Consider the following 447674-nt stretch of genomic DNA (forward strand, 5'->3'; position numbering starts at 1 on the left):
TCCCCTATTCGGCGGGCGGCGTGGCGGACACAGTGGCGCGCATCCTGCAGCAGCGCGTCTCCGAGAATCTCGGCCTGCCCTTCATCGTGGAGAATCGCACCGGCGCCTCGGGCGCCATCGGCGCGGGCTTCGTCGCCCAGGCGCAGCCTGATGGGCACACACTGCTGCTGGAGGGCGCGACCTCCATCACCGGTCCGCTCGCCAACCGGAGCCTGCCCTTCGACTATGCCGCCATGCCGCGCGTGGCGCAGGTGACCGCCGCTCCCTATGTGCTCGGCATCCGCGCGGGCTTCCCCGGCGAGGATCTGCCCGGCTTCCTGGCCGAGGCGCGCCGCCGCCCGGGCGAGGTCACCTTCGGCACGCCCGGCATCGCCCATGTTGGCCACCTGATGGGCGAGTTGCTGCAGTCGCTCGCCGATGTGCGGCTGGAGCACGTGCCCTTTCGCGGCGGCGCCGATGCGGCACGCGAGGTGGCGGGCGGGCGGATCGATGCCTGCATCATCAGCGAGAGCAGCTTTTCGCCCGTGCTGCGAGGCGAGCGCGGGCGCGTGATCGGCGTGACCGGCGCCGCCCGCCGGCCCAACCTGCCCGGTGTGCCCGCGATCGGCGAGGTGGTGCCGGGCTATGAGCTTTCGACGTGGATGATGATCTTCGCGCCCCCCGGCACGCCCATGGCGCTGCGCCAGCGCCTCTCCCAGGCCTTCGCCGCGGCGGTGGGGGACCCGCAGCTGCGCGATCGGATCGAAGCCAGCGGCAATGACCCGGTAAGCGCAGGGCCCGAGGCCGCGGAGGCGCTGTGGCAGGCCGAGCGCATGAAGCTGAGCGCGCTGATGCGCCGCGCCGGACTGGTGCAAGGATAACGCTCAGGGGGTGGCTTGTGGCGCGCGCCGGGTTTCGCTAGAGACTGCGCCCACCGACGCATTGACCGGTACGCCTCGGCAGGCGGGCGCTTAGCTCAGCGGTAGAGCACTACCTTGACACGGTAGGGGTCACAGGTTCAATCCCTGTAGCGCCCACCATAAATTCAAGCACTTAGACGCCAGACTTGAGACAAAGTCAGGAGCCTTTGCCGAAGGCGCCCCGACGTTTCCGTTCCTGCGCGGCCCCAGCCAGGTGAAGCGCCGAGCACCCCTCATCACCTCCGCACCGGCCATGCGCAGGATTCGCGACACCGTCTTGCCGGGACCCACGCGAAGCGCCTTGCCCTTGCCGCTACGTTCACTCGCCCGTCAGACCCAGCTCCCGCATGCGCTTCCACAGCGTGGTGCGCGAGACGCCGAGCAGCCGCGCGGCTTCGGCCCGGTTGCCGCCCGCCCGCGCGAGGGCATCTGACACCGCAAGGCGCGTCGCGCCCTGGATCGCGGCGCCGAGCATGGGCGCGGCAGCAGCGGCCGCCCGCTCCAGCTGGCTCTCGGGAAAGAGGTCATCGGGTCCGATTTCCTCCCCCTCCGCCAGGGCCACCGCGCGTTCGATCCGGTTGCGGAGTTCACGCACATTGCCCGGCCAGTCGTGGTCGGCCAGGGCCGCCGCCGCCGGCGGCGAGAGCCGCCGGGCACCCAGGCCGAAGCGCGCCACGGCCTCAGACAGCAGGCGCTCCGCCAGCCATGGCAGATCCTCCACACGGCGCCGCAGCGGCGGGATCTCCACCGGGATCACGTGCAGCCGGTAGTAGAGGTCCTCGCGGAAGCTGCCGGCACGGACACGCGCGGCCAGATCGGCATGGGTCGCGCAGACGAGGCGCGCGGCAAAGCGCCGCTCGGCCGGCGCGCCGAGCGGCAGGAAGGCGCGCTCCTGCACCAGGCGCAGCAGCTTGGCCTGCAACTCGGGCGCCAGCTCCGCGATTTCATCGAGCAGCAGCGTCCCCGCCCCGGCGCGCTCCGCCAGCCCTGACTGGCGCGTCGCGGCGCCGGTGAAGGCGCCGCGCTCATGGCCGAACAGCGTGCTCTCGGCCAGGTCGCGCGGCACGGCGGCGCAGTTCAGCGCCACGAAGGGCTCCCCCGCGCGGGCCGAGGCGGCGTGCAGGAATCGCGCGGCCACTTCCTTACCCACTCCCGTCTCGCCGGTCAGCACCACCGGCACATCCACCCGTGCCGCCTTGCGCAGCATGGCCTCCACGCCGCGCATCGCAGCGGAGACGCCAAGCCCGGCGGGCTCGCGACCCTCTGACGGCGCGGCCGGTGCGCTCGCCAGGGCGGCGCCGAGCGCCTCCACCAGCCGGTCCACATCCAGCGGCTTCGTCAGGTAGTCGCGGGCGCCGGCCCGAACGAGGCGCACTGCCTGCGCCACGTCGCCGAAGGCCGTCATGAAGAAGGCGGGCAGTGCGCCGAGATCCGCCAGCAGGCGGAGATAGACCTCCTCGCCCGACATGTCCGGCAGGCGGATGTCGCTCACCACCGCATCGGGGCGGAGCGCGCGTGCCTCGCGCAGCGCCGCGGCGCCCGTCTCCGCCAGCCGCGGCCGATAGCCCTCGAGCCGCAGCCGATGCGCCAGCGCGGGGCCGATCACCGGGTCGTCCTCGACGACCAGCACCACCTTGGGCGTGGTCATGCGGCCCGGCTCCTGTCGAGGGGGATAACGAGGCGGATGGCCGTGCCGCCGCCCGGGCGCGCCGCGACCGAGGCGCGGGCGTCGAGATCGCCCAGCAGCCCGACGACGACACCAAGGCCCAGGCGGCGCGAGCCTGTCTCGGGCGGCGCCCCGCCACCCGAAAGCCGTTCCGCCGCGGCAGGGTCGAGGCCCGGGCCTTCATCGGTGATCTCGCACAGCAGATCGCCCTCCACGATCCGCGCCTGCAGCCCGACCACGCCCCCGCGCGGCGTCGCCGCGCAGGCATTGAGCAGCAGGTTCAGCAACACCTGGCGCACGCCACCGGCGCCCGTGCCGAGATGCCCCTCCGGCAGGTCCAGCCCGAAGGCGAGCGTCACGCCCTGCCGCTCCGCCGCCGGGCGGGCCAGATGCCGCAGATCATCGAGATCCGCCCGGGTCAGCGGGTGGTCCTGCTCGGGGCGGTAGAGGCTCAGCGTGCGGCTGACGATGCGCTCCAGCGCGTTGATCCCGCGCTCGAGAAAGGCGAGCGCCTCCTCGCGCTCCCCCGGGCGGTCACCGAAGCGGCGCAGGGTGGAGACGGCGGTGGCGAGGCCGGCAAGCGGGTTGCGGACCTCATGGGCGACATTGGCGGCCAATTGGCCCAGCGCCGCCGCCTGCTCCCGATCGGCCAGTTCCGCCGCCAGCCGCTCGCGCTCGCGCACACCATCGGCCATGCGGTTATAGGCGCCGAGCACGTGGGCCGTGCGCGGATCAACGGCGTTGATCAGCGCATCGGGCAGGCGCGCGGGGGGGCGGCTTGCGCCCTCGGACAGTTCGCGGACCAGCAGCCGCAGCGGCCGGCCCAGGCGGTGCAGCACGAACCAGGCCAGCAACGCGAAGAGCGCCGCGAGCAGCAGGTCCATCACGATGATCGTCCAGGAAAGGCGCTCGCGCGCCGCCAGGATCGGCCCGATATCGAGCGCGGCGACGATGCGGCCCGCGGAACCCGAGGCCCCCTCCACGCTGCGTGCGGCCCAGGCGACGCCGCCCACAGGGTCCATCCGCCAGCCCTCCCGCTCCAGCAGCGCCCGGTCGGGCTCGGGCAGGAGCGGGTCGCCATGCCGCGCCAGCAGGCGGCCGGCCGGGTCAAACGCGAAGAGCGCGCGTTCAGCCACGCCATGCTGCTCGCCGAAGGCGCGGCCGAAGCGTCCCGCGACATAGTCCGGATCGCCGGCCTCGAGCCCTGTCCGGACGCTGGCCGCGAGCCCGTCCAGATAGACCCGGCCGAGTTGCTGGAGCTGCCGGTCCGCCTCCCGGTTGGTGGCCTGCAGCGCGATCTGCGTCGTGCCCACCGCCACCGCGAAGACCAGGAGGCCGGCGGCCGCGGGCAGCCGCAGGCCAGGCGGCAGAACGGGGCGCGGCCGGCTCGCCGGGGGTGGATCGTCGGTCGCGGGCGTCATCGCGCGGATGGCTCCTGGGGGCGCCGGCGCCCGCCCGGCAGCCAGCCTCCTGCATCAGGGAAGGAGACTGAGCGGGACGGTCCGCGCCGTCGTTTCGAAGGCGCAGTGCCGGAGGCTGTCGAGGACACCGCCGTAGCACGTGGAAAGGCAGGGAACCACCGCCGCATCGAAGAAGACGAGGCGCGCGCGCAACTCCTCCGGCGCGGCGGTCGCGTCGATCGGCGCCATGACTGCGACCCGCCGGCCATGCTCGCGCAGCAGTTCGGCCTGGGCCTCCACCATCTCGCGCAGGCTGCTCCGCTCCTCGCCGATGGGCAGGATCGAGATGGGGGCGGCGGACCAGAGCCCGCTGCGCAGCAGTCCCGCCGCCAGCGCGCCGGACCCCGGGGCGTCGCCCACGATCAGCACCACACCCCGGACGGTCTCCGGCAGTTCCCGCACCCGCAGCACCGGCGCGACCCTGCCTGTGGCCAGCGCCGCGGCCAGTTCATGGCCGGGCTCGCTTTCCGGGCCATGGGGGCCAATGCCGGCCGGCACGATGATGAGATCCTGGCCGGCCAGCAGCGACGCGATCTCGCGGGCCGAATTCTCCTCATGGCGTGCCGCGGCGCGGATGGAGGGGTGCGCGGCGGCAGCGGTCTCGAATTCCCCGAGCGCGGCCGCTGCCGCTTCCCGCAGGCGGGCACGGCTGCGGGAGGCGAGCCAATCCGCCCAGAAGGCGCCGCCCACCGGCATGGGGCCGCGCCAGATCCGCGGCTCCAGCCCCACGCCGGACAGGCCGGTGACGGCGGCGCCGGTAGGCCCCGCGAGGCGCATTGCCGCCGTGGCCGCGGCCGCCTGCGACGGCCCGCCGACAAGGCACACCAGGATGCGCCGCAAGGCCGCCGCTTCGACCCCCGGCTGGTCACGCAGGACCGGATCGACCGGCCGCCGGAACTCCGGAATGGCGCTCATCGGGGTTTCCTCGGGGTTGGGGGCGCGCGCCGTCCGGGTCCGGAGGGTGCGGCTCGGGTCAATGTCGAAGACCTTGCGGTGGAGGACGCCCGAAAGGGCATCGGCCACCGATGCCGCGCCCAGCGGCGCGCCCGCGACATAGGCGGCGCGACCCAGCGCATGGGAGGCGAGCGGCGCCGTCAGCAGCAGGAAGGCGATGGCGGCGAGCGCGGTCAGGAGCGCGGCCGGCGTGCCGAAGGCAAGCCCGGCGCCGAGCAGCATCAGCCCCGCCCCGGCCACGCCCGCCTTGGCCGCCGCGTGCATGCGCATGAAGGGATCGGTCAGCCGGGCGACACCGAGCGCGGCCAGCCCCACCACCCCGGCGCCACCGACCAGCAGCAGCGCGGCCAGGACCTCGATCGCCACCCTCATGCGGCGGGCTCCCGCGCCGGCGGGGCGCTCGCGCGCTCCATCAGCCGTGCGAAGGCGACGGCGCCGAGGAAGCCCACGAGCGCGATGCCGAAGGCGATGTCGAGGAAGGCGGCATGTCCGGCGATGACGGCGACCAGCGCGGCGAAGCAGACGCCGAGCAGGCCCAGCATGTCGGTCGCAATGACACGGTCCGCCGAGGAGGGCCCGACCAGCAGCCGCAGCACAACAGGGATGCACCCCAGCGCGACAATCAGGGCGGCGAGGCCCGCGGCCCAGGGAATCAAGCCGGTGGTCATGGCAGCACCTCCCGCGCGCGGGCCTCCAGGGTGGATTTCATGCCGGCGATCGCCGCCGCCCGGTCCGGCGCGTCCAGCACATGGACGTAGAGCGTCCGGCCATCGGCCGAGACCTCAAGGCTCGTGGTGCCGGGCGTCAGCGTCACCATGTCGGCGAAGAGCACCGTCCCGCCGGGCGAGCGGATGTCGAGCGGCACGGCGAGGATGGCGGGCCGCAGGCGCTCCGGCGGGCCGAGCACGGCGCGGATGGTGGCGAGCGTGGATTTCGCAAGCTCCACCACGAAGGTGGCGCCGACACGAATCCAGGCGAGGGCGATCCTCATCGCGCGGTCTCCGCAAGCTGCAGGGGGTTCGGGCCGAGCACGGCCGCGATGTAGGCGTCGCGATCGAGCAGCGCCTCGGCCGCGGCAAGGGAGAAGGCGGCGAATGGCTCGGTCCAGAACCCGATGGCCAGCGTGACGCCGCAGAGCAGCACGATCGGCGCGAAGGTCGCGAGGCGCTCGCCGCGCGTCCACCCGGGCGCCGGCGCGGCTTCGGGCGCGGCTTCGGGCGCGGCCTTCCAGAAGGCCTCGTTCCAGATCTTGATCATGGAGTAGAGCGTGAGCAGCCCGACGGCGAGCGCCACGCCCGCCAGCACGAAGGCCTCCGCCTCCAGCCCCGCGCGGATGACGACAAGCTTGCCCCAGAAGCCCGAGAGCGGCGGGATGCCGGCCAGCGAGAGCGCTGGGATCAGGAACAGGAGACCGAGGAGCGGCGCCGTGGCCCAGAGCCCGCCCAGCCGCGCCAGCGCGAAGGAGCCGCCCATCTGCCGCATCGCGCCCGCGACGAGGAAGAGGTTCGCCTTCACCACGATATGGTGGATGACGTAGAGCACGCTGCCCGCGATCGCGAGCGGCGTCATCAATGCCACGCCCACCAGCATGTACCCGATCTGGCTGATGATGTGGAACGAGAGGATCCGCCGCACATCGTAATGCGCGGCCGCACCCAGGACGCCCACCACCATCGTCGCGATCGCGACCGCCCCGATGATCGGCCCGAACAGCGCGTGGTCATGCGCGAAGACGAGCGTGAAGATGCGGATGATGGCGTAGACGCCGACCTTTGTCAGAAGCGCGGCGAAAATCGCCGCCACCGGCATGGAGGCCGTGTGGTAGGAGGCCGGCAGCCAGTTGAAGAGCGGAAACACCGCGGACTTGGCCCCGAAGGAGACCAGCAGCAGCACCGCCGCCGCGGCCAGTGCGCCTTGGTTCTCCACGGTGGGCGCCACGCGCGCCATGTCGGCCAGGTTCAGCGTGCCCGTCAGCCCATAGAGCAGCCCGACCGACAGCAGGAAGACGGTGGTGCCGACCAGGTTCAGCATCACGTAGCGGATGCCGCCATCCAGCTGCTCGCGCGTGCGGTCGAGCACCAGCAGGCCGAAGGAGGCGATCAGCATCACCTCGAACCAGACGTAGAGGTTGAAGAGGTCTCCGGTGGAGAAGGCGCCGGCCACGCCCATCAGCAGCGCGTGGAACAGCGGCTGGAAGCCGGCGCGGTCCCGCTCCTGCGCGCCCGGGCCCATCGCGTAGATGGCGACGGCCAGGCCCATCAGGCCGGTGATGACGAGCATCGCGGCGGAGAGATGGTCCACCACCAGGGTGATGCCGAAGGGCGCGGGCCAGTTGCCCATCTGCCCCACGACCATGCCGCCCGAGAGCACTTCGGCCAGCAGGGCCAGCGTCGCGGCCAGCATGAGCAGCGCGGCGGCGAGGCCCACCAGGCGCTGGCCTGCCGGGCGGGACCAGAGCAGCGCCGTGAGTGCGGTGGCCAGCAGAGGAACCAGGATGGGTGCCACGAGCAGGAACTGGCGCATCACGCCGCCTCCTTCCGTGCAGCGGACTGGCCCGCGCCTGCGGCCGCCGGGACGGCCGGGGGACCTGCATGGTCCGGGCGCTCGGCCTCGTCCATCTCCTCGGCGGAGACGCTGCCGAAGGCGGCGTGGGCCCGCATCACCAGCACCAGGGCGAAGGCGGCGAGGCCGAAGCCGATGACGATGGCGGTCAGGATCAGCGCCTGGGGCAGCGGGTTCCCAGCACCAGCGACCAGCACCGAGGCGCCCGGGTCCACCAGCGGCGGCACCATGCCGCCAACCCGCCCGGCCGCGAAGATGGCAAGGTTCACACCCGTGCCGAGCAGGACGAAGCCGAGCAGCGCGCGCGGCAGGTCGCGCGCCAGCAGCAGGTAGGCGGCCGCGGCGACGAGCAGACCGATGGTGAGGGCAAGGGCGGCTTCCATCCTGCTCACTCCTCCGCCACGAGGGCGAAGACCATCGCCGTGACGGTGCCGATCACCACGAGATAGACGCCCACATCGAAGACGAAGGCGGTGTTCAGCGGCAGCGTCAGCGGGATCTGCGGGAACCACCAACGATGCGTCAGGTAGCCGGCCGAGGGATCGAGCCAGGCGAGCAGGCCGCTGCCCGCCGCGACCAGCAGGCCCACGCCGCACCAGGCGGCAGGCGGCGCGCGCATCACCGCGAGTGCGGCCGCCTGCCCACGCGAGATGGCGAAGAAGACCAGTCCCGCCGAGGCGACGAGCCCGCCCACGAAGCCGCCGCCCGGCGCGTTGTGGCCGCGCACGAGGAGGTAGAGCGAGACGACCATCGGCACCCAGAGCAGCAGCGGCGCCGAAACGCGGAGAATGAGGGAGGATGGCATCGTCTCAATTCCTGGGCGCAAGGGGGCGTGCCGCGCCGCGCAGCAGCGCGAGGACCGCGAAGGCGGCGATGGCGAGCACGGCGATCTCGCCCAGCGTGTCCAGCGCGCGGAAATCCACGAGGATGACGTTCACCACGTTCCGCCCATGCCCGGCCGGCACGCTGTTCTCGCCGAACCAGGAGCCGAGCCTCGGGTCGAAGGGAGAGGCCAGCACGGCCAGCAGCAGCGAAGCGACGGAGCCGCCGAGCGCCAGCGCCACCGCGGCGTCACCGGTGCGTTGGCGGGGCGTGCGCGCATCGCGGCCGCGGAGCGGCAGGCGCAGCAGCACGGTGGCGAGGATGACCACCAGCAGCACCTCGACCGTGAACTGCGTGAGCGCGACATCGGGCGCGCCGAAGCTCAGGAAGACCAGGGCCGTGCCGAAGCCGACCAGCCCGGTGGAGAGGACGGCGGCCAAGGTGCTGCGCGCCAGCGCCGTGGCGAGCGCACCGACGGCGATGAGCAGGAAGGCGAAGGCGCGCGGATCGAGCGTGCCGCCCATGGGCCGGTCGAAGCCGCCACGGATCGCCAGCACCGCGAGCGGCGCCAGCGCCGTCACCAGCAGCAGGGTGCGCATGTAGCCGCGCAGGCTGCCGTGCTGCACGGCGCGCGTCGTCCCCTCGGCCCAGCCGATCACGCCCGCCAGCGCCCGCTCATAGCCGCGCGAGGGACCGAGGCGGTCCAGCAGGACCAGGCCACGCAGCCGCGGCATCAGCCGCTCCCAGCCGAGCAGGATCAGCAGACCGAGCCCGACCGTGGCCGCGCTCAGGGCGAGGACGGGGGTGAAGCCGTGCCAGAGCTTCAGCGGCACATCGGCCGGGTGACCCAGGATGGCGGCGGCGGCGCCGTTCACCAGCCATTCGCCCGGCAGGGAGGGCGCGATGCCGGCCAGCAGCCCGAGGCACGCCAGCAGCACGGGGCCGGCCAGCATGGAAATCGGCGGATCATGCGGCTCGCGCGGGGTGGGCCGCACCGACCCGAAGAAGATGCGCCAGGAAAGCAGCCCGGCCACCGCCACCATCGCCGCGTTCACCGCGAAGCCGATGACCGCGACGACGGGCGCCATGCCGCCGGCGGCGAGCTTCGCCTCATAGACGATCTCCTTCGCCACGAAGCCGACGAAGGGCGGCAGCCCCGCCATGGACAAGGCCGCCAGCACCGCCGCTCCGGCGGTCCATGGCATGGCGCCGCGCAGACCGCCCAGGGCGGAGGCGTCGCGCGTGCCCGTCTCGTGGTCGAGGACGCCCGCGATGAGGAACAGCGCCGCCTTGTAGAGCGCATGCACCAGCAGGAAGGTCACCGCCGCCGTCGCCGAGAGGTCCGGCGCGATGCCGATGAGCATGACGAGCGTGCCCAGGGCGGTGACGGTGGTATAGGCGAGCACGCGCTTGAGGTCCGTCTCGCGCAGTGCCAGCAGGGCGCCGGTCGCCGCCGTCAGCAGCCCCGCCCAGGTCAGCAGGTCATGCCACAGCGCCTCCGTCGCGTAGAGCGGGTTCAACCGCGCCAGCAGGTAGACGCCGAGCTTCACCATCGTCGCGGAGTGCAGATAGGCGCTGACGGGGGTCGGCGCCGCCATCGCATTCGGCAGCCAGAAGTGGAAGGGGAACTGCGCCGACTTCGTGAAGCAGCCCAGCACGATCAGCAGCATGGCCGGCACCGAAGCCGGGTGCGCCAGCACCACCTCCCGCGCGGCGATGATGCCCGAGAGGCTGGTGGTGCCCGCCGCCATCGCCACCAGGATCAGGCCAGCCAGCAGCGCGAGGCCGCCGCCACCCGTCACCAGCAGCGCCTGCAGCGCGGCCTTGCGCGCGGCCGGCTTCTCATGATCGTGGCCGACCAAAAAGAAGGAAGCGAGGCTGGTCAGCTCCCAGAAGATGAAAAGCGTGACGACATCATCCGCGGTGACCGCACCGAGCATCGCCACCATGAACAGCAGCAGCAGGACGATGAGGCGACGCAGCCTCGGATCGCCCTCCAGGTAGCGCCCGGCATAGAGCAGCACGAGCGCGCCGATGCCGGTGATGAGCAGGGTGAAAAGCAGCGAGAGCCCATCGAGCCGCAACCCTCCCGCCACGCCGAGCGAGGGGACGGACCAGAAGCCGACCGAGAGCGGCGCCGCCGCGGCAAGCAGCAGGTAGCCGCTGAAGGCGCAGGTGGCCGCGGCGGCGCCGACCATGGCCGCCCGCCTGGCGGGAAGTGCTGCCGCCAGCGCAGCGGCGGCCAGGCCGACGAGCAAGGGGAGCTGCAGGGCGGAATCCGGTGCGGGCATCATCGCCCCCGGCGAGGCAAGGCCCGTGCCAGCACCAATATTTCTCTGAATCAGAGTGTTAGGTGCATCGAACTCTAAGCGCGGTCACGCCACGTCAACGCCCGTGAACGTGAATGTTCACATCCCTGAACAGCCGGCCAGGCCCGCCGGGAGGTCGGGCCTGGCCGTCGCTCCCACCCGTCCCGTGACGCCTAGCGCCGCGCGCGTTCCGCGTGTTTGCCCATCGTGTTGTAGGGCGCATAGGGCGGGAATTCGCCGATCGCGGTCATGTCCACCTCGATCAGGGTGGGCCCATCCACCGCCAGCGCGCGGGCGACCACGGGCCCGAATTCCTCCGCCGCGCCGACGCGGAAGTAGGGCAGACCCGCCAGCGCGGCCAAGGGCTCCAGCGCCGGGCCCTGCAGCTCATCGCCGAAGCGGCGGCCATCCACCACCGCGTCCTGGATGTGCCGGATCACGCCATAGCCGCGGTCGTTCATCACGATGGTGCAGAGCCGCGCGCGCTCCTGCACGGCGGTCCAGAGCTCGGTCAGGTTCATGGCGAAGCCGCCATCGCCCACCATCGCGACGGTCTTGCGCCCGCCCGCCCCCATCGCCGCCCCGATGCCCAGCGGCAGGCCCGGCCCGATGGCAGCCCCCACCGGATGGACGGCATCACGCGGGCCATAGACCTCGAAGGTGCGGTTGCCCCAGGTGGAATTGCTGATGGTGATGTCCCGCACCCAGAGCGCGTCGCGCGGCATCGCGGCACGCAACTGGCGCGCGAAGGAGGCATAGGGACCAAGCGTCGCCTCGTATTCCTCGATGGCCAGCGCCTTGGTGCGCGCCACATCCGCGGCATAGCCCGGCTCGACCGCGATGCGGCCCTTGAGGCGCCGCGCGAGCCCCTGCGCCACCAGCTCCGCATCGCCCTGGAGGAAATAGCGGTTGGGATAGGTGCGCCCATTGGCCGCCGAATCCACATCCACATGGATGAGGTTGTCCGGCAGCTTCATGGAGAATTCCATCATCTCATGCCCGCGCAGCCGCGAGCCGAGCACGAGCATGGCATCCACGCCCTCGTAGAAGCCCAGGATGCGCGGCGCGCCATTGCCGTGCAGCGCGCCGAAGGTCATCGGGTGATCCTCCGGGATGATGCCGCGGCCGTTCCAGGAGGAAACGGCGGCGAAGCCGAGATCGAGCAGCGCCCGCGCCCCCTGCCCCGCCTCGCGCGCGCCATTGCCGAGCCAGATCATGGGCCGCTTCGCGCGTGCCAGGATCTCGGCCACCTCGTCCAGCGCGGCCTCGCTCGGCGGCAGCGGCGGCGGCGGCGCGAGAGCGAGCGAATCCAGCTCGGCCGGGCGCGGGATGACGGCGCGCTGGAGGTCGATCGGGATCTCGACCGAGACCGGGCCGCGCGGCGGCGTCATCGCCTCGGCCGCCGCGCGCATCAGCACGCCCAGCGCCTCGCCGGCGGCCCGCACGCGATAGGCGGCCTTGCCGGAGGCGGCGAGGATCGCGGTCTGGCCCGGCACGTCATGCACCGTGCCCATGTCGCGATCCACGAATCTGGTGGCCGTCTGCCCGGTGATGTGCAGCACGGGCGAGCCCGCGAAGCGCGCCTCGACCAGGCCGCCGATGCTGTTGGCCATGCCGGGGCCGGTGCTGGTGAACAGTACGCCGAGGCCACCTGTCACGCGCGCATAGGCATCGGCCATGTGCGCGCCCCCCATTTCGCCGCGGCACATGACGTAGCGGATGGCGTTGCGCCGGCCGATGGCATCCAGCATCGGAATATTGTGGACGGAGACGATGCCAAAGACCGTGCTCACGCCGATGCGTGAGAGGAATTCGGCGACCAGGTCGCCCACGGTGTAGGGGGTTTGGGTCATGGCGCTTCCTCAGGGTTCTTGGCGCGCATCGTGTCACGATGCGCGCCGCGCGCCAGCCCCTCAGCCGCCCGGCGCTCCCTGGGTGCTCGTGTAGATCGCGTAGAGCGACTTGCTGGCCGCCATGAAGAGGCGGTTTCGGTGGCGCCCGCCAAAGGCGAGGTTGGCGCAGCGCTCCGGCAGATCAATGAAGCCGATGGGCTGGCCGGCAGGGTTGAACACCTTCACGCCATCCAGCCCCGGCGCGCCCATGCCCCAGCCGCACCAGAGGTTGCCCGCCACATCGACGCGGAAGCCATCCGGCGTCTCGCCCGGCTCGCAGCGCACCAGGACGCGGCGGTTGCGCAGCCTGGCGCCGTCCACGTCATAGGCCAGGATATTGCGCGGCTCGCTCCGGCTTTCGATGACGTAGAGGATGCGCTCATCCGGGCTGAAGGCCAGCCCGTTCGGATGGTCCACGTCATCGGCCACGCAGGTGATGGCGCCGGTCTGCCCATCCACCCGGTAAAGGTTGGTGTGCGGCAATTCCGGCGCGCGCTTCTCGCCCTCGTAGAAGCCGAGCAGGCCGAAGGGGGGGTCGGTGAACCAGATGCTGCCATCGGACTTCACCACCACGTCGTTCGGGCTGTTCAGCCGCTTGCCCTGATAATGCTCGGCGATGACGGTGATGCGCCCGTCATGCTCGGTGCGGACGACGCGGCCGGTCAGGTGCTCACAGGTGACGAGGCGGCCTTCGCGGTCCCGCGTATTGCCATTCGCGTTGTTCGACGGCTTGCGGAACTCATCCACCAGGCCCGTGCTTTCGGACCAGCGCAGCATCCGGTTGTTCGGGATGTCGGACCAGATGAGGCAGCGATGATCGCCGAACCAGACGGGCCCCTCCCCCCAGCGGCCGCCGGTCCAGAGGCGCTCCAGCCCCGCCAGCGGCAGGCGCAGTGCGTTGAAGGCCGGGTCCAGCACGCGCACCGCCGGGTCGGGGTAGCGCTCGATCATGCCGCTCATCTCCCGTAAAACACGCCCTGGCGCTTCTCGATCATCGCGTTCACGGCTTCCTTGTGATCCTCCGTCTCATGCGCGATGGCCTGGAAGGCCGCGGAGAGCTCGAGCAGCGAGGGCAATGACATGTGCTGCCCCTCGCGCAGCAGGCGCTTGGTCATGCGCAGCACCTGCGGCGGGTTCTTCGCCACGCGCGCGGCGAGTTCGCGCGCCGCGCCCAGCAATTCCCCATGCGGCACGACGCGGCTGACGAGGCGCGCGGCCAGCGCCTGCTCGGCATTCAGCGGGTCCCCCGTGAAGGACATCTCGGCCGCCATCGCGAGGCCGACGGCGCGCGGCAGCAGCCAGGCGCCACCATCGCCCGGCACGATGCCGACGCGCACGAAGCTCTCGGCGAAGATCGCCTTGTCGGAGGCGATCCGCATGTCGCACATGCAGGCGAGATCGAGCCCCGCGCCGATGGCCGCGCCATTCACGGCGGCGATGGTCGGCACGTCCAGCTCCCAGAGCGCCAACGGGATGCGCTGGATGCCGCGCCGGTAGTTCTCGCGCATCACGGCCGGGCTGTCGGCCGCCATGATGCCCTTGCGGTCGCGCATGCCCTTGAGGTCGCCGCCCGCGCAGAAGGCCGGGTCCGCACCGGTCACGACGACGCAGCGGATGGCGTCGTCGCGCGCGATACGCTTGCAGGCGGCCTCCACCTCGTCGCAATCCTCGAAGCCGGAGATGGCGTTGCGTCGCTCGGGCGCGTTCAGCGTGAGGGTGACGACCGGGCCGTCCTGCTCGATCTTGAGGAAGTCACTCATTCATCGGTTCCTTGTTGTGGGGCGGCCGGTTCAAGCCTGCGCGCCCGCGGCGTCGCGCGCCGTGATGTCGGGCCAGAGATTGGCGCCGCCGCGCGCCAGCACGGCGCGGCCGATCTCGCTGGACCAGGTGACCGCGCTGCCCGCCTCGTCCCGCCAGGCCCAGAGGCGGCGCGTGAGGTGGTGCAACTCATGATCCTCGGTGATGCCGATCGCGGCGAAGACCTGGTGCACCTTGGCGGCGACGCTTTCGGCCGTCTCGCCGGCGATGATCTTGGCACAGCCGATCTCGAAGGCGGCGCCGTCCAGGCCATGCGCGTCCACCGCACGCGCGGCCGAGGCCACCGCCACATCAAGCGCGGCCACATCGCCCGCCACCATCGCGAGGGATTGCTGCACCGCCTGGAACTTGCCGATGGCACGACCGAACTGGACGCGGGTATTGGCCCAATCCACCGCCAGCGTCAGGGCTTGCCGCGCCGCCCCGGAGATCTGCGCGGCCCGCACGAGCGCGAGGCCGAGTCGCGTGGCCCGCGTGCCCCAGCCATTGGGCAGGAGGCCCTCCAGCAGGGCTGCCCCCGGCTCCACCATGTCGCGCGGTTCGCGCGCCAGGTTGCCAGAGGGGAAATAGCTGTCGCGCGGCCGCAGCGCGATGCGCCCGGGCCCCTCCTCCGTCACCACATGCAGCGCAAAGCGGCCAAAGGGCGTGGCGCGCGTGCCGAGGCTGATGAAGCCGATCTGCGGCTCAAGCCCGGCCGCGGCCAGCAGGGCATTGGCCAGCATCGCCTCGGCCAGGGGCGCGGGCGCGCCGAAGCGGCCCAGCACCTGCCAGACCGCCGCGGCATCCCCCCAGCCCAGGCCGACGCCTGAGGCGGCCTCAGGCACCAGGGCCAGGGGAAGGCCCAGCTCGACCATCTCGGCCCAGAGCCCGGCCGGCCATTCGCCCGCCTCGACGCGCCGCAGCAGGGCCACGCCCGCCTGGTCGGCCAGCAGGCGCTCGACCTGCTCCAGGATGATGTCGCGCATCTCGCTCATCGCAGTCCCAGCTCCCGCGCGATGATGCCGCGCAAAATCTCCCGCGTGCCGCCACGCAGGCTGAAGGTGGGCGCCAGCTGCACCAGGTCGTCCAGCAGCAGGCGCAAATCGGGCGGCATGTCCTCGGGGTCCATCAGGCTGCGGATCTGCTCGGGCAGCGCCTGTTCGAAGACATTGCCGACATCCTTCACCAGTGCCGCCTCCACCGCCGGAGATTCGCCGCGTTCCAGCATGCCGCCCACCGAGAGCGACATGCCGCGCAGCGTGTTCAGCCGCGCCACCATGCGGCCGATCGTGGCTTCGGCCCCCGGCACGGGCGCCGCGTTGAGCGCATCAATGCCCGCCGCCAGCGCCGGGTAGGAGGAGAGGTAGCGGTCCGGCCCACTGCGCTCGAAGGCGAGTTCGGAGGTGGCCTGGGCCCAGCCCGCACCCTCCTCGCCCAGCAGGTCATCCTCGCGCAGCATCACGTCGTCGAAGGTGACCTCGTTGAAGCTCTCCTCGCCCACGAGATCCCGGATCGGGCGGATGGAAATGCCCGAGAGGCGCAGGTCCACCAGGAATTGCGAAAGCCCCGCATGGCGCGAGCGGCCCTCCGGCGCGGGGGAGGTCCGCACGAGGGCGATCATGTAGTCGCTCTTGTGGGCGAAGGTGGTCCAGATCTTTCGGCCGTTCAGCTTCCAGCCATTCGGCACGCGCTCCGCCTTGGTGCGGAGGTTGGCGAGATCGCTGCCCGCCTCCGGCTCTGAGAGGCCGATGCAGAAAGCGAGTTCGCCCCGGGCGATACCGGGGAGGATGCGCCGCCGCTGCTCCTCCGTGCCGAGCCTGAGGATGAGCGGGCCCGACTGCCGGTCGCCGATCCAGTGGGCGCCGACCGGCGCGCCGGCGGCCAGCATCTCCTCCAGCACCACGATTCGCTCGAGTCCCGACTTCTCGTGCCCGCCATAGGCGGCGGGCCAGGTCATGCCGATCCAGCCGCGGGCGCCCACCGCCCGGGAAAATCCACGGTCGAAGCCCATCCAGGAGCGCGCGCGGATGTCGGGGGTCCAGTCGCGCCCGGCCTCGGCCAGGAAGTCGCGCAACTCGCGGCGCAACTCGGCCGCGCGCGGCGGGGCATCGGGCAGGTCGAAACGCATGATTTTTCCTCCGTGCGGGAGGCTAGCAGGGGGTGGGGGAAGCCGGAACTCCACCCTCTGGCCTCAACTGCACTTGCGAGTCATTCTCATTTACGGTATCGCATCAGCCCATGGTGAACACCGATGACCCCACGCCCTTCCGCCCGCCCAGACCGACGGACCGCGACTCCCGCCGCCGCTGCCTCGACGCCGAGGTGCTGTTCCGCGACGGCCCCGAAGTCGAGATCCATCACAAGGAGGACATCTATCGCCTGCGCCTGACGCGCGGCGGAAAGCTCATCCTGACCAAGTAGTTGCTGTCTCTTTCTCTCCCGCCTCTCCCTCTCCCCTTCCCTCCGTCTCACCGCGTCAGCCAGCCCCGGATCCGCCCCGCAGAGCGGGCGTCCCGCAAGCCAGCGCGCCATCCCCCTGCCGGGCGATGGCACCCACCCGCAAGGCCTTGCCGTGTTCCGTTTCCCATCCGCCCTGATGCTGACCACCGCCCTGGTCCTGCCGGCCTTCGCGCAGGAGGCCGGAGCGCCCGCGCCCGCCACGGCAAGCCCCGCCGCCACGAACCCAGCAACGGCCCCGGCCGCCACGCCGCTCGACACGGTCACCTCCACCGCGACGCGCACGCCGCAGGTGGCGGGCGATTCGGCCGTCTCCATCTCTGTCATCACCCGGGAGGAAATCCTCCAGCGCCAGCCGCGCTCCCCGGTGGATCTGCTGGGCGACGTGCCGGGCGTGGAAATCTCGGGCGCGCCGCGCACCAGCGCGCTGCAGCCCACCATCCGCGGCCTGGGCGATGAGCGCATCGTCCTGCGGATCGACGGCGTGCGGAACAACTTCAACGCGGGCCATCGCGGCCGCACCTTCATCGACCCCGAATTGCTGCGCCAGGTGGACGTGCTGCGCGGCCCCTCCTCCTCGCTCTACGGCTCGGGCGCGCTGGGCGGCGTCATCTCCTTCCGCACGATCGAACCTGAGGACGTGATCCTCGGCTCCCAGCCGGTGGGCGGCTTCTTCTCGGCCGGCTACCAGTCGCAGGGCGCCTCGGCGCGCGGCCTCGGCGTCATGGCCGCCCGCGCGGGGGACTTCTCGACCCTCGTCGCCTCCTCCGGCTTCCGCAACGGCCAGTACCGGGACGGCGCCGATCGCATCATCCAGTTCAGCGGCGACAATGTGCTGAACATGCTGGGCAAGCTGAACTGGAACCCGGGCTTCCACCGCTTCCAGCTCAATGCGAGCCGCTACGAGAACGCGAACCAGATCCCCATCGCGGCCAACACGGCCACCACCACCGGCATCGCCGAGCGCACGACGCTGCAGGAGAGCGTCTCGCTCCGCTACGGCTACGCCAATCCGGCGATGCCGCTGCTGGAGCCGAGCGTCACGATCTACAACAACTATGTCGAGCTGAACGAGGCGCGCATCGCCGCCCCCTTCGCGCAGGATCGCACCCGGCTGAACACCAAGGGCATCGAGGCGCAGAACACCTCGCGCTTCACCCTGTTTGGGCCCGAACGCCACACGCTGGTGGCCGGCATAGAAGCCTATCAGGACGAACAGCGCGGCTACCAGAACGGCCTGCCCCGCCTGCAATTCCCGAGCGCAAACCAGGATGTCATGGGCCTCTTCCTGCAGGACGAGATCCGCCTCGGCACCTGGACGCTGCTGCCCGGCGTGCGCTTCGACCGCTTCCAGCAGGAGCGCGGCAGCGGCGCACAGTCGCAGGACAACAGCCGCGTCTCGCCCCGCGTCAGCCTGGCTTGGCAGGCCACGCCCTGGGCGCAGCCCTATGTCTCCTATTCGGAGGCCTTCCGCGCGCCCTCGCTGACCGAGCTCTATGTCGGCGGGCAGCACTTCCCGGGCAATTTCTTCGTCCCCAACCCCAACCTCCAGCCCGAGACGGCGAAGAACATCGAAGCGGGCGTGGACCTGCGCTTCCGCGACGTGCTGAACGCGAATGACCGCATCCGCGGCCGCCTCGCCATCTTCCGCAACAACATCCAGAACTTCATCGAGCAGACGGTCGGCCGCACCACCACGACCAGCGCGAATATCGGCGAGGCGCGGATCGAGGGCATCGAGGCGGAACTGCAATACGACACGCCCTTCTGGTTCGCCCGCCTCGCCGCCTCCGCGCTGCGCGGCACGAACCTGGAGACGAACGCGCCGCTCGCCTCCATCCCTGCCCATCGCCTCACGCTCAATGGCGGATACCGCTTCCTGGAGCAGGGGCTGACGCTCGGCACGCGCCTCGCGCTGAACGACGCGCAGGACCGCCTGCCCAATACGGTGAGCTACCGGGTCACCGCCGCGTCGGCCGTATGGGACCTCTATGCCACCTGGCAGCCGGAATTCGCGCCGGCGCTGCGGCTCGATGTCGGTGTGAACAATGTGCTGGACGCAACCTACCGGCGGTCCAACTGGAACGGCGTGCCCACGCCCGCCTATGCCGAGGTGGGGCGCAACTTCCGCGTGGCGCTGCGGGCCAGCTTCTGAATGCGCGCGGCGCGGCCCGAGCGGCTGCCCGGCGGGGCGGCCGGCGCCTCGCTGGCGCTGCATCTGGGCGCGGGCCTCTGGCTCGCGCTCGGCGCCACGCCCGGCGGCCCGCCTGGCCGGGAGGCGGTGCGCGAGGTCCCGGTCGCCTTCGCGATGCTCTCCGCGGGCGAGGCGGAGCCGCCGCCGGGCCTGCCGGAATTGGAGGAACCCGCCCTCGCCGAGGCCGCGCCGGACGCGGAGCAGCCACCCGCCGAACCCATCGCCGAGCCCCCTCCCTTGGCCGAAGCGCCGCCCGAGCCCGCGCCGCCGCCCATCGCCGCGCCCGCCGAACCCATTCCCGAAGCACCGGCCCTTGCGGAAGCACCACCGCAACCGCCCCCGCCGGCCGCCGAGCCGATCCCGGAGGAACCGCCCCTGGCCGAGCCACCGCCGCCCGTCCGCAGCGAGGCTCCGCGCCCGCCCACGCCCCCCGCAGCCGCGCCGCGCCGGCCCCCGCCACGCCCGGCGCAGGCCATGGGCCGTGGCGTCCCGCGCGAGGCCACGACGCTGGCCGGACCCGCGGCCGCCGCCATTCCCGTCGCCGCCGCCGCGCCCAACCCGGGGCCGCCCCCCCTCATCACCCAGGCGCGCTACCGGCACCCGCCGACGCCGCCTGCGTATCCGCCGCGAGCCATCGCCTTGCGCATGGCCGGCACCGCGCTGATCCGCGCGCTGGTCGGGCCCGATGGCCAGACGCGCGAGGTTCGGCTGCACCGGTCCTCCGGCTTTGGCGAATTGGACAACGCCGCGCTGGCCGCGGTGCGCGGCTGGGCCTTCGCCGCCGCCACCGAAGGCGGACGCCCCATCGAGGCCTGGGTGGAGGTGCCCGTGCGCTTCCGCCTCGACGACTGAACAACCCCACAGGAGCAAGACCATGAATCTCAGCGCCCGCCATGCCGAATTGATGTACCAGGAGCCGCGCCTGCGCATCCGCGACGCCGCGCAACGCCTCGGCACCACGGAGGCCGCGCTGGTCGCGCTCCAGGGCGGCACGACGCTCCGGCCCGACTGGCCCGCCCTCTTCGCCGCCCTGCCCGCGCTCGGCGGCATCATGGCGCTCACCCGCAACGAGCATGCGGTGCATGAGCGGCATGGCCGCTTCGAGGAGGTCTCGGCCGGACCCGGCCATATCCTGGTGACGGGGCCCGACATCGACCTGCGGCTCTTCACCCGGCGCTGGGCGCATGCTTTCGCCGTGGCGGGTGAGCGCCCCTCGCTGCAGATCTTCGACGTGGATGGCGAGGCGGCGCACAAGATCTTCGCGACCGAGCACACCGACCGCGCCGCCTGGGCCGCGCTGGTGGAGCGCTTCACCTGCCTGGCCGCGGCAGCACCTCCGCAAGCCGCGCCCGCCCCGGCCACGGCCAAGGCGGAGGCAGAGGTGGATGGCCGCGCGTTGCGCTCGGATTGGCTGGCGCTGCGTGACACGCATGACTTCTTCGGGCTGCTGAACCGCCACAAGGCGAGCCGTCGCCAGGCCTTCCGCCTGGCCGGCGAGGACCTGGCCCTGCCGCTGGCGCCCGAGGCCGCGCGCACCACGCTGCAACTGGCTGCGGCGCGCGAAGTGCCGATCATGGTCTTCGTTGGCAACCGCAACGCCATCCAGATCCACACCGGCCCGGTGCGCCGGCTGGCTGCGACCCCCGGCTGGTTCAACGTGCTGGACCCCGCCTTCAACCTGCATCTGCGCGAGGCCGGCGTGGCGGAGGCCTGGCGTGTCGTGAAGCCCACCGAAGATGGCGCGGTCACCAGCATCGAGTTGCTGGACGCGGCGGGCGAGACGGTCGCGATGTTGTTCGGCGCGCGCAAGCCCGGCCAGGCCGAGCGCGAGGACTGGCGCCGCCTGGCGAGCGACGTGGCGCAGACGCATGCGCGGGAGGAAGCGGCTTGATCACCCGGCGGCTTCTTGCAAGCGGCCTGCTGGCCGCGCCCGTGCTCGCGCATGCCACGACCCCGCGCATCGCCGTCGCCGGCGGCGGGGTCGCGGAGATGCTCTGCGCGCTGGGGCTGGAGGGGCGGATCTGCGGCGTGGATTCCACCGCGCTGCACCCCACCCGGCTGCGGGCCCTGCCGCAGCTCGGCTACCAGCGAGCGCTCTCGGCCGAGGGCGTCCTCTCGCTCCGGCCCGACATGCTGGTGCACGCGCATGAGGCGGGGCCGCCCTCGGTGCTGGCACAGCTGCGCGCGGCGGGGTTGCCGCTGATCGGCGTGCCGCGCGTCACCGATGCGGAGGGGCTGATCGCCGCCATCACCGCCCTGGGCGAGACGCTGGGGGCCGACCCCGACCCGGTCGTGGCGGCGATGGCCGCGGATTTCGCGGCGCTGGACACGATGCTGCCGAGTGGCCCGCCGCCGCGCGCGCTTTTCCTGCTCTCGGCCGGGAATGGCGCGCCGCAGGCCTCGGGGCGCGGCACGGCGGCGGCGGCAATGTTCCGCCTCGCGCGCATCCGCAACGTCATCGAGGGCTATGAGGGGTATCGCCCGCTCTCGCCCGAGGCGGCGCTGACGCTCGGCGCCGATTGGCTGGTGGCGCCGCAGCACAGTGTGGAGGCGCGCGGCGGTCCCTCGGCCTTCCTGGCGCAGCCGCAGCTCGCCCTGCTGCCCGCCGCCCGCGCCGGGCGGCTCTATACGCAGGACAGCCTCTATCTGCTGGGCTTTGGCCCGCGCAGCGCCCATGCGGCGCGCGACATGGCCTCTGCCCTGCGCGGCGTTCCCCTTCCCCCCTTGCCGGAGCGCCCCTGGCTGTGACCCTCTGGCGCCTGCCGCTGCTGGCAGCCCTCACCCTGATGATCCTTGCACTGCTGCTCGGCGTGGGCGCCGTGCCCATCCCGCCCTGGCGCGTTGTGGGCGCCGTCTTTGGCGCGGGCCTTGGGGCGGATGGCGCCATCATCTGGGGTTTGCGGCTGCCGCGCACCTTGCTGGCGGCGCTGGCCGGGGCGGCGCTCGGGCTGTCGGGCGCGGTGATGCAGGGGCTGTTCCGCAACCCGCTGGCCGATCCCGGGCTGCTCGGCGTCTCGGCGGGCGGGGCCTTCGGGGCGGTCACGATGATCGTCCTGCTGCTGCCGCATGTGCCTGCCCCGCTGCGGCCGCACGCCGTGGCGATGGCCGCCTTTGCGGGCGCGCTGCTGGTCACCGCCCTCGTCCTGCTGCTGGCGCTGCGCGAGCGGCAGGTGGGCGTCGCTGGCCTGCTGCTGGCGGGCATCGTGCTCAATGCCTTCGCGGGTGCCGGCACCTCGGCGATGATCTACGCGGCCGACGACATGCAGCTGCGCGACGTCACCTTCTGGACCATGGGCTCGGCCGCCGGCGCCACCTGGCCGGTGCTGGGCGCGACCCTGCTGGCCGGGCTGCCGCTGCTGCTGGCCGCGCCCCTGCTGGCGCGCGGCCTCGATGCCTTGATCCTGGGCGAGCGCGAGGCGGCGAGCCTCGGCATCCGCGTCGAGTGGCTGAAATGGGGGGCGGTTGGCCTCGTCGCCCTCGCCGTGGGTGGGGCGGTGGCGGCGACGGGGCTGATCGGCTTCGTGGGCATGGTGGCGCCGCATCTGGTGCGGCTGGCCGGGGGGGCCGGCCATCGCTGGGTGCTGCCGGCCTCGGCCCTGATGGGCGCGCTGCTGCTGGCTGCCGCCGATGGGCTGGCGCGCACCGCGGTGGCGCCGGCCGAATTGCCGATCGGCCTCGTGACCGCATTGCTGGGCGCGCCGGTCTTCCTCTTTCTGCTGCTGCGCAGCGAGAGGGCGACGCGATGATCCTCTCCGCCGAAGGGCTACGCGTGACCCGCGCCGGGCGCGTTCTGCTGCAGGTACCGCATCTCGTCGTGGCGCCGGGCGAGGTGCTGGCCGTGCTGGGGGCGAATGGCGCGGGCAAGTCCACCCTGCTGCGCTGCCTCTCGGGCGAGTTGCGGCCCGATGGCGGCGAGGTCCGGCTGCTCGGCCGCCCGCTGCCGCAATGGCCGGCGCGCGGCATGGCCCGCCACCGCGCCGTCATGCCCCAGGCCAGCGCGCTGGCCTTTCCGCTCCGTGCGCGGGAGGTGGCGGCACTCGGCCGCATCCCCTGGGGCGGCGGCGACGCAGGGGTGGAGGCCGCGCTGGCGGCGGCGGGGGCCGAGCATCTGGCGGAGCGCTGGTACGGAACGCTCTCGGGCGGCGAGGCGCAGCGCGTGCAGCTGGCGCGCGTGCTGGCCCAGCTGCACGGCACGCCGCCCGGGCGGAGCCTGCTCATGCTCGACGAGCCGACGGCCAGCCTCGACCTCCGGCACCAGCATCGGATCCTGGAGGTGGCCCGCGCGCGCGCGGCAGAGGGTGCCGCCGTGGTGATGGTGCTGCATGACCTGCACCTCGCCGCGCGGCACGCGACGCATGTGCTCCTGCTGCGGGAGGGCGTGCCGCTGGCCGCGGGCCCGGCGCGCGAGATGCTGGACGCGGCGCTGCTCAGCGCCACCTATGGGGTACGGCTCAGGCGCGTGCCGGATGCGGTGGGGGGCGCCACCATCTTCGTGCCGGGGTGAATCGCCGGCCGGGTGGTTCCACCCGGCCGCTTCCGCCAGTAGTTTGAGCGGAACCCCAGGAGAGAGACGGATGGACAAGTTCGGAATTGGCCAATCGGTGCGGCGCAAGGAAGATGTGCGGCTGCTGACGGGCACCGGCCTCTACACGGACGACATCAACCGCGACAACCAGGCCTGGATGGTGGTGCTGCGCAGCCCGCACGCGCACGCGAAGATCCTCTCCATCAACACCGAGGCCGCGAAGGCCGCCCCGGGCGTCATCGAGGTGCTGACCGGCCATGACGCCAAGGCCGATGGCCTCGGCCTGTTTCCCGTCATGGTCGAGGTGCCGGGCAAGGACGGCAAGCCGCTCTGGTGCCCGGACCGCCACATCCTGCAGACGGAGGCGGTGCGCTTCGTGGGCGACCCCGTCGCCATCGTCATGGCCGAGACGCGCGCAGAGGCGCAGGACGCGGCCGAGCTGATCGAGGTGGATTACGACATCCTGCCCAGCATCACCGACACGGCGACGGCGCTGGATGCGGGCGCGCCCGTGATCTGGCCCGAGCGCGGCTCCAACCTCTGCGTGCATTGGTCGAACGGACGCGAGGCCCAGGCCGAGGCCGCGTTCGCCAAGGCGGCCAAGACCGTCAGCGTGGACCTGGTGAACAACCGCCTGGTCGGCAACCCGATGGAGCCGCGTGTCGCGCTGGGCGAGTACGACCCGGCGGAGAACCACTTTACCCTGCACAGCCCGACCCAGGGCGTGGTGCGCGTGCGCGAGAGCCTGGCCAAGTTCATCTTCAAGCTGCCGAAGGAGCAGGTGCGCGTCATCAGCCCGGACGTGGGCGGCGGCTTCGGCCTGCGCGGCAAGCTCTTCCCCGAGAGCGCGATGGTGCTCTGGGCGGCCAAGCGCATCGGCCGCCCGGTGAAATGGCGCGCCGACCGCACCGAGACCTTCCTCTGCGATCCGCACGGCCGCGACCATGTGACCCATGCCGAGATGGCCTTCGATGCCGGGGGGAAGATCCTCGGCATGAAGGTCGAGACGGTCGCCGCCATGGGCGCCTATCTGTTCGACTTCGGCCCGCGCATCCCGACCGTCGCCGGCGGGCGCATCCAGGGCACGGTCTATGACATGCAGGATGTCAGCATCAACGTCCGCTGCGCCTTCACCAACACGGCGCCGACCGACGCCTACCGCGGCGCCGGCCGGCCCGAGACCGCCTATGTGATCGAACGGCTGCTGGACCAGGGGGCCAAGGCCTTCGGCATCACGCCCGCCGAGATCCGCAACCGCAACTATGTGAAGCCGGAGCAGATCCCCTACATCAACTGCGCGGGCAACGAGATCGACAGCGGCCGCTTCGAGGAGACGCAGGCCCAGGCGCTGGCGCTGATGGACTGGCAGGGCTTCGACACCCGCCGCGCCCAGAGCCAGGCGCAGGGCAAGCTGCGCGGGCGGGGCATCGGCTACTTCATCGAGGCCTCAGGCGGGCAGCCGGCCGAATGGGCCCGAGTCCGCATCACCGAGGCGGGCGAGGCGCTGGTGCATGTGGGCACCTTCAGCCATGGACAGGGGCATGAGACGGCCTTCGCCCAGGTGCTGCATGCGCGCCTCGGCATTCCCTTCGAGAAGGTGAAGCTGGTCCAGGGCGACAGCGACGTGGTGCCCGCCGGTGGCGGCACGGGCGGCAGCCGCTCCTCGCAGATGGGCGGCGTCGCCGTCTCCCGCGCCTCTGAGATGGTGCTGGCCAAGGCGCGGCGCCTCGCCGCCCACCTGCTGGAAGCGGCCGAGGCGGATATCGAGCATGAGGGCGAGGTGTTCCGCATCGCCGGCACCGACCGCACCATCAGCTGGGCGCAGCTCGCTTCCGCCGAGGGCATCCCGAACGAGACGCCAGGCCTCGATGAGGAGCTGCTCTACAAGCGCAATACCGAGTGCAACTTCCCCAATGGCTGCCACGTGGCCGAGGTCGAGGTGGACCCCGACACCGGGATGGTGAGCGTGGTGCGCTACGCCGCGGTGGATGATGTGGGCGTGCCGCTGAACCCCATGCTGGTGCATGGCCAGTGCCATGGCGGCATCGTCTCCGGCATCGGCCAGGCGCTCTACGAGCATGCCCGCTATGATGACGAGAGCGGCCAGTTCCTGACCGCCACCTTCCAGGACTACTGCATGCCGCGCGCCGCTGACCTGCCGCACCTGGAGGTCGGGCTCAACGTCGTCCCCTGCCCGTCCAATGACCTCGGCGTGAAGGGTGCTGGCGAAGGCGGCTCCTGCGGGGCGCCGCCAGCGGTGGTGAGCGCCGTCTGCGATGCGCTCGGCATCGCGCATATCGACATGCCGGTGACGCCCGAGAAGGTGTGGCGCGCGCTCGCGATGCGGCAGGCGGCGGAGTGATCCGCTAGCCGGCCGTAATCCCCAGCGCGCGGATCATCCCGCCAATCTCGTTCACATCGCGCTGGGCGAAGGCCGTGAACTCCACGGGGCCGAGCGGCGTGGGCGAGATGGCGTGCTCCAGCAGGCGGCGCTGCACGATCTCGGTGCGCAGCCCGGCCTGGGTCTCGGCATTGAGCTTCTCCACGACCGCAGGCGGCAGGCCCGCCGGGCCGGACATGCCGACCCAGTTCAGCGCGATCAGCGCCGGATAGCCGCCCTCGCCTGTCGTGGGCACATTGGGCGCCATGGGGTTGCGCTGGGGGGCGCTGATGGCGATGCCGCGCAGACGGTTCGCCGCGAAGTGCTCGACATATTGCGGCATGGTGTCGAAGGCGAGCGGCACCTGGCCGTTCAGCAGGTCGGGCAGGAGCGGCGCGCTGCCGCGATAGGGCACATGGGTGAGCTGCACGCCGGCCGCCCGCTGGAACATCTCGCCCAGGATATGGCCGACCGAGCCGGTGCCCGAGCTGCCGAAGCTCGCCGGGCTCGGCTGCGCCTTCATCCAGGCCACCAGCGAGGGCAGGTCCGTCGCCGGGATGAAGCGCGGGTTGGTGACGATCGCGACCGGGGCCGCCCCGATGTAGGTGACATGGGTGAAGCTGCGGATCGGGTCATAGCCCGCCTGCGGGTAGAGCGGCGGCGACGTGGTGATGGGCGCCGAGTTCGAGAGGAAGAGCGTGTAGCCATCCGCCGGCTGCTGCGCGACATGCAGCGCGGAGAGCGTGCCGCCCGCGCCGGGCCGGTTGTCCACCACGAAGCGCTGGTTCATCGCGGCGGAATAATGCTCGGCCATCACGCGCGCCGTGATGTCGGAGGACCCTCCCGGCGGGAAGGAGACGACGATACGCACCGGCCGCGTGGGCCAGGCGGCCTGCGCGCGGGCCTGCACAGCGGGCAGGCAGAGCGGTGCCGCAAGCAGGGGCAATTGACGACGACGCATGGGCCAATCCTCCAACAACGAGGATGGTCCTGCATCAATCATGCCGCATTACGCGTCGATCATCTTCAGGGCGGCGCGCAGGCCCAGCAGCGTGGCATCCCAGACCGGCTTGCCCGCGCATTCCTCGCCGATCAGCGGCACCGGGTAGTTGGTGCACCAGCCGAGCAGCACATCGCAATGCGGCGCCACGCGCGCGGCCTGCGCCGCGATCACCTCGCGCGGGGTCGCCGCATAGGAGAGGTTGTCGGAGAGGCCCAGATGGTCCTCGGCCGTCACGTTCCAGCCGCGCGCGGCAAAGGCGGCGATGAGCTTCGCCTGGTAGGCGTCATTGTAGGGCGTGACGAGGCCGATCCGCACAGGCCCGTGTGCCGCCAATGCGGCCTCAAGCGCCAGGCACGAAGTGGTGGCCGGAATCCCCGTGGCCGCCGTGATGCGCCGGGCGAGGTCCCGGTCATGTTCCAGGCCGATGGCGCCGCCCTTGCTGCCATTCCAGAGGATCACGCCGGGCTTGGCGTGGCTCAGCAGTTCGGCGGCGCGCAGCATGCCCTCCAGGTCATAGCTGTCCGGGAAGGGGTCGCTCGTCCCATGCACCGGGATGCGCGCGAAGATGGGCAGCACCCCCGGCACATCGCGCAGCGAGGCCTGGGTCACCGCCTCCACCACCGTGTTGCCCGAGGGCGTGATGGTGCCCAGCACCTTCGGGCCATTCAGGAGCATGGGCACAGCATCATCGGCCGAGCGAAAGCAGCGCCGAGCGCGGCGGCATCCCGGGCTCGAATTCCGGCCAGCGGGTGGAGGGACGGTTGAAGGTGGCGCCCGGCTCGGCGCCTGGGCGGCGTGCCACGGTGAAGATGGTGCCGCCGTCGGGCGATGCGACCGCATTGCCGATGCCCGCCGCCCGCGCCGCGCCATAGAGTGCGGTGGCATTGCCGCCCGGGTCCACGGCCCAGAGCGTCTGCGCCCGCGTGCCCACCGGCCCGCCGGTGTCGGTGCCGATCAGCAGGCGCCCGCGCGCGTCGGCCGTGGCCGTCTGCACAGCGCCCAGGCCCTGGGTGTTGATCATGTTGCCCGCCATGCCGGCGGCGGCTGGGTCGCCGCCATCGGGGGTGAAGCTCAGCACGCCGAAGCCGCCGCAGAAGAGGAGCCGATTGCCGCGCGGGTCCCAATAGAGGCTGGAGGGCGCATCGAAGGCCATGCCGCCAGCCGCGCGCGCCGCATCCACCGGATTGGCCGCGGCCCCCTGGGGCAGCGGCACCCAGGTGATGCGGGCATTCTGCAACTGGGCGACGCTGAGCGTGCCGCTGTCCAGCGCATCCGGCCCGCTGGCCGGCCCGGCCGAGACGAAGCGGAAGAGGTAGCCCCCTGCCCCGCGCTCGGCCACGTAGACCACCGCCTGGCCGCCGCGCGCCTGCGCCGCCGCCGCATCCGCCTTGCCGAAGCGGCCGATGGCGGTGCGCTTCTCCGGGATGGATTGCGGATCGAGCGGATCGAGCTCGACGAGCCAGCCAAAGCCTTCGCCGCGCTGGAAGCGCCGATCCAGGCCGCCCAGGCGGCTGGACCAGAGAGCTGGGTCGCCTTCGGCCAGCAGCAGCGAGCCCCAGGGGGTCGCCGCCCCGCCATTCACGCCCAGCACGCCGAGCACGGACGAACCGACCTGATCGGCCAAGGGGCCCGAGACGCGGCAGAGGGTGGAGGCCGTCAGCCGGCGCGACTGGAAGCCGCCATCCACCACGATCCAGCGCCCGGCCTGCAATTCGAGGTTGAGCAGCGAGGCGCCCTGCATCTGCGCCGCCACCGCCGGCCGGTCCACGCCGCCCGGGAAGGCCATGGCGGCCTCCACCGTTGGGTGCGCGATGGCGAGGATGCAGCGCGTCACGCCATCGGCCGCCATGGGCGGGACGACCTGCGCCGCGATGCGCGCATCCCAGCCGAACTGCGCGGAAGCGCCCTCGGCATCCACATTGTTCGGGTCGAAGGGCGGCGCGTCGAAGGTCACGCGGTCCCCCCAACGGATCAGCACGCCGCGGCGCAGGCCGGCACCGACCGTGTCATCCTGTTTCACCAGGGGCGCGGTCTGCGCCGCCGCCCCGAAGGACGCGATCGCCGGGAGGAGTGCAGGGGCGGCCAGGAGTGTTCGGCGGTGGATCATGCGGGCATCTCCTCGATCACCGGAGGATGGAAGGAACGCACGGGCGGCAGCGGCCCGCTCCAGGCCTCCACGCGCACCAGGCAGGATTGGGCCGAGGGGCCCTGGGTGAGGCTGGAGGTGCCGATATCCGCGGTCAGCACATTCGGGTTGCCATGCACGCAGAGGCTGCCAGGCACGCCCGGCTCCAGCGGGTCGAACCAGGCGCCGGTGGCGAGGAGGACGACGCCGCGCGTCAGATTGGGATCAAGCCGCACGCCCGCGAGGCAGGCGCCGCGCGCGTTGAAGACGCGCACCACCTGGCCGGCGGCCAGGCCGCGCACGGCGGCATCCTCGGGGTGCATGCGGATCGGCTCGCGGCCCTCGATCTTGTCCGCCGCCGCGATGGGCCCGGGGTCGAGCTGCGAGTGCAGGCGCGTCGGCGGCTGCTGGCTCAACAGGTGCAGTTCATCCGCCGCCGCCGCGCCCAGCCACTCGCGAGGCGTGAGCCAGGTCGGGTGGCCCGGGCAATCGGGGCGGTTGAAGCCCGCGATGGTCTCGGAGAAGAGCTCCACCTTGCCCGAGGGCGTGTCGAGCGGGTTCGCCTCGGGGTCGGCCGCGAAATCGCTGAACTGGGTGAAGGCCTCGTGCGGCTCGATCGGCGGCATCTCGACATGGCCCTCGGCCCAGAAGCTGTCAAAATCGGGTGCCTGGAAGCCCTGGCGGGCGCAGGCGGTGCGCCACTTGTCGTAGAGGAAGCGCAGCCAGGCGCCCTCATCCCGCTGCTCGGTGAAGCGGGCACGGAAGCCCTGCGCATCGGCGAGATCGGCCAGGATGTCGTGATCGTGGCGCGCGAGGCCTTGCGGCGGGATCGCCTGGTGCATGGCGCGCACGAAGCGGTCGCGCGAGGAATGGGCGATGTCGTTGCGCTCGAGCGTGGTGGTGGCGGGCAGCACGATGTCGGCATGGCGGGCGAGCGCGGTCCACCAGGGCTCCTGCACCACGATGGTCTCTGGCTTCGCCCAGGCGCGCAGCAGGCGGTTGAGGTCCTGGTGGTGATGGAAGGGGTTGCCGCCGGCCCACCAGACCATGCGGATATCGGGCAGGGTGAGGTCTCGCCCATTGTAGTGCAGCGTGCCGCCGGGCCGTTCCAGCAGTTCCGTGACGCGGCCGACGGGGATGAAGTGCGAGACCGGGTTGCGCGTGGCGGGCAGCGAGATGCCGGGCATCTCCCGCCGCGGATTGCCGATGCCGCCGGAGGAGCCGTAGCCGAAGGCCACGCCCTGTCCTGGCTTGCCGACATTGCCGAGTGCCGCGGCCAGCGCGATCAGCGCCCAATAGGGCTGCTCGCCGTAGTCGGCGCGCTGCAGCGACCAGGCGGCGGTGAGCATGGTGGGCTGTGCCAGGCATTGTTCGGCGAGCGCCTGGATGGTGGCGGCCGGCACGCCGGTGATGCCCTCGGCCCATTCGGGCGTCCTGTCGGTCAGCGTCGGTGCCAGCTTGTCCCAACCGACGCAATGCGTGGCGAGGAAGGCGCGATCCTCACGGCCGAGGGCCACGATGTGCTGGACCATGGCCAGGATCATCGCCGCATCGGTCCCGGGGCGGATCGGCACCCATTCCGCCGCCAGGGCATCCTCGGTGTCGCCGCGATAGGGCGAGATGTTGACGAAGCGCAGCCCCGCCGCGCGGGCCGCGCGCATGTTGGGCCCATAGGTCATGGCGGCGCCGCCCGAGGTGACATAGCCGTTCTTGGCGGCGAGCCCGCCGAAGCAGAGCATGAGCTTCGCATGCTGCGCGATGGCCGCCCAATCCGTCATACGGCCCAGCACCACCTCATTGGTGCCGACCACATGCGGGATGAGCGCCTGCGCCGTCGCGTAGGAATAGGCGTTGATCGAGGTGGTGTAGCCGCCGCCCAGGCCGAGATAGCGCTGCAGCTGGCTCTTCGCGTGATGGAACCGGCCGGCCGAGGACCAGCCATAGGAGCCGCCATAGATCGCGGCATCGCCATGCTCGGCCCGCACGCGCGCGGTCTCCTCGGCCAGCAGGCGCGTCACGCGGTCCCAACTCATCGGAACGAAGGCATCGCCGCCGCGGGCATGGCCGGCGCGGCGGCCCTCCAGCCAGCCCTTGCGGACATAGGGCTGGTCCACCCGGGCCGCGCTGTGGACCGTGGCCGGCATGGAGTCGATGAGAGAGGCCGGCACCGGATCCCGCGCGAAGGGCCGCACAGCAACGAGGCGCCCGCCCTCCGTCACGGCGTCGAAGAAGCCCCAATGGGCGGCATGCGGCTTGATCTCGGTCATGAGACGGATATTGCCCCCTTTCTCCCCTTCCGCGAAGCGCCGGGAGGGATAGACTGCGGCGAAGCACAAAGGATGCCTCCATGACCCCGCCGCGCAATTCCAACGCCGCCCGCGACATCGCCAACGTCCTGCATCCCTACACGGATGCCCGCGCCCACCAGAAGAACGGGCCGCTGGTCATCACCCGCGGCGAGGGCGTGCGCGTCTTCGACGAGCAGGGCAATGCCTATATCGAGACGGTGGCCGGCCTCTGGTGCGCCTCGCTCGGCTTCGACAATGAGCGCCTGGTGCAGGCCGCGCTGAAGCAGATGCGCCAGCTACCCTTCTACCACGCCTTCACCGGCCGCAGCCACGAGCCGGCGATCGACCTCGCCGAGATGCTGATCGAGCGCGCGCCGGTGCCGATGAGCAAGGTGTTCTTCTGCAACTCGGGCTCCGAGGCGAACGACACCGCCGTGAAGATGATCTGGTACTTCAACAACGCCATCGGGCGGCCGGAGAAGAAGAAGATCATCGCCCGCATCAAGGGCTATCATGGCGTGACGGTGGCCTCCGCCTCGCTCACCGGCCTGCCCTACAACCACAAGCTCTTCGACCTGCCGATCCAGGGCATTCTTCATGCCGGCACGCCGCACTACTACCACTGCGCGCTGCCGGGTGAGAGCGAGGACCAGTTCACCACGCGCCTCGCGAACGAGCTGGAGGAGATGATCGTGCGGGAAGGCCCCGAGACGGTGGCCGCCTTCTTCGCCGAGCCGATCATGGGGGCCGGCGGCGTCATCGTTCCGCCGGCTGGCTACTTCGAGAAGATCCAGGCGGTGCTGCGCCGGCATGACGTGCTGTTTGTCGCCGACGAGGTGATCTGCGGCTTCGGGCGCACCGGCAGCTACTGGGGCAGCCAGACCTTCAACATGCAGCCCGACATCCTGACCTGCGCCAAGGCGCTGAGCAGCAGCTTCCTGCCGATCTCGGCCGTGATGGTGAATGACCGCGTCTTCCAGGGCCTGGCCGATGGCTCGGCGGGCCTGGGCACTTTCGGCCATGGCTACACCTACTCAGGCCACCCGGTGCCGGCCGCCGTCGCGGTCGAGACGCTGAAGATCTATGACGAGATGGACTTGGTGGGCCATGTGCGGAAGGTCGGGCCCGTGATGCAGGAGGGGCTGCGCCGCCGCTTCAGCGACCACCCGCTGGTGGGCGAGATCCGCGGCGTCGGCATGATCGGCGCCGTCGAATTCGTCTCCAACAAGGAAACGCGCGCCAATTTCGACCCCGCCGTGAAGATCGGGCCGCGCCTCGTGAAGATCGCCGAGGGCCATGGCCTGATCATGCGCGCCCTGCCGGGCGACGGCATCGCCTTCTCGCCGCCGCTCATCATCACGGCGGAAGAGGTGAACGACATGCTGGACCGCTTCGGCCGCGCGCTGGATGACCTCACGGTGCAGCTGCGCCGCGAGAGCATCACGGCGGTTTGAGCAGCCGGCTCTGGCCGCTGGCGGTGGCGCTGGCGGCCGCACCCTTCATCATCGTGCTGCAGAACCGCACGCTGGCCCCGATCACGCTGCTGGCCTTTGGCGGCGTGATCCTGGCAGGCTGGCGCGCGGGCTGGCGCCCCTCGGTGCCGCCCATGCTGGTCTGGCCCGCCATGGCGTTGCTGGGCTGGGCGGCGGTCTCCATCCTCTGGGCGCCCGAGCCTGGGCGTGTGGCGGACGGCGTGCTGCGCCTTGGTGCCACGCTGGCGCTGGCCGTGCTGGCCGCGGACGCGCTGCGCGGCGTGCCCTTGACGCCCCTCATCCCGCGCGCGGCAGCGATCGGGCTCGCGATCGGTATCGCGGCGGCGCTGTTCGACGACCTCTCGGGCCATATGCTGCGCGCGGCCGTGCGCGGCATCCGCGAGGCGCCGCTGACCCTCTCCTTCGGGCTGAAGAACGCGGCGTCGGTGATCGCCCTGCTGCTGCCGCTTGCCGTCTTCGCCCCCAGCCTGCCGCTCAGGCTGCGCGTGGCGCTCGGTGTCTCCGGCGCCGTGGTGGCGCTGCTGCTGCCGGGCGAGAGCGCCAAGCTCGCCGTCATCGCGGGCCTTGCGGTGGGACTCGCCGCCAGCATCGCGCCGCGCGCCACGCGGCTTGGCCTCGCAGGCCTGGTCGCGGTGCTGGTGCTGGCGCTGCCCTGGATGCTGGGCGCCGCCCTGCCCCGCGATGTCAGCGGCGTTCCCTTCTCCGCCGCGCACCGCCTGCTGATCTGGGACTTCACGGCCGAACGTATCGCAGAGCGCCCTGTTCTGGGCTGGGGCATGGACAGCAGCCGCGCCATCCCGGGCGGCACCGAGCGCACCAGCCAGGAGACGCGCAGCGCCTTCGGGCTGACCGCGCATGACGCGCATCACTGGTTCATCCATCAGCAGATGCTGCCGCTGCATCCGCACAACCTGCCCCTGCAGATCTGGCTGGAGCTGGGCGCGGTGGGGGCCGCGCTGATGGCGCTGCTGCTGGCGCTGGTCGCGCTCGCCTGCCGCAACCCGGCCGCCTGCGGCGCCTTCGCCGCCGGGCTGGTCATCGCCATGCTCAGCTATGGCGTCTGGCAGTATTGGTGGGTTGCGGGGCTGCTGCTGGCGGCGGTGACGGCACCGCTGGTGGGCGGGCGCAAGCCGGCCTAGCTTCACGCCATGCAACGCTTCTGGTTCAGCGCGGCGGGGCTCCTTGGCGCCCTCGCCGTGGGTCTCGCCGCCATCGCCGCCCATGTCGCCCTCGATTCGCGCAGCATGGTGCAGAACGTCGCCATGCTGCTGGGCTGGCATGCGCCGGCCTTCATCGGCCTCGCCCTCTGGCCGCGCGGCGGGCCGGTGGCGGCCACCCTGCTTCTGGGCCTCACGCTGTTCAGCGGCGCGGTGCTGCTGCGCGCCTTCACGGGCGTCTCGCTCGGGCCGGTCGCGCCCATCGGCGGCATGACGATGATCGGGGGGTGGCTGCTGCTCGCCGTGCTGGCGTGGCGGCGATGATCCGCGCGGCCTATCTCGCCGACGAGGGGTTGGAACGCCCGCTGGCCGAGGAGCTGGAGCTCTCCGGCCGGCGCGTCACCGCCTGGCATGGCCGCCTCGCCCTCTCGCCCGACCCGCCGGCGCCGGCCGCCTGGGCGCTCGATATCTGGGACGACCCGCGTGAGATCCCGGCCCCTTCGGTGAAGCTCGCGGCTGATGGGCTGCGCGCCATCCAGCGCAACTGGTCCCTCGTGCCCGCGTTGCACCATCGCCGCGCGGCCCTGATCGAGGAGCGGCTGCCTCCCGTGAAGGCGCGGCCCCTCGTCTTCCCCGAACCCGCGCCCACCGGGCATCTCGGCGGCTGGACGCTGCTGACGCAGGAGACGATCCTCGCCTCGCCCACCAAATCCTCGCCCTTCCCCGGCGGCGCGCCGCGCTTCGTCGAGGACCGCGAGGGCCCGCCGTCGCGCGCCTATCTCAAGCTCTGGGAGGGGCTGACGCGCATCGGCCGCCACCCCGGCCCGGGCGAGACCTGCCTCGACCTCGGCGCCTCGCCGGGTGGCTGGAGCTGGGCGCTGGCGCAGCTCGGCGCCACCGTCATGGCGGTGGACAAGGCCCCGCTGGAGGATCGCGTCATGGCCATGCCCAACGTGACCTGGCGGCAGGAGAGCGCCTTCGCCCTCGCGCCCGAGCCGGTGGATTGGCTGTTCAGCGACGTGATCTGCTACCCGGCGCGGCTCTACGCGCTGGTGACGCGCTGGCAGGAGGTGGCGCGCAACATGGTCTGCTCGGTGAAGTTCCAGGGCGAGACGGACCATGCGGCGGCGGCGCAATTCGCGGCCATTCCCGGCGCGCGGCTGTTCCATTCGGCCCACAACAAGCATGAGCTGACCTTCGTGCGGCTCGCGGAGGAGACCCCATGACCGCGCTCACCATCCGCTCCATCACCATCCGCGCCGTGGATGCGCCCATTGATCCGCCGCTGCGCAACAGCCTGAACGTCATTCCGCGCGCACCGCTGGTCATCGCCGAAGTGCAGACGGAACAGGGGCCGCTCGGCACCGCCTATGCCTTCGCCTATGCGCCGGCCGCCCTCGGCCCGCTGGCCGCGCTGGCGCGCAACCTCGGCGCCGGGCTGGTGGGGCGCGAGGTGGCGCCGCAGAAGCTCTGGGACGAGATGCTGAACGCCAACCGCCTGCTCGGCGCGGAAGGCCTCGTGATGATGGCGATCTCCGTGCTCGACATGGCGCTGTGGGATGCGCTGGCGAAGAGCGTGGGGCTGCCCCTCGCGCGGCTCTGGGGCGGCGATCTCTCGCCCATCCCGGCCTATGGCAGCCTGCGCGGCTGGGGCCCGGCCATGCTGGCCGAGGAAGGCGGTCGCGCCGTGGCCGAACACGGCTTCCGCGCGGTGAAGTGCAAGCTGGGTGCGCCAACAGTCGCTGGCGACATCGAGACGGTGCGCGCCCTGCGCGACGCTGTGGGCCCCGCCGTCGAGATCCTGGTGGACTACAACCAGGGCCTCGACCGGCCGGAGGCGCTGAAGCGCGGCCTCGCCCTCCAGGCCGAGGGCGTGCGCTGGATGGAGGAACCGCTGCATGTGACGGATGACGAGGGCCTGGCCTGGCTTGCCGGCCAGCTCGAGATGCCGGTCCAGGGCGGCGAGAACTGGTGGGGTGTGACGGGCATGGCGCGCAGCCTGGCGGCGCGTGCGACCGACCTCTGCATGCCGGATGTGATGAAGATGGGCGGCGCCACGGGCTTCCTGCGCGGCATGGCGCTGGCCGCCGCACATCGCGTGCCGCTCTCGTCGCACATCTTCATCGAGGCGAGCGCGCATCTGCTCAGCGTGTGCCCGCTCAGGCATTACCTGGAGCATCTCGACATCGCCGGCGCCCTGCTGCGCGAGCCGCTGAGGGTCGAGAATGGCAACGCATTGCCGCCCGACCGGCCTGGCCTGGGCCTGGAATGGGATGAAGCCGCGCTCAAGCATCACGCCGCAGACGCCTGAACCAACAAGAGGAAGCGAAAGCCATGGCCGAAGACCCGCGCATGGACCCCGAGATGGCGGCCTTCACCGCCTATATGGCGCAGCAGATGGCGGGCTACCCGCCCATCGTGCTGCCCAACCCGCCGCGCAGCGCGCCCTTCGACGAGCCGCGCCGCATCAATGACGGGCCGCAGGTGCCTCTCTCCGAGGGTGGACCGGTCATGGCCGAAAGCCGCGACCTGCTGCTGCCCATCCGCGGCCGCCGCATGCAGGTGCGTTTCCACCGCCCGAGCAACGACCCCAACCTGCCGGTGCTGATCTACATGCATGGCGGCGGCTGGGTCTGGGGCAGCATTGATACCCATGACCGGCTGATGCGGAGCTACGCCGCGGCCAGCGGCTGCGCCGTGCTCGGCCCCGACTACGCGCTGAGCCCGGAAGCCATCTTCCCCCAGGCCATCGAGGAATGCCACGCCGTGCTGCGCCATGTGGCGACGCGCGGCGCCGAACTGGGCCTCGATCCCAGCCGCATCATCCTGGGCGGCGACAGCGCGGGTGCGAACCTCGCTTCTGGCCTCGCCTTGCTCAACGCTGAGCAGGCCGAGCCCATCCCGCTTGCCGGCCTGCTGCTGAACTACGGCGTCTTCGACCACCGGCTGGACACGGCGAGCTACGAGGAATTCGCCGATGGCTACGGGCTGACACTCGCCAAGATGCGCTTCTACTGGGACGCCTATTGCCCGGACCTCGTTGCCCGCGCCTCGGCCTTCGCCTCGCCCATGCGCGGCAATCTCGCCCTGCTGCCGCCGACGCTGCTGCACATCGCGGAGCTGGACGTGCTCTGCGCCGAAAACCTGGCCTTCGCGGAGAAGCTGCGCGCGGCGGGCGTGCCACTGGAGACGGAGATCTTCCGCGGCACGGTGCATGGGTTCCTGCGCGCGCTGGGCCGGGTCGGCGCGGCCGATCGCGCGGTGGAGCTGGCGGGCGCCTGGCTCAAGGCCCGGTTCCGGTCGTGACCAGCCCGCACCGGGTCATGACCTGACCGCCGCTGGCATCCCCTACCCGGTGATGTTCATCCGCCGGAGCAGGGCACCCCAGCGCTCGCCTTCCACGCGCATGAAGGCCGCGCATTCCTCGGGGCTGCTGCCGATGGCGAAGCTGCCCTCGGCCAGCAGACGCGTGCGGAAATCATCGGTGCGGATCGCCTGCACCGCGGCGGCGTTCAAGCGCTGGATCATGGCGGCTGGCGTGCGGGCCGGGACCAGCAGGGCGAAATAGGTCTGCGCCACCGTGCCTGGGCGGAAATCCGCCACCAGCGGCACCTCCTCATTGCCGGGCATGCGCCGGTCCCCGGTCCAGGCCAGGATGCGCCCCGACCCCGCGCGATGCTGCGCGAGGCCGGTGCTGCCGCCCACCATCAGGAGATCGAGCCGCCCGCCCAGGAAATCGGCCACCTGTGCGGCATCGCCGCGATAGGTCACATCCTGCATGCGGACGCCAAAGGCCTCGTTCACCAGCAGCATCGCGATGTTGTTGAAGCTCGACGGGCCGTTGGTGCCATAGGTGATGCTGCCCGGATTGGCGCGGGCGCGCTCCATCAGCGCCTCCAGGCTCGCGGGCCCGTCGGGGCGCGCCACGATCGCGAAGGGCAGCGTGGAGATCAGCGTGACCGGCGCGAAATCCGTGTCCCGGTAGGGGATGTTGCGGACAATGTGCGGGTTGATCGTCAGCGTGGAGCCGGAGGCGATCAGCACCGTGTGCCCATCAGCCGCCGAGCGCGCCACGAATTCGGCGCCGATCACCGTGGCGGCGCCGGGCCGGTTCTCCACCTGCACCGGCAGGCCGAGCGGGCCCGCCATTCGCTCGGCCAGGATCCGGGCGGTGACGTCGGTCGAGCCGCCCGGCGGGAAGGGCACGGTGATCGTCACCGGGCGCGTGGCTTGCGTCCCCTGGGCCAGGGCTGCGCCCGGCAGCAGCGCGGGCGCGGCGAGCAGGGCGCGGCGCTTCACGACGCGACCAGAATCGTGCGGCCGGTCACCTTGCCGTCGCGCAGCCGCATCAGCGCGGCATTGGCGTTCTCCCGCTTCTCGAGCGTGATCGGAATGCCCGGCACCTTGCCCTTCTGCGCCAGGGCCACCAGCGCCTTCAGCTCCTTCAGGCTGCCCACATAGCTGCCCTGGATGGTCAGCGCCTTGATCGGCATGAGCGGCAGCGGCACGCGCATCTCGCCGCCGAAAAGGCCCACCTGGATCAGCTTGCCGCCCTTGGCCAGCGCGTCGAAGGCGGCCATGGCGGTCTTGTTGCCGTTCACCAGGTCAATGATGCCCAGCACCGGCCCGCCGCAGGCCTGCACGATATGCTGCGCCGTGTCGCCACCGGCCAGCACCGTCTCGGTGGCGCCCTGCTCACGCGCGGCGGCGAGCTTCGCCTCGTCCACATCCACCGCGCAGATGCGCTTGTGGCCCATGGCCTTGAGGATCGCGATGGCGTTCAGCCCGAGCCCGCCAGCCCCGATGATCACGATCGGGTCCGTCTTGCCGATGGGAGCAAGCTTGCGGATCGCCGAATAGACGGTGACGCCCGAGCAGGCATAGGTCGCGGCCAGTGCGGGGTCGAGCCCGTCAATCGGCACCAGGTGCTTCCAATGCGTGGCCAGCACATGGGTGGCGTAACCGCCATTCTGGTACACGCCGAGCGCGCGCGGCTTCACCGCGCAGAGGTTCTCCTCATCCGCCTTGCAACGCGCGCATTGCCCGCAGCCGACCCAGGGGAAAACGAGGCGGATCTGCCCCTTCTTCAAACCCTGCCCCTTGGCGCCCGGCCCCCATTTCACCACCCGGCCGACGATCTCATGCCCCGGCGCCAGCGGCAGCTTCAGGCCGCGATCGGCCATGCGCAGCTTGCCCCGCGTGCCGAGGTCATACTCGCCCTCCCAGATGTGCAGGTCGGAGTGGCAGACGCCAGCATGCGTCACTTCCAGCAGCACCTCGTCGCCCTGCGGCTCGGGGGTGGGCAGTTCGATCTCCTGCAAGGGCTGGCCCATCTCGGTGATCGCCCAGGCGCGCATCTTCGTCTCTCCCTCGGTGTTTTCCGTTGCCCGCATGGGAAACCCTCGCCGGCCCGCGGTCAATCATCCCGTGGGGCGGGCCCGGGATGGCGGGGCTGACATGAAGCGGCCATATTGCCGCCGCCTGCCCCGGGCAGGTGCGGATGGTTTTCTGGAGTTCGCCCGCCGATGACACGGCTGATGGTCGCCTTCTTCTGTTCGGGCTTCGCCGCCCTGCTCTGCCAGATCATCTGGCAGCGCATGCTGGGCGTCTTCGCGGGGTCCGACACCGTTTCGGCCGCGCTGGTGGTGGGTGCCTTCCTGGCGGGGCTCGGCCTTGGCTCCATCATCGGCGCGAAGCTGGCGGACCGGCTCTCGCCGCACCGGGCGCTGCTGGGCTTCGCGCTGTGCGAGGCCGGCGTGGCCGTCTGCGCGCTGCTCTCCAAGTTCTTCCTGTACGACCTGATCGCGATCGGCCTCTCGGACGCGGTGGAGCAGCCGGCGGCGATCTTCGCGCTCTGCTTCGCTGGCCTCGTCATTCCGACCACGCTGATGGGTGCCTCCCTTCCCTTCCTGGCCCGGGCGGTCGCGACGGATCTCGCCAGCGTGGCCACGCGGATCGGCACGCTCTACAGCCTGAACACCCTGGGCGCGGGGCTCGGCGCCCTGATCGGCGGCTGGTTCATCGTGGGCAGCCTCGGTTTCGTGGCCGCCCTGATCTTTGCCGCAGGGCTCGACCTGGTCGCCGCGGCACTCGCGCTCACCCTGCTGCCCGGCCTCTCGCGCGAGGCGCCGCCGCCGCCCACCCGGGAGGCCACGGCCCCGGCCGAACCCTTCGGCGGCCTCGCGCTGTGGTGCCTGCTGGTCTTCCTCTCGGGCTACGTGATCGTGGCGCTGGAGATCATCTGGGTCCGCATGCTGGGCCAGGTGGGGCAGTATCATGCCTATCTGTTCCCGACCGTGCTGGGCGTCTTCCTGCTGGCCGATGGCCTCGGCATGTCGCTCGCGGCCCGCATGGTCCGCAACATGCCGGACCCCCGCCCCGCCTTCTTCCTGACCCAGGGCGCGGGCTTCGTCCTCGGCGTGGCGCTGCTCGGCCTGCTCTGGTGGCTGATGGGCCTGTCGCCGCTGAAGGACGTGATGGCGGTGGATTTCGACCGCTTCAACCCGCGCGAGATCGCCATCTCGACCGCCATCATCGTGGCGGTGGTCGCCCCGCCCTCCTTCATCATCGGCATGACCTTCCCCTTCGTGCAGCGCGCCGTGCAGCAGGATCTCGCCAGCGTCGGCGCCCGCGTGGGCTGGGTGCAGCTCGCCAACATCCTGGGCAATGCGGCGGGCTCCATCGCGACCGGGCTGCTGACCTTCCACCTCTTCGGCACCATGGGCACGCTGCTGCTGCTGGCCATCCTATCGCTGGCCCTGCTGGGCTTCTGGGTGATGAAGGCGCAGGCATCCCGCCCAGCCACGCTGGCGCTGGCCGGCCTCACCGCGCTGATCGCCGTCGCCGTGCCGAGCAACCAGGCATTCTGGTCGCGCATGCATGGCCTGCCGCCGCAGGTGGAATCCGCCTGGGGCGAGGACCGCTCGGGCATCGCCTTCTGGCGAGAACGTGGCGAGGGCGAGGGCCGCGCGCCCGGTCGCTTCTTCATCATGGGCCATGGCCAGGGCTTCGTGCCCTTCCTCGACACGCACATTCTGCTCGGCATGCTCGGCCCGCTGATCCACCCCGACCCGCAGCGCGTGCTCGCCATCGGCGTGGGCTCGGGCGGCACGCCCTATGGCGCCACGGTGAACCCCGCCACGCGGGAGATCCGCGCGATCGAGCTGATCAAGCCCGTGCTGGACGCGCTGGAGGAGATCGCGCGCGAGCGGCCGCAATCCGGCGTGGCCGCGCTGATGGCCGACCCGCGCGTGCGGCTGGAATATGGCGATGGCCGCCGCGCGCTGACCCGCGGCACGGGCCTCTATGACGTGATCGAGGCGGATGCCATCCGGCCGCAATCCTCGCATTCCGGCCTGCTCTACAGCGCGGAATTCCTGGAGCAGGTGCGCGGCCGCCTCGCGCCGGGCGGGCTCTATGTGCAATGGGCGCCGACCTGGCGCGTGGTGGATACCTTCGCCGCCGCCTTCCCCCATGCCGTGCTGCTGCGCCCGGTGAATGTGATGATCGGCAGCGACCAGCCCATCCCGCTCGACCAGGCGGCGCTGCTCGAGGCGCTCCGCCAGCCGGAGGTCGTGGCCTTCGCCCGGCGCGGCAATCCAGACGCGGCGGACCTCACGAAGCTGGTGGATGGCGAGGTGACGGTCTGGACGCCCGAGACGCCCCGCGTGGCACCCCCGCTGACCGACATGTTCCCGCGCGACGAGTTCTTCCTGAACCACGCGCAGCTGCACAGCTGGTGGCCGCGCCCCTGATGGGCGAGGCTGCGTGATGACCTGGCGCCTCCTGCTCCTCGGCCTGCTGCTGGCGGGGCCGGCCTCGGCCGCCCCGGATGCCGGGGCCAGCTTCACCCATGCTGTGCCGGCGCAGCGCATCTTCGCGCTGCTCTTCCTGATGATCGGGCCGCTGAAGATCCTGGGCCCCTTCGTGGCGATGACGCGCGGCACGGAGCCAGCCTTCCGCCGCCAGCTCGCGACGCGCGCCATCCTCTTCTCGGCCGCGGCGCTGGTGCTGGCGGGCAGCATCGGCCACCAGATGCTGCGCAACTTCAATATCCCGATCCCCATCCTCGCGCTGACCGGCGGGCTCGTGCTCTTCCTCGTGGCGCTACAGACGCTGCTCGAGCAGTTCAAGCGGCCCGATGGCGCGCGTGCCGAGGCGCCCCGGCCCGACCTCGCGCTGGCCATCAACCCGCTGGCCTTCCCGACCATCGTCACGCCCTATGGCATCGCGGCCGTCATCATCTTCGTGAGCCTGGCGGAGGGCGACCATGCGGCGCAGCTCGTCATCGCGGGCCTGGTCGGGCTGATCCTGCTGCTGAACTGGCTCGCCATGCTGGCCGCGCACACCATCCTGAAGCATGCGGGGACGGCGCTGCAGATCTTCGCGATCGTGCTGGGCGTGACGCAGGTAGCGCTGGGCCTGCTCATCATGCTGCAGGCGCTTTCGGCCACGGGGCTCTTCACCCTCAACCTCTGAGCGCCTTGCCTCGCCTCGGGCGCCCTCCTAGCCTTCCCCCAACAACACCCAGGGGAAACGGCCGCATGAAGGTCACCGATGTCATTTGCCACGTGGTGCAATCCAAGGTGGAGAAGCCCTTCACCTCGGCGCGCGGCTGGCTCTACACCACCCGCGCCTCCTGTCTCGTCGAGATCCGCACCGATGAGGGCGTGACCGGCTGGGGCGAGTGCTACGGCCCGGCCATGGTCAACAAGACCATCATCGAGACGCAGTATCGCAGCCGCGTCATCGGCCGCGATCCCTTCGACGTGGAGGTGATCTGGGAGGACCTCTACAACCGGATCAAGGATTACGGCCTGACCGGCATGACCATCTGCGCGCTCTCGGGCATCGACATCGCGCTGTGGGACGTGATGGGCCGCGCGGTGAACAAGCCAATCCACAAGCTCATCGGCGGCGCGCATCGCAAGGAACTCGTGGCCTACGCCACGGGCCTCTACTTCATCGACATGAACCGCCTGGTGGAAGAGGCGGTGGAGGAGGCGCTGGCCTACAAGGAACAGGGCTTCCGCGCGGTGAAGATGAAGATCGGCCTGGGCGATCCCAAGCTCGACATCCGCCGGATCGCCGCCGTGCGCGAGGCGCTGGGCGATGGCGTGCAGCTCGCCGTGGATGCCAACCACTGCTTCACCGTGCCCCAGGCCATCAAGCTCGGCCGCGAGATGGAGAAGCTCGACCTCCTCTGGTTCGAGGAGCCGATCAGCCCCGAGGATCACGAGGGCTATGTCGAGGTCTCGCGCGCGCTCGACCTCGCTGTCGCGGGCGGCGAGAACGACTTCACCCGCTGGGGGTTCCGCGACGTGATCGCGAAGAAGGCGATGGACATCGTGCAGCCCGATGCCTGTGCGGCCGGCGGCATCAGCGAGTGCCGGAAGATCGCCGCCCTTGCCAGCGCGCATGGCGTGGAATGCGTGCCGCATGCCTGGGGCTCGGCCATCGGTCTCGCCGCCACGGTGCAGTTCCTGGCCGCCCTGCCCGATACGCCCCCCGCCTTCCGCCCCATGCCGCCCATGCTGGAATTTGAGCAGACGCCGAACCCGCTGCGCGACCACCTGGCGAAGGAACCCATCGTGCAGGTGAACGGCATCGTCCGCGTGCCGGACGGGCCGGGCCTTGGCATCGAGGTGGATCTCGCCGTGCTGGAAAAATATCGCGTGGCCTGACAAGCTGTCCGGACAGCCATCCCGGAGCAACCGGGGGGTATCTTCAGGGAGGAATGATGATGCGGCGAATCCTGCTGCTTCTGCTCGCGCTGGCCGCACCCGCGGCCGCGCAGGACTATCCGACGCGGGATATCCGCTTCCTCAACGCCTTCGCGCCCGGCGGCACGTCCGACCTGCTGGGCCGCGTGCTGGCGGAACAGCTCTCGCAACAGATGGGCCGGCGCGTGGTGGTGGACAACCGCACGGGGGCGAGCGGCGCGATCGCCGCGGCGGAACTCGCGCGCAGCGCGCCCGATGGCTACACGCTGCTGCTCGTCTCGATGAGCATGATGGCGGTGCTGCCGCAGATGCAGCGGCTGCCCTATGACACGGACCGCGACATCACGCCCATCGTGAATGTCGCCAATGTCTACAACATCCTCGTCGCCTCGCCCGCCTCGGGCATCCAGACCTGGCAGGATGTGCGGCGCATGGCCCAGGAGCGGCCGGGCGCGCTGCGCTGTGCCACGGTCGGCCCCGGCTCCAGCCAGCAGCTCTCCTGCGCGCTCTTCATGTCGCTCACCAACACGCGGCTGGAGCAGGTGGGCTATCGCGGCGGCGCACCCGCCATCCTCGACATCGTGGCGGGCCGCGTCGAGGTGATGTGGGGCAACATGCCGGAGTATCTGGCGCAGATCCGCGCGGGCGGCTTGCGGCCCATCGCCTATGGCGCGGCCAGCGCCTCGCCGCTGCTGCCCCAGCTTCCGGTGATGTCGCAGACCGGCCTGCCGGACTTCGTGATCCCCAACTGGTTCGGCGTGGCGGGCCCGGGCGGCATGCCGCCGGCGCTGGTCCAGCGCATCAATGCCGAGGTGAACCGCGCGATGATGGCGCCCGAGGTGCAGCGCCGCTTCGAGGAGAACGCGATGCTGCGCGTCGGCGGCTCACCGGCCGACATGATCCGCCAGATCTCGCAGGACCGCGAGCGCTGGGGGCGGGTGATCCGCGACCACGACATCAAGCCGGAATAGGTGCCTGATCGCCCTTGGCGGAATGCCGCCAAGGGCGTCCATCAGCCCTCCGCCGGGATGGCCGGCGCCGCTTCCTCGCGCACCGCCAGCACCTTGTCTACGCGGCGGCCATCCATGTCCACGATCTCGAAGCGCCAGCCGGCATGGGCGATGCGGTCGCCCTCGCGCGGGATGCGCTGCAGCAGGGCGAGCATCAGCCCGCCCACGGTGTGATAGGCGCCCGATTGCGGCGGCAGCTCGAAGGCATCCAGCCGGTCGCGCAGCTCGTCCAGCGCCATCATGCCATCCAGCAGGAAGGAGCCGTCATGCCGCTGCACGGCGGAGGGCTTCTCCGAGGCCGGCGCCGGGCCCAGCTCGCCCACGATCGCCTCCAGCAGATCGGAGGCCGTGACCACGCCCTCGAAGCTGCCATATTCGTCGAGCACCAGCGCCATGCCGAGGCTGTCGGTGCGCAGCCGTTCCAGTGCGTCGAGCGCGGAGAGGCTGTCGGGCATCACGATGGGCTGGCGCAGCGCCGCGGCGATGTCGAGCGGCCCGCCCTCCAGCACCTGGTCCAGCAGGTCCTTCGCGGCGACGACGCCCACCACATTGTCCACGCGGCCATCGGCCACGACGAAGCGCGTCAGCGGCTCGGCCTTCAACGCGGTCGCGATCTCGTTGGGCGCTGCGTTGCGGTCGAGCCAGGCGACCTCGGGGCGCGGCGTCATCAGCGCGCGCACCGGGCGGTCGGCGAGGCGAAGGACGCGCTCAATCATCTGCCGCTCGTGATGCACCAGGGCGCCGGCCTCCACGCCCTCGGCGACGACGGCCTTCACCTCCTCTTCCGTCACGCTCTGGTCCGACGGCGTGTAGGCCCCGAAGATCCGCAGGATCAGCGCGGAGGAGCGCGAGAGGAACCAGATGAAGGGCGCGGTGAAGCGCGCCAGCGCCGTCAGCGGCAGGGCCAGCGCCGAGGCGACCTGCTCGGGGTTGCGCAGCGCCAGCTGCTTCGGAACCAGTTCGCCCAGGATCAGATTCAGGTAGGTGATGGTCATGACGACCAGGAAGAAGGCCAGCTCATGGCCCAGGTTCACCATGAAGGGCCAGGTCTCCAGCCAGTCGCCGAAGGGCCCCGCGATGGCGGCGCCGCCGAACACGCCGGCCAGGATGCCGACCAGCGTGATGCCGACCTGCACGGTGGGCAGGAAGCGCTGCGGGTCCTCCTGCAGGGCGATGGCCGCGGCGGCACCCCGGCTGCCCTGGCGCTCCATGGCGAGCAGCCGCCCCTTTCGGGAGGAGACGACCGCCAGCTCGCTCATGGCAAAGACGCCGTTGAGCAGCGTGAGGAAGAGGACGAAGATGATTTCGAGACTGACACCCATGGGGCTGCATGTAGGGCAGAAAGCCTCCCACTGTCAGTGGCGGCCCGGAAATTGGCGGCGCGGAGGATTCACTTGCGCCGCCGGCCGGGCGCGGTAGTTCTGGGCCCATGGACACGACGACTCGCCGCACCGCCTGGCTGCTCGGCCTGGCTGGCCTCCTGCCCTTCGCCGGCTGCGCGCTGGCCTTCTTCGCCGCCCCCGATTCCTGGTCGGGCTTCGCCGAGGGGGCGCTGATCGCCTATGGCGCCGTCATCCTGAGCTTCCTGGGCGCCGTGCATTGGGGCCTCGCCCTGCGCGCGCCGGTTGAGGAAGCGGCCCATGGTCCGGCGCGCCTGCTGCTGGGCGTCATCCCCGCCCTGCTCGGCTGGGTTGCATTGCTGCTGCCCGACGTCTTCGCGCTGCCCCTGCTGGCGCTGGCGATTCTGGGCACGGCGGGCATGGAACAATGGGCGCGCGGCCTCGGCCTGGTGCCGGGGGATTATCTGGTTCTGCGCTGGGTGCTCTCGATCAGCGCGGCGCTTTGCCTGATGGCGCCGATTACCGGCTGAGTTCCACGCAACCAGGGATTGATGGGCGGGTTTCCGCCATCACCCAGGGCTGTCCTGGCGGTGAAAGTAAAGCTTGTCTTAAAATCGCGACGGTGTTATAAAATTGTTAACACCTGGACCGTGGAGACCCCCGATGGCCGAGATCCTCGCCTTCCCCCAGAAGCCGGAAGACCGCCTGCGCGCCGCCCTGCGCCGGCTGGATGACGCACTGGCCGAACAGAAGCTCGCCTTCACGGAGTTCCGGACAAATCTGGCGGCGCTGGGCGGCGCCGTCTCGGGGCTGGAGGGGAGCCTGAACCAGTATCGCGCCAATCTCGCCGCCACGCAGCAGGATGTGGCCCGCAGCCAGGAAGCCGCGAAGCGCCTGGAGAAGACGGCCGACATCTGGCTGCAGACCGCGCGCTGAACCGCCGCCATGTGCGGCCGCTACGTCCTCCAGCGCGACCCGGCCGGCCTCGTCCGCTATTTCGGCGCGGCGCCGCCCGTGCCGAACCATCCGGCCAGCTGGAACATGGCGCCGACGCAGCCCGGCCTCGTCCTTCGCCACAATCCGCTGACCGGGACGCGGCACCTCGATGTGTTGCGCTGGGGCCTCGTGCCGCACTGGTCGCGCGATGCGACGGGGGGCGCACGGATGATCAATGCGCGCGGTGAGACCCTGCTGGAAAAGCCCAGCTTCCGTGACGCCTTCCGCAGGCGCCGCTGTCTCGTGCCCATGGATGCCTTCTATGAATGGGCGCAGGATTCCACGCCCAAGCAGCCCTTCGCCGTTGCGCTGCGGAACGGCGCGCCCATGGCGGCGGCGGGGCTCTGGGAAGGCTGGAAGCAGCCCGATGGAAGCTGGCTCAAGACCTACAGCATCATCACCTGCGCCTCAGCCGGGCGGCAGGCGCGGCTGCACCCGCGCATCCCCGCCATCCTCGACCCGGAGGACTGGCCGGCCTGGCTGGGTGAGGGAACGGCCGATGACACCGCGCTGATGGCGCTGCTCCGGCCGCTGGAAGATGAGAAACTGGCCTTCTGGCCGGTCGCGGCGCGGGTGGGACGCGTCGCGGAAAATGACGCGGGGCTATTGGCCCCGATTCCGGCCGAGGCTTGGCCGGAGATGCAGGACGCACCACCCGATTGGGGGCGCGACCTCGCGCTGGCCCGGCCGGCGTCCTGAGACGCCGGGCGGCTCAGTCGTCCCGGTGCACCTTCTCCATCCGCTCGTGGCGCTCCTGCGCCTCGATGGACAGGGTGGCGATGGGGCGGGCTTCCAGGCGGCGCAGGCCGATCGGCTCGAAGGTTTCCTCGCAATAGCCGTAGGTGCCATTGGCGATGCGCTCGAGCGCCTGATCGATCTTGCTGATGAGCTTGCGGGCGCGGTCCCGAGTGCGCAGTTCCAGCGCCCGGTCGGTTTCGACACTGGCGCGGTCGGTCAGGTCGGCTTCGGTGATACCCCCGGCGGAGAGGGAGTTCAGTGTGGCACCCGCCTCGCGGAGCAATTCGTGGCGCCAGCGCAGCAACTTCTGGCGAAAATACTCCTGCTGCAAAGCATTCATGAACTCTTCGTCTTCTGATGGACGATAATCGGACGGCAGGGTGACGACCATGAGCCTGTACCTCACCTCGTGGCGCGCCCGGCCCGACGCCGGATGCATTCCCGAGGCGTCCGGACCATAGGGAAAGCCGATCGCCGCGCCAAGGGGTTAATCGGGCCAAGTGCATGTCCGGCCACCGATTTCACCGGATTGTCCCAGGTTTCATGCGCCCTGGCGGGCGAGTTCCACCTGGGCGCGGAGCGAGATCTCGCCCAGGATTTCGCGCAGCACGGGGTCGGCACCCGCCTCGCCCTCCGCCAGCAGCGCGAGTCGGGAAAGGCGCGCCGGATCCGCTGCGCCCCCCAGCAGGGTGAGTTGCAGACCCTCCAATTCCTTGAGGATCGCCTGACCCCGGCGCTGGGCCGCGGCATCGGCGTCGGCCGGGCTCCAGCCCGCCTGCAGCGCCAGGATTCCCGGGGCCTGGAGGCTAGCCGCCGGCTGCGCCTCGGCCGCGGCGGCGGGGAGCTGGAAGCGGCCCGGCGCGGCACGGCGCGGCGCAGCCGGCTGGCTCTGTGGGAGATGTCCTCGGATCGGCGGCAACATTCTTCACCCTTTCCTCATCACGGCGCTTTCTGCCGGGACCGGCCGGCGGCCCCCGCCTTCGCCCGGCAGATCCTGCCACCGCCGGGCCGCCCCGGGCTGGCATGCCGGTTGCCCTGTGGCGTGAGGGCGAACTCGTTACGGCAACAGCGCGGAGTGCCAGGGAAAGTGGTGGCAATTTCTTTCGGCCTGATGAAGATCCCGGGGCTTCTGCTCGGCCTTGGGCTGCTGCTCTGGCCGGCCCTCGCGGCCGCTCAGCCGGTGCGCATCAAGGACATCGCGGATGTCGAGGGCGTGCGCGACAACCAGCTGGTCGGCTATGGCCTGGTCGTCGGCCTGCCCGGCACGGGCGATCGCCTCCGCACCGCGATCTTCACGCGGCAATCCCTCGTCGGCATGCTCGAGCGCCTCGGCGTCAACACGCGCGACAACGAGGCGCGGCTGGACACGCGCAACATCGCGGCGGTGATGGTGACAGCGAACCTGCCCGCCTTCGCGCAGCCGGGCAGCCGCATCGACGTTGCCGTCTCCTCGCTCGGCGATGCCTCTAACCTGACGGGCGGCACGCTGCTGGTCACGCCCCTGCTGGGGGCTGATGGCGCCGTCTATGCCGTGGCACAGGGCGCGGTGGCGACGGGCGCGATCGCGGCGCGGGGCGCCGGCGCCTCCATCGCGCGCGGCGTGCCGACCTCCGCGCGCATCTCCTCGGGCGCCATCGTCGAGCGCGCGGTGCCGTATACCCTCGCCGGGCGGGACCATATTCGCCTCGCTCTCCGCAACCCCGACTTCACCACGGCCCAGCGCATCGCCGCCGCCATCAATGGCCGCGGTGGCAACGTGGCCCGCGCGGTGGACCCGCGCACCGTCCTGCTCACGCTGGGCGGGCGCGACCCGATGAACTTCATCACGCAGATCGAACAGCTGCGGGTCACGCCCGACCAGGTGGCGCGCGTCATCATCGAGGAGGCCTCCGGCACCATCGTGATGGGCGAGCAGGTGCGCGTCTCCACCGTCGCCATCGCGCAGGGCAACCTCACCATCCGCATCACCGAGACGCCGCAGGTCAGCCAGCCCAATGCCCTCGGCCAGGGCGAGACGGTGGTGGTGCCGCGCACGCAGATCGAGGTGGATGACCAGGCGGAGCGCCGCATGGGCGTGCTGCGCGGCGGCGTGACACTGGCCGAGCTGGTGCGCGGGCTGAACAGCCTGGGCGTCGGCCCGCGCGACCTGATCACCATCCTGCAGAGCATCAAGGCCGCGGGTGCGCTCCAGGCCGAGCTGGAGGTGCGTTGAGATGCGGCTGCACTGCCTGAAGCGCCCTGGCCGTCCGCGGCGCCGCCGCGCGGGTCAGGCCGAATTGGAGGTCCGATAGATGATCCCCCTCACCTCCCTGCCGCCCTCCGGCGGCACGCAGACGCCCGCGCGCATGCGGCAGGCGGCCCAGGCCTTCGAGGCGCAGGTGCTGGCACAGCTCATGCAGCCCGCCTTCGACACGGTGGATTCGTCGAAATCCGCCTTCGGCGGCGGCGCGGCCGAGGCGCAATGGCGCCCCATGCTGGTCGAGGCCTTCGCCACCCATGCCGCGCGCTCGGGCCAGGGCATCGGCCTGCAGGACATGGTGCTGCGCCACATGCTCCGCCTCCAGGAGGCGGCCCGCCATCCCACCCCCAGCACTGAACAGGAGACCCGCCCATGATGGACGCCGTCATCGCCGCCGGAGAGCGCCTGGCCGAGGCGCTGCGCGCCGAGAACGAGGCGCTGGCCGCCCTCGACCTGACGCGCGCGGCCGCACTCGCCACCCGCAAGATGCAGGCGACCGATGCCTTCGCCGCCGCGACGGCGGCGGCGAGCCGCACCCAGGCCCGGGCCGAGGGCCCGCTGCGCGCGGCGGCGGAAACCCTGGCCGCCGACCTCTCCACCCTCGGGCAGGAGAACCGGAAACTGCTGGAGGCGGCGATCGCGCTGCAATCGCGCGTGATCGAGACCATCGCGGGCGCGGCCCGGCCGCTGGCGGCCGCCCCCGGCTATGGGCGCGCCGGGCGCAGCCGCCCGCCGGTGCAGGCCGCCGCCATGGCGCTCGCCACCCGGGTCTGAGGCCGCCTGACAGCGGGCGCGCGCTGCGCTATGCGCTGCGACGATGGAGCCCGCTCAGGACGACCCCGAATGGACCGCGCTGCGCGAAGGGCGGGCCAGCACGCTTGCCGCGCTCTTCGGCCCGCTGCTGGCGCCGCCCGCGCGGGGCCTCGTGATCGGCCGTCTCGCGCAGACGCTGGACGGGCGGATCGCGACGCGCTCGGGCAACAGCAAATGGATCGGCGGCGCGGGGGACCTGCGCCACACCCACCGGCTGCGTGCGCTGTGCGACGCGGTGATCGTGGGTGCAGGCACGGTGCGGGCGGATGACCCGCTGCTGACCACGCGGCTCTGCGCCGGCCCCTCGCCCGTGCGGGTGGTGATTGATGCGGGACGGCGGCTCGGGGCGGATTACGGCCTGTTCCGCGAGGGACCGCCGACGCTGCTGGCGACGGTCGAGCCCGGCCCCGCGCGCCATGGCACGGCCGAGGCCTTGCTGCTGCCGCGTGCGCCGGATGGTGGCCTGGATCTCGCCGCCCTGCTGGACGCCCTGACCGCGCGGGGCCTCAGGACGATCTTCGTGGAGGGCGGCGGGCAGACCGTCTCGGGTTTCCTGCGCGCCGGGCTGCTGGACCGGCTGCATGTGACCGTGGCGCCCATGATCCTGGGCTCCGGCCGGCCTGCCTTTGATTTGCCCGAAGTGGGGCGCATCGAGCAGGGCATGCGCTTCACCTGGACCGTCCACGACATCGCCCCCGATGTGCTCTTCGACATCGCCCTCGACCGCCGCACGCCGAGCGAGGCCGCGCCATGAGTGACCGGCGCGAGAGCATGGCCCAGGCGCTCTGGCACACTGCGCCCGGAGCTGCGGAGCTGCGCGCGGCGCGCCTGCCGGGCCCCGCCGCGGGTGAGCTTCTGGTGCAGGCGCTGGCCTCGGGCATTTCGCGCGGCACCGAGCGTCTGGTGCATCACGGCCGCGTGCCGGCCTCCCAGCACGCGGCGATGCGCTGCCCGATGCAGGAGGGCGAATTCAACTTCCCGGTGAAATACGGCTACGCGGCGGTGGGCCGCGTCGAGCAAGGGCCGACGGAATGGCTGGGCCGCCGCGTCTTCGCGCTGCATCCGCACCAGTCGCGCTTCACCATCCCCGTGCATTTCTGCGCGCTGGTCCCCGATGGCGTGAGCGATGCGCGCGCCTGTCTCGGCGCCAACATGGAAACCGCGCTGAATGTCATGTGGGATGCGGCCCCCCGCCTGGGCGAACGCGCGATGGTGATCGGCGCGGGCGTGGTCGGCCTGCTCTGCGCCTTCCTGTTGGCCCGCCTGCCCGGTGTCGCGGTGACGGTGGTGGATCGCGACCCGGCCAAGGCCGCCCTGGCCCGCGGCTTCGGCGCCGATTTCGCCCCGCCCGAGGCCGCGCCGCGCGACCAGGAACTCATCATCCACGCCAGCGCCAGCGCCGCCGGCCTGCGCCTCGCCCTCGACTGCGCCGCCTTCGAAGGCCGCATCCTGGAGGCAAGCTGGTTCGGCGATTCCGAGCCCGCGCTGCCGCTCGGCGCCGCCTTCCACCAGAAGCGGCTGCAGCTGATCTCCACGCAGGTGGGCAGCGTCTCCCCCGCCATGCGCGGCCGCCGCAGCCATGGCGAGCGGATGGCGCTGGCCTTGGCGCTGCTGGAGGATGCGCGGCTCGATGCGCTGCTCGGCCCCTTCGTGCCCTTTGAAGATCTGCCCGCCGCCCTACCTGCCCTGCTCGACCCGCCGCCCGGCGCGCCGCAGCCGCTCTGCCCCGTCATTCGCTACACCTGAAGGATCGCCGCCCCATGTTCAGCCTCACCGTCGTGGACCACATCATGGTCGCGCATTCCTTCCGCGGCGCGGAGTTCGGCCCGGCGCAGCGCCTGCACGGCGCGACCTTCGTGGTGGAGGCGGAGTTCCGGGCGCCGAAGCTGGATGACCTGCACCTGTTGATCGACATCGGCCTCGCCAAGGATGAGCTGCGCAAGATCCTGAGCGCGCTGGACTACCGCAACCTGGACGAGGAGCCGGTCTTCGCCGGCAAGAACACCACCACCGAATATCTCTGTCTGCACATCCATGGGTTGCTGGCCGCCGCCTGCAAGGATGGGCGCATGGGGCCGGGTGGCGCCGGCGTCTCGGGCATCAAGGTGCTGCTGCGCGAAAGCCATGTGGCCTGGGCCGCCTTCGAGGGGCCGGTCGGCTGATCATGCGGATCGCGCTGCTGGTTCCCGGGCCCTTCGACACCGTCTCGGGCGGTTATCTCTACGACCGGCGGATGGTGGAGGGGCTGCGCGGGCTGGGTCATGCCGTGCGCGTGGTGGAACTCGCCGGGCGCTTCCCCATGCCGGATGAGGCGGCCATGACCGCGGCACGCGAAGCCTGGGCGGGCCTTGGCGCGGATGAAACCGCCGTGATCGACGGGCTCGCCCTGCCCGCCTTCGCGCCGCTGGCGTCCGGGCTTGCCGCGCGGCGCGCGGTCGGGCTGATCCACCACCCCACCTCCATCGAGCCCGGCCCGAACCAGGCGGAACTCGCGGCACTGGAGCGCGAGCTCTTCGCGGCCTGTGGCCGCCTCGTCGCCACCTCGCCCTACACCGCCAAGGGCCTGCCGCCGCTGGGCGCCGACCCGGCCCGCATCGGCGTGGTGGAGCCCGGGACCGACCGCGCACCACGCGCCCAAGGCTCGGGCGGGCCGGGGGCGCGCATCCTGGCCGTGGGTTCGCTCATTCCGCGCAAGGGGCACGACGTGCTGCTGCGCGCCCTGTCGCGCCTCACCGACCTTGACTGGGCCCTGCGCATCGCGGGCCCGGCGGCGGACCCCGTGCATGCCGATGGGCTGCGGGCGCTCGCCGAGGAGTTGGGCCTCGCGGGCCGCGTCACCTTCCTCGGCGCCGTCACGGATGCGGCGCTGGAGGCGGAATACGCGGCGGCCGACCTCTTCGCGCTCGCCACCTGGTTCGAGGGCTATGGCATGGCCGCCGCCGAGGCCCAGGCGCGCGGCTTGCCGCTGATCCTCTGCACCGGCGGTGCCATCGCCGACCTCGTCGGGCCAGGCGCCGCGATCCTGGCGGCGCCGGGCGATGCCAACAGCCTCTCCCGCGGGATGCGCCGGCCGATCTACGACCCGGCGTTGCGCGCGCAGATGGCCGAGGCGAGCTGGCTGGCCGGCCAGGCCCTGCCTAGCTGGGAGGACCGCGCCCAGCGCTTCGCGGCCGAGCTGGAGGCCGCTTCGCGTGGATGAGGCAATGGAAACCGAGCAGTTCGACGGCGACTGGCTCTCGCTGCGCGAACCCTTCGACGCGCGGGCCCGCAACGCGGATCTGGCCCGCGCCCTGATGGAGCACCTGGACGAGAAGGGCCGCCCGCGCTTCCTCGACCTCGGCGCGGGCACGGGCAGCCTCACCCGCTGGCTAGGCCATTATGTCGGCCGTGCGCATGCCTGGGTCATGGCCGATGCCGATGCGGCGCTGATGGCGCGCGCCTTTGACACGATGATGGATGCGGCCGATGCCATCGGCTGGCGGGCTACCTGGCCGCAGCGCAAGGTGCTGCTGCTGCACGCGCCCGAGGGCGCCTGGCGCATCGAGGGCGTGCTGACCAACCTCGCCGAGGCACCCGAGGGCCTGCCGCTGCAGAACGTGGATGCGGTGACCTGCAGCGCGCTTTGCGACCTCGTCTCCGAGGCCTGGGTGGTGCGTCTCGCGGCTGGGCTCGCCCGGCGCAAGCTGCCCTTCTACGCCGCGCTGAACGTGACGGGGCGCGAGCGCTTCATGCCCCCCTGCCCCGGCGATGCCCTGGTGGCGCGCGGCTTCGCCCGGGACCAGCGCCGCGCGAAGGGCTTCGGCGGGATGGCGCTGGGGGCGGCGGCGACGGACACCATCGCGCGGATCTTCGCGAGCCATGGCTATCGCGTGCTGCGCGGCGCGAGCCCCTGGGTGATCCCGCGCCAGGCGCGCGAGATGGCGCTGGAACTCGCCCTCGGCCATGCCGAGGCGGCGCTGCGGCATGAGCGGCGCGGGGCCGGGCAGATCAACGCCTGGGCCGAGACGCGGGCCGACCAGGCCGAGGCCGGGCTGCTCTCGGCGCGGGTGGAGCACCAGGACATTCTCTGCCTCCCGGGCTAGGAGAGCGTCGTCCTTGGTGGGCAAACCGCAGCGGCGGGTCAGCCTCCCAGCCATTGACGGGGCTGTCGTCACCCCCTCTTGAACGCGGCCTTGGCACGGCCGCGCAAGGAAGCACGCCGCTGATCGTGCATTGGGCAGTTCCGCGCCTCATGCACGGACATTCGGCATTTCGCTGCCTGATCGGGTCATTTCTCTCCTGGGAGTCATGTCCAGGACATGGAATTGGGGGATCGGCCCTCCCTAGGTTCCAGGGCGTTTCCACGTCCCCTGGAGGATGCCTTGTCCAAGAACCTGCCCCCGATCTCCCGCCGCGCGCTGCTGGCCGCCCCCATGGTCGGGGCCTTGGCCGCGCCCGCGATCGGCCAGACCGCGCCCATCCGCGTGGGTGTGCTGCACTCCCTCTCCGGCACCATGGCCATCTCCGAGACCGCGCTGCGCGACACCGCGCTGATGATGATCGAGTGGCAGAATGCGCGTGGCGGCCTGCTTGGCCGGCGGCTCGAGCCGGTGGTGGTGGACCCCGCCTCCAACTGGCCGCTCTTCGCCGAGAAGGCGCGCGAACTGCTCGCCGTCTCCCGCGTGGACGTCACCTTCGGCTGTTGGACCTCGGTCTCCCGCAAGTCGGTGCTGCCGGTCTTCGAGGAGCTGAACGGCCTGCTTTTCTATCCCGTCCAGTATGAGGGCGAGGAAGAGAGCCGCAACATCTTCTACACCGGCGCCGCGCCGAACCAGCAGGCGATCCCGGCGGTCGAATACCTGCTCGGCCCGGATGGCGGCGAGGCGAAGCGCATCGCGCTGCTCGGCACGGATTATGTCTATCCGCGCACGACCAACCGCATCCTGCGCGGCTTCCTGAACTCCAAGGGCATTCCCGATGCCGACATCATGGAGGAATACACGCCCTTCGGTCACAGCGACTGGCAGGGCATCGTGGCGCGCGTGAAGCGCTTCGCGTCCGAGGGCAAGAAGACCGCCATCGTCTCCACCATCAATGGCGACGCCAACGTCCCCTTCTACCGCGAGCTGGGCAACCAGGGCATCAAGGCGGAGGACATCCCCTCGGTCGCCTTCTCGGTGGGCGAGGAAGAGCTGGCCGGCATCGACACCCGCCCGCTGGTCGGTCACCTGGCCGCCTGGAACTACTTCATGTCGGTGCAGTCGCCCGCGAACACCGAGTTCGTGACGATGTGGCGCAACTACATCCGCAACCCGCGCCGGGTGACGAACGACCCGATGGAAGCGACGCTGATCGGCTTCAAGATGTGGGCCCAGGCCGTGGCCGCTGCCCGCACCACCAATGTGGACGCGGTGCGGACCGCGCTCTACGGCCAGAAGGTGAATGCGCCCTCCGGCTATGAGGTGGAGATGTTCCGCAATCATCACCTCTCCAAGCCCGTGATGATCGGCGAGATCCAGGCCGACGGCCAGTTCAACATCGTGAGCAAGACGCCGACCGCGATCCAGGCCGAGAACTGGAGCCGGTTCATCCCGGAAAACGCCAACCGCCGGCGGTGATGTCTTGACGCCCTCAAGCACCGGGCGGCGGTTCCGCCGCCTGGGCTACGCCGCGCCGCTGGAACACCCGGCGGCGCGGTGGGTTTGGCGGCGCCGACTGCGTTGCGGCCGGATTCTCGAAGGGCACCCCTGATCTTGCTTCCGTCACTTCTTCTTCGCTGCCTGGGGCTATTCTTCGGGCTCGTCCTGCTCCTCTCACCCGCCCGCGCGCAGGATTTCGACGCGCTGCTACCGGGGCTGGCCGGCGGCTTCGCGCAGCAGGCGGAGACGGTGGAGCGGTTGGGCGCCCTGGGCGATCCGCGCGCCATCCCCCTGCTCCAGGCGCTGGCCGATGCGCGCCTGCTGCGCATGGCCGATGGCCGCATCGTGGCGCAGGAGGGCGCCGCGCCGCCCGAAGGGGCCTCGCTGATCCGCATCAACAACCGCGTCCGTGTCGCACTCCGCGGCGCGCTGGGCCGACTGCAACTTGTCTCGCCCGAGCCGGCCGAGCGTCTGCGCGCAGCCGATGCCATCCTGCGCAACCGCAGCGCCGACGACATTCCCCTGCTCGAAGCCGCCTTGGCCCGGGAACCGCGCGCCGATATCCGCGCGCGCATGGAACTCGCCCTGGGCGGCGCGCGCCTCGCCTCGGCCGAACAGGCGGCCAAGCGCGCCGGCATCGCGACCCTCGGCGCCTCCTCCTCGCCCGAGGCGCGCAACCTGCTGCTCGCCGCCCGCGCCGCCAATCCTGACCTCACCGCCGAGATCGAGACGGCCGTCGCCGCCATTGACCGCCGCCTGCAGATGCGGCGCGCGGCGGAGACCTTCTTTCAGGGGCTCTCGCTCGGTTCCGTGCTGCTGCTGGCCGCGCTCGGCCTCGCCATCACCTTCGGCGTGATGGGCGTGATCAACATGGCGCATGGCGAATTCGTGATGATCGGCGCCTATGTGACGGTCGTCGTGCAGGAGATCTGCCGGGACATCCCGGCCCTGCAGCCCTATGCGCTGCCGCTCGCCATCCCCGCCGCCTTCCTCGTGACGGCGGCCATCGGCGCCGCGATGGAACGCGGCCTGATCCGCCACCTCTATGGCCGCCCGCTGGAGACGCTGCTGCTCACCTTCGGCGTCGGCATGGTGCTGCAGCAGGTCGTCCGCCTCACCTTCGGCGCGCAGAACCGCGAGGTGATCAGCCCCGACTGGATGATGGGCACGCTGATCCTGCCCGGCGGTGTCGCCATCACGCAGAACCGCGCCTGGATCATCCTCTTCTCCATCGCCGTGCTGCTGGCCACACTCGCCGCCATCCGCCTCACGCGCTTCGGCCTCGAGATGCGCGCCGTGGTGCAGAACCGGCGGATTGCCGCCACCATGGGCATCCGCACCGGGCGCGTGGATGCGATGACCTTCGCCTTCGGATCCGGCATCGCGGGGCTGGCCGGCGTGGCGCTCAGCCAGATCGACAATGTCTCGCCCAACCTCGGCACGGGCTACATCATCGACAGCTTCATGGTGGTGGTCTTCGGCGGCGTGGGCTCGCTGATGGGCACGCTCATCGGGGCCTTCACCCTAGGCCTCGTGAACAAGGTGCTGGAGCCCTATGCGGGCGTGGTGCTGGCCAAGGTGTTGCTGCTGGTGGGTATCATGCTCTTCATCCAGCGGCGGCCGAAGGGTCTCTTCGCGCTGAAGGGACGCGCGGCCGACCAATGAACACGCGCCGTCTCATCCTGCTCGGCTTCATCGCGGTGCTGGCCGCGCTGCCGCTGCTGAACCTGCTGCCCGAGGAACATCCGCTGCATGTCTCGGACTTCCTGGTTAGCATCATCGGCAAGTGGATCTGCTACGCGATCCTGGCCTTGGCGCTCGATCTCGCCTGGGGTTATGCGGGCATCCTCTCGCTCGGCCATGGCGCCTTCTTCGCGCTGGGCGGCTATGCCATCGGCATGCACCTGATGCGGCTGATCGGGCCGCGCGGCGTCTATGGCCATCCGGTGCTGCCGGACTTCATGGTCTTCCTCGGCTACACCGAACTGCCCTGGTATTGGCTGGGCTTCGACTGGTTCATCTTCGCCTTCGCGATGGCGCTGATCGTGCCCGGCCTGCTGGCCGGCATCGTGGGCTACCTGGCCTTCCGCAGCCGCATCACCGGCGTCTATCTCTCCATCATCACCCAGGCGCTCACCTATGCGCTCATGCTCGCCTTCTTCCGCAACGACATGGGCTTCGGCGGCAATAATGGCTTCACCGACTTCAAGGAGCTGCTCGGCATGCCGCTCAACAGCGGGCATACGCGGGCCATCCTGTTCTATGCCTCGCTGGTCGCGCTGATCCTGGTCTTCCTCATGTGCGGCGCGCTGACCCGCACCAAATACGGCCGCGTGCTGACCGCGATCCGCGACGCCGAGAGCCGCGTGCGCTTCCTGGGCTACGACACCACGCGCCACAAGCTCTTCGTCTTCGTGCTCTCGGCGATGATCGCGGGGCTCGCCGGCGCGCTCTACGTGCCACAGGTGGGCATCATCAACCCGAGCGAATTCAGCCCGGGCAACTCCATCGAGGCGGTGGTCTGGGTCGCCTTCGGCGGCCGCGGCACGCTGGTGGGCGCGGTGCTGGGCGCCTTCTCGGTCAATGCGTTGAAGACCTGGCTCACCTCGGTCGCGCCCGATCTCTGGCTGATCGTGCTGGGCTGCCTCTTCATCGCCGTGCCGCTGCTGCTGCCCAAGGGCCTGATCGGCCTGATCCGCCGCCGCGGGGGGGCCAAGCCATGAACGCCGTCGCCCTGCCCGAGGGGGATTCCACCACGGGCCTCTATCTGGACGGCGTCTCCGTCGTCTTCGACGGGTTCCGCGCGCTGAACAACCTTTCCCTCATCGTCGAGCCCGGCGAGCTGCGGGCCGTGATCGGCCCGAATGGCGCGGGCAAGACAACGATGATGGACGTGATCACCGGCAAGACGCGCCCTGGCTCCGGCATCGTCCGCTTCGGCGGGCGCGACCTGACGCGGATGGATGAGGCCGCCATTGCCAATCTCGGCATCGGCCGGAAATTCCAGAAGCCCACCGTGTTCGACGCGCTGACCGTCTTCGAGAACCTGGAGCTGGCGCTGAAGGCCCCGCGCGGGCCTATCGCCTGCCTGCGCTGGGTGCTGCGTGGCGAAGCGCGGACGCGGATCGAGCGTACCATGGCGGAGATCGGCCTGACCGAGCGTGCCGCCGATCTCGCGGGTCTGCTGAGCCACGGCCAGCGGCAATGGCTGGAGATCGGCATGCTGCTGATGCAGGACCCGCGCCTCCTCCTGGTGGATGAGCCCGTCGCCGGCATGACCGACCACGAGACGGAGCAGACGGCCGCGCTGCTGGTCGGCATCGCGGGCACGCGCAGCGTCGTCGTCGTCGAGCATGACCTGGAATTCGTGAAGGCGCTCGGCAGCCGCGTCACCGTGCTGCATGAGGGCAGCGTGCTCTCGGAGGGCTCCATCACCCATGTGCAGAATGATCCGCGCGTGATCGAAGTGTATCTGGGGCGGTAGCGGCAGATGCTCCAAGTCACCGATATTGATCTCTCCTACGGGGCCAGCCGCTGCCTGCGGGGTGTCTCGCTCTCGGTCGGGCCTGGCCAGGTTGCGGCCGTGCTGGGCCGCAACGGCGTGGGCAAATCCTCGCTGCTGCGCTCCATCATCGGGCTGGAAAAGATCCAGGGCGGCTCCATCCTCTGGGAGGGGAATGAGATGCGCGGCCTGGGCCCGGCCGAGCGCGCCCGCGCCGGCATCGGCTATGTGCCGCAGGGGCGCGAGATCTTCCCCTTCCTCACCGTGCAGGAAAATCTCGAGACCGCGCTGGCCGCGGCGCCACGCGGCAGCGCCGTGCCCGACGAGGTCTTCGACCTCTTCCCCATCCTGCGGCAGTTCCTGCGCCGCCGCGGTGGCGACCTCTCGGGCGGGCAGCAGCAGCAGCTCGCCATCGGCCGCGCACTGACGGCACGCCCACGCCTGCTCATCCTCGACGAGCCGACCGAGGGCATCCAGCCCAATGTCATCAAGGACATCGCGAAGGTGATCCATCACCTGGCGCATGATCGCAACTTCGCCATCGTGCTGGTCGAGCAGTATTTCGAATTCGCTCGGGACCTGGCGGACACCATCACCGTGATGGTGCGCGGCGAGGTGGCGCTCTCCGGCAGGACAAGCGAGCTGGACGAGGCCGAGGTCCGCAAGCTGCTGACGGTCTGAGGGGGGCTGCCCCTCAAGCCCCCCGGAAAGAACCTCTGGTTCTTGCATCTCCGATAAGCCAACTTGCAGGAAGTTGGCCTCCCGCCGGAGGTCCTAGGGGGGCAAAGCCCTCTCGTCCTGCCCCCGCAACGGCGCTAGCCTCCCCCGCTCCAAGGGGAAGGACATGCACATGGGTCATCGCATCGCCATCATCGGCGCAGGCGCCGTCGGCTGCTATGCCGGCGCCTATATGGCGCAGGCGGGTGAGGACGTGACCTTCGTGGACATGTGGCCCGAGCATGTCGAGACGATGCGCCGCGAAGGCCTTCGCATCAGCCATCTCCGCGACGTGCCCGAGTTCACCACGCCGGTGACGGCGGTCCACCTCACCGAGTTGCAGGCGGTGGCACGCAGGCCCTTCGACATCGCGTTCATCTGCGTGAAATCCTACGATACCGCCTGGGCCACGATGATGATCCAGCAATATCTCTCGCCCGGCGGCTTCGTGGTCTCGCTGCAGAACTGCATGAACGAGGAGACGATCGCGGGCATCGTGGGCTGGGGCCGCACGCTCGGCGCCATCGCGAGCTCCATCACGGTCGAGCTCTGCGAGCCCGGCCATGTCCGCCGAGCCTCGGGCAAGGGCGGTGCCGCGCACACCGTCTATCGCGTGGGCGAGGTGCATGGCCGGATCACCGACCGCGCGACGGAAGTGGGCCGCCTGACGGCGCTTTCCGACAGCACGACCGTGACGAACAACCTCTGGGGCGAGCGCTGGTCCAAGCTCGTCGCGAACGGCATGGGCAATGGCATGTCGGCCTGCACGGGCCTCATCAGCAAGGACATCCTGCTGGATGACACGCTGCGCCACTTCACCGCGCGGCTGGGTGCCGAGGCGATCCGCGTGGGCCAGGCGCTCGGCTATGCGCTGGAGGAGATCCTGCATTTCGACCCTGAGATCATCGCCCGCGCCGGCGAGGGCGATGCGGAGGCGCAGAAGCTCTACGACGCGCAGCGCATCGCCGAGGCACAGAAGGGCGGCGGCGCGCATCGCCCCTCCATGGGCCAGGACATGGTGAAGGGCCGCCGCACGGAGATCGAGTTCATCAACGGCTTCATCGTGGAGAAGGCCGCGCCGCTCGGCATTGCCACGCCCGCCAATGCCGCGCTGACCGAAATCGTGAAGCGCGTGGAGCGGGGCGAGCTGCAACCCGACCCGCGGCACATTTTGGAACTGCGCCTGAACTGAGCCAGGAGCGGCCCCGCCCCGCTTCTAGCCCTGCAACTCGATGTCGCCCGGCTTCCAGCTCTGGTCGAACCAGGGCTGCAACGGGCCATAGAGCCGGAGGATGACGAACCAGGACTTGCCCGGGATGGTCTGCACCCAGTTGCTCTCGCGCCCGGGCGGCGGCGTCGGGCCGAACCAGACATCCACCGAACGGTCCGGGTTCACCTGCAGATCGGGCTTCTGGCTGCTCACCGAGGGGAAACGGTTGTCGGTCTGCAGCATCGAGCGCGTCTGCGTGTCATAGACGATGGTGGACCAGAAGGTCCGTACCGGCACCGGCCCGGGCAGGCGCAGGCGATAGGTCTTGCCGCCGTCGAAGGCGTTGCCGTTGGCGTCCTCGGCCGTCCAGGGATAGGTCGAGCCCTCGCCCACCACCTTCGTGTCCATCGCGGGCGTCACGCCGGTCGCGGCGAAGAAGTAGAAGGAGCGCGCGTTCAGATTCGGCACGCCGGGCTGGCGCTCGAACTTGTAGCCACCGACGAAGGCGTATTTCCAGCGGCGGTCGTTGAAGATGATCCCCTCGGGATCGCGCATCCGGTAGAAGAGCGCGCGCGCCGTGGCATCGCCCGTGGCGGCGGCCTCGGCCAGGATGCGGCGCATGCGCTCATCGGGCTGGAAGGGCTGGCCCTTGCGGATGCCGATGGCGGCGAAATAGCCGAGGCTCGTGGAATCCGTCGCCTCCAGCGGCTCCTCCTGCACGACGGTGTTGAGCAGGTCCCAGAAGCGGGAATCGGCCGGGCCCACCATGTTGAAGGGGCGCGTCGAGCCATCCACGAAAGTCAGGCGCGGCGGATTGGCGGCGCGCGAGAGCGGGTAGACCTTGGTGCGCTGCTTCACCACCGCGACGCCCGGACGCGGGTCGCCATTTTCGAGGAAGCTGCGCCAGATGACGAGGTTGCCGAAGGTCCTGGGCCGAACCACGGTGTAGCCCTGCGGCACCTGCCCGCGCCAGCCGGGCGGCAGGATCAGATACTTCCCGCCCCGCCCGCGATCGGCGCCCGTCAGGCCGACATCGGCCACCCAGAAATAATACATGTCGTTGATGATGCCGAGGACGCGCGGCGGCACCTCGATGACCAGCGGCCCGCCGCGCAGGTCGATCCAGAACCAGGTATAGGGCGTGTTGTCGTTCGCGGTGAGCTCGACGGTTCGGCTGTCCACCAGCTGCTCCCAGATCGGGATGGTGGTGTTGTCGGGACCGAAGCTGCGGATCGCCTCACGGTTGAAGGCCTGGTTCACCGCCGGGATGCCGAGCAGATAGGCCTGCACCGCCTGCTGAAAGATCAGATTGTCGTAGAGCGCATCCGTGCTCGGGCCGTCCGGCACGCCATCGAAGAAGTTCAGCCGGCCGAAGCGCGTCTCGACCGTGGCAGGCGAGGCGACGCCCGGGGGCATCGGGGTGGTGTAGCGAAACGCCGGCGGGGTGGGCGTGCCGGTGAGCGGCTGCGCCTGAGCGCTGCCCAGGCCGAAACTGCCGCGCAACGCGGCGGCGGCGGCGGCCAGCGCCGCAAGATCACGTCGTTTTGTCATTCCTGGCCGAACCTCAACCGAACCCCGGACGATCCCGGATTCATTTTTTGAGACTAGGCCAGCGTCCGATCGCGCAACACTGCGGGCGGATTAATCAATCGAAACGCGCGCCGCCCGCGCGATGGCCTGCCAGCGCGCCGCGCTGGCCTGGATGAAGGCCTCGTTCTGGGCGAAGGGCAGCGCCATCGGCTCGACGAAGGCGGTGCGCAGGCGCTCATGCGTGGCGGGCGCGCTGCGGGCGCGGTCCAGCGCCTCGGCCAGGCGGGCCACGACCGGGGCGGGCGTGCGACGCGGCACGCCGAGGTTGAACCAGATGCCGAGGTCGTAGCCGGCCAGGCCCGCCTCCTGCATGGTCGGCACATCGGGCAGCGCGGTCGCGCGCGTCGTCGTCGTCACGGCCAGCGGGCGCAGCGCGCCGGCGCGGACATGCGCGGTCGAGGTCGCGGTGGTGTCGAAGCCGAAGTCCACCTCGCGCGCCAGCATGGCCGCGACCAGCGGCGAGGAGCCGCGATAGGGCACATGCGTCGCCTCGATGCCCGTCATGCTGAGGAACAGCGCGGCCGAGAGATGCGAGGAGGAGCCATTGCCGACCGAGCCGAAGATCAGGGGCCGGCGCTTCGCCTCGGCGATGAAGCCCGCCATGTCGGTCGCCTGCACACGGCCGGGGATGACGGAGAGGATGTTCGCCACCTCCCCGATCATGCCGAGGCTCGTGAAGTCGCGCACCGCATCCACGCCGGACGACGCCGCATAGAGCAGCGGGTTCACGCCGAAGAGCGCGGTGGTGCCGAAGAGGATGGTGTGGCCATCGGGCTCGGCCTGGGCGGCCGCGACGGTGCCGATATTGCCCCCCGCCCCTGCGCGGTTCTCGATCAGCACGGGCTGGCCCAATTCGCGCGAAAGCGGCTCGGCGATGATGCGGCCCACGATGTCGTTCACGCCGCCGGGCGGGTAGGTGACGATGATGCGGATGGGCCGGCTGGGCTGCCAGGGCTGCGCGCGCAGCGCGGGGGACGCCAGCAGCGTGCCGAGCCCGGCCAGCGCCAGGCGCCGTGTGGTGTGTGCCATCTTCAACTCCTCCCTGTGCGGCCGGCCCGTTGTCTCCCGGGCCTGGCCTGATGCGCGCCCCTAGCGGGCGCGCTCGATGCAGAACCGAACGACATCGGCCAGCGCCGCGCGGGCCTCGCCATTCGGGAAGATCTCCAGGGCCTTGAGCGCGGCGTTGCCGTAGAGCTCGGCCCGCTCGATGGTGCGCTCGATCCCGCGATGCCGGGCGATCAGGCGCTGCGCCTCGGCGAAGTCATCGTCATTCTGCTCGCCCGCTTCCAGCGTGCGGCGCCAGAACTCCTGCTCCGCCGCGTCGCCGGCGTGGAAGGCGGTCAGCACCGGCAGCGTGATCTTGCCCTCGCGGAAATCGTCGCCCACCGTCTTGCCGAGGCGCGCCTGCTCGGCCGAGTAGTCGAGCGCGTCATCCACCAGCTGGAAGGCGATGCCGAGATTGTTACCGTAGGCGTCGAGCGCCTCGGCCTCGGCCTGCGGGCGGTCCCCCACCACGGCGCCGAGGCGGGCGGCGGCGGCGAAGAGGGCCGCGGTCTTGCCCTGGATGACCTCCAGATACTGCGCCTCGGTGCTGGAGAGGTCATTCTGGGTGATGAGCTGCAGCACCTCGCCCTCGGCGATGGTGGCGGATGCGCCGGCCAGGATGCGCAGCACCTCGAGGTTCTTGTCCTCGATCATCAGCTGGAAGGCGCGGGCGAAGAGGAAATCGCCCACCAGGACGGACGCCTTGTTGCCAAAGAGTGCATTGGCGCTGGCCTGGCCGCGGCGCAGCGCGCTCTCATCCACCACGTCGTCATGCAGGAGTGTGGCCGTGTGGATGAACTCGACGCAGGCAGCGAGAGCCACATGGCGCGCGCCCTCATAGCCGCAGAGGCGCGAGGTCGCGAGGGTGAGCAGCGGGCGCAGGCGCTTGCCGCCGGCCGCGATGATATGGGCCGCGAGCTGCGGGATCAGCGCCACCGGGCTCTGCATGCGCTGGATGATGAGGGTGTTGCAGGCCTGGAGGTCCTGCGCGACCAGCCGGTTCAGCCGCGCCAGCGCGTCCTCGCCGCGGTCGGCGCCCATCGCGCCCTCTTCCCTCACCTGCACCACACCCGCCACGCGCACATTCCCTGTCTCTTTGGCCCAGCCCCCGAGGTCGAAACTTGACCCCGGCCCGGGCTGTGCAGGATACCGAGAGGGCGACATGGCGGCAAGGCAAGGGAAATCAAGGATTTCAGCGGATGGAAGTGGTGGCGGCCGATCCCGATCCGATCCGGATGCAGTTCCTGGCCTCGCTCCTGCGGGATGCGGGGATCGAGGCGGTGCTGCTGGACCGCAACCTGGCGGGGCTCGGCCTCGCCATCTTTCCGCAGCGGCTGGCCGTCCGCGCCGAGGATGCGGCCCGCGCGCAGCGGCTGCTGAAGGAAGCCGGTGTATAGCAACCTGAGCGAGGACGCCCTGCTGGGCGGAAGGGTCAAGCTGCTGCAGCCGCGCGACGGCTTCCGCGCGGCGCTGGACCCGGTGCTGCTGGCGGCCTTCGTCCCGGCCCGGCCGGGCGACTCCGTGCTGGAACTGGGCTGCGGCACGGGTGCGGCCTTCCTCTGCCTCGCGGCCCGCGTCGGTGGGCTCGCCATCACCGCGGTGGATCGCGACCCGGCTCTGGTGGACATCGCGCAGCGCAATGCCGGGCTGAACCTGCGGCCGGCCGAGATCCGCAGCGCCGATGCGCGGGAACTGCGCCACCTGCCGCCCATGCACCACGCCTTTGCCAACCCGCCCTACTGGGCGGGCGGCACCCCCTCCCCCATCCCCGGGCGCCGCCAGGCGGCGCATGAGGACGCGCCGCTGGGCGAGTGGATCCAGGCCATGGCGCGGCCGCTGCGGCACAAGGGCACGCTCAGCCTGGTGCTGCCCGCCGCGCGCTTTGCCGAGGCGGCGGCCGAGCTGCGGGAAGCCGGGTGCGGGGCCGTGCGTCTCTTCCCGCTCTGGCCGCGGCTCGGGACGGCCGCCAAGCGCATCCTGATCCAGGCTCGGCGCGGGGGCGCGGGGCCGGACGAAGTGCTGCCCGGGCTCATCCTGCACGAAGCGGATGGCCGCTACACGGCGGCGGCGGAAGCCGTGCTGCGCGACGCATCCGCGTTGACATAGCGACCCCCCGGGGGTGCATCATCGCGCCCAACACAGGGAGGCGCGGATGGCTGGGAACACGGAGCCGGAGCGGATCGAGGCGCTGGTGATCGGCGCGGGCTTCGCGGGGCTCTACCTGCTGCACAAGCTGCGCGGCCTTGGCATCCCGGCCATGGCGCTGGAGGCCGGCGATGGCGTCGGCGGCACCTGGTACTGGAACCGCTATCCCGGCGCGCGCTGCGATGTGGAGAGCATGCAGTATTCCTTTGGCTTCTCGGAGGAATTGCAGCAGGCGTGGAACTGGTCCGAGCGCTTCGCCGCACAGCCCGAGATCCTCCGCTATGCCAACCATGTGGCGGACCGGCTGGACCTCCGGCGGGACATCTCCTTCAAGACCCGCGCCGTCGCGGCGGCCTGGGATGCGGCGGCGGCGCGCTGGCTGGTCGAGACCGATACAGGCCGGCGGATCAGCGCGCGGCATCTGATCCTCGCCACCGGCTGCCTCTCGGCGGCGCGGCTGCCGGACATCCCGGGCATCGCGGATTTTGCGGGGCGCATCTACCACACCGGCCAATGGCCGCATGAGGGTGTGGATTTCACCGGCCAGCGCGTCGCGATCATCGGCACCGGCTCCTCGGCGATCCAGGCCATTCCGGTCATCGCGCAGCAGGCGGCGCAGCTGACGGTGTTCCAGCGCACGCCCAATTTCAGCATCCCCTCGCGCAACGGGCCGATGACGGAGGATTACGCCGAGAGCTGGAAGCGCGATTACCCGGCGAAGCGCGCGGCGGCACGGCGTATGCGGACCGGCATCCTCTACAACCTCAGCCAGACGCCGGCGATGAGTGTCTCCGAGGCGGAGCGCCGCGCGGAATATGAGCGGCGCTGGGCGGCGGGCGGCACCGCCTTCATGGCCGCCTTCAGCGACCTGCTGACGAACAGGGAAGCCAACGACACGGCGGCGGATTTCGTGCGCGAGAAGATCCGCGGTCTGGTGCATGACCCGGAGGTGGCGGAGATCCTGCTCCCCCGGAACCATCCGATCGGCACCAAGCGCATCTGCGTGGACACCGCCTATTACGAGACCTTCAACCTGCCGCATGTGAAGCTGGTGGATGTGCGGAACCACCCCATCACCCGCATCACGCCCGAGGGCGTGGAGGCGGGCGGCGCGGCGCACGCGGTGGACTGCATCGTCTTCGCCACCGGCTTCGATGCGATGACTGGCACCATCCTCGCCATCGACATCCGCGGGCGCGATGGCGTTGCGATGCGCGAGGCCTGGGCGGATGGGCCGCGCACCCATCTGGGGCTGATGGTGGCGGGTTTCCCGAACCTCTTCCTGATCACTGGCCCGGGCAGCCCCTCGGTGCTGTCCAACATGATCGTCTCGATCGAGCAGCATGTGGACTGGGTGTGCGACGCGCTGGCGCATCTGGGCCGCCAGGGCCAGGGCGTCATGGAGACCACCCTGAAGGCGCAGGAGGATTGGGTCGCGCATGTGAACGAGGTGGCGCACCGCACGCTCTATCCGCAGGCGAACAGCTGGTACATGGGCGCCAATATCCCAGGCAAGCCGCAGCTCTTCATGCCCTATGTGGGCGGCGTGGGCACCTACCGGCAGATCTGCGACGACATTGCCGCCCAGGGCTATCCGGGCTTCGCCTTCACACCCGCCGCGCAGGTGCGGGCGGCCGAGTAAGCGCCCGACATCACGGGCGCGCCCAAGCTTATCCGGCCGCAAGGCGGCGGACGCGCCCAAACCACCCTCGCGGCAGGCGCGCCCGCGCCGGCGCGAAGCCAAGCGCGCCCGGCGCTTGAGGGCGTAGAAATCAGCGCAGCGCGCCCGCAGGGCAGGCCGTGCGGCCGCCATCCACCTGGAACTGCCCGCCGGTGACGCCCGAGGCCTCGTCGGAGCAGAGGAAGAGCACCATCGCCGTCACCTCGGCCGGCGTGCAGTAGCGGCCGAGCGGGATGGAGGCCATGTACTTCTCCGGCACGTCATTCGCGCCACGCGCCGTCGCCTGCTCCTCCAGCGAGTGGATCATGCGCGTGTCGGTGGGCCCGGGGCAGAGCGCGTTCACACGCACGCCGCCACGCGCCACCTCGCCCGCCGCGGTCTTGGTCATGCCGAGCACGGCATGCTTGGACGCCACATAGGGGCCAAGCCCGGCCGAGCCGACCAGCGCCGCGGTGGAAGCGGTGTTCACCACGGCGCCCTTGCCCTGCGCCAGCATCACCGGCAGCACGTGCTTCATGCCGAGGAAGACGCCCTTCACATTGACGGCGATGACGGCGTCGAAGACCGCCTCCTCCTGCTCGACAATGGGGCGGACATGGCCCTCGATGCCGGCATTGTTGAAGAAGCAGTCGATCCGGCCCCAGGCCTCCATGGCGGCGGCGACATAGCCGCGCACCTCCGCATCCTGCGTCACATCGGCCTGGCGGAAGCGCACGTCATGGCCCTGGGCGGCAAGTGCGGCGGCCCCCTCCGCGCCGCGCGGGTCGCGGTCCACCATCAGCACCTTGGCGCCTTCGCGCGCGAAGCCGCCCGCCGCGTCGAGCCCCAGCCCGTTCGCGGCACCCGTGATGATGACGACCTTGTTCTCGAAGCGCATGCTCAACTCCCTTGTCCCGTTGTTCAATTGGCCGTGTGGCCGCCATCCACGGCGATGGCCTCGCCCGTCACGAAGCCAGCGCGGTCCGAGCAGAGCCAGACCACCATCTCGGCAATCTCCTCCACCGTCCCGATGCGCCCGAGCGGCACGCGGGCGAGGATCGCCTCGCGCCGGCGCTCGATGCCGCGGCTGGCAAGCGGCGTCTCGACATAGCCGGGGCAGATGGCGTTCACCCGGATGCCGTCCTTCGCGTGATCCAGCGCCGCGACCTTGGTGAGGCCGATCACGCCATGCTTGGCCGCGACATAGGCGCCCGCCTTGGGCAGCGCGATGCGGCCCGCGATGGAGGCGGTGTTGACGATGGCGCCGCCCGTCGTCATGGCGGCGATCTCGTGCTTCATGCAGAGGAAGACGCCGGTCAGGTTCACGCCCAGTACGCGCGCCCATTCCTCGGGTGCGATCTCGGCCAGCGGCTGCGCCTCGGCCGGGGCGACGCCCGCATTGTTGAAGGCGCAATCGAGCCGGCCGAAGCTCTCCACGGCGGCCCGCACCATGGCGGCGACCGCGGCTTCGTCGGTCACGTCGGCCGCGATGCCCCGCGCGGCGCCACCGGCCTGGACGATGGCCCCGGCGGTGCGTTCCGCCCCCGCGCCATCGCGGTCGGCGATCAGCACGCGCGCCCCCTCGCCTGCCATGCGCAGCGCGGTGGCGCGGCCGATGCCGGAGGCGCCGCCCGTCACCAGCGCCACCTTGGCGGCCAGCATCACGCGCGCAGACCCTCCTTCAGCGCGCGCGCCGCGGTCTCGATCAGCTCCAGCGCAGGCTTGACGATGGCGCACATGGTGAGCGCGCCGTGCAGGATATCGGCGGCATGCAGATGCGTGACGCGCACGCCCTCGCGCTCCAGCCGGGCCGCATAGTCGCGCCCCTCATCGCAGAGCGGGTCATGGCCCACGGTCAGCACGAAGGCGGGCGGCGTGCCGGCGAGCGAGGCGGCGCGCAGCGGCGAGGCGCGCCAGTCGGTCCATTGCGCCGCATCGGGGATGTAGAGGTTGCGGAACCAGTACATCCCGGCCGCCACCAGCGGCAGGCCGTCGGTGAAGCGCTCGTAGCTCTCATGCGTGGCCGTCATGTCGGTGGCCGGATACATCAGCAGCTGGAAGCGGAGCGGCGGCAGCGCGCCGTCGCGCGACATCAGCGCCATCACGGCCGCGAGGTTGCCGCCCGCGCTGTCCCCGCCCACCGCCAGGCGCGCCGGATCCATGCCGAGGGCGGCAGCATTCGCGGCGGCGTAGCGCACCGCCTCGGCCACATCCTCCACGGCCGCCGGGAAAGGGTGCTCGGGCGCCATGCGGTAATCCACGGCCAGCACGGCGCAGCCCGAGCCATTGGCCAGGCTGCGCGCCAGGTGGTCATGCGTGTCGAGGTCGCCGAAGACCCAGCCGCCGCCATGGGCGAAGACCAGACCGGGCAGGACCTCGCCGGGCTTGCTGCCCAGCGGACGATAGAGGCGCGCGGCCACGCCGCTCGGCAGGCGCAGGTCACGCGCCTCCGCCACATCCGGCGAGGGCGGCTGCACGACGTTGCGGCCGGCCGCATACTGGGCGCGGGCAGCGAGCGGCTCCATCGTGTCGAAGCGCGGGCGGCCGCTTGCCTTCACCAGTTCGAGCAGGGCGATGCAATCGGGGTGCAGGGGCGCGGTCATGGGTGCGCCTTGCCGTTCTGGAACATGCCTCGTCTCCCTCCGAAGGTCTTGGGCGCAGCATGGACCCGGGCGGCGCGGCGGGGCAACCGGGTGGCTGCGGTCCGCCTTGCAGCGCCCGGGTGGCTGGCCTAATTACGCGCGCATTGGCTGCTGACGGGCGAAACACTCGATGAATGAGGAAGAACGCCGGCAGGCCAGGGCTTTCGCGGATCTCAGCTACGAGGGCTTCCGCGAACTCGCCGGGCGCGCCGATCTCAGCCGTTACCAGCGCATCGGCTTCCCAGACAGCCTGCGGGCCGGGCGCGAGGGCGCGATCTTCGACGACATCCGCGCCAAGCTGCCTGCGCTGGAGGCCAGGCGCGGGCTGACCGTGCTCGACATCGGCCCTGGCTGCAGCGATCTGCCGGCCCACATCATCGAGGCCTGCCGCGCGCAGGGCCACGAGATCATCCTGGTGGACTCGCCCGAGATGCTGGCGGCGCTGCCTGATGCCCCGTTCATCCGCAAGATCGAGGGCCCCTTCCCGGATTGCGCCCCGGCCCTCGCCGGGCTTAGCGGGCAGGTGGACGTGGTCGTCTGTTATTCCGTGCTGCACTACGTCTTCGCGGCCGGCCCGCTCTTCGGCTTCCTGGATGCGGCTATGGGGCTGCTGCGGCCGGGCGGCGGAGCCATGCTGATCGGGGACGTGCCCAATGCCTCGATGCGGCGGCGCTTCCTCGCCAGCGCCGCGGGCGCCGCCTTCCACCGGCACTACACGGGCCGCGACGAGGACCCGGTGCCAGGATTCAACCAGCCGAGCGAGGGCGAGATGGATGACGCCGTCCTGCTCTCCCTCGTCGCGCGCGCCCGGGCTGCCGGGGTGGATGCCTGGGTCCTGCCGCAGCCGCCCGAACTGCCCATGGCAAACCGGCGCGAAGACCTCCTGCTGCGGAGGCCCTGATGAGCGCGCCCGAGAAGCGGCATGACCTGGTCCTGGTGGGCGACAGCGCCTTCGCCGAGGTCGCGCACGAATACTTCACCGCCTTCAGTCCCTATCGCGTCGTCGCCTTCGCGGTGGAGCGCGCCTTCCTGAGGCGGGATAGCCTCTGCGGCCTGCCCGTAGTGCCGCTGGAGGAACTGCCGGCGCGCTACCCGCCCGCCTCGCACCATGCCCATGTGGCCGTGGTCTACACCCAGCTCAACCGGCTGCGCGCGCGGCTGGTGCGCCAGGTGGCAGCGGCGGGCTATCCCCTCGCCTCCTTCATCAGCCCCGCCGCTTTCGTGGCACCCAGCGCGCGCATCGGGCGGCATTGCTTCATCTTCGAGAACAATGTCGTGCAGTCCTTCACCGAGATCGGCGAGAATGTCGTGCTCTGGTCGGGCAACCATATCGGCCATCACAGCCGCGTCGGCGACAATGTCTTCGTCTCCTCGCACGTGGTCGTCTCGGGCTTCTGCGAGATCGGCGCCCACACCTTCCTCGGCGTGAATGTCGCGATCGGCAACAACCTGCGCGTGGCCGCCGATAACTGGATCGGCCAGGGCGTCGTCATCTCCCGCGACACCGAGGAGGGGCAGATGTTCCGCCCACCCGAGCAGGAGGCGGCCAAGGTGGGGGCGCGGCGCTTCTTCCGCGTGCGGGACGAGCCACCCGCATGAAGTGGCGCAAGCTCGGCCTGCTCTGGGCGCCGGATGGGCGGCAGCCCTGGGCCCAGTCCCACGCGATGCTGGCGACGCCGGTCTACCTGGAAGGCCGCATCCGCCTCCTGCTCGGTGTCTGCGACGCGAACATCGTCTCGCGCGTCGGCTGGATCGACGTGGATGCGCGCGACCCGAGCCGCGTGCTGGCCGTGGCCGAGACGCCGGTACTCGACATCGGCGAGCCCGGCCATTTCGACGACAATGGCGTGAACCCCTGCAGCGCTGTCACCCTGCCCGATGGCTCGGTCAGGCTCTACTACAATGGCTACCAGCTGCAGACGAAGGTGCCCTACACGCTCTTCGCCGGGCTCGCGACCGCACCCCGCGGCGATGCGGATTTCACGCGCTGGGCGGTGACGCCGGTCTTCGACCGTGGCCCGAAGGAGCCGATCTTCCGTACCGCGCCCTATGTCCGCAAACGCGACGACGCAGCGGGCTGGGAGGCCTGGTATATCGGCGGCGCGGGCTTCAACTTCGTCGAGGGCCGCAAGCAGCCGCGCTACAGCCTGCACTACGCGACCTCCGAGGATGGCATCCACTGGCCCAGCGAAGGGCGTGAATTGATGGTGCCCGAGGGCGAGGAGATCGGCTTCGGCCGGCCCTGGGTGGTGCGCGCCGGCGCGACCGATTGGCGGATGTGGTATGCCGTGCGCTCACCGCGCGGCTATGCCATGGGCTATGCCACCTCGTCCGATGGGCAGGCCTGGACGCGGCGCGACGCGGAAGTCGGGCTCGATGTCTCGCCGGGCGAATGGGATGGCGAGATGCTGTGCTACGGCGCCGTCGAGCGGATCGGCGGCGCGCTCTACATGTTCTACAACGGCGATGGCTATGGCCGGACCGGCCTCGGCCTCGCCGTGCTCGAAAGCGACTGACACCGACATGTCCGCCACCGTGCGTCCCCTTACCGTCGAACGCTACACCGCGGCCGCGAGGCCCGAATGGGACGAGTTCGTCCGCACCAGCAAGAACGGCACCTTCCTGCTGCTGCGCGGCTACATGGACTACCATGCGGACCGCTTCGCCGACTGCTCGCTCATCATCCGCAGCGGCGAGGAGATCGTCTCGCTGCTGCCCGCCCATCGCGACGGGGACGTGGTGGCGAGCCATAACGGCCTCACCTTCGGCGGCTTCATCGTCTCGTCACGGATGACCACGCCGATGATGCTGCGCGTCTTCGACGTGGTGCGCGCGCATCTGGCGGCACAAGGGGCGAAGACGCTCATCTACAAGAGCATCCCGCACATCTATCACCGCCTGCCGGCGGAGGAGGACCGCTACGCCCTCTTCCGCCACGACGCCGAGCTCTACCGCCGCGACCTGCTGAGCACGATCGACATGGCGCGCCGCCCGCCGCCGCAGGAGCGCCGCCGGCGTGGCGCCGCCAAGGCGATGAAGGCGGGCGTCACCGTCGCCGAGGACACTGATTTCCCGCTCTTCTGGGACCTGCTCGATCGTCACCTGCAGGCGCGCTACGACGTGAAGCCGGTGCACAATGTGCAGGAGATCCAGTATCTCCATGCGGGCTTCCCGCAGAACATCAGGCTCTTTACCGCGCGCGACCCGTCAGGCGGGCTGCTCGGCGGCGTCGTCATCTACGAGGCGGATGAGGTCGCGCACCTGCAATACGCCGCCAGCACGCCGGACGGCTTTGCCATGGGCTGCCTGGACCGCATCTTCCTGCATCTGCTGGATGAGGTGTTCGCACAGAAGCGCTGGTTCGACTTCGGCAACTCCACCGAGCAGCAGGGCCGCTACCTGAATGACGGGCTGATCGAGCAGAAGGAAGGCTTCGGCGGCCGCGCCGTCGCGCACGACTATTTTCGGTTGAAGCTGTAGCGGCTCACCCCCGGCCGGAGGCCTGCAGGCGCGCCGCGATGCGGCGGCCCAGCGCGATGGCCGGCTGTTCGATCACCCGGTGCGCCATGGCTGAGATCACCAGCAGGAGCAGCAGCGTGATCCCCGCCGCCGTCCCGCCCACGAGGCCGAGGCCGCGCGCCGCCGCCTCAAGGTAGGACCACAGCCAGTTGTGGAAGAGATAGACTGCGTAGGTGAGGTTGGAGAGAAAGACGATCCAGGCCGCGCCCCGCAGCCGCGCCCGCATCAGCCAGACCGCCAGCGAGAGCAGGCAGGCCAGGGTCAGGAAATGCGAATTGGCCCCGCGCGGGTTGATGCCCGGCAGCGCCAGCAGGTAGCCCGCATAGATGCCACCCACGGCCGCCAGTGCCGCGCCACCGCCAATCAGCCGCCGCTCATTCAGGAAGGCCACAGAACCCACGAAGAGGAAGGGCAGGTAGAGCGTGATGAAACCATCGCTCCAGCCATGCGCCGTGGGCATCGGCCCCGCCCAGAGCCCCAGCGCCGAGAGGGCGAGGTAGATCCAGGGCAGCGTCTTCGGTTGCTCGATCAGGCCGAGCGCCTTGAGCGCCGCCATGATGGCGTAGAACAGGACCTCGAGCCGCAAGGTCCACTCGACTCCGGCCAGCGCATAAGGCGTACCGAAGAGGTCGCCGATCAGGAGCAGGCGTGGGATCATCACCGAGAGAGGTGGCACGGCCTGGCCCAGCAGGAGTGCGGCGAGCAGCGTCTCGATCAGCACGGCGGCGATGTAGAGGGGATAGATGCGGAAGATGCGCCGCAGCAGGAATTCGCCCGCGCGCTCGCGCTGCAGCACCTGGGTGATGATGTAGCCCGAGACCAGGAAGAAGACGATCACGCCCGCCCCGCCCGCCCACACGAAGGGGGCGAGGATCTGCGCCATCAGGCGCAGCGTGACATGCAGTGAGGGGTCCTGCGCCGCAGCCTCGATCGCCGGGTAGAATTTGTGCCCGGCCAGCACGCTGGCGAAGGCGAAGATCCGGAGGACATCGAGAAAGACGACGCGGTCCGTCGCCGCGCGCGGCGCGTGCGGAGAATCCGCTGCCCCTCGGATTTGCATCACTTTGTAATAATTGCCATGTTTATTATTGCGCAGGACATCATCATGACTTGCCGGTTCGCTTGTGGAAATCGGCCTATTGCCCGCCCCCGGCAAATGCGCCAACCCTCCGCGTCATATTTTCTGGAGCCTGCCCGCATGGCCACGACGCCGATCGTCTCCGTCTGCATCCCGTCGTACAACCATGCGAAGTATGTCCGCGCCGCGCTGGAGAGCGTGCTCAGCCAGGATTTCGGCGACTTCGAGATCATCATCACTGATGACGGCTCGACCGACGGCACGGTGGAGGAGGTCCTCGCCGTGCGTGACGAGCGCATCCACTTTGCCCGAAACGAGCGCAATGTCGGGCCGAGCGTCACGGCGGCGCGGAACATGGCGCGGGCGCGCGGGCGCTATTTCGCCTTCCTGCCCTCCGATGACCTTTACCTGCCGGGCAAGCTGCGCCGCCAGGTCGAGGCTTTCGAGCGGCAGCCCGATCTCGGCGCCGTCTTCTCCTGGATGACCCCTGTGGATGACGACGGCGCGCCCATCGCGGGCGACTTCCCCTATTACCGGCCGGCCGGTGTCACCCGGGAATCCGCGCTGCGGCACTTCTTCTTCGAGGGGAACCTGCTCTCCGCCCCCACCGTCATGGTCCGGCGCGAGGGCTTCGAGCGCGTCGGCGTCTTCGATCCCTGCCTGTGGCAGACCCAGGACTACGACATGTGGGTGAAGCTCTGCCTCGCCTTCCCGATCCATGTGATCGAGGAGGCGCTGGTGGCCTACCGGCTGCGTGCGGGCGGCGCCAACATGCATGCCAGCAACCCCGCCACCGATGCGCGCGTTGCCTGGGAGTTCGTGCAGGTGCTGCGCAACTACTTCGGGCTGGAGCAGGACCCCGCGCTGTTCCTGCGCGTCTTCCCCGAAGCGGCGGCCCATCTGGAGCAGGGCTTCGGCGTCACCGGCGCGCTGGCGCTGATCGGCCTCGGCGCCGCCGCACCCGCGCCGCGCCATTTCGGAATCGAGGCGCTGTATCGCGCGCTCAACACGCCGGATGCGGCCGCCGCGCTCGAGCGCGCCGGCCATGGCTGCGCCTATTTCTACCGGGCACTGGCCGAGGTGGACCCGCTGCGGACCGGCGCGCTGCGCGAGATCGCGAAGTTGCGCGGCGCGGCCGCCCAATCGGAGCAATATGCCCAGTTGCTCGAGACCTATAACGGGCTCGTCGCCTATCACCAGCAGGTGACGGAGGCAAAGGAGTGGTGGCAGAAGCAGGCCGAGGCCTGGGAGGCGCAGGCCAAGGCGCTGATGCCGCAGAAGCGGTGAGGCGCGGCGGCTGAGGCCTCCTCAGCCCCGCAGCACCCGTGCCGGCACGCCCACCACAGTCACCGCCGGCGGTACGTCGCGGATCACCACCGCCCCGGCACCGACCACCGCGCCCCGCCCCACCCGCCGGCGCGGAATGACACGCGCGCCGGTGCCGAGATCCGCCCCCACCTCGACATGCACGCCGCCGGCCAGCGCCACAGCCGGCGCCAGCGTCGCGAAATCCTCCAGCACCACGTCATGCGCCAGGGTGCAGCCGGGATTGACCAGCACATGCCGGCCGATCGCGACATCCGTGGTGGCCGAGGCATGGCCGAAGAGGATGCTGCCCTCGCCCAGCGTCACCGTCTCGCCGATCCAGGCCGCCGGATGGCGCAGCGTGGCGAAGCGGGCGCCGGTCAGGCGTGCGACGGTCGCCGCGCGCAGCGCCGGGTCGCCCAGCGCGACCACCACCGAGAGGCCAGGATCGGCCCGCAGCAGCGCCGCAGCATCGTCACGCACCGGCAGCCCGTGCAGCGTGGCGGCGCTGCGATGGCCCGGATCCACCGCGAAGGCGAAGGGCTCGGCGTCGAAGCCGGCCGCCGCGATGTCGCGCAGGATCTGCAGCACCTCCCGCCCCAGGCCGCCCGCGCCGAAGATCAGCACACGACCGGGGCCGGACGGACGGGTCATGCGAGGCAGGGAAGCGGCCGGGCGGACGCGGCCAGCGTGTCCAGATAGGCGGCCTCGTAGGCGTCCATCATCCGGCGCCGGTCGAAGCGCGCCTCGGCCACCTGGCGGGCCGTCTCGCGAAGCGCGGCGAAGCGGGCCGGGTCCTCCTGCAGCGCGCCGACCAGCGCGGCGCAGCGCGCCGCGTCCCGCGGCGGGCAGAGGAAGCCGTTGCGCCCTTCCTCGATCAGTTCGGGAATGCCGCCGACCGGGGCGGCGATGACCGGCACGCCGCAGGCATTGGCCTCCATGATGGCGGCCGGGCGGCCATCCAGGACGGAGGGCACCACCAGCACGTCGATCTGCGCCAGCGCCGTTGTCGGGTGGTCGGCGAAGCCCGCGAAAGTGATGGCCGCGCGCGCCGGGCTCGCCGCGATGCGCGCCTTCACCTCGGCCGCCATCGCGCCCTCGCCGAACATGATGAAGCTGAGGCCGGGCCGGGTGGCGTGCAGCGCCTCGGCCAGGGTGATGAAGCCGAGCGGGTTCTTCTCGGCCGACATGCGGCCGACATAGCCCAGCACCAGTTCCGGGGCCGGCGGCTGCGCCGCGCGGCCGGCCGGCACGAAGCGGGAGATGTCCACGCCGCTCTCCACCTGGCGGACCCAGGCGCCATGCGGGCCGCCCTCCAGCAGGCGCACCATCTCCCGGCTTTCCACCAGCACGCCGTCATAGCAGGAGCCGTAATGGGCAAAGGCGTGGAAATGCGGCCCGTTGTTGTAGAGCGTGTCGAGCAGGCGCAACTCCGGCCGGCGCTCCTTCAGCCGCGCCAGGTGCGAATAGGCCCAGGGGCTGCCGATCTGCAGGATCAGACCTATGTCGCGCTCGGCCACGAGGGCTTCCAGACGGTCCGGTCCATAGGGACCGATCGCCTCAGAGAGGTCGATCAGGCGGCCCTCGGCAGCGAAGTCGTCCAGCGGATCCATGGTGTAGCCCTGCGCGACCGGCAGGTAGCGGGCCACGGTCACGTCATGCCCGCGTGCGCGCATCTCCCGCATCACCGAGACCGGCAGGGAGCCGACCACGAGGAAGGGAAAAAGGGCCAGGATGCCGCGCGCGGCGGGGGCGGGCTCAGCCATGTCGGGTGTCTCGGCAGATGCCGGGCCGCGAGGGCGCGGCGGGGCGGGTCATCGGGATGGGGGCGGCGGCCCGGGCGGGCATCACGAGCTGTTGCGCCGGCCGCGCAGCACATCCAGCCGTGCCCGGAGTGAAGCCTTGAGCCGGTGCCTGAGCCCGGCGCGGTAGGAGGCCTCCCAGCCCTCGGCGCGGACCTTCCAGCGGTCGCGATCCGCCAGATAGGCATCGCGCTCGGAGCGCGCATGCGCGAGTTCCGCCTCCAGCACGCCCATGCGGGCCAGCGAGCTGCCGCCGCCCTGGCCGTCCGCCACTTCGTCCAGGCCGGCCAGGATCTTGGCCTCGCGCTCCCAGAGTTCGGATTGCCCGCGCCAGTAGTCACGTGCCTGCGTGAAGGCGTCGAGGTCGCTGTAGAGCTTCTCCAGCAGCCCGACCGGCACATTCGCCTTGCCGTGCAGCAGCCCGAAGCGGCCGAGGCGGTCGAGCGCGCCGGCGGGCATCGCCATGGGCTCATCCGCCGCCAAGCTCTCGCGGAAGGCGGTGTAGGTGGTCTGCGCCGGCAGGGTGAGCAGGCAGGCGGCAAGGCGCGAGGCCTCGCGCGGCGTGACCGAGATGATGTTGGGGTTCTTCGCGAGCCAGACCAGCATGTCGGATTGCGCCTCGAAGAGGCAGCGCCGCTCGGCCAGGGGGGCGAGGTTTCGGATGGTCGCGAAGCACATCTCGAAGAGCGTCCCGACCGGGTCCGCATGCGTCACGCCGCGCGCCTGCAGGCGGTAGAAGGTGTCCGGTTCGTGCAGCAGGGCGAAGCGGCAGCCCAGGGCCAGCGCGCGCGTCCAGAGCTCATAATCTGGGGCGCGCACCATGGCCGCGTCATCCAGGCCGATGCGCAGATGCGCCGCGCGCCGCACCATGCTGGAGGAGCGGCAGAGCGGGTTCCGGCCGATCCAGGTCTCGACGCGATTGAGCTGCCAGTCCTGGTTGATCAGCGCCTCCACCTCCTCGGCGCGGGCATGCCGGCCGCCCGTCTCGTCCACCACGGAGACCCAGCCGCCGATGATGTCGATCGAGGGGTCGCGGGCGATGACGGCCAGCTGGCGCTCGCATTTGCCGGGCGCGATCCAGTCATCGGCGTCCAGGTTGACGAGCCATTCGCCACGCGCGGCCTGCACCGCGACGTTGTAGCTGCCCGCGCCGCCGAGGTTGCGCTCGTTCTCGATCAGGCGGATGCGCGGATCGCCGAAGGAGCGGATCACCTCGCGCGAAGCGTCGGTGGAGCAGTCATCCACCACCACCACCTCGAAATCCTGCACCGTCTGGTCGAGGATGCTGCGCAGCGTGGTGCGGATGTAGTCCTGGTAGTTGTAGGACAGGACGATGAAGGAGAGCTTGGGCGCGCTCACCGAAGCGCCTCCACCACGCGGCCGATCTCGGCCTCGGTCAGGCCCTCGTAGAAGGGCAGGCCGATGACGCGCGGCGCCAGGTCCTCGGTCACCGGCAGGGCGGTGCGGCGAAGGTCGGCAAAGGCGGGGTGGTGGTGGGTGCCGAGGCCCCACCAGCGGCGCCACTGGATCCCCGCCGCGTCGAGCTGCCGCAGCGTCCGGTCCAGGCGCTCATGCGGGATGACGACGTTGAGCGTCATGGTCGCCCATTCCGTCCCCGCGCCATGCTGCAGCCGGCAGGGCGAGTTCCGCAGCGCCTCGGCGTAGAGGCCGCCCAGGCGCAGCAGGCGCTGCTCCTTCGCGTCGATCCCGGCCAGGGTGGCAAGGCCCACGGCCGCCGCGTATTCCGAAATGCGGTAGTTCCCCGCGCGCTCGGTGGAGACGCGCTCGCCGCTGGCGAAGCCGAAGCCGGTATTGGCCACGAGGCGATCCGCCAGCGCGCCATCGGTGGTGATGACCGCCCCCCCCTCCCCGATCCCGAAGACCTTGGTGGCGTGCAGGCTGACGGCGAGCGGCTGGTGCCCGATCTGGCGGAGCGAGGTGACGGCGGCCGCGGCATCGAAGACGACGGGAATGCCGTGCGCCGCCTCGAAGGCCTCCCAGGCGGCCACGTCGGGCGGGGCGCCGAAGGCGCTGACCACCAGCACGGCGGCGGGCGGCTCCGGCAGTTGCGCGAGCGCGGCCTCGGCCAGCGCCGGCGTCAGGGTGAAGCGGTCGGCCTCCACATCGGTCAGGACGGGCTCGAGCCCGGCATTGCAGACCGCATGCGCGCTGGCGATGAAGGTGAACGAGGGCATCAGGCAGAAGCGCCGCCCGGGCAGGGCCCGTGCGCGCAGTGCGATCTCGATCGCGGTCGTCCCGCTGCTCGCCGTGACAACGCGTACGCCCTCGGTGCCCGCCTTGGCGCCGAGCCAGCGCGCCATGCCCTGCTGCAGCTCCTGGCAGAGCGGTCCGTAGTTGCTGTAGATCCGGCTGGCATCGATCCGGCTCAGGAACGGCAGGACGTCGGTCGCCGGGGGCAGCAGGGGGCGCAGGACGGCGATGGGCGCGGGCGCCGATTCGAGCTCCGCGGTGCCTTGCGAGGTGGGTGGATTGGTCACAGCCGCGCGGCTCCCTGCCCCAAGCATGACCGGACGGAACGAACGGGCTTGGCCCTGGATGGACATCCCCGGACAGGCCGCGTCCGGTGGCAGGCTAGGATGTTCACGTAAGGCTGTTCCTCGTCTTGGCTGGAGCTTCCGCGATCCAGAAGATGGTTCGGTCTGCTGGCAACCGGCCACGTGACCCGGCGTTCGCCGTGTCGGGCAATTCCGTGCCAAAATCAACAGGGCGCTTGTGCTTGTGGTCCCGCGGCCCCTCCGTCATAAGTCGCGCCGATGGAACCGTCAGACAGGCCAAGAGAGGTGTCCGGGCCGCCGGCTGCCTCGCGGAACGTGTCTGGCGCGGGCATGCCGGGCGCATCCGCCGACCCTTCGGCGGAGGTCACGCGCCTTCTCCTCCGCAACGATGAGCTGGAAACCGAGCTCAACCGCCTGCGCGCGGCGGCGCCGCCGCCCGGCGCGCTGGGCGCGCTGCGCTGGCTGGGGGATGGCTTGGTGCGGCGGGCGCGGCGCCTGGCCGCGCGAATCGCGCGGCGCCTCGGAGGGGCGGCGCTCAAGCGACTGCCGGTCCCGCTGCGCGCCCTGACGAAGCTTGCCGAGCCGGCGGGAAGCGCGGCAGAGGACGCGCAGGCCTTCTTCCACACGATCTCGACGACGCGCTTGCTGAAGCCGGAGACCGGCCATCGCCCGCGCCCGCCCTTCGATGCGGCGACCGCGCCACGCGTCAGCGTGGTCATCGTCTCCTTCAACTACGGCCGCTTTGTCGGCCATGCCGTGGAATCGGTGCTTTCGCAAAGCTTCCAGGACCTCGAAGTCATCGTGGTGGAGGGCGGCTCCACCGACACCGCCTCACGCGAGGCGGTGCGCGGGCTGGCGCAGGATCGCGTGCGGGTCCTTTTCCAGGACACCCCCCAGCCGGCCGGCGCCAACCGCAACTTCGGCATCAGCCAGGCGCGCGGCCACTATGTCTGCTGCCTGGACGCGGATGACACGCTGGCGCCCACCTATATCGAGCACGCGCTCTACCTGATCGAGCGCCAGGGCTATGATGTCGTCTCCTGCGGGCTGCGCCGGGTGGGTGGGGACGCGGGCGAGTATTTCCCGCTGGAGCAGCCCGAGCTGCGCGACCTGCTGGAAGGCAACCAGGTGCTGACCTGCGCGCTGTTCCGCCGCGCGCTCTGGGAGGCGAGCGGCGGGTTCCGCGACATCGAGCGCGACGCCATCGGCCATGTGCACGAGGACTGGCTGTTCTGGGTGCGCCTCGCGGCCCTCGGCGCGCGCATCCGCAACCTGCCGCGCGCGCCTTATCTTCACTATCGCGTGCATCCCGGCAGCCTGAGCAACGCGAAGGACGTGCTGCCCGTCTGGCAGCAGCGCGTGCTGGTGCAGCGCGCCAACATGGACGTGCTCTGGCCGCTGGCCGAGACCAGCCACATGGCGCATTCCGCGCATGCCGGCCAGGGGACGCCGCAGCGGCGGCGGCGGCGGCGCGCCGCGCAGTCTGCCGCCGCGCTTGCCGGCCGGCCGCCCACGCTGCTTCTCGCCCTGCCCTGGCTCGTCCTCGGCGGCGCGGAGCGGCTGCTGAGCGGCGTGGTCGGCCATCTGACGGCATCGGGCTGGCGGGTGGTGGTGGTCACGACCCTCGCCGCCGACCCGGTGCTGGGCGACAGCACGCCCTGGTTCTCCGCCCATACGCGCGAGATCTTCGACCTGCCGCGCGCCGTCCCGCCCGAGTTCCGCGATGATTTCCTGCTGCACCTCATCGAGGCCAAGGCGCCGGACATCGTCTGGATCGTCGGCAGCGCGGCCATGTATGGGCTGCTCCCGCAGGTCCAGCAGACGCAGCCCTCGGTCCGCGTGGCGGACCTGCTGTTCAACACCGTGGGCCATGTCGCCAACAATGCGCGCCACCGCCACCGGATCGACCTGAACCTCGTGGAAAGCCAGGCGGTGCGGCAATTCCTGCTCGATTCCGGCGAGGCGGCGGCCCGGATCCGGCTGATCGAAAGCGGCGTGGACCTCGACGCGCTCCGCCCGCAGCCCAAGAGCGAGGGGCTCCTTGCGCGCATCGGCGCGCGCCCGGGGCAGTTCCTCGTCGGCTTCATGGGGCGGTGGTCGGAGGAGAAGAACCCGCTGGGCTTCATCGAGATCGCCCGCATGGTGGACCAGGCCCTGCCCGTGACCTTCCTGATGACCGGCACCGGGCCGATGCGATCCGAGATCGAGGCCGCCATCGCCCGGGCGGGCTTTCCCCCGGGGCGCTTCCTGCTCCTGGGCGAGGTGCCCGAGGTGGCCCCGGTGCTCGGCTCGCTTGGCCTTCTCGTGCTTCCCTCGCGGCTCGACGGGCGGCCCACCGTGGTGATGGAGGCGGCGGCCATGGGGGTTCCCGTGCTGGCCTCACGCGTCGGCGGCCTGCCCGACCTCGTCATGGAGGGCGAGACCGGCTGGCTCTGCGACGCCGCGGACCTGCCGGGCTTCGCCGCGCGCATCGCCGCGGCCGCGGCCGACCCCGCGGCGCTCGACCGCATGCGCGGCCAGGCCCGACGCCATGCCGAGCAGCGTTTCGACCAGCGCGCCATGCTGACCAGCTACGCGGCGGCGCTGGCCGAACTCCTGCCGCGCGACCATCGGGCGCATCGCCATGGATAGACGCAGGATCGCGCAATTGCTGGTGGATCCGGACTGGTACCGCGCGCGGCATGGCGCGGCGGCACAGGCCAACCCCGTGCTGCACTTCGCCGAGACCGGGATGGAGCAGGGCCTCGACCCCAATGCGATGTTCGACGCGGCCTGGTACCGCGCGACGCATGGTGCGGCGATGGCCCCGGGCGTCTCCGTCTATGAGGATTTCTGCCGCAACGCCCTCACCGCCCTGCGCGATCCGGGCCCGCTCTTCGACACGGGCTGGTATTGCCGCACCTATCCCGACATCGCGGCCGCCGGCATCAACCCGCTGCACCACTACCTGTTCTTTGGCCGGCCCGAGCGGCGGGATCCCTCCCCGTATTTCCACAACCGCTGGTACTTCACGGCCTATCCCTTCGCGGACTCGCCGGGGATGGATGCGCCCACCCATTTCCTGAACCACGGCGCGGCGCTCGGCCTCTCGCCCTCGCCCTTCTTCGACGTGGCCTGGTACCGGGCGCAATATCCCGAGGTGGCACGGGCGGGAGTTAACCCCCTGCTCCACTACATCCTGGAGGGCGAGGCCAAGGGGTTCCGGCCCGCCCCAGGCTTTGATCCCGCCGCCCATGCGGCGCGCCATGGCACGGCCCTGCCCGATGCGCGCGGCGCGCTCCGGCATTTCGCGGGCGAGCCGGCCCGCAGGGACGACGCCTGGCGCCAGGCGAAGGAGGCGCCCGCGCGCTTCGTGCGCTCCGCCGTCGCTGACGAGGCGCGCGCGATGATCGCACTGGTGGCCGGGATCGAGGCCGACCTGGCGGACCTGCCCATGGCCCTCGAGCGGCTGCCCGTCGTCTCCCTCGCCCTTGGCCAGGCCGAGCTGACCTGGCGCTCGCTCTACCTCTCGCTTGACACCGTGCCGCGCCGCATCCTGCTGGTCGGCCACCTGGATGCCGCGCCGGAGCTGGCCGCGCTGCCGGACGACCCGACGCTGCTCGTGCTCGAGACGGATGGGCATCTGGCCTCGATCGGCACCCATCTGCCGCCACGCGTCGCCTGGCGCTCGCTCGCCGCGCTGGCACCCGGGCTGGACGAGGCCGAGCGCGCGCGCGTCGTCGCCGCGCTGCTCAACGCCTTCCGGCCCGCCGCCATCATGGCATGGGGCAGCCACGCGGGCGGCGAGACGATTTGCCGCCACGGCGCCAATCTCCGCGTGGACGCGCGGCTGTTCCTCGCCTGGACCGACGCGCCGACGCGCGACGCCGCCGAAATGATGCGGCGCCATTTCCGCCGCAGCCTGCCCTTCGTGACCCTGAGCTACGCCGCCGACATGCAGGCCCTGACCGCCATGGCGGACGCCCTCGGCCTGCCCGCCGGCGCGCGCGGGCACCTCCGGCCGCTCGACGCATGGCGGGCGGCGGAGGGCTTCCTCGGCCCGGACACCGCTGCGCCATGACCGACGTCTCCGCGATCCTGAACGTCCATCGCGAGGGCGTGCTGGCCCACGCCTCGCTGCTCAGCATGGCCCATGCGGCGGGGCAGGCGCGCGCGGCCGGGCTCCAGGTCGAGCTCATCGCCGTGGCCGACTGCACGGACCAGGTGACGCTCGACGTGCTCGCCGGCCATCCCGGCGTGCGGGTGGTGCAGACCGAGGTGAACGACCTCGGCATCGCGCGCAACGAGGGAGTGCGCGAGGCCCAGGGTCGCTACATCACCTTCCTGGACGGGGACGACCTCTGGGGCCCGGGCTGGATCCTCCGGGCCCACCAGGCCGCCATCCGCGCGGCCGAACCCTCCGTCTGGCATCCCGAGGCCAGCCTGTTCTTCGGCCAGGATGCGGCGCCGCAATGGCTGCCGCACCCGGATGGCGAGACGATCGAGGGCGACTGGGTCGTACTCGGGATGCGCAACCACTGGACCTCGCCCAGCTTCGCGGAGCGCACGGTCTATGAGCGCGTCCCCTATCGCCGCACCGATCTCGGCAAGCAGTCGGGCTACGAGGACTGGTGCTGGAACTGCGAGACGACGGCGGCGGGCCTGGTCCATCGCGTCGTGCCGGACACGGCGCACCTGATCCGCGTCCGTCCGGATTCCATGGTGCGGCGGACGATCAACACGCATTCGCTGATGACGCCCTCGCTCCTTTTCCGGTCCAGGATCGGGTGGCTGCGGCCGGTCGAGGACGAATAGCCCGGCTCAGCCGAGCAGCATCGCCGCAACCCGGTCCGCGTCGGGCGGTGCCAGGCGGTAGCCCCAGGATTCCAGCAGCGCGGCCGAGCCCCAGTGGCGGATCATGTCGGAATTGCCGACGCGGCCCGCAGCCTCCTGCACCTCCACCGGGCGGCCCGCGGCGCGCACCAGCGCGGCGGTGAGGTCGGCCAGGCTGGTCGGCCGGCCAGAGCAGATGTTCACCACACGCCCCTCGGCCCTGGAATCGCGCAAGAGGTCGAGCAGGAGGGTGGCGGTCGGCACCGCCTCCACGAAATCGCGCTCACGCGCCAGCGGCCCGGTGCGGAGCACACCGCCCGTGGCCGGCATGGCGCGGATCTGCGCGGCGAAGGCGCCGAGCGCGAGGTGCCCCGGCATGCCGCCACCGATCACATTGAACAGCCGCGCGACCACCACCGGCAGGTCCGGCGCGGCGGCGAGGCCATGCAGTGTCTGCGCGAGCTTGGTGATGCCATAGACGGAGACCGGCTGGCAGGCGGCGGTCTCGCTCACCGGCAGCTGCGCCTCGTCCATCGGGCCATATTCGGCGGCGCTGCCGGCGAGCAGGATGCGCGGCGGCGCCGGCAGCCGGCGGGCGGCCGCCAGGAGCCGCGCGGCAAAGAGGACATTGACGCGATAGGTCTCCTCCAGCGGCTCGGCGGCGGCGGTCCCGGCCAGGTGGAAGACGAGGTCGGGGGCGGCCTCGCGCAGCACGGCGGCGACGGCAGCCTCATCCCCCAGATCGGCGATGCGGTAGGCGCGGCCCGGCACGGCATCCGCCGGATCGCCCCGGCCAAGCGTGACGACCGAGATCCCCGCCTCGGCGAGGCGGGCCACCACATGGCGGCCGAGGAAGCCGCCCGCCCCGGTGACCAGCGCCCTCACGCGCCGTCGGGGAGGAAGCGGCCGCGATCCGTATCGAACAGGGCCTGGGCCTGGGCGTAGTCGTCGGGGCGGCCGATATCCAGCCAGAAGCATTCGGGCGCGTGGCAGAGGACGCGGCGGCCGCCGGCGACCAGCGCGCGCATCAGGTCCGGCATGTCCAGCCGCTCGCCCGGCGTCACCAGCGGAACGACGGCGTCGCGCTGCAGCACGTAGAGGCCCATGCTGACGAGGTGCGTCTGCACCGGCTTCTCGAGATAGCCGGTCATATGCATCTCGGCATCGGTCTCGAGCACGCCGAATTCCGACTTCATCTCGCGCCGGAAGCTCGCGATGGTCGCATCCGCGCCGGCGGTGCGGTGCGCGGCCAGCATGGTCGCGAAGTCGAGCGTGGTCAGCAGGTCCCCGTTGCTGACGAAGAAGGTCTCCTGCAGCTGGTCACGCACGAGGCCGATCGGCCCAGCGGTGCCAAGCGGGCTGTCCTCCAGGCTGTAGGAGATCTTCATGCCAAGCCGCTCGCCCTCGCCGAAGAAGGCGCGCAGCAGGTGGTGCAGGTGGTTCACCGCGAGGATCACCTCCGTCACGCCCGCCGCCTTGAACTGCCGCAGCAGCAGTTCGAGGATCGGCATGTCGCCGATCGGGACGAGCGGCTTCGGGAAGGTGGCCGTATAGGGGCCGAGGCGCGTGCCACGGCCGCCCGCCATCACCAGGACCTGCATGTCTCGCTCCCCGCCCGCGGCTCAGACCGTGTAGCTGTTCGTGCGGTAAAGATGGCGGTGCGCGCCGACGAACTCGATGGTCTGGCGGAGCCCCTCATCGAGGGAGACCTGCGGCGCCCAGCCCATCAACCGGCGCGCCTTGCCGTTGTCGGAGACGAGCTTGCCCACCTCGCTCTGGGCCGGCCGCATGCGGGCCGCCTCCTGCACGATGGGCTTGTCCATGCCCATCAGCTTCAGGATGCGCGCGGCGAAGTCGCCGATGGAATAGGTGGAGCCGGTGCCGAGGTTGATCGTCTCGCCCGAGATCCCGGGCGTGGTCGCCGCCGCCAGGTAGCCGGCCACCGTGTCCGAGACGAAGGTCATGTCGCGCAGCGGGTCGAGCGAGCCCAGGCGGATCTCGTCGCGCGTGAAGGCCTGGGAGATGATGGTGGGGATGAAGGCACGGGCCGACTGGCGGGGACCGTAGGTGTTGAAGGGGCGCAGCGTCACGACCTCGGTCTCGAAGCTGCGCCAGTAGCTCTCGGCGATCTTGTCGGCGCCGATCTTGCTCGCCGAATAGGGCGACTGGCCCTGCAGCGGGTGGTCCTCGTCGATCGGCTCGCGCAGCGCGGTGCCATAGACCTCGGAGGTGCTGGTGTGGATGACGCGGCCCACGCCGAGCTGACGCGCGGCCTCCAGCACGTTCAGCGTGCCCTCGACATTGGCGCGCACATAGCTGCGCGGCGCCACGTAGGAATAGGGAATGGCGATCAGCGCGGCCAGGTGGAACACCACATCCATGCCCTTGCAGGCGCGTGCGACGTAGTCGCTGTCCTCGATGTTGCCGAGCGTCACGCGCAGCTCGGGCTTCACCTCGGCTGCCACGAGGTCGAGATTCCCCCAGCTGGAGAGGGCGTTGTAGTGCACCATGGCATGCACCTCGGCCCCCTCCCGCACCAGGCGCTCGGCCAGATGGCTGCCGATGAAGCCGCCGGCGCCGGTCACCAGCACACGCTTGCCGCGCAGACTCGTGGCGGCGGCGGCCTGGGGCGGGGCTGTGTGACTCACGTGTATCTCCTGAGGCGAAATGTGACGGCGCTTTAGCGCGAAGCCGCGGGGAGGCCAACCGGCGGTGGTGGCCGGCGCCGGGTCCGCACCGACAATCCGTGACGCAGCGCCCGGCGGGCTGCTAGCCTCCCGCGATGCAGCACCCCTCCCCGCCCCTCGTGATCTGCCTCGGCAATGTCGTGGCGGACCACGTCTTTCGCGTGGATGACGTGCCACAGCCGCCGGCCAAGGCCCAGGCGCGGGGCTACAAGCTTTCCATTGGCGGAATGGCGGCCAATGCGGCCATCGCGGTGGCGCGGTTGGGCGGTCGCGCCGCCTTCTGGGGCCGCGTGGGCGACGACCCCAATGCGGAGCTCCTGACCGGGGGCCTGCGCGAGGAGGGCATCGACCTGACCGGCCTGCATGTCTTCCCGGGCGCGCGCAGCCCCGTCTCGGCCGTGCTGGTCGACCGTTTCGGCGAGCGCGCCATCCTGGGCTTCCGGGGCGAGGGGCTGGGCACCGACCCCGCCTGGCTGCCGCTCGACATGATGCGGGATGCCAGCGCCTTCCTCTGCGACCCGCGCTGGCCCGAGGGGGCGGCCGCCGCCCTGACCGCCGCGGAGGCGCTCGACATCCCGACCGTGCTGGATGGCGAGCGCAGCGAGACGCGCCTGCTGCTCGATCTCGTCCCCCGCGTGCGCTATGCCATCTTCTCGGCCACCGGCCTCAACAACTACGCGCCGGGCCAGCGCATCCCCGAGGCGCTGCGTCGCGCCGTCTCGGAGGGCGTCACCCGCATGGCCGCCGTCACGCGCGGGGAGGACAGCACGCTCTGGCTCATGCGCGGCGAGACCACGCCGCGCGAAACCAAGGCCTTCCGCATCGAGGCGCGCGACACAACGGGCGCGGGCGACGTCTTCCACGGCGCCTTCGCCCTGGCCATGGCGGAGGGCATGGCGATGGAGGACGCGCTGCGCCTCGCCAGCGCCTCGGGCGCGCTGCGCGCCCGGGACGGCACCACCGCCCACCGTGCCGAAGTGGAGCGCTTCATCGCCGAATACGGCACGGGCTGACCGCCGCGCTTCCTGCCGGCGCCGCATCCATGCAAGAATTGATCCCCGCCCACGGAACCAGGACCGCGACCCACGTGAACGACGCCAACGCCGCTCCGCCCCCCGCCTCCCCGGTCGCGTCCGAGGACATCACCACGCCCCGCCCCGATGGGCAGGCGATGCGCGACGCCATCCTGCGGAAACTCACCTACGACCTCGGCAAGAGCCGGACCGGCGCATTGGACCGCGACTGGTTCATGGCGACCGCGCTCGCCGTCCGGGACCGCGTGGTGGAGCCCTGGCTGAACGACATGCGGGCGACCTACAACACGGGGCAGAAGCAGGTCTATTACCTCTCGCTCGAGTTCCTCATCGGGCGGCTGCTGCGCGACAACATCACCAATTTCGGCCTGATGGCGGAAGTGCGGGCCGCACTCGCCTCGCTCGACGTGGATGCCTTCAAGGTCGCCGCCTGCGAGCCGGATGCCGCCCTCGGCAATGGCGGCCTCGGGCGCCTCGCCGCCTGCTTCATGGACAGCCTGGCCAGCCTCTCCATTCCCGCCTTCGGCTATGGCATCCGCTATGACCACGGACTGTTCCGCCAGGTGATCCGCCAGGGCTGGCAGGAGGAGTATCCGGAGGATTGGCTGCAATTCCAGAATCCCTGGGAATTTGCCCGCCCGGAGATCGCGCACAGCATCGGCTTCGGCGGCACGGTCGAGGAGGTGGTGAATGACGATGGTGATACGCATCACGTCTGGAAGCCGGCCGAGACGGTTCTCGCGGTCGCCTATGACACGCCCATCGTGGGCTGGCGCGGCAAGCATGTGAATACGCTGCGCCTCTGGTCCGCCCGCGCGGCGGACCCCCTGAAGATCGACGTCTTCAACCGCGGCGACCACATCGGCGCCCTCTCCGAGCGTGTCCGCGCCGAGGCGATCTCGCGCTTCCTCTACCCCTCGGATGACAGCCCCGAGGGGCTGGAACTGCGGCTGAGGCAGGAATTCTTTTTCAGCTCGGCCGCGCTGCAGGACCTCATCCGGCGGCATCTGCGCGTCTATGGTGGCATCGAATCCCTGCCCGAGCGCGTCGCCATCCAGCTGAACGACACCCATCCGGCCATCGCGGTGGCCGAGCTGATGCGCATCCTCCTCGATGATCACAAGCTGCCCTGGCCGGAAGCCTGGCGCGTGACGCACGGCACCATCTCCTACACCAACCACACCCTGCTGCCCGAGGCGCTGGAGACCTGGCCCGTCTCGCTGATGGAGCGCCTTCTGCCGCGCCACATGCAGATCATCTACATGATCAACGCCGTCCATCTCGATGCCATCGCCGCCGCGCATCCCGGTGACCTGGGCCTGCTCGCCTCGGTCTCGCTCATCGAGGAAAATCACGGCCGCAAGGTGCGGATGGGCAACCTCGCCTTCATCGGCTCGCACAAGGTGAACGGTGTCTCGGCGCTGCACTCGGAGCTGTTGAAGAAGACCGTCTTCCACGACCTCAACATGCTCTATCCGGGGCGCATCACGAACAAGACGAACGGCATCACCTTCCGGCGCTGGCTGCAGCAGTGCAACCCGTGCCTGACCGAGCTGCTGACCGAGACCATCGGCGCCGAATTCCTCGACCGGCCCGAGGCGCTGACGGCGCTGAAGCCGCATGCCGCCGATGCCGGCTTCCAGGGCCGCTTCGCCGAGGTGAAGCGCACCAACAAGGAGGCGCTGACGAAGCTGATCCGCCAGCAGATGGGCATCCGCGTGGACCCTGCTGCGTTGTTCGACGTGCAGATCAAGCGCATCCACGAATACAAGCGCCAGCTGCTGAACCTGCTGGAGACGGTGGCGCTCTACAACGAGATCCGCGCGCAGCCGCACAACAACTGGGCGCCGCGCGTGAAGATCTTCGCCGGCAAGGCGGCGGCGAGCTATCACCGCGCCAAGCTCATCATCAAGCTCGCGCATGACATCGCCCGCACCATCAACCGCGACCCCACCATCCGGGACCGGCTGAAGGTGGTGTTCCTGCCCAACTACAACGTCTCGCTGGCCGAGGTGCTGGTGCCTGCCTGTGACCTCTCCGAGCAGATCTCGACGGCGGGGATGGAGGCGTCGGGCACCGGCAACATGAAGCTCGCGCTGAACGGCGCGCTCACCATCGGCACGCTGGACGGTGCCAATGTCGAGATTCTGGAGCATGTGGGGGCCGAAAACATCTTCATCTTCGGCCTGACGACGGAGCAGGTGGCCGCCCGCCGGCGCGAGGGCTGGCGCGGGCAGGATTCGATCAACCTCTCGCCGCGGCTGCAGCAGGCGCTGGAATCCATCGCCTCCGGCGTCTTCTCCTCGGATGATCCGCACCGCTATGGCGAGTTGGTGCACATGCTGCGCGAGCATGACCACTTCCTCGTCACCGCCGATTTCGACGCCTATTTCGACATGCAGCGCCAGGTCGAGAAGCGCTGGGCCGATCAGGCCGCCTGGCAGAAATCGGCGATCCTCAACACGGCCAATATGGGCTGGTTCTCGTCCGATCGGACCATCGCGGAATACGCGCAGGAGATCTGGCGGGTGCCCGTGCCGGGGTAGACCTCATGCAGGCCAGCGAAGGCGATGTGACGGCACTGATGGAAGGCCGGCACGCCGATCCCTTCGCGGTGCTGGGGCCCCATGCGGCGCCGGGCGGCCTCATGCTTCGGGTGCTGCGGCCGGGTGCGGCCAGCGTGGAGGCGAGCTTCACCGGCGTCACGCAGCGCCTGGAACCCCGCGACCCCGCGGGTTTCTTCGAGGGCTTCATCCCCGGCGTCCGGCTGGGCGAAGCCTATCGCCTGCGCGTGACCGAGGGCGCGACGACGAGCGAAGTGCTGGACCCCTATGCCTTCGGCCCCGGTCTTGGCCCGCTCGATGACCACCTGCTGATCGAGGGGACGCATCACCGCCTCTATGAACGGCTGGGGGCGCATCTCGTCACGCAGGAGGGGGTCGCCGGCGTGCGCTTCGCCGTCTGGGCGCCGCATGCGCGCCGCGTCTCGGTGGTGGGCGAGTTCAATCGCTGGGACGGACGCTGGCACCCGATGCGCCGGCGCGTGGATTCCGGTCTCTGGGAGATCTTCCTGCCCGGCATCACCGAGGGCACGGCCTACAAGTATGAGCTGCTCGGTCCCGATGGCGCGCTGCTGCCGCTGAAGGCCGACCCCTTCGGCTTCGCCGCCGAGCTCCGCCCCGCCAATGCCAGCGTCGTCGCGCGCATCGACGACTTCACCTGGACGGATGACGCATGGATGGAAGCGCGCGCGAAGCGCGACCCCGCCACCCGGCCCATGGCGATCTATGAGGTCCACGCCCCCTCCTGGAAGCGCCACCCGGATGGCCGCTTCTGGAACTGGGACGAGCTGGCGGCCGACCTCATCCCCTATGTCGCGGATCTCGGCTTCACCCATATCGAGCTGATGCCGGTGATGGAGCATCCCTTCGACGGCTCCTGGGGCTACCAGCCCATCGGCATGCATGCCGTCACCGCGCGGCTTGGCCACCCATCCGGCCTGGCGCGCTTCATCAACGCGGCGCACCGGGCAGGCATCGGCGTCATCCTCGACTGGGTGCCGGCGCATTTCCCGGATGACGCGCATGGCCTGGCCCGCTTCGACGGCACCTGCCTCTACGAGCACCCGGACCCCCGGCGCGGCTGGCACCCCGACTGGCAGACGGCGATCTACGATTATGGCCGCAAGGAGGTGCAGGCCTTCCTCGCCTCCAACGCGCTCTTCTGGCTGGAGCGCTACCACGCCGACGGGCTGCGCGTGGATGCCGTCTCCTCCATGATCCATCTCGACTATTCGCGCGGGCCCGGCGAATGGGCACCGAACGAGGATGGCGGGAATGACAATCGCGACGCGGTGGGCTTCCTCCAGCGCACCAACGCCATGCTGGCCGAGCAGGCGCCCGGCGCCCTGATCATCGCCGAGGAGGCGACGAACTGGACCGGCGTCTCCGCCCCCGTGGCGAAGGGCGGGCTGGGCTTCGCCTTCAAGTGGAACATGGGCTGGATGAACGACACGCTGCGCTATGTGGCGAAGGATCCGCTCTTCCGCCGGCACCACCACCAGCTCATGAATTTCGGCCTGATCTACGCCTTCAAGGAACGCTTCATCCTGCCCCTCAGCCATGACGAGGTGGTGCATGGCAAGGGCACGATCGGTGGGCGCATGCCGGGCGACACCTGGCAGAAGCTCGCTGGCCTGCGCGCCTATTTCGGTTTCATGTGGGGGCATCCGGGCAAGAAGCTGCTCTTCATGGGCCAGGAATTCGCCCCCTGGGCCGAATGGTCCGAGGCGCGGGAGCTCGACTGGTGGCTGCTGCAATATGCCCCGCACCAGGGCGTTCAGGCCTTCATCCGCGAACTCAACCGCCTGCACCGCACCCTGCCCGCGCTGCACGCGGCCGATGCGGAGCCTGGGGGCTTCTGCTGGATCGATGCGAATGACGCGGACCACTCGCTCTTCACCTGGCTGCGCTTCGACGGCAAGGGCGGCCCGCCCGTCGCGGTGCTGTGCAACTTCACACCCATCCCGCGCGAGGGCGTGCTGATCGGCCTGCCCCAGGCCGGCATCTGGCGTGAGGTGCTGAACAGCGACGCGGCCGAATTCGGCGGCTCGGGCCAGGGCAATCTCGGCCAGGTGGAGGCCCTGCCCTCGCCCGCCTTCGGACAGCCCGCCTCGGCGCGCGTCTTCCTGCCGCCGCTCTGCACAATCCATCTGGCGCCCGAGGCCTGGGAAATGCCAAAACCTGTCAGAGTCGCAACGACGTCCGGGAAGCCTCATGTCTGATCGCGTGCAGAACGCCGCCCCCAGCAGCGCCCCCTTGGCCCGCACCGCCATGGCCTTCGTGCTCGCCGGCGGCCGCGGCTCGCGGCTGATGGAGCTGACCGACCGGCGCGCCAAGCCCGCCGTCTTCTTCGGCGGCAAGTCGCGCATCGTGGATTTCGCGCTCTCCAACGCCATCAACTCGGGCATCCGCCGCGTCGCCGTCGCCACGCAATACAAGGCGCACAGCCTGATCCGCCATCTGCAGCGCGGCTGGAACTTCCTCCGCCACGAACGCAACGAGAGCTTCGACATCCTGCCCGCCTCGCAGCGCGTGTCGGAGAACAACTGGTATCTCGGCACCGCGGACGCAGTGTACCAGAACATCGACATCATCGAGGACCTGGCGCCGCGCCACATCGTGCTGCTGGCGGGCGACCACATCTACAAGATGGATTACGAGCGCATGCTGCAGCAGCATGTGGAACAGGGCGCCGATGTCACCGTCTCCTGCATGGCGGTCCCGCGCGAGGAGGCCAAGGGCTTCGGCGTGATGGCGGTGGACAGCAACGCCTGGATCACCGATTTCGTCGAAAAGCCCGCCGACCCGCCCGGCATCCCCGACCGGCCCGAGCTCTCGCTCGCCTCCATGGGCATCTACGTCTTCGACACGCGCTTCCTGATCGAGCAGCTGAAGCGCGACGCGGCGGACCCGAATTCCAGCCACGACTTCGGCAAGGACATCATCCCCTACATCGTGAAGCATGGCCGCGCCGCGGCGCATCGCTTCGAGCGTTCCTGCGTGCGCTCCTCCCAGGAATTCACGCCCTATTGGCGCGATGTCGGCACGGTTGATGCCTATTGGGAGGCCAATATCGACCTGACGGACATCGTCCCGCCGCTCGATCTCTTCGACCAGGAATGGCCCATCTGGACCTATGGCGAGGTCGTGCCGCCAGCCAAGTTCGTGCATGACATCGAAGGCCGCCGGGGCGAGGCGATCTCCTCCCTCGTCTCGGGCGGCTGCATCATCTCGGGCGCCTCGGCACGGCGCTCGCTGCTCTTCACCGGCGTGCACCTGCACTCCTATGCGCGGCTCGAGGGTGCGGTGCTGCTGCCGCGCGTGGATGTCGGCCAGGGGGCGCGGCTGTCCAATGTCGTGGTGGACCGCAATGTCCGCATCCCGCCCGGCCTCGTCGTGGGCGAGGATCCGATCGAGGATGCGCGCCGCTTCCGCCGCACGGAGAAGGGCGTCTGCCTGATCACCCAGGCGATGCTCGACAGGCTCGCATGAAGCTTCTCGCCGTCGCCTCCGAGGGGTTTCCCTTCATCAAGACCGGTGGCCTCGCCGATGTGGTGGGCGCGCTGCCGGCGGCGCTGGCGCCCGAGGGCGTCCATGTCACGACGCTGCTCCCCGGCTATCCGGCCGTGATGGCGGCCCTCGGCCCGGTGCAGCAGGTGGAGCATCTGGCCGACCTCTTCGGCGCGCCGGCGCGGCTGGTGCGGGCCGAGGCGGCGGGGCGGGACATCCTGGCACTCGACGCGCCGCATTTCTTCGCCCGTGCCGGCTCGCCCTATCTGGCGCCGGGCGGGATGGACTGGCCGGACAATGCCATCCGCTTCGCCGCCCTCGGCCGGGCGGCGGCGCATGCGGCCGATGCGATGGGCTTCGACGCGCTGCACGCGCATGACTGGCAGGCGGGTCTCGCCCCCGCCTATCTGCGCTTCGCGGGAAGCCGCGTGCCCACGCTCTTCACCATCCACAACCTGGCCTTCCAGGGGCAGTTCCGCGCCGACCTCTTCGGCCTGCTGGGCCTGCCCTCGGCCGCCTTCGCCACCGCCGGCCTCGAGTATTTCGGGCAGGTCGGCTACCTGAAGTCGGGTGTCTGGTTCAGCGACCGCATCACCACCGTATCGCCCGGCTATGCGGCCGAGATCCGCACGCCCGCCTGGGGCATGGGCCTGGATGGCCTGCTGCGCGGGCGCGGGCGCGATGTCAGCGGGATCCTGAACGGCCTCGACACGGCCGAGTGGAATCCGGCAACGGACCCGCACCTGCCCGCGCATTACGACGCGACCGCCATCGCGAAGCGCGCCATCAACAAGGCGGAGCTGCAGGCGCGCATGGGCCTCGCCATCGAGCCCGCGACGCCGCTCTTCTGCTTCGTCGGCCGCCTCGCCTGGCAGAAGGGCATGGACCTGATCCTGGAGGCGCTGCCCGCCATCCTCGACAATGGCGCGCAGCTTGCCATCCTCGGCAGCGGCGAGGCGGCGCTGGAGGAGCGCGTGCATGGCGCGACGGCCGCGCAGCCCGGCCGCGTGGGCAGCTTCATCGGCTTCGACGAGGGGCTGGCGCGGCTCTGCTATGGCGGCGCGGATGCCATCCTCATGCCGTCCCGCTTCGAGCCCTGCGGCCTTGGCCAGCTCTGCGCGCTGCGCTACGGCGCGCCGCCCATCGTGGCGCGTGTGGGCGGTCTGGCCGACACCGTGATCGACGCGAATGAGATGGCGGTGGCGGCCGGCACCGGCACCGGGCTGAATTTCTCGCCCGTGAACCAGGAGATGCTGGCGGCCGCCATCGAACGTGCCATCGGCCTCTATCGCGAGGGCGAGGCCTGGGCCCGCATCCAGGCCAATGCGATGGCGAGCGATGTCTCCTGGGCGCGCTCGGCCGCGCGCTACGCCGCCCTGTTCCGGGGCATGATCGCTGACCGCGCCCGCTGAACTGGGCGTCACCCTCCACCCGGATGGGGTGGAGGTGGCGATCCCCGCCCCCGGCGCCGAGCGTCTGTTCTTCTGCATCTTCGAGGGCCCGCGCGAGACGGCCCGGCACCCGCTGCCGCATCGCCGGGGCGATGTCTTCCATGGCGTGGTCCCGGGCATCGCGGCCGGCACCGCCTATGGGCTGCGCGCGGAAGGCCCGGGGTTCGATGCGGGCAAGCTGCTGCTCGACCCCTGGGCGCGCGCGCTGGAGGGGCCGCTCCGCCTGCATCCCACCGCCTTCGGGGCCGGCGACTCCGGCCCGCATGTCACGCGCGCCTTGGTCGCCGCGCCGCTGCCCGCCACGCCCTGGTCACCCCTGCCCGCCGGGCCCGCGGTCATCTACGAGCTGCATGTGAAGGGCTTCACCGCCCTGCATCCGGCGATTCCGGAGGCGGAGCGGGGCACCTTCGCGGGCCTGGCGCACCCGGCGGCCATCGCGCATCTGCGGCGCCTCGGCGTGACGCAAGTCGAACTGCTGCCCGTCGCCGCATGGGTGGACGAACGGCACCTGCCGCCGCTCGGCCTCACCAACTACTGGGGCTACAACCCCGTCGCCTTCCTCACGCCGGATCCGCGCCTCGCCCCTGGCGGGATGGCGGAGGTGCGGACCGCCGTGGCGGCTTTGCGATCCGCCGGCATCGGCGTGATCCTTGACGTGGTGTTCAACCACACGGGCGAGGGCGATGCGCTCGGGCCCACGCTCAGCCTGCGCGGCCTGGGCGAGCCGCATTGGTATCGCCTCGGCCACAATGAGAGCGGCTGCGGCAATGTGCTGGCGCTGGACCGGCCCTGGCCCTTGCGCCTCGTGATGGACGCGTTGCGCCATTGGGCGGAGCAGGCGGGCGTGGATGGCTTCCGGCTCGACCTCGCCACCACGCTGGGCCGCACGCGGCATGGCTTCGACCCGGATGCGCCGCTGCTCGCCGCCATCCGGCAGGACCCCGTGCTGCGCCATCGCCGCATCATCGCCGAGCCCTGGGACATCGGCGCCGATGGCTACCAGCTCGGCCGCTTTCCCGCCGGCTGGGGCGAGTGGAATGACCGCTTCCGCGACGACGTGCGCCGCTTCTGGCGCGGCGATGCCGGCATGCTGGGCGCGCTCGCCACGCGCATCGCCGGCTCCGCCGATGCCTTTCCGGAGCGCATCGCCGACAGCGTGAACTTCATCACGGCGCATGACGGCTTCACGCTCCGTGACCTCGTCACCTATGCGGAGCGCCACAACCTCGCCAATGGCGAGGAAGGGCGGGATGGCTCGGGCGAGAACCACTCCTGGAACCATGGCACCGAGGGGCCCGACCCGGCGCTGGCGGAACGCCGCCTCGGCGATGTGCGCGCATTGCTGGCGACGCTGCTGACCGCGCGCGGCACGCCCATGCTCGCCATGGGCGATGAGGCTGGGCGCAGCCAGGGGGGCAACAACAATGCCTATGCGCAGGACAATGCGACCTCCTGGCTCGACTGGGGGAAGCTCGACCAGGAATTGGTGGATTACACCGCGCGCCTCATCGCGGCGCGGCAGACGCACCCCGCGCTGCACGCGACCGCGCCGCTGACCGGCACCCCCTGCCCCACGACCGGCCTGCCCGATGTGGAATGGCGCCACCCGGAGGGCCACGCGCTGCGGCCCGCGGATTGGGGCCTCTCCCGCGCGCTGGTGGCCGTGCTGGCCACGGGCGAGGACCGCGTGGCGATCGCCCTCAATGGCGGTGATGAGGCCCGCGCCCTGCACCCGCCGCGCCCGCGCTGGGGCTTCCGGTGGGAGGTGCTGGCGGCGAGCACGCCCGGCGGCTCGGACGCGCTGCCGCCGCGCAGCGTGCTGCTGATGGCCGAGCGCCCCGCCCGGACGCGGGACGGCTTGGCCCGCCGCGCCGGGGCCGCGGACCCGGCCCTGCTCGGCCGCCTGGCAGAGGCCGCCGGCATCGCGACCCATTGGCATGATCTCACGGGGCGCGAGCATGAGGTGCCGGAAGCGACGCTGCGCGCCGTGCTCGCCGCGCTCCGCCTGCCGGCCGAGACCGCCGCCCAGGCGCGGGACAGCCTGGCCCGCCGCCGGCACCGCCCGCCCTTGCCCCCGCATCACCCGGCCCGCGCCGGCGAGGCCGCGCACCTGCCGGCCGGCCCTGACCTGCCGGAACGGCCCGAGCTGCACCTCACGCTGGAGGATGGTGGCACGCGCGAATTCCAAGGGCTGGTCGCGGGCGGCCGGCTCGCCCTGCCGCCCCTGCCCGAGGGCCGGCACCTGCTGCGCTGGCGCGATGCGCTCTGCCGCATCACCGCCGCCCCCGCGCAATGCTTCCTGCCGCTCGATGCGCCGCGCTTCGGCATCACCGCGCAGAGCTACGCGCTGCGCCATGCGCAGGACCAGGGTATCGGCGACTTCACCGCCATCGCGGATCTCGCGCGCGGCGCGGCGCGGGCGGGCGCGCTGTGGCTCGGCATCAGCCCGCCCCATGCGCTGATGCCGGTGGAGCGCGAGCGCGCCAGCCCCTACCAGCCCTCCGACCGCCGCTTCCTGGAACCCTTGCTGATCGACGTGTCGCCGCTGCCCGAGGCGGCGGGGGAGGCCGCGCTCTTCGCCGCCCTGCGCGCGGGGCGCGATGTGGACTACCCCGCCGCCTGGGCCGCCAAGCGCCGCGTGCTGGCGGCCGCCTGGCGGCGCTTCGATCGGATGGATCCCGACTTCCTGCGGTTCCGCGCGGCGGGGGGCGCCGCGCTCGCCCGCTTCGCCACCTTCAACGCCCTCGCCGAGCGGCACGGCACCAGCGATTCACGGCGCTGGCCGGCCGGGCTGCGGCATGGGCGGGATGCCGGAATCACCGCCTGGCAGGCGGCGGAGGCGGATGCGGTGGGCTTCCACGCCTGGCTGCAATTCCTGGCGGACCGGCAGATGACGGAGGCCGCCTCAGCCGGCGCCGGCCTCTACCGCGACCTCGCCGTCGGCATGGCGGGGGATGGGGCGGAGGCTTGGTCGGGCGACATGGCCTTCCTGCCCGGCCTTTCCATCGGCGCGCCGCCCGATCCACTCGGCCCGCTGGGCCAGGTCTGGGGCATCCCGCCGCCTGATCCGCTCGCGGCCGAGGCCAGCGGCCATGCCGGCTTCGCCGCGCTGATCCGGTCCAACATGCGCCACGCGGCGGCGCTGCGGATCGACCATGTGCTGGGGCTGAAGCGCCTCTTCCTCGTGCCCGACGGCGCCACGGCGGGCGAGGGCTGCTACCTCGCGCAGCCCTTCGAAGCGGCGCTGGGCGAGATCGCGCTCGAAAGCCAGCGCGCCCGCTGCGCCGTGGTGGGCGAGGATCTGGGCACCGTGCCCGAGGGCCTGCGCGAGGCGCTGCATGCGGCTCGCATCCTGTCCTACCGGGTGCTCTGGTTCGAGCGGGAGGGGCCGGAATTCCGCCCACCCGCCGATTATCCCCGCCTCGCCGCCGCCTGCGTCGCCACGCATGACATCCCGACGCTGGCCGGCTGGTGGGAGGGAGCGGACATCGCGGAGCGCGAGGCGCTCGGCCTGCTGGACGCGGCCGGCGCCGCCGCCGCGCGGGCCGTGCGCGCGGCCGAGCGCGTCACGTTGCTGGCGACGCTCAGCCTGCCCACCCAGGATGCGGCCAACCTGCCCGAGGCGGTGGCGGCCGCCATCCATGCCCATGTGGCTGCCACGCCCTCGCTGATGCTGCTGCTGCAGGCGGAGGACCTGGCCGGGGAGCGGGTGGGCGTGAACCTGCCCGGGACGGATCGCGAGCGGCCCAATTGGCGCCACCGCATGGCGCCCGAGGCCACGACGATCTGCGAAACGCCGCTGGCCAGCGCCATCCTGGCGGGCATCGCCGCCCGCGCCGCCCCCTGAAACGCAAAAGGCCGCCTGCCCCGCGGGGAGCAAGCGGCCCAAAGCCTGGACGCGGCCCCCGAAGGGGCCGCGCCGGGATTCACTTACCGGCCGATGGTGGTGCCGGGGATGTTCTGGTTCACGACCGGCGCAACGCCGGGCTGCAGCGTGCCGGGGGCCACGGCCGGGCCACGGCGGTTGCCGCGCGGGCCGGCGACGGTGCCGGTCGGGGCCTGCTGGCCGGGCTGCACGAAGGTCACGATCGGGCGACCCTGACCATCCGTGCCGGTGATGACCGGCGTGCCCTCGGGGGCGAAGCTGCCGCTCGCCGGGCCGACGTGCTCGACGATCGGACGGCCCGTGCCATCCGTGCCGACGATCACGGCCTGACCGGCGGAGACGCCGGCCGAGACGCGCGGACCGAGGGTCACGAGCTGGTCCATGCCGTTGATGTTCGCGCGCACGGCGGTGCCGGGCGGGGTGTTGCGAACGACCGAGGCGCGAACCATGGCGACGGTGGTGCCGGTCGAATCCACCAGCGGGAACATGTCCTCGGGCGGGCCGCTCGGCGCGCAGGCGGCGAGGCCGGCAACCGCGATCAGCGCAAGGAACTTGTTGGCTTTCTTCATTTCTCTCATCATCCCAACCCCTGGCAATGGATACGCGGGAAAAAGGCCAGCTGCAGGGTTTTCCAGCCCACCATCCCAAACGTGATACAAGCCTAGCACCAAGTCCCGCGGCAGCAATAGCGTCGAATCAAGGTGGAAGCCCGCCTGCGGCGGTCAGCGTTGTATTTCGGCCGCAACCGCGACTTTCCGGCCACAGTGGCCGCGGGGCCTCACATCACCGAGCGCGAGACGCTGCGCGGCGGCGGGCCGCGCCGGCGGCCGGTGGGCGTCTCGCCGGCCGCGACCTGCTGCGCGCGTCGAGTCGTGGTGCTGCCGGTCGTGGTGCTGCCAGCCTGCGGTGCCGCGTCGGGCGGGCTGAGCGGCGTGCTCGTGACGCCGCTCAGGAGGGGGACCTCCGCGACGGGCGGAAGCGGCTCGGCCGGGGCTGTTGCCGCCGCCATCTCCATCGGGCTCGCGGCGGCCTGCCGGGGCGCCATGGCCGGCCCCATGCCCACCCGCTCGCCCACCATCACCGTCTGCTCCACTCCGCCGACATTGGCGCGCAGCGTGGTGCCGGGCGCGGCGCCGCCCAGCTGAGAGGCGCCCGCCATGGCGACCGAGCGCCCCATCGAATCGCGCAGCACGTAAAGCGGCTCCTCGCCGTAATGGCTCGTGCAGGCTGCGGTCCCGAGAAGGGCGGCCAACGCCAGGAAGCGGGTCCATCGGGGCTGGGCATGGCGCATGGGCGATCTCGGTCTCTGCAAGGGGCGGCCACAGGCTAACGCAAACGCGCCACGGCCGGAACGCCGCCTATTCCCGCCGCAGCACCGAATCGGTGAACCAGGCGGCGAGAGGCTGCGGCTTGAAGCCGGCACGCAGGGCGGCCTCGTCATATTCGGTGGTGAGCCAGGTCTCGAAATCGAGGCCGCGCGCCTCGGCCGCGGCGAACTCGGCGAAGAAGGCGTCCAGGATGCCGGTGCGCGCCGCGGCGATGTGCCCGTAGCGCAGCGAGAGTTCCGACATGGCCGCCGCCGCGCCGCGCCCCTGCAGCAGGTGCCAGACGCCGGCGGCGAGCCCGGTGCGGTCCGCCCCCGACTTGCAATGGATCAGGATGGGCTGCGGCAGGCTGCGGTAGAGCGCGATCAGGTTGAGCAGCCGCTCCTTGTGCGGCGCGCCCCGGCTCTCGAAGGGCTGGTCGGCGTGGACCAGCCCCACCTCCGCCGCCGCTGCCCGCCCCAGCGCGTCCGAGCCGCAGGTGGTGCGGTGGCCGCGCAGGTTGATCATGCTGCGGATGCCGTGCCGGCGCGCCGCCTCGCGGATCTGCCAGGGCAGCGGGTGGTTCGAGCGGTAGAGCCGCCCGCTCTCCACCACGCCCCAGTTGCGCCAGGAGATGCGCAGGAAGGCGTGATCCACGAAGAGCGAGTTCAGCCAGGCCATCGGGCGGCTCAATACACCACGACGCTGCGGATGCTCTCGCCCTTGTGCATCAGGTCGAAGCCCTCGTTGATCTTCTCGAGCGGCATGACATGGGTGATGAGCGGGTCGATCTCGATCTTCCCCTCCATGTACCAGTCCACGATCTTCGGCACGTCGGTGCGGCCGCGCGCGCCGCCGAAGGCCGTGCCGCGCCAGTTGCGCCCGGTGACGAGCTGGAAGGGCCGCGTCGAGATCTCCTGCCCCGCCGCCGCCACGCCGATGATGATGGAGGTGCCCCAGCCGCGATGCGTGCATTCCAGCGCCTGGCGCATCAGCGTCGTGTTGCCCACGCATTCGAAGCTGAAATCGGCGCCGCCATCGGTGAGGTCCTGGATGGCCTGGATCACCTTGTCGCGCCCCACCTCGTCCGGGTTCACGAAATGCGTCATGCCGAAGCGGCGCGCCATCTCCTGCCGGGCGGGGTTGATGTCCACGCCGATGATCTTGTCCGCGCCGACGAGGCGCGCGCCCTGGATCACGTTGAGGCCGATGCCGCCGAGGCCGAAGACGGCAACCGTGGCGCCGGGCCAGACCTTGGCCGTGTTGATGACGGCGCCGATGCCCGTGGTCACGCCACAGCCGATGTAACAGATCTTCTCGAAGGGCGCGTCGGGGCGGACCTTGGCCAGCGCGATCTCCGGCAGGACGGTGAAGTTCGCGAAGGTGCTGCAGCCCATATAGTGCATGACCTGCGTGCCCTCGCAGCGGAATCGGCTCGTGCCGTCCGGCATCACGCCCTTGCCCTGGGTGCCGCGGATGGCGGTGCAAAGGTTGCTGCGCTGGGAGAGGCAGGTTTTGCACTGCCGGCATTCGGGCGTGTAGAGCGGAATCACGTGGTCGCCGACCTTCAGCGAGGTCACGCCCGCACCGATCTCGCGGACGATGCCCGCGCCCTCATGGCCGAGGATGGCCGGGAACAGCCCCTCCGGATCAGCGCCAGAGAGGGTGTAGGCGTCGGTGTGGCAGATGCCCGTCGCCATCACCTCGACCAGGACCTCGCCGGGCTTGGGCCCGCCGATCTCCACCGTCTCGATGGTCAGGGGCTTGCCCGCCGCCCAGGCGACCGCCGCGCGTGATTTCATGATTCATGCCCTCAGACGCCGGGCGCGCGCACCGCGCGCTTGGCTTTCGCGCCGCAGGGAGGGCGCACTGGCGAAGCGCTCGGTCGCCGCGCGCCGCGGCTGTTCGCCGCGGATTCGGCGAGAGCGGCAGTTTGCCTGGAGATGCGGCGCGGCGCCAGACGCCGGGCGCGGGCTCAGCTCCCCTCGCCGCCGCCGCCTTCGTTGCCACCCCCCGCGTTGCCACCCCCGCCATTGCCGGCGCTGCCTGCGCCGCCACCGTCATAGCGGTCCGGCAGGGGGCGGGGTGGCGCGTTCGGGTCCACCTGCGGCGGCGGCGGCGAATAGCCGAAGCCCGCCGCCAGCGCGCCGCCGCCGAAAACCATGACCACCACCATCAACGTGATGCCCAACGCGCCGAACGCGAAATACCAGATGGCGGCGACCGGCCCCGCCAGCAGGACCACGCCGATCAACAGAAGAAGAGCTCGTTCCATGGCACATCCTCCCCGGCGCAATTCTGTGCCGGGGAGGCCGCGATCGCCAAGCCGCGGACGGAATTATTCCAGGCGCGCGCCGGAGATGCGCACCATCTCCTGCCAAAGCGGACGCTCGCGCCGTGCGCGCTCCCAGACACCATCGGGCGAGGAGCCGATGGCATGGGCGCCAGTGCGCAGGAAACGCTCCTTCGTGGCCGGCTCATTGGCCACCTGCTGCATCAGTTCGCTCGCCCGGGCGACGATAGGCGCGGGCACGCCGGCCGGCATGCCGAAGGCGCACCAGGACTGCACGGTGAAGTTGGGAATGCCCGCCTCGGCCATGGTGGGCACATCGGGCAGCGCCGGGTGGCGGGTGGCGCTGGTCACGGCCAGCGCCCGCATCCGCCCCTCCTGGATCACCGGCACATAGCTCGCGAGGTTGTCGATCGCGAAGGTCACATCGCCCGAAAGCATGGCCGGGATGGTCTGCGCCGCGCCGCGGAACGGCACATGCACGCCATCAATGCCGTTGCGCGCGACGAAGAGCGAGCCACACAGATGGGCCGTCGTGCCGACGCCGGGCGAGCCGTAGGAGACGCCCCCCTGGCGCGCCTTGGCGAAGGTGACGAACTCCTGCGCCGTGCGGGCCGGCGTATGCGCCGAGGAGACGACGAAGACATTGGGCAGTTCCCAATGCAGCGAGACGGGCTGGAAATCGCGATCCGTGTCGAAGGGCAGGCGCGCATAGAGGAATTGCGCGATGGACCAGACGGTCAGCGTCAGCGGGCCCATGGTGTAGCCATCGGGCGCGGCCTTGGCGACGGCGTCCGCGCCGATATTGCCGCCCGCCCCAGGCCGGTTCTCGATGATGAAGGACTGGCCCGTGATGGCCTGCAGGCGTTCGCACATCAGCCGGCAGAGCACATCCGTGCTGCCGCCCGGCGGCCAGGGCACGATCACGCGCACCGGCCGCTCGGGCCAGGCGGATTGCGCGAGGCTGCCGGTGGGCAGCAGGGCGGGCGCGGCGAGGCCGGCGGCGATCAAGGTGCGGCGCGTGGTCATCTCGGGTCGGGTTCCTCGGATTGTTGATCTTCTGTCACCCAAGATGGGCCAGGAGCGACCCGAGCGCGAGGGGGTGGCAAGCCATTCTTTACCCGGCGCTGCCACAAAGCTGCCCAGGATCGGGCCAAGAGCCGCCGCAAGACGCCGCCAAAACGGGGATGCCGAAAGGGAATCCGCCGCCATGTTCGCCGCCTTGATGCAGAAATTCCGCCGCTGGATCGGCTACCGGCCCGAGCGCCGCTACATGCGCGGCGGGGCGCGCTGACCGCGCCAGCCCTGCCCTCGGGCCTGATCATCCCTGATGGAAACACCGAAGACGTGCATCCGCCCGGCAGCGACGCGCTGGGCCAGGATCAAGGCCCGCTGATCTCCGGCTAGCCCGCGACGTGCGGGTCGGTCAGGCGGCGATGTTCCTCCAGCGCGAAACGGTCGGTCATGCCGGCGATGTAGTCGCAGACCACCTCGGCCGCCGCCGGCGTGCCGGATTCGCCGGCCCGGCGCCGCCATTCATCGGGCAGCATCTGCGTCCCGCCATGCAGCAGCTGGAACAGCATCTGAAGCGCCCGCTTCGATTTCTGCGTGGCGCGGTTCACCCGGAAATGGCGGTACATCCGCTCGAAGAGGAAGGCGCGCACCTCCGCATTGGCCTCCGCCATGCGCGCGCTGAAGACGACGACGGGCGCGGGTGCCGCGCGGATGTCGGCGGCGGATTTCGGTGCCAGCGCCGTGATCCGCCGCGCCGCCTCCTCCGCCACGTCATTGATCATGGCGGCGATCACCCGGCGCACCATCTCGGGCGCCGCGCGATCCTCGGGCAGGCCGGCATGCGCCGCGCGGGCCGCGGCGAGTGCCGCGCCGGGCATGGGCAGTTCCGCCACCTCCTCCACGGTGAAGAGCCCGGCGCGGATGCCGTCCTCCAGGTCATGATTGTTGTAGGCGATGTCATCCGCGATGGCGGCGACCTGCGCCTCGGCGCTTGCATGGGAGGCGAGTTCCAGGTCGTGCCGCGCATTGTATTCCGCGAGGTAGCGGGCCGGGCGGCGGACCGGGCCATTGTGCTTGGCCAGCCCCTCCAGCGTCTCCCAGGTCAGGTTCAGGCCGTCGAAGCCGGCATAGCGGCGCTCCAGCAGCGTCACGTGCTTCAGGCTCTGGGCATTGTGATCGAAGCCGCCATGCGGGCGCATCGCGGCATCCAGCGCCTCCTCCCCGGCATGGCCGAAGGGCGGGTGGCCAAGGTCATGGGCGAGCGCCAGCGCCTCGGCCAGGTCCTCGTCGAGGTCGAGGCGACGCGCCAGGCTGCGGGCGATCTGCGCCACCTCGATGCTGTGCGTGAGGCGCGTGCGGAAATGGTCGCCCTCGTGGAAGACGAAGACCTGCGTCTTGTATTGCAGCCGCCGGAAGGCGCGGGAATGGATGATGCGGTCCCGGTCGCGCTGCCAGGGGCTGCGGTGGGAATCCTCCGCCTCCGGATGGAGGCGACCGCGCGAGGAGGTCACCGCCCAGGGGGCCAGCGAGCGGGCAAGCACAGGTTGCATGAGGAAGGGGTATCAGGCCCCGACGGTGGTGGAAATCCTGAACCCGCGGCTCTACATAGGATCCCAGGAGAATTCCCATGCCCGATGGCCAGCCCGCCCGCGCCTTCCACGTCACCCCCCGCGCCGCCGAGGAAATCGCGGCCATCGCCGCGCGCGAGAACCGGCCCGAGGCCGGCCTGCGCGTGACCGTCTCGGCCGGTGGCTGCTCCGGCCTGCAATACGGCTTCGCGCTCGAGGATGCGGCGGGCGAGGACGACCTGGTGGTGACGCTGGGCGGCACGCGTGTCTTCGTGGACGCCGTCTCGCTCGATTTCCTCGACGGCTCGCAACTCGACTGGCACGAGGCGCTGATCGGCTCGCATTTCGTGGTCCGGAACCCGCAGGCGGTGAGCGGCTGCGGCTGCGGCGTCAGCTTCGCCGTCGCGTGAGCGCGCCGCCGACCGAGACCGCCAGCACCACGGCGGTCACGGATGGCGCCTGGTAGACCATTCCCAGCACCACGCCCGCCGCCACGCCGAAGGCGCAGAAGACGCAGGTCAATGTCGCGGTGAGGAGCAGGCCCATCTGCCGCGGGTTCGGCGAATCGGGGCCGGCCGCGTGGATGGCGGAGTACGCGGGCCGGCCTTCTGCCGAGAATATGACGCGATCGCTCCTCTTGAGAGACGATGATCCAAATAGAGACGCACTTCAAGCGCTCCCTTCGGCGGCGCTTGCCCGCCGCGCGCCTGCCCGCCACAAGGGGGCATGCGCCTCGCCAGCTTCAACGTGAACTCGATCCGCCGCCGCGTGCCGCACCTCACGCGCTTCCTGGCACGGCATGAGCCCGACCTCGTCTTCCTGCAGGAACTGAAGTGCAAGACGGAAGAGTTCCCGGCGCTGGAACTCGCCGGCACCGGCTATCGCATCCATGCCCTCGGACAGACGGGCGGGCGCAACGGCGTGGCCGTGCTCGGCCGCGTGGATTTCGAGGTGATCGCCGAAGCCCTGCCCGGCGAGCCCGAGGACACGCAGGCGCGCTTCCTCGCGGTGCGCGCGGCGGGGATCACCGCGGCTGGCATCTATCTGCCCAATGGCAATAGCGGCGGCGCCGAGGGCATCGCCTACAAGTGGCGCTGGATGGACCGGCTGCGCGAATGGGCGGCCGCGCAGCTCGACGCCTTCACGCCGCTCGCCATCCTCGGCGACTTCAATGTCTGCCCGACCGAGCGGGACCTCGCCCCCGGCGCCCTGCCACCCACCGATGCGCTGGTCCATCCCGAGAGCCGGGCCCGCTGGCGCGCGCTGGAGCATCTGGGCCTGACCGACGCGCTCCGCGCGCTGCACCCGACGGATGCGCCCTACACCTACTGGGACTACGGCGCGGCCTTCGAGACCAACCGGGGCCTGCGGATCGACCACGCCCTGCTCTCGGCCGAGCTGGCCGAACGGCTCGCGGCCTCGGCCGTGGATGTCGCGGCCCGGGCGGAGGACCAGCCCTCGGACCACGCGCCCGTCTGGGTGGAATGGACCGGCTGACGCCTCAGGGCGCGGCCCGGCTCAGCGAAAGGTCATGCCAGGCGAGGCGCGCCTGGAGCACCAGCGCGGCCGAATAATAATCCTGCGCCGACTCGACCCGCGGCATGCGGGCGAGGTTCCCCTGCCCCGCCTGCGCGGCCTCGGAGAGGCGCGCGATGGCCGCGATGCCGGGCGGCGCCGGGTAGGGCGGCGTCACATTGGTCATCAGGTCCACCCAGGCCGGCATGCCGCGCTGGGTGGGCGTCGCCCAGAAGCGGACCGCCGAACTCACCGCCGATTCCTGCGCGAGCCCGGCCCAGACAAGGTTCAGCGGGATGCGGATGGCGTCGAAGGAGAAGCGCTTGGGCCAGCCATTGGCCATGACGGAGCGCCCGCCATCGGCCGGAAGCTCCAGCCAGTCGGGCGGCAGCTGGTACATGCCGAAGCGGCTGTCGCGGATCAGCGCCAGGGCGTCGCGCTCCAGCCGCTCCCAGGCGGGGTCGGGCAGGTGCTGGGCGATCACGCGCATCGGCGCGAAGGCGTAGTAGGAGAGGTTGAGCACGACACGCTGGCGGCTCTGGAAGCCATAGGCGCCGGGCAGCAGCACCCAGCGCGGCCCGACCTGCACGACGCAGCGGCGCAGCAGGTCGCGCTCGATCGCCTGGCCCATGCGGCGATAGACGGGGTTGGCCCAGACGCGGCTCGCCTCCAGCAGCGTCCAGGCGATGTAGATGTCGCCATCGCTCGCATTGTTGAGGTCGGTGACGGCGGGCTGGGTGTCGGGCTGCCAGCGCCAGGCGAAGAGGTTGTCCGTCGGCCGCTTCAGGTTGTTCATGGTCCAGGTGAGGATGCGGTCGAAGGTCGGCTGATCGCCGGCGCGCAGGGCACCCAGCAGGCCGTAGCCCTGGCCCTCGGAATGCGAGACGTTGCGGTTGCCATTGTCCACCACGCGGCCCTCGGGCAGCACGAAGCGCCGCTCGAAAGCGTGCCAATCCGATTGCGGGCTGGCCGGCACCGCCCTTCCGAGCGTGACGGCAGCCAGCACGGCTGGAATCATCGTGCGGCGCGAGAGGGGCGGCACGGCGTGGTCACGCTCTCAAAATCATGCACGTTGTTCATGTTTGTGATAAGTCAATGAAACGCCCGGTGCGTTATGCTAAGGATATCGGAACGGTGGACATGCGCCATCGTCCGACCTGCCCCGGAGGCCTCCATGCGCCTTGCTTCCCTTGTGATTCTCGGCCTGGCCGCGGCCGTGCCCCAGATCGCCGCACCCGCTGCGGCACAGCCGGCCCCGCATGACCTGCTGGGCGTGGCGCGCCAGATCGAGCTGGATGATTCCGAGGAGGAGGTGCTTCGCGAACTCGGCAAGGCCGATTGGCTGACCATCGAGACCCCGCGCGCCCTGCCCAATGGCGTGAGCCGCCTGATCCTTGCCGTGCCGACCGATGATGGTTGCATGCCAAGCGGCGCGCCACTGGTCTGCCCCGCGATCCGCGTCGTCCTGATGATGGACCCGAGCCGCGGCGCGCGCGTCAGCCGGATCGAGGCCTTCACGCCGCTGCCAGGCACGCAGAACGTCATCGAGGTGTTCCGCAACGCCTCGGACGGCCTGGGCCCGCCCCTGCAGACCGAAAGCTGGGCCGAGCAGATCCGCGGGATGCCCCGGCATGTCTGGCGCCAGCGCTGGCGGCCCGATGCGAGCGAGGGCACCTTCATGGAGGTCGTCGTCACGGCCGACCTCGCGGCCGAGCAGAGCTTCGGCCTGGCGAATCCCGCCGTGCCGGCCCTCGGCCTGGGCTTCGTGCTGAGCGACCCCGCGATCGAGGACTCGACCATGGCCGCGCGGCGGCGCGTCGTCTGCCGCCCCGGCTCCGCGGATTGCGGCTGAGGCAGGGCGGCGTTCACAGCCGCGCGACGACCGGACGCGGACCGCCGAAGAACGTCTCGTACAGGGTGGCCAGGGTCCCGTCCTCGTCGCGCAGGAAAACCCAGGTGTTGAGGAAGCGCAGCAGGTCGGGCTCACCCAAGGGCGCCGCCACGGCGTAGCGGAACTCCCCCAGCGGGGCGAGGATCCGCATCTGCTCCTCCGGATGGGCGAGCGCGAGCCGCCGGAAGGTGGTCAGGCCCACGACGACGGCCGCCGCCTCCTCCGCATGGAGCATGGCGATGGCGCGATCATAGCTCGGGATGATGTGGATTTCCGCATCGGGCGGCAGGCCCGGATCATCGCCCAGCATGTCGTTCGACAGGGCGAGGATGCGCCGCCCCGAAAGCTCGGCAAGGCTCGTCACATCCAGGTGACGCGTGGTGGCGAGAACGGTGCTGAACTCCCCATGCGGCGCGGCGAAGGCCACCTGCCGCAGCCGCGGCGGCGTGATCAGCATGAGGGCGCAGCCGATGTCCACGCTGCCCCCCGCCACCATCGGGAAGCGCTGGCTGAAGGCCATGGGGACGAGTTCCGCCTCGACGCCGAGGCTGCGGGCGATGTCGCGCGCCGTCTCGACCTCCATGCCCGAGAGCGCGCCATCGGGCCTGCGGAAGCCGTAGGGGCCGCCCTCCAGCCAGACGCCAATCCGGATGCGCCCGCGCGCGAGGATGCGGCCGAGTGCGCCGCCCGGCGGATTCGCGCGGGCCGACGCCGCGACTCCGGCGGCGCCGAGCAGGGCAGGAAGGGCACGACGAGCAAAAAGCATCATCTCAAACTTACGCAGGGTTGTAATGCGCGCCAAACGAAAACCGGGTCGCTCTCAAAAACTCGGCAAATCGGGTTGCGGGGTCGCAAGGATGATCTCGGAGAGCGCCGCGAGCCGGCCACCGGTGCGAGCCAGGAAGATGAGGCTGTTCAGGCTGCGGAGCAGGTCATGCTCGCCGAAGCGCACACCGACCGACATCCAGCGCCGCGTGAGCGTGAAACGATGCGTAAGGCCGAGGCGCGGGTAATCGGTGAGGAAGCGCGTCATCACCGGGCGGCGCAGCACCACCGCCTCGACCAGGCCCTGCTCGGTGGCGGCGGCGAGGTCCGCGCGGGTGTCATAGACCAGCAGGCGCGTGCCGGCGGGGAGCGTCTCGGCCACCGAGCCCTCGAGCCCGGCGCCACCCAGCACCCCCACCGCGTGACCATCCAGCTCGGCCGGCCGGCGCATGACGTGGCGCACGGAGGATGCGAGCACGACGTCGGCCCGCGTCACCGGCGAGGAGAGCAGGACGAGGCGCGCCGCCTCCGTGCTGACGGCGACGTTGGCACTGATGTCCCCCTCGCCCGCGCGCAGCCGGCCGACGCGCTCGCTGGGCGGGACGTCACGGAAGACTGGCTGGACGCCGAGGCCCTCGGCCAGGATGCGGCCGATGGCGACATCGAAGCCCGCCGGCTGCCCCATCGAATCCAGGAAACCGAAGGGCGGCACGCCGAGGCTGACGAAGACGTGCAGCTCGCGCCGGGCGAGGATGCGGCGCAGGCCCTGATCCGTGCCCTCCGCCGAGGCGGCGCCAAGGGGAAATGCCGCGAGCCATGGGGTGGCGAGAAGCACCCGTCGCGTGGCCCCGCCCTGTGCCACCGCGATGCCGGGATTGCACGCGTCGGGACAGGGAACAGGATTCTTCCGCCTGTTGATCATTTTGAGATGGTGCGGCGTACCGCCCGACAGATCAAGTGTCAGACGAGATTTACATCCAAAACTTAAGCTCCCCGAATCATGCCCGCGGGCCGATCCAGGGGAGGTAGCGCGGCAATTGCGCCGGCGCCGGATAGACCACGGGATCAGGGGCCACCAGGATCTCGGGCTCGCCGCGCAGATAGGCGCAGCCCGGCAGCAGCAGCGTCAGGAGAACAAGCCAGCTTCGCATGCGGGGCAGTCCAGCATGGCGCGCGGCCCCGGTCCATCAGCCGATGATCAGGTGGCTCAGCAGCCAGGCGAGGCCGAAGGCCGAGACGGCCGAGGCGGCCAGTTGCAGGGGCATGGCGCTGACCGGCTGGGCGCGGGCCATGCGCGGCTTGGGCGGGATGCGGAGGCTGTCCGCGTCGGGATAGGTCGTGCTCATGCGCGCAAGCAAACACGAACAAATCGTAAACGCAAGCCCTGTTTTCAGGTTTTGTTCCGTTTCGCCGGAACGCCCTCAGCCCTCCGGCTTGCGCGCCTCCGCGCCCCCCGGCTCGCCCGGAAGCGCGAAGCCCGCGATGGCCTGCCAGACGCGCAGCACGAAGGCATCATCGCGCCCGCCCTGGCCGATGGCGCGCTGCGCGACGAAGAGCTGGAGCGCCTGAGCGGCGAGCGGCACGGGCAGCTGCGATTCGCGCGCCATGGCTTCGACCAGGCCCAGATCCTTCACGAAGATGTCGCCGGCGGAGAGCGGCGTGTCGTCGCCGGCCAGCACATGCGCCATGCGGTTCTTGAACATCCAGGACGCCCCGGCCGCGCCGTTCACCACGCCATACACGGTGTGCGGGTCGAGCCCCGCGCGCAGCGCCAGCGCCATGGCCTCGGCGGCGGCGGCGATGTGAACGCCGGCGAGAAGCTGGTGCACCACCTTCATGGCCGCCCCCTGCCCCGGCTCCGCGCCCAGATTCCAGACCTGGCCCGCGACCGCATCCAGCATGGGCTTGGCGGCGGCGAAGGCGGCGTCGCTGCCGCTCGCCATCACCGTCATCCGTCCTTCGCGTGCCGCGACCGCGCCGCCGGAGACGGGGGCGTCAAGATACAGAAGCCCGCGTGACGCGGCCTCGGCCGCGAGGCGCTTCGCATCGGCCGGCGCCATGGTGGCCGAGCAGATGACGACGCCGCCCGGGGCGAGGCGCTGCGCGGCCCCCTCCTCGCTGTAGAGGGCGCGTTCGGCCTGGGCGGCGTTCACCGTCAGCACCAGCACCGCATCCTGCCCGGCATCAAGGTCGGCACCGCGGGCCACGGCGCGGTTGCCGAAGGCGTTGCGGGCCTTCTCGCTGGGGTCCACGCCGGTCACGTCGAGGCCCGCGCGCAGCGCGCTGGTGGCGGCCCCGCCGCCCATGCTTCCCAGCCCGATCACCGCCACCTTCATGCTGCCGCTCCCTCTCGCATTCCCCTGCAAGGTCGGCCGGGCGAGTGCCCAGCGTCAACCGGTGGCGCGCGCCCAGACCGCGGCGGCGGCGGCGGCGCCGTCGCGCATCACCTCGGCCATGTCGCAGCGCGTGGGGCGGCCGTCTTCGACCAGCACCTCGCCCCCCACGATGACGTGGCTGACATCGCGCCCCTGCCCCGTGTGCACGAGCGTGCCGAGCGGGTCGTTGTGCGGCACCAGATGCGGGCGCGCGAGGTTGATGATGGTGAGGTCGGCGAGCATGCCGGGTGCGACGCGCCCCAGCTCCGCGCCCAGGCCCATGGCGGCGGCGCCCGCCTCGGTGGCCGCGTGCAGCATGTGCTCGGGCTGCCAGGAATCCTCCACGCGGCCGGTCTGGATGCGCCCCATGCAGAGGCCCCAGCGCATCGCCTCCACCATGTCGCCATGGCGGTTGTCGGTGGCGAGCGTGATCCGCGCCCCGGCATCCTTCAGCGCGCGCGTGGGCGCGTAGCGGCCGCTCGCCGCGTTGTTCTTCGGGATATGCGCGACATGCACGCGCGCCGCGCCCAGCGCCGCGATGTCGGCCTCCGTCACATGGATGCAATGCGCCGCCACCAGCCGGTCATGCAGCATGCCCAGGCGGGCAAGCAATTCGACCGGCGTGCAGCCCTCGCGCTCGGCCACGCGCTTCAGCTCCGCCGGGCTCTGGCAGAGATGGGTCTGCAGGCCGAGATCATGGCGCAAAGCGAGGTCGCGCAACTGTTCCAGATAAGGCGTGGAGCAGGTGTCCGGCGCGTGCGGCGCAAGCTGGATGCCCATGCGCGGCTGGCCGTGGAAGCGGGCGATCATCTCCTCCGCTTCCTCGAGCATGGCGGCGCCGATGGCTTGGCTATGCTCCCAGCTTCCCTCGAGCACGGCGTCGAAATCCACGTCATGCAGGCGGTTGCAGCCCCAGACGTGCAGGCCGAGATCGGCGATGGCGGGCATGGTGTGGCGCGCATGCACATAGACGTCGTTGATCAGCGTGCAGCCGCCCAGCAGCGCTTCCAGCGCGCCGAGGCGGGCCAGCGCCACCGCCTCCATCGGCGTCAGCATCTGCGCCTGGGGCACGCCCTTCGTGTAGGAGGGCGCGAAGCCCATGTCCTCCGCCGTGCCGCGCACCATCACCAGCGCGCTGTGCAGATGCGTGTTGATCAGGCCCGGCACCGCGAGATGGCCCGCGAGGTTCAGGCGGCGATCCGCCGTCATGCCGGCCTCGGCCGCCACGAAGCGGCCCTGCGCGATGGCGATGCGGGCATCGGTCACGGGCGGCTCGAAGGCCGAGGGGATGAGGGTCACGCCCTCGATCAGCAGGTCACAATGCGGCACGCGTCCCCTCCCCTGGCTTGCGGGGCCGAGACAAGCCCGCCCAGGCGCATGCGTCCAGGGTCAGAGGCCGGCGCGCGCCCGTTCCCACAGCGCGGCCGAGGCGGCGGCACCGGCGCGGATCACCTCCTCCGGGTCGCAGCGCGTGGGGCGGAAATCCTCGACGACCACCTCGCCCTCGACGATGACGTGGCTGACATCGCGACCCATGCCGGTATGGACCAGCGTGCCCAGCGGATCATTGTGCGGCACGAGATGCGGCCGGCGCAGGTCCACCGCCACGCAGTCGGCGCGGAAGCCCACGGCGATCTGGCCGATCTGCTCCGCCATCCCCATGGCCGCGGCACCGCCCTCGGTCGCCGCATGCAGCATGTGCTCGGGCTGCCAGTCGTCCTCCACGCGGCCGGTCTGCACGCGGCCCATGCAGAGGCCCCAGCGCAGGATCTCGATCATGTCCGCATGCATGTTGTCGGTCGCAAGGGTGAGGCGTGCGCCGGCCTGCACCAGCCGGCGCGTGGGCGCGATGGTGCCGCCGGTCGCATTGCCCTTCGGGATATGCGCGACGAAGACGCCGGCCGCGCCGATACGGGCGATGTCGCTCTCGCTCAGATGGATGCAATGCGCGGCCACCAGCCGGTCATTCAGCAGCCCCACCTCTTCCAGCAATTCGGGGGGCGAGCAGCCGTCGCGCTCCTGGATGCGCGCCACCTCCACCTTGCTCTGGCTGAGATGCGTCTGCACGCTGAGGCCAGTGCGCCGCGCCGTCTCCGCCACATCGCGCAGGAAGGGGGTGGAACAGGTGTCGGGCGCATGGGCCGCGAGTTGCACGCCGGTGCGGGCATCGGGCTTGCCATGGAAGCGCTGCGCGATGCCGAGCGCCTGGTTCAGCGTGCGCTCGCCGATCGCCTGGTGATGCTCCCACCGCCCCTTGGAGACGCCGGAGAAATCCACGTCATGGATGCGGTTGCAGGAAAACACGCGCAGGCCGAGATCGGCCATGGCGGGCAGCGTGATGTCGGTGTGCACGTAGGTGTCGTTGATCAGCGTGGAGCCGGCCAGCATCGCCTCGAGCGCACCGAGGCGGGCGAGGGCCACCGCCTCATCCTCCCGCACCATGTGGCCCTGCGGCACGCCGGGCGTATAGGCGGGCGCGAAGCCCATATCCTCGGCCACGCCGCGCACCATCGAGAGGATGGTGTGGGTATGGACATTCACCATGCCGGGGATGACGAGGTGCCCGTTCAGCTTGAGATGCCGCGTGGCCGTGGCACCCGGCGGCAGGTCGGCGGCCGCGCCCACGAAGGCGAAGCGCGCATCCTTGATGCCGAGCGCCGCCTTCTCGATGGGGGCCGCGAAGGCGCGGGGGATGAGGGTGATGCCCTCGATCAGCAGGTCAAACATCGCGTGCGGGTTCCAGGTGCCTCAGGAAGCGTTGCAGCCGCTCGTCGCGCGGGGCGCCGAAGAGCTGGGCGGGCGGGCCTTCCTCGGCGATGCGGCCATCCGCCATGAAGACGGCGCGATGCGCGACGCTGCGGGCGAAGCGCATCTCATGCGTCACCACCACCATGGTCATGCCCTCGGCGGCCAGGGCGCGCATGGCGTCCAGCACCTCCTGCACCAGCTCGGGGTCAAGGGCGGAGGTGGGTTCGTCGAACAGGATCACGCGCGGGTCCATCGCCAGCGCGCGCGCGATGGCCACGCGCTGCTGCTGCCCGCCCGAGAGCTGGCCGGGCCGCTTGTGGACGTGGTCGGCGAGGCCGAGCCGCGTGAGTTCGGCCACAGCCCGCGCCTCGGCCTGCGCGCGGGGAATGCCCAGCACGCGGCGCGGCCCGAGCGCCACGTTCTGGGCGGCGGTCAGGTGCGGAAACAGGTTGAAGCGCTGGAAGACGAAGCCGAAGAGCCGGCGCTGGCGCGCCAGTTCCCGCTCCTCCGCCGCGCGCCCGTCCGACCGCTGGCCGATGGTCACATCGGCGATGCGGACCGTGCCGGAATCCGGCGTCTCCAGCCGGTTCAGGCAGCGCAGGAAGGTGGTCTTGCCGGAGCCGGAGGCGCCGATGATGACCACCGTCTCGCCCTCATGCACGTCGAGATCCACGGATTGCAGGACGGTGCGCGGGCCGAAGCTCTTGGTGATGCCGCGCGCCTCGACCAGGACGGGCCGCATCACCATGAGGGCAGCGCCCGCTCGATCCGGCGCGACACATAGGCCAGCGCCGAGATCAGCGCCCAGTAGTAGAGCGCCAGCAGGAGGAAGATCTCGAAGGGCGCGAAATGCGTCGCGATGATCGCCTGGCCCGCGCGCGTCAGCTCATAGACCGAGATGACCGAGAGCAGCGAGGAGTTCTTGGTCAGCGTGATCAGGTCATTGGTCAGGGCCGGCACCATCGGGCGCCAGGCCTGGGGCAGCAGCACCCAGAGCAGCGTCCCGCGCCGCGTCATGCCGATGGAGAGCGCGGCCTCGCTCTGCCCCTTCTCGATGCTGCCGACCGTGCCGCGCACCACCTCGGCGATATAGGCACCCGCGTTGAGCGCCAGCGCCACGACGCCAGCCCAGAATTCCGGCAGGCGGATGCCGATGACGGGCAGCGCGAAGAAGACCAGGAAGATCTGGATCAGCAGCGGCGTGCCGCGGATGAACTCGACATAGACGCGGATCACGCCGCGCAGCAGCACCGAGTTGGACAACGACGCAAGCCCGGCCGCCAGCCCGATGGCAAGGCCCAGCACGGCGGCGACGGCACTCACCTGCAAGGTCATCACCACGCCATGCGCGAGCAGCGGCGCGGCATAGGTGACGACATTCCAATCGAAATACATTCTGCTGTGCCCTCAGACGCCGGACGGCCGCGTCCGCGGCCCTGGCGTCGCAAAGCTGAAGCTTTGCGGCTCGGCTACTCGCCTCGCATCCTCGGCGCGCGCGCTCCCCTTGTGGGGGCGCGCTTCCTGGAGCGTGGACCGACGCGGCGCGGGCGGGCTCACCCTCCCTGTCCGGATTACGCCGCGGGCTCGGGGATGGTGTCGGGGAGGTTGAACTCGAGGCCGAACCACTTCTCCTGCAGGGCCTTCAGCGAGCCGTCGGCGCGCATGGCGCGCAGGCGTTCGTTCAGCCAGGCCAGCACCTCCGTGTCCTCGCGGCGCAGCGCGATGCCGGCCCAGTTATCGGCGCCGATGCCACGCACGATGGCGAAGCGGTTGGGCTGGCTGCGCATCACATAGGCCAGCGTCGGCAGCGTGTTCAGCACGCCATCCACCGTCCCCTGCATCAGCGCGAGATAGGCGGCCGGATGGTCGTCATAGGTGCGCACGCCCGAGAAGGGCTGCCCGCCCGCGGCGCGCATGCGCTCGGCCAGGCGGGGATGCAGCGTCTCGCCCGGCGAGCCGAGCTTCACGCCGAGGCTCTTGCCGCCCATGTCGCCGATGCTGCGGATCGTGTTCGCATCCCGCGCGCGGATCAGCAGCGACTGCCCGGCCTCGGCATAGGGGATGGTGAAGGCCACGCGCTCCATCCGGGCGCGCGTGTAGCTCATCGAGGACATGATGATGTCGAAGCGGCCGGCATAAAGCGCCGGGATCACGCCGGACCATTGCGTGTCGATGAACTCTGGCGTCACGCCGATGCTGCGGCAGATCGCGGTCGCGAGCTCCACGTCATAGCCCACGATGTTGCCGCTCTCGCGGAAGGTGAAGGGCGGGTAGGTCGCCTCGCAGCCGATGCGAAGCCTGCCATTGGCGCGGATCTGCGCCAGCGTCAGCGGGCCGGACTGCGCGGCGGCGGCGCCGGCAGCGAGGATGAGGGGGGCCGCAAGCGCGGCGCGACGGGTGAGGCTCATGGCGGATCTCCTCCGGGGGTGACCGGAGGCTGCGGCCCATGCGCCACGCGCTCAACCGGGATTCTTCGCGCGAAATGCGCCCATCGCACCGGATTTGCCGCATTGTGCGCCAGCCCGCCCAAAGCGAGGGCCCTTTACCCGGGCGCCCAACAGGGCGAACATGCCATCGCAGCAACACGAGGAAGTGCGCGGATGCCAAGATCGCCTGTCCCTCTCTGGCGGGGCCTCGCCGGCGGCGCACTCGCCCTGCTGGCCGCCTGCGCGGACCCCGCGCCGAGCGCAGCACCGGTCACCACGCCGCCCGCCGCCACACTGGAGGAGGATGTGAGCGCGGCCCTGCGCCGCATGGCGACGACTCTGACCAGCGCCCCCGCCTTCACGCTGACCTTCAACACCCTGCGCGAAGCGCCGGCGGGCGCCGCGCAATCCATCCTGTTGAGCGGCGCGGGCGCCGTCGTCGCCGCCCGACCGGACCGGCTCTATGCCGCCGTCGGGAGCGACATGGGCAGCTACAGCCTCTGGTATGACGGGCGCGCCTTCACCGCGCTCAACACCCAACAGAACGTCTATGCGGTGACACCGCTTTCGGGCGGGATCGAGACGGCGCTGAAGGCGGTCGAGGCACGGCTGGGCGTGACGCTGCCCATCCTGCCCCTGCTGGCCGACGACCCCTACGCCATGCTGACGCCGGCCGGCACGACGGGCCGCTTCATCGGCCGGTCCATCATCCGCGACGTGGTGGTGGACCACTTCGCGCTGAACGGGCCCAGCGGCCATTGGGAGATCTGGCTGGAGGCGGCGCCGAGCGCGCTGCCGCTGCGCGTCTCCTTCGTGGAGCCTGGACCCGAGCGGCTGCGCACCATCCTCGACTTCACGGCCTGGAACCTGCGCCCGCGCCTGCCCGCCGGCACCTTCGCCTTCACGCCCCCGCGCGACGCCGCGCGCGCCGACTTCCTCCCGCGCGGGGAAGCCCAGACCCGGAGCAACACGCCATGAGCCCGCATCTCCTCCCGCGTCTCGCGCTGGCCCTTCTCGGCCTCGGCATCGCCGCGGAGGCGCAGGCCTGGACCAGCGGCAGCGGGCCGCGCGGCGGCGGCTATGCGGCCGGCCCGCGTGGCGCGGTGGCGGAAGGCCCGCGCGGCGGCGTGGCCGCGACCGGCCCGCGCGGCAATGCGGCGGTGCGTGGGCCACAGGGCAATGCGGCGGCCACCAACCGCTATGGCGACACGGCCGTGCGCGGCCCGGCCGGCAATGTCACGGTGAACAACAACAACGTGAACGTGGTGCGGCCGGGCTATCCGGCGCGCCCAGTCTATCCGGTCGCGCGCCCGCCGGTCGCGGTGGTGGCGCCGGTGCCGGTCTATCCCGGCTATTCCGCGGGCGCGGTTGCGGCCGGCGTCGCGGTCGGCGCGGTGGCGGGTGCGGCGGTCGCCTCGGCCGTGGCACGCCCGCCCGCCCCGGTGCCCGGGCCCGGGCCGACGCCGCTGCCCATCGGCGCGGAATACAGCAGCCTGCCCTCGGGCTGTGTCTCGCAGCCCAGCTCGCGCGGCGGTTCGGTGTTCCGTTGCGGCAATGCCTGGCTGCAGCCCTACATGGACGGCACCAACGTCGTCTACGTGGTGGTCTCCGGCCCCTGAAGCGTGACCCGCTGCGGCGGGATCACGATGCTGGCCTTGCCGGCAGGGTGATCCGCCGCCGCAGTGCCGCCACCTGGGCGGGTCATGCTCCGGGTCAGGCCCGGGTCACGCTCCAGCTCTCGCGCTCGTTCAGCAGCGCGGGGTCGAAGCCGGCCAGCCGCTTGTAGTTGGTGGCGGTGTCCAGCAACTCCTGGTGGCTGATCACCGCATGCAGGTCGGTGAAGCCATCCGGCGCGCGGCGATGCACCTCCTCCAGGATCAGGTCGGGGCCGAGGGCGCGGTTGGCCAGCGTCAGCTTCGCCGTGGGCGGCAGCCGCGCCGCCTCGTAGCGCGCGAGCCCCTCCGCCACGTCGCCTGCCTGCGCCAGGTGCAGCGCCAATTGGCGCGCATCCAGGATCGCCTGGGAGGCGCCGTTGGAGCCGATCGGGTACATGGGGTGCGCGGCATCGCCCAGCAGGGTGACGCGCCCCTCGGACCAGCGCTCCAGTGGATCGCGGTCCACCATCGGGTATTCCAGCACGCGCTCGGCGCCGCGGATCAGGCCGGGCACGTCGAGCCAGCCCCAGTTCCAGGATTCGTAGTGCGGCAGGAAGGCGTTGCGGTCGGCCTCGCGGTTCCAATCCTCGCGGTTGAAGCCCTTGGAGGTGTCCACCTTCATCTCGGCGATCCAGTTCGTCAGCATCCGCCCGTCCGGCAGGCGGCGGATCGGATAGACGACGAATTTCTGGTCGTGATGCCCGGCCTGCACCATGGACGCCCCGGTGAGGAAGGGTGCGGCGATGGTGGTGGCGCGCCAGAGCACCGCCCCCTGCCAGGAGGGCGCGCCCTCGCCCGGGGCGAAGTGGCGGCGGATGGCGGAATGGATGCCATCGGCGCCGATCAGCGCGGCCCCCTTCGCCTCGGCGCCGTTCTCGAAGCGCGCGGTCACGCCATCGGCATCCTGCGCGAAGCTCGCGACGCGATGGCCCGTGTGCAGCGGGATGCCACGCAGCCGGCATTCCTCCACCAGCAGCATCTGCAGCAGGCCGCGATGGATGCTGTACTGCGGCCAGCGATAGCCGGCGGCGAGGCCGCGATCCTCGCGCCAGATCTCCTGGCCATGCGCGCTGATGTAGCAGAGCTCGCGCGTCGCGATCCCGGTCTCGGCGAGTTTGTCGGCGAGGCCCAGCTCGGTCAGTTCGCGCACCGCATGGGGCAGCACGTTGATGCCGACGCCGAGCGGCTTGTACTCGGCCACCGCCTCGAAGACGCGCGGCGTGAAGCCCGCCGCCTGGAGGGAAAGGGCGGCGACAAGCCCGCCAATGCCGCCGCCGGCGACGAGAATTTCAGCCATGGACAGCCCCGTGCAGCCACTCGCCCCACATGAGGCAGGCGGCATCCTCGCCGCGCCGCGTCACGATCTGCGCGCCGAGCGGCAGGCCCTTCGGCCCCTTGCCCACGGGCACCGTCACGCAGGGCGTGTGCAGCAAGGTCCAGAGCGTGTTGAACATCGGGTCGCCCGTGTAGTCCGTGCCGGCGGGCGCCTCATCCGGGGCGGAGGGCGTCAGCACCGCGTCATAGCCGGCGATGGCGTCGTTGAAGGCGAGCTGGGCCGCGGCGAAGGCGGCGCGGCCCTCGGCCAGCTTCGCGCGCGGCTCGGCCAGGCCCCACTCCATCTTCTCCCGCAGGACGGGGCTGAGCTGCGCGCGGGCATGGTCGATTTCCCAGCCCAGCGCCTCGGCCGATTCCATGTGCATCACATGCGGGTGCAGCGCCACCGCGTCGGTGAAGGGCGCGCCGAGCGCGATCACGGTGACGGTGGCACCGGCCTTCCGCGCGGCCTCGCTCACGCATTCCATCAGCCCCGCCGTCTCGGGCGTGCCGGCCTGGCCCGGCGCCAGCACCAGGGCGAGCCTGGGCGCGCGGCCGGGCTTGGGGAGGTGGTGGTCGAAGCCGGTCATCGCCGTCATGCCCAGCGCCACGTCGGCGACGCTCGCGCCCATCAGGCCGATGGTGTCCAGGCTCTCGCTCATCACCTTCATGCCGGCGCGGTGGAAGACGCCATAGCTCGGCTTGAAGCCGACCGCGCCGCAATAGGCCGCCGGCCGCACGATGGAGCCCGCGGTCTGCGTGCCGAAGGCGAGGTGCAGGACGCCCGCGCCGACCCCCGCCGCCGAACCGGAGGAGGAGCCGCCCGGCGTATGGCCCGGATGGTGCGGGTTGGTGGTCGGCCCCGGGAAGCGCGTCGCGAATTCGGTGGTGACCGTCTTGCCGGCGATGATGGCGCCCGCGCGCCGGGCGAGGGCCACGCAGGCGGCATCGCTGCGCGGCCGGTGCCCGCCCCAGATGGGCGAGCCGTATTGCGAGGGCTGGTCGGCCGTGTCGATCACATCCTTCACGCCGAGGAACAGTCCGGCCAGCGGCAGCTTCGCGCCGGCCTTCACCGCCGCATCCACCCGCGCGGCCTGCTTCATCACCAGCGCCGGATCGTGATGGGTGAAGGCGCGCAGCACGGGCTCACGTTCGGCGATGCGGGCCAGCATGGCCTCGGCGAGGGCGGTGGCGGAAAGGCGGCCGGCGGCAATGCTGGCGGCGGCCTGGAGGGCGGGGAGCGAGCTGGGATCGGTCATGCGCGGGAGGCTAGCGCGCGGCCGGCCCGCCTGGAAGGCGGCGGCGGCAAATGCCCGCCGCCCTCACCGCGCCTCGGCCACGCCCTGCGCGATGAGTTCCACCAGGGCGCGCGCCAGGCAGTCATTCAGCCGGTCCGTCGCGGCCCCGCGATCGGCCCGGGCCGTGCGCTCGAGGTCGAGCGCGCCGGTCTCCACCCAGTGCTGCATCAGGTCGTAGCGGCGGAACAGGGGCGCGCTGGAGGCGGCGGCGACGAGGCGCAGCTTGTCCCGGTAGGGATCGATGTTCGCATTGGCGCGGAGGAAGCGGGAATACTGCTGGTCGAGGATGATGATGTCCGCCCCGCGACGGCGGATGCGCTCCAGCCCGAGGCGCATCGCCTCGCCCATGTCGTCGGGGTCGAGGCCGCGCACCGCCTCCACCGTGCCGGCCTGCCACAGTACCAGGGCGGGCGTCTCGGCGGCGAGGCTTTCGCGCAGCAGGGCCTGGTGGTCATGCACCGTGATGCCGCGCCCGCCGCGCAGCGCGATCTCGACCGAGCGGCCGGGGAAGCGCGCCGCCAGCAGCGCCTGGAGCCGGGCAGGCCAGGCGGCGTCGGGGCCCGAGGCGCCGGGGCCGGTGATGGAGCCCGAGCCCAGGATGAGCACGCGCAGGCTGCCCTGCTGCAGCGCGCGGGCGGTGGCCGGCAGCGGGCGGGCCGCGCTCAGCACCTCGGGCGGGACATCGCAGGTGATGGCGCGGGCCGGGGGGGGGGCGGCGATCGCGGCCAGCAGGGCCAGGGCGGCAAGGGCAGGCAGGCGCATGGTCAGGCTGTCCCGGGAAGCGGCTGGGGGGCGGGGCTGGGGGCGGGCTTCGGGCGCACCGTCTCGCGCGCCCAGTCGGCGATGAGGGCGATGACGACGAGGGCGCCAAAGGAAAGGAGGTTCACGGCCACCTGCATCCGCCACCCGTCATACTGCTCCAGCAGCAGGCGCGCGGCGAAGGAGAGCAGGATGCCGAAGCAGAAGACCGGCAGGCTGTGCCGGCCCATGGCGGCGAAGGGCCAGACCCAGCGCGAGCGGAGAAAGGCCCAGTCGCGCGGGACATAGGCGGCGACGAGATAGGTCAGCGCCAGCATGGAGAGCAGGCGCACCGGATGCAGCGAGGTCTTGTCGATGCCCACGAGGAAATCCGAGAACCAGAGCGGCAGTTCCTCCATCGTCTCGGGCAGGTGCTCCGAGACGATCATGCCGAGCACGCCGAGCCCGAGCACAATGAGCGCCAGCGCCGCGATCCAGGGGCTGCGCGGCGGCAGCGGGATGGAGGGCGCGCCGCGCGCCGCCTGGCCCAGCAGGAACCCCGCCACGAACAGCACCTGCCAGGCGAGCGGGTTGAAGAACCATCCGCCCTCCTGCCAGCGCGGCAGGTTGAACCCCGCCTCCCGCACGCCGAGCCAGAGGGCGAGCGAGAGGGTCAGCACCGCCCAGGGGTGGCCGCGCAGCAGCAGCCCCGGGATCAGCAGCGAAAGCAGCACGATGTAGAGCGGCAGGATGTCGAGGAAATGCGGCTGGAAGCGCAGCAGCAGCGCCTCAAGCAGGGTGCGGTAGGGCTGCTCGGCGAAGGGGTCGAGCGCCAGCTCGTCCAGATAGGCGGCGCGGTCCAGCGTGGCCGCCGAGAAGCCGACCTGCGCGGTGAAGACCACCAGCAGGAAGATGTGCGCGACATAGAGCTTGCCGATGCGCCGGATCAGCGCGGCCGCCGCCGGCGCCCAGCCCTGGCGGTCGGCCTGGCCGGCATAGGCGAAGGCGCCGGCATAGCCCGCCAGCAGCACGAAGGCCTCGGTCGCGTCGGCGAAGGCGAAATTCTTGAGGGTGAAGCCGCCCAACCAATTGCCCGGGGTATGGTTGATCACGATCATCCAGAGCGCGAGGCCGCGGCAGATGTCGGCGCGCGGGTCGCGCCCCGGGCGGGGCAGGGCTGCGGGGGGGCCGCTGCGGGTTTGCGTAGCCATCGGCGTCATCGCGTTCTATATGACTCGAATGCTGCGGCGCGTCCCCCCTTTCCTGCTGCTCAGCCTCCTTCTCGCCCCCGGATCCGGCACGGCCGCCCCCGGCTGCCCCTCCGTGACCGAAAGGCTGGCGCCCCTGCTCGGCGTCCAGGCCGAACTCGATGCGGGCGAGCCGCTGACCATCGTGGCCCTCGGCTCCTCCTCCACCGAGGGGGCGGGCGCCTCCTCGCCCGAGGCGGCCTATCCCAACCAGTTGCAGGCGCTGCTGCGCGGCAAGCTGCCGGGCGTGGAGCTGAACGTCGTCAATGCCGGAAAGTCGGGCGAGACCAGCCAGGAGATGCTGGCCCGGCTGGAGGCCGATGTGCTGACCCATGACCCGGACCTCGTGATCTGGCAGGCCGGCGGCAATGAAGTCCTGCTCGGGCGGGATCCCGCGACCTTCCTCGACCTGATGCGCCAGGGCCTGCGCCGCCTGCGCGCGGCGGGCGTCGAGGTCGTGCTGATGGACAACCAGCAGGCCCCGCGCATCCTCGGTGCGCCCGCCCATGCCCGCTTCGAGGCGGCGATGCGTGCGCTCGCCGAGGAGGAGCGCGTGCCCCTCTTCGCCCGCTCGCGCCTCATGCGCCGCTGGCAGGAGGCGGGGCTGCCCCAGGGCGAGGTGATCGCGCCCGACGGGCTGCATCACAATGACCGCGGCTATGCCTGCCTCGCCGAGGCCCTCGCGGCCGCCCTGCTCCGCTCGGCCGGGCAGCGCGAGGCGCAGCTCGCGGCGAACTGATCGCGCCCACGCGTGACCGTCACCACCACCGCCCTGCCCACCGGCGCCCTGCGGCATGAGATCGGCGTCGCCGCCTCCGCCCTGCCCGCGGTGCGGCCCTCGGCCCTCGAATCCGCCTGGGAGGCGGCCCGCGCCTCCGCCGAGGCGGGGCTCTGGGGCCCGGCGCGGCTGATCGCCTTCCAGGACGGCGTGGAGATCGCGCTGACCGATGCGGATGCCGCCTGCTGGGCCGAGGCCATGGCCCGTCGCGAGGGGCTCGATTCCCTGGCCGGGCTGGCGCTCTGCCTGCGCCTGCTCGCGCTCGTCGAGGTACTGGGCCGGGCCAAGTGGCTGCGCGGCCTCTTCGCCATTACGGCCGAGGGGGCGGAATTCCACCCTGCCCTGCTCGCCGCCGCGGCCCGCGCACCGCTCGACGCCACGGGGCGTTTCGAGGATGGCCCATTGCGTGCGATGCTGGGGCGTAGCATTTCGCATGTCTCGGCCTGATGCCCCCATCTGACGCCCATCCTGAAGAAAGATTTTCCCGCATGCCGCGCGCCGCCTGGCTCCTGCCCGTCCTGCTCCTCGCCGCCTGCGGCGCCCCCAATTCCGGCCTGCCCCGCTTCGACACGCCCACTCTCTCCCCGCCCCGCCCCGGCGACCCCGCGACCAATCCGGCCGTGGTGCAGGCCTGCCGCGTGCAGGTGGCGCAGGAGCTCCAGCGCCAGGACCGCGGCATGCTGCTGCGCGAGGATGAAAGCACCTCCCGTCTCGGCGCCGGCTTCGGCGGCCAGCCCTCGACCAACCAGACCGACGTGCTGGCGCGGCAATACCTGTTCGAGCGGCGCATCAACGAGTGCATCCGCCTGAACACCCGGACCGATCCCTCGGTGCAGCCGGCCCCCGCCGCCACCCCGGCCGCGACGCCCGCCCCCACCCCGCCCCGCCGAGGGAGCCGCTCGGGCTCCTGAGCTGGGACCCTTCGGCGCGCTCGGCCGCGCCCTGTCCCACCGCGATGCCCGGATCTTCTTCTCGGCCAGCCTGACCGCCTGGACCGGGCTCTGGATGCACCGCATCGCGGTGATGTGGCTGGCCTGGGAGCTGACGCGCTCCTCCTTCTGGGTCGGCATGGTCGCCTTTTGTGACCTCGCGCCCGCCGTCGTCTTCAGCCCCATCGCGGGCGCCGTGGCGGACCGCATGAATCGCGTGAAGCTGACCATGATCGCCCAGGGGGTGATCGGCGCGCAGGCGCTCGGCATCGCGATCCTCACCTGGACGGGGGTGATCTCCATCACTTCGCTCCTCGTCTTCGAGGTGATCGGCGGGATCGCGGCGAGCTTCGCCCAGCCCGCGCGCCAGGCGCTGATGCCGGGCCTCGTCCCCCGCGCCGACCTGCCGGCGGCGGTGGCCTGCAATTCGCTCACCTTCAACGTCGCCCGCTTCCTCGGGCCCGCCATCGCGGGGCCGATGGTCGCGATCTGGGGCGTGGTGCCCGCCATCCTCTGCAATGTCGCGGCCTATGTGGTGGCGACGGCGAGCCTGCCACTGATGAAGGTGGACCCCGCCCATATCCAGGGCCACGCGCCCGAGGCGTCGCTGCTGGCCGAAACGGTGGAGGGCGTGCGCTATGCCGCGAACCACCCGGGCATTGGCCCGATCCTGCTCTTCGCCGGGATCAGCGCCATCCTGCTGCGCGGCGTGCAGGAGGTGCTGCCGCCCTATGTCGAACGCCTCTTCGACCAGGGGGCGGCCGGGCTCGCGCTACTGACGGCGGCGATCGGCATCGGCGCGCTTGTGGCCGGGCTCTGGGTCGCCTCGCGCGGGCGGCTCGCCGGCACCACGCGGATCGCGGTCGTGGCCATCGGCGTGCAGGCGCTGTGCGCCATGGGCTTCGTCGCCACCGGATGGTTTCCCTTCGCCGTGCTCTGCGGCGCGCTCTATGGCGCCTGCGCCTCGATCCATGGGATCTCGGTGCAGACGCTCGCGCAATCGGCGGCGTTGACCCGGATGCGCGGGCGGACGCTGGCGCTCTGGGGCCTCATCACCCGCGCCTGCCCGGCCCTCGGCGCGCTGGTGCTGGGCACGGCGGGCGAGGTGTTCGGCATGCGGCTTCCCACCCTGATCGCGGCCAGCGCGGCGCTGCTGGTCACGCTCTGGGGCGTGACACGCATGCGCGGCTGGGCCAGACATCTTGAGAATCCCACATAGGACAAGTTCGGATGCTGAACACCGCGATCATCGGCATGGGCGCCTGGGGGCGCACGCTCGTCAATTCCGTGCAGGGCAAGAACGGGGCGGGCATCCGCTTCGTCGCCGGCACCACCGGCACGCTGGACAAGGCGCGTGACTACGCGGCCGAGAAGGGCATCCGCCTGCACGCCACCTATGCCGATGTGCTGGCGGACCGCGATGTGCAGGCCGTGGCCCTGGCCTCGCCCCATGGCATCCATGCCGAGCAGGTGATCGCCGCCGCCGCCGCGGGCAAGCATGTCTTCGTCGAGAAGCCCTTCACCCTCACCAAGGCGAGTGCCGAGGCCGCCGTCGCCGCCTGCCGCAAGGCCGGCGTGGTCCTGGCGCTCGGTCACAACCGCCGCTTCCTGCCCGCCGTCGCCGAGATGAAGAAGATCGTGGCCGAAGGCGGCATCGGCACGCTGCTGCATGTCGAGGGCCAGTTCAGCGGCCCCGGTGCCTTCGCCTACAAGGAGGGGATGTGGCGCGCCGACCGCGCGGAAAGCCCGCTGGGTGGCATGGGCGGCATGGGCATCCACATGGTGGACATGATCATCAACCTGGCCGGCCGCTTCCGCGACGTGCGGGTGCTGAGCCACGCCAAGGTCAGCACCACGATCGACGACACGACGGCGATGCTGGCCACGCTCGCCAGCGGGACGACGGTGACCTTCGCGACCCTGGCGCTGGCCCCGCGCTACTGGCGCGTGGCGCTCTTCGGCACGGATGGCCTGGTCGAGCAGCGCGGGCATGAGCAGCTCTTCTTCCGCGGCCGGGACGGCAAGGAATGGACGCGCGACTTCCCGGTGACCGACATCGAGCATGCCGAGCTGGAGGCCTTCGCCGCCGCGGTGGCCGGCGGCCCGGCCTATCCGCTGCCGCTGGACGAGGCGATCCATGGCGTTTCGGTCTTCGAGACGATGATCTTCGCCGCCGCCTCGGGGAGCGCCTACGCGGTTCCCTGAGGGCGGCCCGCGCATGATCCGCCGCGGTGGAAGCACCAGGGCGGCGGGTCACCCTCACGGCGAGGCCGGGCCTTGATCAACCCCGGCTGATTACGGTCGGGCGGCGCGCGCACGGGGCTGGGGCTCCGGCGTGTCGCAATTCTCGCCGGCCAGCGTCAGGGTGACGCTGCTGGAATTCGCGCCCTCCAGGCTGTCGGGTGGGGCGAGGACGAGTTGCACACCCTGCGGCGCCGCGGCCGGCATCACCTGGAACACCACCTCGGCCCCGCAGGCGCGCACCCCTTGCCGCGCCGCCCCGGCGCGGGTCGCGGCCAGGGCCTCCACCGCCTGGGCCATGGCGTCGCCCAGGGTCAGCGTCGCGCTGGGCGGCGGCATGATCGGCGGCGCGGTGCAGGCCGGAAGGGCCAGGGCCGCGAGAATCAGGCCGGTCTTGCATCGCATGCGGCATCCTCCGAACGAGTGGCGGCGACTCTGCGCCGCCCGCCACGGCGCCGCAATGCGGGAATGCCGCCCCGCCGCCTTCCGCCGGGCGGCCCGCTGCGTTAAGTCTGTGCAGCCTTTGCAACACCAGGAGCAACGCCCGAGATGAGCAAGATCACCCGCACCGGCAGCAACCAGATCCTCAGCAGTGCCGTGGAATACCACAACTTCGTGTATCTGGCCGGTATCACCGCCGATGACCTGAGCCAGGACATCACGGGCCAGACCCGCCAGGTCGTCGCCAAGATCAACGCCCTGCTGGAGGCGAACGGCACCGACACGACGCGCCTGCTGCAGGCGCAGATCTGGCTGAAGGACATCCGTGACCGCGACGCGATGAACAAGGTCTGGGTGGAGTGGCTGGGCGATGCCGGCCGTCCGGCCCGCGCCTGCGTGCAGGCGAACATGGCCGATCCGCGCCACCTCGTGGAAATCATGATCACCGCCTGCAAGTAATTCCAACGGGCAGCCATTCACTGTCCGTCAATACTTCGAGAAGCGCGCTGGCCTGATCAGGCCAGCGCGCTTTTTCGTGTCAGGGCGCCTGTGGCGTGACTGCGGCGCGGTGCGGCGATGCTGCGACGCGCCGATCATGACTATCCGATCCGGTGTGGCATTTCGGCCGCAACACTGTGGCAAAAACCGACGATCGAGGCATTTGCAGGAAGATCATCCTGATTTCCGCGTCGCCACGGGGGGGCTGTGGACAAATCACGCCGGATTACAGCGTGTGTCGCAATTCCAGGTTGCCGGACCCGCCCTGCCCCGATACCCCGAAACACAGCGAAACATTCCAACCGCCCAGGAGGGGTTCTGCATGCGTCTGAAGCTCGCGACCATGACCATGTGCCTGCTGCTCGGCGCAGCGCCCTTTGCGCCGCAGGCCTCCGCCTCGCGGGGGGATGCACGGTCGGATGTGCGGACTTCCGCGTCGCAGCCCCGCAATGCCTCGACCCAGGCCAACCGCCAGGCCCGCCCGCGCCAGACCCGCGCCGGCAACTATGGCGGCGGCCTGACATGCGTGCCCTATGCGCGCTCGGTCACCGGCATGGACATCTCGGGCAATGGGCGCGACTGGTGGCACAATGCCGCCGGGCGCTATGCCCGTGGCCAGCGCCCACAGGTGGGCTCCGTCCTCGCCTGGCCGGGTTCGGGGGGCATGAGCTCCGGCCATGTCGCGGTCGTCTCCCGCGTCATCAACGCCCGCCTGATCGAGATTGACCACGCCAATTGGGGCGGCCCCGGCATCCGCCGCGGCACCGTGATGCGCAATGTGCAGGTGATGGACGTCTCCTCCGACAATTCCTGGACCCGGGTGCGCGTGCAGGTGGGCTGGAGCAACGAGAATTTCGGCCGCGAGTACCCGACCTACGGCTTCATCCACAACCGCCCGGCCAACACGACCCTGGCCGATGCGGCGGATGAGATGATCCGCCCCGTCTCCTACTCCCGCCGCACCGCCGCGCCGCGCAGCCGCGCCACCCAGCAGCGCCCGGGGCAGCGCCCCGCCCAGCCCGCCACCCGCGTCGCCCAGGCCCGTCCGGCCAACCGCTGACCTCGGCGCGCGGATGGGGCATGCTGGGCGCCTGAGCCTCAGCAGGATGCCCCCATGTTCGTCGCCGCCAATCGCTTCCGCGTCATCCCCGAGCACGCCGCCGATTTCGAGCAGGTCTGGCTGACCCGTGAGAGCCGGCTGCATGAATTGCCGGGCTTCGTCAGCTTCCAGCTGCTGCGCGGGCCGCAGGCCGCGGACCACATCCTCTACACCTCCTCCACGCTCTGGGCCTCGCGCGCGGATTTCGAAGCCTGGACCAAATCCGAGCAGTTCCGCCGCGCCCATTCAGGCGCCGGCAGCAGCCGGAACCTGACGCTGGGGCCGCCGAACTTCGAGGGTTTCGATGTGCTGCAACACATCAAGAACGAGCCGTAAAATACTGTTCTTGAAAGAAAAGTTCTAAATGACGCAGCCGGCCCAGCCCATCTCCGACTACGATTTCATCGACTTCGGCGCCTCCAAGGGGGGATCGCTGAGCTGGGCCGCCGGCGCCTTTGGCGGGCGCGGCATCGGGGTGGATATCTCCCCGGCCAAGATCCAGCGCCTCACCCAGGCGGGCCATGCGGGCTTCGTCGCCGATGCCACCTCGCTCGACCTGCCCGATGGCAGCTTCCGCTACGCCACCATGATGAACTTCCTGGAACACCTGCCTGACCGGCAGACCGGCGAGCGCATCATCGCCTCGGCGGTGCGCGTCTCGCGCGATTTCGCCTTCATCCTCGGCCCCAATTTCGACGAGGCGGCCACGCTGCGCCGCCTGGGCCTGAAGAAGTACTTCGCGGATTGGAGCGGCCACACCTGGCACCACACGACGCAGGAGCTGGGCGAGATCCTCTCCGGGCTGGGCCACCCCTTCAAGCTGATCGAGTTCGGCGAGATCCGCCACAGCTCGCACCCCTACCTGCTGCCCCTCGAGGCCGGGCGGAACCGGAGCGCCTATGACCCCGCGCTGGACCCGCCCAAGCCGGACACGAAGATCCGGCGGGGGGTCTTCGGCTGGGTGGCCGCGGTCGTCTGGAAGAATCCGGCGGTGGATGTGGCGGACATCCTGCTGAAGGCCGCCGGCTGCCGCGTCGTCCCGGTGGGGCGCGCGGGGGGCTGAACCCAGCCCTCGGCACGGCGGGGGTGGCCCCCCCCCTAGGCTCCGGCCGTCATTTCCATCGAGCGGTCCCAGAGATTGGGCACCACCGTGTTGGTGTAGCCCGAGACGAAGCGCTTCTTCGCGCTCGTCGCGGGGTCGAAGGTGTGGCGCTCGATTGCGCCGATATTGCCGCCATAGACATGGATGGAGATGGAGGGACGGTCCGGGATGGCGTTCTCCACCCAGTGCACATCCTCCTCGCCCGAGCCCACGCCCACCACCTGGCCGGGGCTCAGATGGTCCACCTGGCCCTCGCGCATCGGGCGGCCGGGCTCGGGGTGCATGGTGACGCTGACCTCGGCGCCGCGCAGCATGCCGACCAGGCCCCAGACCTTGTGGTTGTGCACCGGCGTGCGCTGGCCGATGCCCCAGACGAAGCTGACCACCGAGAAGCGCTCCAGCGGGTCGCAATGCAGCAGGTATTGGCGGTAGGTCGGGCCGGGCTCGGCCAGGGCCTCGGGCAGCCAGTCGTCATGGGCGATGAGTTCGGCGAGCAGGGCCTCGCCCTCGGCGAGCCAGCGCGCCTCGCTGGGGTTCTGGTCGGCCAGGCGCGTCATCGCCTGGATGAAACGGCGCAGACGGGAGATATCGGGCATCATTCGCCTCCGAGGGAGCGCTTGGCGACGGCGGCGAGGTAGCTCGAGGCCGCCGGCAGCACGTCATCGTTGAAGTCATAGGCCGGGTGGTGCAATTCGCGCCCGCCATCGGCCGGGCCATTGCCGATCCAGACGAAGGCGCCGGGCACCTCGTTCAGGAACCAGGAGAAATCCTCGCCCGTCATGGCCGGCGGCAGGTCGCGGCGGATGGTGGTGACGCTGGCGGCCGCCGCGGCGGCGGTCTCGCGCTCGGCCGGATGGTTGGCGGTGACGGGCACGCCGCGGCGGAACTCCACCTCGGCGGTCAGGCCGAAGGCGGCCGCGATGCCGTGGGCGATCTCGCGCATGCGGGCCTCGATCAGCTCGCCCACGCTCTCATCCAGCCAGCGCGCCGTGCCATGCAGCCGGGCGCGGCTGGAGATCTGGTTGCCGGCCGAACCCGCCTCGGCGATCGTCACGCTGACGACGGCCGATTGCAGCGGGTCCACCCCGCGCGCCACGATGGATTGCAGCGCCACAATGGCATGGCCCGCGCCCAGCATGGGGTCGCGCGTCATGTGCGGCAGGGCGGCGTGGCCGGCATGGCCCTCGAAGACGATGTCGAAGCGCGAGCCGGCGGCCATCACCGCCTTCTCATGGATGGCGATGTGCCCCGCCTCCAGCCCCGGCCAATTGTGCCAGCCGAAGATGCGGTCCATCGGGAATCGCTGGAACAGCCCGTCCCGGATCATGTGGCGGGCGCCGCCACCACCTTCCTCGGCCGGCTGGAAGACGAGGCGCACCGTGCCGGACCAGCTCTGGTCCTCCAGCAGCAGGGCGGCGGCGCCCAGCAGGGCCGTGGTGTGGCCGTCATGCCCGCAGGCATGCATCACGCCGGGCTTGCGGCTGCGATGGGGCAGCGTCTCGTCCAGTTCCTGGATGGGCAGGGCATCCATGTCGGCGCGCAGGCCCACGCTGCGGTTGCCGCCCGCCCCGGTGGCCGCGCGGCGCAGCGTCGCCACCACGCCATGCCCGCCAATGCCGGTCTCGATCTCGGTGACGCCCAGTTCCCTCAGCTTCTCGACCACGAAGGCCGCGGTCTCGCCCTCATCGAGGGTCAGGCCGGGATTGGCGTGGAGATGGCGGCGCCAGAGGGTGAGTCGGGACTGGAGATCTGGATTCATGCGGGCAATCTAGCCAGAAAGCGCGGCGCGGCGTAACTGCCGCCCTGTCGCGTTTTTTGAGGCAATTCTTCGGTGATGACGCTTGATCTCGTTTGCAAAGGTTGTATCTTTAAAGCCTTACCACCCTGTGGTTGCAGCACGCCGAGCAACGAGGCAGATTCCCATGAAGTTCGCTGACATCGGTCAACAACTCCGCGCCTACCGTATGGAATCCGGCATGCGCGCCGAGGAGATCGCCGCCCGCCTGGGTGTCTCCCGCGCCGCCCTTTATCGCTACGAGAAGGGCGAAGTCATCAAGCTTGAGACGATCCGCCGCCTGGCGGAACTGCTCAAGGTCTCGCCGCTCTCGCTGCTGGGCATCGGCATCGAGTATTTCGCCCGCCCCGCCGCCTTCCAGGAGCGGTTGCGGGGCCTCGAGGAGCAGGCGGACCAGGTCCTGCTCGTCGGCGGCGCCTTCTGCTGGCAGATCACGGGCGAGGCGCTGGAAGGCGCGCTGGCCGAGGCCTGGACCCAGGCCGTTCCCGCCGGGCCCGACCGCACCGTCGCCATCTCCCTGATCGAGCAGGCGCTGGGCGCGCTCACCGCGCGCAAGCGGCTCTATACGCAGAAGCGGCCGAGCGTGATCGCGGTGCTGAGCGAATCGGCCATCGTCACCTTCCTGAATGAGGGCGTCGCCGGCGGCCTCACCATCCCCGAGGCCTCGCGCTCCCGTGCGCGCGAGGCGGCGGCGATCGAGTGCGAGGCGATGGCCGTGATCATGGAGACGGTGCCGATCGGCCTGCAGCTTGGCCTGGCCACCGGAATCCAGCCCTCCGCCCCCTTCATGGTGCTGCGCGGGCGGGATCGGGCGCATGTCGTCACCTCCCCCATCCCGGCCGATGCCCCGCCGAGTGCCGCGGCCGGTGTCGCCGGCATCACGGCGGCGGAGGAGGCCGTCTCGGTGCATCAGCGCGTGGCGGAGGCCATGTGGCGCGACTGCCGCAAGGGCGCCGAGGCCGCGGCCCGGCTGCGCCAGCTGGTGCGCGAGGCGCGCGGCTGAATGTCTTGAGCGGGGCGGTGAACCCCGCCTAGGCTTGCGTGTCGGCGCGCGGATGGTCCGCTCGCCACACGGACATACCCCCACATGCGTCTGATCCCCCTCGCCCTTGTCGCGCCGCTGGCCCTGATCGGCTGTGCCGCCGATTCGCCGGCGCCGCCCGCCACCGCCGCCGCGCCGGCGGCCGTCCAGCCGGTCCAGCCCAACAACCGCATCACCTTCCCGACCGACGCGCAGATCGCCGCCGGGCAGCCCATCCGCATCCGTCCCGCGGCCAATTTCGGCGAATACGGCGTGCTGCAGTCGCTGCCTGGCGCGGCCTCCTGCGGCGTGCTGCAGCAGGGCCGCGTGGCGCGCACCCTGCCCGTCTCCTCGCCTTCCGGCCCGGTCACGCCGGCCTTCAGCATCGGCGGCCCCTGCCCGCGCACGGACGACAATCGCGGGCTGGCCTTCGTGCAGATCACCCAGGCCTGGAACCTGCCCACCGGCTTCTATCTGCGCGGGCCGACGGACGAATGCTTCCTGCCGCATGTCGGCTCGAACGCCGTCTGCGTGCCGCGGACGACGCGCGGAAGCTGATCGCGCCGGCGCTGCGCCGATGGCGGGGGCTCTCCCGCCATCGGGCAGTGACCCAGGCCTGAACATCCCCCTTGGCTCCTCAGGATGCCGGCACCACAGCCCGGCGGCCGCTGGCACCGCTGGGTTGCAGGCACCGAAGCCGCGTTCCGCGGCGTGATGCCTGCGTCGGCCGCGCCGAGGGCTCCTCGGGCCTTCTCACCGAGCCTGGCGCGGGACGCGCCAGCGTCGAGGCCAAGCGACAGCCGCGCCCGCTTCCGGGCTGGCGCGCGGCCCGATCTTCCCGCACGTCGCAGCGCTGTCGGTCACCGACGGACGGCCCGGCCGCCGCGCCCGTGACGCGCGCCTCATCCCCTGGATCTCGAATCGCGGACCCTGGGCCGGCCCGATTGTGTTGCCGCGCCCGGCACGCGCCGGAGGCTGCGCCCTTGGCCGCCGCCCGCAATCCGTCCAGGCCCTCGCGCCGCCGCGCATCCCGCGACGACTCGACGCCCACTCGCCCCCACCCCTGAGGCGACGGAGCGGGCCATTCGGGTGGCGCATCTGGCGATGCTCGCAGCCGGGCCAGCGCGGCGCCCCACGGCGGCTGCCCCGCCGGCGGGATCGCGCTCGAGCCAGCCCAGATCGGCCCCAAGGCAAGGACGGAGGAGGACACAACAAGGCCGCGCCCGCCCAGAGGATGGTTGACGCCGAATGCATTCTCCCTTATTTATTTCTCAAGAATTATCATGATTTAAATCAATCTTCGGGGCGCCGGTAACCATGGGTGATTTTTCTCGGATTTCCGCCGCCATATGGCGTCGCAATGAATTCCAGAATGACGAGCTGGATGCCCGCCTCGCGGGAATCACCGCCTACAGCATTTCAAAAATCATGGGATCCAAGTATAATGAGATCCATCACTCCCATTCGATCGAAAAGATTCTTCTAGCCTGCCAGACTGACTGGTGCTTCATCCAGTCTTCCGGACACACCTATAGCGCGCAGAATGTTCCGCTTGCGCGGAATATACTCGCCAAAATGGTCGAGAACGATGAAGTTGCGGCCATCGGTCACCTGATGGACGACAAGGTTTATTTTGGCCTTCATCATCAGGTGATGCTGCTGAATAAAAGGCTATGGGAGGAGCATGGGCGGCCCATCTTTGGCGGCACGGTCACGACCGAGCAGTCGGTGCGGCCGGTCCGGCGCAGCGACGAGAATGTCCATGATGACTACACGCCGCTGTGGCTGGCGCCTGCCTCAGGCCCACCGATCCAGGTGAAGCCAAAGACGGTGGGGTGGAACTTCATCTCCCACATGTCGGGCCTGGGATACTCGTTCGACAACTTCAAATCCGACTTCCGGAGCAGGAAGTTCTTCTGCTACCCGCAGAAAAAGAATTCAGCCGCCATGCTCGAAGCCCTGCGGGACACGTCCCAGCGGGGGGAGGTTGAAGATGCGCGGATTGCCTCGGTGGCAAAGCGTTTCCGCATCAGCCGCCCATCCGGCATTCACATCGTCAACAATGAAGGAAATGGCGACATACCGCCGCCGAGCGGCGAAGCTGTCGGCCTGGCGGTATTCGTCGCCAGTGGCTTCAAGAGCAACATCATCCTGCACAAGCTTGGCTTCAACGCCGACACTGAAGTCGTATTCTACGACGTGGATCAAGCGACGCTCGAGTTCAAGAAGCGACTCATCGCGCACTGGAACGGCCAGAACTTTCTCGACACCGCCAATCAGGTGATTGAGGAGCTGAGATCCGAATACAAGACCAACAAGTTCACCGATGTGAATATCGATCTGTCGTACCAATCCATGATCAAGAACAGCTTCGGCTCCGAGGCAGGATGGGTCGATCACTGGATGAAGTTCAGGCAGCTTCGTTTTTCATTTGTGAAGGCGGATATCTTGCGGGATCAGCAGCCGCTGGTGAACGCCCTGCCAAGCGCGCAGCGGGAGGGGCGTCCGGTCCTCTGGACCAGCAACATATTCAACTACGGCATCGAGATCATCGGAATGGAGTTCCAGGCGCGCAAGAACGCGCATGCGAGCCTCATGGGGCACCTGCGTGCGGCCTGTGGCCGTGAACCGGTCTTCGTGGGCCAGACGCCACGTGACTACGCAAGCGGGACCTGGGTGTAGGAGGCTCCCCGGCCACCCTTCCCGCACGCCACGTCATGCGTCACCCGGCATGGAGGAGAACGACCCGAGCCAATCCCATCACCGGCGGGGCGTGACACGGCAGCGCCAGCGGCGAGGCCACGTTCCAGTCGCCGGCGCCTGGACCCTGGACGACAGGGCTCAGCCCCGCGCCAGCGGGTGGTGCTCCTCCACCACCGCCCGCAGCCGTTCCTCCAGCACGCGGGTGTAAATCTGCGTCGTCGCGATATCGGCATGGCCGAGCAAAGTCTGCAGCGCCCGCAGATCGGCGCCGCGGGCCAGCAGGTGGGTGGCGAAGCTGTGCCGCAGCACGTGCGGGCTGACCTTGGCAGGGTCGAGCCCGCCGGCGATGGCCGCCTGCTTCAGCAGCAGCCCCACCCCCTGCCGCGTCAGATGGCCATTGGCGCCGCGTGAGGGCAACAGCCATTTCCGCGCCGAAAGCCGCCCCTTGCCGCGCGGCACCAGCCCCTCCTGCGCGGCCATCGCCGCCTCCCGAGCGCGGCGGGAGATCGGCACCAGGCGCTCCTTCCGGCCCTTGCCCATCACCGTCACCAGTGGTTCCTCGGCGCGCAGCATGCCGGCGGGCAGCGTCACCAGCTCCGTCACGCGCAGGCCCGAGGCGTAGAGCAGCTCGATCGCAGCGGTGGCCACCGGGGCCTGGGCGGGGGGCAGCTTCGCGGCGCCGGCGATGAGCTGCTGCACCTCGGCCTCGCTCAGCGCCTTGGGCAGGGGGGCCGGGGCCTTGGGGGCGTCCAGCAACTCGGTCGGGTCATCGGGGCGCAGGCCCTCGCGCGCCAGGAAGCGATAGAATTGCCGAAGCGAGGAGAGCCGCCGCGCCTGCGTCCGGGCCGAATAGATGGACTGGCTGCCGAGCCAGCCGCGCAGATCCTCGGGGCTCGCCAGCACGGGGTCGCCCTCGAGATAGGCCAGCGCGCTCTCAAGATCGGCCCGATAGGCTTCCAGGGTGTTGCGGGCGGCGCCGCGCTCGGCCGCCATCATCTCCAGGAAGGCCTCGAGATGGCGATTCACGGGCGGGGCGCCCCCTCAGCGCACCTGGAAGCGGTCATTGGGCAGCACGCGCTCCACCGGGGCGGTGGTGACCGCGGGCGGGAAAGCGCCGAGCGCCAGCAGGCCGAGCGCACCGGCGCAAAGCAGCAACAGGAACAGCGTCAACACCGGGCGGCGGAACATGATGGCTGGGGCGTCCCCTCGCAGGATTCATGGATTGTGCTAGCCTTCGCCCCAGTGTCACGCAACCTCGCCCAGCCCGATTCCGCCCCAGGCGCTGCCCTCCAGGGCCCTGCCGCGCGCGCCGCGCAGAACAGCATCGTGCTGGTCGGCATGCCGGGGGCGGGCAAGTCCTCGATCGGCCGCCGCCTCGCCGCGCGCCTGGGCCTGCCCTTCCGCGACGCCGACACCGAGATCGAGCAGGCCGCCGGCATCCCCATCGCCGAGATCTTCGCCCGCTATGGCGAGGCGCATTTCCGCGAGGGCGAGCGGCGCGTCATCGCCCGCCTGCTCAATTCGGGCGAGCCCATCGTGCTGGCGACCGGCGGCGGCGCCTATGTGGACCCGCGCTCCCGCGCCGCCATCCGCGATTCCGGGGCAACCGCGCTCTGGCTGAAATGCCGCCTCTCCACCCTGCTGCGCCGCGTGGCGGGGCGCGACCACCGCCCCATGTTCGTCGGCCAGGACCCGCGCGAGGTGCTGGAGCGCCTGATGGCCGCCCGCCACCCCGCCTATGCCGAGGCCGATGTGACCCTGCTCTGTTCCGACGAACCCCCCGAAGTCACCACGCGCCGCGTGGCCGAGGCTCTCTCCGCGCATCGCCCGCCCGAGCGGCTGCATGTGGCGCTCTCCCGCAACGCCTATGACATCGTGATCGGCGAGGGCGTGCTGCGGCGCGCGGGCGCCGAGATGGCGCAGCGGCTGGAAGGCAGGCGCGCCGTGATCGTCAGCGACCAGTCGGTCGCGCCGCTGCATCTGCCGACGCTGCGCGAATCGCTCGCCGATGCGGGCTTCACCGTGGCCGGCGAGTTCCTGGTGCCGCCGGGCGAGGCCAGCAAGTGCTTCACCCAGTTCGAGCGCCTGGTGGATGGCATCCTCTCGGCCAAGGCGGATCGCCGCCTCGCCGTCATCGCGCTGGGGGGTGGCGTGGTGGGCGACCTCGCGGGCTTCGCCGCCGCCGCCGTGCTGCGCGGCCTGCCCTTCGTGCAGTGCCCGACCACGCTGCTGGCCCAGGTGGACAGCTCGGTCGGCGGCAAGACCGGCATCAACACGAGCCATGGCAAGAACCTCGTCGGCGCCTTCCACCAGCCCCGGCTGGTATTGGCCGACACCGCGACCCTGCGCACCCTGCCGCCGCGCGAGCTGCGCGCGGGCTGGGCCGAGGTCGCCAAGCACGGGCTGCTGCAGGGTCCGCTCTGGGAATGGTGCGAGAGCGAGGGCCCACGCGCCATGCAGGGCGACCCGGAGGCGCTGGCCTATGCGGTGCTGGAGAGCTGCCGGCTGAAATCCGCCGTCGTCGTGGATGACGAGTTCGAGATGAAGGCCGAGGGCGGGCGCGCGCTGCTCAACCTCGGCCACACCTTCGGCCATGCGCTGGAGGCCGAGTGCGGCTATGGCGGCGAATTGCTGCATGGCGAGGCGGTCGCGATCGGCCTCGGCCTCGCCACCGAGCTCTCGGCCCGCCTTGGCCTCTGCTCGCAGGAAATGCCGGGCCGGGTGCGGGAGCACCTGCGCGAGGTGGGGCTGCCCAACCGCATCGCCGCCCTGCCCCGCCGCTTCAGCGTGGAGCGGCTGATCGCCCGCATGCGGGCCGACAAGAAGGCGCGCGACGGCGCGATGCGCTTCGTGCTGCTGCGCGCCCCGGGCGACGTGTTCACCGAGAGCGGCGTGACCGAGGCCATGGTCCGCGCGCTCCTCAGCGAGGAAGGCTGCGAGCCATGAGCGAGTACAACCTCCAGGTCCTGCTGAAGCGTCGCCCCGTGGGTGAGCCGGTGGAGGGCGATTTCGAGATCGTCGAGGGGCCAGTGCCGCTGCCCGGCCATGGCCAGGTGCTGGTGCGCAACCGCTTCCTCAGTCTCGACCCCTACATGCGCGGGCGGATGAGCGACGCGAAGAGTTACGCCAAGCCCGTCGAACTCGGCGCCGTGATGGAAGGCGCGACGGTGGGCGAGGTGATCGCTTCGAACGACCCCGCCTTCGCGCCGGGCGATGCGGTGATGGGCGGCCAGGGCTGGCAGCGCTTCTGTACCATGGACGGCGCGAAGCTGCGTAAGGTGGATGTGAACGAGGTGCCGCTCTCGGCCAATCTCGGCGTGCTTGGCATGCCGGGGCTGACCGCCTGGGTCGGCCTCGAGGATATCGGCGAGCCCAAGCCGGGCGAGACGGTGGTGATCAGCGCGGCCTCGGGCGCGGTGGGGCAGGTGGCGGGGCAGATCGCGCGCGCGCGCGGCGCGCGCGTCATCGGCATCGCGGGGGGCGCGGCCAAATGCGCCTTCGTGAAGGATGAGCTGGGCTTCGACGACTGCCTCGATCATCGCGGCGACCTCGAAGCGCAGCTCGACGCCGCGTGCCCCAACGGCATCGACGTCTATTGGGAGAATGTGGGCGGCCATGTGCAGGCCGCCGTCTTCCCGCGCTTCCGCGATTTCGGCCGCATGGTGATGTGCGGGATGATCGCGCAGTACAACATCGCCCCCGGCGCCGATGCCGCCGGCGCGCCGCCCGGGCCCAATCTCGGCCCCGTCGTCCGCAAGCGGCTTCGCATCCAGGGCTTCATCGTCAGCGACCATGGCTGGCAGCGCTATCCGCAATTCCGCGCGGTGATGCTGGGGCTGATCCGCGGCGGGCAGCTCACCTGGCGCGAGGATGTGGTGACGGGCCTTGCCGCGGCGCCGCGCGCCTTCATCGGCCTGCTCAAGGGCGAGAATTTCGGCAAGCTCGTCATCAAGGTGGAATGAGCGCGCGGCTTCTTGCAATGCTGCCATGCATGAAGCACACAGACGCCTGACCTTATCCCGGGACGGAGAGACACCATGACGCGTTTCATCACCCGCCGCGCCAGCCTCGCCGCCCTTGGCGGCGGTGCGGCCGGCCTTGCGCTGCCGGCCAACCACGCGCGCGCCCAGGCACCGCGCGAGCTGCGGCTCGGCCTCATCACGCCGCCGCCGCACACCTGGAACCAGCAGCTGGCAGCCTGGGGCACGCGGCTGCGCGATGCCTCGAACGGGCGCTTCACCGTCACGCTCTTCCCCTCGGGCCAGCTCGGCAACGAGGCGGCGATGTTGCAGCAGCTGCAGACCGGCGCGCTCGACCTCAGCCTGCTGACCGTCTCCGAGATCAGCAACCGCGTGGATGCCTTCGGCGCGCTGCTCGCCCCCTTCATCGCGCGCAACATCGAGGAGGCGGTTCGCATGCTCCGCCACCCGATCGCGCTCGGCCTGCTCAACGGCCTGCCGCAGGCGACGGGCTGCGTCGGCTTCCGCTACGGCATGGTCGGCATGCGCCAGATCAGCACGCGCGAGGTGACGAACACGCTGGCCGACCTGCGCGGCAAGAAGGTGCGCATCACCCCGGCCGCGCCGACGCGCGACTTCTTCAACCTGATCGGCATGGCGCCCACGCCGCTGCCGCTGCCAGCCATCTTCGAGGCGCTGTCCAACGGGCAGATCGACGGCGTGGACCTGGATTTCGAGAGCATCATCAACAACCGGTTCCAGGATCTCTGCCGGACGATGCTGCTCACCAACCACTTCATGTTCCCGGCGGTGGGCCTGATGTCCGCCCGCGTCTTCGGGACGCTGGCACCGGCCGACCGCGAGCTGATCCGCGGCACGATGACCGAGGCGCTGGACGCGCTCTGCGATTCGATGCCGGAGCGCGAGGCGCGCCAGGGGGCGCAGCTGCGCGCGAGCAACATGCAGGTCCGCCCCACCGGGCCGGAATTCTTCGGCGATGCGGTGGCGCAGTTCGACCGCGCCTGGGGCCCGCGCGCGCCGGCGCTGGCGCAGCTCCGCGCGGCCTTCCCGCGCGGCTGAGGTGGCTTCGACTGACTGCGGGGGCGCCTTGCCCCTTCGCACTCCCGCAGCAGGAACCGCGGGTTCCTGCGCCGTCGGATCCTCGTGATGCGGCGCATCAGCCTTGCCGTCGCGGCGCTGGAGAAGGGCGCGCTGGTCATCTGCATGGCCCTCGTGCTCGGCCTCGTGCTGCTCAACGTCGTCACCCGCAGCATCAACTATTCGCTCTTCTGGGTGGATGAGGCCGCGGTCTTCGCCATGGTCTGGGCCTGCTTCATCGGCGCCTCGCTGCTGGTGCACCAGCGCATGGATTTCGCGGTGACATTGCTGACCGACCCCCTGCCCGACCGGCTGCGCCACGCGGCGCGCGTGGTGGTGGATGCGCTGGTGCTGGGCTTCGGCGTGCTGATGGTGGTGCTGTGCTGGTGGTGGTTCGACCTGCCCACCCTGGTGGCGCAGAACTGGAACCTGCAGGCTTTCTTCGAGGTGAACTACAACGGCATCTACATGGACCGGCCGACCACGGTGAACCTGCCGAAATGGCCCTTCTTCCTGGTCATGCCCTGGTTCGCGCTCACCACCACCCTGCATGCGACCGCGAACCTCCTGGAGGACCTGGCCGCCATGCGCTCGGGCGAGGCCTTCGCCGAGCGCCAGGAGGCGGAGGTTTGATCACCGGCATCGCCTTCGCCGTCCTGCTCTTCATCGGCGCGCCCATCGGCATCGTGCTCGGGCTCTCGGCCGCGGCCTATATCTTCGCCAGCAACAACCAGGTGCTGCTCGGCTCCTACCCGATCCAGATGTTCGGCGGCGTCGAGAATTACGGCCTGCTCGCCATTCCGCTGTTTCTCATCCTGGGCGAGATCATGAATGGCGCGGGAATCACCACGCGCCTGATCGGCCTCGCCCGCGCCTTCGTGGGGACGGTGCGCGGCGGCCTTGCCTACATCAACGTGCTGGCCAATGCGCTGATGGCGAGCATCCTGGGCTCGGCCGCGGCGCAGATCGCCATCATGAGCCGCGTCATCGTCCCCGAGATGGACCGCGAGGGCTATGACCGCCGCTTTTCGGTCGCCACCACCGCCTCGGCGGGGTTGCTCGCCCCCATCATCCCGCCCTCCATGATGTTCGTCGTCTATGCGGTGCTGGCGCGGGTGGCGACGGGCGACATGTTCCTGGCCGGCATCATCCCGGGCCTGATGATGACGGCGGGCTTCTTCCTCGTGATCTTCTGCGTGGGTCTCGTCAGCCCCTTCCCCGCCCCCCGGCCGCTCGGCTGGGGGGATCGCCTGCGCCTGCTGCGCGATGGCGCGCTGACGCTGCTGATCCCGGTGGTCATCATCGGCAGCATCACCACGGGCGTCGCGACGGCCACCGAGAGTGCCGCCGTCGCCTGCGTCGCGGCCTATCTCATCGGCCGCTTCGTCACGCGCGAATTCCATGACCGGGACCTGCCGCGCATGCTGCTGGCGGCGGGGCGCAACGCGGCCGTGGTGCTCTTCATGGTCGCGACGGCGGCGGTCTTCGGCTGGGTGCTGACGTTCGGCAAGGTGCCGCAGGACATCGCGGCCTGGATCCAGACCATCGCGACCGGCCCCGTCTCCTTCATGCTGCTGGTGAACTTCATCCTGCTGGTGATCGGCACGGTGATCGACGGCATCCCGGGCCTCATCATGGTCGTGCCGATCCTTCTGCCCATCGCGACCGACATCTACGGGATCGATCCCGTGCATTTCGGCGTGGTGGTCTCGATCAACCTGGTGCTGGGCCTCGTCTCGCCGCCCGTGGGCATCGCGCTCTTCATCGCGGCGGCGGTGACGAAGATGAAGCCCGGCCAGATCTTCCTCTGGACCATCCCCTATTGCGTGACGACGGCGGTGGTCCTCGTCCTGCTCAGCATCTTCCCGGCGCTCACGCTCTACCTCGTGCGCTGAAGCCCGCCGCGAAGCCGGCGCCCAAGCGAGGATGGCCAAGATCCTTCGGCATGCGGGACTCGCGCCGGACGATGATCCGCATGGCGAGACCACATCCAGACCCATGCCAGGAAACGAATTCGCGCCCATGGTGACCTTCGCACGGCACCGGGGGCGCGGCTGCATGCGGCACCGGGATCATCACACTTGCGTTGCATCAACGCGCAGCGCGCTTCAACCTCCCACACTGTGTGGCGTCGAGTCACCCGGACCGCTCCGCAGGAGGCGGCCATGCGCAAGAGAACGCGGTCGGGGAAAGGGGCAAGGGCGGGAGCGCGATGAGCAGGCAGGTTGCAGCCACGATGCCCCCCCAGCCCTGCGGCACCGATCCTGCCGTCGCACGGGCCACGCGCCGCGCCGTTCTCGCCGCCGCCTTCCTGCTGCCCGCCGCGGCCAGCGCGCAGACGGTGGATGACTCCCTCGCCGGGGTGGTCCGCCGCGGCGTGCTGCGGGTGAATATCGGCTACTGGACGGCCAGCTTCGTGCCCCAGCCCGCCCCCGGCGAACCGCGCATGCGCGACAGCTTCCACGAAGCCCTGGCGCGGCAGATCGCACGGCAGTTCGGCGTCCGGGCGGAACTCCTCCCCGCGCGCGAATCGGGCGACGGCATCCAGCGCCTGAATTCGGGCGCGGTGGACCTGGCCCTCGCGCCGCCGCTGACACGCAACCTGCTGCGCCAGATCATGTTCTGCGCGCCACACGCCATGATGGACCTGGTCGTTCTCGGCCGCACCCCGCCAGAGGGCGAGCGCGCGCGGCCGCGGCTCGACGCCATGCGCCTCGGCACGCTCGCCGTGCTGGCGCCGACGCTGGCCGATCGCGGCGCGTTGACGAGCATGATGCCGGTGGCCACGCCCTGGCTCCTGATGGAGCACCTGCTGGAGGGGCGGCTGGATGGCGTCATCGTCACCCGGGTCATGGCCGATTCCGCGCTCGTCCATTTCGAGGGCGCGGGGCTGCGCGTGCAGCAGGCCATCACCAGCGCGGCCTTCGGGGGCGCCGTCGCCTACGGGGCGCATGACCTGCGGCGCGCCGTCAACCTCGCCATCGAGCAACTCCTGCTCGATGGCAGCCTCGCCGCCCTGTTCCGCCGCGAGATGGGCCTCCCCTTCAACCCGCCTTATCCGGAATGACGCCGATGCCGCATCAGATCCTTCCGCGTCGCAGCCTGCTGGGCACCGGGCTCTCCCTCGCGCTCGCGGCGCCGGCGCTGGCGCAGTCGGCCGACCCGCAGACCGTCAGCTTCATCAGCTGGACCAGCACCGAGCCCATCCAGGCCGCGCTGCGCGCGCAGATCGCGAGCTTCATGACGGCGACCGGCCTGCGCGTCGCGCACCAGCACTTCCCCTGGAGCAGCTACCGCACGGCGCTGCTCTCCCGCATGCTCAGCGAGGGGCCCGCCGATGTGATCTGGCTCTCCGACGCCTGGCTGCCGGAATTCGCGGAAGCCGGCTGGGTGCGGCCGATCGAGGATGTGGCGGCGCTGATGCGCTTCACGCCCGAGACGCGCGTCAGCTGCGTGCAGGGCATGAGCCACCGCGGCGAGCAATACGGGCTCTCCTACTACAGCGACCACATGAGCTTTCTCTACAATGCGCGCCTCCTGCAGCGCGCGGGCTTCACGGAGCCGCCCAGGAACTGGAACGAGATGCTGCAGCAGGCGCAGGTGATGCGCCGGCGGGGGATCTCGGCGGCGCCGCTCGGCCTGCCGCTCGCCGCCGACCCCTGGCTGATCGAGATCGTCTCCACCCTGGTGTTCAGCTTCGGCGGCGCCTTCGTGGCAGGCGGCGAGCCGGTGATGGCGCAGCGCCCGGCGACGCGCGCCGCGCTGGAATTCCTGGCCCGCCTCATCCTGCATGAGCATGTGGTCGCCACCGATGCGGTGAATGCGAGCGAGGATGACGTGCTGGAGGCCTTCGGCCAGGGCCAGCATGCCTTCGCCATCCTGCCCACCTACCGCATGCGCTTCCTGAACAACCCGGCGCGCTTTGCCGAGGCGGGGAATTTCCACCTCACGCTCATGCCCAATGGCGGCGACGCCACCGGGCACGAGACCTGCGGCTGGGTGCGGATGTACGCGCTCACTTCCGCCGCGGCGGGCAATCTGCGACGGCTGCGCAACGCCAGCGCCTTCATGGAGTCCTTCGGCGGGCGGGACCAAACGGGCGAATACACCATGGCCAAGCGCATGCTCTTCGGCGCCGGCGTGCCCTTCTGCCCGACGCCGCTCTACCGGGACCCGCAGGTGATCGACTACGTCACGCGCTGGAGCCTGGGCGGCAACCTGCTGCTGCGCCAGCAGCTCGATGCGGTGCGGACGAAGGACACGATCTCGCCCTGGTTCGGCAACTGGCAGTCCCTGACCGACCCGCTCTGGCGGGCGATGTGCCAGGGGACGCTGGCACCCCAGGCCGGCCTGACCCTGGCGACAGAGGCCTGGACGGGCCTCCGGCGGTCGAGGAACTGAGCATGCTCCGCGCGCCCCTGGCCCGCCGTGCCCTTCTCGCCGGCCTGCCGGCCACCCTCGCCGCCCCGGCCCGGGCGGCGCCCGACGGCTCGCTCCGGCGCGTGCTCGATGCGGGCGTGCTGCGCCTCGGCGTGCAGGTGGAGGGCACGGTCGCCGCTACCCGCGGTGGCGACGGCAGCCTGCGCGGCTACCTGCCGCAGCTCGGCCGGCGCATCGCGGAGGGGCTTGGCCTGCGCGCCGAATTCATCGCGGTGCCGCGGGGCGACATGCTGGGCCTGTCGCAGCAGGGCCGCTTCGACCTGGGGCTGGGCGGGGCCATCGCCAGCACCTGGCTCGCCATGAGCGCCCTGCTGAGCGACCCGATCATGCGCTTCCAGCTCGTCGTGCTCACGCCGCGCGAGCAGCCGGTGAGCGGCATGGCGGAGCTGCGCACCTGGCGCGTGGGCATCCTGGAGGGCCGCTCCTTCGCCGAGACGCTGCGCGAGGCGGGCGTGGAGGAGGAGCGGACCGTGATCTACCCCAGCTGGCAGGCCTCGGCCGAGGCGCTGGCGCGCGGCGCGAAGGAGGCGGCGATCGTGCCCACCTATCACGCGCGGGAGATCCAGCGGCTGGTGCCGCAGGCCACCACGCGCTTCACCCTGGGCGAGTTCTGGCACTGCGCCATCCTCCGCCCGGGCGAGCATGACCTGGTGCGGGCGGTGAACGTGCTGCTCTACCTGCTGCGGCAGGAGGGCGAGCTGCCGGCGCTGCACCGCGCCTTCTTCGACACCGACCTGGGCGGGCGGAGGACGCTGTGAGCGCGCCCCCCGGCCCGCGGCGGCGGCACCTCCTGGCCCTGGCGGGTCTCGCCCTGGGCGGCTCCGCACCGCCCGGCGGCGCGCGGGCCGCGGCGCCGCCGGACATCCTGCGCCGCGTGAGGGACCAGGGCGTGGTCCGCATCGGCGTCTGGCTGGACGCGCCGCCCTGGGGCGGCTTCGACGCCGATGGCCGGCCCGATGGCTCCGAGGTCGCGATCGCGCGGCTGCTGGCGCGGGACATGGGCCTGCGCCTGCGCCTCGTGCGGCTGAAGGCCGGCGAGCGGATGGAGGCGCTGCTGGAGGATCGCTGCGACGTGCTGGCAGCCGCCCTGCCGATGGCGCCGCCGCAGATCGGGCGCGTCGCCTTCACCATGCCGCATGGCAGGGTGAACACGGTCTTCGCCGCACCTTCCGGCCTTCGCCTCGAATCGATGGGCGACCTGGTGGGCCGGCGGGTGGCGATGTCGGCGGGGACGGTCGCGGCGGAAATGGCGCATGCGCAGCTCCCGCCCGGCGCCATCGCGCTCTTCACGCCGGGCACGCCGCAGACGGTGGAGGCGCTGCTGATGGGCGAGGCCGATGTGGCCGTCACCTATGACTGGCAGCTGAGGGACCTGCGCCTCGCGCGGCCGGACCTCGACATCCTGCCGCAACTGCCGCTGCATTCCTGGAGCTATGGCCTCGCCACGCAGCTCGGCCAGCCGGATTTGCAGCGCTTCCTGAACATCTTCCTCTATCTGCGCGGGGTGGACGGCACGCTGGCCGACATCCACGCCCGCTACTTCGCCTCGCCCCTGCCCGAGGGGCTGCGCTTCCGCTGAGCGGGGGCGCAGCCCGGATGCGTCACCCGGGCCCTGCGCGGAGCGTCACTCAGGCTCGACGCGGGCGAGGCGCAGCAGGGTCTGCGCCTTGTCGAAGTCGCGCGCGATGTAGCTGTCCAGCGCCGCGCCCGCCTGGAACAGCGGCACGATGCCAAGGCCGGTGAGGCGATTGCGGATCGCCTCCTCGCCCATGATCGCCTCCACCTGCGCGTTGATCTGGGCGATGATGCCCTCGGGCAGGCGCGGCGGGCCCCAGATGGCCCACCAGGAATGCGAATCCACGCTGGCAAAGCCGGCCTCGGCCGTGGTCGGGATCTCGGGCGCGGCGGGGCTGCGCTGCGGGGCCGTGAGGGCGATGCCGCGCAGGCTGCCCGCGCGCACCGGCGGCAGCATGGCCAGCATCGGGTCGGTGTTGAAGCCGAGGCGCCCGCCCAGCAGGTCCACCAGGATGGGCGCGGTGCCGCGATAGGGCACGAAGGTCACGTCGGCGCCGATCTGCCGCACGAACTCGATGGAGGCGAGGTGCCCGGCGGAACCGAGCGCCGAGACGCCGGCCGACCATTCGCGCGGATTGGCGCGGATGGCGGCGGCCATCTCCGCCATGGTGGTCTGCGGGCGGCTGGGGTTGATCGCCATGAGGCAGGGCCCCTCGCCCACGCGGGCCACGGGCTTGAGGTCGGTCAGCGGGTCGTAGCCCGGGGCGCGCATGACGAGGCGCGCGATGGTCTGCACCGAGGCCGAGACGAGCAGCGTGTAGCCATCCGGCGCCGATTGCGAGACACCGATGCCGCCCACCGTGCCATTGGCGCCGGCGCGGTTCTCGACGGTCACCGTCTGGCCGGTGCGCTCGGCCATGCGGGTGGCGATGGCGCGCGCCATGGTGTCCACCGAACCGCCGGGGGCGAAGGGAACGACGATGCGCACGGGCCGCGTCGGCCAGGCGGGCTGCGCGAGGGCGGGAAGTGCGAGGCCGGCCGGCAGGAGGCCGGCGCCGGCCAGCGCGGCGCGGCGGGTGAAGCGGGTGGTCACGGGCGTGAAATCTCCTGGCTGGGGCGGCGACGATAGACCGGGATTCGCGGGATGTTTACCCAAAATTCACACAGCGCCGCGCTCAGCTGGCGCGGCGCTGCTCAAGGGCCACGCGCAGCGCGCGCATTTCGCCTTCCAGCGCGGCAAGCCGCTCGCCCACCGGGTCGATTTCCTGCGCGGGCAGGCCATAGCCCACGGTCACCACCTCGGGGCAGTCGGGCCCGGAGCAACGGGCGGGAATGCCCACCACCGTCGTGCCGTCCGGCACGGAGGCGACGGCGACTGCATTGGCACCGACGCGCGCGCCGCGGCCCACGGTGATCGGCCCCAGCACCTGGGCCCCCGCGCCGAGGATGGCGCCGTCCAGCACATCCGGGTGGCGCTTGCCCGCCTTGAGCGAGAGGCCGCCCAGCGTCACGCCGTGATAGATGGTCACGTCATCGCCGATCGTCGCCGTCTCGCCGATGACGACGCCCATGCCGTGGTCGATGAAGAGCCGCCGGCCGATCTTCGCGCCGGGATGGATCTCGATGCCGGTCAGCATGCGCCCCAGATGCGAGGTGAAGCGGCCCAGGCCGCGCAGGCCCAGCGTCCAGAGCCGGTGCGCGAGGCGATGCCACAGCACCGCATGCAGGCCGGGATAGGAGAAGATGACCTCGGGCCAGGAGGGGCGCGCCGGGTCCCGCTCCCGGATCGAGCGGCCGAGTTCGATGATCTCGAGGGTCATGCCAGCCAGCTTGGCACGGGCAGGCCCTTGGAGCGCAGGAATTCCGGGTTGAACAGCTTGGACTGGTAGCGCGCGCCCCCGTCGCAGAGGATGGTGACGATGCGGTGGCCGGGCCCCATGATCCGCGCCAGCTTCACCGCGGCGGCGACGTTGATGCCGGCCGAGCCGCCGATGCACAGCCCCTCATGCAGTGTCAGGTCGAAGACCTGTTCCAGCGCCTCCTCATCCGTCACCTGCAGCGCGTCATCGATCGGCGCGCCCTCCAGGTTGCCGGGCACGCGGGACTGGCCGATGCCCTCGGTGATGGAGCCGCCCTCACTCATCTCGGGCGTGCCGGTCTTGCGCCAGGCGTAGAGGGCGGAGCCCATCGGGTCGGCCAGCACCACGCGGGTGGTGGCGTCATGCGCCTTCAGCGCCAGGGCAATGCCGGCCAGCGTGCCGCCGGTGCCGCAGGCGCAGGTGAAGGCATCCACCCGGCCGCCCGCCTGGGCGATGATCTCGGCGCCAGTGGTGCGGCGATGGCCCTCGCGGTTGTCCAGATTGTCGAACTGGTTGGCCCAGAGGGCGGAACCGGGGTCGGCCGCGTTCAATTCCTCCGCCAGCCGGCGTGAATAATGGACGTAGTTGCCGGGGTCCTTGAAGGGCTTGGCCGGGATCAGCCGGAGATCGGCGCCGATCATGCGCAGGAAGTCGATCTTCTCCTGGCTCTGCGTCTCCGGCATCACGATGACGCTGCGGTAGCCGCGCGCATTGCCGACCAGCGTCAGGCCGATGCCGGTGTTGCCCGCCGTGCCCTCGACGATGACGCCGCCCGGGCGGAGCTCGCCCCGTGCCTCGGCCCCCTGGATGATGGCGAGCGCCGCGCGATCCTTCACCGAGCCGCCGGGATTCATGAATTCGGCCTTGCCCAGGATCTCGCAGCCCGTGGCGGCGCTGGCGCGCCCGAGGCGGATGAGCGGCGTGTTCCCGATGGCGCCGAGGAGGCCCGGGACGGGTGCGGGTGTGATGGCGTTCATGGCGGTTGCATATCATCCCGGTTGTGTCGTGAAACAAGGGGTTTCCCCGGCGCAATGCGCGGGGCGCGGGGGTATCATGCGACGGTGCGGCGCATTTCACGTTGACGAACGATGATTGGCTCCATATCTCACGATCAACTGACGTATTTAATCCACGACATCGCCGGGTATTTCCCGACGCCTGGAGCAGATCCCCATGAACCGCCGCCAGATCCTTGCCCTCCCCGCCCTCGCCCTGGCCACCTCCGCCTTGGCCACCTCCGCCTGGGCGCAAGCCGACCGCCCCATCCGCCTCATCGTCCCCGTGGCGCCGGGCGGCAGCCAGGACATCGTGGCCCGGCTCATCGCCCGCCACCTGGGCCCCGTGCTCGGCCAGAGCATCGTGGTGGAGAACCACCCCGGTGCCGGCAGCAATATCGGCTATGAACTGGGCGCCCGCGCCCGGCCGGATGGCCTGACGCTGATCGCGGGCTCGGACAGCCTGTCCATCAACAAGGGCCTGTTCCGCCGCCTCTCCTTCGACCCGGTGGAGGATTTCGCGGCCGTGGCACAGGTCACCTCGGTGCCGCAGATCCTGGTGGTGAAGGCGGATTTCCCGGCGGCCAGCCTGGCCGATTTCGTGGCGCTCAGCCGCCGCCAGCCCATCGCCGTCGGCACGCCGGGCAATGGCAGCCTCTCCCACCTGCTGATCGAGCAGCTGCAGCAGGCGACCGAGACCCGCTGGACCCATGCGCCCTATCGCGGCGGCGCGCTGGCGGTGAATGACCTGCTGGGCGGCTCGCTCCAGGGCGTGATGATCAATATCGGCGCCGTCACGCAACATGTGCAGGCCGGGCGCCTGCGCGGCCTCGCCGTCTCGACCGGCGCGCGCACGGCCGCCCTGCCCGACGTGCCGACGCTGGCCGAGGCCGGCGTCTCCAACATCGCCGTCTCGGGCTGGCATGGGCTGGTGGCGCCGCGCGGCACGGAGGCCGCGACGGTGCTGCGCATCAACCAGGCCGTGGGCGAGGTGCTGCGCATCGCCGAGGTGCGGGAGCGTCTGGCCGCGCTCGGCATCGAGCCGGTGGATGCGCCGCCCGAGGCGCTGGCCGCCAAGCTGCGCGAGGATGCCGAGCGCTGGGCGCCGCTGATCCGCCGCACCGGCATGCAGCCCGATTGAACATCGCCGCCCCGGGGCCACATCCCGGGGCGTGACTGAGACGCCGAAGCTCCGCTTCTACCTCTCCCATGTCGGCATCGGCATGGGACTTTCGGCCGTGTTCATGGCGGCGATCCTCTGGGCTGATCCGCTGGGCCTGGGCAGCCTGCTGGTGCGCTCCTCCGAGCACCCGCTGCCGCTGTTGCTGCTCTGGTTCTTCTGCGCGCTGACCTTCAGCTCGGTGCAATTGGGGGTGGCCATCATGCTGCGCTTCGAACGATGAGGCGGCGGCTGCTGCCCCTGCTACTGGCGCCTTTCCTCGGGGCGTGCTCCGTCTTCGGCATGCGCGACGGCACCGAGGAACCACCCTTCACCGTGATCGCCCGCCTGGGCCCCGCCCCAGGCGAGGTGGAGATCCGCCGCTATGCGCCGCGCCTCGTGGCCGAGATGACGGTCACGGGGGACGAGGTGAGCGCCCGCAGCGCCGCCTTCCGGCCGCTTGCCGCCTATATCTTCGGCGATAACACGGCCAGCGAGCGCATCGGCATGACGGCCCCCGTGGCCCAAGGAAGCAACGCGGCGAGCAGCGAGCGGATCGGGATGACAGCGCCGGTCGCGCAATCCGGCGGCGCCGGGGAATGGCGCATCGGCTTCTTCATGCCGGCCCGCTACACGCTGGCCACCCTGCCCCGCCCGCGCGACCCGCGCATCACGATCGTGACCCTGCCCGAGGCGGAGCTGGCCGTGCTGCGCTTCTCGGGCCTGCCGGGCGCGGAGGCGGTGGCGGCGGCGCAGGCGCGCCTCGCGGCCGCACTCGAGGGCGGCTGCTGGCTTCCCAGCGGCACGGGCGGCGCCTGGTTCTACGACCCGCCCTGGACCATCCCGAACCTGCGCCGCAGCGAGGTCTGGCTGCCGGTCAGGAACAATTGTTGACCAGCAGGTCCTGGATGATCTGGTTCTGCAGCAGGCGCGGGCTGCCCGGCGTCTGGCGACCCAGCCGGATGCGCGTCGCCGTGCCGGGATTGAAGCGCAGATTTCCGGAGACCTTGTCGGTCAGCGCGCCCCGGTAGAGCACATTGGCGGAGACCACGGCCCCGCTGATGTTCCGCACCGTGGCGTAGTATTCCATCCCAGAGGGCGTGGCCTGGGTGGTCGTGTCGTTCAGCTGCAGGCGGCCGTTGCAGTAGTTGGCAAGCTGCGCCTGCGCCGAGAGCGGCAGGGCCAGGAGCATGGCGAGGGGCAGAAGGCGCAGCATGGTGTCACTCCCGCGAGTCAGGTCTTGTTAACCCCTGCCCCGGCCGGCTGCCAATCGGCAACTTCGATGCCGGGGCAAGGCGGCGCCGATGGTCAGCCCGTCACCATCGCGATCTTCCCGAAATGCGCATTCGCTTTCATATGCGCCAGCGCGTCATGCACCTCGTCCAGGTGGAAGACGCGATCCAGCGGCAGCGCCAGCTTGCCCGCCTCCAGCGCCGCCCAGAGGTCCTGCCGCATGAGGCGGACGATCTCCCGCACCTCCTCGTTGCTGCGGGTGCGGAAGGTGACGCCGATATAGGAAATGCGGCGCGCGGCATGCAGGTCGAAGTCGAAGTCCGCGACGGCGCCGCCCAGGCGGCCCACATTGATGATCCGGCCCAGGATGCGCGTCGCCGCCAGCGTCTGCGAGACCAGCGGGCCGCTGATCTGGTCCACCACGGAATCCACGCCGCGGCCGCCCGTCGCGTCCAGCACCTGCTTCACCCAGGCGGGGTCGTTCGTGTCCACCGCCAGCGTCGCGCCGAACTCGCCGAGGCGCGCGCGCTTCTCGGGATTGGTCGAGCTGCCGACGATGACGGAGGCGCCCATGAGGCGCGCGATCTGCAGGCCCATCAGGCCGACGCCCGAGGAGGCGCCCTGGATCATGATGGCCGAGCCCGGGCCGCACAGCCCGTGCGTGACGACCGCATTGTGCATGGTCTGCAGCGCGACCGGCAGCGTCGCCGCCACTTCCCAGGGCATGTTGGTGTCGGGCACCAGGTTCACGCGCCCCCAATCGGCGACGGCGTATTCGGCGTAGCAGGCGCCCATGCCGCCCATGACGCGCATGCCGGGCTTGAGATGCGCAGGCACCGCGCTGCCGCATTCGACGATCTCGCCGGCCGCCTCCAGGCCCGGGATGGCGCCGATGCCGCCCACCGCGCCATGCGCGTGGCCGGCCGCCACGCCGAGATCGGCGCGGTTCAGGCCAATGGCGCGCAGCTTGATGAGGATCTGCTCCGGCCCGGGCTTGGGCACGGGGACCTCCTGCAGCTTCAGGCCTTCTGCGGTGACGATGGCGGCTTTCATGGCGGGCTCCCTGGGATTCGGCGCGGAGGCTAATCCCAAACCGCGCGTGGAACGAGAGGGCTAGCGGAGCTCGATCGCGTAGCGCAGCGCGCCGGTCTCGATCCAGGAGAGGCGGCGCTCCACCGGGCGGTCCATCACGTCATACGCGACGCGTGCGATGTGCATCACCGGCGCATCGGCAGCGAGGCCGAGCAGCGCCGCCACATCGGCGGGCGCGCCGATGGCGGCGAGCTTCTCGGTCACGCGCATCACCGTGATGCCGTGGTGGCGCTGGTAATGGACATAGAGCTCATCGCTGAGTTCGACACCGATGGGCAGCGTGAAGCCGGGAAACAGCGCCTCTGGCAGCGCGATCTCCTCCACGATGGGCGAGCTGCGGCCGAGGAAGCGCTGGCGCGTGAAGCGGTGCACCCGCGCACGGCGCGGCAGCGCGAGCGCGCGGGCTTCGTCGGGTGTGGCCGGGGCACGCTCCAGCCGGTGCAGGCGGCTGGTGGGGGTGAGGCGCCCGCCATCCAGCGCCTCGGCGCGGAAGAAGTGAAAGAGCGCGCGCTCGCTCGTCGCCTGGGTCACATAGGTGCCGATGCCCTGGCGGCGCTCGATCAGCCGCTGCGCCTCCAGCACGCCGAGTGCCCGGCGCAGCGTGCCCTGGCTGATGCCGAGCTGCGCGGCGAGCGCACCCTCGGTCGGCAGCGCCTCGCCCGGCTTCCATTCACCGGCCGCGATGCGCGCGCGCAGCTCCTGCTCGGCGCGTGCGTAAAGGGGCGCGCGCGCCAGTGTTGTCATGCGCGGCGGAGATTGGGGGCCGGCAGGCCCTCGATCAGCACGTTCACGCAGGCGGGCTTGCCGCTGGCGAAGGCGCGCTCGAGGGCGGGGGCAAGATCCTCGCCGCGCTCGACGAATTCGCCATGGCCGCCAAGGCCGCTCACCACCAGGTCATAGCGCGTGCCGGGCGCGAGCTCGCAGCCATGGGTGCGGTTGGCGCCGTAGTCGCGCGCCTGGATCTGGTATTCGGCGTTCCACTTCGCGTCATTGCCGACGACCAGCACGAATGGCAGGTCATGGCGCAGCGCGGTGTCGAATTCGGCCATGTGGAAGCCGAAGGTGCCATCGCCGCAGATGGCGAGCACACGACCCGCCGGGCGCGCGGCACGGGCGGCCGCGGCGAAGGGAAGGGCCGCGCCGATCGCACCGGCGACACCATTGATCACGCGCTCGGGCGCCGAAAGGCAGGCCTGCATCCATTGGCCGATCTCGCCGCCATCCACCACCAGCACCGTGTCCGCGGTGATGAAGGGGCGGAGCGCCGCGCCCAGCGTCGCCGGATGCACGGGGCCCCCCGGCTTGCCGGCCAGCGCTTCCCAGGCCTTGGGGCGATGCGCGATGGCCTCACCGAGGGCGGCAGCCCAGCCGGTGTTGGCATGCGGCCTCGCATGCGCGGCCAGCATGGCCATCGCCTCCAGCGGCGCGGCCATGGCGGAGAGCGCGAGGCGCCCACCCAGCCCTTGCGCGGCGCGCGCCATGAGCTTCGCGTCGGGCTCGATCACCACCCAGCGCGCGGTCTCGCTCACGAAGGGCACGCGGCCGAAGCGCAGCGTGAAGTCGAGCGGCTTGCCCAGCAGCACCACGCAATCGGATTGCGCCAGCATCTCGGCGAAGGCGCCGAGCGAGGGGTCGCCCAGGCCGCGCGGGCTTTCCATCAGGGCGATGGGCAGGCCGAGCGCGGCCTCCAGGGCTGCGCGGGCGCGCCGGCCATCGGGCGTGTTCAGCGCGGGCCCTGCGGCGAGGAGCGGACGCTCCGCGCCCGCGATCGCAGCGAGGATGGCGGCCGCGCTCTCGGCAGCGAGCGGCATGGGTGCCGCGAGGTAGGCGGCTTCCTGCGGGAGCTTCGGCGTGGCCTTGGCCTCCACCACGTCGGTCGGCAGGGAGATGTGCACGGGACCGGGGCGGCCGCTGCGCGCGATGGAGAAGCCGCGCGCAATGTCATCGGCAAGGCCCGCCGTGCTCTGGGCGAGCCAGGCGGCCTTGCACAGCGGGGCCGCCATCTCGACCTGCGGCGTTTCCTGGAAGGCGCCGAGGCCCAGCTCGTTCAGTGGCGCATGGCCCGAGAGCAGCAGGATCGGCACCTCGCCCGCCAGCGCGGTCGGCAGGCCGGCCACGGCGTTGGAATGCCCCTGCCCGCCGGTCACCAGCGCGACACCGACCTCGCCCGTCAGCCGCGCCCAGGCATCGGCCATGTGCACGGCCGCCGCCTCGTGCCGGACGTGGATGATCTCGATGCCCTCGCCGAAGGCCGCGTCATAGACCGGCATGATGTGGTTGCCCGAGAGGCTGAAGACGCGCGTGACGCCGCCCTTCTTCAAGGCGCCCCAGAGGATGTCGGCGCCGCGGATCTCGTGCTGCATGATGCGTCTCCTGCCCTTTCGGCCAGCTTGCACAGGTCTTGTGTCTTATACAAGACCGGGGCAGGATCGTGGCATCGGGAGGAACAGCGATGGCCGATCTGAAGGTCCGCATCTGGCGCGGCGACGCCGAGGGCGGCGCATTCGCCGAATACGCGGTGCCCGCGCGCGAGAACCAGACCATCCTCGACGTGGTGACGCAGATCCAGCGCGAGCAGCAGCCGGACCTGGCCTATCGCTTCGCCTGCCGCGTCGGCATGTGCGGCTCCTGCGCGATGGAGGTGAATGGCCGCGCGCGCTGGACCTGCCGCACCCATGTGAAGCGCGTGGCGAGCCCTGGCGAGACACTGGAGATCCGGCCACTGGCGAACCTGCCGGTGATCCGTGACCTCGCGACCGACATGGCGCCCTTCTTCGACAAATGGGCGCGCGCCGGGGGCAAGTTCCAGCCGAAGGATGCAGCCGATGGCGCGGTGCCCGAGGAATTCGCCGTGGTGCCGCCGGCCTCCAAGAAGCGCCAGCAGGCGGATGCGGGCATCGAGTGCATCGGCTGCGGCGTCTGCTACGCCTCCTGCGACATCGTCGCCTGGAACCAGGACTATCTTGGCCCTGCCGCGATGAACCGCGCCTGGACCCTGGTGAATGACGTGCGCGACGGCGGCAACAAGGAGCGCCTGGATGCGGTGAGCGGCGATGCCGGCTGCCATTCCTGCCACTCCACGCAATCCTGCACGGAACGCTGCCCGAAGAATCTCGACCCCTCCTCGGCCATCGCCGGGCTGAAGCGGACGATCTTCTGGGACAGCCTGCTGGGGCGGCGCTGATGCGCGCGGCGGGCACGCGGCTCTGGGCCATCCAACGCATCACGGCGGGCTTCCTCGGCCTCGCCGTCATCGTGCATCTGGTGACGATCATGCTGGCGATCCGGGGCGGCTTGTCGGCGGCCGAGATCCTGGCGCGGACGCGCGGCGCGGAGCTCTGGTTCGGCTTCTACGTCCTCTTCGCGCTGTGTGCCGGCCTGCATGGCGCGATCGGGCTGCGGAACATCGCGGGCGAGTGGCTGGGGCTGCGCGGCCGCGCGGTGGATGCGCTCTGGCTCGGCATCGGCCTGGTCACGGCGGGTTTCGGCATCCGCGCGGCCTGGGGGCTTTACCATGCCTGACCGCCGCCACCCGACCTATGTCGCCTTCGTGATCCACCGCGTCTCGGGCCTGCTTCTGGCGCTGTTCCTGCCGCTGCATTTCTGGGCGCTGGGCCAGGCCATCTCGGGCGAGGCGGCGCTGGAGGGCTTCCTGCGCTGGACCGACAATGCGCTGTTCAAGTTTGCCGAATGGGGCCTCGTCGTGCTGCTGGCCGTGCATCTCGCCGGTGGGCTGCGCGTGATGGCGCTGGAATTCCTCGGCTGGCGGGCGCGGCAGAAGGACATGGTGGCGGCCTCGGCCGGTGTCGCCATCGCCGCCGGCATCCTGTTCCTGCTCAATGTGGGCTGAGGCGCTCCTTATCTCGGCGGGCAGCCTGCTCGCCGCCTTCTGCGCCAGCATCGCGGGCTTCGCCTTCGTGCTGGTGGGTGCGGCCGTGCTGCTCCAATTCATGGCCCCCGCGCTGGTGGCGCCGGTGCTGGTGATGGGCAGCCTGATCGTGCAGGGCATCGGCACCTGGGCAGTGCGCGACCACATCCCCTGGCAGCGGCTGTGGCTCTATGTCGGCACCGCCACGCTCGGCCTGCCGATGGGCCTCGCCATTCTTGCGCTGGGCCCGGCGCGGGCCATCGTGGCCGGCGTCGGCGCGCTGCTCGTGCTCTATGCCGGCTACACGCTGGCACGCATCGCGGTGCTGCGGCTCGCCCTCGGCTCGGGCCTGCCGGCCAATCCGGCGCTCGCCCGCCTCGCCCTGCGGCTCAAGGCGCCGGGTGCGCGCGCTACGCCACGGAGCGACGCGGCGATCGGCTTCGCCTCGGGCATCCTGGGCGGCATCGGCGGCTATGTGGGCGCGCTGGTCGGCATGTGGGCCGACATGCAGGGCATGCCGCCGCAGGACACCCGGGCGCTGATGCAGCCCTTCATCGCCATCATGCAGGCGCTGACCGTCATCGGCCTCGCCTTCACCGGTTTCTTCACGCCCGAGGCGATGCTGCTCACCGCCACCGCCGTCCCTGCCCTGCTGCTCGGCACCTGGGCCGGCCAGCGCGCAGGCAGGCGCCTGCCGGCGCAAGGCTTCCGCCTGGTGCTGCTCAGCCTGCTGCTCGTCTCCGGTCTCTCCCTTCTCCTCTGAGGAAACGCCATGTCCGTCATCCCCCCGCCCGAGAAGCTGCGCGTGACCCCGGACGCGATCGAGGAAGCGGCCAAGCTCCTCTACATCCGCGCGCTGAAGATCCTGCCCGACGACATCAAGCAGGGCTTCTTCCGCCTGGATGCGAGCGAGACGGACGGCCTCGCGCGCTCCGTCCTCGCCACGATGATCGAGAACATCGCCGTCGCTGAGCGCACCGAGAACCTGCTCTGCCAGGACACCGGCATCCCCATCTTCAACGTGCAGATCGGCCGCGACGTGGAGCTGGATGGCTGGGCGCTGAAGCAGGCCATCGCGCGCGGCACCGAGCGCGCGACGCGCGAGCACCCGCTGCGCAGTTCCGTGGTGCATCCCATCACGCGGGTGAACGCGCACACCTCCTGCGGGGCGCATGTGCCCGTCATCAACATTGATTTCGTGGAGACGCCGCGCACCCTGCGCCTCGAGATGATCCCGAAGGGCAGTGGCTCGGAGAACGGGTCCTTCCTGCAGATGCTGATCCCGGCGGATGGCCTCGCGGGCGTGAAGCGCTTCGTGGTGGATGCGGCGATCAAGGCGGGCGGCAAGGTCTGCCCGCCGACCATCCTGGGCGTGGGCGTGGGGGGCACGAGCGACCTGTGCATGCATCTCGCCAAGGTGGCGGCGACGCGGCCCCTCGGCTCGGTCTGCGCGGATGCGGAGGGGGCGAAGCTGGAGGTGGAGCTGAGCGAGGCGGTGAACTCGCTCGGCATCGGGCCGCAGGGGTTGGGCGGGGACAGCACCGCCTTCGCCGTGCATGTCGAGGTGGCGGCCACGCACATCACGATGAACCCGGTGGCGGTGAATGTGCAGTGCCATTCGGCGCGGCGCGCGAGCGCCACCTTCACGCCCGAGGGCGTGGTGATCGGATTCTAGGAGCGCGCATCATGGCCCACCACGTCCTCCACATGCCCTGCACCGAAGCCGACATCCGCAAGCTGCGCGCGGGCGATACGGTGACCTTGCAGGACACGCTCTTCGGCATCCGCGATGCGACGCAGATCCACATGTTCGACCGCGGCCGCCGCACGCGGTTCGACCTCAACGGCCATGCGGTGATCCACACCGCGCCGAACGTCCGCAAGGTGGACCCCTCCGGCACCAACCAGGCGGGCTATGAGGCCGTGTGCATCGGCACCACGACGAGCGACCGCATGGAGCGCTTCACGCGCCCGCTGATGGAGCGCGAGGGGGTCCGGATCATCATCGGCAAGGGCGGGCTGCGCGAGGAATCCGCGAAGGCCTTCCAGGAACTGGGCGGATGCTACCTCGCCGTCATCGGGGGGGCCGCGGCGCTGGAGACCACCTGGATCGCCGCCATCGAGGATGTGGACATGGATGACCTGAATCCCGAGAGCCTCTGGCGCTTCGCCATCAAGGATTTCGGGCCGCTCATCGTCGGCATGGACAGCCATGGCGGCAGCCTCTACCGCGACGTGCAGGCCAGCGTGGAAGCGCGGCGCGCCGCCGTCCTCGCCAAGCTCGGAGCCGGCTGATGGACCGCATCACGACCGACATCCTGGTGCTGGGCTCCGGCGGCGCCGGGCTGCTCGCGGCACTCCACGCCAAGTCCGCCAACCCCGAGCTCCGCGTCACCGTCGCGGTGAAGGGGCTGCTGGGGAAATCCGGCTGCACGCGCATGGTGCAGGGCGGCTACAATGTGGCCCTCGCCGCGGGGGATTCCGCGGAGCGCCATTTCATGGACACGCTGGATGGCGGGAAATGGCTGAATGACCAGGACCTGGCCTGGACGCTCGTCACCGTGGCGCAGCGCCGCATCCGTGAGCTGGAAAACCGTTGGGGCTGCTTCTTCGACCGCAACGCCGATGGCACCATCCACCAGAAGGCCTTCGCCGGGCAGACCTTCGACCGCACGGTCCACAAGGGCGACCTGACCGGCATCGAGATCATCAACCGCCTCGCCGAGCAGACCTGGGCGCGCGGGATCGAGCGGCTGGAGGAACACCGCGCCGTCTCGCTCATCCGCTCGCGCGATGGATCGCGGCTTGCGGGCGTTCTGCTGCTGAACATCCGCCGGGGCGGCTTCGTCTTCGTGCAGGCCAAGGCGGTGCTGCTGGGCACCGGCGGCGGGCCCACCATGTACAAGTATCACACGCCCTCGGGCGACAAGTCCTGCGACGGCATGGCGATGGCGCTGCGCGCGGGCCTCGCGCTGCGCGACATGGAGATGGTGCAGTTCCACCCGACCGGCGTGCTGGCCGGCCCCGGCACGCGGATGACAGGCACCATCATCGAGGAAGGGCTGCGCGGCGCCGGCGGCTATCTGCTGAATGGCGACGGCCAGCGCTTCATGCACAATTACGACCCGCGCGGCGAACGCGCCACGCGCGACATCGTCTCCCGCTCCATGGAGCGCGAGATCCAGGCGGGCCGCGTCAACGCCGAGGGCGGGCTCTGGATCGAGATGGGTCATCTTGGCCCCGCCAATGTGGCGAAGCAGTTCAAGGGCATGGTGGAACGCTGCGCCGATATGGGCTTCGACCTGGCCGGCGGGCGCGTGCCCGTGGTGCCGACGGCGCATTACATGATGGGCGGCGTGGTCTTCCGCGCCGATGGCAGCACCGAGCTGCCCGGCCTCTTCGCCGCGGGCGAGGACACGGGCGGCGTGCATGGCGCGAACCGCCTGGGCGGCAATGGGGTGGCCAATTCCACCGTCTTCGGCGGCATCGCGGGCGATGCGATGGCCGCCTGGGTGCCGAAGCACGGCGCGCTGGAAGCGCCTGACGAGGAGGCGCTGCGCGCAGCGCAGGATGCGGCGCTGGCCCCCTTCGGCAAGCCCGCTCGCCCGCTCAACCCTTTGCGCGACGCGCTGGCGGAACTCATGTGGGACAAGGCCGGCATCCTGCGCGATGCGAAGGGCCTGGCCGAGGCGGCATCGGGGCTCGATGCCATCGAGGCCGAGTTGCGCGCATCCGGCGTGAAGGATGGCGCGCGGGGCTTCAACCTCTCCTGGGCGGATTGGCTGAACCTGGAAAGCCTGGTGCTGACCAGCCGCGCCATCGTCGCCGCCGCCGAGGCGCGCTGCGAAAGCCGCGGCGCGCATTGGCGCGAGGATTTCCCGCAGACGGACGAGGATGCGAAGGGCCTGAGCCACACGGTCGTGACGCTGGAGGCGGGCCGCGTGAAGCTCGACTGGCGCGCGGTGCAATTCACGCGCCTCAAGCCCGGCGAGAGCCTGCTGGCAGCCGCCGCGGAGTAGGCGTTAAGGGTTTCTCAAGCAGGGGCGGCGCAGTCTTGTGCCATGGTCCTGCACCCCTCATCCCCCTCGCCCGACGCGCTGCTCTTCGAGGCCCTGGTGAACAGCCGGCCCAGCCTGCCCCGCGAGGAGGCGGACCAGCTTGCCGATCTTGTCCTCCGCCTCGCCGGAGCCGTGCGGGAGACGACGGTGGCGCTGCGCGAGGCCTCGGCCTGCCTCGCCCGCCAGCAGGATGCGGAGCGCCTGCCCGAACTGCTCACCCGCGCCGAAGGCGCCTGCCGGGACCAGGCGGATTGCACGACGGCGCTGATCCAGCACCTGGCGCCCAGGCTGGCCGCCGCTTGAGGCCCTCAGGATCCTGGCCGCTGCATGAGGTCCTTGAGGCCCTGGCCGCCGCCTGACGGCGCTCAGGCGCTCTCGCGCGCCCGCCCTCCGGGCTTGTGCACCTTCACCGCGCTCTGCTCGGCCAGGATCTCGCCGATGCTCTGGCGCAGCAGCCGGATGTCACGGATGCGGCCGAAGCTGGGGCGGTGGAACAGCGCCACGTCGCGCATGTGTTGCCCGCCCGCGATGCGCCGATAGGCCACCATGTCATCCAGCAGCGCACCCACCTGGATGGCGAGCTGCGGCATGAAGGACACCCCGCTGCCGGCCGCGATCATCTGCCGCAGCGTCTCCAGGCTCGCCGCCTGCAATTCGGCCGAGCCCTCGCGCAGGCGCGACGGGCAGAGCTCCAGCGCCTGGTCGCGCAGGCAATGGCCCTCGGCCAGCAGGATCAGCTCCGGCACCGGGATGTCGTCGGGGTTCACCGCCTCCACCTGGGCCAGCGGGTGGTCCCGCGGGACGGCCAGCGCCAGCTCCTCGCGGAAGAGCGGCAGCTCCACCAATTCGCTGTCGCCGATCGGGCTGGTGGCGAGCAGCGCGTCCAGCTCTCCCTCCTCCAGCTGGCGCACGAGCACGCGGGTGTGGCCCTCGGTCAGCAGCAGCTTCAGCTCCGGGTAGCGGGCGCGCAGCGGCTTGAGCAGGAAGGGCACGAGATAGGGGCCGAGGGTGGAAATCACGCCCAGGCGCAACGTGCCGGTCAGCGGCTCGGCGCCGATGCGCACCACCTCGAACAGGCGCCGCGCCTCGCTGATGATGCGCTTGGCCTGGGCCACCACCTCCTCGCCGCGGCGAGTCACCAGCACGCCGCGCGGGCTGCGCTCGAAGATCTCGACGCCCAGGAACTCCTCCAGCTTGCGCAACTGGCCGGAGAGTGTCGGCTGGCTGACACCGCAGGCCTGGGCGGCACGGCCGAAATGCAGGTGCTCGGCTACCGCCGTGATGTATTCCAGGTCGCGCAGGCTCAATCCGGCGAGGTTCATGCGATTCCCCCAAGGGTGCTGGCCAGGGGCGCAGCATTCGCCAGGGAGGGCCGGGCCGCAAGTGCCGCTTGACGGGAGGGCCGCGCCGGGTGAGGCGTAACGCCCCGCCACCCGCCGACAGGACACCCCGCATGAGCGCCTTGCCGAGCTTTTCCGAGGCGCTGCGCGTCTGGGCGCGGATCGGCTGCCTTTCCTTCGGCGGGCCCGCCGCGCAGATCGCGATGATGCAGCGCGAGGTGGTGGATGAGCGCCATTGGGTGAGCGACCGGCGATTCCTGCACGCGCTGAACTTCTGCATGCTGCTGCCGGGGCCGGAGGCCATGCAACTCGCCACCTATCTCGGCTGGCTGATGCACGGGGTGAAGGGCGGTATCGCGGCGGGCCTGCTCTTCGTGCTGCCGGGGGCGCTGGTGATGCTGGCGCTCTCCTTCATCTACGCCATCCTGGGTGACGTGCCGCTGATCGCGGGCCTGTTCTTCGGGCTGAAATGCGCGGTGCTGATCCTGGTCGTGGAGGCGCTGATCAAGGTGGCGAAGCGCGCGCTGAAGGGCGCCCTGCCCTGGGCGCTGGCCATCGCGGCCTTCCTCGCCCTCTTCGTGCTGGCGCTGCCCTTCCCCGTCGTCGTGCTGGCGGCCGCCGCCATCGGCTATGCCCTGCCCCAGGCCTTCGCGGCCGGCGTGCATGGCAAGCCGCGCGAGGGCGGGCCGGCCGCGCTCGATGCGGCGCTGGCCGCGGATCCGGGCCGCATCGCCGCCATGGCGCCGCTGGCGCGCCGGGCGGGGCTGGTGGCGCTGGCCCTCTGGCTCTGGCCGGTCGCACTTCTCATGCCGGTGGGCGGCGTCTTCGCCGATATCGGCTGGTTCTTCTCGAAGATGGCGGTGGTCACCTTCGGTGGCGCCTATGCGGTGCTCGCCTATGTGGCGCAGGAGGCGGTGGAGCATTACCGCTGGCTCTCGGCCCCCGAGATGCTGGCGGGCCTCGGCCTTGCCGAGACCACGCCGGGGCCGCTCATCCTCGTGCTGCAATTCGTGGGCTTTCTCGCCGGCTGGCGGGATTCGGGCGCGCTGGGCGCCGTGGCGGGGGCCGGGCTCACGCTCTGGGTGACCTTCCTGCCCTGCTTCGCCTGGATCTTCCTGGGCGCGCCCTATATCGAGAAGCTGCATGACATGGCGCGCCTCAAGGGCGCGCTGGCGGGGGTGACCGCGGCCGTCGTGGGCGTCATTGCCAACCTGGCGCTCTGGTTCTCGCTGCGTGTTCTCTTCGCGCGGATGGAGGGCATCTGGCCCGACCCTTGGAGCCTTCAGCCGGCGGCGCTGCTGCTCACCGTGCTGGCGGGCATCTGCCTCTTCCGCCTCAAGCTCGGCGTGGTGACGGTGCTGGGGGTCACGGCGGGTGCGGGTCTGGTGCTGCGCCTGGTCGGGCTTGGCTGAGGCCGAGCGCGAAGACGCGCAAACGGCTCGCCAACGGCTGATCCGCCTCGGTGCGGGCCGCGTCCTGCTCGGCCACCAGCGCGGCGAGCGTGACGCCGCGCCGCGCGGCCTCGCCCTCCAGCACCGCCCAGAATTCCCGCTCCAGCGCGATGGAGGTGGCGTGGCCGGCGAGGCGCAGGCTGCGCTTGAGCAGGTGGCGCATGGTCAGGCGGGCTTCAGCATCGCCTCAGGCCGCACCCAGGCGTCGAACTCCTCCGCCGCCACGCCCTGGCGCAGCGCCGCCTCGCGCAGCGTCAGGTCCTCATGCAAGGCGAGCTTGGCGATGGCGACGGCCTTGTCATAGCCAAGATGCGGGTTCAGCGCGGTCGCCAGCATCAGCGACTTGGCGAGGTTCTCGGCGAGGCGCGGCAGGTTGGGTGCCAGCTTCGCCACCATGTTCCGGGCGAAGCTCTCAGCCGCATCGGCGAGCAGCAGGGCCGATTGCAGCACGGCCTGGATGATGACGGGCTTGTAGGTGTTCAGCTCCAGATGGCCCTGGCTCGCGCCGATGGTGACCGTCACCTGGTTGCCCATCACCTGCGCGCAGACCATGGCCAGCGCCTCGCATTGGGTCGGGTTGGTCTTGCCCGGCATGATGCTGCTGGAGAGCCCCTCCTCCGGCAGGATCAGTTCGGCGAGGCCCGCGCGCGGGCCGCTGCCCAGCAGCCGCACGTCGTTCGCGATCTTCATGAGCGAGGCGGCGACGGTGTTCATGGCACCATGCAGCTCCAGCAGCGCGTCATGTGCCGCCATGCCCTCCGACTTGTCGGGGTTCGGGGTGAAGGGCAGGCCGATGCGCGTGCCGACCACCTCGCAGAACACCGTGTCGAACTCCGGGTGGCGGTTGAGGCCGGTGCCGGCCGCCGTGCCGCCCTGGGGCAGTTGCAGCAGGCGCGGCATGCAGGCTTCCAGCCGCGCCACGCCATGCATCACCTGGCGCGCGTAGGTGATGAATTCGCCGCCGAGCGTCACCGGCACCGCATCCATCAGGTGGGTGCGGCCGATCTTGATGATGCCCTCCCATTCCTCCGCGCGGTCGTTCAGCGCGGTCGCCAGCGTCTCCAGCGCGGGCCTGAGGCGGAACTGCACCGCCTGCGCGGCGGCGAGGTGCATCACCGTCGGGAAGCTGTCATTGGAGGACTGGCCGAGGTTCACATGGTCATTCGGATGCACCGGCTCGCGCGCGCCGAGCGGCTGGCCGAGCAGCTGGTTCGCGCGGTTCGCGATCACCTCGTTCGCGTTCATGTTGGTCTGCGTGCCGGAGCCCGTCTGCCAGATGGTGAGCGGAAACTCCTCGTCCCGCGCGCCCTGGATGATCTCGTTCGCCGCCTGGCGGATCGGGTCGGCCAGGTGCAGCGGCAATTCGCCAAGCCGCGCATTGGCCTCGGCCGCCGCCCATTTCTGCTGGCCCATGGCGCGGATGAGCAGCGGCGGGAAACGCTCGCTGCCGATGGCGAAGAGCGCGCGCGCGCGCTCGGTCTGCGGGCCCCAGAGGCGGTCGGCCGGGATTTCGATGCTGCCGAGGCTGTCGGTTTCGGTGCGCATGAGGGTCTCTCCTTGAGGGGCGTCGCCCCTCAAACGCCGCGCCAGGGCATCGGTTTCCTGGGCCCTCAATCGCTGTAGGTCGAAATCTCGATGAGGTTCTGGTCGGGGTCGCGGCAATAGACGGAGGTGATGGGGCCGAGCGCGCCGTCCTTCGGCACGGGCCCCTGCTCGACCGCGACGCCGCAACGGTGCAGATGCTCCACCACCTGCGGCGCGCTGACAGTGACGATGAAGCAGAGATCCTGCCCGCCCGGCGCCGTCGCGGGGCCGGACCACCATTCGGCCTGCGTGGCCTCCACCGGGCGCAGATTGATCTTCTGGCCGCCGAAGCGCAGCGAGGTGCGGCGATGCGGCCCGAACTCCGCCCGCTCCATCCCCAGCACGCGCTGGTACCAGGCGGCGCTGATCTCCACATCCTTCACGGTGATGACGAGGTGATCCAGGCGGTCCACGGAAAAGCGCATGGGCTCAGGCCTTCTTCTGGCGGCGGGCGGTGACTTCGATCTCGATGCGCATCGCATCCGTCTGCAGGCCGGCATGGATGAGCGTGGAGGTGGGGCGGGCCTTGCCGAGGTGCTTCTTGATGACGGGCCAGCAGGGCTCCCAATCCTCGCGGCGGGGCACGATGAACATGACGCGCACCACATCGTCCAGCGTGGCATCGGCTTTGGCCAGGGCTTCCGCGATGTTGCGGAAGGTCTGGTCGCATTGGGCGGCCACGTCATCCACGATGGTCATGGTCTTGTAGTCGTAGCCGGTCGTGCCGGAGACCCAGATGTCGTCGCCATCCACGACGGCGCGGGAATAGCCGATTTCCTCTTCGAAGCGGGAACCGGAGGAGAGACGGATGCGGGTCATGGCCGGTGTCCTGTGAGGATGAGTTGGCCCGAGGGCGAGAGCGCGCCGGGCGAATGGAACCAGATGATCTCGGCGATGAAGAGATCGGCCGTGCCATCGGGCAGGCGCACGCGCAGGCGATGGCCGATTGCGGGGACGCCGTCCAGCTCCGCCATCTCGTCCGAGAGCGGGCCGAGGCCCGGCTCGCGCAGCGCGATGAGGAAGCGGAAGCCCGTCACGCGCAGCGCTCGGGGCGGTGCTTCCGCTCGGTGCTGGCCGGGTGCTTCGCCAGCATGGCGGGCGGGCGGATGGGCCGCGGCACGAGGTTGCCCTGGCAATTCGGGCACGTCATGCCGAGCTTGGTCTCGGCGCAGTCGCGGCACCAGGTGCACTCATAGGTGCAGATGAGGGCGAGCGGGCTCTCCGGTGGCAGGTCGCGATCGCAGCATTCGCAATTGGGCCGGAGGGCGAGCATCATTCAAGCCCTTCGTAGAAGTCGTTGCCCTTGTCATCCACCACGATGAAGGCGGGGAAGTCTTCGACCTCGATCTTCCAGATCGCCTCCATGCCCAGCTCCGGATACTCCAGGACCTCGACCTTCTTGATGCAATCCTGCGCGAGCCGCGCGGCCGGGCCGCCGACGGAGCCCAGGTAGAAGCCACCATAGGTCTTGCAGGCGTTCAGGACGGCCTTGGAGCGGTTGCCCTTGGCGAGCATCACGAGGCTGCCGCCCGCCTTCTGGAAGGCCTCCACATAGCTGTCCATGCGGCCGGCCGTGGTGGGGCCGAAGCTGCCGGTCGCCATGCCGTCCGGCGTCTTGGCGGGGCCGGCGTAGTAGATCGGGTGGTCCTTGATGTATTGCGGCAGCCCCTGCCCCGCATCCAGCCGCTCCTGCAGCTTCGCATGCGCGATGTCGCGGCCCACCACGATGGTGCCAGTGAGCGAGACGCGGGTCTTCACGGGGTACTTCGTCAGCGTCGCGCGGATCTGGTCCATGGGCTGGTTGAGGTCGATCTTCACGACCTCGCCGCCCAGGATGTCATCCGTGTGTTCGGGCAGGTAATGCGCGGGGTCGGTCTCGAGCTGCTCGAGGAAGATGCCCTCCGGCGTGATCTTCGCCTTGATCTGGCGGTCCGCCGAGCAGGAGACGCCGATGCCGATGGGCAGCGAGGCGCCGTGCCGCGCCATGCGGATCACGCGCACATCGTGGCAGAAATACTTGCCGCCGAACTGCGCGCCGATGCCGAGATTCTGCGTGAGCTTGTGGATCTCGGCTTCCAGCTCATGGTCGCGGATGGCGTGGCCGGACTTGTCGCCGCGGCCAGGCAGCCCATCCAGCCACTTGGTGCTGCCGAGCTTCACCGCCTTCAGGTTCAGCTCCGCACTCGTGCCGCCGATGACGACCGAGAGGTGATAGGGCGGGCAGGCGGAGGTGCCGAGCGTCTTCACCTTCTCCTCGATGAAGGCGAGCAGCTTCTGCCTGTTCAGCACCGCGCGCGTCTGCTGATAGAGGAAGGTCTTGTTGGCCGAGCCGCCGCCCTTGAGGATGAACATCAGGTGGAACTCGTCGGCATGGTGCTCACCCGGGGCGGCCATGATGGAGAATTCCACCGGCATGTTGTTGCCGCTGTTCACCTCCTCATACATCGAGATCGGCGCCATCATCGAATAGCGCAGGTTGGTCTCGGTGTAGGTGCGCGCCACGCCGTAGCTCAGCGCCTCCTCCTCATCGCCCTCGACCCAGACGCGCTGGCCCTTCTTGCCGAAGACGATGGCGGTGCCGGTATCCTGGCACATGGGCAGCACGCCGCCCGCCGCGATGTTCGCGTTCTTCAGCAGGTCGAGCGCGACGAAGCGGTCATTCGCGCTCGCCTCGGGGTCCTTCAGGATATTGGCGAGCTGCTGGAGATGCGCGGGGCGCAGCAGGTGCGACACGTCATGGCAGGCCACGCGCGCCAGTTCCACCAGCGCCTCAGGCTTCACCTTGAGGACTTTCTTGCCCTCAACCTCGATGGTGGAGACGCCCGGGATATCCAGCTTGCGGTAGGGCGTCGTGTCCTCGGCCAGCGGGAACATGGTGCTGAAGGCGAAGCCCGGCGGGCGGGCGGGGGTGGCGTGATCAGCATCAAGCGGCATGGCGGCCTCGGCATCCTGTTGTTGCCGAATCCATAGCGCGCGCGGGTGCCCGCGTCATCCCGCCCAAAGGGTGACCTGGCTAATCCCGCTTGCGGCGGAAGGCGTCCAGGCTGACGACCTGCGGCGTCTCGGCCGGCGCGGCGGGCGGCGGCTCTGGCTCGGGCGCGGCCTCGGGAACGGGCTCCGCCTCGTCCGGCTCGAAGCGCAGGCCGAAATTGGCGTGCGGGTCCTGGAAGGCGGTCAGCGCGCCGAAGGGCACGGAGAGCACCGAGGGCACACCCGAGAAGGAGAGGCCGACCGAGAAGCGCTCGGCCACGCGGTCCACCATCAGATCCCAGAAGCGGTGCTGCAGCACGATCGTCATCTCATGCGGGTAGCGCGACTTGAGATGCGCCGGGATCTGCGTACCCGGATGGTCGGTGCGGAAGGAGATGTAGAAGTGATGTTCGCCGGGCAGGCCCTCGCGGGCCGCGAATTCCAGCGCGTCCACCGCCACGCCGCGCAATGCGCGGGCGGCCCAGCTCTCATAGGGGATTTGGCTCTCGGGGGTGCTCATGGGGGTGTTGTGCGGGGTCCTGTCTCTCGGGCCACCATATGGCGGTGCGACGCTTTGGGGAAGGAAGCGAAGGGTCCAGCCCTATCCCCTCGCCCGCAAGGCGCGCCAGACCTCGCGCAGCCCCGCCGCCTGCTGGGCCAGCCAGCCGCCCGCGACATAGGCGCGCGGCGCGCCGGGATCGCCCGTGCGGGGATAGGCGGCGCGGTTGAAATCCGCCGTGCCGAACATCCAGTCCCAGACCGGCAGCAGCACGCCGTAGTTCTTGCCCGCCTGCCCCACGCTCAGCACGCCGTGATGCAGGCGGTGGAAGCGCGGGCTGACCAGCAGCCGCTCGCCCACCCGCCCGAAATCGAGGCGCACATTGGCGTGGCTGAGGCTCTCGGCCAGGCGCAGCACCAGCAGGATGATGGGGAACTGGCCGGGCGGCACGCCGATCAGCACGGCGATGATGCCGAACCAGGCGGCGGCGATCACGTCATCCAGCACGTGGTTGCGGTCATCCGTCCAGAAGGTCATCTGCGTCTGGGCGTGATGGATGGAATGCAGCGCCCACCACCAGCCAAACTGGTGCTGGAAGCGGTGGCGCCAGTATTCCGCGAAATCCAGGATGACGATGTAGCAGGCCAGCGCCACCAGCGGCCATTCGCGCAGCCAGGGCAGGAAGGTCTCGAGCGTGGGCGGCACGAAGCCGCTATCGGCGATCCAGCCCTCGATCCGGGCGGAGGCGGCGAAGAAGAGGATGAAGCCCAGCATGGGCAGGATGCCGAGGCGGGTGAGCAGCGTGTAGGTCACGTCGGTCCAGACGCGGCGCTGGCTCTCCCAATGCTCGACGGGGCGCCAGCGCTCCAGCGGCAGGCAGACGGCGGCGACGACCATCACCTGGATCACGCCGAAGATGAAGAAGTCCATCCAGTGGAAGGCCTCGTCGGCCCAGTCCATCAGGCCCAGCTCATACATCAGGGGCTGGAGCAGGGCCTCGAAGAGCCATCCGGTGAGGCGGTCATAGGCGTCACTGATCATCGGGCTATGCCCTCGGGCGGCAGGGGCGCGAAGCAGAAGCCACGCTCCAGCAGGCCGGTGAGAAGCTGGTCGAAGACGAGGCCGAAGGGCTCGCGGCGGGAGCGCACGCCCCAATGCATCACCAGCACCTCGCCCGCGCGGATGCGGCTCAGGTTCTGCCGCAGCAGCGCGGCATTGGGATGCGCGTCGGATGCGAGTTCGTCGCCCAGGAAGCCATTGGCGGTCCAACCCTGGTGGCGCAGGCCGCAGGCTTGCGCCATGCGGACCGCGCCCGGCGTGACGATGCCGCCCGGCGCCCGCCAGAGCGGCAGCACCTGTGCCTCGGGCACCATGGCGCGCAGCGCCTCGATCGGGCGCGCCAGTTCGGCGCAGAGGCCGGCCTGGTCCAGCACCTCATGCCCCTCGTTCCGGCGGGAGGCATAGGTGACGCGGCCTGGCGCGGGATCGCCGCGGAAATACCAGTGCCGCCAGGTGTGGCTCGCGAAGACATGCCCCTCCGCCGCCCGCGCCCGCCAGAAGGGCGCCCAGGCCGGGTCGAGGTTGCGGTCGCCGCGATGCGTCGGCTCATTGGCGATGAAGAGCGTGGCGCGGACGCCGTGCCGCGCCATGCTGGCCGCGATCACCTCCGCCTCGCGCGACCAGCCGGTGTCGATCGTCAGGTAGAGCGTGCCGGCGCAGGCGCGCGCGATGGGCGGGCGGGCCAGCTGCGCGGCGGCGGGGCTCGCGGCGGAGGCGGCGGCGCCCAGCCCGAGGACACGGCGCGTGATCATGATCAGCGCAGCGAGGGCCGAGCCGGGTAGCTGGCCGGATGGCCCGCATTGACGCGCACCGCCATCTCGCCCCCCGGCAGCGGCGCGGCCCCCGCGATGGGCGGCGGTGCGGCGCGGGTGATGGTGCCGCCGCCCACCACGGGCTGAGGCATGGGCCGGCTGCCGCTGACCGCCCCCGGTGCGGCGAAGGCGAAATCGGCGCCGAGGCCGGGGCGGCGCGGCATCACGAAGATGCCATGCGGGCTGCGTCCCACGCGGATCTGCGCCTGCTCGCCCGTCGCGGGGTCAAGCACCAGGACGCGGCCGATCCAGCGCAGCGTGGCATAGATGCGGCCATCGGAATCAAAGGCGATGCAGTCCGGCCCGCCCGGCACCTCGAAGACGCGGCGGACTTCCAGCGTCGCCGCATCCACCTCGGCGATCCGGCTGTCCACGCGGGAGGTGGCGTAGAGGAAACGGCCATCCGGCGAGGGGAAGACATTGTGCGCGCCACGGCCGACGGTGAAGGCGGGGCGCACCTCGCGCGTCTCGGGGTCGAGCGAGACGAAATCGGTGCGGCCCATCAGCCCGATCAGGAGGCGCCCGCGATGCCAGATGATGCCGGCCGGCTCCGGCCCCACATCCTGGATCCAGAGGGTCGCGCGCGTCGCCATGTCCACCGCCGCCACCTGCCCCGTGCCCTGCAGCGTGACGTAGACGAAGCGGCTGTCGGGGCTGAAGGCGATGTGGCTCGGCTTGTCCGGCTGGCGGAAGCGATGGATCAGCGAGAGCGTGGCCGCGTCATAGATGTCGATCTGATCCCGCCGCAGCGAGGCGATGACGAGGTAGCGCCCATCCGGGCTGTATTCGAGGTGATAGGGGTTGCTGATCCGCTCCCGCCGGCGGATCTCGCCGGTCTGCGGATCGAGGAAGAAGAGCTCGTTCCCGCCGCTGTCGCCCACCACCAGGTCGCGCCCGTCGGGGCTGACGACCAGGTGATGCGCCTCGCGCAGCAGCGGGATGCGGCGCGTCTCGGTCCGCGTCGTGGCATCCAGCACCGACATGGACGCATCGGCGGAGTTGATCACGAAGACCGTATCGGCGCGCGCGGCCGGCGGGGCACTGAGCGTGGCGGTCAGGAGAAGCAGCAATACGGCGCGCCACATGGCAGCGGGGCTTTCGAGCCTGGAGGTTACAGTCTCATTTAGCCCATGAAATCTGAAGATTTCAAGACGATAGCGCGATCGTGCAAGAATTACTCCGGTTTGAAATGCAGCGAAACACCATTCATGCAGTAGCGCAGCCCGGTGGGCTCCGGCCCGTCCGGGAAGACATGGCCGAGATGGCCACCACAGGCGGCGCAATGCACCTCCGTGCGGCGCATGAAGAAGCTGTTGTCCTCGCTCTCGCCGACATTGCCCGCGATCGGGCTGGTGAAGGAGGGCCAGCCCGTGCCGCTCTCGAACTTGGCCTCGGCGTCGAACAGCGGCGTGTCGCAGCCCGCGCAGTGATAGACGCCGGCCCGCTTCTCGGCGTTGAGCGGCGAGGTGCCGGCCCGCTCCGTGCCATGCTCGCGCAGCACCTTGTAGGCGGCGGGCGAGAGGGCGGCGCGCCACTCCGCCTCGCTGCGCTGGATCGGGAAATCGGTGGTCTGGGTCTTCTTGCCGAAGAACATGGCTCAGGCCCCCACCCGGCTGAGACGTGCCGCGAAGGTCTTGCGGAACTTGCTCACCTTTGGCGCGATCACGGCGCGGCAATAGCCGGACCAGGGGTTGAGCGCGAAGTAGTTCTGGTGCTCGGGCTCGGCCGCGTAGAAGGCGCCGGCGGGCTCCAGCTCGGTCACCAGCGGCGCGCCCCAGATGCCGGCCGCCGTCACCTCGGCCATGACGGCACGCGCGACGGCCATCTGCTCGGGCGTCTCGGCCAGGATGATGGAGCGGTATTGCGGGCCGACATCGGCGCCCTGGCGGTCCTTCGTGGTCGGGTCGTGCAGGGTGAAGAACATCCGCAGCAGGTCGGCATAGGTGACGATGGCGGGGTCGAAGCCGATCCGCACCACCTCGGCATGGCCGGTCTTCTTGCCGCAGACCTGCTCATAGGTCGGGTTCACCACATGGCCGCCGGCATAGCCGCTGACGACCTCCGTGACGCCCGCCACATCCCGGTAGGCGGCGTCGAGGCACCAGAAGCAGCCCCCGCCCAAGGTCGCATATTCCCTGGTCGCATGTTCCATCACCCGGTCCTCCCTGTTCCACGCCACACATAGGGCGGGACTCCCGCTTCCAGAAGATGCGGGGTGTTGCGGGGTTCGCCGGGATGCCCGCGGAGGTTACGAACTCAGCCCTGGCGCTGCCGGGCGGCCAGCGCCGAGACCTCCTCGCGCAGGAAGCGGCCCGAGGCGTCCAGCTCGCCGGCCAGGCCACGCAATTCGCGGGCGGCGGCGTCCGTCTCGGCCACCTCGCCGCTCAGCGCATGGGCGCCGCCCGAGACGATGTCGGTCGCGGCGGCCGCCTGCGCCACGCCGCGCGCGATCTCGCGCGTCGCCTCGCCCTGCTGGGCCATGCCATCGGCGATGGCGGCCGAGATCGCGTGCAGCTCCTGGATGGTCTGGCCGATGCCGGCGATGGCCTGGGCCGCGCCCTCCGTCGTCGTCTGGATGGCGCCGATCTGGCTCGCGATCTCCTCCGTCGCCTTGCCGGTCTGCAGGGCGAGGCTCTTCACCTCGCCCGCCACCACGGCAAAGCCCTTGCCCGCCTCCCCGGCCCGCGCCGCCTCGATCGTGGCGTTGAGGGCGAGCAGGTTGGTCTGCGCGGCGATGGTCTCGATCAGGCGCACCACCTCGCCGATGCGCTGGGCGGCGGTGGACAGGCCGCGCACCGTCGCATCGGTCTGCTGCGCCTGGGTCAGCGCGCGGTCGGCGATGCCGGAGGCGTCGGTCACCTGCCGGGTGATCTCGGCGATGGAGCCGGCCAGTTCCTCGGCCGCCGCGGCCACCGCCTGGACATTGGCCGTCGCCTCCTCCGAGCCGTGGCCGAGCTTGCGCGCCTCGCCCGTCGCGCGCTCGGCGAGATCGGAGAGGCGGCTGGCGGCGGCGAGCGTGAGGGAGGCGCGCTCGTTCAGCTTGGCCGAGGCCTCGGCCAGCGCGGCCTCCAGGGCGGCGGCATTGGCGAGCGCCGCCTCACGCCGCATGAGTTCGGTGCGCCCGCGCTCGGCCTCGGCCTCCTCGCGCGCGGTGCGGGTCTCGAGGCGCGAAAGGCGGAGCGTCTCGATCGCCTGCGCCATGGCGCCGATCTCGTCGCGGCGGGCGAGGTGCGGCACGGCGGTATCGAGTTCGCCCGCGGTGACGCGGCCCACGCTGGCGCCGAGCTCGCCCATCGGGCGCAGCAGGCGGCGGATCATCCACCAGCCGGCCAGGCCCACCACCAGCAGCGCGACCAGCCCCGCCGCCAGCCCGTCACGGATCAGCGTGGCCTCGGTCGCGGCGAGCGCGGCCAGCGACTGGCCGGCGAAGAGCAGGCCCAGCTGCCGGCCCGAGGCATCGCGGATCGGCTGGTAGATGGTGAGGTGGTTGGTGCCGAGGATCACATTCTCGCCCCGGTAGGTCCGCCCCTCGGTGATCGCGGCGGTATAGGCCGGCCCGGCGGCGAGGCGCGTGCCGGTGGCGCGCGTGCCGTCGGGCCGCACCACGCTGGTCGCGACCCGCTCATCCCCCTTGAAGATGGTGGCGACGCCGCCGCCCGCGCGGGAGACCATGTCCACGATGGCATTGGCGCCATCCAGCATGAGATCGCCGCGGGCGAGCTGCCCCGTCTCGGTCAGGCGCCAGGGCGCGCCGCCCGAGAGCCGGGCCGTCACGGCCTCCAGCAGCTGGAGGTCGCGCTCCAGCCGCTGCTCCAGCCGCGCCGTCTCCGCCGCGTGGAAGCGCTGGAAGGACCAGGCCTGCAGGCCGAGCACGGCCAGGGCGATGGCGAGAAGCCCCACGCCCGCGATGCGGGTGGCAAGGCTGAGTGCGGCGAGGCGCTGGAGGACGTTCTTCATCCAGCGACATTCACCGGTCAGGCGTTACCGGCCGGTGAATGCCCGCGATGAATTCAGGCGGGGACCGACGCCTCCTCGCGCATCGCCATCCAGGCGGCGTCCAGCCCCTGGCCGAAGCGGCGGCACATCAGCGCGATCTCGGCCTCGGTGATGATGAGCGGCGGCGTGAAGGCGATGCGGTCGCCGATGGCGCGCACGACGAGGCCCGCCTCATGGCATTTCTGCTGCACGAGGATGCCGATCTTGCGCGCGGGGTCGAAGGGCGTGCGCGTCGCCTTGTCGGCCATCAGCTCGACGCCGGCGATGAGGCCGACGCCGCGCACATCGCCCACCAGCGGATGGCCGCGGAAGGCAGCCAGCCCATTCAGGAAGGCGGGAGCGACGCGCTGCACATGGCCCACCATGTCGCGCTCGGCGTAGATGGCGAGCGTCTCGAGGCCCACGGCGCAGGCCACGGGATGGCCGCCATAGGTGAAGCCATGGCCGAAGCTGCCATGCTTCTTCGAGCCCTGGATCAGCGCCTCGTGGATCGGTGCGGAAATGAGCGTGGCCGAGAGCGGCTGGTAGGCGGCCGTCAGCTGCTTCGCGCAGGTCAGGATGTCGGGCGTGATGCCGTAGGTCTCGCAGCCCCACATGTTGCCGGTGCGGCCGAAGCCGCAGATCACCTCATCGGCCACGAAGAGGATGTCGTGCTTCTTCAGGATGGGCTGGATGGCCTGGAAATAGCCTTGCGGCGGCGTGATGGCGCCGCCGCCGCCCTGCACCGGCTCGGCGAAGAAGGCGGCGATGGTCTCGGCGCCCTCGCGCTCGATCAGCGCCTCCAGCTCGGCCGCCATGCGGGCGGAGAACTGCAGCTCCGTCTCGCCCGGCTGGTGGAAGCGGTAGTAGTTGGGGTTCGAGACATGCAGGAAGCGGTCGCCGAGGGGCAGGTCGAAATCCGCCTGCATGTGCGGCTGGCCGGAGAGCGAGGCGGTGGCGACGGTGTTGCCGTGATAGCCGCGGATGCGGCCGATCAGCTTCTTCTTCTGCGGCTTGCCGCGCTGGTTGTTGTAGTACCAGATCAGCTTGATCGCCGCGTCATTGGCCTCGCTGCCCGAGCACTGGAACAGCACGTGGGTGAGGCCAGCCGGAGCCAGCTCGATCAGCTTCTCGGCCAGGCGGACGGCGGGCTCATGCCCCTTCTGGAAGAAGGTATGGTAATAGGGCAGCGCGAGAAGCTGCTTGTAGGCGGCATCGGCCAGCCGCTTCTCGGAGAAGCCGAGGGAGGCGCACCAGAGGCCGGCCATCGCCTCGATGTATTCGCGGCCTTCGGTGTCGAAGACATGCACGCCATCGCCGCGCGCCATCAGCACGGCGCCGTGCTCGTGATGGTCGGCGAGGTCGGTCTGCTGGTGCACGAAATGCGCGATGTCGGCGGCGTGCAGGGAATTCGGGCGCATCTTGGCTCTCCTGGAGGCAGGGGAGAAGCTTACCCGGTTCGGGCGCGGTGGAAATGGCCCATTGCAGGCCCTGAATCTGTTGTATTCCCAGATACATGACTCTGCGGCATGGTCATCGCGCCATGGTAATTGCGGCATGGTAATTGCGTAAGACAGGAAAGGAGGCGGTGGGCGGCGCGTGCCGGCCGGCGCTTCCAGCGTTTCATCTGCCAGACAGGATGTCTCATGGCCCAAGCCCCCAGGCCGCCCGAGCGCGGCAAGCGACCCGGCCCCAACTGGGGCAGCATCATCGCCTATGGCATCATGATCGCGCTGGCCCTGCTGGCCCTGGCGCCGCTCTACTCGTCGCTGCTCTGATCAGCCGGGCGCGGGCCACCAGCCGTCCGCCTCCTGGCGCAGCCTCGGCGTCTCGCAGACGCTGACCACGGGGATGTCGGCCGGCCAGTCCGCCGCCCAGGCGCGGGTCTGGATCATCGCCACGCAAAGCCCGACCGGCCGCAGGCCCGCCGCCGCCAGGAGGGCGAGGCCCGCACGGGCGGAGGACCCGCTGGAGACCACGTCATCCACCAGCAGCACGCGCCGCCCCGCAAGGCGCGGCAGCATGCGCGGGTCGAGCCAGAGGCGGCGCTCGGCGGTGGTGGTGATGGAGCGCATGGGCACGCTCAGCCGCTCCTCATACCAGAGCTTGCGCGAATAGCCGGCGGCCACCCAGTTGCGGTGGCCCAGGCGCTCCGCCAGCAGCGGCGCGAAGACATGGCCGAGGGTGGGCAGGCCCAGCACCATCTCGGCGCCCAGGGGGCGCGCGGCCTCGGCCATCCATCCCACCAGCGCGTGCACCACGGGGAAGCTCGCCTGGGTGGCGATCAGGCCGGCGACGCCGATGGGGCGGATGGGCAGGTGCAGCACGCGGCCATCGGGCATGCGGGCCGGATAGCGCGCGCCGAAGGGCGGGCCGGGATCGGGCATCGGGTCGAAATGCTGCCAGGGATCGCTCACGCCGGAGTCCTTCCACGCACAAGGCACCGCGTCAAAAGGCGAGGCGCAGCCTGGCCGTACCCGCGACCTGGGTGACATTCGCCGAGAATTCGCTGTCCACCCGCGCGCCCAGGGTGAGGCCCGCCGCGATCGGCACCTCAAGCCCGCCCGAGAGCAGCGCCGCATTCGCATCCGGCCGCGCGCCGCGCACCGTGAAGCCGGCATCGGGGAGCGAAGCGAAGCCCACCGCCATCGCCGCATCGCGCGTCAGGTAATGGGCCCAGGAGGCGCGCAGATACCCCTGCACCGGCACGGCGCCGAGCGCGACCACGCCGTTCACCTGCGCGCCCAGTTCGCTCCGCAGCGAGGCCTGGCTCTGCCCGCCCACCGCCACCCCATGGGTCCTGCCGGTGAGCGGGCTCGCCTCGGTGTAGCCCTGGTTGTTCACCTGCTGCCATTGCAGCGCCGCGAGGGGCTGCAGCCGGACGCCGCCGGCCAGTGCCACGCCATCCTGCCGCGCCTCGGCGCGCAGCGAGTAGACCTGTGCCCCGAAGCCCGCGCGCTGCGGATCGCTGTTCAGGAAGTAGAGCGTGCGCTTGGTGTCCACATCCATGACGGTGAAGGCGCCCGCGCCCGAAAGCGTGACGCTGCCGAGGCGCGTGGCGCCATAGGCGCCGATCTGCCCGAAATTGGCCGTGGCACTCCCCTGCCCGGCCGCGAGCGACGCCGTGCCCTCGCCCACCGCGATGGCGACACCCGCGATGCTCCGCGCCCCGACCAGATGGTCGAAACCGAGGGCGAAGCCTGCCGTGCGCGCGGTGCGGCTGGCCGCGCCATCGGCGCTGTCGCCGCCCGTGCGGTTGTAGCCGCCGGTCGCCGTGCCCCAAACGGCGTGGCGCTTGCGTTGGGCGGCATCCCCGGGGGTGAGGCGGCCGCCCATCATGCTCTCGCGCCCCAGGCCCATCGGGTCGAGCAGCGTGGCGAGGAACTGCTCGCCCGCGGCGAAGCCCATGGCGCCCGTGCTGGTCGCGACCTCGCCCGAGAGCTGGTTCACCGCGAGACCGATGGTGCTGGCCGGCTGGTTGTACACGTTGAAGAAGGGATTGAGGTTGCCGCCCGCGCGGCTCGCCGCGTCCAGCGCGCCTGCCGCCGAGCGCTGGTTGAAGGTGGTGAAGTTCGGGATGCCGCCCGGGCCGGTCAGCGCCGCCGGGGTGAGGCCGAGCAGCACCTGCGTGGGCGTCACGGTCACATTCGCCTCGACCCCCGCGCCGAAGGTGCCGGCGGTGGTGACGGTCGTGAAGTTGCCGGTGACACTCGCCGCCTGGATCAGGATGTAGGGCGTGTTGAAGGTGTAGGGCCCGCCCAGCGGCAGCAGCCGCAGCGTGCCGCCCAGCGTGGCGTTGCCGGCCACGTTGATCCGGTCCGCCAGGCTGCCCTGCACCTCGATCGCCGTGGTGGCGCCCGTCGCCAGCGCCAGGCTCGCCAGGTTGATCGTGCCGATCGAATTGCCCGGCGCCATGGTGCCGCCGCTCGCGATGGTGACGCCGGGCAGGCTCCCGGTGCCGCTCAGAGTCCCGCCATTGATGACAACGCTGGTCTCGCGGATGCTGCCATTCACCACCAGCGCGCCGCCATCGAGCGTGACGCCGGAGGGGCCGCGCACCGTCCCATTCACGACGAGGCTCCCACCCCGGCTGATCACGATCCCGCTCCCGCCCTCGATCGTGCCGTTCACGATCAGCGTGCCGCCCTGGATCACCGTCCGGCCGCTGATCCGCGAGGTGCCGTCGAGGGTGGTGGTGCCGCCGAACACGGAGAGCGTGCCGCGGACAAACTCATTGCCATCGGCCAGCGTGCCGCCGAAGCGCGTGCCGCCCTGGCTGATGCCGAGCGTGGCGTCGCCGAGCAGCACCAGGCCCTCCCCCGCCAGCGAGGCGATGACAATGCCGCGCGCGAAGGTGAAGCGGGTGTCCACCGTGGCGCCCGCCGCGACGAAGAGCGGTCCCGAGCCCGTCAGCGCGCCGCCCCGGAGGATGAGGCTCCCTTCCATCACCCGCGTCGGCCCGTCATGGTTGAGCGCGCCGGTGACGAGCAGCTGGCCCCCGCCGGTCAGCGTCAGCCCACCCGGCCCGCTGACCTCGGCTATCGTGTGCAAGGTCAGCGCCGTGCCCGCGGCCACGGCAAGGGTGCCGCCCGTGCCCTCCAGTGCCATGGGCCGGGTCAGCGTGAAGGTGGTGGTGGTGGCGAGCGTGCCGCCGGCCAGGGTGATGAGGCCACGGGCCGGCGTGCCGAGATTCTCGTCCGACGCCACGGAGAGCGTGCCGGCGGAGATGACGGTGCCGCCGGTGTAGCTGTTGGCGCCGGTCAGCGTCGTCGTGCCCATGCCCATCTGGCGCAGCACACCGCGGCCCGAGATGGGATTGGCGATGGTGACGGCATCGGCGCGGTTGATGGCGAGCGTGGCGTCGTTCACGACGGCGCCGGCGCCGAGCGAACCGCCCGGGCCGATTTCCAGCCTGCCCGCGCTGATGGTGGTGCCGCCCGAATAGGTGTTGGCGCCGGTGAGGATGGTGGTGCCGGTGCCGATCTGCCGCAGCGCGCCGGCGCCGGAGATCACCTGTGGCAGCGTCAGGCTGTCGGCGCGGGCCATCTCCAGCCCCGCCCCGGCCGCGATGGCGATGGGCGCGCTGCCGAGCGAACCGCCCTCGCTGAGGCGCAGCGTGCCTTGCGCGACCTGCACCGCGCCGAGGCGGCTCGCGCCGGTCAGGGTCAGCGTCGCGGAGCCTTCCTTGGCCAGCGTGCCGCCCGCGCCATCGGCGCCGAGCACGCCGCCGAAGGCTTGGTCGGCGTTGTTGCCGCCCAGGCGCAGCGTCTTGCCGCCGAGCCACAGCTCGCCATCGCCCGAGAGGGTGCCGAGGCGGAAGGAGGAACCCTGGAAGGCCCGGAGGTCGAGCGTCGCATTGCCTTCCAGGCGCAGGCTGGCCTGCGCTGCGTCCTGGTTGCCCTGGAACTGCACCAGCCCGCCCGCCCGGCCGTTCACGCCGCCCAGGGCGGTGATTTGCGCCGTGCCGGCCGTGCTGTCGTCACGGAAGAGGAGCCAGCCGCCGCCCGCGATGGCGGCGGGCCGCGCGGCGGGATCGGCGGCCTCCACCCGGATGGTGGCATTGGCCGCGGTCGCATTGCCGTAGAGCGCCATCTGCGAGCCGGGCCCGAAACTGCTGGAGCCGCCCAGGTTGATGCGGGCCGTGCCCGCGGTGGCATCGCCGTACAGCTCCACCGTGTTGCCGGTTCCCGAGCGGCTCCGTGCGCCGCCCTGGCTGATGATGGTGGCGGCGCCCATGCCGGCCTGGTCCTGGAAAACCAGCCGCGATATCGGCGAGCTGTCGACGGCCAGCGCCGCATTGGTGATGGTGGCGGTGCCTGCCGTGCTGTTGCCCTCGAAGATGATCATGCTGCCGAGGGAAAAGCCGGTGCTGGCGGCGTTGCTATAGGCGCCGCTGCCGGCGCTCGCCGTGCCGCGGAAATAGAGCCGGCCGGCATTGATCGCCGTATCCGAGCCGCCCTGCACCACATGCGCGTTGTTGCCGCCATCGGTGCCGGTCTCGTAGATCAGCGTCGCCCCCGGCGCGATGGTGACGTTCGACCCGCTGGAGAGCGTGCCCGCGCCGCTCACCGAGAGCGTTCCGTTCGCCACCGTGGTGCCGCCCGCATGCGTGTTGGCGCCGGTCAGCGTCAGCGTGCCCGCGCCCGCCTGCGTCAGGCTGCCAGAGCCGGCGATCACGCCGCCGAAGGTCACGGCATCGCTGCGGTTGAAGACCAGCGCGGCGTTGTTCGTGATATTCCCCGTGAGGGAGCCCGTGGTGCCGCCATCGCCGATCCGCAGCGTGCCGGCGCTGGTGGTCGTGCCCCCGGTGTGGGTGTTGGCGCCGGTCAGCGTCAGCACGCCCGTGCCCGCCTGGGCGAGCATGCCCGTGCCCGAGACCACGCCCGCATAGGTCAGGGCATCGGCGCGGGCGAAGCTGAGCGTGCCCGCATTGGCGACATCGCCAGCCAGGCTGCCCGTGACGCGCAGCGTGCCGCCGGCCTGGATGCTCGTGCCGCCGGTGTGGCTCGCCGCCCCCGCGATGGTCAGCGTCCCGCTGCCCGCCTGGGTCAGGCTGCCGGCCCCCGTCAGCGCGCCGGCCAGCGTCACGTCGCCCGCGCGCGCGAAGATCAGCGCGCCCGCATTGGCGACCCCGCCCGTGCCCAGCATGCCCGCTCCCTCGACGCGCAGCGTGGTGGCGCTGTTGATCGTGGTCAGGCCGGAATAGCTGTTCGCACCCGTCAGCGTCAGCGTGCCCGCACCCGCCTGCGTCAGCGTGCCGCTGCCCGAGATGGCGTTGGCGACCGTCACCGCATCGCCCCGGTTCACCACCAGCGCGCCATTGTTCACGACCGCGCCACCGCCGACCTGCCCCGAGGTGCCGCCATCGCCCACCTGGATCGTGCCGCCCGCATGGATGGTGGTCAGCCCGGCATGGGTGTTCGCACCCGTCAGCGTCAGGCGGCCCGTGCCCGCCTGGGTCAGCGTCCCCGTGCCGGAGATGGCATTGGCGAGGGTGATGTTGTCGGCGCTGGCGAAGACCAGGGCCGCGTTGTTGGTGATGCCGCCACCGCTCAGGCGGCCCCCGCCCTCGAGGCGCAGCGTCCCCGCGGTGATCGTCGTCGTGCCGGCATAGGTGCTGGCCCCCGTGAGGGTCAGCGTGCCCGCCCCCAGCTTCTCGAAGCCGCCCGTCCCCGCGATGGCGCCGGAGAAATTGCCGGCGGAGATCTGCGTGGTGGCGCTGCCGGTCAGCGTGCCCGCACCTTGCAGATTGCCGATGGTGCCGGTCAGCGCGCCGTAATCCAGCGTGGCGCCGGCCGCGATGGTGACGCTGCCGGCGAGCAGGGTGAGCTGGTTCAGCCCGAGATTGCCCGCGGCCAGCGTGCCGCCCGCGACCTGCAGCGCGATGGTGGCCGGCGAGAAGACATCCACCGAGGAAAAGCCCGCCACCACCCGTCCTGTCTCGGTGGCCGAGCCGATGGTCAACGTGCTGCCGGGCCTGAGCGAAAGCGCGCCCGTCAGCGTCAGCGTCTCGCCCGTCGCGGCGGCGAGGCGGCCGGTCGCGTTGTCGGTGATGCTGATCGTGTTGCCGAGCGTGCCCGTCACATTCGCACGAAGCCCGCCGCCCGCGAGCGTGACGGCGCCGCTGCCGATGGCGCCGATGGCGCCGAGCGCGAGCGTGCCCGCGGTGACGCTGGTGCCGCCCAGGTAGCTGTTGGCGGCCGAGAGCGTCAGCACGCCGCTGCCCACCTGCGCCAGCGTGCCGCTGCCCGAAATACCGTTGGCGACGGCGATCGCGTCGCTGCGGTCGAAGACCAGCGCGCCGTCATTGATGACCGCCCCCGCGCCCAGCGTGCCGCTGGTGCCGCCCGCGCCGATCCGCAGCGTGCCGCCGCTGATCTCGGTGGTCCCGGTGTAGCTGTTGGCGCCGCTCAGGATCAGCGTGCCGCTGCCGGTCTTCTCCAGGTTGCCGCCCGTGCCCGTGATGCTGCCCGAGAAATCGCCTTGGCGGATGCGGATAAGGTCCGTGTTGGTCAGCGTGCCGGCACCCTGGAGATGGCCGATGGTGCTGAGCCGGCCATCGAGGTCGAGCGTGGCGCCGGCCTGGATGGTGGTGCTGGCGGCATTGGACGTGAGGTCGTTGAAGGCGAAGCCGCCAGAGGTGACGCGGCCGGCGGCGATGACGAGGCGCGTCGTCGCCAGATCCGTCGGGTCCACGCTGGAGAAGCCCGCGACGATGCCGCCCGCGGCCCCGCTCGCCCCCAGCGTCAGCGTGGCGCCGGCGAGCGTCGTCAGCCCGCCGGTCAAGCTCAGCGTCGTGCCGGTGGCGGCGGCGAGGGTGGCGTTCGCGCCGCCCGTGACGCGAAGGTCCTGCGCGAGTGTCGCATCCACCGCACCGCGCAGCGTGGCATCCCCGATGATGATCGGCCCGCTGCCCAGCGCCGCCGCATCGCCCAGCACCAGCGTGCCGCCCAGCAGGCTGGTGCCCGCGGAAAAACTGCCCGCGCCGTTCAGCGTGAGCGTGCCGGCGCCGGTCTTGCTGATGGAGCCGAAGCCCGAGATGCCGCCCTGCACCGTCGCGTCGCCTGCCTGGGCGAATTCCAGCGCGGCGAAATTCGCGAGCGCGATTCCGCCCTGCACCATGCCGCCCGCGCCGATGGAGAGCAGGTTCGTCCCGCCCGTCAGTTCCAGCGCGGCGGCGCGCGTGGCGCCATCGCCGCTCAACCCGCCCGAGAGGGTGGCGCCCAGGGTGATGGACAGGCCCTCGCCCCGGATGCCGGCGCCGCCCGCGGCGAAGGGGCCGCCGCCCGCGCCGCCGGAGACATTGGCCTGGACCGAGATGGTGACATCGGGCGCGGTGAAGATGATGCCGGCCCCGCCCTGCCCGCCCTGACCTGGCAGGCCCAGGGGTGCCGCGCCGCCCGCGCCGCCCGCCCCACCGGTGACGCTGTCGAACAGGGTCCCGGCGTTCCCGGTGGCGATGAAGACGAGGCCGGTGCCACCGCCGCCGCCGCCACCACCGCCGCCGGCACCGCTGGCCCCGCCGCCCGCGCCGCCGGTGCCACCGGTGAGCGGCCCGCCAGGCAGGATGGAATCCACGAGGCCATGCGCGCCGCCGCCGCCGCCGCCGCCCGCCAGGGTGCCGTCCGTGCCGGGGCTGCCGGCCGCAGCGGGCGCGCCGCCACCCGCGCCGCCTGGGGCATCACCCGCGCCGCCTGGGCCGCCCGTGTCGCCCGCGCCGCCGCCGCCACCGCCGAGCGCGGCATCATCGCCGCCCGCGGCGCCGGCCGAGAAATTGAAGCCGGGGCCACCCGCGCCGCCGATGCCGGCACCGCCCGCCCCGCCCGGGGACTGGGCCCGGGCATCCAGGCCGATCAGCGCCGTGGTCGCCAGCAGGGCGGAGATGAGGCGGGGCAAGGACAAAGGCGGCGACCATCCTGGTGAACAAACCCAGGATCACGCTAGCCAGAAGCGTGACCGCTCCGCCAGTGCCGGGTCAGCCTATTCCGCGGCTGCAACCGGCTTGGCGGTGTCGCCATGCTTGGCGCCCTTGCGGGGGGCCTCATGCGCCATCTCGTTCATCGCCTTCTGCACATGGGCGGAGAAGACGTATTCTGCCGGGCGCTGCTGCGAGAGGTCGATCTCCGGCGCCATCGGCCCCTCGGTGCGGGGCCCGCGCAGCTGCGCGGTGACGGCCTTCCAGGGGCGCTTGATCGCGTCCAGCGCGGCGGTCGCCTCGAAGCCGGAATGCACCATGCAGTCGGCGCATTTCTCGTAGTTGCCCACACCGTACTTGTCCCAGTCGGTGGTTTCCATCAGCTCGGTGAAGCTCTTGGCGTAGCCCTCGCCCAGCAGGTAGCAGGGGCGCTGCCAGCCGAAGATGTTGCGCGTCGGGTTGCCCCAGGGCGTGCAGTGATAGGTCTGGTTGCCGGCCAGGAAATCGAGGAAGAGCGGGCTGTTGCCCATGCGCCACTTGGGCTTGCCCTTGCCGTCATTGTGCCGGAACACGTCGCGGAACAGGTTCTTCGTCGCCTGGCGGTTCAGGAAGTGCTTCTGGTCCGGCGCGCGCTCATAGGCGTAGCCGGGCGAGAGCATGATGTTGTCCACGCCCATCGCCGTCACGTCGTCGAAGAACTTCGCGGTGCGCTCGGCGTCGGCGTTGTTGAAGAGGGTGCAGTTGATGGCGGTGCGGAAGCCGGCGTCGCGCACCTTCTTCAGCGCCGCGACGGCGCGCTCATAGACGCCTTCCTGGCTCACGGCCCAGTCATGCTGCGCCTTGTCGCCATCGAGGTGGATGTCCCAGATGAAGCGCGGATGGGGCTTGTAGGCCTCCATGCGCTTCTCCAGCAGCAGCGCATTGGTGCAGAGGATGACGATGCGCCCCTGGGCCAGAAGGCCCTCGACGATCTGCGGCATCTCCTTGTGCAGCAGCGGCTCGCCGCCCGCGATGGCGACGACGGGGGCGCCGCATTCCTCGGCGGCACCGAGGCAATCCTCGACCGAGAGGCGCTTGTTCAGGATCTCGTCCGGGTAGTCGATCTTGCCGCAGCCCGCGCAGGCCAGGTTGCAACGGAACAGCGGCTCCAGCATGAGGACGAGCGGAAAGCGCTTGCGGCCAGCCAGCTGCTGCTTGACCACATAGGCCGCGACCTTGGCCTGTTGCGCCAGTGGAATACCCATGCCGAATCCGCTCCGGAGTGCTGCAAGCCCGAGCCTCTAGCACGGGGAATGAGGCGCTGCGAAGGCAGCGCCGCCCCGGGCGCCCCTTCCGCCCGCGCATCGGTGGATCCAAAAAATAAACCTTTCCCTGCTTGTCAGCCTCGACAATCATGAGTTGCAGGTCTTGCGGGGGGTTGCACGTGAAGGTGACGCAGCGGTTGACCGGCGCGGCGGCGCTGGCCTTGGTGGTGGCGGGCGGGCCGGTCGGCGAGGCGCTCGCCCAGACCGCGCCGCCGACGAGCGGGCTCTATATCGGCGCGGGCGGCAGCGTGAACGTCGCGCGATTCGACATCCAGAACACCTATTTCGCCGGCGTCTCGGACGCCTTCCAGGACGGCGTGCGCGTCCTCAGCGGGTCGGCCGCCGGGCCGGCGCGCAACCCGATCGGCAATGATGTCGCGGCGGCACCCAATGTGCAGCTCGGCTACTACCAGAACTTCCGCGACAGCCGCTGGCTCTGGGGGGCCAAGGCCTCCTACAGCTACCTGGGCGCCTCCGCGACGACGAACAACGCGCTGCTGCCGCAATTCGGCGGCTTCACCCGGACCGATGGCGTCTATATCCCCTTCAGCGGCAGCGGCGTCGCCCGCTCCTACCAGATGCGCGCGCAGCATCAGGTCGCGCTCACGCCCTTCCTCGGCTACTCGACGGATCGCGGCTTCCTCTATCTTGGCGGCGGGCCCACGCTGACGCGGCTCCAGACCGACGTGAACGGGCTGATCGGCTTCGCCGACATCTATGGGCAGACGACCAATGTCTCCGGCCCGCCGCAGAATTTCTCGAGCGCCGGCTGGGTCTGGGGCGGGATGCTGACCGCGGGATTCACCTTCTTCCTGACGCCCGAATGGTTCCTGGACTTCGCCTATACGGCCTCGGCCACGCAGCGGCAGTCGGCCGTGCACAACAGCCCCTTCATCAACACGGCGGACCCCCGGGGCGTGACCCAGGGCAGCGTGTTCCTCAGCACCTCGGGCGGCGTGGTCGTCCAGGGGGCGACACTGACGCTGAACCGCCGCTTCTGACGCAGAGCCGCCCGGGGCGGCCTAGCGCGGCGGTGCGGAGCCGCTGGCCGGCGGCAGGTTGCGATAGGCGGCCGGCCGTTCGCCAGGCTGCCAGGCGCAGACGCGGATGGCGGCCGCACGGCCCCAGCAGGCGCCATCGCGCCGGGCATCGGCCACACCCGGCGGCTCGCCCGAGGCGCTGTCCTCATAAAAGGCGCGGCCCATCCGGGCGCCGGGGTCCACCATCACCTGGGCCTTGCGGCTGCCAAGCGTGAGCGTGAAATCCCCGCCCGCCTCGGCCGTGAAGTCGCAGGGGCCGTTGATGAGCGTGCGGCCCTCGACCTGGACGAGGCAATCGGCCGGGCGTGCGGCGGCCAGGGATGGCAGGGCGGCCGCGCCCAGCAGCAGGGCGGCCGCGATCTGGCGGGGCCCGCTCATCGCCGCAGGCAGGCCTGGAGCGCGCGCACCGCCGCAGCCGAGCCGCGCAGCGGATAGGTGAGCGACATCTCGCCCGCCATGATCGCGAGGTCCTGGCCGGCGGCCAGGCTGTCCAGCGTGCCGGCCTCGGCATCGGGCTCGACGAAGCGGGCCGAGCGCGTGTTCAGCGCCGTCGCCGTCGCGGCCTGGGTGCCGTTCTCGTCATCCACCCAGAAGCGCAGCTCGAAGCGCGGCCCGAGCCGGTCGAGCGAGGCGCCGCTGGTGACGAAGCCGATGGCGATGGGCTGGCGCGGCGCGGCCTCGACCCGCAGCACGCTGCCATTGGGGTAGCTGCGCTCCATCTCGCAGCGGACGAGGCGGTTCGTCCCGGCATCCTCGTAGCGGGCGATGATCCAGTCGCCCGCGCGCGTCTCGCCCTGGCGGAGCACGCTGTTGCCGGTGGCGGGTGCCTGCGCGGTGACGCAGGCGAGGGCGAGCACCGCGCCGATGGCGCGGAAGGGACGGTTCATGGAAGGTGCCTCCTCAACGACGCCCCCAGCCTAGGCGGTCTTTGCATGGTGGTCCTTTCGGGAATGTCATGCCTCCGCCAGAGGCATGGCCCCGGCACGCCGGCGCGCGTGGACTTGCCGGCCCTTGGCGGATAATCAGGTCTTCCGGCCATTCTGCCGGCGCCCCGCCCCGATGGAGCCCCTCCCCCGTGAGCCACGCCGCCACCAGCCACAGCCTGAACGAGCTTGAAGCGCGCCTCGCCGGCAGCCTGGATGACAACCTCGCCGGCCGCCTGCCCGATGCCGGGACCGTGGCGGCGGCCGATTCGCGCGCGCGGCATTGGCGCAGCCCCCACCAGGGCCGCCTGAAGCCCGGTTCGCCCGAGCACAAGCGCGCCATGTGCGCGATGTTCGCCGAGACCTTCAACCCCTACAAACCCAGCGTCATCAACTGGCCCAAGCTGGATGCCGAGGCGCTGCACCGCATCACCACCCTGCCCATCTGGGACATCGCGGTGCAGACCGAGGGCAAGGCGCGGCTGCGGATGTCCGCCTATGCCGAGACCCTGACCGACCCCGAACTGCGCGAGACCATCGCCCGCAACGGCTGGGAGGAGAACCGCCACAAGGAGGTGCTCTCCAAGCTGGTCGAGGCCTATGGCATCCCGCTGGCGCCCGAGCCGGAATACGTGAAGCCCAAGGACACCGAATGGGCGTACATGGTCACCGGCTTCAGCGAATGCGTGGACAGCTTCTTCGCCTTCGGCCTCTTCGAGATGGCCCGCCAATCGGGCTTCTTCCCGGAGGAATTGACCGACACCTTCGAGCCGGTGATGCAGGAGGAGTGCCGCCACATCCTGCTCTTCGCCAATTGGCTGGCCTGGCACCGCGCGACCATGCCGGTCTGGCGCCGCCCCTGGTTCGAGATGCGGGTCTGGGCCGTCTGGGTCTTCCTGGGCTGGGAGCGCATCGGCCTCGCCAAGACCGTGGATGGCGAGGGCAAGGAGCAGAAGCAGGACAACAACTTCACCGTCACCGGCGGCAAGGCGATGACGGCGAAGGAGTACACCATGGCCGAGATCATGGATCTCTGCCTCGCCGAGAACGACCGCCGCTTCGCGGGCTATGACGAGCGGCTGCTGCGCCCGACCACCATGCCCTTCCTGGTGCGGCTCGCCCGGCGCTTCATGCGCTCGCCCAAACCGGCCTGAGATGGAAGCCGGGCTCGCCCCCGCCCTCCTGGAGGCGAGCGCGCTGGCGGCGCGCAGCGCCCTGCTCGGCGGCGCCGCCTTCCTGCTGGCGGTAGCGAGCCCGCTGGCGCGCCGGCTGCCGGCGGGCCAGGCCGCCACGCTCATGGCGGCGACGCAGCTCTTCCTGCGGCTGGCGGCGCTGGCCACGATGGCCCTCGCCGTGGCGCAGCTCGTGGCCGGGCAATTCGGCGCGGTGGGCGTGCTGCTGGCCGCCGCCGTGCCGCTGGTGCTGGCCCCGCGCGAGGGGCCGGCGCCGCGCCTCGCCCTCGTCATCCTGGGCTTTGCCGCGCTGGTGATGGTGCTGGGCGTCACCGAGGGACGGCTCAGCCTGCTGCAGCCGGGCAGCGTGACGCTCGCGACCCTGCTGCGCGAGGCCGGGGCGGCGCTCTGGATGGGCAACCTGCCGCTGCTCTGGATGCTGCTGCGACCGAACTGGCCGGCTTCGGTGCCCCAGGCCATCGGCATCCGGCATGCGGGGCTGATGCTGGCCGGCATGGCGCTGGTGGCGGCGGGGCTGTTCGTCGCCGCCCCCCATCGCACCCTGCTTTTCGGGCCGGAGGCCCTGCCGCTGCTGGCGGTGACGGCGGGCTTCGTGCTGCTGGCGCAGCTCGCGGCGGGCTTGCGCGTCCTGCTGCTGCTGGCCGCCGGGCGCGCGGCGCCGGCCGGGCTCTGGCTGCCGCGCCTGCGCTGCGTGGTGGAGATAGAACTGCTGCTCTCCCTCGTGCTCTGCGGCCCCATCGTGGCGCTGTTCCGGCTGGGCGCGCAGGGGCTGGAGCCGGCGGCCACGCCCGACCTCGCGGCGCTGGTGCCGCGGTTCGGCCTGCATGCCCTGGGCCCGGCCGAGACCGGCGGCCTCGTGCTGCTGCTCATCGCGCTGCTGGCCTGGCTGAACCGGCTGGGCGGCGCCCCGCTCGCCCGCTTCGCGCCGCTCCTGCTGCTGCCGCTCGGCCTCGGCCTCGCCTGGGGGGCGCAGGGTGTGGCGCTGGCGCTCGCCCTGCTGGTGATCGTGGCGGGGCTGGCCGAGGCCTGGGTGGTGTTTCGCGGCAGCGCCGGCGGCCCCGGCATGGTGCTGCCCTTCGCCGTCATCCTGGGCGTGATCCTGGTGCTGGCGGGGGCGCCGCCGCGCTGGGCGCTGCTGCCCTGCTTCCTCGCCACGCTCGCGCTGCTGATCCGCTGGGCCGAGCTCCGCCTGCCCGACCGGCGCGACGGCGCCGCCATGGCGCTCGCCTGGCCCGTCGTGCTGGGCGCGCTCGGCCTCGTCCTGGTGCTCGCGCATGACAGCTGATCCGGCGGCCGCGCTCGGCCGCATCGTGGTGGCGCTGGTGCGGCTCTCGCTGCGCCGGACGATCCTCATGCTGCTGCTGCTGGCGCTCGGCACGGGCGGCGCGGGCTGGCTCGCCGCCACGCGCTTCACGCTCGATTCCGACGTGACGAAGCTCTTCCCGCAGGACCTGCCCTGGCGCCTCGCCGAACGGCAGATCGAGACGGCCTTCCCGCAGCGGCAGGACCTCATCGTCATCGTGCTCGACGCCGGGGAGGCGCGCGAGGCCGAGCGCCGCGCCGCCGCGCTGGCGGGCGCGCTGCGCGCCCATCCCGGCCTGTTCCGCAGCGTGCGCCGGCCGGATGAGGGGCGCTTCTGGGCGACGCAGGGCCTGCTCTATCTCGACCTGCCCGAGGTGCAGTCCATCACCGAGCAGATCATCGCGGCGCAGGGCCTGCTCGGCCCCTTCGCGGCCGATCCGAGCCTGCGCGGCGTCGCGGACCTGCTGCGCCTGATGGGCGAGGGCCTCGCGCGCGGCGAGGCCGATGCGGCGCGCCTCGCCGCCCCGCTGGCCGCCTTCGCCGATGCGGCGGAGGCGGCGCTGCAGGGCCGCGTCGCGCCGCCCGACTGGGAGCGGCTGCTGACCGGCCGCGCGCCACGCCCGCTCGAACTCCGCCGGCTGATCCTGGTGCAGCCCGCGCTGGACTATGAGCAGCTGACGGCCGGCGCGGCCGCGACCGAGGTGATCCGCGCCGAGGCCGCGCGGCTTGGCATCCCCATCCGCCTGACCGGCCCCGTGCCCATGGCCGATGAGGAATTCGCGACCGTCAGCGCGGGCGCGGTGGAGAACAGCATCGTCTCCTTCGTGCTGGTGGGCGTGCTGCTCTGGATGGCCTTGCGCTCCTGGCGGCTGATCTGGCCGCTGCTGGTGCTCATCGTGGTGGGGCTGGTCTGGACGGCGGGCCTCGGGCTTTTGCTGGTGGGCAGCTACAACCCGCTCTCCATCGCCTTCGCCGTGCTCTTCATCGGCCTCGGCGTGGATTTCGGCATCCAGTACGCGGTGCAATACCGCGCCGAGCGCGCGCATCTGCCCGAGCTCCGGCCCGCGCTGGAACAGGCGGCGCGCGTCGCGGGGCCGGGGATGACGCTGGCCGCGCTGGCGGTGACGCTGAGCTTCCTCTCCTTCTGGCCGACCGATTACCGCGGCGTGGCGGAACTCGGCCTGGTCGCCGCACTCGGCATGGTGATCGGCTGGTTCCTGGCGATGACGCTGCTGCCCGCGCTGCTCGTCGTGGCGCGCCCGCGCGGCGAGGCGCGGGAGGTGGGCTACCCGGCGCTTCGCCCCGTGGATGGCTGGCTCTCCACCAATGCCGGCGGCGTTGCCCTGATGGCGCTGGCGCTCGCCGCCATCTGCGTGGCGAGCCTGCAATGGCTGCGCTTCGACACCAACCCGATCAACCTGCGCGATGCCGGGGCGGAATCTGTCGCCACCTGGCGCGACCTCGCCCGCAGCGCCGAGACCAATCCCAATACGCTGGAGGTGCTGGCGCCCGACCTCGCGGCGGCCGAGGCGCTGGCGCGGCGCCTCGCCGCCCTGCCCGAGGTGGCGCGCGCCACCACGCTGGCCGATTTCATCCCGGGCCAGCAGACCGAAAAGCTCGCGCTGATCGAGGATGCGGCCATGCTGCTGGGCCCGGCGCTGGCCGCCGAGCCGCGCCCCGCGCCCGATGCGCTGGCGGTGGTGGCGGCGCTCCGCGCGGCGGCGAGCGAGCTGGTGCCGCTCGGCGGCGAGGCGGCGCGCCTCGGCCGCGCGCTCGCGCTGCTGGCCCGCGGCGGCGCGGAGCCGCGCGAGGATTTCGCCGCCGCCACCGTCCCGGGCCTCGCCGAGCTTCTGGGCCGCATACGCGACATGCTGGCGGCCCAGCCGGTGACACGGGAAAGCCTCCCGCCCGAGATCCGCGCCGAGTGGATGACGCCCGATGGCCGCGCCCGGGTGGAGGCCGTGCCCAACCCCATCGCGGCGGACGAGACGACGCTGCTGACGCGCTTCGCCGCCGCCGTGCGCGCCGTGGCGCCCGACGCCACGGGGCTGGCCGTCTCGATGCAGGAATCCTCGGCCACCATCCAGCGCGCCTTCCTGCAATCGGGCGTGCTGGGGCTGGTCTTCGTGCTGGCGCTGCTGTGGCTCACGCTGCGCTCGCTCAGGCTCTCGCTGCTGGCGCTCGCGCCGCTCGCGCTCGCCGGGCTGATGACCATGGCGCATTGCGCGCTGCTGGGGCCGGACCTCAACCTCGCCAACATCATCGCGCTGCCGCTGCTCTTCGGGCAGGGTGTCGCCTATGACATCTACTTCGTGGCGGCCTGGCAGCAGGGGCGGCGCGACCTGCTGGCGAGCCCGCTGAACCGGGCGGTGATCTACTCCGCGGTCACCAATGCGGCGGCCTTCGGGGCGCTGGCGCTCTCGCCCCATCCGGGCACGGCCAGCATGGGCGTCGTCCTGTCGGTCAGCCTGGTCTATTCGCTGCTCTGCGTGATGCTGGTGCTGCCCCCGCTCCTCAAGCTCTTCGCGCCCGCCCCCCGGGGCTGACGCCGCACCCTTGCATTTTGCAATGCCTCCTGCGGGATTCGCAGGCTGCATGCGGCCTGCAGGGCCGCGCACGCCCGGAATATTCTTTTATTTCTGAAGCTTGACAGCGAAGGCCCGCCTGCCGGCCCTGGCACACCGGCTGCAACACCCCAGGCACACAACACCTCCCAGGGGTTTCGCATCATGGTCCGTCCCATCATCACCGGTACCGCCAACGCCGACTGGCTGCACCTGCAGGCCGCGGCGAGCGCGATGGAGGTGACGACCGGCGCGGGCCATGACGGCATCTTCGCCGGCGCCTTCGACGACCTGCTGCGCGGCGGCACGGGCGATGACCAGCTCTGGGGCAATGCCGGCAACGACACGCTGCTCGGCGAGGAAGGCAACGACCAGGCCTGGGGTGGCGAGGGCCATGACAGCCTGGATGGCGGCGCCGGCAACGACCTGCTCTGGGGCGATGCGGGCCAGGACACCATCCTGGGCGGCGCCGGCAATGACCAGCTCTGGGGCGGCGAGGGCAATGACAGCCTGGACGGCGGCGCGGGCCAGGACCTGCTCTGGGGCGGCCAGGGCGACGACACCATGGCGCTCGGCGAAGGCAACGACCAGGCCTGGGGCGAGGACGGCCATGACCGCATCTCGACCGGCACTGGCAACGACACGGTCTGGGCCGGCCAGGGCGATGACAGCGTGGATGGCGGCGCGGGCGATGACAGCCTGACCGGCGAGGCGGGGAACGACACCATCCAGGCCGGCGAAGGCCGCAACATCGTCAGCGGCGGCCAGGGCGATGACAGCATCACCGCCGGCAGCGGCCATGACAGCATCACCGGCGACCAGGGCGACGACGTGATCGCCGCCGGCAACGGCAACAACACCATCCATGGCGGCGAGGGCCTGGACCGCATCACGGCCGGCACCGGCAATGACGTGATCACCGGCGGCAACGGCCATGACGTGATCGACGCGGGCGCCGGCAACAACACGGTCTGGTCCGGCCAGGGCGATGACAGCGTCACGACCGGCGCCGGCAATGACGAGATCGGCACGGACGAGGGCAATGACACGGTCCAGTCCGGCGCGGGCCATGACCGCGTCTATGGCAATGGCGGGCATGACAGCATCGAGGCCGGCTCGGGCAACGACGTCGTCACCGGCGACATGGGCAACGACACCATCAACGGTGGCGCCGGCAATGACAGCCTCTACGGCGGCGAGGGCCAGGACCGCATCGTGGCCGGCGAAGGCGCCGACCGCGTGCAGGCCGATGGCGGCAATGACACGGTGATCCACAGCCGCGGCGCGGTGAATGGCGACTTCTTCAACGGCGGCGCGGGCTTCGACACGCTGGCCTTCGACATGACGCTGGCCGATTGGCAGGACAGCGCCTTCCAGGCCGAGCTCGGCACCTACCTGGCGCGCCTGGCCGCGGGCAAGACCGGCCTGTTCGACTTCGCCTCGCAGGGCCTGAAGGCCACGAGTTTCGAGGCCGTCGCGATCACGGTGGACGGCGTGGCGATGGACCTCGTGGACGATGCGGTGACGGCGAAGGCCGATGCCTTCTCCGTGACGGAGGATGCGGCGAGCGTCAGCGGCAACCTGCTGGCCAATGACAGCGTGGCCGACCTGGTCGCCAAGATCGAGATCACCAGCGCGGCCACGGCCGGCACGCTGACCCTCGGCCAGAACGGCGCCTTCACCTGGGATGGCGGCGACGCCTTCCAGGCGCTGGCGGCGGGCGAGAGCCGCGCCATCACCTTCTCCTACCGCGTGACGGACATGGATGGCGACACCGGCACGGCGCAGGCCACCATCACGGTGCAGGGCCTGAATGACGGGCCGACCGCCATGGCCGACGAGAGCAAGACCGACGAGGACACGGCGATCAAGCTCGACCTGCTCGGCAATGACTCGGATGTGGACGGCGATGCGCTGACGCTGGTCAGCGTCTCCGCCTCCGACTACGGCGCGGCGATCAAGCTGGACGGCAATGCGGTGGTCTATGACCCGAGCGCCTCGGCCAAGCTCCAGGCGCTGGGCGCCGAGGAGACGGCGACCGACAGCTTCACCTACACGGTGCGCGATGCGAATGGCGCCGAGGTGACGCAGACCGTGACGATCACCGTCGCCGGCCTTGCCGACAAGGCCGAGAGCCTGCTGGTCAACTCCTTCGAGGACGACCTCGGCAAGGGCTGGCAGGACACGGGCGATGTGGAGACCGTGAAGGGCGGCACCGAGGGCAAGATGGCCGCGCGCCTCTCCACCGAGGACGCCAAGGACCAGAAGCAGGTCGAGGGCTGGCTGCAGCTGGAGAAGGGCACGCTCGACAAGCTCGGCTACGGCGATGCGGACGAGGGCTCGGCCATCCGCGGCAAGGTGGAGCTGGAAGTCGGCCAGACGCTGAACTTCGACTGGCTCTTCGGCGCCGCCGCCAAGTCCGGCGGCAATGACTTCGCCTTCGTCACGCTGCGCCATGACGGCGAGAACGAGGTGTTCGGCCTGGCCGACGTGAAGACGGTGGGCCAGGGCAAGGACAGCGGCTGGCAGAGCTTCTCCTTCACGGCGGACGAGGCCGGCGGCTACGAGATCGGCATCGGCGTGATGGATGTGGGCAGCAGCGACGGCCACAGCATCCTGATGCTGGACAACATCTGGATCGGCTGAGGCCGGGTGCCAGCGGCGGCGGCGGCGGCGACGTGCCGCCCCCGCAACTATTCGAACAACTTGCCATCTTCGAAAATCAGTGATGGTCTCTGCGGCGGGCGGGCCGACCGCCCCGCAACAAAGGGCTGGCGCGCCGCAACCGGCGACGCCAAGGCCCGCCGCCGGAGGAGCCCGTCTTGATGCACACGCCCCCCATCGGGCCGCGCCTCGCGCGCCGTTCGGTCCTGGCCGGCGCCGCCCTGCTGCCGCTCTCCGCCCGCGCCGCCCTGCCCGACCGGCCGGTCCGCATCGTGGTGGGCTTCGCCCCGGGCACCGGGCCGGACCTGCTGGCCCGCCTGCTGGCCGATGCCCTGAAGGACGTGCTGCCCGCCGGCGCGATCGTGGACAACCGCGCGGGGGCCGGCGGCATCACCGCCGCCCTCGAAGTGGCGCGCAATGTCCGGCCGGACGGCACCACGCTGATGCTGGGGGGCGTGGGCCCGCTGGCCATGGCGCCCAGCATCTTCGCCCGCCTGGCCTATGATCCCGCGCGGGACTTCGCCCCCCTCTCCTTCCTTGCCGCGCTGGACTTCGCCTTCGTTGTGCCGAACAGCCTGCCGGTGGAGGATTTCGCCGGCTACCTGCGCTGGGGCCAGGCGCAGGGCCAGCTTCCCATGGGCACCTTCGGCGCCGGCACGCCCGGGCATTTCGGCGCCTCCATCCTCGGCGTCACCTCCCGCATGCCGGTGGAGGCGGTGCATTTCCGCACCACGGGCGATGCCATGGCGGCCTTGCTGAACGGCTCCATCCAGGGGCTGTTCGGGACCATCGCGCTGGTCGCGCCGCAGGTCCAGGCACGGCAGCTGCGCGCCCTCGCGGTCACGAGCCCGGCGCGCTCGGCCCTGATGCCGGAGGTGCCGACGATGGAAGAGCTCGGCCGGCCCGAGCTGACCTTCAATTCCTGGTTCGGCCTGGTCGCACCGGCCGCGACGCCGCAGCCCGTCCTGGCCGCGCTCGAGGCCGCGGTGCTGCGCGTCATGGCCACGCCCGAGATGGCGGCCCGCCTGCAGGAGCGCGGCTTCCGCCCCGCCGTCACGGGCCGCGCCGAATTCGAGACGCTGATGCGGCAGGAGACGGCCCGCTGGGCCGAGGTGGCGCGGCTGACGCAATTCCGCGCCCTGGACTGAACCCCCACAACCGCGCAGGAGAGCCGCATGCAGCCCGCACCCGCCCTGGAGTTCCTGTGTTCCGTCGCGGTCTCGGTCGGCCCGCCCGTGACGGTGGGCGCGGGGCCCATGGGAATCCGGCGCATCATCCCGATCCTGGGCGGGCAGCTCACCGGGCCGGGGCTTTCCGGCGAGGTGCTGCCGGGCGGGGCCGACCACCAGATCATCCGCCCGGACGGCGTGGTGGAGCTGGTCGCGCGCTACACCGTCCGCCTGCCCGACGGCGCGCTGGTCTATGTGGTGAACAGCGGCATCCGCGACGCCTCGCCCGAGGATACGGCGCGGCTGCTGCGCGGCGAGCCGGTGCCGCCGGAGCGCGTCTATTTCCGTACGGCGCCTGTGTTCGAGACCGCCTCGCCCGCGCATCAATGGCTGCACCGGCGCCTCTTCGTCGGCTATGGCGAGCGCCAGCCGGAGGCGGTGCTGCTGCGGATTTTCACGCTCTGAAGCCTGGTGCGTCGAGGCGGAATCGCCGAACCGCTGAATGATCCTCCCAGCGGGGTCTGCCGCTCAGCCGGGGGCCTGGCCGGGTTTTTGTTGCTTTTCGTTCATCTTTCGGCATTCCTTCGAAAAAATGAATCGGAGGACATGTTCCATGCGTCGTCGCCACCTGCCCGGCCTCACCCTCCTGCTCGCCGCGCCGGCGGTCCATGCCCAGGTGCCATGGCCCGACCGGCCGGTGCGGATCATCGTCCCCTTCCCGCCCGGCCAGAGCACCGACATCGTCGCCCGGCTGGTGGCGGACGAGCTCTCCCGCCGCTGGCCGCAGCGCGTGGTGGTGGAGAACCGCGCGGGCGGCGCGGGCGTCCCGGCCATGGAGGTGGCGGCGCGCGCCGCGCCGGACGGCACCACCCTGGTCGCGGGCTCGATCGGCCCCATGGCCGTGAATGCGGCGGTGATCCCGCGCCTCTCCTATGATCCGGAGCGGGACTTCACGCCGCTGACCAATCTCAGCCTCGTGCCGCTCTGCATCGTGGCGCATCCCGGGTTCCCCGCGAATGATCCGGCGGGCTTCCTGGCCGCGGCGCGGGCCGCGACGCCGCCGCTTTCCATGGCCACGGCCGGGCCCGCCTCGGGCGCGCACATGGCGGCCGAATTGCTGGCGCATCGCCTCGGCATCCAGCTCAGCATGGTGCATTACCGGGGCAGCGGGCCCGCCATCACCGACCTGATCGCCGGCACCGTGCCGCTGATGAGCGACAGCCTGGCCTCCGCCCTGCCCAATGTGCGGGCGGGGCGGCTCAAGCTCATCGGCGTCAGCACGCGCGGCCGCGTCTCCTGGGCGCCGGAGGTGCCGAGCTTCGCCGAGACGGTGGCGCCGGGGCATGAGGCGGTGGGGTGGAACGGCCTCGCCGCGCCGGCCGGCCTGCCGCCCGAGATCGCGGCCCGCATCAATGCCGATGTGACGGCCATCCTGCGCGACCCCGCCGTCATCGCGCGCATCGAGGAGGCGGGGATGCTGGCCGATCCGCAGAGCCAGGCGCAATTCGCGGCCTTCCTGCGCGCCGAGATCCAGCGCTGGCGCGAGGTGGCGCGGATGGCGAATGTGACGCTGTAGCGGGTTTCGGCCGCTGTGCGGGCCGCGCGGATATGCTTTGCTGCGGTCAGAAAAAACCGGAGGAAACCCCATGCTCACCCGCCGCCTCACCCTGGCTGCGCCGGGCCTGCTTGCCCTGCCCGCCGCCGCGCAGACCTGGCAGCCCGAACGCGCCATCACCATGATCGTCGCCTTCGCGCCCGGCGGCGGCACGGATGTCGCGGCCCGCACGTTGGCCCGCTTCATGGAGCGCGAGCTCGGCCAATCCGTCGTCGTCCACAACCGCGCGGGGGCGGGTGGCGAGGTGGGCTGGGCGGAGCTGGCCCGCGCGCGGCCGGACGGGCTGACCATCGGCTTCATCAACACGCCCAACCTCGTCACCATTCCGATCGAGCGGCAGGCGCGCTTCAAGCTGGAGGATTTCGCCCCGATCGCAAATGTGGTGGATGACCCCGGCGGCTTCTGGGTGCTGCCCGACAGCCCCTGGCGCAACCTGAACGACCTCGCCGCCGCGGCCCGCGCGGCACCGGGGACCATCAGCTACGGCACCACGGGCGTCGGGTCGGACGACCACCTGGCGACGCTCGCCTTCGAGCGGCTCACCGGCACGCGGCTGCTGCACGTGCCTTTCAACGGCTCGTCGCAGGTGCGCAACGCGATCCTTGGGCGGAACATCCAGATCGCCGCGATGAACATGGGCGAAGGTGTGGGCGATTTCCGCCAGGGCGTGCTGCGCCCGCTCGGCCAGATGGCCGAGACGCGCTGGGCCAACACCAATGATGTGCCGACCTTCCGCGAGCAGGGCTTCGACGTGGTGGATGGCTCGCTGCGCGGCCTCGCGGCGCCGGCCGGCACGCCCGCACCGGTGCTGCAGCGCCTCGCCGCCGTGGTGCGCTCCGTGATGCAGCATCCGGACTTTGTGGCGGCGGCGACGCAGCAGCAATTGCCGCTGCGCTTCCTCGACCCCGACCAGCACCGCGCCGTGCTCTTCGCGATGCGCGAGAACTACCAGCGGATGTGGACGCAGCACCCCTGGCGGGAGTGAGCCCTCAGGGGCGGATCACCGCCGCATAGACCATGGCCTGGCGCAGCTTGGCGAGGTTGAGCCGAAGCCCCACGGGCAGCGCCGGCCAGAGGGCGAGGTGCCATAGCATTGCCTTCAGCCAGCCCCAGCCGCTGATGGGGCGCAGTGCGCGCATCAGCGGCCAGAGGCGGTGGCGGCGCACCGCCTCCGGGTGCGCCTCGGCCAGCAGCGCGTAGTTGCCGACCGAGCGATCAAGCCGGCCGAGCCAGGCGGCATCCGCATGGTGCTCCATGTGCGAGACGCTGTTGTCCACATGGCGCACGGGCGCATGCGGGCGGATCCGCAGCGCCCAGTCCGTGTCCTCCCACCCCCAGCCGGTGAAGCGCGCATCGAAGGGCGCGCGCAGGAACAGCTCCCGCCGGAGCTGGAAGTTGGCGGAGAGGAAATTGCCCTCCGGATCGCGGTTGCGCTCCGCGGCGGGAATCCATTCGCGCTTGCGGCTATGCGCCTCGAAGAGGCGCGCATCGCGCGGCGCGGGCGGGCAGCGCTGGCCGGTGCGGCCGCCGCAGGTGACGGCATCGGGCGCTTCGCGTGCCGCCGCCAGCGCGCGGGCGACGAAGCCCGGCGCGTCCGGCAGGGAATCCGCGTCGAGAAAAAGGATGTGCGTGCCCCGCGCGGCCTCGGCCAGCGCGTTGCGCGCGCCCGAGCGGCCGAGATTCCGCGGCGCCAGGGCGAAGCCTGCCGCGAGGCCCAGCGCCTCGGCCATGGCCAGCACCTCCTCCTGCCCGGCCAGCGCCGGGTTGCCATCCACCAGCACCAGCAGCTCGACCACGCGCGGGTCGGGCAGCGTCGCCATGCCGTCGAGCAGTTCCGCCACGAGGGGGCGGATGTCGCGGTCATAGGTCGGCACGAGGATGGACAATTCGGGCCGGGCGTTGGGCCGGGCCGGCGTCTCCCGCATCATCGTGCCCCTCCCCTGAGCGCCAGCGCCCAGACCAGCGCTACCGTCAGCGCCTGCACGCCGAGCCGCGCGAGGATCGCGCCCTCCAGCCCCAGGAGCGGCGTCAGCACCCAGCACATCCCGAGCGTCAGCGCGAGCGACACCACCACCACGCCCAGCCGGTGCGACTGGCGGCCAACGGCGGTCAGCAGGTCGGCGCCGATGACGAAGGCGCCGAACAGCGCGGGCATGGGCGAGAGCCAGCGCACGAGGCCGGGCAGCGCCGCATAGGCCGCGCCGAAGACCAGCGGCAGCAGCCAGGCGAAGAGCAGCAGCCCAAGCCCGCCCGCGGCACCGAGCGCCACCGCCATGCCGAGGCTGCGCCGCGCGAGGCGGCGGCACTCGGCCGGGTCTTCCGCCGCCAGCTTGAACATGCGCGCATAGACCGCGTAGCCGAGGGCGCGGATGGGCAGCGACACCACATCCACGATGCGGAAGGCCGCGGCATAGAGGCCGGCGGCCTCGGCACCGAGGAATTGCAGCACGATCGGCTTGTCGAGATCCTTCACCGAGGCCTGGAGCGCGGTCTCCGCCGCGAAGGCCAGGCCCTCGCCCCAGAGGCCGGGAATCCAGCCCAGGCGCGGCCAGCCATGGTCGCGCACCACGAGCCAGAGGCAGACGAGGGCGGAGACCGCCGTCGCCGCCGCATACCAGGCCGCCCACACGCCGATGGTCAGCGGTGCGTGGAGGAGGCCGGCGAGCAGGATCGCGCCCAGCCGCAGCGCGCCGGGGATGACGGTCACCGCGGCCTGCCGCCTCGAATGGCCGGCGGCCATGCTGATGGCGATGGCGAGATTGGCCCAGCGCCCGAGCCAGAGATCCGCCAGCAGCACCAGCGCCAGCGCCAGGGCGCCGATGCGCCCCGCCTCGATCAGCGGCAGCAGCAGGAAGAGCAGCAGCCCGAGCGGCAGCGCGGTGACGAGGATGGAGAGCAGCCCATGCCCCACCCAGCGCCGCATCGCCTCGGGGTTGCGCGCCACCTCGCGGATCAGCAACTGGTCGCTGCCCCAGCCCACGAAGCTGCCCACCGCGACGGTGATGGCGGTGAGTGCGGCGAAGAGGCCGTAGCCCTCGGGCCCCAGCAGGCGCAGCGCCAGCAGCAGCCAGCCGATCTGCGTCAGCAATTGCAGGCCGAAGCCGCCGAACAGCACCGAGACATCGAAGGCCAGCGCGCGGGCCGGCAGCAGGCGCATCAGCCGCGCCTTCATGGGCGCAGCGCGCCCGCGATGGCGTGCCAGATCGGCTTCTTCTGCATCTCGCGGTCAAGCGGCTGGCTGCGCGAGGGCAGGCCGTCCCGCCGGCGGGCGAAGGCGCTGTCCTGCTGCCAGGACTGCACATCGGAGAGGCCCCACATGATGAGCATCTTCGTCGCCGGCTGGTCGAGGGCGACACGCAGGAAATCGGCCACCATCGCGGCGCCCTCGGCATCGCGGGCGGCGATGTCGGCCGGCAGCAGACGGTCCACGATGTCGAGCTCGGTCACCTCGATGGCGAGGCCCATTCCCGCCACCTCGCGCAGGAAGCGGGCCAGGCGCGCGGCGCCGAAAGGTGCCGAGCGCGGCGCCAGATGCGCCTGGAGGCCGAGCGCCTGGACCGGCGCGCCCGCGCGCAGCAGGCCCTCCAGCAGGCGCAGCATGGTGGCGCGGCGGCGCTCCTGCCGGCGGTCGCCCAGCTCCAGGTCGTAGTCGTTCACCACCAGCCGCGCGCCCGGATCGGCCTCGCGCGCCCATTGGAAGCAGAGGCGGATCACCTCGGGATCGGCGAGCGGGCTGTCGCGCAGCCCGTCCTCGCCCAGCGGCTCGTTCACCACATCCCAGGAGGCGATGCGGCCGCGCCAATGGCCGGCGACGGTGCGGATATGGCGCTCCAGCGTCGCGCGCAGCGTGGCGGCCGGCAGGGCGGCGGGGTCGAACCAGCGGGGCAGCGCCTCGTGCCAGACGAGGGTGTGGCCGCGCAGGCCCATTCCGTTCGCGCTGGCGAGGGCGGCGATCTCCTCGGCCGGGGCGAAGTTGAAGGCCTCAGGCGTGGGGCGCAGCGTGTCCCACTTCAATTCGAGGCCGGGTGCGAGCAGCGCGGCATCGCGACGGAGCGGTGGGAGCAGCGCGGGATAGTCGCGCAGCTGCCCGCGCGTGACCATGGCGCCGATGGCGAGGCCGCGCGCCTCGGCCAGCGCGCGCAGACCCGCCTCCTGCGCCCCGGCCTCCTGGGCGAAGGTGGCGGCGGCGAGGGTGCTGCCCAGCAGGGCGCGGCGGGTGAGCCTCATGCGCGCCCCGTCATCCGGCGGAACAGGCGCTGGCGGCGGGCGAAGCGCTCGAGGCCGGCGGCATCGTCCAGATAGGCGCGCAGCAGGCCGGCATCCTCCCAGGGCACGTCATGCCAGGCTCCGTTCAGATAGGGTGAGTGTGGGTCGCGCAGCCATTCGCCTGGGAACAGCGCGATCTCGGTGCCGGGCGCGGGGATCGGCGCGGCGGCCGCCTCCCCGCCCCGCAGATGCGCGGCATAGGCGGCGGCGAGCCCGCCGCCCAGGTGGCAGATCGGCGTGGCGCGCGGGTTCATCTCGATCAGCAGCTTGCGGCCGGTGCCTCGCTCCACCACGAAATCGAAGCCGAGGAAGCCCGACAGCCCCAGTGATTCCGTCATCGCCGCGGCACTCGCCGCCATCTGCGCGTCGTCCACCACGCGCACCACGGTGGCGGGCGCGGTCGCGCTCGCGGCGTGCAGCACCTCCACCGAGAGGCCGGCCAGCACGCGGCCGCGCTCGGCGATGACGGCACGGTTGGCGGGGTGGCCCTCCACGAAATCCTGCAGGTCCGGCACGCCCGGGCGCCACTCGCGCCGGGCGAAGAGCGGGTTCAGGCTGCCCTCCCAGGCGGCGAGCTTGAGCGACTGCATCAGCGTGGGGGCGGCCGTGGCCCGCGCGAAGGCGGGTGCCGCCTCGGTGGCGTCGCGCAGCACCTGCACGCCGGCGCCGCCCCAGGAGCCATCGGTCTTCAGCACGCGGGGCAGCCCGCCCTCGGCAATGGCGGCTTCGAGCGCGGCGAGGCCCGGCACCGGGCGCGTGCCCGGCATGGGCAGGCCGAGCCGCGCCGACAGCGCCATCTGCGCCGACTTCGCGGCCGCGACGGGATAGCCCGCCGGATCGCCCAGCGAGGCCTCGATCAACGCGCGGAGATCATCCTCGGCATGCAGCGCGCGCAGCAGGGCGGCGGCGCGGTCATCGGCCGGCACGGCGCGGTCGGGGCGGGCCGCGCGCAGCGCCCGCGCCAGATCCGCGCCCATGGACCAAGGGCGCAGCACATGGTTCCGCACGGGTGCGGCCGAACGCGCCAGCAGCGAGCCGCGCGGCGAGGCGCCCTCCACCACGCAGCCGGCCGCGTGCAGCGCCATGGCGAGCCGCGCTGCCACCGTCCAGGGCTGGGTGGAGACGACGAGGAGCCTCACGCGCGGAAGGCCCGCGCCAGGCGCCACCAGGTGATCTTGCCCGCCACTTCCGTGAACTTCACCGATTGCAGCGCGGCCGGCCGCCCGCCGCCCCTGAGCGCCGCCAGCGCCCAGCGCAGCCCGACGAGCCCCAGCTGCACCACGCCCTTCGCCATCAGCAGCAGCCCGTCGCGCGCCGGCGCCTTCGAGCGGCGCAGCAGCACGGTGCCGTAGATCTGCCCGGTGCGGAAATTCCGGCCGCGCATATAGGCGAGCGTCGCGCGGTCGGGCGGCACCAGCTCATGCACCACCGCCTCGGCGCACCAGACGAAGTGGCGCCCCTGCTCGAAAAGCCGCAGGAAGAGGTCGAAATCCTCGCCGCCGCAGCGGCCGAGGAAGGGGTCGAAGGGCTCAGGCCCGTCCAGGCAGGTGGCGCGCATCAGCAGGGAATTGCCCGTGCCGATCCAGCGGCCGGAGACGCTCTCGTCATGCCGCAGCGTGAGCCGGCTGCCGGTCGGCCAGGACAGCTTGCGCTCATAGCTGCGCCCCGTGGGGTCCCAGGCAGGCGGCCCGCCGGGGAATTCGGGGATGACGGCGCCGAAGACCAGATCCGCGCCCGTCGCCACCTGCGTCGCGATCAGCGCGTGCAGCCAGCCCGGCTCGCAGCGCTCGTCATCATCGAGGAAGACCACGCGCTCGCCGGTGCTGGCCGCCACCCCCGCATTCCGCGCAAGCGAGATGTTGGGGTCGGGTGCGGCGAGGTAGCGCAGCGGCAGGCCCGGTGCCGCGATCATCGCCTCCACCGCCGCGCGGGCGTTGGAATCCGGGGAATTGTCGACCACCAGCACCTCCGCCGCCTCGCCCGCGGGCAGGGCCTGCTCGCGGGCGGTGGCGATGGCGCGCGCCAGCGGGCCAGGGCGGTTGAAGGTGCAGATGACGACGGTGGTGCGCGGCATGATGCGCAGCTTTCGGCCGAAGGGCGCAAGCATGCAAGCGGCCCGGGTTTGCCAGGCGTGCAGGCTTGCCGCACGGTGCGCGCCATGCCGCTGAACGACCCCGCCGCCCATCTCCCCGCGCTCGACGGGTTGCGGGCGGTCTCCATCCTGCTGGTGATCGTCTCCCATGTGGGCTTCGGCGGCATCGTGCCGGGCGGCCTCGGCGTCACGCTGTTCTTCGGCATCAGCGGCTTCATCATCACCCGGCTGCTGCTGGCGGAATGGGCGGCGCATGGGCGCATCGCCTTCGGTGCCTTCTATGCGCGGCGGGTGCTGCGCCTCTCGCCCGCGCTGCTGGCCTATGCCGCCTGCGCCGGCCTCGCCATGGCCGCTCTCGGCGCGCCCTTCGTCCTGGCGGAATGGCTGGCCATGCTGTTCTACGGCGCCAACTACTATGCCCTCTGGGTGGGCTTCCCGGACAACCCGGCCCTTGCCCCGCACCCCTTCAGCATCCTGTGGTCGCTCGCGGTGGAGGAGCATTTCTACCTGCTCTTCCCCGCGCTGCTGGTGGCCCTGGTGCGGCGCGGCTGGTTCCTGCCGGCCATGGCGATCGGCTGCGCCGCCTCGCTCGCCTGGCGCTTCGTGGTGCATGCGGCCTGCGGCACGGGTGGCGGGCCGGAGGCGCTCTGCGGCACCTTCCCCGCCTATCGCATCCACATGGCGACCGACACGCGGCTCGATGCCATGCTCTATGGCTGCGCCATGGCCTGGCTGTGCCGGCCGGGCGCCATGCCGGACTGGGTGCAGGCGCGCTGGCCGCTGCTGCTGGGCGGCGCGATGGTGATGACGAGCCTGCTCCTCCGCGACGAATCCTTCCGCGAGACGGCGCGCCACTCCCTGCAATCGGGCGGCATCGCGCTGGCGCTCGGCTCGCTGCTCTTCTCCCCCCACTGGGGACGACTGCGCGCGATCCTCTCCTGGCCGCCGGCGCTGCTGGTGGGGCGGATGAGCTATGTGCTCTACCTGTTTCATTGGCTGGCGGTCGGCCTCGCCTGCGCCGCGACGGGCGAGGCGATGCGCGAGGCACCCTACGGCGCGGCCTGGTATGCGGTGTTCCTGGTCGCGACTCTGGTGCCGACCGCGGCGGTCTATTGGGGCATCGAGCGCCCAGTGGCGCGGCTGCGCCGCCGGTTGCGCCACTGATCCGTCAATCGGGCGTCACTGGCCTTTCGGCACCTTGCGCATGACGCGCAGCAGGCGCGGCGCCTCGAGCAGGTAGCGGCGCCAGAGGCGGCGCGGCTCACTCGCCAGCCGGTGCAGCCATTCGAGGTGGGCGCGCTGCATCCAGGCGGGCGCGCGGGCCTTGGCCCCGGTCACGAATTCCAGCGCCGCGCCGAGGCAGAGCCCGAGGCCGGTGGCGCCGCCCGCCGCCTGGATGCGCGCGGCCAGCTTCTCCTGCTGGGGCGAGCCCACGCAGAGGAAGACGAAGCGCGCCGGATGCGCCTGCACGAAGGCGACCGCCGCCTCCACCGCCGCCTCATCGCGGATGAAGCCCATGGGCGGGTCATGGTGGAACAGCGCTGTCAGGCCGAATCGGGCGCGCAGGGAAGCGATCAGCGCCGGCGTCCCGCCGATCACGGTCACCGGCGTCGCGGGGCCGATCACACGGGCGAAGAGCGCGGCGGCGAGGTCGCTGCCCGGCGCCAGGTTCAGCCGCACGCCGCGCCGGCCGGCCAGCAGGCGCAGGATGCGGCTGTCATTCAGCGAGAGCCAGGCGCCGTCATACAGCGCGCGCAGCGCGGCATCGCCCGCCTCCAGCCGCAGCAGGTGGTCGGCATTGGGGGTAACGACATAGGCGAAGGGCAGGCCGGGGTCGCGCGCCGCCACCAGGGCCAACGCGCCCTCAAGGTCGAGGTCATCGAAACGGACACCCAGGAGACGAAGCGAAGGCGCGGTGCTCATGGTCGTTCCCTAGCATCGGCGCAATCGTTCATATACAGATGAATCGTCTGCATGGTGGCGGGGGGAAGTGGGGACTCTGGCCGAGGATCCGGGACGCATGGGCGGGGCGCTGACGGCAGCGCCGGCCGGCCCGCCGGCCCCGCGCGCGACCCTGCCGCCGGAAGAGCCCGGCTGGGGTGACTTCCGCGCCATGGACCTGCTGGTGACGGCGGCGCTGCGCTGGAAGCTCCTGCTGCTGGCCGCCCTGCTGCCCGCGCTTGCGGCGCTCGGCATCGCGCTTCTGGTCTCCCCCCGCTTTCCCGCCACCGCCATCCTGCTGGTGCAGACGGCGCGCGACGCCTCCTCCGCCGCCGACATCACCGGAATCGGGCCCAATGTGGTCTCGGTCGAGGTGCTCAAGGTGACGCGGGCCGAGGCGGAGATCCTCGGAAGCCCCGATGTGCTGCGCGCCGCCCTGCTCGCCAGCGGGCCCGGTGGGATCCTGGAGGAGCAGTCCCTGGCCGAGGGGCCCGATCTGGACCGCGCGGTGGAGCTTCTCGGCCGGGCGCTGCGCTGGGAGCTGGAGCCCGGCTCCAACCTGCTGCGGGTGACGCTGACCCTGTCCGACCGCGCGCGCGCGCTGCGCGGGCTGGAGGCCATCCTCACCGCCTATTTCGACCGCCGCGCCGTGCTGGCCGGCGATGACGGCGCCCGCCTGCTGGCCGCCGAGCTGGACCAGGCGAACGCCCGCATGCGCGCCGTGGATGAGCGCATCCGCGCCACGCGCGAGGGGGCGGGCGTGCTGGAAATCACCCAGGACATCCAGCTCGCGAACGCCCGTCGGGAGGAATTGAGCCAGCGCGAGAACCGCGCGCTGGAGGCGCTGGCCACCGCGCGCGCGCAGCTTGCCGCGGCGGAGCAGCAGCTCGCCGGGCAGCCGCCCCGCGTGCTGGCCTTCAGCGACACCACAAATCTCCGCAACAACGATGACAGCCGCAACCAGCTCAACCGCCTGCTGGCAGAGCGCGCGCACATGACCACGCAATACGCGCCCGACTGGCCCGGCCTGCGCGACCTGGACCGCCGCATCGCGACCCAGCGCGCGCTGGTGCAGCAGGAATCCGGCACGAACTTCACGACGACGCGCGAGGTTCGCAACCCGGCGCAGGAGCTGCTGAGCAACCGCGCCGTGACCGCGCGGCTCGACATGGAGACGCTGGCCGGCCAGCTGGCCGAGGTGACCCGCCAGCGCGAGGAGGCCGAGCGCCGCGGCCACGCGCTGCTGACCGCCGAGGTGACGCTGCGCGACCTGCAGCGCGAGCGCGAATCCCTGGAGGCCATCGCCCGCCAGCTCGCCACGCGCGAGGCGGCGCTGCGAATTGGCGAGGAAGCGCGCCGCCAGTCGCGCGCCGGCGTGCAGCTCATCCAGCCGCCCACCGCCCCGGTGAACGGGGAGAGCCTGCGCCGCGTGATCGCGGCCGGCGGCATCGTGCTCGGGCTCGGCCTCGCCGCCGGCCTCGCGCTGCTGATGACGCTGACGCGGCGCACCGCCGCCACGGTGGATGAGGCGGTACGCGCGCTGCGCCTGCCGGCGCTGGCCCGCTTCGGCGCGATGCCCGGCGCCGGCGCCGAACTCGCGCCGAACGCGCAGATGGAGGACCTCGCCTCGCTGCTCGGCGATGCGCGGGTGGATGGGGTGCGGCCGGCGGCGATCCAGCTTGTCGGCGCCGCCAAGGGCGACGGGCGGGCCGAGCTCGCCCGCGCGCTGGCGGTGACGCTGGCGCAGCGCGAGGGCGGGCGCATCGCGCTGGTGGACCTGCTGGGCGACGGGCGGGAGCACCTGGCGGCGCTGGGCTCCGCGCCGCAGGTGGGCGAGCGCCAGCCGGGCGAGATCCTGATGCTGCCGACCGTGCTGCCGCGCCTCTTCGTCTCCTTCGAGGCGGCGGAGTCCAACCTCGCCTCGCCCCGCGCCTCCTATGAGCGCGCGGCGCTCTACATGGACCGCATGCGCCGCGTCTTCGAGACCATCATCATCATCGCGCCCGACGAGCCGGAGAGCTACGCGCTGCGCCGCGTGGCCGCCGTGGTGGACGCGAACCTGCTGGTGGTCCGCGGCGAACGCACGGGGATGCGCCGTGCCCGCCACGCGCGCGATGCCGTGCTCTCGGCCGGGGGCGCGCTGCTGGGCCTGGCCTATACCGGGTTCCGCCAGGTGCTGCCGCGCCGCCTGCAGGGCTGGTCATGAGCACGACGCGGCGTGCGCTGCCCCTGCTGCTGGCCCCGCTGGTCGCCCCCCTGGTCGCCCCGCTTCTGGCCGGCTGCACCGGGCACGAGATCACCGCCAGCCCGCGCGGCGCGGAGCGCTTCCTGCCCTGGGACGACACGGCGCCCGAGTACCGCATCGCGGCCGGCGACCGGCTGCGCGTGCAATACCTGCTGACGCCCGAACTCAACGAGACGGCGCTGGTCGCCCCCGACGGCCAGGTGGCGCTGCGCGCCGCGGGCCGCGTGAACGTGGCCGGCCGCAGCCTCTCGGAGGCCGAGGCCGCGATCACCCAGGCCTCGCGCCGCTACCTCACGAATCCGGTGGTGACGCTCGGCATCGAGGAGGCGGCGGGCTCCGTCGTGCTGGTGGGCGGCATGGTCCGCAACCCGGGCCAGCACCCGCTGCCCGCGCGGCGCGGCGCGCTGGAGGCGGTGATCCGCGCCGGCGGCTTCACCGACGAGGCGCGGCTGAACGAGGTGGTGCTGATCCGCCGCGGCCCGGGGGACCTGCCCATGCTGCGCACGCTCGACCTGCGCGGCTTCGTCTCCGGCACCGTGCCGGAGGACGTGCCGCTGGCGGCGGGGGACATCGTCTATGTCCCGCGCTCGCGCATCGCGGAGGTGAACCTCTGGATCGACCAGTATGTGAACCGGCTGATCCCCTTCTCGCGCTCCTTCTCCTACTCGATCAACCGCATTCCCACGGTGGGCGGGACGATCTGATGCGGCGCGTGGTGCTGCCGCCCGGTGTGGCGCCGGTCCCGCCGCCCGCCACCCTGCCCGCCTTCGCCACCGTCGGGCCGGCCGTCCAGGCCGTGCTCGCCGCCTGCGCGGTGTTCCTCTACTCCGGCGCCAAGATCCAGTTCGGCAGCAGCTTCGCCGCGGCCGACCTCGGCGCGGTGGACCCGCTGAACCGCGCGCTTCAGCTCCTGCTGCTGGGCGGCTGCGGGCTGCTGGCGCTCTTTACCGGCTGGCGGGCCGCGCGGGTCGGCGTGCGGCTCTGGCCCTTCCTGCTGGTGCTGGCGCTGATCATCGCCTCGGCCGCCTGGTCGCAATCGAGCGGGCACACCATCCGCCGCTCCCTGGCCCTCATGGCGCTGGTGGCCTTCGTGGTCGCGACCGGGTCGCTCCTCGGCATCGGGCGGTTCTTCCGCATCCTGATGGGCGTGATGGCGGTGCTCATCCTCGCCTCCCTGGCCGAGGCCGCCCTCCGTCCCTCGATCGGCTTCGACACGGGGGATTATTCCAACGCCATCCGCGGCGTCTTCCCGCAGAAGAACGTGACGGGCATGGCGCTGCTCTTCACCGCGCTCGCGCTCTCCTTCCTGGTGCTGGAGCGCGGGCGCCTCCGCTGGACCGATGGCGCCTGGCTCGCCGTGCTGCTCGTGATGCTGGTGCTGGCGCGCTCCACCACCTCGCTGCTGCTGACGATGGTGGTGGCGGGCCTCACCCTGCTGGTGCTCTGGGCGGCACGCGGCGGGCTGTGGGGGGCGGTGGCGGCGCTGGTGGCGGCGGTGGGCGTGGCCGCGGGGCTCGTCGTCTTCGCCGGGATCGGGATGGAGGGGCTGTTCGACCTGATCGGCAAGGATTCCTCGCTGACCGGGCGCACCTTCATCTGGGATGGCACGTGGCAGATCATCGCCGGGCGGCCGCTGCTGGGGCATGGCTATGCCGCCTTCTGGCTGGAGAATTCGCGCAACGTCCGCAGCCTCGCCGAGCTGGTGGCGTGGGAGGTGCCCAACGCCCATAGCGGCTACCTGGAGGTGCTGCTGCAGCTCGGCTGGGTCGGGCTGGTGCTGGTGTGGCTGATGGGGGTGGCCACCCTCGTGCTCGCGCTGCGCGCGATGCTGCGCGGCCAGGTGGGGCTGGCGCTGTGGTCGCTGCTGGTGCTGGGCGTGGTGGGCATCCTGAACCGGACGGAATCCGTGCTGCTGAACCCGGATTTCCCCATGCTGTTCTGGCTGCTGGCGCTGGTGGCGCTGGGCGGGGTGCCGCCGCGGCGTCCCGCGCCATCCTAGCGCGCTCCGCGCCATCCCCAGCGCGCTCCGCGCGGGGGGGGGCCGGCTGAGCGTTGCCGACAAAACTCGTCATTCGGGCGAGCGCACACAAGTGTAGAGAGTTTCGGAGGCGAACCCCGGCGAGCAATAGGGCGAACCGGAGGGGAAGATCATCGCGTCATGGTTGTGGTGTCGTCGAATTTCATGGATTGTCTTGCAAAAATATTAGTCTTGGATCATTAATAGTGACACCCGACGCTTCCCCCGGCTCCGGAGCTCCTTCGAACCGCATGCTATCCCCCTACCCGCAACAGGATGCCGGCGCCGCAGCCGAGACGCAGCGCCCCTCTGCCCTGGCCGGCGCGCAGCCGGTCGCGGCCTTCACGCAGCTCGCCTCCCTGCTGGACCTGCTGGCCGTCCTGGTCGCGGGCCTGCTCTGGATGGACGCGCCGCTGGTCCGCCACGCCTTCACGCCGCTCGAGGCGCAGCTCATCGGCCTCGGCCTCGCGGCGTTCTGCTGGGCGGCGATGCTGGCGCTGACGCCGGCCACGCTGGGCCGCCTGCTCGACATGCCCTGGGCGATCGCCGATGCGGCGCTGCTGCCGGGCGCCATCGGCGGCGCCGCGGCGCTGCTCGCCTTCCTCGTGGCCGATCACAGCCTCGCCATGGCGCTGCTGCTCTGGCCGGCGGCGGCGCTTTCCATCCTGCTGCCGCTGCGCATCCTGCTCTCCGGCCTCGCCATCCGCGGCGTGCGGGATGGCTGGCTGCGCCGCCGCATCGCCGTGGTCGGCGCCACCGACATGTCGGCCGAGCTGATCCACCGCCTGACCGATCCCGCGAACCCCGAGATCCCGGACCTGGTCGGCATCTTCGACGATCGTGACGCCACGCGCCGGCCGCCCGAGGTGGGCGGCGTGGGCGTGCGCGGCGACATCGCGGAACTCTGCCACCGCGCCCAGACCGAGCGGCTCGACCTCATCGTCATCGCGCTGCCCTTGAGCCGCGCCATGGACATCCTGCGCTCGGTGCAGCAGGTGCAGGCGCTGACGGCCGAGGTGGTGGTGCTGCTCGAGGGGCAGAACGCGGCGCCGCAGGGCACCCGCGTTTCCGTCATCGCAGGCTATCCGGTGCTGCAGCTGGTGCGCCAGCCGCTGCAGCCGGGCGCGGTGCTGGCCAAGGGTGCGCTGGATTATGTGGTGGCGGCGCTGGCCCTGCTGATGGTCTCGCCCATCCTGCTGACCGCGGCACTCGCCATCCGCCTGAGCGGGCCGGGCCCGGTGCTGTTCCGCCAGCCCCGCGTCGGCCGCAACGGGCGCATCTTCCACATCCTGAAGCTGCGCACCCTGCGCTGGGACCCGGCGGATGACGGGACGCGCGGCGTGGTGGCGAACGACAAGCGCGTGACGCCCATCGGCCACGTGCTGCGCGTGCTCTGCGTGGATGAGTTGCCGCAGCTCATCAACGTGCTGCGCGGCGAGATGAGCCTGGTGGGGCCGCGCCCGCATGTGGCGCATATGCTGGTGGCCGGCCGCCCGATCGAGGAGCTGGTGCCCGGCTATGGCGCGCGGCACCGCATGAAGCCCGGCATCACCGGCTGGGCGCAGGTGAACGGGCTTTCGGGCACCATGTCCGACGTGTCCATGGCGCGGACCGTCATCGCGCATGACCTCGCCTATATCAGCGAGTGGTCGCTCTGGCTGGACCTGCGCATCCTGGCGCGCACGGCGGTGATCTCGCTCTTCGGGCGCAACGCCTTCGACGTGCAGCTCAGGGAGTGGAAGGGGCTCTAGCCCCCGTCCCCACCCTAGACGTCGAGCCAGCGCAGGCCGCCGGGCGGCGGCGGGATGTCGGGGTTCTTCGTCATCATCCCCTCCCAGACGCGGCGCGTGACGCGCTGCGCCTCGGCCATCAGTGCCGCCTCGTCCAGCGCCAGCATCTTGCGGTCGCGCAGCAGGAACTCGCCATCCACCATCACGGAATGCACCGCGCCCGGGTGGCCGTAATGCACCACGCTGGAGACGAGGTTGATGATCGGGCGCAGGCTCGGCGTGTTGAGGTCGAGGATGGTGAGATCCGCCTTCTTGCCCGCCTCGATCGAGCCGATGAGCGCGCTGGCGCCGACCGAACGCGCGCCATTGCGCGTGACCCCATCCAGCACCGCCTGAGGTGAGGGATTCACGCCCCCCTCGGTGGCCCGGCCGCGCCCGCCGCGATGGGTGATGAGGCCGATCTTCATGGCGTGGAACATGTCCTCCGTCATGTTGTCGGTGCCGAAGGCGATGTTCACGCCGGCATCCCGGATCAGGCCGAGCAGCGCCGTGTGCGGCCCGCGACGGGAGGAATTGGCCGGGCAATGCGCCATCTGCACGCCGCGGGCGGCGAGCAGTTCCACATCGGCTGGCGTGCAGAAGGTCCAATGCGCGCCGACCAGGTCGGGGCCGAGGAAACCCTCGCGGTCCAGATAGCCGGCGGGGGTGAGGCCGTCGCGCATCTTCGCCACCGCCTGCACCTCGTCCATGCTCTGGGCGAGGTGCACGGTGCGGGTGAGGCCGTATTTCGCAGCCAGCTCATTCAGCTTGTGCAGCATGGCGGGTGAGCAGTTGTCGGGCGCGTGGGCGGCGATCTGGAAGTTCACGCGGCCCTCGCCCCTGCCCTGCCAGGCCTCGATGCAGGCGATGGTGCGGTCGAGGAAGACGCGGCCGAATTCCTTGTCCTCGCTGTAGTCGCCCATGCGGATGCGCAGCGTGTTGATGTCGGCGCAATTCTCGGAGAGCCAGAGGCGCAGGCCCGTCGCGGCCATCGCGTCGATGTAGTTGGGGACGTGGCGGAAGGGGTCCACCAGCGTGGTGCAGCCCGAGCGGATCGCCTCCAGGCAGCCCATGCTGACCATGACGGCGCGCTCCTCCGGCGTCATCTCGTAGCTGACGGGGGACATGTAGCCATAGACGGCATTGCCGGCCCAATCCTCCACCGTGCCGCGCAGCACGGTGAGTGCCGTGTGGGTGTGGGCGTTGATGAAGCCGGGAAAGACGGCGAGGCCGCGGGCGGGGAAGCGCGGCAGGTCGGGGTGCTCGCGCTCCAGCGTGGCGCTGTCGCCCACCGCCGCGATGCGGTCGCCCTTGATGGCGATGGCGGCATGGTCGAGCAGGCGGCGCTCGTCATCCTGCGTGACCACGACCGTGTCGGTGATGAGCAGATCCATCGCTTTTCCCCATGGACTCACATCGCGTCACTCTTCCACAGTTGCGCCTCGATGCAAGCAGGAGAGTGGCATGCGGCGTATCGCTCTGGCCCTCGCGTTCCTCGCGGCCCCGGTGGCGCGGGCGCAGGATGTGAACATCGCGGTGGGTGGCGCCTTCACCTCGCTCGATCCGCATTTCCACAACCTCACGCCCAACAGCGCGCTGACGCAGCACCTCTTCGACCGGCTGCTGGAGCCGGATGCGAACCTCCGCCCGCAGCCGGGACTGGCCGAGAGCTATCGCGCCCTCTCGCCCACCAGTTGGGAGTTCAAGCTGCGCCCGGGCATCCGCTTCCACGACGGCACGCCCTTCACGGCGGATGATGTCGCCTTCACCTTCGCGCGTGTGCCGAATGTGGCGGGCAGCCCGGCCAGCTACGCCTTCTTCACGCGGCCGGTGCGCGAGGTGGTGGTGGTGGATGCGCTGACGCTGCGCCTGGAGACGCATGCGCCGGCACCGCTCATCCCCGCCATGATGCAGGGCCTGCCCATGATCGGCCGCCGCCAGGGCGAGGGCATGACGACGAGCGACTACAACAGCGGGCGGGCCGCGATCGGCACCGGGCCCTATCGCCTCGTCTCCTATGCGCCGGGGGATCGCGCCGTCTTCGCGCGCAATGCCGACTGGTATGGCGGGCCGGTGACCTGGAACCGCGTCACCTATCGCTTCATCGGCAATGACAGCGCAAGGCTGGCCGCACTCAAGGCGGGGGACGTGGACCTGATCGACCAGGTGCCGACGCGCGACGTGGCGGATCTCGCGCGCGACGGGCGCCTGACCGTCTTCAGCACGCCGAGCCTGCGGAACATCTACCTCTACCTCGATGGCTGGCGCGAGCAGACGCCGCATGTGACGGACCATCAGGGAAGGCCCCTGCCCAGCAACCCGCTGCGCGACGTGCGGGTGCGGCGCGCGCTGTCGCTCGCCATCAACCGCGCCGGCATGGTGGCGCAGGTGATGGATGGGCAGGCGGCGCCCTCCGGCCAGTTGCTGCCGGCGGGGGCGGTCGGGCATGATCCGGAATTGCGGCCTGACCCGCATGACCCCGAGCAGGCGCGGCGGCTCCTGGCCGAGGCGGGCTATCCGCAGGGCTTCACGGTCGCGCTGCACGGCCCCAATGACCGCTACGTGAATGACGCGCAGATCCTGCAGGCCATCGCGCAGATGTGGGCGCGGATCGGCGTGCGGGTGCGGGTGGAGGCCCTGCCCTCCTCCGCCTATTTCAGCCGCACGGCGCGGGACGAGTTCAGCATCGGGCTGCTCGGCTGGGGCACCGGCACGGGCGAGCCGGACAGCCCGCTGGCGAACCTGCTCGCCACCATCGATCCCTCGCGCGGGCGGGGCGCGAGCAACCGCTCGCGCTACTCCAACCCGCGCTTCGATGCCGCGCTGGACCGCGCCCTGGCCACGCTCGATCTCGCCGAGCGCGAGGCGGTGTACCGGGAGGCGACGGGGATCGCGATCCGCGACCAGGCGATCATTCCCCTGCATCATCAGGTGAACATCTGGGCCGCGCGGCGCGGCTTCACCTATGCGCCGCGCAATGACGAGCGCACACTCGCGATGAGCCTGACAAGAGGCCCCTGAGGAGAGCAGACAAGATGGCGCATCAACGCTTCCGCCGCTTCAACACCGGCATGTACTACAAGGACCATGACGTGAAGAATGAGATGTGCATGGCGGTGCGCGCCGGCAACATCATCTTCCTGCGTGGGCAGACCGGCTTCACCTTCGATGGCGGCTTCGTCGGCCATGGCGACGCCGCCGCCCAGGCCGACCAGGCGATGAAGAATGTGAAGGTGCTGCTGGAAGAGGCCGGCGCCAAGATGGAGCACATCTGCAAGATCACGACCTACATCACCGACCGCGCCTATCGCGAGAGCGTGTACCAGGTGATCGGGCGGCATCTGGGCACCATCGCGCCGGTCGGCACGGGGCTGATCGTGAACGGGCTCGCGCTGCCGGAGATGCTGGTGGAGATCGACATCGACGCCGTGATCCCGGATGGCGAAGGATGATCCATCTGGGCGGCATTTCGGCGGGCGACGTCGCGCCCTTCCATACCGCCGAGGCGGCGGCGCGCCAGGCCGAAGCGGTGTTCGACCGGCTGGAGGCCGAGATCTCGCGCCAGGGCGGCAAGCTGACCGACCTCTGCAAGATCACCATGCAGATCACCGACCGCGCGTACCGACAGGCGGTCTATGGCGTGATGGGCAAGCGGCTGATGGGTGTCAGGCCCGTCAGCACCGGCTTGATCGTGAAGGCGCTGCATGAGCCGGCGGCGCTGTTCCAGCTCGATGCCTTCGCGGTGCCGGGCGGGCCGCACCAGCGCATCCGCCCCTATCGCTCGACCAGCATGCCCTACGGGCTGGAGAAGCAGCCCTTCGAGGCGGAGTTCTGCATGGCCGTCGTCGCCGGCCAGCGCGTCTTCCTGCGCGGGCAGACGGGGCTGACGCTGGAGGGCGGCTTCTCGACCGTCGGCGATGCGGGCGGGCAGGCGCGCATCGCCATCGCCAATGTGCAGAAGCTGCTGGCCGATGCCGGCGCGACGCTCGCCGATGCGGCGCATGCGACCATCTACGTCACCGACCGCGCCTATATCGGGCCCGTGATGCGTGAGCTGCTGCCGCCGCTCTCGGCGCATCCGATCCCGCACACGCTCTTCGTCGTGAAGGGGCTGGCGGCGCCGGAGATCCTCATGGAGATCGACGTCCATGCCTGTCTGGGATGAGCTCTGGACCGATGCGCGGCTGGTCACCATGCAGGGCGACGGGCTCGGCCTGATCGAGCCTGGCGCGATCGCGGTGAAGGATGGGCGCATCGCCTGGGTGGGGGCGATGGCCGAACTGCCGCACCAGGACGCGCAGCGCACGCATGATGCGGGCGGGCGCTTCGTGCTGCCAGGCTTCGTGGATGGCCACACGCATCTGGTCTTCGCCGGCAACCGCATCGGCGAGTTCGAGCGGCAGCTGGGCGGCGCCACCCGCAATGAGCTGGCGGCCGAGGGCGGGGGCATCCTCTACACGACGCGGGAGACGCGGAAGGCCAGCGTGGCGGAACTGGTCGCGATCGCGACCCCGCGCCTGCACCGGCTGATGAGCGAGGGTGTCACCACGCTCGAGATCAAGTCCGGCTACGGGCTGGATCTCGAGAGCGAGCTGAACATGCTGCGCGCGGCGCGCATCCTGGGCCGCGAGAATGGCGTGCGCGTCGTCACCTCCTTTCTCGGCGCGCATGTGGTGGCGCCGGAATACAAGGGGCGTTCGGCCGACTACATCACGCATCTGATCGAGGTGATCTTCCCCGCGGCCCTGGCCGAGGGGCTGGTGGATATCTGCGATGGCGGGATCGAGGGCCTGGCCATCAAGCCGGAGGATATGCTTCGCCTCTATGCGGCAGCGCAGGCGGCGGGCATCCCGGTGCGCGGGCACACCGACCAGTATGGCGATGTCGGGGGTGGCGGGATTCTGGCGGGGATCGGTGCGCTCTCGGCCGATCACCTGGAGTATGTGAGCGAGGATTCGCTGGCGGCGATGGCGCGGGCGGGGACGGTGGGCGTGCTGCTGCCGGGCTCGACGCTGTTCCTGAATGAACCGCGCCGGCCGCCGGTGGAGTGGTTCCGCAAGCATGGCGTGCGGATGGCGCTGGCGACGAATTGCAATCCGGGTTCCTCGCCCACGCTCTCTCCCCTGCTCGTGCTGGCGCTGGGTTGTTCCTTCTTCCGCATGACGCCCGTGGAGGCGCTGCGGGGGATGACGGTGAACGGCGCCGCGGCGATCGGATTGGGCGGCAAGGTCGGCGAATTGCGCGCCGGCCTGCCCGCGGATTTCGTCCTGTGGGACATCACCCAGCCCGCCGAGCTCTGCTACTGGCTCGGCGGTTCACCCCCCCGCCAGGTGGTGCGCGCCGGAGTCATAGGGTCTGGGGCCTGAGGCCCCAGCCGCCGGAGGCCCTCTTTTCTACCCCAAAGCCGCCGGCATGGCCGCGAGTTCGTCCTCCGGCAGATGGCAGGCGATCCGGTGCGAAGCGCCAAACTCCCGCACCGGCGGCGCCGCGGTGTCGCAGATGCTTCCCATGTGGCGCGGGCAGCGATGGGCGAAGCGGCAGCCTGTGGTCCCCTGCCCGCTCTGCACATCGCCCTTGAGGCGGATGCGGCTTTCGGCGCGGCCCTCGGCGCCGACGACGGGCACGGCGGAGAGCAGCGCCTCGGTATAGGGGTGGTAGGGCGGCGCAAGGACTTCGTCGGCGCGGCCTTCCTCGACGATGGCGCCGCGATACATCACCGCGATGCGGTCGGCGATGTGCGCCACGACGCCGATGTCGTGGGAGATGAAGAGGTAGGCGACGCCAAGCTCGTCGCGCAGATCCGTCAGCAGGTTCAGCACGGCGGCCTGGACCGAGACGTCGAGCGCCGAGACCGCCTCGTCGCAGACCAGGAAGTCCGGGCGGCTGGCGAGGGCCCGGGCGATGCCGATGCGCTGCTTCTCGCCGCCCGACATCTGGTGCGGGTAGCGGCCGCGATAGCTGGGCGGCAGGCGCACGAGGTCCAGCAGGCGCTCGACCTCGCGCGTCGCCTCGGCGCCGGAGGCGATGCCGAAGCGGATGAGCGGGCGGCGAAGTGCTTCGTCCACCGTCTGGCGCGGGTTGAGCGAGCTGTCGGGGTTCTGGAAGACGATCTGCGCCCGCCTCCGGAACTCGGTGGAGGCTTCGGGCGGGATGGACTGGCCGTCGAAGCGGATGCTGCCGGCATCGGCCTCGATCAGGCGCAGGACGAGACGGCCGAGCGTGGATTTGCCGCAGCCGGATTCACCGACCAGGCCCAGCACCTCGCCACGGCCGATGGTCAGGCTGACGCCATCCACCGCCCGCGTGCCGGCGCGCTTCCGGAAGAGGCCGCCGCCGCCGAAGCTGCGCGACAGGCCCTCGGCGGAGAGCAGCGGCGTGGGCACGGGGCGCGCCACCGCCTCGGGCGCCGGCGGGATGGGCCAGGGCTCGCCCGCGATCTCACGCACGCGATGGCAGCGCGCGAGGCGCGTCTCGCCCTGCAGAAGCTGCGGCTGCGCGCAGGCCTCGACGGCGAAGGGGCAGCGCGGCGCGAAATTGCAGCCGGGCATGGGCTGCGTCAGATCGGGCAGGCCGCCCGGGATGGGCGCGAGGCGCGCCATCCGGCCGCGATCCACGCGGGGCAGCGCGGCGAGCAGCCCACGCGTATAGGGATGGCGCGGGTCGGCCAGGACTTCGGCCGATGGCCCCTGCTCCACCACGCGCCCGGCATAGAGGACCGTCAGCTCGTCACAGAGGCGATCCACGATGCCGAGATTGTGGCTGACCAGCAGCATGGAGACGCCACGCTCGCGGCGCAGCTTCTCCAGCAGGTCGAGAATCTGCGCCTCCACCGTCACGTCGAGCGCGGTGGTGGGTTCGTCCAGCAGCAGCAATTCCGGCTCGCAGGCAAGGGCCGTCGCGATGATGGCGCGCTGCTTCATGCCGCCCGAGAGCTGGTGCGGATAGGCGTGGGCGATCTCGGCGGGGCGGGGAATGCCCATCTCGCCGAGCAGCGTCACGGCGCGGGCCAGCGCCGCCTCGCGGGAGAGGCCCTGGTGCTGGATCAGCGGCTCGGCCACCTGGAAGCCGATGGTGAGCGAGGGGTTGAGCGCGGCCGCGGGATCCTGGAACACCACGCCGATGCGGCGGCCGCGCAGTTGCTCGGCGGCGGCGCGGAGGTCCATGCCGTCGAAGGTCAGCGCCTCGGCGGTCAGCGTCGCGCCCTGGCCGAGCAGGCCAAGCATGGCGAGGACCACGGAGGATTTGCCCGAGCCACTCTCGCCGACCAGGCCCATCGCCCCGCCGCGCGGGATGGCAAAGGAGACATCCTGCAAGGCGTGCACGGGGCCGCGTTGCGTGGCGTAGCTGAGCGACAGGCGCTCGATGTTGAGGAGTGGCGTGGTCACGGCGAAGCCCCCTCGGGCGGCGGCGCGGCCTTGCCGCGCCAACGCGGAGCGGACCGTGCCAGGGGGGCACTCATCCGGGACCCCCGCAAAAATGCCGCGGGCGCTTCTGTAGGGAGAACGCTCAATGTCCGCGTCCTCTCAGGCGGGGATCCAACAGGTCACGCAGCCCCTCGCCCACGATGTTCACCGCGATCAGCAGCACGCAAAGGCAAAGCCCTGGGGCGAGACCGATCCAGGGCGCCTCGCTGATGAAGGGGCGGCTCTCGGCGATCATCAGGCCCCATTCGCTGTCGGGCGGTTGCGGCCCGAGGCCGAGGAAGCTCAGGGCCGAGCCGAGCAGGATGGCGAAGGTGATGCGCAGCGCCGTCTCGACGATGAGCGGCGGCCAGGCATTGGGCAGGATCTCCCGCACCAGGATATGGTAGGCGCCCTCCCCGCGCGCGCGCGCGGCCTCCACGAAATCCTCGGCCAGCAGGTCGAGTGCCACGGCGCGCGCCACGCGCGTCATGATCGGCACATAGACCAGGCCAACCGCGAGGATCGTCTTGCCAAGACCCGGATCGGTGACGGCGAGGATGAGCAGGCCAAGCAGCACGGGCGGGATGGAGATCATGAGGTCCACGCCGCGCATGATCGCCTCTTCGGTCCAGCCGCGGCGGAAGGCGGCGATGAGGCCGAGCGGCACGCCGATCACGAGCGAGATGAAGGTGGCGCCGAAGCCCATCAGCAGCGAGTGATGCGCGCCGGCCAGCACGCGGGAAAACACGTCCCGCCCGAACTCATCCGTGCCGAACCAATGCGTGGTGGAGGGCGGTTGCAGGCGGGAGCGGACGTTGAAGGCATCCGGCTCGAAGGGCGCGATCCAGGGGCCGAGGATCGCCAGGATCACGATGGCGGTGACGATGATGCCACCGACCCAGAGCGTGCGGGGAATGCGGCTCATCCGGCGCTGCCGCTCACGCGGATGCGGGGGTTGAGCACGGCGTAGAGGATGTCCGCCACCAGGTTTGCCAGCGCGTAGATGGCGGTGATGACGATCATGCCGCCCATCATCAGCGGGATGTCCTGGTTGTCGATGGCGTAGATCAGCATGCGGCCCAGGCCCGGAAAGGCGAAGACGCTCTCCACCACCACGATGCCGCCGATCAGGATGCCGACATCCACCGCCAGCACGGTGATGGTGGGCAGCAGCGCATTGGGCAGGGCGTGGCGCCGCAGCACGATGCGCTCGGGCAGGCCCTTGGCGCGGGCGGCCAGCACATACTTGCTCTCGATCGCCTCCAGCATGGAGGAACGCGTGAGGCGCGAGACATGCGCGATCAGCCCCAGCACAAGCGTGGAGACCGGCAGGATCAGGTGCTTGGCCCAGGCCAGGAAGCCGCCCTCGGCGAGCGGCGTGTAGCCCGTGGCCGGCAGCCAGCCGAGCCAGACGGCGAAGAAGATGATGACGAGGATGCACCAGAAGAATTCGGGCACCGCGATGAAGAAATACTGCGCGAGGGTGAGGCCGCGATCCGCCCAGGACCCCACATGCGTCGCCGAATGGATGCCGAGCGCGATGCCGATGATCGCCACCAGCACGATGCTGATGGCGCAGAGGATGGCGGAGCGCCCCAACGCCTCCAGGATCACCGGGCCGGCCGGGCGGTCCATGGTCAGCGACTGGCCGAAATCCCCGCGCAGCAGCCCGGAGAACCAGCGCCAGTATTGCTCGTAGAGCGGCAGGTTCAGGCCCAGCCGCTCCTCCAGCTCGGCGATCGCGGCATTGGTCGCGAATTCGCCGAGGATCATGTGCGCCACGCTGCCCGGCAGGATGTGGACGATGGCGAAGACCATCACCGTCATCGCCCAGAGGACGAAGACGACCGAGACGAAGCGGCGCGCGAGAAATCCCAGCATCAGGTCGAGATGAACCCGGCCCGGAGGTCGAACCAGCGCATCGGGTGCGTCTTCACGTCCCGCACGGCGCTGCGATAGGCGCAGGCGAATTTCTGCGCATAGGCGATGTAGCCCGGCGGGTTCTCCACCATGGCGCGCTGCATGGCGACGTAATGCGTCTTCTGCTGGTTCAGGTCACCGGTCAGGCGCGCCGCTTCCAGCGCCGCATCCACGCGGGGCTCGTTGTACATCCAGAGGCGCTCGTTCTGGCTGCCGCGCGAATGCAGGAACGGGAAGGTGGAGGTGTCGATGGTGGGGCGCGCGAAATAGCCGTCGATATAGGCCGGCGCCTTGCCCGCCACCTCGGCCGCGTAGCGGGCGAAGGGGACGCGCTGGATATCGAACTCGAAGCCGGCCGGCCGCGCCATCTGCTGCAGCGTGACACCCAGGCGCTCGCGCACCGGGCGGCCCACCGGGATCACCAGCGGCACGCGCAGGCCGCTGGCATGCCCCGCCTCGCGCAGCAGGCGCCGCGCGGTCGCCACATCGGGGCGCGCGGGGAAGCCGATCTCGCTCGCGAAGAAGGGGTGGCTCGGCGCGATGGGGCTGTGGGTGGGGGCACCCTCGCCGAAGAGCACGGCCTCCGCCACGTCAGCCTTGGCGACGGCGAGGTTCAGCGCGCGGCGCACGCGCGGGTCGTTGAAGGGGGCGATGCTGTTGTTCAGGATCGCGCCATCCCAGGAGGCGGTGGCGACGCTGTCCACGCGCACATTCCGCGCATCGCGCAGCGCGCGGATGTTCTCGGGCCCGAGGTCCCACACCACGTCGAGGTCACCCGCCTGGAGGGCGGCGATGCGGACCGACATCTCGGGCAGGATCCGCATCTCCACGCCATCCAGGCGCGGCCCGCTCTCCCAGTAGTTGGGGTTGCGCGCATAGATCACGCGGTCACCCGGCGCGTAGCTGCGGAAGACGAAGGGCCCGGTGCCGATCGGGTTGGTGGCGAGGTCGTCCAGCCGGTCGGCGGGCACGATCTTCACCTGGCGGTCGGAGAGGATGTCGGCGAAGCCGCCATAGGGATAGGAGAGGCGGAAGATGACCGTGTAGGGGTCGGGCGCCTCCATCTGCGCGATCATGTCGTAGTTGCTGCGGCTCGCGGCCCCCGTCGCGGGGTCGAGGATGCGGCGATAGGTCACGATCACGTCATTGGCCGTCATCTCGCGGCCGTGGTGGAAGCGCACGCCGCGGCGCAGCTTGAACTCCCAGGTCTTGAGGTCCTGCGAATAGGTCCAGGATTCCGCCAGTTCCGGCACCACCGCCTGGTCTTCCGTCATGCGCGTCAGGCCGTTGAAGACGAAGACGGAATGCATGAACTCCTCGCCGATCGTCGTCCGCGCGGGGTCGAGCGTGCGGAGATTGGCGCTCATCGCGATGCGCAGGGTGCCGCCGCCGCCCTGCGAGGCGCCGGGGCGCGGCAGGCTGACGGCGCCGACCAGCGCGGGGATGGCCAAGGCGGAACGGCGGGGGAGCTGCATGGGGGTCTCTCCTGTTTCAGATGACGCCGGGGGCGGCGTCCGGATCCACGGCACGGGTGACGAATTCGCGCAGCGACGGGAGATAGGCGTCCCAGAGGGTGCGCAGCGCGGTGATGGCATCGGGGGCGAGGTCCACCCGCAGGTCCACCAGCGGGAAGATCTCCTTCTCCATGACGATCAGCGCGGCGGAGATGACGGGCTTGCCCTCGCCTCCCGCCGCTTCGCCCGCTTCCATGGCGCGCATCAGGCGTTCGGCGAGCTGTTCGTTCGCGGATTCCGTGAAGGCCTGCGCCATGGCGGCGGGCACGCGGTCATTGGCGAGGATGTTGCCCATGGCGATGCAGTCCGTGACATGCACGGCGGCGCGCGCGGGCTTCACGGCGGCGCCGTCGAATTGCGCGGTGCGGCCCTGCGCGTCCATCACGGCGAGCTGGCGCCATTTGTGGTGCGGCGTGCTGGCGACGAGGGCCGCCAAGGTTTCCTCCGCCGAGCAGCCGCTGCGGAGCAGCTCCAGGCCGCGCGGGCCAAGGCGCGGATCGGTGCGGTGCTGCGTCAGCACGCCGCCGATGCCAGGGCCCACATGCGGCACGCGGGAGCCGACGGCGAGGCTGGAGGTGGTGACGGCGGCGCCGAACTGCCCGGTGCGGGCGCAGCGCCCAAGGAGCGAATAGGTCATGGAGGAAGGCTACTCCGCTTCAGGGTCATGTCAGGGGGTGGCGGGCGTGATTGTCCAGGAAAAACGACAGGCGCTGCACAGCCCGGCGGCAGGATGCCCGCGCATCATGCGGTGAGCCGCTGCACCGTGGCTTCGTCCATGCGGGGCACGGGTGCGGCCGCGCTGGCGCAGCCGGCCAGCACCAGCATCGCCGCCACGCTGGCGGCGAGCTTGAGCTGATGCGGATGCACCTTGTCCGGCGTGTCGGCCGGCGTCAGCAGGAAGCGCATGTTGGAAAGCGGCCGGTCGAAGCCCGCGCAGAGGCGCAGCGCCGGGATGCCGTGGCGGATGTAGTTGGCGTGGTCGGAATTGCCCATGAAGGGGGCGCTGATGCCGATGGAAAGCCCCGCCGGCCCGAGCGCCGCGTGCAGGAACTCCGCCATGCCGGGCACGCCGCTGGTCAGCGCCGTGATGCCCTCGGCGCCGGCCAGCGAGTCCAGGTTCACGTTCAGCACGCGCTTGCCGCGCTCGGCCGGCGCCATCTGCGCGAGATGCGCGGCGGAGCCGAGCAGTGCCCATTCCTCGATGTTGAACAGGCCGACCTGCACGCCGCGCGCAAGGCCCGGCACCACGTCCCGGATCGCCTCGGCCACGGTGAGCGCGCAGGCGAGGCCGCTCGCATTGTCGATGGCGGAGCAGGCCAGGTCATGGCCATCAATATGGGCGGAGAGCACCACCAGCTCCTCGCCCTTCCCCTGCATGGTGGCGAGCAGGTTTTCGGCCACGCGGTCCTCGAAGACGCCCTCCACGAAGATGCGGATCCGCTGGCCGGATTGCGCGGCGAGCGCGGCCCCCGCCTCGTGGGAGAGGCCCGCGCAGGGGATGTTGCCCGGGCCGCCATTGCCGGCCGAACCCGTCACCGGCAGCAGGCCCGGCTCATGGCAGGCGATGAGGAAGCCGGCCGCGCCGGCATCCCGCGCGCATTCGTATTTCTTGCGGCGATGCACATGGCCCGTGCCCACCATGAATTCATGGCGGACGAGGATGATCGCGCCGCGCACCGCCTCGCCCGCGGCCAGGATCTGCTCGGGCGTGCCGCGGCCGAGGTCGAGCAGCGGCGCCTCCAGCCCCTCGGGCGGCGTGGCGGGCGAGCGGCCCAGCGCCTCGGCCTTGTGCGTCACGCCGCGCGCATCGGTGACGCGGGCGCCGATGCGGCTCCAGCCGCGATAGGGGATGGGCTCGCGCGTCACGGCAGCACCCGTGGCCTCGGCGAGGCGGGGGGCGAGCCATTCCACGGCCGCCTTCTCGCTCGCCGTGCCCGAGAAGCGGCCGCCGGTCGCGCAGATGGCGGCGAAATCCGCGTTGATGCGGGGCGAGGCCCAGATGCGGCCCAGAACCTTCTCGATCACGTCCGGTGTCAGCATCGCCCGCCCTCCTGGCCTCATCCGACGGCAGGGTGACGCGCCACGAGGCATCGGTCTAGGGTTGACCGGACAAGAACGGAGCGGATCCATGACCGACATCCATCGCCACGCCGCCGGCATGCAGGCGGCCCTGCCCGAAATCCTCGCGATGGCCGAGCGCTGCGTGAACATCGACAGCGGCAGCTACATGGCCGGCGGCGTGAATGCCGTGATCGACATCTGGGCCGGCATGCTCGGGCGCATGGGCTTCGCGGTGGAGCGCACCCCGCTCCCCGGCTTCGGCGACCAGATGACGGCGCGGCTGCCGCTCGGCGGCAATGGGCCGCGCATGCTGGTCCTGGGCCATGCCGACACGGTCTGGCCCGAGGGCATCGCGGCCGAGTGGCCCTTCGCGCGGGACGGCGAGCGCATCACCGGCCCCGGGGTGGGCGACATGAAGACCAATGTGGTGATGGCGCTGCACGCGATCCGCATGCTGCTGGCCGGAAAGGCGCTGAGCCACCTCGCCTCGATCACCGTCTGCATCGTGCCCGATGAGGAGATCGGCAGCCCGGGCAGCCGCGCCTGGCTGGAGGCGGAATCGCGCGAGGCCGATCTCTGCCTGACGCTGGAGCCCTGCCGCCCGAATGGCGGCATGGTGGTTGGCCGCGGCGCCGTCGGTGCCTTCTACCTGAACGCGACCGGCATCACCGCGCATGTGGGCTCCGCGCGGGAGAAGGGCGCCTCGGCGGTCGCCGCGCTGGCGGCGCTGGTGGCCCCCTTGGAGGCGCTGGGCGATCCGGCGAACGGGCTCTGCGCCACGGTCGGCATCCTGCGCGGCGGCGATGCGCGGCAGGTGGTGCCGGGCTCGGCCGAGATGCATCTCGACCTGCGCGCGCCGGACGATGCGGCGGGCGAGAAGCTGCTGGCCGAGGTGCGCGCCATCGCCGCCCGCCCGCCGGCCGATCCGCGCGTGACCATCACCGCGCGCGGCGGCTTCACGCGACCGGCCTTCCCGACGCATGAGGGGACGCGCGTGCTCTATGCCAAGGCGGAAGAATTCTGCCGCGCGCTGGAGATCCCGGTGCACCAGGTGGTCTCGCGCGGGGGGTCGGATGGCAGCTTCGCCGCGCGCCTCGGCGTGCCGACGCTGGATGGCCTCGGCCCCATCACGCATGAGACCTGCAGCCGGCGCGAATGGGTGGAGGTGCCCTCCATCGTCACGCGCGGCGCGGTGCTGGCGGGGCTGATGGCCTCGGCGGGCCGCTGACCCTCGACGAACTCACGGCCGAGATCACCGCCTGCCGGGTCTGCGCCGCGCATCTGCCGGCCGGCTGCCGCCCGGTGGTGCGGCTCGGCGCCACGGCGCCCATCCTGGTGATCGGCCAGGCGCCGGGCACGCGCGTGCATGCGAGCGGCACGCCCTGGAATGACGCCAGCGGCATCCGCCTGCGCGACTGGATGGGCGTGCCGGAGGCGGTGTTCTACGACACCACGCGCATCGCCATCATGCCCATGGGCTTCTGCTATCCCGGCACGGGAGCAAGCGGCGACCTGCCGCCCCGGCCGGAATGCGCGCCGCTCTGGCATGAGCGCGTGCTGGCGCTGCTGCCCGCGCGGCGGCTGACGCTGCTGGTCGGCAGCTATGCCCAGAAGCGCTACCTGCCCGCGGCGCGGCGGCGCAGCGTGGCCGAGATCGTGCGCGAGCACGCGGCCCATGGGCCGGATGTCTTCCCCCTGCCCCACCCCTCATGGCGCAGCACCGGCTGGATGCAGCGCAACCCCTGGTTCACGGCGGAGGTGCTGCCCGCCCTCAAGGCTCGTGTGGCGGCGGTGCTTCGGACGGGCTGATGCGGATCAGCTCGGGCGGCTGCATTCCCTCCGGGAAGGGCGCGCCCAGCGTGGCGCAAAGCCCGCGCGCGGCCGCCGCGAGCCGTGCCGCCAGGCCATCGAGATCCGCCGAGGACACGCGCATGACGGGCCCGCTGATGCTCATGGCCCCGCGAAGCTGCCCGGGTGGCCCCCAGATGGCGGTGGAGAGCGAGGCGGTCTGTGGGCTGGCCAGGCCGGCCGAGAAATACACGGCCTGCCGCCGCCGCGCCGCATCGGCCGCCGCGTCGCCACGCAGCAGCGCCTGGCTGATCGAGGTGCCATCCAGCGGCTTCAGGTTGGGCATGACCTGCGCGATGCGGACGACCTGCGGGCTTTCCACGCGGAACAGCGTCAGGCGGTGCTCCTGCTCGCGCACCTGGAAGGTCGCGGTCTCGCCGGTGGCGGCGGCCAGCTCCCGCAGCACGGGCATCACATGGTCCTCCAGCCGGAACTGGGCGCGATAGGCCTCGCCCAGTTGCAGGAGGCGCGCACCCAGCTGGTAGCGCCCATCCGCCAGGCGGACGATGTAGCCGCTGCGTTCCAGCGAGACGAGGTTGCGCAGCACGGTGGGCTTGGCGAGTCGCGTGGCGCGGGCCAGCTCGGAGAGCCCGCGCGTGGGGGCCGCGCCCATGAAGGCATCGAGGATGGAGAGGCTGCGCTCGACGGCGACGATACCCCCCCGGCGGAGCTTGGGCGGGACGGGTGATTCGCTGCAGGTGTCCATTACCTCCCATTTCATGTTTTCGCGGGCGCAGGTCAATCGCCGCATTCATGTCGGTGGCAGCGGTTCGTCCGGCATGGGCCCGGCACGGGATGCCGCGCCGGGCCGAATTGACAGCCAGCCGGGCGCATTCCACCTTGCGGACCGTTGGTTCATTTCGTGTCAGGAATTCCCAGGAATGCCCAGGACTTGCCGCGACACCCCGATGGCCCGGCGCATTCGACCAGGCGCCCGCGCCGTATCCCCGGGCGCGATCTTTTGCTGACTGATCCGGACAAATCGGTCAGGATCGCCCCAACTGCGCGGCCCGGCGGATGACCCACCCGGCGAATACGGCCTGGCCGGCCCGCATGGCCGGATGGACGGCCTTCTCCTTCTCTCACAGCGCCTGACGGAACCCGCTCCACGTGATCGCCCCTGCCCCCGGCATTTCCCTTGGCATTGATATCGGTGGCACCTTCACCGACCTCGTCCTGCATGATCCCGCGCTGCGCCGCTCTGGCAGCCTCAAGATCCTCACCACCCATGCCGATCCGGTGCAGGGCATCCTGGAGGGCACGCGCCGCCTGCTGGGCGAGGCGAGCGTGGAGCCGGGCGAAATCACCCGCGTCGTGCATGCGACGACGCTCTTCACCAATGCGCTGATCGAGCGGAAGGGCGCGCTCACCGCCCTCATCACCACGGCGGGCTTCCGCGACATTCTCAAGATCGGCCGCGAGCGCCGCTATGAGCTGTTCGACCTGATGCTGCGCCCGCCCGCGCCGCTCATGCCGGACGCGCTGCGCCTCGAAGTGCCCGAGCGCGTGAAGGCGGATGGCACGGTGGTGACGCCGCTCGACCTGGCGGCGCTCGATGCGGCGGCGGACCAGGCCGTGGCGGCGGGCGCCGAGGCCATCGCCATCCTCTTCCTGCACAGCGACCTTCACCCGGCCCATGAGGAGCAGGCGGCCCGGCGCATCGCGGCGCGGCATCCGGGGCTTTCCGTCACCGCCTCGCACGCCATCGTGCGCGAGATGCGCGAATATGAGCGCGGCTGCACGGCCAGCGCCAACGCCTATGTGGCGCCCATGGCCGGGCGCTACCTCGCGCGGCTGGGTGCCGAACTCGCTGCCATGGGCATTGCGGGCCCGCTGCTGCTCACCCTCTCCAATGGCGGCATGACGCATGTGGAGGAGGCGATCCGCGCCCCCGTGCAGCTGCTGGAATCCGGCCCCGCCGCCGGCGCGCTCGCCGCCGCCTACCTCGCCGGCGCGCAGGAGCCGCGCATCCTCGCCTTCGACATGGGCGGCACCACCGCCAAGCTCAGCGTCGTCGAGCATGGCGAGCCCGAGGTGGTCTTCGGCTTCGAGGCGGCGCGCCAGGCGCGCTTCATCGAGGGCAGCGGCCTGCCCATCCGCATCTCGACGGTGGACCTGATGGAGATCGGCGCGGGCGGCGGCAGCATCGCCCGGCGCGATGCGATCGGCCTGCTCAAGGTGGGCCCGGACAGCGCCGGCTCCGAGCCCGGGCCCGCCTGCTACGGGCGCGGCGGGCTGGAGGCGACGGTGACCGACGCCAACCTGCTGCTCGGCTATCTCGACCCCTCGCGCTTCGCGGGCGGGCGGCTGCCGCTCGATCGCCGGGCGGCGCAGGCGGCCATGGCGCGCCTCGCGGCGGCGCTCGGCATCACGGCCGAGGCGGCGGCCTGGGGCATCCATGACGTGGTGACCGAGGCGATGGCGAGTGCCGCGCGCACCCACCTGGCCGAGCGCGGGCGCGACGCCTCGGGCTTCACGCTCGTCTGCACCGGGGGCGGCGGGCCAGTGCATGGCTATCACCTGGCGCGCAAGCTCGGCATCCGCCGCGTCATCGTCCCGCCCGAGGCGGGCGTCGCCTCGGCGCTCGGCCTGCTCACCGCGCCGCCGCGGGTGGACCGCGTGGCGACACTGGGCCGCCGCCTGCTGGCCTGGCGCGCGGCCGAGCTGGAGGCCGCCTTCGCCGCGCTGGAAGCCGAGGCGCGGGGCGTGCTGGCGCGCGGCGGCTGGGCGGAGGATGCGCCCGCGCCCGAGCGCGTGGTGGATGCGCGCTGCGTGGGCCAGGGCGCGCACATGCCCGTCACGCTGCCGCCCGCCCCCTGGCCCACCGACGACGCCGCGCTGCATGCGATGATCACCGAGGCCTTCACCGCCGCCTACCAGGAGCGCTTCCGCCGCCCGCCCCCCGCCGTGCCGATCGACCTCGTGCATGCACGCATCGTGCTGCGCGGCGCCGCGCGCCCGCTCGCCCTGCCGCCCGCGCGGCGCGGCTGGGAGGGGCCCGCCACGGCGCACCAGCGCCAGATCCTCTCGGGCGGCTGCAGTGCCATGGCCGACATCTACTCGCGCCCCGGCCTCATGCCCGGCTTCTCGGCCCGCGGCCCCGCCCTGGTGGAGGAAAGCGGCTCGACGCTCGTCATCGGCGGGAAGGGCCGCTTCAGCGTGCTGGAGAACGGCAACATCCTGGTGGAGCTGGACGCATGAGCGATCCTGGGAAGAGCGGGCTCGATCCGGTCAAGCTCGAACTGGTCTGGACGCGGCTGATCTCGGCCGTGGACGAGGCGGCCAAGGCCATTGTCCGCACCTCCTTCTCGACGCTCTCCAATGAGGCGAACGACTTCGCCTGCGTGCTGACGGATGCCGAGGCGCGTTCGCTCGCGCAGAACACCGGCTCCATCCCGAGCTTCATCGGCACGCTGCCCAACACGGTGCGCGCCATCCGCGAGGCCATCCCCGAGGCGGAGATGCGGCCGGGCGACATCTACGTCACCAACAATCCCTGGATCGGCACGGGGCATCTGAACGATGTCTGCCTGGTGCGGCCCATCTTCCATGGCGGGCGCATCGTGGCCTATGGCGCGACGACCAGCCACGTGCCCGATATCGGCGGGCGGCTGCGCAGCACCGAGGCGCGGGAGCTCTTCGAGGAGGGCTTCCACATCCCGCCCATGCTGCTGCTGCGCGAGGGCCGGGCGGATGCCACGCTCATCAAGCTGCTGCGCACCAATATCCGCACGCCCGACCAGACCGAGGGCGACATCTGGGCCCAGGCCTCCGCCGTGACGCTGATCGGCGACCGCGTGGTGCAGACGCTCACGGATCACGGGCTGGAGGATCTCGGCGCCGTCGCCACCGAGATCTTCGACCGCTCGGAGGCCGCGATGGCCGAGCGCCTGGCCGCCCTGCCCGAGGGCAGCTGGGAGGCGGCGATCGAGACGGACGGGATGGACCAGCCCTTCCACCTCCAGGTGCGGGTGACGCTGAAGGACGGGCGATTGCTGGCCGATTTCGCCGGCAGCAGCCCGCAGCAGCCGCGCTCGGTCAATTGCCCCTTCACCTACACGCGGGCGATGAGCTGGTTCGTGCTGAAGGCCATGCTGCTGCCCGACCTGCCAAGCAATGAGGGCATCTTCCGCCCGATCCGCATCTCCGTGCCCGAGGGCTGCATCCTGAACCCGCGCGAACCCGCCCCGGTGGGCGGCCGCGCGGCGACGGGCCACTACGTGCCGGTGCTGATGTTCCGCGCACTGGCCGAGGCCCTGCCCGACAAGGTGCGCGCCGCCCCGGGCAGCCCGCTCTGGATGATGAGCCTCGCGGGGCGCGACCAGTCGGGCCAGCCCTATGCGGGCACGCTCTTCTTCAATGGCGGCACGGGTGCGGGTGCGACGCAGGATGGCTGCGATTCCATCTCCTGGCCCTCCAACATCTCGGCGACACCGGTCGAGGTGGCGGAGCGCACGGCGCCGGTGATGATCCACCGCAAGGTGCAGCGCGCGGGCTCGGGCGGCACGGGGACGCATCGCGGCGGCCTGGGCCACGAGACCGAGATCGAATGCGAGACGGATGGCATGGCGGCCGTCTTCGTCACCGAGCGCATCAAGTTCCCCGCCCCCGGGCTCTTCGGCGGGGGCGCGGGCGCGCTGGGCGAGGTGCTGATCGACGGCAAGCCGGTGAACACCCGCACGCAGCAGGTGCTGAACAAGGGCACGCGCGTGATCATCCGCACGCCGGGCGGCGGGGGCTACGGGGCGGGCTGAGCCCTCACCCCTCGGTGCGGATCAGCCGGACGCGGCGCCCCGCCACGCCGAGTGCCAGCCGGCCGGTCTTCAAGGCCAGCGCATCCTCGCCGAAGACCTCGCGCCGCCAGCCGGTGAGCGCGCGGATGTCGGGCTCCGATTCGCTGGCCAGCCGCTCCAGATCCTCGCTGTCGGCCAGCAGCTTCGGCGCCACGTGATGCGCCTCCGCACTCGCGGCGAGCAGCACCTTGAGCAGCGCCACCAGCGCGGGCGAGGCCCCTGCCCCGCGGCGCGCTTCCAGCGGCAGCGGCAGCTCGGCCTCCGGCAGGGCCTTGGCCTCGGCGATGGCGGCGAGCAGCGAGGCACCGGACTTGCCACGCGCGAAACCCTCGGAGATGCCGCGCGCGCGGGCCAGCTGGTCGGCCGTCTCGGGCGCCGTCGCCGCCACTTCCAGCAGCGTCTCGTCCTTCACGAGCCGCCCGCGCGGGATGTTGATGCGCTGCGCCTCCGTCTCCCGCCAGGCGGCGGCGGCGCGCAGCACGCCGAGGAAGCGGCGGTTGTTGGTCTTGGGCTTCAGCCGCTCCCAGGCCTCGTTCGGCTCGGTGATGTAGGTGGAGGGCTGCAGCAGCGCGTCCATCTCCTGCGCCACCCAGTCGAGCCGGCCTTCGGCCAGCAGCTTCTCGCGCAGGCGGAGATAGACCTGGCGAAGATGCGTCACATCGCCGGCCGCATATTCGATCTGCGCCTTGGAGAGCGGGCGGGCCGACCAGTCGGAGAAGCGGTGCGCCTTGTCGATGGAGGCGCCGGCCAGCGCGCGCACCAGGCTGTCATAGCTCGCCTGGTCGCCGAAGCCGGCCACCATGGCGGCGATCTGCGTGTCGAAGAGGGGTGTGGGCACCGCGCCGAACTTCAGCAGGAAGATCTCCACATCCTGCCGGGCGGCGTGGAAGACCTTCACCACGGCCGGGTCGGCCAGCAGGTCGCCCAGCGGGGCGAGGTCCATCCCCGGCGCCTCGGCATCCACCACGGCCACCTCATGGGCGCCCGCGAGCTGGACGACGCAGAGCTCGGGCCAATAGGTGCGCTCGCGCATGAACTCCGTGTCCACGGTCACGAAGGGCTCCTGGCGGAGCCTCTCGCACAGCTCGGCGAGCTCGGCGGCTTGGGTGATCAGGCGGGGCGATGGATCCGGCATGGAACCGGTTTGCCGCCGGAAGGGCCGCCATGCAAGGGCATGGCTTGACAGAGCGGCCCCGCGAAGGCCCTTACCGGGCCGGAAATCTCGTCATTGCAGGACATCATGCACGCCTACCGCACCCACACCTGCGGCGCGCTCCGCGCCGAACATGCCGGGCAGACCGCCCGCCTCTCCGGCTGGGTGCACCGCAAGCGCGACCATGGCGGTCTGCTCTTCATCGACCTGCGCGACCATTACGGCCTGACCCAATGCGTCATCCCGACCGGCTCGCCCGTCTTCGAGGCCGCCGACAAGCTGCGCGCCGAGAGCGTGATCACCGTCACCGGCGAGGTGGTGAACCGCGAGCCGGGCACGGTGAATGACAAGCTGCCCACCGGCGCGATCGAGCTGCGCGTGAAGGAGCTGGTCCTGCAGTCCGCCGCCGAGGTGCTGCCCTTCCAGGTGGCACAGGAGCAGGAGGCGCCGGAGGAGATGCGCCTGCGCTATCGCTTCCTCGACCTGCGGCGCGAGCGGCTGCAGAAGAACATGATCCTGCGCGCGCAGATCATCCAGGACATCCGCGAGCGCATGATCGCGGTGGGCTTCAACGAGTTCCAGACGCCGATCCTGACCGTGTCCTCGCCCGAGGGTGCGCGCGACTTCCTGGTGCCCGCCCGCCTGCATCCCGGCAAGTTCTATGCGCTGCCGCAGGCGCCGCAGCAGTACAAGCAGCTGACGATGGTGGCGGGCTTCGACCGCTACTTCCAGATCGCCCCCTGCTTCCGCGACGAGGCGGGCCGCGCGGACCGCACGCTGATGTTCTACCAGCTCGACGTCGAGATGAGCTTCGTCACGCAGGAGGACGTGTTCACGACGATGGAGCCGGTCATCCGCGGCACCTTCGAGCGCTTCGCGGATGGGCGCCACGTCGATGCCGGCCCCTGGATCCGCATCCCCTACGCGAAGGCGATGCTCGACTACGGCTCGGACAAGCCGGACCTGCGCAACCCGCTGGTGATCCGCGACGTGACGGAGCAGTTCAAGGGCTCGGGCTTCGGGCTTTTCGCGAAGATCGCGGCCTCGGGCGGCGTGATCCGCGCCATCCCGGCGCCGGGCGCGGGCGGCAATCCGCGCAGCTTCTTCGACAAGCTGAACGAGTGGGCGCGCGCCGAGGGCGCGGGCGGTCTTGGCTACATCACCTTCGACGCCGAGGGCCCCAAGGGTCCGATCGCGAAGAACCTGGAGGCCGACCGCGCCGAGGCGATCCGCGTCGCCTGCGGGCTCAATCCGGGTGACGCCGTGTTCTTCGCCGCCGGCAAGGAGGCCGATGCGGCCAAGTTCGCCGGCCAGACGCGCCTGCGCCTGGGCAATGAGCTCGGCCTGACCGAGAAGTCCGGCTTCCGCTTCTGCTGGATCACCGACTTCCCCTTCTACGAGCTGAATGAGGAGACCAACCAGGTCGATTTCAGCCACAATCCCTTCTCGATGCCGCAGGGCGAGATGGCGGCGCTGGAAACCCAGGACCCGCTGACCATCCCCGCCTACCAGTATGACGTGGTCTGCAACGGCTATGAGATGGCCTCGGGCGCGATCCGCAACCACAAGGCGGAGATCATGGTGAAGGCCTTCGGCATCGCGGGCTATCCGCCCGAGGCCGTGGAGGAGCGCTTCGGCGGCATGCTCAACGCCTTCCGCTATGGCGCCCCGCCGCATGGTGGCATGGCCGCCGGCATCGACCGCATCGTGATGCTGCTGGCCGAGGAGCCGAACCTGCGCGAGGTGAACCTCTTCCCGATGAACCAGCAGGGCGAGGAACTGATGATGGGCTCGCCCTCGACCATCGAGGAAGCGCGGCTCCGGGAAGTGCATATCCGGGTGCAGATGCCGCAGCCGAAGAAGCCGGGCTGAGAGACAGGCGGGGCTCGGCCCCGCCGCCATCTACGCCGCTTCGCGGGCGCCGTAGCCTTGAGGGTGCGCGGCGTGCCAGTTCCAGGCGGTGCGGACGATTTCGTCCAGCGACGCATGCTGCGGGCGCCAGCCGGTCTCGGCCCGGATCAGCGCGGAGGACGCCACCAGCGCCGGCGGGTCGCCGGCGCGGCGCGGGCCGTTCTCATGCGGCACCTTGCGACCGGAGACGCGCTCCACCGCCGCCATCACCTCGCGCACGGAATGCCCGGCGCCATTGCCGAGATTGTAGCGCACCGAGCCCTGCTCGAGCCGCGGCAGCACCGCGATATGCGCGGCCGCCAGATCCATCACATGCACATAGTCGCGCACCGCCGTGCCATCCGGCGTGTCGTAATCCGTGCCAAAGACGTGCAGCGGCGGCGCATGGCCGAGTGTCGCCATGATGGCGCGCGGGATGAGGTGCGTCTCGGGGTCGTGGTCCTCGCCCGCGCGGCCGAGCGGGTCGGCGCCGGCCGCGTTGAAGTAGCGCAGCGAGGCGGAGCGCAGGCCATGCGCGCTCTCCGCCCAGGCCAGCGCCTGCTCCATCATCAGCTTGGAGAGGCCATAGGGGTTCACCGGGCTCGTCTCCGCCTCCTCCGTGATGGGCACGGATTTCGGCACGCCGAAGACGGCGGCGGTGGAGGAGAGCACGTATTTCAGGCAGCCGCCCTTCACCGCGGCCTCGGCGAGGTTCACGCTGTTGGCCAGGTTCTCGCGGCAATAGCGGAGCGGCTGCTGCATGCTCTCGCCCACCAGCGACAGCGCGGCCAGGTGGAAGACGGCGTCGAACTTCCAGGCGGCGAAGATGTCATCCAGCCGGCGGCGCTCGCTGAGATTGGCCTGGATGAAGGTGGCGCCGGGCGGGACGGCGTTGCGGTGGCCGGTGGAGAGGTCATCCACCACCACCACCTCATGCCCCGCATCCAGCAGGGTGAGGACGAGGTGGCTGCCGACATAGCCGGCGCCGCCGGAGACGAGATAGCGTGCCATGGGTGTTCCGATCTGACGAACCCGGTTTGCTCCCGGAATATGGCATCAATTCGTTAGCGCGGCCCACGTTGCGCCGCGATCAGCACGGCGAGACGGTCCATCACCCCGCGCCGGACCGGACGCCCGGCCGCCAGCCGCCGGAGGTCGCGCCGGGCCAGCACCAGCGGCAGCGCCGCGGCGCGGGCCTCGGCCGGCAGGCCCTGGAGCGGCAGGGCGGCCGGCGCCTCGGCGGCGAGGCGGGCGATGACCGGCGCCGCGGTGGCCGGGTCCTCGATCACCGCCTCGGCCGCGATGAGGTCCCGCGGCAGCAGGCAGCGCTCCTGGGCGGCCAGCGCCGGCACCGCGCGCAGCAGGCCCGAGAGGCCATAGAGCAGCCCCGCCTGTTGCAGCGCGGGCAGCAGCGCGGGCGGCGCCCCCAGCAGCCGCCCGGCGGCGACCGCGAAGCCGCCCGCCGTGCCGCGCAGATAGGCGTGCAGGGCGGATGTGGTGGCGATGCCTTCCTCCTCCATCTCCATCTCCCGCGCCTCGGCCATGGCGATGAGGCTCGGCGCGTCGAGGGTGCCCACCTGGATCGCGGCATGGAGAGGCGCGGCCACCTCGTGCTGGCGGGCGGGCCGGCCGGCGGCCGCTTCCTCCACCGCCTCGCGCCACCAGGTGAGGCGGATCAGCGCCAGGATGGGGTTGGTCGCGACTTCGCGCGCGCGGGCCAGCTCGTGGTTGAAGGCGATCAGGGTGAACAGCGCCTCGCGCTTCTCCGGCGGCGCGAAGAGGGCGCAGAGGAAGCGGTCCGGGTCGTGGCGGCGGGCGATGGCGCCGCAAGGGGAGAGTTCGGGCACGCTTCTGCCCATGACGGCAACCGAAGCGGGGCGCAAGCGGTTGACGCACCGGCCCGCGCTGCTTAGCTGCCAGCCACTAATTCCCACCTCCGGAGAAACGCCATGGCCTTCAGCCTTCCCCCGCTCCCCTACGCCACCTCCGCGCTTGCCGCCCAGGGCATGTGCCAGGAGACGCTGGAGCTGCACCACGGCAAGCACCACAACGCCTATGTGACGGCGCTGAACGGCCTGATCGAGAGCAAGGGCCTGGCCGGCAAGTCGCTCGAGACCATCGTGGCCGAGGCCGGCAAGGCGGGCGCCGATGGCCTGCCCGTGCTGAACCAGGCCGGCCAGCACTGGAACCACATCCTGTTCTGGCAGGTGATGTCCCCCAATGGCGGTGGCGACAAGCTGCCGGCCAAGCTCGCCGCCAAGATCGACAGCGACCTCGGTGGCCTCGCCGCCTTCAAGGAGGCCTTCAAGCAGGCCGGCGTCACGCAGTTCGGCTCGGGCTGGGCCTGGCTGGTCATCGGCACCGACGGCAAGCTGAAGGTGACGAAGACGCCCAACGGCTCCAACCCCGTCGCCACCGGCGAGGGCACGCCCATCCTCGGCGTGGATGTGTGGGAGCACGCCTACTACCTCGACTTCCGCAACGTCCGCCCGAACTACCTGGACAACTTCCTGAACAAGCTGGTGGATTGGTCCGTGGTGGAGAGCCTGATGGACAAGGGCGGCCTCGCCTCCGGCCAGACGGCCTGATCCAGCTTCCGGGCTGAATGAAAGGGGCGCGGTCCGCGAGGGCCGCGCCCTTTTTCGTGTCAGGCCAGGTCCAGCAGGGCACGCGCGAATGCCGCGGGCGCCTCCTGCGGCGGGTTGTGGCCCACACCGGGCAGCAGCCGGCGCTCGAAGCGGCCCGTGAAGCGGGGCGAAGCGTTCGGGCCGGGCGGGTTCACGCCATCCGCCACGCCATGCAGGTCGATCGCCGGCACGGTGATGGGCGGCAGCTTCGCGAGCCGTGTCTCGAAATCTTCATGCGCCGGGTCGCCCGCCACCAGCGCGAAGCGGTGGCGGTAGGAATGGATCACCACCTCGACGAAATCCGGATTCTCGAAATGCGCGGCGCTTTCGGCGTATTCCGCCTCGGTGAAGCGCCATTCCGGCGACCAGAGCTGCCAGAGCAGGCGGCAGAGATCGGCGCGGTTCGCGGCCAGGCCGCGCGCGCCGCGCTCGCTGTGGAAGTAGTATTGGTACCAGTGCCGCATCTCGCGCTCGGGCGGCTGGGGCTCGTTGGCGCGGGCGATGTCCTGGATGTTGTAGCCGGTGCCGGTGACGAGGCCGGTGCAGCGTTCCGGGTGCAGCGCCGCCACCACGCAGGCGGCGCGCCCGCCCCAGTCATAGCCGGCGAGGATGGCGCGGGGGATCGCCAGCGCGTCCATCAGCGCCAGCAGGTCCGCCCCCAGCGCGCCCTGCGCGCCGGAGCGCGGCACGCCGGGCTTGAGGCGGGTCTGCCCATAGCCGCGCAGATGCGGGACCAGCACGCGATGGCCGGGCAGCAGCGGCACGACGCCGTCATAGCAGCGTGCCGCATAGGGAAAGCCGTGCAGGAGGATGATCGCCGGGCCATGCTCCGGCCCGTGCTCCTCCACGGCGATGTGAAGCTGCGGCGTTTCGACGATCCGCAGCCGCATGGCCTCAGCTCTTCGCGTCGTTCGCCGCTTCGGGGCGAATCACGCTGCCGATGGTGCCGCGCACCACCGTCACGCGCACATTCGGCGCGATCTCGACCTCGACCTCGTCCGAGCCGTCCTTCACGAGCTTGATCTCGCCGACGATGCCGCCCGCCGTGATCACGCGGTCGCCGCGCTTCAGGCTGCCCAGCATGGCGCGGTGCTCCTTCATCTTCTTCTGCTGCGGGCGGATCAGCAGGAAGTAGAAGACGACGAAGATCAGCAGCAGCGGCAGAAGCTGCATGACGATCGCGCCCGCGCCGGCGGCGTCCTGGGCATAGGCGGGGGAGATGAGCATCGGGCCTCGCAAGGGGAATGGGATGGAGCGCAGATGAACCGGCGGAAGGCTTGCGTCAACCGTGATCCGGCGCTTGAAGCGCCCGATGGACACTGAACTCCTCACCCGCATCGCCGCCGCCCTGGAACGCCTGGCCCCGCCGCCGGCCCCGCCGCCCAGCCTGGAGGGGGCGGATGCCTTCGTCTGGCACCCCGCGCGCAACCAGCTTTCCCCCGTGCCCAAGGTCAGCCGCGTGGACATCGTGCTGCTGCAGGGTGTCGCCCGGCAAAAGGAGATCATCCTGGAGAACACGCTGCGCTTCGCCCGCGGCCTGCCGGCCAACAACGCCATGCTCTGGGGCGCGCGCGGCATGGGGAAATCCAGCCTGGTGAAGGCGGCGCATGCCGAGGCGAACCGGCTGCACCCGGGCAGCCTCGCGCTGATCGAGATCCATCGCGAGGATATCCGCACCCTGCCCGACCTGCTCGGCCATCTGCGCGGCCAGGAGAGGCGGGCCCTGGTGTTCTGCGACGACCTCTCCTTCGAGAAGGAGGATGCGGACTACAAGGCGCTGAAATCCGTGCTGGATGGCGGGATCGAGGGGCGGCCGGCCAATGTGCTGTTCTACGCCACCTCCAACCGCCGCCACCTCATGTCCCGCGACATGATCGAGAATGAGCGCAGCACCGCCATCCATTCGGGCGAGGCGGTGGAGGAGAAGGTCTCGCTGTCCGACCGCTTCGGCCTCTGGGTCGGCTTCCACAATTGCGACCAGGACACCTTCTTCGCGATGATCGACGGCTATGCGGGGGCGATGAACCTGCCCATCGGCCAGGAGGAATTGCATGCCGCCGCGGTCGAATGGTCGGTCACGCGCGGCGGGCGCTCGGGCCGCGTCGCCTGGCAGTTCATCCAGGAGATGGCCGGGCGCCTCGGCGTGAAGGGATGAGGTTCCTCGGCACGCTGGAGGAGCTGCACGCGCTCTACGGCGTGCCGGGCGCGGCCTCGACGCGCAAGGAGGCACCGCGCGTCACCCCGGAATATCGCCGCATCATCGAGGCCGCGCCCTTCCTGGCGCTGGCCACCTCCGGGCCCGAGGGGCTCGATTGCTCGCCGCGCGGCGATGCGCCGGGGCAGCTGGTCCGCATCCTGGACGAAACGACACTGGCCCTGCCCGACCGGCGCGGCAATGACCGGATCGACAGCCTGCGCCACATCATCCGCGACCCGCGCGTGGCGCTGATGTTCCTGATCCCCGGCTCGGGCAATGCGCTGCGCATCAACGGGACGGCGCGGGTCACGGCGGATGAGGCGCTGTGCGAGAGCTTCGTGATGGAGGGGAAGCGGCCGCGCAGCGTGGCGGTGATCTCCATCGAGACGATCTATTTCCAATGCGCCCGCGCGCTGATCCGCGCCCGCCTCTGGGAGCCGCATGCGAAGCCCGATCTGCCCACGCCGGGCCAGATCCTGGCGGCGATGACGGCGGGCGAGGTGGGCGGCGCCACCTATGACGCCGAATGGCCGGAGCGCGCGGCGAAGAGCATGTGGTGAGGCTTCGCCCGGATGACGGTGTGATGATCCAGCCCGCGATCCGTGACGCGAAGGGCCGCTTCCGCAACCCTGACGGCTCGCCTGCCGCGCAGCCGCTGCATCGCGTGGCGCGGATGATGTGGGAGGGCAAGGGGCCGCGCTGGCCGCAGGGTCTGCGCAACCCGCCCCACCCCCCGCCGCCCGCCCAGGTGCCGGCGGGCCATGCCAGCTTCACCTTCATCGGCCATGCGAGCTTCCTGATCCGCCTCGCGGATGGGACGACCATCCTGACCGACCCGATCTTCTCCGAGCGGTGCAGCCCCTTCACCTGGCTCGGTCCGAAGCGGGTGCGGCCCCCTGCCCTGGCCCTGGAGGACCTGCCCCGCATTGACGCCGTGCTGGTCAGCCACGGCCATTACGACCACATGGATTTGCCGAGCCTGCGCGCGATCCATGCCCGCTGGCGGCCGCGGCTGCTGACCGGCCTCGGCCATGCCGAATTCCTGGCGAAGAACGGCATCCCCGGGGCCATCGAGCTGAACTGGGGCGAGAGCGCCGAACTCCCCGGCGGGCATCGCGCCACCTATGTGCCGATGCGGCATTTCTCGGCGCGCGGCATCCGCGACCGCGCCCATGCCCTGTGGGGCGGCTTCGCCGTGGAAGCCCTGGCCGGCGGGCGCTTCCTCTTCGTGGGCGATACGGCGGCGGGCGGGCATCTGGATGTGATCGGCCGCGCCTTCGGCGGCTTCGGCGTGGCGCTGATCCCGATCGGCGCCTATGCGCCGCTGTGGTTCATGCAGGCCGTGCACGTCACGCCCGAACAGGCGGTGGAGGCGCAGGCGCAGCTGCGCGCGCGCACAGCACTCGCCATGCATTTCGGGACCTTCCAGCTGACGCAGGAGGCGATGGAAGAGCCGGCACGACGGCTGCTGGCGGCGCGGGGCGGGCAGGATTTCCGGGTGCCGGGGTTTGGGGAGAGCCTGGTGCTGGCCATCTGAGCCGGGGACCGCCCTTCCCCCGCGCCCCCTCATGCGTTCAGGGGCAATCCGACAGCGGTCTCGCGATGGAGGCACGGGCGCCGTCGGGGCCGCGATGGCAGCCGCTGAACCAGGCGCCGCGATACCAGCGCTGCTCCGCCGCGATGAAATAGGCGCCCTGGCCATCCGCGCGGTCATCGCGGTAATCGCCCTCGTAGCGGTCGCCATTGGCCCAGAGATAGACGCCCTCGCCATGGAAGCGGCCGTCGCGCCACCTGCCTTCATAGCGGTCGCCATTGGGGTAGAGCATCACGCCGCGGCCATTGCGGCGGCCGTCACGCCATTCGCCCTCGTAGCGCGCGCCATTGGCCCAGTTGTAGACGCCCTGCCCGTGCTGCCGCCCATCCCTCCACTCGCCCTCATAGCGGTTGCCGCTGGGCCAGGTGACGGTGCCGCGGCCATCCAGACGGCCCTCGCGCATCTGGCCGCTGAAGCTGCTGACCTGGGGGGGCGCGCCGCCATCCTGGCTGCGCCACTCGCCGCGGCCCTGGCCCTGGGCGGGGCCTCGCGGGCAGGCGCCGCTCCAGGTGACCCGCTCATGCGGCTGGGGGTTGCTGTTCCAGAGCCAGCAGCCATTGCGCGGATCCACCACCCAGCCGGCGCGGAAGGGCTCGGCCAGGTTCTCGGGCAAGGGCGGCGCAGGGCGGTTCTGTGCGAGGGCCGGGGCGGCGGCGAGCAGGAGGGCGAGCACGGCAAGGCGGAGGCGCATGGACGGGATGAGACAACGCGGCCGGCGCGCGATCCAGGGGAAATCCCGGGGCAGGCACGAACAGGTGGGATTTCCTTGAAAATCACCGAGTATTAGGATTATTGTCTCCGTCCCAGGAGCCATCGATGAAACAGCGCGTCCCCTTCACCGCCCTCTCCGACCGCCAATGGGATGCCCTGCGGCCCTATGTCCTGGCGCAGAAGGCCAGCCCCGCCGGCCGCAAGACGGCCGACCTGCGTGAGCGGATGAACGCCATCCTCTTCCTGCTTTCCACCGACGCCCCCTGGCGGGAGCTGCCCGAACGCTACGGTTCCGCGGGGACGGTCGCGCGGCATTTCCGCCGGCTGACGCATGGCGGGCTGTGGGAGCACCTGCTGGAAGCCCTGCACGATCTCGGGCCGCGCCATCCGCTGCAGCAGCTTCGCCGCGTGATCTTCCGCGGCGCCAGGCGGGCCGCGAAACTGGTCGGACTCGGCATCATCGTGCTGGCGCGGCGATTGAACCTTCTCGAGGCCCTGCCTGGGCCGCCCTGGCTGGTGGCCGATCCCGATTTGTCCAAAACCCTGGTGGGCCTGTTCCAACGCGAATTCGAACATCCTGACCCAGCCCGGTTCCGGCGCTGGTGGCGCGAGAAAGGCCGCGCCTTCATCCAGGTCTTCGCCATCGCGGGCGGGCGGCCCAACATGCCGCGCTCCGTCCGCCTCGCCATGCCGTGAGGCCGGCTCAGGGCAGCAGCGCCTCCGCCTCCGCCCAGAGCCGGCGCGTGAGGTCTGCGGCGGGCTCGGCGCGGGCCATGGCGGCCCCCTGCCCTGCCCAGGCCTGCATGCGCGAGAGATCATTGGCGCGGCCCGCCTCGGCACGCATCGGCGTGGTGAGCACCCGTTGCAGCGGATAGGGCGCGGCGGGCACCGCCTCGAAGGCGCGGGTCGCATCATTGGCGATGCCGCGCGCGAGGCGGCCGGAGAAGGCGCGGGTCAGCACCGTGTCCTCCGGCGCGGCCGCCGCCAGCCCATCGGCCCAGGCGGGGGCGAGCGCCGTCTCGGGACAGCGCAGATAGGCGGTGCCGAGTTGCACGGCGCTGGCCCCCAGCGTGAGGGCCGCTGCGATGCCCCGGCCATCCATGATGCCGCCCGCCGCGATCACCGGGACCGAAAGCGCGTCCGCCAGGCGCGGGACCAGCGCGAAGAGGCCGATGAGCTGCGCCTCCGCCGCCTCCGGCGTGAAGGAGCCGCGATGCCCGCCAGCCTCGGCACCCTGGGCGATCACGGCGTCCGCCCCGGCGGCCTCGGCCGCGCGGGCCTCGGCGAGCGTGGTGGCGTTGCAGATCCAGAGGATCCCGCGCGCCTTCAGCTCGGCCACGAATTCCGGCTCCCAGAGGCCCATGATGGTGGAGACGACGGGCGGCCGCGCCTCCAGCACTGCGTCACACTGGGCCGCGAAGTCCGGCAGGAAGGGGCCATCGCCCAGCGGCGGCGGCTCGGGGCCGAGCTTGGCCAGCGCGGCCCGCGCCGCCTCCTCCCGCGCGGCGTCGCGCACCGGCGGCGGATCAGGCGCCCAGAGGTTCACCTGGAAGGCGCCATTGCTGCCGGCGCGGAAGCCCTGCGCCCAGGCGGCGATCTCGGCCGGGCTCATCTGCAGCGCGCCGACACCCCCCATGCCGCCCCCATTGGCGACGGCCACCCCCAGTGCGACCGGCGAGGCGCTGGCCATGGGGGCCTGGAGAATCGGGACGCGCAGGCCGAAGCGGGCGCAGAATTGCTGGGCGCGGGTGCGGGCGGAGCTCATGGCCCGAGGCTCGCGCGCCGCCGCGATTGTGTCCATCCGGGCACGGCAGTAGCAATCGCCCCATGAGCACCCGCAAGGCACCCCGCATGAGCCAGGACACCACCGCCGCCCCGCCCCGCAAGAAGCTCTTCGGCACGGACGGCATCCGCGGCACCGCCAACAAGGCGCCGATGGATGCGGGCACCGCGCTGCGCCTCGGCCAGGCGGCGGGCAAGTATTTCAACCGCGGCACGCATCGCCACCGCGTCGTCATCGGCAAGGACACGCGCCTCTCGGGCTACATGCTGGAGCCGGCCCTGACCGCGGGCTTCGTCTCGGCGGGCATCGACGTGGTGCTGGTGGGGCCGCTGCCGACGCCGGCCATCGCCATGATGACGCGCTCGCTCCGCGCCGATCTGGGCGTGATGATCTCCGCCTCGCACAACCCGCATGAGGACAATGGCATCAAGCTGTTCGGCCCGGACGGGCTGAAGCTCTCCGACGAGCAGGAGGCCGATATCGAGGCGCTGATGGCGGGTGATCTCTCCTCCGCGCTGGTCTCGCCCTCCAAGCTTGGCCGCGCCTCGCGGCTCGAGGATGCGCCGGGCCGCTATATCGAGGCGGCGAAGCAGAGCTTCCCGCGCGGCCTGACGCTGGAGGGCCTGCGCCTCGTCGTGGATTGCGCGCATGGCGCGGCCTACAAGGTGGCCCCCACCGTGCTGTGGGAACTGGGCGCCGAGGTGGTGAGCGTGGGCGTCGCGCCCGATGGCTTCAACATCAACCGCGGCGTGGGCTCCACCGCGCCGCAGCAGCTGGCCGAGCTGGTGCGCGAGCGCCGCGCCGATCTCGGCATCGCCCTCGATGGCGACGCCGATCGCGTGGTTCTGGTGGATGAGCTGGGCACCGTGATCGACGGCGACCAGATCCTCGCCGTCATCGCGGATTCCTGGGCGCGCGAGGGCAAGCTGAAGGGCGGCGGCCTGGTCGCCACCGTGATGAGCAACATGGGGCTGGAGCGCTTCCTCACCTCGCGCAACATCGCGCTGCACCGCACCGCGGTGGGTGACCGCTATGTGGGCGAGCGCATGCGCGAGCTCGGCTGCAACCTGGGCGGCGAGCAGTCGGGCCACATGATCATCAGCGATTTCGGCACGACGGGCGATGGGCTCGTCGCCGCCCTCCAGGTGCTGGCCGTGCTGGTCGAGGAGAAGCGCCCGGCGAGCGAGGTCTGCCGCCGCTTCCAGACGCTGCCGCAGAAGTTGGTCAACATCCGCTTCTCGGGCACCACGCCGCTGAAGGACCCGGGCGTGCAGGCGGCCATCGCGGCGGAGGAGGCGAAGCTCGGCGCGCGCGGCCGCGTGCTGATCCGCGCGAGCGGGACCGAGCCCGTGATCCGCGTCATGGTCGAGGCGGAGGAGGAAGCTCTGCTGAACCAGTCGCTCGATGCGCTCTGCGGCGTGATCCGCGCGAAGCTCGGCACGTGAAGGGCCGCGTCCTCATCTGCGCCGGCTCGGATTCGGGTGGCGGCGCGGGCATCCAGGCCGACATCAAGGCGGTGACGGCACTGGGCGGCTTCGCCATGACGGCGATCACGGCGCTCACCGCGCAGAACACGCTGGGCGTGCAGGGCGTGGTGGGCGTGGAGCCCGGCTTCATCCGGCAGCAGATGCGCTCCGTGCTGGAAGATCTGGGGGCGGATGCGCTCAAGACCGGCATGCTGCATGACGTGGCGACCATCGAGGCGGTCTGCGACGAGATCGCGGCCAGCGCGCCCGGCCTGCCCCTGGTGGCGGACCCGGTGATGGTCGCCACCTCCGGCAGCCGGCTGCTGGCCGATGATGCGATGGAGACGCTGCGCGCGCGCCTTCTGCCCATCGCCGTCGTCATCACGCCCAACATCCCGGAGGCCGAGGCGCTGACGGGCCTTGCCATCCGCGACGAGGCGGGAATGCGCGCGGCGGCCGAGGCGCTGCTCGCCATGGGCGCGCGCGCCGTGCTGCTGAAGGGCGGCCACCTGGAGGGCGAGGTGCTGGTGGACCTGCTGGTGACGCCCGTGGCGGTGGATCGCTACGAGGATCGCCGCATCGTCACGCGCCACACCCATGGGACGGGCTGCACGCTCGCTTCCGCCGTGGCGGCGGGGCTGGCGCAGGGCCTGGCGCTCGAGCCCGCGGTGCGCCGCGCGCGGGCCTATGTGCGCGCGGCCATCCTGCACGCGCCGGGCTATGGCGCGGGGCATGGGCCGCTGGATCACGGCGTGACCGTGGACGCTTCCCGCCTTGGCTGACGCGGCCCTCGCGCGGGCGGATCTGGCGGAGCTGCGCAGCCTCGCGCACCTGCCCCTGCCGCTGCTGGCGGTGCCGCTGGGCCTGGGCGGGCTTGGCCTGGCCTGGCGGCAGGCGGGCTTCGCCTGGGTGGGCGAGCCGCTCATGGCGCTCACGGGGTTCGCCTGGGTGCTGATCCTGGTGCTGCATGCGGCGCGCGCCCTGCGCCACCCGGAAGCAGCGCTGGCCGATTGGCGCAACCCGGTGCGCTGCGGCTTCGTGGGCGCCGCCTCGATCGGGATGATGCTGACGGCCGCCGCCCTGCTGCCACATGCGCCGGCGCTGGCGCGCGCGCTGCTTCTGCCGGCCGTGGTGCTGCACCTGGCGATCGGCCTGCTGCTGCTGGCCCGCGTGCTGCGTGGCGAGGGCAGCCCCGCCATGCTGGTGCCGCCGCTCATGATCCCGCTGGTGGGCAATGTGCTGGCGCCGCTCTTCCTCGTGCCGCTCGGCCTGCCCATGCTGGGCTGGATGCTCTTCGGCGTCGGCATGCTGCTCTGGCTCGGGCTGCAGCCGTTGCTGCTCGGCCGTCTCTTCGAGGCGGCGCTGCCGCCGCCGATGCGGCCCTCGCTCGCCATCCTGCTGGCGCCGAGTGCGGTGGGCGCGCTGGCGGTGGATGCGCTGGGCGGGCCGGCGCCGGCCTTCCTGGCGCTCTACGGCCTCGCCGCCTTCACCTTCGCGCTGCTGCTGATGGTGCTGCGGCCCATGCTGGGGGCCGGCTTCAGCATCGGCTACTGGGGCTTCACCTTCCCGCTCGCCGCCTTCACCACCGCCACCATGAAGGTGGCGCCGGGGCTGGTCGGCTGGGGCATGCTGGGCTTCGCCACGCTGGCCATCGGCGCCATCGCGCTCGCCACGCTGCGCCTCGCCATCCAGGGCGCGCTGTTGCGCCCGCATTGAGAAGGACAACGCGATGACCCGGATCCTGCGTGCCATGCCCCGAATGGCCACCCCCGAGAGCATCGCGCCCTATGGCACGCTGATCGAACCCACCGAGGATGGCAGCCCCTTCGGCGCCGAGGATGCCGAGCTTGACCTGACGCAGGGCACGCCGCGCCTCTACATCATGCGGCTGCGCCAGCGCCCGCTGCTGATCCGCGGCATCACGCGGCATGGCCGTGTCACGCAATGCCTCGCCAGCATGAAGGGCGAGGAGTGGTTCATCGGGCTCGCCGAGGCGGGCGACGCGCCGGAGCCGGAGGAGATCCGGGTGTTCCGCATGGGCGGCGACGTGGCGCTCGCACTCCATGCCGGCACCTGGCATGCCGGGCCCTTCTTCACCGCGCCCTCGGTGGATTTCCTCAACCTCGAACTCACCGACACGAATGAGACGGATCACGAGACCCTGCGCCTCGAGGAGGCGCATGGCGCGGTGATCGAGATCCTCGCGTGATGCCGGCCCGGGGCTGCACACGCAGCCCCGGGCTTCCCGCACCTGCGTATTGTCCGAAGTTGCGCGCCCGCGCCACTTCCGCTTCATTGATACAAGCTGTTGATTTCACACGATTTTGTGAAGACATCTACAGCTTTACCGATGAAGAGGTGAAGAGTGGTGCACATATTGGCGCTGTTGCTCCTTCTCGTGCTGCCGGTTCAGGCGCGGGCGGTCGAGGCGGAGATCGAGGATGTGGTGGTGAACTCTGCGCGCCACGTCACGGCGCGGGAGAGCATCCCGGCCAGCACGGGCGCCAGCACCACGACGATGGACCGCGAGACGATCGAGCGCATGCCGCAGGGCAATGCGGCCTCGCTCAACCAGATCCTGCTGCAGGCGCCGGGCGTGGTGCAGGAAGCGCAGGGCGACCTGCATGTGCGCGGCGACCACCGCAACCTGCAATACCGCATCAATGGCGTGACCCTGCCCGAGGCGATCAGCGGCTTCGGCCAGATGTTCGACGCGCGGGCCCTGCGCTCCGTCTCGCTGCTGACGGGCGCGCTGCCGGCGCAATATGGCTACCGCACGGCGGGCATCGTGGAACTCACACTGCGCTCGGGCATCACCGACCCGGGTGGCAGCGTGGGAATCTATGGCGGCAGCTTCGGCACGGTGCAGCCCGCCCTCGCCTATGGCGGTGCCATCGGCCCCTTCGAGTATTTCCTCACGGGCAACTACCTGCAGAGCCAACGTGGCTTCGAGAACCCGACGGCGGCGCGGGATTCCATCAACAACGACACGCAGCAGATCCGCGGCATCGCGAATTTCGGCTACCAGCTCGACGACTTCACGCGCATCGCGGTGATCGGCGCCACCAACCAGTCGCGCTACCAGGTGCCCAATGTCCCGGGGCAGCCGCCGCAATTCACCGCCTTCGGACAGGAGCTCTACGAAAGTGCCGCGCTGCGCGCGCGGCAATGGCAGCGCTCCAGCTTCGGCGTGCTGGCGGTGCAGCACGCCCGCGACACCTGGGACCTCCAGGTGGCGGGCTTCCTGCGGCAGAGCTCCATCAACTACCTGCCCGACCTGGTGGGCGAGATGATCTTCAACGGCGCGGCAGCCGAGACGCGCAAGCGCAACACCACGATGGGCCTGCAGGTGGACGGCGTCTGGCGCGCCGCCACGAACCACACGATCCGCATGGGGCTCTATGCCTCGCGCGACGTGACGCAGAACGTCAGCAACTCGACGGTGCTGCCGCTCGGCGCGGATGGCGCGGCGCTGGATCAGCCCTTCACCATCCAGGAGCGCGGGCGCATCCAGGGCCAGCTCTACGGCCTCTATGCGCAGGACGAGTGGCGCATCACGGATGCGCTGACCTTCAACTATGGCGCGCGCTTCGACGTGATGCGCCAGCAGGTGGAGGCGAGCCAGCTCAGCCCGCGCGCCAACCTCGTCTGGCGCGCGAGCGAGGCGACCACCCTCTCCATCGGCTATGCGCGCTACTTCACGCCGCCGCCCTCCGAGCTGCTGACGGCGCCGGCGCTGGCGCTCTACGCCAACACCACGCTGGCGCCCGAGGTGCCGATCGCCTCGGCGCCCCGGCCGGAACGAGCGAATTACTACAACATCGCGATCCGCCAGCAGCTCGCCCCCAACTGGCAGGTCGGCGCGGATGCCTTCTACCGGGACGTGCAGGACATGCAGGACCTTGGCCAGTTCGGCAGCGCCTACATCTTCTCGCCCTACAATTACCGCGTGGGCCGGGTCTATGGCGTGGAGCTGACAACGAGCTACCGGGACGGGCCCTGGCTCGCCTATGCGAACCTGACGCTCTCCCGCTCCGAAGGGCGCGGCCTCGTCTCCAACCAGTATTTCTGGAGTGCCGCCGAGCTCGCGCAGGTGGAGAGCAAGTTCGTGCGGACGGATCACGACCAGCTCATCACCGGCTCGGCCGGCGTGAGCTGGCGCGGCTGGGAAGGGGGCACGCTCTCGGGCACGCTGGTCTATGGCAGCGGCATGCGGCGCGGCTTCGCCAACAGCGAGTCGGTGACACCCTATGCGACGGTGAATCTCGGCCTCGCCCAGCAATTCACGACGGTGGATGGCGGCACCTGGACCGCGCGGCTCGACCTCGTGAACCTGGCCGACCGTTCCTACCAGCTGCGCGACGGCACGGGCATCGGCGTGGGGGCGCCGCAATACGGCATGCGGCGCGGCATCTTCGCAGGGCTGAGCCGGGCGCTGTAACCGGGTTAGGGGCGGGCGGCGGGCGTGATGGTGAGGCTCATGCTCACCGCGGGCGCGGCCGCTGGCGCGGGGTCGGCCGGTGGCGCGGCGGGCGCGGCCCCCGGGTCATCCAGGGTGGAAAGCCCCTCCCCCTCCGCATTGCTGCGGCCGAGCTGGGCATCGCGCCGCTGGCGCACCACGCTGCGCAGCCGCGCGTAGTAGTCCAGGCTCTCGCTCCGCAGCGCGTCCAGGGTCTCGATGTTCTCGGCGCGGAGATCGAGGCCGCCCAGCGCGCCGCGGCCCACGCCCAGAAGCTGGGAGAGCGCGGCCGAGGTGGTGGCGCCGGTGACGAGGCCGACCGGGCTCGCCAGCGCATCCACGCCATCGCCCACCGCATCGCGCACCGTGGTCGGGCCGAAGACGGGCAGCATCAGGAAGGGTCCGTCCGGCACGCCCCAGGCATGCAGCGTCTGGCCGAAATCGCCGGTCCGCCGCTCGATGCCCGAGGCGGTGGCGACGTCGAAGAGGCCGAGGCCGCCCGCCGTGGAGTTGATGTAGAAGCGCATCAGCGTGTGGCCGGCATCCAGCAGCCGGCCCTGCAGCAGGTTGTTGGCGAGGATCACCGGCTCATTCAGGTTGCGCAGGAAGTTGCGCAGCGCGGTGCGCATGGGCGCGGGCACGGTGTCGCGATAGGCCTCGGCCGCCGGGCGGATGATGTTCTCGTCGAGGGCGGTGTTGAACTCGAGGACGGCCCGGTTCGATGCCTCGAAGGGGTCGGAGGGGTCGCTGCCGGGGGGGCCTTGGGTGGCGCAACCGGCCAGCAGGCCAGCCAGCAGGACCAGGGGCAGGGCCGCGGAGAGGATGGGCTTCACCCCCCTACTCTACCCGCCCCCCGGCGGCCGCGCGATAGTGCGCGGGTGACGTTGTATTTCGCCCTCTTGCCCTTTCTGCTCGCGCTGGCGGGCGCCGCGCAGGCGCTGCTGGCCAGCCGCGCCCTCCGCCGGCTGGCCGCGACGCGCCCGCCCGAAGGCCCTTGCCTGCCGGCGAGCCTGCTCAAGCCGCTGCATGGCGACGAGCCGGGCCTCGCCGAAAACCTCGCCGCCTGCCTGGCGCAGCGCCATGCCGCGCCCTTCGAGGTGGTCTTCGGCGCGGCCGACCCTGGCGATGCGGCGCTGCCGGTGGCCGCGGCCGCCATCGCGGCAAGCGCCACGCCGGCGCGGATCATGAGCGGGGGCGCGGTGCTGGGGGCGAACCGCAAGGTTTCGCAGTTGGTGCATCTCGCCGCCGTCGCGCGGCACGAGGCGCTGGTGGTGAGCGATGCCGACATGCGCTGCCCGCCCGAATGGCTGACGGCGGTGACGGCGCCACTGGCCATGCCGGGGGTGGGCCTCGTCACCTGCCTCTACCGCGGCGAGCCGGCCGATGGCGCGGCCTGGTCGCGCCTCGCGGCGCTCGGCATCGACTGGCACTTCCTGCCCAATGCCGCGCTGGGCGAGGCGATGGGCAAGGCCGAGGGCTGCTATGGCGCGACCATGGCGCTTTCGCGCGCCACCCTGGCGCGGATCGGCGGGTTCGAGCCGCTGCTGCCGCTGCTGGCCGATGATCATGCGCTGGGGGCGGCGGTGCGGGCGGCGGGGCTGAAGGTGGTGGTTTCGCCGGTCATTCCGGCTCATGTCATGTCTGAGAAAAGCCTTTCATCACTCTGGAATCATGAGGTTCGCTGGGCACGCACGGTGCGCCTGCTGAACCCGGCCGGCTATGCGGGGCTGGCGCTGACGCACCCCCTGGCCTGGGCGCTGATGGCGCTGGCCATCGCCCCGGGCACGCTCACGCTCGTGGGCGTGGCGCTGGTGCTGGCCGCGCGGCTCGCCCTGGCGCGCGGGGTGGATGGTGCGCTCGGCGTCGCGGGGGGCTGGCGACGCTGGGCCTGGCTGCCCCTGCGGGACCTGCTGTCGGCCGCGGTCTGGGTGGCGGGGCTTCGGGCGGGCGGCGTGGTCTGGGGCGCGCAGCGCTACCGTCTTGGCGCGGATGGCCGGATGGTGGAAACCGGCCGCACGCCATGAAACGCCTGATCTTCACCGCCGACGATCTCGGCCTCGCCCCCGAGACCAACGAGGCCATCGAGCGCGCCCATCGCGAGGGCGTGCTGACCGCGGCCAGCCTCATGGTGGGCGAGGCCGGCTTCGAGGAGGGGGTGCGCGTCGCCCGCGCCAATCCGGGCCTGGCCGTGGGCCTGCACCTCACGCTGACCGATGGCGTTCCGGTGCTGCCGGCGGCGCAGATCCCGGGGCTGACCCAGAAGAACGGCCGCTTCCGGGACGACATGGCCGCGCTTGGCCTGCTGCTGGCGCTCTCGCCCGTGGCGCGCGCGGAACTCGCGGCCGAGGTGGCGGCGCAGGTGGAGCGCTTCATGGCCACCGGCCTCGGCTGCGACCATGTGAACGCGCACAAGCACTACCACCTGCACCCGCTGATCGCGGCGGCACTGATGCAGGCGGCGGCGGGTGCGGGGGTACGCTGCATCCGCCTGCCCTGGGAGCCGCAGGCGCTGGTGCGCGCGGTGGACCCGGCCAGCCCGCGCACGGCGGAATGGGCGCTCGGGCCCTGGTGCCGCACGCTGCGGCGGCGGGCGCTGAACTGGAACCTGATGGCGCCCGACCGCGTGGTGGGCCTCGCCTGGTCCGGGCATTTCGGCACGGCGCGGCTGCGGGGCGTGCTGCCGCGCCTGCCGGATGGCGTGACGGAGCTCTATTTCCACCCTGCCGTGGCGGGCGGATTCCCGGGCAGCGCGGCCGGCTACGACTATACGGGCGAGCTGGCGGCCCTGTGCGACCCAGCCGTGGGCGAGGCGCTGGCCGGCGTCGAACGCGGCGGCTACGCGGCCATGCTCTTGCCGAAACCGCTTCCCCCCCTCAGTTGAGGCGCTGGTCTTCCCCGCACGAGGTTCCCTTTGCTCCCGATCCGCCAGGATATCCCCCGCCGCGCCCTTGTGACGGGCGGGGCCAAGCGGCTTGGCCGCGCCATCTGCCTGGCCCTGGCCGAAGCCGGCTTCGACATCGCGATCCACTACAACAGCTCGGCCGCCGAGGCGGAGGCACTGGCGGAGGAGATCCGCGCCTGGGGGCGCCAGGCCACCACGGTCCAGGCCGACCTGATGCGGGAGGCCGAGGTGGGTAGCTTGGTGGCCCGCGCCACCGGGGCGCTCGGGCCGCTCGGGGTGCTGGTCAACAATGCCAGCACCTTCGAGCGCGATGAGTGGCACGACGCGACGCGCGAGAGCTGGGACCTCCACATCGAGCCCAACCTGCGCGCGCCCTTCCGGCTGATGCAGGATTTCGCCCGGGCGCTGACCGCGCCGCAGCATGGCGTGATCCTCAACATGCTCGACCAGCGGGTGATGTCGCTGACGCCGCATTTCGTGAGCTACACCGTCTCCAAGGCTGGGCTCTGGGCGCTGACGCAGCAGATGGCCCTGGCGCTGGCGCCGCGCATCCGCGTGGTGGGCATCGGCCCGGGCCCTGCCCTGCCGAGTCCGCGCCAGAGCCAGGCGCAGTTCGAGCGCCAATGCGCCTCGGTCCCGCTCGCACGCGGCACCTCGCCGGCGGAGATCGCGGCGGCGGTCATGGCGCTGCTCAGCCTCTCCTCCGTGACCGGGCAGGTGATCCATCTGGATGGCGGGCAGCACCTGCAATGGTCGCCGGCCGGCGGGGCGGCGCCTGAGGAATAGGCGGGCGGCGCCCTTGGTGCTACGTCGCCTTCTCGATCAATCGGATGCCGACAGCCCCGCATGAGTTCCCCCACGCCCCGCATCCGCAAGGTCTTCGTCCGCGGGCTGGAGTTGCAGGCCCGGCTCGGCGTCTATGCCCACGAAAAGGTGGGGCCTCAGCGCATCCGCATGCATATCGAGTTGGACGTGGTGGATGAGAGCGCGGCCATCGGCATCGGGCCCGACAACCTCGAGCGCGTGGTGGATTACGGGCACCTCGTGCACGCGGCCCGCGCCGCCGTCGCCGAGGGCCATGTGCTGCTGGTCGAGACCCTGGCGGAGACGGTCGCCGAAATCGCGCTGCGCGATGCCAGGGTCCTGCATGCCCGTGTCTCGATCGAGAAGCCGGATGCCTTCGCCGATGCCGAGAGCGTGGGCGTGACAGTGGAGCGGGAGCGGGTCTAAATCGAAGTCAAGTCTTTACGGCTCTTCGGACGAAGAATCATCCACTGCCCGAGGGCTCAACTCCCGACCCACTGAATCTACAATACTTTCTTCATCAAGTTAACACATTCCCGCCCCAGTTTCGCGTCTGAAATCAATAAATTCAATGAGTTGCTCCTTTGCCCATTCTCAAGGCAATGCGAGGTGAACCCAGGCGTAAGGCCGGTCTCCCTGGCGTCGGGCCGGCATCACCCACAGAGTTATCCACAGGATCCGGGGATTGTTTCGTAGGGCCTTGGGCATCAGGCCCGGCCCGGCTTGAGGGACCGGCTCCGCCCCGGTAAGCGCAGCACCATGGAATCCGCCGATCCGCCCGAGGCAGTCCCGCTGAGCGGCCTCGCCGTGCTCGAGGCGGCGCTGCCCAACCTGCCGCTCTCGCCCGGCGTCTATCGCATGCTCGATGCCAAGGGGGATGTCCTCTACGTCGGCAAGGCACGGGCCATCCGCAAGCGCGTCACCAGCTACACCCAGGTCGCGCGCCTGCCCGAGCGGCTGCGACGGATGGTGCACGAGACACGCCGCGTCGAGGTCATCACCACCGCCTCCGAGGCGGAGGCGCTGCTGCTGGAAGCGAACCTCATCAAGAAGCTGAGGCCGCGCTACAACATCGTCCTCCGCGACGACAAATCCTATCCCTGGCTCGTCGTCACGGATGACCACCCCTTCCCGCAGATCGCCAAGCATCGCGGCGAGCGGCGCAAGGGCGCGAGCTACTACGGCCCCTTCGCCAGCGTCTGGGCGGTGAACCAGACCATCACGGCGCTGCAGCGCGTCTTTCTGCTGCGCACCTGCCGCGACACGGTGTTCGATACGCGCGACCGCCCCTGCCTGCTGCACCAGATCAAGCGCTGCTCCGCCCCCTGCGTCGAGCGCATCAGCGCCCAGGACTACGGCGCGCTGGTGGCCGAGGCGAAGGAATTCCTGGCGGGCGAGGTGCCGAGCATCCAGAAGCGCCTCGCCGCCGAGATGGAGGAAGCGGCCGAGCGCCTGGAGTTCGAGCGCGCCGCCGCGTTGCGCGACCGCATCCGCGGGCTGACCCATGTGCAGGGCACGAGCCGCATCAACCTCGACGGTGTCGGCGATGCCGATGTGGTGGCGCTGCACATGGCGGCCGGCCAGTCCTGCGTGCAGGTCTTCTTCTTCCGGGGCGGGCGCAACAACGGCAACCGCCCCTATTTCCTCACGCACTCCAAGAGCGACATCACGCCCGAGGAGGTGCTGGGCAGCTTCCTCGGCCAGCTCTACGACGACCTGCCACCGCCGCCCCTGGTCCTGCTCAGCCATGAGGTGCCCGACGCGGCGCTGATCGCCGAGGCGCTCTCCATCAAGGCGCAGGCCGCGCGCGGCGGCCGCAAGGTGGAACTGCACCGCCCGCAACGCGGCGAGAAGCGCGACATCGTGAACCACGCCGAGACCAATGCGCGCGAGGCGCTGGAGCGCCGCCTCGCCGAATCGACGGCGCAGGGCCAGCTGCTGGAGGGCGTGCAGCGCCTCTTCGACCTGCCGGAGCGGCCCGAGCGCATCGAGGTCTATGACAACAGCCACATGATGGGCACCAACGCCTATGGCGCGATGATCGTGGGCGGCCCCTCGGGCTTCATGAAATCGGCCTATCGCAAGTTCTCCATCAAGGAGGCCAAGCCCGCAGATGGCTCCGCGCCCCGTGGGGGCGACGACTTCGCCATGATGCGCGAGGTGCTGGAACGCCGCTTCGGCCGCGCCCTGAAGGAGGACCCGGCCCGCACCGAGGAGGGCTGGCCCGACCTTGTCATCATCGATGGCGGCCAGGGCCAGCTTTCGGCGGCGAGTGCGGTGATGGCGGAACTCGGCCTGGAGGACATCCCCCTGGTCGCCATCGCCAAAGGCGTGGACCGCGACGCGGGCCGCGAATGGTTCCACATGGCCGGGCGCGAGGCGTTCCAGCTGCCGCCGCGCGACCCCGTCCTCTATTATCTGCAGCGCCTGCGGGACGAGGCGCACCGCTTCGTCATCGGCACGCACCGCGCGGGCCGTGCCAAATCCCTGACCAGATCCGAACTGGACGACGTGCCCGGCGTCGGCCCCAAGGTGAAGCGGGAGCTGCTCAACCACTTCGGCTCGGCCCGCGGGGTGCGCCAGGCGAGCGAGGCGGACCTAGGCAATTGCCCTGGCGTCGGCCCGGCCCTGGCCCGGCGGATATATGAGCATTTCCACCTTGGCGCCGGCCAAGCTACATAGACGCCGTGCCGACCGACCTTCCCAACCTCCTCACCCTCTCGCGGATCCTGGCGATTCCGCTGCTGGTGGTGTTCGTCGCGATTCGCGCCCCCTGGGCCGACATGGCGGCCTGCGCGCTGTTCTCGGCCGCCGCCATCACCGACTACTTCGACGGCAAGATCGCGCGCGACCGCAAGATCGTCTCCGATTTCGGCCGCATGCTGGACCCGATCGCGGACAAGCTGCTGGTCGGCGCGGCGCTGATGCTGCTGGCCGGCTTCGACCGCCTGCCCAATTGGGCGCTGCTGCCGGCCATCGTCATCATGCTGCGCGAGATCCTCGTCTCGGGCCTGCGCGAATACCTGGCCGGGATCAATTTCGGCCTGCCGGTCACGGCGCTCGCCAAGTGGAAGACGGGCTTCCAGATGGGCGCGCTCGGCACGCTGCTGGCGGGCGACACCGGCGCCGCCGTGATCGGCCTCGGCTTCCTGCCCGTCTCGCTGATCGGCGAACTCATGCTCTGGACCGCGGCCGCGCTCACGCTGGTCACCGGCTGGGACTATCTCGCGGCCGGGCTGCGCCATGTGGCGCGCGAGGCGCCGCCTCACAATTCGTCACCCGTGAACCACATGGAGCGGCCTTGAGATCGCGCCGCACCCGACGCATCTTGCAGTGCAAGATGTCCTTCCGCTCCAGGAGTCACGAATGCGCTTGAAGCTCTCGGCGTTCAGGGCGGCTGCCCTGCTGACCGCCACGGTTGCGCTGGCGGGCTGCAGCAATGTCGAGTCGGGCATCGCCGGCGTGCAGCGCAGCCTGTCGGGCACCTATGACCGCTTCGGGCCGAACTGGGGCGGCATGCGCCCCGCCATGCCGACAGAGAGCCTGACCGTGCAGCGCATCCGCGGCGCCGCCGATCCGCTCGAGCCGCTGCGCCCCGAGCCCGGCGATGTCTGGCCGGTCGAGGAAGGCCCGCGCGCCACCCTCGCCAACCCGGAGGAGGCGCTGCGCGGCGTCCGCACGAGCGAAGCGCCCCCGCCCCGCACGCGCGGCAGCAGCAGCGCCTTCGAGAACGCGCCCGGCGCCGCGCCGCCCGTCATGTCGCCCATCTTCGAGGCGCCCACGCCCCCGCCGCGCGCCAACCGCACCGATGGCGCCACCGCGCCGGGCCAGGTCTTCCAGACGCCGCAGGGCGGCGTCGTGGGCACCGGCGGCGCGGGCAATGTGCAGTCCACCGTCTCGCCCCGCGGCTCGGGCCTCGCCATTCGCGACGGCGCCACCACCACGCTGTTCGGCCCCGATGGCCGCGCGCAGCAGGTGCCGACGCCGCGCTGAGCCATGCAGATCCTGTATTTCGCCTGGGTGCGCGAGAAGATCGGCCGCGCCGGTGAGGAGCTGGCCCTGCCCGCCGGCATCGCCGATGTGGGCGGGCTGATGCGGCACCTCGCCACGCTCGGCCCGGGCCATGCGGCGGCCTTCGCCAACCCCACGGCCATCCGCGCCGCCGTGAACCAGGACTTCGCCGCCCTGACCGATCCGGTCACGGACCGCGACGAGGTTGCCTTCTTCCCGCCCGTGACCGGTGGCTGAGGAGGGCGGCTGAACATGGCGCGCATCGCCGTCCAGGAAGCGCCCTTCGACATCGCCGCCGAGACGGCGCGCCTGACCGAGGGCCGCGCCGATATCGGCGCGGTGGCGAGCTTCACCGGGATCTGCCGCGCCGATGACGGCCTCGCCGCGATGGTGCTTGAGCATTATCCCGGCATGACCGAGCGCGCGCTCGCGAAGATCGCGGCCGAGGCCGAATCGCGCTGGCCGCTGACCGGCTGCACCGTGATCCATCGCGTGGGCCGCCTGGAGCCAGGCGCGCCCATCGTGCTGGTGCTGACGGCGAGCGGCCATCGCCAGGCGGCGCTGGAGGCCTGTGCCTTCCTGATGGACTGGCTGAAGACCAAGGCGCCCTTCTGGAAGCGCGAGGAATTCACGGAAGGCCACGCCCGCTGGGTCGAGGCGCGCAGCGAGGACGACGCCGCCGCCGGACGTTGGTAGAGGGGCGGTGGTGATGCACCTCGCCGCCATCCTGGCCGGCGGGCTGATCCTGCTCTGGCCGGCCTTCTTCAACGGCTATCCGCTGCTCTTCAGCGACAGCGGCGCCTTCCTGGCGCAGACCGTCGTGCCGCTGATGATCTGGGACAAGCCCTGGATCTACGGCCCCTTCGCCTGGATCTTCCACCAGCATGTCTCGCTCTGGGGGACCATCCTCGCGCAGGGGGCGATCGTCTCGCACCTGCTCTGGCTGCTGGCGCGGGTGCTCGGGCGTGCGACGCCGCTGCGGCACCTCACGCTCTGCGCGGGGCTCGCGCTGCTGACCACCCTGCCCTGGTCGGCCGCGCTGGTGATGCCGGACATCCTCGCACCCGTCGCGGTGCTGGCGGCGGTGCTGCTCGGCTGGGCATGGGCGGCGCTGGGCCCGGGCGAGCGGCTCTGGCTCATCCTGCTCGGCAGCGTCGCGACGGCGGCGCATCTCTCGCACCTGCCGGTGATGCTGGCGCTGGTGGTCCTGGCCCTGCTGCCGCGCCTGCGCTGGTGGCGCGGCCTCGCCGTGGCGATGCCGCTGCTGGGCGCGATCCTGCTGCTGCTGGCCACCAACATCGCGGGGCATGGGCGCATCGCCCTCTCACCCTATGGCAGCAGCTTCCTGCTCGCGCGGCTGATCGCCGACGGGCCGGCCGCGCGGACCATCGCCGCGCGCTGCCCGGAGGCGGGCTGGTATCTCTGCGCCTTCACCGACCGCCTGCCGATGGATGCCGACACCTTCCTTTGGGCGCCCGACAGCCCGGTGAACCGGGCCCCCGAGGGCACACCCATCTTCCTGGGCGGCATGCTCCTGGCGCCCGAGGCCGGCGCCATCATCGCCGAGACCCTGTGGCGCGAACCCTGGGCCGTGCTGCAAGCGGGGCTGGGCAATGGGGGGCGGCAATTGGTCACGGCCGGCATCGGCGACATCCTGGACAACCGGCATCTCGGGCTGGCGGTGCGCCCACGCCTGGTCCAGGGCTTCCCGCCGAGCGAGGCGGCCGCCTTCGACGCCGCACGCCAGCAGGGGCCGGAGCTGGCCGAAGCCGGGCGCGCCATCGCCTGGCTGCACCCGCTGGTGCTGCTGCTCAGCCTGCCCCTGCTCGCCTGGGGCTGGCTGCGCGGGGATGCGCGGATGCGCGGCGTGCTGCTGGCGCTGGTGGTGGCGGTGCTGGCCAATGCCTGGGCGACGGGCGGGCTTTCGGGCGTGCATGCGCGCTACCAGGCGCGCATCGCCTGGCTGCTGCCGCTCGGCGCCTGGCTGGCCCTGCCCTGGCGGCGCTGAATTCGCGCGCGGATCAAAGCCGCGCGGCCACCCCGCTCACGCCCGTCGCGAATTCGAGCTGCGCCAGCGCCGTCAGATAGGCGGCGCGGGCATTGTTCGCACCGACGCGCGTGGCATTCAGCGTGCGCAGCGCGTCCAGCACGTCGAGCAGCGAGCGGCCGCCGGCGAGATAGGCCTGCTCGGCGCTGCGATAGGCCAGCTCGGCCCGGTTCAGCGCGCCGCCGGTGTAGAGGCGCAGCAGCGCGCGGGACTGCTCGTAGGCCGCCCAGGCGGTGGCGAAATCGGCCCGGCCCTGTAGCAACGCGGCGCGCGCCTGCGCCTCCAGCTGCGCCTGCTGTCCCGCCGCCGTGCCGACCTGCCCGGTCACGATCTGGTTGGTGAAGAGCGGCACGGAGAGGCTGAAGGTGAACTGGTTGGTGGCGTTCAGCGGCTGCGAGGCGCTGGGCAGGTCCTGCGAGAGGCGCGAGCGGCTCCAGCCACCGTTCAGGGTCACGTCGCGCCAGCGCTGCGCTTCCGCGAGGCTGGTATTCGCCGCGCCCGCGGTCGCGGCGCGCGCGGCGGCCACCACATCGGCGCGGTTCTGCACCGCCTCGGCCAGCTCCTCGCGCGTCGCACCCGGCGTCGGCATGGCGTCGAAGCGGCCGCGCACGTCGAGCGCCACGGGCGGCAGCGCTGCGGTGGTCGCGTTGCGCGTGGCGGGCGCGCTGAAGGCGGCGGCGTCCATCGCCAGAACGACAGCCACCTGCGCGACGGCGGCCGCGTAGTTCTGCGCCGCATTGGTGACGTCGGCCTCGAAGGGCAGCCGGCTCGCCTGGAAGCGCAGCAGGTCGCCCTCGGGCAGCGCGCCATCCTGCAATTGCCGGCGCAGCAGCGCCTCGGTGCGGTCCAGGCTGCCCCGATTGGCGAGCGCCACCTCGAGATTGGCGCGTGCCGCCAGCGCCGCGATGAAGGCCTGGCGGAGCTGGAAGAACTGGCCGCGCAGCGCATCCAGCACCTGCGCCTCGGCCACCGCGATGTTCTGCTCGGCCAGGCGCGTGCGCAGCGTGCGCTTGCCGCCCGTCTCGATCAGCACGGTGAGGCCGAGGGCGATGTTGTTCGAGGGGCTGATGAAGCGCGCCCCCTCGATCCGGTTGTTGCTCTGCGTGCTGTTGAACTCGGCGAAGTTGTTGCCGACCGTGACCGAGGGCGGCGGCAGGGAGGAGGCGACGAGGCGCTGCGCGCGCACCGCATCCACCCCGCGCTGCGCCGCGATGACGTTGAGGTTGCGCTCCAGCAGCATCCGCTCCGCCTGGTCGAGCGAGATCACGCGCGTGCCGGCGGGCAGCGGCAGCGGCGCCATGCCGGGGCCGGCGGCGCGCGCCGGGCGGGCGGTGGGCGACGCGGCGGGCGCGGCCACGGTGGGCGGGGTCTGCGCCCATGCGGGCGCGGCCAGCAGCAGCAGCGCCAGCGAGGGGGTGAGGCGCATCATGCCGGCAGCCCCGCGCGCTCACGCCGCGCCGCCAGCGCCGCCTCCTGCCGCGCGAGGTCGGCCGGGCGGCCCAGCAGGTCGATCAGCGCCGGGAACACCACCAGGATGAAGACCGGCACGAGGCCGATGCCACCCACCACGACGATGGCGAGCGGCTTGGTGACGTCCGCGCCGATGCCGGTCGCCAGCGCCATGGGCAGCAGGCCGAAGAAGCTCGCGAAGCAGGTCATGAAGACCGGGCGCAGCCGGTCCTGGCCGGATTGGTCGAGGGCGGCACGCCAGGGCATCCCCTCATGCCGCAGGTGGTTGAAGTGGGCGAGCAGGATGATCCCCTCCATCACGGTGATGCCGAAGAGCGCCAGGAAACCGATGGCGGCCGGCACCGAGAAGTTCAGACCCGCCGCCCCCAGCGCCAGGATGCCACCGACCAGCGACATCGGCACCATGGCCATGACCAGCAGCATCTCCCGGATGTTGCCGAACTGCACGTAGAGCAGGATCATGATGATGATCAGCGCGACGGGCACGATCATCAGCAGGCGCTTCACCGCCTCCTGCAGGTTGCGGAACTCGCCCACCCAGTCGAGGCGATAGCCGGGCGGCAGCTGCACCTCGCGCTGCACCAGGGCCTGCGCCTCCAGCACGGCACTCGCCGGATCGCGGCCGCGGACCGAGAAGCGGATGGGCACGTAGCGGCTGCCATCCTCGCGATAGACATAGGCCGTGCCCGAGACGAGCTGGATGGACGCGACATCGGCCAGCACCGCGCCGCGCGGCCCGCCCACCGGGATGCGGCCGATGGCGTCGAGGCTGTTGCGATAGGGCTCGGCCAGGCGCACCACGATGGGGAAGTTGCGGTCACCCCCCGGCTCGTAGAGGCGCCCCGCCTCGCGCCCGCCGATCGCCGCCTGGATCACGTCGTTGATCTCCTCCACGCGCAGGCCGAAGCGGGCGGCGCGCGCGCGATCGATGGTGACCGAGACGGTGGGCTGGCCGAGCGTGGGAAAGACCGCGATGTCGGTCAGGCCCCGCACCTGCGTCAGCAGCCCGCGGATCTGTTCCGCGCGGGCCGTCAGCACGTCGAGCTCGGTGCCGAAGACCTTGATGGCATTCGCCCCCTTCACGCCCGAGGCCGCCTCCTGGACGTTGTCGCTGATCGCCTGGGCGAAGCTGAACTGCACGCCGAGGAACCGTTCGGAGAGGCGGGCGTTGATCGCCGCCACCAGGCCATCGCGGTTGCGCGCGGTGGTCCAGCGCTCGGGCGGCAGGAGGGGCATGAAGAACTCGGCATTGAAGAAGCCGGCCGGGTCGGTGCCGTCATCCGGGCGGCCCTGCTGCGAGGTGACGGTGATGGCCTCGGGGAATTCCATCAGCGTGGCGCGGATGCCCTGCACCGTCGCGTGCCCCTCCTCCAGGGAGATGGTGCCCGGCATGGTGGCGCGGACCCAGAGGTTGCCCTCCTCCAGCGTCGGCAGGAATTCGGCGCCAAGCAGCGAGAGCACGAAGATCGAGACGGCGACCAGGATGGCGGCGACCGTCAGCGCGAAGGCGCGGGCCGCCATCGCCGCCTGGTAGAGCTTGGCATAGGACCAGCGCAGCGCGCGGACCAGCGGCGTGTCGCGCTCCTGGCTGTTCTCGCTCAGCAGCACGGCGGACAGCGCCGGGACGATGGTGAAGGCCGCGATCAGCGAGCCCGCGATGGCATAGGCGTAGGTCTTGGCCATCGGGCCGAAGATGCGCCCCTCGATGCCGCCCATCGTGAAGAGCGGGATGAAGGCGACGATGACGATGAGCAGCGCGAAGAGGATGGGCTTGCCCACCTCGCTGCCCGCGCGGAGGATGATGAGCGAGATGCCGGACAACCCGCCCGCCGCCTGCCCGCCCGCATAGAGATGCGGGTTGCGCCGCGCCATGGCGAGGTGGCGGTAGATGTTCTCCACCATGATGATGGTCGCATCCACCAGCAGCCCGAAATCCAGCGCGCCGATGCTGAGCAGGTTGGCGCTCTCGCCGCGGGCCAGGATCACCAGCACGGCGAAGAAGAAGGCGAAGGGAATGGTGGCGGCGACGACGATGGCGCCCCTGAGATCACCCAGGAAGAGCCACTGGATGACGAGGATGAGCACCACGCCCACGATGATGTTGTGCACCACCATGTGCGTCGCGAGCTTCACCAGTTCCTCGCGGTCATAGATGGGCACGATGCGCACGCCCGGCGGCAGGATGCCGCCCGCATTGATGCGCGCGACCTCGGCCTGCACGCCATGGATGGTAGGCAGCGTCTGCTCGCCGCGCCGCATCAGCACGGTGGCCAGCACCACATCCTCATCCCTCTCATGTCCCGCGATGCCGAGGCGCGGCAGCGCGCCGATCTCGATGGTCGCGACATCGGAGAGCAGCACGGGCGTGCCATCGCTCGATGCGCTGAGGACGATGTTGCGGATGTCGTCCAGGCTGCGGATCAGGCCGATGCCCTGCACCACCGCGGCCTGCGGGCCGATCTGGATGGTGCCCGCCCCCACCGTCGCGTTGCCGCTGCGCACCGCCTCGATCACCGCCGGCAATTGCAGGCCGAAGGCGTTGAGGCGCGGCAGGTCGATGGTGACGGAGTAGGATTTGCTGCGGCCGCCGAAGCTCGTCACATCCACCACGCCGGGCACGCGCTTGAAGCGCCGCTCCAGCACCCATTCCTGCAGCACCTTCAGGTCATCGGGCGAGAAGCCGGGCGGGCCCACGACGCGGTAGCGCATGATCTCCCCGATGGGCGAGAGCGGGCTGATGGTGGGGTTGGCGCCATCCGGCAGGTCGCGCAGGACGGCGAGGCGGTTCAGCACCTGCTGCAGCGCCTGCTCATAGGTGTAGGCGAAGGTGAACTGCACCCGCACGTCGGACAGGCCGAAGAGGCTGGTCGAGCGGATCGAGTTCAGGTTGGGCAGCCCCGCCATTGCGAGCTCCACCGGGATGGAGACGTAGCGCTCGATCTCCTCGGCCGATTGCCCGGGGTTCTGCGTGATGATGACGACCTGCGGCGGCACCGGGTCCGGATAGGCCTCGATGTTCAGCTTCAGGAAGCCATAGGCGCCCACCGCCACGAAGGCGATGAAGAGCAGGATGACCAGCGCCCGCTGCTGCAGCGAAATGGCGACGATTTGACGCATTCAAGGTCCGATCAGATGGGTCGCGTGCCATGGCGGCGGGGCCCGGGTCCGTCACGGCGGCAAGGCGGCCCCGTGACCATGCGGTCAGTCGATCCGCGCCGCGCGGTCGATGAAGAGCGCGCCGCCGGTAACCAGCCGGTCCCCGCCCTGCACGCCGTCCTTCGCCTGGATCATGTCACCCGCGCGGATGCCGGGCGTGATGCGGCGCATGGTGAAGCGGCCCTCCGGCAGGGCCACCCAGACGAAAGCCTCCGAGCCGCGGAAGATCACGGCGCTGGCCGGCACGGCGGGCGAGCGTTCGGCGTCGCCCACCGAGATGCGGAAATTGGCGAACATCTCGGGCCGCAGCACGCCGTCCGGGTCCTGCACCTCGGCCATCACCGTCAGGCGCCGCGTCGCGGGATCGAGGCCGGCCGAGGTGCGGACGATGCGGGCCGGGAATTCGCGCCCGGGCAGCGCGCCCACCGTGACCTCCACCGGCTGGCCCACGCGGATCATCGGCACGTCCAGCTCACGGACATGGGCGACCAGCCACATGGTCGAGAGATCGGCGATGGTGAAGACCGGCTCGCCCTGCCCCGCCTGGACCCATTGTCCGGGGCCCACGCGGCGCTGCGTGATGGTGCCGGCGAGCGGCGCGGTGACCGTGATCAGCGCGCTCACCTGGCGCGTGCGCTCGATCTCGGCGATCTGCTCGGGCGTGCGGCCCAGGACGCGCAGGCGGTCCCGATACGCCTCGGCCTGGGCGAGGGCGCTGCGCGCATCCGCCTCGGCCGCGCTGGTGGCGGCGCGCGCCTGCTCGACATCGCGCTGCGAGGCGGCGCGTGCGGAGAAGAGGGATTGCTGCCGCGCCTCCTCGCGCCGCGCCTGCTCCAGCGCCACGCGCGTCTTCTGCACATTGTCGAGTGCCGCGAGCCATTCATTGGCGGCGGCCGTGATCTCGGGCGTCTCCACCTCGTAGAGGGACTGGCCCACCTCCACCCGGTCGCCCACGCGGGCGAAGGCACGGATCACGCGGCCGGTGAAGGGCGAGAGCATGGGCGTCGAGCGGTCATCATTATAGGCGATGCGGCCTTCGGCCAGGCGCTCGGGGCGGAATTCGCGCATCGCCACCGGCTCGATCCGCAGGGCCCGCATTTCATTCTCGTTCAGGCGGAACTCGCCGGCCGGCAGGCGCTCGGGCGCGGGGGCCTGGGCGGGCGGGGGCTCGGCCTGGTTCATGATGAACCAGGCGCCCGCCGCGAGCAGCGCCGCGAGGCCGATCCAGCGCCAGGGCACGCCACCGGCCTTGGCCTCCACGGGCGCCTCGGCCTGGACCTTGGTCTCGGCCTGCGTCTCGGCCTTGGCCCGTTCCTGGTGGATCACATTCATGCGGGTTCTGGACTTTCCAACGCGAAGGCGAACGGACAACGCAACTCACGCGCTGCCGGAACCTCGCGATGGGCCAGAAGATAAACGGAAGCTGAACGAGCCGGTAGCGATTAGAGTTAAAATCTTCGTCACGCAGCCGATCAGGTCAGGCCGGCAACAGCGGCTGCGGATCCAGCCAGACGCGATACCAGCTCAGGCTGAAATGCAGATGCGGCCCCGTGACGCGGCCGGTGGCGCCCATGGCGCCGATCCGCTGGCCCTGGCGCACATCCTCGCCCTGCCGCACCTCGATCGCCGAAAGATGCGCGTAGAGCGTGTTCACCCCATGCCCATGGTCCAGCACGATGAGCTGGCCGAAGAAATGGAAATCCGCCGCCAGCGTCACCTGGCCCGATTGCGCGGCAAGGATGGGCGTGCCGACCGGCCCCGCGACGTCGAGACCGTAGTGCGGCTGGCGCGGCTGGCCGTTCAGCACGCGCTGGCTGCCGAAGATGCCGCTGATCCGCCCCCGCGCCGGCCAGGCCAGGCCGCGGACGAAATCGGTGCGCCCGGAATCCAGGCCGCGCACGGCGGCAAGGCGCTCGCGCTCCGTCCGGATGCGCTCCAGCGCGGCGGCATCGGGCGTCACCTGGGCGGGGGGCAGGCCGGTGATGTGCTGCACATCCCACTCCCGCCGCGCGACGGCGATAGGGCGCGCCACGCCATTGGCCGTGAGCGTGGCCGAGGGCCCATGGTCCCGTCCGAAGCCGAGCGCGAAGAATCCCTCGGGCGAGACACGGACCGCCTGCCCATCCAGCGCGAGGCGTTGCCCCGCCGCCCCCTGTCCGATCAGCAGCGCGCCCTGCTGGGGCGTGCCGCGCCACTCGACCGCCCGCGCCGGACCGGCCCCGAGCATCAGGGCCGGCAGGGCAAGGGCGGCGCGGCGCCTCACAACAGGCTACCCTGCGTGGGCTTCGTGGTTCTCGGCTTGGCGCCCGCCGCGGTCGCCTTCACGGCGCCATCCTGGAAGGTCAGCGTCAGCGCCGCGCCGGGTGCGACCTGCGCGGCCTGGGTCAGCGCCGCGCCATCGGCCCCCTGCACCAGGGCGAAGCCGCGGGCGAGGACGGCATTGTAGCTGACCGCCTCCAGCCGGGCGGCGAGGCCCTCGACGCGCGCCGCCTGCTCGCGGATCAGCGCCTGCACCGGCACGGGCGAGAGGCGCGTGAGCGCCGGGGCGGATTGCCGCCGTGCGGCACCGCGCGCCCAGGCGGCCTGCATCCGCTGGTCCAGCGCGGAGAGCGCATGGCGGCCGGCCGCGATGGACTCGCGCGGGTGGCGCAGCCCTGCGCCAAGCCGCGCGACCGTCGCCCGCTTGCCGGCGACGAAGCCCGGCAGGGCCGCGCGCAGCCGCTCGCCACGGTCATCCAGGCGCTGGCGGAGCTGGTTCACCATGGCGGGCAGGTCGGGCAGGCCCGCCTCGGCGCGGGTCACATGCAGCCGCGCCTCGCGCAGGCGGGCGGTGATGCGGTTGTCCAGCCGCGCGCCGCGCTGGGCGAGATCGGCCGCCAGTTCCAGGCGCGCGGGCACCGCCATCTCGGCCGCGGCGGTGGGCGTCGGCGCGCGGCGGTCGCTCGCGAAATCGATCAGCGTCGTGTCGGTCTCGTGGCCGACGGCGGAGATGAGCGGGATGGTCGAGGCGGCGGCGGCACGGACCACCACCTCCTCGTTGAAGGCCATCAGATCCTCGAGCGAACCGCCGCCGCGCGCCACGATGATGACATCCGGGCGGGGGATCGGGCCATTCTCGGGCAGTTCGGAAAAGCCTCGGATGGCGGCGGCGATCTTTTCGGCCGCCCCCTCCCCCTGCACCGGCACGGGCCAGAGGATCACATGGCGCGGGAAGCGGCGGGCCAGCGTGGTGCGGATGTCCTGGATCACCGCGCCCTGCGGGCTGGTCACCACGCCGATGACGCGCGGGAGCAAGGGCAGCTTCCGCTTGCGCTCGGTCTCGAACAGCCCCTCCTTCAGGAGTGCGGCCTTCAGCGCCTCGATGCGGGCCAGCATGGCGCCGGCGCCGGCATATTCCAGCTTCTCGATGACGAGCTGGTACTTCGAGCGGTCGGCATAGGTGGAGAGGCGGCCGGTCGCCACCACCTCCATCCCGTTCTCCGGCCGCAGGCCGACGCGGGAGACGGCGCTCTTCCAGATCACCGCCTCGATCTTGGCGTTCTCTTCCTTGAGCGAGAGGTAGATGTGGCCGGAGGCATAGGGCTTGACCTCGGTCAGCTCGCCGCGGACCCGCACGCGGGCGAAGGCGCCCTCCAGGGTGCGCTTGATGGCCCCCGCCAACTCGCCCACACCATATTCGGGAACATTGGCGCCGATTCCATCCATACCCGACTTATAGGGGCGGAATTGGGTTTTGCAGAGGCGGTGTTGCGATGAAGGTTCTTGTTGTGGGCGGTGGCGGCCGTGAGCATGCCCTGTGCTGGGCCATCGCGGCCTCCCCCCTGCTGACGAAGCTGTGGTGCGCGCCGGGCAATCCGGGCATCGCGGAAGTGGCGGAATGCGTGGGAATCGGCGCGGAGGACATCCCCCGGATTGTCGTCTTCGCGCACGAAAATGCCGTGGACCTGGTGGTGGCCGGCCCCGAGGCACCGCTGACGCTGGGCCTGGCCGATGCCTGCGCCAAGGCCGGCATCCCCTGCTTCGGCCCGCGCGCGGCGGCGGCGCGACTCGAAGGCAGCAAGAGCTTCTTCAAGGAGATCGCCAATGCGGCCGGCGCCCCCACCGCCGTCCATGGCCGCTTCACCGAGGCCGAAGCCGCCCGCGCCCATATCCGCGCACAGGGCGCGCCCATCGTGGTGAAGGCCGATGGGCTCGCCGCCGGCAAGGGCGTGGTGGTGGCGACCACCGTCGCCGAGGCCGAGGAGGCCGTGACCGAGATGATGGAGGGCGGCATCCATGGCGAGGCGGGCCGCGTCGTCGTCATCGAGGAATGCCTGATCGGCGAGGAGATCAGCTTCTTCGCCCTCTGCGACGGCACGCATGCCATCCCCCTCGGCGCGGCGCAGGACCACAAGCGCGTGGGCGATGGCGACACCGGCCCCAATACTGGCGGCATGGGCGCCTATTCGCCGCCGCCCGCCTTCACCGAGGCACTGCAGGCCCAGGTCATGGCCACCTGCATCAACCCGGTCCTGGCCGAACTGGCGCGGCGCGGCACCCCCTTCCAGGGCGTGCTCTTCGCCGGGCTGATGCTGACGGCCGATGGCCCGAAGCTGCTGGAATTCAACGTCCGCTTCGGCGACCCGGAATGCCAGGCCCTGATGCTGCGCCTGCGCTCCGACCTGCTGCCCGCCCTGCTCGCCGCCACCCAGGGCGAGCTCAAGCATTTCGACCTGCGCTGGGAGAAGCTGGCGAGCCTGCTCGTGGTGATGGCGGCCGAGGGCTATCCCGGCACGCCGCGCAAGGGCACGGAGATCCGCGGCCTGGAGGAAGCGGCCCAGGTGCCCGGCGTGCAGATCTTCCATGCCGGCACGGCGCGGGACGAGGCCGGACGGCTGGTGGCCAATGGCGGACGCGTGCTGGGCATCGGCGCCACGGGCGCGACACTCGCCGAGGCCCGTGCCGCGGCCTATGCCGCGGTGGCCAAGGTGGATTGGCCCGAGGGCTTCTGCCGCAGCGACATCGGCTGGCGGGCCCTATAGGGCCGCTGCCGAGACCAGCAGGAAGAGCGGCCGCTCCCGCTCCTTCGCCCATTCAGGCCGGGACGCCACCTGCTCGGCACTCGGCCCGAATTCCTCGAGGCGCGCGAGCGCGAAGCCCGCGCCGACCAGACTGTTCAGCGTGGTGGCGAGGCTGCGGTGGTGCTTCACCACCCCGGGGACGAACCAATGCGTCTCGCGCGGGCCTTCCTCCAGATAGGCATCCACCGGCCAGGTGAGCCGCCCATCCGCCTCGCGCCGCCATCCCGGCGCGCGCGGCGCCATGAGCAGCGGATGCTCGATGGAAAAGACAAGCCGCCCGCCCGGCGCGAGCCCCTGCCGGATCGCTGCCAGCAGCCGCCCGAAATCCGCGACATAGTGGAAGGCGAGCGAGCTGAAGACGAGGTCGAACCGCGCCTCCGGCAGCGCCAGCGCCGCGAGATCGCCCTCCACATAGGTGATGCCCTCCCCCTCCGTGCGCGCCCGCGCCGCGTCCAGCATGCGGCGCGAGAGGTCGAGCCCCAGGACGCGGGCCGCGCCTGCCTGCCGCGCCCAGCGGCAGAACCAGCCATAGCCGCAGCCGAGATCGGCCACGCGCAGACCCTCGACCGGCGGCAGCATGGCCTGCAGGCGCGGCCATTCGGGCGCGCCGTCCAGTCCGAGGCGGGAGCGTTCGAGCCCCGCATAGCCGGCGAAGAAGGCCGGGTCGTCATAGATGTTCCGCGCCACAAACCGCACCCTTCCACCTTCCCGCCAGGGATGGCACCCTCCCTCCAAAGCAAGGAGGCCAGCCATGACCTACACCAATCCCGAGACCATCGCGCTGCATGGCGGCAGCCATCGCGCGGACCCGAACACCGGCTCCGTCGCCGTGCCGATCCACCAGACCACCTCCTTCCAGTTCCAGGACACGGGCCACGCGGCGCGCCTCTTCGGCCTGGCCGAGCTCGGCAACATCTACACCCGCATCATGAACCCGACCTGCGATGCGCTGGAGACGCGCATCGCGCAGCTCGAGGGCGGTGCGGCGGCGCTGGCGGTCGGCTCGGGCCAGGCGGCGACCAGCTTCTGCGTGATGAACCTCTGCGAGGCGGGCGACAACATCGTCAGCAGCACCGACCTCTATGGCGGCACCTACAACCTCTTCGCCAATACGCTGAAGCAGTTCGGCATCGAGGTGCGCTTCGTGGACCCGGCCGACCCCGAGGCCTTCGCGCGCGCGACCGATGCGCGCACCCGCTGCTACTACGCCGAGACGCTGCCGAACCCGAAGCTGCAGGTCTTCCCGATCGCGGAAGTGGCGGCCATCGGCCGGCGCCTGGGCGTGCCGCTGATCATGGACAACACGGCGGCCCCCATCATCTGCAAGCCCTTCCAGCATGGCGCGGCCATCGTCATGCACTCGACCACGAAGTGGATCGGCGGGCATGGCACCTCCATCGGCGGCATCGTGGTGGATGGCGGCAATTTCGACTGGGAGGCGGGCGGCGATCGCTTCCCCACGCTGAACAAGCCGGACCCCTCCTATCACGGCGCGGTCTGGTCGCAGGCGGCCAAGCCGCTCGGCCCCATCGCCTATATCCTCCGCATGCGCACCTGCCTGCTGCGCGACATCGGCGCGCCCATGGCGCCCTTCAACGCCTTCATGTTCCTGCAGGGCCTCGAGACGCTGCCGCTGCGGATGGAGCGGCATTGCAGCAACGCGATCCGCGTCGCGGCCTATCTCGCCGCGCATCCGAAGGTGAGCCGCGTGATCCACCCCTCGCTCGCCGAAGGCGAGGCGAAGCGCCGCGCCGAGGCCTATCTGAAGGGCGGCTATGGCAGCCTCATGGGATTCGAACTGAAGGGCGGCAAGGAAGCGGGCCAGGCCTTCATCGAGAAGCTCAAGATGTTCTACCATGTGGCGAATATCGGCGATGCGCGCAGCCTCGCCATCCATCCCGCCACCACCACCCACAGCCAGTTGAACGAGGCCGAGCAGGCGGCGAGCGGGGTCACGCCCGGCTATATCCGCCTCTCCATCGGCATCGAGCACATTGACGACATCCTGGCCGATCTCGAACAGGCGCTGGCGTGATGCATTACGCAGGCTCCTTCCCGACCACCCGCATGCGGCGCAACCGCCAGGATGCCTGGACGCGCGCCCTGGTCGCCGAGAACGCGCTGCATGTGAGTGACCTCATCTGGCCGATCTTCCTGACCGAAGGCAAAGGGCAGCGGGTCGAGGTTCCCTCCATGCCCGGCGTCTTCCGGGTCAGCACGGACGTCGTCGCCGAACATGTCGCGGAGGCGGCATCGCTCGGCATTCCGGCCGTGGCGCTCTTCCCCTACACGCCGATGGAATCCCGCGACGAGGACGGCACCGAGGCGCTGGACCCCGACAACCTCACCTGCCGCGCCGCCCGCGCGCTCAAGGCGGCGCATCCCGGTGTGGGCATCATCGGTGACATCGCGCTCGACACCTATACGCTGCACGCCCATGACGGCGTGGTCCGCAACGGCGAGGTCCATAACGAGGAGACCGTCGAGGCGCTGGTGACCATGTCCCTCAACTACGCCAAGGCCGGCGTGGACGTGGTCGCCCCTTCCGACATGATGGATGGCCGCATCGGCACCATCCGCCGCGCGCTCGACGCCGAGGGGCTGATCCACACGCGCATCATGTCCTACGCGGCGAAATACGCCTCGGGCTTCTACGCGCCCTTCCGCGACGCCATCGGCTCCCTCACCGGGCCAGACCGCACGGGGCCGAAGGACAAGAAGACCTACCAGATGGATCCCGCCAACACCGACGAGGCGCTGCGCGAAGTCGCACTCGACCTCGCCGAGGGCGCGGACATGGTGATGGTGAAGCCCGGCCTGCCCTATCTCGATGTGGTGCATCGCGTGCGCCGCGAATTCGGCGCGCCCACCTTCGTCTATCAGGTGAGCGGCGAGTACTCGATGCTCATGGCCGCCATCGAACGCGGCTGGCTCGATCATGACCGCGCGATGATGGAAAGCCTGATGTGCTTCAAGCGCGCCGGGGCCAATGGGATCCTCACCTATTTCGCGGTGAAGGCGGCGAAGATCATCAAGGCGGGATAGCGAAACAGGCCTCCGGCGGCTGGGGCCGCAAGGCCCCAGGCCCCAAAACATAGGCTTCCCCCAACCGAGGTGCCCTGCCATCCTGAGGGCACATAAACTGGGGGAAACCATGCCGTCACGTCGCCAGCTCCTCGCCACGGGCCTCGCACTGCTGCCCGTACCCGCACTCGCCCAGGCCTGGCGCCCCACGCGGCCCATCCGCCTCATCGTGCCCTTCGCGCCCGGCGGCTCCAACGACATCGTGGGCCGCATCGTGGGCGAAGCGGCAGGCCAGATCCTGGGCCAGCCCGTTGTCATCGAGAACCGCGCCGGTGCCGGCAGCGTCATCGGCGCCGAAGCCGCGGCCCGCGCGGCCCCCGACGGCCAGACGCTGCTCATCAACTCCTCCCTGCCGACCGTGCCCGCCATCGTGGCCCGCGTGCCCTACAACACGCTGGAGGACTTCACCGGCATCGCCGTCGCCGGCTTCTCGCCCTACGTCCTCGTCGTGAACCCGCAGGTGCCCGCCCGCACAGCGCAGGAGCTGGTGGCCCTGATGCGGGCCTCACCGCAGAACTACCACATCGCCGCGACCGGCAATGGCAGCGGCGTGCATGTGGCGGCCGAGCTGTTCCGCTCCATCGCGCGCGTGCAGTCGGACGTCGTGCATTACCGCGGCGGCGGCCCCTCCGTCGCCGCGCTCGTCTCGGGTGAGGTGAAGGTCGGCCTGCCCACCATGGCCTCCTCCATCGGCCAGGTGCGCGGCGGCGCGCTGCGGGCGCTGGCCGTGCTGGCGGATGCGCGCACGCCCGTCCTGCCCGACGTTCCGACCACGGCTGAAGCCGGGCTCTCCGGCGTGGTGCTGGAGGAGTATTTCCCGATCGTCGCCCCGGCGCAGACGCCGGCCCCGGTCGTCGCCGCCCTGGGCGAGGCCTTTCGCACCGCCGTGCAGCAGACCGCCTCCCGCCTCGCGGAGCTTGCGGGCGTCACGCCGCGCGCGGGCTATGACACGCCGGCGCAGGTGATGGCGCTGGTCCGGGCGAGCATCACGCAGCAGACGGCGATCCTGCGGGCGGCCGGCGTGCAGCCCGAATAGGCTCAGCCCGGATCGAGCCGCGCGAGGCGGGGCGCGAGGCGCGGCACCGCCGCGATCACCGGCCGCGCCTCGGCCAGGGCGGCGCGCGCCTCCTCGGCGCGGCCCAGCGCCCGCAGCGCCTCCACCCGGCCGAGCTGCGCCTCGCCCCAAAGCGGCGCCTGGGCGAGCGCTGCCTCATAGGCGGCCAGGGCGGCGGCGGGCTGCCCCCCGGCCAGCAGCACATCCCCCAGCAGGGTATGGGCCGAGGCGTTCTTCGCGTCCTCGGCCACCGCGCGCCGGGCCAGTGGCAGCGCCTCCCTGGCGCGGCCCAGCGCCAGCAGCGCCGCACCCAGCTCCACCTTGCCTTGCGCATCCACCTGGTTGTCACGCACCACTGCCTGCAGGAGGTCCGCCGCCGCCTGGTTCTCGCCGCGGTCCCGCAGCACCTGCGCGCGGCCGACGCGCGGAAAGGCCACGCCCGGCATGGCGCGCTGCGCCGCATCGAAGGCGGCCATCGCCTCGTCCAGCCGGCCGAGTTCGCGCAGCGCCCGGCCGCGCGCATAGATCGCGGGCGGGTAGTTCGGAAATTCGCGCAGCTGCGCCTCGTTCACGGCGAGCGCCGCCTGCGCCTCGCCCGTCCGCGCATAGGAACGGCCCAGCAGGAGCTGCAGCGTGCGCATCAGCTCACGGTCCGAGCCCGCTTCCTGCATCATTTCCTCCAGCGTCTCGCGCACCTCCGCCTCGGTCGCCGCCTCGCTGGAGAGCCACCACGCGTAGAGCACGGGCTGCACCACGCGCCAGACCTGCGGCGCGCCGGCACGGATCAGCGCATCGGGGTTGGCGGCCGCCACATCGGCGATGACCCCCTGGCCGGACAGGCGCAGCCTGAGGCGCAGCACCTCGCCATCCACGGTCACCTCGCCGGAGACGCGGCGCTCAGGGATGCCCAGCATGCCGCGCAGCGTGCTGGCGACGGAGCGCAGCGAAAGCCCGGTCAGCGGCACGGTGAAATCCGGATGCGCGCCGCCCACATCGGCGCCGGTGCGGCGGCGTGGCTCGCCGCCCACGCTGTCCTGCAGCTTCGCCAGCGCATCGGTCAGCCGCAATGCCACCACATCGGGCGTGAGGCCGAGCTCGACGAGGCGCGGCGGCACGGCGATGGGCTGCACCTCCACGCCATCGCGCTGCAATTCATCCACCAGGATGACGAGAAGGATGAGCACGCCCACCAGCGGCACCAGCCGCGGCAGCAGGCCCAGCAGGCCGCCCCAGAAGCCGGTCCGGGGCGGCGCGTCGCTCATCCCGCCAGGAAATGCGCGACGAGCGCGACCTGCGCGGGCTCCATCAGGGCCGGCGCATGGCCGCAGCGCGGGATGGTCGCGACCTGCACGCCCGGGCTCTCCCCCATGCGGAGCGCCGTCTCGCGCAGGAGCAGGTCGGACCGCTCGCCGCGCAGCACCAGCACGGGGCGGCTCGCCACAGCGGGCCAGAGCGGCCAGAGATCCACATCAGCCAATTCGCCCTGCATGGGCTCCATGATCGCGGGGTCGTAGTGCAGCGCCACCTGGCCATCGGGCCGCATCCGCGCGCTGTAATGCGCGAGATGCGCCCATTCCTCGTCCGCGAGCGGGCCGAAGGGTGCGTGCACCTGGCGCAGATAGGCCTCCAGCCCCGCGATGTCGGCGAAGATGCGCGGCTCGCTGAGGTAGGTGCGGATGCGCTCAAGGGCGGCCACCGGCACGAAGGGACCGATATCGTTGATCACGAAACGGCGCATCTTCAGGCCGGGCGTCGCGCAGACGCCCATGCCGATCAGGCCGCCCATCGAGGTGCCGACCCAGTCGAACTCGCCCAGGCTGGTCAGCAGCGGCATCATGGCGGCGATATAGTGCGGCACCGCGTAGAAGCGCCCCTCCGGCAGCCAGCCCGAAAGGCCGCGGCCTGGCACGTCCACGCAGATCACCCGCCGCCCTTGCGCCGCCAGGTGCCGCGCCAGCGCATCGAAATCACGGGCATTGCGGGTGAGCCCATGGACGCAGACCACGGGCTTGCCCGAAGCGGGGCCCCATTCCACCCAGCGCAGCGGCACGAGGCGGCTCTCCGCCGTTCCCTCGAAGGGGCCGCTGACGGCGCCGAAACGGGGCCGCTCCATGGTCAGACGATCCCCTTCTCGCGCAGGGCCGCGATCTCGGCGGCACTCATGCCGAGCAGACCGCCCAGCACGCTCTCGCTGTGCTCGCCCAGCACGGGCGGGGCCGAGCGGTAGTCGGGCGGCGTGGCGGAGAGCTTCACGGGGTTGGCGATCACCTCGATCTCCTTGCCCGAGGCGTGCTGCATCTTCACCACCATGTCGCGCGCCTTCACATGCGGATCGGCAAACACGTCCTTCAGCGTGTTGATCGGCCCGCAGCCGATCTTCAGCGCCTCCAGCGCCTCCACCCACTCGCTGGTGGTCTTGGACTTCATCACCGGCGTCAGCGTCTGGGTCACGAGGTCCCGGTTGGCGACGCGCTTCGGGTTGGTCGCGAAGCGCTCATCCGCCAGCAGGTGCTCGCAGCCGAAATTCTTGCAGAAGCGCTCGAAGGTCGGGTCATTGCCGACGGCGAGGATGAGGTAGCCATCCTTGGTCGGGAATTCCTGGTAGGGGCTGATGTTCGGGTGCTGGTTGCCCAGGCGCGGCGGGTTCTCGCCGGTCGCAAGATAGTTCATGCCCTGGTTGGCGAGCCAGGCGACGTGGGTGTCGAGCATGCCGATATCGATGTGCTGGCCCTCGCCCGTGGCGTGGCGGTGGTTCACCGCGGCCAGGATGCCGATGCAGCCGTAGAGGCCGGCGAAGAGGTCCGCCACCGGCACGCCCGCCTTTTGCGGTGAACCGCCCGGCTCGCCCGTCAGCGACATGATGCCGCCCATCGCCTGGATCAGCGCGTCATAGCCGGGGCGGGGCGCATAGGGGCCGGTCTGGCCGAAGCCGGTGATGGAGCAATAGATCAGCCGCGGGTACTTCGCCTTCAGCTGCTCATAGCCCAGGCCATACTTCGCCAGCGCGCCGACCTTGAAGTTCTCCGCCAGGATGTCGCAATGCTCGAGCAGCTTGTGGATCAGCGCCTGGCCCTCGGGCTTGGCGATGTCCACCGTAACCGACTGCTTGTTGCGGTTCACGCCGAGGAAATAGGCGCTCTCCTTCGTCTCCGGCCAGAAGGGCGGCGCGAAGCCGCGCGTGTCGTCGCCGCTGTCGGGCTTTTCGATCTTGATGATCTCCGCCCCCAGGTCGCCCAGCATCTGCGTGCAGGTCGGCCCGGCGAGGACGCGGGTGAGGTCGAGAACGCGAAGGCCCTTCAGGGGCCCGGAAGGCTGGGACATGTCTTGGCTCCGTGCTGCCGTCGTGATTATGCGCGACGGCCCGGCGCGGCAAGACGGGCCGGCTTGCCGCGCTGCCCGCCCGGGCTAGACTCGCGGCCGCCCCAACCCCATCGATCGGCCGCACCATGCTCGGATCAGTAATTCAACTCGATGGGGATTCATGCACCCCCGAGACGAGCATCGGCTATCCGCTCCGCCCACGGCTGGAGGCGCATGCCAGCGCCTGGACGAGCCAGCTCGACCTGCTCCAGGCCGCCGGCGCGCAGGAGCTGGACCGCAACATCCGGCGGCGCGTCGCCCTGCTCGACCGGGCCATCTCCGACGCGGAGGGGACGGTCGTCATCGCGCGATCCTCGGGCGCCAGGGTCGCGACGCTGCTGGCCACCCGCCGCCGGATGAGGGCCGTGATCTGCCTGGGCTATCCCTTCCAGCGGCCGCGGCAGCCGCCGGAGCCGGCACGCTACGAGCACCTGGAACATGTGCTGGCGCCGACGCTGATCCTGCAGGGCATCCATGACAGCTATGGCGGCCGCGGCATCCTGGACAAATACGCTTTCTCGCCCGCCGTCACGGTCGAGTTCGTGGATGCCTGCCACAAGTTCCGCATCCCGCCGGCCCGCTGGGACGCCATCGCCGCGCGGATCCTGCGCTTCTGCGCGGAGCTGCCCGCCGCGCCGCCCGGCTGACCGCCGCGCTCAACCCATGCCGAAGCGCACCTTGGCATTCTCGCCGATCTCGGAAGGCGTCTTGGTGAGCAGGGCCTTCACATAGCCGATCGCATAGCGCGCGCTGGAACCCGCGCCGTCCCAGTATTGCGCCTCGCTCATCTCGACGGCGATGAGGGCGAGCTTCGGGCTGCCCGCGCCATCGGGGAACCAGAGCCGCGCGGCCTCGGTCCAGAGGGCCTTCTGGCGCTCGCGGTCCTGCGTCACCCGGGCGGTGCCCCGGACCGAGACGTATTCCTGCCCCGCCGGGTTGGCGGCGGCCAGCAACACCGCGTGGTCCTGGCCGATGGCCAGCGTCTTCGGGCTCTCCACATCGGTGAAGAACCAGACCGTGTCGCCCTCCACGGCCAGCACGGCCATGGGCCGGGCATCGAGCCCGCCCTCCGGGTCATGCGTCACCAGCATCACGGTGCGGATGTGTTCAAGCAGGTCCCGCACCTTGATGCGGGCCTCGTCGTCATTCTGGGCCTCGGTCATGTCCTGTTCCTCCGGCTGGATCAGGGCTGAACCGGCGAGGCGCGCGCGGGTTGCCTTTCGGGGGTGAGGCTTGCCCCCTCCCCCCCATCCGGCGCATGGTCCGCCGCGAGTTGCTGAGAGGAACGCACCGATGCTCGACACGCCGCACCCGACCCCCGCCGCCCCCTGCCTCGACCAGCAGAAGCTGGCCACCGCCCTCTCCGGCCTGCACTTCATCGGCGGCCGCTATGTGCCGGCCGTCAGCGGCAAGAGCTTCCCGGTGGTGAACCCCGCCACCGGCATCCAGGTCGCGAGCGCGGCCGAGGGCGACGCGGCCGATGTGGACGCGGCCGTCCGTGACGCCGCCCGCGCGCAGAAGGAATGGGCCAAGGTCCCCGCCCGCAAGCGCGGCGCGCTGGTGCACCAGTGTGCGGCGCTCCTGAAGGAGCACCAGGAGGAGCTGGCCCGCCTGATCGCGCTCGAGACCGGCAAGGCGCTGCGCACCGAAAGCCGCGTCGAGGCCGGCGTGGTGGCCGATGTCTTCGAATTCTTCGGCGGCCTCGGCTCCGAGCTGAAGGGCGAGAGCGTGCCTTTCGCGCCGAACGTGCTCTCGGTCACCGTGCGTGAGCCGCTGGGCGTGGTGGGGGCCATCATCCCCTGGAACGTGCCGATGCTGCTGATGGCGCTGAAGGTGGCGCCGGCGCTGGTGGCGGGCAACACCGTCGTCGTGAAGTCGGCCGAGGAAGCGCCGCTCGCCGTGCTGCGCATCTGCGAGCTGATGAACCGCGTGCTGCCGCCGGGCTGCTTCAACATGGTGAGCGGCATGGGCCCCGAATGCGGCGCGCCGCTGGTCGAGCACCCGCTGGTCCGCAAGGTGACCTTCACCGGCTCGGTCGAGACCGGGAAGATCGTGGCCAAGGCCGCCTCGCAGAAGCTGGTGCCGGTGACGCTGGAGCTGGGCGGCAAGTCGCCCATGATCGTCTTCGCCGATTGCGACTTCGCCAAGACCGTCTCCGGCGCGCTGACCTCCATGCGCTTCACGCGCCAGGGCCAGTCCTGCACCGCCGCCTCGCGCATCTATGTCGAGCGCCCGATCTTCGACGCCTTCGTGGCCGAGATGAAGAAGGCGGTGGACGGCATGGTGATGGGTGACCCGCTGGACGAGAAGACCGACATCGGCACCATCATCAGCCAGGGCCAGTTCGAGAAGGTCCAGGCCTACATCGCCGAGGGCAAGGCGACGGCCGGCGCCACCGCGCATGAGTGCAGCGCGATGCCGAGCGACCCTGCGCTGAAGAAGGGCCTCTTCCTGCGCCCGGTGATCTTCACCGGCCTCGATGGCAATTCCCGCCTGGTGAAGGAAGAGATCTTCGGCCCCGTCACCGTGATCCAGGCCTTCGACGACCCCGAGGCCGTGCTGGCCGAGGCGAATGACAGCGACTACGGCCTGGCCGCCTCGCTCTGGACCAACAACCTGAAGGTGGGCCTCGACCTCGCGCACCGGCTGGAGGCGGGCCTGGTGCAGATCAACCAGAACCTGGTGGTGCAGGCCAACCTCAGCTACGGCGGCGTGAAGTCGAGCGGCCTCGGCAAGGAGGCTTCGCTGGAGGCCATGCTCGAGCACTTCACCCACAAGAAGACCATCATGGTCAACATGGCATGAGCCTCGACCTGACGGGCAAGACCGCGGCCGAGCTCAAGGCGATGGTGGCCAATGCCGAGGCCATCCTCGCCGGTGCGAACACCAAGCTGCACGTCAAGGCGCAGCAGTTCCGCGAAGCGGCGCAGGCCGCGCTGGCCGAGCGGCGCGTGGCGCCCCCGGGCCAGCGCGCCGAACCCAATCCGGAGCTGGATGCCGCCGTGGCCCGCATCAAGGCGGTGGCGGCCGAGGCGCTGGCGAAGTTCGACCTGACGCCCGAGACGGCCAAGGCGCGTGGCATCACCACGCCGCATGCGCTGCTGGCCGGAAGCGGCGCGCCCAAGACGGGCGGCGGCGTGCGGACCAAGAAGTTCAAGCGCTGCCCCTACATCTCCTACCGGGGGCCGGGCGGCATCGCGATCCTGCAATACGCCCTGCCCCCGGGCGAGGGTGCGACGGGCTTCTGGGCCGGCGGCCTTGTCGCCGTCGGCAGCGACGAGAGCAAGACCGGCTTCGATGCCGCGATGGAGCCCGAGGCCGCCATCGCCGCCTTCCTCAAGGCGTTGTCCGAACTGGCGCCCGCCCGTCCGTGACGGCGGCGGCGGCCTGTCCCCCGCCGGAGGCGGCGTGCAGCGTCGTCATCGTCGCCTACAACTCGGCGGCGCTGCTGCCGGATTGCCTCGCCGCCATTCCGGCGGACTGCCCGGTCATCGTGGTGGACAACGCCTCGCCCGATGACAGCGCGGCCGTGGCGGAAGCGGCCCGCCCCGCGGCGCGGGTGATCCGCGCGGGGAGGAATCTCGGCTTCGGCCCCGGCGCCAACCTGGGCTTCGCCGAGGTCACGACCGAGTTCGGCCTGCTGCTGAACGCCGACGCCACGCTCGAAGCCGACACCATCGCAGGCCTCGTCGCCGCCGCGCGTCGCTACCCCGAGGCGGGGATGCTGGCGCCCGAGGTGATCGCCGAGGAAGGCCACATGCAGTTCGGCCATGACCTGCCCTTCCGCCGCCTGCGCGGGCCGGTGGTGGAGCCCTCGGGCGATGCCTGCTGCTGGTATGTCGGCGGCTCGGCCATGTTCCTGCGCATGTCGGCGCTGCGCGGGATCGGCGGGTTCGATCCCGACATCTTCCTCTATTTCGAGGATGACGACCTCTGCCTGCGGATGCGGGCGGCCGGCCATGCACTCTTGCATGTGGCGGGGGTGCGGGTGCGGCACCTGGGCGGCGCCAGCTCCGCCCCCGCGCCCCGCCTCTCGCATTGGAAGGCCTTCCACCAGGGCTGGTCGCGGCTGCATCTGGAAGCGAAGCATCGCGGGCGCGCCGCCGCCTGGCGGCTCGCGCTGGCCGAATGGCCCGGCCTCGCGCTCAAGGCGGCGTTGCGGCGCGGCGATGCGCGCCGCGAGAAATGGGCCGGGCGCGCGGCGGGAATCCTCGCCTGGATGCGGGGCCGGAAGGCGCAACAGATCCGCCTCGGCTGAGAGGCGCGGGGACGCGCGCCCCGGCCCGCGCGTCAGGCGTCGACGATCACCTCGAACCCGCCGAAGATCATGCGAGTCCCGTCGAAGGGCATGTGCTGCATGCTGCCGGCCATGGCGGGGTCGGCGAAGACCTTCTGCATGCCCGCATCCCGCGTAGCCTTGTCGGGCCAGGTGATCCAGGAGAACACCACCGTCTCCTCCGGCTTGCGCAGCACGGCGGTGTGCATGGAGTTCACCTTCCCCTCGGGCACGTCGTCACCCCAGGCCTCCACGAGCGATAGCGCGCCATGCCTGCGGAACACCACCGCCGCCTCCTCCGCGTGGCGGCGGTAGGCTTCCTTGCCATCGGTCGGCACCGCCAGCACAAATCCGTCCACATACATCCCTCTTCTCCCGCCGATGCCGTGGCGTTCAGCGCGCGGCCTGTCTGCCGACATGGGCCGCGAAATTGTCGAGGATCGCCTGCCAGCCATCGCGCTGCATCGCGATGCTGTGCAGCGTCTCCGCGTCGAAGACGGTGGTGACCCGGGTGGCATCGCCGCTCGGCGCGAAGGTGGTGCGCGCCTTGCGCCCGTCGCCGAGCGTGAGGGTGAGGGCGCGGCCGGGCTCCACCTCTTCGTAGAGCCCCTCGAAATCGAAGCCAAAGCTGCCATCCTTCGCCTCCATCCGCGCCTTGTAGGTGCCGCCGACGCGCAGATCGACCTCCGCGGAGGGGCAGCACCAGTCATCGCTCGCGAAGTTCCACTGCGTGATGTCGGCGGGCGTGGTGAAGGCGGCCCATGCGCGCTCGATCGGCGCGGGGACCAGGGCTTCGACGGTGATCTGCTGTGCGGGCATGCCGCTTCCTCCGCTGTTGCTTCGCCAGGTTGTCAGCCGCGCCGGGCGGCCTCGATGGCCGCGACGTCGAGCTTGCGCATCGTCATCATCGCCGCGAAGACGCGCCTCGCCGCATCGCCGCCCGCCGCGAGCGCCTCGGTCAGGACGCGCGGGGTGATCTGCCAGTTGATGCCCCAGCGATCCTTGCACCAACCGCAGGCGCTCTCCTGCCCGCCATGGGCGAGGATGGCGTCCCAGTAGCGGTCGGTCTCCGCCTGGTCGTCGGTCGCGATCTGGAAGGAGAAGGCCTCGCTGTGCGGGAAGGCGGGGCCGCCATTGAGGCCGATGCAGGGAATGCCCGCCACGGTGAACTCCACCGTGAGCACATCGCCCGCCTTCCCCGAGGGATAGTCGGCCGGGGCGCGATGCACGGCGCGGACATGGCTGTCGGGGAAGGTCGCCGCATAGAATCGCGCGGCCGCCTCCGCTTCGCGGTCGAACCACAGGCAGACCGTGTTCTTCGGGGTGGGGTCGCTCATGGGAAATCTCCGGGTTCGGTCATGGCGTCTCCCCAGGAAGCCTGCGGTTTGACCGGCTCTGCTCTGGCATTCGTCGCGAAATTTTGATATCAAAGTAAAATGACGTTGTCAAATGCGGAAACCCTCCCCGTCGCCACGGTGCACCACATCCGCGACACCTGCCTTTGCCTGGCGGCGCAGCGCGCGGCGCGCGCCTTGGCGCGGCGCTTCGACGTGGCACTCCGGCCTTTCGGCCTCACCAACGGCCAGTTCTCCTTGCTGGTTGCACTCAATCAGGCGCAGCCGCCGGCCATCGGGCGGCTGGCACCCTTCCTCGCCATGGAACCCTCGACGCTGACCGCCGCGGTCAAGCCGCTGGCGCGCCGCGGCCTGCTGCGCGTGATCCCCGATGCGAAGGACCGCCGCGCCCGCCGCGTCCAGATCACGCTGGAAGGCGTCGCCCTGCTGCGGGAGGCCGTCCCGGCCTGGCGTGCGGCGCATGCGGCGCTGGATGCGGAGCTTGGCGAGGGCACGGCGGCGGCCTTGCGGCGGGGATTGGCCGAAATCAGATCCCTCCCGGCCGATGGTGCGGGTTGAGCCGGGCGGCTCCCCTCACCTCACCCCCGCGCCAGCACCCACCCGAGCGCGAAAGCCGCCAGCCCGAGGCCCAGGCTCGCCAGCACATAGGCCACGCCCTGCCAGGCCGCGCGCTCCCAGAGCAACGCCGCCTCCAGGCTGAAGGCCGAAAAGGTGGTGAAGCCGCCCAGCACGCCGGTGATCCAGAAGAGCCGCGCGCCTCCGCTGATCCCCTGCCCCGCCAGCACGCCGATCGCCCCGCTGCCCAGCACGTTCACCGCGAGCGTTCCCCACGGAAAGGCGGAGCCGAGCCAGGCCATCGCCATCAGCGAGACGCCGTAGCGCCCCATCGAGCCCAGCGCCCCGCCCAGCGCCACCAGGAGGAAGCTCATCGCCGCAGCTTCTCCCATTGGGCGAGGCGCTTGGCGATCTCCGCCTCCGCGCCACGCCCCACGGGTTCGTAGAAGCGCGGCCGCGCCATGCCCTCCGGGAAGTAGTTCTGGCCGGAGAAGCCCTCCTCCGTGTCATGGTCGTAGGCGTAGCCCGCGCCATAGCCCAGGTCGCGCATCATCTTCGTCGGCGCGTTCAGGATATGGGCGGGGGGTGCCAGGCTGCCGGTCTCGCGCGCCGCCGCCTGCGCCGCCTTCCAGCCCGCATAGACGGCGTTGGACTTGGGCGCGGTCGCGAGATGCACGACGAGTTGCGCCAGCGCGAGTTCTCCCTCGGGCGAACCCAGCCGCTCATAGCTTTCCCAGGCGGCGATGGCGGCGGGCAGCGCGGAGGGATCGGCCAGGCCCACATCCTCGGCGGCGAAACGCGCGAGGCGGCGGGCGATGTAGCGCGGATCCTCGCCGCCCAGGATCATGCGCGCGAACCAGTAGAGCCCCGCATCCGGATCGCTCCCGCGCAGCGACTTATGCAGCGCGGAGATGAGGTTGTAATGCTCCTCGCGGTCCTTGTCGTAGAGTGCCGCGCGCTTGGCCAGCAGTTGCGAAAGCCCGGCGGGGTCGAGCGGCGAAGGGTCCTCCAGCGCCAGCAATTGCTCGGCGAGGTTCAGCAGGTAGCGCCCATCCCCATCGGCCATGGCCAGCAGCACCTCGCGCGCTGCGGGATCGAGCGGGATGGCGCGGCCCGCCTCCGCCTCGGCGCGGGCCAGCAGCGCTTCCAGTCCGGCCGCATCCAGCCGCTTCAGCACCATCACCTGGCAGCGCGAGAGCAGCGCGCCGTTCAGCGCGAAGCTCGGGTTTTCCGTGGTGGCGCCGATCAGCACCACGGTGCCGTCCTCCACCACCGGAAGAAATCCATCCTGCTGCGCGCGGTTGAAGCGGTGGATCTCATCCACGAAGAGCAAGGTGCGCCGCCCCATGCGCCGCCGCTGCCGCGCCTCGTCAAAGGCGCGCTTGAGGTCCGCAACACCCGAGAACACCGCCGAGAGCGAGACGAAGCTCAACTCCGCCGCCTCGGCCAGCAGCCGTGCGATGGTGGTCTTGCCCACGCCGGGCGGGCCCCAGAGGATCATGGAGGCAAGGCTGCCCCGCCCCAGCATGCGGGTGATGCTGCCCTGGGCGCCCAGCAACTGATCCTGCCCCACCACCTCGCCGAGGCTGCGCGGCCTGAGCCGTTCGGCCAGCGGCGCCCCCTCGGCCAGGGGGCGGGATATGGCGCTGGAGGCGGCGCTGGGCGGCGGGGCCTCGGGCGGGCCGAAGAGGTCGTCGGAAGGGTCGCGGCGGGGTGCCATGCGGCGAGCTTAGCCCGGTTCGGCGCTGCCGGCACGGGCGGCCAGCGCCCGCGGCGCCACCAGGCTCCAGCTTCGCCGCACCAGCGCCTCCACCTCCGCCCAGTCCGGCCGCCCGGTGAGGTTCACGCCGACCCAGCCCTTGTGGCCAAGATAGGGTGGCCGAAAGAAGCGCTCCGGTGCCGCCGCGATCAGCACTTCCTGGCTGCCACGCGGCGCCTTCACCCAGATGGCCAGCGGCTCCGTCAGCGCCATGCAGAAGATCTTGCCACGCACGCGGAAGGTGGGCGTGTCCCAGGTCTCGCGCTCCTCCGCCTCGGGCAGGGCAAGGCAGATGCGCCGCAGCCGGGTCAGCGCGGCACTCATTCCATCACGATGCGCGGCCCGGTGGCGGCGGGCTGCTCCACCTTCTCCCAGATGCGGGCGGCGATGCGGCGATAGGTCGCGGCCTCGTGCGTGTCGGGGGCGGCGAGCACGATGGGCGTGCCGGCATCGGCCATCTGCCGGATGGCGAGCTTGAGGGGCAATTCGCCCAGGAACTCGGCGCCCAGCCGCTCCGCCTCCACGCGGGCACCGCCATGGCCGAAGATCTCGGTCCGGTGGCCGCATTCGGGGCAGCAGAAATAGGACATGTTCTCGATCAGGCCGATCACGGGGACGTTCACCTTCTCGAACATCTTGATGCCGCGCCGTGCATCCAGCAGCGCCACATCCTGCGGCGTCGAGACGATGACCGCGCCCGCCAGCGGCACCCTCTGGGACATGGTGAGCTGCGCGTCGCCCGTGCCCGGCGGCATGTCCACCAGCATGACGTCGAGCTCGCCCCACTCGACCTGGCCCATCATCTGCTCGAGCGCACCCATCACCATCGGGCCGCGCCAGATCATCGCCGTCTCCTGCTCGACGAGGAAGCCGATGGACATGGCCTTCAGCCCCCAGCGCTGCAGGGGGATGATCCGCTGGCCCACGGCGCGCGGCTTCTCCTGCGTGCCCAGCATCTGCGGCAGCGAGGGGCCATAGATGTCGGCATCCAGCAGGCCGACGCGAAGGCCCTGCGCCGCCAGCGCCACGGCGAGGTTCACCGCGGTGGTGGACTTGCCCACGCCGCCCTTGCCCGAGGCCACGGCGATGATGCGCTTCACCTCGGGCAGCAGCATCTGCCCCTGGCCGGGCGGCGTCGGCCCCGGCGCGGGGCGGGCGGAGCGCGCCCCTGGCGCTTCGGGCGCCTCGCGATGGGCCGTCAGCACGACGGTGGCCGAGATCACGCCCGGCACGCCGGCCGCCGCCTTCTCGCAGGCGGCGCGCACCGGCTCCATGCCGCGCGCCCGCTCGCGCGGGACGGAGAGGGTGAACTGCACCATGCCGTCGCGGGCGGAGATGCCCTCGATCATGCCGGAACTCATCACATCCACGCCCGTCGCGGGGTCCGTGACCCGGGAGAGAGCGGCCTTGATGGCCGCGATGAGCGTGTCCGACATGTTTCTGAACCTTTCCTTGACCGGCGGGGCCGCACATATGCACATGCGGAAGCGCATGCGCACCCCTCCCGAAGGGGCGAGCGAGCCTATATATGGAAGAGAATTCAGGAATGACCGCCCGGGGGCGTCCCCGGCGGCCAGAACGGAGTGTCCGGTAACGATGTCTTGGAACAATGGTGGACCGAGCCCCTGGGGCAATCCGCGTCCTCCCGGTGGTGGGGGAAATGGCGGCGGACCCTGGGGCGGACCGCCTTCGGGCCCGCCCGGCGGCAATCGCGGCCAGGGGCCGGACATCGAGGAGATGATCCGCAACGCCCAGAATACGGTGCGGCGCCTGCTGCCGCGCGGTGGCGCGGGCGGCGGCAAGGCCATCGGCCTCGCGGCTCTCGTCCTGGTCGGCGTCTGGGGCGCCTCGGGCTTCTACCGCGTCCAGCCGGACGAGCTTGGCGTCGTCATGCGCTTCGGTGCCTTCGACCGCACGGCCCCGCCCGGCCTGAACTACCGCATCCCCTGGCCGGTCGAGACGGTGACCACGCCGCGCGTGACGCGCATCAACCGCGTGGATATCGGCTTCCGCGGTGCGCCCGATGTCGCCCCCGGCGGGCGCGTGATCTCGGCGCGGGACGTGCTGGCCGAATCGCTGATGCTCACGGGCGATGAGAACATCATCGACATCGACTTCGCCGTCTTCTGGCGCATCCGCGACGCGGCCGACTTCCTGTTCAACACCCGCAACCCGGAGGAGACGGTGAAATCCGCCGCCGAATCCGTGATGCGCGAGGTGATCGGCAAGACGCCCATCCAGCCGGCGCTGACCGAGGCGCGCGCCCAGATCGAGCAGGATGTCCGCCGCGGCACCCAGGCGATCATGGACCAGTACCGCGCGGGCATCGAGATCACGCAGGTGCAGATGCAGAAGTCCGACCCGCCGGCCGCGGTGGTCGAGAGCTTCCGCGATGTGCAGCGCGCGAATGCCGACCGCGAGCGCGTCCGCAATGAGGCGGAGAGCTTCCGCAACGACATCATCCCCCGCGCCCGCGGCGAGGCGGAGCGCATGGTGCAGGAGGCGCAGGGCTTCCGCGACAGCCAGATCGCCCGCGCCCGAGGCGAGGCCGGCCGCTTCAACGCCGTGCTCGGCGCCTACAACCAGGCGCAGGATGTCACGGTGCGCCGCATGTACCTGGAAACCATGGAAGAGATCTTCAAGCGCAACGGCATGATCCTGGTGGATGACCGGCTGCAGGGCCTCGTGCCCTTCCTGCCGCTCGACGGCCGCAGCAATGCGCCGACGGGCCAGTCGCAGCCGCGCCCGGCCGTGCCGCCGCCTGCGGTCGCGCCGATGATCCAGCAGCAGCAGCAACGCGGGGGGACGGGCCGATGAACAAGCTCGCCATCGCGGCCGGCGTCGCCGTCGCCGCCCTCTTCGTCGCAGCCTCCAGCTTCTTCACCGTGCAGCAGACGCAGCAGGTGCTGATCACGCAGTTCGGCCAGCCGATCCGCGTGATCCAGACGCCGGGCCTGAACGTGAAGCTGCCCTTCATCCAGACCGTGATCGTCTTCGACCGCCGCCTGCTCGACTTCGAGGCGCCGGGCGAGGAAGTCATCCTGGGCGACCAGCGCCGCCTGATCGTGGACAGCTTCACCCGCTACTCCATCACCGACCCGCTGCTCTTCTTCCAGACGGTGGGCGCGACGGAGGCGGGCATCCGCGGCCGACTGAACTCCATCGTCACCTCCTCGCTGCGCCGCGTGCTGGCGGGCGAGACGTTGCTCGCCGTGCTGAGTGCCGATCGCGGCCGGATCATGGGTGAGATCCGCCGCCAGGTGAACGAGGAGGCGCGGCGCTTCGGCATCGACGTGACGGATGTCCGCATCCGTCGCGCCGACCTGCCGGACGAGAACACGCAGGCCATCCTCTCGCGCATGCAGTCCGAGCGTGAGCGCGTGGCCCGCGAGGCCCGCGCCGAGGGTGCCGAGGTGGCAGCCCGCATCCGCGCCCAGGCCGAGCGCGACCGCACCGTGATCCTGGCCAGCGCCGAAGCCGATGCAGCGATCCTGCGCGGCACGGGTGAGCAGGAGGCGATCCGCATCTTCGCGGAGGCGTTCGAGCGTGACCCGGAATTCTTCCAGTTCTGGCGCACCATGCAGGCCTATCGGGATGTCTTCTCGACCGGCGAATCCCGCATGGTGCTGACCCCGGAGAGCGACTTCTTCCGCTATTTCCGGGACATGCCGGCGCGCACCGGGGCGCCGCGCTGATTCGCCTTGGGGCTGGCGCGCTGGACAGGCGCGCCTTAGCTTCCACATGACGGGCTGGGGTGGTCCGCGCCACCCTGGCCCATTCTCTTTCCAGAGGTGCTTGCCCTATGCGGCTTGTCGCGACCGCCCTTCTCCTGGCCCTTTCCGCCCCCGCCCTGGCGCAGCCGGCGGCCCCCGCCGCGCCAGCGCCCAGCATGCCGCCCTTCGTGGCGCCCGAGAGCTTCGCGCCCCTCGTCCGGAACCTGCTGCCGGCGGTGGTGAACATCTCCACCTCGCAGAATGTGGCGCCGCGCCCGGGCCGGCCCGATGCGCCCGAGACGCCGCAGGCGCCGCCGGGCTCGCCCTTCGAGGAATTCTTCCGCGACTTCTTCAACCGCAACCGCCCGCCCGGCCAGCAGAACGAGGCGCAGCCGCAGCCGAACCAGCCCAACCGGCCGGCGCCGCGCCGCGCGCAGTCGCTCGGCTCGGGCTTCATCGTGGATGCCTCGGGCATCGTCATCACCAACAACCACGTGATCGACGGCGCGGACGAGATCAACGTCATCCTGCAGGACAACACGACGCTGCGCGCCACGCTGCTCGGCACCGATCCGCGCACCGACCTCGCGGTCCTGCGGGTGAGCCACACGGCGCCCCTGCCCTTCGTCCCCTGGGGCGATTCCGACACGGCGCTGGTGGGCGACTGGGTGGTCGCCATCGGCAACCCCTTCGGCCTGGGCGGCACGGTCACCGCCGGCATCATCTCGGCCCGCGGGCGTGACATCCGCCAGGGGCCCTTCGACGACTTCATCCAGACCGATGCCGCCATCAACCGCGGCAATTCCGGTGGCCCGCTCTTCAACATGCGCGGCGAGGTGGTGGGCATCAACACCGCCATCTACTCGCCGACCGGCGGCTCCATCGGCATCGGCTTCTCCATCCCCTCCAACCTCGCGCGCGGCGTGGCCCGCCAGCTGGCCGAGGGTGGCCGGGTGCGGCGCGGCTGGCTCGGCGTGAACATCCAGCAGGTGACGGATGAGATCGCGGAGAGCCTCGGCCTGCGCGGCGGCGCGCGTGGCGCGCTGATCGCCCGCGCGCAGGAGGGGGCGCCCGCCGCCGCCGCCGGCATCCGCAACGGCGATGTGGTGCTGCGCTTCAACAACCAGGAAGTGCGCGAGATGCGCACCCTGCCCCGCATCGTGGCCGAAACGGCGGTAGGCGCGCAGGTGCCCGTCGTCGTCTGGCGCGATGGCCGCGAGGAGACGGTGACCGTGACGCTCGGCGAATTGCCGACGGAAGCCACGCCCGCCTCCACCGCGCCCAGCCAGACCCCGCGCCCCGACCGGCCGATCGAGCTCTCGGGCCTTGGCCTGCGTGTGACGGCGCTGACGGCGGAGCTGCGCGAGCGCTTCCGCCTGCGGCCCGAGGCACGCGGCGTGGTGGTGACCGAAGTGCTGCCCAACACCCCGGGCGCCGAGCGGGAAATCCGCCCCGGCGACCTGATCCTGGAAGTCCAGCAGGAACGCGTGACCACCCCGCAGGAATTGCAGGAGCGGATCGAGCGGCTGCGCCGCCAGGGCCGGGCCACCGCGCTCTTCCTGATCGAGAGCCAGCAGCAGGGCCAGCGCTTCGTCCCGCTGCGCCTCGCCCCACCGCGCGGCGCACCGGGCTGAGGCCCGGGACGACGGACACAAAAAAGGGGGGCCTCGGCCCCCCTTTCCCGTTGCGGCGGGCCGCGTCAGCTTTCCAGGCGGATGTTGTTGTCGCGGATCAGCGCGCCGATGCGCGCCCGCTGTTCGGTCAGGAAGGCCGCGAAATCGGCGGGGCCGAGCGCCTGGATGTCCATGCCGAGATTGGCATGGCGCTCCCGCACCACCGGGTCCGCCAGGCCCTGCTGCGCGGCCTCCGCATGGCGGGCGATGGCGGCGGCGGGCGTGCCGGCCGGCGCGAAGAGCGCGAGCCACTCGTTCAGCGAGAAGCCATCATAGCCCAGCTCCAGCATGGTGGGCGTATCGGGCAGCGTCGGGATGCGGCGCGGCGTGGCGACGGCGAGCGCCCGCAACCGGTTGTCGCGAATCAACGGCATCACCAGCGGCGTGGTGTTGAAGGTGAAGACCGTCTCGCCGGCGAGCAGGCCAGGGATGGATTGCTGGCTGGCGCGATAGGGCACATGCGTCACCTCCAGCCGCTCGCGCTGGGTGAACATCACCGCCGCGAGATGGGAGGCGAGGCCGATGCCGGTGCTCGCATAGGGCTGACCCGGATTGGCCCGCAGATAGGCGACGAGTTCGGGCACCGTCCGCACCGGCGTCTCGGCCCGCACGACCAGCACGTTGGGCAGCAGCGCGAAGAGGCAGACCGGCGCGAAGGCGGTCAGGTAGTCGAAGGCGAGGCCGCGCATCAGGAGAGGGTTGCTCACCTGGCCCGCCGCGTCGAAGAGCAGCGTGTGGCCATCTGCCGCCGCCTGCGCCACCACGCCCGCGCCGATGGAGCCCGAGGCGCCACCGCGATTCTCGATCACCACGCTCTGCCCGAGCACGGTCTGCATGTGCGGCGCCACCAGGCGCAGCGAAGCATCGGCGGAACCTCCGGCCGGCCAGCCTGCGACGATGCGCACGGGGCGCGTGGGGGCCCAGGCTTGGGCCCAGGCTTGCGCGGGGGCGATCGCCGGGGCGGCGAGAGGGAGGGCGAGAAGGGCGCGACGGTTCATCCCCCCTAAATGCCGCGCGCCGCGCTATCCGTCGAGCCGAATCCCCTCGGCCGCGATCAGCGCGCCCATCGCCGCGCGCTCGGCAGCGAGGAACCGGGCCAGGGCCTCCGGCCCCTCGGCCGCCGGCTCGAGGCCGAGTTCCGCGAGGCGCGGGCGCAGGGCGGGCTGCATCACGGCCTCCCGCGCGGCGGCGGCGATGCGCTGGACGATGGCGGGCGGCGTGCCGGCGGGGGCCAGCAGCGCCAGCCAGTCGCCGATGGCGAAGCCCGGGAAGCCCTGCTCCGCGATGGCGGGCACGCGCCCGGGCAGCGAATAGCCGAGCGCGACCAGGCGCCCCTCCCGCAGCAGCGGTGCCGCCAGTGCCACCGAGGTGAAACCCATCGCCACATCGCCACGCAGCAGCCCCGCCATCTGGTCTGCGCCGCCGCGATAGGGGATGTGCTCGCCCGTGAGGCCGGCCCGGCGTAGCAGCGCCGCCATGGCGAGATGGGTGCGCGCGCCGATGCCGACACTGCCATAGGCCGCCGGCCGCCCCTCCGCCCGCAGCCGCGCCAGCAGCGCGGGCAGGTCCGTCACGCCGAGATCAGGCCGGACCACCAGCACCAGCGGCAGGGTCGCGAGCAGGGTGACGGGCGCGAAGGCGGTCGCGTAGTCGAAGCCGAGGCCGCGCATCAGATGCGGGTTCACCGCCTGCCCGCCGGAATCGAGCAGCAGGGTGGTGCCGTCCGGCGCGGCCTGCGCCACCACCCCGGCACCCACCGCGCCCGAGGCGCCGCTGCGATTCTCGGGCGTCACGCCGGTGCCGAGCAATTCGCCCATCCGGGGTGCGACCAGCCGGCCCAGCAGGTCCGTGCTGCCGCCCGGCGGGAAGGCGATGACGAGGCGGATGGGCCGGTCCTGCGCACGGGCGGACGGGGCCAGCGGCAGCGTGAGCAGGGCACGGCGGGTGGGGCGCATCATCGCGCGCCTAGTCGAGCCCCATCAGCGCATCGATCGCCGCGCTGTCCGGCATCGCGGGCGCGGCGCCCGGCCGGGTGCAGGCCAAAGCACCCGCCGCATTGGCGCGGCGCACCGCGAGTTCCATGGGCATGCCGAGATGGAATGCAGCCGCCAGCACGCCGCACCAGGCATCGCCCGCGCCGGTGCTGTCCACCACCCCGACCGCGAAGGCCGGCACCTGGATCAGCCCCGCCCGCGTCGCGACCGAGGCACCCCGCGCACCCTCCGTCACCGCGACGCCGATGCCCAGGACCTCGTTCAGCGCCGCCGCATCTCCCGTGCGGCCGAGCTGCCGGCCGAGCCAGGCGGCCTCGCCCTCGTTCAGGATCAGCAGGTCCACGCCACCCAGCGCCGCGCGATCCATCGCGGCGGCGGGGGCGAGGTTGAGCAGCACGCGCGCGCCCGCCGCCCGCGCCCGGGCGATGGCGCGGGCATTTTCCTCCGGCGGCACCTCCATCTGCAGCAGCAGGATGGAGTCGTCGCGCAGCTCGGGCAGTTGCGCCGCCCGCGCCTGGAGGTTCGCACCGGGCGAGACAGCGATCTGGTTCTGCCCCTCCGCATCCACGCAGACGCAGGCCAGGCCGCTCGCCCGATCCACCCCGCGCAGGCCCGCCACGTTCACGCCCGCCGCGATCAGCGCCATCCGCAGCAGGTCACCATGCTCATCACGGCCGACGCAGCCGACGAAGCGCGCATCGGCGCCGTCCCGCGCCGCGGCGATGGCCTGGTTCAGCCCCTTGCCGCCGGCGAGCGGAGCGCCGGCCGCGCCCAGCAGCGTTTCGCCCGGGCCCGGAAGGCGTGGAAGCCGGAAGACGATGTCGGCAATGGCGGAGCCGAAGATGGTGACCGTCACGGCAGCAGCAGCCCCTCCCGCATGGCGCGCTCGTACAGCGCCATGATCATGGGGGCGAAGGGCGGGCCCAGGTCAATCGCAGGCTGCATGCGCCTGAGACTGCGCGCGCGGGTTAGCCCCACCTCGGCCCAGGCGGGCGCGCCGCATTCGACCTGCTGGGCGAAGCCCTGCAGCCGGTCGCAGCCCATGGCGAAGCGCGCCTCGGGCGTCTCCTGCGCCTCGAATTCACGCCACAGCGCGTGCAGGCGCGTGGCGAGGTCGGGCGGCAGCATGCCGAAGATGCGCTCGGCGGCCGCCTGCTCGCGCGCCGCCTGTGTCAGCAGCCCCGCCTCGTCGAAGGCGAAGGTGTCGCCCGCCTCGATCTCGATCACGTCATGGATGGCGATCATCGAGAGCACGCGCGCCATGTCGGGCCGTGGCTCGACCTCATCGGCCAGCAGGACGGCGATGAGGGCCACATGCCAGGCGTGCTCGCCCGCGTTCTCGCGCCGCTCGCCGGTGCGGGAGGCGCGCAGCACATGCTTCAGCCGGTCGGCGAGGGTGATGAAGCCCAGCAGCGCGTCCTGCCGTCCGCTCACGCGGGGCGCCCCAGGACCTCCATCAACTCGCGCCATTCGCGCTTGGAGAGGCCGCTCGTCACCTGCGTCACCTCTTCCCCGCCCAGCATGCGGCGGACGATCGCCAGCATCTGCGAGGACATCATGACCGCGCCCATGCGGTAATCGGCGAAGGCCTCGTAGCTCAGCGGCACCCAGGCCTTCACCGTCTCCAGCATCGCCTCGGCATAGACGCGGATCTCGTATTGCGCGTGGGAATCGGCGCGCAGGCTGAGGAAGTGCAGCAGGTTGTGCAGGTCGGTCTTCCAGTACCACTGGGTGTACGTGTTGAGCGTGAGGTTCATCCGCGCCAATTCGCGTGCGAGGCCGGAGCGGCCCTCATCCACCACCTGGCCGGCGTCGTCCTCATTCAGCATCCAGGCGTAGTGATCGTAGTTGCGGCTCGCATCATCACGCAGCAGGCGCAGCACCTCGGCCGCTTCGTCGCCTTCCAGCACATCGCCGCGGCCCTGGCGGTTGCTGCTGGATTGCGCCGCGAGCTGCGCGGGCTCGGGGATGTAGAATTCGCGGTCCATCACGGAATAGCGCGCGGAGTACTCGTTCACATTGGCCGTGCGGTGCCGGATCCATTGCCGCGCCACGAAGATGGGCAGCTTCACATGGTACTTGATCTCGCACATCTCGAAGGGCGTGGAGTGGCGGTGCCGCATGAGGTAGCGGATCAGGCCGCGATCCTCGTTCGCGGCCTTGGTTCCGCGTCCGTAGGAGACGCGGGCAGACTGCACGACCGCGCCGTCATCGCCCATGTAGTCCACCACGCGGACGAAGCCGTGATCGAGCACGGGCATCACCTGGTAGAGCATCGCCTCCAGCGCCGGCACGGTGGCGCGCCGGGTTTCCGACCGCGCCGCGCGCGCCTGTTCCAGTTCTGCCCGCTGGGCGTCCGTCAATGCCATGTTCGTGATCCTCTGGTGGGCTGCATGTAGCGCAGGGCCACCGGGCGGGAAACGGGGCCGGCTTCCCCTGGCATTCGGCCAGGCGGCACCCTATGTTGGTCCTGTCAGAGGCGGCTTGCCGCCCCCGACTATGGCGATAAACGCAGCGTGGCATAAACGTTACGGACCCGGGGGCAGTGCCCGGCGTCTCCACCACTCCAACCTTCCTTGTCGGGAAGCGTGGCACGGGGACGAAACAGGCTCGACGTGCGTGGTAAAGACGCTGCTTTTGCCCGGCATGGTACCGGCGTTATCGGACCAAATCACAAGTGCCAACGACAATGTCCGCGAGGACATGGCGCTCGCTGCCTAGGAATAGGTAAGCGCGGTTCGGGGGGCACCGGGCAACAGAAGCCCCCCACTTTCTTCATGCCCTCAGATGCCGGGCGCGGCCTCCGGCCGCTTGGCTTCGGAATGCTGAAGCATTCCGCCGGGCCTATTCGGCCCGGATCCTCCGAACTCCCAGCAGACTTGGATTGGCTTTTTCCGCCTTCAGATGCCGGGCGCGGCCTCCGGCCGCTTGGCTTCGGAATGCTGAAGCATTCCGCCGGGCCTATTCGGCCCGGATCCTCCGAACTCCCAGCAGACTTGGATTGGCTTTTTCCGCCTTCAGATGCCGGGCGCGGCCTCCGGCCGCTTGGCTTCGGAATGCTGAAGCATTCCGCCGGGCCTATTCGGCCCGGATCCTCCGAACTCCCAGCAGACTTGGGTTGGTCTTCGCCGCCCTCAGACGCCAACAGCGGCCCCCGGCCGCTTGGCTTCGGAATGCTGGAGCATTCCGCCGGGCCTATTGGGCCCGGATTCTCGGGACGCGCGCCGGACCAATGATGGCGCGCTCACACCAGCGCGGCGCGAATTTCGCGCTCCGCGATTCCCAGCCGCGTGGCGCAGGCCGAAAGGTCACCCCAGGTCACGTCATCCAACGGGATGCCCTGCGTCATCCGCTCCGCCTTGGCCCGCCGCTCCGGGTCGCCGGGAAGCAGGACGCGGCCTGGCGCGCTCGCCTGCACATGGTCGCAGATCGCCTGCACCTCCTGGCCGAAGCCCGGAGTCTCGGCGAGGCGCGCGGGGTCCAGCACGAAGCCCAGCATGCCGTTCACGATGCCGCGATTGTTCGGGTTCTTCGGCTCATTCGTGCCGCCACCGGTCAGCGCGCCGGCCAGGATCTCGCACACCAGCGCCAACCCATAGCCCTTGTGCCCGCCGAAGGAGAGCAAGGCGCCGCGCGGCCCCTGGCCGTACATCACGGCCGCATCCGTGCTGGGCGCACCCTCATGCGTCACCAGCGCGCCCGCCGGCACCGGCTTGCCCGCGTTGAAGGCCACCTTCACCTTGCCGACGGCGATGGCACTCGTTGCGAAATCCAGGATGATAGGGGCCGGCGCCTTGGGGATGCCGATGCAGATCGGGTTCGTGCCCATCCGCCCATCCGTGCCGCCGAAGGGCGAGACCACCGGCGCCCCGCTCACCGCATTGACGAAGAAGAGGCCGATCATCCCCGCCTCCACCGCCATCTCCGCATAGGCGCCAATGCGGCCCAAGTGATGCGTGTTGCGCAGGCCGAAGCAGGCCAGCCCATGCTCCCGCGCCGCCGCGATCCCGGCCGCCGTCACCTGCCGGCCGGTCCATTGGCCATAGCCCATATGCCCGTCCCAGACGGCGAGCGAGCCCGCGCCGCCCACCTGCTCGGCCATCGCATTGGGCGTGATCAGCCCCTTCTCGGTGTTCTCCACATAGCGGGGGACGAGCTGCATGCCGTGGCTGTCATGGCCCTGGAGGTTCGCCTCCACCAGATCCACCGCCACCTGGTGGGCCACCTCAGGCGCGGCGCCGACGCGCGTCAGCATCCCGGCAACCAGGTCGGTCAGCTTGTCATGGGCTAGGCGGGGCATGCGGCTCTGATCCTCCAATGGCGAGGCAGGATCGAAACACGCCCGGTGCGGATGGGCGAGGCCCCCCGCGCGAATTCAGCCGCAGCGCACCTCGAAGCGGCACTCCGGCGCGCCCTCGGCGAAGCAGGCAATTTCCTGGCAGGCGGGCTCGCCCGGGCGGCCCTCCGCCTCCAGCACATAGGCCATGCCGCCCGCGAAGCTGCCCTCGAAGACGTAGCAGACGCGCCGGCCCGCGCCCGGCCCGTAGCCCAGCGCATAGGCCGAATTCCTCACGACGATCTCGGCCTGCCCAGCCGTCACGTCGAGGGCCGCGATCTCCACCTGCCCATGCCCGCGCTGCGACATGCGCCGGAGATAGTGCCGGAAGGTCTCCTCCGGCCCGAGGCCATGCGTCTTCGCCTCGGCCCGGCACCATTGCAGCGCCGAGAGATGGCAGGATTTGTAGAGAATGGCGCGATAGGCCGCGACACCCATCGCCGCCTCGATGGTCTGCTGCATGTTCACCATGAAGTGGCGCGGCAGATACATCATGGGCAGGCCATTAGTGGTCCAGATCCCGGTCTGCGGGTCCACCTCGATCGGCACTTCGGGGGCGGCCATGCTTCGCTCTCCTGACTACTGGCGCGCCATCAGCGCCTCGCCGACGCCATCGCCGTCCAGTTCCTGGTCATCATCCATCGTGACCACGACCTTGGCGAGCTTGCCGGTGAAGAGGAAGGGCGGCTCGTAGTCCGAAACGGGCGAGCCGCGGTCGCAGCCCACATCCAGCCCGGCCCAGGAGACGAAGTTGAAGAAGCCGAGCCGCGTCTCGATGCGCCCGGCGGGCACGCCATCAATCAGCAGGGTGAATTCGCTGATCCCCGGCCCCGTGGCGATGGTCGGCTTCTCCTCGCGCGTCAGGCGCCGCACACGCAGCCCCACGATGTGATCGCCCGCCGGCACCGGGCGGTCGGAGGTCACCACCACATGCTCACCGCCGATGTTCATGTCATGCACCAGGTGCCCGCCGCGCAGGTAGAGCGCATAGCCCGTCGTCGCATCGCCATGGGCGATCAGCACGCCCTCATCCCCGCCCGCGAAGCGCGCATGCGCGTCGATGCGATAGCTGCGGCTGCGGATGTCGGGCGCCACCTCGGTCGGCACATGGCCGACGCCGGCATGGAAGACGTAGCGCTGGCGCGCGCCATGCACGCGGGCCGCATTCTCGGCGAAGCGCTGGCGGAAGCGGTCATCCAGTGGCAGCACTTGGTGCTTGCGCGCTTCCTCCCACCAGAGGTCCACCAACTCCTTCAGCTTCTCCGGGTGCTGGGCCGCGAGATCATGGCTTTCGGAGAAGTCGGTCTCGAGGTGGAAGAGCTCCCACCGATCCTCCTCGAAGGGCGTCTCCGGCGTGTGGTAGGCGACAGCCTTCCAGCCCTGATGCACCAGGCCGCGATGGCCGAACATCTCGAAATACTGTGGTACGGGCTTGGAGGGTGCGGCCGCGTCGAAGAGGCTCGGGCGGAAGCTCACCCCCTCCAGCGGCATCTGCGGCACGCCGTTCACCGTGGCGGGCGGCGTGACGCCCACGATCTCCAGCAGCGTCGGCGTGAGGTCGCAGGCATGGACGAACTGGTGGCGCAGCTCGCCCCGCGCCGGAATGCCGCGCGGCCAGGAGATCACCAGCGGATCGCGGATGCCGCCGCCATGGGTGTTCTGCTTGTAGCGGCGCAGCGGCGTGTTCGACGCCATGGCCCAGCCCAGCGGGTAGTTCGCATAGGTCCCCGGCGCGCCGATCTGGTCGAGCCGCGCCATCTTCTCGGCCATCGTCTCCTCGCGCAGGTTGCGCGGACCCAGCAGGTTCACGCCGCCGGTAGGGCCGCCCTCCTGGCTCGCGCCATTGTCGGAGAGCACCAGCACCAGCGTGTCCTCGCGCAGCCCCGCCGCATCGAGGAAAGCGAGCAGCCGGCCGATCTGCTGGTCGGCGTGGTCGAGCATGCCGGCGAAAGCCGATTGCAGTCGCGTGTAGAAGCGCCGCTGGTCATCATCGCAGTCCGCCCAGGGCCCGACATCGGCGTTGCGCGGGGGAAGCCGCGTATCGGGCGGCACGATGCCCATGGCCTTCTGCCGCGCGAAGCGCGCCTCGCGCTCCGCGTCCCAGCCTGTCTCGAACGTCGGGTCATAGCCGCGGATGAGATCGGCCGGCGCCTGGTGTGGCGCGTGCACCGCGCCCAGTGCCAGCCAGAGCAGCCAGGGCGTCTCCGGCTGCTCGGCCACGTGCCCCGCGAGGAAGCGGATGGACTGGTCCACCAGATCCTCGGTCAGGTGGTAGCCCTGCTCGGGCGTGCGTGGCGGCTCGATCGGTGAATTGTCGCGCACGAGTTCGGGCGTGTACTGGTCCGTCGCCGCGTCCATAAAGCCGTAGTAGCGGTCGAACCCGCGCGCGAGCGGCCAGCCGTCGAAGGGGCCGGTGCTGCCGCTTTCAGTCAACGGCGTCACATGCCACTTGCCCAGCATGTAGTTGCGGTAGCCATGCGGGCGCAGCATCTCCGCCAGCGTCCCGGCCTCCTTCGCGATCTTCCCGCGATAGCCCGGATAGCCGCTGTCGAAATTGGCGAGGCTGCCGACGCCGGCCGAATGGTGGTTGCGCCCGGTCAGCAACGCGGTGCGCGTCGTCGAGCACATGGCGGTCGTGTGGAAGCCCGTGTAGCGCAGCCCCTGTGCGGCCAGGCCATCAATGTTCGGCGTGCGGATGGGCGAGCCATAGCAGCCGAAATCCGAAAATCCCGCATCGTCGAACAGGATGAGCAGGATGTTGGGCGCCCCCTTGGGCGGGCGCGGCGGCGCGGGCCAGGCCGGCGTGGAATCCTTCACGCTCAGGCCGATCTTCGGCGTCACGGTCATGCGGCGTTGTCCTTCCCTTTGGCCGGGAGCTTGGCGGCGCCACGGGCTGCACGCAACGGCGTGCGGAAATGCTGGCTTTCGCCTGCGATCGCGCCACAATCGCGCACAAGACGCGGAGGAAACACATGACACGCGATGCCATCGCCCGGCGCACGCTGCTGGGCGGCCTGCTGGCGACACCCGCTCTCGCGCAATCCGGCTGGCCGGACCGGCCCGTGCGCATCGTCGTCCCCTTCGCCCAGGGCGGGCCGATGGACCTGATCGCGCGCCTCTCGGGCGAACATCTGCGCGGCGCCCTCGGCCAGCCCTTCGTGCCCGATTTCCGCACCGGCGCAGGCGGCAATCTCGGCGCCCAGGCCGTGGCGCAGGCCGCGCCGGATGGCTACACGCTGCTCGCCACCATCGACACGGTGATGACGGTGAACGCGGCGCTCTATCCCCGCGCCGGCTTCGATCCGGTGCGGGATTTCACGCCCATCGGCCTGCTGGCCCGCATGGCGAGCGTGGTGACGGTGAATGCCGCCCTGCCGGTGACGGACCTCGCGGGGCTGGTCGCGCTGGGGCGGCAAAGGCCCCTCACCTACGGCTCGGCCGGCGTCGGCGTGCCTGCGCATCTCTATGGCGAATATCTGCGCCTCATCACCGGCGCGCAGATGGAGCATGTGCCATTCCGGGGCCTCGGCCCCGCGGTGACGGAACTGGTCGCGGGCCGCATCGACATGGTCGTCGCCCTCATGCCGGGTGTCGCCGCGCATGTGGCGGAGGGCAGGCTGCGCGCGCTGGCCGTGACCGGCGGAAGGCGCTCGCCCTTCATGCCCGAGGTGCCGACCCTCGCGGAGACGATCGCGCCGGGCTTCGACACCGGCACCTGGTTCGGCCTCTACGGCCCGCGCGGCCTGCCGCCCGAGATCACGGCGCGCCTCAACCAGGAACTCGCCCGCTTCGCCGAGAGCGCCCCCGTGCGGGAGCGCTTCACCCAGCTCACCTTCGAGCCGGCGACCGCCACGCCCACGGAACTGGCGCAGCTCCAGGCGCGCGATGCGGCCAGTTGGGCGCGCATCATCCGCGAGGCGGGCGTGCGGGTGGAGTGACCGCGCTCAGCCCTTGCTGAGCTGGTCGAAGGCCTTGAGGCGGGCGATGAGCGCCGGCATTTCGCGCAGCGGGATCATGTTGGGCCCGTCGCTGGGCGCCGCATCCGGGTTCTCGTGGCACTCGATGAAGACGGCCGCGACGCCGACGGCGACCGCGGCGCGGGCCAGAACGGGCGCGAATTCGCGCTGCCCGCCGGAAGACCCCCCCTGCCCGCCCGGCTGCTGCACGCTGTGCGTCGCGTCATAGACCACGGGGTAGCCCGTCTCGGCCATGATCGGCAGGGAGCGCATGTCGGAGACCAGCGTGTTGTAGCCGAAGCTGGCGCCCCGCTCGCAGAGCAGGATGCGCTGGTTCCCGGTGGACGCGATCTTGGCGGCCACGTTCTTCATGTCCCAGGGCGCCAGGAACTGGCCCTTCTTCACGTTGATCGCGGCGCCCGTCTCGCCGGCGGCGAGCAGCAGGTCGGTCTGGCGCGAGAGGAAGGCCGGAATCTGCAGCACATCCACCGCCGCCGCGGCCGGCGCGCATTGCTCGGCGGTGTGGACATCCGTCAGCACGGGCAGGCCCGTACGCTCGCGCACCTCGGCCAGGATGGCCAGGCCCTCGGCCATGCCAATGCCGCGCGCGGCGTTCACACTGGTGCGGTTCGCCTTGTCGAAAGAGGATTTGTAGATCATCGGCACGCCGAGATCGCGCGCCATGGCGGCGATGGCATCCGCCGTCTCCAGCGCATGGGTGCGGCTCTCGATCTGGCAGGGCCCGCAGATGAAGGCGAGCGGGCGGCTCTGGCCGATCACCAGGTCACGGATCGTCACATCCATCAGACGAGCCTCGCCTGGCGCACCGCGGCCCCCACGAAGCCCGCGAAGAGCGGATGCGGCGCGAAGGGCTTGGACTTCAGCTCCGGGTGGAACTGCACGCCAATGAACCAGGGATGGTCCGGGTATTCCACGATCTCGGGCAGCAGGCCGTCGGGCGACATGCCGGAGAAGCGCAGGCCCGCCGCCTCCAGCCGCTCGCGATAGGCGACGTTCACCTCATAGCGGTGGCGGTGGCGCTCCTCGATGCGGCTCGCGCCATAGACGCTGCTGACCAGCGAATCCTGCGCGAGGAGCGCAGGATAGGCCCCGAGGCGCATGGTGCCGCCGAGGTCACCGCTGGCGTCGCGCTGCTCGCGCTCGTTGCCGCGCACCCACTCGGTCATCAGGCCCACGACCGGCTCGGCGCAGGGGCCGAATTCGGTGCTGGAGGCGGCGGGGATCTGGAGCAGGTTCCGCGCCGCCTCGATCACTGCCATCTGCATGCCGAAGCAGATGCCGAGGAAGGGGATCTTCTTCTCGCGCGCGAAGCGCACCGCCTGGATCTTGCCGCCCGTCCCACGCTCGCCGAAGCCGCCGGGGACAAGGATGCCGTGCACACCATCCAGCCGGCGCATCACCTCGCCCGCCTCGCGTTCGAAAATCTCGCTGTCCACCCAGTCGAGCTTTACGCGCATGTTGTGCGCGATGCCGCCATGGGCCAGCGCCTCGTTCAGCGACTTATAGGCGTCGAGCAGGCCGGTGTACTTGCCGACCACGGCAATGGTCACCTCGCCTTCCGGCGCGGTGATGCGCTGCACCACCTGCTCCCAGGCGGTGAGGTCGGGCTCGCCGTAGATCGACAGGTTGAAGTGGCGCAGCACCTCGCGGTCCAGCCCCTCGCGGTGGTAGCTGCCGGGCACGGCGTAGATGCTGGAGGCGTCATAGGCCGGGATAACGCTCTCGGGCCGGACGTTGCAGAAAAGCGCGATCTTGCGGCGCTCATTCTCCGGGATCGGGCGGTCACAGCGGCAGAGCAGGATCTGCGGCTGGATGCCGACGCCCAGCAGTTCCTTCACCGAATGCTGCGTCGGCTTGGTCTTCAGCTCGCCGGCCGAGGGGATGTAGGGCACGAGCGTGAGGTGGACGAAGAGGCTGCGCGTTGGCCCCAACTCGTTCGCGAGCTGGCGGATGGCCTCAAGGAAAGGCAGCGACTCGATGTCGCCGACCGTGCCGCCAACCTCGACGAGGACGAAGTCATACTCGTCGGTGCCGGTGACGACGGCTTCCTTGATCGCGTCCGTGATGTGCGGAATGACCTGCACGGTGGCGCCCAGGTAGTCGCCACGGCGCTCCTTCGCGATCACCTCGGAATAGAGGCGGCCCGTGGTCCAGTTGTCCGCCTTGCTGGCATGGACGCCTGTGAAGCGCTCATAATGGCCGAGGTCGAGGTCGGTCTCGGCCCCGTCATCGGTCACGAAGACCTCGCCATGCTGGTAGGGCGACATCGTGCCCGGATCCACGTTGAGATACGGGTCAAGCTTCCTGAGCCGGACGCGGTAGCCGCGGGCCTGCAGGAGTGCGCCAAGGGACGCTGCCGCGATGCCCTTGCCAAGCGAGGAAACCACGCCACCGGTGATGAATACGAACCGTGCCATGGGAGGTCTCCATAGCCACTTCCGTGGCGCTGTCACACCCCCCTTGGCGGCCGGGACTTCAGTTCGTGGGAACGGCGGGCAGCGCGGGCGCGGTCGGCGCGATCACCGGCGCGGGCGCGTCGAGGATCGAGCGGTTCACCGCGGTGCCGCGGTCCAGCAGGGCCAGGATCAGCGCCAGCACGAAGAAGATGGTGCCGAGGATGGCCGTGGTGCGCGTCAGCAGGTTGGCCGTGCCGCGCCCGCCCATGAAGGAGCCCATGCCCTGCGAGGAGCCAATGCCAAGGCCGCCGCCCTCGCTGCGCTGCACGAGGATGACCCCGATCAGCGCCAGGGTGACCAGCAGGAAGATGATGGTGAGGATGGTGGACATGATGGCGCTCCGCATAGCCCGCCCCGGGCCGGATGGCTAGCACGGATGCGCCGCGCCCTGGCCGGCCATGCGGATTCTTGATAGCTGTATGGCATGCGCCGCCACCTCGACCGCCGCCTGAAGCTGCAATGGCTGCGCGTGATCGACGCCATCGAGGCGCAGGGCAGCCTGCTGCGCGCCGCGACGCGCCTCGGCCTCGGCCAGCCCGCCCTCACCCGCAGCCTGCAGGAGGCGGAGCAAGTGATCGGCGCCCGCCTCTTCACCCGCCACGCCCGCGGCGTGAAGCCCACCGAGGCCGGCCTCGTCATCACCCGCCTGGCCCGCCGCGTCCTGGCCGAGCTGCACCGCGCGGAGGAGGCGCTGGACCACCTGGCCGGCGCCCAGCTCGCGGTGGGCGTGCTGCCCGTGGCGGCTGTCGGCGTGCTGCCGGGGGCGCTGATCCGGCTGAAACAAGGCCGACCGGACATCCAGCTGCGCCTGCAGCAGGGCCGCATGGAGGAGCTGCTGCCCCTGCTGGCCGCCGGCGAGATCGACCTCATCCTCGGCCGCCTCTACCCGGCCCCCGCCCCGGATGGTTTCCTGCGCGAGGCGCTGTGGGAGGAGCCGATCTCCTTCCTGGCCCGCAGCGGCCACCCGCTCTTCGCAGGTCCGGTGACGCGAGCGGCGCTGGCGGGCTGCGAGCTGATCCTGCCCACGGTCAGCCAGCGCGTGGGCCAGGAGATCGACGAGCGGCTCGCGGCGCTGGGCCTCACCACCGAGGCACCGCTGCGCTCCAGCAGCTACGGCTTCATCCGGGAAATGCTGCTCGCCAGCGACATGGTGGCCGTCATGCCCCGGCTGATGATGGTGGGGGACCTGCTGCGCGGCGCGCTCCGCGTCCTGCCGCTGGATGAGGACGCCCCACCCCGCCCCGCCGGCCTGATCCTGCCACCCGACCGCCCCCTGCCCGAGGCCGGGCAGGCCTTCGTCGCCGCCCTGCGCGGGCACCTGGGAGAGATCGCGGCACAGGGTCTCTCACCTATCCGTGAAGAGAATAGCTCGCGTCGCAAAATCCATAAGACAGCCAAGCCCGCCCCCGGCTAGAAGCGAGGCGTCGAGGGAGAGAAGCATTGGAAACGGCCGAACCCATCCTGGATGTGGCGCATCTCGGCCATGTCGAGCTGCTGACGCCAAAGCCTCAGGAGAGCCTCGGCTTTTTTCGCGACATCCTGGGCATGACCGTCAGTGGCACACAGGGCGACAGCGTCTTCCTGCGCGGCTGGGACGATTACGAGACCTTTTCCCTGCAACTCACCGCGGCCCGCACCTCCGGCCTTGGCCATGCCGCCTTCCGCACCCGCAGCCCGCAGGCGCTGGAGCGCCGCCTCGCCGCGCTGCGCGCCGATGGCGTGCCGGTCACCACCGTCGAGGGCCATTTCGGCCATGGCATGGCGCACCGCTTCCGCGACCCGGACGGGCACCTCGTCGAACTCTATTATGACACCCAATGGTATGAGGCGCCGCCCGAGCGCCGGCCCGCCCTGCGCAACCAGGCCGAACGCTACCCGGCGCGCGGCGTGAATGTCCGCCGTCTGGATCACTACAATTGCCTCGCCGTGGATGTCGCCGCCTGCCGCGAGTTCTTCCAGCGCAACCTGGGGCTGCGCTGCACCGAGCGCATCGTCTTCGACAATGGCGTCGAGATGGGGATGTGGCTCACCGCCACCAACAAATCCTACGACGTCGCCTATGGGCGCGAGGCCAATGGCGTGCAGGGCCGCCTGCATCACATCACCTTCGCGCTCGACAGCCGCGAGGCCATCCTCCAGGCCGCCGACACCTTGCTGGATGCCGGAATCCCCATCGAGAACGGTCCGCACAAACACGCCATCCAGCAGACCTTCTTCCTCTACGTGATCGAGCCAGGCGGCAATCGCGTGGAATTCGCCCATTCCGGCGCCCGGCTTGTGCTGGCCCCGGATTGGAAGACCATCACCTGGAGCCAGGCCGAGCGGAACAAGGGCCAGGCCTGGGGACTGCAACTCACGGACAGCTTCCGCACCTACGCCACCCCTCCTTTGCCCGAGAAGAACAAGTCATGAGCAAGCCCACTGCCCTCGTCATCTCCGCCCATTCGGCCGATTTCGTCTGGCGCGCCGGCGGCGCCATCGCACTGCACGCCGCCGCCGGCTTCGAGGTGACGGTGGTCTGCCTTTCCTATGGCGAGCGCGGCGAGAGTGCGAAGCTCTGGCGCCAGCCCGGCATGACGCTCGAGCGCGTGAAGACCGAGCGCCAGAAGGAGGCCGAGGCCGCGGCGAAGGTGCTCGGCGTGCATGACCTCCAGTTCTGGGACCTGGGCGACTACCCAATCACGCTGAACCAGCAGAGCCTGTTCCGCATGGTGGATGTGATGCGGGCCATCCACCCGAAATTCATCCTCACCCACTCCAAGGAGGATCTCTACAACTGGGACCACCCGGCGGTGACGGATTTCGCGCAGCATGCCCGCATCACAGCGCAGGCGCATGGCCACAATCCAGGCCAGAAAGTGTTGGGCGCGCCGCCCGTCTTCCTCTTCGAGCCGCACCAGCCCGAGCAATGCAACTGGAAGCCGGACGTGCTGCTGGATATCGGGCCCGTCTGGGCGCAGAAGCGCGCCGCCATCGAGTGCATGGCTGGTCAGGAACACCTCTGGGAATACTACACCCGCGTGGCGCAGCAGCGCGGCGCCCAGGCTGCCCGCAACAGCGACAAGTCCATCACCTGGGGCGAGGGCTATGCCAGCGTCTTCCCGCACGTGGTGGAGCGGCTTGTCTGATGCCGGACCGATTCACGCCGCGGCAAAGCCGCCGCGACGATCGGGCCGGTTTGATGCCGGACCGATTCACGCCGCGGCAAAGCCGCCGCGACGATCGGGCCGGTTTGATGCCGGACCGATTCACGCCGCGGCAAAGCCGCCGCGACGATCGGGCCGGGGCGTGACCACCCTCTCGGCCGCGATCGGCCGCTACCCGCACACGGCCGCTCTGCTGGACGGCGAGGTGCATGACCCGGAGGTGGCGCTCGACTGCGCCGCCTTCCCCAACATCAGCCGCGCCTTCGCGCCCATGGTGCGGGAGGGGCGCTTCGAGGTGAGCGAGATGGCCATCGCCACCTGGCTGCAGGCCTGGGCGCATGGCAAGCCGCTCGTTCTGCTGCCACGCGTCCTGGCGGCGCGGCTGCAGGAGGGCTCGGTCTTCTGCCGCGCCGATTCGGCGATTCGTGGGCCGGAGAACCTCGCCGGCAAGCGTGTCGGCGTGCGCGCCTACAGCCAGACCACCGGCCTCTGGCTGCGCGGCATCCTGCAGGACGCCCATGGCGTGGCGCCGGAGCACGTGCACTGGGTCACCTTCGAGGACCCCCATGTCGCCGAATGCCAGGACCCGCCCTTCGCGACCCGCGCCCCTGCCGGCCACGATATGGTGAAGATGCTGGAGGCGGGCGAACTCGACGCCATCATCTCCGGCGCCGAACCACCCACGGCCGAATGGCTGCGTCCGGTCTTCCCCGATGCCGTGGCGGCGGGGGCGGCCTTCATCCGGCGGCACGGCTTCACGCCCATCAACCACCTGCTGGTCATCCGCGCCGACCGCGTCGCCCATGCCGCCGCCGTGCTGCGCCTGCTGGATGCGGCGGGCGAGGCACCGCAGCGCGGCCGTGTGGCGATGATGCCAGCCATCGCCTTCGCCGCGCATCACGCCGTGCGCCAGGGCCTTATTCCCCGCGCCCCCACACCCCAAGAGATCTGGGCGGGCCTACCGCCGGATATCGCCTGAAGGAAACGCCACATGCCCATGCCTCGCCGCGGCCTGATCGCCGCCTCCCTCGGCCTCGCCGCCCCCGCCCTCTCCTCCGCCGGCGCGCAGGAGGCCTATCCGAGCCGTCCGGTCAGCGTCGTCGTTCCCTGGGGCCCCGGCGGGCCGACCGATGCCTTCGCCCGCGTGCTGAGCCAGCGCCTCTCGACCGATCTCGGCCAGCCCTTCCCGGTGGATAACCGCGTCGGCGCCAATGGCACCATCGGGATGGCCTTCGCCGCCCGCGCCCGGCCCGATGGCTATACCGTCGTCATCGCGCCCAACAGCACCTACGCCGTGGCGCCGCATCTCTACCAGCTGCCCTACAACAATGAGCGGGACTTCGTGGGCATTGGCCTGCTGGTCTCCATGCCGATCTTCATGCTGGTCCACCGCAATTCGCCGGCCACCACCGTCGCCGAATACGTCGCTCTGGCGCGGCGGCCGAACAGCCGGCTGACCTACGCCAATGCCAGCGTCGGCGCGACATCCCACCTGGCGAGCGAGATGCTGCTGCAATCGGCCGGCATCGAGGTGCTGGAGGTGAACTACCGGGGCGGCGGCCCGGCCGTGCAGGCGGTGGTGGCGGGCGAGGCCGGCATGGTCTTCATGCCGGCGGCTGCCGTGATGGGCTTCATCCGCTCGGGCGAGTTGCGCGCGCTGGGCGTGGCCTCGGCCACCCGCAGCCCGCTGGCGCCCGAGGTGCCGACCTTCCGCGAGCAGGGCTTCCCGGATGTGGAGATCGTCGAGCATGTGGCCATGCTGGCGCCCGCCGGCACGCCCCAGCCCATCCTGGAGCGGCTGAACGCCGCTTGCCGCGCGGCCTTGCGCGCGCCGGACATGCAGCCGCGGCTGGATGCCCTGGCGGTGACGGCCGAGACGCGGCCGCTCGGCGAATGGGCGGCCTATGCCGCGGCCGAGAGCGCCAAATGGGGCGCGGTGGTCCGCGCGCGCAACATCCGGGTTCAGTAGCGCCGGCAGCATGGGCGCCGGCGGGCGGGAAGCGCGAGGGGCGATCGGTCGGGCCGATCGCCGGCATGGGTGGGTCCACTTGGCGCGCGGCCAGCCGCGTTGCTATCTCCATGCCCGAGAAAGGATCCTGCCGTGACAAGAACTTCCATGATCGCCGCCTCCCTGGCGCTGTTGACAGCCCTGCCCGCCAGCGCCCAGCAGGTCACTGTTCACAACGGACCCTGCGCGCAGCACGGTTCCGACCAGGTCCGCTGCGCGCTTCGGGTCCCGATGGCCGGCCAGTACCGCCAGACGACGATGCTGATGACGCGGGGCAATGGCAACGTCACGGGCATCGCCCAAGCCTGGCTGAGCGAATGCGGCCTGCCCGGCCAGGCGGGGACCCGCACGCCCGTCACCAACGAGCGCAGCGCCCACACGGTCAGCTTCACCACGACGATCAGCGTCGCTCTCGTCTGCCCGGAAATCTTCGTTTTCAACTGCCAGGAAAATGGCCAGCCGGTGCCCTGCTCGAAGGGCTTCGCCAATGCGACGATCCGGATGGAACTCCAGCAATAGGCGCCCGCATTCGGCCCGCGGTCGTGAGACCTGGCGGGTCGCCGCCCCAATGAGCGGCCGCTGAACCGGACGGATGGCGCGCGCCGGCGTGCCATCCGCACCCGGCCTTCCCTACCAGGCGGCCTCGGGCGGCAGGCTCATCAAAATGGCCTCGACATTGCCGCCCGTCTTGAGGCCGAAGATCGTGCCCCGGTCATGCAGGAGGTTGAACTCCACATAGCGGCCCCGGCGCAGCAGTTGGTGCTGGCGCTCCTCCGGCGTCCAGGCCTCGTGCATCCGGCGACGGACGATCTCGGGGTAGGATTCGAGGAAGGCGAGGCCGACATCCTGGGTGAAGGCGAAGTCCAGATCCGCCCCGCGGCCCGGCGTCCGGTCCCCCAGCCAGTCGTAGAAGATGCCGCCCAGGCCGCGCGTCTCGCCGCGGTGCGGCAGGTAGAAATACTCATCGCACCACTTCTTGAAGCGCGGATAGTAGCTGGGGTCGTGCTTGTCGCAGGCGCGCTGGTAGGCGGCGTGGAAGAAGGCCGCATCCTCCAGGCTTTCGGGCGAGGTCACGTTCATCGGCGTGATATCGCCGCCGCCGCCGAACCAGGCCTTCGTCGTCATGATGAAGCGCGTGTTCATGTGCGCCGTTGCCGCGCGGGGCGAGCGGGGATGAGCAACGAGCGAGACGCCGGTGGCGAGGAATCGCGGGTCCTCCTCGGCGCCCGGGATCTGCTTGCGGAATTCCGGGCTGAACTCGCCATGGACGGTGGAGATGTTCACGCCCACCTTCTCGAAGACGCGGCCGCGCATGAGGCCCATCGTGCCCCCGCCGCCCTCTGGGCGCGTCCAGGGGGTGTAGGTGAAGCGCCCGGCCGGCAGGTCGGCATGGGGGCCGCTTTCCAGTGCATCCTCCAGCGATTCGAAGGCGGCGCAGATGCGGTCGCGCAACTGGGCGAACCAGGCCTCGGCGGACTTCGCCAGCGGGTGGGCCAAAGGGGTGGCCATGGAGGGAGGGTTCGGGGCGGTTTGGGCTTCGTTCATAAGTGAAGCCTATCACCAAGTCCCACGGCGGCCAGCCGGGGGATTTTCCCGTGGCGATTGCACCTTCTTAAGCCTGGGCGTGGTTGCCAGTTTCCGGAAGCATCCCTAATAGGCAGCAAGCGTGAGGCGGGGCGCGGGCATAGGTTTGCGCGTCGCCTGTCATGGTGGGTTTCAGCCGGTTGATCCGGCGGGGCAAAAGGTGGGCTGGATGGCGGACTCGATGGCATCGCAGGCGACGACGGGGGGCACCGCCCCCGGTGTCACCAAGCGCGATTTTCTTTCCCTCACGACGGCGGCCTTCGCGGCCGTGGGCGTCGGCGCGATCGTCTGGCCCTTCATCGGCTCGCTCGCACCCTCGAAGGACGTGCTGGCGCTGGCCAGCACCGAGGTGGATCTGAGCCCGATCGCGCTCGGCCAGAGCGTCACGGTGATGTGGCGGGGCAAGCCGATCTTCGTGCGCCACCGCACGGCGGAGGAGATCCAGGTGGCGCGCGCCACCCCGCTCAGCGAGCTGAAGGACCCCGCGACCGACCAGTCGCGCATCAAGCGTGACCCCTGGCTCGTCGTCGTCGGCGTCTGCACCCATCTGGGTTGCGTGCCGCTCGGTCAGAAGTCGACCGATGCGAAGGGCGACTACAATGGCTGGTTCTGCCCCTGCCACGGGAGCCACTACGACACCTCGGCCCGCATCCGGAAGGGACCCGCGCCGACCAACCTCCTGGTCCCCGACTACACCTTCACCTCGGACCGCGCGATCCGCATCGGCTGAGGTTCACCGGGCGCGGGGTATGGTCCCACGCTGCCCAACCCCCATCCCGGGGCTTTCTATTTAGAGGACGAGCACCATGGCCAGCGGCCTGCACGACTCTCAGGTTACCAACCCGGTCCTGCGCTGGATCGACCAGCGCCTTCCGGTCGTCACCATGATCCAGAAGGAGTACGGGGTGTTTCCGACGCCCCGGAACTTCAACTATTTCTGGAACTTCGGCGCCCTCGCGATGATCAACCTGATGATCATGATCGCGACCGGCATCTTCCTCGCCATGAACTACACGCCGCACACCGCCTACGCTTTCGACAGCGTGGAGCGCATCATGCGTGACGTGAACTTCGGCTGGCTCATCCGCTACGTTCACATGAACGGCGCATCGATGTTCTTCATCGTGGTCTATATCCACATCTGGCGCGGCCTCTACTACGGTTCGTACAAGGCCCCGCGCGAGCTGCTCTGGATGCTCGGCGTCGTGATCTTCCTCCTGATGATGGCGACGGCCTTCATGGGCTACGTGCTGCCCTGGGGCCAGATGTCCTTCTGGGGCGCCACCGTCATCACCAACCTGTTCAGCGCCATCCCCGTCGTCGGTCCGACCATCGTGACCTACCTCTGGGGCGGCTTCTCGGTGGACAACCCGACGCTGAACCGCTTCTTCTCGCTGCACTATCTCCTGCCCTTCGTCATCGTGGGCGTGGTCTTCCTGCACGTGGCGGCGCTGCACATCACGGGTTCCAACAACCCGCTCGGCATCGAGCCGAAGGGCCCGCAGGACACCCTGCCCTTCCACCCCTACTACACGATCAAGGACAGCGTCGGCATTGTGGTCTACCTGGCCGTTTTCGCCGCCCTGGTCTTCTTCGCGCCCAACTACCTGGGCCACCCGGACAACTATATCCCGGCCAACCCGCTGGTGACGCCCGCGCACATCGTGCCTGAATGGTACTTCCTGCCGTTCTACGCGATCCTGCGCGCGGTGCCGGACAAGCTGGGCGGCGTGCTGCTGATGGGCGGCGCCATCGTGGTGCTGTTCTTCTTGCCCTGGCTCGACACGTCGAAGGTTCGCTCGCTGCGCTTCCGCCCGATCACGCGCATCATCTTCCTGCTCTGGACGGTCAACTTCTTCGTCCTGACCTGGGTGGGCGCGAAGCCGGCCGAGCAGCCCTACGTGCTGATCAGCCAGATCTGCACTATGTTCTACTTCGCCTATTTCCTGGTGGTCCTCCCCGCGATGGGTCGCTTCGAGGTGGCGATGAAGCTTCCTGAGAGCATTTCCCGCGCCGTGCTCGGCGCCAAGGCTGGCCTTGGTGGCGGGCCGATCCCCGGCGCCGCCGCCGCCAAGCCGATGGAAAAGGCCTGACCCATGCGTATCCTCAAGGCTTTCGCCCTCTCCGCCGCTCTTTTCGCGAGCGCTCCCGCGCTGGCGGCTGGCAGCGGTCCGCCCCCGCCGAACGCGAATTTTAGCTTCAACACCCTGTTCGGCACCTTCGACCGGGCGTCGGCGCAGCGCGGCTTCCAGGTCTACAAGGAAGTCTGCTCCGCCTGCCACGCGATGCGGCAACTCTCCTACCGCAACCTGCTGGACCTCGGCCTCTCCGAGCAGCAGGTGCGCGAGATCGCGGCCAGCTTCACCGTGACGGACGGCCCGAATGACGAGGGCCAGATGTTCGAGCGCCCGGGCCGTCTCTCGGACCGGTTCCGCCGGCCCTTCCCGAACGAGCAGGCTGCCCGCGCCGCCAATAACGGCGCCTATCCGCCGGATCTGTCGGTGATGGTGAAGGCCCGTCCGGACGGAGCCAACTACATCCACGCGCTGCTGACCGGCTACACCGATCCGCCAGCCGGCGTGACGCTGATGGACGGCATGAACTATAATACGTGGTTCCCCGGCCATCAGATCGCGATGCCGAACGTGCTGAACGACGATCAGCTCGAATACGCCGACGGCACCAAGGCCACGGTGGACCAGATGTCCCGCGACGTGACGACCTTCCTGGCCTGGGCCGCCGAGCCCGAGACGGAAGCCCGCCGCGCGATGGGCGTGAAGGTGCTGATCTTCCTGACCATCCTGGGCGGCCTCGTCTACGCCGTGAAGCGGAAGGTCTGGGCCGACGTGAAGCATTGAGCTTCACCTAGCCCCCCTCATGAAAGGCCGCTCTCCAGAGCGGCCTTTTTTGTTGGGGCGCCCTGGGTTGAAACGCCCTCGTCACGGGAATAGGGTCCGGCCAACGTCAGGACCCGGAAGACCATGAACCTCACCGCCGATCGGCTCGACCGCATCTCCCCCTCGCAGACCATCACCATTACGGCGAAGGCCCGCGCGCTGAAGGCCGCGGGGCGCGACGTGATCAGCCTCTCCGTGGGTGAGCCCGATTTCGACACGCCCCAGAACATCAAGGACGCCGCCATCGCGGCCATCCAGCGCGGCGAGACGAAGTACACCGATGTCTCGGGCACCACGGAGCTGCGCCGCGCGGTCGCGGAAAAGTTCAAGCGGGACAGCGGTATCGACTACAAGCCGGAGGAGATCATCGTCACCACCGGCGGCAAGCAGGTGATCTTCAACGCCCTGCTCGCCACCATCAATCCGGGCGATGAAGCGATCATTCCGACCCCATGCTGGGTCAGCTATCCGGACATCGTGGCGCTGGCCGAGGGCGTGCCCGTGTTCGTGCCTTGCGGCATGAACTCCGGCTTCAAAATGTCGGGCGAGCAGCTCGAGTCGGCGATCACGCCCAAGACCAAGTGGCTGATCCTGAACAACCCCTCCAATCCGACCGGCGCCGCCTACAATGCGGAGGAGCTGAAGAAGCTGACCGACGTGCTGCTGCGCCACCCGAACGTCTGGATCTTCACCGACGACATTTACGAAAAGCTGGCTTTCGATGGCTTCAAGCCCGCCACCATCGTCGAGGTCGAGCCGCGCCTGCGTGACCGCACCATCACGATGAATGGCTGCTCCAAGGGCTATGCCATGACCGGCTGGCGAATCGGCTTCGCTGGCGCCCCCCTCGCCCTCATCAAGGCGATGGACAAGCTGCAGGGGCAGAGCACCAGCAACACCAGCAGCATCAGCCAGGCCGCCGCCGTCGAGGCGCTGACCGGGCCGCAGGATTCGGTCGCCGCCATGGGCAAGGTGTTCGAGCGGCGACGCAACCTGGTGGTGGACATGCTGAACAAGGCCGAGGGCCTGCGCTGCCACAAGCCCGAAGGCGCCTTCTACGTCTATCCCTCCCTGAACGCCTGCTTGGGCAAGACCACCAAGGGCGGCCGCAAGCTCGAGACGGATGCGGATTTCGTCGAGGCGCTGCTGGAGGAAGAGGGCGTGGCCGCGGTCCATGGCTCGGCCTTCATGTTCCCCGGGCATTTCCGCATCAGCTACGCGACCGATGACGCGACGCTGGTCGAGGCCTGCACCCGCATCCAGCGCTTCTGCGCCGGCCTGACCTGAGGCGAAGTCTGCCCCCGCGGCCGGCGCTGGCCGGCCCGCGTCCGGCGCAAGCCGGCCAACCGGGGTCGGCGCTTGCAAATTCCCGCGGGAGAGGGCATCTCCCGCTGCACTGATTTATCCTGATCGCAAGACCTGGGGGCAGGCGGCGCCAAATGGGCGCTGACCTGCCCTGCTGCATGGAGGCCTGACGTGGCTCATTCACCGCTCGAGAAGATTCGCAATATCGGCATCACCGCGCATATCGACGCGGGCAAGACGACCACCACCGAGCGAATCCTCTACTACACCGGCAAGAGCCACAAGATCGGCGAGGTGCATGACGGTAACACCACGACCGACTACATGGAGCAGGAGCGCGAGCGCGGGATCACCATCACCTCCGCCGCCGTGACTGCGATGTGGAACGATAACCGCATCAACATCATCGATACGCCCGGCCACATCGACTTCAACATCGAGGTGAACCGTTCGCTGCGCGTGCTCGACGGCGCGATCTTCATCATCGAGGGCGTGGCCGGCGTGCAGCCGCAGTCCGAGACCAACTGGCGCCTGGCCGACCGCTACAACGTGCCGCGCATCATCTTCATCAACAAGCTCGACCGCACCGGCGCCGATTTCTACAAGGCCGCCGCCACCCTGACCGAGAAGCTCGGCATCAACTGGGTCGCGCTGCAGCTGCCGATCGGCATCGAGGACCAGCTGAAGGGCGTCGTCGACCTCGTCGAGATGAAGGCGCTGATCTGGGAAGGCGACGAGCTGGGCGCCAAGTACCACGAAGCGCCGATCCCGGCCGACATGGCCGACAAGGTCGCCGAATACCGCCAGAAGCTGCTGGACACCGCCGTCGGCGTCGATGAGACGGCGATGGAAGAGTATTTCGAGAAGGGCGACGTCTCTGTCGAGACGCTGAAGCGCTGCATCAAGAAGGGCACCATCTCGGGCGAGTTCCGCCCGGTGCTCTGCGGCTCCGCCTTCAAGAACAAGGGCGTGCAGCCCCTGCTCGACGCCGTGATCGACTACCTGCCGAGCCCGGTGGACGTCGAAGGCATCAAGGTCGCCCCCGAGGAAGGCCAGGACGAGACGGCCGAGCGCCGCATCATCCCGGTGAAGCCGGAAGGCCCCTTCGCCGGCCTCGCCTTCAAGATCATCAACGACAAGTACGGCAACCTCACCTTCGTGCGCGTCTATTCCGGCGTGCTGCGCCAGGGCGACATGGTCATGAACACGACCAAGGGCCACAAGGAGCGCATCGGCCGCATGTTCCAGATGCACGCCGACAAGCGTGAGGAAATCAAAGAAGTCATCGCGGGCGACATCGCGGCCTTCGTCGGCCTGAAGGACACCGGCACGGGTGACACGCTGGCCAGCCAGGAAGACCCCGTCGTGCTCGAGCGCATGGCCTTCCCGGTGCCCGTGATCGACATCTCCGTCGAGCCCAAGACCAAGGATGCGGTGGAGAAGATGTCCATCGGCCTCGGCAAGCTCGCTGGCGAGGACCCCTCGCTGCGCGTGAAGACCGACCAGGAAACCGGCCAGACCATCCTCTCCGGCATGGGCGAGCTGCACCTGGAAATCATCGTTGATCGCCTGCGCCGCGAGTACAACGTGGACTGCAACATCGGCGCGCCGCAGGTGGCCTATCGCGAGACCATCACCAAAGCCCACACCGAGACCTACACCCACAAGAAGCAGTCGGGCGGCTCGGGCCAGTACGCCGAGGTGAAGATCACCTTCGAGCCGCTGGAGCGCAACACGGGCATCGAGTTCGTGAACGCGGTCGTCGGCGGTGCAGTGCCGAAGGAGTATATCCCGGCGGTGGACAAGGGCATCCGCGTGCAGGCCGACACCGGCGTGCTGGCCGGCTTCCCGACGGTGGACTTCAAGTTCAGCCTCGTGGACGGCAAGTACCACGACGTCGACTCGTCGGCGCTCGCCTTCGAAATCGCCGGCAAGGCCTGCTTCCGCGAAGGCATGAAGAAGGCCGGCCCGGTGATCCTGGAGCCGATCATGGACGTCGAAGTCACCACCCCGCAGGACCATGTGGGTGACGTGGTGGGCGACCTGAACCGTCGCCGCGGCGTGATCCAGAACCAGGACATGGCCGGCACCTCGGTCATCGTCCGGGCGCATGTGCCGCTGAAAGAGATGTTCGGCTACATCTCCAACCTTCGTGGCATGACGAAGGGCCGTGCGTCCTTCTCGATGCAGTTCCACCACTACGACCCCGTCCCCCGCAACGTGGCGGACGAGATCATGAAGGCGGCGGGCTAACCCTCCCCGCTTCGGTGAAAGGCCGGCCAGGGCAACCTGGCCGGCCTTTTTCATATCCGGCCCTCCGATTTGGCTGCAAGCCCGCGCGATCGGCGGAGCCGATCCCCGGCAATGCTCAATCCGAATGGGGCCGCACTCCGCTCGTCCTTAGGTTCTTCCGCATGGCGGCGGCGTGTTTCCGCCACGTGCGCCCGAACGCGCCCCGCCCAAAAGGCCTGCCCCATCCCGGGGCGGGCGTGCGAAGGAGTTTCAGCCCATGTCCAGCGAGACCCGCGACACCCGCGGAGCCGTGATTCTCACCATCCTGCGCCTCGGCGTCCTGGCCACCGCCAGCGCCATGGTCGGCGTTCTCGGCCATGTCGCCTGGAGGCTGGTCACGGCCTAGAGCATGCTTCCGGCCATGGCTCGATCGCGGTCCGGTGAGAGCGGATCGCGATTCTGGTCACGCCGGGAAAGGCGCGCGGCACGGTCGCCCCCCTAGTCGCTCCAGCGGGCCAGCCAGAAGCGCATCCGCCCATCCGCCGAGGCTGGCATGTCGAGCTGCCGCCGCATGGCGACCACCATGGGCTCCCGATAGAGCGGCACGGTCCAGAAGGCGCGCCGCTCCATGGTGAAGGCCTCGGTCATCAAGGCAGTGCGGCGCGCCGGGTCCATTTCCGTCGCCGTGCGTGCGATCAGTGCGTCGAAGGCGGGGTCGGAGACGCGGCCCGCATTCCAGCTCCCGCTGCGCTGGTTCTTGGTATGCAGCACGTTGTTGAGGATGGAGAAGCCATCGAGCTGCGGGGTATTGGCCCAGCCCAGCAGGAAGATGTCGCTCTGGTGGTTCAGGAACCGCGCCATATAGGCCGGGTAGCGATAGACATTGAGGTTCGCCCGCACGCCGATCCGCGCCCACATGGAAGCGATGGCGCGGCAGACGCGCTCGCCATTCACGAAGCGGTCATTGGGGCATTCGAAGCCGATGCCGAAGCCGTCGGGGAAGCCGGCCTCTGCCAGCAGGCGGCGCGCGGCGGCGGGGTCATGCGCGACACGCGGCGTGGCGAGCGAGGCGTCATAGCCGCCGATCTCGGGCGCGATCAGCGTGTGGATCGGCTGCGTCAGCCCGCGCATCACGCTGCCGGTGATGGCGGGCACGTCCACCGCCCGCGTCAGCGCCTCCCGCACGCGCACATCCGCCAGCGGGTTGCGCGGCTGGCCTTCCACCTGATGGTCGGGCGCCACGTTGAAGCCCAGGAACATCACGCGCAGATCCTGCGCCTCCACCACACGAATCGTGCCTGTGGCGCGGAAGCGGTCGAGGTCCTGCAGCGGCGTCGGCGTGATGACGTCGAGCTGTCCGCCCAGCAGCCCCGCCACCCGCGTCGCATCATTGGCAACGGGCGTGAAGATCACGCGCTGGAGGTTGTGCGTGGGGCGGTCCCACCATTCGGGGAAACGCTCCAGCACCGTCTCGGCATCGGGCGTGCGGGAAACCAGGCGGAAGGGGCCGGTGCCGTTGGTGTTCTGGCTGGTATAGGCGACACGCCCGCGGGCGGGATCGGCCGGCAGCAGCGCGTCATGCCGAGTCATCCACGCCTCGGAGAGGATGGAGATGCCGGCGAGGTCGTTGATCAGCACGGGATAGGGTCCGCGCAGCAGCACATCCACCGTCCAGGGGCCGGATTGCGTGACCTCGCGGATCATGTGCGTGACCGAGGCATAGGGCGAATTGGGCACCGAGGCGCGCTTGAGCGAGGCCACCACATCGGCCGGCGTCATGGCACTGCCGTCGTGGAAGCGCACGCCCTGACGGATCGTGAAGCGGTAGTGGTCGGGCGCCAGCACCTCCCACGCCGTGGCGAGGGCCGGCTCGAACTGCAGGTTGCGGTCATGCCGCACCAGGCTCTCGTAGATGTTGCCGAGCAGCGCCGCATTGGCCGTGCTGAAGGCGCCATGCGGATCCATGGTGGAGATCTCGCCGTTATTGCCCCAGCGCACGGTCTGCGCCTGCGCGAAGACGGGCGCCGCCAGCAGGGCGAGCGCGGTGAGGAAGCGGATCATGCGTTGCTCCTGTCGAGGGGAAAGATCGGGCGGCGGACGCGGCGCCAGTCGAATTGCGCGAAATCGAGGCTCGCCACCCCCGGCCCGTGGCAGGCGATGTCGGCCACCGCGAGCGGCCCGAAGGCTGGGATGTGGTTGGTCTTGGCCTTGAGGATGACGTAGCGGAAGCGCGTCGGCTCCAGGCCGAAATGCCGGTATTGTAGCGGGTCCAGCCCTTCGACGCGGCCTTCGCTGACCAGCAGCGTCATGCGCGGCGTTTCCAGCACGGCGCAGCGGCCGAGGTCCACCGGCATGCCGGTGAAGACCGGCCCTTCCACCGTGAAACGCCCCATGGCGAGGCTCTTCACCACGCCCGTCAGGCGCAGCGGGCGCAGCGGTTCCTTCAAGGCGGGCGAGGGCATCTTCCCGCCGATCTCGAGCGTCACGGTTGCGCCGATGCCGGCCGCGATCATCTGGGCGACCGCCTCGGGGTCGCGGATGGGTCCGGCCAGGATGCGGTCCAGCCCCTGGTGCAGCGCCTCCTCGATCACGGCCATGCTGTCCATCGGCGCGCCCGAATGGCAGTTATCCGCCGTGTCGGCGAGGATGACGGTGCCGTCGGTGATCGCCGCCGCGCGCGCGATGGCGCTCTCCAGCGGCTCCAGCACCTGGGTGAATTCCTCGCGCAGCGACCAGGCGAGGCCGCCCACGCGGGCCGCCGCCGCCGCCGCCTGGGCGCGATCCTTGTGGGCGGTCGCCACCACGGTCAGCGCGGTATCGGCCGTGTCGGCCAGCGGGAAGCCGGTGAAGACCGTGCAGCAGGGCAGGCCCGCGTCCTCTTCCGCGCGCGCCGCGGCAATCACGTGCGACATGGGCGGCTTGCTGGAGAGCCCGCGCACCATGTCCGGCAGCATGGGCACGCGGTGCAGCACGGTGACGGGATCGAGCCGCCCCTCCAGCACCTCCCGCAACAGCCGGCCAGCCAGGCGGCCGGTCTCGGGCATGTCGAGGTGCGGATAGGTGCGATAGCCCGGCATCACCGTGCAGTTCTCGACGAAGCGCGCCGTGATGTTGCCATGGCTGTCCAACGCCGCGCCGATCGGCAGGCCGGGCCGCACCTGGCGGATCCGGGCCAGCATCTCGCCCTCCCCATCCTCGTAATCCTCCGCAACCATGGCGCCGTGCAGGTCGAGCAGCATGGCGTCGCACTCCCGCGCCGCGGCACAGAGGATCTCGCTGATCCGCTCGAAGGCATCGCGCGAGACGGGCGCGCTTGGCAGCGCGCGGGCGGCGATGGGGATGGTGACCTTGGCGCCCATCGCCTCGGCCTCCGCCAGCAGGCCCGCCATGGCATAGCCGGAACGGCGATAGGTGCTGTGCGCCTCCTCTCCCGCCATCGGGCTGAAATCCTCCCAGCGCGTCGGCACGGGCGAGAAGGTGTTGGTCTCATGCTTGAACATGCCGACGGCGAGGCGAAGGCTCATGCGCGGCCTTCCTGCACGCGCGGTCGAAGGGGCTTCGGCATAACGGCATCCTTCTCCGAATGGTTCGGACAAGTAGGGAAGCCCCTCCCCCCGCCCCACGCAAGCGCGAAGCGTGGACAAACGCACAAGTTCGGTCACATTCGGCGGTGGAGGAACCAACCCATGAAGCGCCGCGCCGCCCTAGCCCTGCTCGCGACACCCGCCCTGGCACAGGCGCAGGCCGCTTGGCCGCAGCGGCCCGTCCGGATCATCGTCCCCTTCCCGCCCGGTGGGTCGAATGACGTGATCGCGCGGCCCCTGGCCGAAAAGCTCCAGCAGCGCCTGGGCCAGCCGGTGGTGATCGAGAACCGGCCCGGCGCCGGGGGCGCCATCGGCGCCGCCCAGGTCGCGCAGGCGGCAGCGGATGGGCATACGCTGATGGTAACGAGCAGCAGCTTCGCCGCCTCCGCCGTGGTGCAGCGCACGCCCTATGACGCGGTGACGAGCTTCGAACCCGTGGCGCGCCTCGCCGTCGCACCTTTCCTCGTGCTGACCAACCTCAACTTCCCGCCGCGCGACATCGCTGGCCTCATCGCCTATGCGAAAGCAAATCCGGGGCGCGTGGATTTCGGCAGTTCGGGCCCCGGCGGCATCAACCACTTCGTCACCGAATACTTCGCGCTGCGTGCCGGGCTGCGGCTGAACCACGTGCCGTATCGCGGCATGCCGCCCGCCGTGACCGACCTCGTCGCCGGCCATATCCAGATGCTGATCACGACGATGGCCAGCGCCTCCGCCCCCATCCGGGACCAGCGCGTCCGGCTGCTCGCCTATGCCGGCCCCGGCGCACCTGCCAGCAGCCCGCCCGCCCCCACGGTGCGCGCGGCGACCGGCCTCGACTACGAGGCCACCATCTGGTGGGCGCTCTTCGCACCGCGCGGCCTACCGGCAGAGGTGACGCGCATCCTCAACGCCGCCGTGGTGGCGAGCCTCGCCGAACCCGACGTGGCCCGTATCTATGAGGCGGAAGGCGCGACACCCGCCCCGTCCAGCCCCGCCGAATTCGCCGAGATCCTGCGCGCCGACATCGCCCGCTTCCGCGAAGTGGCGCAGGCCGCGAACATCCGCGCGGAGTGAGGGCGATGCGCCGCCGCACCCTGCTCGCCGCGGGCACGCTGTTCGCGCCCCCGGCACTCGCCCAGCCGCGCACGCTGCGCCTCGTCGTCCCCTATCCGCCGGGCGGCAGCGCCGATGTGCTGGCACGCGCCATCGCCGAGCAGATCACGGCCATGGGCGGGCGCAGCGCCATCGTGGAGAACCGCGCTGGCGCCTCGGGCACCATCGGCGCGCTCTCCGTGGCACGGGCGGCGCCTGATGGCACGACGATCCTTCAGGCCGATGGCTCGCCCATGTCCATCCTTCTGGAAGCCGGGCGCACGCAGTATCGCGCCGAGGATTTCGCACCCCTCATGCGCCTCGCCACATCGCCCTTCGTGCTGGCGACGCGCCCCAATGGGCCGCTGCGGACCCTGGCCGATGTGATCGCCGCTGCCCGCGCCGCCCCGGGCCGCATCACCTATGCCACGCCCGGCGTGATGAGCTTCGCCCATGTGGTGGCCGAGCGCTTCGCCGCCGCCGCCGGGATCGAGCTGCTGCACGTGCCTTTCCAGGGCACCGGCCCCGCCACCAGCGCCGTGCTCGGCGGCCAGGTGGAGCTGATCCCCGTCCCGCCCGGCCAGGTGCTGGACCAGGGCGGCGGCGCGATCTTCCGCCCCATCGCCATCACGACAGAGGCGCGGCACCTGAGCCTGCCCGAGACACCAACCTTCCGCGAGGCGGGCGTGGACCTGGTCTTCCTCGGCTGGCGCGGCATGTTCCTCCCCGCCGTCACGCCGCCAGAGGCACTGGTGGCGCTGGAGCAGATGCTGACACAGGCCATGGCCGGCCCCATCGTCACAGCGGCCATGCAGCGCCTGGGCGAGGCGCCGGCGCCGCTCGGCCCGCGCGACTTCACCCGGTTCTGGGCGGAGGACCGGGCTGCCATCCGCGCCATCCTGCCGCGGCTGCCCCGCGAGTAGCGGCGCGGTTCCACCGGCGGCGCAACCGGCCTATCATGCTGCGCATCTGGCCCGTTCAGGATCTTCGTCGCATGTCGCTCGTCAAAACCTCGGCCCGCATCTTCCAGCCGCCGCGCTCGGCCATGCAGTCGGGGCGGGCCAACACCCATGAGTGGGTGCTGGTCTTCACGCCCCCCGGCCGTCCGCGCCTTGACCCCCTGACCGGCTGGATCGGCTCGGGCGAGACGACGAAGCAGCTTCGGTTGGTCTTTCCGACGCGCGAGGCGGCCATGGCCTACGCCAAGGCGCAAGGCATCGCCTATGAGGTGGAGGAGCCCGCCCGGGCGCGCCCCATCAAGCCCAAGGTGTATGCCGACAATTTCCGCACCAACCGCCCGGACAACTGGACGCACTGAGCGGCCAGGACTTCAGCGCCCTTAGCTCAGTTGGATAGAGCAGGAGCCTTCTAAGCTTCAGGCCGGTGGTTCGAATCCACCAGGGCGCGCCATCCCTCTTGCAAATCAACGCTTTGAAAGGGGGTTTGCAAGAGGTTTGCAAATCGACTGGCGCCGGGGCCCTTCCGGGCAAGGCGCTCGGCGGCGAACTTCGGCCCCCTCCTGCAGCCCACTTTCGTCTCTCTGGCCCGCTCGGCCCCGATGGCGTGTTTGTTCGCGTCGGCGAAAGTGCAGCAGGGCGGCCAGCTTGGACACGAACGGGACAGCCACGGCCTGGCCGGTCTTCCACCACGCGCAGTTGAATGGCGCCGGCCCTCACATGCCGGAGCCCATTTGAGTTGAGCCGGGCTTCAGTCTGCCGCCGAGGCATCCGGAAGGGGAACGAACTCTTCCGGTGACAAGGCGTCACAAGCCGGCGCCGAGCGTGCCTCTGCGTAAGCGGCAATCCGGCGCTGCAGCGCTGCGACACTTTTGCGCTGCTGGACCATCTGAGGGCTCGCTTCCGCCTCTGCGATGGTCGCAGCGCGGACGCGGCTCCACGTCGCACCCTCGCGCAGGGGCCGGGCGGGCACACCGCCAGCGACCGAGAAGGGCGCGATCTCTCCGCTTACGATGGCGGATTGCGCAATGACGCAATCGTGCCCGACCTGGGCGCCCTTCCCGATCCGGGCATCTCGACCGATCCACACGTGATTGCCAATGACGACGTCTCGCTCGCGATTGATGCGTGCGCCGGTCGCGACATCGAAGATCGAATGGGAATCGGTGTTCGAGATCACGATCCTGGAAGAGAGCATGCAGTCCTCCCCCATGATGATCCGCGAGTTCTCTCCCACCATCACGATGCTGCCGCTGCTGGCGGTGCAAAATGCTCCGATGAACACGACGCCGCCCGATCCCACTATCTTGATCGTAAGCGCACCTAAACGGCTGTAAGCGCCCAAAATGATGACGTTTCTATCGCCCTCAATAATGATGCTGAGGCTTCGGGAGATACTATACGAGCCGCCGAAAATGAAATTATCAGCTCCGGTACCTTTAACGCTTTTTGGGGGTGTCGCTTTTAACGCACAATGGACATGGGCTGGGCCCATGGTGACCACGCTTTCATATGCCCCGAGAGGCTCCAGCATGAGACCATTGCCTGCACGCTCGGCCCTGCGGAGGGCGTCGACGGCCGGGCTGACGGGGTCATTTACATTAGCCTGATCCATCGCTGGGCTCACTGTTGGTCGCGGAGAACATGGGGCGACTACGTTTACCTTGTAATCGTGATTCCGGATGATGACGACTGCGACAGCCGGTCATCCGGTCTGGGACGGCAAAAGGAGTGGGACGGAAACGGCGTGCTCCCTGATCGATCCGCCCATCGAGCAGGCCAACATATGGCTGGACGCGGATGCGTCGGGCGGTATGGCGTTGCATCCAAGGCGGTAGGCACGATGCGGGCCCATCGGGCGGCCGGCTATCGCAGCCATTGGCGTCACCGACACGAACACATGCTGGCCGCGGGAACCCGCGCCGGGCGTTCTGCGTTTCGGGGCCACCCACCGAACCTTCCCGCCCGCCGGACATCGCTTCCTGCCTCGCACCGCGCGAGAGCCACCCGGCACGGCGCTTGATGAACCCCCTTCCGCAACCTTCAGCGGAGCCGCTTTCATGGCGCTTTACCTCATCACCGGCGGTGCCGGCTTCATCGGCTCCCACCTCGCGGATGCGCTCATCGCGCGCGGCGACCGCGTGCGCGTGCTAGATGATCTCTCGACCGGCAAGCGTGAGAACCTCCCGCGCGGCGCAGAATTCATCGAGGGCGACGTGGCGGATGCGGCGCTGGTCCGCCTGGCCATCCAGGGTGCGGCCGGCTGCTTCCACCTCGCCGCCATCGCCTCCGTCGCGCGCTCCAACGAGGATTGGCTCGGCACGCATCGCGCGAACCAGACGGGCACCGTCGCCGTCATGGATGCGGCGCGCGCGGAAGGCCGCGTCCCCGTGGTCTATGCCTCCTCGGCGGCGATCTACGGAAACCCGGACCGCATGCCGATCAGCGAGGCGACGGCGCCCAGCCCCCTCACCGCCTACGGCGCGGACAAGCTGGGCTCCGAGTTGCATGGCCAGGTCGCCTGGCTCGCGCATGGCGTGCCGACCTTCGGCTGCCGCTTCTTCAACGTCTACGGCCCGCGGCAGGACCCGCATTCGCCCTATAGCGGCGTGATCTCCATTTTTGCGCGCCGCTTCGCATCCGGCGAGCCGCTGACCGTGAACGGCACGGGCGAGCAGGTGCGTGACTTCGTCTATGTGGCCGATGTGGTGCGCCACCTGATGGGCGGCATGGGCCTGCTGCAGCGCGCGCCACAGGCCGCGGTCATCAATGTCTGCACGGGGCGCGCGACCTCGCTGCTGGAATTGCTGGCGGCGCTGGAGCGCGTCTGCGGCCGCAAGGCCGATCGCCGCTTCGGTCCCGAGCGGCCGGGCGACATCCGGCTCTCGCTGGGTGATCCGGCCAAGGCCACGGCGCTGCTCGGCCTGCACGCGACGACGCGGTTGGATCAGGGCCTGGCGGCGACGCTGGGGCTCGTGGAGGCGGCGCTTGCCGCCTGAGCGAGCACGTAGCGGCTGGTGGCGGCGGCCAGCGCCAGCAGGATATAGACCGGCCAGGTGAAGGCCTGGGTAAGGAAAGTGCCGGAGACCGCGAAGCCGGCCATCCCCGCCAGCACCGCCTGCGCCATGGCATAGGGCGCCGCCTGGTAGTCGGCGCCCATGGCCTCGGGCGCGAGATCCCGCGCCGAGGCCATGGCCGAGCGCACGACGCGCACGCACATCCAGACGAAGACGAAGAAGGCCGGGAAGCCGCCTTCCGCCAGCACCGCGAACCAGGTGCTGTGCACCGCCTTGGCGAAGCCCTCCCACCAGTCCGAGTAAAAGTAGAAGTTGGGCACGTAGCAATTCAGGCCGACGCCAGTGAGCGGCCGCCCCACCGCCATGCGCCAGGCGGCGATCCAGGCCTCGAGCCGGCCCATGGCACTCTCGTCGATCGCGCCCGCCTCGGCCGCGCCGCCCGATTGCCGCCCGCCCACCCCGGCCGCGACGAAGAGCCCGAGCAGGCCGACCGCCCCGCCGCCGAACAGCACCGCCTTGGACTTGATGCGCCGCGCGGCGAAGACGCCCAACACCGCCACAATGCCCAGCAACCCGCCGCGGCTCTGCGTCTCGAGGATCGCCATCATGATGAGCACGGCGCCGATCGCGCCGAAGCCGCGGCTAAGCGCCCCTGTGCGCGGCGTCAGCACCAGCGCGACGGCAAAGGAGAGCGGGAAGAGGAGCACCAGCGAGAGGTCGTTCGGGTCGCCCAGCACCGAGCCGATGTCACGCCCGATGGTAACGCGCGTGCCCTCCACCAGCCCGATCTCATTGGCGGCATTGGAGATCGCGACGCCCGCCACCAGCATCCCCGCCAGCACGAAGGCCCGTGCCGCCAGCGCGAAATCCCCCGGCGCCCGCGCCAGCGAGGCGATGGCGAAGGTCATGATCGCGATCTTCACATAGGTGTCCGTCCAATAGGACATCGCGACATCCTTACCGCTCGCGACCGGCAGCCCCAGCGTCATCAGCGCGAAGAGGATGGCGAAGAGCTTGAGCTCCGGGCTCCAGGCGATCCGCATGCGCTGCGTCAGCACCAGCGCCCCCAACACGATGAGGGAGCCAAGTGCAAGGAGCTGCGGGATCCGCAACGGGTTGAGCACGGGAAACGCCTCGTGCAGCCGGAAGAAGGTGAAGAGGATGAAGAGCAGGCACAGCAGGAAGGGCGCACGGAAGGCGAGAATGGCCGCAATGGGCGCGAGTGCGATCGCGACCGGCACCGCCGGATGCGGCACCAGCCAGGAAATGACGCCCACTACCGCCACGGCGAGGAGGGCGACGGCGAGTTGAAGCTTCCAGCTATCCATGCATCGCCTGGCGCTGCGGCAGGCGCGGCGCGGGCAGCAGGCCGAGCGCCATGGCGAACGGGATGCAGCCCAGGCCCAGCAGGATCGCGCCGAGCGGCAAGGGCAGTCCGAGCGCCAGGATGCAAAGGGCGGAGAGAATGGCGAGGCGCCCCAGCCGGTAATCCAGCCGGACCCGCCGCTGCGAAAACCACAGGAACAGTCCGAGCCGGACGCCCTGTGCCAGCAGCGTCGCGATGATCGCGCCCATCACGCCATGCGAAGGGATCAGGACCAGATAGGCGAGGATCGCCACCACCCCGGCCGCGCCATTCACCAGCATCGGCAGCGCGCCCGTCCGGCCCATGTAGCAGCCCACATTCACGAGGCTGCCGAGCGACTGCATGGCCAGCGCGGCACAGAGCCAGGGCAGGTAGGAGACGGCAGCGTGATAGGCCGGCGGCGTGGCGAGCTGGATCAGCACCGGCCCGCCCAGCGCCGTGCCGGCGGCTGCGAGCACGACCAGCGCACCGCCCATGCCAACCACCTGGGTCGTCTGCCGATGTCCATGCTCCGCCTCCAGCAGCCCGATACGGCGAGGATACCACCACAATTCGAAGGGTTGCGTCAGCAGGGCCGACACCATGGCGATCTTTGCCGCCAGCGCGTAATGCGCCAGGGCCTCGGGCGTCACGGCGCCGGCCAGCAGCCAGCGATCCGCCGTGCCGAGCGCGAAGCTGGCGAGGCCACCGCCGGTCAGCGGCAGCCCATAGACGAGCAGCCGCGGCCAGATGCGCGGTTCTAAGGCGAGGCCGGTCTCCCGCGACTGGCGCAGCACCAGCAGCAGTGCCGTGAAGCCGGCGGCGACGGCGCCTGCCGCGAGCACGCCCGCGACCCCGTAGCCGGACCAGAGAAGTGCGGCGGCGAGGCCGGCTTGCGCCGTGCCCCGCACCACCATCACAACCGACCAGGCGAGCGCCCGGCCCTGCATCCGCATCCAGGCGAGCGGCACGCCAATCACTGCCTCCATGGCGACAGCGGCGCCCAGCAGCGTCACCTCGATCGGCGGGGCCGGCAGCGGCAGCAGCGCACCAGCCGGGGCCAGCAGCACCGCGATGATGAGGCCAAGGCCGGCCAGCAGCACACCCAGCCCCAGCACGCGCGCCGCCATCGCCATCCCCTCACGCCCGGGGGACGATGCGAAGCGGTAGAGCGTGTCCACCAGCCCTGCCCCGGCCAGCAGGGCCGCGATTTCGGCCGCACTGGAGAGGAGTTCCAGCCGGGCGAATTCCGCAGGCTCCAGATAGCCTGTCAGCAGCGGCAGCAGGAGGAGCGACAGCGCCTTGGTCCAGGCGATCGCCACGGCGTAGAGCGCCGCGGCGCGCAGCGGCGCGGGCAGCCGGGCGAGGGCATGAAGGGCTGTCTTGGGCATCACATCGATCCTTGAGGCGCGTCCCTGCCTCGCAGCCGGCGTGCCAACCGCCTTTCGCAGGCTGCGACCCGCCCTGGCCCAAGGGTTGCAGCGAGCGGCACGAAGGAGACCGCCTGATGAACACGCCCGAAGTCAGCATCATCATCCCGACCCGCAACGCCGCCGGCTGGCTGGCCCGCGCCATAGCCTCCGTGGGGCCGATGCCAGGCGCGGAGATCCTGGTGGTGGATGACGGCTCCACCGACGCGACCCAGCCCATGCTGGCCGAATTTGCCCTGCACGACCCACGGCTGCGCATCCTGACCGGCCGCGGCGAGGGCCCGGCGGCCGCACGCAACCTCGGCCTCGCCGCCGCGCGCGCGCCGCTCATCGCGTTCCTCGACGCGGATGACCGCTGGCGGCTCGGCAAGCTGGAGGCACAGCTGGCCTTCCATCAGGCGCACCCCGAGGCCGGCTTCTCCTTCACCGACTACCGGCACATCACGGCCGAGCGCGAGGATCGCGGCACCTGCTTCGCCTTCTGGCCGCGCTTCGCCGCCTGCGTCGCAGGGCGCGAGGAGGGCTTCATGGTAGAGGCCGCCCCCGCCACGCTGCTGGCCGAGAACGTGATCGGCACCTCCACCGTCATGGCCCGCACGGAACTGCTGCGGGAGGTGGGCGGCTTCCAGGCCGACATGGCCCAATCGGAGGATTGGGATCTCTGGCTGCGACTGGCCGCCCGCGCGCCCGTCGGCTGCCTGCCGGCGGTACTGACCGACTACACCGCGCACCGGCCCGGCAATCTTTCCGGGCAGAAGCGCGCGCGGCTTGCGGCCATGCAGCATGTGGTCCGGCGCCATGGCCCGATGGCGGCTCGGCTCGATCCCTCGGCGCTGCGCGCCTGCCGGGTGCGGCTGCTGGTCGCGGCGGCAGAGGCGGCGGCTGCGGAGGGTGCGCGGCTCAAGGCCGCGCTGCTGCATCTCGGCGCCTGGCTGCGCCAGCCGGCGCGGCGCCATGCGCGCGAAGCAGCGTCCGCCTTGCTGCGCTGATGGCGGGGCAGCTCAGTCCCGACCGGCATAGAGCTTGAGGATGCGCCCCACACCGGCCTCGCGGCTGTAGCGGGCGGCGATCGTCGCGCGCGCGGCCGCGCCCATGGCCCGCCGCGCCCCCTCCGCCATCGCGGCCCAGCTCGCCACCGCGCGGGCCAGCGCCGGCAGGTCGCCCGGCGAGGCAAGGAAGCCGTTCCGGCCCTCCTCGATCAGCTCCGGCAGGCCGCCCAGCGCGAAGGCCGCCACCGGCACGCCATGCGCCATGGCTTCCAGTGCCGCCAGCGGCAGCCCCTCGGCGCGCGAGGTGATGGCGAGCAGGCCGATCCCGGCCCAGGCCCCGCCCATCCCGGGCCGCGCCCCATGCAGCACAAGCCCCGAGACCGTGAGCGAATCCCGCATCGGGCCGTCCCCGAACACCTCGTAGCGCGGCCCGGGCGACAGCCGGCTGAGTTCGGCGAAGAGGTCCGGTCCCTTTTCGGGAGAGAGGCGCCCCACGAAGGCGACCGTCATCGGGGCCCCGTCGGGCGGCTCAGGCGGCAGGGCCAGGAAATTCGGGATGAGTTCCCCGCCCCAGGGCAGCCGCGCCAGGATCGGCCGGCTGACGGCGATGCGCGGGTTGAGCCCGGAGGTCCAGCGATCCGCCGCATCATACAGGGCGAGCAGGCCGGGCGGCCGCTCGCCGGCATGGTAGGTGGCGACGCAGCGTGTGCCGGTCAGCCGCGCCGCGAGGCGGCCCAGCAGATTGGCCTTGTAGCCATGGGTGTGCAGCACCGCCGGCCGGCCAGCATGCAGGCGCCGCCACAGGGCGCGGAAGCCGCGGGGCAGCGCCTCCAGCGCCACGCCTTCGGCGGCGAGGCGCGCGGCCAGGGGATGCGGGCCGTGATCCTGCAGAAGCAGCACGCGCGGCATCCGCCCTGCCTCGCGCAGCCCTGCGGCCAGCTCCGCCACATGGCTCTCGATGCCGCCAAAGCCGCGGCTGTCGAGCAGAAGCCAGGTCTCGCGCGTCATCGCGCCCTCCGTCAGATGTCGCCCCCGCCTCGCACCTCGCATGCCGCCGCCATTCGCAGGCTGCGAGGCAGGCTGCGAGGGCGGAGGCGGCACAGCGGTTGCAGTCCACCCGGCAGATCCCTTCCACGGAGCCCCGATATGACCGCTTTCGCACGCATCGCCGCCGACACCCTCAAGATCACCCCGCAATTCCCGCTCGATGCCGAAGGCAGCCTGAAGCTCCGTCCCGTTCTGGAAACCATCAGCGCCGTCGCCACGGCCAGTGCCCAGCGCGTGGTGCTCGACCTCTCCCAGGTTGAGGCGCTGGACGGCTCGGGCATCGGCGCCATCGCCTTCCTGCGCAAGCGTCTCGCCGCCGCCGGGCAGAGCCTGGAGCTGGCCGGCGCGCATGGGCAGCCGCTTGTGCTGCTGCGCCAGCTTGGCCTCGCCAGCGCCTTCGGCCTGAGCGAGGAGCGCCGCTCCTTCTGGGCCGGCCTGCTGCGCCCGCTTCCCGGCATGGGTTGGGGCGCCGCCCGCGGGGCCGCCGCGTGAGCCGCCTCGCTTCCCTCGCCCTGCTGCTGCCACTGTCCCTCGGGGCCTGCGCGAGCTGGCCCGGCGAGGGCCAGGGCGGCCTCGCGGAAATCCGCCTGCCCCCGCCGGTCGCAGAAGCCGCTCTGGAGACACGCCTTGCCTGCGCGCTCCGGCGGGTTGGCGTGCTGGAGGCGGCGGCGCGCGAGCAGGGGCGGGCCACAGGCCAGGCCAACCTGCTCCGCCTCACCGCCACTCGCGCGACGCGAGAGACGTATGGCAGTCTCCCGCGAGATGCCGGGCGGACCCTCGACCGGCTGGAGCAAGACGCGGCAAGCCTCCATCCGGTTCTGGGGGGCCCCGCACTGCCGGAGTGCACCTGATGATCCGTCGCCTGGCCATTTGGATGATGGTTCTGCTGCTGGCGCTCGCCGCGCCGGCACAGGCCCAGAACGGCCAGGCCAACGGCAACCTTCGGCTGAACGTAGGCGACATCATCCAGGTGACCCTGCCTGGCGAGGAGGCCTTCGCCCAACCCTTGCAGATTGACCGCGAGGGCCGGGTGAACCTGCCCGAGGTTGGGCCGGTGGATGTCGCGGGCCTGACCGTGGCCCAGGCGCGCGACCGCGTGCGCGCCGCCCTGGCCCAATCCTTCCGTGACCTCGGCCGCTTCAACCTCACCTTGCGCGAACGCCGCCTTCTGGTGAGCGTGGGGGGGTTCGTCCGCACGCCGGGGCCGGTCGAGCTGCCGGCCGGCGCCAATGTGCAGCAGGCGATCGCTGCGGCGGGCGGCCTCAGCCAGGGCGCCCAGCTCGACCGCATGCAGGTGCGGCGCGGCAACGAGGTCATCACCTTCGACTACAAGCGCTTCCTCGACACCGGCGCACGCAACATCCTGCCCGCGCTGCGCCCGCTGGACGAGATCTTCGTCCCTGCCTCCCCGCTCACGGGCAACGTGCAGATCGATTTCGACGCACGCACCCTCGCCGCCGCCGGCGATGCGGCGGAGGACCGCAGCGCGGTGCGCGTCTTCGGCGAAGTGCAGAGTGCCGGCAGCTTTGCCTGGCGCCAGGGGATGACGGTGATGGACGCCATCATCCGCGCCGGCGGCGTCACCCGCTTCGCCGGCACCGAGCAGGTGCGGGTCATCACCAATGGCGAGCCCCGCACCTTCAACCTCAAGGCCTTCCTCGACAGCGGCAATGCGGCGATGAACCCGCCCATCGCCGCGGGCACCACCATCTTCGTGCCGGTCCAGGCGGAGGAGGTGCGCCAGGGGCCGCGCGTCATCTATGTCATGGGCGAGGTGGCGCGGCCGGGCGCCTTCGAGGTCCGCCCGGGCACCGGCTTCTTCGACCTGCTGGCCAATGCGGGCGGCCCCACCCGCTTCGCCGAAACCCGCCAGGTCCGCATCATCCGCGCGGATGGGCGCCGGGTGGAGCCCTTCGACCTCGGCGCCTTCATCGAAGGCGGCGGTGGCATACCTCCTGCATTGTCCCCCGGCGATGCGATCTTCGTCCCCGAAAAGACCCAACAGACCGAGCAGGCCAGTTGGCTGCGCGTGCCCCCCAGCCGGGCGGTGCGGGTGATGGGCGCCGTGCGCAACCCCGGCCGCTATGAGTGGTCGAACGAGATGAGCCTGCTCGACCTCATCGCGCAGGCCGGCGGCCCCAATGAACGGGCCGACACGGCCGGCGTTCAGATCCTGATGGGCGACCGCGGCCAGACCCGCCGCTTCGACCTGCGCCGCTTCCTGGCCGAGGGCGGCCGAGCCGGCTCGCTGCCGGAGATCCGCGCCGGCTACACGATCACCATCCCCGAACTGCCGGTCAGCCCGAGCGACCAGCGCTCCACATGGGTCGGCCAGCCGGCCGAGCGCTCGATCTACATCATGGGCAGCGTGGGCTCGCCCGGCCGCTACGCCTTCGAGCCACAGCTCTCCTTCCTCGACATCATGTCGGCGGCCGGCGGGCCTACCGCCGCGGCCGACCTGCTGAACATCCGCGTCGCCCACCGTGGCGAGGGTCGGGACCGCGTCAGCCGCGTGAACCTCGCGGCCTATTTCGAGAGCGGCGATGACAGCCTGCTGCCCCGCGTGCGGCCGGGCGATGTCATCTTCGTGCCGGACCGCAACCGCAACTGGCTGGAGCAGTCGCCCGGCAGCACCGTCCGGGTGCTCGGCGCAGTCAACCGCCCCGGCCGCTACCAGTTCAACGACAGCATGAACCTGCTGGACCTGCTGGCCGAGGCGGGTGGTCCGACGCGCGACGCCTGGCAGGAGCGCATCGTCGTGGTCAACCTCTCCTGCTGCCAGGACCAGGCAAGCAGCTTCGACCTGCCGGCCTTTGCCCGCAGCGGCGACTTCACCCGCATGCCCGTCGTCCGCGCAGGAGACACCGTCTACGTGCCATCCAACACGCAGAGCGGCTGGCGCATCCTCTTCGACGCGCTGCGGGACGTGCTTCCCATCATCTCGATCATCGCGCTCATAGGAGCCCTCTGACCATGACCCATGCCTCCGACCATCCCGAGATCGAAGCGCTCTGGCGCGGCATCGCCGGCGCCGGCAGCGTCGCCATCGCGGCCGCCCAGCCTGGCGAGGGCACCAGCATGGTGGCAGAGGCGATCTGGCGGCGGGCCGAGCATTCGGGCCGCACCGCGCTGCTGGTGCATCTCAACGGCAACAAGCCCGGTGCCGAACCCGGCCGGCTCGAGCGCATGGGCAATCACCCGCTGGGCGAGATCGGCGCGCCGGATGCGGCCCAGGTCGCCGCCTGGCGGGAACCTGCCCGCCTGCGCGAGGCCATCGCCGAATGGCGCAGGGATTGGGACCTCGTGGTGCTCGACGCTTCACCCGTGCTGGCACGCGGCGCACAGAGCCTACCGGGGCTGACCGCCGCCGCCGCCGCTGAGGCGACGCTGCTGGTGGTGCTGGCCGGACGCACGGCCGCATCCGCCCTGCGGGAGGCGCGCGAGCGCCTGCGGGTGTCCGGGGCGACGCTGGTGGGTGTCGCGCTCAATGATCGCGACAATCCCTCCCTCGCCATGGAACTGGAGCGGCAGGTCGCCCGCATCGGACGCGTCTTGCCAGGCCTCGCCGCCCGGCTGACGCGCGCGGTCCGCGGCTCCGCGTTGCTGGGCCTGCGCGTGTGAGCGCCCCCCTGCTGGATGCCGAGCACTGGGCGCAACTCGCGAGCGACCTGCCGGCCGAGGATTTGCGCCATGTCTGCCAATTGCTCGTGCGCGACGCGCAGGCCATGCTGGCCGCCATGAGGGACGCGGAATCGGCCGGTGACACGGCGGCCTGGCAACGTGCGGCACACCGGCTGGCCGGTGGTGCCGGCGGCGTGGCTGCGCGACCTTTGGAGCAGGCGGCCCGCGCGGCCATGGAACAGCCGCCTGGTGCCGCGGCCCTTGCCGAGATCACCGGGTTGGTCGACGCCACCATCATGGCGCTCGAGGAACGGCTCGGATGAGCCAGGCGCCGCTGGTCCTCATCGTCGAGGACAGCCCGCCCCAGGTGGCGCTCGCCCAGGCCCTGCTGCGCGACCTCGGCACCCGCATCGCGGTGGCCGAGACGGCGCAGGCGGCACACGAGGCCATCACGCAGGAGGCGCCCGACGTCATCCTGCTCGATCTGGAGTTGCCCGATGGCAAGGGCATGGACCTGATGCGCCGCCTGAAGACGGAAGGCATCGACTCCACCGTGATCGTCATCACTGCCAATGGCTCGATCGGCACGGCGGTCGAAGCGATGCGCGAGGGCGCACGCGACTTCGTGCTGAAGCCCTACAACAAGGCGCGGCTGACGGTCACGCTCAACAATGCGCTGGAAGCGCGCCGCCTGACGCAGGAATTGCAGGCGGTGAAGGCGGATCTGGCGCCGGACCGCTACCACGGCTTCATCGGCGCCTCGCCCGCCATGCGCGCGGTCTATCGCACCATCGAGAGTGTCGCGGCCTCCAAGGCCACCGTGTTCATCACGGGTGAGAGTGGAACCGGCAAGGAACTGGCCGCGGAAGCGGTCCACCAGGCCTCGCCCCGCCGCAAGGCGCCCTTCATAGCGCTGAATTGCGGCGCCATCCCGAAGGATCTGCTGGAGAGCGAAATCTTCGGCCATGTCAAAGGCGCCTTCACGGGCGCCACCGAGAACCGCGTAGGCGCGGCCAAGGCGGCCGATGGCGGGACGCTCTTCCTGGATGAAATCGGCGAGATGCCGATGGACATGCAGGTGAAGCTGCTGCGCTTCGTGCAGACCGGAAGCTTCACGCCCGTCGGCGCCACCCGCGCGGAGAAGGTGGATGTGCGCTTCGTCGCCGCCACCAACCGCGACATCTGGGCCGCCGTCGAGGAAGGCCGCTTCCGCGAGGACCTCGCCTATCGCCTCTATGTCGTGCCGGTGGAGATGCCGGCGCTGCGCGAGCGCGGGGCCGATGTCATCATGATCGCACGCGCCTTCCTCAAGGCCTTCGCCAAGGAAGAGCGCAAGGCCTTCCGCAGCCTCACGCCGGAGGCCGAAACGGTGCTCGCCGCCTATCCCTGGCCCGGCAATGTGCGGCAACTGCAGAACGCGATCCGCAACGCCGTGGTGCTGCATGACGGACCCGCCCTAGAGCGCGGCATGCTGCCGCCGCAATTGCTGCGGGCGGCACCACGGGGCATGGCCGTGTCCCCCCAACCGGCAGCCCCCGTGCCGGACGCCCCCATGCCCGCAGAACCGCTGCCCTCAGCGCCCGTGCCCTCAACGCCCTCTGGGCTACCACTGCCCGTGCCCGCAGCCGCCATCCCCGTGCCGGAGCCGGTCTTGGCCGCCCCCCTGCCCTTGGAGCCGCCCCCGAAGCCGGCCGCGGCTGCCCCGCAGGAGCCAGAATTCCTGCCGATGAAGGAAATCGAGCGCCGCGCCATCCTCGCGGCCCTCCGCCACACCCAACGCGACGTGCCGCGCGCGGCGACGCTGCTCGACATCAACCCCTCCACCATCTACCGCCGCCTCATCACCTGGCGCGAGGAAGGGACGCTTCCGCCCGAGTTCGCCTGAGTGGCCGAGCGCGGCCAGGCGGCGTAAGCAGGGCGCATGACGCGCAACACCAGCTTCGAGATTTTCCTGACCGCCCTGCCCGGGCTGGAGGAGGCGCTGCTGGCCGAGGTCCGCGGCAAGGGCTTCCGCCGGCCACGCGCCGTCCCGGGCGGCGTGGTTCTGGAAGGCGGCTGGCCCGAGGTCTGGCGCGCCAATCTCTGGATCCGGGGCGCGGGCCGCGTCCTGGCCCGCATCGCGCGCTTCCGCGTCGAACACCTGGCGCAACTGGATGGCCGCGCGCGGCATCTACCCTGGGCCGCGGTGCTGCGGCCCGACATTCCCGTCCGCGTGGAGGCCACCTGCTCCCGCTCGCGCATCTACCACAGCGGGGCGGCGGCCGAGCGCATCGAGCGCGCCATCCGCGAGACGCTGGGCGCGCCCGTCTCGGAGGAGGCCGAGGTGACGGTGCGCGTGCGGATCGAGAACGACATCTGCACCGTCAGCCTCGACACCTCGGGCGACCTGCTGCACCGGCGCGGCCACAAGCAGGCGGTGAACGTGGCACCGATGCGCGAGACGATGGCGACACTCTTCCTGCGGCAATGCGGCTTCGAGGGGAATGAGCCGGTCTTCGACCCCATGTGCGGCTCGGGCACCTTCATCATCGAGGCGGCGGAGATCGCAGCCCACCTCAACCCTGGCCGGGACCGGGCCTTCGCCTTCGCGCAGCTTGCGACCTTCGATCCGGAGGCCTGGGCGCGCATGCGCGGGGTGAACCCCTTCCGCGTGCCGCAGGCAAGGTTCTTCGGGCGCGACCGCGATGCCGGCGCCATCACGATGAGCCAGGCGAATGCGGAACGCGCCGGCATCGCCGCCTTCACGGATTTCCAACGCGCCACCATCAGCGAGGCCACCCCGCCACCCGGGCCGCCCGGCCTCGTCATCGTGAACCCGCCCTATGGCAACCGCCTGGGTGACAGGAAGCAGCTCCTGCCGCTCTACCAGGCGCTCGGCCATGTGCTGCTCACGCGCTTCTCCGGCTGGCGCGTCGGGCTGGTGGCGGCCGAGCCTCGGCTCGCGCAGGCGACGCGCCTGCCTTTCCTGCCCTCCAGCCCGCCCGTCCCGCATGGCGGGCTGCGCGTGACGCTCCACCGCACCGCCGCCCTGCCCTGAGGGTCCATCGCGCGCTGCCTCGCAGGCTGCGAATGGAGCGAAGGGAGCGATGGCACGCCGTATGCCTTGCCTGGGGGGATTACCTTCTCAGGAGCGAATGGCATGTGCGGCATTGTGGGCATGGTGAACGGACATCCGGTGGCGGTGGACCTCGCTGCCGCGCTGGGGCGCCTCGAATATCGCGGCTATGACTCGGCCGGCGTGGCGCTGGCCGGACCCGGTCTGCCGGTGCACCGCATCCTCGGCCGCGCGACCGATCTGGTGCCGATGCTGGAGGCGGCCCAGCCGCGCGGCCGCGCCGGCATCGGCCACACGCGCTGGGCCACGCATGGCCGGCCCGATCTGCGCAACGCCCACCCGCACACGCATGGCGGCGTCGCCGTCGTGCACAATGGCATCATCGAAAATCACGACGCCCTTCGGCGCCAGCTGCGTGACCAGGGCCATCACTTCGCCTCCGACACCGACTCCGAGGTGATCCCGCATCTGATGGCCGAGGCGATCAGCCAGGGTCTGGAGCCGATCGAGGCGCTGCTCGTCACCTGCCGGGCACTGGAAGGGGCCTATGCAATCGCCGCCGTGACCGAGGCCGAGCCGGATCGCATCCTGGTGGCCCGGATGGGCAGCCCCTTGGTGGTGGCGCGCGGCGAGGGCATGGCCGCCATCGCCTCCGACCCCGCGGCGCTGGCCGGCATGGCCCGGGAATATGCGCCGCTCGCCGAGGGCGAGATCGCTGAACTCACCGGCGACGGCATCACTTTCCATCCCGTCCGGATCCAGGAGCGCCGCCGTCAGCAGCGGCCCGTGGCGCAGGACCGGCGCGCCCCGCGCCGTGAATGGCAGACGGTGGCGGACCCGATGGCGGCGCGCGAGGATGGTCGCCGCTTCGCGCACCACACGCGCCGCGAGATCGCCGAGCAGCCCGAGGCGCTGGCCGCGACCGATGCGGCGCTGAAGGGCTTGGCGCTGCCGCCCGATGTTGTGGCCTGCGATCGCTTCACGGTGATCGCCTGCGGCAGTTCGCTCTTCGCCGGTGCCACCGCGCGCGAGGCGATCGAGCGCGCGGCCGGCGTCACGGTGGACCTCGAGATCGCCTCCGAATTCCGCGACCGTGCCGCCCCGCCGCGGGGCATCGCCATCCTGATCTCGCAATCGGGCGAAACGGCCGACACCATCGCCGCCATGGCGCGCTTCCGCGCCGCCGGCCTCTCCACCATCGGCATGGTGAACGTCCGGGAATCCGTGATCGGCCGCACGGCGGAGCTGGTCTGGCCGATCAGCGCCGGACAGGAGATCGGCGTCGCTGCCACCAAATCTTTCACCGCGCAGCTCCTGGCGCTAATGCGCTTCGGCATCGCGCTCGGCGAGGCGCGTGGCACGGGCGACGCCGCATTCCGCACTCGCCTGGCCCGCGCGCTGGATGATTTGCCGCGCATCTGCACCGAGGCCGAGGCGATGGAACCCATCGCCCGTATCCTGGCCGAGCGCATCGCGGGCGAAGAGGAGGCACTCTTCATCGGTCGTGGCTGGGGCGCGGCACTCGCCCAGGAAGGCGCCCTGAAGCTGAAGGAACTGAGCTACATCCGCGCCGAGGGTTATCCCTCGGGCGAGCTGAAGCACGGCCCGATCGCGGTGATCCGCGAGGGCTCGCCCGTCATCGTCTGCACGCCGGGCGATGCCGGGCAGGCCAAGGTGCTGGCCAATGCCAGCGCGGTCGCGGCGCGGGGCGCGCATCTGGTGGCGCTGACCGATGTGGGCGGCGCCGAGGCGGCGGCCGCAACGGCGGCCGAGACCATCACCATGCCGGGCGATGCGTTGGTGGCACCCTTCGCACAGGCGGTGTTCCTGCAGTTGCTCGCCTACCACACGGCCGTCGTGCTCGGGCATGACGTGGACCGGCCGCGCAACCTCGCCAAGTCGGTGACCGTGGAATGAGCGCGACCCTCTCCCTCAAAGCCTGGGTGAAGCGCGGCGAGCACCCCGCCGCCCGCCTCGCCTTCCGCGTCGCCAAGGCGGTCCGTAGCGCGCGCGTTCCGGTGATCCGCCCGCTGCATCAGGCGCTCTATGCCCTGCACAAGGGCGTGACGGGCGCCTGGAGCAATGCCACGCGCATCCTCTGGTGGACGCCGATGTTCCTCTCGCGCGTCGAGAACGAGGCGCCGGGCCTTTACCTCGAAGGCGGCATGCCGCTGGTGCTGGGCCCGCTGTCCATCCGCCTCGGACGTGATGTGCGGCTCTCCGCCACAACGACGCTCACCGGCCGCAGCGCTAGCGCCGCGCCGCTGCTCGAAGTGGGCAGCAATGTGGATATCGGCTGGCAGACCACCATCGCCGTCGGCACGCGTGTCGTGATGGGCGACAATGTGCGCCTCGCCGGCCGCTGCTTCCTCGCTGGCTATCCCGGGCATCCGCTGGAGGCCGAGCGCCGCGCGGCGGGGCTGCCCTGCGATGCGGCGCAGATCGGCGACATCATCCTGGAGGACGATGTCTGGCTCGCCAGCGGCGTGACGGTCCTGGCCGGCGTGCGCATCGGCCGCGGCACGGTGGTGGGCACGGGCAGCGTCGTCACGCGCGACCTGCCGCCCGACGTCATCGCCGCCGGCTGCCCCGCCCGCGTGATCCGGGAGATCGGCTGATGGCGCATGACCTGATCGTGTTCGGCGAGGATTGGGGGGCGCATCCCTCCTCCAGCCAGCATCTGGTCTCGCATATGGCGAAAGAGCGCGAGGTGGTTTGGGTGAACTCCATCGGCCTGCGCAAGCTCAGCCTCTCGATGGGCGATGCCACGCGCGCTGTGCGCAAGCTGGGTGCCGCTTTCCGCCGCAAGGCGCCGGCTCCGCGCGTGGCCGCCCCGGGCCCGGTGGTGCAGCCGCTCGCATTGCCGATGGCCGAGAGCCGCATGGGCCGCGCGGTCAACCGCGCACTGATCGGCGGCAAGGTCCGCATGGCCGCCGCCGGCCTGAAGCGCCCCGTGGTCTGGGCCGCCCTCCCCTCCGCCGTCGCGGCGCTCGGCGCGCTCGGCGAGCACGGGGTGGTCTATTACTGCGGCGATGACTTCTCGGCGCTCTCCGGCGTGGATCACGCCGCCGCCCAGCGTATGGAAGCGGAACTGGTTTCCCGCGCCGACCTGATCCTCGCCGCCAGCGAGATGCTGGCCTCGCGCTTTCCCGCGCACAAGACGCGCCTGCTGCCGCATGGCGTGGACGCCGCGCTGTTCGGCACACCCGTACCCCGCCCGGCCGACATGCCCGAGGGCGGCCCGGTCGCCGGCTTCTATGGCAGCCTAGCCCCCTGGATTGACCTCGACCTGGTGGCCGCCACGGCACGGCTCCTACCCGAATGGCGCTTCGTGATGATCGGCGCGGCCCAGACCGACCTTTCCGCCATCGAGGGCATCGGCAACGTTCATCGCCTGGGCGCGCGACCGCATGCGGCGCTGCCCGGCTATGCGCAGCATTGGGATGCCGGGATCATCCCCTTCCGCGACACGCCGCAGATCCGCGCCTGCAACCCACTGAAGCTGCGCGAATATCTCGCATCTGGCCGGCCGGTGGTCAGCACCGATTTTCCTGCCCTGAACGGCTACCGTCACCTGATCCAGGTGGCGCAGACGCCGGAGGGGTTCGCCGCTGCCCTATGCGCAAGCCTCACCGACACCGACGGCCCGGGCCGCCAGGCCGCCGTCGCCGCCCAGTCCTGGGCCGCCCGTGCCGCTGAGGCCGCCGCCTGGATAGACGCGCTGTGAGGGCGCTGCTCATCCTGCTCCTGTCGCTCGCCTCGGCCTCGGCCGAGACGCTGCGGATCGGCCCGCCCCCGATCATGCCCGCCCTGCCGGAACTCGTCCTCACTGGCGAGAACCTGGGCACCGTCCCCTCCCTCCTCGTGCTGCGCGTGGATGATCGCGCGAGCCCGCCCTATCACGACCGCGCCAATATCGAGCGCATGGTGCCGCCCGGCCCCTTCACTCTCCGTCTGCGGCTGCCGCTGCTGACGACGCCACGCGGCCGCGCGATCGAACCCGGCGCCATCCGCCTCGCCATCGCCGATGCGCGGGACTCCGGCATGCGCCTCTCCCGCCTCGCCATCGAGGGCGCACCCGCGCTTCCCCTCGGCGTCCATGGCTGGTCCTTCGCGCCCGAAGGCGCGGCGCCACTGAGCGGGATGACGAGCGTCATCCCTGGAGGCCCAGGCCTCACCGGGATCAATCCACGCCATGTGCGCCGGCCGGGCGAGGATCCGATCCTTGCGCGCGGGATGACGGGCGTGACCCGCTTCGCCGCCCCCCTCCCGCCCGGTGACTGGAAGATCACTCTCTGGACCGAGGATCCCGGCGAGTGGGAGACGCTGCCGCAATTGCTGGAGCACCGCGTCCGCATCAATGGCCGGGACGTCGTCCTGTTCCGCCGCACGCCGGAGGAATGGGCCGCGCAACGCTATTTCGCCGGCCGCGAGGGTGAGGTGACGGATAGCCCCTGGGCCGCACTCGGCGCACGGCGAGGCGGGCGCATCGAGGCCGATGTCCAACTCGCGCCCGGCGAGGATCTCGTTGTCGAACTGGCCGGCCATCCGCGGGCCGCGACGCATCTCGCCGCCATCCTGGCCGAGCCAGGCACCGAGGGCCGCCGCGCGATGGAAGCGCTGCGCGAGGCTCGCTTCAACGAGAACTGGCCCGTGCTGCATCGCCCCGCGGCGCAGAATGCGACACGCCTCTCCGTCACCAGTCCAGCACAAAGCTGGGCGGCCCCAGGCAGCATCGTGGCACTCCGATTCACCGCGACCGGGCCTGCGGGCACCCTGACGCCCAGCTGGATCTGGCAGGGTGAGGCGCTGCCCATGCGCGTGCTCTGGGGCCAGTGGCGCTGGCGCCGCCCGGCGCCGGAGACGCCCGGCGTGGTGCTCTCGGCCGCGCATCTGCGGGCCGATTCGGAGGCGATACCCCTCCCCGCCGGCCTGCCGCGCGAGATCACGGCACTGGTCACGATCCCCGAAGGCGCACCTCCCGGCGAGCGGCGGCTGCGCCTCTCGGTCGGAGGCGCCACCGCGGAGGCGCGGCTGACCGTGCTGCCCCTCCGGCGCCCGGCCCCCTCGCAGCGCGTCGGTGTCTTCCTCGACGTGGCCCCGCACCTCACGCCAGCCCAATCGTCTCGCCAATCCGCCTGCGACCTGGAGACGCTGCGCGCCCTGGGCCTCGACCTGATCGCGCCGCCGCTCGCAACCCCACCTGACCATGCGGCGTTGGTGGCCGACCTCGCCGCCGCCGCGACACGCTTCCCTGGCCCGATTATCGCCTACGCCCCTCTGCGCCGGCTGGAGGCGCAAATGGGCCCACGCGACGCCGCCCAGACGCTGGTAGCGGCCGAGAGGGCGATCGCCGCCGCCGGCCTGCCGCAACCCGTTTGGGTGGTGGCGGACGAGCCCTCCGGCGCTGGCATGGCCGATCGCGTGCGCGCGATGGCCGTCGCATTGCGCGAGGCAGGCAGCGAGGCGCGCCTCGCCGGCCACCTGAACAACCCGGCCGACACCGCCCTGCTGCCGCTGCTGCACTTGGCCACCGTGAACCAGGGCTATGGCGCCGATGCGAACGACATCGCCCGCCTCAGGGCTGCCGGGCTGCGGGCCTTTCTGTACAACATGCCGAGGCTGCGGCTCGCCGCCGGCTTCTACCTCTGGCGCAGCGGCGCGGAGGGCCTGCTGCAATGGCATGCCCGGATGCCCACGGCCGATGCCTTCGATCCGACCGACGGCCGTGAGGGCGATGTGCAGTTCTTCTGGCCCACGCCAGGCATCTGCGCCGCCCCCGACCTCGATGCCGACCTGCTGGAAATCCTGGCCGGCCAGGAGGACCTGCGCTGGCTCGCCTGGCTCGAGACCGCGCCGGGCGACGCGGCCGTGGCACTCCGCCGCCGCCTGCGCCGGGAGGTGCCGGCCACCTGGCGGGAGGCCATGGCCCTGCCGCCCGGTGCACCGGAGCTGTGGCAAAATGCAATCATCGCCCTGGCACGCGACTTGGTGAGATAACCCCGCAGAGCGCGCCTAGGACCAGAGGGGCGCGCCCTCGCGCGGGAGACGAGTTTCGTGAAGCCCACCCTGTCTTGCCTGATCCTGCTCGCGCTGGCGGCCTGCGCCGCGCCCGATCCGCTGCGCGCCATCCCCGGCCATGAGCGAACCATGCTGCAGGCAGAGGCCCGCCAAGCGACCGGTCGCGACCGCCGATCCGCGGTGGACGCCATTCTGGCGCGCGCCCGCGCCAATGACCCCGCCCCTCTCGCGCTTCGCTTTCCCGGCACTGTGACAACCCCGGATGCCGCCCAGCGCGAGGCCGTAGCGCGCTTCGCCGCAGCCGCACGCGGGGCTCCGCGGCTCGTCGTCCAGGCCCGCCAAGGCGGCGGCGGAGAGATGCTCGGTCCGCGCCGCGCCGTTGCCGTCGCGCGCCTGCTGGAGCCTGACTTCGCGCAGGTGGACATCCAGTTCGACCTGCAGGTGCCGCCCGACACCATCCGTATCCTCTTGCCCACAGAGCGTGCCCGATGAGCGCCGCGCCCCCGCTCTCCGAAATCATCCACGCGCTGCTGGCCGCTGGTTGGCGCCGCCGCTACCTGATCATCGTGCCGCTGCTGCTGCTGCCCGTGCTGGGCGGCCTGGTCGGCAGCTTCGTGCCGCACTCCTACGAGACGCGCATGTCGGTCCTCGTGCAGGAGCCCGGCCGCTTCAATCCCTTCCTGGAGGACCTCTCGGTCCGCTCCAACCTGCGCGACCGAATGGATGGGCTACGCGCCCTGCTCACCTCACGCCATGTGCTGCTGAGCGTCGCCGAAGACCTTGGCATGGTGCAGCCTGGCGCCGGCGAGGCCGAGCAGTCCCGCGCTGTCTCCGCACTCGCCTCCTCCGTCTCGGTGCAACTCATCGGCCAGGAGATGGTGGAACTCCGCTACCGGGCGCGGCGGCCCGAGGGCATTGACCGCGTGCTGGCGCAGATCGGCCAGCGCTTCATCGAGCGCGTGCGCGGCCCCGAGGACGCATCGCTGCGTGACAGCGTCGCCTTCCTCGGCGGTCAGATTCAGGACGCGCAGAATGCGCTGAACCACGCAGAACAGGCACTCTCCAGCTTCAAGTCCCGACATGCGGCACAACTCCCCGACATGCGGGCGGCCAACCTCCAGCGCCTGGCACAGATGCGCGAGCAACTGGCCGAGCGCGAGGTGCGCCTCGCCGGCGCCGAGGCCGAGATCGCCTCCATCTCCAGCCGCCTCCTGCAGACCGACCCGGTGATCGGGCGGCTGGAGCAAGACATCGTGGCCGCTCGGGGCGAACTCGCCCTGCTGCGGAGCCGCTATACCGATGCCCATTCGCGCGTGCAGGCCGCCCTCAACCGCGCCGAGAGCCTGGAGCAGGAGCGTGACAGCCACGTCGCCCGCAGCGGCATCGCGATGGACGACACACGGCTGCGTAACATCGCCTCGGTCAGCACCACACGTGGCGACGGCGCCCAGCCGCTCCTGGTCAGCCAGGTCGCCATCCTCGATCAGGCGCGCGCGCGGCTCGGCCAGCTGCGCGGCGAGACGGAGAGCCTGCGTAGCGCCGTCACCGACCTCGCGCGCCATGTCGCGAATTCGGGGGAGGTGGAGCGCGAGTTGCGCGGCCTGGAGCGTGACGTGGCGGTCCAGGCCGACCTCACGCAGCAATTGCGCCGGCGCTTCGAGACGGCGCGCGTCACGGCCGACCTCGCGCGGCAGCAGGCACCCGAGCGCATCAAGGTCATCGACCGCCCCTTCGAGCCGACGGCACCGATCAAGCCAATGACAATGATCTTCGCCCTTGCCGGCATCGTAGCAGGTCTGGCGCTGGGCATCGGCCTCGCCGCCCTGTTCGACCTGATGGATGGTTCGCTGCGCGGCATCCGCGCCACGGAGAAACTGCTCGGTGTGCCGGTCCTGGCGCGGCTGCCGCGCGCCAGGCAGGAGATGCCGGCATGAGCGGCGCAGTCATCCACGTTGTGCAGCACCTGAGCCCCGGCGGGCTGGAGGTCATGGCCCTCGAGCTTGCCCGGGCGCAACAGGCGCAGGGTCGGCCCGCGCTGGTGCTGAGCCTGGAGGGCAACCTGGAGACGGCCATCGCGCATTGGCCGCGCCTCGCGGGCCAGCGCGAGCAATTGCTCTTCGCCGCCAAGCGGCCAGGCCTTGATCCGATGCTGATGCCGCGCCTGATTTCGCTGTTCCGGCGCCTCCGCCCGGCGGTGGTCCATACCCATCACGTGGGCCCCATGCTCTATGCGGGTACCGCCGCGCGCCTGGCCGCCGTGCCGGCCCGCCTGCATACCGAGCATGACGCCTGGCACCTCACCGATCCCAAACGACGCCGCCTCGTGCGCCTGGCGCGGCGCTTGATGGCGCCGGTGATGATCGCCGATGCGCCACATGTCGCCCAAAGCGTGGCCGAGGCGCTCGGCGGAACCCCACCTGTCATCGTCATGAACGGCGTGGACACCGAGCGCCTGCGGCCGCGGGACCAGGCCGCGGCCCGCCACGCCCTCGGCCTGCCTGACGGACAGCGTCTGCTCGGCATCGCGGCGCGGCTGGAGCATGTGAAGGGCGTGGACGTGGCCTTGGAGGCGCTGCGCCTCTTGCCGCGTGACGTGCATCTGGCCATCGCCGGTGGGGGGAGCGAGGCGACAGCGCTGCGCGCCCAGGCGAGCGCGCTCGGGATCGCGGATCGGCTGCATTGGCTCGGCGTGATGGACGACATGTCGCGATTCTACCCGGCCCTCAACCTGCTGCTGGTGCCCTCGCGGCATGAGGGACTGCCGCTGGCGCCGCTCGAGGCGCAGGCCTGCGGCATCCGCGTGGTGGCCACGAATGTCGGCGGCACCGCGGCCGGCATCTGCCCGAGGACAGGCCAGCTCGTGACGGCGGAAGATCCCGCCGCCTTGGCCGGCGCCGTCCTGCTCGCTCTCGAGGGAACGGGCGATCCGCGTCCCTTCGTGCTGCGCGAGGCCAGCCTTGATGCGGCGGCACGCGCCTGCCTGACGCTCGCTGCGCCCAAATTCCGCGCGCCCATCGCAAGCTGCGAGGCAGCGCGCGAGAGCTAAGCGGACCCGCACTTGCACAAGGCCTTCCGAACCCTTCGGAGGCCCGGCTGCCATGCATCTCCTGCTCGCGATCATCACGCTCGGCGCGATCGCGCTGATCCTCTATCACCACCTCGCTTGGCCGCTCATTCTCCGGCGGGCAGCCCTGAAAGCTCCACCCGCGCCCCGCCCACTGCCGCGCCATCTGTTGCCTGCCATCACGCTCGTAATGCCCGCGCACAACGAAGCGCGGTTCATCGCCCGGAAGATCGCGAACCTCGCCGCGCTGGACTATCCGCGCGAGCAGCTGCGCATCATCATCGCGACGGATGGCTGCTCCGACGAGACGCCCACCATCGCGCGGGCCGAGCTGCAGCGCCAAGGGCTCTCGGCCGAGCTGCGCATCTTTGCCCAGAACCGTGGCAAGGTGGCGGTGCTGAACGAGATCGTGGATGCGCTCCGTGGCGGCATCGTCGCACTGACCGATGTCTCGGCGCTGCTCCCGGCCGACGCCCTCAAGCGCATCGCGGCGCATTTCGCCGAGCCGCGTCTTGGCGCCGTCGGTGGCACCTATGTGCTCGACAAGCCCGGCTCGGCGGGCGAGGCGAAGTATTGGCGCTGGCAGGTCGCGGGCAAGCGCGGGGAGGCCGCGCTGGGCGCGCCACTCGGCCTGCATGGCGCCTTCTGGGCCTTCCGCCGCGAGGCCTTCGCGCCACTGGCACCCGACACGATCAATGATGATTTCACGCTGCCGATGCAGATGGTGCTGCGGGGCTGGCGCGTTGGCTACGACGCCGGACTCCTGGCGCGCGAGGCGGAGTGCAGCAGCCCCGCGCAGGATCTCCGCCGACGCCGGCGTATCGCGGCGGGAAACATGCAGCAGATGCTCCGCTTGATGCCGCTGCTGCATCCGCGCCATGGCGGCGTGGCAGTCGCCTTTCTCTCAGGCAAGGCGTTGCGCGTGGTGATGCCGCTGCTGATCCTCATCGCCGGACTGGGCACGGCGTTGCTGGCCCCGCACTCCACCTTCTTCACGATGCTGGCCATCGCCGAGATCGCGGGACTGCTGGCCGCCCTCGCCGGCCTGGCGCTGGGCAGCCGCGCGCCTCGGATCCTCGCCTTGGCCGCCTATGCACTGGCCGGACACGCGGCAAGCGGAATGGGCGCCGCCCGCTACATGCTCAGTCGCCCCACCCAGCCCTGGCGGCGCGCTGCGCCGTAAGACAACAACCGGAGACAACCGACATGCTCGACTGCGATCCCCCCCGCTCCATCCGCGTCGCCAAGCGCGCCATGGACATCGTCGTGGCCCTTCTGGCCCTGATCCTTACCCTGCCGCTCTGGCCGATCATCGCGCTGGCCATCAAACTCGACAGTCCCGGCCCTGTGCTGTTCCGGCAGTTGCGCATCGGGCGGGCCGATCGGGACCGCGTGGTGCTCTTCACCATGCTGAAGTTCCGCTCCATGCGCGCCGACGCCGAGAAGCAGACCGGCGCCGTCTGGGCCAAGCAGCGTGACCCGCGCATCACCCGCGTCGGTGCCTTCCTCCGCAAGTCGCGACTGGATGAGATCCCGCAACTGATCAACGTATTGAAGGGCGACATGGCGCTGATCGGGCCGCGGCCGGAACGCCCGGGATTCTACCAGAAACTCGACCGCGCCATTCCCTTCTTCGCCGAGCGGACGGGCGGCATCCGGCCGGGCATCACGGGCCTCGCCCAGGTGAATCAGGGCTATGACACGAGCCTGGACGACGTCCGCAACAAGGTCGCCTGGGATCATGCCTATGCGATGCGGCTCACCAGCTTCCGCACCTGGCTCGGCACAGACATCGGCATCGCGCTTCGGACACTGGTCGTAATGGCAGGCGGCCGGGGGCAATAGCGTCAGCCGGCCTCGCCTTCCTCGTGGGCGAGACCCAGCGCATTCATCAGCGCGGCGCGCACAACGGGCTTGGGCAGGTAGTCGTCCATGCCCGCCTCCAGGCATTGCCGCTCATAGACCGGCCCCACGGCAGCGGTCAGGCCGATGATGCGTGTCGTCCGGTTGGGACTGTCGCCTGATCGGATGTTCCTGGTCGCTTCCAGTCCGTCCATCACGGGCATCTGCATGTCCATCAGGATCGCGTCAAAGCGTCGGCCTGCCAGGGCCTCCAGCGCGACGGCACCGTTCTCGGCCAGTGTCACGCCGACGCCCGCCTGCTCCAGCATCCGGGTCAGGACGAACTGGTTGACCGGATTGTCTTCGACAACGAGCGCCTGCATGCGCGTACTGATCTCGGCCCCGCCGGCCGGCTCCGGTTCCGGGGCTGGCATGCGTGCACGAAACGCGTGACGCAACGCCTCGCGCAGGCGAGCGGGCATGGAGGGTTTGAGAAGCAACGCATTGAACAAGCCGAAGGGCGGCGGCCCATGGGTGCCTTCGCCTGCGCTGAGCAGGATGAGGCGCAGATCCGGGCCGCTCTCCTCGCGGATGCGTTGCGCGAGGCCGAAGCCGCTTTCCTCGCCCAGGCGCCCGTCCAGGATTACCGCATCCAGGGGGCGCCCGGCCGCTTTCGCCTCGCGCAGCCTGGCAATGGCGCCCTCTCTCTCCTCAGCTTCCGTCGGCTCTGCGCCGAGGCCACGCAGCTGGCGGCAGATGATGCCGCGGTTGATGGGTTGCTGCGCCACCACCATAACGCGCTTGCCGACGAAGCCGAGTTCGGGTGGCTCTGGCATGGTCGGCGCCACCTCCACGGCGATGGTGAAGCGGAAAACGCTGCCGCCGCCCGGTCGAGGCTCTGCCTCGATCCCGCCGCCGAGGATTTCAGCCAGCCTGCGCGAAATGGCCAGGCCGAGACCGGTGCCCCCGAAGCGGCGACTGGTGGAGGCGTCGGCCTGGGTGAAGCGCTCGAAGAGCTTGGGGATGTTGGCGGGATCAATGCCTATGCCCGTGTCACTCACCGCGCACACCAATCGCCAACCGCCTTGCGGGGCATCGGGCGCCGCCGAGAGTGTCACACGGATCCAGCCCTGATCGGTGAACTTGACCGCATTGCCCAGCAGATTGAGCAGGATCTGGCGGAAGCGGCCTGGCGCGCCGATCACCTGCGCCGGCACGCTGGGCTCGATGTTGCCGACCAACTCGATGTCCTTGGCCGCTGCGCGCGGCGCGAAGAGCTCGATGATGTTGGTCACCTGCTCCTCGGGCGAGAACATTTCCTGCTCAAGTTCGATCTCACCGGCCTCGATCTTGGAGAAATCCAGGATGTCGTTCAGTACCGTCATCAGGTGATCGGCCGATGTCTGAATGGTCTCGGCGTAGCGGCGCTGCGTTTGGTTCAGCCGGGTCTCGAGCAGGAGGCCGCTCAGACCGATCACACCGTTCATCGGGGTGCGGATCTCATGGCTCATCGAAGCCAGGAACTCCTCCTTCGCCTTGGAGGCGCTGCGCGCCAGCGCCTCGCTCTCCGCCAGCCGCTGGCCTTGCCGGAGCAACAGGGCGAGCGCCGTGCCGGCGATGACCGCGACAGCGATGCAGGCCAGAAGGAAGATGTGCAACTGCTCGCGCACCGGCTCCATGATGTCGCGGCGGCTCTGCGCCACCTCGATCACGATCGGCACCTGACGACTCACCGCGAAGCTCGCGGTCACATCTCGCTGGAATGCATCCTGGCCGATGAGGGAGCCCACTTCTCGGCGCGGCAGGAAATCACGGAAGAGCCAATTGTCGGGGAGGCTTTGACCAATCGCCTCGCTGCGCCCGTCACCATGGGCCAGCAGCGCGCCTTCGAAGCTGTAGAGGCGAATATCCACGCCGAAGGCTTCCCCGGGTGTGGCTGCGATCGCCGTCAGATATTCGGGGTTCACGAGCGCCACCGCGAACTCGCCCTGAGGCGTTCCCGAAGGAGGGCGCGCCAGCGCGAGGGGGATGGTCCAGCGGCGCCACGCCACATCGGCTGCGGGCTCCTCCAGCAGGCGGCCTGGCTGTGGGGGCAGGACCCGAAGGACACCAACCGCCCCGGCCGCGCGGATGCGCAGCAACTCTTGGAACCAGGCACTGGCCCCAAATTCGCGCCCGGCGAGGGCCGGCGGCATCGCCTCGACGACGCGGCCCTGGCCGTCCAGCAGGAGAACCGCACGAAGCTGCGGCATGTCCTGGATGAGGTTCGACATATCGGGCGAGAGGGACCGGGCCTCTCCCCGTTGGGTCCGTGCCATGAGGTCGGAGAGGACGAATCCGACCGTGTCCACCGTGCGGGAGATCTGATCGGCGAGGCCGACGGCGATGGCCTGGGTCAAATGGGCGGCGTCCGTCTCTGCCCGCACCTGCCGACGCGAGGATTGCACCGCATAAGCGATGGCCAGGACCGCCATGACGAGCACGACCGCGATGATGACGACGATTCGGTAGCCAAACATCCCGCCCCAGCGGCGAACTAGAGGTGTTTCTCGCGGGGCGGCCTTGGCGGACATCTCAAGGTCGAAGTCTGCGCCCCGGCCCTCGAATTGTCATCAGTGCATGGCGGGAGCAGGACAGGGCGCAGCGGACTGCTGCGCCCCGCAGCCCGCGGAGAGCGGACTGGTCGCTATGCGTACCGAGCATGATGGGGTGGGCTTGCCAGGGCCAGCGATGCGTGCAAAACACTCACCCACGGAGCGGGCGGGCGTAGCTCAGGGGTAGAGCACGACCTTGCCAAGGTCGGGGTCGAGGGTTCGAATCCCTTCGCCCGCTCCAGTCGGTTTTCTAACCTCACAGTTATCTTTCGCTGACAGCGTCCTGAACCGCAGGTTTCCTGGGGTTTTGCCGCGTTGGCTTGAGGGTTGGAGAACGCAACGATCCCGAAAATCGCTCTCCGGAGGCGCGAAGGTCTCCAAAGCTCGGTACTTGGGCGATTGAGTCTACAGCATCAAGCCCCTGAAATTGCGACATTTGTCGGCTGAGGAACGCCGCCTGGTTGCGCATGGCGACCGCATACCGGTCGTGCCTGGGAGCGCGAAATCGTTCATCATGAGGTCAACGCCCACGACCGCCGCTTGCTGGACCACCCGATGCCGGCGCTCAGAGGCAAGACACCGCGGCCGCGACCAAAGCTCGAATCGGGTCCGTGCGGTGGCGGCCGCGCTCAAGACGCCGGAAAGCCGTTCAGGGCAGCAGAGACCCGGCGACCCGATGATGCGCTGTGATCTCGGCTGGCTATGGCGGGAGCCTGGGGTGGAGCGAATGCGGCGGTGACGAAATGAGGTAGTGGCGTCTGGCAACGGGCGGCATCCTGCGCGAAGACGGGACTTGAAACGCGTGATGGTGCCGGATGCCGATTCTGAACTGGTTGACCCGAGACGAAGACATACGCTCAGCCCAGCGCGTCCCCTATCGCCTGCTGGAGGAAGTGCCTGACCTGTCCGCGGGTGAGCGGGATAGCGGCAACATGTTGATCCAGGGTGACAATCTCGATGCGCTGAAGGCGCTACTGCCATTCTATTCTGGCCGTGTAAAATGCGTTTATATCGATCCGCCCTACAACACGCGCTCCGCGTTTGAGCATTACGACGACAATTTAGAGCACACTCAATGGCTGGCGCTGATGTGGCCCCGGCTTGAGATCCTTCGGGATCTGTTGGCCGAAGACGGCTCGATTTGGGTGTCGATCGATGACAATGAGGGGCACTACCTCAAAGTCATCATGGACGAGGTGTTCGGGCGCCGGAACTTCCTCGCAGAAGTTATATGGCAGAAGCGGACCTCCCGTGAAAATCGCGCTGCAATCGGTCAAGCTCACGATACTATTCTTGCCTACGGCAAAATGCCGCCGATCGAATGGAAAGCAATCCGCAACCCCCTCTCGCCCAATCTGAATGGTTTCTCGAACCCGGATGCTGACCCACGCGGTCCATGGCGATCGATCCCCTTTTCCGCACAGGGATACCGGCCAAACCAGATGTATGTGATTGAGGGGCCGAATGGCGAGCGGCACGAACCACCTCGCGGTCGCTGCTGGGGTGCCACTGAAGAAGTATTCCGTAGATACGAAGCGGAGAACCGGGTCTACTTTCCGCGCAATGGCGCCGGTCGCCCACGCATAAAGCAGTTCGCTGGGGAAGAAGCTGGCTTGGTGCCGATGTCTCTATGGCTTGCTGAAGAAGTCGGCACGAATGAAGAGTCGAAACGGGAGATACTCCGGCTGTTTGAGGATGGGTCGCCCTTCGGCACGCCAAAGCCCGAACGCCTCATGCAGCGTATCCTTCACATCGCCACCAACCCTGGCGACCTCGTGCTCGATTCGTTCCTTGGCTCCGGCACGACCGCGGCCGTCGCGCATAAAATGGGCCGGCGCTACATTGGCATCGAAATGGGGGATCACGCAGTCACCCATTGCGTGCCCCGCCTGCGAAAAGTCATCGACGCCGAGCAAGGCGGGGTTTCGAGCAGCGTAGGCTGGCAGGGCGGCGGCGGGTTCCGCTTCTACCGGCTCGGCCCGCCCGTCTTCGATGCGGAGGGCCATATCCGCCAGGATATCCGCTTCCCCATCCTCGCGGCCCATGTCTGGTTCAGTGAGACCAATCGACCCTGGGATGGGAATGGCAATTCACCTTTCCTGGGCCTGCACGGGGGGCAAGCCTTCGCGTTGCTCTACAACGGCATCCTCGGCGACAAGCGGCCGGGTGCAGGCAATGTCCTGACTCGAGCTACCCTCGCGCTGATCCGGGATGCGATCGCCCAGGTCCATCCAAACTTCGCCGCGGAGAGCCCAGCCTATCCGCTCACCATCTATGGCGAGCAATCCCGGCTGACACCCGCAACCCTCGATCGTGAGCGCATCACCTTCAAGCAGACGCCCTACGACATCAAAGCGCGGGCCTGAGGGGCATCTCATGAAGTTGAAGCAATACCAGACCGGTACTCTCTCCATCCTCCGCCGCTTCTTCGAGGAAGCCCGCGTGGCAGGGCCGAAGCAGGCCTACGAGGCGCTTACCAAGGAGCCAGACCAGGCGAAGCGGCTGGGCCGCTATGGGGGGACCTATACGGCACTCGAAGCCCTGCCGAACGCGCCCTATGTCTGCCTGCGGCTGCCCACAGGCGGCGGCAAGACGATCCTGGGAGCCCACGCTATCAGCATCGCGCGCGATGCCTGGGTGGAAAAAGAGTACCCGATGGTGCTGTGGCTGGTGCCATCCAACACCATCCGCCTGCAAACCGCCGAGGCCCTCAAGAACCCACGGCACCCCTATCGCCAAGCCATGGACGAAGCCTTTTCCGGCCGCGTGCGCGTCTTCGATATCGGTGATTTCGCGAATATCCGACCGCACGATATTCGCGACCATTGCTGTATCGTGGTGGGCACCATCCAAACGCTCCGCGTGCAGAACACCGAGGGCCGGAAGGTCTATGCTCACAACGAGGATATGGAGCCGCACTTCACCGGGCTGCCGAAAACGCTGCCCGGTCTGGAGACGCTGGAGAATGGTGGGGTCAAATTCTCCTTCGCCAACCTCATGCACATCCATCGGCCGCTGATGATCGTGGATGAGGCGCACAACGCCGTCACCGGCCTCACGCGGGACATGCAGGCCCGTGTGAACCCCTCGGCCATCATCGAGTTCACAGCGACGCCGCGTCTCAACTCCAACATCCTGCACAGCGTCACGGCGCAGGAATTAAAGCTGGAGGAGATGATCAAGCTGCCGATCATGCTCAAGGAACATGACACCTGGCAGAATGCGGTGAACGGCGCCATCGCGGCGCGCGCGTCGCTCGCCGCCGCGGCCGAGACAGATGCCGACTACATTCGTCCCATCATCCTGTTCCAGGCCCAGCCGAAGAACCAGGAGGTCACGGTCGCGGCGCTGAAGAAGCACCTGATGGAGGTGGAGCAGATTCCAGAAGCGAAGATCGCCGTGGCGACCGGCGATCAACGTGAGTTGGACGGGCTCGACCTCTTCGACCGCAATTGCCCCATTGAATACGTCATCACCGTCGAGGCGCTGAAGGAAGGCTGGGATTGCTCGTTCGCCTACGTTTTCTGCTCAGTGTCGCGCATCCAGAGCGCCGTGGACGTCGAGCAGTTGCTGGGCCGGGTGCTGCGCATGCCTTATGCGAAGCGCCGGCGCGCGGATGCGCTGAACAGGGCCTATGCTTTCCTCTCCGAGCCCTCCTTTGGCGAGGCGGCGAAAACCCTCGCTGACAAGCTTGTCGCCATGGGCTTCGAAGAGGACGAGGCAAAGGATAACATCGCCCCGGTTCAGCCAGACCTTGGCGACCCGACCACCCTGTTCGGACCACAGGAGCGGCCACGACCTACCCTGCGGCACAAACTGAGCGCGGCGCCCGAGGTCATCGCCGCGCTGACGCAGCACGAAGGCGTCACGATCCACGAGAAGGAAGGCGGACAGGTAGAGATCGCCGTCTCCGGGCCTCTCGATCCCGCGCGCGAAAAGGCAATTGCGGAAACGCTTCCTGAGACGGCCCGCCAGGGATTTGCTGACGCCGTCGCCGCATTCCGTGCCGATGCACAGGCACTGCTGTCACCCGCCGAGATGCAGGAGCCGTTCGCGGTTCCGCGCCTGGTGTCGGAGATCCAGGGCAAGCTGGAATTCGCGGACACCGACGTCTTCATGGAGTTCCGTGACTGGTCGCTGCTCGATCATTCGCCGCGGATGGCGGAGGGTGAGTTCGCAATCCGTGAGACCGCTCGCAGCTTCGAAATCGACCTGGACGGCAATCGCATCACCTACCAGTTCGCCGATGAGCAGGAGCAGCTCGCGCTCGACATCGACGTAGCCGGCTGGACGCCTGAGGCGCTGGTGCTCTGGCTCGACCGGCAAGCGCGACAGCCGGATATTCACCAAGGCGAGCTCCTTCGATGGCTGCGTGACCTTGTGGCGCATTTGATCACCACGCGTGGGATGCACATCGCTGCGCTGATGCGCTGCAAATTCATCCTTGCCCGCAAGGTCCGCGAGAAGCTGGCTGCCATTCGCCAGCAGGAGCGCAACGGCGTCTATCAACGCTATCTCTTCGCGCCCGAGGCCAAGGTGGGTGTCTCCTTCGATGACGCCTTCACGTTCAAGGAGGGCATGTATTGGGACCAACGCCGCTATCGGGGCCGCTGGCGGCCGCGGAAGCATTTCCTGGGCGCTGACAACCTACCCGCCTTCGACGGTACGGAGGATGGCGAGGAGTTTCAATGCGCGCAGGCCATCGACAGTCTGCCGACTGTCAAATTCTGGATCAGAAATGTCGCGCGCCATCCCAACTCGTTCTGGCTGCCGACGGCCAGCGACAAGTTCTACCCTGACTTCGTCGCCATGTTGGATGACGGGCGCACGCTGGTGGTCGAGTACAAAGGCGCGCATCTGGCGGATGGGGCAGACACGAATGAGAAGCGCCTCATCGGGGAATTGTGGGAACGCCAAAGCCAGGGTCGGGCCCTGTTCATTGTCGTCGAGAAATCGGCGGCCGCGAGAGACGTGCGCACGCAGCTGTCAGATAAGATTAAGACCTGATCGCACCGGTCGGTTTCGGCATTGCCGGCCGACGTCCTACGAGAGGCAGCAATCCAGCTCGCGTGGCATGCACTACGACCAGACGAAGCTGGAGCCTCGGTCTGGCCAGGCCAATCTGCCGTGGTTAGCCGATCAGCGCCTCGACCTCCTTCACTTGCACCAAGTTCGCCACCTCGGCGTGCAGGTCTACCGCCTGTCCCGCCGCCGAAATCGAAATCACGAGTGCATAACGGCCCCTGTCTTCCATACGTCGTTGACCGATGTGTGACTTCCACCAACCGCCCACAGGGTAAATTGCGATCGAGTCGTGCCCGGCCAGATCAATGGCGTAGCCCCGCCATAGGTCGCAGTGGAGCGATCCAGCCTGCACCGCCTTGGGTCCCAGCAGCCAGTAATCTGTTTCGGTTTCAGCTGCCGACCCGTCGCTCTCCTGCGCGGCATTAACGCGGGCGCGAAACGCCACCGCTGTTTCTCCGCGCTTTTTCATCGCGAAGCGAAGGCCGAAGGAGCGGTACGTATCTGGGCGTGTCGCCGCCCTGCCTGTCAGGTTCGGCTCGATGAAATAGGACAGCGTCACTTTCATCATGACAATTTCGTTCTCGAGCTGCTCCAAGGCGGCTTTCGGCCAAGGCAGGTCGTAAAAGTGCATCTCGTTATAGACGCCTGTCCGGCCGTCGGCGCCGACTGCAAAAGGTTGGATCTCTGCCTGCGCCACCATGGTTGCCTCATTGCGCGCCGACAGGATTGCTCTCCCGACGTCAGGAACGCCGTAGCCCATCTCACGCAGGATCTGCTGCTTTTTAGCCTTCGAGCCCGTCTTCCAATGCGCCCCCCGGCCAATCAGCTGCTTGCGGATGGGCTGCGGCCAAGCGGCTGAATCCACTGTCAGTGCACGATGGGTCTCCGGCCACAACTCAGGTAGAGCCGCTTGGAGCTGACCGACGAAGTTGCCAGCCAGACCGGCCGCGGCGCTGGTCGCCCAGAACGGGACCAGCGGCTCAACTGCGACAGCAGAGCCCGGCGCAAGCAGCGACGCGGCCTGATGCCAACCGCAGAAGCCAGTTTCGTCCGACATCATATTGCCGGCCTCAAACAGCACCTCCGGCTTGATCGGCGTCAGGTCGTCGGGGAGTGATTGCGAGCCTCGGCTGAAGGGACTGCGGTGGTTCGCTGGTACGACGGGCTCCAACGCTGGTGGTGGCGTCGGCGCAGGCTCCTTGCGCGTGAAGCCGCCAATCGTCAGCGCATTCCAACTCTGCGACGGGTCTTCGAGCGGCTGCAACTGAACGACATCGACCTTCAGGCCGCCGGACACATTGCCGGTGGCGACCAGAACAAGGCGCTTGGGCGCGTCGGATGCGGGCACCCCATCTGCCGCGTCGCCCGGCATTGAGCCGGCCGCGACTTGGTCGAGCGCCCCGCTCCAACTGGAGGGCCGGCTCGGCGGAAAATCGGTCGTTGATGTCGCAAGACAGAACGCCCGCTTGACACCAGGTCGCTCGATTTCAACCTGGGCCACTGCGCCCTGAGTCACCACCCCGTAGCTCGGCGGCTTTGTAGCCGGGAAACCTCGCGGCGGCAGCAGCTTCATCGACTCGACGCCGTGGGTAAGCGGCACGGTAGTCGTCCCATTCATGTGCGGATCGAGATCGCCATAGAGAACGATGCCTGCGAGGGCAGTGCCGTGCCCACCATCCGGGGCGTGGTCATCCGTTCCCCAGGCCGCGTCATAGGCCCAAGCACCCTTGAGGCCGGGTACGATAAGCGGGTGATCGGCCGCGACGCCGGTATCAAGTGTGCAGACCACAGGCGCGGCGTCTGGGGCTGCTACGACACGCTCTGCAAGCTCGGCGACCCAGTCGTGTTGCCCGACCCCGCTCCCGCCCCGATCGAGGAAAGCCTCGATGGTGCCGGTCGCCCGCCGGACCTCGCTGATCGCCCCCGGTACGTGCTCGGCAAATGCCCCAAGCGCGCCCGCAGCAGCATGAACGAACAGGACCGTCATGTCTGGAAATAGTAGGCGGTCGGCGTGGACGTCGAGGTTTGCCCCGCGCGCCACAACGGCCACCCGCTCAGCCCGCCCCGGCCCGCCGAGGATCCAGATCTCCCACCAGACCAACTCTTGCGCACCGAAATCGACCGCACCAACAAAAAGCGATTGGGTTGGAGCGGCTGTGATCGTTTCGACGACCTCGAATCGGTCGACATCCGGCCGCGGAGCATTGCCAGGATCGCGCCCATACTCGGCGATGCGGTCCCGCAAGTATCCTCTGGCTTCGTCGGGCACGAACAGCAGCGCGCTCTCTGTCCTGTCGTCCTTCCGATCGGTCCGTAGCACCACGATGTCTTGCGCAGGGAATTCCAGCGTTGCCGGAACCTTTGCCGCCTTCGAGCGCGAGGCCTCGGCAGGGGGGAGCGTCGACAACTCGACCACGGTGCCCGGCTTTAGCCCGGCGACCTGCAGTCGTAGGTCGTCCGCTGGTGCAGGCAGACTCCCCAGCGCCCGAGACAACTGGTCGAGAAGCGCCCTGGAATGCTTTGCGTAGTCCGAGCGCAAGGGCTTGCGCTCCTGCGAACGCTTAGGAAAACTGTACTGCGTTACTTCGCGGAACGTGTCGATTGAAACGTGCGGCCGATCTCTCGCGCCGTAATCTTCAGGCTCCGCCATGCAACCCTAACCTCGAGCTTCTGTGTCCCATCCGTCCGGCCAGCGCCCTACCTAATGGCCAGCTTGGCGGCGGAACTTGCTCTTCAGGGATTGCCGGTCCTGAAGCGCTTGCCCAAGCGCATCCGACGACACTTTGGTCGCGCCTTCGAGGATGGCATCTTTGACGACTGCATCGGCGGCACGCACGAGTTCAGCCTGGCTTAAGCCATCGAGGGCGGGCTGTATCGTCGGCCAGGAGCGGGCACTCAGCCTAAAACTACCTAGGCGCCGTTCCAGGATGGCGCGTGCGGCCGACTGGTCCGGCAGCCCATATTCGATGACTTCGTCGAAACGCCGAGCGAGAGCCTCGTCTAGTATCTCGACGTGATTGGTCGCCGCGAGCACAAGGCTGTCCGTGCTGTTGGGCTCTTCCATGAAAGCAAGCACAGAATTGAGGACACGGCGGATTTCGCCTACGTCGTTCGAATCCCCACGGCGCGCACCGATCGCATCGAACTCATCGAGAAGGTAAACGCCCCGCGTTTGCGCGATCTGATCGAATAGCAGGCGCAACTTCCCGGCCGTCTCACCAAAGAAACGGCTAAACAACGCCTCGAGCCGGACGGTGAATAGTGGCAGGTGCAGCTCGCCGGCCAACGCCGACGCGGTCATCGTCTTGCCAGTCCCAGGCGGACCAACAAGCAGGATATGCGTGGTCGGAACCTGCCCGTGGTTCCGAAGAGTCGCGCGCTCCTGCTGCTGCCGTACCACGCGGGTCAGGCGCTCGCGGACGCCGTCTGACAAGACCATGCTGGCAAGAGAGACCTTGGGGTAGCCGGTCTCGACCAAGCCTTGGAGTTCACCGCGTGGGCGAGCGAGGGGGATTGGCGTCTGACCGCTGGCCGGCCGACCACTGCGCTGCTGATCCCGAGCCTTCTGGACCAGGCGCTTCAGCCTATCCGCCTCCTCCGGCCGCCCCTGCCGAGCCTCTTGCGCGGCGACCTGTAGCGCGATCGAAAGGAATTGCTCGTCATCTCCCTCGATATGCGAATTGAGGAGAGCAAGCAGATGCTTCGTCGACATTCGCGCCTCCCTCCTTCGCATGCCCGGGATTCAGCCCGAGAATCTGTTAGCACTTGACGTGGCACGTAGGTGAGTAAATCAATAGCCCACCGTCCGCTATCATGCCAAGATTCTGCGGATATCTCCCAAGAGCAGTACGCCTGTGGCGGTTGGGCTGCGGACGAGTTAGAGGCGGGGTTCAAGGCGATCCTCTGTCGCCCGATGGTGAAGCGGCGAGCACATCAAGCTGCTCTGCCCACAGTGTCGGAAGCGGCTCCGCCAGCCGCGGTAGCGTTATGTTATCTCGCTGCCGTCCACTGATAATCATCTCAACAACACTGGGCGCCAATAGCGTGAGTTGAAGCAGGCGGCCAAGGTACCCGCGATCGATCTTCTCCGCCGCAGCCATCTCCGTCACCGATGCGTAGCGCCCCTGATCGAGCATCCGCTGGTACCGAAACGCCCGCGCCAGGGCCTTCACCAGCGCCGGGTCGGCGCGCGTGGGGACCCGCGCTACGGTATCCGTCATCGGCGTCACGACGGTCTTCCGCCCTGGCCGGTGGCGGATCGCCAGCGGCACCCGGACCGTGATGCTGGTCGCCGTGGTCATGCTGCCGACCTCAGCGCATCGGGAGCGATGGCGCCGAGGTCGCGGACCAGGCCGCCGAGCCCGTCCAGCCGCAGCCGAATGTCCGCGCCAGCCGGGCCGACCACCACCCGCTCCACCAGCGACCGCACGATCCGCGCCTGCTCCGCCGGAAATAGGTGCTCCCACAGCGGGTCGAGCCGATGGAGCGCATCCTGCGTCTCGCCCTCTGTCAGGTCCGGCGCCTCCCTGCGCGCCGCCCGCCAGGTGCCGACCACGATCTCCGGCTGCCGCAGCAGAGCCCGCACCTGATCGACCACCGCCGCCTCGATCTCCGCTGCCGATACCCGGCGCACGATGGTGTCGTCGCCGGCGGCGTCGCCCTTCAGCACGCGCTGCGCCACGTAGTATCGGTAGAGGCGGCCGTTCTTTCTGGCGTGGGACGGCGACAAAGCCCGACCGTCGGTGCCAAAGATCAGCCCCTTCAACAGCGCCGGCGTCTGCGCGCGGCTTTGGTTGGCGCGGACCCGCGGGCTGACCTGGAGCACGGCATGCGCCCGGTCCCACAGCTCCCGCGGCACGATGCCCTGGTGCTCGCCAGGATAAATGTTTCCCTTGTGCGCGGCCTCGCCGACATAGGTCCGGTTGTTCAGCAGCTTGTAGACATCGCCCTTGTCGAGCGGGCGGCCCACCTTGCTGGTGAGGCCTTCCTCTCGAAGGCGCTTCACCGTCTCCATGCCCGAGCCCGTCTCGGCGAAGATATCGAACACCCGACGCACCCGCGGCGCCTCGTCCTCATTCACGATCAGCTTCCTGGCTACGACGTCGTAGCCGAGCGGCACCTTGCCCCCCATCCACATGCCACGGGCTCGGGAGGCCGCGAATTTGTCGCGGATGCGCTCGCCAATGACCTCGCGCTCGAACTGCGCGAAGCTGAGCAGGATATTCAGCGTCAGCCGCCCCATGCTGGTGGTCGTATTGAACGACTGTGTGACCGACACGAAGGTCACGCCATGCGCGTCCATCACCTCCACCAGCTTGGCGAAATCCATCAGCGAGCGGCTGAGGCGATCGATTTTGTAGACCACAATCACATCGACCAGGTCGGCCTGGATGTCACGAAGCAGGCGTTGCAGCGCCGGCCGCTCCAGCGTGCCGCCAGAGAAGCCGCCATCGTCGTAGCGATCGCGGACCAGCAGCCACCCCTCGGCCCGCTGGCTGGTGATGTATGCCTCGCAAGCATCGCGCTGCGCGTCGAGGGTGTTGAATTCCTTCTCCAGCCCCTCGTCGGTGGATTTCCGCGTGTAGACCGCACAGCGCAGCTTCTTCGTGGTGGCCGGCATGGCCGGCTCGATGCGGGCGCGCCGGGTCATGCGTCACCCCGCGCGCGCAATCCGAAGAATGTCCAGCCGTTCCACCGCGTGCCGGTGATGTGGCGCGCGATTGCCGAGAGCGACTGATACGGCCGCCCCTCGAACTCGAAGTCGTCGACGCGCACGGTGACCACGTGCCGCACGCCCTGCCATTCCCTGATCAGGCGGGTGCCGGCCAGCGGGCGGCTATCGGCGCGGATGCGACGCAGGACGACGTTGCCGCCATCCAATTGTTCGCCAAGCGCCACCAGCCGGTCGACGGTCTCGGGCTTCAGCCCGCCATAGGCCAATTCCTGGATGCGATAGGCCAGCCGGCTCTGGATGTAGGCCCGATTCCAGGGCGGCGGCTCCTTGCCGAACAGCTCCCGCCATTGGTCTTTCAGCATGGCGGTGGGCGCAGCCTGCAGCGCGGCGAGGCGGCTCAGCACCTGCGTCGGCGGGATCTTCGGGATGGTGGGTGCCGGCGCGGCCGCGGCGGTGGATCGTCTGGTCATGCGAGTCCCTTCCTGTTGGGGTTCGCATGCAGGCGCTGCCTGCCAGTGGAGTGAAGGCGAACGTCTCCCGCCCCCCGAGCTATCTCCTCATCCCGCGCATCATCCTCGGCAGCGCGGCTGCGCAGCCGCACCAGGCCCCTAGCCAGGATGCCGCAGACCTCGCGGAGGTGCGGCGGAAGGTGAGCGTTCAGTCCCACGGGCGATGGCTTCATACTTAGCCCTACCCGCCTCGGCGGCGATCCGTCCCAATCAGGCGGGCATGCGCGCCAAAGCCTCGTGATAACGCCGCCAGAGCAAAGCGACTTTCTTCTTGATGGTGCTCTGGTCTGGGTACTGATTACGGGCTGCGAACCACTCCACCATGCGCCGGACGATGGCTGCTTGGCTTTCTGGGAAGCCGTCAATCTGCATCGATACCGCCAGCTCGCAGTAGAACTCGTCCCAGTCATATTTCGGCGGCGCCCCGCGCTGGCCATTTCGGGCGACGACAGGCACGGTTGCCGTCGAGACTATCGTCGCTGCTTGCTCTGCCTCGAAGCGCTCGCGCTCAGCATGCCGAACAACCAGCCGCTCGCGAGGCACAAGGAACTGCTCCTCCCCATCCGATGGCACCCAGAGGCTGCGGTACATGCCCGGTTCCGTGCGAAATGCGCTCACCCCGTGCGTCCCCGTCATCATCACGTGCCAGGCGTCGTGCGCCCACAGATCCAGCGTCCCGGTGAACCGGAAGCGGCGCTCCGGCATGTCGACGAAATGTCCATCATCCACTTCCTCGACGCTGCCATCTTCAAGCGGCAGCTGCGCCACCACGATCGATAGCGTCAGTTCGCCAGCGATGGCGAAGTTGGCGATGTCGAGTTCACTTACGCCCCAACGTTCACAGACCTCGGCCAGCCCGTAGCAGGGCTTCCTCACAATTCGGCCGCCCACGACGTTCATCCCTTCCCGACAAAGCGCAACCGCCGATACGCTTGCACAACCTTGGCCATATCCTTCCGCATGTCGGGCGGCAGTCGCTGCGCCTCGACGAACAGATCATCCATCCGCACGCCGAGAATGGCGGCGGCACGCTCTATCAGCTCGTCGCGGGGCGGATTTTCCTGGTCGCGCTCAATGCGCGACCAATAGGCCGCCGAGATTTCCAATCGCTCCGCGAAATCGTTCAACCCGATGCCGAGCGCAGTCCGTCGCTCGCGGATGACCGATCCAAAGCTCACCGTTGCTCTCCTTGAACCAGGCCGTAGCGGCTCAGCCGTACGGCGATAAAGCGCTCTGATACGCCGAAGTCGCCCGCCAGCGCGGCGACCACGCCCTCGATCACCTCGGGCGGGTTGTCGGCGGCCAAAACGCGGCTGCCCTGCCGTCCCCGATGCGCCGCATGCACCGTGCGCAGCCGCTCGGACCGCGCGTGCACAAGCATCCGGAGGTGGAGCTGCACCGGGGGAGCGAGTAGCGCACCCATGAATTCATTCGCCCGACGCTCGGAGGCCGCTGTGGTCCGATCGAGCAGCGCGCTCGGGCCGGCCGTCACTGACCGATACCGCCGCGCTGGCGTGCCGAGTGCCACAGGCACATCGAACACCACGTGGCCCAGCTCGTGCGCCGCGGTGCTGATTGCCAGGTCCGGCCGGCCGGCCACCATGCGCGCATTCACCGAGACCAGCGCCGTGCCGGGCATGTCGGGATCCGTCTCGCAGACGCCGAGCACCGCCGCTCCGGTACCATCATGCACGGGGTGGTCGAGCTCCCAGGCGACCAGGATAGCCCGGCCATTCGCCGATACCGTCCGCGTGGCGCCGACCAGTGCGGCGAGCGGCAGCGCGAATCCACCAGGCTCGGTCATGGCCTGGCGGCGCACCTGCGCCGCGACCGCCCAGAGGGTCTGGGCCGACAACGGCCGAGGCGCGCCCGAAGCGGCGTGATGCGGGTACTCAACAGTGATGGACATGCCGGGATCATGACGAATTGCTGTGCGATTGGTCAACAGCATTGTTCCCCTCATGTTCGCCCATCCCCGATATCCACAGGCGATCGGCTGAGGGAGCAGTTCCCGCATGGGTGGGGCGTAAATCGCCAGGCTATCCCTCTGATTTCGGTCGAAAGAGGCCATAAGTCACTGAATTAACATGGGGAATAAATCCCAGATCACTTTAATTCCCCATTGCGCCCCATTCCGCCTCTCCGCCCCGGCAGGCCGTGTGGTTGCTTCTGGACGTCATAGCCGCCCAGCAGGAGCCACGCCCGATGCCCGCCCAGCTTTCCCTCGCCGATCTCGATGTCGTTCACCCGCTTGCCGAGCGGTACGCGCGGCGCCTCTGCCGCACCCTCGGGCGGCCGAGCCATGAGCGGGAGGACATGGAGCAGGACATGCTGCTCGACCTCCTGGCGCGGTTGCCCGGCTTCGATCCGGCGCGCGGGACGCTGGCGGCCTTCGCCACGGTTTGCTTCCAGCACCGCGCGTCCCGTCTCGCGATCCGCCTGCGCCGCGAGAAGCGCGAACGGCATGAGGCGTCGCTGGACGACGTGGTGCCCGGCCAGGAGGAGGACCTGACCCTCGCCGACATCATCCCCGAATCCGAGGGGTATGCGGCGTGGTGCGGCCAGCAGACCGACGCGGTGGCCGCGCTGGAGCGCCGCCTCGATCTGGATCGCGCCGGCACCGTCCTGGACCAGCGCGACCACAGCATCTGCGCAGCCCTGACGCAGTGCACGCCGCACGAGCTCGGCCAGCAGGGTCCCCTGCCGCGGTCGGTCCTCTACCGCCGCATCCGCGAACTGCGCCTGCGGCTCCTCGCCGGCGGCATCGCCGCTGCGGCCTGAGACGCATCGGCGAGGGGCTGGGTAGGGCTAAGTATGGACACCTTCATCACCGACATCCGCGCAGTGTCGAAGCCTCTCACCGAGGCGTCGCTCTGCACCTGGCTGGGCGCCGCGGCTCCCGGCGACAGCATCACCTACCACCGCGGCACGCTCGCCCGGCAGGTCTGCCCGCAGTTGCGGTGCCTGCCCGAGCAGGAGCGCACCGCGCTGCAGCGCTTGGCGGCCCGCGCCTGGAAGCTGGCCGAGCTCGGCCTGGCGGACATCGTGCAGCGCCGCCACGGCTATGAGGACTACGCCTACATCCTCGTCGCCCGCCGCCGGCCGCGTCGCTATGCGTCGTCCATCCTGCCCCTACTGCTCGCGGAGGCCGCGTGATGGACGCGCCCCGCACCAACCGCCCCACCCTCGACGCACTGCGCCACATGCCGGTGAGCGACGTCATCGCGCTTCCCGCCGAGCATCTCGCGCTGCTGCAGACCGATGCGCGCGAGGCGCTCGATGCCGCCAAGCGTATGCAGGACTGGATCGAGGCCGCGATCGCGCTCCGCTATGAGCAGCGCGCCATCGGCGCCCGTGCCGCCGCCGGCAAAGACACCGGCACCGTTCGCTTCCGGGACGGCGCCGTGGAGATCGCCGTCGATCTGCCGAAGAAGGTGGATTGGGATCAGGCCCGGCTCGCGGCGCTGTCGGAGCAGATCCGCGCCGGCGGCGAGGATCCCGGCCAGTACGTCGAGGTCAGCTTCAAGGTCTCGGAGCGCGCCTATACCGCCTGGCCGGAGCGCATTCGCGCCGCCTTCGATCCGGCCCGCACGGTGCGCACGGGCCGCGCCACCTATCGCCTCGCCATCCTCTCCGATGTCGCGCAGCGCGACAGCTCGCATGCCGCAGGCATCCTCCCGATGCAGGGAGGCCGCTGATGGCGCTGCGTATCATCACCGCAGACGAGCGGCAGGCCGAGGAGCGCGGCGTCAAGGCTGCCATTCTCGGCAAGCCCGGCATGGGCAAGACCTGGCTTCTGAACACCACCTGCGCCGTCACCACGCTCTTCATGGATCTCGAGGCGGGCGATCTCGCCGTGCAGGGCTGGCGGGGCGCTTCGATCCGCCCGCGGACGTGGGAGGAATGCCGCGACCTGGCGCTGTTCCTCGCCGGCCCGAACCCCGCGCTGCGCGACGACCAGCCCTATTCCGCGGCCCAGCATGCGCGGGTGGTTCGCGAGTACGGCGATCCGGCGCGCATGGATCACTACGTCACGCTGTTCATCGACAGCATCACCGTCGCCGGTCGCCTCTGCTTCCAGTGGTGCCGCGGCCAGCCCGAGGCCTTCGCGGAGCGCACCGGCAAGCCTGACGTGCGCGGCGCCTACGGCCTCCATGGGCGCGAGATGATCGCATGGCTCACGCATCTGCAGCACGCCCGCGGCCGCAACGTGATCTTCGTCGGGATCCTCGACGAGAAGCTCGACGACTTCAATCGCCGCGTGTTCAGCCTGCAGATCGAGGGCAGCAAGACCAGCCTCGAACTGCCGGGCATCGTCGATGAAGTGCTTACGCTGGCAGAGATCAAGGACCAGGGCGGGCAGCCGTTCCGAGCGCTGGTCTGCCACACGCTGAACCCCTGGGGCTATCCGGCGAAGGACCGCAGTGGCCGGCTCGACCTGCTGGAGCCACCGGATCTCGGACGCATCTTCGCCAAGATCCGCAGAACGGAAGCGCCCATTGCGGCGGCGCCCGCGCTGACGGCCCCGCTCATCACTGCCGCCACCGACACCCCCACCACCTGACCGGAGGAGAAGCACCATGGCTTCTTGGAACGACTACAACGACGCCCAGTCGAACCCGAACCTGATCCCCAAGGGGACGCTGGCGAAGGTTCGCCTCACCATCCGGCCCGGCGGCTTCGACGATCCGAGCCAGGGCTGGACCGGCGGCTACGCCACACGCGGCAGCACCGGCGCCGTCTATCTCAACGGCGAGTTCACCGTGCTGGAGGGCCCCTACGCCAAGCGGAAAATCTTCACGCTGATCGGCCTCTACAGCCCGAAGGGTCCGGAATGGGCGGGGATGGGCCGCAGCTTCCTGCGCGGAATGCTGAACTCCGCGCGCGGCATTTCCGACAAGGATGTCTCGCCCCAGGCGCAGGCGGCGCGCCGCATCGGCGGCTTCGCGGACCTGGAGGGGCTGGAGTTTGTCGCGAAGATCGAGCACGGCACCGACGCCGGCGGCGAGACCAAAAACGAAGTCCGTATGGCGGTGACGCCGGACCATCGAGACTACGCGCAGGCGATGGGGCGCACCACCGCCCCGGCAGGGTATGCGGCGCCTGCCTATGCCCCGCCGTCCCAGGGCTATGCCCCGCCCGTGCATACGCCCCCGCCCGCCGCGCCGGCCATGCAGCAGGGCGCCTTCCCGGTCGCGGCGCAGCAGCCCGCCAGCGCCGATCCGCGCCCCGCCTGGGCGCGCTGAGGGAGGGCCGAACGAGCATGATGCTCCGCCCCCGCCAGAAGCTCTTCGTCGAGCGCAGCCTTCGTGCGCTTGGCGAGCACGGCAACACCCTCGGCGTCGCCCCGACCGGTGCTGGCAAGACCATCATGCTGTCGGCGGCGGTGGGCGAGCATGTCGGCGGCAGCGGCGCGAAGGCCGCGGTCCTCGCGCATCGGGATGAACTGACGGCGCAGAACCTGGCGAAGTTCCGCCGCGTGAATCCCGGCATCTCCACCTCGGTGGTGGATGCCCGCCAGAAGTCGTGGGGCGGCCAGGTCACCTTCGCCATGGTGCCCACGCTGACGCGCCAGGCGAACCTGGAGGCGATGCCGGCGCTGGACCTGCTGGTGATCGACGAGGCGCACCACGCCGTCGCCGACAGCTATCGCCGCATCATCGATCGCGCCCGCGATCGCAACCCGGACTGCCGCATCTACGGTGTCACCGCCACGCCGAACCGCGGCGACAAGATCGGGCTGCGCCAGGTGTTCTCGAACGTCGCGGATCAGATCCGGCTCGGTGAGCTGATCGCCTCCGGCCACCTGGTGCCGCCGCGCACCTTCATCATCGATGTCGGCGTACAGGATGAGCTCCGGGCCGTGCGCCGCAGCGGCGATGATTTCGACATGGGCGAGGTCGCCCGCGTGATGGACACGGTGCCGGTCACCGATGCCGTGGTGAAGCACTGGCAGGAGAAGGCGGGCGGCCGCCAGACCGTGGCGTTCTGCTCAACCGTCGCCCATGCCGAGCACGTCGCCGCCGCCTTCAACGCGGCCGGCGTCCCCACCGTCATGGTGACCGGCGACATGCCGGACGGCGAGCGGCGCTCCGTCCTGGCCGCCTATGCCCGGGGCGAGGCGCGCATCGTCGTGAATGTCGCGGTGCTGACGGAGGGCTGGGACCACCCGCCCACCTCCTGCGTTGTGCTGCTGCGGCCCAGCTCCTTCAAGTGCACCATGATCCAGATGGTCGGCCGCGGGCTGCGCACCGTGGATCCGGTCGAGCATCCCGGCATCGTCAAGCGCGACTGCATCGTGCTCGACTTCGGCACCTCCTCGCAGATCCATGGCTGCCTGGAGCAGGATGTCGATCTCGACAGCCAGCCCGGCGAGGGCGAGCCGCCCACCAAGACCTGCCCTGCCTGCGAGGCCGAGGTGCCGATCGCAGTGATGGAGTGCCCGATCTGCGGCCACGCCTTCGAGCCCCGCGGGCGCGAGACGGCGCCGCTCACCGACTTCATCATGACGGAGATCGATCTGCTCCGTCGCTCCGCCTTCCAGTGGTGCGACCTGTTCGGCGACGACGCCGCGCTGCTGGCAAATGGGTTCAACGGCTGGGCGGGTATCTTCTTCCTGAACGGGGCCTGGCACGCAGTCGGCGGCGCCAAGGAGGAGCGGCCGCGCCTGCTCTCCATCGGGGAGCGGCTGGTGGCGCTGGCCGCGGCGGATGACTGGCTGAACACCTACGAGACGGACGAGAGCGCCCACAAGAGCCGGCGCTGGCTGCGCGAGCCGCCGACAGAGCGCCAGCTGGTCCACCTGCCGCCGGCAGTACGGGCCGATCTCAGCATGACGCGTTACCAGGCCTCGGCGCTGCTGACCTTCAAGTTCAACCGCCAGGCCATCCAGCATCTCGTGCGGAGCGCCCAGCCCGCGGCGCTGGGGCAGGCCGCATGATCTATGGCCCGCTCCCTGGAACCGCCCTGCGCCGTCTGCTCCCGCCCGGCGCGTGGCTTTGGCTGGTTCGACCCGGTGCCGCGGAAGAAGCCGCGGCCCTCGGTCTCCTTTTGCTGCATCGCCTGCCAGGGCTTCTGGTCGCGCTTGGCGGGGAGGTCGTCCGCCATGGTTGACCTCACTGAGCAGGAGAAGGCCGCGATGCGCGCCGCCATGCGCCGCGTGGCGGAGACGATGGCCGAGATCGGCTGGGGCACCCGCTTCCAGGAGCTGAGCGAGGCGCAGGTGCTCACCCTGATCGAGGTCGCCGTCGGCGGCTTCCAGGAGGCGATGCAGGCGATCGCCCGGCATGACGCGGCGGCGGAGGTGCCCTTCTGATGCTCGACTTCAACAGCCGCAGCCAGACCTCAACGCATGTGAATGCCGCCATCGACGCGGCGCTGGTCGCCTCCAATCAGGCAGCGCTGCCGCGCAGCTACCTGGGTGGGTCGCGCCTCGGTCATGCCTGCGAGCGGGCGCTGCAATTCGAGTTCGTGAAGGCCCCGAAGGACGAAGGCGCCGACTTCGACGGACGGCTGCTGCGCATCTTCGGGATCGGCAACGCGCTGGAGGACGTGGCCGTCGCTTGGCTGCGCGCCGCCGGCTTCGATCTCTACACCCGCCGTGGGGGTGACGAGCATGGCGAGCAGTTTGGCTTCTCGGTAGCGGGCGGTCGCATCCGCGGCCATGTCGATGGCGTCTTCGCCGGCGGCCCGACCATCCCCGGCATGGCGTTCCCGGCGCTGTGGGAATGCAAGACCATGAATGCCAAGGCCTGGCGCGAGACGTCCAGTAAGGGCGTCGGCGTGGCCAAGCCGATCTATGCGGCGCAGATTGCGGTCTACCAGGCATACATGGACGCCAGCGTCCCAGGCGTGGCGGACAACCCGGCGCTGTTCACCGCCATCAACAAGGACACGGCGGAGCTGCATCATGAGCTACTGCCGTTCAACGCGGAGCTGGCGCAGCGCATGTCGGACCGGGCGGTGCGCATCCTGGCCGCGACGGATGCTGGCGAATTGCTGCCCCGCGTTGCCGCCAAGGCCGATCACTTCGAGTGTCGCTTCTGCCCCTGGGCCAAGCGGTGCTGGGCGCTGCCTGTATGACGGCATGGGGCGACTTCAACGATGCCGCGCCGCTGCCGGATGACTGCGTGAGCGAACTTCCCGCCGCTGGGCAGATCGCCCTCGATCGACTTCCCGGTGCAGGGCAGCCGATGCCGGCGGCCGCTGGGCCCATGGCCCCGGACGTCGCGCAGATCGCTATCTTCCTCGATGTGGTGTTCGGCTATTGCGACGGGCTGATCCCCGTCCGCAGCTTTGTCGACCAGGGCCAGGGCCTCGACACCAAGCCGCACAACATCTGGGTCCCGGCCGACCGGCACGCCGCCGCATCCCTCAGCGCCTATGCCACCTGGGCCGCGCGCGAGGGCAGCGCCGTCTATGTCATCCCCGGCACCGTCGCCGAGCAGGGCCAGGCCCGCGCCGAGCATGTGCTGCAGATGCAGACCGTGGTGGTCGATCTCGACGCCGGCGACATCGCCGCCAAGCTGGGCCACCTCATCCAACATCTCGGCGCACCCACCCTGCTGGTCGAGAGCGGCGGCCGCACCACGGAGGGCGCCGCCAAGCTGCATGCCTGGTGGCGGCTGTCCGAGCCGGCCGAGGGTGAAGATCTGGCACGCCTCTGCGTGCTGCGCGGTGAGATCGCGGAGAAGGTCGGTGGCGACCTGCACTTCCGATCCGCTCACCAGCCGATCCGCGTGCCTGGCACCGTCCACCAGAAGCATGGCGTGCAGCGGCGCGTCACCATTCGCGAGCACCGGCCCAGGGTCGAGGTGGAGCTCGCCGACTTCGCCGCAGCGGTCGCGGCCATGCCCACTATGCCGGGCCTGGCGGCGCCCACCGCCGCCCCTGGCGCCACCCGCCCCAGACTCGATTCCGTCCTGACTACGCCGGTGCGCGAGGGCAGTCAGGACGCCTGGACCCGCTTCCAGGGCGCCAGCGCTGCCATCGGCCACTTCGTCCGCATGGTCCATGAGGGCCGCATGACCGGCGACGACGGCTGGGAGGCCATCTGCCAATACAACGCCGCCTGCCTCCGCCCGGCCTGGCCTCTGGACCGCCTCAAGGTCGAGGCGGACAGCATCTGGGCACTGCACGTCGACCGCAACGGGCCGCCGTTGCTTCGCGCCACTGCGCCGCCGTCCAGCGCCATCCCCGCGCACACGCTCGGCGCGCTGCTCGACGACACCTCGCCGATGCCCGACGACCTCATCGGGCCACGCCTGCTGACCCCGGGTGGGATGCTGGTGCTCGGCGGCGCGCCGAAGGTCGGCAAATCCGACTTCCTGATCAGCCTGCTGGTCCACGCCGCCGCCGGCGCACCGTTCCTGCGATTCACCGCACCGCGCCCGCTGCGGGTTTTCTATCTGCAGGCCGAGATCCAATACCACTACCTGCGCGAACGCCTGCAGCAGCTCCGGCTCGATCCCGCGGTCGTCGCTCGCGCTCGCAACACCCTCGTTGTTACCCCCAAGCTCCGTATGCTGCTGGACGAACAGGGAGTGCCCCTCGTCGCGGCTTCCATCCGCGCTGCTTTCCCCGATGCGCCGCCAGACATCATCTGCATCGACCCCATCCGCAACCTCTTCGATGGTGGGCCCGCGGGCGAAGGGGAGAACGACAACAGCGCGATGATGTTCTTCCTGCAGAGCCGCGTGGAGGCGCTGCGGGACGAGGTCGCCCCGGAAGGCGGCATCATCCTCGCCCACCATACGAAGAAGCTCAGCAAGCAGCAGGTGAAGGATGATCCCTTCCTGGCGCTGTCCGGCGCCAGCGCGCTGCGCGGCTACTACACCTCGGGCGCCATCCTGTTCCGCCCCGACGAGGAGCAGACCGAGCGCGAGCTTCATGTCGAGCTCCGCAACGGGCCCGGCCTCGAGCTGATGCTGGTCGACAAACGTGGTGGCGCCTGGGTGGAGCTCGATCGCACGGGCCAGCGCCTGGTGCGGAAAGACATCGGCGGCAAGCTCGATGCCGAGCGCAGCCGGCGCCACGACGTCATCCTGCAAATCATCGCCAACGAGGCTCGCGAGGGGAAGGTCTTCACCGGTAGCGCCTTCGCCGCACAATTCGAGAACACCCACGGCCTGGGGGGTGACGACACCATCGCGCGCCGCATCAACGTCCTCGCGAACAAGGGCTACATCAAGTTCCTGCGTGACGCGCCCGAGTTCGGCATCCCGGTCAGCAAATCCACCAAGGGCTACCTCCTGGTGCAGGACATGCTCTTCGGGACGGATCGCGAGACGGTCGATCCTGAGACCGGCGAGATCACGCGCACCCTCGTTCCGCTGCTGCCGACGCACTTCCAATCGGAGACCAACAACGCAGTTTTGCCCGTCGAGAATCCGGAAATCTGGGTGCTGAACGACCCGGAGGCCCAGGCATGAAACGCCACTTTGATACGATGTCGCACTGTGCGGAACTTGCTGCGGAACTTCCATGTTCCGCAAGTTCCGCAAGATTGCGGAACTTGCCTGCGGAACTCGAATCCTCCAGCGATATCAGTGGGTTGAACAAGTTCCGCAAGTTCCGCAGCGAGGCTTTGCGGAACTTGCTTGCGGAACTTCAAAATATCTCCCGTATTCAATGGGTTAGGCAAGTTCCGCAAGTTCCGCAAAATGCTACCCCCCTACGGGGGGTGTGCGTGCGCGTCCAAAAGACGCGCGCACACCACACCCCGGGGCGCCTGGTTCGGGTTCGGGGACCACCCACCACCAGGGTCATTCCACCCAAGCCGGGCAGCGACGACGAGCTCCGCCAAGAACCGCGCCGTCGCCGCCCTCACCAGGATCATCCCCTCTCGGAGACCACCATGGATTTCGCGACTCTCACCATGCCCGCCCCTGACGCAAGCACCGTCCTGCCCGATCCCAATCTCTACCGGCCGCGCAAGCCCGGCATCCTGGCCCTCGATCTCGGCACCACCACCGGCTGGGCCCTGCGCTTCGGGGACGGCGGGACCACCTCCGGCACCATGACCTTTAAGCCCGGTCGCTTCGAGGGCGGCGGGATGCGTTTCCTGCGCTTCCGCGGATGGCTCGCCGAAATTGCCGCCCTGTCCGGCGGCGTGACGCGGATCGTGTTCGAGGAAGTCCGCGCCCATGCCGGCACCGACGCGGCGCACATCTACGGCGGCTTCCTCGGCATGCTGACCGCCTGGTGCGAGGAGCACGAGGTGCCCTACGAGGGCGTTTCGGTCGGCACGATCAAGCGCTACGCGACCGGCAAGGGCAACGCTGACAAGGCGAAGATGGTCGCCGCCATCCAGGCTCGCGGCTTCGCGCCGGCCGACGACAACGAGGCGGATGCCATCGCCCTTCTGCTTTGGGCCACCGACCCGACGGGAGGCCGCGCATGAGCATGCACGGCGCACCACTGCCGCCCCGGTCCTGCCTCGACCGCGGCACGCGCAGCCCGACCAACGACAGCGAGGTGAACGCCATGCGTGCGGCTGCCTGGCATCGGCACGGCGTGGCCGCGCTGCCTGTCGCCGACATCACGGACGACTGGCTCCGTCAGGCCATCACCAATGAAGCCAACCGGCGCTGGGGGCGTCGCAACGGGGAGAACCACCATGGCCGGTAAGCGCAAGCCCAAGGTGGCGAAGCCGAAGGACGACGATCTCGCGAAGCCGTCGAAGTGGCGGTTGCAGCATGGTGGCTTCTCGGAGCCGATCCGCGAGGCCGATCCGGAAACGGGCTCACCCGTCGCGCATCGTCGTGCCGTCGACACGCTCGGGCTGATGCTGGCGCACGGCAGCATCACGCCGCAGATGCACGAAGCGGGTGAGATCTTCCGCGGGCTGTTCCGCGCCGCCTGCTTCGACAGCATGTCGACGTCGCAGATCATGCGCATCCCAGGCACGCGCGTCGACACGCTCTCGACGATGCAGGTGGAGGCACGGCGCCGCGTCGCTGCGGCGCTCGATGCTCTGGGGGGGCAGGACAGCCCCTGCGGCTCCTGCGCGTGGTTTGTCGTCGGCCTGGAGTTCTCGGTCCGCGAGTGGTCGATGCGGCAGGGCTGGGCCGGACGGACGGTGCACGGCCCAGTGGGACAGGGCATCCTGGTCGGGTCCCTTGGCATTCTCGCCGTACACTTTGGGCTGATGCCACGAGCGAGGGCGGCGTGACGCGGGACGATCGGGGCGGTCATCATCGCCCCGATCACGCTGTTACAATTCGCCCCGTAGCGGCTCCGAAATCGATAAGGCTAGAAGCAAGACACGTAGAGAAGGTGCGAGAGCACCGCGGCTCCCGAGCCACTCGCCAGCTGATCAGCCACTGTGGCTCTCAAGCCGCAGGGTCCTTCCTGGCCCCGCTGTATGCGGGGGGCGGAAGCGCGCAACATTCCTAGCGCCAGGCCATTTTTCCAGGTTGCCACGGCGCCGCGTTGCCAGCCTCCCCAGGCGGCAATTCTCACCACCACCATCGATTCCAGCAGGTGCGCATGCCCCAGGCCCCATGGTCTGCGAGCGCCGTTGAGGCGCGCGCGGTCGCCTCGCTGCTGCCCTATGCCGGCAATGCGCGCACGCATTCCGCCGAACAGGTAGCGCAGATCGCGGCCAGCATTCTGGAATTCGGCTTCGTGGCGCCGGTGCTCGTCGACGAGCGCGGCGAGGTCATCGCCGGCCATGGCCGGCTGCAGGCCGCCAAATCCCTGGGCCTGGAGACCGTTCCCACCATCACTCGCGCCGGCCTGACCGAGGCGCAGAAGGCCGCGTACCGCCTGGCGGACAATCGCATCGCCCTGAACGCGGGGTGGGACGAAGCGCTGCTGGCGGCGGAGGTCGCCAAGCTGCAGGAGATGGGCGGTCTCGATCTGGCGCTGACTGGCTTCGATGCCGGCGAGCTTGATCGCCTGCTGGCCGGCATGGAGCCGGTGGCAACGGACCCTGGCAACGGGCCGCTTGCCAGCCCGGCTGTTGCCAGCGGCGAGCCCCCTGGCAACGAGGCGCCGGCAGACGATCCCGCGGACGCCGAACCGGAGCCGCCCCGCCAGGCCGTCACCCGCCCCGGCGATCTCTGGCTGCTGGGCGACCACCGCCTGCTCTGCGGCGACAGCACCGACGCCGCCTCGGTGGCGCGCGTGATGGGCGAGGACCGTGCCGCGCTGCTGTTCACCAGCCCGCCCTATGGGAACCAACGCGACTACACCACCGGCGGCGGCACCGATTGGGATGCCCTGATGCAGGGCGTGTTCCAGCATCTCGACGTGGCCATGCGGCCGGACGGCCAGGTGCTGGTGAACCTCGGGCTGATCCATCGCGACAATGAATGGCAGCCCTATTGGGCCGGCTGGCTCGACTGGATGCGCGCCCGCGGCTGGCGGCGCTTCGGGCTCTACACCTGGGACCAGGGGCCGGGCCTGCCGGGTGATTGGAACGGCCGCCTCGCACCCGCCTTCGAGTTCGTCTTCCACTTCAACCGTCAGGCCCGCCAGGCGAACAAGATCGTCCCCTGCAAATGGGCCGGCACACCGAACAAGGGCAGCGGGCTGCGCGCCGCCGACGGCACCATCTCGGAGTACCAGCATGCCGGCCTGCCGGTGCAGGACTTCCGGATCCCCGACAACGTGCTGCGCCTGACCCGCCACAAGGGCCGCGGCATCGAGACGGAGCACCCCGCGGTGTTCCCGGTCGTGCTGCCGGAATTCCTGATGCGCACCTACACCGACGAGGGCGAGGTCGTGTTCGAACCGTTCGGCGGCTCCGGCACCACTATCCTGGCCGGCCAGCGCACCTGCCGCCGCGTGTGCGCCATCGAGCTGGCGTCCGCCTATGTCGACTTGGCGATCGCCCGCTGGCGGATGCTGCACCCCGACCTGCCGGTGACGCTGGCAGATGATGGCCGCGATTACGAGGCTGTCGCCGCGGCCCGCATGGAGGCCACCGCCGATGCGGCCTGACCTTCAGATGGAGATGATGCCGGTGGCATCGCTCGCGGCCTATGCCGCCAATGCGCGCATGCACCCCACCGAGCAGGTGGCGCAGCTGGCGGCGTCCATAGCCGAGTTCGGCTTCAACGTGCCGGTGCTGGTGGACGATGCCGGCGTCCTGATCGCGGGCCATGGTCGCGTCCTAGCGGCCAAGGCTCTCGGGCTCAACGCGGTGCCCGCCATCCGGCTCGGCCATCTGTCCGAGGCCCAGGCGCGGGCCTTCCGGCTGGCAGACAACCAGCTGGCGCTGAATTCAACCTGGGACGAGAGCCTGCTTGCCGCCGAACTGCGGGAACTGCGGGCGGAAGAATTCGATCTAGGCGTGATTGGCTTTGACGAGGCGGCACTGGATCGTTTGCTGGCCGATGCAACAGGCGACGAGACGGGCGGCGGCAGCGGCGATCCCGATGCGCCGGCGCCCGAGCCACCGGTCGTGCCGGTCACCCGTCCAGGCGATCTGTGGCAGCTCGGGCCGCATCGCCTGCTCTGCGGTGATGCCACCTCCGCCGCCAATGTCGCGCGCCTGCTGGATGGCGCGGCCCCGCATCTGATGATCACCGACCCGCCCTATGGCGTGAACTACGATCCAGAATGGCGCAACCAGGCCGGCGTCTCGGCCACCATGCGCACCGGCAAGGTGGCAAATGACGACCGCGCCGACTGGCGCCAGGCCTGGGCGCTGTTCCCTGGCGACGTCGCCTATGTCTGGCACGCCGGCGTGCACAGCCGCACGGTGATCGAGAGCCTCGAGGCGACCGGCTTCGTGATCCGCAGCCAGATCGTCTGGGCCAAGTCGCGCTTTGTTTTGGGCCGAGGCGACTACCACTGGCAGCACGAGCCCTGCCTCTATGCCGTTCGCAAGGGCGCCACCGGTCACTGGCAGGGCGCCCGCGACCAGGCCACGCTCTGGGCCATCAGCAATGGCGGCGACGAGGATGCGGCCACGGTACATGGCACGCAGAAGCCGGTGGAGTGCATGCGCCGCCCCATCATCAACAACAGCGCCGTGGGCGAGACGATCTACGATCCCTTCCTCGGCAGCGGCACCACGCTGATTGCCGCGGAGGCGACAGGCCGCGCCTGCTACGCGGTGGATATCGATCCGCGTTATGTCGATGTGGCCATTCAGCGGTGGCAGCGCATGACCGGAAAGGCAGCTATCCTGGCGGGTGAGGAGCGGGCCTTCAACGATATCGCCGCCGCCCGCGGAGTGCAGACGGCGGCGTGATGAGGCCGGTGGTCTTCGATTGCCGGGAGGGTGTTTCCATTTGGCGCCCTGCCGTTTGGAAACACTCGCCTGGTTGTTACTCGGCGATGCGGTAAATCGTGAAGCTTCCGCGCGCACCCTCCTTGTTCGGGCCGACCTGGCGGATCCGCTCCATCACCTCGACCGCGTGGCCCTTTTTCTTCAGTCCCGCCAGGAAGCCGCGGACCGTGTTGTTGTTCCAGCCTGTGCCCTCGGCAATCTGCGTGACCGTCGCGCCCTCGGGCCGGCGCAGCATGGCCAGCACCTGCTCCTGCTTCGTGCCTTCGCGCGGCTTCCGGGGCGCACCCGGCTCGCGGGCGACGCGGGCGGGCTTGCCAGCGAGCAGGATGCGGAGCGCCGCGACTGGCGCGTCGAGGGCCCCAAGCAGGTCGCCATCATGCGTCCCAAATCGAGCGGCCTGATCGTCCCAGGCGGCGAGCACCGCCGCGGCCGCGTCGCGCAGGCTGGTCCGCGGTGTGGCGGCGCGCGCCGCCAGGGCCTGGTCGAGCAGGCCAATTTCTTCCGTCAGGGGCGCGGCCTGGGCGGGGTCGGCTGCGGGCGCGGGGCTTTCCCCCGGCGTGGCGTCTGGTGCCGCCGTGGGCGCCGTGTGTGCCACCGCGTCGCCGTCGTTCGGGTCGATGCCTATGGCGCGCAGCCCCTCGTCGGTGATGCGCGCCACGATCCAGGTGCCGTCCTCGTCCTGGCGCCAGCCCAGCCCGACGAAGTCCCGCGGGGCGTTGATCTCGGTCAGCAGGTTGTTCTTGATGAGGCTGCGGAACACTGCATTGCGCGCCGCGGCCGGCAGGGTCTTGGGCGCGCGGGCCAGGCCCATCTCGTGCTGGGCTGCGGCGCTCAGGATCACGCGCTGTGTGTCAGAAAGCTGGGTCATCGTGGTGGTCTCCGGTTCCGGGTGCCGGTCATCGGCCCCTACTGCCGGGAGCCCCGCCGGCGTCGCCGGTCGGGGCGGTGCGGGAATGGCCCGCGTCAGGCTTCGTATTCGCCGCGGCGGAAATGCTGGTCCGCGATGTCCTTCAGCTTCGCGGTGGCATCCGAAAGCCAAGCCGCTTCGCCCCAAAGCACCGTCTCGGGGTCTGCGCCGAAGTGGTCCGCGCTGGCCTGGGTGAGTTCCGCGAGGAGGGCATCGAATTCGGCCTTCTTCGTGAGGAAGGCGGCCAGGCTGTTTTCCTGGTTGCGGGCGGCGCGGGCGGTGCGGTCGGTCATCTTGGTCTCCGTCGTGGTGCAGGGCATCCCCTGCGTGTGACGGACCATTCGCGCTGTGCCGCGCACGAGCCAAGCGCATCTCGCGCTCATCGAATTGCTAAGATCGGAGGGGTTCGATCACATCATGATCGCAGCCGCTTCCGATGCGCTGGTGCCCTCGCAGCGCGAGGTGGCGCGCCGGCTGGGCATCTCGCACACCGCGCTGCAGAAGGCCGCCCAGTCCGGCCGCATCGCGCAGGAACCGGGCGGCGGCTGGGACGTCGAGAAGGTCCGCGCGCGGCTGGCTGCGAGCAGCGATCCGGCGCGCAAAACGGCGGCCATGGTGGCGCCTGTACAGCCTTCGCCTTCGCCTTCGCCCTCGCTACCACCGCCCCCGCCGCGGCCGGCCATCGTCGCGCCGCCCCTGCCGGAGCCACTGCCTACACCCTCCACGGGCGGCAGCAGCTTCCACAATGCGCGCACCGCCAACGAGATGCTCAAGGCCCAGGAGCGAAAGCTCCGGCTCGATGAGCGCCGCGGCCAGCTGGTCGAGAAGGCGCGCGCGCTGATGCTGGTGCACCGCCTGGCGAAGGAGGAGCGCGATGCCATTCTCGCCTGGCCAGCCCGTGTCGCCGCGGAACTGGCGGCCGAACTCGGCGTCGACGCGCATCGGCTGCAGACACTGATGGACGCCCGACTGCGCCAGCACCTGGCAGAACGCAATGATGTCCGCGTGGCGGTCGCATGATCAGCGGCGAGCAGATTGTCGCTGAGCTCGGCAACTTCGACGGCGCCGCCGAGATCCTCCAGGCCTGGCGCGACGGCATGGCGCCCGAGCCCGCCCTGCTGGTCTCGGACTGGGCCGACAAGCACCGCATGCTCGGCTCTCGCGGCAGCGCCGAGCCAGGGCCGTGGCGGACCGCGCGCACGCCCTATTTGCGCGACGTGATGGATGCCCTCTCGCCCGCTCACCCGGCGCGGCGGGTCGTGTTCATGAAGGGGGCGCAGGTCGGCGGCACCGAGTGCGGCAATAACTGGATTGGCTATGTCATCCATCACGCGCCCGGCCCCATGCTGGCGGTGCAACCCACCACCGAACTGGCCAAGCGCTTCTCCGACCAGCGCATCGACCCGCTGGTGGAGGAGACGCCCGCCATCCGGCAGCGGGTCGCGCCCGCGCGCTCGCGGGACAGTGGCAATCGTCAGCTCAGCAAGGAGTTCCCCGGCGGCCAGCTGGTGATGACGGGCGCCAACAGCGCGGTGGGCCTGCGCTCCATGTCGGCGCGCTTCCTGTTTCTGGACGAGGTGGACGCCTATCCCGGCGATGTCGAGGGCGAAGGCGATCCAGTCGCGCTGGCCGAGGCCCGCGCCCGCACCTTCGGCTGGCGGCGCAAGACGCTGCTGGTTTCCACGCCCACCATCTCGGGCCTGTCGCGCATCGAGCGGGAATACCTCGCCTCCGACCAGCGGCGGTTCTTCCTGCCGTGCCCGCATTGCGCCGCGATGCAGTGGCTGCGCTTTGAGCGGTTAGTCTGGGAGAAGGGCGAACCGGACAGCGCCCGCTATCTCTGCGAGGCCTGCGACGGCGCCATCGGCGAGCAGCATAAGACCACCATGCTGGCCGGCGGCGAATGGCGGCCCACCGCCATCCCGCAGGATCCGCACGCAATCGGCTTTCACATCTCGGCGCTCTACTCGCCGGTCGGCTGGTTCTCCTGGTCGCAGGCGGTGCGCGATTGGGAGGCCGCGCAGGGCGACGATCGCGCCATCAAGACATTTCGGAACACCGTCCTGGGCGAGACCTGGCAGGAGAGCGGCGAGGCACCGGACTGGCAGCGCCTCTACGATCGGCGGGAGGAATGGGCGCCGGGCACCGTCGCGGCCGAGGGGCTGCTGCTGACGGCTGGCGTCGACGTCCAGCGCGACCGCCTCGAGGCCAGCATCTGGGCCTGGGCGCAGGATCGCCAATCCTGGCTGATCGAGCACCGCATCCTGGTGGGCAATCCCTTCGAGGCGGCGGTCTGGGACGAGCTGCGCGGCCTGCTGGGCGAGACCTGGCGGCATGCTTCCGGCCACCGGCTCGGCCTCGCCATGACGGCGATCGACAGCGGCGACGGCATGACCACAGCGGAGGTCTATGCGTTCGTGCGCCGCGCCGGCGCCGGTCGGGCCATTGCCGTGAAGGGTCAGGACGGGTTGCGGGCGGCGATCGGCCAGCCCTCGGCCACCGAGGTGCGGCGAAACGGCCGCAAGCTGGGCGGGCTGAAACTCTGGCCGGTCGGCTCGTCCTTTCTGAAGGGTGAGACTTACGGTTGGCTGAAGCTGGAGCGGCCGACCGCGGAGAGCGGCGATCCGTTCCCGCCAGGCTTTGTCCACCTGCCGCTGCATGCGGCCGGCGAGGAATTCTGCCGCCAGCTGACCGCCGAGCAGTTCGTCGCCCGCGCCGGCCGCAACGGCTTTCGCCGGCTCGAGTGGGTCAAAACCAGGGAACGGAACGAGGCGCTGGACTGCCGGGTCTATGCGCGTGCTGCCGCGGCGGCCCTCGGCATGGACGGCTGGGGTGACGGACGTTGGGCGCGGATGGCGGATTCGCTGTCGCTGCCGGCAGGCGAGATTCCCACCGGCGGGAATGTCGCTCCTCCATCGCCGCCGCAGGTCGCGAATAACACCCAACGCCCACGCGGCTGGCTCGCGCCCCGCAACGGCTGGCTTCGCTGAGGGAGGACGTGATGAACCCAACCGTCCTCTCCTGGGCGCTGGCGCAGCCCACCGGCACCCGCGCCGCCGTGCTGGCCGCGGCCTTCACCGGCGGCACCACCCGCGTGACCTTCGACGGCCGCACGGTCGAGTACCGCTCGCTGGATGAACTGGGCCGCGCGCTGTCGGTGCTGCACGCCGCCGAGAACACCGCCGCGCGCCGCCCCAGCGTCACCTTCGCCAGCTTCTCGCGCGAGGGCAGCGGGTGATGGGCCGCCTCAGGGATGCCTGGCACGCGCTGCGCGGCTATGCCGCCGCGCAGGACAGCCGCGCCTCCAGCTGGGCGGCCTCTGGCAGCAGCGCCACGGCCGAGGTTGGCGCCACCGCACCCACGGTGGCGCGCCGCGCCCGCGATGCGGTGCGTAACGATCCCTACGCCGCCCGCATCGTCGATCTCTGGACCGGCAATGCCGTCGGCGCAGGCATCACCACCCGCTGGCCGGACAAGCCCCACGCCGAGGCCTGGCGCCGCTGGTCCGACAGCACCGCCTGCGACGCCGAGGGCCGCCTCGACCTTTACGGCCTCCAAGCGCTGGTCATGCGCGCCGTCGTGGAGAGCGGCGAATGCTTCGTGCGCCTGCTGCCCGCCGACATCACGCCGGCGAACCCGATCGGCCTGCGGCTGCAGGTGCTGGAAAGCGACCATCTCGACACAGCGCGGCAGGGCGTCATCGAGGGCGTCCCCACCCTGCAGGGCATCGGCCTCGGTGAGGCCGGTGAGCCGGTCGGCTATTGGCTGCACCGCGTCCATCCCGGCGCATCCTGGGTGCTGCCGGGCGGTGCGACCTGGCTGAGCAGCCAGCGCGTGCCCGCCCGTGACGTGCTGCACATCTATCGCAAGCGTCGGCCCGGCCAGCTGCGCGACGTCTCCTGGCTGGCGCCGGTGCTGACCCGGCTGCGCGACCTTGGGGACTATGAAGCCGCGCTGCTGATGAAGGCCAAGATCGAGGCCTGCCTGGCTGCCGTGGTGTCCGAGGATGGCGACGATGCCATGACCGGTCCGGCCTCCGGTCTGCTGCGCGATGCCCAGGGCCGCACGGTCGAGAGCTTCGAGCCGGGGATGATCCTGTATCGCCGCGGCATGGGATCCGTGGAGGTGGTGAATCCGTCTGGCGGTGGCAGCCATGCCGCCTTCGCCCGCCGCGCCCTGGAAGCCTCCGCCGTCGGAACGGGCCTGACCTACGACCAGGTGGCCGGCGACCTCACCCAGGCGAACTACTCCAGCCTCCGCGCTGGCAAGATCGAGTTCCGCCGCCTCTGCGAGCAGGTGCAGTACGGCATGCTGATCCCGATGCTGGTGCGGCCCATCGCCGATCGCTTCCACGCGCAGGGCGCGCTGCTCGGCCTATGGGGTGCCGATGTGCCAGACGGCCTGTCGCACGTCCCGCCGGCGCACGAGATGATCGACCCGCTCAAGGATACCACCGCGCTGATCGCGCAGGTCCGCGCCGGCTTTGTGCCGCAGCCCGAGGCGGTCGGCGCGTTCGGCTACGACTTCCGCCAGGTAGTCGAGATGATCCGCGAGGCCAATGCCCTGCTCGATGAGGCAGGGCTGTCGCTCGACAGCGATCCGCGCCGGGTCGCGAAGTCGGGCGCTGCCCAGGACGCCGCTCAGCTCGCCGCCATCGAGATCGCCGCCACCGGCGCTGCTTCGCCGCGTGCGGATGCTGGCGCTGCCCCCAATCCAGGAGCATCCCAATGATCGCAGGCGCCTACGACTGGACCGACGACATGCTCAAGATCAAGAGCATGCAGAAGAAGTTCCGCGACAGCTTCAACGGCACCGAGATCAACCCGGCGCGGTGGGAGATCGCGGCCACCGGCGGCGGCATCACCCACACCGTCGCCGACGGCGCGGTGACCATCTCCACCGGCACCACGCTCGACGATGAGCTGACGCTCACCAGCCGCACCACCTTCACCATCCCGCTCCGGGTCATGGTGGCGGTGAATATGAGCCAGCGCATCGTCGGCCAATCCGTCTGGCTCGAGCTCGTCAGCATCGATCCCACCACCGCCCAGCCGGACGGGCGCAGCGCCGCGGCCTGGCGGCTGGACGGCGCCAGCCCGACGCTCGCCAACTACGAGGTGGGGAGCGAGGGCGCGCCCCGCCTCGGCAGCGCCTCGGGCAGCACCATCCCGACCACGGCGCCCGCGGGCTGGTCCGTGCTGGAGATCGAGCCGACCAACGACGAGTGCTACTTCCACGGGCGGCTGCTCGACACCACGGCGGCGCGCTCGAACTCCTATGTCCGCCACCAGCAGATCCCGGAGCCGAATGCGCTCTACCGCTTTCGGATCCGGGTGCGGAACCGGCAGGTCATCAACGGCATCTCGGCGGTGGCCAACAACGGCAGTGGCGCAGTGCGCATCACCCGCGCGGCGCATGGCTTCGCGACGAACGATGTGGTCACGGTGGCGGACGCGTCGGGCGTGCCCGGGGCGAACGGCAGCTTCACCATCACGGTGATCGACGCGAACAGCTTCGATCTGGTGGGCTCGACCTTCACCGGCGCCTATCTGAACACCGGCTGGGCCTCGGTCTCGCGCAACCTCGCGCCGGCCTCGAACACCGACATCAAGGTCCAGTTCGTCACCATCGCGGACTATGCCGAGCTGACGACGGAGATCACGGCCGGCCGCGGCCAGTCCGTCGCGGGCCAGGGGCTGGGCGTGAACGTGCTCAGCACCATCCCGCCGACGGTCACGCCGGTGGGCGGCCAGGCCCGCAACACCAGCGGCGCCGTGCCGGTGCTGGCCGCCACCGGCTACTCGGCCAACCCGATCGCCGTCACGACGGCGCGTGGTGTGGATCTGCTGGCGACGCTGATCGGCGCGCTGGTCACCAAGCCCTACGCCATCCCCGAGGCCGACTGGCAGACCGCGGCCGCGGCGGGCGGGATCATCACTACCACCGACGTGGTGCTCCGGGCGGCGGCTGCGGCCGGCATCCGCAACTACGTGACCTCGATCGACCTCCGCAACGCGCATCCGACGGTGGCGACCGAGGTGGTGATCAAGGATGGGGCGACGGTGATCTGGCGGCAGTTGCTGGCGGCGGCGATGCCGGCGCCGGTCGAGATCACCTTCCCGACGCCGCTGCGCGGCACCGCGGCCACGGCGATGAACGTCGCCTGCATCACCACCGGCGCGCAGGTCTACGTCAACGCGCAGGGCTTCGCCGCGCCGTAAGGCGCCGCCCCAGGAGCATCCCATGACAGAGCCGATCGACCCGGGCGGGGGCTCCCCCGCGCCGGAGGCCACGCCATTGCCCGATCGACTGCCCATCGCTGGGCAGTCGATCGCCGCCTGCCGCGCCCTGGCCGCGCCCGTTACCGTCAATCGCGCCGCGCGCACCGTCGAGGTGGTGTGGTCCACCGGCGCTCGCGCGCGGAACTTCGTGCCCCCGCTCGGTCCCATCATCGAGGAGCTCGACATGCGGCCGGAGGCGGTGCGCATGGACGCGCTGCGCTCGGGCCGCGCGCCCGTCCTCGACACGCACCGCCGCGCCGGGACGCGGGATGTGCTCGGTCGCGTCACCGCCGCGCGCCTCGAGGCTGGCCGCGGCTACGCCACGCTGCAATTCAGCGGCGCGGACGACGTCGAGCCGGTCTGGCAGCGCGTCGCGGACGGCACGCTGCAGTCCGTCAGCGTCGGCTATCGCGTTCATCGCTACGAGCCCCGGCCCGACGCCACCACCGGCCAGACCATCCACCGCGCGGTGGATTGGGAGCCCTACGAGATCTCGATCGTGCCCGTCCCGGTGGACGCAGCCGCTGTCGTCCGTGGCGAGGGGGATCAGGGCACCCCCGCCACCGCCATCGAACCCGCCCTGACCATCCCCGAGGAACCACCCATGCCCGAAACGACGCCGGCTTCGCCGGATCCCGCGCCGGCGCCGCCCGCGCCGCCCACCATCCCGCCCCAGGAGATCCCCGTGACCACCACCGCCCCGCCCGAGCCCACGCGCGCCGCGCCGCCGGCGCCCGACCTGGACGCCATCCGCGCCGAGGCGGACCGCGCCGCCGTCGAGCGCATCGCCGCCTATGAGCCGGTGCTGGCCGCTGCCCGCGGCCTGGTGACCCCCGACATGCTCGACGCCATGCGCGAGGCCGCCATCCGCGACCGCATCTCGCCCGAGGTGCTGCGTGGCCGCCTGTGGGACGCCTTCGCCCAGAGCGCGCCGCGCCCCTCCCTGCCGGCGCGCCCAGAGACCGGCCCCGGCCAGGACGACCCGGCCAGCCTGCTCGACGCCATGGCCGAGGCGCTCGCCGCCCGCTCCATGCCCGGCTACCAGGCGCCCAGCACGGGCCCCGGCGCCGGCCGCCACGTCGAGTTCATGGGCTGGCGCCCCTCCGACATGATGGGCGAACTGCTCCGCGCCCGCGGCGAGCGCAACATCCCCCGCAACCCGACGGTCCTGGCCGAGCGCGCATTCCACACCACCAGCGACTTCCCGGCCCTGCTCTCGGCCGCGGCCAACAAGATGCTGCTGGCGGCCTATGCGCCGGCGCAGCCGACCTACCGCACGCTGTTCCTCCGCCGCGACTTCCGGGACTTCAAGCCGCACCGCCATCTGCGCGTCGGCGACTTCCCGAACCTCGTGGCGCTCTCCGAGAACGGGGAGATCCAGGCCGGCACCATGTCCGAGAGCCAGGAGCTCGTGTTCCTGCAGACCTTCGCCCGCCGCATCCGCGTGACGCGGCAGATGCTGGTGAATGACGATCTCGGGGCCTTCACGGACTTCGCCAGCATGATCGGCCGGCGCGTCGCCGACTTCGAGAACGCCACGGCCTACGCCCTGGTGAACAGCGCCACCGGTGACGGCCCGACGCTGGTCACCGGCGCCGCACCGGTCTTTGCCACCGGCGCCGCGCGGCTGAACAAGGCCACCGCCGGCACGCTGCTCGACCTGGGCAATCTCGCGCTGGGGCGGGCGGCGGTGATGCGCCAGCGGACGCTTGATGGGCTGCCGATCGCGGTGGGTTCCCAGATGCGCCTGCTGGTCGGGCCGAACCAGGAACTCGCCGCCCGGCAGCTCACCGTCTCGGTGCAGGCGACGCAGACCAGCAACGCCAACGTCTACGCCGGCTTCGTGCAGCCGCTGGTCGAGCCGCTGATCCCGGCGAACCGCTGGTACCTGTTCTCCGATCCCTTCGCGGCGCCCGTCTATGTCTACGGCTACCTCAATGGCGCCGAGGGCCCGCAGGTCACCACCGGCAATGTCCAGGGCGTGGATGGTGTGGAGGTCAGCGTGATCTTCGACTTCGGCGTCGGCGCCATCGATTGGCGCGGCGCCTGGTTCAATCCGGGGCTCTGATCCCGGCTTCCTTCCCACAACCATGACGACACGCGGGGCGCCCCATCGGGCGCCCTTCGTGTTTCTGAGGAGACCTCATCCCCATGCGCAACTACGTCCAGCCCGGCAACAGCCTGGCCATCGCCGTCCCCTATGCGGGCGGCATTCTCTCCGGCCAGGGCGTCCTGGTCGGCGCGCTGTTCGGTGTCGCCGCCGTCGATGGTGCGCAGAACGCCATCATCGAGGCCGCCACCCAGGGCGTCTTCGACATCACGAAGGAACCGGCGCTCGCCATCACCGCCGGCGCCCGCGTCTTCTGGGACAACACCAACCGGCGTATCACCAGCACCGCAGCCGGCAATTTCCAGGTGGGCATCGCCAGCCTGGCGGCACTGGCCGCGGACACCACCGTGCGGGTGTGGCTCAACCGTGTGCCGGCCCTCGGCACGTGAGTATCGATCCCAAGGCCACGCGGGGCTATCGCAACCGCAACCCAGGCAACATCGAGCATGTCCCGGCCAACAAATGGCAGGGGCTGGCCGACCCTCCCTCGGATGGGCGGTTCTGCCGCTTCACCAGCCATGAGTTCGGCATCCGCGCGCTGGCGGCGCTGCTGGTCACCTATCAGGACCGGCATAAGCTGCGCACGCCGCGGGCGATCATCGAGCGTTGGGCGCCCAAGGTGGAGAACGACACCGCCGCATACATCGCGGTGGTGGCGCGGCGGATCGGTGTCGGTCCGGATGATGCGATCGACCTGCATCGGCACGACCACCTGCGCCCGCTGGTGGAGGCCATCATCCACCATGAATGCGCCGGGCTGAGCTATCCGGCCGCGGTGATTGACCGCGCGCTCACCCTGGCCGGTGTACCGCCGGCGCAGCCCGCGACGCTGCGGGAGGTGGCGGCCGTCACCGGCACCGGGCGTGGTGCGATCCTCGTGGGCGCGGCGGGCATCGCCACCGCCGTGGCGCAGGCCGCCCCCGCGATCCAGGCGCTGGGCACGCTGGCGCCGGCCGTCGCCATCGCCGTCATCGTCGCCGCGGTGGTGGGCGTCCTCGCCTGGCGGCTGCGGCGGCCGGCGTGAACGCCTTTGCCGCGGCGATGGACGCGCTGGCCGCGGATCCGAACATCGGTGCGGATGCGAGCTATCGCGTGGGTGGGACCGGGGTTCCGGTCCTGCTCCGCGTGGTCCGCTCGGCACCGGACCGGCTTGGAGATGCCTTCGGCACCAGCGTGATCCAGGCCAGCGACGTCCTGACCGTCGCCATCGCCGTGCTGCCCGCGGTCGAGGCGGACGACACCTTCACCCTCGGTGCCGACACCCTGACCGTTCAGCATGCCGAGCGTGACGCCGCCGGCATCGCCTGGCGCGTCTTCTGCCGCCGATAGGAGCACCGCCATGATCGACCCGGAGCGCATCGGCGGCATCGTTGGCGAGGCATTGCTCGCTGGCGCCCTGGGTGCGCTCGGGGCGATGGCGCGCTTCTCCTCCACCGACCGACCGCTGCTGACCCGCGCCTATCTGCTGCACGCGCTGGCGGGCGGTAGCCTCGGCACCGGCGCCTGGCTCATCGGCCATGCCTTCGAACTCGATGGCTGGTGGCTCTTCGCGGTGGCCTGGCTGGCCGGGACCCTCGGCTATGCGGCGCTGCACGACCTGTTGCTGCGCGTCCTCAGCCGCAAGTTCGGCGGGCGCTGATCCATGCGGCTCGGCGCCAGCATCGTGGGCGATCTGCGCCAGGTGCTGGCGGACGAGGTGCGCGCCGGCGAGCGCGCCGCCATGACCGCGATCCGCGCCGAGACCGAGCAGGTGAAGGCCGAGCTGCGCCGGCAGGTGACCACCGCCTTCTCGGGCAACGCGCGCGGGATCGCCAATGCCTGGCGATCGATGGTCTTCCCGCGGAGCGGGCAGTCGCTGCGGCCGGCGGGGTTGGTTTTCACCAAGGTGCCGAATGTCATCGACGCCTTCGAGCGCGGCGCGCTGATCCGCGCCAAGGGCGGCAGGAAGTTTCTCGCCATTCCGACCGGCTTCAATGCGGCGCGCGGTCGGCGTGGCCGCGGTGAGAAGGGCATGCGCGTGACGCCGGCCCAGATGGTCGCCTCCGGGCAGGCCTTCCTGCGGCCGTTCAAGTCGGGCCGTGGCTTCGTTTGGTGCCTGCCCCTGCGGCAGGGCGAGCAGACCGGGCGGCGGCGGCGCACGCGATTGGTGGCGGGGGGTGTGACCGAGGTCGGCACCGCCAACCGCAAGGGCCGCGAGGCCTGGGCGCGCGGCCTGCTGGAACAGGGGATGGTGCCGATGTTCCTTCTCCTGCCGCAGGTGAAGCTCGCCAAGCGGCTGGATGTGCGCGGTGCCGCCGAGCGGGGCCTGCGCCGCCTGCCAGGGCGGTTTGTCGCGGCATGGGAACGCCAAAGCGGGAGGGCCGCATGACCATGCGCGCGCGCTTCCTCCTGCTGCTCGGGCTCGTCGTTCTGTCCTGGGCCGCCGTGCCCATCGGCCTGGCGCTCACCTGGGTCACGGGCCGCTTCTTCGCATCGATGCTGGGGTGGGCATGAGTGCGCGCGAGACGGCCATCGCCGCGCTGCACAGCCGGTTGGTCGCGTCGCTCGCAGCCCGGAACCCGGCGCCCATCGTGCTGCGTGGCGAGACCATCCCGCAACGCATCCCGGCTGGCGGCCTGGTGGTCGTTCGCGACGGCGAAGCGGTGGAGGAGACGCCCATCCTCTCCCCGCTCGCATGGCAGATCGAGTATCGCGCCGAGGTCGAGATCACCGTCGCCGGCGCCACACCCGCCGCGCGCAATATAATGCTCGACGCGCTGCTGGTGGATGTCGCTGCGGCGATCGCCGCCAATCGCACCCTGGGCGGCGCCGTCGAATGGGCACAGCCCGGCAGCGCGTCCTTCGAGGATGTCGAGTTCGAGGGGGCCGCAGCGGCCCGCGCTGCCGCCATCCCCATCACCCTCTGGTTCACCGTCGCCGGCTCGCCGCTGGCCTGATCCCGCTCCAGGAGAAAGCCCATGCCCCGTGCCATCGGCGCGAATTGTCGCCTGCTCATGCTGCCCGAAACCGTCTACGGCACCGCACCCGGCAGCAACTGGCGGCGCATGCCGTTCCTCTCCTGCGACCTCGGCGCTGAGCAGCCGCTACTGGATGCCGACGTGATCGGCGTCGGCAGCAACCGGGATCCGGCGGCACCCTTCCTCGACACGGTGACGGTCGCCGGCCAGGCGGTCGTGCCGGTCGATCTGATCAACATCGGCCATTGGCTGCGGCTGCTGCTCGGCGCGCCCACCACCACCGGCACGACGAACTTCATCCACACCTTCGGCTCTGGCGCGGCGTCGCTGCCCAGCAACGCGATGGAGATCGGCTATCCGGACGTGCCGTCCTTCGACGTCTGCACGGGCGTGCGCGCAGACACGCTGGAGCTGGACTTCACGCCGACCGGCGCGGCGACGGCGACCTTCGGGCTGCTCGGCCAGGGCTCAGTGCGCACCGGCGCGACGTCAGGCGGCACGCCGACGAGCGCCGCCTACACGGCGTTCAACAAGGCGCAGGGGTCGATCACCCGCAGCGGCTCTGCACTGGCGCAGGTCACCGGCGCGCGGCTCACCTATGCGAACGGCATGGAGGCGGTGCGCACCATCCGCGCCGATCGCCGGGTCGAGGGCGTGGACCCCGGGATCGCGCGCTGCACCGGCCAGATCACCGTGCGCTTCGAGAACACGGCGCTGCTCGCGCAGGCGCAGGCTGGTACCTCGGCGGAATTCGCCATGGCCTTCACCATCGACGCCAACCGCAGCCTGACCATCACGCTGCACGAGGTCTACCTGGCGCTGGCCAAGACGCCGATTGAGGGGCCGGCCGGGGTGGAGGCCAGCTTCGACTTCCGCGCCGCGTTCAACGCGACGGCGACGCGGATGATGACCGCGGTGCTGCGGAACCAGCAGGCCGGGACGGAATACGCGTGACGCTCGTGGCGCTGAAATAGCGAGGGTGCAAGCCTTGCCTCCTATCCGGCAACCATCGGCAAGGCTTCTGCACGGATTGTCCGCAGGGGAGAGATATAGGGCGAACGAGCCCACGAACGTGGCTGATTCGTTAGTGCGATCATGTGGACCACCTCGCTACCGCGCTCGGGTTGAACCATGACGCGGGCGAGACGGCGCCAGCCAGATTGCTGCAAGTTGCCCACCAGCATCCGACGAATGGCGTTCGTGGCGATGTCGGCCATCTGCAGGCCCGGTTCATTCTGCGAGGCGGCGAAATTGAGGTCCGCGAGAAGACGGTTGATGTCGAGCACGCTTTTGCGCGTGCGCGGCGAAGGGCGCGCGTGCGCAGCCAGGTAATCTGGCAGGCCTTCGCGGTCGCTCTGGAATGCACGGTCGAATGCCGAGTAGTCACACCAGTCGAGATGCGCCATCGGGTTCTGAAGCGACGAAGACTGAAGGAAGGGTTTGACCAGAAAGCTCCACAGGCTTTCCATTTCGGTTATCGGCTGGCCTTTCGCGTCCAGTGTCCAGGCCAGCGTACCCAGATCATCCGGACGTCGTTGCACGACGTACATCGTCTTCTCGCGAAGAATCGCTTCTAACAGCGCTGAGTATGAGACGAGTTGCACATAGCCTGGCACGCTAAGGCGACTAAGCCTCGAAGCCAAAGCGCGGGCCCCTGCCCAAACGTTGGGATGGTGCTCGGAAGTCAAGTTGGCTGTGATCTTCCGCGCTTGGATTTCTTGATGGTGGCGAATTTCCGATACGCGGTGGAGAGCCAAGTCGATTGCCGTGCATTCCACCAGTCCACCACAGTCAGCGAGGAAACCAAGGAAACGATCGACCTGCGCCTCGTCCAGTAGCCGTCCCTTGACCTCGCCGTTTTCGCTTGCCCAGGCGCTCGAAAGTCTCTTGAACTCAGCCAAAATCTGCGGAGTCTGAAGGCTCGGCAGAAGGACTGCGCCGACGGCAGAAACCGCAGGCTTTTTCGCTTCGCTGGGAACGGTGAAGGAGCCGCTTTCGTCTATAAATATATGCAAGGCTCGCTCCGTCCCTCAGGCAGCGCCTAATAGCTGGGCCATGAGGATGTCGAAATCTGCATTTTACTCGCCGGCCGACAACTTGATGGCGAGTGTCCGCCGGGTCGAAGCTTTCCGGTAAAGTCGAGCATGCAAACCCGCCATCCGGGCGACTTTTCTCGCATGAGCGACAAGCTGTCCAGGCAGGTCTTCTTGGGACGCTAAACGGAATTTCCCCGCGTTTGGCGCCGCGCCTTTGATCTGGGCGCGCCGGGGTGTTGGGCAGGCCCCGGTGTTGACGCTGTGCCTTGTGTTGCGCGCTTCCCTGGCCTGTGCCGACTCAGATCATTCCCCCAGACTCAGCCAAAGCGGAGAACCCAATGCTCACCCTCGACCTCCCGGTCGAGCCGTACTGGCTCGACCTGCCCCGCGGCGTCCGCGTGGAAATCCGCCCCGTCACCACCGCCGTCATGGCCGCCGCCCAGGCCGGCTCCGCCCGCCGCCTTGGCGCGCTGCGGGCCGCGGAGGCGGACCTCGACCCCGACATGGCCCGCGGCTTGGCCTTCGCGTTCCTGGTGAAAGCGTTGGCCCGCCACGCCGTCACCGCCTGGGAGGGCGTCGGCGACGCTGCCGGCAGGCCGCTGCCGCTCTCGCCCGAGGCGGTCGAGCGCCTGATGGACATGGACGAGATGGCTGCCGCCTTCTGGGACCGCGCCACCGGCCCCGTCGCCGCCGTGGCCCTGGAGGGAAACGGCTGAGGGCTCGGGCCGAATGGCATTTCGGCCAGGGCCCTGACTATTGCCGCGGCTGCGCGGCCCTCGATCGCGACTGTGGCCTCGCCTGTCCCTACGCCGCCCACGCGCCGGCCAGCGTCGAGGGCGCCGCAGCCTGGGCCGCCGGCACCACCTGCGCCACGGTGACCATGGCGGGCCTCGATCTCGATATGCCGGCCGCACTCGGCACCGCTCGCGAGATGGGCGCCACCGGCTGGGCGACGGCGGAACTGCTGCTCGCCATGCGCGTGGGCCTCGCCGCTGGCAGCGCCGCGCGGCGCACTGATCCGCCCGGGCCCTGACCACCCGACCAACGCAGGAGGCGTGACCCATGGCGGATAGCACGCGCCGCGTCTCGGTCCGGCTGTCGCTGGACGATGCCGCCCGGGTCAAGCAGGAACTGCGCGAAGTCGGCGAGACCGGCCAGCGCAGCTTGGAACGCATCCAGGGCGGCGCCGATCGCGCCTCCCGCGCGCTCGACCTGCTCGACGTCGCGGTGCGTGGCGTGCAGATCGCAGGCCTCGCCGCGGGCCTGCGCGCCGTGGTGGTGGCCGGCGACGCGCTCACCCAGTCCATGGGCCGGCTCAACACGGCCCTCGGCTCCGTCGAGCGTGCCGGCGAGATCTACGATCGGCTGTACCGCGACAGCCTGCAGACCGGCGTCGCCGTCCGCGAGAGCGTGGACGCCTTCGCCCGCTTTTCGATCGCGGCCCGCGAGATCGGCGCCACCTCCGACCAGGTCGCCACCCTGGTGGGTGGCCTGCAGCGCATCGCCATCGCATCGGGCGCTTCGCAGCAGGAGATCGCCTCCAGCACCCAGCAGCTCGCCCAAGCCCTGGCGTCGGGCACGCTCCAGGGCGACGAGCTCCGCTCCATCCTGGAAGGCCTGCCCACGCTGGCGCAGGCGCTGGCCCGCGAGCTCGGCGTCTCCATCGGCGAGCTGCGCAAGCTCGGCTCCGAGGGCAAGCTCACCGCCGACAAGGTCTTCCCCGCGCTGCTGCGCGCCGTCGAACGGCTGAATGGTGAGTTCGAGCGCGCGCCGCTCTCGGTCGGCCGCGCCTTCGGGCAGCTCACCGCCGCCGCCGACCAGTTCCTCGCCCGGCTCGACCAGGCGATCGGCCTGTCCAACGCGCTGGCGCGTGCGCTGTCCGGCGCCGCCCGCGTGCTGGACGGCGTGCGTCGCGGTTCCGGCCTGCTGCTCCCCTCCGAGCAGGAGGCCGACCGTCGCGCCCAGGCCGAGGCGCTGCGCGCCCAGATCGCCCGTCTCGAGGCCGAGAGTGACGGCCGCGACAGCCTGCGCTCGCAGCCCCGTCGTGGTTCGATCCAGGGCGGCCTGGTCGGGACCGGCCAGCAGCAGGCCGGCGTGGATCGCGCTGCCCGGCTGGAGGAACTGCGCCGCCAGTACGCCGAACTGCAGGATGAGATCACCCGCGGGGAGGCGGCGGCCGGCGAGCGCCAGCGCACCGAGCAGGAGAGCGCCGCTGCCCAGGCCGCAGAGGCGCGTCGCCGCCGCACCGCCGCCGATGCCGAGGAACTCCGCAAGGCGCTCGACGACCGCTTCCGGATCAACAGCGAATATGAGGACCGCGTCCGCCGCCTGCGCGAGGCCGAGGCCGCCGGCGGGATCACCACTGCCGACCGCACGCGCCTCGAAACCCTGGCGCTGCGTGAACGCGACGAGGCGCTGCGCCGCATCGAGGGCACCACCCGCCGTGTGGCCGCAATCCCGCGCCCCGACCGCGAGGCCGAGCGCGAGATCAACGACATCATCCGCGAACGCGAGCGGCTGATCCAGAACAACGAGAACGCCCAGGAGCGGTACACCCGGCGCCTGGAAACCCTCGGCCGGCTGGTGGAGCGCTCCGAGCGCATCGGCCAGCCCATCCCCGACGAGACTGTCTCGCGCGAGGCCAATGCCGCGCTGGAGGAGCTTGAGCGCAGCCAGCAGCGCGTTCAGCAGGCCACGGAGCGCACGAGCAACACGGCGCGCGAGCTGGGCCTGACCTTCTCCTCCGCCTTCGAGGACGCGATCATCAAGGGCGAGAGTTTTTCCAAGGTGCTGCAGGGCATCCTGCAGGACATCGCCCGCATCGTCGTCCGCCGCACCATCACCGAGCCGCTCGGCACGGCGGTGACCTCCAGCCTCAGCGGCTTTGACTTCGGCTCGATCTTCTCGGGGATCGGCTCGGCGCTGGGTGGGCTGTTCCGCGCCGAGGGCGGGCCGGTGGCGGGCGGCCAGCCCTATATCGTCGGCGAACGCGGCCCCGAATGGTTCGTGCCGAACCGCAGCGGCACGGTGCTGCCCAACGGCATGGCGCCAGGTGGCCCGGTGATCAACCAGAGCATCACCATCGACGCGCGCGGCGCCGATGCCGGCGTCGAGGCGCGGCTGCGCGTGCTCTCGGCGCAAATCGTCCGCCAGGCGAGTGCCGCCACGCTCGACGCCATCCGCCGCGGCGGCAGCGCCACCTCCATCGTGCGGGGATAGGGCCATGACGGAATACGCCTGGCCCGCCGTGCTGCGGCCGTCGCGGCTGAGCTTCTACCTGCAGCACAACACGCTGCGCTTTGTCTCCCCCGTCACCCGCGCCACGCAGGTGCTGCGGCGTGAGGGCGCGCGCTGGGTCGCCGAGGCGAGCTTCGAGCCGCTGGGGCGCGTCCAGGCCGGGGTGATGGACGGGCTGCTGGCGGCACTCGCCGGCTCGGCCAACACCGTCCGCATCTGGGACTGGCGGCGCGAATACCGCACCGGCGATCCGCGCAGCCAGGGCGATGTGCCGACCGGGCCCTACAGCTTCTCGGATGCGACCATCTTTACGGATGGGACGGGGCTGGTCGTCGGCTCTGGCAATCCGTCCCTGGCGGCCGGCGCGCCACGCGGGGCGCTGTCCATCGTCACTCAGGGCTGGTGGCCCAGTACCGTGGCGGTCGGCGCCGGCGACTACATCGGGCTTGGCGGGCGGCTCTACATCGCCACCGCTGCGGTCGCCGCCTCCGGGGCTGGGACCGCCACCGTTGCCATCGCACCGCCACTGCGCGCCGCAATGGTGGTGGGCGAGCCGATCATCCTGTCGCTGCCGAGCGTGCCAATGCGGCTGGTGTCCGACGACGAGGCGGCCAACCCGACGCGGCCTGGCCCCTTTGCCGCCGTCACCATCCGCCTCGAGGAAGCCCTCTGATGTTCGGCACCCCACGCCTCAGCAATCAGGCGGCCGCCGCCGCGACCGCGCCGATCGCCACGCCGGTGGTGCTGGTCGAGCTCGACTTCGCCACCGGCCCCTTTCGCGTCTGGACCGGGCTCGGGCCGCTGGACTGGGCCGGGAAGGTGTTCGAGGGCGCCGGCAGCATCGGCGCCATCTCCGATGTGGAGGAGACGGTGGAGCTGCGCGCCGTCCGGCTGACCCTGGCGCTGTCGCCCGTGCCGCAGGAGGTGGTGGATATCGCACTGGCCGAGCGGAGCTATCGCCTGCGGCCGGTGACGCTATGGGGCGCACTGCTCGATGCGCAGGGGGCCTTCGTGGCGGACCCGTTCCCGCTCTGGGCGGGGCTGATGGACACGATGGAGGTGACGGACGGCGCGGAGCCCTCCGTCGCACTGGCCTGCGAGAGCCGGCTGGTGGACCTCGAGCGGGCCGAGGTGCGGCGCTACACCGACGCCGACCAGCAGGCAGAATACCCCGGCGATCGGTTCTTCGAGTTCGTCCCGGCTCTGCAGGAGGCGGAGATCCGGCTGCCGATCCAGTGACCCGGCTGCCCGACTGGCCGGAGCGGCTGGCGGCGCTGATCATCGCGGCTGAGCATCGGCCCTTCGACGCGGCGTGCTGGAACTGCGGGCGCTTCGCCATGGCGGCGGTAGTGGCCTGCACTGGGCAGCGGCCGTCCTGGCAGCACCGCCCGACCCTCGCCGCGATGGCCGACACAGCGGGCTACCCGCGCGTCCCGGTGCCCTTCGCTCGCGCGGGGGACGTGGTGCTGGCCAGCGACCCCGATCGCCTCGGCGTCGTGCTCGACGCCGGCCGCGTCGCCTTCGTCGGGCCCGTGGGGCTGCTGCGCGCGCCGATCACGACCTGCGCCGTGGCGTGGCGCATCGGCTGGTGAGGGACTGATAGACCATGCCCGTCGCCATCCCCTTCATCGCCGCCGCGGCGGGAGCCGCTGCCTCCGCCGTCATTGGCGGCGGCGTTCTGGGCGCCGTGGCGGCCGCCGGCGCCGCCCTGGTGGTTTCCGCCGTGGGTGCCGCGGTCTTCCGCCCCAAGTCGCCCTCCGCCGCCCGCAGCGCCAACGTCACGCCAGGGACCGACACCGGGCCGGGCTCGGGCTTCGATCCGCGCACGCCCGGCGCCGGCCGAACCCAATCCTTCCGCCAGCCCATCACCGAGCACCAGATCGTCTTCGGGCGCTGCCGCACCTCCGGCCCCGTGGTGTTCCTGCATTCCGCCACCGATGATGAGGGCCGCGCCGACGGCTTTCTCCACGTCGTCGTGGTGCTCGCCGCGCATCGCGTGCGCGCCATCGGCGAGGTGTTCCTCAACGGCACCGCCTCCACCGACGCGAAGTTTGCCGGCCTGCTGCGGATCGACCGCGCGCTGGGCGATCCCGGCCAGGCGGCCAATGCCAACCTCGTGGCGGACACCGGCGGCCAATGGACGGCGGCCCATCGCGGCCAGGGCCGGGCCTATCTCGCCGTACGACTCAAGCTGCGGCCCGAGGCCTTTCCCTCCGGCGCGCCCAGCCTCTCCGCCATCGTCGAGGGTGCGGACACCATTCTCGATCCGCGCACCGGCGCCACCGGCTGGTCCGACAATCCGGCGCTGTGCCTGGCCTGGTACCTGACCTCGCCCTTCGGGTGGCGCGCCGCCTGGGCCGACATCGACCTGCCGGCGCTCATGGCCGCGGCCAACATCTGCGACGAGATCATGGGCCGGCGCGATGGCACCGCCGAGCGGCGCTACACCGTGAACGGCGCCGTCACGCTCGGCGAGGGCAAGATCGCCATCACCCGCAAGCTGGTGGCCGCCATGGCGGGCGCCTTGGTGGTTTCGGGCGGGCGCTTCTACATCCATGCCGGGGCGCCCGCGCTGCCGGCGGCGACACTCACCTCCGACGATCTGCGCGGCGACGTCACCATCGTGGGCTCGCGCCCGCGGCGGGATCTCTTCAACGGGGTGCGTGCTGTCTATGTCGAGCCGGCCGCCGCCTGGCAGCCCACCGACGCCCCGCCGCTGCTCGCCAGCAACTACGTCACCGAGGATGGCGGCGAGGCGATCTACCGGGACATGGAATTCCCGCTCACCACCTCGGCAGCGACGGTCCAGCGCCTCATGAAAATCGAACTGGAGCGCAACCGCCGCCAGCGCGAGGTGGCGATGCAGGCCAACCTCTCGGCGCTGCGCCTGCGGCCCTGGGATGGGGTAACGGTGGCTCTCGAACGCCTGACGCCTTTCCCGGCGCGGGTGACGGGCTGGGCGCTGGCGTCCGATGGCGGGGTGAACCTGCAACTGGCCGAGGAGGATCCGGCCGTCTGGGCGTGGAACCCGGCGACGGACGAGCGCGCAACGGGGCAGAACCCGTCCGTCGTGCTGCCGAACCCGGGCGTTATCGCAGCACCCGCCGCCATCCTGGTGGAGACGCCGCTCGGCACGACCTTCACGGCGATCGCGGTCTCGTGGTCCGCAGTGGGCTCGGCCTATCTCGCCGGCTACGAGATCGAGTTCCGGCCTGCCTCGGTGGCGGTCTGGCAGGGCTATGCAGGCGGCTTCGGCGCCACGGCGGTGGCCATCCCCACCGCGGAGCCCACCGCATTCCGGGTGCGGGCGCAGGCGCGCAGCGGAGCAGTGTCGGGCTGGCGCGAGGCGCTGGTGCCGGCAGCGGCCTCGGGTCTGGCCGCAACGGGCATCGCCGGCGGCGTGCGACTGTCGGGCGGCTTTCCCGCAGATGCTGTGCGCCTGCAGGTCTTCGAGGCCAGCAGCGCCAGTCTCACCGCCGCCACCAAGCTGGCCAGCGAGCCGACCGCGCTGCCGTGGGACCGCACCGGCCTCACCACCGTCCAGACCCGCTGGTACTGGCTCCGCAGCGTCTCGGCCGAAGGCAACGTCTCCGCCTTCGCCGGCCCGGTCACCGCCACCGCCCTCTGATCGGAGAACGCCATGCCGGCCCGCATCGATGACCTGCTGGTCCTCAACGCCAACCTCAACAAGAGCGATTTCGCCAAGTATCTGCGCGACCGCGAGGCCGTGCTGCCCAATGACTTCGGCGGGCTCGGCGATGGCGTGGCCGATGATCGCAACGCCATCCAGGCCGCCTTCGATCGCGCCGGCGCGGACCAGAAGTTCGCGATGATCCCGCCCGGCACCTGGAACGTCTCCGGCACCGTGACGCTGCCAGGCGGGGCGCGCGGCCTGATCATGCAGGGCACCATCCGCTACACAGGCACGGCGCCGACCAGCGTCCTCGTGCTCGGCGATGGCGGGACCATCCGCAACGCGGAGAAGCTCTACACCGGGCTAAACGTCATTCGGCAGACGATCTCCGATTGGTCCTCCGAGGCGGACATCGGCATCACCGTGCGCAACGTCGATGCCAGCCAGATCGAGCTGCGCCGCGTCGAGGGTTTCACCATCGGCATGCGCACGCTGGGCGATGGCCGCGGCGTCGAGGACAGCACCTTCACGCTGGGCCGCATCGTCAACAACCGCATCGGGCTCGATATCTGGTGCGCGACGGCCACCGCCTGGAACACTTCGGTCCGCTACTACGGTGGCCACTTCGCCCAGGCGACCGGGGTGAATGCGAGCCAGGATCGCTTCGGCGTGCGGTTCGGCAACGAGGCGGGCGCCTATTCCAACCACAATCGCCACGTCTTCGACGCGCCGAACTTCGAGCTGCGCCAGGCCGGCAGCAACTTCGCCATCCCCTTCCTGAACCAGACCTCGGGCTCCGCCGTCATCGCGCGCAACATGCGCATGGAGGCCTGCTCGCCACTGGCGGCGCGGCACACGGCGGGTGCGCAGGATTGCGAGTATGACATCGCCTGGACCAACACCTACCTGGTCGGCATCGACTACACCGCGACCGCGAACCGCTGCGGCAATGCGGTGATCAACCGGCATCGCGCGCCAGCATCGCGGTTTCAGCGCTTCCTGGCCGGCGTACCGAACACCCGCGCGGCGGCGTTCCGGCAGTCGGCGACGGAGGTCGGGGTGGAGGGGCTGATCACCATCGCCACCTCGACCACCACCGCGACCTTCATGGCGGATTTCTGCTTCAACGGGCTGACGGATGTGACGCCCACGGACCGTGCCGTGACGCTGGCGGCGAACCGTGGGCTCGGGTGGATGCTGGACACCTCGCAGGCGAAGGAATTCGCACTGGCGCATTGGCTGACGAGCGGCGCTTCGGGCGGGCGGTTGTTCGTGCGGGTGTTCGACGGGGCGGGGAATGTCCGCGAGGATATCGCGGGCGATGTGCTGGCCTCGATCACCACCATGCAATGGAACGGCCCGGCCAAGGGGTGGAACGCCGGCGCGCCGATGGACGATGCCAACTTCAATCGCCGGCAGACCATCCGCGTCGGTGCGTCCGTGGCCTATGCCCAGGTGGGCGTGATCGGCTTTGACGGGCCGATCGATTTGCAGTCGCTGCGGCTCTACGGGCTGCCGGAGGCGGCGCCTGCGGTGCTGAACGGCACGCCGCTGTTGACCGGGGCGCTGTTCGGCTCGGGGCGGCGGGAGTTTGCCGCGGAAGTGTCCTGGGATCTGCCGAGCATGGCGCCGGGGGCGACGGCGCTGATCGATGTCACGGTGAACGGCGCGCGGGCCGGCGATCTCGCGCAGGCGTCGCTGGTGTCGTCGACGCGGTTCATCGAGCTCGACGCAGCCGTGTGGTCGAACAACACGGTCAGGGTGATGGCGCGGAACATCTCGGGCGCGACGTTCGACCTGGCTGCGGCAACTCTGTCGGTGGAGGTTACCAAGCGGCGCATGGCATGACCTGACCTGCCGACGATGGATGGGATGCGCGTGCCCAGCCGCAACATCATTCTGGGCACGGACCATACCTCTTGCCCGGCCCCATGACCGCCGGCCTGGTAGCCACCGACGGGTTCGCCGCCATCCCCACCACGGTCCTCGGTCTGCCCCTCGTGCGGCGCCTGCGGCGATCCCCGCGTTTTCGGGTCCGGTTCCCCAGCGATGCGCAACATACGCCAGGGCGGCGCGCGAGGATGAAGCCAGCGGGCCACCGATCCACACGTCGGCAACGGCTGCGGTGGGCAACGCCCCCGCATCGCAGATCGCAGCGCTATGCCTGTGGCGCAAGCAACGCCGGCAACTCGGCAAGGCTGCGGATTTCGTAATCCGGGGCGCCGGGCAGCCGTTCGCGCCGCTGGCCATAGCGATTGCACCACACCACGCGCATGCCGAAGGCTGAGGCGGCATGCGCATCCCACGCGTTGGACGATTGGAAGGCAATCGCCTCCGCCGGCACACCGAGCCGTTCGACCGCGCGTTGATAGACGCGGGGATCGGGCTTGAAGTTGCCGACCTCATCCACCGAAATCGCCGCATCGAAGGCCCCGTCGAGCCCGGCGCTCTCGACTACACTCGCCAGCATGTCTGGCGAACCGTTCGACAGGATGGCTGTTGCAAAGCCCGCCTCGCGCAGCGCGCGGAGCACGCCGGGCACTTCGGGGAAGGTACCGAGCGTGCGGTACAGGTCCATCAGACGCTCGCGCAGTGGCCCTTTCGCCGGCAGGTCAAGTGTCTCCAGCGAGAAGTCCAGGGCGTCGCCCGTGACCTGCCAGAACGGTACGTAGCGCCCCTGCAGCCCGCGCAGCCAGGAATATTGAAGCTGCTTGTCGCGCCAAAGGGCGGTCAATGCACCGGCCTTGTCACCCAGCACATCGGCACAGCCGGCTGCCGCCGTAGCGAAGTCGAAGAGCGTGCCATAAGCATCGAAGACGCAGGCGCGGATACCGGTCAGCATGGCGCGATCAGACCAGCGTGCCGCGGATCGGATAATTCATCTCCTGGATGCGCTTCGCGCCGCGGGCGATGCCGGCAAGGTCGGGACGCGCGAAGGGTGCGTTCGAGATGTCGATCAGTTGCACCTGCCCGGCAGGGTTGATCAGGAACAGGCCAGGCTCCGCGAAGGGCCGGTCGGTCTCCTGCGGCGAGCGTGGATTCGAGACATAAAGCCCCAACGCCTGCATCTGCGCGATGGTCAGCCCGAAGCCGAGCGGAAAGCGCCAGCCGAATTCGGCATGATCGGCCGCGGCCTTGTCCTCCGGGTCGGCGGATACCGCCAAAACCGCGACACCGGCCGCCGCGAACTCCTCGGTGAGCTTATCGAGAGTGCCGAGATAGGGCTTACAAAGCGGGCAGTGCTTGCCGCGGTAGACGACCAGCAGGCGCCAGCCTTCCATCGCGGCGGGAGCGATCTCACCGCCGCCCAGGCGCGGCACGGTGATGGCGGGAAAGGACGCGCCGGCGGCGAGTTTCATGGTCTGGGTCACGATGCGGTCTCCTTGCGGGTGATGGCGTTCAGGCGGCAGCGTAGTTGGACGGGTACATCGCGCGCTTCGCTGCCTCGTCCGCATCCTTCTTGAAGGCGTGGTCCTTGCCCACGGCGCGCGCACGGGCCACCGCAGGTCGTGCATCGATGCCCTGGAACCAGCGCTTGATTTCTGGGAAACCAGCCAGTGGATCGGCTTCGCCCTTCATCACGCGCGATGCGCGGTCGATCCAGCCCCAGGCCGACATGTCGGCGATTGTGTAGCCGCCGCCCACAATGAATTCCCGTCCGCCGAGGTGATCTTCCAGCACCTGGTAGTGCCGCTCCGCCTCGCGCCGGTAGCGGTTGCGCGCATAGTCGAGCCCCTCGGGCGCGGCCCATTGGAAGTGCACGGCCTGGCCGGAGAAGGGACCGAGACCTGAGGCGATGAAGAACAGCCAGGAGAGCAACTCCGGCCGGTCCGCGGGCGTACCGAGGAACTGCCCGGTCTTGTCGCCGAGGTAGAGCAGGATGGCGCTGCTGTCGAAGACGCGCGCCTCGGTCCCGCCCGGCCCTTCCGTATCGACAATGGCCGGCACCTTGCCGTTGGGGTTGATGGCGCGGAAGGCAGCCTCGTGCTGTTCGCCCTTCATCGTGTCCACCGGCACGGTCTCGTAGACGAGGCCGGCCTCTTCCAGGAACAGCGCAATCTTGGCGGGGTTCGGCGTCGGGTGGAAATAGAAGCGGATCATGAGTGCGTCTCCGGCGTCAGGTCTTGGCGATGGTCGCGGCGGTCTGCCCGAACAGCAGGGCTGCCGAAGCGGCGCTGACCGTGGGAGCGGTGTTCACCTCGGCCGCGCGGGCATAGGCGCGCTCGGTCGCGGGGCGCGTCTTGATGGCGGCGAACCAGCGCGCCAGATGCGGGAAATCGTCGAGGCTCTGGCCCTGGCGCGCATGCGGCACGATCCAAGGGTAGCTCGCCATATCGGCGATCGAGTAATCGGCGCCCGCCATGAATGCGCGATCGGCCAGCCGCTTGTTGAGCACGCCATAGAGCCGCCCCGTCTCGTTGACGTAGCGGTTGATGGCATAGGGGATCTTCTCCGGCGCGTATTGGCTGAAGTGATGGTTCTGGCCGGCCATCGGGCCGAGCCCGCCCATCTGCCAGAACAACCATTGCAGTACCTCGGCGCGGCCGCGAACGTCGCTGGCGGGCGGCACGAAGTGGCCGATCTTGTCCGCCAGATACAGCAGGATGGCACCGCTTTCGAACAGTGACACCGGCGCGCCACCATCGGCGGGCGCATGGTCGACGATGGCAGGGATACGGTTGTTCGGCGCGATCGCCAGGAAGTCGGGCTTGAGTTGGTCGCCGGCCGAGATATTCACCGGGACGATGCGGTAGGGCAGGCCCGCTTCCTCCAGGAACATCGTAATCTTGTGGCCGTTCGGCGTGGTCCAGTAGTGCAGGTCGATCATTTGGTTTGCTCCGTGACAGGGGGATCGAGGAGGGCCAGCACCTGGCGAGCGGCGCCTCGCAGCAGGGCCGGTTCCGGCTTGCTGCGCGCCAGCACGCGCAGGCCCATCACGGTGGTCAGCAGCAGCCGCGCGAGGTCGCGCGCGCGCGGTGCCGCGGCAATGCTCCCATTGCGCTGCCCTGCGAGGACGCAGCGGTGGAAGAATCCTTCCAGCTCATCAAGCCGCGCGGCGATGACGGCACCGACCTCCGCATCATGCGGCGCGACTTCCAGCGCGGAATTGACCAGCAGGCAGCCGCGCGGATCGGCGAGCGAACGTGCCACGATCTCATTCAGGAAGGTTTCGATGGCCACGCGCGGTGTCTGCCTCGCTTCCAGGCGCTCGATCCGCTCGCGCATGTTCCGGTCGAGGTAACGGTCGAGACACAACGCGAACAGCGCGTGCTTGCTGCCGAAGGCGTTGTAGATGCTCGCCGGCACAAGCCCCATGGCCTCACCGAGGTCCCGTACCGAGGTCGCGGCGTAGCCCTGCCGCCAGAAGAGGTCGGTGGCAGCGTCGAGGACCTTGGTGTCGTCAAACTCACGGGCGCGCGCCATAGCGAGCGGCACTCCTATTCTGGAGCGGTCGTTCTAGAATATTTCTGATCGCCCGCAAGCGCCGAAATTTCTGCCTAGCCTGCGTAACCTTCCGTCAATTCCCGCCGAACGATCGACCCGCGAACGCGCTGGTGCCGCCAAGGAAAAGGCTGACATGTCGCAGCTGCTTCGCCCCTTCTCGCTGCGGAGTGCGCGCCCCGGTCCGACGCCGCCTTCTCCGCGGCGCAGGCCGCCGGTGGGCCATGGCACGCGAGAGCGCGGCCGCATCATCGGCGTGACTGCCGCGACGCAGATCCGCCACGTGATCTGACCCGGCGGCCATGATGGCGAGAAACATCGCCGCGCCGATGCTATCCGTGGGTGTCGCAAAGCGGCGGGTGCCATAAGCGCACGGTCGGTGTCGCTGTCACACCGCAGGGATCGTGCAAGCGCCCCCTTACCCAGGAATAGACTCGCCTGAAACGCACATGAATAAGGGCTCCCAGATCACCATCTTGCGCTTCTACCAACTAGTCGGTATATATCCAGCATGACGACCGCCACGCGCGACCATCTGCTCACCGCCGCCGAAGCCTTGGTCCGGAGCCGCGGCTACGCCGCCTTCTCCTATGCCGACCTCGCGGGCATCGTCGGCGTCAGCAAACCCACCATCCACCACCACTTCTCCACGAAGGAGGATCTCGGCGTCGCCCTGGTTGCCTCCTACACGGAGCGCTTCGACACGCGCCTCGCCGCCATCGCCGAGGCGATGCCCGCTGCCTCCGACCGTCTGCGTGCCTACGCCGATCTCTATCTTGCAGGCCTGCGGGATGAGCGCGCCTGCCTCTGCGCGATGCTCGCCTCCGACCATGCAGCCGTGCCTGAACGGGTCCGGATCGGGGTTGCAGCCTTCATGGAGCGCAACCTGCGCTGGCTCGACCAGGTGATCAGGGACGGCGTGGACGACGGCCAGCTTGTCGCTGACCTGAACTCGCGCACCGAGGCGGAGGCGTTCTACGCCGCCCTTGTCGGCGCGATGTTCGCGGCCCGCTCGCTTGGTCGCCTCGACACTTTCGAGGTGGTTGCGGCGCGGTCGATCGATCGGCTGGGAGCTGCTGCTTAGCCGCCTGCCCCCCTTTTTTTGCCCAACCAGCTACCAACTAGTAGGGAGTTAATCCGATGACATCAGACTTCGCAGGCAAGACCGCTCTCATCGTCGGCGGCAGCACCGGCATCGGCCAAGCGACGGCCAGGCTCATTCTCGAACGAGGCGGCACGGCCGTCCTCGTCGGTCGCGACGAGGCCAAGCTCAGCACCGCCGTGGCCGCGCTCTCCGGCACCGGCCGCGTAGGTGGCGAGCGTGCCGACATCACGGACCGCAGCGACCTGGAGCGTCTGATCGCGGCCACTGGCCAGGTGGACCTGCTCGTCAATGCCGCTGGCGTCTTCCTGCCCAAGCCCTTCCTCGATCATGACGAAGCCGATTACGAGCGCTACTTCGCCATCAACAAGGGGCTGTTCTTCCTTACCCAGGCCGTGGCCCGCGGCATGGTGGCGCGCGGGAGTGGCGGCGCTATCGTCAACATCGGCTCCATGTGGGCGAAGCAGGCGGTGCAGGCCACGCCATCCTCCGCATACTCGATGGCCAAGGCCGGGCTGCACGCGCTGACCCAGCACCTGGCGATGGAGCTTGCCGAGCACAACATCCGCGTCAACGCGGTCTCGCCCGCCGTGGTGGAGACGCCCATCTACGAAGCCTTCATCCCGAAGGCCGACGTGCATGGCGCGCTGCAGGGGTTCAACGGCTTCCACCCGATCGGCCGTGTCGGCCAGCCGCACGACGTCGCCGAAGCCATCGCCTTCCTCCTCTCGCCGCGTGCCGGCTGGGTGACCGGCGCCGTGTGGGACGTGGATGGCGGCGTGATGGCCGGCCGCAACGCCTACGCCTGACCGCAAGCGACAAGCGGCGAGGCCCCGACGCATCGCCGCTTCCCGCGACACATTCCCGCCCTGCCCTGAGGAGAACACCATGCGACTGCACGCCGAGTTCGCCCGTCGCGCCGCCGTCCATGCCGCGCCCGATGCCTGGGTTGCCTCACCGATGCCCGGCGTGGAGCGCCTGATGCTCGACCGCATCGGCGGCGAGGTGGCGCGCGCCACCTCGCTGGTCCGCTACGCGCCTGGCAGCGCCTTCGCAGGCCACACCCATGCATGCGGGGAGGAGTATCTCGTGCTGGAAGGTGTGTTCCAGGACGAGTCCGGCGACCATCCGGTCGGCACCTATGTGCGCAATCCACCGGGCAGCGCGCATGTCCCGGCCTCCGCGCCGGGCTGCACCATCTTCGTCAAGCTTTGGCAATTCGACCCGGAGGACCTGGCGCCGCTACGGATCGAAACCGGCGCGCTCCCGCGCGTCGATGACCCGCTGCGGCCAGGCGTGCGGCTTGCGCCGCTCCTGACGCGACGCGACGAGGCCGTGCGCATCGAGGAGTGGGCGCCCGGAACGCGCGCACCGCTTCCCGCGCCGCGTGGGCTCGAACTGCTCGTGCTGGCAGGCTCGCTCACCGAGGGCGGGGCGACCTTCGGCCTGCACGACTGGCTGCGCCTGCCGCCCGGCCATAGCGGCATCGCCGAGGCGGGGCCCGCGGGCGCGACGCTCTGGGTCAAGGCCGGACACCTGGCCGCCATCCGCCTGCCGCCCGGCGCATGAGCCTGCCCGTTCCGATCCCGCCCGTCCTCGTCGTTGGCGCAGGCCTCTCCGGCCTCGCCGCCGCGGCCACGCTGAGCGCGGCGGGGATCGCCGTGCGGGTGGTGGAGGCACGCCCGCGCATCGGTGGGCGGGTGCTGACCGAACGGCGCGGGACGGGCGGGCTCGACCTCGGCGCCGCCTGGGTCTGGCCGGACCATCAACCGCTGCTGGCGCGCCGCCTGCGGGAGCTCGGCCTCGCCACGCTGCCGCAATTCGAGGAAGGCGCCTTCCTGCTGGAGGAACGGTCCGCTGTCCGCCGCCTGGGCTACCCGCGCCGCTACGACGATGCGCGCCGCCTCGCGGGCGGCATGGCTGCGCTGGCCGAGGCGCTCGCGGCCCGCCTGCCCGATGGCGCCCTCCGGCTCGGCAGCCCGGTGGTGGGCGTCACGCTCGACCCGACGCCGACCCTGCTGCTTGCCGACGGGCAACGCCTTGCCGGCCTGGCCGTCATCCTGACGCTGCCGCCGCGCCTGACCGCGCGCCTGACCTTCGCCCCCGCCTTGCCCGACGACCTGCGGCGGACCCTGCTTGCGCATCCGACCTGGATGGCGCCGCACGCCAAGGCGATCGCGGTCTATGACCGTGCGTTCTGGCGCGAGGCGGGCCTCGCCGGCACCGCGATGAGCCGGCGTGGTCCGCTGGCGGAAACCGTGGATCTCGGCGCCGGCGGGCTGCACGCGCTCGCGGGCTTCATCGGCTGGCCGGCGGCGCGGCGTGCCACGGACGCCACCGGGCTTGGGGCGGCGCTGCGCGAGCAACTCGTCCGCCTGTTCGGCCCGGCCGCGGCCATGCCGCGCGAGCTGCTCATCGAGGATTGGAGTGCCTCGCCCTTCACAGCCGCCCCCGAGGACCTGGCGGGTCCCGCGGGCCATCCCGCGCCCGGGGATCCGCGGCTCGCCCAGGCGTGGCATGATGGGCGGATCGCCTTCGCCGGCGCCGAGACCTCCGCCGCCAGCCCAGGCCTGGTGGAGGGCGCCCTCGCCGCCGGGGAGCGCGCGGCCAAGGTGATCGCGCGGTTCCTGGCATCGTCCTGATCAACAGCCGATGCCGCCGGCCCATGGGCATCCGGGCGAGGCCCGGACGTGCGAGCATGGTTCAGCCGATCGCGGCCAAGCCGCGCCGCACCGCCGGCCTCGCCGCGATGCGGGCCGTCCACTCGGCCAGGCGCGGCATGCCATCCAGCGTCAGCCCGGCGTAGCTGGCCGAGCGGACCCAGCAGAAATGCGCGATATCGGCCACCGAATAGCCGTGGCCGTCGAGCCACTCCTGCGATGCGAGCCGTGTGTCCAGGACCTGGAGATGGCGCCGCGCCTCGCCCTGGAAGCGCATGATGGCATGGGGATTGGCCTCCGGCGCGCCGCTCAGGAAGTGCCCGGCATTGCCGAAGTTGGGGCCGAGCCCGCCCACCTGGAGGAACAGCCAGCCCATGGTGGCCGCCCGTCCCGCGATGCCCGGCCCGATCAGCCCGCCGCGCGTCTCGGCCAGGTGCAGCAGGATCGCGCCGGACTCGAAGACCGGCACGGGACCATCCGGCACGTCGTGGTCCACGACCGCGGGGATGCGCCCGTTCGGATTGATGGCGAGATACTCCGGGCGCCGCTGGTCCCCCTGCGCCAGATGCAGGCGGATGACGCGGTAGGGGATGCCGAGCTCCTCTGCCGCGATCGGGATCTTGATGCCGTTGGGCGTCGGCGCGGTATGGATGTCCAGCATGTCGGGTCTCTTCAATGCCCCAGGGGCGTTGCTGCGATGGACGCGCAGACCAACCCGGCCACGCGCCGCTCCAGGGCGAGGATACGCATCTGCAGCGCGAGGATGGCGCGTGCCGCTTCCTCGACGGGGATCATCGCGGTGATCGGGCTGTCTTCGTTCTATGGAGGCTCGTCCTTGTCGGGAGGATGCGCCCCGGCGCGGCGGCCGGGGCGCCGGGATGGCTCAGGCGGCGTGCACCTGGACCACGGGGAAGTCGATCTCCGTGCCGCCCACCTCGTTGATGTAGTTGGTCAGGGTGTTCAGCGCGACATGCAGGACGATCTCGACGATCTGCGCGTCGGAGTAGCCGGCCATCCGCACCGCCGCGAGATCGCTGTCGGCGACATGGCCGCGCTGCTCCACGACCTTCACCGCGAAGCGCACCGCGGCATCGGCGCGCGGATCGGTGGAGCCGCCGGCGCGGTTCGCGGCGATCTCGGCATCGCTCAGCTTCGCCATGTTCTTGCCGATGTAGCTGTGCGCCGAGAGGCAGTAGCCGCATCCATTGACCTGCGCGACGGCCAGCGCGATGCGCTCGCGCGTGCTGTGGTCCAGGATGCCCTTCGCCAGCGCGCCATTCAGGCCGAGATAACCCTCCAGCGCGGCGGGCGAGTTCGCGACCAGGCGGAACAGGTTGGGCACCACGCCGAGCTGCTTCTGCACGGCATTGAGCAGCGGCTGCGCGGCCTCGGGGGCGGCGGCGACGCTGGCGGGGATGGAAATGCGGGACATGATGGTCTCTCCGTCGTTAGGTTGACGCGCCAGGCGTGGCGCCCGGCGGTGTGGATTAGCTAGGCCCGGCCGCGTCCCGCCGGAACGCGTATCCGCGGCAAGACACAGTTCCACACGCCGCAACGGTCCTCAGACCGGCAGCGCATGGGTTCGCATCCGCACATCGCCTTCGAGCGTGCGGTGCACCGGGCATTGGTCGGCGATCTCGAGCAGCCGCGCGCGCTGCGCCGCGTCGAGCGGTCCGATGAGCCGAACGCCGATGCCGATGTGGTCCGCCGTCCCAGTGCCGCCCGTGACCCGTGCCTTGGCGTGATCGAGCTCGACCTCGACCCCCTCCAGCGGCCACCCCTTGCGGTCGGCGTACATGCGCAGCGTCATCGAGGTGCAGGCGCCGAGCGAAGCGAGCAGTAGGTCGTAGGGGCCAGGCCCGGTGCCACCGCCGCCGAGCCGCTCCGGCTCGTCAGCCAGGAAGCGGTGTGTGCCGCTTCGGACCTCGTTGCGGAAAGCGCCCGCGCCGGTCTCGCGCACGAGCACGCCCTCGACCGGCGCAGGGCGTGCGGGCACCGGCAGGTAGGGCTCCGCCCAGGCAAGGATAAGCCGCGCCGCCCGCGCCGCATCGCCGGGACCGGAGAGGAAGTGATCGGCGCCGTCGAGCGCGACGAGCGTCTTCGGATGCCGGGCCGCAGCCAGGATGCGCTCCGCCTCGTCGGCCTCTACGACGGCGTCGGTGGGCGCGTGCAGCACGGCAAGCGGCCGTCCGAGCGCGGCGATGCGCTCAGCCTGGCGGTGCCGTGCGAGGTCCACGACGAAGTCGTGTCCGATGGCTAAGCGGCGGCCGCCCAGCACGACCTCGGCGCGGCCCGTAGCCTGGATAGCCGGCAGGGCGCTTTCAAAATGCCGCGTGATGCGCGCGATGTCGAAGGGCGCGCCAATGGTGACCACCGCACGGATCTCCAACAGGCGCGCCGCCACGGCCAGCACGGCGGCGCCGCCGAAGCTGTGGCCGACCAGCAGCGCGACCGGCGCAACGCGTTGCGACAGCGCTGCCGCGGCGGCGGCGATGTCGTCGAGGTTGGAGGTAAAGCTTGTCTCCACGAACTCGCCCTCGCTGCCGCCGATGCCGGTCATGTCGAAGCGCAGCACGGCCAGCCCGTCCGCCGCCAATGCGCGTGCCAGCCTGATGGCCGCAGTGGAATCCTTCCCGCAGGTGAAGCAGTGCACGAGCAGCACGACCGCGCGGGCCGGGCCGGCCAACCGCTCAAGGCGGCCGGACAGGCGCTGCCCGCGCGGGTTGTCGAAGTCGAAGCGCTCGGTGGTTGGCATGGTGTGTTCTCCCTGCGGCGAGATGGTCACGACGCGCCGCTGCGACGCTTGCGTGCCTTGGCGGCACGGGAACAGCGTGGCCGCGGCGCCCGATTGCCACGTCAGCTGCGGAGGCGGCGCAGCAGCGTGATGGGGGACAGGTCCGAGGACGGGGTCGGTGTGACGTAGACCACCGAGGAGCGCTCACCCGTGCCCACGGCCAGCGGCACACGGCCGTCCGTGCGATGCTGTGCGTATTGCGCGTTGAGGTGCGTCAGCTCGAGGTTTTCCGAGTGGAGGTTGCGAACGCGGACGGCACCGCCGCCCACGATGTTGCCGTGGGGGCCTGGGCCGTATGCGATGGAGAGGCCTTCGCCGCTGCCGGTCAGGTGGGGATAGGAGGCGGCCTCCTGCGAGAAGGCGGCCTGGCTGATGGCCGTGCATGCTGCGAGGGCGCCGGCGAGAGCGAGGTTGCGTAGGGTGCGCATGGTATTGTCCGTTCCGTGTCTGCTTCGGAGGTCAAGAGCGCCCTCTGGTAGTACAGAGATGGACCTATCGCGTCGCCGCGATAATCTGCGGTTTCGGCAAGAGTGCCTTTCCGGTCGCACAAGCTACGCCAAACCAGGAGACGGGGATGGATCGCCTACAGACGCTGGGAGTCTTCGTCGCCGTCGCAGAGGCCGGAAGCTTTACTCGCGCCGCGGCCAGGCTCCAGCTGTCGCCGCCCGTCGTCACGCGCGCGGTGGCCGCTTTGGAGGAGCGGCTCGGCGTACGGCTGTTGAACAGAACGACGCGCAGCGTCGTGCCGACTGATGCCGGCCTGCGACTGCTGGAGAGCGCGCGCGTGTTGCTGCAACAGGTCGACGCCGCCGAGAGGGAAGCCGTTGGTGAGACGGCTGCCCCCAGCGGCAAGCTGACGGTCAGTGCATCCGTCACGTTTGGGCGGCGCGCAGTTGCCCCCATCGTCATGGAATTCCTGCGGGACCATCCCCGCGTCTCGGCATCGCTCATCCTCGTCGACCGAACCGTCAGCCTGGTCGAGGAAGGCGTGGACGTCGCCGTGCGGATTGGCGAGCTGCCGGATTCAAGCTTGATCGCAAGGCAGATCGGCCGTGTGCAGCGGCTGCTCGTGGCGAGCCCTGCCTACCTTGCGCGACGCGGTGTGCCGAAGGATCCCGCGGACCTACGTGCGCATGACGTGATCGCCTTCACGGGGCTCATGCCGAACCGTGAGTGGCGCTTCGTGCGCGACGGCCGCAGCGCGGCTGTGCGGTTCGCGCCGCGCATAGAAGTGAATGACGAGGCAGCCGCCATCGCGGCGGCCGAGGCGGGAGACGGGATCACTGTTTCCCTCTGCTACATGGTGGCCGAGGCGCTCAACAGCGGCCGGCTCGTTCCGGTGCTCCACGAGGTAACGCCGCCACCACTGCCGGTGCAGTTGGTCTATCCGCAGGCTCGCCTTGTTACGCCAAAAGTCCGCGCTTTCGTGGACCTCGCCGCACGGCGACTGCGGGAGCGCCTCTCAGTCGACCTCGCCATCCATAACGGCGCCGTCGGCGAGGGCGACAAAGTGGCTGAAGCCGGGGCGAATGACTGACGCGAACAAGCAGTGTTCAGGTGACGGCGTTCATCGCGGGCCTGGTAGCCAGCCTGGGCAGCACCTGATTTACGTCGCACTGTGTCGTGCCGACACGCCCTGTGCGAAGCACCGCATCTTCCGTGTACGGCGGGATGCCCTCAGAGAAGGTTGGATCCCGGTTCCCACCGCTGCTCCAGTCGGTTTCCCAACCTCACATTTCCCTTCCTTTATTTTCGATGTGAACCGCAGGTTTCCTGGGGTTTTGCCGCGATGGCTTGAGGGTTGGAGAACGCAACGACCGGCCTTTGCGTCTCCCCAGGGCCATTCTCTCTCCGAAGCTCGGGACTTGGGCGATTCAGTCTACAAGCTCCAACCCGCTGTAAACGCTATAATTTGGTGCCGCCGCGCCGGCCTTTGGTTGGGGGTGAGACCGCTCGGGCGAAGGCCACCCGGCTCCAACTTCACGGGAACAGGCCCGAGCTTGCCGAGGTGCCGTCGAAATTCCTCGCCGTCACGTCTTCGATCACTGCGCAATCCGCTTTCGTTTCTGTATTCTCCCGCCTGAGTTGCAGGGGGAATCGAGTATGGCGGGTCGGCGGCGGGCACAGCCCTCAGGACAACAGGGCGCGCTGCCGGTCGAGGACTATCGCCATGCTGGCGCCACCCGCCCCAACAACCCGCCCGCCGCCATGGCCGCCGAGGGGCGCACGCCGCCGGCGCCGCGGACCAGCTATGCCTATTCTCCCCGCCTCGATCCGGCGCTGCGGGCCGACCCCTCCGGCCGGGCGGACGCACTGCCGCCGCTGCTGGAGAAGGCGACGCGGGAGAAGCTGACCCCCGAGGAGGCCGCCCTGCTGGCCGAAGCACTTCGGCGGCATGAGCCCTGGCTGGAATGGGCAGGTAAGCGGGAGACACCTGGCTTCGCAGTGGACCCGGTGGCGCTGCACATCCATGAGCGCGTGAGCACCCAGGCCATCCTACGAGCGGCGGCCCGGCAGGATGTGACGCGCGACCTATTCGCCGACCCAACACTGTCCTATGCGCAGGCGGTCAAGTTCTATCAGCACGACGTGGACTGGGCGAACCGGTTGATCCTGGGCGACAGCCTGCAGGTGATGGCCAGCTTAGGGCAGCGCGAAAATCTCGCCGGCAAGGTCCAGATGATCTACCTGGACCCGCCCTACGGCATTCGCTTTGGCAGCAATTTCCAGCCGGAAACAGGCAAACGGACAGTTTCGGACCGTGAGTCCGACTTGACCCGCGAGCCCGAGATGGTGCGCGCCTATCGCGACACTTGGCGCCTTGGGGTGCACTCCTACCTCGCGTACCTGCGCGATCGGCTTGTCGTGGCACGATCCCTACTGGCTGATACCGGGAGTATCTTTGTCCAAATCGGCGATGAAAATGTGCATAGAGTACGGGCGTTGCTCGACGAGATTTTTGGGTCTGAGAACTTTATCAGCCTAATAACAGTTAAGAAAACCGGAGGCCAAACCTCTGAAACACTTTCGGCAGTATCGGATTACATAATATTTTACTGCAAGGACAGGCGCAATTTCTTCTTCAAGCCCCCACTGCTGGAGTTGAAAGCCGGTCAGGGGGCAACCACGGGCGAACGATACGACCAAGTGCAGCTGCCAGATGGACAAGAACGCCGAGCAACAGAAAGCGACCTCGACGCCACTGATGTTCGGTTTTTCCAGCTTACATCCACGTCGTCTAACCGTCCCGCACGTGAGCACGAGCGGATTGAAATACCGTTTGAGGGGCGCGCATTTCCGCCTCCTGATGGACGGACGTGGTCAACGACCCCAACGGGCATGGAAAGGCTCATTCGTGCTGGCCGAATAACCGGTGGGGGCAAGACCCTGAGGTTTCGCCGATACCTTCAAGATTTTGCCGCAACGACTATCGGGAACTTCTGGTCTGATGTGGCAGGCGCAACCGATAAAAGTTATGTAGTAGAAACTAATCCACGAGTGATTGAGCGATGCATGCTCATGACGACTAGGCCCGGCGACATTGTTCTTGATGCAACTTGCGGTTCAGGAACTACGGCCTTCGTTGCTGAACAGTGGGGCCGCCGCTGGATCACGATCGACACTTCGCGCGTTGCGGTGGCAATCGCACGTCAGCGCCTTCTGACGGCCAAGTTCGATCACTACCGGCTCAAGGACGAAGCCAAGGGGTTGGCCGAAGGTTTCGTCTGCAAGACAGTGCCGCACATCATGCTGCGATCCATCGCGCAGAACGCCGCCCTCGACCCGATCTTCACCAAGCACGACCCCATCCTCGACGCGCGCCTCAACGACCTGAACACGGCCCTCGCCACCGTTGGCAGCAACCAGCGCAGCCACCTGGCAGGTAAGCTGATCACTAAACAGAAGGCGGAGGGCAAACGCGCCATCACCGAGGCCGACCGCCGCCGCTGGGACCTGCCGAAGGCCCCGGATGGCTTCCAGCACTGGACCGCTCCCTTCGACACCGACCCGGATCATCCGGAAAACCTGGCCCAGGCGATCACCGCCTACCGCGCGGCGTGGCGCGCAAAGCAGGAGGAGGTGGACAAGGCTATCGCCGACGCGGCCGAACCGGAGGATCTGCTGGATCAGCCGCAGGTGGTCCGAGGCATCACGCGCGTCTCAGGCCCCTTCACGGTGGAAGCCGTGCAACCCGCGGAAACCAGCCTCGACGAAGCGGCGCACGAAAGCCCGATCGACGGCGCGCCGGAAAGCCTCGACGAGACTTTCGCCGGCGATGCCGCGGGCCGTGCCGCCGCGGAGCCGCAGAACGCCGAAGCCTATCTCGACCAGATGTTGCGCCTGCTGAAAATGGACGGGGTGCGCTTTCTCGACAATCGCGTGATGAAGTTCTCCCGCCTCGAGCCACTCGGCGCTCGCTCCCAGGCCATTCACGCCGAAGGGCGCTGGGCACTGGAAGGCGAGACGGACGCGGACCCTGAGGGACGCGCCACGGTCGCCATCGCCTTCGGGCCGCAATACGGACCGGTCACCGCCAAGCAGGTGGAGCAACTGATCCGCGCCACGTCGCGCCGCGGCTATGACGAGCTGGTCATTGCCGGCTTCGCTTTCGATGGCGCCGCGCAGGCGGCGATCGAGGAGGCCGAGCACCCCGAGCTTCGTGTCCACATGGCCAATATCCGGCCCGACGTGAATCCGGGCATGGCCGGCCTGCTGAAGGATGCCCCGGCCGCGCAGCTCTTCACCGTCTTCGGCAAGCCGCGTTCGACCCTGGAATCGATCGGCAAGGATGAATGGCGCGTGGTGATGGAGGGCGTGGACATCTACGACCCCGTCTCCAACACGGTCACGCCCAGCCGCGCCGACAAGGTGGCCGCCTGGTTCGTGGACAGCGACTACGACGGCCGCAGCTTCTGCATCACCCAGGCCTTCTTCCCGGACAAGGACGCATGGTCGAAGCTGAGCGCCGCGCTGAAGGGCGTGGTGGATGAGGAAGCCTTCGCCGCCCTCTCCGGCACCGTCAGCCTGCCCTTCCCGAAGGGGCAGCACGCCTGCGTCGCGGTGAAGGTGATCGACCCGCGCGGCAATGAGGTGATGCGCCTGCATCGGCTGGAGGGCTGAGCCTATGGCGAAAGCCCCTCCGCAGCAGCAGGACATCCCGATCCAGCCGGTCGAGCGGCCCATCCTGTGCTCGCCCTACAAGGAGCCGGACCAGCACTGGAAATACGACACCGTCACCGGCGCCGCGCACAAAGAGCCGGGCCGTCGCCCCGCCTCCTACTGGTACAAGACGGAGCGCACCGGCAGCGCCCAGATGTCGCTGCTGGCGCAGGAACAACAGGACGACCTGCCACTGCCAAACCTGCTGCGCGATGACGTGCGCCGCTGGCGGGAGGCCGACTACCGCGGCGCCACGCTTGCGACGCGCGAGTTGCTCCGCCACTGGAGCCGCGAGGATCGCGAGCGCCGCCTGTTCTTCGGCCAGCGCGAGGCCGTGGAGACGATCATCTACCTGGCGGAGATGCGCTTCACCGGCCGCACCAGCCGCCTGCGCTTCGCGCCGAAGGTGACGGAGGAGGATCTCGGTCGGCTGCTGACCGGTGTGCGCCCCGGTCCGGCCTTCCAATTGGCGCAGGGCGCGGAGTTCTTCCCGACCCTGGTGGACAAGCCCGCCGATCCATCGCTGAAGCCGCTGCGCCGCGTCGGCACGAAGCTGGCGACGGGCAGCGGCAAGACGCTGGTCGCGGCGATGGTGATCACTTGGGCCTTCGTGAACCGCGGCATCAGCCCGGAGAGCCGGGAGTACCCGGACGTCGCCCTGCTCTGCGCGCCGAACCTGACAGTGAAGGAGCGGCTGGGTGTGCTGAAGCCCGACGCGCCGGACAACTACTACGATGCCTTTAACCTCGTGCCGGCGAAGTGGCGGCCGCTGCTCCAGCGCGGCACCGTCATCGTCGAGAACTGGCACCGCTTCGCGCCGGAAAGCCCGCACAAGGATGGCGACAAGACCTATGCCGTCGTGGACAAGGGCGAGGAGACGCCGACGGATTTCCTGCGCCGCATCCTAGGCAGTGCCGCGGACCGCCTGCCGATCCTTGTCATCAACGACGAAGGCCACCATTGCTGGCGGCCGGCGCCGGGCGTGGCGATCGGCTCAGGCCTGACCGGCGACGACAAGGCGGCATTCGAAGATGAAGCGCAGGAGGCGACCGTCTGGGTGGACGGGCTCGACCGGCTGAACGCGGCGGGTGGCGACGTGCCAGGGATATCCATGGTGGTGGATCTTTCGGCCACGCCCTTCCGTATCAAGGGCAGCGGCTATCCCGAGGGCCAGCCCTTCCCCTGGATCGTCTCCGACTTCGGGCTGGTGGACGCGATCGAGAGCGGCATCACCAAGATCCCGCGCCTGCCGGTGCAAGACACTACGGGGCGGCCTGACCCGCGATACTTTCGCCTGTGGGAGGCGATCCGTGACGGGCTGCAGCCTGGCGAGAAGCTGCCTGGCCGTTCCGGCAAGCCAAAGCCGGAGGTGGTCTGGCGTGAGGCGCAGGGCGCGCTGGTCCAGATCATGGGTCAGTGGAAGGAGCGCTTTGACCTTATCCGTGCTGGACAGCCCGGCGTGGATCGGACGCCTCCTTGCGTCATCATCGTCTGCGACAACACCGACATCGCCGAGGAATTCTACCGACGGATCAGCGGCGAGCAGGTAATCGAGACAGTCACAGAGGCCGAGGTGCAGGAAGTCCTGGAGGAGGATGAGAGCGAGGACGAGGCGCCCACCACTAAGCGCGGGAAGAAGCCGAAGCCGCGCATCGTCTATGGGCAGGGCGAGGTGTTTTCCGACCTCTTCAGCAACACCGCTGAGCGGAAGGTCACCATCCGCATCGACAGCAAGCTGCTGGCGCAGGCCGAGGCCGGCGGCACAGGCCCGGGCAAGAAGAAGGCCGATGCGGCGGAGGAGCTGCGGCGCGTTGTCGCCACCGTCGGCAAGGCCGGCGAACCCGGCGAGCATGTCCGTTGCGTCGTCTCGGTGGCCATGCTGACCGAAGGCTGGGACGCCAACACCGTCACACAGATCCTCGGGCTGCGCGCCTTCACGAGCCAGCTGCTGTGCGAGCAGGTCGTGGGCCGCGGTCTGCGGCGGATGGATTACAAGCCGGACCCCGCCACCGGGCTGCTGACCGAGGAATACTGCGACGTCTACGGCGTGCCGTTCTCCGTCATCCCGTTCCGCGGGAGGCCCGTAAACAAGCCCGAGCCGGACGACACGCCTCCCAACCTGGTGAAGGCGTTGCCCGAGAGAGCCGCGATGGAAATCCGCTTCCCGGTGGTTGAGGGCTATGCCTTCGCGCTTCGCCGCAACCTGATCCGCTGCGATGTCGGCGCGATGGAGCCGCTGCGCATCGAGCCGAACCGCGAGCCCACCGGCACCTTCGTGCGGCCGCAGGTGGGTGTGCAGGTCGGTGGCGGCATGGCGGAGACGCAGTCGCCCTTCGGCTTCCACCAGCAGGACCGTGAGGCCTACTACGCGTCGGTCCACCTGCAGACGATCCTGTTCCAGGCGGCACAGCGCATCGTCGAGGAGCTGACGCAGGCGGGTACGTCCGGTGCCGAAGGGCGCAAGCGACGCGTGTTCGCGCTGCAGTCTCGCCACGCGCTGTTCCCGCAGGTGTTCCGCGTCGTCGAGGAATACGTGCGCCGGAAGGTAGACTTCAACGGCGCACCGGAGCCCGAGCTTGGCCTCGAGAAATATGCGCGTCAGGTGGTGGAGCGGGTGCGCGATGCCATCCAGCCAGACGACTCATCGGGCGAGCCGCCGCTGCTGCCCTTGCTGAACCGTACACAGGAGATCGGCAGTACCACGGGCGTGGAGTTCCGCACGAAGCGGCCGGTCTTTGCGACGATGGCGAGCCACATCGGACATGTCGTAGCCGACACGGCGGCGTGGGAGCAAAGCGCGGCGTTCCGTCTGGAGCAGGCCGCGCAGCAGGGGCTGATTCGCTTCTACGCGCGGAATGAGGGGATGGACCTCAGCATCCCGTATGAGTTCCTCGGGGTCGACCACGGTTACGAGCCCGACTTCCTCGTGCGCATGGCGACGCCAGATGGGGAGCCGGACCTGACGCTGGTGCTGGAGGTGAAGGGCTTCGAGGATAACCAGACGACCGCCAAGCACGAAGGCGCAAGACGCTGGGTGCGGGCGGTGAACAACTGGGGAAAACTTGGGCGCTGGGCGTTCCATGTGTGTCGGAACCCGCAGATGCTGGAGCGGGAGCTGGCCTACCTCGTTCAGCAGACAGCGGCATCAGCCGCATGAGCATGACAACCTCGGCTGGTTCATCGTCTCCGTTCGAGTACGCGGTCGACGACTGTGATGTAGAAGATCGCACGGCGCTCGTCGCTTACCGCGATAAGCGACGTGAATGGCTGGAGTGGCTGCAGGGCGACCCGAGGAACAGCATCAACCGCCAGCTCTATGGCATGATGTGGGATGATGCTGCCTTCCGCGCACTGAACGAGGCACGCCGATTTTCCTCGCCGACGCACCCCACCGGCGCCACCGCACCGCTGCTGGCGGGCCTCATCGACCAGGGCTTTGTGGCGACGCAGATTCTAACCATCGCTCGCCTGGTGGACCATCGGCGAGATGTCATCAGCCTGCGCCGGCTGCTCGATGACATCGCCGCCCATGCGCACCTGATCACCCGGGAGATCTTCGTTTGCCACGACGGCCTGCCGTTCGATCCCGTCGCAGCGGAGCGCTACTACTGGGAGCGCGAGGGATGGCCGGCTTCGGGCGAGGTGATCGGTCTCCCCACCGAAGGTCCTGACGCGTTCGACATTTCACGCATGGCGCATGAGGCGTTCGACAAGGTCGCAGCGTCGGGTCCCGGGCCGCGCGCCCGCGGCGACTGCATCGACCCCGCCGTCTTCGTCCATCTGCGCGACGCCTTGGCGACGTCGGACGTGGCCGCAATCCTCCAGCTTCGGCATAAATTCGTCGCCCACGCCGCCGACGCCTCATCCCGCGGCAAGGCAGGCATTGAGCGCTTCGGCATCACCTTGAATCAACTGGAGGCGGCCCAGCGTACCTTAATTCAAGTTGCGCAGCGGATTGAGCTTGACCTGCTCTGGGGCAGTAGTCGTGGCGTAGTGCCGGTGCCGCAGTACGACCAGTTTGCCAAACTCGACCTCCCGATTGTGCCGCCCGAACGGATCGGGGAACTAGGCGAGTGGTGGCATGCGCACTGCGACGCCCGTGAGGCCTGGACCCGGTCGACTAGCTAGGTGCCGCGATTGGCTGAGCGGTTTCAGACCCAAATCGCATAGCAAGGATCTCGGCCAGCCTTACTGCCGCATCTGCGGACGCCAATTTCGCCAAGACTTGTATGCCGGCAGAACGTGGACGCTCGTCCATTTCATAAACGAAATACCCAAAATCATCACCAAGTCCTTGAATTTCGGCTTCCTGAAGGATGCTTTGCGATAAAGTAGAAACACACAGGGTCCGATTCGCGCCTAGCGTTGCAAACCAGCAGAGGTCATCCATGGCCAGATCTCCGATACGGGAGCGGAGCAGCCCCACGATTTCCGCGAACGAGCTCGCTGCCTTTATGGTTGCGAGCGAGGTTGGCCGCGAGGGAATCATTCAGCGAGCGCGCTGGCAAGGGGCTGCAGCAGTGATCCGCTACCGAGATGCAAGGCGCGCCATGGTGCGCTTCCTCGCGGATGCCTATCGGAGCCCGCAAATCCTGCTCGATACGCGGGAACGGCTGGAGGCCCAAGCGGATGATCCGGCCGCCCGCCCCTTCACCCGCGAGGACGCTCGCGCGTCAGTAGCGGCTTTGGATGCATTCCGGGCGGGGCTGAACGAGTTCGGCTTCGGCGGCTTGCGCTTTGAGGCTCCTCCGAGCGGCCTCAGTCCGCTGGATATCGAGGCCGTTGCGGTGACGGTGTCACTCGATCTCGTCGTCCGGGCAACGGACCGACGGCGTGGTGATCTTGTCGGCGGTGTCCTTTTCAGACTCTCCAAAGGTTCGGACGGCGAAACCGACGCGGCTGCCGCACGACGGCGGGAGGTCGGAATGTATGCGGCGACACTGGTTCACATGGCCTGCGCTGAGCAGCTATCGGGCTTCGGGGCGCCATCGCCGTCTCACTGCTTTTCGGTCGACGTTCAACGGCGGGAGCGCCATCGGGCATCCAGCCAGTACCTCACCAGAGAGGCGAACCTCCGGGCCGCGTGTCGCAGCATTCGTCGTGCATGGAATGACGCGACGCCCCCTCCTGGTGCTTAGCCATCTCGGGCCGGTGCGAACAGTTTCGCAACAACGATGCGTTGCTTCGTCCACTCGGATGGAACTTCGACACGCATCAAATGCAGACTGAGCGGTAGCCCACCGTTCAGCATCTCCTCGACGATGTCCGGCGCCAGCAGGGTGAGTTGAAGCAGGCGCCCGAGGTAGCCGCGGTCAATCTTCTCGGCGGCCGCCATGTCGGTGACAGACCCGTAGACCCCATTATCGAGCATCCGCTGATACCGGAACGCACGTGCCAGCGCCTTCACCAGCGCGGGATCGGCCCGCGTCGTGACTGGCGCCACGCCGTCGGTCATCGGTGTCACGACGGTCTTCCTGCCGGGCTGGTGTCGGATGGCCAACGGCACCCGGACCGTGATGCTCGTCGCGGTGGTCATGCTGCCGGTCTCAGGGCATCGGGCGCGATGGCCCCGAGGTCGCGGACCAGGCCGCCAAGCCCGTCCAGCCGCAGCCAAATGTCCGCCCCGGCCGGCCCGACCACCACCCGCTCCACCAGCGACCGCACGATCCGCGCCTGCTCCGCCGGAAACAGATGCTCCCAAAGCGGGTCGAGCCGGTGCAGTGCGTCGTGGGTTTCGGCCTCAGTCAGGTCCGGCGCCTCCCGACGCGCCGCGCGCCACGTGCCGACCACGATCTCGGGCTGCCGCAGCAGCGCGCGGACCTGGTCCACCACCGCCGCCTCGATCTCCGCAGCCGACACCCGCCGCACGATGCTGGCGTCGCCGTCGGCGTCCCCCTTCAGTACCCGCTGCGCCACATAGTAGCGGTAGAGGCGCCCATTCTTCCGAGCGTGCGTCGGCGACAGCGCCCGGCCATCGACCCCAAAGATCAGCCCCTTTAGCAGCGCCGGCGTCTGCGCCCGGTTCTGGTTGGCGCGCACCCGCGGGCTGACCTGGAGGACGGCATGCGCCCGATCCCAGAGTTCCCGCGGCACGATGCCCTGGTGCTCGCCGGGATAGACCTGCCCCTTGTGCGCGGCCTCGCCGACATAGGTCCGGTTGTTCAGAAGCTTGTAGACGTCACCCTTATCCAGCGGCCGACCCACCTTGCTGGTGAGGCCCTCCTCACGAACGCGCTTTACTGTCTCCATGCCCGACCCGGTTTCGGCGAAGATCTCGAACACGCGACGCACGCGCGGTGCCTCGTCCTCGTTCACCACCAGCTTCCTGGCCACGACGTCGTAGCCGAGCGGCACCTTGCCCCCCATCCACATGCCGCGGGCGCGGGAGGCGGCGAATTTATCCCGAATTCGCTCGCCGATGACCTCTCTTTCGAACTGGGCGAAGCTCAGCAGGATGTTCAGCGTCAGCCGACCCATGCTGGTCGTCGTGTTGAAGCTCTGCGTCACGGACACGAACGTCACGCCATGCGCGTCCATCACCTCCACCAGCTTGGCGAAGTCCATCAGCGAGCGGGACAGCCGGTCGATCTTGTAGACCACGATCACGTCGACCAGATCGGCCTGAATGTCGCGCAGCAGGCGCTGCAGCGCGGGTCGCTCCAGCGTGCCGCCGGAGAACCCGCCATCGTCGTAGCGGTCCCGGACCAGCACCCACCCTTCGGCACGCTGGCTCGTGATGTACGCCTCGCAGGCGTCGCGCTGCGCATCGAGCGTGTTAAACTCCTTCTCCAGCCCTTCGTCGGTGGATTTGCGCGTGTAGACGGCGCAGCGCAGCTTCTTGGTCGTCGCCGGCATGACCGGCTCGACGCGAGTGCGGCGGGTCATGCGTCACCCCGTGCGCGCAGCCCGAAGAACGTCCAGCCGTTCCAGCGCGTGCCGGTGATGTGGCGCGCGATGGCGGACAGGGACTGGTAGGGCCGCCCTTCGAATTCGAAGTCGTTGATGCGCACCGTGACCACATGCTGCACGCCCTGCCATTCGCGGAGCAGGCGCGTGCCGGCCAGCGGCCGGCTGTCGGCACGAATACGGCGCAGGACGACGTTGCCGCCATCCAATTGCTCGCCCAGCGCCACCAGCCGCTCGACGGTCTCGGGCTTCAGCCCGCCATAGGCCAGTTCCTGGATGCGATAGGCCAGCCGGCTCTGGATATAGGCCCGATTCCAGGGCGGCGGCTCCTTGCCGAACAATTCCCGCCACTGCTGCTTCAGCGTGGCGGTGGGCGCCGCTTGCAGCGCAGCGAGCCGCGAAAGTACTTGCGTCGGCGGGATCTCCGGGATGGTGGGCGCCGGCGCGGGCGCGGCGGATGATCGTCTGGTCATGCGGGTCCCTTCCTGTTGGGGTTCGCATGCAGGCGCTGCCTGGCGGTGGAGTGTAGGGGAACCTCTCCCGCCCCCCGAGCTATCTCCTCATCCCTCGCACCATCCTCGGCAGCGCGGCTGCGCAGCCGCACCAGGCCAGCGGCCAGGATGGCGCAGACCTCGCGGAGGTGCGGCGGGAGGTGGAGGTTGGTGGGGTTGAGCGCGGAGCGTGTCACCCTCTCCCATTACTCACTGAACCGGCAATCCGTATCACGCTGGAGACGCAGATTGGATTCGACTTTCACCCGCTCTGGTTGATAGAACGGAGAGTGAACTGCAGCCAGGCCGTTACGTAATGAGCAAGGACGATTTCCAGCGCTTCGCCAGCCTGCGGTTCCTTCGAACCGTCGAGCCTGGTCTCCTGCGCGCCTTCTTTGATCGTTATGGCATTACGCCGGAACGGCTCGACTTGTCGCTGCTGGAAACGTCACCCGATCAGGGACGGACGGCGGTGAACGCCTATCTCCTCCAGACGCCCAAGGAGGAAATTCCGGAAAGTCTGACGGCGGACCTGCACCGAATCGAGCGCCTCGGGAAGCCGGTCGGCCAGGAAGCCCTCCTGCAGGAGGCCCGGCGCCGCGGCGTCGAACTGGTGCCGCCCGCCCTCCTGGCGAAGACCGGCACGCGCAGCCTCGCCCTCCGCGCCTTCATCCACCAACCAGAGGTCTTTGAGGACGCCGAGAACGGCCTGGCCTTTCTCCAGCCGCAGGCGGTCATGGAATTTGTGGCGCCGGAGGAGGGCATTCCGGCCGATCTCAGCGATGGTCGTCTGCGCACTCTCGAGGCGCATGCCCGCGCGATCTTCCAGGCCGAGCTCCGCGATGAGTTCTGCGAAGCGCTCGCGTATCACGATGGAGATGACGTGAAGGTCTCCATCCGCCATGGCGCTGTACTGACGATCACCGAGGTTCTGGAAGGCCGGCTCAAGCGGATACGCAGCTTCCGGGAGATTGACAACGCCGTCCTGGCCTATTCTGCCATGGACGGTCGCCTGCGGATTTGGGGCTGCAGCAAGGCCAGCCGGACCGCCCTGGCCAAGGCCTTCGCAGAAGTCATCCTCGATAGCCCGGGTCTGTTCAGCGCGGCAGCGTCGCGGCGTCTCTACACGTTGCAGGCCGTCGAGCGGGCTGGGGCTGCATTCCAGTTCCGGCACGGGCACGACGCCGGCATTGCCGGAATCCAGATCTATGAAGCGCAGGCCAACAAGGTGGCGGTTGGCAAGGGTGGCCGCGAAAAGGTCATGCGCTCGCTGATCGCGCGTGAGGCCGATGGCAATGCGTTGCAGGTGCTGCACGAAACCCGCCCGGAGATCAGCTTCCAGTCCGGCAGCTGGCGTCTCGCCCACCTGATCTTCAAGATCACGCTAAAGGTGGAAGGCCCGCGGCCTCCCGTTATCACCGTCAAGATCAAGCCCAGCGACATGCTGAGCTTTCCGAGAGAACGCCACCAGCGGCGCGTCATGACGCTGCTCGCCATGAACGAGATGCTGTGTGAACGAGAGCCTGCCCGTACTGCTCTTGCGGCAGAGTGAAGGCGGCGATCCGGCCTATCTGCTGGGCGTCCCCGACCTCTCGCCTGCTGCTGCCAGCGCTTTCCAGCAGTTGCTGGCGCTCGGCGTGGTCCTGCATCGAAGAGTGCTCGACACCTGGGATCCCTGTGCCACCTGCAGTTGCGGCGCGGAGGAGCGCCGCGTCCGATGGATCGACAGCGCACCATTCGCCATTTGCCCCCTCTCCCGCGAGGACGACGAGGCCCTCGATCCAGGCGACCTTCAGCTTTTCCAGATCTCGCTGTCCCGCTTGACCGAATTGGTGGGTCGTGCCGCCGCGCTGGATGACCGGCCTGAACAGGTCGCGCCTTGCCTTTGGCGTTTGGGGCGCCTGGCGGGCGGCCGGGTGCTGCTGCTGGCGACTTCATCCTCGGCTGTGCGCGGCGCTGGCGTCTTCGATCGGCTGAAGGCCTTGGACAGATCGGCGCACATGACGCTGATCGCCAACATGAAATCGGCCGTCGACACCGCCGCGCTCGCGGAGCGCGGCATCGATGTCGTGCCCCCCGACGAAGCGTTCATGCCGAGCGAGCCGACCAGGCCGGTGCGGGTGGATCTGAACCGGCTGCTGATGGTCACGGTTACGTCCGACCCCGACGTGCTCGAGGTGAGTCCGCTGGCGTTCACCTCTGCGTATGGCGGCCGGGCACTGCAGTTGGAACCACGAGACGCTCGGGTACTGAACATCCTGGCCCGCGAAGCCGATGATGGCGGATCCCTGGCGACCCGGGACGATCTGTATCGCGCGCTCGTGGGCAGGGACGATGCCGATGCACCAGTTGGCGACGAGCAGCTGGAGAAGTCCGTCAGCCGCATCCGTGGCGCCCTCTGCGATGCGAGGGGCATGCCTCGTGCCGAGGGAAAGCGGCTGATCGCCGCAGTCCGAGGCCACGGATATCGCCTTGTAACACCGACCATCCGGGTTCTGATCAGGTAGGCGCCAGCCGCCGAGAGGAAGCCGAGAGGTTTCGGGAGGAAGCCGAGAGGCCCGCCCCGGCCATCGGCGCGAAGGTCCGCCATCGCAACACGATGGATGGACCCACCCATGGCCCAATCGCCTCGCCTTCCCGATCTCACCCCGATTCATTGCCTGGCCGCGAAGGAGGCGAAGCGCCTCTGCCGCACCCTGCATCTGCCCGACCACGAGCGGGAGGATCTGCGCCAGGACCTCCTGCTGGATTTTCTGGCGCGGCTGCCAGCGTTCGATCCGAGCAAAGCTGACCTCCCGGCCTTCGCCATGGTGTGCTTTCGCCATGCCGGGACCCGCATCGCTCGCCGCGTCACGGCTGAGCGCGCCGCCCGCCATCCCCGCTCCCTCGACGATGCGCTGCCGAACACCGAGGGGCTGACGCTCGGCGACACCATCGGCGAGGCCGATGGCTACGCCGCGTGGTGCGGTCAATCCACGGATGCCATCGCCGCGCTGGAGCGCCGCCTCGACTTGGAGCGCGCGGCCAGCGCGATTGCCCCCGAGGACTATCCCCTCTGTGCCGCCCTCAGCGAGCACACGCCGCACGAATTCGGCGAGCAGAAGACGATGCCGCGCATGCGCATCTATCGCCGCATCCGGGAAACGCGCCTGCGGCTGCTCGCCGCCGGCATCCCCTCTGCCGCCTGATACGGATTTCGAGGTGGCTGAGTAATAGTGGTCATGGAAAAACCCATCCCCGACATCCGCGCAGTGGCGAAGCCTCTCACTGAGGCGTCGCTCTGCACCTGGCTGGGCGCCGCGGCACCTGGCGACAGCATCACCTACCACCGCGGCGCACTCGCCCGGCAGGTCTGCCCGCAGTTGCAGTGCCTGCCCGAAGACGAGCGCACCGCGCTGCAGCGCCTGGCGGCCCGCGCCTGGAAACTGGCTGAGCTCGGCCTGGCCGACATCGTGCAGCGCCGCCACGGCTACGAGGACTACGCCTACATCCTCGTCGCCCGCCGCCGCCCGCGCCGCGCTGCCTCCGCCATCCTGCCGATGCTGCTCGCGGAGGCCGCGTGATGGACGCGCTCCGCACCAATCGCCCCACCCTCGACGCGCTGCGCCACATGCCGGTGAGCGACGTCATCGCGCTCCCCGCCGAGCATCTGGCGCTGCTGCAGACCGATGCGCGCGAGGCGCTGGATGCCGCCAAGCGCATGCAGGACTGGATCGAGGCCGCGATCGCGCTCCGCTACGAGCAGCGCGCCGTCGGCGCCCGTGCCGCGGCCGGCAAGGACACGGGCACGGTCCGCTTCCAGGACGGCACCGTGGAGATCGCAGTCGATCTGCCGAAGAAGGTGGAATGGGACCAGACGCGTCTCGCCGCGCTGTCCGAGCAGATCCGCGCTGGCGGCGAGGATCCCGGCCAGTATGTCGAGGTCACCTTCAAGGTCTCGGAGCGGGCCTACACCGCTTGGCCGGAGCGCATCCGCCAGGCCTTCGAGCCGGCCCGCACGGTTCGCACCGGCCGCGCCACATATCGCCTCGCCATCATGTCCGAGACGGCGCTGCGCGACAGCCCGCATGGCGCCGCCGTCATCCCGCTGCGGGGAGGCCACTGATGGCGCTGCGCATTATCACCGCCGACGAGCGGCAGGCCGAGGAGCGCGGCGTCAAGGCCGCCATTCTTGGCAAGCCCGGCATGGGCAAGACCTGGCTTCTGAACACGACCTGCGCCGTGACCACTCTCTTCATGGATCTCGAGGCGGGTGATCTCGCCGTGCAGGGCTGGCGGGGCGCTTCGATCCGCCCGCGGACTTGGGAGGAATGCCGCGACTTGGCGCTGTTCCTGGCCGGCCCGAACCCCGCCCTGCGCGACGACCAGCCCTATTCCGCGGCCCAGCATGCGCGGGTGGTCCGCGAATACGGTGATCCGGCGCGCTTGGACCACTACGTCACGCTGTTCATCGACAGCATCACCGTTGCCGGCAGGCTCTGCTTCCAGTGGTGCCGCGGCCAGCCCGAGGCCTTCGCGGAGCGCACCGGAAAGCCAGACGTGCGCGGCGCCTATGGGCTGCATGGGCGCGAGATGATCGCCTGGCTCACGCATCTGCAGCACGCCCGCGGCCGCAACGTGATCTTCGTCGGCATCCTCGATGAAAAGCTCGACGACTTCAATCGTCGCGTCTTCAGCCTGCAGATCGAGGGCAGCAAAACCAGCCTCGAACTGCCCGGCATCGTCGATGAGGTGCTGACGCTGGCGGAGATCAAGGACCAGGGCGGGCAGCCGTTCCGCGCGCTGGTCTGCCAGACGCTGAACCCCTGGGGCTATCCGGCGAAGGACCGCAGCGGCCGGCTTGACCTGCTGGAGCCACCGGACCTGGGCCGCCTTTTCGCGAAGATCCGCGGCACCGCAGCACCCCCCGCGGCGGCACCCGCGCTGCCGGCCTCGCTCGTCACCGCCGCCACCGACACCCCCACCACCTGACCCGAGGAGAAGCATCATGGCTACCTGGAACGACTACAACGACGCCCAGTCCAACCCGAACCTGCTTCCCAAGGGGACGCTCGCTAAGGTCCGCCTCACCATCCGCCCCGGCGGCTTCGACGATCCGAGCCAGGGCTGGACCGGTGGCTACGCCACGCGCGGCAGCACCGGCGCCGTCTATCTCAATGGCGAGTTCACCGTGGTGGAGGGGTCCTACGCGAAGCGGAAGATCTTCACGCTGATCGGGCTCTACAGCCCGAAGGGGCCGGAATGGGCGGGGATGGGCCGCAGCTTCCTGCGTGGGATGCTGAACTCCGCCCGCGGCATCTCCGACAAGGATGTCTCGCCCCAGGCGCAGGCCGCGCGCCGCATCGGCGGCTTCGCGGATCTCGACGGCCTTGAGTTCGTGGCGAAGATCGAGCACGGCACGGATGCGGGCGGCGAGACCAAGAACGAAATCCGCATGGCGGTGACGCCGGACCATCGGGACTACGCCCAGGTGATGGGGCGGCAGGTGGCGCCGGCGGGTTATGCGCCGCCCGCCGCACCGGCCATCCACCAGGGCGCCTTCCCGGCCGCTGCGCCGCAGCCCACCGCTGGGGCCGATCCTCGCCCGGCCTGGGCGCGCTGAGGGAGGCGCGCACCAGCATGATGCTCCGCCCCCGCCAGAAGCTCTTCGTCGAGCGCAGCCTTCGTGCGCTCGGTCAGCACGGCAACACCCTCGGCGTCGCACCGACCGGCGCCGGCAAAACGATCATGCTGTCGGCGGCGGTGGGCGAGCATATCGGCAGCAGCGCCGCCAAGGCTGCCGTCCTCGCCCATCGGGATGAGCTCACGGCGCAGAACCTGGCGAAGTTCCGCCGCGTAAACCCGGGCGTCTCCACCTCGGTGGTGGATGCCGGCGAGAAGTCCTGGGGCGGCCAGGTCACCTTCGCCATGGTGCCGACCCTGACCCGCCAGGCGAACCTCGAGGCGATGCCGGCGCTGGACCTGCTGGTGATCGACGAGGCACATCACGCCGTCGCCGACAGCTATCGCCGGATCATCGATCGCGCCCTCAACCGCAACCCAGACTGCCGGATCTATGGCGTCACTGCCACGCCGAACCGCGGCGACAAGGTCGGGCTGCGGCAGGTCTTCTCCAACGTCGCCGACCAGATCCGGCTCGGCGAGCTGATCGCCTCCGGCCACCTGGTGCCGCCGCGCACCTTCATCATCGATGTCGGTGTGCAGGACGAGCTGCGGGCGGTGCGCCGCAGCGGTGATGACTTCGACATGGGCGAGGTCGCCCGTGTCATGGACACGGTGCCGGTCACGGACGCCGTGGTGAAGCACTGGCAGGAGAAGGCCGGCGGTCGCCAGACGGTGGCCTTCTGCTCGACGGTCGCCCACGCCGAGCATGTCGCCGCCGCCTTCAACACTGCCGGCGTCCCTACCGTCATGGTCACCGGTGACATGCCGGAGGGGGAGCGACGCTCCGTCCTCGCGGCTTACGCAAGGGGCGAGGCGCGCATCGTCGTCAATGTCGCGGTGCTGACCGAGGGCTGGGACCACCCGCCAACCTCCTGCGTCGTGCTGCTGCGGCCGAGCTCCTTCAAATGCACCATGATCCAGATGGTCGGCCGCGGACTGCGCACCGTCGATCCGGTTGAGCATCCCGGCATCGTCAAGCGCGACTGCATCGTGCTCGACTTCGGCACTTCCTCGCAGATTCACGGCTGCCTGGAGCAGGACGTCGATCTCGACAGCCAGCCCGGCGAAGGTGAGCCGCCCACAAAGACCTGCCCCTCCTGCGAGGCCGAAGTGCCGATCGCAGTGATGGAGTGCCCCATCTGCGGCCACGCCTTCGAGCCCCGCGGGCGCGAGACGGCGCCGCTTACCGACTTCATCATGACGGAGATCGATCTTCTCCGGCGCTCCGCCTTCCAGTGGTGCGACCTGTTCGGCGATGACGCGGCGCTGCTGGCGAATGGCTTCAACGGCTGGGCGGGCATCTTCTTCCTGAACGGGGCCTGGCACGCGGTCGGCGGCGCCAAGGAGGAGCGGCCGCGCCTGCTGTCCATCGGGGAGCGGCTGGTGGCGCTGGCCGCGGCGGACGACTGGCTGAACGCCTACGAGACGGACGAGAGCGCCCATAAGAGCCGGCGCTGGCTGCGCGAGCCGCCGACCGAGCGCCAGCTGATCCACCTGCCGCCCGAGGCACGCGCTGATCTCAGCATGACCCGCTACCAGGCATCAGCGCTGCTGACCTTCAAGTTCAACAAGCAGTTGATCCGCAGCCTGGTGCGCAACGCCCAGCCCGCCGCGCTAGGCCAGGCCGCATGACCGGCCATGCGAAATCCCGTCCCGCCCTGCGCCATCTGCCGCCGCTCCACGCGCGGCTTTGGCTGGTTCGATCCGACACGGCGTCGGCCGCCACGCCCCACCGCTTCCTTCTGCAGCATGGCCTGCCAGGCGCTGTGGACCACCCTTGCCGCGAGGAGCGCGCCCGCCGTGGTTGATCTCACTGAACAGGAACAGGCCGCCATCCGCGCCACCATGCGCCCACTCGGCGAATGCCTGGGGGAGATCGGTTGGCAGACGCGGCTGATCGACCTGACCGAGCCGCAGGTGCTGACGCTGATCGAGGTGGCCGTCGGCGGCTTTCAGGGCGCGATGCAGGAAGCTGCCCGGCAGGCGAATGCCCCCCACCGACCGCTCACCGCCGCGGACGCGCCCTATTGATGCTGGACCTCAACAGTCGCAGCCAGACGTCGGGGCACGTCAACGCCGCCATCGACGCCGCGCTGGTCGCCACCAACGCGGCCACACCGCCGCGCAGCTACCTGGGCGGCTCCCGCTTGGGCCACGCCTGCGAGCGGGCGCTGCAATTCGAGTTCGTGAAGGCCCCGAAGGATGAGGGCGCCGATTTCGACGGACGGCTGCTGCGCATCTTCGGGATTGGGCACGCGCTGGAGGATGTGGCCGTCGCCTGGCTGCGCGCCGCCGGCTTCGACCTCTACACCCGCCGTGGCGGTAGCGAGCATGGCGAGCAGTTCGGCTTCTCCGTCGCCGGCGGGCGAATCCGCGGCCATGTCGATGGCGTCTTCGCTGGCGGCCCGACCATCCCCGGCATGGCGTTCCCAGCGCTGTGGGAATGCAAGACCATGAACGCGAAGTCCTGGCGCGAGACATCCAGCAAGGGCGTGGCGGTCAGCAAGCCGATCTACGCGGCGCAGATCGCCGTCTATCAGGCCTACATGGATGCAATCGTGCCGGGGGTGGCGGACAACGCGGCGCTGTTCACCGCCATCAACAAGGACACCGCCGAGCTGCACCACGAGCTAGTGCCGTTCAACGCTGAGCTGGCGCAGCGCATGTCGGACCGCGGTGTCCGCATCCTGGCTGCGACCGACGCGGGCGACCTGCTCCCGCGGATCGCGGCCCAGCCCGATCATTTCGAGTGCCGCTTCTGTCCCTGGGCCAAGCGCTGCTGGGCACAGCCTGCATGAACGCATGGGGCGACTTCAACGATGCGGCGCCGCTGGCGGATGATGGCGCGACCGATATTCCCGCCAGCGGGAATGTCGAGATGGATCGACTTCCCGCCGATGGGAAGTCGATGCCGCACGCTGGCGGACACGTCGCGCCGGACATCGAGCAGATCGCCGCCTTCCTCGATGTGGTCTTCGGCTATTGCGATGGGCTGATCCCGGTCCGCGGCTTCGTCGACCAGGGCCAGGGGCTCGACACCAAGCCGCATAACATCTGGATGTCGGCCGATCGGCACGCCGCCGCATCCCTCAGCGCCTATGCCGCCTGGGCCGCGCGCGAGGGCAGCGCCGTCTATGTCATCCCCGGCACTGTCGCCGAGCAGGGCCAAGCCCGCGCCGAGCATGTGCTGCAAATGCAGACCGTGGTGGTGGACCTCGACGCCGGCGACATCGCCGCCAAGCTGGCGCACCTCGTCCATCACCTTGGCGCGCCCACCCTCCTGGTTGAAAGCGGCGGCCGCACCGCCGAGGGGGCCGCCAAGCTCCATGCCTGGTGGCGGCTCAGCGAGCCGGCCGAGGGTAAGGATCTGGCGCGGGTCTGCGCGCTGCGGGGCGAGATCGCCGAGAAGGTCGGTGGCGACCTGCACTTCCGATCGGCCCACCAGCCGATCCGGGTGCCCGGCACGGTCCACCAGAAGCATGGCGTCCAGCGCCGCGTCACCATCCGGGAGCACCACCCCAGAGTCGAGTTGGAGCTGCCCGACTTCGCCGCGGCGGTCGCCGCCATGCCCACCTTGCCGGGTCTGGAGGCGCCCACCGCCGCCGCTGGTGCCAATCGGCCAGGACTCGATGCCGTCCTCACCACCCCAGTGCGGGAAGGCGCTCAGGACGCCTGGACCCGCTTCCAGGGCGCCAGCGCCGCGATCGGCCACTTCGTCCGCATGGTCCACGAGGGGCGCATGACCGGGGACGAGGGCTGGGAGGCCATCTGCCAGTACAACGCCGCGTGCCTTCGCCCGGTCTGGCCGCTGGACCGCCTCAAGGTCGAGGCTGACAGCATCTGGGCGCTGCATGTCGACCGCAACGGGCCACCCCTTCTTCGTGCCGCCGCGGCCTCACCCAGCGCCATCCCCGCGCAGACGCTCGGCGCGCTGCTCGACGACACCTCTCCGATGCCCGACGACCTCATCGGGCCGCGCCTGCTGACCCCGGGTGGAATGCTGGTCCTCGGCGGCGCGCCGAAGGTTGGCAAATCCGACTTCCTGATCAGCCTGCTGGTGCACGCCGCGGCCGGTGCGCCATTCCTGCGCTTCACGGCCCCGCGCCCGCTGCGGGTGTTCTATCTCCAGGCCGAGATCCAGTACCACTACCTGCGCGAGCGGCTGCAGCAGCTCCGGCTCGACGCCGCGATCGTGGCCCGCGCCCGCGACACCCTCGTCGTCACCCCCAAGCTGCGCATGTTGCTCGACGACCAGGGCGTACCCCTCGTGGCCGCGGCCATCCGTGCCGCATTCCCCGACGCGCCGCCCGACATCATCTGCATCGACCCGATCCGGAACCTGTTCGACGGCGGGCCCGCAGGCGAAGGCGAGAACGACAACGCCGCGATGATGTTCTTCCTGCAGAGCCGGGTCGAGGCGCTGCGCGACATGGTCGCCCCCGAGGCCGGCATCATCCTCGCCCACCACACGAAGAAGCTCAGCAAGCAGCAGGTCAAGGACGATCCCTTCCTGTCGCTCTCCGGCGCCAGCGCACTGCGTGGCTACTACACCTCGGGCGCTATCCTGTTTCGCCCCGACGAGGAACAGACCGAACGCGAGCTGCATGTCGAGCTGCGCAACGGGCCCGGCCTGGAGCCCATGCTGGTCGATAAACGTGGTGGCGCCTGGGTCGAGCTCGATCGGACCGGCCAGCGCCTGGTGCGGAAGGACATCGGCGGCAAGCTCGATGCCGAGCGCAGCCGGCGCCACGACGTCATCCTGCAAATCATCGCCAACGAGGCCCGCGAGGGGAAGGTCTTCACTGGCAGCGCCTTCGCCGCGCAGTTCGAGAACACACACGGCCTGGGCGGTGACGACACCATCGCCCGCCGCATCAACGTCCTCGCCAACAAGGGCTACATCAAGTTCATCCGCGACGCGCCCGAGCTCGGCATTCCGGTGAGCAAATCCACCAAGGGCTACCTCCTGGTGCAGGACATGCTCTTCGGGACGGACGGCGAGACGGTCGATCCCGAGACCGGCGAAATCACCCGCACCCTCGTCCCGCTGCTGCCGACGCACTTCCAATCGGAGACCAACAACGCGGTTTTGCCCGTCGAGAATCCGGAAATCTGGGTGCTGAATGACCCGGAGGCTCAGGCATGAGGCGCTCCTTCGATACGAGATCGCACTGTGCGGAACTTGCTGCGGAACTTCCATGTTCCGCAAGTTCCGCAAGCCTGCGGAACATACCTGCGGAACTTGAATCATCCAGCGATCTCAGTGGGTTGACCAAGTTCCGCAAGTTCCGCAGCGAGGCTTTGCGGAACTTGCTTGCGGAACTTCAGAATAATTCACGGAATCAATGGCTTAGGCAAGTTCCGCAAGTTCCGCAAAATGCCTCCCCCCTACGGGGGGTGTGCGTGCGCGTCCAAAAGACGCGCGCACACCACACCCGGGGACGCCTGGTTCGGGTCCGGGGACCACCCCCAATGAGGCCACATCCCTCCAAGCCGGGCAGCGACGGCGAGCTCCGCCAAGAACCGCGCCGTCGCCGCCCTCACCAGGACGATCCCCTCTCGGAGACCATCATGGCATTTGCGACTCTCACCATGCCCGCCGCGCATGCAAGCGGCCCGCCCATCGCCCTCCCGCCCGCGAACAGCCTGGCGCACCACGCCGTGCTTGCCCTGGATCTGGGAACCACCACCGGCTGGGCACTGCGTCGCCAGGACGGTGGCATCACCTCGGGCACCATGACATTCCGCCCCAGCCGCTTCGAAGGCGGCGGGATGCGCTTCCTGCGCTTCCGCGGATGGCTGGCCGAGATCGCCGGTCTGTCCGGCGGTGTGGCGCGGATCGTATTCGAGGAAGTGCGCGCCCATGCCGGCACCGACGCGGCTCACATCTACGGCGGCTTCCTCGGCACGCTGACCGCCTGGTGCGAGGAACGCGAGGTCCCCTACGAGGGCGTACCCGTCGCCACGATCAAGCGCTTCGCCACCGGCAAGGGCAATGCCGACAAGGCGAAGATGGTTGCGGCAATCCAGGCCCGCGGCTTCGCGCCGGCCGACGACAACGAGGCGGATGCCATCGCCCTGCTGCTCTGGGCGACCGATCCCACCGGAGGCCGCGCATGAGCATGCACGGCGCACCACTCCCGCCTCGGTCCTGCCTCGACCGCGGAACGCGTAGCCCGACCAACGACAGCGAGGTCAACGCCATGCGCGCTGCCGCCTGGCATCGCCATGGCGTCGTGGCTCTGCCCATCGCCGAGATCACGGACGACTGGCTGCGTCAGGCCATCACCAACGAAGCCAACCGGCGCTGGGGGCGTCGCAACGGGGAGAACCACCATGGCCGGTAAGCGCAAGACCAAGCCGGCGAAGCCGTATCACGACGATCTGGCGAAGCCGTCGAAGTGGCGGCTGCAGCATGGTGGCTTCTCAGAACCGATCCGCGAGGCGGATCCCGAGACCGGCAGTCCGGTCCAGCATCGCCGCGCTGTGGACACGCTGGGCATGATGCTGGCCAGTGGCAGCATCACGCCGCAGATGCACGAAGCGGGTGAGATCTTCCGCGGGTTGTTCCGCGCCGCCTGCTTCGACAGCATGTCGACGTCGCAGCTCCTACGCATCCATGGCTCGCGCGTCGATACGCTCTCCACCATGCAGGTCGAGGCCCGGCGCCGTGTTGCGGCGGCGTTGGATCTGCTCGGTGGGCACGAAAGCCCCTGCGGCTCCTGCGCATGGTTCGTCGTCGGCCTGGAGTTCTCGGTGCGCGAATGGTCGATGCGCCAGGGCTGGGCAGGACGGACGATGCATGGCCCTGTCGGCCAGGGCATCCTGGTCGGCACGCTCGGTACGCTGGCCATGCACTTCGGCCTGATGCCGCGGGCTAAGGCAGCGTGATGCAGCGTGGCCGGGGCGCTCTGCATCGCCTCGGTCACGCTGTTACAATTGACCCCATGGCGGCACCGAAATCGATAAGGGTAGAGTCAGGACACGTAGAGAAGGTGCGAGAGCGCCGCGGCTGAGCAGCCACGCTGCGGCTCAATCGAGACAGTGGCTTTCGAGCCGCAGGGTCCTTCCTGGCCCCGCTGTATGCGGGGGGCGGAAGCGCGCAACATTCCTAGCGCCAGGCTGTTTTTCCAGGTTGCCACGGCGCCGCGTTGCCAGCCTCGTCAGGCGGCACCTTTCACCACCACCATCAATTCCAGCAGGTGCGCATGCCCCAGGCCCCATGGTCTGCGAGCGCCGTCGAGGCGCGCGCGGTCGCCTCGCTGCTGCCCTATGCCGGCAATGCGCGCACGCATTCCGCCGAACAGGTGGCGCAGATCGCGGCCAGCATTCTCGAGTTCGGCTTCGTGGCGCCGGTGCTCGTCGACGAGCGCGGCGAGGTCATCGCCGGCCATGGCCGGCTGCAGGCCGCCAAATCCCTGGGCCTGGAGACTGTTCCCACCATCACTCGCGCCGGCCTGACCGAGGCGCAGAAGGCTGCGTACCGCCTGGCGGACAATCGCATCGCCCTGAACGCCGGGTGGGACGAGGCGCTGCTCGCCGCCGAGGTGGCGAAGCTGCAGGAGATGGGCGGCCTCGATCTGGCGCTCACCGGTTTCGATGCCGGTGAGCTCGATCGGCTGCTGGCCGGCATGGAGCCGGTGGCAACGGACCCTGGCAACGGGACCCTTGCCAGCCCGGCCGTTGCCAGCGCCGACGCCCCTGGCAACGAGGCGCCGGCGGACGATCCCGCGGACGCCGAACCGGAGCTGTCGCGCGTTGCCGTCACCCGCCCGGGCGATCTCTGGCTGCTCGGCGACCATCGCCTGCTCTGCGGCGACAGCACCGACGCCACCACCGTAGCGCGCGTGATGGGCGACGACCGCGCCGCACTGCTGTTCACCTCGCCGCCCTATGGAAACCAGCGCGACTACACCACCGGTGGCGGCACGGATTGGGATGCGCTTATGCAGGGCGTCTTCCAGCATCTCGACGTGGCGATGCGGCCGGACGGCCAGGTGCTGGTGAACCTCGGCCTGATCCACCGCGACAGCGAATGGATCCCGTATTGGTCGGGCTGGCTCGACTGGATGCGCGCCCGCGGTTGGCGCCGCTTCGGCCTCTACACCTGGGACCAGGGCCCCGGCTTGCCCGGGGACTGGAACGGTCGCCTCGCGCCGGCCTTCGAGTTTGTCTTCCACTTCAACCGCCAGGCCCGACAGGCGAATAAGATCGTCCCCTGCAAATGGGCTGGGACGCCGAACAAGGGAAGCGGGCTGCGCGCCGCAGATGGGACCATCTCGGAATACCAGCATGCCGGGCTGCCGGTGCAGGACTTCCGGATCCCGGACAACGTGCTGCGCCTCACCCGCCACAAGGGCCGCGGCATCGAGACGGAGCACCCCGCGGTGTTCCCGGTGGTGCTGCCGGAATTCCTGATGCGCACCTACACCGACGAGGGCGACGTCGGCTTCGAGCCCTTCGGCGGCTCCGGCACCACGATCCTGGCGGGCCAGCGCACCGGGCGCCGTGTGTGCGCCATCGAGCTGGCGTCCGCCTATGTCGACTTGGCGATCGCCCGCTGGCGGATGCTGCACCCCGACCTGCCGGTCACGCTGTCCGATGACGGCCGCGATTACGATGCTGTCGCCGCGGCACGGATGGAGGTCACTGCCGATGCGGCCTGACCTTCAGATGGAGATGATGCCGGTGGCATCGCTCGCGGCCTACGCCGCCAATGCGCGCATGCACCCCACCGAGCAGGTGGCGCAGCTGGCAGCCTCTATCGCCGAGTTCGGCTTCAACGTGCCGGTGCTGGTGGATGATGCCGGCGTGCTGATCGCGGGCCATGGTCGCGTCCTGGCGGCCAAGGCCCTCGGGCTCGACGCGGTGCCCGCCATCCGGCTCGGCCATCTGAGCGAGGCGCAGGCGCGGGCCTTCCGGCTGGCAGACAACCAACTGGCGCTGAACTCGACCTGGGATGAGAGCCTGCTCGCCGCGGAACTGAATGAGCTGCGCGCCGACGAATTCGACCTCGGTGTCATCGGCTTTGACCAGGCTGTGCTGGATCGACTGCTGGCGGACGCCGCCGGCGACGAGGCGGGGGGCGCCGCCGGTGATCCCGATGCGCCGGCGCCCGAGCCACCAACCATCCCCGTCACACGCCCCGGTGATCTCTGGCAGCTGGGGCCGCATCGGCTGCTGTGCGGCGATGCCACCTCCGCCGCCGATGTCACGCGCGTACTGGACGGTGCGTCACCGCATCTGATGATCACCGACCCGCCCTATGGCGTGAACTATGATCCGGAGTGGCGGAACGAGGCCGGGGTGTCGGCCACCATGCGCACCGGCAAGGTGGCAAATGACGATCGCGCCGACTGGCGCCAGGCCTGGGCGCTGTTCCCCGGTGATGTCGCTTATGTCTGGCACGCTGGCGTGCACAGCCGCACGGTGATCGAGAGCCTCGAAGCTTCCGGCTTCGTGATCCGCAGCCAGATCGTCTGGGCGAAGTCGCGATTCGTTCTGGGGCGCGGCGATTATCATTGGCAGCACGAGCCCTGCCTCTATGCGGTCCGCAAGGGCGCGACCGGCCACTGGCAGGGCGCGCGGGACCAGGCGACCCTATGGGCCATCTCGAATGGTGGTGACGAGGACGCCGCCACGGTGCACGGCACGCAGAAGCCGGTGGAGTGCATGCGCCGGCCGATCATCAACAACAGCGCCGCCGGCGAGGGGATCTACGATCCCTTCCTCGGCAGCGGCACCACGCTGATCGCCGCCGAGACGACGGGGCGGGTCTGCCACACGGTGGATATCGATCCCCGCTATGTCGATGTGGCGATCCAACGTTGGCAGAACCTCACAGGCAAGGCGGCGATGCTCGCGGGTGAGGATCGGGTATTCCGGGATGTGGCCGCAGCGCGTGGGGTGCAGGGGAACGCGCAGGGCGTCGCCTGATGCCTTGCTAACCGGTGCTGTCCAAGATCAGTCCCGTCGTCTCGCCCGGCTTGTCCCAATGCGGGAAGTGCCCGCAGCCCTCGAACCAGTGAAGTCGGGCATCCGGGAACAGTGCCTTGGCGCGGCCTGCCTGGATCGGCAAGCACACACGGTCCTGTCGGCCCCAACCGATCACCAACCTGCCAGGAAGGGATCCCGGTGCCGCGCCCTCTTGGGCTGGTCCATAAGCGAGGCTGCGCAGCAACTCGTCGAAGGAGGGCGCCGCTGCGTAGCTGCGCATTTCCTCGAGTGTCACCACTGGCGAGAGGCGCCATGGCCGCGGCGAGAATTGCGGGAACAGCAGCGTCCGGCCAATCGCGCTGCCGGTGATGGCCGGCATGATCGGCTGCAGCAGCCGGACCAGCCGTATCGACACCGCGATCGAGGTGTAGAAGAACCGGCGCTCCCATCCCTGCCAAAAGCCGCCGGGGTTGAGCGAAACGGTGGACCCCACCACGCGGCGCCGCGCGAGCTCCAGCACGAGCCGCGCGCCCATCGAACTACCAACGACATCGACCCCAGTCAGGCCCTCGGCGGCAAGGAACTCGGTGACCGCCCGGGCGAGCGTGTCGATGGACACCTCACCCTGCAAAGGCGGGCTCTCGCCAAATCCGGGGAGATCGACCGCAATGACCTCTCGCTCGCGGGCAAGGTCATGGAGGATTGGGCTCCAGGATCGCCATGAGCCGCCCAGCCCGTGGATCAGCAGCAGGGGCCTTCCCCGGCCAAGCCGGACGGCGTGCATGGCACTCAACTGCTGTACGCGATGCGCACAGCGATTACATTCTTGGACGGCATTGAGCGGCTTCCTTGTCGGAGACAAATCTTAACGCCGGCCGGGACCTGAACGTTGCCCGGCCGGCCAAGATGTTGGCTGCGGCGGCGTGGGGCGCCGCACCCTACTCAGCCTCCGATGCGGTAGACCGTGTAGGATCCGCGGGCGCCTTCCTTGTTCGGGCCGACCTGGCGGACCCGCTCCATCACCTCGACCGCGTGGCCCTTCTTCTTCAGCCCGGCGAAGAAGCCGCGGACCGTGTTGCTGTTCCACCCCGTGGCCTCAGCGATCTGCGCGACGGTGGCACCCTCGGGGCGACGGAGCATCGCCAGCACCTGCTCCTGCTTCGTGCCCTCGCGTGGCTTGCGCGGCGTGTTGGCGTCCCGCGGGGCGCGGGTGGGCTTGCCCGCGAGCGTGGCGCGCAGGGTCGCGATCGGCGCGTCCAGGGCGCCGATCAGGTCGCCATCATGCGTCCCGAAGCGAGCGGCCTGGTCGTCCCAGGCCGCGAGGATGGCCGCGGCGGTGTCGCGCAGGTTGGCGCGTGGGGTGGCGACGCGTGCCGCGAGGGCCTGGTCGAGCAGGGCGATCTCCTCCGTCAGGGGCGCGGCCTGGGCGGCTTCGGCGACCGTGGCGTCCTGTGCGGCGCGCTCCGCGTGCGGCGCCACCGTCGGCGCCGTGTCGCGCTCGCCGGCCACCGCGTCGCCCTCATTCGGGTCGATGCCGATGGCGCGCAGCCCCTCGTCGGTGATGCGCGCCACGATCCAGGTGCCGTCGTCATCCTGCCGCCAGCCCAGCCCGACATGCTCGCGCGGGGCGTTGATCTCGGTGAGCAGGTTGTTCTTGATCAGGCTGCGGAACACCGCGTTGCGGGCCGCGGCCGGCAGGGTCTTCGGCGCGCGGGCCAGGCCCATCTCGTGCTGCGCGGCGGCGCTGAGGATCACGCGCTGGCTGTCGGAAAGCTTGGTCATCGTGTTGGTCTCCGGCTCCGGGTGCCGGTCATCGGCCCCTACTGCCGAGAGCCCCGCCGGCGTCGCCGGTCGGGGCGGTACGGGAGTGGCCCGCGTTAGGCGGCGTATTCGCCGCGGCGGAAATGCTGGTCCGCGATGTCCTTCAGCTTCGCAGTGGCATCGGAAAGCCAGGCTGCTTCGCCCCAAAGCACCGTCTCGGGGTCCGCGCCGAAATGGTCTTCGCTGGCCTGGGTGAGTTCCGTGAGGAGGGCGTCGAATTCGGCCTTCTTGGCCAGGAAGGCGGCCAGGCTGTTTTCCTGGTTGCGGGCGGCGCGGGCGGTGCGGTCGGTCATGCTCGTCTCCGTCGTGGTGCAGGGCGTGATGCGCTGCGTGTGACGGACCATTCGCGCTCTGCCGCGCGTGAGCCAAGCGCATCTCGCGCTCATGGAATTGCTATGATCGGAGGGGTTCGATCACATCATGATCGCAGCCGCTTCCGATGCGCTGGTCCCCTCGCAGCGCGAGGTGGCGCGCCGGCTCGGCATCTCGCACACCGCGCTGCAGAAGGCCGCCCAGTCCGGCCGCATTGCGCAGGAGCCGGGTGGCGGCTGGGATGTCGAGAAGGTTCGCGCCAGGCTCGCGGCCAGCAGCGATCCGGCGCGCAAGACGGCGGCGATGGTGGCGCCGGTGCCGGCACCGCCTTCGCCTTCGCCTTCGCCACCCCCGACCCCGCCTCGGCCAGCCTTCGTCGCGCCACCCCTGCCAGAGCCGCTGCCAACCCCCTCCGCCGGCGGCAGCAGCTTCCACAATGCGCGCACCGCCAACGAGATGCTCAAGGCGCAGGAGCGTAAGCTCCGGCTCGATGAGCGTCGCGGCCAGCTGGTCGAAAAGGCTCGCGCGCTCATGCTCGTGCACCGGCTGGCCAAGGAGGAGCGCGATGCCATCCTCGCCTGGCCGGCCCGGATCGCCGCTGAACTGGCGGCGGAACTCGGCGTCGATGCCCACCGGCTGCAGACACTGATGGATGCCAGGCTCCGGCAATACCTGGCCGAGCGCAACGACGTCCGCGTGGCGGTCGCATGATGACCGGCGAACAGATCATCGGCGAGCTCGGCAACTTCGACGGTGCCGCCGAGATCCTGCAGGCGTGGCGCGATGGTATGGCGCCCGAGCCTGCACTGCTGGTCTCGGACTGGGCCGACAAGCACCGCATGCTCGGCTCCCGCGGCAGCGCCGAACCGGGACCATGGCGCACCAACCGCACGCCCTATCTGCGCGACGTCATGGACGCGCTTTCGCCGGCACATCCGGCACGACGCGTGGTCTTCATGAAAGGGGCGCAGGTCGGCGGCACGGAATGCGGCAATAACTGGATCGGCTACGTCATCCACCACGCGCCGGGCCCCATGCTCGCGGTGCAGCCGACCACCGAACTGGCCAAGCGCTTCTCCGATCAGCGCATTGACCCGCTGGTGGAGGAGACGCCGGCCATCCGGCAGCGCGTCGCGCCAGCGCGCTCCAGGGATAGCGGCAATCGCCAGCTATCGAAGGAGTTCCCCGGTGGCCAGTTGGTGATGACCGGCGCCAACAGCGCGGTGGGCCTGCGCTCCATGTCGGCGCGCTTCCTATTCCTGGACGAGGTCGACGCCTACCCCGGCGACGTCGAGGGCGAGGGCGATCCCGTCGCCCTGGCCGAGGCACGGGCGCGGACCTTCGGCTGGCGCCGCAAGACGCTGCTGGTCTCGACGCCCACCATCTCGGGCCTGTCGCGCATCGAGCGCGAGTATCTGGCCAGCGACCAGCGGCGGTTCTTTCTCCCCTGCCCGCACTGCGCCGCGATGCAATGGCTGCGCTTCGAGCGGCTGGTCTGGGACAAGGGTGAGCCCGACACCGCCCGCTATCTCTGTGAAGCCTGCGACGGCGCCATCGGCGAGCAGCATAAGACGGTGATGCTGGCCGGCGGCGAGTGGCGCCCCACCGCCATCCCGCAGGATCCGCATGCGATCGGCTTCCACATCTCGGCGCTCTACTCCCCGGTCGGCTGGTTCTCCTGGTCGCAGGCGGTGCGGGATTGGGAGGCGGCGCAGGGCGACGACCGCGCCATCAAGACATTCCGGAACACAGTCCTCGGCGAAACCTGGCAGGAGAGCGGCGAGGCGCCGGATTGGCAGCGGCTCTATGACCGGCGGGAGGAATGGGACCCCGGCACGGTGGCAGCCGAGGGGCTGCTGCTGACGGCCGGCGTCGACGTGCAGCGCGATCGCCTCGAGGCCAGCATCTGGGCCTGGGCGCAGGATCGCCAGTCCTGGCTGATCGAGCACCGCATCCTGGTGGGCAATCCCTTTGAGGCCGCGGTTTGGGACGAGCTGCGCGGCCTGCTTGGCGAAACCTGGCGCCATGCGTCCGGCCATCGGCTCGGCCTCGCCATGACGGCGATCGACAGCGGCGACGGCATGACCACCGCCGAGGTGTACAGCTTCGTGCGCCGCGCCGGCGCCGGCCGGGCCATTGCCGTGAAAGGCCAGGACGGGCTGCGGGCCGCGATCGGCCAGCCTTCGGCCACCGAGGTGCGGCGGAACGGGCGCAAGCTGGGTGGGCTGAAGGTCTGGCCGGTCGGCTCGTCCTTCTTAAAGGGCGAGACCTATGGTTGGCTGAAGCTGGAACGGCCCACCGCGGAGAGCGGCGATCCGTTCCCGCCCGGCTTTGTCCACCTGCCGCTGCACGCGGCAGGGGAGGAATTCTGCCGGCAGCTCACCGCCGAGCAGTTCGTCGCCCGCGCCGGCCGCAACGGCTTTCGCCGGCTTGAATGGGTCAAGACCAGGGAACGCAACGAGGCGCTGGACTGCCGGGTCTACGCCCGTGCCGCGGCGGCCGCGCTTGGCATGGATGGCTGGGGTGACGGCCGCTGGGCACGGATGGCCGATGCGCTGTCGCTGCCAGCAGGCGAGATTCCCACCGGAGGGAATGTCGCTCATCCATCGCCGCCACAGGTCGCGACTGACACCCAACGCCCGCGTGGCTGGCTCGCGCCGCGTAGCGGCTGGCTTCGCTGAAGGAGGGACGTGATGAACCCGACCGTCCTCGCCTGGGCGTTGGCGCAGCCCGCCGGCACGCGCGCCGCGGTCCTGGCGTCTGCCTTCACCGGCGGCACCACGCGCGTGACCTTCGACGGCCGCACGGTGGAATACCGCTCGCCGGATGAGCTCGGCCGCGCGCTATCGGTGCTCCACGCCGCCGAGAACACTGCGGCCCGCCGCCCCAGCGTGACCTTCGCCAGCTTCTCCCGCGAGGGAAGCAGGTGATGGGCCGCCTTCGCGATGCCTGGCACGCGCTGCGCGGCTATGCCGCGGCGCAGGACAGCCGCGCCTCGAGCTGGGCCGCGTCCGGCGGCAGTGCCACGGCCGAGGTTGGCGCCGCCGCGCCCACGGTGGCGCGGCGCGCCCGCGATGCTGTCCGCAACGACCCATACGCCGCCCGCATCGTCGATCTCTGGACCGGCAACGCGGTGGGCGCAGGCATCACTACCCGCTGGCCCGACAAGCCCCATGCCGAGGCTTGGCGCCGCTGGTCCGACAGCACTGCTTGCGACGCCGAGGGCCGGCTCGATCTCTATGGCCTGCAGGCGCTGGTCATGCGGGCGGTGGTGGAGAGCGGGGAATGCTTCGTCCGCCTCCTGCCGGCTGAGATCACGCCGGCGAACCCGATCGGCCTGCGCCTGCAGGTGCTGGAGAGCGACCACCTCGACGCGGCACGCCAGGGCGTCATCGAGGGCGTCCCCACGCTGCAGGGCATCGGCCTCGGCGAGGCCGGTGAGCCGGTTGGCTACTGGCTGCACCGCGTGCATCCCGGTGCCTCCTGGGTGCTGCCGGGCGGCGCCACCTGGTTGAGCAGCCAGCGCGTACCTGCCCGCGACGTGCTGCACATCTACCGCAAGCGCCGCCCCGGCCAGTTGCGCGACGTGTCCTGGCTGGCGCCGGTGCTGACGCGCCTGCGGGATCTCGGCGACTACGAGGCTGCGCTCCTTATGAAGGCCAAGATCGAGGCCTGCCTCGCCGCGGTGGTCTCGGAGGATGGCGACGATGCCATGACCGGCCCGGCATCCGGCCTGCTGCGCGACGCCCAGGGCCGCACGGTGGAGAGCTTCGAGCCGGGGATGATCCTGTATCGCCGCGGCATGGGATCCGTGGAGGTGGTGAACCCTTCGGGTGGCGGCAGCCATGCCGCCTTCGCGCGCCGGGCGCTCGAGGCGTCGGCGGTCGGCACCGGCCTCACCTATGACCAGGTGGCCGGCGACCTCACCCAGGCCAACTACTCGTCCCTCCGCGCCGGAAAGATCGAGTTCCGTCGCCTCTGCGAGCAGGTCCAGTACGGCATGCTGATCCCGATGCTGGTGCGGCCCATCGCCGACCGCTTCCATGCGCAGGGTGCACTGCTCGGGCTGTGGCGTGCGGAGGTGCCGGACGGCCTGTCCCACGTCCCGCCCGCCCACGAGATGATCGACCCGCTCAAGGACACCACGGCGCTGATCGCCCAGGTCCGCGCCGGCTTCGTGCCGCAGCCTGAGGCGGTCGGTGCCTTCGGCTACGACTTCCGCCAGGTGGTCGAGATGATCCGCGAGGCCAATGCCCTGCTCGACGAGGCCGGGCTCTCCCTCGACAGCGATCCTCGCCGCGTCGCCAAGTCCGGCGCGGCCCAGGACGCCGCCCAGCTGGCCGCCATCGAAATCGCCGCCACCGGTGCCGCCAGCCCGCGCGCTGATGCGCCGGCCGATGCGGGCGCCGCCCCCAATCCAGGAGCACCCTCATGATCCCAGGCGGCTATGACTGGGCCGACGACATGCTCAAAGTCAAAAGCATGCGCCGGCGCTTCCGCGACAACTTTGGCGGCGACGTCCTCAACCCGACCCGCTGGGAGGTGCTGTCCACCGGCAGTGGCATGACCCTCACGGTGGCGAACGGCACCGCACAGATCTCCACCGGCACCACGCTGGATGACGAGCTGATCCTGCTCAGCCGCCAGAGCTTCATGCTGCCGCTGCGCGCGATGGTCGCGCTGAACCTCAGCCAGCGCATCGCCGGCCAGACCGCCTGGCTGGAACTCGTCAGCGTCACGCCCGAGACGAGCGTGCCCGACGAGCGCAACATCGTCGCTTGGCGCCTGGATGGCGTCAGCGCCACCCTTGCCAATTACGAGGTGGGCAGCGACGGGGCCCCTCGGCTTGGCACTGCCTCGGGCGTCACCATCCCCACCACGGCCCCGGCCGGCTGGTCGGTGCTGGAGCTCGAGCCCAACAGCGATGAATGCTACTTCCACGGCCGCGCGCTCGATGGCACCGGCCTGCGGGCCAATTCCTACGCTCGCCAGCAGCAGCTGCCCGACCCCTCGGCACTGTATCGCTTTCGCGTGCGGGTGCGGAACCGGCAGGTCTTCCACGGCATCTCCGCGGTGGCCAACAACGGCAGCAGCGCGGTGCGCATCACCCGAGCCGCGCATGGCTACGCGACCTCAGATTCCGTGACGGTGGCCAACGTCGCCGGCGTGCCGGGGGCGAACGGCACCTTCACCATCACGGTGATCGACGCGAACAACTTTGATCTGGTCGGCTCCAGCTTCACCGGCGCCTACGTCAACACCGGCTGGGCGACGATCAGCCGCAACCTGGCGCCGGCCTCCAACACCGATCTCCGGCTGCAATTCGTCTCGATCTCCGACTATGCCGAGCTCACCACCGCGATCACCGCAGGCCGCGCCAATGCCGTCGCCGGCCAGGGGATCGGCGTGAACGTGCTGACCGCCGCGGCCCCCGCGCTCAGCGTCGTCGGCGGCCAGGCGCGCAACACGGCCGGCGCCGTGCCGGTGCTGGCGGCAACCGGCTACTCCGCCAACCCGGTGGCGGTGACCACGGCGCGCGGTGTCGACCTGCTGGCCACGCTGATCGGCGCGATCGTCACCAAGCCCTATGCCATTCCGGAGGCAGACTGGACCTATGCGGGGCCGGTGGCCGGCATCGCGACCGGCAGCGACACCGCCGTGCAGGCCGCAGGTGGCGCCGGCATTCGCCGCTACGTGACGGGGATGCAGGTGCAGAACGCCAGCGCCACGGCCACGGAGTTCCAGATCCGCGACGGCACCACGCCGGTCTGGCGCGCGCTGCTGCCGGCCAATCTCAGCCCCACCAACATCGACTTTCCGACCCCACTGCGCACCACGGCCAATGCCGCGCTGAACATCCAGGCGGTTACCGCCGGCGCGGTGGTGATCGCCAACCTCCAGGGCTTCACGGCGCCCTAAGCCCAGGACCTTTCGCATGACAGAGCCGATCGAACCGGGCGGGGAGACCCCCGCGCCGGATCCCGACGCTACGCCCGATCGAGTTCCCATCGCTGGGCAGTCGATCGTGGCCTGCCGCGCGCTGGCCGCGCCGGTCACCGTCAATCGCGCGGCCCGCACCGTCGAGGTGGTGTGGAGCACCGGCGCCCGGGCCCGCAACTTCGTCCCGCCG

Annotated in this window: 429 protein-coding genes, 3 tRNA genes, 1 other RNA gene and 1 pseudogene (2 of these 434 running past the window's edge); 255 read left to right on the top strand and 179 right to left on the bottom strand. The window is 70.4% G+C overall.

The window, feature by feature from the left end; translation table 11 throughout:
• Together R9Z33_RS14330 and R9Z33_RS14335 are read left to right on the top strand one after the other, a co-directional pair.
• Nucleotides 1-860 carry the 3' portion of a Bug family tripartite tricarboxylate transporter substrate binding protein gene (locus R9Z33_RS14330; RefSeq protein ID WP_318647260.1) on the top strand. It extends 91 nt beyond the left edge of the window, so the window shows 860 of its 951 coding nt (coding positions 92-951); the start codon falls outside the window, past its left edge; the stop codon is at nt 858-860.
• A gap of 84 nt (nt 861-944) precedes the next feature.
• Nucleotides 945-1019, top strand: a tRNA-Val gene (locus tag R9Z33_RS14335).
• A 199-nt stretch (nt 1020-1218) separates the two neighbouring features.
• Here R9Z33_RS14335 and R9Z33_RS14340 read toward each other — a convergent pair.
• The 14 genes from R9Z33_RS14340 to R9Z33_RS14405 all read right to left on the bottom strand — a co-directional run bounded on the left by R9Z33_RS14340 (nt 1219) and on the right by R9Z33_RS14405 (nt 16489).
• Nucleotides 1219-2547 (bottom strand): sigma-54-dependent transcriptional regulator, encoded by a 1329-nt coding sequence (locus R9Z33_RS14340; RefSeq protein WP_318647261.1) that lies wholly within the window; start codon nt 2545-2547, stop codon nt 1219-1221.
• Nucleotides 2544-3986: a sensor histidine kinase gene (locus R9Z33_RS14345; RefSeq protein ID WP_318647262.1), complete on the bottom strand. Its 1443-nt coding sequence runs from the start codon at nt 3984-3986 to the stop codon at nt 2544-2546. The genes R9Z33_RS14340 and R9Z33_RS14345 overlap by 4 nt, the downstream gene beginning before the upstream one ends.
• Nucleotides 3987-4040: 54 nt before the next feature.
• On the bottom strand, nt 4041-5351 hold the full coding sequence (locus R9Z33_RS14350; RefSeq protein ID WP_318647263.1) for a cation:proton antiporter: 1311 nt from the start codon (nt 5349-5351) through the stop codon (nt 4041-4043).
• On the bottom strand, nt 5348-5647 hold the full coding sequence (locus tag R9Z33_RS14355; protein WP_318647264.1) for a monovalent cation/H+ antiporter complex subunit F: 300 nt from the start codon (nt 5645-5647) through the stop codon (nt 5348-5350). The genes R9Z33_RS14350 and R9Z33_RS14355 overlap by 4 nt, the downstream gene beginning before the upstream one ends.
• The gene (locus tag R9Z33_RS14360; protein ID WP_318647265.1) at nt 5644-5970 is read right to left on the bottom strand and encodes a Na+/H+ antiporter subunit E; all 327 of its coding nucleotides are present in this window, start codon (nt 5968-5970) and stop codon (nt 5644-5646) included. The genes R9Z33_RS14355 and R9Z33_RS14360 overlap by 4 nt, the downstream gene beginning before the upstream one ends.
• Nucleotides 5967-7502 (bottom strand): proton-conducting transporter transmembrane domain-containing protein, encoded by a 1536-nt coding sequence (locus tag R9Z33_RS14365; protein ID WP_318647266.1) that lies wholly within the window; start codon nt 7500-7502, stop codon nt 5967-5969. The genes R9Z33_RS14360 and R9Z33_RS14365 overlap by 4 nt, the downstream gene beginning before the upstream one ends.
• Nucleotides 7502-7924: an NADH-quinone oxidoreductase subunit K gene (locus R9Z33_RS14370; protein ID WP_318647267.1), complete on the bottom strand. Its 423-nt coding sequence runs from the start codon at nt 7922-7924 to the stop codon at nt 7502-7504. The genes R9Z33_RS14365 and R9Z33_RS14370 overlap by 1 nt, the downstream gene beginning before the upstream one ends.
• Nucleotides 7925-7929: 5 nt before the next feature.
• Entirely contained in the window at nt 7930-8346 is a 417-nt protein-coding gene (locus tag R9Z33_RS14375; RefSeq protein WP_318647268.1) for an MnhB domain-containing protein, read from the bottom strand.
• A 4-nt stretch (nt 8347-8350) separates the two neighbouring features.
• Entirely contained in the window at nt 8351-10657 is a 2307-nt protein-coding gene (gene mbhE, locus R9Z33_RS14380) for a hydrogen gas-evolving membrane-bound hydrogenase subunit E (protein ID WP_318647269.1), read from the bottom strand.
• Nucleotides 10658-10845: 188 nt separating this feature from the next.
• Nucleotides 10846-12525 carry a thiamine pyrophosphate-binding protein gene (locus R9Z33_RS14385; protein ID WP_318647270.1) on the bottom strand — a complete coding sequence of 560 codons (1680 nt, stop codon included), beginning with the start codon at nt 12523-12525 and terminating at the stop codon, nt 10846-10848.
• Nucleotides 12526-12585: 60 nt separating this feature from the next.
• Nucleotides 12586-13524 carry an SMP-30/gluconolactonase/LRE family protein gene (locus tag R9Z33_RS14390; RefSeq protein WP_318647271.1) on the bottom strand — a complete coding sequence of 313 codons (939 nt, stop codon included), beginning with the start codon at nt 13522-13524 and terminating at the stop codon, nt 12586-12588.
• Nucleotides 13521-14324, bottom strand: coding sequence for a crotonase/enoyl-CoA hydratase family protein (locus R9Z33_RS14395; RefSeq protein ID WP_318647272.1), 804 nt, complete (start codon nt 14322-14324; stop codon nt 13521-13523). Before R9Z33_RS14395 ends, R9Z33_RS14390 begins: the two co-directional genes overlap by 4 nt.
• A gap of 30 nt (nt 14325-14354) precedes the next feature.
• Complete coding sequence (locus R9Z33_RS14400; RefSeq protein WP_318647273.1) at nt 14355-15356, bottom strand: acyl-CoA dehydrogenase family protein; 1002 nt, start codon at nt 15354-15356, stop codon at nt 14355-14357.
• The gene (locus R9Z33_RS14405) at nt 15353-16489 is read right to left on the bottom strand and encodes an acyl-CoA dehydrogenase family protein (protein ID WP_318647274.1); all 1137 of its coding nucleotides are present in this window, start codon (nt 16487-16489) and stop codon (nt 15353-15355) included. The genes R9Z33_RS14400 and R9Z33_RS14405 overlap by 4 nt, the downstream gene beginning before the upstream one ends.
• Before the next feature lie 110 nt (nt 16490-16599).
• Between R9Z33_RS14405 and hemP the strand changes: the two genes are divergently transcribed.
• The 8 genes and pseudogenes from hemP to R9Z33_RS14445 all read left to right on the top strand — a co-directional run bounded on the left by hemP (nt 16600) and on the right by R9Z33_RS14445 (nt 25899).
• Nucleotides 16600-16782 (top strand): hemin uptake protein HemP, encoded by a 183-nt coding sequence (gene hemP, locus R9Z33_RS14410; RefSeq protein WP_318647275.1) that lies wholly within the window; start codon nt 16600-16602, stop codon nt 16780-16782.
• A gap of 175 nt (nt 16783-16957) precedes the next feature.
• Nucleotides 16958-18973 (top strand): TonB-dependent hemoglobin/transferrin/lactoferrin family receptor, encoded by a 2016-nt coding sequence (locus R9Z33_RS14415; protein WP_318647276.1) that lies wholly within the window; start codon nt 16958-16960, stop codon nt 18971-18973.
• A complete protein-coding gene (locus tag R9Z33_RS14420; RefSeq protein ID WP_318647277.1) occupies nt 18974-19864 on the top strand; it encodes an energy transducer TonB in 891 nt (296 codons plus the stop codon).
• Between the two features lie 22 nt (nt 19865-19886).
• The gene (locus R9Z33_RS14425; RefSeq protein WP_318647278.1) at nt 19887-20903 is read left to right on the top strand and encodes a hemin-degrading factor; all 1017 of its coding nucleotides are present in this window, start codon (nt 19887-19889) and stop codon (nt 20901-20903) included.
• A complete protein-coding gene (locus R9Z33_RS14430) occupies nt 20900-21760 on the top strand; it encodes a heme/hemin ABC transporter substrate-binding protein (protein WP_318647279.1) in 861 nt (286 codons plus the stop codon). Before R9Z33_RS14425 ends, R9Z33_RS14430 begins: the two co-directional genes overlap by 4 nt.
• Nucleotides 21757-22758: a FecCD family ABC transporter permease gene (locus tag R9Z33_RS14435; protein ID WP_318647280.1), complete on the top strand. Its 1002-nt coding sequence runs from the start codon at nt 21757-21759 to the stop codon at nt 22756-22758. The genes R9Z33_RS14430 and R9Z33_RS14435 overlap by 4 nt, the downstream gene beginning before the upstream one ends.
• 8 nt (nt 22759-22766) lie before the next feature.
• Nucleotides 22767-23516: pseudogene (locus R9Z33_RS14440) on the top strand (heme ABC transporter ATP-binding protein); the annotation flags it as partial.
• A 70-nt stretch (nt 23517-23586) separates the two neighbouring features.
• Nucleotides 23587-25899, top strand: a complete 2313-nt coding sequence (locus R9Z33_RS14445) for a xanthine dehydrogenase family protein molybdopterin-binding subunit (RefSeq protein ID WP_318647282.1) — start codon at nt 23587-23589, stop codon at nt 25897-25899.
• Nucleotides 25900-25903: 4 nt separating this feature from the next.
• On the opposite strand, the gene R9Z33_RS14450 is transcribed toward R9Z33_RS14445, so the two are convergent.
• The 4 genes from R9Z33_RS14450 to R9Z33_RS14465 are packed head-to-tail and all read right to left on the bottom strand — an operon-like array spanning nt 25904 to nt 31312.
• Nucleotides 25904-26878 (bottom strand): Bug family tripartite tricarboxylate transporter substrate binding protein, encoded by a 975-nt coding sequence (locus R9Z33_RS14450; protein WP_318647283.1) that lies wholly within the window; start codon nt 26876-26878, stop codon nt 25904-25906.
• A 48-nt stretch (nt 26879-26926) separates the two neighbouring features.
• A complete protein-coding gene (locus R9Z33_RS14455) occupies nt 26927-27595 on the bottom strand; it encodes a maleate cis-trans isomerase family protein (RefSeq protein WP_318647284.1) in 669 nt (222 codons plus the stop codon).
• 10 nt (nt 27596-27605) lie between these two features.
• Complete coding sequence (locus R9Z33_RS14460; protein ID WP_318647285.1) at nt 27606-29027, bottom strand: PhoX family protein; 1422 nt, start codon at nt 29025-29027, stop codon at nt 27606-27608.
• The gene (locus tag R9Z33_RS14465) at nt 29024-31312 is read right to left on the bottom strand and encodes a molybdopterin-dependent oxidoreductase (RefSeq protein ID WP_318647286.1); all 2289 of its coding nucleotides are present in this window, start codon (nt 31310-31312) and stop codon (nt 29024-29026) included. The genes R9Z33_RS14460 and R9Z33_RS14465 overlap by 4 nt, the downstream gene beginning before the upstream one ends.
• Nucleotides 31313-31392: 80 nt before the next feature.
• Here R9Z33_RS14465 and R9Z33_RS14470 point away from each other — a divergent pair, with 80 nt between their 5' ends.
• Genes R9Z33_RS14470 through R9Z33_RS14495 form a run of 6 tightly spaced genes read left to right on the top strand, consistent with a single transcriptional unit; the run spans nt 31393 to nt 37289 of the window.
• The gene (locus tag R9Z33_RS14470) at nt 31393-32787 is read left to right on the top strand and encodes an aspartate aminotransferase family protein (protein ID WP_318647287.1); all 1395 of its coding nucleotides are present in this window, start codon (nt 31393-31395) and stop codon (nt 32785-32787) included.
• Nucleotides 32784-33965, top strand: coding sequence for an O-antigen ligase family protein (locus R9Z33_RS14475; protein ID WP_318647288.1), 1182 nt, complete (start codon nt 32784-32786; stop codon nt 33963-33965). The genes R9Z33_RS14470 and R9Z33_RS14475 overlap by 4 nt, the downstream gene beginning before the upstream one ends.
• Nucleotides 33966-33974: 9 nt before the next feature.
• The gene (locus tag R9Z33_RS14480) at nt 33975-34307 is read left to right on the top strand and encodes a DUF423 domain-containing protein (RefSeq protein ID WP_318647289.1); all 333 of its coding nucleotides are present in this window, start codon (nt 33975-33977) and stop codon (nt 34305-34307) included.
• A complete protein-coding gene (locus R9Z33_RS14485) occupies nt 34304-35209 on the top strand; it encodes an SAM-dependent methyltransferase (RefSeq protein WP_318651652.1) in 906 nt (301 codons plus the stop codon). Before R9Z33_RS14480 ends, R9Z33_RS14485 begins: the two co-directional genes overlap by 4 nt.
• On the top strand, nt 35206-36294 hold the full coding sequence (locus R9Z33_RS14490; RefSeq protein WP_318647290.1) for an enolase C-terminal domain-like protein: 1089 nt from the start codon (nt 35206-35208) through the stop codon (nt 36292-36294). Before R9Z33_RS14485 ends, R9Z33_RS14490 begins: the two co-directional genes overlap by 4 nt.
• A 23-nt stretch (nt 36295-36317) precedes the next feature.
• Nucleotides 36318-37289 (top strand): alpha/beta hydrolase, encoded by a 972-nt coding sequence (locus R9Z33_RS14495; RefSeq protein WP_318647291.1) that lies wholly within the window; start codon nt 36318-36320, stop codon nt 37287-37289.
• 42 nt (nt 37290-37331) lie between these two features.
• Here the strand turns inward: R9Z33_RS14495 and R9Z33_RS14500 are convergent, their stop codons facing one another.
• Together R9Z33_RS14500 and R9Z33_RS14505 are read right to left on the bottom strand one after the other, a co-directional pair.
• On the bottom strand, nt 37332-38282 hold the full coding sequence (locus tag R9Z33_RS14500) for a Bug family tripartite tricarboxylate transporter substrate binding protein (protein WP_318647292.1): 951 nt from the start codon (nt 38280-38282) through the stop codon (nt 37332-37334).
• Nucleotides 38279-39376 (bottom strand): alcohol dehydrogenase, encoded by a 1098-nt coding sequence (locus tag R9Z33_RS14505; protein ID WP_318647293.1) that lies wholly within the window; start codon nt 39374-39376, stop codon nt 38279-38281. Before R9Z33_RS14505 ends, R9Z33_RS14500 begins: the two co-directional genes overlap by 4 nt.
• A 132-nt stretch (nt 39377-39508) precedes the next feature.
• Here R9Z33_RS14505 and R9Z33_RS14510 point away from each other — a divergent pair, with 132 nt between their 5' ends.
• The 4 genes from R9Z33_RS14510 (at nt 39509) to R9Z33_RS14525 (ending at nt 44676) form a co-directional block, all read left to right on the top strand.
• On the top strand, nt 39509-41737 hold the full coding sequence (locus R9Z33_RS14510) for a fused MFS/spermidine synthase (RefSeq protein ID WP_318647294.1): 2229 nt from the start codon (nt 39509-39511) through the stop codon (nt 41735-41737).
• 16 nt (nt 41738-41753) lie between these two features.
• Entirely contained in the window at nt 41754-42461 is a 708-nt protein-coding gene (locus tag R9Z33_RS14515) for a MarC family protein (RefSeq protein ID WP_318647296.1), read from the top strand.
• A gap of 65 nt (nt 42462-42526) precedes the next feature.
• On the top strand, nt 42527-43666 hold the full coding sequence (locus R9Z33_RS14520; protein WP_318647297.1) for a mandelate racemase/muconate lactonizing enzyme family protein: 1140 nt from the start codon (nt 42527-42529) through the stop codon (nt 43664-43666).
• A gap of 59 nt (nt 43667-43725) precedes the next feature.
• Entirely contained in the window at nt 43726-44676 is a 951-nt protein-coding gene (locus R9Z33_RS14525) for a Bug family tripartite tricarboxylate transporter substrate binding protein (RefSeq protein WP_318647298.1), read from the top strand.
• A 41-nt stretch (nt 44677-44717) separates the two neighbouring features.
• On the opposite strand, the gene R9Z33_RS14530 is transcribed toward R9Z33_RS14525, so the two are convergent.
• Nucleotides 44718-46037 carry a hemolysin family protein gene (locus tag R9Z33_RS14530; RefSeq protein WP_318647299.1) on the bottom strand — a complete coding sequence of 440 codons (1320 nt, stop codon included), beginning with the start codon at nt 46035-46037 and terminating at the stop codon, nt 44718-44720.
• Between the two features lie 107 nt (nt 46038-46144).
• Here R9Z33_RS14530 and R9Z33_RS14535 point away from each other — a divergent pair, with 107 nt between their 5' ends.
• From R9Z33_RS14535 to R9Z33_RS14545, 3 genes are all read left to right on the top strand, one after another.
• Complete coding sequence (locus R9Z33_RS14535; protein ID WP_318647300.1) at nt 46145-46585, top strand: DUF3429 domain-containing protein; 441 nt, start codon at nt 46145-46147, stop codon at nt 46583-46585.
• Between the two features lie 133 nt (nt 46586-46718).
• Nucleotides 46719-46991, top strand: a complete 273-nt coding sequence (locus tag R9Z33_RS14540; protein ID WP_318647301.1) for a hypothetical protein — start codon at nt 46719-46721, stop codon at nt 46989-46991.
• A gap of 9 nt (nt 46992-47000) precedes the next feature.
• Nucleotides 47001-47750, top strand: coding sequence for an SOS response-associated peptidase (locus R9Z33_RS14545; RefSeq protein WP_318647302.1), 750 nt, complete (start codon nt 47001-47003; stop codon nt 47748-47750).
• Between the two features lie 13 nt (nt 47751-47763).
• On the opposite strand, the gene dksA is transcribed toward R9Z33_RS14545, so the two are convergent.
• A complete protein-coding gene (gene dksA / locus R9Z33_RS14550; protein WP_318647303.1) occupies nt 47764-48180 on the bottom strand; it encodes an RNA polymerase-binding protein DksA in 417 nt (138 codons plus the stop codon).
• Nucleotides 48181-48330: 150 nt separating this feature from the next.
• On the bottom strand, nt 48331-48711 hold the full coding sequence (locus R9Z33_RS14555; RefSeq protein WP_318647304.1) for a flagellar assembly protein FliX: 381 nt from the start codon (nt 48709-48711) through the stop codon (nt 48331-48333).
• Nucleotides 48712-48900: 189 nt separating this feature from the next.
• Here R9Z33_RS14555 and R9Z33_RS14560 point away from each other — a divergent pair, with 189 nt between their 5' ends.
• From R9Z33_RS14560 to R9Z33_RS14625, 14 genes are all read left to right on the top strand, one after another.
• Nucleotides 48901-50001 carry a flagellar basal body P-ring protein FlgI gene (locus tag R9Z33_RS14560; RefSeq protein ID WP_318651653.1) on the top strand — a complete coding sequence of 367 codons (1101 nt, stop codon included), beginning with the start codon at nt 48901-48903 and terminating at the stop codon, nt 49999-50001.
• A gap of 79 nt (nt 50002-50080) precedes the next feature.
• Entirely contained in the window at nt 50081-50404 is a 324-nt protein-coding gene (locus tag R9Z33_RS14565; protein WP_318647305.1) for a rod-binding protein, read from the top strand.
• On the top strand, nt 50401-50802 hold the full coding sequence (locus tag R9Z33_RS14570; protein WP_318647306.1) for a hypothetical protein: 402 nt from the start codon (nt 50401-50403) through the stop codon (nt 50800-50802). Before R9Z33_RS14565 ends, R9Z33_RS14570 begins: the two co-directional genes overlap by 4 nt.
• Before the next feature lie 43 nt (nt 50803-50845).
• Entirely contained in the window at nt 50846-51595 is a 750-nt protein-coding gene (locus tag R9Z33_RS14575; protein ID WP_318647307.1) for a RibD family protein, read from the top strand.
• Nucleotides 51592-52587, top strand: a complete 996-nt coding sequence (locus R9Z33_RS14580) for a zinc-dependent alcohol dehydrogenase (protein ID WP_318647308.1) — start codon at nt 51592-51594, stop codon at nt 52585-52587. Before R9Z33_RS14575 ends, R9Z33_RS14580 begins: the two co-directional genes overlap by 4 nt.
• A 14-nt stretch (nt 52588-52601) precedes the next feature.
• A complete protein-coding gene (locus R9Z33_RS14585; protein WP_318647309.1) occupies nt 52602-53003 on the top strand; it encodes a 6-pyruvoyl trahydropterin synthase family protein in 402 nt (133 codons plus the stop codon).
• 2 nt (nt 53004-53005) lie between these two features.
• The gene (locus R9Z33_RS14590; protein WP_318647310.1) at nt 53006-54040 is read left to right on the top strand and encodes a glycosyltransferase family 4 protein; all 1035 of its coding nucleotides are present in this window, start codon (nt 53006-53008) and stop codon (nt 54038-54040) included.
• Nucleotides 54033-54923 (top strand): class I SAM-dependent methyltransferase, encoded by an 891-nt coding sequence (locus tag R9Z33_RS14595; RefSeq protein WP_318647311.1) that lies wholly within the window; start codon nt 54033-54035, stop codon nt 54921-54923. Before R9Z33_RS14590 ends, R9Z33_RS14595 begins: the two co-directional genes overlap by 8 nt.
• A 279-nt stretch (nt 54924-55202) precedes the next feature.
• Nucleotides 55203-56438 carry an urea ABC transporter substrate-binding protein gene (urtA, locus tag R9Z33_RS14600; protein WP_404830599.1) on the top strand — a complete coding sequence of 412 codons (1236 nt, stop codon included), beginning with the start codon at nt 55203-55205 and terminating at the stop codon, nt 56436-56438.
• Nucleotides 56439-56573: 135 nt separating this feature from the next.
• Entirely contained in the window at nt 56574-58124 is a 1551-nt protein-coding gene (gene urtB, locus R9Z33_RS14605) for an urea ABC transporter permease subunit UrtB (RefSeq protein ID WP_318647312.1), read from the top strand.
• The gene (gene urtC / locus R9Z33_RS14610; protein ID WP_318647313.1) at nt 58121-59182 is read left to right on the top strand and encodes an urea ABC transporter permease subunit UrtC; all 1062 of its coding nucleotides are present in this window, start codon (nt 58121-58123) and stop codon (nt 59180-59182) included. The genes urtB and urtC overlap by 4 nt, the downstream gene beginning before the upstream one ends.
• Complete coding sequence (gene urtD / locus R9Z33_RS14615; protein ID WP_318647314.1) at nt 59179-59943, top strand: urea ABC transporter ATP-binding protein UrtD; 765 nt, start codon at nt 59179-59181, stop codon at nt 59941-59943. The genes urtC and urtD overlap by 4 nt, the downstream gene beginning before the upstream one ends.
• Before the next feature lie 6 nt (nt 59944-59949).
• Nucleotides 59950-60642 carry an urea ABC transporter ATP-binding subunit UrtE gene (gene urtE / locus R9Z33_RS14620; RefSeq protein WP_318647315.1) on the top strand — a complete coding sequence of 231 codons (693 nt, stop codon included), beginning with the start codon at nt 59950-59952 and terminating at the stop codon, nt 60640-60642.
• A 169-nt stretch (nt 60643-60811) separates the two neighbouring features.
• Nucleotides 60812-61870 carry a ketopantoate reductase family protein gene (locus tag R9Z33_RS14625; RefSeq protein WP_318647316.1) on the top strand — a complete coding sequence of 353 codons (1059 nt, stop codon included), beginning with the start codon at nt 60812-60814 and terminating at the stop codon, nt 61868-61870.
• Between the two features lie 24 nt (nt 61871-61894).
• On the opposite strand, the gene R9Z33_RS14630 is transcribed toward R9Z33_RS14625, so the two are convergent.
• From R9Z33_RS14630 to R9Z33_RS14640, 3 genes are all read right to left on the bottom strand, one after another.
• A complete protein-coding gene (locus R9Z33_RS14630; protein WP_318647317.1) occupies nt 61895-63439 on the bottom strand; it encodes a DUF1254 domain-containing protein in 1545 nt (514 codons plus the stop codon).
• A 90-nt stretch (nt 63440-63529) separates the two neighbouring features.
• Nucleotides 63530-64507 (bottom strand): Bug family tripartite tricarboxylate transporter substrate binding protein, encoded by a 978-nt coding sequence (locus R9Z33_RS14635; protein WP_318647318.1) that lies wholly within the window; start codon nt 64505-64507, stop codon nt 63530-63532.
• A gap of 60 nt (nt 64508-64567) precedes the next feature.
• Nucleotides 64568-65563: a polyprenyl synthetase family protein gene (locus R9Z33_RS14640; protein WP_318647319.1), complete on the bottom strand. Its 996-nt coding sequence runs from the start codon at nt 65561-65563 to the stop codon at nt 64568-64570.
• Nucleotides 65564-65721: 158 nt separating this feature from the next.
• Here R9Z33_RS14640 and R9Z33_RS14645 point away from each other — a divergent pair, with 158 nt between their 5' ends.
• The 3 genes from R9Z33_RS14645 to R9Z33_RS14655 are packed head-to-tail and all read left to right on the top strand — an operon-like array spanning nt 65722 to nt 68309.
• Nucleotides 65722-65919, top strand: coding sequence for a putative signal transducing protein (locus tag R9Z33_RS14645; RefSeq protein ID WP_318647320.1), 198 nt, complete (start codon nt 65722-65724; stop codon nt 65917-65919).
• The gene (locus tag R9Z33_RS14650) at nt 65912-66628 is read left to right on the top strand and encodes a tRNA1(Val) (adenine(37)-N6)-methyltransferase (protein ID WP_318647321.1); all 717 of its coding nucleotides are present in this window, start codon (nt 65912-65914) and stop codon (nt 66626-66628) included. Before R9Z33_RS14645 ends, R9Z33_RS14650 begins: the two co-directional genes overlap by 8 nt.
• A 46-nt stretch (nt 66629-66674) precedes the next feature.
• Nucleotides 66675-68309 (top strand): flavin-containing monooxygenase, encoded by a 1635-nt coding sequence (locus R9Z33_RS14655; RefSeq protein ID WP_318647322.1) that lies wholly within the window; start codon nt 66675-66677, stop codon nt 68307-68309.
• A 130-nt stretch (nt 68310-68439) separates the two neighbouring features.
• Here the strand turns inward: R9Z33_RS14655 and R9Z33_RS14660 are convergent, their stop codons facing one another.
• The 3 genes from R9Z33_RS14660 to R9Z33_RS14670 are packed head-to-tail and all read right to left on the bottom strand — an operon-like array spanning nt 68440 to nt 70930.
• Nucleotides 68440-69225: an SDR family NAD(P)-dependent oxidoreductase gene (locus R9Z33_RS14660; protein ID WP_318647323.1), complete on the bottom strand. Its 786-nt coding sequence runs from the start codon at nt 69223-69225 to the stop codon at nt 68440-68442.
• A gap of 23 nt (nt 69226-69248) precedes the next feature.
• Nucleotides 69249-69989: an SDR family oxidoreductase gene (locus R9Z33_RS14665; RefSeq protein ID WP_318651655.1), complete on the bottom strand. Its 741-nt coding sequence runs from the start codon at nt 69987-69989 to the stop codon at nt 69249-69251.
• Entirely contained in the window at nt 69989-70930 is a 942-nt protein-coding gene (locus R9Z33_RS14670; RefSeq protein WP_318647324.1) for an alpha/beta hydrolase, read from the bottom strand. Before R9Z33_RS14670 ends, R9Z33_RS14665 begins: the two co-directional genes overlap by 1 nt.
• A gap of 169 nt (nt 70931-71099) precedes the next feature.
• Between R9Z33_RS14670 and R9Z33_RS14675 the strand changes: the two genes are divergently transcribed.
• From R9Z33_RS14675 to R9Z33_RS14690, 4 genes are read left to right on the top strand one after another with little or no spacing between them, the layout of a single operon-like run.
• Nucleotides 71100-71870 carry a class I SAM-dependent methyltransferase gene (locus R9Z33_RS14675; protein ID WP_318647325.1) on the top strand — a complete coding sequence of 257 codons (771 nt, stop codon included), beginning with the start codon at nt 71100-71102 and terminating at the stop codon, nt 71868-71870.
• A complete protein-coding gene (locus tag R9Z33_RS14680; protein ID WP_318647326.1) occupies nt 71870-72568 on the top strand; it encodes an acetyltransferase in 699 nt (232 codons plus the stop codon). Before R9Z33_RS14675 ends, R9Z33_RS14680 begins: the two co-directional genes overlap by 1 nt.
• A complete protein-coding gene (locus R9Z33_RS14685) occupies nt 72565-73485 on the top strand; it encodes a glycoside hydrolase family protein (protein WP_318647327.1) in 921 nt (306 codons plus the stop codon). The genes R9Z33_RS14680 and R9Z33_RS14685 overlap by 4 nt, the downstream gene beginning before the upstream one ends.
• Nucleotides 73486-73492: 7 nt before the next feature.
• A complete protein-coding gene (locus R9Z33_RS14690) occupies nt 73493-74449 on the top strand; it encodes a GNAT family N-acetyltransferase (protein WP_318647328.1) in 957 nt (318 codons plus the stop codon).
• A gap of 4 nt (nt 74450-74453) precedes the next feature.
• Here the strand turns inward: R9Z33_RS14690 and R9Z33_RS14695 are convergent, their stop codons facing one another.
• On the bottom strand, nt 74454-75548 hold the full coding sequence (locus R9Z33_RS14695; RefSeq protein WP_318651656.1) for an acyltransferase family protein: 1095 nt from the start codon (nt 75546-75548) through the stop codon (nt 74454-74456).
• Between the two features lie 138 nt (nt 75549-75686).
• Between R9Z33_RS14695 and R9Z33_RS14700 the strand changes: the two genes are divergently transcribed.
• Nucleotides 75687-76853 carry a glycosyltransferase family 2 protein gene (locus R9Z33_RS14700; protein WP_318647329.1) on the top strand — a complete coding sequence of 389 codons (1167 nt, stop codon included), beginning with the start codon at nt 75687-75689 and terminating at the stop codon, nt 76851-76853.
• Nucleotides 76854-76874: 21 nt separating this feature from the next.
• Here R9Z33_RS14700 and R9Z33_RS14705 read toward each other — a convergent pair whose 3' ends face one another.
• The 4 genes from R9Z33_RS14705 to R9Z33_RS14720 all read right to left on the bottom strand — a co-directional run bounded on the left by R9Z33_RS14705 (nt 76875) and on the right by R9Z33_RS14720 (nt 81171).
• Entirely contained in the window at nt 76875-77525 is a 651-nt protein-coding gene (locus R9Z33_RS14705) for an acetyltransferase (protein WP_318647330.1), read from the bottom strand.
• Nucleotides 77522-78637, bottom strand: coding sequence for a glycosyltransferase family 4 protein (locus R9Z33_RS14710; protein WP_318647331.1), 1116 nt, complete (start codon nt 78635-78637; stop codon nt 77522-77524). Before R9Z33_RS14710 ends, R9Z33_RS14705 begins: the two co-directional genes overlap by 4 nt.
• An 81-nt stretch (nt 78638-78718) precedes the next feature.
• Nucleotides 78719-80032: a glycosyltransferase family 2 protein gene (locus R9Z33_RS14715; protein ID WP_318647332.1), complete on the bottom strand. Its 1314-nt coding sequence runs from the start codon at nt 80030-80032 to the stop codon at nt 78719-78721.
• Nucleotides 80029-81171, bottom strand: coding sequence for a DegT/DnrJ/EryC1/StrS family aminotransferase (locus tag R9Z33_RS14720; protein WP_318647333.1), 1143 nt, complete (start codon nt 81169-81171; stop codon nt 80029-80031). Before R9Z33_RS14720 ends, R9Z33_RS14715 begins: the two co-directional genes overlap by 4 nt.
• 348 nt (nt 81172-81519) lie before the next feature.
• Here R9Z33_RS14720 and R9Z33_RS14725 point away from each other — a divergent pair, with 348 nt between their 5' ends.
• The 3 genes from R9Z33_RS14725 to R9Z33_RS14735 are packed head-to-tail and all read left to right on the top strand — an operon-like array spanning nt 81520 to nt 85983.
• Complete coding sequence (locus R9Z33_RS14725) at nt 81520-83820, top strand: glycosyltransferase (protein WP_318647334.1); 2301 nt, start codon at nt 81520-81522, stop codon at nt 83818-83820.
• The gene (locus R9Z33_RS14730; RefSeq protein ID WP_318647335.1) at nt 83813-85249 is read left to right on the top strand and encodes a hypothetical protein; all 1437 of its coding nucleotides are present in this window, start codon (nt 83813-83815) and stop codon (nt 85247-85249) included. Before R9Z33_RS14725 ends, R9Z33_RS14730 begins: the two co-directional genes overlap by 8 nt.
• Nucleotides 85246-85983 carry a glycosyltransferase family 2 protein gene (locus R9Z33_RS14735; RefSeq protein ID WP_318647336.1) on the top strand — a complete coding sequence of 246 codons (738 nt, stop codon included), beginning with the start codon at nt 85246-85248 and terminating at the stop codon, nt 85981-85983. Before R9Z33_RS14730 ends, R9Z33_RS14735 begins: the two co-directional genes overlap by 4 nt.
• 6 nt (nt 85984-85989) lie before the next feature.
• On the opposite strand, the gene R9Z33_RS14740 is transcribed toward R9Z33_RS14735, so the two are convergent.
• Genes R9Z33_RS14740 through R9Z33_RS14750 form a run of 3 tightly spaced genes read right to left on the bottom strand, consistent with a single transcriptional unit; the run spans nt 85990 to nt 88649 of the window.
• A complete protein-coding gene (locus tag R9Z33_RS14740; protein ID WP_318647337.1) occupies nt 85990-86886 on the bottom strand; it encodes an NAD-dependent epimerase/dehydratase family protein in 897 nt (298 codons plus the stop codon).
• A complete protein-coding gene (locus tag R9Z33_RS14745; protein ID WP_318647338.1) occupies nt 86883-87602 on the bottom strand; it encodes a sugar phosphate nucleotidyltransferase in 720 nt (239 codons plus the stop codon). The genes R9Z33_RS14740 and R9Z33_RS14745 overlap by 4 nt, the downstream gene beginning before the upstream one ends.
• A 21-nt stretch (nt 87603-87623) precedes the next feature.
• On the bottom strand, nt 87624-88649 hold the full coding sequence (locus R9Z33_RS14750) for a GDP-mannose 4,6-dehydratase (protein WP_318647339.1): 1026 nt from the start codon (nt 88647-88649) through the stop codon (nt 87624-87626).
• Nucleotides 88650-88783: 134 nt separating this feature from the next.
• On the opposite strand from R9Z33_RS14750, the gene R9Z33_RS14755 reads away from it, so the two are divergent.
• From R9Z33_RS14755 to glgX, 6 genes are all read left to right on the top strand, one after another.
• Complete coding sequence (locus R9Z33_RS14755; RefSeq protein ID WP_318647340.1) at nt 88784-89701, top strand: PfkB family carbohydrate kinase; 918 nt, start codon at nt 88784-88786, stop codon at nt 89699-89701.
• Nucleotides 89702-89775: 74 nt separating this feature from the next.
• Nucleotides 89776-92268 (top strand): glycogen/starch/alpha-glucan phosphorylase, encoded by a 2493-nt coding sequence (locus tag R9Z33_RS14760; RefSeq protein WP_450104013.1) that lies wholly within the window; start codon nt 89776-89778, stop codon nt 92266-92268.
• 5 nt (nt 92269-92273) lie between these two features.
• Nucleotides 92274-94505, top strand: coding sequence for a 1,4-alpha-glucan branching protein GlgB (gene glgB, locus R9Z33_RS14765; RefSeq protein ID WP_318647341.1), 2232 nt, complete (start codon nt 92274-92276; stop codon nt 94503-94505).
• The gene (glgC, locus tag R9Z33_RS14770; RefSeq protein WP_318647342.1) at nt 94498-95775 is read left to right on the top strand and encodes a glucose-1-phosphate adenylyltransferase; all 1278 of its coding nucleotides are present in this window, start codon (nt 94498-94500) and stop codon (nt 95773-95775) included. The genes glgB and glgC overlap by 8 nt, the downstream gene beginning before the upstream one ends.
• Nucleotides 95772-97205, top strand: coding sequence for a glycogen synthase GlgA (gene glgA, locus R9Z33_RS14775; protein ID WP_318647343.1), 1434 nt, complete (start codon nt 95772-95774; stop codon nt 97203-97205). Before glgC ends, glgA begins: the two co-directional genes overlap by 4 nt.
• Before the next feature lies 1 nt (nt 97206).
• On the top strand, nt 97207-101091 hold the full coding sequence (gene glgX, locus R9Z33_RS14780) for a glycogen debranching protein GlgX (protein WP_318651658.1): 3885 nt from the start codon (nt 97207-97209) through the stop codon (nt 101089-101091).
• 83 nt (nt 101092-101174) lie between these two features.
• Here the strand turns inward: glgX and R9Z33_RS14785 are convergent, their stop codons facing one another.
• The 7 genes from R9Z33_RS14785 to R9Z33_RS14815 form a co-directional block, all read right to left on the bottom strand.
• Entirely contained in the window at nt 101175-101699 is a 525-nt protein-coding gene (locus tag R9Z33_RS14785) for a hypothetical protein (protein ID WP_318647344.1), read from the bottom strand.
• Between the two features lie 209 nt (nt 101700-101908).
• A complete protein-coding gene (locus tag R9Z33_RS14790; RefSeq protein ID WP_318647345.1) occupies nt 101909-102421 on the bottom strand; it encodes a polyadenylate binding domain-containing protein in 513 nt (170 codons plus the stop codon).
• Nucleotides 102422-102488: 67 nt separating this feature from the next.
• On the bottom strand, nt 102489-103115 hold the full coding sequence (locus R9Z33_RS14795; RefSeq protein ID WP_318647346.1) for a tyrosine-protein phosphatase: 627 nt from the start codon (nt 103113-103115) through the stop codon (nt 102489-102491).
• An 8-nt stretch (nt 103116-103123) separates the two neighbouring features.
• A complete protein-coding gene (locus tag R9Z33_RS14800; protein ID WP_318647347.1) occupies nt 103124-104236 on the bottom strand; it encodes an S-(hydroxymethyl)glutathione dehydrogenase/class III alcohol dehydrogenase in 1113 nt (370 codons plus the stop codon).
• Between the two features lie 173 nt (nt 104237-104409).
• Nucleotides 104410-104709: a hypothetical protein gene (locus R9Z33_RS14805; RefSeq protein ID WP_318647348.1), complete on the bottom strand. Its 300-nt coding sequence runs from the start codon at nt 104707-104709 to the stop codon at nt 104410-104412.
• A 63-nt stretch (nt 104710-104772) separates the two neighbouring features.
• Nucleotides 104773-105753 carry a Bug family tripartite tricarboxylate transporter substrate binding protein gene (locus tag R9Z33_RS14810; RefSeq protein ID WP_318647349.1) on the bottom strand — a complete coding sequence of 327 codons (981 nt, stop codon included), beginning with the start codon at nt 105751-105753 and terminating at the stop codon, nt 104773-104775.
• A gap of 374 nt (nt 105754-106127) precedes the next feature.
• Nucleotides 106128-107288 carry a deoxyguanosinetriphosphate triphosphohydrolase gene (locus R9Z33_RS14815; protein WP_318647350.1) on the bottom strand — a complete coding sequence of 387 codons (1161 nt, stop codon included), beginning with the start codon at nt 107286-107288 and terminating at the stop codon, nt 106128-106130.
• A 77-nt stretch (nt 107289-107365) separates the two neighbouring features.
• On the opposite strand from R9Z33_RS14815, the gene R9Z33_RS14820 reads away from it, so the two are divergent.
• Nucleotides 107366-107716 (top strand): HesB/IscA family protein, encoded by a 351-nt coding sequence (locus R9Z33_RS14820; RefSeq protein ID WP_318647351.1) that lies wholly within the window; start codon nt 107366-107368, stop codon nt 107714-107716.
• Here R9Z33_RS14820 and R9Z33_RS14825 read toward each other — a convergent pair.
• Nucleotides 107697-107852 carry a hypothetical protein gene (locus R9Z33_RS14825; RefSeq protein WP_318647352.1) on the bottom strand — a complete coding sequence of 52 codons (156 nt, stop codon included), beginning with the start codon at nt 107850-107852 and terminating at the stop codon, nt 107697-107699. The genes R9Z33_RS14820 and R9Z33_RS14825 overlap by 20 nt on opposite strands.
• 180 nt (nt 107853-108032) lie before the next feature.
• On the opposite strand from R9Z33_RS14825, the gene R9Z33_RS14830 reads away from it, so the two are divergent.
• Complete coding sequence (locus R9Z33_RS14830; protein WP_318647353.1) at nt 108033-108803, top strand: exodeoxyribonuclease III; 771 nt, start codon at nt 108033-108035, stop codon at nt 108801-108803.
• 4 nt (nt 108804-108807) lie between these two features.
• Here R9Z33_RS14830 and R9Z33_RS14835 read toward each other — a convergent pair whose 3' ends face one another.
• Nucleotides 108808-109863 (bottom strand): glycosyl hydrolase family 8, encoded by a 1056-nt coding sequence (locus R9Z33_RS14835; RefSeq protein ID WP_318647354.1) that lies wholly within the window; start codon nt 109861-109863, stop codon nt 108808-108810.
• A 132-nt stretch (nt 109864-109995) separates the two neighbouring features.
• Between R9Z33_RS14835 and R9Z33_RS14840 the strand changes: the two genes are divergently transcribed.
• A complete protein-coding gene (locus R9Z33_RS14840) occupies nt 109996-110673 on the top strand; it encodes a hypothetical protein (protein WP_318647355.1) in 678 nt (225 codons plus the stop codon).
• 13 nt (nt 110674-110686) lie between these two features.
• On the opposite strand, the gene R9Z33_RS14845 is transcribed toward R9Z33_RS14840, so the two are convergent.
• From R9Z33_RS14845 to R9Z33_RS14890, 10 genes are all read right to left on the bottom strand, one after another.
• The gene (locus R9Z33_RS14845) at nt 110687-111478 is read right to left on the bottom strand and encodes a substrate-binding periplasmic protein (protein WP_318647356.1); all 792 of its coding nucleotides are present in this window, start codon (nt 111476-111478) and stop codon (nt 110687-110689) included.
• 54 nt (nt 111479-111532) lie between these two features.
• Nucleotides 111533-112312 (bottom strand): transporter substrate-binding domain-containing protein, encoded by a 780-nt coding sequence (locus R9Z33_RS14850; RefSeq protein ID WP_318647357.1) that lies wholly within the window; start codon nt 112310-112312, stop codon nt 111533-111535.
• 163 nt (nt 112313-112475) lie between these two features.
• Nucleotides 112476-112628 (bottom strand): hypothetical protein, encoded by a 153-nt coding sequence (locus tag R9Z33_RS14855; RefSeq protein ID WP_318647358.1) that lies wholly within the window; start codon nt 112626-112628, stop codon nt 112476-112478.
• Nucleotides 112629-112664: 36 nt separating this feature from the next.
• Nucleotides 112665-112823, bottom strand: coding sequence for a hypothetical protein (locus R9Z33_RS14860; protein ID WP_318647359.1), 159 nt, complete (start codon nt 112821-112823; stop codon nt 112665-112667).
• Between the two features lie 75 nt (nt 112824-112898).
• Complete coding sequence (ltnD, locus tag R9Z33_RS14865) at nt 112899-113813, bottom strand: L-threonate dehydrogenase (protein WP_318647360.1); 915 nt, start codon at nt 113811-113813, stop codon at nt 112899-112901.
• Between the two features lie 54 nt (nt 113814-113867).
• Nucleotides 113868-115181, bottom strand: a complete 1314-nt coding sequence (locus R9Z33_RS14870) for an amidohydrolase family protein (RefSeq protein WP_318647361.1) — start codon at nt 115179-115181, stop codon at nt 113868-113870.
• 60 nt (nt 115182-115241) lie between these two features.
• Entirely contained in the window at nt 115242-116579 is a 1338-nt protein-coding gene (locus R9Z33_RS14875; protein WP_318647362.1) for an amidohydrolase family protein, read from the bottom strand.
• A complete protein-coding gene (locus R9Z33_RS14880) occupies nt 116572-117342 on the bottom strand; it encodes an amino acid ABC transporter ATP-binding protein (protein ID WP_318647363.1) in 771 nt (256 codons plus the stop codon). Before R9Z33_RS14880 ends, R9Z33_RS14875 begins: the two co-directional genes overlap by 8 nt.
• On the bottom strand, nt 117342-117995 hold the full coding sequence (locus R9Z33_RS14885; RefSeq protein ID WP_318647364.1) for an amino acid ABC transporter permease: 654 nt from the start codon (nt 117993-117995) through the stop codon (nt 117342-117344). The genes R9Z33_RS14880 and R9Z33_RS14885 overlap by 1 nt, the downstream gene beginning before the upstream one ends.
• A 176-nt stretch (nt 117996-118171) precedes the next feature.
• Complete coding sequence (locus tag R9Z33_RS14890; protein WP_318647365.1) at nt 118172-119008, bottom strand: transporter substrate-binding domain-containing protein; 837 nt, start codon at nt 119006-119008, stop codon at nt 118172-118174.
• A gap of 192 nt (nt 119009-119200) precedes the next feature.
• On the opposite strand from R9Z33_RS14890, the gene R9Z33_RS14895 reads away from it, so the two are divergent.
• Nucleotides 119201-120004 (top strand): DUF2092 domain-containing protein, encoded by an 804-nt coding sequence (locus R9Z33_RS14895; RefSeq protein ID WP_318647366.1) that lies wholly within the window; start codon nt 119201-119203, stop codon nt 120002-120004.
• Nucleotides 120001-120645: a hypothetical protein gene (locus R9Z33_RS14900; RefSeq protein WP_318647367.1), complete on the top strand. Its 645-nt coding sequence runs from the start codon at nt 120001-120003 to the stop codon at nt 120643-120645. Before R9Z33_RS14895 ends, R9Z33_RS14900 begins: the two co-directional genes overlap by 4 nt.
• Before the next feature lie 94 nt (nt 120646-120739).
• Here R9Z33_RS14900 and R9Z33_RS14905 read toward each other — a convergent pair whose 3' ends face one another.
• The 4 genes from R9Z33_RS14905 to R9Z33_RS14920 all read right to left on the bottom strand — a co-directional run bounded on the left by R9Z33_RS14905 (nt 120740) and on the right by R9Z33_RS14920 (nt 125242).
• Nucleotides 120740-121978 (bottom strand): flavin-dependent oxidoreductase, encoded by a 1239-nt coding sequence (locus R9Z33_RS14905; RefSeq protein ID WP_318647368.1) that lies wholly within the window; start codon nt 121976-121978, stop codon nt 120740-120742.
• Nucleotides 121971-123254 (bottom strand): amidase, encoded by a 1284-nt coding sequence (locus tag R9Z33_RS14910; protein ID WP_318647369.1) that lies wholly within the window; start codon nt 123252-123254, stop codon nt 121971-121973. Before R9Z33_RS14910 ends, R9Z33_RS14905 begins: the two co-directional genes overlap by 8 nt.
• A gap of 63 nt (nt 123255-123317) precedes the next feature.
• The gene (locus R9Z33_RS14915; RefSeq protein ID WP_318647370.1) at nt 123318-124055 is read right to left on the bottom strand and encodes an SGNH/GDSL hydrolase family protein; all 738 of its coding nucleotides are present in this window, start codon (nt 124053-124055) and stop codon (nt 123318-123320) included.
• A gap of 2 nt (nt 124056-124057) precedes the next feature.
• Entirely contained in the window at nt 124058-125242 is a 1185-nt protein-coding gene (locus R9Z33_RS14920; protein WP_318647371.1) for an OpgC family protein, read from the bottom strand.
• Nucleotides 125243-125270: 28 nt separating this feature from the next.
• Here R9Z33_RS14920 and R9Z33_RS14925 point away from each other — a divergent pair, with 28 nt between their 5' ends.
• Genes R9Z33_RS14925 through R9Z33_RS14945 form a run of 5 tightly spaced genes read left to right on the top strand, consistent with a single transcriptional unit; the run spans nt 125271 to nt 129190 of the window.
• Nucleotides 125271-126017 carry an SGNH/GDSL hydrolase family protein gene (locus tag R9Z33_RS14925; protein WP_318647372.1) on the top strand — a complete coding sequence of 249 codons (747 nt, stop codon included), beginning with the start codon at nt 125271-125273 and terminating at the stop codon, nt 126015-126017.
• A 12-nt stretch (nt 126018-126029) separates the two neighbouring features.
• Entirely contained in the window at nt 126030-126503 is a 474-nt protein-coding gene (locus tag R9Z33_RS14930; RefSeq protein ID WP_318647373.1) for a hypothetical protein, read from the top strand.
• Between the two features lie 41 nt (nt 126504-126544).
• Nucleotides 126545-126967, top strand: a complete 423-nt coding sequence (locus tag R9Z33_RS14935) for a hypothetical protein (RefSeq protein WP_318647374.1) — start codon at nt 126545-126547, stop codon at nt 126965-126967.
• A 1-nt stretch (nt 126968) separates the two neighbouring features.
• The gene (locus tag R9Z33_RS14940; protein ID WP_404830685.1) at nt 126969-128204 is read left to right on the top strand and encodes an MFS transporter; all 1236 of its coding nucleotides are present in this window, start codon (nt 126969-126971) and stop codon (nt 128202-128204) included.
• 11 nt (nt 128205-128215) lie between these two features.
• Nucleotides 128216-129190 carry a Gfo/Idh/MocA family protein gene (locus R9Z33_RS14945; RefSeq protein ID WP_318647375.1) on the top strand — a complete coding sequence of 325 codons (975 nt, stop codon included), beginning with the start codon at nt 128216-128218 and terminating at the stop codon, nt 129188-129190.
• Nucleotides 129191-129280: 90 nt separating this feature from the next.
• On the opposite strand, the gene R9Z33_RS14950 is transcribed toward R9Z33_RS14945, so the two are convergent.
• The gene (locus tag R9Z33_RS14950) at nt 129281-129631 is read right to left on the bottom strand and encodes a hypothetical protein (protein WP_318647376.1); all 351 of its coding nucleotides are present in this window, start codon (nt 129629-129631) and stop codon (nt 129281-129283) included.
• Between the two features lie 144 nt (nt 129632-129775).
• Here R9Z33_RS14950 and R9Z33_RS14955 point away from each other — a divergent pair, with 144 nt between their 5' ends.
• From R9Z33_RS14955 to R9Z33_RS14970, 4 genes are all read left to right on the top strand, one after another.
• The gene (locus tag R9Z33_RS14955) at nt 129776-130126 is read left to right on the top strand and encodes a RidA family protein (protein ID WP_213615258.1); all 351 of its coding nucleotides are present in this window, start codon (nt 129776-129778) and stop codon (nt 130124-130126) included.
• Between the two features lie 361 nt (nt 130127-130487).
• Nucleotides 130488-131225, top strand: a complete 738-nt coding sequence (locus tag R9Z33_RS14960) for a CHAP domain-containing protein (protein WP_318647377.1) — start codon at nt 130488-130490, stop codon at nt 131223-131225.
• 54 nt (nt 131226-131279) lie between these two features.
• Nucleotides 131280-131600: an antibiotic biosynthesis monooxygenase family protein gene (locus R9Z33_RS14965; RefSeq protein ID WP_318647378.1), complete on the top strand. Its 321-nt coding sequence runs from the start codon at nt 131280-131282 to the stop codon at nt 131598-131600.
• Between the two features lie 28 nt (nt 131601-131628).
• Nucleotides 131629-132327 (top strand): class I SAM-dependent methyltransferase, encoded by a 699-nt coding sequence (locus tag R9Z33_RS14970; RefSeq protein WP_318647379.1) that lies wholly within the window; start codon nt 131629-131631, stop codon nt 132325-132327.
• Between the two features lie 35 nt (nt 132328-132362).
• Here R9Z33_RS14970 and R9Z33_RS14975 read toward each other — a convergent pair whose 3' ends face one another.
• Together R9Z33_RS14975 and R9Z33_RS14980 are read right to left on the bottom strand one after the other, a co-directional pair.
• Nucleotides 132363-132962: a cysteine dioxygenase family protein gene (locus R9Z33_RS14975; RefSeq protein ID WP_318647380.1), complete on the bottom strand. Its 600-nt coding sequence runs from the start codon at nt 132960-132962 to the stop codon at nt 132363-132365.
• Nucleotides 132962-134125 carry an amidohydrolase gene (locus tag R9Z33_RS14980; RefSeq protein WP_318647381.1) on the bottom strand — a complete coding sequence of 388 codons (1164 nt, stop codon included), beginning with the start codon at nt 134123-134125 and terminating at the stop codon, nt 132962-132964. The genes R9Z33_RS14975 and R9Z33_RS14980 overlap by 1 nt, the downstream gene beginning before the upstream one ends.
• Before the next feature lie 163 nt (nt 134126-134288).
• Between R9Z33_RS14980 and R9Z33_RS14985 the strand changes: the two genes are divergently transcribed.
• The 3 genes from R9Z33_RS14985 (at nt 134289) to R9Z33_RS14995 (ending at nt 137864) form a co-directional block, all read left to right on the top strand.
• The gene (locus R9Z33_RS14985; protein WP_318647382.1) at nt 134289-135164 is read left to right on the top strand and encodes a helix-turn-helix domain-containing protein; all 876 of its coding nucleotides are present in this window, start codon (nt 134289-134291) and stop codon (nt 135162-135164) included.
• An 84-nt stretch (nt 135165-135248) separates the two neighbouring features.
• Complete coding sequence (locus R9Z33_RS14990) at nt 135249-135740, top strand: hypothetical protein (RefSeq protein WP_318647383.1); 492 nt, start codon at nt 135249-135251, stop codon at nt 135738-135740.
• Between the two features lie 759 nt (nt 135741-136499).
• Nucleotides 136500-137864: a hypothetical protein gene (locus R9Z33_RS14995; protein WP_318647384.1), complete on the top strand. Its 1365-nt coding sequence runs from the start codon at nt 136500-136502 to the stop codon at nt 137862-137864.
• 159 nt (nt 137865-138023) lie between these two features.
• Here R9Z33_RS14995 and R9Z33_RS15000 read toward each other — a convergent pair whose 3' ends face one another.
• A complete protein-coding gene (locus R9Z33_RS15000) occupies nt 138024-138911 on the bottom strand; it encodes a tyrosine recombinase (protein ID WP_318647385.1) in 888 nt (295 codons plus the stop codon).
• Nucleotides 138912-138926: 15 nt separating this feature from the next.
• A complete protein-coding gene (locus tag R9Z33_RS15005) occupies nt 138927-139073 on the bottom strand; it encodes a hypothetical protein (protein ID WP_213615244.1) in 147 nt (48 codons plus the stop codon).
• Between the two features lie 54 nt (nt 139074-139127).
• Between R9Z33_RS15005 and aroB the strand changes: the two genes are divergently transcribed.
• From aroB to R9Z33_RS15050, 9 genes are all read left to right on the top strand, one after another.
• Nucleotides 139128-140831: a 3-dehydroquinate synthase gene (aroB, locus tag R9Z33_RS15010; RefSeq protein ID WP_318647386.1), complete on the top strand. Its 1704-nt coding sequence runs from the start codon at nt 139128-139130 to the stop codon at nt 140829-140831.
• Complete coding sequence (locus tag R9Z33_RS15015) at nt 140828-141847, top strand: NADP-dependent oxidoreductase (protein ID WP_318647387.1); 1020 nt, start codon at nt 140828-140830, stop codon at nt 141845-141847. Before aroB ends, R9Z33_RS15015 begins: the two co-directional genes overlap by 4 nt.
• 75 nt (nt 141848-141922) lie before the next feature.
• The gene (locus R9Z33_RS15020) at nt 141923-142924 is read left to right on the top strand and encodes a TRAP transporter substrate-binding protein (protein WP_318647388.1); all 1002 of its coding nucleotides are present in this window, start codon (nt 141923-141925) and stop codon (nt 142922-142924) included.
• An 87-nt stretch (nt 142925-143011) separates the two neighbouring features.
• Nucleotides 143012-143575, top strand: a complete 564-nt coding sequence (locus R9Z33_RS15025; RefSeq protein ID WP_318647389.1) for a TRAP transporter small permease — start codon at nt 143012-143014, stop codon at nt 143573-143575.
• Nucleotides 143572-144837: a TRAP transporter large permease gene (locus R9Z33_RS15030; RefSeq protein WP_318647390.1), complete on the top strand. Its 1266-nt coding sequence runs from the start codon at nt 143572-143574 to the stop codon at nt 144835-144837. The genes R9Z33_RS15025 and R9Z33_RS15030 overlap by 4 nt, the downstream gene beginning before the upstream one ends.
• Nucleotides 144838-145178: 341 nt before the next feature.
• A complete protein-coding gene (locus R9Z33_RS15035; RefSeq protein ID WP_318647391.1) occupies nt 145179-146009 on the top strand; it encodes a substrate-binding periplasmic protein in 831 nt (276 codons plus the stop codon).
• A gap of 5 nt (nt 146010-146014) precedes the next feature.
• On the top strand, nt 146015-147343 hold the full coding sequence (locus R9Z33_RS15040) for an ABC transporter substrate-binding protein (RefSeq protein WP_318647392.1): 1329 nt from the start codon (nt 146015-146017) through the stop codon (nt 147341-147343).
• 2 nt (nt 147344-147345) lie between these two features.
• The gene (locus R9Z33_RS15045) at nt 147346-148140 is read left to right on the top strand and encodes a substrate-binding periplasmic protein (RefSeq protein ID WP_318647393.1); all 795 of its coding nucleotides are present in this window, start codon (nt 147346-147348) and stop codon (nt 148138-148140) included.
• Nucleotides 148137-148961, top strand: a complete 825-nt coding sequence (locus R9Z33_RS15050; protein ID WP_318647394.1) for a transporter substrate-binding domain-containing protein — start codon at nt 148137-148139, stop codon at nt 148959-148961. Before R9Z33_RS15045 ends, R9Z33_RS15050 begins: the two co-directional genes overlap by 4 nt.
• A gap of 45 nt (nt 148962-149006) precedes the next feature.
• On the opposite strand, the gene R9Z33_RS15055 is transcribed toward R9Z33_RS15050, so the two are convergent.
• From R9Z33_RS15055 to R9Z33_RS15065, 3 genes are all read right to left on the bottom strand, one after another.
• Nucleotides 149007-149990: a Bug family tripartite tricarboxylate transporter substrate binding protein gene (locus R9Z33_RS15055; protein WP_318647395.1), complete on the bottom strand. Its 984-nt coding sequence runs from the start codon at nt 149988-149990 to the stop codon at nt 149007-149009.
• Between the two features lie 82 nt (nt 149991-150072).
• Nucleotides 150073-150717: a serine O-acetyltransferase gene (cysE, locus tag R9Z33_RS15060; protein WP_318647396.1), complete on the bottom strand. Its 645-nt coding sequence runs from the start codon at nt 150715-150717 to the stop codon at nt 150073-150075.
• On the bottom strand, nt 150714-151733 hold the full coding sequence (locus tag R9Z33_RS15065; protein ID WP_318647397.1) for a cysteine synthase A: 1020 nt from the start codon (nt 151731-151733) through the stop codon (nt 150714-150716). Before R9Z33_RS15065 ends, cysE begins: the two co-directional genes overlap by 4 nt.
• A gap of 196 nt (nt 151734-151929) precedes the next feature.
• Here R9Z33_RS15065 and R9Z33_RS15070 point away from each other — a divergent pair, with 196 nt between their 5' ends.
• The 3 genes from R9Z33_RS15070 to R9Z33_RS15080 are packed head-to-tail and all read left to right on the top strand — an operon-like array spanning nt 151930 to nt 153804.
• Nucleotides 151930-152892: a Bug family tripartite tricarboxylate transporter substrate binding protein gene (locus R9Z33_RS15070; RefSeq protein ID WP_318647398.1), complete on the top strand. Its 963-nt coding sequence runs from the start codon at nt 151930-151932 to the stop codon at nt 152890-152892.
• Between the two features lie 31 nt (nt 152893-152923).
• Nucleotides 152924-153154, top strand: coding sequence for a hypothetical protein (locus R9Z33_RS15075; RefSeq protein WP_318647399.1), 231 nt, complete (start codon nt 152924-152926; stop codon nt 153152-153154).
• A gap of 59 nt (nt 153155-153213) precedes the next feature.
• Nucleotides 153214-153804, top strand: a complete 591-nt coding sequence (locus R9Z33_RS15080; RefSeq protein WP_318647400.1) for an SOUL family heme-binding protein — start codon at nt 153214-153216, stop codon at nt 153802-153804.
• Here R9Z33_RS15080 and R9Z33_RS15085 read toward each other — a convergent pair.
• From R9Z33_RS15085 to R9Z33_RS15100, 4 genes are all read right to left on the bottom strand, one after another.
• The gene (locus R9Z33_RS15085; protein WP_318647401.1) at nt 153788-154126 is read right to left on the bottom strand and encodes a hypothetical protein; all 339 of its coding nucleotides are present in this window, start codon (nt 154124-154126) and stop codon (nt 153788-153790) included. The genes R9Z33_RS15080 and R9Z33_RS15085 overlap by 17 nt on opposite strands.
• Before the next feature lie 92 nt (nt 154127-154218).
• Nucleotides 154219-155196, bottom strand: a complete 978-nt coding sequence (locus R9Z33_RS15090) for a zinc-binding dehydrogenase (RefSeq protein WP_318647402.1) — start codon at nt 155194-155196, stop codon at nt 154219-154221.
• 60 nt (nt 155197-155256) lie between these two features.
• Nucleotides 155257-155979, bottom strand: a complete 723-nt coding sequence (locus tag R9Z33_RS15095; protein WP_318647403.1) for a GntR family transcriptional regulator — start codon at nt 155977-155979, stop codon at nt 155257-155259.
• On the bottom strand, nt 155976-157598 hold the full coding sequence (locus tag R9Z33_RS15100; RefSeq protein WP_318647404.1) for a thiamine pyrophosphate-binding protein: 1623 nt from the start codon (nt 157596-157598) through the stop codon (nt 155976-155978). The genes R9Z33_RS15095 and R9Z33_RS15100 overlap by 4 nt, the downstream gene beginning before the upstream one ends.
• Nucleotides 157599-157687: 89 nt before the next feature.
• Between R9Z33_RS15100 and R9Z33_RS15105 the strand changes: the two genes are divergently transcribed.
• From R9Z33_RS15105 to R9Z33_RS15140, 8 genes are read left to right on the top strand one after another with little or no spacing between them, the layout of a single operon-like run.
• Nucleotides 157688-158419 (top strand): succinate dehydrogenase/fumarate reductase iron-sulfur subunit, encoded by a 732-nt coding sequence (locus R9Z33_RS15105; RefSeq protein ID WP_318647405.1) that lies wholly within the window; start codon nt 157688-157690, stop codon nt 158417-158419.
• Nucleotides 158419-158757, top strand: coding sequence for a succinate dehydrogenase (locus R9Z33_RS15110; protein WP_318647406.1), 339 nt, complete (start codon nt 158419-158421; stop codon nt 158755-158757). The genes R9Z33_RS15105 and R9Z33_RS15110 overlap by 1 nt, the downstream gene beginning before the upstream one ends.
• Nucleotides 158750-159085, top strand: coding sequence for a succinate dehydrogenase, cytochrome b556 subunit (sdhC, locus tag R9Z33_RS15115; RefSeq protein WP_318647407.1), 336 nt, complete (start codon nt 158750-158752; stop codon nt 159083-159085). The genes R9Z33_RS15110 and sdhC overlap by 8 nt, the downstream gene beginning before the upstream one ends.
• Nucleotides 159075-159866 (top strand): sulfite exporter TauE/SafE family protein, encoded by a 792-nt coding sequence (locus tag R9Z33_RS15120; RefSeq protein WP_318647408.1) that lies wholly within the window; start codon nt 159075-159077, stop codon nt 159864-159866. Before sdhC ends, R9Z33_RS15120 begins: the two co-directional genes overlap by 11 nt.
• A 9-nt stretch (nt 159867-159875) precedes the next feature.
• Nucleotides 159876-160778: a fumarate hydratase gene (locus R9Z33_RS15125; protein ID WP_318647409.1), complete on the top strand. Its 903-nt coding sequence runs from the start codon at nt 159876-159878 to the stop codon at nt 160776-160778.
• 11 nt (nt 160779-160789) lie between these two features.
• Nucleotides 160790-161398, top strand: coding sequence for a fumarate hydratase C-terminal domain-containing protein (locus R9Z33_RS15130; RefSeq protein WP_318647410.1), 609 nt, complete (start codon nt 160790-160792; stop codon nt 161396-161398).
• On the top strand, nt 161398-163122 hold the full coding sequence (locus tag R9Z33_RS15135; RefSeq protein ID WP_318647411.1) for an L-aspartate oxidase: 1725 nt from the start codon (nt 161398-161400) through the stop codon (nt 163120-163122). The genes R9Z33_RS15130 and R9Z33_RS15135 overlap by 1 nt, the downstream gene beginning before the upstream one ends.
• Before the next feature lie 42 nt (nt 163123-163164).
• Nucleotides 163165-163464 carry a hypothetical protein gene (locus tag R9Z33_RS15140; RefSeq protein WP_318647412.1) on the top strand — a complete coding sequence of 100 codons (300 nt, stop codon included), beginning with the start codon at nt 163165-163167 and terminating at the stop codon, nt 163462-163464.
• Between the two features lie 62 nt (nt 163465-163526).
• Here the strand turns inward: R9Z33_RS15140 and R9Z33_RS15145 are convergent, their stop codons facing one another.
• A complete protein-coding gene (locus R9Z33_RS15145; RefSeq protein ID WP_318647413.1) occupies nt 163527-164483 on the bottom strand; it encodes a LysR substrate-binding domain-containing protein in 957 nt (318 codons plus the stop codon).
• A gap of 131 nt (nt 164484-164614) precedes the next feature.
• Here R9Z33_RS15145 and chrA point away from each other — a divergent pair, with 131 nt between their 5' ends.
• Entirely contained in the window at nt 164615-165913 is a 1299-nt protein-coding gene (chrA, locus tag R9Z33_RS15150; protein WP_318647414.1) for a chromate efflux transporter, read from the top strand.
• On the opposite strand, the gene R9Z33_RS15155 is transcribed toward chrA, so the two are convergent.
• The 15 genes from R9Z33_RS15155 to R9Z33_RS15225 form a co-directional block, all read right to left on the bottom strand.
• Nucleotides 165867-166115 (bottom strand): ribbon-helix-helix domain-containing protein, encoded by a 249-nt coding sequence (locus R9Z33_RS15155; protein ID WP_318647415.1) that lies wholly within the window; start codon nt 166113-166115, stop codon nt 165867-165869. The two genes, chrA and R9Z33_RS15155, sit on opposite strands and share 47 nt — an antisense overlap.
• Before the next feature lie 2 nt (nt 166116-166117).
• A complete protein-coding gene (locus tag R9Z33_RS15160) occupies nt 166118-167497 on the bottom strand; it encodes a class II fumarate hydratase (protein ID WP_318647416.1) in 1380 nt (459 codons plus the stop codon).
• 65 nt (nt 167498-167562) lie between these two features.
• On the bottom strand, nt 167563-167961 hold the full coding sequence (locus R9Z33_RS15165) for a VOC family protein (protein ID WP_318647417.1): 399 nt from the start codon (nt 167959-167961) through the stop codon (nt 167563-167565).
• A 4-nt stretch (nt 167962-167965) separates the two neighbouring features.
• Nucleotides 167966-168355: a RidA family protein gene (locus R9Z33_RS15170; protein WP_318647418.1), complete on the bottom strand. Its 390-nt coding sequence runs from the start codon at nt 168353-168355 to the stop codon at nt 167966-167968.
• Nucleotides 168352-168573, bottom strand: a complete 222-nt coding sequence (locus R9Z33_RS15175) for a hypothetical protein (RefSeq protein ID WP_318647419.1) — start codon at nt 168571-168573, stop codon at nt 168352-168354. Before R9Z33_RS15175 ends, R9Z33_RS15170 begins: the two co-directional genes overlap by 4 nt.
• Nucleotides 168570-168812: a DUF1272 domain-containing protein gene (locus R9Z33_RS15180; protein WP_318647420.1), complete on the bottom strand. Its 243-nt coding sequence runs from the start codon at nt 168810-168812 to the stop codon at nt 168570-168572. The genes R9Z33_RS15175 and R9Z33_RS15180 overlap by 4 nt, the downstream gene beginning before the upstream one ends.
• Nucleotides 168809-170470, bottom strand: coding sequence for a fumarate hydratase (locus R9Z33_RS15185; protein WP_318647421.1), 1662 nt, complete (start codon nt 170468-170470; stop codon nt 168809-168811). Before R9Z33_RS15185 ends, R9Z33_RS15180 begins: the two co-directional genes overlap by 4 nt.
• A 79-nt stretch (nt 170471-170549) precedes the next feature.
• The gene (locus R9Z33_RS15190) at nt 170550-171026 is read right to left on the bottom strand and encodes an SspB family protein (RefSeq protein WP_318647422.1); all 477 of its coding nucleotides are present in this window, start codon (nt 171024-171026) and stop codon (nt 170550-170552) included.
• Nucleotides 171027-171107: 81 nt separating this feature from the next.
• Complete coding sequence (locus R9Z33_RS15195; RefSeq protein ID WP_318647423.1) at nt 171108-172046, bottom strand: sterol desaturase family protein; 939 nt, start codon at nt 172044-172046, stop codon at nt 171108-171110.
• Nucleotides 172043-172816, bottom strand: a complete 774-nt coding sequence (locus R9Z33_RS15200) for a polysaccharide deacetylase family protein (RefSeq protein ID WP_318647424.1) — start codon at nt 172814-172816, stop codon at nt 172043-172045. Before R9Z33_RS15200 ends, R9Z33_RS15195 begins: the two co-directional genes overlap by 4 nt.
• 2 nt (nt 172817-172818) lie before the next feature.
• Nucleotides 172819-173946 (bottom strand): YncE family protein, encoded by a 1128-nt coding sequence (locus R9Z33_RS15205; protein ID WP_318647425.1) that lies wholly within the window; start codon nt 173944-173946, stop codon nt 172819-172821.
• A gap of 104 nt (nt 173947-174050) precedes the next feature.
• Complete coding sequence (msrB, locus tag R9Z33_RS15210) at nt 174051-174470, bottom strand: peptide-methionine (R)-S-oxide reductase MsrB (protein ID WP_318647426.1); 420 nt, start codon at nt 174468-174470, stop codon at nt 174051-174053.
• 3 nt (nt 174471-174473) lie between these two features.
• Nucleotides 174474-175028: a peptide-methionine (S)-S-oxide reductase MsrA gene (msrA, locus tag R9Z33_RS15215; RefSeq protein ID WP_318647427.1), complete on the bottom strand. Its 555-nt coding sequence runs from the start codon at nt 175026-175028 to the stop codon at nt 174474-174476.
• Nucleotides 175029-175132: 104 nt separating this feature from the next.
• Nucleotides 175133-176833, bottom strand: a complete 1701-nt coding sequence (locus R9Z33_RS15220; protein WP_318647428.1) for a methyl-accepting chemotaxis protein — start codon at nt 176831-176833, stop codon at nt 175133-175135.
• A gap of 53 nt (nt 176834-176886) precedes the next feature.
• Nucleotides 176887-178272, bottom strand: coding sequence for an aminotransferase (locus R9Z33_RS15225; RefSeq protein WP_318647429.1), 1386 nt, complete (start codon nt 178270-178272; stop codon nt 176887-176889).
• A gap of 225 nt (nt 178273-178497) precedes the next feature.
• On the opposite strand from R9Z33_RS15225, the gene R9Z33_RS15230 reads away from it, so the two are divergent.
• Nucleotides 178498-178629 carry a hypothetical protein gene (locus R9Z33_RS15230; protein WP_318647430.1) on the top strand — a complete coding sequence of 44 codons (132 nt, stop codon included), beginning with the start codon at nt 178498-178500 and terminating at the stop codon, nt 178627-178629.
• Here the strand turns inward: R9Z33_RS15230 and R9Z33_RS15235 are convergent, their stop codons facing one another.
• The 3 genes from R9Z33_RS15235 to hpnH form a co-directional block, all read right to left on the bottom strand.
• Nucleotides 178630-179268: a phosphoribosyltransferase gene (locus R9Z33_RS15235; protein ID WP_318647431.1), complete on the bottom strand. Its 639-nt coding sequence runs from the start codon at nt 179266-179268 to the stop codon at nt 178630-178632.
• A gap of 31 nt (nt 179269-179299) precedes the next feature.
• The gene (locus R9Z33_RS15240; protein ID WP_318647432.1) at nt 179300-186253 is read right to left on the bottom strand and encodes an autotransporter-associated beta strand repeat-containing protein; all 6954 of its coding nucleotides are present in this window, start codon (nt 186251-186253) and stop codon (nt 179300-179302) included.
• 78 nt (nt 186254-186331) lie between these two features.
• Nucleotides 186332-187510: an adenosyl-hopene transferase HpnH gene (gene hpnH, locus R9Z33_RS15245; RefSeq protein WP_318647433.1), complete on the bottom strand. Its 1179-nt coding sequence runs from the start codon at nt 187508-187510 to the stop codon at nt 186332-186334.
• A gap of 179 nt (nt 187511-187689) precedes the next feature.
• On the opposite strand from hpnH, the gene R9Z33_RS15250 reads away from it, so the two are divergent.
• Nucleotides 187690-188571: an outer membrane protein gene (locus R9Z33_RS15250; RefSeq protein WP_318647434.1), complete on the top strand. Its 882-nt coding sequence runs from the start codon at nt 187690-187692 to the stop codon at nt 188569-188571.
• Between the two features lie 21 nt (nt 188572-188592).
• On the opposite strand, the gene R9Z33_RS15255 is transcribed toward R9Z33_RS15250, so the two are convergent.
• Entirely contained in the window at nt 188593-188988 is a 396-nt protein-coding gene (locus R9Z33_RS15255; protein ID WP_318647435.1) for a hypothetical protein, read from the bottom strand.
• Nucleotides 188985-189497, bottom strand: a complete 513-nt coding sequence (locus R9Z33_RS15260) for an invasion associated locus B family protein (protein ID WP_318647436.1) — start codon at nt 189495-189497, stop codon at nt 188985-188987. The genes R9Z33_RS15255 and R9Z33_RS15260 overlap by 4 nt, the downstream gene beginning before the upstream one ends.
• A gap of 248 nt (nt 189498-189745) precedes the next feature.
• On the opposite strand from R9Z33_RS15260, the gene R9Z33_RS15265 reads away from it, so the two are divergent.
• From R9Z33_RS15265 to R9Z33_RS15300, 8 genes are all read left to right on the top strand, one after another.
• Nucleotides 189746-190687 (top strand): ferritin-like domain-containing protein, encoded by a 942-nt coding sequence (locus tag R9Z33_RS15265; protein ID WP_404830686.1) that lies wholly within the window; start codon nt 189746-189748, stop codon nt 190685-190687.
• Nucleotide 190688: 1 nt separating this feature from the next.
• Nucleotides 190689-192011, top strand: a complete 1323-nt coding sequence (locus R9Z33_RS15270; protein WP_318647437.1) for a hypothetical protein — start codon at nt 190689-190691, stop codon at nt 192009-192011.
• Nucleotides 192001-194574, top strand: coding sequence for an MMPL family transporter (locus R9Z33_RS15275; protein ID WP_318647438.1), 2574 nt, complete (start codon nt 192001-192003; stop codon nt 194572-194574). The genes R9Z33_RS15270 and R9Z33_RS15275 overlap by 11 nt, the downstream gene beginning before the upstream one ends.
• A 183-nt stretch (nt 194575-194757) precedes the next feature.
• Entirely contained in the window at nt 194758-197238 is a 2481-nt protein-coding gene (locus R9Z33_RS15280) for an Ig-like domain-containing protein (RefSeq protein WP_318647439.1), read from the top strand.
• A gap of 179 nt (nt 197239-197417) precedes the next feature.
• Nucleotides 197418-198404, top strand: coding sequence for a Bug family tripartite tricarboxylate transporter substrate binding protein (locus tag R9Z33_RS15285; RefSeq protein WP_318647440.1), 987 nt, complete (start codon nt 197418-197420; stop codon nt 198402-198404).
• A gap of 27 nt (nt 198405-198431) precedes the next feature.
• A complete protein-coding gene (locus R9Z33_RS15290; RefSeq protein ID WP_318647441.1) occupies nt 198432-198890 on the top strand; it encodes a DUF3237 domain-containing protein in 459 nt (152 codons plus the stop codon).
• A 148-nt stretch (nt 198891-199038) separates the two neighbouring features.
• Nucleotides 199039-200001 carry a Bug family tripartite tricarboxylate transporter substrate binding protein gene (locus R9Z33_RS15295; protein WP_318647442.1) on the top strand — a complete coding sequence of 321 codons (963 nt, stop codon included), beginning with the start codon at nt 199039-199041 and terminating at the stop codon, nt 199999-200001.
• A 70-nt stretch (nt 200002-200071) separates the two neighbouring features.
• On the top strand, nt 200072-201025 hold the full coding sequence (locus R9Z33_RS15300) for a Bug family tripartite tricarboxylate transporter substrate binding protein (protein ID WP_318647443.1): 954 nt from the start codon (nt 200072-200074) through the stop codon (nt 201023-201025).
• A gap of 4 nt (nt 201026-201029) precedes the next feature.
• Here the strand turns inward: R9Z33_RS15300 and R9Z33_RS15305 are convergent, their stop codons facing one another.
• From R9Z33_RS15305 to R9Z33_RS15325, 5 genes are read right to left on the bottom strand one after another with little or no spacing between them, the layout of a single operon-like run.
• A complete protein-coding gene (locus R9Z33_RS15305) occupies nt 201030-201968 on the bottom strand; it encodes a glycosyltransferase family 2 protein (RefSeq protein ID WP_318647444.1) in 939 nt (312 codons plus the stop codon).
• Nucleotides 201965-203212: a lipopolysaccharide biosynthesis protein gene (locus R9Z33_RS15310; protein WP_318647445.1), complete on the bottom strand. Its 1248-nt coding sequence runs from the start codon at nt 203210-203212 to the stop codon at nt 201965-201967. The genes R9Z33_RS15305 and R9Z33_RS15310 overlap by 4 nt, the downstream gene beginning before the upstream one ends.
• On the bottom strand, nt 203209-204267 hold the full coding sequence (locus tag R9Z33_RS15315; protein WP_318647446.1) for an endo-1,4-beta-xylanase: 1059 nt from the start codon (nt 204265-204267) through the stop codon (nt 203209-203211). The genes R9Z33_RS15310 and R9Z33_RS15315 overlap by 4 nt, the downstream gene beginning before the upstream one ends.
• The gene (locus R9Z33_RS15320; protein WP_318647447.1) at nt 204264-205445 is read right to left on the bottom strand and encodes an ATP-grasp domain-containing protein; all 1182 of its coding nucleotides are present in this window, start codon (nt 205443-205445) and stop codon (nt 204264-204266) included. Before R9Z33_RS15320 ends, R9Z33_RS15315 begins: the two co-directional genes overlap by 4 nt.
• Complete coding sequence (locus R9Z33_RS15325; RefSeq protein ID WP_318647448.1) at nt 205442-206380, bottom strand: glycosyltransferase family 2 protein; 939 nt, start codon at nt 206378-206380, stop codon at nt 205442-205444. Before R9Z33_RS15325 ends, R9Z33_RS15320 begins: the two co-directional genes overlap by 4 nt.
• Nucleotides 206381-206464: 84 nt before the next feature.
• Here R9Z33_RS15325 and R9Z33_RS15330 point away from each other — a divergent pair, with 84 nt between their 5' ends.
• Nucleotides 206465-207562, top strand: coding sequence for an acyltransferase family protein (locus R9Z33_RS15330; RefSeq protein WP_318647449.1), 1098 nt, complete (start codon nt 206465-206467; stop codon nt 207560-207562).
• Nucleotides 207563-207577: 15 nt separating this feature from the next.
• On the opposite strand, the gene R9Z33_RS15335 is transcribed toward R9Z33_RS15330, so the two are convergent.
• Nucleotides 207578-208321, bottom strand: coding sequence for a WecB/TagA/CpsF family glycosyltransferase (locus tag R9Z33_RS15335; protein WP_318647450.1), 744 nt, complete (start codon nt 208319-208321; stop codon nt 207578-207580).
• A 97-nt stretch (nt 208322-208418) separates the two neighbouring features.
• On the opposite strand from R9Z33_RS15335, the gene R9Z33_RS15340 reads away from it, so the two are divergent.
• From R9Z33_RS15340 to R9Z33_RS15355, 4 genes are all read left to right on the top strand, one after another.
• Entirely contained in the window at nt 208419-210545 is a 2127-nt protein-coding gene (locus R9Z33_RS15340) for a Wzz/FepE/Etk N-terminal domain-containing protein (protein ID WP_318647451.1), read from the top strand.
• Nucleotides 210542-211288, top strand: coding sequence for a polysaccharide biosynthesis/export family protein (locus R9Z33_RS15345; protein WP_318647452.1), 747 nt, complete (start codon nt 210542-210544; stop codon nt 211286-211288). Before R9Z33_RS15340 ends, R9Z33_RS15345 begins: the two co-directional genes overlap by 4 nt.
• Nucleotides 211288-212583 carry an O-antigen ligase family protein gene (locus R9Z33_RS15350; RefSeq protein ID WP_318647453.1) on the top strand — a complete coding sequence of 432 codons (1296 nt, stop codon included), beginning with the start codon at nt 211288-211290 and terminating at the stop codon, nt 212581-212583. The genes R9Z33_RS15345 and R9Z33_RS15350 overlap by 1 nt, the downstream gene beginning before the upstream one ends.
• Before the next feature lie 269 nt (nt 212584-212852).
• Nucleotides 212853-214352, top strand: a complete 1500-nt coding sequence (locus R9Z33_RS15355; RefSeq protein ID WP_318647454.1) for an exopolysaccharide biosynthesis polyprenyl glycosylphosphotransferase — start codon at nt 212853-212855, stop codon at nt 214350-214352.
• A 14-nt stretch (nt 214353-214366) separates the two neighbouring features.
• On the opposite strand, the gene R9Z33_RS15360 is transcribed toward R9Z33_RS15355, so the two are convergent.
• On the bottom strand, nt 214367-215764 hold the full coding sequence (locus R9Z33_RS15360; protein ID WP_318647455.1) for an amidohydrolase family protein: 1398 nt from the start codon (nt 215762-215764) through the stop codon (nt 214367-214369).
• A gap of 70 nt (nt 215765-215834) precedes the next feature.
• Between R9Z33_RS15360 and R9Z33_RS15365 the strand changes: the two genes are divergently transcribed.
• Genes R9Z33_RS15365 through hutI form a run of 4 tightly spaced genes read left to right on the top strand, consistent with a single transcriptional unit; the run spans nt 215835 to nt 219736 of the window.
• Nucleotides 215835-217391 carry an ABC transporter substrate-binding protein gene (locus R9Z33_RS15365; RefSeq protein WP_318647456.1) on the top strand — a complete coding sequence of 519 codons (1557 nt, stop codon included), beginning with the start codon at nt 215835-215837 and terminating at the stop codon, nt 217389-217391.
• A 14-nt stretch (nt 217392-217405) separates the two neighbouring features.
• The gene (locus R9Z33_RS15370; protein WP_213615103.1) at nt 217406-217822 is read left to right on the top strand and encodes a RidA family protein; all 417 of its coding nucleotides are present in this window, start codon (nt 217406-217408) and stop codon (nt 217820-217822) included.
• Nucleotides 217819-218535: a RidA family protein gene (locus R9Z33_RS15375; RefSeq protein WP_318647457.1), complete on the top strand. Its 717-nt coding sequence runs from the start codon at nt 217819-217821 to the stop codon at nt 218533-218535. Before R9Z33_RS15370 ends, R9Z33_RS15375 begins: the two co-directional genes overlap by 4 nt.
• Nucleotides 218519-219736 (top strand): imidazolonepropionase, encoded by a 1218-nt coding sequence (gene hutI, locus R9Z33_RS15380; protein WP_318647458.1) that lies wholly within the window; start codon nt 218519-218521, stop codon nt 219734-219736. Before R9Z33_RS15375 ends, hutI begins: the two co-directional genes overlap by 17 nt.
• Nucleotides 219737-219763: 27 nt before the next feature.
• On the opposite strand, the gene R9Z33_RS15385 is transcribed toward hutI, so the two are convergent.
• The 6 genes from R9Z33_RS15385 to R9Z33_RS15410 form a co-directional block, all read right to left on the bottom strand.
• Nucleotides 219764-221755 (bottom strand): ABC transporter ATP-binding protein, encoded by a 1992-nt coding sequence (locus tag R9Z33_RS15385; protein WP_318647459.1) that lies wholly within the window; start codon nt 221753-221755, stop codon nt 219764-219766.
• A 121-nt stretch (nt 221756-221876) separates the two neighbouring features.
• Complete coding sequence (locus tag R9Z33_RS15390) at nt 221877-222698, bottom strand: ABC transporter permease (RefSeq protein WP_318647460.1); 822 nt, start codon at nt 222696-222698, stop codon at nt 221877-221879.
• Nucleotides 222695-223654 carry an ABC transporter permease gene (locus R9Z33_RS15395; RefSeq protein ID WP_318647461.1) on the bottom strand — a complete coding sequence of 320 codons (960 nt, stop codon included), beginning with the start codon at nt 223652-223654 and terminating at the stop codon, nt 222695-222697. Before R9Z33_RS15395 ends, R9Z33_RS15390 begins: the two co-directional genes overlap by 4 nt.
• Nucleotides 223654-225168 (bottom strand): ABC transporter substrate-binding protein, encoded by a 1515-nt coding sequence (locus R9Z33_RS15400; protein WP_318647462.1) that lies wholly within the window; start codon nt 225166-225168, stop codon nt 223654-223656. The genes R9Z33_RS15395 and R9Z33_RS15400 overlap by 1 nt, the downstream gene beginning before the upstream one ends.
• 16 nt (nt 225169-225184) lie before the next feature.
• Nucleotides 225185-225844, bottom strand: coding sequence for a DUF1028 domain-containing protein (locus R9Z33_RS15405; protein WP_318647463.1), 660 nt, complete (start codon nt 225842-225844; stop codon nt 225185-225187).
• 104 nt (nt 225845-225948) lie between these two features.
• Complete coding sequence (locus tag R9Z33_RS15410) at nt 225949-227247, bottom strand: M28 family peptidase (protein ID WP_318647464.1); 1299 nt, start codon at nt 227245-227247, stop codon at nt 225949-225951.
• Nucleotides 227248-227335: 88 nt separating this feature from the next.
• On the opposite strand from R9Z33_RS15410, the gene R9Z33_RS15415 reads away from it, so the two are divergent.
• Both R9Z33_RS15415 and R9Z33_RS15420 read left to right on the top strand, forming a co-directional pair.
• A complete protein-coding gene (locus tag R9Z33_RS15415) occupies nt 227336-228496 on the top strand; it encodes a M20/M25/M40 family metallo-hydrolase (RefSeq protein ID WP_318647465.1) in 1161 nt (386 codons plus the stop codon).
• Nucleotides 228424-229077 (top strand): uracil-DNA glycosylase family protein, encoded by a 654-nt coding sequence (locus R9Z33_RS15420; protein WP_318647466.1) that lies wholly within the window; start codon nt 228424-228426, stop codon nt 229075-229077. The genes R9Z33_RS15415 and R9Z33_RS15420 overlap by 73 nt, the downstream gene beginning before the upstream one ends.
• Here the strand turns inward: R9Z33_RS15420 and R9Z33_RS15425 are convergent.
• Nucleotides 229040-229822 (bottom strand): IclR family transcriptional regulator, encoded by a 783-nt coding sequence (locus R9Z33_RS15425; protein WP_318647467.1) that lies wholly within the window; start codon nt 229820-229822, stop codon nt 229040-229042. The two genes, R9Z33_RS15420 and R9Z33_RS15425, sit on opposite strands and share 38 nt — an antisense overlap.
• 404 nt (nt 229823-230226) lie before the next feature.
• Between R9Z33_RS15425 and R9Z33_RS15430 the strand changes: the two genes are divergently transcribed.
• A complete protein-coding gene (locus tag R9Z33_RS15430; protein WP_318647468.1) occupies nt 230227-232317 on the top strand; it encodes a hydantoinase/oxoprolinase family protein in 2091 nt (696 codons plus the stop codon).
• Complete coding sequence (locus R9Z33_RS15435) at nt 232314-233870, top strand: hydantoinase B/oxoprolinase family protein (protein ID WP_318647469.1); 1557 nt, start codon at nt 232314-232316, stop codon at nt 233868-233870. The genes R9Z33_RS15430 and R9Z33_RS15435 overlap by 4 nt, the downstream gene beginning before the upstream one ends.
• 4 nt (nt 233871-233874) lie before the next feature.
• Here the strand turns inward: R9Z33_RS15435 and rnd are convergent, their stop codons facing one another.
• On the bottom strand, nt 233875-235044 hold the full coding sequence (gene rnd / locus R9Z33_RS15440; RefSeq protein ID WP_318647470.1) for a ribonuclease D: 1170 nt from the start codon (nt 235042-235044) through the stop codon (nt 233875-233877).
• A gap of 105 nt (nt 235045-235149) precedes the next feature.
• On the opposite strand from rnd, the gene aspS reads away from it, so the two are divergent.
• On the top strand, nt 235150-236934 hold the full coding sequence (gene aspS / locus R9Z33_RS15445) for an aspartate--tRNA ligase (RefSeq protein ID WP_318647471.1): 1785 nt from the start codon (nt 235150-235152) through the stop codon (nt 236932-236934).
• A 30-nt stretch (nt 236935-236964) separates the two neighbouring features.
• On the opposite strand, the gene galE is transcribed toward aspS, so the two are convergent.
• Both galE and R9Z33_RS15455 read right to left on the bottom strand, forming a co-directional pair.
• Nucleotides 236965-237963 (bottom strand): UDP-glucose 4-epimerase GalE, encoded by a 999-nt coding sequence (gene galE / locus R9Z33_RS15450; protein WP_318647472.1) that lies wholly within the window; start codon nt 237961-237963, stop codon nt 236965-236967.
• A 53-nt stretch (nt 237964-238016) separates the two neighbouring features.
• Entirely contained in the window at nt 238017-238799 is a 783-nt protein-coding gene (locus tag R9Z33_RS15455) for a squalene/phytoene synthase family protein (RefSeq protein ID WP_318647473.1), read from the bottom strand.
• Nucleotides 238800-238901: 102 nt separating this feature from the next.
• Between R9Z33_RS15455 and R9Z33_RS15460 the strand changes: the two genes are divergently transcribed.
• Complete coding sequence (locus tag R9Z33_RS15460) at nt 238902-239540, top strand: superoxide dismutase (protein WP_318647474.1); 639 nt, start codon at nt 238902-238904, stop codon at nt 239538-239540.
• A 59-nt stretch (nt 239541-239599) separates the two neighbouring features.
• Here R9Z33_RS15460 and R9Z33_RS15465 read toward each other — a convergent pair whose 3' ends face one another.
• The gene (locus tag R9Z33_RS15465; RefSeq protein WP_318647475.1) at nt 239600-240469 is read right to left on the bottom strand and encodes an alpha/beta fold hydrolase; all 870 of its coding nucleotides are present in this window, start codon (nt 240467-240469) and stop codon (nt 239600-239602) included.
• A gap of 4 nt (nt 240470-240473) precedes the next feature.
• Nucleotides 240474-240806: a preprotein translocase subunit YajC gene (gene yajC / locus R9Z33_RS15470; RefSeq protein ID WP_318647476.1), complete on the bottom strand. Its 333-nt coding sequence runs from the start codon at nt 240804-240806 to the stop codon at nt 240474-240476.
• A gap of 85 nt (nt 240807-240891) precedes the next feature.
• Between yajC and R9Z33_RS15475 the strand changes: the two genes are divergently transcribed.
• From R9Z33_RS15475 to R9Z33_RS15485, 3 genes are read left to right on the top strand one after another with little or no spacing between them, the layout of a single operon-like run.
• Nucleotides 240892-241734, top strand: coding sequence for an ATP-binding protein (locus R9Z33_RS15475; protein WP_318647477.1), 843 nt, complete (start codon nt 240892-240894; stop codon nt 241732-241734).
• Nucleotides 241731-242336, top strand: coding sequence for a pyridoxamine 5'-phosphate oxidase family protein (locus tag R9Z33_RS15480; RefSeq protein ID WP_318647478.1), 606 nt, complete (start codon nt 241731-241733; stop codon nt 242334-242336). The genes R9Z33_RS15475 and R9Z33_RS15480 overlap by 4 nt, the downstream gene beginning before the upstream one ends.
• Entirely contained in the window at nt 242333-243313 is a 981-nt protein-coding gene (locus tag R9Z33_RS15485; protein ID WP_318647479.1) for an MBL fold metallo-hydrolase, read from the top strand. The genes R9Z33_RS15480 and R9Z33_RS15485 overlap by 4 nt, the downstream gene beginning before the upstream one ends.
• A 37-nt stretch (nt 243314-243350) precedes the next feature.
• Here the strand turns inward: R9Z33_RS15485 and R9Z33_RS15490 are convergent, their stop codons facing one another.
• Nucleotides 243351-244061: an MORN repeat-containing protein gene (locus R9Z33_RS15490; protein ID WP_318647480.1), complete on the bottom strand. Its 711-nt coding sequence runs from the start codon at nt 244059-244061 to the stop codon at nt 243351-243353.
• 125 nt (nt 244062-244186) lie between these two features.
• Here R9Z33_RS15490 and R9Z33_RS15495 point away from each other — a divergent pair, with 125 nt between their 5' ends.
• Nucleotides 244187-244777, top strand: coding sequence for a transposase (locus R9Z33_RS15495; protein WP_318647481.1), 591 nt, complete (start codon nt 244187-244189; stop codon nt 244775-244777).
• 7 nt (nt 244778-244784) lie between these two features.
• Here the strand turns inward: R9Z33_RS15495 and R9Z33_RS15500 are convergent, their stop codons facing one another.
• A complete protein-coding gene (locus tag R9Z33_RS15500) occupies nt 244785-245846 on the bottom strand; it encodes an NAD(P)H-dependent flavin oxidoreductase (RefSeq protein ID WP_318647482.1) in 1062 nt (353 codons plus the stop codon).
• A gap of 62 nt (nt 245847-245908) precedes the next feature.
• On the opposite strand from R9Z33_RS15500, the gene glmM reads away from it, so the two are divergent.
• The 5 genes from glmM to R9Z33_RS15525 all read left to right on the top strand — a co-directional run bounded on the left by glmM (nt 245909) and on the right by R9Z33_RS15525 (nt 251771).
• A complete protein-coding gene (glmM, locus tag R9Z33_RS15505) occupies nt 245909-247309 on the top strand; it encodes a phosphoglucosamine mutase (protein WP_318647483.1) in 1401 nt (466 codons plus the stop codon).
• Nucleotides 247306-248112 (top strand): bifunctional hydroxymethylpyrimidine kinase/phosphomethylpyrimidine kinase, encoded by an 807-nt coding sequence (gene thiD, locus R9Z33_RS15510; RefSeq protein ID WP_318647484.1) that lies wholly within the window; start codon nt 247306-247308, stop codon nt 248110-248112. The genes glmM and thiD overlap by 4 nt, the downstream gene beginning before the upstream one ends.
• Nucleotides 248105-249046 (top strand): TDT family transporter, encoded by a 942-nt coding sequence (locus R9Z33_RS15515; protein WP_318647485.1) that lies wholly within the window; start codon nt 248105-248107, stop codon nt 249044-249046. Before thiD ends, R9Z33_RS15515 begins: the two co-directional genes overlap by 8 nt.
• Nucleotides 249047-249059: 13 nt before the next feature.
• A complete protein-coding gene (locus R9Z33_RS15520) occupies nt 249060-249539 on the top strand; it encodes an ureidoglycolate lyase (protein WP_318647486.1) in 480 nt (159 codons plus the stop codon).
• A 177-nt stretch (nt 249540-249716) separates the two neighbouring features.
• On the top strand, nt 249717-251771 hold the full coding sequence (locus R9Z33_RS15525) for a TonB-dependent receptor (RefSeq protein ID WP_318647487.1): 2055 nt from the start codon (nt 249717-249719) through the stop codon (nt 251769-251771).
• Between the two features lie 5 nt (nt 251772-251776).
• Here the strand turns inward: R9Z33_RS15525 and R9Z33_RS15530 are convergent, their stop codons facing one another.
• On the bottom strand, nt 251777-252622 hold the full coding sequence (locus R9Z33_RS15530; protein ID WP_318647488.1) for an MlaA family lipoprotein: 846 nt from the start codon (nt 252620-252622) through the stop codon (nt 251777-251779).
• A 66-nt stretch (nt 252623-252688) separates the two neighbouring features.
• Here R9Z33_RS15530 and hpnI point away from each other — a divergent pair, with 66 nt between their 5' ends.
• The 10 genes from hpnI to R9Z33_RS15580 all read left to right on the top strand — a co-directional run bounded on the left by hpnI (nt 252689) and on the right by R9Z33_RS15580 (nt 261514).
• Entirely contained in the window at nt 252689-253813 is a 1125-nt protein-coding gene (gene hpnI / locus R9Z33_RS15535; RefSeq protein ID WP_318647489.1) for a bacteriohopanetetrol glucosamine biosynthesis glycosyltransferase HpnI, read from the top strand.
• Nucleotides 253810-254670 (top strand): hopanoid biosynthesis-associated protein HpnK, encoded by an 861-nt coding sequence (gene hpnK / locus R9Z33_RS15540; protein ID WP_318647490.1) that lies wholly within the window; start codon nt 253810-253812, stop codon nt 254668-254670. The genes hpnI and hpnK overlap by 4 nt, the downstream gene beginning before the upstream one ends.
• A gap of 30 nt (nt 254671-254700) precedes the next feature.
• The gene (locus R9Z33_RS15545; RefSeq protein WP_318647491.1) at nt 254701-255477 is read left to right on the top strand and encodes an SDR family oxidoreductase; all 777 of its coding nucleotides are present in this window, start codon (nt 254701-254703) and stop codon (nt 255475-255477) included.
• Between the two features lie 60 nt (nt 255478-255537).
• Nucleotides 255538-255921, top strand: a complete 384-nt coding sequence (gene folB, locus R9Z33_RS15550; RefSeq protein WP_318647492.1) for a dihydroneopterin aldolase — start codon at nt 255538-255540, stop codon at nt 255919-255921.
• Between the two features lie 333 nt (nt 255922-256254).
• Nucleotides 256255-258177 (top strand): excinuclease ABC subunit UvrC, encoded by a 1923-nt coding sequence (gene uvrC, locus R9Z33_RS15555; protein ID WP_318647493.1) that lies wholly within the window; start codon nt 256255-256257, stop codon nt 258175-258177.
• Nucleotides 258178-258182: 5 nt separating this feature from the next.
• On the top strand, nt 258183-258800 hold the full coding sequence (gene pgsA / locus R9Z33_RS15560) for a CDP-diacylglycerol--glycerol-3-phosphate 3-phosphatidyltransferase (protein WP_318647494.1): 618 nt from the start codon (nt 258183-258185) through the stop codon (nt 258798-258800).
• 61 nt (nt 258801-258861) lie between these two features.
• Entirely contained in the window at nt 258862-259488 is a 627-nt protein-coding gene (locus R9Z33_RS15565; RefSeq protein ID WP_318647495.1) for a hypothetical protein, read from the top strand.
• Nucleotides 259489-259491: 3 nt separating this feature from the next.
• Complete coding sequence (moaD, locus tag R9Z33_RS15570; RefSeq protein ID WP_318647496.1) at nt 259492-259743, top strand: molybdopterin converting factor subunit 1; 252 nt, start codon at nt 259492-259494, stop codon at nt 259741-259743.
• 15 nt (nt 259744-259758) lie between these two features.
• On the top strand, nt 259759-260202 hold the full coding sequence (locus R9Z33_RS15575) for a molybdenum cofactor biosynthesis protein MoaE (RefSeq protein WP_318647497.1): 444 nt from the start codon (nt 259759-259761) through the stop codon (nt 260200-260202).
• Nucleotides 260203-260215: 13 nt separating this feature from the next.
• Nucleotides 260216-261514: a hypothetical protein gene (locus R9Z33_RS15580; protein WP_318647498.1), complete on the top strand. Its 1299-nt coding sequence runs from the start codon at nt 260216-260218 to the stop codon at nt 261512-261514.
• A gap of 13 nt (nt 261515-261527) precedes the next feature.
• On the opposite strand, the gene R9Z33_RS15585 is transcribed toward R9Z33_RS15580, so the two are convergent.
• From R9Z33_RS15585 to xseA, 5 genes are all read right to left on the bottom strand, one after another.
• Nucleotides 261528-262982, bottom strand: coding sequence for a TolC family protein (locus tag R9Z33_RS15585; protein ID WP_318647499.1), 1455 nt, complete (start codon nt 262980-262982; stop codon nt 261528-261530).
• Nucleotides 262979-266140, bottom strand: coding sequence for an efflux RND transporter permease subunit (locus R9Z33_RS15590; protein ID WP_318647500.1), 3162 nt, complete (start codon nt 266138-266140; stop codon nt 262979-262981). Before R9Z33_RS15590 ends, R9Z33_RS15585 begins: the two co-directional genes overlap by 4 nt.
• An 84-nt stretch (nt 266141-266224) precedes the next feature.
• Nucleotides 266225-267511 (bottom strand): efflux RND transporter periplasmic adaptor subunit, encoded by a 1287-nt coding sequence (locus tag R9Z33_RS15595; RefSeq protein ID WP_318647501.1) that lies wholly within the window; start codon nt 267509-267511, stop codon nt 266225-266227.
• Between the two features lie 145 nt (nt 267512-267656).
• Entirely contained in the window at nt 267657-268442 is a 786-nt protein-coding gene (locus R9Z33_RS15600; RefSeq protein ID WP_318647502.1) for a M23 family metallopeptidase, read from the bottom strand.
• On the bottom strand, nt 268439-269884 hold the full coding sequence (xseA, locus tag R9Z33_RS15605; RefSeq protein ID WP_318647503.1) for an exodeoxyribonuclease VII large subunit: 1446 nt from the start codon (nt 269882-269884) through the stop codon (nt 268439-268441). Before xseA ends, R9Z33_RS15600 begins: the two co-directional genes overlap by 4 nt.
• Before the next feature lie 47 nt (nt 269885-269931).
• Between xseA and purD the strand changes: the two genes are divergently transcribed.
• Nucleotides 269932-271200 carry a phosphoribosylamine--glycine ligase gene (gene purD / locus R9Z33_RS15610; protein ID WP_318647504.1) on the top strand — a complete coding sequence of 423 codons (1269 nt, stop codon included), beginning with the start codon at nt 269932-269934 and terminating at the stop codon, nt 271198-271200.
• Here the strand turns inward: purD and R9Z33_RS15615 are convergent.
• Nucleotides 271195-271935 carry a class I SAM-dependent methyltransferase gene (locus tag R9Z33_RS15615; RefSeq protein WP_318647505.1) on the bottom strand — a complete coding sequence of 247 codons (741 nt, stop codon included), beginning with the start codon at nt 271933-271935 and terminating at the stop codon, nt 271195-271197. The genes purD and R9Z33_RS15615 overlap by 6 nt on opposite strands.
• A gap of 55 nt (nt 271936-271990) precedes the next feature.
• Between R9Z33_RS15615 and R9Z33_RS15620 the strand changes: the two genes are divergently transcribed.
• The 3 genes from R9Z33_RS15620 (at nt 271991) to R9Z33_RS15630 (ending at nt 275359) form a co-directional block, all read left to right on the top strand.
• Nucleotides 271991-273274 carry an O-acetylhomoserine aminocarboxypropyltransferase/cysteine synthase family protein gene (locus tag R9Z33_RS15620; protein ID WP_318647506.1) on the top strand — a complete coding sequence of 428 codons (1284 nt, stop codon included), beginning with the start codon at nt 271991-271993 and terminating at the stop codon, nt 273272-273274.
• Nucleotides 273274-274284: a porphobilinogen synthase gene (gene hemB, locus R9Z33_RS15625; RefSeq protein WP_318651661.1), complete on the top strand. Its 1011-nt coding sequence runs from the start codon at nt 273274-273276 to the stop codon at nt 274282-274284. The genes R9Z33_RS15620 and hemB overlap by 1 nt, the downstream gene beginning before the upstream one ends.
• Before the next feature lie 109 nt (nt 274285-274393).
• Nucleotides 274394-275359 (top strand): Bug family tripartite tricarboxylate transporter substrate binding protein, encoded by a 966-nt coding sequence (locus R9Z33_RS15630; protein ID WP_318647507.1) that lies wholly within the window; start codon nt 274394-274396, stop codon nt 275357-275359.
• 2 nt (nt 275360-275361) lie between these two features.
• Here R9Z33_RS15630 and R9Z33_RS15635 read toward each other — a convergent pair whose 3' ends face one another.
• The 3 genes from R9Z33_RS15635 to R9Z33_RS15645 are packed head-to-tail and all read right to left on the bottom strand — an operon-like array spanning nt 275362 to nt 278698.
• Complete coding sequence (locus tag R9Z33_RS15635) at nt 275362-276639, bottom strand: tetratricopeptide repeat protein (RefSeq protein ID WP_318647508.1); 1278 nt, start codon at nt 276637-276639, stop codon at nt 275362-275364.
• Nucleotides 276636-277490 (bottom strand): alpha/beta fold hydrolase, encoded by an 855-nt coding sequence (locus R9Z33_RS15640; protein ID WP_318647509.1) that lies wholly within the window; start codon nt 277488-277490, stop codon nt 276636-276638. The genes R9Z33_RS15635 and R9Z33_RS15640 overlap by 4 nt, the downstream gene beginning before the upstream one ends.
• 2 nt (nt 277491-277492) lie before the next feature.
• Nucleotides 277493-278698 carry a CaiB/BaiF CoA transferase family protein gene (locus tag R9Z33_RS15645; RefSeq protein WP_318647510.1) on the bottom strand — a complete coding sequence of 402 codons (1206 nt, stop codon included), beginning with the start codon at nt 278696-278698 and terminating at the stop codon, nt 277493-277495.
• A 125-nt stretch (nt 278699-278823) separates the two neighbouring features.
• Between R9Z33_RS15645 and R9Z33_RS15650 the strand changes: the two genes are divergently transcribed.
• Nucleotides 278824-279384, top strand: coding sequence for an alpha/beta family hydrolase (locus R9Z33_RS15650; RefSeq protein ID WP_318647511.1), 561 nt, complete (start codon nt 278824-278826; stop codon nt 279382-279384).
• 9 nt (nt 279385-279393) lie between these two features.
• Here R9Z33_RS15650 and R9Z33_RS15655 read toward each other — a convergent pair whose 3' ends face one another.
• The gene (locus R9Z33_RS15655; protein WP_318647512.1) at nt 279394-279900 is read right to left on the bottom strand and encodes a pyridoxamine 5'-phosphate oxidase family protein; all 507 of its coding nucleotides are present in this window, start codon (nt 279898-279900) and stop codon (nt 279394-279396) included.
• A 130-nt stretch (nt 279901-280030) separates the two neighbouring features.
• Here R9Z33_RS15655 and R9Z33_RS15660 point away from each other — a divergent pair, with 130 nt between their 5' ends.
• The 3 genes from R9Z33_RS15660 to R9Z33_RS15670 are packed head-to-tail and all read left to right on the top strand — an operon-like array spanning nt 280031 to nt 282995.
• Entirely contained in the window at nt 280031-281542 is a 1512-nt protein-coding gene (locus R9Z33_RS15660) for an aldehyde dehydrogenase family protein (protein WP_318647513.1), read from the top strand.
• A complete protein-coding gene (locus R9Z33_RS15665; protein WP_318647514.1) occupies nt 281539-282111 on the top strand; it encodes a hypothetical protein in 573 nt (190 codons plus the stop codon). The genes R9Z33_RS15660 and R9Z33_RS15665 overlap by 4 nt, the downstream gene beginning before the upstream one ends.
• A complete protein-coding gene (locus R9Z33_RS15670) occupies nt 282108-282995 on the top strand; it encodes a glycosyltransferase family 2 protein (RefSeq protein WP_318647515.1) in 888 nt (295 codons plus the stop codon). Before R9Z33_RS15665 ends, R9Z33_RS15670 begins: the two co-directional genes overlap by 4 nt.
• A gap of 32 nt (nt 282996-283027) precedes the next feature.
• On the opposite strand, the gene R9Z33_RS15675 is transcribed toward R9Z33_RS15670, so the two are convergent.
• Genes R9Z33_RS15675 through R9Z33_RS15685 form a run of 3 tightly spaced genes read right to left on the bottom strand, consistent with a single transcriptional unit; the run spans nt 283028 to nt 284350 of the window.
• Nucleotides 283028-283378, bottom strand: coding sequence for a DUF1428 domain-containing protein (locus R9Z33_RS15675; RefSeq protein WP_318647516.1), 351 nt, complete (start codon nt 283376-283378; stop codon nt 283028-283030).
• 28 nt (nt 283379-283406) lie between these two features.
• Nucleotides 283407-283832: an SRPBCC family protein gene (locus R9Z33_RS15680; RefSeq protein WP_318647517.1), complete on the bottom strand. Its 426-nt coding sequence runs from the start codon at nt 283830-283832 to the stop codon at nt 283407-283409.
• A 32-nt stretch (nt 283833-283864) separates the two neighbouring features.
• On the bottom strand, nt 283865-284350 hold the full coding sequence (locus R9Z33_RS15685; protein WP_318647518.1) for a VOC family protein: 486 nt from the start codon (nt 284348-284350) through the stop codon (nt 283865-283867).
• 99 nt (nt 284351-284449) lie between these two features.
• On the opposite strand from R9Z33_RS15685, the gene R9Z33_RS15690 reads away from it, so the two are divergent.
• Nucleotides 284450-284926 (top strand): MarR family winged helix-turn-helix transcriptional regulator, encoded by a 477-nt coding sequence (locus R9Z33_RS15690; RefSeq protein ID WP_318647519.1) that lies wholly within the window; start codon nt 284450-284452, stop codon nt 284924-284926.
• A gap of 20 nt (nt 284927-284946) precedes the next feature.
• Here R9Z33_RS15690 and R9Z33_RS15695 read toward each other — a convergent pair whose 3' ends face one another.
• Genes R9Z33_RS15695 through R9Z33_RS15710 form a run of 4 tightly spaced genes read right to left on the bottom strand, consistent with a single transcriptional unit; the run spans nt 284947 to nt 288118 of the window.
• Complete coding sequence (locus tag R9Z33_RS15695; RefSeq protein WP_318647520.1) at nt 284947-285297, bottom strand: fluoride efflux transporter FluC; 351 nt, start codon at nt 285295-285297, stop codon at nt 284947-284949.
• The gene (locus R9Z33_RS15700) at nt 285294-286643 is read right to left on the bottom strand and encodes a replication-associated recombination protein A (protein ID WP_318647521.1); all 1350 of its coding nucleotides are present in this window, start codon (nt 286641-286643) and stop codon (nt 285294-285296) included. Before R9Z33_RS15700 ends, R9Z33_RS15695 begins: the two co-directional genes overlap by 4 nt.
• A 9-nt stretch (nt 286644-286652) precedes the next feature.
• Complete coding sequence (locus tag R9Z33_RS15705; protein WP_318647522.1) at nt 286653-287006, bottom strand: MmcQ/YjbR family DNA-binding protein; 354 nt, start codon at nt 287004-287006, stop codon at nt 286653-286655.
• A complete protein-coding gene (locus tag R9Z33_RS15710) occupies nt 287003-288118 on the bottom strand; it encodes an Mrp/NBP35 family ATP-binding protein (RefSeq protein ID WP_318647523.1) in 1116 nt (371 codons plus the stop codon). The genes R9Z33_RS15705 and R9Z33_RS15710 overlap by 4 nt, the downstream gene beginning before the upstream one ends.
• Before the next feature lie 301 nt (nt 288119-288419).
• On the opposite strand from R9Z33_RS15710, the gene hflK reads away from it, so the two are divergent.
• From hflK to R9Z33_RS15725, 3 genes are all read left to right on the top strand, one after another.
• Nucleotides 288420-289499, top strand: coding sequence for an FtsH protease activity modulator HflK (gene hflK / locus R9Z33_RS15715; protein WP_318647524.1), 1080 nt, complete (start codon nt 288420-288422; stop codon nt 289497-289499).
• Nucleotides 289496-290377, top strand: a complete 882-nt coding sequence (gene hflC / locus R9Z33_RS15720; protein WP_318647525.1) for a protease modulator HflC — start codon at nt 289496-289498, stop codon at nt 290375-290377. Before hflK ends, hflC begins: the two co-directional genes overlap by 4 nt.
• 107 nt (nt 290378-290484) lie before the next feature.
• Entirely contained in the window at nt 290485-292029 is a 1545-nt protein-coding gene (locus R9Z33_RS15725) for a DegQ family serine endoprotease (protein WP_318647526.1), read from the top strand.
• A gap of 65 nt (nt 292030-292094) precedes the next feature.
• On the opposite strand, the gene R9Z33_RS15730 is transcribed toward R9Z33_RS15725, so the two are convergent.
• The 5 genes from R9Z33_RS15730 to thyX are packed head-to-tail and all read right to left on the bottom strand — an operon-like array spanning nt 292095 to nt 296431.
• Nucleotides 292095-293066: a Bug family tripartite tricarboxylate transporter substrate binding protein gene (locus R9Z33_RS15730; RefSeq protein ID WP_318647527.1), complete on the bottom strand. Its 972-nt coding sequence runs from the start codon at nt 293064-293066 to the stop codon at nt 292095-292097.
• A 24-nt stretch (nt 293067-293090) separates the two neighbouring features.
• Complete coding sequence (locus tag R9Z33_RS15735) at nt 293091-294023, bottom strand: Bug family tripartite tricarboxylate transporter substrate binding protein (protein ID WP_318647528.1); 933 nt, start codon at nt 294021-294023, stop codon at nt 293091-293093.
• Between the two features lie 10 nt (nt 294024-294033).
• Nucleotides 294034-294918, bottom strand: coding sequence for a PfkB family carbohydrate kinase (locus R9Z33_RS15740; RefSeq protein WP_318647529.1), 885 nt, complete (start codon nt 294916-294918; stop codon nt 294034-294036).
• Entirely contained in the window at nt 294915-295496 is a 582-nt protein-coding gene (locus R9Z33_RS15745; protein ID WP_318647530.1) for an HD domain-containing protein, read from the bottom strand. Before R9Z33_RS15745 ends, R9Z33_RS15740 begins: the two co-directional genes overlap by 4 nt.
• Entirely contained in the window at nt 295493-296431 is a 939-nt protein-coding gene (gene thyX / locus R9Z33_RS15750; RefSeq protein WP_318647531.1) for an FAD-dependent thymidylate synthase, read from the bottom strand. The genes R9Z33_RS15745 and thyX overlap by 4 nt, the downstream gene beginning before the upstream one ends.
• A gap of 64 nt (nt 296432-296495) precedes the next feature.
• On the opposite strand from thyX, the gene ssrA reads away from it, so the two are divergent.
• Nucleotides 296496-296833: a transfer-messenger RNA gene (gene ssrA / locus R9Z33_RS15755) on the top strand.
• Between the two features lie 473 nt (nt 296834-297306).
• Here the strand turns inward: ssrA and R9Z33_RS15760 are convergent.
• The 3 genes from R9Z33_RS15760 to R9Z33_RS15770 form a co-directional block, all read right to left on the bottom strand.
• The gene (locus R9Z33_RS15760; protein WP_318647532.1) at nt 297307-298362 is read right to left on the bottom strand and encodes a malate/lactate/ureidoglycolate dehydrogenase; all 1056 of its coding nucleotides are present in this window, start codon (nt 298360-298362) and stop codon (nt 297307-297309) included.
• A 75-nt stretch (nt 298363-298437) separates the two neighbouring features.
• Nucleotides 298438-298962 carry a DUF5943 domain-containing protein gene (locus R9Z33_RS15765; RefSeq protein ID WP_318647533.1) on the bottom strand — a complete coding sequence of 175 codons (525 nt, stop codon included), beginning with the start codon at nt 298960-298962 and terminating at the stop codon, nt 298438-298440.
• Nucleotides 298963-298977: 15 nt separating this feature from the next.
• On the bottom strand, nt 298978-301245 hold the full coding sequence (locus R9Z33_RS15770) for an arylsulfatase (RefSeq protein ID WP_318647534.1): 2268 nt from the start codon (nt 301243-301245) through the stop codon (nt 298978-298980).
• Nucleotides 301246-301370: 125 nt separating this feature from the next.
• Between R9Z33_RS15770 and R9Z33_RS15775 the strand changes: the two genes are divergently transcribed.
• The gene (locus R9Z33_RS15775; protein WP_318647535.1) at nt 301371-302336 is read left to right on the top strand and encodes a Bug family tripartite tricarboxylate transporter substrate binding protein; all 966 of its coding nucleotides are present in this window, start codon (nt 301371-301373) and stop codon (nt 302334-302336) included.
• A 6-nt stretch (nt 302337-302342) separates the two neighbouring features.
• On the opposite strand, the gene kdsA is transcribed toward R9Z33_RS15775, so the two are convergent.
• The 3 genes from kdsA to secG are packed head-to-tail and all read right to left on the bottom strand — an operon-like array spanning nt 302343 to nt 305162.
• Nucleotides 302343-303158: a 3-deoxy-8-phosphooctulonate synthase gene (kdsA, locus tag R9Z33_RS15780; RefSeq protein ID WP_318647536.1), complete on the bottom strand. Its 816-nt coding sequence runs from the start codon at nt 303156-303158 to the stop codon at nt 302343-302345.
• Nucleotides 303158-304792 carry a CTP synthase gene (locus tag R9Z33_RS15785; RefSeq protein ID WP_318647537.1) on the bottom strand — a complete coding sequence of 545 codons (1635 nt, stop codon included), beginning with the start codon at nt 304790-304792 and terminating at the stop codon, nt 303158-303160. The genes kdsA and R9Z33_RS15785 overlap by 1 nt, the downstream gene beginning before the upstream one ends.
• Before the next feature lie 58 nt (nt 304793-304850).
• The gene (gene secG, locus R9Z33_RS15790; RefSeq protein WP_213610838.1) at nt 304851-305162 is read right to left on the bottom strand and encodes a preprotein translocase subunit SecG; all 312 of its coding nucleotides are present in this window, start codon (nt 305160-305162) and stop codon (nt 304851-304853) included.
• Between the two features lie 93 nt (nt 305163-305255).
• Here secG and R9Z33_RS15795 point away from each other — a divergent pair, with 93 nt between their 5' ends.
• The 7 genes from R9Z33_RS15795 (at nt 305256) to R9Z33_RS15825 (ending at nt 310504) form a co-directional block, all read left to right on the top strand.
• Entirely contained in the window at nt 305256-306245 is a 990-nt protein-coding gene (locus R9Z33_RS15795; RefSeq protein ID WP_318647538.1) for a LysR substrate-binding domain-containing protein, read from the top strand.
• Between the two features lie 26 nt (nt 306246-306271).
• Nucleotides 306272-307243: a VOC family protein gene (locus R9Z33_RS15800; RefSeq protein WP_318647539.1), complete on the top strand. Its 972-nt coding sequence runs from the start codon at nt 306272-306274 to the stop codon at nt 307241-307243.
• Nucleotides 307240-307959: a PIG-L deacetylase family protein gene (locus tag R9Z33_RS15805; RefSeq protein WP_318647540.1), complete on the top strand. Its 720-nt coding sequence runs from the start codon at nt 307240-307242 to the stop codon at nt 307957-307959. The genes R9Z33_RS15800 and R9Z33_RS15805 overlap by 4 nt, the downstream gene beginning before the upstream one ends.
• Nucleotides 307959-308123 (top strand): hypothetical protein, encoded by a 165-nt coding sequence (locus tag R9Z33_RS15810; protein ID WP_318647541.1) that lies wholly within the window; start codon nt 307959-307961, stop codon nt 308121-308123. Before R9Z33_RS15805 ends, R9Z33_RS15810 begins: the two co-directional genes overlap by 1 nt.
• On the top strand, nt 308120-308956 hold the full coding sequence (locus R9Z33_RS15815; RefSeq protein WP_318647542.1) for an ABC transporter substrate-binding protein: 837 nt from the start codon (nt 308120-308122) through the stop codon (nt 308954-308956). Before R9Z33_RS15810 ends, R9Z33_RS15815 begins: the two co-directional genes overlap by 4 nt.
• Nucleotides 308957-308968: 12 nt before the next feature.
• Nucleotides 308969-309946: a Bug family tripartite tricarboxylate transporter substrate binding protein gene (locus R9Z33_RS15820; protein WP_318647543.1), complete on the top strand. Its 978-nt coding sequence runs from the start codon at nt 308969-308971 to the stop codon at nt 309944-309946.
• Nucleotides 309947-310093: 147 nt separating this feature from the next.
• Nucleotides 310094-310504: a hypothetical protein gene (locus tag R9Z33_RS15825; RefSeq protein ID WP_318647544.1), complete on the top strand. Its 411-nt coding sequence runs from the start codon at nt 310094-310096 to the stop codon at nt 310502-310504.
• Between the two features lie 111 nt (nt 310505-310615).
• On the opposite strand, the gene hemF is transcribed toward R9Z33_RS15825, so the two are convergent.
• Nucleotides 310616-311494, bottom strand: coding sequence for an oxygen-dependent coproporphyrinogen oxidase (gene hemF / locus R9Z33_RS15830; protein ID WP_318647545.1), 879 nt, complete (start codon nt 311492-311494; stop codon nt 310616-310618).
• Between the two features lie 244 nt (nt 311495-311738).
• Between hemF and petA the strand changes: the two genes are divergently transcribed.
• The 6 genes from petA (at nt 311739) to R9Z33_RS15860 (ending at nt 318409) form a co-directional block, all read left to right on the top strand.
• Nucleotides 311739-312299 (top strand): ubiquinol-cytochrome c reductase iron-sulfur subunit, encoded by a 561-nt coding sequence (petA, locus tag R9Z33_RS15835; protein ID WP_318647546.1) that lies wholly within the window; start codon nt 311739-311741, stop codon nt 312297-312299.
• Between the two features lie 76 nt (nt 312300-312375).
• Nucleotides 312376-313662, top strand: coding sequence for a cytochrome b (locus R9Z33_RS15840; protein WP_318647547.1), 1287 nt, complete (start codon nt 312376-312378; stop codon nt 313660-313662).
• 3 nt (nt 313663-313665) lie between these two features.
• A complete protein-coding gene (locus R9Z33_RS15845; RefSeq protein WP_318647548.1) occupies nt 313666-314427 on the top strand; it encodes a cytochrome c1 in 762 nt (253 codons plus the stop codon).
• Between the two features lie 123 nt (nt 314428-314550).
• Entirely contained in the window at nt 314551-315753 is a 1203-nt protein-coding gene (locus R9Z33_RS15850) for a pyridoxal phosphate-dependent aminotransferase (RefSeq protein WP_318647549.1), read from the top strand.
• A gap of 189 nt (nt 315754-315942) precedes the next feature.
• Entirely contained in the window at nt 315943-318024 is a 2082-nt protein-coding gene (fusA, locus tag R9Z33_RS15855) for an elongation factor G (RefSeq protein ID WP_318647550.1), read from the top strand.
• 256 nt (nt 318025-318280) lie between these two features.
• Nucleotides 318281-318409, top strand: a complete 129-nt coding sequence (locus tag R9Z33_RS15860; RefSeq protein ID WP_318647551.1) for a hypothetical protein — start codon at nt 318281-318283, stop codon at nt 318407-318409.
• A 92-nt stretch (nt 318410-318501) separates the two neighbouring features.
• Here the strand turns inward: R9Z33_RS15860 and R9Z33_RS15865 are convergent, their stop codons facing one another.
• Nucleotides 318502-320064: an ABC transporter substrate-binding protein gene (locus tag R9Z33_RS15865; RefSeq protein ID WP_318647552.1), complete on the bottom strand. Its 1563-nt coding sequence runs from the start codon at nt 320062-320064 to the stop codon at nt 318502-318504.
• On the bottom strand, nt 320061-321527 hold the full coding sequence (locus R9Z33_RS15870) for a M81 family metallopeptidase (RefSeq protein ID WP_318647553.1): 1467 nt from the start codon (nt 321525-321527) through the stop codon (nt 320061-320063). The genes R9Z33_RS15865 and R9Z33_RS15870 overlap by 4 nt, the downstream gene beginning before the upstream one ends.
• A gap of 162 nt (nt 321528-321689) precedes the next feature.
• Here R9Z33_RS15870 and R9Z33_RS15875 point away from each other — a divergent pair, with 162 nt between their 5' ends.
• The 4 genes from R9Z33_RS15875 (at nt 321690) to R9Z33_RS15890 (ending at nt 324071) form a co-directional block, all read left to right on the top strand.
• On the top strand, nt 321690-322643 hold the full coding sequence (locus R9Z33_RS15875) for a Bug family tripartite tricarboxylate transporter substrate binding protein (RefSeq protein ID WP_318647554.1): 954 nt from the start codon (nt 321690-321692) through the stop codon (nt 322641-322643).
• A gap of 5 nt (nt 322644-322648) precedes the next feature.
• Entirely contained in the window at nt 322649-323584 is a 936-nt protein-coding gene (locus R9Z33_RS15880; RefSeq protein WP_318647555.1) for a tripartite tricarboxylate transporter substrate binding protein, read from the top strand.
• Nucleotides 323585-323655: 71 nt separating this feature from the next.
• Nucleotides 323656-323979 carry an ETC complex I subunit gene (locus tag R9Z33_RS15885; protein ID WP_318647556.1) on the top strand — a complete coding sequence of 108 codons (324 nt, stop codon included), beginning with the start codon at nt 323656-323658 and terminating at the stop codon, nt 323977-323979.
• A 15-nt stretch (nt 323980-323994) separates the two neighbouring features.
• Nucleotides 323995-324071: transfer RNA gene (locus R9Z33_RS15890), tRNA-Arg, on the top strand.
• Nucleotides 324072-324368: 297 nt separating this feature from the next.
• Here the strand turns inward: R9Z33_RS15890 and R9Z33_RS15895 are convergent.
• A complete protein-coding gene (locus R9Z33_RS15895) occupies nt 324369-325151 on the bottom strand; it encodes a hypothetical protein (RefSeq protein ID WP_318647557.1) in 783 nt (260 codons plus the stop codon).
• A 526-nt stretch (nt 325152-325677) separates the two neighbouring features.
• Between R9Z33_RS15895 and R9Z33_RS15900 the strand changes: the two genes are divergently transcribed.
• Entirely contained in the window at nt 325678-326616 is a 939-nt protein-coding gene (locus tag R9Z33_RS15900) for an NAD-dependent epimerase/dehydratase family protein (RefSeq protein WP_318647558.1), read from the top strand.
• On the opposite strand, the gene R9Z33_RS15905 is transcribed toward R9Z33_RS15900, so the two are convergent.
• Complete coding sequence (locus R9Z33_RS15905; RefSeq protein WP_318647559.1) at nt 326565-327962, bottom strand: O-antigen ligase family protein; 1398 nt, start codon at nt 327960-327962, stop codon at nt 326565-326567. The genes R9Z33_RS15900 and R9Z33_RS15905 overlap by 52 nt on opposite strands.
• Nucleotides 327955-329370 carry a lipopolysaccharide biosynthesis protein gene (locus R9Z33_RS15910; protein ID WP_318647560.1) on the bottom strand — a complete coding sequence of 472 codons (1416 nt, stop codon included), beginning with the start codon at nt 329368-329370 and terminating at the stop codon, nt 327955-327957. The genes R9Z33_RS15905 and R9Z33_RS15910 overlap by 8 nt, the downstream gene beginning before the upstream one ends.
• Nucleotides 329371-329486: 116 nt before the next feature.
• Here R9Z33_RS15910 and R9Z33_RS15915 point away from each other — a divergent pair, with 116 nt between their 5' ends.
• Nucleotides 329487-330398 (top strand): glycosyltransferase family 2 protein, encoded by a 912-nt coding sequence (locus tag R9Z33_RS15915; protein ID WP_318647561.1) that lies wholly within the window; start codon nt 329487-329489, stop codon nt 330396-330398.
• A gap of 12 nt (nt 330399-330410) precedes the next feature.
• Here the strand turns inward: R9Z33_RS15915 and R9Z33_RS15920 are convergent, their stop codons facing one another.
• Nucleotides 330411-331406, bottom strand: a complete 996-nt coding sequence (locus R9Z33_RS15920; protein WP_318647562.1) for a glycosyltransferase family 4 protein — start codon at nt 331404-331406, stop codon at nt 330411-330413.
• 138 nt (nt 331407-331544) lie between these two features.
• Between R9Z33_RS15920 and R9Z33_RS15925 the strand changes: the two genes are divergently transcribed.
• The 15 genes from R9Z33_RS15925 (at nt 331545) to R9Z33_RS15995 (ending at nt 349051) form a co-directional block, all read left to right on the top strand.
• The gene (locus R9Z33_RS15925; protein ID WP_318647563.1) at nt 331545-331937 is read left to right on the top strand and encodes an STAS domain-containing protein; all 393 of its coding nucleotides are present in this window, start codon (nt 331545-331547) and stop codon (nt 331935-331937) included.
• 358 nt (nt 331938-332295) lie between these two features.
• Nucleotides 332296-334416 carry an SLBB domain-containing protein gene (locus R9Z33_RS15930; RefSeq protein WP_318647564.1) on the top strand — a complete coding sequence of 707 codons (2121 nt, stop codon included), beginning with the start codon at nt 332296-332298 and terminating at the stop codon, nt 334414-334416.
• Nucleotides 334417-334418: 2 nt separating this feature from the next.
• Complete coding sequence (locus R9Z33_RS15935; protein WP_318647565.1) at nt 334419-335066, top strand: P-loop NTPase family protein; 648 nt, start codon at nt 334419-334421, stop codon at nt 335064-335066.
• Entirely contained in the window at nt 335063-335389 is a 327-nt protein-coding gene (locus tag R9Z33_RS15940) for an Hpt domain-containing protein (protein WP_318647566.1), read from the top strand. The genes R9Z33_RS15935 and R9Z33_RS15940 overlap by 4 nt, the downstream gene beginning before the upstream one ends.
• Nucleotides 335386-336951 carry a sigma-54-dependent transcriptional regulator gene (locus R9Z33_RS15945; protein WP_318647567.1) on the top strand — a complete coding sequence of 522 codons (1566 nt, stop codon included), beginning with the start codon at nt 335386-335388 and terminating at the stop codon, nt 336949-336951. Before R9Z33_RS15940 ends, R9Z33_RS15945 begins: the two co-directional genes overlap by 4 nt.
• Nucleotides 336952-336987: 36 nt before the next feature.
• A complete protein-coding gene (locus R9Z33_RS15950; protein WP_318647568.1) occupies nt 336988-338103 on the top strand; it encodes a THUMP domain-containing class I SAM-dependent RNA methyltransferase in 1116 nt (371 codons plus the stop codon).
• A gap of 102 nt (nt 338104-338205) precedes the next feature.
• On the top strand, nt 338206-340038 hold the full coding sequence (gene glmS / locus R9Z33_RS15955; RefSeq protein ID WP_318647569.1) for a glutamine--fructose-6-phosphate transaminase (isomerizing): 1833 nt from the start codon (nt 338206-338208) through the stop codon (nt 340036-340038).
• Nucleotides 340035-340739, top strand: coding sequence for an acyltransferase (locus tag R9Z33_RS15960; RefSeq protein WP_318647570.1), 705 nt, complete (start codon nt 340035-340037; stop codon nt 340737-340739). The genes glmS and R9Z33_RS15960 overlap by 4 nt, the downstream gene beginning before the upstream one ends.
• Nucleotides 340739-341848 carry a glycosyltransferase gene (locus tag R9Z33_RS15965; RefSeq protein WP_318647571.1) on the top strand — a complete coding sequence of 370 codons (1110 nt, stop codon included), beginning with the start codon at nt 340739-340741 and terminating at the stop codon, nt 341846-341848. The genes R9Z33_RS15960 and R9Z33_RS15965 overlap by 1 nt, the downstream gene beginning before the upstream one ends.
• Nucleotides 341845-344121 (top strand): hypothetical protein, encoded by a 2277-nt coding sequence (locus R9Z33_RS15970; protein WP_318647572.1) that lies wholly within the window; start codon nt 341845-341847, stop codon nt 344119-344121. The genes R9Z33_RS15965 and R9Z33_RS15970 overlap by 4 nt, the downstream gene beginning before the upstream one ends.
• Before the next feature lie 57 nt (nt 344122-344178).
• Nucleotides 344179-344634 carry a hypothetical protein gene (locus R9Z33_RS15975; RefSeq protein WP_318647573.1) on the top strand — a complete coding sequence of 152 codons (456 nt, stop codon included), beginning with the start codon at nt 344179-344181 and terminating at the stop codon, nt 344632-344634.
• The gene (locus R9Z33_RS15980; protein ID WP_318647574.1) at nt 344631-346076 is read left to right on the top strand and encodes a GNVR domain-containing protein; all 1446 of its coding nucleotides are present in this window, start codon (nt 344631-344633) and stop codon (nt 346074-346076) included. The genes R9Z33_RS15975 and R9Z33_RS15980 overlap by 4 nt, the downstream gene beginning before the upstream one ends.
• Nucleotides 346073-347188 (top strand): glycosyltransferase, encoded by a 1116-nt coding sequence (locus R9Z33_RS15985; RefSeq protein ID WP_318647575.1) that lies wholly within the window; start codon nt 346073-346075, stop codon nt 347186-347188. Before R9Z33_RS15980 ends, R9Z33_RS15985 begins: the two co-directional genes overlap by 4 nt.
• Nucleotides 347189-347240: 52 nt before the next feature.
• Nucleotides 347241-348389, top strand: a complete 1149-nt coding sequence (locus tag R9Z33_RS15990) for a glycosyltransferase family 2 protein (RefSeq protein ID WP_318647576.1) — start codon at nt 347241-347243, stop codon at nt 348387-348389.
• Between the two features lie 23 nt (nt 348390-348412).
• Nucleotides 348413-349051 (top strand): sugar transferase, encoded by a 639-nt coding sequence (locus tag R9Z33_RS15995; RefSeq protein WP_318647577.1) that lies wholly within the window; start codon nt 348413-348415, stop codon nt 349049-349051.
• Nucleotides 349052-349053: 2 nt separating this feature from the next.
• Here R9Z33_RS15995 and R9Z33_RS16000 read toward each other — a convergent pair whose 3' ends face one another.
• Nucleotides 349054-351621, bottom strand: coding sequence for a response regulator (locus tag R9Z33_RS16000; RefSeq protein ID WP_318647578.1), 2568 nt, complete (start codon nt 351619-351621; stop codon nt 349054-349056).
• A 187-nt stretch (nt 351622-351808) separates the two neighbouring features.
• Here R9Z33_RS16000 and R9Z33_RS16005 point away from each other — a divergent pair.
• From R9Z33_RS16005 to R9Z33_RS16015, 3 genes are all read left to right on the top strand, one after another.
• Nucleotides 351809-351883: transfer RNA gene (locus R9Z33_RS16005), tRNA-Gly, on the top strand.
• A gap of 574 nt (nt 351884-352457) precedes the next feature.
• Nucleotides 352458-354008 (top strand): site-specific DNA-methyltransferase, encoded by a 1551-nt coding sequence (locus R9Z33_RS16010; protein WP_318647579.1) that lies wholly within the window; start codon nt 352458-352460, stop codon nt 354006-354008.
• A 10-nt stretch (nt 354009-354018) separates the two neighbouring features.
• Nucleotides 354019-356649 (top strand): DEAD/DEAH box helicase, encoded by a 2631-nt coding sequence (locus tag R9Z33_RS16015; protein WP_318647580.1) that lies wholly within the window; start codon nt 354019-354021, stop codon nt 356647-356649.
• A 124-nt stretch (nt 356650-356773) separates the two neighbouring features.
• On the opposite strand, the gene R9Z33_RS16020 is transcribed toward R9Z33_RS16015, so the two are convergent.
• The 8 genes from R9Z33_RS16020 to R9Z33_RS16055 all read right to left on the bottom strand — a co-directional run bounded on the left by R9Z33_RS16020 (nt 356774) and on the right by R9Z33_RS16055 (nt 364759).
• Entirely contained in the window at nt 356774-359317 is a 2544-nt protein-coding gene (locus R9Z33_RS16020) for a S8 family peptidase (RefSeq protein WP_318647581.1), read from the bottom strand.
• 51 nt (nt 359318-359368) lie between these two features.
• Complete coding sequence (locus tag R9Z33_RS16025; protein ID WP_318647582.1) at nt 359369-360379, bottom strand: AAA family ATPase; 1011 nt, start codon at nt 360377-360379, stop codon at nt 359369-359371.
• A gap of 178 nt (nt 360380-360557) precedes the next feature.
• Nucleotides 360558-360968 (bottom strand): hypothetical protein, encoded by a 411-nt coding sequence (locus R9Z33_RS16030; RefSeq protein WP_318647583.1) that lies wholly within the window; start codon nt 360966-360968, stop codon nt 360558-360560.
• Nucleotides 360965-362317, bottom strand: coding sequence for a recombinase family protein (locus tag R9Z33_RS16035; RefSeq protein WP_318647584.1), 1353 nt, complete (start codon nt 362315-362317; stop codon nt 360965-360967). Before R9Z33_RS16035 ends, R9Z33_RS16030 begins: the two co-directional genes overlap by 4 nt.
• Nucleotides 362314-362811, bottom strand: a complete 498-nt coding sequence (locus R9Z33_RS16040) for a DUF2924 domain-containing protein (protein WP_318647585.1) — start codon at nt 362809-362811, stop codon at nt 362314-362316. The genes R9Z33_RS16035 and R9Z33_RS16040 overlap by 4 nt, the downstream gene beginning before the upstream one ends.
• A gap of 249 nt (nt 362812-363060) precedes the next feature.
• Nucleotides 363061-363750 (bottom strand): hypothetical protein, encoded by a 690-nt coding sequence (locus R9Z33_RS16045; protein WP_318647586.1) that lies wholly within the window; start codon nt 363748-363750, stop codon nt 363061-363063.
• On the bottom strand, nt 363747-364028 hold the full coding sequence (locus tag R9Z33_RS16050) for a helix-turn-helix domain-containing protein (protein ID WP_111470928.1): 282 nt from the start codon (nt 364026-364028) through the stop codon (nt 363747-363749). Before R9Z33_RS16050 ends, R9Z33_RS16045 begins: the two co-directional genes overlap by 4 nt.
• Nucleotides 364025-364759, bottom strand: a complete 735-nt coding sequence (locus R9Z33_RS16055; RefSeq protein WP_318647587.1) for an ImmA/IrrE family metallo-endopeptidase — start codon at nt 364757-364759, stop codon at nt 364025-364027. The genes R9Z33_RS16050 and R9Z33_RS16055 overlap by 4 nt, the downstream gene beginning before the upstream one ends.
• Before the next feature lie 248 nt (nt 364760-365007).
• Between R9Z33_RS16055 and R9Z33_RS16060 the strand changes: the two genes are divergently transcribed.
• The 14 genes from R9Z33_RS16060 to R9Z33_RS16125 all read left to right on the top strand — a co-directional run bounded on the left by R9Z33_RS16060 (nt 365008) and on the right by R9Z33_RS16125 (nt 378055).
• Entirely contained in the window at nt 365008-365631 is a 624-nt protein-coding gene (locus tag R9Z33_RS16060; protein WP_318647588.1) for a sigma factor, read from the top strand.
• 33 nt (nt 365632-365664) lie between these two features.
• The gene (locus R9Z33_RS16065; protein ID WP_318647589.1) at nt 365665-366006 is read left to right on the top strand and encodes a hypothetical protein; all 342 of its coding nucleotides are present in this window, start codon (nt 365665-365667) and stop codon (nt 366004-366006) included.
• Nucleotides 366006-366548: a hypothetical protein gene (locus tag R9Z33_RS16070; RefSeq protein WP_318647590.1), complete on the top strand. Its 543-nt coding sequence runs from the start codon at nt 366006-366008 to the stop codon at nt 366546-366548. Before R9Z33_RS16065 ends, R9Z33_RS16070 begins: the two co-directional genes overlap by 1 nt.
• A complete protein-coding gene (locus R9Z33_RS16075) occupies nt 366548-367414 on the top strand; it encodes an ATP-binding protein (protein WP_318647591.1) in 867 nt (288 codons plus the stop codon). The genes R9Z33_RS16070 and R9Z33_RS16075 overlap by 1 nt, the downstream gene beginning before the upstream one ends.
• 16 nt (nt 367415-367430) lie before the next feature.
• The gene (locus R9Z33_RS16080; RefSeq protein ID WP_318647592.1) at nt 367431-368096 is read left to right on the top strand and encodes a hypothetical protein; all 666 of its coding nucleotides are present in this window, start codon (nt 367431-367433) and stop codon (nt 368094-368096) included.
• 17 nt (nt 368097-368113) lie between these two features.
• A complete protein-coding gene (locus tag R9Z33_RS16085) occupies nt 368114-369790 on the top strand; it encodes a DEAD/DEAH box helicase (protein WP_318647593.1) in 1677 nt (558 codons plus the stop codon).
• A gap of 165 nt (nt 369791-369955) precedes the next feature.
• Nucleotides 369956-370165, top strand: coding sequence for a DUF6511 domain-containing protein (locus R9Z33_RS16090; protein WP_318647594.1), 210 nt, complete (start codon nt 369956-369958; stop codon nt 370163-370165).
• On the top strand, nt 370165-370932 hold the full coding sequence (locus R9Z33_RS16095; protein WP_318647595.1) for a hypothetical protein: 768 nt from the start codon (nt 370165-370167) through the stop codon (nt 370930-370932). The genes R9Z33_RS16090 and R9Z33_RS16095 overlap by 1 nt, the downstream gene beginning before the upstream one ends.
• Before the next feature lie 131 nt (nt 370933-371063).
• Entirely contained in the window at nt 371064-373280 is a 2217-nt protein-coding gene (locus R9Z33_RS16100; protein ID WP_318647596.1) for an AAA family ATPase, read from the top strand.
• A gap of 425 nt (nt 373281-373705) precedes the next feature.
• A complete protein-coding gene (locus tag R9Z33_RS16105; protein WP_318647597.1) occupies nt 373706-374251 on the top strand; it encodes a crossover junction endodeoxyribonuclease RuvC in 546 nt (181 codons plus the stop codon).
• The gene (locus R9Z33_RS16110) at nt 374248-374478 is read left to right on the top strand and encodes a hypothetical protein (RefSeq protein ID WP_111399740.1); all 231 of its coding nucleotides are present in this window, start codon (nt 374248-374250) and stop codon (nt 374476-374478) included. Before R9Z33_RS16105 ends, R9Z33_RS16110 begins: the two co-directional genes overlap by 4 nt.
• A complete protein-coding gene (locus R9Z33_RS16115; RefSeq protein ID WP_318647598.1) occupies nt 374468-375022 on the top strand; it encodes a DUF6456 domain-containing protein in 555 nt (184 codons plus the stop codon). Before R9Z33_RS16110 ends, R9Z33_RS16115 begins: the two co-directional genes overlap by 11 nt.
• 317 nt (nt 375023-375339) lie before the next feature.
• Entirely contained in the window at nt 375340-376797 is a 1458-nt protein-coding gene (locus R9Z33_RS16120) for a site-specific DNA-methyltransferase (protein WP_318647599.1), read from the top strand.
• Entirely contained in the window at nt 376787-378055 is a 1269-nt protein-coding gene (locus R9Z33_RS16125; RefSeq protein ID WP_318647600.1) for a site-specific DNA-methyltransferase, read from the top strand. The genes R9Z33_RS16120 and R9Z33_RS16125 overlap by 11 nt, the downstream gene beginning before the upstream one ends.
• Before the next feature lie 76 nt (nt 378056-378131).
• Here the strand turns inward: R9Z33_RS16125 and R9Z33_RS16130 are convergent, their stop codons facing one another.
• Nucleotides 378132-378962, bottom strand: coding sequence for a DUF3489 domain-containing protein (locus R9Z33_RS16130; protein WP_318647601.1), 831 nt, complete (start codon nt 378960-378962; stop codon nt 378132-378134).
• Between the two features lie 95 nt (nt 378963-379057).
• On the bottom strand, nt 379058-379294 hold the full coding sequence (locus R9Z33_RS16135; RefSeq protein ID WP_318647602.1) for a hypothetical protein: 237 nt from the start codon (nt 379292-379294) through the stop codon (nt 379058-379060).
• A gap of 55 nt (nt 379295-379349) precedes the next feature.
• On the opposite strand from R9Z33_RS16135, the gene R9Z33_RS16140 reads away from it, so the two are divergent.
• The 14 genes from R9Z33_RS16140 (at nt 379350) to R9Z33_RS16205 (ending at nt 391303) form a co-directional block, all read left to right on the top strand.
• Nucleotides 379350-380021, top strand: a complete 672-nt coding sequence (locus tag R9Z33_RS16140; RefSeq protein ID WP_318647603.1) for an elements of external origin — start codon at nt 379350-379352, stop codon at nt 380019-380021.
• Nucleotides 380018-381991, top strand: a complete 1974-nt coding sequence (locus R9Z33_RS16145) for a phage terminase large subunit family protein (RefSeq protein ID WP_318647604.1) — start codon at nt 380018-380020, stop codon at nt 381989-381991. The genes R9Z33_RS16140 and R9Z33_RS16145 overlap by 4 nt, the downstream gene beginning before the upstream one ends.
• A gap of 11 nt (nt 381992-382002) precedes the next feature.
• On the top strand, nt 382003-382239 hold the full coding sequence (locus R9Z33_RS16150; RefSeq protein WP_318647605.1) for a phage head-tail joining protein: 237 nt from the start codon (nt 382003-382005) through the stop codon (nt 382237-382239).
• Nucleotides 382239-383732, top strand: coding sequence for a phage portal protein (locus tag R9Z33_RS16155; RefSeq protein ID WP_318647606.1), 1494 nt, complete (start codon nt 382239-382241; stop codon nt 383730-383732). The genes R9Z33_RS16150 and R9Z33_RS16155 overlap by 1 nt, the downstream gene beginning before the upstream one ends.
• On the top strand, nt 383729-385222 hold the full coding sequence (locus R9Z33_RS16160; RefSeq protein WP_318647607.1) for a hypothetical protein: 1494 nt from the start codon (nt 383729-383731) through the stop codon (nt 385220-385222). The genes R9Z33_RS16155 and R9Z33_RS16160 overlap by 4 nt, the downstream gene beginning before the upstream one ends.
• A gap of 22 nt (nt 385223-385244) precedes the next feature.
• On the top strand, nt 385245-387350 hold the full coding sequence (locus R9Z33_RS16165; protein WP_318647608.1) for a prohead protease/major capsid protein fusion protein: 2106 nt from the start codon (nt 385245-385247) through the stop codon (nt 387348-387350).
• An 83-nt stretch (nt 387351-387433) separates the two neighbouring features.
• Nucleotides 387434-387781 carry a DUF2190 family protein gene (locus R9Z33_RS16170; RefSeq protein ID WP_318647609.1) on the top strand — a complete coding sequence of 116 codons (348 nt, stop codon included), beginning with the start codon at nt 387434-387436 and terminating at the stop codon, nt 387779-387781.
• Complete coding sequence (locus tag R9Z33_RS16175) at nt 387778-388416, top strand: structural protein (RefSeq protein ID WP_318647610.1); 639 nt, start codon at nt 387778-387780, stop codon at nt 388414-388416. Before R9Z33_RS16170 ends, R9Z33_RS16175 begins: the two co-directional genes overlap by 4 nt.
• Nucleotides 388413-388721, top strand: coding sequence for a head-tail joining protein (locus R9Z33_RS16180; RefSeq protein WP_318647611.1), 309 nt, complete (start codon nt 388413-388415; stop codon nt 388719-388721). The genes R9Z33_RS16175 and R9Z33_RS16180 overlap by 4 nt, the downstream gene beginning before the upstream one ends.
• A gap of 10 nt (nt 388722-388731) precedes the next feature.
• Nucleotides 388732-389031, top strand: a complete 300-nt coding sequence (locus R9Z33_RS16185) for a hypothetical protein (protein ID WP_318647612.1) — start codon at nt 388732-388734, stop codon at nt 389029-389031.
• A gap of 3 nt (nt 389032-389034) precedes the next feature.
• Nucleotides 389035-389760: a DUF6441 family protein gene (locus R9Z33_RS16190; RefSeq protein WP_318647613.1), complete on the top strand. Its 726-nt coding sequence runs from the start codon at nt 389035-389037 to the stop codon at nt 389758-389760.
• Nucleotides 389757-389885: a hypothetical protein gene (locus R9Z33_RS16195; RefSeq protein WP_318647614.1), complete on the top strand. Its 129-nt coding sequence runs from the start codon at nt 389757-389759 to the stop codon at nt 389883-389885. The genes R9Z33_RS16190 and R9Z33_RS16195 overlap by 4 nt, the downstream gene beginning before the upstream one ends.
• On the top strand, nt 389882-390328 hold the full coding sequence (locus R9Z33_RS16200) for a hypothetical protein (protein ID WP_318647615.1): 447 nt from the start codon (nt 389882-389884) through the stop codon (nt 390326-390328). Before R9Z33_RS16195 ends, R9Z33_RS16200 begins: the two co-directional genes overlap by 4 nt.
• Before the next feature lie 21 nt (nt 390329-390349).
• Nucleotides 390350-391303 (top strand): phage tail tube protein, encoded by a 954-nt coding sequence (locus tag R9Z33_RS16205; RefSeq protein WP_318647616.1) that lies wholly within the window; start codon nt 390350-390352, stop codon nt 391301-391303.
• 41 nt (nt 391304-391344) lie between these two features.
• Here the strand turns inward: R9Z33_RS16205 and R9Z33_RS16210 are convergent, their stop codons facing one another.
• Nucleotides 391345-392364, bottom strand: a complete 1020-nt coding sequence (locus R9Z33_RS16210; RefSeq protein WP_318647617.1) for a DUF3800 domain-containing protein — start codon at nt 392362-392364, stop codon at nt 391345-391347.
• A gap of 359 nt (nt 392365-392723) precedes the next feature.
• Between R9Z33_RS16210 and R9Z33_RS16215 the strand changes: the two genes are divergently transcribed.
• The 8 genes from R9Z33_RS16215 to R9Z33_RS16250 all read left to right on the top strand — a co-directional run bounded on the left by R9Z33_RS16215 (nt 392724) and on the right by R9Z33_RS16250 (nt 401104).
• Entirely contained in the window at nt 392724-393101 is a 378-nt protein-coding gene (locus R9Z33_RS16215; RefSeq protein WP_318647618.1) for a hypothetical protein, read from the top strand.
• A 164-nt stretch (nt 393102-393265) separates the two neighbouring features.
• Complete coding sequence (locus R9Z33_RS16220; RefSeq protein ID WP_318647619.1) at nt 393266-393418, top strand: hypothetical protein; 153 nt, start codon at nt 393266-393268, stop codon at nt 393416-393418.
• 29 nt (nt 393419-393447) lie between these two features.
• Nucleotides 393448-395604 (top strand): tape measure protein, encoded by a 2157-nt coding sequence (locus R9Z33_RS16225; RefSeq protein WP_318647620.1) that lies wholly within the window; start codon nt 393448-393450, stop codon nt 395602-395604.
• A gap of 4 nt (nt 395605-395608) precedes the next feature.
• Nucleotides 395609-396295 carry a hypothetical protein gene (locus R9Z33_RS16230; RefSeq protein ID WP_318647621.1) on the top strand — a complete coding sequence of 229 codons (687 nt, stop codon included), beginning with the start codon at nt 395609-395611 and terminating at the stop codon, nt 396293-396295.
• The gene (locus R9Z33_RS16235; RefSeq protein WP_318647622.1) at nt 396295-396861 is read left to right on the top strand and encodes a hypothetical protein; all 567 of its coding nucleotides are present in this window, start codon (nt 396295-396297) and stop codon (nt 396859-396861) included. The genes R9Z33_RS16230 and R9Z33_RS16235 overlap by 1 nt, the downstream gene beginning before the upstream one ends.
• Nucleotides 396858-397214: a DUF6950 family protein gene (locus R9Z33_RS16240; RefSeq protein ID WP_318647623.1), complete on the top strand. Its 357-nt coding sequence runs from the start codon at nt 396858-396860 to the stop codon at nt 397212-397214. Before R9Z33_RS16235 ends, R9Z33_RS16240 begins: the two co-directional genes overlap by 4 nt.
• 14 nt (nt 397215-397228) lie before the next feature.
• Nucleotides 397229-399250, top strand: a complete 2022-nt coding sequence (locus R9Z33_RS16245; RefSeq protein ID WP_318647624.1) for a phage tail protein — start codon at nt 397229-397231, stop codon at nt 399248-399250.
• Nucleotides 399251-399262: 12 nt separating this feature from the next.
• Nucleotides 399263-401104: a hypothetical protein gene (locus R9Z33_RS16250; RefSeq protein ID WP_318647625.1), complete on the top strand. Its 1842-nt coding sequence runs from the start codon at nt 399263-399265 to the stop codon at nt 401102-401104.
• Between the two features lie 310 nt (nt 401105-401414).
• Here the strand turns inward: R9Z33_RS16250 and R9Z33_RS16255 are convergent, their stop codons facing one another.
• Genes R9Z33_RS16255 through R9Z33_RS16275 form a run of 5 tightly spaced genes read right to left on the bottom strand, consistent with a single transcriptional unit; the run spans nt 401415 to nt 404680 of the window.
• Nucleotides 401415-402098 carry a haloacid dehalogenase type II gene (locus R9Z33_RS16255; protein WP_318647626.1) on the bottom strand — a complete coding sequence of 228 codons (684 nt, stop codon included), beginning with the start codon at nt 402096-402098 and terminating at the stop codon, nt 401415-401417.
• Between the two features lie 7 nt (nt 402099-402105).
• Complete coding sequence (locus tag R9Z33_RS16260; protein ID WP_318647627.1) at nt 402106-402627, bottom strand: redoxin domain-containing protein; 522 nt, start codon at nt 402625-402627, stop codon at nt 402106-402108.
• Between the two features lie 28 nt (nt 402628-402655).
• Entirely contained in the window at nt 402656-403357 is a 702-nt protein-coding gene (locus R9Z33_RS16265) for a glutathione S-transferase family protein (RefSeq protein WP_318647628.1), read from the bottom strand.
• 16 nt (nt 403358-403373) lie between these two features.
• Nucleotides 403374-404084: a glutathione binding-like protein gene (locus tag R9Z33_RS16270; protein ID WP_318647629.1), complete on the bottom strand. Its 711-nt coding sequence runs from the start codon at nt 404082-404084 to the stop codon at nt 403374-403376.
• Nucleotides 404081-404680 (bottom strand): TetR/AcrR family transcriptional regulator, encoded by a 600-nt coding sequence (locus tag R9Z33_RS16275; protein ID WP_318647630.1) that lies wholly within the window; start codon nt 404678-404680, stop codon nt 404081-404083. The genes R9Z33_RS16270 and R9Z33_RS16275 overlap by 4 nt, the downstream gene beginning before the upstream one ends.
• Before the next feature lie 154 nt (nt 404681-404834).
• Between R9Z33_RS16275 and R9Z33_RS16280 the strand changes: the two genes are divergently transcribed.
• The 5 genes from R9Z33_RS16280 to R9Z33_RS16300 all read left to right on the top strand — a co-directional run bounded on the left by R9Z33_RS16280 (nt 404835) and on the right by R9Z33_RS16300 (nt 408442).
• The gene (locus R9Z33_RS16280; RefSeq protein WP_318647631.1) at nt 404835-404990 is read left to right on the top strand and encodes a hypothetical protein; all 156 of its coding nucleotides are present in this window, start codon (nt 404835-404837) and stop codon (nt 404988-404990) included.
• A 219-nt stretch (nt 404991-405209) separates the two neighbouring features.
• The gene (locus tag R9Z33_RS16285) at nt 405210-405782 is read left to right on the top strand and encodes a TetR/AcrR family transcriptional regulator (RefSeq protein ID WP_318647632.1); all 573 of its coding nucleotides are present in this window, start codon (nt 405210-405212) and stop codon (nt 405780-405782) included.
• A 56-nt stretch (nt 405783-405838) separates the two neighbouring features.
• Nucleotides 405839-406609 (top strand): SDR family NAD(P)-dependent oxidoreductase, encoded by a 771-nt coding sequence (locus R9Z33_RS16290; RefSeq protein WP_318647633.1) that lies wholly within the window; start codon nt 405839-405841, stop codon nt 406607-406609.
• Nucleotides 406610-406688: 79 nt separating this feature from the next.
• Nucleotides 406689-407369, top strand: coding sequence for a cupin domain-containing protein (locus tag R9Z33_RS16295; protein WP_318647634.1), 681 nt, complete (start codon nt 406689-406691; stop codon nt 407367-407369).
• Nucleotides 407366-408442: a flavin monoamine oxidase family protein gene (locus tag R9Z33_RS16300; RefSeq protein ID WP_318647635.1), complete on the top strand. Its 1077-nt coding sequence runs from the start codon at nt 407366-407368 to the stop codon at nt 408440-408442. Before R9Z33_RS16295 ends, R9Z33_RS16300 begins: the two co-directional genes overlap by 4 nt.
• A 61-nt stretch (nt 408443-408503) precedes the next feature.
• Here the strand turns inward: R9Z33_RS16300 and R9Z33_RS16305 are convergent, their stop codons facing one another.
• From R9Z33_RS16305 to R9Z33_RS16325, 5 genes are all read right to left on the bottom strand, one after another.
• Complete coding sequence (locus R9Z33_RS16305) at nt 408504-409121, bottom strand: glutathione S-transferase family protein (RefSeq protein ID WP_318647636.1); 618 nt, start codon at nt 409119-409121, stop codon at nt 408504-408506.
• Nucleotides 409122-409132: 11 nt separating this feature from the next.
• On the bottom strand, nt 409133-409255 hold the full coding sequence (locus R9Z33_RS16310) for a hypothetical protein (protein WP_318647637.1): 123 nt from the start codon (nt 409253-409255) through the stop codon (nt 409133-409135).
• Nucleotides 409256-409343: 88 nt separating this feature from the next.
• A complete protein-coding gene (locus R9Z33_RS16315) occupies nt 409344-409892 on the bottom strand; it encodes a carboxymuconolactone decarboxylase family protein (RefSeq protein WP_318647638.1) in 549 nt (182 codons plus the stop codon).
• Between the two features lie 129 nt (nt 409893-410021).
• Nucleotides 410022-411215, bottom strand: coding sequence for a bifunctional alpha/beta hydrolase/OsmC family protein (locus tag R9Z33_RS16320; RefSeq protein ID WP_318647639.1), 1194 nt, complete (start codon nt 411213-411215; stop codon nt 410022-410024).
• 101 nt (nt 411216-411316) lie between these two features.
• Nucleotides 411317-411682, bottom strand: coding sequence for a hypothetical protein (locus tag R9Z33_RS16325; RefSeq protein ID WP_318647640.1), 366 nt, complete (start codon nt 411680-411682; stop codon nt 411317-411319).
• Between the two features lie 146 nt (nt 411683-411828).
• Between R9Z33_RS16325 and R9Z33_RS16330 the strand changes: the two genes are divergently transcribed.
• The 4 genes from R9Z33_RS16330 to R9Z33_RS16345 all read left to right on the top strand — a co-directional run bounded on the left by R9Z33_RS16330 (nt 411829) and on the right by R9Z33_RS16345 (nt 420542).
• A complete protein-coding gene (locus R9Z33_RS16330) occupies nt 411829-412791 on the top strand; it encodes a LysR family transcriptional regulator (RefSeq protein ID WP_318647641.1) in 963 nt (320 codons plus the stop codon).
• Between the two features lie 671 nt (nt 412792-413462).
• Nucleotides 413463-416375 carry a site-specific DNA-methyltransferase gene (locus tag R9Z33_RS16335; protein WP_296740206.1) on the top strand — a complete coding sequence of 971 codons (2913 nt, stop codon included), beginning with the start codon at nt 413463-413465 and terminating at the stop codon, nt 416373-416375.
• A gap of 4 nt (nt 416376-416379) precedes the next feature.
• The gene (locus tag R9Z33_RS16340) at nt 416380-419571 is read left to right on the top strand and encodes a DEAD/DEAH box helicase (RefSeq protein ID WP_296740208.1); all 3192 of its coding nucleotides are present in this window, start codon (nt 416380-416382) and stop codon (nt 419569-419571) included.
• The gene (locus tag R9Z33_RS16345) at nt 419568-420542 is read left to right on the top strand and encodes a hypothetical protein (RefSeq protein ID WP_296740210.1); all 975 of its coding nucleotides are present in this window, start codon (nt 419568-419570) and stop codon (nt 420540-420542) included. Before R9Z33_RS16340 ends, R9Z33_RS16345 begins: the two co-directional genes overlap by 4 nt.
• On the opposite strand, the gene R9Z33_RS16350 is transcribed toward R9Z33_RS16345, so the two are convergent.
• Nucleotides 420535-420804 (bottom strand): hypothetical protein, encoded by a 270-nt coding sequence (locus tag R9Z33_RS16350; RefSeq protein WP_296740212.1) that lies wholly within the window; start codon nt 420802-420804, stop codon nt 420535-420537. The two genes, R9Z33_RS16345 and R9Z33_RS16350, sit on opposite strands and share 8 nt — an antisense overlap.
• 160 nt (nt 420805-420964) lie before the next feature.
• On the opposite strand from R9Z33_RS16350, the gene R9Z33_RS16355 reads away from it, so the two are divergent.
• On the top strand, nt 420965-421552 hold the full coding sequence (locus tag R9Z33_RS16355; protein WP_296740214.1) for a hypothetical protein: 588 nt from the start codon (nt 420965-420967) through the stop codon (nt 421550-421552).
• On the opposite strand, the gene R9Z33_RS16360 is transcribed toward R9Z33_RS16355, so the two are convergent.
• Genes R9Z33_RS16360 through R9Z33_RS16370 form a run of 3 tightly spaced genes read right to left on the bottom strand, consistent with a single transcriptional unit; the run spans nt 421549 to nt 423793 of the window.
• The gene (locus R9Z33_RS16360) at nt 421549-421950 is read right to left on the bottom strand and encodes a hypothetical protein (protein ID WP_296740215.1); all 402 of its coding nucleotides are present in this window, start codon (nt 421948-421950) and stop codon (nt 421549-421551) included. The genes R9Z33_RS16355 and R9Z33_RS16360 overlap by 4 nt on opposite strands.
• Nucleotides 421947-423299, bottom strand: a complete 1353-nt coding sequence (locus R9Z33_RS16365; RefSeq protein ID WP_296740217.1) for a recombinase family protein — start codon at nt 423297-423299, stop codon at nt 421947-421949. Before R9Z33_RS16365 ends, R9Z33_RS16360 begins: the two co-directional genes overlap by 4 nt.
• A complete protein-coding gene (locus tag R9Z33_RS16370) occupies nt 423296-423793 on the bottom strand; it encodes a DUF2924 domain-containing protein (protein ID WP_296740219.1) in 498 nt (165 codons plus the stop codon). Before R9Z33_RS16370 ends, R9Z33_RS16365 begins: the two co-directional genes overlap by 4 nt.
• 334 nt (nt 423794-424127) lie before the next feature.
• On the opposite strand from R9Z33_RS16370, the gene R9Z33_RS16375 reads away from it, so the two are divergent.
• The 16 genes from R9Z33_RS16375 to R9Z33_RS16450 all read left to right on the top strand — a co-directional run bounded on the left by R9Z33_RS16375 (nt 424128) and on the right by R9Z33_RS16450 (nt 439411).
• Nucleotides 424128-425363: a hypothetical protein gene (locus R9Z33_RS16375; protein ID WP_296740221.1), complete on the top strand. Its 1236-nt coding sequence runs from the start codon at nt 424128-424130 to the stop codon at nt 425361-425363.
• A complete protein-coding gene (locus R9Z33_RS16380) occupies nt 425323-426318 on the top strand; it encodes a winged helix-turn-helix domain-containing protein (protein WP_296740222.1) in 996 nt (331 codons plus the stop codon). Before R9Z33_RS16375 ends, R9Z33_RS16380 begins: the two co-directional genes overlap by 41 nt.
• 96 nt (nt 426319-426414) lie before the next feature.
• Nucleotides 426415-426999, top strand: a complete 585-nt coding sequence (locus R9Z33_RS16385) for a hypothetical protein (RefSeq protein WP_318647642.1) — start codon at nt 426415-426417, stop codon at nt 426997-426999.
• Between the two features lie 33 nt (nt 427000-427032).
• Nucleotides 427033-427374, top strand: a complete 342-nt coding sequence (locus R9Z33_RS16390) for a hypothetical protein (protein ID WP_296740226.1) — start codon at nt 427033-427035, stop codon at nt 427372-427374.
• Nucleotides 427374-427916, top strand: coding sequence for a hypothetical protein (locus R9Z33_RS16395; RefSeq protein WP_296740227.1), 543 nt, complete (start codon nt 427374-427376; stop codon nt 427914-427916). The genes R9Z33_RS16390 and R9Z33_RS16395 overlap by 1 nt, the downstream gene beginning before the upstream one ends.
• Nucleotides 427916-428782, top strand: coding sequence for an ATP-binding protein (locus R9Z33_RS16400; protein ID WP_296740229.1), 867 nt, complete (start codon nt 427916-427918; stop codon nt 428780-428782). The genes R9Z33_RS16395 and R9Z33_RS16400 overlap by 1 nt, the downstream gene beginning before the upstream one ends.
• Nucleotides 428783-428798: 16 nt before the next feature.
• The gene (locus R9Z33_RS16405; RefSeq protein ID WP_318647643.1) at nt 428799-429413 is read left to right on the top strand and encodes a hypothetical protein; all 615 of its coding nucleotides are present in this window, start codon (nt 428799-428801) and stop codon (nt 429411-429413) included.
• A 17-nt stretch (nt 429414-429430) separates the two neighbouring features.
• Nucleotides 429431-431107, top strand: coding sequence for a DEAD/DEAH box helicase (locus R9Z33_RS16410; protein WP_318647644.1), 1677 nt, complete (start codon nt 429431-429433; stop codon nt 431105-431107).
• A 168-nt stretch (nt 431108-431275) separates the two neighbouring features.
• The gene (locus R9Z33_RS16415) at nt 431276-431506 is read left to right on the top strand and encodes a DUF6511 domain-containing protein (RefSeq protein ID WP_296740234.1); all 231 of its coding nucleotides are present in this window, start codon (nt 431276-431278) and stop codon (nt 431504-431506) included.
• Nucleotides 431506-432273, top strand: coding sequence for a hypothetical protein (locus tag R9Z33_RS16420; RefSeq protein ID WP_318647645.1), 768 nt, complete (start codon nt 431506-431508; stop codon nt 432271-432273). Before R9Z33_RS16415 ends, R9Z33_RS16420 begins: the two co-directional genes overlap by 1 nt.
• A complete protein-coding gene (locus R9Z33_RS16425; RefSeq protein WP_318647646.1) occupies nt 432270-434621 on the top strand; it encodes an AAA family ATPase in 2352 nt (783 codons plus the stop codon). Before R9Z33_RS16420 ends, R9Z33_RS16425 begins: the two co-directional genes overlap by 4 nt.
• Before the next feature lie 446 nt (nt 434622-435067).
• On the top strand, nt 435068-435595 hold the full coding sequence (locus tag R9Z33_RS16430; RefSeq protein WP_318647647.1) for a crossover junction endodeoxyribonuclease RuvC: 528 nt from the start codon (nt 435068-435070) through the stop codon (nt 435593-435595).
• Nucleotides 435592-435822 carry a hypothetical protein gene (locus R9Z33_RS16435; protein WP_318647648.1) on the top strand — a complete coding sequence of 77 codons (231 nt, stop codon included), beginning with the start codon at nt 435592-435594 and terminating at the stop codon, nt 435820-435822. Before R9Z33_RS16430 ends, R9Z33_RS16435 begins: the two co-directional genes overlap by 4 nt.
• Nucleotides 435812-436366 (top strand): hypothetical protein, encoded by a 555-nt coding sequence (locus tag R9Z33_RS16440; protein WP_318647649.1) that lies wholly within the window; start codon nt 435812-435814, stop codon nt 436364-436366. The genes R9Z33_RS16435 and R9Z33_RS16440 overlap by 11 nt, the downstream gene beginning before the upstream one ends.
• Before the next feature lie 317 nt (nt 436367-436683).
• Entirely contained in the window at nt 436684-438141 is a 1458-nt protein-coding gene (locus R9Z33_RS16445) for a site-specific DNA-methyltransferase (protein ID WP_318647650.1), read from the top strand.
• Nucleotides 438131-439411 (top strand): site-specific DNA-methyltransferase, encoded by a 1281-nt coding sequence (locus R9Z33_RS16450; protein ID WP_318647651.1) that lies wholly within the window; start codon nt 438131-438133, stop codon nt 439409-439411. Before R9Z33_RS16445 ends, R9Z33_RS16450 begins: the two co-directional genes overlap by 11 nt.
• A gap of 7 nt (nt 439412-439418) precedes the next feature.
• On the opposite strand, the gene R9Z33_RS16455 is transcribed toward R9Z33_RS16450, so the two are convergent.
• From R9Z33_RS16455 to R9Z33_RS16465, 3 genes are all read right to left on the bottom strand, one after another.
• Nucleotides 439419-440195: an alpha/beta fold hydrolase gene (locus R9Z33_RS16455; RefSeq protein ID WP_318647652.1), complete on the bottom strand. Its 777-nt coding sequence runs from the start codon at nt 440193-440195 to the stop codon at nt 439419-439421.
• Nucleotides 440196-440353: 158 nt separating this feature from the next.
• The gene (locus R9Z33_RS16460; protein ID WP_318647653.1) at nt 440354-441193 is read right to left on the bottom strand and encodes a DUF3489 domain-containing protein; all 840 of its coding nucleotides are present in this window, start codon (nt 441191-441193) and stop codon (nt 440354-440356) included.
• Nucleotides 441194-441288: 95 nt separating this feature from the next.
• Nucleotides 441289-441576, bottom strand: coding sequence for a hypothetical protein (locus tag R9Z33_RS16465; RefSeq protein ID WP_318647654.1), 288 nt, complete (start codon nt 441574-441576; stop codon nt 441289-441291).
• Between the two features lie 76 nt (nt 441577-441652).
• Here R9Z33_RS16465 and R9Z33_RS16470 point away from each other — a divergent pair, with 76 nt between their 5' ends.
• The 6 genes in view from R9Z33_RS16470 to R9Z33_RS16495 are tightly spaced (at most 47 nt apart) and all read left to right on the top strand, a layout consistent with a single transcriptional unit that may run on beyond the window.
• Nucleotides 441653-442255 carry an elements of external origin gene (locus R9Z33_RS16470; protein WP_318647655.1) on the top strand — a complete coding sequence of 201 codons (603 nt, stop codon included), beginning with the start codon at nt 441653-441655 and terminating at the stop codon, nt 442253-442255.
• Entirely contained in the window at nt 442252-444225 is a 1974-nt protein-coding gene (locus R9Z33_RS16475; RefSeq protein WP_318647656.1) for a phage terminase large subunit family protein, read from the top strand. Before R9Z33_RS16470 ends, R9Z33_RS16475 begins: the two co-directional genes overlap by 4 nt.
• Nucleotides 444226-444237: 12 nt before the next feature.
• Nucleotides 444238-444474, top strand: a complete 237-nt coding sequence (locus R9Z33_RS16480) for a phage head-tail joining protein (protein ID WP_318647657.1) — start codon at nt 444238-444240, stop codon at nt 444472-444474.
• A complete protein-coding gene (locus R9Z33_RS16485; protein WP_318647658.1) occupies nt 444474-445979 on the top strand; it encodes a phage portal protein in 1506 nt (501 codons plus the stop codon). The genes R9Z33_RS16480 and R9Z33_RS16485 overlap by 1 nt, the downstream gene beginning before the upstream one ends.
• Nucleotides 445980-446026: 47 nt before the next feature.
• Nucleotides 446027-447463, top strand: coding sequence for a hypothetical protein (locus R9Z33_RS16490; RefSeq protein ID WP_318647659.1), 1437 nt, complete (start codon nt 446027-446029; stop codon nt 447461-447463).
• Nucleotides 447464-447479: 16 nt separating this feature from the next.
• Nucleotides 447480-447674, top strand: the 5' portion of a protein-coding gene (locus tag R9Z33_RS16495; RefSeq protein WP_318647660.1) for a prohead protease/major capsid protein fusion protein. It continues 1908 nt past the right edge of the window; the window shows 195 of its 2103 coding nt (coding positions 1-195); it begins with the start codon at nt 447480-447482; its stop codon lies beyond the right edge, outside the window.

Origin of the sequence: Sediminicoccus rosea (assembly GCF_033547095.1) — a bacterium.
Taxonomy (GTDB): domain Bacteria; phylum Pseudomonadota; class Alphaproteobacteria; order Acetobacterales; family Acetobacteraceae; genus Roseococcus; species Roseococcus rosea.

Bases quoted from the DNA above. Each gene is read 5' to 3' on its own strand.
- R9Z33_RS14340 (WP_318647261.1), bottom strand. From the start codon at position 2,547: ATGACCACGCCCAAGGTGGTGCTGGTCGTCGAGGACGACCCGGTGATC.
- R9Z33_RS14345 (WP_318647262.1), bottom strand. From the start codon at position 3,986: ATGACGCCCGCGACCGACGATCCACCCCCGGCGAGCCGGCCGCGCCCC.
- R9Z33_RS14350 (WP_318647263.1), bottom strand. From the start codon at position 5,351: ATGAGGGTGGCGATCGAGGTCCTGGCCGCGCTGCTGCTGGTCGGTGGC.
- R9Z33_RS14355 (WP_318647264.1), bottom strand. From the start codon at position 5,647: ATGACCACCGGCTTGATTCCCTGGGCCGCGGGCCTCGCCGCCCTGATT.
- R9Z33_RS14360 (WP_318647265.1), bottom strand. From the start codon at position 5,970: ATGAGGATCGCCCTCGCCTGGATTCGTGTCGGCGCCACCTTCGTGGTG.
- R9Z33_RS14365 (WP_318647266.1), bottom strand. From the start codon at position 7,502: ATGCGCCAGTTCCTGCTCGTGGCACCCATCCTGGTTCCTCTGCTGGCC.
- R9Z33_RS14370 (WP_318647267.1), bottom strand. From the start codon at position 7,924: ATGGAAGCCGCCCTTGCCCTCACCATCGGTCTGCTCGTCGCCGCGGCC.
- R9Z33_RS14375 (WP_318647268.1), bottom strand. From the start codon at position 8,346: ATGCCATCCTCCCTCATTCTCCGCGTTTCGGCGCCGCTGCTGCTCTGG.
- mbhE (WP_318647269.1), bottom strand. From the start codon at position 10,657: ATGATGCCCGCACCGGATTCCGCCCTGCAGCTCCCCTTGCTCGTCGGC.
- R9Z33_RS14385 (WP_318647270.1), bottom strand. From the start codon at position 12,525: ATGACCCAAACCCCCTACACCGTGGGCGACCTGGTCGCCGAATTCCTC.
- R9Z33_RS14390 (WP_318647271.1), bottom strand. From the start codon at position 13,524: ATGAGCGGCATGATCGAGCGCTACCCCGACCCGGCGGTGCGCGTGCTG.
- R9Z33_RS14395 (WP_318647272.1), bottom strand. From the start codon at position 14,324: ATGAGTGACTTCCTCAAGATCGAGCAGGACGGCCCGGTCGTCACCCTC.
- R9Z33_RS14400 (WP_318647273.1), bottom strand. From the start codon at position 15,356: ATGAGCGAGATGCGCGACATCATCCTGGAGCAGGTCGAGCGCCTGCTG.
- R9Z33_RS14405 (WP_318647274.1), bottom strand. From the start codon at position 16,489: ATGCGTTTCGACCTGCCCGATGCCCCGCCGCGCGCGGCCGAGTTGCGC.
- hemP (WP_318647275.1), top strand. From the start codon at position 16,600: ATGGTGAACACCGATGACCCCACGCCCTTCCGCCCGCCCAGACCGACG.
- R9Z33_RS14415 (WP_318647276.1), top strand. From the start codon at position 16,958: ATGCTGACCACCGCCCTGGTCCTGCCGGCCTTCGCGCAGGAGGCCGGA.
- R9Z33_RS14420 (WP_318647277.1), top strand. From the start codon at position 18,974: ATGCGCGCGGCGCGGCCCGAGCGGCTGCCCGGCGGGGCGGCCGGCGCC.
- R9Z33_RS14425 (WP_318647278.1), top strand. From the start codon at position 19,887: ATGAATCTCAGCGCCCGCCATGCCGAATTGATGTACCAGGAGCCGCGC.
- R9Z33_RS14445 (WP_318647282.1), top strand. From the start codon at position 23,587: ATGGACAAGTTCGGAATTGGCCAATCGGTGCGGCGCAAGGAAGATGTG.
- R9Z33_RS14450 (WP_318647283.1), bottom strand. From the start codon at position 26,878: ATGCGTCGTCGTCAATTGCCCCTGCTTGCGGCACCGCTCTGCCTGCCC.
- R9Z33_RS14455 (WP_318647284.1), bottom strand. From the start codon at position 27,595: ATGCTCCTGAATGGCCCGAAGGTGCTGGGCACCATCACGCCCTCGGGC.
- R9Z33_RS14460 (WP_318647285.1), bottom strand. From the start codon at position 29,027: ATGATCCACCGCCGAACACTCCTGGCCGCCCCTGCACTCCTCCCGGCG.
- R9Z33_RS14465 (WP_318647286.1), bottom strand. From the start codon at position 31,312: ATGACCGAGATCAAGCCGCATGCCGCCCATTGGGGCTTCTTCGACGCC.
- R9Z33_RS14470 (WP_318647287.1), top strand. From the start codon at position 31,393: ATGACCCCGCCGCGCAATTCCAACGCCGCCCGCGACATCGCCAACGTC.
- R9Z33_RS14480 (WP_318647289.1), top strand. From the start codon at position 33,975: ATGCAACGCTTCTGGTTCAGCGCGGCGGGGCTCCTTGGCGCCCTCGCC.
- R9Z33_RS14485 (WP_318651652.1), top strand. From the start codon at position 34,304: ATGATCCGCGCGGCCTATCTCGCCGACGAGGGGTTGGAACGCCCGCTG.
- R9Z33_RS14490 (WP_318647290.1), top strand. From the start codon at position 35,206: ATGACCGCGCTCACCATCCGCTCCATCACCATCCGCGCCGTGGATGCG.
- R9Z33_RS14495 (WP_318647291.1), top strand. From the start codon at position 36,318: ATGGCCGAAGACCCGCGCATGGACCCCGAGATGGCGGCCTTCACCGCC.
- R9Z33_RS14505 (WP_318647293.1), bottom strand. From the start codon at position 39,376: ATGCGGGCAACGGAAAACACCGAGGGAGAGACGAAGATGCGCGCCTGG.
- R9Z33_RS14510 (WP_318647294.1), top strand. From the start codon at position 39,509: ATGACACGGCTGATGGTCGCCTTCTTCTGTTCGGGCTTCGCCGCCCTG.
- R9Z33_RS14515 (WP_318647296.1), top strand. From the start codon at position 41,754: ATGACCTGGCGCCTCCTGCTCCTCGGCCTGCTGCTGGCGGGGCCGGCC.
- R9Z33_RS14520 (WP_318647297.1), top strand. From the start codon at position 42,527: ATGAAGGTCACCGATGTCATTTGCCACGTGGTGCAATCCAAGGTGGAG.
- R9Z33_RS14525 (WP_318647298.1), top strand. From the start codon at position 43,726: ATGCGGCGAATCCTGCTGCTTCTGCTCGCGCTGGCCGCACCCGCGGCC.
- R9Z33_RS14530 (WP_318647299.1), bottom strand. From the start codon at position 46,037: ATGGGTGTCAGTCTCGAAATCATCTTCGTCCTCTTCCTCACGCTGCTC.
- R9Z33_RS14535 (WP_318647300.1), top strand. From the start codon at position 46,145: ATGGACACGACGACTCGCCGCACCGCCTGGCTGCTCGGCCTGGCTGGC.
- R9Z33_RS14540 (WP_318647301.1), top strand. From the start codon at position 46,719: ATGGCCGAGATCCTCGCCTTCCCCCAGAAGCCGGAAGACCGCCTGCGC.
- R9Z33_RS14545 (WP_318647302.1), top strand. From the start codon at position 47,001: ATGTGCGGCCGCTACGTCCTCCAGCGCGACCCGGCCGGCCTCGTCCGC.
- dksA (WP_318647303.1), bottom strand. From the start codon at position 48,180: ATGGTCGTCACCCTGCCGTCCGATTATCGTCCATCAGAAGACGAAGAG.
- R9Z33_RS14555 (WP_318647304.1), bottom strand. From the start codon at position 48,711: ATGTTGCCGCCGATCCGAGGACATCTCCCACAGAGCCAGCCGGCTGCG.
- R9Z33_RS14560 (WP_318651653.1), top strand. From the start codon at position 48,901: ATGAAGATCCCGGGGCTTCTGCTCGGCCTTGGGCTGCTGCTCTGGCCG.
- R9Z33_RS14565 (WP_318647305.1), top strand. From the start codon at position 50,081: ATGATCCCCCTCACCTCCCTGCCGCCCTCCGGCGGCACGCAGACGCCC.
- R9Z33_RS14570 (WP_318647306.1), top strand. From the start codon at position 50,401: ATGATGGACGCCGTCATCGCCGCCGGAGAGCGCCTGGCCGAGGCGCTG.
- R9Z33_RS14575 (WP_318647307.1), top strand. From the start codon at position 50,846: ATGGAGCCCGCTCAGGACGACCCCGAATGGACCGCGCTGCGCGAAGGG.
- R9Z33_RS14580 (WP_318647308.1), top strand. From the start codon at position 51,592: ATGAGTGACCGGCGCGAGAGCATGGCCCAGGCGCTCTGGCACACTGCG.
- R9Z33_RS14585 (WP_318647309.1), top strand. From the start codon at position 52,602: ATGTTCAGCCTCACCGTCGTGGACCACATCATGGTCGCGCATTCCTTC.
- R9Z33_RS14590 (WP_318647310.1), top strand. From the start codon at position 53,006: ATGCGGATCGCGCTGCTGGTTCCCGGGCCCTTCGACACCGTCTCGGGC.
- urtC (WP_318647313.1), top strand. From the start codon at position 58,121: ATGAACACGCGCCGTCTCATCCTGCTCGGCTTCATCGCGGTGCTGGCC.
- urtD (WP_318647314.1), top strand. From the start codon at position 59,179: ATGAACGCCGTCGCCCTGCCCGAGGGGGATTCCACCACGGGCCTCTAT.
- urtE (WP_318647315.1), top strand. From the start codon at position 59,950: ATGCTCCAAGTCACCGATATTGATCTCTCCTACGGGGCCAGCCGCTGC.
- R9Z33_RS14625 (WP_318647316.1), top strand. From the start codon at position 60,812: ATGGGTCATCGCATCGCCATCATCGGCGCAGGCGCCGTCGGCTGCTAT.
- R9Z33_RS14630 (WP_318647317.1), bottom strand. From the start codon at position 63,439: ATGACAAAACGACGTGATCTTGCGGCGCTGGCCGCCGCCGCCGCCGCG.
- R9Z33_RS14635 (WP_318647318.1), bottom strand. From the start codon at position 64,507: ATGGCACACACCACACGGCGCCTGGCGCTGGCCGGGCTCGGCACGCTG.
- R9Z33_RS14640 (WP_318647319.1), bottom strand. From the start codon at position 65,563: ATGGGCGCCGACCGCGGCGAGGACGCGCTGGCGCGGCTGAACCGGCTG.
- R9Z33_RS14645 (WP_318647320.1), top strand. From the start codon at position 65,722: ATGGAAGTGGTGGCGGCCGATCCCGATCCGATCCGGATGCAGTTCCTG.
- R9Z33_RS14655 (WP_318647322.1), top strand. From the start codon at position 66,675: ATGGCTGGGAACACGGAGCCGGAGCGGATCGAGGCGCTGGTGATCGGC.
- R9Z33_RS14660 (WP_318647323.1), bottom strand. From the start codon at position 69,225: ATGCGCTTCGAGAACAAGGTCGTCATCATCACGGGTGCCGCGAACGGG.
- R9Z33_RS14665 (WP_318651655.1), bottom strand. From the start codon at position 69,989: ATGCTGGCCGCCAAGGTGGCGCTGGTGACGGGCGGCGCCTCCGGCATC.
- R9Z33_RS14670 (WP_318647324.1), bottom strand. From the start codon at position 70,930: ATGACCGCGCCCCTGCACCCCGATTGCATCGCCCTGCTCGAACTGGTG.
- R9Z33_RS14675 (WP_318647325.1), top strand. From the start codon at position 71,100: ATGAATGAGGAAGAACGCCGGCAGGCCAGGGCTTTCGCGGATCTCAGC.
- R9Z33_RS14680 (WP_318647326.1), top strand. From the start codon at position 71,870: ATGAGCGCGCCCGAGAAGCGGCATGACCTGGTCCTGGTGGGCGACAGC.
- R9Z33_RS14685 (WP_318647327.1), top strand. From the start codon at position 72,565: ATGAAGTGGCGCAAGCTCGGCCTGCTCTGGGCGCCGGATGGGCGGCAG.
- R9Z33_RS14690 (WP_318647328.1), top strand. From the start codon at position 73,493: ATGTCCGCCACCGTGCGTCCCCTTACCGTCGAACGCTACACCGCGGCC.
- R9Z33_RS14695 (WP_318651656.1), bottom strand. From the start codon at position 75,548: ATGCAAATCCGAGGGGCAGCGGATTCTCCGCACGCGCCGCGCGCGGCG.
- R9Z33_RS14700 (WP_318647329.1), top strand. From the start codon at position 75,687: ATGGCCACGACGCCGATCGTCTCCGTCTGCATCCCGTCGTACAACCAT.
- R9Z33_RS14705 (WP_318647330.1), bottom strand. From the start codon at position 77,525: ATGACCCGTCCGTCCGGCCCCGGTCGTGTGCTGATCTTCGGCGCGGGC.
- R9Z33_RS14710 (WP_318647331.1), bottom strand. From the start codon at position 78,637: ATGGCTGAGCCCGCCCCCGCCGCGCGCGGCATCCTGGCCCTTTTTCCC.
- R9Z33_RS14725 (WP_318647334.1), top strand. From the start codon at position 81,520: ATGCCGGGCGCATCCGCCGACCCTTCGGCGGAGGTCACGCGCCTTCTC.
- R9Z33_RS14730 (WP_318647335.1), top strand. From the start codon at position 83,813: ATGGATAGACGCAGGATCGCGCAATTGCTGGTGGATCCGGACTGGTAC.
- R9Z33_RS14735 (WP_318647336.1), top strand. From the start codon at position 85,246: ATGACCGACGTCTCCGCGATCCTGAACGTCCATCGCGAGGGCGTGCTG.
- R9Z33_RS14745 (WP_318647338.1), bottom strand. From the start codon at position 87,602: ATGCAGGTCCTGGTGATGGCGGGCGGCCGTGGCACGCGCCTCGGCCCC.
- R9Z33_RS14755 (WP_318647340.1), top strand. From the start codon at position 88,784: ATGCAGCACCCCTCCCCGCCCCTCGTGATCTGCCTCGGCAATGTCGTG.
- glgB (WP_318647341.1), top strand. From the start codon at position 92,274: ATGCAGGCCAGCGAAGGCGATGTGACGGCACTGATGGAAGGCCGGCAC.
- glgC (WP_318647342.1), top strand. From the start codon at position 94,498: ATGTCTGATCGCGTGCAGAACGCCGCCCCCAGCAGCGCCCCCTTGGCC.
- glgA (WP_318647343.1), top strand. From the start codon at position 95,772: ATGAAGCTTCTCGCCGTCGCCTCCGAGGGGTTTCCCTTCATCAAGACC.
- R9Z33_RS14785 (WP_318647344.1), bottom strand. From the start codon at position 101,699: ATGAAGAAAGCCAACAAGTTCCTTGCGCTGATCGCGGTTGCCGGCCTC.
- R9Z33_RS14790 (WP_318647345.1), bottom strand. From the start codon at position 102,421: ATGCGCCATGCCCAGCCCCGATGGACCCGCTTCCTGGCGTTGGCCGCC.
- R9Z33_RS14795 (WP_318647346.1), bottom strand. From the start codon at position 103,115: ATGGCCTGGCTGAACTCGCTCTTCGTGGATCACGCCTTCCTGCGCATC.
- R9Z33_RS14800 (WP_318647347.1), bottom strand. From the start codon at position 104,236: ATGAAATCACGCGCGGCGGTCGCCTGGGCGGCGGGCAAGCCCCTGACC.
- R9Z33_RS14805 (WP_318647348.1), bottom strand. From the start codon at position 104,709: ATGGAACGAGCTCTTCTTCTGTTGATCGGCGTGGTCCTGCTGGCGGGG.
- R9Z33_RS14810 (WP_318647349.1), bottom strand. From the start codon at position 105,753: ATGACCACGCGCCGCACCTTGATCGCCGCCGGCCTCGCCGCGCCCGCC.
- R9Z33_RS14815 (WP_318647350.1), bottom strand. From the start codon at position 107,288: ATGCAACCTGTGCTTGCCCGCTCGCTGGCCCCCTGGGCGGTGACCTCC.
- R9Z33_RS14820 (WP_318647351.1), top strand. From the start codon at position 107,366: ATGCCCGATGGCCAGCCCGCCCGCGCCTTCCACGTCACCCCCCGCGCC.
- R9Z33_RS14825 (WP_318647352.1), bottom strand. From the start codon at position 107,852: ATGGGCCTGCTCCTCACCGCGACATTGACCTGCGTCTTCTGCGCCTTC.
- R9Z33_RS14830 (WP_318647353.1), top strand. From the start codon at position 108,033: ATGCGCCTCGCCAGCTTCAACGTGAACTCGATCCGCCGCCGCGTGCCG.
- R9Z33_RS14840 (WP_318647355.1), top strand. From the start codon at position 109,996: ATGCGCCTTGCTTCCCTTGTGATTCTCGGCCTGGCCGCGGCCGTGCCC.
- R9Z33_RS14845 (WP_318647356.1), bottom strand. From the start codon at position 111,478: ATGCTTTTTGCTCGTCGTGCCCTTCCTGCCCTGCTCGGCGCCGCCGGA.
- R9Z33_RS14855 (WP_318647358.1), bottom strand. From the start codon at position 112,628: ATGCGAAGCTGGCTTGTTCTCCTGACGCTGCTGCTGCCGGGCTGCGCC.
- R9Z33_RS14860 (WP_318647359.1), bottom strand. From the start codon at position 112,823: ATGAGCACGACCTATCCCGACGCGGACAGCCTCCGCATCCCGCCCAAG.
- ltnD (WP_318647360.1), bottom strand. From the start codon at position 113,813: ATGAAGGTGGCGGTGATCGGGCTGGGAAGCATGGGCGGCGGGGCCGCC.
- R9Z33_RS14875 (WP_318647362.1), bottom strand. From the start codon at position 116,579: ATGTTTGACCTGCTGATCGAGGGCATCACCCTCATCCCCCGCGCCTTC.
- R9Z33_RS14880 (WP_318647363.1), bottom strand. From the start codon at position 117,342: ATGCGGCCCGTCCTGGTCGAGGCGCGCGGCATCACCAAGAGCTTCGGC.
- R9Z33_RS14885 (WP_318647364.1), bottom strand. From the start codon at position 117,995: ATGTATTTCGATTGGAATGTCGTCACCTATGCCGCGCCGCTGCTCGCG.
- R9Z33_RS14890 (WP_318647365.1), bottom strand. From the start codon at position 119,008: ATGAGCCTCACCCGTCGCGCCGCGCTTGCGGCCCCCCTCATCCTCGCT.
- R9Z33_RS14895 (WP_318647366.1), top strand. From the start codon at position 119,201: ATGCCAAGATCGCCTGTCCCTCTCTGGCGGGGCCTCGCCGGCGGCGCA.
- R9Z33_RS14900 (WP_318647367.1), top strand. From the start codon at position 120,001: ATGAGCCCGCATCTCCTCCCGCGTCTCGCGCTGGCCCTTCTCGGCCTC.
- R9Z33_RS14905 (WP_318647368.1), bottom strand. From the start codon at position 121,978: ATGGCTGAAATTCTCGTCGCCGGCGGCGGCATTGGCGGGCTTGTCGCC.
- R9Z33_RS14910 (WP_318647369.1), bottom strand. From the start codon at position 123,254: ATGACCGATCCCAGCTCGCTCCCCGCCCTCCAGGCCGCCGCCAGCATT.
- R9Z33_RS14915 (WP_318647370.1), bottom strand. From the start codon at position 124,055: ATGCGCCTGCCTGCCCTTGCCGCCCTGGCCCTGCTGGCCGCGATCGCC.
- R9Z33_RS14920 (WP_318647371.1), bottom strand. From the start codon at position 125,242: ATGGCTACGCAAACCCGCAGCGGCCCCCCCGCAGCCCTGCCCCGCCCG.
- R9Z33_RS14925 (WP_318647372.1), top strand. From the start codon at position 125,271: ATGCTGCGGCGCGTCCCCCCTTTCCTGCTGCTCAGCCTCCTTCTCGCC.
- R9Z33_RS14935 (WP_318647374.1), top strand. From the start codon at position 126,545: ATGCCGCGCGCCGCCTGGCTCCTGCCCGTCCTGCTCCTCGCCGCCTGC.
- R9Z33_RS14945 (WP_318647375.1), top strand. From the start codon at position 128,216: ATGCTGAACACCGCGATCATCGGCATGGGCGCCTGGGGGCGCACGCTC.
- R9Z33_RS14950 (WP_318647376.1), bottom strand. From the start codon at position 129,631: ATGCGATGCAAGACCGGCCTGATTCTCGCGGCCCTGGCCCTTCCGGCC.
- R9Z33_RS14955 (WP_213615258.1), top strand. From the start codon at position 129,776: ATGAGCAAGATCACCCGCACCGGCAGCAACCAGATCCTCAGCAGTGCC.
- R9Z33_RS14960 (WP_318647377.1), top strand. From the start codon at position 130,488: ATGCGTCTGAAGCTCGCGACCATGACCATGTGCCTGCTGCTCGGCGCA.
- R9Z33_RS14965 (WP_318647378.1), top strand. From the start codon at position 131,280: ATGTTCGTCGCCGCCAATCGCTTCCGCGTCATCCCCGAGCACGCCGCC.
- R9Z33_RS14970 (WP_318647379.1), top strand. From the start codon at position 131,629: ATGACGCAGCCGGCCCAGCCCATCTCCGACTACGATTTCATCGACTTC.
- R9Z33_RS14975 (WP_318647380.1), bottom strand. From the start codon at position 132,962: ATGCCCGATATCTCCCGTCTGCGCCGTTTCATCCAGGCGATGACGCGC.
- R9Z33_RS14980 (WP_318647381.1), bottom strand. From the start codon at position 134,125: ATGAATCCAGATCTCCAGTCCCGACTCACCCTCTGGCGCCGCCATCTC.
- R9Z33_RS14985 (WP_318647382.1), top strand. From the start codon at position 134,289: ATGAAGTTCGCTGACATCGGTCAACAACTCCGCGCCTACCGTATGGAA.
- R9Z33_RS14990 (WP_318647383.1), top strand. From the start codon at position 135,249: ATGCGTCTGATCCCCCTCGCCCTTGTCGCGCCGCTGGCCCTGATCGGC.
- R9Z33_RS14995 (WP_318647384.1), top strand. From the start codon at position 136,500: ATGGGTGATTTTTCTCGGATTTCCGCCGCCATATGGCGTCGCAATGAA.
- R9Z33_RS15005 (WP_213615244.1), bottom strand. From the start codon at position 139,073: ATGTTCCGCCGCCCGGTGTTGACGCTGTTCCTGTTGCTGCTTTGCGCC.
- R9Z33_RS15015 (WP_318647387.1), top strand. From the start codon at position 140,828: ATGAGCGAGTACAACCTCCAGGTCCTGCTGAAGCGTCGCCCCGTGGGT.
- R9Z33_RS15020 (WP_318647388.1), top strand. From the start codon at position 141,923: ATGACGCGTTTCATCACCCGCCGCGCCAGCCTCGCCGCCCTTGGCGGC.
- R9Z33_RS15025 (WP_318647389.1), top strand. From the start codon at position 143,012: ATGCGGCGCATCAGCCTTGCCGTCGCGGCGCTGGAGAAGGGCGCGCTG.
- R9Z33_RS15035 (WP_318647391.1), top strand. From the start codon at position 145,179: ATGCCCCCCCAGCCCTGCGGCACCGATCCTGCCGTCGCACGGGCCACG.
- R9Z33_RS15040 (WP_318647392.1), top strand. From the start codon at position 146,015: ATGCCGCATCAGATCCTTCCGCGTCGCAGCCTGCTGGGCACCGGGCTC.
- R9Z33_RS15045 (WP_318647393.1), top strand. From the start codon at position 147,346: ATGCTCCGCGCGCCCCTGGCCCGCCGTGCCCTTCTCGCCGGCCTGCCG.
- cysE (WP_318647396.1), bottom strand. From the start codon at position 150,717: ATGACCCTCGAGATCATCGAACTCGGCCGCTCGATCCGGGAGCGGGAC.
- R9Z33_RS15065 (WP_318647397.1), bottom strand. From the start codon at position 151,733: ATGAACGCCATCACACCCGCACCCGTCCCGGGCCTCCTCGGCGCCATC.
- R9Z33_RS15070 (WP_318647398.1), top strand. From the start codon at position 151,930: ATGAACCGCCGCCAGATCCTTGCCCTCCCCGCCCTCGCCCTGGCCACC.
- R9Z33_RS15080 (WP_318647400.1), top strand. From the start codon at position 153,214: ATGCGCGACGGCACCGAGGAACCACCCTTCACCGTGATCGCCCGCCTG.
- R9Z33_RS15085 (WP_318647401.1), bottom strand. From the start codon at position 154,126: ATGCTGCGCCTTCTGCCCCTCGCCATGCTCCTGGCCCTGCCGCTCTCG.
- R9Z33_RS15090 (WP_318647402.1), bottom strand. From the start codon at position 155,196: ATGAAAGCCGCCATCGTCACCGCAGAAGGCCTGAAGCTGCAGGAGGTC.
- R9Z33_RS15095 (WP_318647403.1), bottom strand. From the start codon at position 155,979: ATGACAACACTGGCGCGCGCGCCCCTTTACGCACGCGCCGAGCAGGAG.
- R9Z33_RS15100 (WP_318647404.1), bottom strand. From the start codon at position 157,598: ATGCAGCACGAGATCCGCGGCGCCGACATCCTCTGGGGCGCCTTGAAG.
- R9Z33_RS15105 (WP_318647405.1), top strand. From the start codon at position 157,688: ATGGCCGATCTGAAGGTCCGCATCTGGCGCGGCGACGCCGAGGGCGGC.
- R9Z33_RS15110 (WP_318647406.1), top strand. From the start codon at position 158,419: ATGCGCGCGGCGGGCACGCGGCTCTGGGCCATCCAACGCATCACGGCG.
- sdhC (WP_318647407.1), top strand. From the start codon at position 158,750: ATGCCTGACCGCCGCCACCCGACCTATGTCGCCTTCGTGATCCACCGC.
- R9Z33_RS15120 (WP_318647408.1), top strand. From the start codon at position 159,075: ATGTGGGCTGAGGCGCTCCTTATCTCGGCGGGCAGCCTGCTCGCCGCC.
- R9Z33_RS15125 (WP_318647409.1), top strand. From the start codon at position 159,876: ATGTCCGTCATCCCCCCGCCCGAGAAGCTGCGCGTGACCCCGGACGCG.
- R9Z33_RS15130 (WP_318647410.1), top strand. From the start codon at position 160,790: ATGGCCCACCACGTCCTCCACATGCCCTGCACCGAAGCCGACATCCGC.
- R9Z33_RS15135 (WP_318647411.1), top strand. From the start codon at position 161,398: ATGGACCGCATCACGACCGACATCCTGGTGCTGGGCTCCGGCGGCGCC.
- R9Z33_RS15140 (WP_318647412.1), top strand. From the start codon at position 163,165: ATGGTCCTGCACCCCTCATCCCCCTCGCCCGACGCGCTGCTCTTCGAG.
- R9Z33_RS15145 (WP_318647413.1), bottom strand. From the start codon at position 164,483: ATGAACCTCGCCGGATTGAGCCTGCGCGACCTGGAATACATCACGGCG.
- chrA (WP_318647414.1), top strand. From the start codon at position 164,615: ATGAGCGCCTTGCCGAGCTTTTCCGAGGCGCTGCGCGTCTGGGCGCGG.
- R9Z33_RS15155 (WP_318647415.1), bottom strand. From the start codon at position 166,115: ATGCGCCACCTGCTCAAGCGCAGCCTGCGCCTCGCCGGCCACGCCACC.
- R9Z33_RS15160 (WP_318647416.1), bottom strand. From the start codon at position 167,497: ATGCGCACCGAAACCGACAGCCTCGGCAGCATCGAAATCCCGGCCGAC.
- R9Z33_RS15165 (WP_318647417.1), bottom strand. From the start codon at position 167,961: ATGCGCTTTTCCGTGGACCGCCTGGATCACCTCGTCATCACCGTGAAG.
- R9Z33_RS15170 (WP_318647418.1), bottom strand. From the start codon at position 168,355: ATGACCCGCATCCGTCTCTCCTCCGGTTCCCGCTTCGAAGAGGAAATC.
- R9Z33_RS15180 (WP_318647420.1), bottom strand. From the start codon at position 168,812: ATGATGCTCGCCCTCCGGCCCAATTGCGAATGCTGCGATCGCGACCTG.
- R9Z33_RS15185 (WP_318647421.1), bottom strand. From the start codon at position 170,470: ATGCCGCTTGATGCTGATCACGCCACCCCCGCCCGCCCGCCGGGCTTC.
- R9Z33_RS15190 (WP_318647422.1), bottom strand. From the start codon at position 171,026: ATGAGCACCCCCGAGAGCCAAATCCCCTATGAGAGCTGGGCCGCCCGC.
- R9Z33_RS15195 (WP_318647423.1), bottom strand. From the start codon at position 172,046: ATGATCAGTGACGCCTATGACCGCCTCACCGGATGGCTCTTCGAGGCC.
- R9Z33_RS15200 (WP_318647424.1), bottom strand. From the start codon at position 172,816: ATGATCACGCGCCGTGTCCTCGGGCTGGGCGCCGCCGCCTCCGCCGCG.
- msrB (WP_318647426.1), bottom strand. From the start codon at position 174,470: ATGTTCTTCGGCAAGAAGACCCAGACCACCGATTTCCCGATCCAGCGC.
- msrA (WP_318647427.1), bottom strand. From the start codon at position 175,028: ATGGAACATGCGACCAGGGAATATGCGACCTTGGGCGGGGGCTGCTTC.
- R9Z33_RS15220 (WP_318647428.1), bottom strand. From the start codon at position 176,833: ATGAAGAACGTCCTCCAGCGCCTCGCCGCACTCAGCCTTGCCACCCGC.
- R9Z33_RS15225 (WP_318647429.1), bottom strand. From the start codon at position 178,272: ATGCGCCCGAATTCCCTGCACGCCGCCGACATCGCGCATTTCGTGCAC.
- R9Z33_RS15230 (WP_318647430.1), top strand. From the start codon at position 178,498: ATGGCCCAAGCCCCCAGGCCGCCCGAGCGCGGCAAGCGACCCGGCCCC.
- hpnH (WP_318647433.1), bottom strand. From the start codon at position 187,510: ATGGGTATTCCACTGGCGCAACAGGCCAAGGTCGCGGCCTATGTGGTC.
- R9Z33_RS15255 (WP_318647435.1), bottom strand. From the start codon at position 188,988: ATGAGCGGGCCCCGCCAGATCGCGGCCGCCCTGCTGCTGGGCGCGGCC.
- R9Z33_RS15260 (WP_318647436.1), bottom strand. From the start codon at position 189,497: ATGAACCGTCCCTTCCGCGCCATCGGCGCGGTGCTCGCCCTCGCCTGC.
- R9Z33_RS15270 (WP_318647437.1), top strand. From the start codon at position 190,689: ATGGAAGCCGGGCTCGCCCCCGCCCTCCTGGAGGCGAGCGCGCTGGCG.
- R9Z33_RS15275 (WP_318647438.1), top strand. From the start codon at position 192,001: ATGACAGCTGATCCGGCGGCCGCGCTCGGCCGCATCGTGGTGGCGCTG.
- R9Z33_RS15280 (WP_318647439.1), top strand. From the start codon at position 194,758: ATGGTCCGTCCCATCATCACCGGTACCGCCAACGCCGACTGGCTGCAC.
- R9Z33_RS15285 (WP_318647440.1), top strand. From the start codon at position 197,418: ATGCACACGCCCCCCATCGGGCCGCGCCTCGCGCGCCGTTCGGTCCTG.
- R9Z33_RS15290 (WP_318647441.1), top strand. From the start codon at position 198,432: ATGCAGCCCGCACCCGCCCTGGAGTTCCTGTGTTCCGTCGCGGTCTCG.
- R9Z33_RS15295 (WP_318647442.1), top strand. From the start codon at position 199,039: ATGCGTCGTCGCCACCTGCCCGGCCTCACCCTCCTGCTCGCCGCGCCG.
- R9Z33_RS15300 (WP_318647443.1), top strand. From the start codon at position 200,072: ATGCTCACCCGCCGCCTCACCCTGGCTGCGCCGGGCCTGCTTGCCCTG.
- R9Z33_RS15305 (WP_318647444.1), bottom strand. From the start codon at position 201,968: ATGATGCGGGAGACGCCGGCCCGGCCCAACGCCCGGCCCGAATTGTCC.
- R9Z33_RS15310 (WP_318647445.1), bottom strand. From the start codon at position 203,212: ATGAAGGCGCGGCTGATGCGCCTGCTGCCGGCCCGCGCGCTGGCCTTC.
- R9Z33_RS15315 (WP_318647446.1), bottom strand. From the start codon at position 204,267: ATGAGGCTCACCCGCCGCGCCCTGCTGGGCAGCACCCTCGCCGCCGCC.
- R9Z33_RS15325 (WP_318647448.1), bottom strand. From the start codon at position 206,380: ATGCCGCGCACCACCGTCGTCATCTGCACCTTCAACCGCCCTGGCCCG.
- R9Z33_RS15330 (WP_318647449.1), top strand. From the start codon at position 206,465: ATGCCGCTGAACGACCCCGCCGCCCATCTCCCCGCGCTCGACGGGTTG.
- R9Z33_RS15335 (WP_318647450.1), bottom strand. From the start codon at position 208,321: ATGAGCACCGCGCCTTCGCTTCGTCTCCTGGGTGTCCGTTTCGATGAC.
- R9Z33_RS15340 (WP_318647451.1), top strand. From the start codon at position 208,419: ATGGGCGGGGCGCTGACGGCAGCGCCGGCCGGCCCGCCGGCCCCGCGC.
- R9Z33_RS15345 (WP_318647452.1), top strand. From the start codon at position 210,542: ATGAGCACGACGCGGCGTGCGCTGCCCCTGCTGCTGGCCCCGCTGGTC.
- R9Z33_RS15350 (WP_318647453.1), top strand. From the start codon at position 211,288: ATGCGGCGCGTGGTGCTGCCGCCCGGTGTGGCGCCGGTCCCGCCGCCC.
- R9Z33_RS15355 (WP_318647454.1), top strand. From the start codon at position 212,853: ATGCTATCCCCCTACCCGCAACAGGATGCCGGCGCCGCAGCCGAGACG.
- R9Z33_RS15360 (WP_318647455.1), bottom strand. From the start codon at position 215,764: ATGGATCTGCTCATCACCGACACGGTCGTGGTCACGCAGGATGACGAG.
- R9Z33_RS15365 (WP_318647456.1), top strand. From the start codon at position 215,835: ATGCGGCGTATCGCTCTGGCCCTCGCGTTCCTCGCGGCCCCGGTGGCG.
- R9Z33_RS15370 (WP_213615103.1), top strand. From the start codon at position 217,406: ATGGCGCATCAACGCTTCCGCCGCTTCAACACCGGCATGTACTACAAG.
- R9Z33_RS15375 (WP_318647457.1), top strand. From the start codon at position 217,819: ATGATCCATCTGGGCGGCATTTCGGCGGGCGACGTCGCGCCCTTCCAT.
- hutI (WP_318647458.1), top strand. From the start codon at position 218,519: ATGCCTGTCTGGGATGAGCTCTGGACCGATGCGCGGCTGGTCACCATG.
- R9Z33_RS15390 (WP_318647460.1), bottom strand. From the start codon at position 222,698: ATGAGCCGCATTCCCCGCACGCTCTGGGTCGGTGGCATCATCGTCACC.
- R9Z33_RS15395 (WP_318647461.1), bottom strand. From the start codon at position 223,654: ATGCTGGGATTTCTCGCGCGCCGCTTCGTCTCGGTCGTCTTCGTCCTC.
- R9Z33_RS15400 (WP_318647462.1), bottom strand. From the start codon at position 225,168: ATGCAGCTCCCCCGCCGTTCCGCCTTGGCCATCCCCGCGCTGGTCGGC.
- R9Z33_RS15405 (WP_318647463.1), bottom strand. From the start codon at position 225,844: ATGACCTATTCGCTCCTTGGGCGCTGCGCCCGCACCGGGCAGTTCGGC.
- R9Z33_RS15410 (WP_318647464.1), bottom strand. From the start codon at position 227,247: ATGCTGACACCGGACGTGATCGAGAAGGTTCTGGGCCGCATCTGGGCC.
- R9Z33_RS15415 (WP_318647465.1), top strand. From the start codon at position 227,336: ATGACCGACATCCATCGCCACGCCGCCGGCATGCAGGCGGCCCTGCCC.
- R9Z33_RS15420 (WP_318647466.1), top strand. From the start codon at position 228,424: ATGGGTGGAGGTGCCCTCCATCGTCACGCGCGGCGCGGTGCTGGCGGG.
- R9Z33_RS15425 (WP_318647467.1), bottom strand. From the start codon at position 229,822: ATGGACACCTGCAGCGAATCACCCGTCCCGCCCAAGCTCCGCCGGGGG.
- R9Z33_RS15435 (WP_318647469.1), top strand. From the start codon at position 232,314: ATGAGCGATCCTGGGAAGAGCGGGCTCGATCCGGTCAAGCTCGAACTG.
- rnd (WP_318647470.1), bottom strand. From the start codon at position 235,044: ATGCCGGATCCATCGCCCCGCCTGATCACCCAAGCCGCCGAGCTCGCC.
- aspS (WP_318647471.1), top strand. From the start codon at position 235,150: ATGCACGCCTACCGCACCCACACCTGCGGCGCGCTCCGCGCCGAACAT.
- galE (WP_318647472.1), bottom strand. From the start codon at position 237,963: ATGGCACGCTATCTCGTCTCCGGCGGCGCCGGCTATGTCGGCAGCCAC.
- R9Z33_RS15460 (WP_318647474.1), top strand. From the start codon at position 238,902: ATGGCCTTCAGCCTTCCCCCGCTCCCCTACGCCACCTCCGCGCTTGCC.
- R9Z33_RS15465 (WP_318647475.1), bottom strand. From the start codon at position 240,469: ATGCGGCTGCGGATCGTCGAAACGCCGCAGCTTCACATCGCCGTGGAG.
- yajC (WP_318647476.1), bottom strand. From the start codon at position 240,806: ATGCTCATCTCCCCCGCCTATGCCCAGGACGCCGCCGGCGCGGGCGCG.
- R9Z33_RS15475 (WP_318647477.1), top strand. From the start codon at position 240,892: ATGGACACTGAACTCCTCACCCGCATCGCCGCCGCCCTGGAACGCCTG.
- R9Z33_RS15480 (WP_318647478.1), top strand. From the start codon at position 241,731: ATGAGGTTCCTCGGCACGCTGGAGGAGCTGCACGCGCTCTACGGCGTG.
- R9Z33_RS15490 (WP_318647480.1), bottom strand. From the start codon at position 244,061: ATGCGCCTCCGCCTTGCCGTGCTCGCCCTCCTGCTCGCCGCCGCCCCG.
- R9Z33_RS15495 (WP_318647481.1), top strand. From the start codon at position 244,187: ATGAAACAGCGCGTCCCCTTCACCGCCCTCTCCGACCGCCAATGGGAT.
- R9Z33_RS15500 (WP_318647482.1), bottom strand. From the start codon at position 245,846: ATGAGCTCCGCCCGCACCCGCGCCCAGCAATTCTGCGCCCGCTTCGGC.
- glmM (WP_318647483.1), top strand. From the start codon at position 245,909: ATGAGCACCCGCAAGGCACCCCGCATGAGCCAGGACACCACCGCCGCC.
- R9Z33_RS15520 (WP_318647486.1), top strand. From the start codon at position 249,060: ATGACCCGGATCCTGCGTGCCATGCCCCGAATGGCCACCCCCGAGAGC.
- hpnK (WP_318647490.1), top strand. From the start codon at position 253,810: ATGAAACGCCTGATCTTCACCGCCGACGATCTCGGCCTCGCCCCCGAG.
- folB (WP_318647492.1), top strand. From the start codon at position 255,538: ATGAGTTCCCCCACGCCCCGCATCCGCAAGGTCTTCGTCCGCGGGCTG.
- uvrC (WP_318647493.1), top strand. From the start codon at position 256,255: ATGGAATCCGCCGATCCGCCCGAGGCAGTCCCGCTGAGCGGCCTCGCC.
- R9Z33_RS15565 (WP_318647495.1), top strand. From the start codon at position 258,862: ATGCGCTTGAAGCTCTCGGCGTTCAGGGCGGCTGCCCTGCTGACCGCC.
- moaD (WP_318647496.1), top strand. From the start codon at position 259,492: ATGCAGATCCTGTATTTCGCCTGGGTGCGCGAGAAGATCGGCCGCGCC.
- R9Z33_RS15575 (WP_318647497.1), top strand. From the start codon at position 259,759: ATGGCGCGCATCGCCGTCCAGGAAGCGCCCTTCGACATCGCCGCCGAG.
- R9Z33_RS15580 (WP_318647498.1), top strand. From the start codon at position 260,216: ATGCACCTCGCCGCCATCCTGGCCGGCGGGCTGATCCTGCTCTGGCCG.
- R9Z33_RS15585 (WP_318647499.1), bottom strand. From the start codon at position 262,982: ATGATGCGCCTCACCCCCTCGCTGGCGCTGCTGCTGCTGGCCGCGCCC.
- R9Z33_RS15590 (WP_318647500.1), bottom strand. From the start codon at position 266,140: ATGCGTCAAATCGTCGCCATTTCGCTGCAGCAGCGGGCGCTGGTCATC.
- R9Z33_RS15595 (WP_318647501.1), bottom strand. From the start codon at position 267,511: ATGAATGTGATCCACCAGGAACGGGCCAAGGCCGAGACGCAGGCCGAG.
- xseA (WP_318647503.1), bottom strand. From the start codon at position 269,884: ATGGATGGAATCGGCGCCAATGTTCCCGAATATGGTGTGGGCGAGTTG.
- purD (WP_318647504.1), top strand. From the start codon at position 269,932: ATGAAGGTTCTTGTTGTGGGCGGTGGCGGCCGTGAGCATGCCCTGTGC.
- R9Z33_RS15620 (WP_318647506.1), top strand. From the start codon at position 271,991: ATGACCTACACCAATCCCGAGACCATCGCGCTGCATGGCGGCAGCCAT.
- hemB (WP_318651661.1), top strand. From the start codon at position 273,274: ATGCATTACGCAGGCTCCTTCCCGACCACCCGCATGCGGCGCAACCGC.
- R9Z33_RS15630 (WP_318647507.1), top strand. From the start codon at position 274,394: ATGCCGTCACGTCGCCAGCTCCTCGCCACGGGCCTCGCACTGCTGCCC.
- R9Z33_RS15635 (WP_318647508.1), bottom strand. From the start codon at position 276,639: ATGAGCGACGCGCCGCCCCGGACCGGCTTCTGGGGCGGCCTGCTGGGC.
- R9Z33_RS15640 (WP_318647509.1), bottom strand. From the start codon at position 277,490: ATGGAGCGGCCCCGTTTCGGCGCCGTCAGCGGCCCCTTCGAGGGAACG.
- R9Z33_RS15645 (WP_318647510.1), bottom strand. From the start codon at position 278,698: ATGTCCCAGCCTTCCGGGCCCCTGAAGGGCCTTCGCGTTCTCGACCTC.
- R9Z33_RS15650 (WP_318647511.1), top strand. From the start codon at position 278,824: ATGCTCGGATCAGTAATTCAACTCGATGGGGATTCATGCACCCCCGAG.
- R9Z33_RS15655 (WP_318647512.1), bottom strand. From the start codon at position 279,900: ATGACCGAGGCCCAGAATGACGACGAGGCCCGCATCAAGGTGCGGGAC.
- R9Z33_RS15660 (WP_318647513.1), top strand. From the start codon at position 280,031: ATGCTCGACACGCCGCACCCGACCCCCGCCGCCCCCTGCCTCGACCAG.
- R9Z33_RS15665 (WP_318647514.1), top strand. From the start codon at position 281,539: ATGAGCCTCGACCTGACGGGCAAGACCGCGGCCGAGCTCAAGGCGATG.
- R9Z33_RS15675 (WP_318647516.1), bottom strand. From the start codon at position 283,378: ATGTATGTGGACGGATTTGTGCTGGCGGTGCCGACCGATGGCAAGGAA.
- R9Z33_RS15680 (WP_318647517.1), bottom strand. From the start codon at position 283,832: ATGCCCGCACAGCAGATCACCGTCGAAGCCCTGGTCCCCGCGCCGATC.
- R9Z33_RS15685 (WP_318647518.1), bottom strand. From the start codon at position 284,350: ATGAGCGACCCCACCCCGAAGAACACGGTCTGCCTGTGGTTCGACCGC.
- R9Z33_RS15690 (WP_318647519.1), top strand. From the start codon at position 284,450: ATGACGTTGTCAAATGCGGAAACCCTCCCCGTCGCCACGGTGCACCAC.
- R9Z33_RS15695 (WP_318647520.1), bottom strand. From the start codon at position 285,297: ATGAGCTTCCTCCTGGTGGCGCTGGGCGGGGCGCTGGGCTCGATGGGG.
- R9Z33_RS15700 (WP_318647521.1), bottom strand. From the start codon at position 286,643: ATGGCACCCCGCCGCGACCCTTCCGACGACCTCTTCGGCCCGCCCGAG.
- R9Z33_RS15705 (WP_318647522.1), bottom strand. From the start codon at position 287,006: ATGAGTGCCGCGCTGACCCGGCTGCGGCGCATCTGCCTTGCCCTGCCC.
- R9Z33_RS15710 (WP_318647523.1), bottom strand. From the start codon at position 288,118: ATGTCGGACACGCTCATCGCGGCCATCAAGGCCGCTCTCTCCCGGGTC.
- hflK (WP_318647524.1), top strand. From the start codon at position 288,420: ATGATCCGCAACGCCCAGAATACGGTGCGGCGCCTGCTGCCGCGCGGT.
- hflC (WP_318647525.1), top strand. From the start codon at position 289,496: ATGAACAAGCTCGCCATCGCGGCCGGCGTCGCCGTCGCCGCCCTCTTC.
- R9Z33_RS15725 (WP_318647526.1), top strand. From the start codon at position 290,485: ATGCGGCTTGTCGCGACCGCCCTTCTCCTGGCCCTTTCCGCCCCCGCC.
- R9Z33_RS15730 (WP_318647527.1), bottom strand. From the start codon at position 293,066: ATGAACCGTCGCGCCCTTCTCGCCCTCCCTCTCGCCGCCCCGGCGATC.
- R9Z33_RS15735 (WP_318647528.1), bottom strand. From the start codon at position 294,023: ATGCGCCCCACCCGCCGTGCCCTGCTCACGCTGCCGCTGGCCCCGTCC.
- thyX (WP_318647531.1), bottom strand. From the start codon at position 296,431: ATGGCATTGACGGACGCCCAGCGGGCAGAACTGGAACAGGCGCGCGCG.
- R9Z33_RS15760 (WP_318647532.1), bottom strand. From the start codon at position 298,362: ATGCCCCGCCTAGCCCATGACAAGCTGACCGACCTGGTTGCCGGGATG.
- R9Z33_RS15765 (WP_318647533.1), bottom strand. From the start codon at position 298,962: ATGGCCGCCCCCGAAGTGCCGATCGAGGTGGACCCGCAGACCGGGATC.
- R9Z33_RS15770 (WP_318647534.1), bottom strand. From the start codon at position 301,245: ATGACCGTGACGCCGAAGATCGGCCTGAGCGTGAAGGATTCCACGCCG.
- R9Z33_RS15775 (WP_318647535.1), top strand. From the start codon at position 301,371: ATGACACGCGATGCCATCGCCCGGCGCACGCTGCTGGGCGGCCTGCTG.
- kdsA (WP_318647536.1), bottom strand. From the start codon at position 303,158: ATGGATGTGACGATCCGTGACCTGGTGATCGGCCAGAGCCGCCCGCTC.
- R9Z33_RS15785 (WP_318647537.1), bottom strand. From the start codon at position 304,792: ATGGCACGGTTCGTATTCATCACCGGTGGCGTGGTTTCCTCGCTTGGC.
- secG (WP_213610838.1), bottom strand. From the start codon at position 305,162: ATGTCCACCATCCTCACCATCATCTTCCTGCTGGTCACCCTGGCGCTG.
- R9Z33_RS15795 (WP_318647538.1), top strand. From the start codon at position 305,256: ATGCGCCGCCACCTCGACCGCCGCCTGAAGCTGCAATGGCTGCGCGTG.
- R9Z33_RS15805 (WP_318647540.1), top strand. From the start codon at position 307,240: ATGAGCAAGCCCACTGCCCTCGTCATCTCCGCCCATTCGGCCGATTTC.
- R9Z33_RS15810 (WP_318647541.1), top strand. From the start codon at position 307,959: ATGCCGGACCGATTCACGCCGCGGCAAAGCCGCCGCGACGATCGGGCC.
- R9Z33_RS15820 (WP_318647543.1), top strand. From the start codon at position 308,969: ATGCCCATGCCTCGCCGCGGCCTGATCGCCGCCTCCCTCGGCCTCGCC.
- R9Z33_RS15825 (WP_318647544.1), top strand. From the start codon at position 310,094: ATGATCGCCGCCTCCCTGGCGCTGTTGACAGCCCTGCCCGCCAGCGCC.
- hemF (WP_318647545.1), bottom strand. From the start codon at position 311,494: ATGGCCACCCCTTTGGCCCACCCGCTGGCGAAGTCCGCCGAGGCCTGG.
- petA (WP_318647546.1), top strand. From the start codon at position 311,739: ATGGCGGACTCGATGGCATCGCAGGCGACGACGGGGGGCACCGCCCCC.
- R9Z33_RS15840 (WP_318647547.1), top strand. From the start codon at position 312,376: ATGGCCAGCGGCCTGCACGACTCTCAGGTTACCAACCCGGTCCTGCGC.
- R9Z33_RS15845 (WP_318647548.1), top strand. From the start codon at position 313,666: ATGCGTATCCTCAAGGCTTTCGCCCTCTCCGCCGCTCTTTTCGCGAGC.
- R9Z33_RS15850 (WP_318647549.1), top strand. From the start codon at position 314,551: ATGAACCTCACCGCCGATCGGCTCGACCGCATCTCCCCCTCGCAGACC.
- R9Z33_RS15860 (WP_318647551.1), top strand. From the start codon at position 318,281: ATGTCCAGCGAGACCCGCGACACCCGCGGAGCCGTGATTCTCACCATC.
- R9Z33_RS15865 (WP_318647552.1), bottom strand. From the start codon at position 320,064: ATGATCCGCTTCCTCACCGCGCTCGCCCTGCTGGCGGCGCCCGTCTTC.
- R9Z33_RS15870 (WP_318647553.1), bottom strand. From the start codon at position 321,527: ATGAGCCTTCGCCTCGCCGTCGGCATGTTCAAGCATGAGACCAACACC.
- R9Z33_RS15875 (WP_318647554.1), top strand. From the start codon at position 321,690: ATGAAGCGCCGCGCCGCCCTAGCCCTGCTCGCGACACCCGCCCTGGCA.
- R9Z33_RS15880 (WP_318647555.1), top strand. From the start codon at position 322,649: ATGCGCCGCCGCACCCTGCTCGCCGCGGGCACGCTGTTCGCGCCCCCG.
- R9Z33_RS15885 (WP_318647556.1), top strand. From the start codon at position 323,656: ATGTCGCTCGTCAAAACCTCGGCCCGCATCTTCCAGCCGCCGCGCTCG.
- R9Z33_RS15895 (WP_318647557.1), bottom strand. From the start codon at position 325,151: ATGCTGGAGCCTCTCGGGGCATATGAAAGCGTGGTCACCATGGGCCCA.
- R9Z33_RS15900 (WP_318647558.1), top strand. From the start codon at position 325,678: ATGGCGCTTTACCTCATCACCGGCGGTGCCGGCTTCATCGGCTCCCAC.
- R9Z33_RS15905 (WP_318647559.1), bottom strand. From the start codon at position 327,962: ATGGATAGCTGGAAGCTTCAACTCGCCGTCGCCCTCCTCGCCGTGGCG.
- R9Z33_RS15910 (WP_318647560.1), bottom strand. From the start codon at position 329,370: ATGCCCAAGACAGCCCTTCATGCCCTCGCCCGGCTGCCCGCGCCGCTG.
- R9Z33_RS15915 (WP_318647561.1), top strand. From the start codon at position 329,487: ATGAACACGCCCGAAGTCAGCATCATCATCCCGACCCGCAACGCCGCC.
- R9Z33_RS15920 (WP_318647562.1), bottom strand. From the start codon at position 331,406: ATGACGCGCGAGACCTGGCTTCTGCTCGACAGCCGCGGCTTTGGCGGC.
- R9Z33_RS15925 (WP_318647563.1), top strand. From the start codon at position 331,545: ATGACCGCTTTCGCACGCATCGCCGCCGACACCCTCAAGATCACCCCG.
- R9Z33_RS15930 (WP_318647564.1), top strand. From the start codon at position 332,296: ATGATCCGTCGCCTGGCCATTTGGATGATGGTTCTGCTGCTGGCGCTC.
- R9Z33_RS15935 (WP_318647565.1), top strand. From the start codon at position 334,419: ATGACCCATGCCTCCGACCATCCCGAGATCGAAGCGCTCTGGCGCGGC.
- R9Z33_RS15945 (WP_318647567.1), top strand. From the start codon at position 335,386: ATGAGCCAGGCGCCGCTGGTCCTCATCGTCGAGGACAGCCCGCCCCAG.
- R9Z33_RS15950 (WP_318647568.1), top strand. From the start codon at position 336,988: ATGACGCGCAACACCAGCTTCGAGATTTTCCTGACCGCCCTGCCCGGG.
- glmS (WP_318647569.1), top strand. From the start codon at position 338,206: ATGTGCGGCATTGTGGGCATGGTGAACGGACATCCGGTGGCGGTGGAC.
- R9Z33_RS15960 (WP_318647570.1), top strand. From the start codon at position 340,035: ATGAGCGCGACCCTCTCCCTCAAAGCCTGGGTGAAGCGCGGCGAGCAC.
- R9Z33_RS15965 (WP_318647571.1), top strand. From the start codon at position 340,739: ATGGCGCATGACCTGATCGTGTTCGGCGAGGATTGGGGGGCGCATCCC.
- R9Z33_RS15980 (WP_318647574.1), top strand. From the start codon at position 344,631: ATGAGCGCCGCGCCCCCGCTCTCCGAAATCATCCACGCGCTGCTGGCC.
- R9Z33_RS15985 (WP_318647575.1), top strand. From the start codon at position 346,073: ATGAGCGGCGCAGTCATCCACGTTGTGCAGCACCTGAGCCCCGGCGGG.
- R9Z33_RS15990 (WP_318647576.1), top strand. From the start codon at position 347,241: ATGCATCTCCTGCTCGCGATCATCACGCTCGGCGCGATCGCGCTGATC.
- R9Z33_RS15995 (WP_318647577.1), top strand. From the start codon at position 348,413: ATGCTCGACTGCGATCCCCCCCGCTCCATCCGCGTCGCCAAGCGCGCC.
- R9Z33_RS16000 (WP_318647578.1), bottom strand. From the start codon at position 351,621: ATGTCCGCCAAGGCCGCCCCGCGAGAAACACCTCTAGTTCGCCGCTGG.
- R9Z33_RS16010 (WP_318647579.1), top strand. From the start codon at position 352,458: ATGCCGATTCTGAACTGGTTGACCCGAGACGAAGACATACGCTCAGCC.
- R9Z33_RS16015 (WP_318647580.1), top strand. From the start codon at position 354,019: ATGAAGTTGAAGCAATACCAGACCGGTACTCTCTCCATCCTCCGCCGC.
- R9Z33_RS16020 (WP_318647581.1), bottom strand. From the start codon at position 359,317: ATGGCGGAGCCTGAAGATTACGGCGCGAGAGATCGGCCGCACGTTTCA.
- R9Z33_RS16025 (WP_318647582.1), bottom strand. From the start codon at position 360,379: ATGTCGACGAAGCATCTGCTTGCTCTCCTCAATTCGCATATCGAGGGA.
- R9Z33_RS16030 (WP_318647583.1), bottom strand. From the start codon at position 360,968: ATGACCACGGCGACCAGCATCACGGTCCGGGTGCCGCTGGCGATCCGC.
- R9Z33_RS16035 (WP_318647584.1), bottom strand. From the start codon at position 362,317: ATGACCCGGCGCGCCCGCATCGAGCCGGCCATGCCGGCCACCACGAAG.
- R9Z33_RS16040 (WP_318647585.1), bottom strand. From the start codon at position 362,811: ATGACCAGACGATCCACCGCCGCGGCCGCGCCGGCACCCACCATCCCG.
- R9Z33_RS16045 (WP_318647586.1), bottom strand. From the start codon at position 363,750: ATGAACGTCGTGGGCGGCCGAATTGTGAGGAAGCCCTGCTACGGGCTG.
- R9Z33_RS16055 (WP_318647587.1), bottom strand. From the start codon at position 364,759: ATGTCCATCACTGTTGAGTACCCGCATCACGCCGCTTCGGGCGCGCCT.
- R9Z33_RS16065 (WP_318647589.1), top strand. From the start codon at position 365,665: ATGGACACCTTCATCACCGACATCCGCGCAGTGTCGAAGCCTCTCACC.
- R9Z33_RS16070 (WP_318647590.1), top strand. From the start codon at position 366,006: ATGGACGCGCCCCGCACCAACCGCCCCACCCTCGACGCACTGCGCCAC.
- R9Z33_RS16075 (WP_318647591.1), top strand. From the start codon at position 366,548: ATGGCGCTGCGTATCATCACCGCAGACGAGCGGCAGGCCGAGGAGCGC.
- R9Z33_RS16080 (WP_318647592.1), top strand. From the start codon at position 367,431: ATGGCTTCTTGGAACGACTACAACGACGCCCAGTCGAACCCGAACCTG.
- R9Z33_RS16085 (WP_318647593.1), top strand. From the start codon at position 368,114: ATGATGCTCCGCCCCCGCCAGAAGCTCTTCGTCGAGCGCAGCCTTCGT.
- R9Z33_RS16090 (WP_318647594.1), top strand. From the start codon at position 369,956: ATGGTTGACCTCACTGAGCAGGAGAAGGCCGCGATGCGCGCCGCCATG.
- R9Z33_RS16095 (WP_318647595.1), top strand. From the start codon at position 370,165: ATGCTCGACTTCAACAGCCGCAGCCAGACCTCAACGCATGTGAATGCC.
- R9Z33_RS16100 (WP_318647596.1), top strand. From the start codon at position 371,064: ATGGCCCCGGACGTCGCGCAGATCGCTATCTTCCTCGATGTGGTGTTC.
- R9Z33_RS16105 (WP_318647597.1), top strand. From the start codon at position 373,706: ATGGATTTCGCGACTCTCACCATGCCCGCCCCTGACGCAAGCACCGTC.
- R9Z33_RS16110 (WP_111399740.1), top strand. From the start codon at position 374,248: ATGAGCATGCACGGCGCACCACTGCCGCCCCGGTCCTGCCTCGACCGC.
- R9Z33_RS16115 (WP_318647598.1), top strand. From the start codon at position 374,468: ATGGCCGGTAAGCGCAAGCCCAAGGTGGCGAAGCCGAAGGACGACGAT.
- R9Z33_RS16120 (WP_318647599.1), top strand. From the start codon at position 375,340: ATGCCCCAGGCCCCATGGTCTGCGAGCGCCGTTGAGGCGCGCGCGGTC.
- R9Z33_RS16125 (WP_318647600.1), top strand. From the start codon at position 376,787: ATGCGGCCTGACCTTCAGATGGAGATGATGCCGGTGGCATCGCTCGCG.
- R9Z33_RS16130 (WP_318647601.1), bottom strand. From the start codon at position 378,962: ATGACCCAGCTTTCTGACACACAGCGCGTGATCCTGAGCGCCGCAGCC.
- R9Z33_RS16135 (WP_318647602.1), bottom strand. From the start codon at position 379,294: ATGACCGACCGCACCGCCCGCGCCGCCCGCAACCAGGAAAACAGCCTG.
- R9Z33_RS16145 (WP_318647604.1), top strand. From the start codon at position 380,018: ATGATCAGCGGCGAGCAGATTGTCGCTGAGCTCGGCAACTTCGACGGC.
- R9Z33_RS16150 (WP_318647605.1), top strand. From the start codon at position 382,003: ATGAACCCAACCGTCCTCTCCTGGGCGCTGGCGCAGCCCACCGGCACC.
- R9Z33_RS16155 (WP_318647606.1), top strand. From the start codon at position 382,239: ATGGGCCGCCTCAGGGATGCCTGGCACGCGCTGCGCGGCTATGCCGCC.
- R9Z33_RS16160 (WP_318647607.1), top strand. From the start codon at position 383,729: ATGATCGCAGGCGCCTACGACTGGACCGACGACATGCTCAAGATCAAG.
- R9Z33_RS16165 (WP_318647608.1), top strand. From the start codon at position 385,245: ATGACAGAGCCGATCGACCCGGGCGGGGGCTCCCCCGCGCCGGAGGCC.
- R9Z33_RS16170 (WP_318647609.1), top strand. From the start codon at position 387,434: ATGCGCAACTACGTCCAGCCCGGCAACAGCCTGGCCATCGCCGTCCCC.
- R9Z33_RS16185 (WP_318647612.1), top strand. From the start codon at position 388,732: ATGATCGACCCGGAGCGCATCGGCGGCATCGTTGGCGAGGCATTGCTC.
- R9Z33_RS16190 (WP_318647613.1), top strand. From the start codon at position 389,035: ATGCGGCTCGGCGCCAGCATCGTGGGCGATCTGCGCCAGGTGCTGGCG.
- R9Z33_RS16195 (WP_318647614.1), top strand. From the start codon at position 389,757: ATGACCATGCGCGCGCGCTTCCTCCTGCTGCTCGGGCTCGTCGTTCTG.
- R9Z33_RS16200 (WP_318647615.1), top strand. From the start codon at position 389,882: ATGAGTGCGCGCGAGACGGCCATCGCCGCGCTGCACAGCCGGTTGGTC.
- R9Z33_RS16205 (WP_318647616.1), top strand. From the start codon at position 390,350: ATGCCCCGTGCCATCGGCGCGAATTGTCGCCTGCTCATGCTGCCCGAA.
- R9Z33_RS16215 (WP_318647618.1), top strand. From the start codon at position 392,724: ATGCTCACCCTCGACCTCCCGGTCGAGCCGTACTGGCTCGACCTGCCC.
- R9Z33_RS16220 (WP_318647619.1), top strand. From the start codon at position 393,266: ATGGCGGGCCTCGATCTCGATATGCCGGCCGCACTCGGCACCGCTCGC.
- R9Z33_RS16225 (WP_318647620.1), top strand. From the start codon at position 393,448: ATGGCGGATAGCACGCGCCGCGTCTCGGTCCGGCTGTCGCTGGACGAT.
- R9Z33_RS16230 (WP_318647621.1), top strand. From the start codon at position 395,609: ATGACGGAATACGCCTGGCCCGCCGTGCTGCGGCCGTCGCGGCTGAGC.
- R9Z33_RS16235 (WP_318647622.1), top strand. From the start codon at position 396,295: ATGTTCGGCACCCCACGCCTCAGCAATCAGGCGGCCGCCGCCGCGACC.
- R9Z33_RS16245 (WP_318647624.1), top strand. From the start codon at position 397,229: ATGCCCGTCGCCATCCCCTTCATCGCCGCCGCGGCGGGAGCCGCTGCC.
- R9Z33_RS16250 (WP_318647625.1), top strand. From the start codon at position 399,263: ATGCCGGCCCGCATCGATGACCTGCTGGTCCTCAACGCCAACCTCAAC.
- R9Z33_RS16255 (WP_318647626.1), bottom strand. From the start codon at position 402,098: ATGCTGACCGGTATCCGCGCCTGCGTCTTCGATGCTTATGGCACGCTC.
- R9Z33_RS16265 (WP_318647628.1), bottom strand. From the start codon at position 403,357: ATGATCCGCTTCTATTTCCACCCGACGCCGAACCCCGCCAAGATTGCG.
- R9Z33_RS16270 (WP_318647629.1), bottom strand. From the start codon at position 404,084: ATGATCGACCTGCACTACTGGACCACGCCGAACGGCCACAAGATTACG.
- R9Z33_RS16275 (WP_318647630.1), bottom strand. From the start codon at position 404,680: ATGGCGCGCGCCCGTGAGTTTGACGACACCAAGGTCCTCGACGCTGCC.
- R9Z33_RS16280 (WP_318647631.1), top strand. From the start codon at position 404,835: ATGTCGCAGCTGCTTCGCCCCTTCTCGCTGCGGAGTGCGCGCCCCGGT.
- R9Z33_RS16285 (WP_318647632.1), top strand. From the start codon at position 405,210: ATGACGACCGCCACGCGCGACCATCTGCTCACCGCCGCCGAAGCCTTG.
- R9Z33_RS16290 (WP_318647633.1), top strand. From the start codon at position 405,839: ATGACATCAGACTTCGCAGGCAAGACCGCTCTCATCGTCGGCGGCAGC.
- R9Z33_RS16295 (WP_318647634.1), top strand. From the start codon at position 406,689: ATGCGACTGCACGCCGAGTTCGCCCGTCGCGCCGCCGTCCATGCCGCG.
- R9Z33_RS16300 (WP_318647635.1), top strand. From the start codon at position 407,366: ATGAGCCTGCCCGTTCCGATCCCGCCCGTCCTCGTCGTTGGCGCAGGC.
- R9Z33_RS16305 (WP_318647636.1), bottom strand. From the start codon at position 409,121: ATGCTGGACATCCATACCGCGCCGACGCCCAACGGCATCAAGATCCCG.
- R9Z33_RS16310 (WP_318647637.1), bottom strand. From the start codon at position 409,255: ATGATCCCCGTCGAGGAAGCGGCACGCGCCATCCTCGCGCTGCAGATG.
- R9Z33_RS16315 (WP_318647638.1), bottom strand. From the start codon at position 409,892: ATGTCCCGCATTTCCATCCCCGCCAGCGTCGCCGCCGCCCCCGAGGCC.
- R9Z33_RS16320 (WP_318647639.1), bottom strand. From the start codon at position 411,215: ATGCCAACCACCGAGCGCTTCGACTTCGACAACCCGCGCGGGCAGCGC.
- R9Z33_RS16325 (WP_318647640.1), bottom strand. From the start codon at position 411,682: ATGCGCACCCTACGCAACCTCGCTCTCGCCGGCGCCCTCGCAGCATGC.
- R9Z33_RS16330 (WP_318647641.1), top strand. From the start codon at position 411,829: ATGGATCGCCTACAGACGCTGGGAGTCTTCGTCGCCGTCGCAGAGGCC.
- R9Z33_RS16335 (WP_296740206.1), top strand. From the start codon at position 413,463: ATGGCCGCCGAGGGGCGCACGCCGCCGGCGCCGCGGACCAGCTATGCC.
- R9Z33_RS16340 (WP_296740208.1), top strand. From the start codon at position 416,380: ATGGCGAAAGCCCCTCCGCAGCAGCAGGACATCCCGATCCAGCCGGTC.
- R9Z33_RS16345 (WP_296740210.1), top strand. From the start codon at position 419,568: ATGAGCATGACAACCTCGGCTGGTTCATCGTCTCCGTTCGAGTACGCG.
- R9Z33_RS16350 (WP_296740212.1), bottom strand. From the start codon at position 420,804: ATGGATGACCTCTGCTGGTTTGCAACGCTAGGCGCGAATCGGACCCTG.
- R9Z33_RS16355 (WP_296740214.1), top strand. From the start codon at position 420,965: ATGGTGCGCTTCCTCGCGGATGCCTATCGGAGCCCGCAAATCCTGCTC.
- R9Z33_RS16360 (WP_296740215.1), bottom strand. From the start codon at position 421,950: ATGACCACCGCGACGAGCATCACGGTCCGGGTGCCGTTGGCCATCCGA.
- R9Z33_RS16365 (WP_296740217.1), bottom strand. From the start codon at position 423,299: ATGACCCGCCGCACTCGCGTCGAGCCGGTCATGCCGGCGACGACCAAG.
- R9Z33_RS16370 (WP_296740219.1), bottom strand. From the start codon at position 423,793: ATGACCAGACGATCATCCGCCGCGCCCGCGCCGGCGCCCACCATCCCG.
- R9Z33_RS16375 (WP_296740221.1), top strand. From the start codon at position 424,128: ATGAGCAAGGACGATTTCCAGCGCTTCGCCAGCCTGCGGTTCCTTCGA.
- R9Z33_RS16385 (WP_318647642.1), top strand. From the start codon at position 426,415: ATGGACCCACCCATGGCCCAATCGCCTCGCCTTCCCGATCTCACCCCG.
- R9Z33_RS16390 (WP_296740226.1), top strand. From the start codon at position 427,033: ATGGAAAAACCCATCCCCGACATCCGCGCAGTGGCGAAGCCTCTCACT.
- R9Z33_RS16395 (WP_296740227.1), top strand. From the start codon at position 427,374: ATGGACGCGCTCCGCACCAATCGCCCCACCCTCGACGCGCTGCGCCAC.
- R9Z33_RS16400 (WP_296740229.1), top strand. From the start codon at position 427,916: ATGGCGCTGCGCATTATCACCGCCGACGAGCGGCAGGCCGAGGAGCGC.
- R9Z33_RS16405 (WP_318647643.1), top strand. From the start codon at position 428,799: ATGGCTACCTGGAACGACTACAACGACGCCCAGTCCAACCCGAACCTG.
- R9Z33_RS16410 (WP_318647644.1), top strand. From the start codon at position 429,431: ATGATGCTCCGCCCCCGCCAGAAGCTCTTCGTCGAGCGCAGCCTTCGT.
- R9Z33_RS16420 (WP_318647645.1), top strand. From the start codon at position 431,506: ATGCTGGACCTCAACAGTCGCAGCCAGACGTCGGGGCACGTCAACGCC.
- R9Z33_RS16425 (WP_318647646.1), top strand. From the start codon at position 432,270: ATGAACGCATGGGGCGACTTCAACGATGCGGCGCCGCTGGCGGATGAT.
- R9Z33_RS16430 (WP_318647647.1), top strand. From the start codon at position 435,068: ATGCCCGCCGCGCATGCAAGCGGCCCGCCCATCGCCCTCCCGCCCGCG.
- R9Z33_RS16435 (WP_318647648.1), top strand. From the start codon at position 435,592: ATGAGCATGCACGGCGCACCACTCCCGCCTCGGTCCTGCCTCGACCGC.
- R9Z33_RS16440 (WP_318647649.1), top strand. From the start codon at position 435,812: ATGGCCGGTAAGCGCAAGACCAAGCCGGCGAAGCCGTATCACGACGAT.
- R9Z33_RS16445 (WP_318647650.1), top strand. From the start codon at position 436,684: ATGCCCCAGGCCCCATGGTCTGCGAGCGCCGTCGAGGCGCGCGCGGTC.
- R9Z33_RS16450 (WP_318647651.1), top strand. From the start codon at position 438,131: ATGCGGCCTGACCTTCAGATGGAGATGATGCCGGTGGCATCGCTCGCG.
- R9Z33_RS16455 (WP_318647652.1), bottom strand. From the start codon at position 440,195: ATGCACGCCGTCCGGCTTGGCCGGGGAAGGCCCCTGCTGCTGATCCAC.
- R9Z33_RS16460 (WP_318647653.1), bottom strand. From the start codon at position 441,193: ATGACCAAGCTTTCCGACAGCCAGCGCGTGATCCTCAGCGCCGCCGCG.
- R9Z33_RS16465 (WP_318647654.1), bottom strand. From the start codon at position 441,576: ATGGTCCGTCACACGCAGCGCATCACGCCCTGCACCACGACGGAGACG.
- R9Z33_RS16470 (WP_318647655.1), top strand. From the start codon at position 441,653: ATGATCGCAGCCGCTTCCGATGCGCTGGTCCCCTCGCAGCGCGAGGTG.
- R9Z33_RS16475 (WP_318647656.1), top strand. From the start codon at position 442,252: ATGATGACCGGCGAACAGATCATCGGCGAGCTCGGCAACTTCGACGGT.
- R9Z33_RS16480 (WP_318647657.1), top strand. From the start codon at position 444,238: ATGAACCCGACCGTCCTCGCCTGGGCGTTGGCGCAGCCCGCCGGCACG.
- R9Z33_RS16485 (WP_318647658.1), top strand. From the start codon at position 444,474: ATGGGCCGCCTTCGCGATGCCTGGCACGCGCTGCGCGGCTATGCCGCG.
- R9Z33_RS16490 (WP_318647659.1), top strand. From the start codon at position 446,027: ATGCGCCGGCGCTTCCGCGACAACTTTGGCGGCGACGTCCTCAACCCG.